402 protein-coding genes, 2 tRNA genes, 10 pseudogenes and 1 riboswitch (1 of these 415 only partly in view) are annotated in these 459,739 nt (G+C 64.1%); of the genes and pseudogenes, 208 read left to right on the forward strand and 206 right to left on the reverse strand.

Translation table 11 applies throughout. The features are described 5' to 3' along the window. Positions 1-104 precede the first annotated feature (104 nt). Positions 105-1,697 carry a peptide ABC transporter substrate-binding protein gene (locus tag EJ073_RS11380; RefSeq protein ID WP_126055814.1) on the reverse strand — a complete coding sequence of 531 codons (1,593 nt, stop codon included), beginning with the start codon at positions 1,695-1,697 and terminating at the stop codon, positions 105-107. A gap of 381 nt (positions 1,698-2,078) precedes the next feature. Between EJ073_RS11380 and EJ073_RS11385 the strand changes: the two genes are divergently transcribed. Together EJ073_RS11385 and EJ073_RS11390 are read left to right on the forward strand one after the other, a co-directional pair. Continuing rightward, a complete protein-coding gene (locus tag EJ073_RS11385) occupies positions 2,079-2,444 on the forward strand; it encodes a TadE/TadG family type IV pilus assembly protein (protein ID WP_245455541.1) in 366 nt (121 codons plus the stop codon). Beyond that, positions 2,444-4,264, forward strand: a complete 1,821-nt coding sequence (locus tag EJ073_RS11390) for a TadG family pilus assembly protein (RefSeq protein ID WP_245455542.1) — start codon at positions 2,444-2,446, stop codon at positions 4,262-4,264. The genes EJ073_RS11385 and EJ073_RS11390 overlap by 1 nt, the downstream gene beginning before the upstream one ends. 3 nt (positions 4,265-4,267) lie before the next feature. On the opposite strand, the gene EJ073_RS11395 is transcribed toward EJ073_RS11390, so the two are convergent. The 10 genes from EJ073_RS11395 to EJ073_RS11440 form a co-directional block, all read right to left on the reverse strand. Beyond that, positions 4,268-5,905, reverse strand: a complete 1,638-nt coding sequence (locus tag EJ073_RS11395) for an alpha-glucosidase family protein (RefSeq protein WP_126055816.1) — start codon at positions 5,903-5,905, stop codon at positions 4,268-4,270. Continuing rightward, positions 5,905-7,920 carry a glycogen debranching protein GlgX gene (glgX, locus tag EJ073_RS11400; RefSeq protein ID WP_126055817.1) on the reverse strand — a complete coding sequence of 672 codons (2,016 nt, stop codon included), beginning with the start codon at positions 7,918-7,920 and terminating at the stop codon, positions 5,905-5,907. The genes EJ073_RS11395 and glgX overlap by 1 nt, the downstream gene beginning before the upstream one ends. Positions 7,921-8,116: 196 nt before the next feature. After that, positions 8,117-9,745 (reverse strand): alpha-D-glucose phosphate-specific phosphoglucomutase, encoded by a 1,629-nt coding sequence (locus tag EJ073_RS11405; RefSeq protein ID WP_126055818.1) that lies wholly within the window; start codon positions 9,743-9,745, stop codon positions 8,117-8,119. Positions 9,746-9,748: 3 nt separating this feature from the next. After that, a complete protein-coding gene (glgA, locus tag EJ073_RS11410) occupies positions 9,749-11,194 on the reverse strand; it encodes a glycogen synthase GlgA (RefSeq protein ID WP_126055819.1) in 1,446 nt (481 codons plus the stop codon). An 18-nt stretch (positions 11,195-11,212) separates the two neighbouring features. After that, the gene (gene glgC, locus EJ073_RS11415) at positions 11,213-12,478 is read right to left on the reverse strand and encodes a glucose-1-phosphate adenylyltransferase (protein WP_126055820.1); all 1,266 of its coding nucleotides are present in this window, start codon (positions 12,476-12,478) and stop codon (positions 11,213-11,215) included. A 35-nt stretch (positions 12,479-12,513) separates the two neighbouring features. Then, a complete protein-coding gene (glgB, locus tag EJ073_RS11420; RefSeq protein WP_126055821.1) occupies positions 12,514-14,727 on the reverse strand; it encodes a 1,4-alpha-glucan branching protein GlgB in 2,214 nt (737 codons plus the stop codon). Between the two features lie 148 nt (positions 14,728-14,875). Continuing rightward, positions 14,876-17,338 carry a glycogen/starch/alpha-glucan phosphorylase gene (locus EJ073_RS11425; RefSeq protein ID WP_126055822.1) on the reverse strand — a complete coding sequence of 821 codons (2,463 nt, stop codon included), beginning with the start codon at positions 17,336-17,338 and terminating at the stop codon, positions 14,876-14,878. Between the two features lie 141 nt (positions 17,339-17,479). Further along, a complete protein-coding gene (locus tag EJ073_RS11430) occupies positions 17,480-18,262 on the reverse strand; it encodes an ATP-binding cassette domain-containing protein (RefSeq protein ID WP_126055823.1) in 783 nt (260 codons plus the stop codon). A gap of 2 nt (positions 18,263-18,264) precedes the next feature. Further along, on the reverse strand, positions 18,265-19,329 hold the full coding sequence (locus EJ073_RS11435) for an ABC transporter permease (RefSeq protein WP_126055824.1): 1,065 nt from the start codon (positions 19,327-19,329) through the stop codon (positions 18,265-18,267). A gap of 160 nt (positions 19,330-19,489) precedes the next feature. After that, the gene (locus tag EJ073_RS11440) at positions 19,490-20,506 is read right to left on the reverse strand and encodes a sugar ABC transporter substrate-binding protein (RefSeq protein WP_189347617.1); all 1,017 of its coding nucleotides are present in this window, start codon (positions 20,504-20,506) and stop codon (positions 19,490-19,492) included. A 229-nt stretch (positions 20,507-20,735) separates the two neighbouring features. Between EJ073_RS11440 and EJ073_RS11445 the strand changes: the two genes are divergently transcribed. From EJ073_RS11445 to EJ073_RS11460, 4 genes are all read left to right on the forward strand, one after another. Further along, complete coding sequence (locus tag EJ073_RS11445; RefSeq protein ID WP_126055826.1) at positions 20,736-21,962, forward strand: ROK family transcriptional regulator; 1,227 nt, start codon at positions 20,736-20,738, stop codon at positions 21,960-21,962. After that, on the forward strand, positions 21,963-22,409 hold the full coding sequence (locus tag EJ073_RS11450) for an RbsD/FucU domain-containing protein (protein WP_126055827.1): 447 nt from the start codon (positions 21,963-21,965) through the stop codon (positions 22,407-22,409). Next, entirely contained in the window at positions 22,406-23,329 is a 924-nt protein-coding gene (locus EJ073_RS11455) for a carbohydrate kinase (protein WP_126055828.1), read from the forward strand. Before EJ073_RS11450 ends, EJ073_RS11455 begins: the two co-directional genes overlap by 4 nt. A 303-nt stretch (positions 23,330-23,632) precedes the next feature. Further along, positions 23,633-24,775 (forward strand): DegT/DnrJ/EryC1/StrS aminotransferase family protein, encoded by a 1,143-nt coding sequence (locus EJ073_RS11460; RefSeq protein ID WP_126055829.1) that lies wholly within the window; start codon positions 23,633-23,635, stop codon positions 24,773-24,775. A gap of 143 nt (positions 24,776-24,918) precedes the next feature. Here EJ073_RS11460 and cysQ read toward each other — a convergent pair whose 3' ends face one another. The 3 genes from cysQ to cysD are packed head-to-tail and all read right to left on the reverse strand — an operon-like array spanning position 24,919 to position 28,563. Continuing rightward, positions 24,919-25,707, reverse strand: coding sequence for a 3'(2'),5'-bisphosphate nucleotidase CysQ (gene cysQ, locus EJ073_RS11465; RefSeq protein ID WP_189347708.1), 789 nt, complete (start codon positions 25,705-25,707; stop codon positions 24,919-24,921). 10 nt (positions 25,708-25,717) lie between these two features. After that, entirely contained in the window at positions 25,718-27,655 is a 1,938-nt protein-coding gene (gene cysN / locus EJ073_RS11470) for a sulfate adenylyltransferase subunit CysN (protein ID WP_189347706.1), read from the reverse strand. Between the two features lie 2 nt (positions 27,656-27,657). Further along, the gene (gene cysD / locus EJ073_RS11475) at positions 27,658-28,563 is read right to left on the reverse strand and encodes a sulfate adenylyltransferase subunit CysD (RefSeq protein ID WP_126055831.1); all 906 of its coding nucleotides are present in this window, start codon (positions 28,561-28,563) and stop codon (positions 27,658-27,660) included. Positions 28,564-29,056: 493 nt separating this feature from the next. On the opposite strand from cysD, the gene EJ073_RS11480 reads away from it, so the two are divergent. Continuing rightward, positions 29,057-30,334 carry an O-antigen ligase gene (locus EJ073_RS11480; protein ID WP_126055832.1) on the forward strand — a complete coding sequence of 426 codons (1,278 nt, stop codon included), beginning with the start codon at positions 29,057-29,059 and terminating at the stop codon, positions 30,332-30,334. 23 nt (positions 30,335-30,357) lie between these two features. After that, entirely contained in the window at positions 30,358-31,308 is a 951-nt protein-coding gene (locus EJ073_RS11485; protein WP_126055833.1) for an NAD-dependent epimerase/dehydratase family protein, read from the forward strand. On the opposite strand, the gene EJ073_RS11490 is transcribed toward EJ073_RS11485, so the two are convergent. The 6 genes from EJ073_RS11490 to rfbA form a co-directional block, all read right to left on the reverse strand. Continuing rightward, on the reverse strand, positions 31,296-31,841 hold the full coding sequence (locus EJ073_RS11490; protein ID WP_189375381.1) for a sugar transferase: 546 nt from the start codon (positions 31,839-31,841) through the stop codon (positions 31,296-31,298). The genes EJ073_RS11485 and EJ073_RS11490 overlap by 13 nt on opposite strands. Before the next feature lie 115 nt (positions 31,842-31,956). After that, a complete protein-coding gene (locus tag EJ073_RS11495; RefSeq protein ID WP_190233851.1) occupies positions 31,957-33,951 on the reverse strand; it encodes a nucleoside-diphosphate sugar epimerase/dehydratase in 1,995 nt (664 codons plus the stop codon). Positions 33,952-34,206: 255 nt separating this feature from the next. Then, positions 34,207-35,136 carry a dTDP-4-dehydrorhamnose reductase gene (gene rfbD / locus EJ073_RS11500; protein ID WP_126055834.1) on the reverse strand — a complete coding sequence of 310 codons (930 nt, stop codon included), beginning with the start codon at positions 35,134-35,136 and terminating at the stop codon, positions 34,207-34,209. After that, entirely contained in the window at positions 35,133-36,209 is a 1,077-nt protein-coding gene (gene rfbB, locus EJ073_RS11505; RefSeq protein ID WP_126055835.1) for a dTDP-glucose 4,6-dehydratase, read from the reverse strand. The genes rfbD and rfbB overlap by 4 nt, the downstream gene beginning before the upstream one ends. A gap of 13 nt (positions 36,210-36,222) precedes the next feature. Continuing rightward, positions 36,223-36,777, reverse strand: a complete 555-nt coding sequence (gene rfbC / locus EJ073_RS11510; RefSeq protein ID WP_126055836.1) for a dTDP-4-dehydrorhamnose 3,5-epimerase — start codon at positions 36,775-36,777, stop codon at positions 36,223-36,225. A gap of 1 nt (position 36,778) precedes the next feature. After that, the gene (gene rfbA, locus EJ073_RS11515; protein WP_126055837.1) at positions 36,779-37,660 is read right to left on the reverse strand and encodes a glucose-1-phosphate thymidylyltransferase RfbA; all 882 of its coding nucleotides are present in this window, start codon (positions 37,658-37,660) and stop codon (positions 36,779-36,781) included. 222 nt (positions 37,661-37,882) lie between these two features. Between rfbA and EJ073_RS11520 the strand changes: the two genes are divergently transcribed. Continuing rightward, positions 37,883-38,824, forward strand: a complete 942-nt coding sequence (locus tag EJ073_RS11520) for a UDP-glucuronic acid decarboxylase family protein (RefSeq protein ID WP_126055838.1) — start codon at positions 37,883-37,885, stop codon at positions 38,822-38,824. 51 nt (positions 38,825-38,875) lie between these two features. Here the strand turns inward: EJ073_RS11520 and EJ073_RS11525 are convergent, their stop codons facing one another. Beyond that, positions 38,876-39,466, reverse strand: coding sequence for a biotin transporter BioY (locus EJ073_RS11525; RefSeq protein WP_126055839.1), 591 nt, complete (start codon positions 39,464-39,466; stop codon positions 38,876-38,878). A gap of 111 nt (positions 39,467-39,577) precedes the next feature. On the opposite strand from EJ073_RS11525, the gene EJ073_RS11530 reads away from it, so the two are divergent. Then, positions 39,578-40,486: an MBL fold metallo-hydrolase gene (locus EJ073_RS11530; RefSeq protein WP_126055840.1), complete on the forward strand. Its 909-nt coding sequence runs from the start codon at positions 39,578-39,580 to the stop codon at positions 40,484-40,486. Here the strand turns inward: EJ073_RS11530 and EJ073_RS11535 are convergent. Continuing rightward, on the reverse strand, positions 40,483-41,274 hold the full coding sequence (locus EJ073_RS11535; protein ID WP_126055841.1) for a DUF1499 domain-containing protein: 792 nt from the start codon (positions 41,272-41,274) through the stop codon (positions 40,483-40,485). The two genes, EJ073_RS11530 and EJ073_RS11535, sit on opposite strands and share 4 nt — an antisense overlap. Positions 41,275-41,450: 176 nt before the next feature. Beyond that, positions 41,451-43,079, reverse strand: coding sequence for a fatty-acid--CoA ligase (locus EJ073_RS11540; protein ID WP_126055842.1), 1,629 nt, complete (start codon positions 43,077-43,079; stop codon positions 41,451-41,453). Between the two features lie 190 nt (positions 43,080-43,269). On the opposite strand from EJ073_RS11540, the gene EJ073_RS11545 reads away from it, so the two are divergent. Together EJ073_RS11545 and EJ073_RS11550 are read left to right on the forward strand one after the other, a co-directional pair. Continuing rightward, positions 43,270-43,641: a hypothetical protein gene (locus EJ073_RS11545; RefSeq protein ID WP_126055843.1), complete on the forward strand. Its 372-nt coding sequence runs from the start codon at positions 43,270-43,272 to the stop codon at positions 43,639-43,641. 121 nt (positions 43,642-43,762) lie between these two features. After that, positions 43,763-44,152, forward strand: a complete 390-nt coding sequence (locus EJ073_RS11550) for a DUF427 domain-containing protein (RefSeq protein ID WP_126055844.1) — start codon at positions 43,763-43,765, stop codon at positions 44,150-44,152. 95 nt (positions 44,153-44,247) lie between these two features. On the opposite strand, the gene EJ073_RS11555 is transcribed toward EJ073_RS11550, so the two are convergent. From EJ073_RS11555 to ppdK, 4 genes are all read right to left on the reverse strand, one after another. Next, positions 44,248-45,327, reverse strand: coding sequence for a hypothetical protein (locus EJ073_RS11555; protein ID WP_126055845.1), 1,080 nt, complete (start codon positions 45,325-45,327; stop codon positions 44,248-44,250). Positions 45,328-45,444: 117 nt separating this feature from the next. After that, positions 45,445-46,185, reverse strand: coding sequence for a polysaccharide deacetylase family protein (locus tag EJ073_RS11560; RefSeq protein WP_126055846.1), 741 nt, complete (start codon positions 46,183-46,185; stop codon positions 45,445-45,447). Positions 46,186-46,303: 118 nt separating this feature from the next. Continuing rightward, positions 46,304-47,377: a glycosyltransferase family 9 protein gene (locus EJ073_RS11565; protein ID WP_348627255.1), complete on the reverse strand. Its 1,074-nt coding sequence runs from the start codon at positions 47,375-47,377 to the stop codon at positions 46,304-46,306. Positions 47,378-47,567: 190 nt separating this feature from the next. Continuing rightward, positions 47,568-50,249, reverse strand: coding sequence for a pyruvate, phosphate dikinase (ppdK, locus tag EJ073_RS11570; protein ID WP_126055848.1), 2,682 nt, complete (start codon positions 50,247-50,249; stop codon positions 47,568-47,570). Between the two features lie 447 nt (positions 50,250-50,696). On the opposite strand from ppdK, the gene EJ073_RS11575 reads away from it, so the two are divergent. The 7 genes from EJ073_RS11575 (at position 50,697) to EJ073_RS11605 (ending at position 58,229) form a co-directional block, all read left to right on the forward strand. Beyond that, positions 50,697-52,124 (forward strand): phosphomannomutase, encoded by a 1,428-nt coding sequence (locus EJ073_RS11575; protein ID WP_126055849.1) that lies wholly within the window; start codon positions 50,697-50,699, stop codon positions 52,122-52,124. Next, entirely contained in the window at positions 52,124-53,539 is a 1,416-nt protein-coding gene (locus EJ073_RS11580; protein WP_126055850.1) for a mannose-1-phosphate guanylyltransferase/mannose-6-phosphate isomerase, read from the forward strand. Before EJ073_RS11575 ends, EJ073_RS11580 begins: the two co-directional genes overlap by 1 nt. A gap of 87 nt (positions 53,540-53,626) precedes the next feature. Then, positions 53,627-54,613, forward strand: coding sequence for a GDP-mannose 4,6-dehydratase (gene gmd, locus EJ073_RS11585; protein WP_126055851.1), 987 nt, complete (start codon positions 53,627-53,629; stop codon positions 54,611-54,613). A gap of 36 nt (positions 54,614-54,649) precedes the next feature. Then, entirely contained in the window at positions 54,650-55,597 is a 948-nt protein-coding gene (locus EJ073_RS11590; protein ID WP_245455543.1) for a GDP-mannose 4,6-dehydratase, read from the forward strand. A 71-nt stretch (positions 55,598-55,668) separates the two neighbouring features. Next, positions 55,669-56,532 (forward strand): ABC transporter permease, encoded by an 864-nt coding sequence (locus tag EJ073_RS11595; protein ID WP_245455544.1) that lies wholly within the window; start codon positions 55,669-55,671, stop codon positions 56,530-56,532. 9 nt (positions 56,533-56,541) lie between these two features. Then, positions 56,542-57,282, forward strand: a complete 741-nt coding sequence (locus EJ073_RS11600; RefSeq protein ID WP_126055853.1) for an ABC transporter ATP-binding protein — start codon at positions 56,542-56,544, stop codon at positions 57,280-57,282. A 161-nt stretch (positions 57,283-57,443) separates the two neighbouring features. After that, positions 57,444-58,229 carry a hypothetical protein gene (locus EJ073_RS11605; RefSeq protein WP_126055854.1) on the forward strand — a complete coding sequence of 262 codons (786 nt, stop codon included), beginning with the start codon at positions 57,444-57,446 and terminating at the stop codon, positions 58,227-58,229. Between the two features lie 39 nt (positions 58,230-58,268). Here EJ073_RS11605 and EJ073_RS11610 read toward each other — a convergent pair whose 3' ends face one another. Beyond that, the gene (locus EJ073_RS11610; protein ID WP_126055855.1) at positions 58,269-59,783 is read right to left on the reverse strand and encodes a glycosyltransferase; all 1,515 of its coding nucleotides are present in this window, start codon (positions 59,781-59,783) and stop codon (positions 58,269-58,271) included. A gap of 393 nt (positions 59,784-60,176) precedes the next feature. Between EJ073_RS11610 and EJ073_RS11615 the strand changes: the two genes are divergently transcribed. From EJ073_RS11615 to EJ073_RS11630, 4 genes are all read left to right on the forward strand, one after another. Beyond that, positions 60,177-61,454, forward strand: a complete 1,278-nt coding sequence (locus EJ073_RS11615; RefSeq protein WP_126055856.1) for a methyltransferase domain-containing protein — start codon at positions 60,177-60,179, stop codon at positions 61,452-61,454. Beyond that, positions 61,454-61,669: a hypothetical protein gene (locus tag EJ073_RS11620; RefSeq protein ID WP_126055857.1), complete on the forward strand. Its 216-nt coding sequence runs from the start codon at positions 61,454-61,456 to the stop codon at positions 61,667-61,669. The genes EJ073_RS11615 and EJ073_RS11620 overlap by 1 nt, the downstream gene beginning before the upstream one ends. Beyond that, positions 61,666-64,539 (forward strand): glycosyltransferase family 1 protein, encoded by a 2,874-nt coding sequence (locus EJ073_RS11625; RefSeq protein ID WP_126055858.1) that lies wholly within the window; start codon positions 61,666-61,668, stop codon positions 64,537-64,539. Before EJ073_RS11620 ends, EJ073_RS11625 begins: the two co-directional genes overlap by 4 nt. Positions 64,540-64,691: 152 nt before the next feature. Continuing rightward, positions 64,692-66,923: a hypothetical protein gene (locus tag EJ073_RS11630; protein WP_126055859.1), complete on the forward strand. Its 2,232-nt coding sequence runs from the start codon at positions 64,692-64,694 to the stop codon at positions 66,921-66,923. A gap of 132 nt (positions 66,924-67,055) precedes the next feature. On the opposite strand, the gene EJ073_RS11635 is transcribed toward EJ073_RS11630, so the two are convergent. The 4 genes from EJ073_RS11635 to EJ073_RS11650 are packed head-to-tail and all read right to left on the reverse strand — an operon-like array spanning position 67,056 to position 70,663. Continuing rightward, the gene (locus EJ073_RS11635; RefSeq protein ID WP_126055860.1) at positions 67,056-68,063 is read right to left on the reverse strand and encodes an FkbM family methyltransferase; all 1,008 of its coding nucleotides are present in this window, start codon (positions 68,061-68,063) and stop codon (positions 67,056-67,058) included. Between the two features lie 26 nt (positions 68,064-68,089). Further along, on the reverse strand, positions 68,090-68,995 hold the full coding sequence (locus tag EJ073_RS11640) for a hypothetical protein (RefSeq protein WP_245455545.1): 906 nt from the start codon (positions 68,993-68,995) through the stop codon (positions 68,090-68,092). Continuing rightward, complete coding sequence (locus EJ073_RS11645) at positions 68,971-69,612, reverse strand: class I SAM-dependent methyltransferase (RefSeq protein ID WP_126055861.1); 642 nt, start codon at positions 69,610-69,612, stop codon at positions 68,971-68,973. The genes EJ073_RS11640 and EJ073_RS11645 overlap by 25 nt, the downstream gene beginning before the upstream one ends. Positions 69,613-69,616: 4 nt before the next feature. After that, a complete protein-coding gene (locus EJ073_RS11650) occupies positions 69,617-70,663 on the reverse strand; it encodes a glycosyltransferase family 2 protein (protein WP_245455546.1) in 1,047 nt (348 codons plus the stop codon). 172 nt (positions 70,664-70,835) lie between these two features. Here EJ073_RS11650 and EJ073_RS11655 point away from each other — a divergent pair, with 172 nt between their 5' ends. The 4 genes from EJ073_RS11655 (at position 70,836) to EJ073_RS11670 (ending at position 73,755) form a co-directional block, all read left to right on the forward strand. After that, positions 70,836-71,960 (forward strand): glycosyltransferase family 1 protein, encoded by a 1,125-nt coding sequence (locus EJ073_RS11655; RefSeq protein ID WP_126055862.1) that lies wholly within the window; start codon positions 70,836-70,838, stop codon positions 71,958-71,960. Further along, positions 71,957-73,075, forward strand: coding sequence for a glycosyltransferase (locus EJ073_RS11660; protein WP_126055863.1), 1,119 nt, complete (start codon positions 71,957-71,959; stop codon positions 73,073-73,075). The genes EJ073_RS11655 and EJ073_RS11660 overlap by 4 nt, the downstream gene beginning before the upstream one ends. A gap of 84 nt (positions 73,076-73,159) precedes the next feature. Further along, positions 73,160-73,504: a VOC family protein gene (locus EJ073_RS11665; RefSeq protein WP_126055864.1), complete on the forward strand. Its 345-nt coding sequence runs from the start codon at positions 73,160-73,162 to the stop codon at positions 73,502-73,504. 176 nt (positions 73,505-73,680) lie between these two features. Then, positions 73,681-73,755: transfer RNA gene (locus tag EJ073_RS11670), tRNA-Gln, on the forward strand. 113 nt (positions 73,756-73,868) lie between these two features. On the opposite strand, the gene EJ073_RS11675 is transcribed toward EJ073_RS11670, so the two are convergent. Then, positions 73,869-74,135 (reverse strand): hypothetical protein, encoded by a 267-nt coding sequence (locus tag EJ073_RS11675; RefSeq protein ID WP_126055865.1) that lies wholly within the window; start codon positions 74,133-74,135, stop codon positions 73,869-73,871. Positions 74,136-74,441: 306 nt separating this feature from the next. Here EJ073_RS11675 and EJ073_RS11680 point away from each other — a divergent pair, with 306 nt between their 5' ends. After that, entirely contained in the window at positions 74,442-75,146 is a 705-nt protein-coding gene (locus tag EJ073_RS11680; protein WP_126055866.1) for a Crp/Fnr family transcriptional regulator, read from the forward strand. Positions 75,147-75,370: 224 nt separating this feature from the next. Beyond that, positions 75,371-76,114: a response regulator transcription factor gene (locus EJ073_RS11685; protein WP_126055867.1), complete on the forward strand. Its 744-nt coding sequence runs from the start codon at positions 75,371-75,373 to the stop codon at positions 76,112-76,114. A gap of 162 nt (positions 76,115-76,276) precedes the next feature. Here the strand turns inward: EJ073_RS11685 and EJ073_RS11690 are convergent, their stop codons facing one another. Beyond that, positions 76,277-76,552, reverse strand: coding sequence for a hypothetical protein (locus EJ073_RS11690; RefSeq protein WP_189347470.1), 276 nt, complete (start codon positions 76,550-76,552; stop codon positions 76,277-76,279). A 564-nt stretch (positions 76,553-77,116) separates the two neighbouring features. Beyond that, the gene (locus EJ073_RS11695) at positions 77,117-77,929 is read right to left on the reverse strand and encodes a response regulator transcription factor (RefSeq protein ID WP_126055868.1); all 813 of its coding nucleotides are present in this window, start codon (positions 77,927-77,929) and stop codon (positions 77,117-77,119) included. A gap of 553 nt (positions 77,930-78,482) precedes the next feature. Here EJ073_RS11695 and EJ073_RS11700 point away from each other — a divergent pair. The 6 genes from EJ073_RS11700 to EJ073_RS11725 all read left to right on the forward strand — a co-directional run bounded on the left by EJ073_RS11700 (position 78,483) and on the right by EJ073_RS11725 (position 86,740). Continuing rightward, complete coding sequence (locus EJ073_RS11700; RefSeq protein ID WP_189347563.1) at positions 78,483-80,141, forward strand: polysaccharide biosynthesis/export family protein; 1,659 nt, start codon at positions 78,483-78,485, stop codon at positions 80,139-80,141. Positions 80,142-80,781: 640 nt separating this feature from the next. Beyond that, positions 80,782-81,585 (forward strand): GNAT family N-acetyltransferase, encoded by an 804-nt coding sequence (locus tag EJ073_RS11705; RefSeq protein WP_245455547.1) that lies wholly within the window; start codon positions 80,782-80,784, stop codon positions 81,583-81,585. 352 nt (positions 81,586-81,937) lie between these two features. Then, positions 81,938-82,022 (forward strand) — tRNA-Asn (locus tag EJ073_RS11710). Positions 82,023-82,442: 420 nt separating this feature from the next. Further along, positions 82,443-83,471, forward strand: coding sequence for an alpha/beta fold hydrolase (locus EJ073_RS11715; protein ID WP_245455548.1), 1,029 nt, complete (start codon positions 82,443-82,445; stop codon positions 83,469-83,471). A 36-nt stretch (positions 83,472-83,507) separates the two neighbouring features. Further along, entirely contained in the window at positions 83,508-85,526 is a 2,019-nt protein-coding gene (locus EJ073_RS11720; protein WP_126055870.1) for a non-ribosomal peptide synthetase, read from the forward strand. Positions 85,527-85,567: 41 nt separating this feature from the next. Beyond that, positions 85,568-86,740 carry an acyl-CoA dehydrogenase family protein gene (locus EJ073_RS11725; protein ID WP_245455549.1) on the forward strand — a complete coding sequence of 391 codons (1,173 nt, stop codon included), beginning with the start codon at positions 85,568-85,570 and terminating at the stop codon, positions 86,738-86,740. Positions 86,741-86,819: 79 nt separating this feature from the next. Here EJ073_RS11725 and EJ073_RS11730 read toward each other — a convergent pair whose 3' ends face one another. The 7 genes from EJ073_RS11730 to EJ073_RS11760 form a co-directional block, all read right to left on the reverse strand. Next, the gene (locus EJ073_RS11730; RefSeq protein WP_126055871.1) at positions 86,820-88,154 is read right to left on the reverse strand and encodes a hypothetical protein; all 1,335 of its coding nucleotides are present in this window, start codon (positions 88,152-88,154) and stop codon (positions 86,820-86,822) included. Next, positions 88,145-89,422, reverse strand: coding sequence for a glycosyltransferase family 4 protein (locus tag EJ073_RS11735; protein WP_126055872.1), 1,278 nt, complete (start codon positions 89,420-89,422; stop codon positions 88,145-88,147). The genes EJ073_RS11730 and EJ073_RS11735 overlap by 10 nt, the downstream gene beginning before the upstream one ends. 14 nt (positions 89,423-89,436) lie before the next feature. Continuing rightward, positions 89,437-90,081, reverse strand: a complete 645-nt coding sequence (locus EJ073_RS11740; protein ID WP_126055873.1) for a hypothetical protein — start codon at positions 90,079-90,081, stop codon at positions 89,437-89,439. Between the two features lie 100 nt (positions 90,082-90,181). Further along, a complete protein-coding gene (locus EJ073_RS11745) occupies positions 90,182-92,152 on the reverse strand; it encodes a hypothetical protein (RefSeq protein WP_126055874.1) in 1,971 nt (656 codons plus the stop codon). Further along, positions 92,152-93,303 carry a glycosyltransferase family 4 protein gene (locus tag EJ073_RS11750; protein WP_126055875.1) on the reverse strand — a complete coding sequence of 384 codons (1,152 nt, stop codon included), beginning with the start codon at positions 93,301-93,303 and terminating at the stop codon, positions 92,152-92,154. The genes EJ073_RS11745 and EJ073_RS11750 overlap by 1 nt, the downstream gene beginning before the upstream one ends. Before the next feature lie 5 nt (positions 93,304-93,308). After that, positions 93,309-94,109, reverse strand: coding sequence for a glycosyltransferase family 2 protein (locus EJ073_RS11755; protein ID WP_126055876.1), 801 nt, complete (start codon positions 94,107-94,109; stop codon positions 93,309-93,311). A gap of 386 nt (positions 94,110-94,495) precedes the next feature. Next, positions 94,496-96,136, reverse strand: coding sequence for a hypothetical protein (locus tag EJ073_RS11760; RefSeq protein WP_126055877.1), 1,641 nt, complete (start codon positions 96,134-96,136; stop codon positions 94,496-94,498). Between the two features lie 105 nt (positions 96,137-96,241). Here EJ073_RS11760 and EJ073_RS11765 point away from each other — a divergent pair, with 105 nt between their 5' ends. The 14 genes from EJ073_RS11765 (at position 96,242) to EJ073_RS11830 (ending at position 116,671) form a co-directional block, all read left to right on the forward strand. Then, on the forward strand, positions 96,242-97,489 hold the full coding sequence (locus EJ073_RS11765) for a cellulase family glycosylhydrolase (RefSeq protein ID WP_126055878.1): 1,248 nt from the start codon (positions 96,242-96,244) through the stop codon (positions 97,487-97,489). Then, positions 97,486-98,547, forward strand: a complete 1,062-nt coding sequence (locus EJ073_RS11770; protein WP_126055879.1) for a glycosyltransferase — start codon at positions 97,486-97,488, stop codon at positions 98,545-98,547. The genes EJ073_RS11765 and EJ073_RS11770 overlap by 4 nt, the downstream gene beginning before the upstream one ends. A gap of 368 nt (positions 98,548-98,915) precedes the next feature. Beyond that, positions 98,916-100,163, forward strand: a complete 1,248-nt coding sequence (locus EJ073_RS11775; protein WP_210211287.1) for a GMC oxidoreductase — start codon at positions 98,916-98,918, stop codon at positions 100,161-100,163. 8 nt (positions 100,164-100,171) lie between these two features. Beyond that, the gene (locus tag EJ073_RS11780; RefSeq protein ID WP_126055880.1) at positions 100,172-101,080 is read left to right on the forward strand and encodes an NAD(P)-dependent oxidoreductase; all 909 of its coding nucleotides are present in this window, start codon (positions 100,172-100,174) and stop codon (positions 101,078-101,080) included. Between the two features lie 378 nt (positions 101,081-101,458). Continuing rightward, positions 101,459-102,436, forward strand: coding sequence for an NAD-dependent epimerase/dehydratase family protein (locus EJ073_RS11785; protein WP_189347313.1), 978 nt, complete (start codon positions 101,459-101,461; stop codon positions 102,434-102,436). Continuing rightward, positions 102,436-103,935: an HAD-IIIA family hydrolase gene (locus EJ073_RS11790; protein ID WP_126055882.1), complete on the forward strand. Its 1,500-nt coding sequence runs from the start codon at positions 102,436-102,438 to the stop codon at positions 103,933-103,935. The genes EJ073_RS11785 and EJ073_RS11790 overlap by 1 nt, the downstream gene beginning before the upstream one ends. Positions 103,936-103,949: 14 nt before the next feature. Continuing rightward, positions 103,950-104,354, forward strand: coding sequence for a hypothetical protein (locus EJ073_RS11795; RefSeq protein ID WP_126055883.1), 405 nt, complete (start codon positions 103,950-103,952; stop codon positions 104,352-104,354). Beyond that, a complete protein-coding gene (locus EJ073_RS11800; protein WP_126055884.1) occupies positions 104,351-105,352 on the forward strand; it encodes a GHMP kinase in 1,002 nt (333 codons plus the stop codon). The genes EJ073_RS11795 and EJ073_RS11800 overlap by 4 nt, the downstream gene beginning before the upstream one ends. Next, positions 105,349-106,056, forward strand: coding sequence for an SIS domain-containing protein (locus EJ073_RS11805; protein WP_126055885.1), 708 nt, complete (start codon positions 105,349-105,351; stop codon positions 106,054-106,056). Before EJ073_RS11800 ends, EJ073_RS11805 begins: the two co-directional genes overlap by 4 nt. A 13-nt stretch (positions 106,057-106,069) precedes the next feature. Then, positions 106,070-106,378 carry a hypothetical protein gene (locus EJ073_RS11810; RefSeq protein WP_126055886.1) on the forward strand — a complete coding sequence of 103 codons (309 nt, stop codon included), beginning with the start codon at positions 106,070-106,072 and terminating at the stop codon, positions 106,376-106,378. Positions 106,379-107,369: 991 nt separating this feature from the next. Beyond that, entirely contained in the window at positions 107,370-109,694 is a 2,325-nt protein-coding gene (locus EJ073_RS11815) for a glycoside hydrolase family 16 protein (RefSeq protein ID WP_126055887.1), read from the forward strand. A gap of 105 nt (positions 109,695-109,799) precedes the next feature. Then, a complete protein-coding gene (locus EJ073_RS11820) occupies positions 109,800-112,451 on the forward strand; it encodes a type I secretion system permease/ATPase (RefSeq protein WP_126055888.1) in 2,652 nt (883 codons plus the stop codon). Continuing rightward, complete coding sequence (locus tag EJ073_RS11825; RefSeq protein WP_126055889.1) at positions 112,438-113,865, forward strand: HlyD family type I secretion periplasmic adaptor subunit; 1,428 nt, start codon at positions 112,438-112,440, stop codon at positions 113,863-113,865. Before EJ073_RS11820 ends, EJ073_RS11825 begins: the two co-directional genes overlap by 14 nt. Positions 113,866-114,364: 499 nt before the next feature. Beyond that, positions 114,365-116,671, forward strand: coding sequence for an AGE family epimerase/isomerase (locus tag EJ073_RS11830; protein ID WP_126055890.1), 2,307 nt, complete (start codon positions 114,365-114,367; stop codon positions 116,669-116,671). Positions 116,672-117,455: 784 nt separating this feature from the next. On the opposite strand, the gene EJ073_RS11835 is transcribed toward EJ073_RS11830, so the two are convergent. After that, positions 117,456-118,832: an aspartate aminotransferase family protein gene (locus EJ073_RS11835; protein WP_126055891.1), complete on the reverse strand. Its 1,377-nt coding sequence runs from the start codon at positions 118,830-118,832 to the stop codon at positions 117,456-117,458. A 273-nt stretch (positions 118,833-119,105) separates the two neighbouring features. On the opposite strand from EJ073_RS11835, the gene EJ073_RS11840 reads away from it, so the two are divergent. Together EJ073_RS11840 and EJ073_RS11845 are read left to right on the forward strand one after the other, a co-directional pair. Further along, positions 119,106-120,221 (forward strand): NAD(P)/FAD-dependent oxidoreductase, encoded by a 1,116-nt coding sequence (locus tag EJ073_RS11840; protein WP_126055892.1) that lies wholly within the window; start codon positions 119,106-119,108, stop codon positions 120,219-120,221. 156 nt (positions 120,222-120,377) lie between these two features. After that, complete coding sequence (locus EJ073_RS11845; RefSeq protein WP_126055893.1) at positions 120,378-122,090, forward strand: HAD family hydrolase; 1,713 nt, start codon at positions 120,378-120,380, stop codon at positions 122,088-122,090. 27 nt (positions 122,091-122,117) lie between these two features. On the opposite strand, the gene smc is transcribed toward EJ073_RS11845, so the two are convergent. The 3 genes from smc to EJ073_RS11860 form a co-directional block, all read right to left on the reverse strand. Further along, positions 122,118-125,576 carry a chromosome segregation protein SMC gene (gene smc, locus EJ073_RS11850; protein ID WP_126055894.1) on the reverse strand — a complete coding sequence of 1,153 codons (3,459 nt, stop codon included), beginning with the start codon at positions 125,574-125,576 and terminating at the stop codon, positions 122,118-122,120. 63 nt (positions 125,577-125,639) lie between these two features. Further along, positions 125,640-126,368 (reverse strand): DsbA family protein, encoded by a 729-nt coding sequence (locus EJ073_RS11855; protein ID WP_126055895.1) that lies wholly within the window; start codon positions 126,366-126,368, stop codon positions 125,640-125,642. A 141-nt stretch (positions 126,369-126,509) separates the two neighbouring features. Next, positions 126,510-127,010 carry a DUF721 domain-containing protein gene (locus EJ073_RS11860; RefSeq protein ID WP_126055896.1) on the reverse strand — a complete coding sequence of 167 codons (501 nt, stop codon included), beginning with the start codon at positions 127,008-127,010 and terminating at the stop codon, positions 126,510-126,512. A 33-nt stretch (positions 127,011-127,043) separates the two neighbouring features. Between EJ073_RS11860 and mutY the strand changes: the two genes are divergently transcribed. Together mutY and EJ073_RS11870 are read left to right on the forward strand one after the other, a co-directional pair. Next, on the forward strand, positions 127,044-128,171 hold the full coding sequence (mutY, locus tag EJ073_RS11865; RefSeq protein WP_126055897.1) for an A/G-specific adenine glycosylase: 1,128 nt from the start codon (positions 127,044-127,046) through the stop codon (positions 128,169-128,171). A gap of 25 nt (positions 128,172-128,196) precedes the next feature. Continuing rightward, positions 128,197-128,808, forward strand: a complete 612-nt coding sequence (locus EJ073_RS11870; protein ID WP_126055898.1) for an HAD family phosphatase — start codon at positions 128,197-128,199, stop codon at positions 128,806-128,808. 58 nt (positions 128,809-128,866) lie between these two features. Here EJ073_RS11870 and EJ073_RS11875 read toward each other — a convergent pair whose 3' ends face one another. Further along, a complete protein-coding gene (locus tag EJ073_RS11875; RefSeq protein ID WP_126055899.1) occupies positions 128,867-130,000 on the reverse strand; it encodes a site-specific DNA-methyltransferase in 1,134 nt (377 codons plus the stop codon). 186 nt (positions 130,001-130,186) lie between these two features. Here EJ073_RS11875 and EJ073_RS11880 point away from each other — a divergent pair, with 186 nt between their 5' ends. Then, positions 130,187-130,876, forward strand: a complete 690-nt coding sequence (locus tag EJ073_RS11880) for an HAD family phosphatase (RefSeq protein WP_126055900.1) — start codon at positions 130,187-130,189, stop codon at positions 130,874-130,876. 148 nt (positions 130,877-131,024) lie between these two features. Here EJ073_RS11880 and EJ073_RS11885 read toward each other — a convergent pair whose 3' ends face one another. After that, the gene (locus tag EJ073_RS11885) at positions 131,025-131,486 is read right to left on the reverse strand and encodes a cupin domain-containing protein (protein ID WP_126055901.1); all 462 of its coding nucleotides are present in this window, start codon (positions 131,484-131,486) and stop codon (positions 131,025-131,027) included. Between the two features lie 104 nt (positions 131,487-131,590). On the opposite strand from EJ073_RS11885, the gene EJ073_RS11890 reads away from it, so the two are divergent. Next, on the forward strand, positions 131,591-133,153 hold the full coding sequence (locus EJ073_RS11890; RefSeq protein ID WP_126055902.1) for a winged helix-turn-helix domain-containing protein: 1,563 nt from the start codon (positions 131,591-131,593) through the stop codon (positions 133,151-133,153). A 132-nt stretch (positions 133,154-133,285) separates the two neighbouring features. Here EJ073_RS11890 and EJ073_RS11895 read toward each other — a convergent pair whose 3' ends face one another. Then, the gene (locus EJ073_RS11895) at positions 133,286-134,008 is read right to left on the reverse strand and encodes a hypothetical protein (protein WP_126055903.1); all 723 of its coding nucleotides are present in this window, start codon (positions 134,006-134,008) and stop codon (positions 133,286-133,288) included. Between the two features lie 128 nt (positions 134,009-134,136). Here EJ073_RS11895 and thrC point away from each other — a divergent pair, with 128 nt between their 5' ends. Genes thrC through EJ073_RS11915 form a run of 4 tightly spaced genes read left to right on the forward strand, consistent with a single transcriptional unit; the run spans position 134,137 to position 140,345 of the window. Beyond that, positions 134,137-135,534, forward strand: a complete 1,398-nt coding sequence (gene thrC, locus EJ073_RS11900; protein WP_126055904.1) for a threonine synthase — start codon at positions 134,137-134,139, stop codon at positions 135,532-135,534. 14 nt (positions 135,535-135,548) lie between these two features. Further along, positions 135,549-136,841, forward strand: coding sequence for a pitrilysin family protein (locus tag EJ073_RS11905; protein ID WP_126055905.1), 1,293 nt, complete (start codon positions 135,549-135,551; stop codon positions 136,839-136,841). A 15-nt stretch (positions 136,842-136,856) separates the two neighbouring features. Then, a complete protein-coding gene (locus tag EJ073_RS11910) occupies positions 136,857-137,453 on the forward strand; it encodes a GNAT family protein (RefSeq protein WP_126055906.1) in 597 nt (198 codons plus the stop codon). Between the two features lie 51 nt (positions 137,454-137,504). Continuing rightward, positions 137,505-140,345, forward strand: a complete 2,841-nt coding sequence (locus EJ073_RS11915) for an EAL domain-containing protein (protein WP_126059180.1) — start codon at positions 137,505-137,507, stop codon at positions 140,343-140,345. Here EJ073_RS11915 and EJ073_RS11920 read toward each other — a convergent pair whose 3' ends face one another. Beyond that, positions 140,346-140,954, reverse strand: a complete 609-nt coding sequence (locus tag EJ073_RS11920; protein ID WP_126055907.1) for a YqgE/AlgH family protein — start codon at positions 140,952-140,954, stop codon at positions 140,346-140,348. It lies immediately after the preceding gene. A gap of 182 nt (positions 140,955-141,136) precedes the next feature. Between EJ073_RS11920 and EJ073_RS11925 the strand changes: the two genes are divergently transcribed. The 3 genes from EJ073_RS11925 to EJ073_RS11935 all read left to right on the forward strand — a co-directional run bounded on the left by EJ073_RS11925 (position 141,137) and on the right by EJ073_RS11935 (position 143,119). Further along, positions 141,137-141,943, forward strand: a complete 807-nt coding sequence (locus tag EJ073_RS11925) for a protein-disulfide reductase DsbD domain-containing protein (protein ID WP_126055908.1) — start codon at positions 141,137-141,139, stop codon at positions 141,941-141,943. 132 nt (positions 141,944-142,075) lie between these two features. Continuing rightward, on the forward strand, positions 142,076-142,555 hold the full coding sequence (locus EJ073_RS11930) for a peroxiredoxin (protein ID WP_126055909.1): 480 nt from the start codon (positions 142,076-142,078) through the stop codon (positions 142,553-142,555). Positions 142,556-142,642: 87 nt separating this feature from the next. Further along, a complete protein-coding gene (locus tag EJ073_RS11935; RefSeq protein ID WP_126055910.1) occupies positions 142,643-143,119 on the forward strand; it encodes a DUF2938 domain-containing protein in 477 nt (158 codons plus the stop codon). A gap of 27 nt (positions 143,120-143,146) precedes the next feature. Here the strand turns inward: EJ073_RS11935 and EJ073_RS11940 are convergent, their stop codons facing one another. From EJ073_RS11940 to coxB, 14 genes are all read right to left on the reverse strand, one after another. Beyond that, a complete protein-coding gene (locus EJ073_RS11940) occupies positions 143,147-143,818 on the reverse strand; it encodes a hypothetical protein (protein ID WP_126055911.1) in 672 nt (223 codons plus the stop codon). Positions 143,819-143,908: 90 nt separating this feature from the next. Beyond that, positions 143,909-144,502, reverse strand: coding sequence for a histidine phosphatase family protein (locus EJ073_RS11945; protein WP_126055912.1), 594 nt, complete (start codon positions 144,500-144,502; stop codon positions 143,909-143,911). A 42-nt stretch (positions 144,503-144,544) separates the two neighbouring features. Then, positions 144,545-145,075, reverse strand: a complete 531-nt coding sequence (rnhA, locus tag EJ073_RS11950; protein ID WP_126055913.1) for a ribonuclease HI — start codon at positions 145,073-145,075, stop codon at positions 144,545-144,547. Continuing rightward, positions 145,072-146,034 carry a homoserine kinase gene (locus EJ073_RS11955; protein ID WP_126055914.1) on the reverse strand — a complete coding sequence of 321 codons (963 nt, stop codon included), beginning with the start codon at positions 146,032-146,034 and terminating at the stop codon, positions 145,072-145,074. Before EJ073_RS11955 ends, rnhA begins: the two co-directional genes overlap by 4 nt. A 7-nt stretch (positions 146,035-146,041) precedes the next feature. Continuing rightward, positions 146,042-147,046, reverse strand: coding sequence for a 4-hydroxy-3-methylbut-2-enyl diphosphate reductase (gene ispH / locus EJ073_RS11960; protein ID WP_126055915.1), 1,005 nt, complete (start codon positions 147,044-147,046; stop codon positions 146,042-146,044). A gap of 85 nt (positions 147,047-147,131) precedes the next feature. Further along, entirely contained in the window at positions 147,132-147,887 is a 756-nt protein-coding gene (locus EJ073_RS11965) for an SURF1 family protein (RefSeq protein ID WP_189347301.1), read from the reverse strand. Beyond that, positions 147,884-148,270, reverse strand: coding sequence for a DUF983 domain-containing protein (locus tag EJ073_RS11970; RefSeq protein WP_126055916.1), 387 nt, complete (start codon positions 148,268-148,270; stop codon positions 147,884-147,886). The genes EJ073_RS11965 and EJ073_RS11970 overlap by 4 nt, the downstream gene beginning before the upstream one ends. Beyond that, positions 148,267-148,725, reverse strand: coding sequence for a L,D-transpeptidase family protein (locus tag EJ073_RS11975; protein ID WP_348627258.1), 459 nt, complete (start codon positions 148,723-148,725; stop codon positions 148,267-148,269). Before EJ073_RS11975 ends, EJ073_RS11970 begins: the two co-directional genes overlap by 4 nt. A gap of 122 nt (positions 148,726-148,847) precedes the next feature. Next, positions 148,848-149,729, reverse strand: coding sequence for a cytochrome c oxidase subunit 3 (locus EJ073_RS11980; protein ID WP_126055918.1), 882 nt, complete (start codon positions 149,727-149,729; stop codon positions 148,848-148,850). A gap of 1 nt (position 149,730) precedes the next feature. Then, positions 149,731-150,360 (reverse strand): cytochrome c oxidase assembly protein, encoded by a 630-nt coding sequence (locus tag EJ073_RS11985; RefSeq protein ID WP_126055919.1) that lies wholly within the window; start codon positions 150,358-150,360, stop codon positions 149,731-149,733. A 2-nt stretch (positions 150,361-150,362) separates the two neighbouring features. After that, positions 150,363-150,524 (reverse strand): hypothetical protein, encoded by a 162-nt coding sequence (locus EJ073_RS11990; RefSeq protein WP_126055920.1) that lies wholly within the window; start codon positions 150,522-150,524, stop codon positions 150,363-150,365. Between the two features lie 2 nt (positions 150,525-150,526). Further along, entirely contained in the window at positions 150,527-151,471 is a 945-nt protein-coding gene (locus EJ073_RS11995) for a heme o synthase (RefSeq protein WP_126055921.1), read from the reverse strand. A 78-nt stretch (positions 151,472-151,549) separates the two neighbouring features. Further along, the gene (gene ctaD, locus EJ073_RS12000) at positions 151,550-153,202 is read right to left on the reverse strand and encodes a cytochrome c oxidase subunit I (protein ID WP_126055922.1); all 1,653 of its coding nucleotides are present in this window, start codon (positions 153,200-153,202) and stop codon (positions 151,550-151,552) included. 37 nt (positions 153,203-153,239) lie between these two features. Further along, positions 153,240-154,106, reverse strand: coding sequence for a cytochrome c oxidase subunit II (coxB, locus tag EJ073_RS12005; RefSeq protein WP_245455551.1), 867 nt, complete (start codon positions 154,104-154,106; stop codon positions 153,240-153,242). A 378-nt stretch (positions 154,107-154,484) separates the two neighbouring features. Between coxB and EJ073_RS12010 the strand changes: the two genes are divergently transcribed. Further along, the gene (locus EJ073_RS12010) at positions 154,485-155,033 is read left to right on the forward strand and encodes an invasion associated locus B family protein (protein WP_126055924.1); all 549 of its coding nucleotides are present in this window, start codon (positions 154,485-154,487) and stop codon (positions 155,031-155,033) included. Between the two features lie 129 nt (positions 155,034-155,162). Next, on the forward strand, positions 155,163-156,575 hold the full coding sequence (tldD, locus tag EJ073_RS12015; RefSeq protein WP_126055925.1) for a metalloprotease TldD: 1,413 nt from the start codon (positions 155,163-155,165) through the stop codon (positions 156,573-156,575). Between the two features lie 4 nt (positions 156,576-156,579). On the opposite strand, the gene EJ073_RS12020 is transcribed toward tldD, so the two are convergent. From EJ073_RS12020 to EJ073_RS12065, 10 genes are all read right to left on the reverse strand, one after another. After that, positions 156,580-157,821: a class I SAM-dependent RNA methyltransferase gene (locus EJ073_RS12020; protein ID WP_126055926.1), complete on the reverse strand. Its 1,242-nt coding sequence runs from the start codon at positions 157,819-157,821 to the stop codon at positions 156,580-156,582. After that, the gene (locus tag EJ073_RS12025) at positions 157,818-158,585 is read right to left on the reverse strand and encodes a TlyA family RNA methyltransferase (protein WP_126055927.1); all 768 of its coding nucleotides are present in this window, start codon (positions 158,583-158,585) and stop codon (positions 157,818-157,820) included. The genes EJ073_RS12020 and EJ073_RS12025 overlap by 4 nt, the downstream gene beginning before the upstream one ends. Before the next feature lie 53 nt (positions 158,586-158,638). Continuing rightward, on the reverse strand, positions 158,639-158,926 hold the full coding sequence (locus tag EJ073_RS12030) for a hypothetical protein (RefSeq protein WP_126055928.1): 288 nt from the start codon (positions 158,924-158,926) through the stop codon (positions 158,639-158,641). 149 nt (positions 158,927-159,075) lie between these two features. Further along, positions 159,076-160,989: a 1-deoxy-D-xylulose-5-phosphate synthase gene (gene dxs, locus EJ073_RS12035; protein ID WP_126059182.1), complete on the reverse strand. Its 1,914-nt coding sequence runs from the start codon at positions 160,987-160,989 to the stop codon at positions 159,076-159,078. Between the two features lie 108 nt (positions 160,990-161,097). Continuing rightward, positions 161,098-162,018, reverse strand: coding sequence for a pirin family protein (locus EJ073_RS12040; protein ID WP_126055929.1), 921 nt, complete (start codon positions 162,016-162,018; stop codon positions 161,098-161,100). Positions 162,019-162,026: 8 nt separating this feature from the next. Further along, complete coding sequence (locus EJ073_RS12045) at positions 162,027-162,293, reverse strand: DUF2277 domain-containing protein (RefSeq protein ID WP_126055930.1); 267 nt, start codon at positions 162,291-162,293, stop codon at positions 162,027-162,029. Between the two features lie 44 nt (positions 162,294-162,337). Beyond that, positions 162,338-162,589, reverse strand: coding sequence for an exodeoxyribonuclease VII small subunit (locus EJ073_RS12050; protein ID WP_126055931.1), 252 nt, complete (start codon positions 162,587-162,589; stop codon positions 162,338-162,340). A gap of 3 nt (positions 162,590-162,592) precedes the next feature. Beyond that, the gene (locus tag EJ073_RS12055; RefSeq protein WP_126055932.1) at positions 162,593-163,519 is read right to left on the reverse strand and encodes a histone deacetylase family protein; all 927 of its coding nucleotides are present in this window, start codon (positions 163,517-163,519) and stop codon (positions 162,593-162,595) included. Between the two features lie 87 nt (positions 163,520-163,606). Continuing rightward, complete coding sequence (locus tag EJ073_RS12060) at positions 163,607-164,587, reverse strand: hypothetical protein (protein ID WP_126055933.1); 981 nt, start codon at positions 164,585-164,587, stop codon at positions 163,607-163,609. A 129-nt stretch (positions 164,588-164,716) separates the two neighbouring features. After that, positions 164,717-165,310: a TetR/AcrR family transcriptional regulator gene (locus EJ073_RS12065; RefSeq protein ID WP_126055934.1), complete on the reverse strand. Its 594-nt coding sequence runs from the start codon at positions 165,308-165,310 to the stop codon at positions 164,717-164,719. A 120-nt stretch (positions 165,311-165,430) separates the two neighbouring features. Here EJ073_RS12065 and EJ073_RS12070 point away from each other — a divergent pair, with 120 nt between their 5' ends. Next, entirely contained in the window at positions 165,431-166,654 is a 1,224-nt protein-coding gene (locus tag EJ073_RS12070; protein WP_126055935.1) for an MFS transporter, read from the forward strand. 115 nt (positions 166,655-166,769) lie between these two features. Here the strand turns inward: EJ073_RS12070 and EJ073_RS12075 are convergent. The 3 genes and pseudogenes from EJ073_RS12075 to aroC form a co-directional block, all read right to left on the reverse strand. Next, positions 166,770-167,234: pseudogene (locus EJ073_RS12075) on the reverse strand (GNAT family protein). A gap of 27 nt (positions 167,235-167,261) precedes the next feature. Next, complete coding sequence (gene ribB, locus EJ073_RS12080) at positions 167,262-168,362, reverse strand: 3,4-dihydroxy-2-butanone-4-phosphate synthase (RefSeq protein WP_126055936.1); 1,101 nt, start codon at positions 168,360-168,362, stop codon at positions 167,262-167,264. A 93-nt stretch (positions 168,363-168,455) separates the two neighbouring features. After that, positions 168,456-169,565 (reverse strand): chorismate synthase, encoded by a 1,110-nt coding sequence (aroC, locus tag EJ073_RS12085; protein ID WP_126055937.1) that lies wholly within the window; start codon positions 169,563-169,565, stop codon positions 168,456-168,458. A gap of 549 nt (positions 169,566-170,114) precedes the next feature. Between aroC and EJ073_RS12090 the strand changes: the two genes are divergently transcribed. From EJ073_RS12090 to EJ073_RS12110, 5 genes are all read left to right on the forward strand, one after another. Further along, entirely contained in the window at positions 170,115-171,032 is a 918-nt protein-coding gene (locus EJ073_RS12090) for a glycosyltransferase family 2 protein (RefSeq protein WP_126059183.1), read from the forward strand. Next, positions 171,029-171,433: a GtrA family protein gene (locus EJ073_RS12095; protein ID WP_189347737.1), complete on the forward strand. Its 405-nt coding sequence runs from the start codon at positions 171,029-171,031 to the stop codon at positions 171,431-171,433. Before EJ073_RS12090 ends, EJ073_RS12095 begins: the two co-directional genes overlap by 4 nt. A gap of 5 nt (positions 171,434-171,438) precedes the next feature. Beyond that, positions 171,439-172,155, forward strand: coding sequence for a methyltransferase domain-containing protein (locus EJ073_RS12100; protein ID WP_126055939.1), 717 nt, complete (start codon positions 171,439-171,441; stop codon positions 172,153-172,155). 60 nt (positions 172,156-172,215) lie between these two features. After that, positions 172,216-173,784 carry a hypothetical protein gene (locus EJ073_RS12105; protein ID WP_126055940.1) on the forward strand — a complete coding sequence of 523 codons (1,569 nt, stop codon included), beginning with the start codon at positions 172,216-172,218 and terminating at the stop codon, positions 173,782-173,784. Between the two features lie 168 nt (positions 173,785-173,952). Further along, positions 173,953-174,216, forward strand: coding sequence for a DUF1344 domain-containing protein (locus EJ073_RS12110; protein WP_126055941.1), 264 nt, complete (start codon positions 173,953-173,955; stop codon positions 174,214-174,216). Between the two features lie 50 nt (positions 174,217-174,266). Here the strand turns inward: EJ073_RS12110 and EJ073_RS12115 are convergent, their stop codons facing one another. The 4 genes from EJ073_RS12115 to EJ073_RS12130 all read right to left on the reverse strand — a co-directional run bounded on the left by EJ073_RS12115 (position 174,267) and on the right by EJ073_RS12130 (position 177,351). Then, positions 174,267-174,854 carry a histidine phosphatase family protein gene (locus EJ073_RS12115; protein ID WP_126055942.1) on the reverse strand — a complete coding sequence of 196 codons (588 nt, stop codon included), beginning with the start codon at positions 174,852-174,854 and terminating at the stop codon, positions 174,267-174,269. 60 nt (positions 174,855-174,914) lie between these two features. Beyond that, positions 174,915-175,733, reverse strand: coding sequence for an enoyl-ACP reductase FabI (gene fabI, locus EJ073_RS12120; protein ID WP_126055943.1), 819 nt, complete (start codon positions 175,731-175,733; stop codon positions 174,915-174,917). 108 nt (positions 175,734-175,841) lie between these two features. Then, entirely contained in the window at positions 175,842-176,786 is a 945-nt protein-coding gene (locus tag EJ073_RS12125; protein ID WP_126055944.1) for a J domain-containing protein, read from the reverse strand. A gap of 100 nt (positions 176,787-176,886) precedes the next feature. Continuing rightward, positions 176,887-177,351, reverse strand: coding sequence for an RT0821/Lpp0805 family surface protein (locus EJ073_RS12130; protein ID WP_126055945.1), 465 nt, complete (start codon positions 177,349-177,351; stop codon positions 176,887-176,889). A gap of 40 nt (positions 177,352-177,391) precedes the next feature. Between EJ073_RS12130 and pdxH the strand changes: the two genes are divergently transcribed. Beyond that, on the forward strand, positions 177,392-178,009 hold the full coding sequence (gene pdxH, locus EJ073_RS12135) for a pyridoxamine 5'-phosphate oxidase (protein WP_126055946.1): 618 nt from the start codon (positions 177,392-177,394) through the stop codon (positions 178,007-178,009). Positions 178,010-178,031: 22 nt separating this feature from the next. On the opposite strand, the gene EJ073_RS12140 is transcribed toward pdxH, so the two are convergent. The 6 genes from EJ073_RS12140 to EJ073_RS12165 form a co-directional block, all read right to left on the reverse strand. Then, a complete protein-coding gene (locus EJ073_RS12140; protein ID WP_126055947.1) occupies positions 178,032-178,601 on the reverse strand; it encodes a hypothetical protein in 570 nt (189 codons plus the stop codon). A gap of 10 nt (positions 178,602-178,611) precedes the next feature. Then, positions 178,612-179,190, reverse strand: a complete 579-nt coding sequence (locus EJ073_RS12145; protein WP_126055948.1) for a hypothetical protein — start codon at positions 179,188-179,190, stop codon at positions 178,612-178,614. Next, positions 179,187-179,780 (reverse strand): hypothetical protein, encoded by a 594-nt coding sequence (locus EJ073_RS12150; RefSeq protein WP_126055949.1) that lies wholly within the window; start codon positions 179,778-179,780, stop codon positions 179,187-179,189. Before EJ073_RS12150 ends, EJ073_RS12145 begins: the two co-directional genes overlap by 4 nt. Beyond that, a complete protein-coding gene (locus EJ073_RS12155) occupies positions 179,773-181,098 on the reverse strand; it encodes a hypothetical protein (RefSeq protein ID WP_126055950.1) in 1,326 nt (441 codons plus the stop codon). Before EJ073_RS12155 ends, EJ073_RS12150 begins: the two co-directional genes overlap by 8 nt. Positions 181,099-181,335: 237 nt before the next feature. Further along, on the reverse strand, positions 181,336-182,088 hold the full coding sequence (locus EJ073_RS12160) for a crotonase/enoyl-CoA hydratase family protein (protein WP_126055951.1): 753 nt from the start codon (positions 182,086-182,088) through the stop codon (positions 181,336-181,338). Between the two features lie 29 nt (positions 182,089-182,117). Continuing rightward, positions 182,118-183,887 (reverse strand): acyl-CoA dehydrogenase family protein, encoded by a 1,770-nt coding sequence (locus EJ073_RS12165; protein WP_126055952.1) that lies wholly within the window; start codon positions 183,885-183,887, stop codon positions 182,118-182,120. A 195-nt stretch (positions 183,888-184,082) separates the two neighbouring features. On the opposite strand from EJ073_RS12165, the gene EJ073_RS32740 reads away from it, so the two are divergent. Both EJ073_RS32740 and EJ073_RS12170 read left to right on the forward strand, forming a co-directional pair. Next, positions 184,083-184,211, forward strand: coding sequence for a hypothetical protein (locus tag EJ073_RS32740; protein ID WP_281033082.1), 129 nt, complete (start codon positions 184,083-184,085; stop codon positions 184,209-184,211). A gap of 128 nt (positions 184,212-184,339) precedes the next feature. Beyond that, on the forward strand, positions 184,340-185,449 hold the full coding sequence (locus tag EJ073_RS12170) for a glycoside hydrolase family 25 protein (protein ID WP_126059184.1): 1,110 nt from the start codon (positions 184,340-184,342) through the stop codon (positions 185,447-185,449). 34 nt (positions 185,450-185,483) lie between these two features. On the opposite strand, the gene EJ073_RS12175 is transcribed toward EJ073_RS12170, so the two are convergent. Next, positions 185,484-186,326 (reverse strand): AraC family transcriptional regulator, encoded by an 843-nt coding sequence (locus EJ073_RS12175; RefSeq protein ID WP_126059185.1) that lies wholly within the window; start codon positions 186,324-186,326, stop codon positions 185,484-185,486. Positions 186,327-186,572: 246 nt separating this feature from the next. On the opposite strand from EJ073_RS12175, the gene EJ073_RS12180 reads away from it, so the two are divergent. From EJ073_RS12180 to EJ073_RS12205, 6 genes and pseudogenes are all read left to right on the forward strand, one after another. Further along, the gene (locus EJ073_RS12180) at positions 186,573-188,039 is read left to right on the forward strand and encodes an alpha-glucosidase/alpha-galactosidase (RefSeq protein WP_126055953.1); all 1,467 of its coding nucleotides are present in this window, start codon (positions 186,573-186,575) and stop codon (positions 188,037-188,039) included. A 103-nt stretch (positions 188,040-188,142) separates the two neighbouring features. Beyond that, positions 188,143-190,226: pseudogene (locus EJ073_RS12185) on the forward strand (ABC transporter substrate-binding protein). 104 nt (positions 190,227-190,330) lie between these two features. Then, entirely contained in the window at positions 190,331-191,338 is a 1,008-nt protein-coding gene (locus EJ073_RS12190) for an ABC transporter permease (RefSeq protein ID WP_126055954.1), read from the forward strand. Beyond that, positions 191,339-192,475, forward strand: coding sequence for an ABC transporter permease (locus tag EJ073_RS12195; RefSeq protein ID WP_126055955.1), 1,137 nt, complete (start codon positions 191,339-191,341; stop codon positions 192,473-192,475). It begins immediately after the preceding gene. A 10-nt stretch (positions 192,476-192,485) separates the two neighbouring features. Continuing rightward, complete coding sequence (locus tag EJ073_RS12200; RefSeq protein ID WP_126055956.1) at positions 192,486-194,153, forward strand: ABC transporter ATP-binding protein; 1,668 nt, start codon at positions 192,486-192,488, stop codon at positions 194,151-194,153. Positions 194,154-194,172: 19 nt separating this feature from the next. Beyond that, the gene (locus EJ073_RS12205) at positions 194,173-195,543 is read left to right on the forward strand and encodes an alpha-glucosidase/alpha-galactosidase (RefSeq protein ID WP_126055957.1); all 1,371 of its coding nucleotides are present in this window, start codon (positions 194,173-194,175) and stop codon (positions 195,541-195,543) included. On the opposite strand, the gene purD is transcribed toward EJ073_RS12205, so the two are convergent. Beyond that, a complete protein-coding gene (gene purD / locus EJ073_RS12210) occupies positions 195,540-196,820 on the reverse strand; it encodes a phosphoribosylamine--glycine ligase (RefSeq protein ID WP_126055958.1) in 1,281 nt (426 codons plus the stop codon). The genes EJ073_RS12205 and purD overlap by 4 nt on opposite strands. A 153-nt stretch (positions 196,821-196,973) precedes the next feature. Further along, a pseudogene (locus EJ073_RS32085) lies at positions 196,974-197,084 on the reverse strand (phytanoyl-CoA dioxygenase); the annotation flags it as partial. 43 nt (positions 197,085-197,127) lie between these two features. Between EJ073_RS32085 and ubiA the strand changes: the two are divergent. Further along, a complete protein-coding gene (gene ubiA / locus EJ073_RS12220) occupies positions 197,128-198,111 on the forward strand; it encodes a 4-hydroxybenzoate octaprenyltransferase (protein WP_126055959.1) in 984 nt (327 codons plus the stop codon). Positions 198,112-198,327: 216 nt separating this feature from the next. On the opposite strand, the gene EJ073_RS12225 is transcribed toward ubiA, so the two are convergent. From EJ073_RS12225 to EJ073_RS12235, 3 genes are all read right to left on the reverse strand, one after another. After that, positions 198,328-198,894 carry a DUF6101 family protein gene (locus tag EJ073_RS12225; protein ID WP_126055960.1) on the reverse strand — a complete coding sequence of 189 codons (567 nt, stop codon included), beginning with the start codon at positions 198,892-198,894 and terminating at the stop codon, positions 198,328-198,330. A gap of 184 nt (positions 198,895-199,078) precedes the next feature. Further along, positions 199,079-200,521: an FAD-binding oxidoreductase gene (locus EJ073_RS12230; RefSeq protein WP_126055961.1), complete on the reverse strand. Its 1,443-nt coding sequence runs from the start codon at positions 200,519-200,521 to the stop codon at positions 199,079-199,081. A 20-nt stretch (positions 200,522-200,541) separates the two neighbouring features. Further along, entirely contained in the window at positions 200,542-201,507 is a 966-nt protein-coding gene (locus tag EJ073_RS12235) for an L-threonylcarbamoyladenylate synthase (RefSeq protein ID WP_190233852.1), read from the reverse strand. 164 nt (positions 201,508-201,671) lie between these two features. Between EJ073_RS12235 and EJ073_RS12240 the strand changes: the two genes are divergently transcribed. Together EJ073_RS12240 and EJ073_RS12245 are read left to right on the forward strand one after the other, a co-directional pair. Further along, entirely contained in the window at positions 201,672-202,166 is a 495-nt protein-coding gene (locus tag EJ073_RS12240) for a hypothetical protein (protein ID WP_245455552.1), read from the forward strand. Positions 202,167-202,300: 134 nt separating this feature from the next. Then, positions 202,301-202,690, forward strand: a complete 390-nt coding sequence (locus tag EJ073_RS12245; protein WP_126055962.1) for a hypothetical protein — start codon at positions 202,301-202,303, stop codon at positions 202,688-202,690. 91 nt (positions 202,691-202,781) lie between these two features. On the opposite strand, the gene EJ073_RS12250 is transcribed toward EJ073_RS12245, so the two are convergent. Both EJ073_RS12250 and glyS read right to left on the reverse strand, forming a co-directional pair. Further along, positions 202,782-203,078, reverse strand: a complete 297-nt coding sequence (locus EJ073_RS12250; protein WP_126055963.1) for an ATPase — start codon at positions 203,076-203,078, stop codon at positions 202,782-202,784. A gap of 166 nt (positions 203,079-203,244) precedes the next feature. After that, positions 203,245-205,398 carry a glycine--tRNA ligase subunit beta gene (gene glyS, locus EJ073_RS12255; protein ID WP_126055964.1) on the reverse strand — a complete coding sequence of 718 codons (2,154 nt, stop codon included), beginning with the start codon at positions 205,396-205,398 and terminating at the stop codon, positions 203,245-203,247. A 222-nt stretch (positions 205,399-205,620) separates the two neighbouring features. Here glyS and EJ073_RS12260 point away from each other — a divergent pair, with 222 nt between their 5' ends. After that, positions 205,621-205,803: a hypothetical protein gene (locus tag EJ073_RS12260; protein WP_126055965.1), complete on the forward strand. Its 183-nt coding sequence runs from the start codon at positions 205,621-205,623 to the stop codon at positions 205,801-205,803. Positions 205,804-205,942: 139 nt separating this feature from the next. Here EJ073_RS12260 and EJ073_RS12270 read toward each other — a convergent pair whose 3' ends face one another. Next, entirely contained in the window at positions 205,943-206,887 is a 945-nt protein-coding gene (locus EJ073_RS12270; RefSeq protein ID WP_126055966.1) for a glycine--tRNA ligase subunit alpha, read from the reverse strand. A gap of 149 nt (positions 206,888-207,036) precedes the next feature. Between EJ073_RS12270 and EJ073_RS12275 the strand changes: the two genes are divergently transcribed. Then, positions 207,037-207,498, forward strand: a complete 462-nt coding sequence (locus EJ073_RS12275; RefSeq protein WP_126055967.1) for a GNAT family N-acetyltransferase — start codon at positions 207,037-207,039, stop codon at positions 207,496-207,498. Between the two features lie 51 nt (positions 207,499-207,549). On the opposite strand, the pseudogene EJ073_RS12280 reads toward EJ073_RS12275, so the two are convergent. Further along, positions 207,550-209,321: pseudogene (locus tag EJ073_RS12280) on the reverse strand (tetratricopeptide repeat protein). Between the two features lie 302 nt (positions 209,322-209,623). Next, positions 209,624-210,640, reverse strand: a complete 1,017-nt coding sequence (locus EJ073_RS12285; RefSeq protein WP_126055968.1) for a polyprenyl synthetase family protein — start codon at positions 210,638-210,640, stop codon at positions 209,624-209,626. A gap of 161 nt (positions 210,641-210,801) precedes the next feature. Between EJ073_RS12285 and EJ073_RS12290 the strand changes: the two genes are divergently transcribed. The 6 genes from EJ073_RS12290 (at position 210,802) to moaB (ending at position 214,515) form a co-directional block, all read left to right on the forward strand. Continuing rightward, positions 210,802-211,026 (forward strand): DUF2007 domain-containing protein, encoded by a 225-nt coding sequence (locus EJ073_RS12290; protein ID WP_126055969.1) that lies wholly within the window; start codon positions 210,802-210,804, stop codon positions 211,024-211,026. Next, positions 211,026-211,820, forward strand: a complete 795-nt coding sequence (locus tag EJ073_RS12295; RefSeq protein WP_126055970.1) for a methyltransferase — start codon at positions 211,026-211,028, stop codon at positions 211,818-211,820. Before EJ073_RS12290 ends, EJ073_RS12295 begins: the two co-directional genes overlap by 1 nt. Positions 211,821-211,928: 108 nt before the next feature. Then, complete coding sequence (locus tag EJ073_RS12300) at positions 211,929-212,786, forward strand: S49 family peptidase (RefSeq protein ID WP_126055971.1); 858 nt, start codon at positions 211,929-211,931, stop codon at positions 212,784-212,786. Between the two features lie 83 nt (positions 212,787-212,869). Continuing rightward, positions 212,870-213,055, forward strand: coding sequence for a hypothetical protein (locus EJ073_RS12305; protein ID WP_126055972.1), 186 nt, complete (start codon positions 212,870-212,872; stop codon positions 213,053-213,055). A 5-nt stretch (positions 213,056-213,060) separates the two neighbouring features. Continuing rightward, positions 213,061-213,960, forward strand: coding sequence for a 4-(cytidine 5'-diphospho)-2-C-methyl-D-erythritol kinase (locus EJ073_RS12310; protein ID WP_126055973.1), 900 nt, complete (start codon positions 213,061-213,063; stop codon positions 213,958-213,960). After that, positions 213,961-214,515, forward strand: coding sequence for a molybdenum cofactor biosynthesis protein B (moaB, locus tag EJ073_RS12315; protein WP_126055974.1), 555 nt, complete (start codon positions 213,961-213,963; stop codon positions 214,513-214,515). Between the two features lie 21 nt (positions 214,516-214,536). Here the strand turns inward: moaB and EJ073_RS12320 are convergent, their stop codons facing one another. Then, positions 214,537-215,511 (reverse strand): hypothetical protein, encoded by a 975-nt coding sequence (locus EJ073_RS12320; protein ID WP_126055975.1) that lies wholly within the window; start codon positions 215,509-215,511, stop codon positions 214,537-214,539. Between the two features lie 206 nt (positions 215,512-215,717). Then, positions 215,718-216,221, reverse strand: coding sequence for a glycosyltransferase (locus EJ073_RS12325; protein ID WP_126055976.1), 504 nt, complete (start codon positions 216,219-216,221; stop codon positions 215,718-215,720). A 149-nt stretch (positions 216,222-216,370) separates the two neighbouring features. Between EJ073_RS12325 and EJ073_RS12330 the strand changes: the two genes are divergently transcribed. Next, complete coding sequence (locus EJ073_RS12330; RefSeq protein WP_126055977.1) at positions 216,371-217,525, forward strand: PA0069 family radical SAM protein; 1,155 nt, start codon at positions 216,371-216,373, stop codon at positions 217,523-217,525. A gap of 147 nt (positions 217,526-217,672) precedes the next feature. Further along, positions 217,673-218,368: a ribonuclease HII gene (locus tag EJ073_RS12335; protein ID WP_126055978.1), complete on the forward strand. Its 696-nt coding sequence runs from the start codon at positions 217,673-217,675 to the stop codon at positions 218,366-218,368. 238 nt (positions 218,369-218,606) lie between these two features. Here the strand turns inward: EJ073_RS12335 and EJ073_RS12340 are convergent, their stop codons facing one another. The 7 genes from EJ073_RS12340 to EJ073_RS12370 form a co-directional block, all read right to left on the reverse strand. Beyond that, positions 218,607-219,098, reverse strand: coding sequence for a F0F1 ATP synthase subunit B (locus tag EJ073_RS12340; RefSeq protein ID WP_126055979.1), 492 nt, complete (start codon positions 219,096-219,098; stop codon positions 218,607-218,609). A 10-nt stretch (positions 219,099-219,108) separates the two neighbouring features. Then, a complete protein-coding gene (locus EJ073_RS12345; protein ID WP_126055980.1) occupies positions 219,109-219,705 on the reverse strand; it encodes a F0F1 ATP synthase subunit B in 597 nt (198 codons plus the stop codon). A gap of 63 nt (positions 219,706-219,768) precedes the next feature. Continuing rightward, positions 219,769-219,993: a F0F1 ATP synthase subunit C gene (locus EJ073_RS12350; RefSeq protein ID WP_006206606.1), complete on the reverse strand. Its 225-nt coding sequence runs from the start codon at positions 219,991-219,993 to the stop codon at positions 219,769-219,771. Positions 219,994-220,060: 67 nt separating this feature from the next. Beyond that, positions 220,061-220,819 (reverse strand): F0F1 ATP synthase subunit A, encoded by a 759-nt coding sequence (locus tag EJ073_RS12355; protein WP_126055981.1) that lies wholly within the window; start codon positions 220,817-220,819, stop codon positions 220,061-220,063. Between the two features lie 63 nt (positions 220,820-220,882). Then, positions 220,883-221,275, reverse strand: coding sequence for an AtpZ/AtpI family protein (locus tag EJ073_RS12360; RefSeq protein ID WP_126055982.1), 393 nt, complete (start codon positions 221,273-221,275; stop codon positions 220,883-220,885). A 266-nt stretch (positions 221,276-221,541) separates the two neighbouring features. Then, entirely contained in the window at positions 221,542-222,726 is a 1,185-nt protein-coding gene (locus tag EJ073_RS12365) for a cell wall hydrolase (RefSeq protein ID WP_126055983.1), read from the reverse strand. Between the two features lie 130 nt (positions 222,727-222,856). Further along, a complete protein-coding gene (locus EJ073_RS12370) occupies positions 222,857-224,113 on the reverse strand; it encodes an MFS transporter (RefSeq protein WP_126055984.1) in 1,257 nt (418 codons plus the stop codon). Positions 224,114-224,229: 116 nt separating this feature from the next. Here EJ073_RS12370 and EJ073_RS12375 point away from each other — a divergent pair, with 116 nt between their 5' ends. After that, positions 224,230-225,150 carry a LysR substrate-binding domain-containing protein gene (locus tag EJ073_RS12375; protein ID WP_126055985.1) on the forward strand — a complete coding sequence of 307 codons (921 nt, stop codon included), beginning with the start codon at positions 224,230-224,232 and terminating at the stop codon, positions 225,148-225,150. A gap of 93 nt (positions 225,151-225,243) precedes the next feature. Here EJ073_RS12375 and der read toward each other — a convergent pair whose 3' ends face one another. Together der and EJ073_RS12385 are read right to left on the reverse strand one after the other, a co-directional pair. Then, the gene (gene der / locus EJ073_RS12380) at positions 225,244-226,671 is read right to left on the reverse strand and encodes a ribosome biogenesis GTPase Der (RefSeq protein WP_126055986.1); all 1,428 of its coding nucleotides are present in this window, start codon (positions 226,669-226,671) and stop codon (positions 225,244-225,246) included. Positions 226,672-226,674: 3 nt separating this feature from the next. Beyond that, the gene (locus EJ073_RS12385; protein ID WP_126055987.1) at positions 226,675-227,340 is read right to left on the reverse strand and encodes a tetratricopeptide repeat protein; all 666 of its coding nucleotides are present in this window, start codon (positions 227,338-227,340) and stop codon (positions 226,675-226,677) included. A gap of 203 nt (positions 227,341-227,543) precedes the next feature. Here EJ073_RS12385 and EJ073_RS12390 point away from each other — a divergent pair, with 203 nt between their 5' ends. Beyond that, a complete protein-coding gene (locus EJ073_RS12390; protein ID WP_126055988.1) occupies positions 227,544-228,551 on the forward strand; it encodes a polysaccharide deacetylase in 1,008 nt (335 codons plus the stop codon). A gap of 22 nt (positions 228,552-228,573) precedes the next feature. Here the strand turns inward: EJ073_RS12390 and sbmA are convergent, their stop codons facing one another. The 3 genes from sbmA to EJ073_RS12405 form a co-directional block, all read right to left on the reverse strand. Further along, positions 228,574-229,833, reverse strand: coding sequence for a peptide antibiotic transporter SbmA (sbmA, locus tag EJ073_RS12395; protein WP_126055989.1), 1,260 nt, complete (start codon positions 229,831-229,833; stop codon positions 228,574-228,576). A 121-nt stretch (positions 229,834-229,954) separates the two neighbouring features. After that, positions 229,955-231,115: a YbfB/YjiJ family MFS transporter gene (locus EJ073_RS12400; protein WP_245455554.1), complete on the reverse strand. Its 1,161-nt coding sequence runs from the start codon at positions 231,113-231,115 to the stop codon at positions 229,955-229,957. A gap of 90 nt (positions 231,116-231,205) precedes the next feature. After that, positions 231,206-231,412: a hypothetical protein gene (locus tag EJ073_RS12405; protein WP_126055990.1), complete on the reverse strand. Its 207-nt coding sequence runs from the start codon at positions 231,410-231,412 to the stop codon at positions 231,206-231,208. A gap of 95 nt (positions 231,413-231,507) precedes the next feature. On the opposite strand from EJ073_RS12405, the pseudogene EJ073_RS32745 reads away from it, so the two are divergent. From EJ073_RS32745 to EJ073_RS12420, 4 genes and pseudogenes are all read left to right on the forward strand, one after another. Next, positions 231,508-231,978, forward strand: a pseudogene (locus EJ073_RS32745) (LysR family transcriptional regulator); the annotation flags it as partial. Beyond that, complete coding sequence (locus tag EJ073_RS32750) at positions 231,960-232,421, forward strand: LysR substrate-binding domain-containing protein (RefSeq protein ID WP_281033062.1); 462 nt, start codon at positions 231,960-231,962, stop codon at positions 232,419-232,421. The pseudogene EJ073_RS32745 and the gene EJ073_RS32750, both read left to right, overlap by 19 nt. A 222-nt stretch (positions 232,422-232,643) precedes the next feature. Then, positions 232,644-233,900 carry an aminopeptidase gene (locus EJ073_RS12415; protein ID WP_126055991.1) on the forward strand — a complete coding sequence of 419 codons (1,257 nt, stop codon included), beginning with the start codon at positions 232,644-232,646 and terminating at the stop codon, positions 233,898-233,900. A 22-nt stretch (positions 233,901-233,922) separates the two neighbouring features. Beyond that, entirely contained in the window at positions 233,923-234,279 is a 357-nt protein-coding gene (locus tag EJ073_RS12420) for a DUF488 domain-containing protein (RefSeq protein WP_126055992.1), read from the forward strand. Positions 234,280-234,485: 206 nt separating this feature from the next. On the opposite strand, the gene EJ073_RS12425 is transcribed toward EJ073_RS12420, so the two are convergent. After that, the gene (locus EJ073_RS12425; RefSeq protein WP_126055993.1) at positions 234,486-234,839 is read right to left on the reverse strand and encodes an ArsC family reductase; all 354 of its coding nucleotides are present in this window, start codon (positions 234,837-234,839) and stop codon (positions 234,486-234,488) included. A gap of 157 nt (positions 234,840-234,996) precedes the next feature. Here EJ073_RS12425 and EJ073_RS12430 point away from each other — a divergent pair, with 157 nt between their 5' ends. Together EJ073_RS12430 and EJ073_RS12435 are read left to right on the forward strand one after the other, a co-directional pair. Continuing rightward, complete coding sequence (locus EJ073_RS12430) at positions 234,997-235,350, forward strand: metalloregulator ArsR/SmtB family transcription factor (RefSeq protein ID WP_126055994.1); 354 nt, start codon at positions 234,997-234,999, stop codon at positions 235,348-235,350. Then, complete coding sequence (locus tag EJ073_RS12435; RefSeq protein WP_126055995.1) at positions 235,347-235,826, forward strand: SRPBCC family protein; 480 nt, start codon at positions 235,347-235,349, stop codon at positions 235,824-235,826. Before EJ073_RS12430 ends, EJ073_RS12435 begins: the two co-directional genes overlap by 4 nt. Before the next feature lie 85 nt (positions 235,827-235,911). Here EJ073_RS12435 and EJ073_RS12440 read toward each other — a convergent pair whose 3' ends face one another. The 8 genes from EJ073_RS12440 to EJ073_RS12475 all read right to left on the reverse strand — a co-directional run bounded on the left by EJ073_RS12440 (position 235,912) and on the right by EJ073_RS12475 (position 244,549). Continuing rightward, entirely contained in the window at positions 235,912-236,265 is a 354-nt protein-coding gene (locus EJ073_RS12440) for a nuclear transport factor 2 family protein (RefSeq protein ID WP_126055996.1), read from the reverse strand. A gap of 166 nt (positions 236,266-236,431) precedes the next feature. After that, a complete protein-coding gene (locus tag EJ073_RS12445) occupies positions 236,432-237,418 on the reverse strand; it encodes a 2-dehydropantoate 2-reductase (RefSeq protein WP_126055997.1) in 987 nt (328 codons plus the stop codon). Then, positions 237,418-238,947: an acyl--CoA ligase gene (locus EJ073_RS12450; protein ID WP_126055998.1), complete on the reverse strand. Its 1,530-nt coding sequence runs from the start codon at positions 238,945-238,947 to the stop codon at positions 237,418-237,420. The genes EJ073_RS12445 and EJ073_RS12450 overlap by 1 nt, the downstream gene beginning before the upstream one ends. 71 nt (positions 238,948-239,018) lie before the next feature. Further along, positions 239,019-240,605: a gamma-glutamyltransferase gene (gene ggt, locus EJ073_RS12455; RefSeq protein ID WP_126055999.1), complete on the reverse strand. Its 1,587-nt coding sequence runs from the start codon at positions 240,603-240,605 to the stop codon at positions 239,019-239,021. Between the two features lie 22 nt (positions 240,606-240,627). Then, on the reverse strand, positions 240,628-241,428 hold the full coding sequence (locus tag EJ073_RS12460) for an ABC transporter permease (RefSeq protein WP_126056000.1): 801 nt from the start codon (positions 241,426-241,428) through the stop codon (positions 240,628-240,630). Then, the gene (locus tag EJ073_RS12465) at positions 241,425-242,342 is read right to left on the reverse strand and encodes an ABC transporter permease (protein ID WP_126056001.1); all 918 of its coding nucleotides are present in this window, start codon (positions 242,340-242,342) and stop codon (positions 241,425-241,427) included. The genes EJ073_RS12460 and EJ073_RS12465 overlap by 4 nt, the downstream gene beginning before the upstream one ends. Then, the gene (locus tag EJ073_RS12470; protein ID WP_126059189.1) at positions 242,342-243,424 is read right to left on the reverse strand and encodes an ABC transporter ATP-binding protein; all 1,083 of its coding nucleotides are present in this window, start codon (positions 243,422-243,424) and stop codon (positions 242,342-242,344) included. The genes EJ073_RS12465 and EJ073_RS12470 overlap by 1 nt, the downstream gene beginning before the upstream one ends. 84 nt (positions 243,425-243,508) lie before the next feature. Beyond that, positions 243,509-244,549, reverse strand: coding sequence for an ABC transporter substrate-binding protein (locus EJ073_RS12475; RefSeq protein WP_126056002.1), 1,041 nt, complete (start codon positions 244,547-244,549; stop codon positions 243,509-243,511). A 233-nt stretch (positions 244,550-244,782) separates the two neighbouring features. Here EJ073_RS12475 and EJ073_RS12480 point away from each other — a divergent pair, with 233 nt between their 5' ends. Further along, a complete protein-coding gene (locus EJ073_RS12480) occupies positions 244,783-245,484 on the forward strand; it encodes a GntR family transcriptional regulator (protein WP_189347370.1) in 702 nt (233 codons plus the stop codon). Positions 245,485-245,493: 9 nt separating this feature from the next. Here the strand turns inward: EJ073_RS12480 and EJ073_RS12485 are convergent, their stop codons facing one another. From EJ073_RS12485 to EJ073_RS12510, 6 genes are all read right to left on the reverse strand, one after another. Beyond that, on the reverse strand, positions 245,494-246,579 hold the full coding sequence (locus tag EJ073_RS12485; protein ID WP_126056004.1) for an ABC transporter ATP-binding protein: 1,086 nt from the start codon (positions 246,577-246,579) through the stop codon (positions 245,494-245,496). Next, entirely contained in the window at positions 246,569-247,177 is a 609-nt protein-coding gene (locus EJ073_RS12490; protein WP_126056005.1) for a cupin domain-containing protein, read from the reverse strand. The genes EJ073_RS12485 and EJ073_RS12490 overlap by 11 nt, the downstream gene beginning before the upstream one ends. Positions 247,178-247,385: 208 nt before the next feature. Next, positions 247,386-248,456, reverse strand: coding sequence for an ABC transporter substrate-binding protein (locus EJ073_RS12495; RefSeq protein WP_126056006.1), 1,071 nt, complete (start codon positions 248,454-248,456; stop codon positions 247,386-247,388). A 30-nt stretch (positions 248,457-248,486) separates the two neighbouring features. After that, complete coding sequence (locus EJ073_RS12500; RefSeq protein ID WP_126056007.1) at positions 248,487-249,320, reverse strand: ABC transporter permease; 834 nt, start codon at positions 249,318-249,320, stop codon at positions 248,487-248,489. Then, positions 249,317-250,204, reverse strand: coding sequence for an ABC transporter permease (locus tag EJ073_RS12505; protein ID WP_126056008.1), 888 nt, complete (start codon positions 250,202-250,204; stop codon positions 249,317-249,319). The genes EJ073_RS12500 and EJ073_RS12505 overlap by 4 nt, the downstream gene beginning before the upstream one ends. Before the next feature lie 98 nt (positions 250,205-250,302). Next, the gene (locus tag EJ073_RS12510; RefSeq protein ID WP_126056009.1) at positions 250,303-251,583 is read right to left on the reverse strand and encodes an FAD-dependent oxidoreductase; all 1,281 of its coding nucleotides are present in this window, start codon (positions 251,581-251,583) and stop codon (positions 250,303-250,305) included. A gap of 196 nt (positions 251,584-251,779) precedes the next feature. Here EJ073_RS12510 and EJ073_RS12515 point away from each other — a divergent pair, with 196 nt between their 5' ends. The 6 genes from EJ073_RS12515 (at position 251,780) to EJ073_RS12540 (ending at position 257,672) form a co-directional block, all read left to right on the forward strand. Continuing rightward, positions 251,780-252,937, forward strand: coding sequence for a fumarylacetoacetate hydrolase family protein (locus EJ073_RS12515; RefSeq protein WP_126056010.1), 1,158 nt, complete (start codon positions 251,780-251,782; stop codon positions 252,935-252,937). Positions 252,938-252,987: 50 nt separating this feature from the next. Beyond that, entirely contained in the window at positions 252,988-253,464 is a 477-nt protein-coding gene (locus EJ073_RS12520) for a hypothetical protein (RefSeq protein ID WP_126056011.1), read from the forward strand. 173 nt (positions 253,465-253,637) lie between these two features. After that, positions 253,638-254,570 carry a substrate-binding domain-containing protein gene (locus EJ073_RS12525; RefSeq protein ID WP_126056012.1) on the forward strand — a complete coding sequence of 311 codons (933 nt, stop codon included), beginning with the start codon at positions 253,638-253,640 and terminating at the stop codon, positions 254,568-254,570. Positions 254,571-254,775: 205 nt separating this feature from the next. Beyond that, positions 254,776-255,762, forward strand: coding sequence for an ABC transporter permease (locus EJ073_RS12530; protein WP_126056013.1), 987 nt, complete (start codon positions 254,776-254,778; stop codon positions 255,760-255,762). 3 nt (positions 255,763-255,765) lie between these two features. Beyond that, on the forward strand, positions 255,766-256,560 hold the full coding sequence (locus EJ073_RS12535) for an ATP-binding cassette domain-containing protein (protein WP_126056014.1): 795 nt from the start codon (positions 255,766-255,768) through the stop codon (positions 256,558-256,560). Between the two features lie 89 nt (positions 256,561-256,649). Continuing rightward, on the forward strand, positions 256,650-257,672 hold the full coding sequence (locus tag EJ073_RS12540; RefSeq protein WP_126056015.1) for a LacI family DNA-binding transcriptional regulator: 1,023 nt from the start codon (positions 256,650-256,652) through the stop codon (positions 257,670-257,672). A gap of 339 nt (positions 257,673-258,011) precedes the next feature. Here EJ073_RS12540 and EJ073_RS12545 read toward each other — a convergent pair whose 3' ends face one another. Beyond that, the gene (locus EJ073_RS12545; protein WP_189375158.1) at positions 258,012-258,800 is read right to left on the reverse strand and encodes a methyltransferase domain-containing protein; all 789 of its coding nucleotides are present in this window, start codon (positions 258,798-258,800) and stop codon (positions 258,012-258,014) included. A gap of 59 nt (positions 258,801-258,859) precedes the next feature. Then, positions 258,860-259,441, reverse strand: a complete 582-nt coding sequence (locus tag EJ073_RS12550; RefSeq protein ID WP_126056017.1) for a TetR/AcrR family transcriptional regulator — start codon at positions 259,439-259,441, stop codon at positions 258,860-258,862. 182 nt (positions 259,442-259,623) lie between these two features. On the opposite strand from EJ073_RS12550, the gene EJ073_RS12555 reads away from it, so the two are divergent. The 9 genes and pseudogenes from EJ073_RS12555 (at position 259,624) to EJ073_RS12605 (ending at position 271,181) form a co-directional block, all read left to right on the forward strand. After that, positions 259,624-259,944: a hypothetical protein gene (locus EJ073_RS12555; protein WP_245455555.1), complete on the forward strand. Its 321-nt coding sequence runs from the start codon at positions 259,624-259,626 to the stop codon at positions 259,942-259,944. Next, positions 259,938-263,120: a multidrug efflux RND transporter permease subunit gene (locus tag EJ073_RS12560; protein ID WP_126056018.1), complete on the forward strand. Its 3,183-nt coding sequence runs from the start codon at positions 259,938-259,940 to the stop codon at positions 263,118-263,120. The genes EJ073_RS12555 and EJ073_RS12560 overlap by 7 nt, the downstream gene beginning before the upstream one ends. Before the next feature lie 35 nt (positions 263,121-263,155). Continuing rightward, positions 263,156-264,310: an efflux RND transporter periplasmic adaptor subunit gene (locus EJ073_RS12565; RefSeq protein WP_126056019.1), complete on the forward strand. Its 1,155-nt coding sequence runs from the start codon at positions 263,156-263,158 to the stop codon at positions 264,308-264,310. 565 nt (positions 264,311-264,875) lie between these two features. Then, on the forward strand, positions 264,876-265,568 hold the full coding sequence (locus EJ073_RS12580; protein ID WP_126056020.1) for a GntR family transcriptional regulator: 693 nt from the start codon (positions 264,876-264,878) through the stop codon (positions 265,566-265,568). A gap of 27 nt (positions 265,569-265,595) precedes the next feature. Beyond that, positions 265,596-266,702 (forward strand): mandelate racemase/muconate lactonizing enzyme family protein, encoded by a 1,107-nt coding sequence (locus tag EJ073_RS12585; RefSeq protein ID WP_126056021.1) that lies wholly within the window; start codon positions 265,596-265,598, stop codon positions 266,700-266,702. 285 nt (positions 266,703-266,987) lie between these two features. After that, positions 266,988-267,338 (forward strand): annotated as a pseudogene (locus tag EJ073_RS12590) (DUF427 domain-containing protein); the annotation flags it as partial. Between the two features lie 355 nt (positions 267,339-267,693). Further along, complete coding sequence (locus EJ073_RS12595) at positions 267,694-269,016, forward strand: homoserine dehydrogenase (RefSeq protein ID WP_126056022.1); 1,323 nt, start codon at positions 267,694-267,696, stop codon at positions 269,014-269,016. Between the two features lie 20 nt (positions 269,017-269,036). After that, positions 269,037-270,521, forward strand: a complete 1,485-nt coding sequence (locus EJ073_RS12600; RefSeq protein ID WP_126056023.1) for an FGGY family carbohydrate kinase — start codon at positions 269,037-269,039, stop codon at positions 270,519-270,521. A 66-nt stretch (positions 270,522-270,587) separates the two neighbouring features. Then, on the forward strand, positions 270,588-271,181 hold the full coding sequence (locus EJ073_RS12605; RefSeq protein WP_126056024.1) for a hypothetical protein: 594 nt from the start codon (positions 270,588-270,590) through the stop codon (positions 271,179-271,181). On the opposite strand, the gene EJ073_RS12610 is transcribed toward EJ073_RS12605, so the two are convergent. Beyond that, positions 271,171-272,133 carry a sugar-binding transcriptional regulator gene (locus EJ073_RS12610; protein ID WP_126056025.1) on the reverse strand — a complete coding sequence of 321 codons (963 nt, stop codon included), beginning with the start codon at positions 272,131-272,133 and terminating at the stop codon, positions 271,171-271,173. The two genes, EJ073_RS12605 and EJ073_RS12610, sit on opposite strands and share 11 nt — an antisense overlap. A 312-nt stretch (positions 272,134-272,445) precedes the next feature. Between EJ073_RS12610 and EJ073_RS12615 the strand changes: the two genes are divergently transcribed. The 9 genes from EJ073_RS12615 (at position 272,446) to EJ073_RS12655 (ending at position 282,666) form a co-directional block, all read left to right on the forward strand. Then, positions 272,446-273,456 (forward strand): ABC transporter permease, encoded by a 1,011-nt coding sequence (locus EJ073_RS12615; protein WP_189347647.1) that lies wholly within the window; start codon positions 272,446-272,448, stop codon positions 273,454-273,456. A gap of 134 nt (positions 273,457-273,590) precedes the next feature. Further along, a complete protein-coding gene (locus EJ073_RS12620; protein ID WP_126056026.1) occupies positions 273,591-274,529 on the forward strand; it encodes a sugar ABC transporter substrate-binding protein in 939 nt (312 codons plus the stop codon). 29 nt (positions 274,530-274,558) lie between these two features. After that, positions 274,559-276,067, forward strand: a complete 1,509-nt coding sequence (locus EJ073_RS12625; protein ID WP_126059192.1) for a sugar ABC transporter ATP-binding protein — start codon at positions 274,559-274,561, stop codon at positions 276,065-276,067. Between the two features lie 131 nt (positions 276,068-276,198). After that, on the forward strand, positions 276,199-276,966 hold the full coding sequence (locus tag EJ073_RS12630) for an SDR family oxidoreductase (RefSeq protein WP_126056027.1): 768 nt from the start codon (positions 276,199-276,201) through the stop codon (positions 276,964-276,966). 8 nt (positions 276,967-276,974) lie between these two features. Continuing rightward, the gene (locus tag EJ073_RS12635; protein ID WP_126056028.1) at positions 276,975-277,760 is read left to right on the forward strand and encodes an SDR family oxidoreductase; all 786 of its coding nucleotides are present in this window, start codon (positions 276,975-276,977) and stop codon (positions 277,758-277,760) included. Positions 277,761-278,145: 385 nt separating this feature from the next. Further along, on the forward strand, positions 278,146-279,120 hold the full coding sequence (locus EJ073_RS12640; RefSeq protein ID WP_126056029.1) for an ABC transporter substrate-binding protein: 975 nt from the start codon (positions 278,146-278,148) through the stop codon (positions 279,118-279,120). A 75-nt stretch (positions 279,121-279,195) separates the two neighbouring features. After that, entirely contained in the window at positions 279,196-280,275 is a 1,080-nt protein-coding gene (locus EJ073_RS12645; RefSeq protein WP_126056030.1) for a glycine betaine/L-proline ABC transporter ATP-binding protein, read from the forward strand. Beyond that, positions 280,272-282,251, forward strand: a complete 1,980-nt coding sequence (locus EJ073_RS12650) for an ABC transporter permease subunit (RefSeq protein ID WP_126056031.1) — start codon at positions 280,272-280,274, stop codon at positions 282,249-282,251. Before EJ073_RS12645 ends, EJ073_RS12650 begins: the two co-directional genes overlap by 4 nt. A 37-nt stretch (positions 282,252-282,288) precedes the next feature. Continuing rightward, entirely contained in the window at positions 282,289-282,666 is a 378-nt protein-coding gene (locus EJ073_RS12655) for a GFA family protein (RefSeq protein ID WP_126056032.1), read from the forward strand. Positions 282,667-282,693: 27 nt separating this feature from the next. On the opposite strand, the gene EJ073_RS12660 is transcribed toward EJ073_RS12655, so the two are convergent. Further along, positions 282,694-284,052, reverse strand: coding sequence for an NAD(P)/FAD-dependent oxidoreductase (locus EJ073_RS12660; protein ID WP_126056033.1), 1,359 nt, complete (start codon positions 284,050-284,052; stop codon positions 282,694-282,696). A gap of 257 nt (positions 284,053-284,309) precedes the next feature. Here EJ073_RS12660 and EJ073_RS12665 point away from each other — a divergent pair, with 257 nt between their 5' ends. Further along, positions 284,310-285,032 (forward strand): XRE family transcriptional regulator, encoded by a 723-nt coding sequence (locus EJ073_RS12665; RefSeq protein ID WP_126056034.1) that lies wholly within the window; start codon positions 284,310-284,312, stop codon positions 285,030-285,032. A gap of 66 nt (positions 285,033-285,098) precedes the next feature. On the opposite strand, the gene EJ073_RS12670 is transcribed toward EJ073_RS12665, so the two are convergent. From EJ073_RS12670 to EJ073_RS12685, 4 genes are all read right to left on the reverse strand, one after another. Then, positions 285,099-286,139 carry a DUF3445 domain-containing protein gene (locus EJ073_RS12670; protein ID WP_126056035.1) on the reverse strand — a complete coding sequence of 347 codons (1,041 nt, stop codon included), beginning with the start codon at positions 286,137-286,139 and terminating at the stop codon, positions 285,099-285,101. A 9-nt stretch (positions 286,140-286,148) separates the two neighbouring features. Then, positions 286,149-287,114, reverse strand: coding sequence for a PDR/VanB family oxidoreductase (locus EJ073_RS12675; protein ID WP_126056036.1), 966 nt, complete (start codon positions 287,112-287,114; stop codon positions 286,149-286,151). After that, positions 287,111-287,707, reverse strand: a complete 597-nt coding sequence (locus tag EJ073_RS12680) for a dimethylamine monooxygenase subunit DmmA family protein (protein ID WP_126056037.1) — start codon at positions 287,705-287,707, stop codon at positions 287,111-287,113. The genes EJ073_RS12675 and EJ073_RS12680 overlap by 4 nt, the downstream gene beginning before the upstream one ends. Positions 287,708-287,808: 101 nt before the next feature. After that, positions 287,809-288,942 carry an aminomethyltransferase family protein gene (locus EJ073_RS12685; protein ID WP_126056038.1) on the reverse strand — a complete coding sequence of 378 codons (1,134 nt, stop codon included), beginning with the start codon at positions 288,940-288,942 and terminating at the stop codon, positions 287,809-287,811. A gap of 286 nt (positions 288,943-289,228) precedes the next feature. On the opposite strand from EJ073_RS12685, the gene EJ073_RS12690 reads away from it, so the two are divergent. The 16 genes from EJ073_RS12690 (at position 289,229) to EJ073_RS12765 (ending at position 306,811) form a co-directional block, all read left to right on the forward strand. Further along, positions 289,229-289,516: a hypothetical protein gene (locus EJ073_RS12690; RefSeq protein ID WP_126056039.1), complete on the forward strand. Its 288-nt coding sequence runs from the start codon at positions 289,229-289,231 to the stop codon at positions 289,514-289,516. A gap of 5 nt (positions 289,517-289,521) precedes the next feature. Further along, on the forward strand, positions 289,522-289,899 hold the full coding sequence (locus tag EJ073_RS12695; RefSeq protein ID WP_126056040.1) for a hypothetical protein: 378 nt from the start codon (positions 289,522-289,524) through the stop codon (positions 289,897-289,899). 15 nt (positions 289,900-289,914) lie between these two features. Then, positions 289,915-290,076: a hypothetical protein gene (locus EJ073_RS12700; protein WP_126056041.1), complete on the forward strand. Its 162-nt coding sequence runs from the start codon at positions 289,915-289,917 to the stop codon at positions 290,074-290,076. A 14-nt stretch (positions 290,077-290,090) separates the two neighbouring features. Next, a complete protein-coding gene (locus EJ073_RS12705; RefSeq protein ID WP_126056042.1) occupies positions 290,091-291,503 on the forward strand; it encodes an amino acid permease in 1,413 nt (470 codons plus the stop codon). Between the two features lie 35 nt (positions 291,504-291,538). Beyond that, entirely contained in the window at positions 291,539-292,228 is a 690-nt protein-coding gene (locus EJ073_RS12710; RefSeq protein ID WP_189347387.1) for a hypothetical protein, read from the forward strand. Next, a complete protein-coding gene (locus tag EJ073_RS12715) occupies positions 292,225-292,554 on the forward strand; it encodes a hypothetical protein (RefSeq protein WP_126056043.1) in 330 nt (109 codons plus the stop codon). The genes EJ073_RS12710 and EJ073_RS12715 overlap by 4 nt, the downstream gene beginning before the upstream one ends. A gap of 85 nt (positions 292,555-292,639) precedes the next feature. After that, positions 292,640-293,536, forward strand: coding sequence for a glutamine amidotransferase family protein (locus tag EJ073_RS12720; protein WP_126056044.1), 897 nt, complete (start codon positions 292,640-292,642; stop codon positions 293,534-293,536). Between the two features lie 4 nt (positions 293,537-293,540). Next, positions 293,541-294,272, forward strand: a complete 732-nt coding sequence (locus EJ073_RS12725; RefSeq protein WP_126056045.1) for a GXGXG domain-containing protein — start codon at positions 293,541-293,543, stop codon at positions 294,270-294,272. A gap of 6 nt (positions 294,273-294,278) precedes the next feature. Further along, positions 294,279-295,607, forward strand: coding sequence for an FMN-binding glutamate synthase family protein (locus EJ073_RS12730; RefSeq protein WP_126056046.1), 1,329 nt, complete (start codon positions 294,279-294,281; stop codon positions 295,605-295,607). Between the two features lie 61 nt (positions 295,608-295,668). Next, positions 295,669-296,976, forward strand: coding sequence for a type III glutamate--ammonia ligase (glnT, locus tag EJ073_RS12735; RefSeq protein WP_126056047.1), 1,308 nt, complete (start codon positions 295,669-295,671; stop codon positions 296,974-296,976). 94 nt (positions 296,977-297,070) lie between these two features. Next, entirely contained in the window at positions 297,071-298,324 is a 1,254-nt protein-coding gene (locus EJ073_RS12740) for a sarcosine oxidase subunit beta family protein (RefSeq protein ID WP_126056048.1), read from the forward strand. 10 nt (positions 298,325-298,334) lie between these two features. Further along, on the forward strand, positions 298,335-298,610 hold the full coding sequence (locus EJ073_RS12745; RefSeq protein WP_126056049.1) for a sarcosine oxidase subunit delta: 276 nt from the start codon (positions 298,335-298,337) through the stop codon (positions 298,608-298,610). Further along, positions 298,610-301,594, forward strand: a complete 2,985-nt coding sequence (locus tag EJ073_RS12750) for a sarcosine oxidase subunit alpha (RefSeq protein ID WP_126059194.1) — start codon at positions 298,610-298,612, stop codon at positions 301,592-301,594. The genes EJ073_RS12745 and EJ073_RS12750 overlap by 1 nt, the downstream gene beginning before the upstream one ends. Then, positions 301,587-302,210 (forward strand): sarcosine oxidase subunit gamma family protein, encoded by a 624-nt coding sequence (locus EJ073_RS12755; RefSeq protein ID WP_126056050.1) that lies wholly within the window; start codon positions 301,587-301,589, stop codon positions 302,208-302,210. The genes EJ073_RS12750 and EJ073_RS12755 overlap by 8 nt, the downstream gene beginning before the upstream one ends. Positions 302,211-302,479: 269 nt before the next feature. Then, positions 302,480-304,849 carry an aminomethyltransferase family protein gene (locus EJ073_RS12760; protein ID WP_126056051.1) on the forward strand — a complete coding sequence of 790 codons (2,370 nt, stop codon included), beginning with the start codon at positions 302,480-302,482 and terminating at the stop codon, positions 304,847-304,849. A gap of 252 nt (positions 304,850-305,101) precedes the next feature. Continuing rightward, positions 305,102-306,811 (forward strand): APC family permease, encoded by a 1,710-nt coding sequence (locus EJ073_RS12765; protein WP_126056052.1) that lies wholly within the window; start codon positions 305,102-305,104, stop codon positions 306,809-306,811. A 288-nt stretch (positions 306,812-307,099) separates the two neighbouring features. Here EJ073_RS12765 and EJ073_RS12775 read toward each other — a convergent pair whose 3' ends face one another. The 4 genes from EJ073_RS12775 to EJ073_RS12790 all read right to left on the reverse strand — a co-directional run bounded on the left by EJ073_RS12775 (position 307,100) and on the right by EJ073_RS12790 (position 314,301). Further along, a complete protein-coding gene (locus EJ073_RS12775; protein WP_126056053.1) occupies positions 307,100-310,246 on the reverse strand; it encodes an efflux RND transporter permease subunit in 3,147 nt (1,048 codons plus the stop codon). 234 nt (positions 310,247-310,480) lie between these two features. Then, positions 310,481-311,629 carry an efflux RND transporter periplasmic adaptor subunit gene (locus EJ073_RS12780; protein WP_126056054.1) on the reverse strand — a complete coding sequence of 383 codons (1,149 nt, stop codon included), beginning with the start codon at positions 311,627-311,629 and terminating at the stop codon, positions 310,481-310,483. Positions 311,630-311,682: 53 nt separating this feature from the next. Next, on the reverse strand, positions 311,683-312,288 hold the full coding sequence (locus EJ073_RS12785; RefSeq protein ID WP_126056055.1) for a TetR family transcriptional regulator: 606 nt from the start codon (positions 312,286-312,288) through the stop codon (positions 311,683-311,685). 372 nt (positions 312,289-312,660) lie between these two features. Next, complete coding sequence (locus EJ073_RS12790; RefSeq protein ID WP_126056056.1) at positions 312,661-314,301, reverse strand: acyl-CoA synthetase; 1,641 nt, start codon at positions 314,299-314,301, stop codon at positions 312,661-312,663. A gap of 202 nt (positions 314,302-314,503) precedes the next feature. Between EJ073_RS12790 and EJ073_RS12795 the strand changes: the two genes are divergently transcribed. From EJ073_RS12795 to EJ073_RS12810, 4 genes are all read left to right on the forward strand, one after another. Beyond that, positions 314,504-315,469 carry a sugar-binding transcriptional regulator gene (locus EJ073_RS12795; protein ID WP_126056057.1) on the forward strand — a complete coding sequence of 322 codons (966 nt, stop codon included), beginning with the start codon at positions 314,504-314,506 and terminating at the stop codon, positions 315,467-315,469. A gap of 91 nt (positions 315,470-315,560) precedes the next feature. Further along, positions 315,561-317,615, forward strand: coding sequence for a bifunctional aldolase/short-chain dehydrogenase (locus EJ073_RS12800; protein WP_126056058.1), 2,055 nt, complete (start codon positions 315,561-315,563; stop codon positions 317,613-317,615). 264 nt (positions 317,616-317,879) lie between these two features. Continuing rightward, positions 317,880-318,950 carry a D-alanine--D-alanine ligase family protein gene (locus tag EJ073_RS12805; protein ID WP_126056059.1) on the forward strand — a complete coding sequence of 357 codons (1,071 nt, stop codon included), beginning with the start codon at positions 317,880-317,882 and terminating at the stop codon, positions 318,948-318,950. Between the two features lie 207 nt (positions 318,951-319,157). After that, positions 319,158-320,348, forward strand: coding sequence for an integrase core domain-containing protein (locus EJ073_RS12810; RefSeq protein ID WP_126056060.1), 1,191 nt, complete (start codon positions 319,158-319,160; stop codon positions 320,346-320,348). A 268-nt stretch (positions 320,349-320,616) separates the two neighbouring features. On the opposite strand, the gene EJ073_RS12815 is transcribed toward EJ073_RS12810, so the two are convergent. The 3 genes from EJ073_RS12815 to EJ073_RS12825 all read right to left on the reverse strand — a co-directional run bounded on the left by EJ073_RS12815 (position 320,617) and on the right by EJ073_RS12825 (position 324,276). Continuing rightward, positions 320,617-321,669, reverse strand: a complete 1,053-nt coding sequence (locus EJ073_RS12815; protein WP_126056061.1) for a substrate-binding domain-containing protein — start codon at positions 321,667-321,669, stop codon at positions 320,617-320,619. Between the two features lie 33 nt (positions 321,670-321,702). Further along, positions 321,703-322,698 (reverse strand): ABC transporter permease, encoded by a 996-nt coding sequence (locus EJ073_RS12820; RefSeq protein WP_126056062.1) that lies wholly within the window; start codon positions 322,696-322,698, stop codon positions 321,703-321,705. A gap of 66 nt (positions 322,699-322,764) precedes the next feature. Beyond that, positions 322,765-324,276, reverse strand: a complete 1,512-nt coding sequence (locus EJ073_RS12825) for a sugar ABC transporter ATP-binding protein (RefSeq protein ID WP_126056063.1) — start codon at positions 324,274-324,276, stop codon at positions 322,765-322,767. Positions 324,277-324,412: 136 nt separating this feature from the next. Between EJ073_RS12825 and mtnK the strand changes: the two genes are divergently transcribed. From mtnK to dhaL, 5 genes are all read left to right on the forward strand, one after another. Then, a complete protein-coding gene (gene mtnK, locus EJ073_RS12830; RefSeq protein ID WP_126059195.1) occupies positions 324,413-325,687 on the forward strand; it encodes an S-methyl-5-thioribose kinase in 1,275 nt (424 codons plus the stop codon). Then, on the forward strand, positions 325,684-326,778 hold the full coding sequence (mtnA, locus tag EJ073_RS12835) for an S-methyl-5-thioribose-1-phosphate isomerase (protein ID WP_126056064.1): 1,095 nt from the start codon (positions 325,684-325,686) through the stop codon (positions 326,776-326,778). Before mtnK ends, mtnA begins: the two co-directional genes overlap by 4 nt. 77 nt (positions 326,779-326,855) lie before the next feature. Then, a riboswitch (FMN riboswitch) is annotated at positions 326,856-326,998 on the forward strand. Between the two features lie 78 nt (positions 326,999-327,076). Next, on the forward strand, positions 327,077-327,550 hold the full coding sequence (locus EJ073_RS12840; protein WP_126056065.1) for a 6,7-dimethyl-8-ribityllumazine synthase: 474 nt from the start codon (positions 327,077-327,079) through the stop codon (positions 327,548-327,550). Between the two features lie 68 nt (positions 327,551-327,618). Next, complete coding sequence (locus EJ073_RS12845) at positions 327,619-328,632, forward strand: dihydroxyacetone kinase subunit DhaK (RefSeq protein ID WP_190233853.1); 1,014 nt, start codon at positions 327,619-327,621, stop codon at positions 328,630-328,632. A gap of 10 nt (positions 328,633-328,642) precedes the next feature. Continuing rightward, entirely contained in the window at positions 328,643-329,281 is a 639-nt protein-coding gene (gene dhaL / locus EJ073_RS12850; protein ID WP_126056067.1) for a dihydroxyacetone kinase subunit DhaL, read from the forward strand. Here dhaL and EJ073_RS12855 read toward each other — a convergent pair. From EJ073_RS12855 to EJ073_RS12865, 3 genes are read right to left on the reverse strand one after another with little or no spacing between them, the layout of a single operon-like run. Then, a complete protein-coding gene (locus tag EJ073_RS12855; RefSeq protein WP_126056068.1) occupies positions 329,278-329,718 on the reverse strand; it encodes an RpiB/LacA/LacB family sugar-phosphate isomerase in 441 nt (146 codons plus the stop codon). The genes dhaL and EJ073_RS12855 overlap by 4 nt on opposite strands. A gap of 28 nt (positions 329,719-329,746) precedes the next feature. Then, complete coding sequence (locus EJ073_RS12860) at positions 329,747-330,475, reverse strand: triose-phosphate isomerase (protein WP_245455716.1); 729 nt, start codon at positions 330,473-330,475, stop codon at positions 329,747-329,749. Positions 330,476-330,518: 43 nt separating this feature from the next. Further along, positions 330,519-331,289 (reverse strand): DeoR/GlpR family DNA-binding transcription regulator, encoded by a 771-nt coding sequence (locus EJ073_RS12865; RefSeq protein ID WP_126056069.1) that lies wholly within the window; start codon positions 331,287-331,289, stop codon positions 330,519-330,521. 267 nt (positions 331,290-331,556) lie between these two features. Here EJ073_RS12865 and fba point away from each other — a divergent pair, with 267 nt between their 5' ends. Continuing rightward, complete coding sequence (gene fba / locus EJ073_RS12870; protein WP_126056070.1) at positions 331,557-332,621, forward strand: class II fructose-bisphosphate aldolase; 1,065 nt, start codon at positions 331,557-331,559, stop codon at positions 332,619-332,621. A gap of 52 nt (positions 332,622-332,673) precedes the next feature. On the opposite strand, the gene EJ073_RS12875 is transcribed toward fba, so the two are convergent. The 11 genes from EJ073_RS12875 to EJ073_RS12925 form a co-directional block, all read right to left on the reverse strand. Beyond that, positions 332,674-333,615, reverse strand: a complete 942-nt coding sequence (locus EJ073_RS12875; RefSeq protein WP_126056071.1) for a TIM barrel protein — start codon at positions 333,613-333,615, stop codon at positions 332,674-332,676. Between the two features lie 80 nt (positions 333,616-333,695). Further along, entirely contained in the window at positions 333,696-334,769 is a 1,074-nt protein-coding gene (locus EJ073_RS12880) for a class II aldolase/adducin family protein (protein ID WP_126056072.1), read from the reverse strand. Continuing rightward, positions 334,769-336,286 carry a glycerol-3-phosphate dehydrogenase gene (locus tag EJ073_RS12885; protein WP_126056073.1) on the reverse strand — a complete coding sequence of 506 codons (1,518 nt, stop codon included), beginning with the start codon at positions 336,284-336,286 and terminating at the stop codon, positions 334,769-334,771. The genes EJ073_RS12880 and EJ073_RS12885 overlap by 1 nt, the downstream gene beginning before the upstream one ends. Positions 336,287-336,320: 34 nt before the next feature. Then, positions 336,321-337,361: a 2-hydroxyacid dehydrogenase gene (locus EJ073_RS12890; RefSeq protein ID WP_126056074.1), complete on the reverse strand. Its 1,041-nt coding sequence runs from the start codon at positions 337,359-337,361 to the stop codon at positions 336,321-336,323. A gap of 11 nt (positions 337,362-337,372) precedes the next feature. Further along, positions 337,373-338,926 carry an FGGY-family carbohydrate kinase gene (locus EJ073_RS12895; RefSeq protein ID WP_126056075.1) on the reverse strand — a complete coding sequence of 518 codons (1,554 nt, stop codon included), beginning with the start codon at positions 338,924-338,926 and terminating at the stop codon, positions 337,373-337,375. Continuing rightward, positions 338,926-340,050, reverse strand: coding sequence for an ABC transporter ATP-binding protein (locus tag EJ073_RS12900; protein WP_126056076.1), 1,125 nt, complete (start codon positions 340,048-340,050; stop codon positions 338,926-338,928). The genes EJ073_RS12895 and EJ073_RS12900 overlap by 1 nt, the downstream gene beginning before the upstream one ends. Then, a complete protein-coding gene (locus tag EJ073_RS12905; RefSeq protein ID WP_126056077.1) occupies positions 340,047-341,165 on the reverse strand; it encodes an ABC transporter ATP-binding protein in 1,119 nt (372 codons plus the stop codon). Before EJ073_RS12905 ends, EJ073_RS12900 begins: the two co-directional genes overlap by 4 nt. A 5-nt stretch (positions 341,166-341,170) precedes the next feature. Continuing rightward, the gene (locus tag EJ073_RS12910) at positions 341,171-342,028 is read right to left on the reverse strand and encodes a carbohydrate ABC transporter permease (RefSeq protein ID WP_126056078.1); all 858 of its coding nucleotides are present in this window, start codon (positions 342,026-342,028) and stop codon (positions 341,171-341,173) included. A gap of 9 nt (positions 342,029-342,037) precedes the next feature. Then, positions 342,038-342,958 carry a sugar ABC transporter permease gene (locus EJ073_RS12915; protein ID WP_126056079.1) on the reverse strand — a complete coding sequence of 307 codons (921 nt, stop codon included), beginning with the start codon at positions 342,956-342,958 and terminating at the stop codon, positions 342,038-342,040. A gap of 152 nt (positions 342,959-343,110) precedes the next feature. Then, on the reverse strand, positions 343,111-344,556 hold the full coding sequence (locus tag EJ073_RS12920) for an extracellular solute-binding protein (protein ID WP_126056080.1): 1,446 nt from the start codon (positions 344,554-344,556) through the stop codon (positions 343,111-343,113). 45 nt (positions 344,557-344,601) lie between these two features. Further along, on the reverse strand, positions 344,602-345,576 hold the full coding sequence (locus EJ073_RS12925) for a sugar-binding transcriptional regulator (RefSeq protein ID WP_126056081.1): 975 nt from the start codon (positions 345,574-345,576) through the stop codon (positions 344,602-344,604). Positions 345,577-345,779: 203 nt separating this feature from the next. Here EJ073_RS12925 and EJ073_RS12930 point away from each other — a divergent pair, with 203 nt between their 5' ends. Next, positions 345,780-346,505, forward strand: a complete 726-nt coding sequence (locus tag EJ073_RS12930; protein WP_126056082.1) for an MgtC/SapB family protein — start codon at positions 345,780-345,782, stop codon at positions 346,503-346,505. Positions 346,506-346,533: 28 nt separating this feature from the next. Here the strand turns inward: EJ073_RS12930 and EJ073_RS12935 are convergent, their stop codons facing one another. The 6 genes from EJ073_RS12935 to EJ073_RS12960 form a co-directional block, all read right to left on the reverse strand. Beyond that, positions 346,534-347,769, reverse strand: a complete 1,236-nt coding sequence (locus tag EJ073_RS12935; RefSeq protein ID WP_126056083.1) for a VWA domain-containing protein — start codon at positions 347,767-347,769, stop codon at positions 346,534-346,536. Then, the gene (locus EJ073_RS12940) at positions 347,762-350,020 is read right to left on the reverse strand and encodes a DUF5682 family protein (protein ID WP_126056084.1); all 2,259 of its coding nucleotides are present in this window, start codon (positions 350,018-350,020) and stop codon (positions 347,762-347,764) included. Before EJ073_RS12940 ends, EJ073_RS12935 begins: the two co-directional genes overlap by 8 nt. 3 nt (positions 350,021-350,023) lie before the next feature. Then, on the reverse strand, positions 350,024-351,103 hold the full coding sequence (locus EJ073_RS12945) for an AAA family ATPase (RefSeq protein WP_126056085.1): 1,080 nt from the start codon (positions 351,101-351,103) through the stop codon (positions 350,024-350,026). A 19-nt stretch (positions 351,104-351,122) separates the two neighbouring features. Then, entirely contained in the window at positions 351,123-352,568 is a 1,446-nt protein-coding gene (locus tag EJ073_RS12950) for a DUF5691 domain-containing protein (protein ID WP_126056086.1), read from the reverse strand. Next, positions 352,565-353,965, reverse strand: a complete 1,401-nt coding sequence (locus EJ073_RS12955) for an SWIM zinc finger family protein (protein WP_126056087.1) — start codon at positions 353,963-353,965, stop codon at positions 352,565-352,567. The genes EJ073_RS12950 and EJ073_RS12955 overlap by 4 nt, the downstream gene beginning before the upstream one ends. 143 nt (positions 353,966-354,108) lie before the next feature. Further along, positions 354,109-355,500 (reverse strand): transaminase, encoded by a 1,392-nt coding sequence (locus EJ073_RS12960; RefSeq protein ID WP_245455557.1) that lies wholly within the window; start codon positions 355,498-355,500, stop codon positions 354,109-354,111. Between the two features lie 150 nt (positions 355,501-355,650). On the opposite strand from EJ073_RS12960, the gene EJ073_RS12965 reads away from it, so the two are divergent. The 3 genes and pseudogenes from EJ073_RS12965 to EJ073_RS12970 all read left to right on the forward strand — a co-directional run bounded on the left by EJ073_RS12965 (position 355,651) and on the right by EJ073_RS12970 (position 360,350). Continuing rightward, positions 355,651-356,403 carry an IclR family transcriptional regulator gene (locus EJ073_RS12965; protein ID WP_126056088.1) on the forward strand — a complete coding sequence of 251 codons (753 nt, stop codon included), beginning with the start codon at positions 355,651-355,653 and terminating at the stop codon, positions 356,401-356,403. A gap of 280 nt (positions 356,404-356,683) precedes the next feature. Continuing rightward, positions 356,684-356,851: a hypothetical protein gene (locus tag EJ073_RS31545; protein WP_189347915.1), complete on the forward strand. Its 168-nt coding sequence runs from the start codon at positions 356,684-356,686 to the stop codon at positions 356,849-356,851. A 95-nt stretch (positions 356,852-356,946) separates the two neighbouring features. After that, a pseudogene (locus EJ073_RS12970) lies at positions 356,947-360,350 on the forward strand (acyl-[ACP]--phospholipid O-acyltransferase). A 108-nt stretch (positions 360,351-360,458) separates the two neighbouring features. Here EJ073_RS12970 and EJ073_RS12975 read toward each other — a convergent pair. After that, entirely contained in the window at positions 360,459-361,346 is an 888-nt protein-coding gene (locus EJ073_RS12975) for a hypothetical protein (RefSeq protein ID WP_126056089.1), read from the reverse strand. A gap of 218 nt (positions 361,347-361,564) precedes the next feature. On the opposite strand from EJ073_RS12975, the gene EJ073_RS12980 reads away from it, so the two are divergent. Both EJ073_RS12980 and EJ073_RS12985 read left to right on the forward strand, forming a co-directional pair. Then, positions 361,565-362,233: an N-acetyltransferase gene (locus EJ073_RS12980; protein ID WP_126056090.1), complete on the forward strand. Its 669-nt coding sequence runs from the start codon at positions 361,565-361,567 to the stop codon at positions 362,231-362,233. A 19-nt stretch (positions 362,234-362,252) separates the two neighbouring features. After that, positions 362,253-363,455, forward strand: coding sequence for a cytochrome P450 (locus EJ073_RS12985; protein WP_189347781.1), 1,203 nt, complete (start codon positions 362,253-362,255; stop codon positions 363,453-363,455). A 27-nt stretch (positions 363,456-363,482) separates the two neighbouring features. On the opposite strand, the gene EJ073_RS12990 is transcribed toward EJ073_RS12985, so the two are convergent. From EJ073_RS12990 to EJ073_RS13000, 3 genes are all read right to left on the reverse strand, one after another. Beyond that, complete coding sequence (locus EJ073_RS12990; protein WP_126056092.1) at positions 363,483-364,391, reverse strand: hypothetical protein; 909 nt, start codon at positions 364,389-364,391, stop codon at positions 363,483-363,485. A gap of 10 nt (positions 364,392-364,401) precedes the next feature. Further along, positions 364,402-365,256: an alpha-1,2-fucosyltransferase gene (locus EJ073_RS12995; protein WP_189375331.1), complete on the reverse strand. Its 855-nt coding sequence runs from the start codon at positions 365,254-365,256 to the stop codon at positions 364,402-364,404. Between the two features lie 132 nt (positions 365,257-365,388). Then, positions 365,389-365,748: a hypothetical protein gene (locus tag EJ073_RS13000; RefSeq protein ID WP_126056094.1), complete on the reverse strand. Its 360-nt coding sequence runs from the start codon at positions 365,746-365,748 to the stop codon at positions 365,389-365,391. Positions 365,749-366,058: 310 nt separating this feature from the next. Here EJ073_RS13000 and EJ073_RS13005 point away from each other — a divergent pair, with 310 nt between their 5' ends. From EJ073_RS13005 to EJ073_RS13020, 4 genes are all read left to right on the forward strand, one after another. Then, complete coding sequence (locus tag EJ073_RS13005) at positions 366,059-367,039, forward strand: EamA family transporter (RefSeq protein WP_189375328.1); 981 nt, start codon at positions 366,059-366,061, stop codon at positions 367,037-367,039. A 146-nt stretch (positions 367,040-367,185) separates the two neighbouring features. Then, positions 367,186-367,644, forward strand: a complete 459-nt coding sequence (locus EJ073_RS13010; protein ID WP_126059199.1) for a DOPA 4,5-dioxygenase family protein — start codon at positions 367,186-367,188, stop codon at positions 367,642-367,644. A 469-nt stretch (positions 367,645-368,113) separates the two neighbouring features. Continuing rightward, the gene (locus EJ073_RS13015; protein WP_245455558.1) at positions 368,114-368,368 is read left to right on the forward strand and encodes a helix-turn-helix domain-containing protein; all 255 of its coding nucleotides are present in this window, start codon (positions 368,114-368,116) and stop codon (positions 368,366-368,368) included. 216 nt (positions 368,369-368,584) lie between these two features. Next, on the forward strand, positions 368,585-369,088 hold the full coding sequence (locus EJ073_RS13020; RefSeq protein ID WP_126056095.1) for a hypothetical protein: 504 nt from the start codon (positions 368,585-368,587) through the stop codon (positions 369,086-369,088). Positions 369,089-369,219: 131 nt separating this feature from the next. Here the strand turns inward: EJ073_RS13020 and EJ073_RS32925 are convergent. The 4 genes and pseudogenes from EJ073_RS32925 to EJ073_RS13040 form a co-directional block, all read right to left on the reverse strand. After that, positions 369,220-369,459: pseudogene (locus EJ073_RS32925) on the reverse strand (MoaD/ThiS family protein); the annotation flags it as partial. Positions 369,460-369,524: 65 nt separating this feature from the next. Next, on the reverse strand, positions 369,525-371,789 hold the full coding sequence (locus tag EJ073_RS13030) for a xanthine dehydrogenase family protein molybdopterin-binding subunit (RefSeq protein ID WP_126056096.1): 2,265 nt from the start codon (positions 371,787-371,789) through the stop codon (positions 369,525-369,527). Position 371,790: 1 nt separating this feature from the next. After that, positions 371,791-372,267, reverse strand: coding sequence for a (2Fe-2S)-binding protein (locus EJ073_RS13035; protein ID WP_126056097.1), 477 nt, complete (start codon positions 372,265-372,267; stop codon positions 371,791-371,793). Continuing rightward, a complete protein-coding gene (locus EJ073_RS13040) occupies positions 372,267-373,127 on the reverse strand; it encodes a xanthine dehydrogenase family protein subunit M (protein ID WP_126056098.1) in 861 nt (286 codons plus the stop codon). The genes EJ073_RS13035 and EJ073_RS13040 overlap by 1 nt, the downstream gene beginning before the upstream one ends. 265 nt (positions 373,128-373,392) lie before the next feature. On the opposite strand from EJ073_RS13040, the gene EJ073_RS13045 reads away from it, so the two are divergent. Together EJ073_RS13045 and EJ073_RS13050 are read left to right on the forward strand one after the other, a co-directional pair. Then, entirely contained in the window at positions 373,393-373,848 is a 456-nt protein-coding gene (locus tag EJ073_RS13045; RefSeq protein ID WP_126056099.1) for a hypothetical protein, read from the forward strand. Positions 373,849-373,940: 92 nt separating this feature from the next. Continuing rightward, positions 373,941-375,089 carry an amidohydrolase gene (locus EJ073_RS13050; RefSeq protein ID WP_126056100.1) on the forward strand — a complete coding sequence of 383 codons (1,149 nt, stop codon included), beginning with the start codon at positions 373,941-373,943 and terminating at the stop codon, positions 375,087-375,089. Positions 375,090-375,173: 84 nt separating this feature from the next. Here the strand turns inward: EJ073_RS13050 and EJ073_RS13055 are convergent, their stop codons facing one another. Both EJ073_RS13055 and EJ073_RS13060 read right to left on the reverse strand, forming a co-directional pair. Continuing rightward, complete coding sequence (locus EJ073_RS13055) at positions 375,174-376,175, reverse strand: NADP-dependent oxidoreductase (RefSeq protein ID WP_126056101.1); 1,002 nt, start codon at positions 376,173-376,175, stop codon at positions 375,174-375,176. A gap of 66 nt (positions 376,176-376,241) precedes the next feature. Then, on the reverse strand, positions 376,242-377,057 hold the full coding sequence (locus EJ073_RS13060) for an oxidoreductase (RefSeq protein WP_126056102.1): 816 nt from the start codon (positions 377,055-377,057) through the stop codon (positions 376,242-376,244). A 102-nt stretch (positions 377,058-377,159) separates the two neighbouring features. Between EJ073_RS13060 and EJ073_RS13065 the strand changes: the two genes are divergently transcribed. Then, positions 377,160-377,726 (forward strand): TetR/AcrR family transcriptional regulator, encoded by a 567-nt coding sequence (locus tag EJ073_RS13065; protein ID WP_126056103.1) that lies wholly within the window; start codon positions 377,160-377,162, stop codon positions 377,724-377,726. A 7-nt stretch (positions 377,727-377,733) separates the two neighbouring features. Here the strand turns inward: EJ073_RS13065 and EJ073_RS13070 are convergent, their stop codons facing one another. Genes EJ073_RS13070 through EJ073_RS13080 form a run of 3 tightly spaced genes read right to left on the reverse strand, consistent with a single transcriptional unit; the run spans position 377,734 to position 381,917 of the window. Further along, complete coding sequence (locus EJ073_RS13070; protein ID WP_126056104.1) at positions 377,734-379,224, reverse strand: aldehyde dehydrogenase; 1,491 nt, start codon at positions 379,222-379,224, stop codon at positions 377,734-377,736. Then, on the reverse strand, positions 379,221-380,414 hold the full coding sequence (locus tag EJ073_RS13075; RefSeq protein WP_126056105.1) for a cytochrome P450: 1,194 nt from the start codon (positions 380,412-380,414) through the stop codon (positions 379,221-379,223). The genes EJ073_RS13070 and EJ073_RS13075 overlap by 4 nt, the downstream gene beginning before the upstream one ends. A 57-nt stretch (positions 380,415-380,471) precedes the next feature. Beyond that, the gene (locus EJ073_RS13080) at positions 380,472-381,917 is read right to left on the reverse strand and encodes an APC family permease (RefSeq protein WP_126056106.1); all 1,446 of its coding nucleotides are present in this window, start codon (positions 381,915-381,917) and stop codon (positions 380,472-380,474) included. A gap of 175 nt (positions 381,918-382,092) precedes the next feature. On the opposite strand from EJ073_RS13080, the gene EJ073_RS13085 reads away from it, so the two are divergent. The 4 genes from EJ073_RS13085 to EJ073_RS13100 are packed head-to-tail and all read left to right on the forward strand — an operon-like array spanning position 382,093 to position 386,177. Next, the gene (locus tag EJ073_RS13085) at positions 382,093-382,857 is read left to right on the forward strand and encodes an IclR family transcriptional regulator (RefSeq protein ID WP_126059201.1); all 765 of its coding nucleotides are present in this window, start codon (positions 382,093-382,095) and stop codon (positions 382,855-382,857) included. Further along, entirely contained in the window at positions 382,854-384,140 is a 1,287-nt protein-coding gene (locus EJ073_RS13090; protein ID WP_126056107.1) for a Tm-1-like ATP-binding domain-containing protein, read from the forward strand. Before EJ073_RS13085 ends, EJ073_RS13090 begins: the two co-directional genes overlap by 4 nt. An 8-nt stretch (positions 384,141-384,148) precedes the next feature. Beyond that, the gene (locus EJ073_RS13095; protein ID WP_189347381.1) at positions 384,149-384,832 is read left to right on the forward strand and encodes an HAD-IA family hydrolase; all 684 of its coding nucleotides are present in this window, start codon (positions 384,149-384,151) and stop codon (positions 384,830-384,832) included. Next, a complete protein-coding gene (locus EJ073_RS13100) occupies positions 384,825-386,177 on the forward strand; it encodes an aminotransferase class III-fold pyridoxal phosphate-dependent enzyme (RefSeq protein ID WP_126056109.1) in 1,353 nt (450 codons plus the stop codon). Before EJ073_RS13095 ends, EJ073_RS13100 begins: the two co-directional genes overlap by 8 nt. 86 nt (positions 386,178-386,263) lie before the next feature. On the opposite strand, the gene EJ073_RS13105 is transcribed toward EJ073_RS13100, so the two are convergent. After that, positions 386,264-387,133 (reverse strand): helix-turn-helix domain-containing protein, encoded by an 870-nt coding sequence (locus EJ073_RS13105; protein ID WP_126056110.1) that lies wholly within the window; start codon positions 387,131-387,133, stop codon positions 386,264-386,266. A gap of 94 nt (positions 387,134-387,227) precedes the next feature. On the opposite strand from EJ073_RS13105, the gene EJ073_RS13110 reads away from it, so the two are divergent. Beyond that, positions 387,228-388,772 carry a 4-hydroxyphenylacetate 3-hydroxylase N-terminal domain-containing protein gene (locus EJ073_RS13110; protein ID WP_126059202.1) on the forward strand — a complete coding sequence of 515 codons (1,545 nt, stop codon included), beginning with the start codon at positions 387,228-387,230 and terminating at the stop codon, positions 388,770-388,772. An 11-nt stretch (positions 388,773-388,783) separates the two neighbouring features. After that, the gene (locus EJ073_RS13115) at positions 388,784-389,293 is read left to right on the forward strand and encodes a flavin reductase (protein ID WP_126056111.1); all 510 of its coding nucleotides are present in this window, start codon (positions 388,784-388,786) and stop codon (positions 389,291-389,293) included. Between the two features lie 172 nt (positions 389,294-389,465). Here EJ073_RS13115 and hpaR read toward each other — a convergent pair whose 3' ends face one another. Then, positions 389,466-389,873: a homoprotocatechuate degradation operon regulator HpaR gene (hpaR, locus tag EJ073_RS13120; RefSeq protein ID WP_245455560.1), complete on the reverse strand. Its 408-nt coding sequence runs from the start codon at positions 389,871-389,873 to the stop codon at positions 389,466-389,468. A gap of 213 nt (positions 389,874-390,086) precedes the next feature. On the opposite strand from hpaR, the gene EJ073_RS13125 reads away from it, so the two are divergent. From EJ073_RS13125 to hpaH, 5 genes are all read left to right on the forward strand, one after another. Next, the gene (locus EJ073_RS13125) at positions 390,087-390,473 is read left to right on the forward strand and encodes a 5-carboxymethyl-2-hydroxymuconate Delta-isomerase (RefSeq protein WP_126056113.1); all 387 of its coding nucleotides are present in this window, start codon (positions 390,087-390,089) and stop codon (positions 390,471-390,473) included. Between the two features lie 27 nt (positions 390,474-390,500). Further along, positions 390,501-392,018: a 5-carboxymethyl-2-hydroxymuconate semialdehyde dehydrogenase gene (hpaE, locus tag EJ073_RS13130; RefSeq protein ID WP_126056114.1), complete on the forward strand. Its 1,518-nt coding sequence runs from the start codon at positions 390,501-390,503 to the stop codon at positions 392,016-392,018. A 14-nt stretch (positions 392,019-392,032) separates the two neighbouring features. Continuing rightward, entirely contained in the window at positions 392,033-393,013 is a 981-nt protein-coding gene (gene hpaD, locus EJ073_RS13135) for a 3,4-dihydroxyphenylacetate 2,3-dioxygenase (protein WP_126056115.1), read from the forward strand. 239 nt (positions 393,014-393,252) lie between these two features. Continuing rightward, positions 393,253-394,128 carry a fumarylacetoacetate hydrolase family protein gene (locus tag EJ073_RS13140; protein ID WP_126056116.1) on the forward strand — a complete coding sequence of 292 codons (876 nt, stop codon included), beginning with the start codon at positions 393,253-393,255 and terminating at the stop codon, positions 394,126-394,128. Further along, complete coding sequence (gene hpaH / locus EJ073_RS13145) at positions 394,125-394,928, forward strand: 2-oxo-hept-4-ene-1,7-dioate hydratase (RefSeq protein ID WP_189347379.1); 804 nt, start codon at positions 394,125-394,127, stop codon at positions 394,926-394,928. The genes EJ073_RS13140 and hpaH overlap by 4 nt, the downstream gene beginning before the upstream one ends. Before the next feature lie 212 nt (positions 394,929-395,140). On the opposite strand, the gene EJ073_RS13150 is transcribed toward hpaH, so the two are convergent. From EJ073_RS13150 to EJ073_RS13170, 5 genes are all read right to left on the reverse strand, one after another. Next, on the reverse strand, positions 395,141-396,157 hold the full coding sequence (locus EJ073_RS13150; RefSeq protein ID WP_126056117.1) for an isopenicillin N synthase family oxygenase: 1,017 nt from the start codon (positions 396,155-396,157) through the stop codon (positions 395,141-395,143). A gap of 158 nt (positions 396,158-396,315) precedes the next feature. Then, positions 396,316-396,969, reverse strand: a complete 654-nt coding sequence (locus EJ073_RS13155) for a methionine ABC transporter permease (RefSeq protein ID WP_126056118.1) — start codon at positions 396,967-396,969, stop codon at positions 396,316-396,318. Beyond that, positions 396,950-398,041, reverse strand: coding sequence for a methionine ABC transporter ATP-binding protein (locus tag EJ073_RS13160; RefSeq protein WP_126056119.1), 1,092 nt, complete (start codon positions 398,039-398,041; stop codon positions 396,950-396,952). The genes EJ073_RS13155 and EJ073_RS13160 overlap by 20 nt, the downstream gene beginning before the upstream one ends. Before the next feature lie 83 nt (positions 398,042-398,124). Next, entirely contained in the window at positions 398,125-398,976 is an 852-nt protein-coding gene (locus EJ073_RS13165; protein WP_126056120.1) for a MetQ/NlpA family lipoprotein, read from the reverse strand. A gap of 241 nt (positions 398,977-399,217) precedes the next feature. After that, the gene (locus tag EJ073_RS13170; protein ID WP_126056121.1) at positions 399,218-399,907 is read right to left on the reverse strand and encodes an SDR family NAD(P)-dependent oxidoreductase; all 690 of its coding nucleotides are present in this window, start codon (positions 399,905-399,907) and stop codon (positions 399,218-399,220) included. A gap of 224 nt (positions 399,908-400,131) precedes the next feature. Here EJ073_RS13170 and EJ073_RS13175 point away from each other — a divergent pair, with 224 nt between their 5' ends. Then, the gene (locus tag EJ073_RS13175) at positions 400,132-401,247 is read left to right on the forward strand and encodes an anhydro-N-acetylmuramic acid kinase (protein ID WP_126056122.1); all 1,116 of its coding nucleotides are present in this window, start codon (positions 400,132-400,134) and stop codon (positions 401,245-401,247) included. A gap of 60 nt (positions 401,248-401,307) precedes the next feature. Here the strand turns inward: EJ073_RS13175 and EJ073_RS13180 are convergent, their stop codons facing one another. After that, complete coding sequence (locus EJ073_RS13180) at positions 401,308-401,736, reverse strand: GNAT family N-acetyltransferase (RefSeq protein WP_126056123.1); 429 nt, start codon at positions 401,734-401,736, stop codon at positions 401,308-401,310. A gap of 61 nt (positions 401,737-401,797) precedes the next feature. Further along, positions 401,798-402,988: an MFS transporter gene (locus EJ073_RS13185; protein ID WP_126056124.1), complete on the reverse strand. Its 1,191-nt coding sequence runs from the start codon at positions 402,986-402,988 to the stop codon at positions 401,798-401,800. Between the two features lie 48 nt (positions 402,989-403,036). On the opposite strand from EJ073_RS13185, the gene EJ073_RS13190 reads away from it, so the two are divergent. Both EJ073_RS13190 and EJ073_RS13195 read left to right on the forward strand, forming a co-directional pair. Next, positions 403,037-403,576 (forward strand): Lrp/AsnC family transcriptional regulator, encoded by a 540-nt coding sequence (locus tag EJ073_RS13190; protein ID WP_126056125.1) that lies wholly within the window; start codon positions 403,037-403,039, stop codon positions 403,574-403,576. A gap of 253 nt (positions 403,577-403,829) precedes the next feature. After that, entirely contained in the window at positions 403,830-404,852 is a 1,023-nt protein-coding gene (locus tag EJ073_RS13195) for a LacI family DNA-binding transcriptional regulator (RefSeq protein ID WP_126056126.1), read from the forward strand. Between the two features lie 27 nt (positions 404,853-404,879). Here the strand turns inward: EJ073_RS13195 and EJ073_RS13200 are convergent, their stop codons facing one another. Together EJ073_RS13200 and EJ073_RS13205 are read right to left on the reverse strand one after the other, a co-directional pair. After that, the gene (locus EJ073_RS13200) at positions 404,880-405,848 is read right to left on the reverse strand and encodes an alpha/beta hydrolase (RefSeq protein WP_126059204.1); all 969 of its coding nucleotides are present in this window, start codon (positions 405,846-405,848) and stop codon (positions 404,880-404,882) included. 18 nt (positions 405,849-405,866) lie between these two features. Then, positions 405,867-407,009: pseudogene (locus EJ073_RS13205) on the reverse strand (Gfo/Idh/MocA family oxidoreductase); the annotation flags it as partial. 180 nt (positions 407,010-407,189) lie between these two features. Here EJ073_RS13205 and EJ073_RS13210 point away from each other — a divergent pair. The 13 genes and pseudogenes from EJ073_RS13210 to EJ073_RS13270 all read left to right on the forward strand — a co-directional run bounded on the left by EJ073_RS13210 (position 407,190) and on the right by EJ073_RS13270 (position 419,683). Beyond that, positions 407,190-407,989 (forward strand): annotated as a pseudogene (locus tag EJ073_RS13210) (class I fructose-bisphosphate aldolase). 3 nt (positions 407,990-407,992) lie between these two features. After that, positions 407,993-408,952, forward strand: coding sequence for a PfkB family carbohydrate kinase (locus tag EJ073_RS13215; protein ID WP_126056127.1), 960 nt, complete (start codon positions 407,993-407,995; stop codon positions 408,950-408,952). Further along, the gene (locus EJ073_RS13220; protein ID WP_126056128.1) at positions 408,933-410,078 is read left to right on the forward strand and encodes an ABC transporter ATP-binding protein; all 1,146 of its coding nucleotides are present in this window, start codon (positions 408,933-408,935) and stop codon (positions 410,076-410,078) included. The genes EJ073_RS13215 and EJ073_RS13220 overlap by 20 nt, the downstream gene beginning before the upstream one ends. A 111-nt stretch (positions 410,079-410,189) precedes the next feature. Continuing rightward, a complete protein-coding gene (locus tag EJ073_RS13225) occupies positions 410,190-411,437 on the forward strand; it encodes a sugar ABC transporter substrate-binding protein (protein ID WP_126056129.1) in 1,248 nt (415 codons plus the stop codon). 132 nt (positions 411,438-411,569) lie between these two features. Continuing rightward, positions 411,570-412,466, forward strand: coding sequence for a sugar ABC transporter permease (locus EJ073_RS13230; RefSeq protein WP_126056130.1), 897 nt, complete (start codon positions 411,570-411,572; stop codon positions 412,464-412,466). Positions 412,467-412,471: 5 nt separating this feature from the next. After that, positions 412,472-413,314, forward strand: a complete 843-nt coding sequence (locus EJ073_RS13235) for a carbohydrate ABC transporter permease (protein ID WP_126056131.1) — start codon at positions 412,472-412,474, stop codon at positions 413,312-413,314. Positions 413,315-413,376: 62 nt separating this feature from the next. After that, positions 413,377-414,198: a sugar phosphate isomerase/epimerase gene (locus tag EJ073_RS13240; protein WP_126056132.1), complete on the forward strand. Its 822-nt coding sequence runs from the start codon at positions 413,377-413,379 to the stop codon at positions 414,196-414,198. A 4-nt stretch (positions 414,199-414,202) separates the two neighbouring features. Beyond that, entirely contained in the window at positions 414,203-415,279 is a 1,077-nt protein-coding gene (locus tag EJ073_RS13245) for a Gfo/Idh/MocA family oxidoreductase (RefSeq protein ID WP_126056133.1), read from the forward strand. Then, the gene (locus EJ073_RS13250; RefSeq protein WP_126056134.1) at positions 415,279-416,097 is read left to right on the forward strand and encodes a sugar phosphate isomerase/epimerase; all 819 of its coding nucleotides are present in this window, start codon (positions 415,279-415,281) and stop codon (positions 416,095-416,097) included. Before EJ073_RS13245 ends, EJ073_RS13250 begins: the two co-directional genes overlap by 1 nt. Further along, entirely contained in the window at positions 416,097-416,915 is an 819-nt protein-coding gene (locus tag EJ073_RS13255; RefSeq protein ID WP_126056135.1) for an alpha/beta hydrolase, read from the forward strand. The genes EJ073_RS13250 and EJ073_RS13255 overlap by 1 nt, the downstream gene beginning before the upstream one ends. Beyond that, positions 416,912-417,634 (forward strand): ribulose-phosphate 3-epimerase, encoded by a 723-nt coding sequence (locus tag EJ073_RS13260; RefSeq protein ID WP_126056136.1) that lies wholly within the window; start codon positions 416,912-416,914, stop codon positions 417,632-417,634. The genes EJ073_RS13255 and EJ073_RS13260 overlap by 4 nt, the downstream gene beginning before the upstream one ends. Continuing rightward, a complete protein-coding gene (locus tag EJ073_RS13265) occupies positions 417,634-418,671 on the forward strand; it encodes an ROK family protein (RefSeq protein ID WP_126059205.1) in 1,038 nt (345 codons plus the stop codon). Before EJ073_RS13260 ends, EJ073_RS13265 begins: the two co-directional genes overlap by 1 nt. 211 nt (positions 418,672-418,882) lie before the next feature. Further along, positions 418,883-419,683: a gfo/Idh/MocA family oxidoreductase gene (locus tag EJ073_RS13270; protein WP_245455561.1), complete on the forward strand. Its 801-nt coding sequence runs from the start codon at positions 418,883-418,885 to the stop codon at positions 419,681-419,683. A 9-nt stretch (positions 419,684-419,692) separates the two neighbouring features. Here the strand turns inward: EJ073_RS13270 and EJ073_RS13275 are convergent, their stop codons facing one another. From EJ073_RS13275 to EJ073_RS13285, 3 genes are all read right to left on the reverse strand, one after another. Next, the gene (locus EJ073_RS13275) at positions 419,693-419,962 is read right to left on the reverse strand and encodes a hypothetical protein (RefSeq protein WP_126056137.1); all 270 of its coding nucleotides are present in this window, start codon (positions 419,960-419,962) and stop codon (positions 419,693-419,695) included. 105 nt (positions 419,963-420,067) lie between these two features. Further along, complete coding sequence (locus EJ073_RS13280; protein ID WP_126056138.1) at positions 420,068-420,886, reverse strand: SGNH/GDSL hydrolase family protein; 819 nt, start codon at positions 420,884-420,886, stop codon at positions 420,068-420,070. 317 nt (positions 420,887-421,203) lie between these two features. Beyond that, entirely contained in the window at positions 421,204-422,118 is a 915-nt protein-coding gene (locus tag EJ073_RS13285) for a LysR family transcriptional regulator (protein WP_126056139.1), read from the reverse strand. A 112-nt stretch (positions 422,119-422,230) separates the two neighbouring features. On the opposite strand from EJ073_RS13285, the gene EJ073_RS13290 reads away from it, so the two are divergent. From EJ073_RS13290 to EJ073_RS13350, 12 genes are all read left to right on the forward strand, one after another. Further along, on the forward strand, positions 422,231-422,869 hold the full coding sequence (locus EJ073_RS13290) for a DsbA family protein (RefSeq protein ID WP_126056140.1): 639 nt from the start codon (positions 422,231-422,233) through the stop codon (positions 422,867-422,869). Between the two features lie 37 nt (positions 422,870-422,906). Beyond that, positions 422,907-423,515, forward strand: coding sequence for an NAD(P)-dependent oxidoreductase (locus tag EJ073_RS13295; protein WP_126056141.1), 609 nt, complete (start codon positions 422,907-422,909; stop codon positions 423,513-423,515). A gap of 329 nt (positions 423,516-423,844) precedes the next feature. Then, positions 423,845-424,381: a response regulator transcription factor gene (locus EJ073_RS13300; protein WP_245455562.1), complete on the forward strand. Its 537-nt coding sequence runs from the start codon at positions 423,845-423,847 to the stop codon at positions 424,379-424,381. 361 nt (positions 424,382-424,742) lie between these two features. After that, positions 424,743-427,724 carry a DUF5801 repeats-in-toxin domain-containing protein gene (locus EJ073_RS13305; protein WP_126056142.1) on the forward strand — a complete coding sequence of 994 codons (2,982 nt, stop codon included), beginning with the start codon at positions 424,743-424,745 and terminating at the stop codon, positions 427,722-427,724. A gap of 124 nt (positions 427,725-427,848) precedes the next feature. Continuing rightward, positions 427,849-429,615, forward strand: a complete 1,767-nt coding sequence (locus tag EJ073_RS13310; protein WP_126059206.1) for a type I secretion system permease/ATPase — start codon at positions 427,849-427,851, stop codon at positions 429,613-429,615. 103 nt (positions 429,616-429,718) lie between these two features. Beyond that, on the forward strand, positions 429,719-431,050 hold the full coding sequence (locus tag EJ073_RS13315) for an HlyD family type I secretion periplasmic adaptor subunit (RefSeq protein ID WP_126056143.1): 1,332 nt from the start codon (positions 429,719-429,721) through the stop codon (positions 431,048-431,050). 222 nt (positions 431,051-431,272) lie between these two features. After that, on the forward strand, positions 431,273-431,536 hold the full coding sequence (locus EJ073_RS13320) for a hypothetical protein (protein WP_126056144.1): 264 nt from the start codon (positions 431,273-431,275) through the stop codon (positions 431,534-431,536). Beyond that, positions 431,521-434,958: a hypothetical protein gene (locus EJ073_RS13325; protein ID WP_126056145.1), complete on the forward strand. Its 3,438-nt coding sequence runs from the start codon at positions 431,521-431,523 to the stop codon at positions 434,956-434,958. Before EJ073_RS13320 ends, EJ073_RS13325 begins: the two co-directional genes overlap by 16 nt. Positions 434,959-435,034: 76 nt before the next feature. Then, positions 435,035-436,780, forward strand: coding sequence for a type I secretion system permease/ATPase (locus tag EJ073_RS13330; protein ID WP_245455563.1), 1,746 nt, complete (start codon positions 435,035-435,037; stop codon positions 436,778-436,780). Between the two features lie 3 nt (positions 436,781-436,783). Further along, positions 436,784-438,310: an HlyD family type I secretion periplasmic adaptor subunit gene (locus tag EJ073_RS13335; protein WP_126056146.1), complete on the forward strand. Its 1,527-nt coding sequence runs from the start codon at positions 436,784-436,786 to the stop codon at positions 438,308-438,310. Positions 438,311-438,667: 357 nt separating this feature from the next. After that, positions 438,668-439,465 carry a SapC family protein gene (locus EJ073_RS13345; protein WP_126056147.1) on the forward strand — a complete coding sequence of 266 codons (798 nt, stop codon included), beginning with the start codon at positions 438,668-438,670 and terminating at the stop codon, positions 439,463-439,465. Between the two features lie 222 nt (positions 439,466-439,687). After that, positions 439,688-440,395, forward strand: a complete 708-nt coding sequence (locus tag EJ073_RS13350; RefSeq protein WP_189347501.1) for a 4'-phosphopantetheinyl transferase superfamily protein — start codon at positions 439,688-439,690, stop codon at positions 440,393-440,395. 491 nt (positions 440,396-440,886) lie between these two features. On the opposite strand, the gene speD is transcribed toward EJ073_RS13350, so the two are convergent. The 14 genes from speD to EJ073_RS13410 form a co-directional block, all read right to left on the reverse strand. Continuing rightward, positions 440,887-441,255, reverse strand: coding sequence for an adenosylmethionine decarboxylase (gene speD, locus EJ073_RS13355; RefSeq protein WP_245455564.1), 369 nt, complete (start codon positions 441,253-441,255; stop codon positions 440,887-440,889). A gap of 11 nt (positions 441,256-441,266) precedes the next feature. Continuing rightward, positions 441,267-442,391 (reverse strand): hypothetical protein, encoded by a 1,125-nt coding sequence (locus EJ073_RS13360; protein ID WP_189347499.1) that lies wholly within the window; start codon positions 442,389-442,391, stop codon positions 441,267-441,269. Continuing rightward, complete coding sequence (locus EJ073_RS31840) at positions 442,391-442,774, reverse strand: hypothetical protein (protein ID WP_210211288.1); 384 nt, start codon at positions 442,772-442,774, stop codon at positions 442,391-442,393. The genes EJ073_RS13360 and EJ073_RS31840 overlap by 1 nt, the downstream gene beginning before the upstream one ends. Further along, entirely contained in the window at positions 442,750-444,021 is a 1,272-nt protein-coding gene (locus EJ073_RS13365) for an FAD-dependent oxidoreductase (protein WP_210211289.1), read from the reverse strand. Before EJ073_RS13365 ends, EJ073_RS31840 begins: the two co-directional genes overlap by 25 nt. A 105-nt stretch (positions 444,022-444,126) precedes the next feature. Further along, on the reverse strand, positions 444,127-445,638 hold the full coding sequence (locus EJ073_RS13370) for a polyamine aminopropyltransferase (RefSeq protein WP_126056150.1): 1,512 nt from the start codon (positions 445,636-445,638) through the stop codon (positions 444,127-444,129). Between the two features lie 37 nt (positions 445,639-445,675). Further along, positions 445,676-445,903, reverse strand: a complete 228-nt coding sequence (locus tag EJ073_RS13375) for a DUF350 domain-containing protein (protein ID WP_126056151.1) — start codon at positions 445,901-445,903, stop codon at positions 445,676-445,678. 9 nt (positions 445,904-445,912) lie between these two features. Beyond that, positions 445,913-446,050: a hypothetical protein gene (locus tag EJ073_RS31550; protein WP_189347497.1), complete on the reverse strand. Its 138-nt coding sequence runs from the start codon at positions 446,048-446,050 to the stop codon at positions 445,913-445,915. A 16-nt stretch (positions 446,051-446,066) separates the two neighbouring features. Then, a complete protein-coding gene (locus tag EJ073_RS13380) occupies positions 446,067-447,389 on the reverse strand; it encodes a DUF4178 domain-containing protein (RefSeq protein ID WP_189347496.1) in 1,323 nt (440 codons plus the stop codon). Beyond that, on the reverse strand, positions 447,386-448,063 hold the full coding sequence (locus EJ073_RS13385) for a DUF4178 domain-containing protein (RefSeq protein WP_126056153.1): 678 nt from the start codon (positions 448,061-448,063) through the stop codon (positions 447,386-447,388). The genes EJ073_RS13380 and EJ073_RS13385 overlap by 4 nt, the downstream gene beginning before the upstream one ends. 72 nt (positions 448,064-448,135) lie before the next feature. After that, a complete protein-coding gene (locus EJ073_RS13390; RefSeq protein WP_126056154.1) occupies positions 448,136-449,149 on the reverse strand; it encodes an SPFH domain-containing protein in 1,014 nt (337 codons plus the stop codon). A 200-nt stretch (positions 449,150-449,349) separates the two neighbouring features. Beyond that, the gene (locus tag EJ073_RS13395; RefSeq protein ID WP_126056155.1) at positions 449,350-450,363 is read right to left on the reverse strand and encodes a zinc-binding alcohol dehydrogenase family protein; all 1,014 of its coding nucleotides are present in this window, start codon (positions 450,361-450,363) and stop codon (positions 449,350-449,352) included. A gap of 72 nt (positions 450,364-450,435) precedes the next feature. Then, positions 450,436-451,356, reverse strand: a complete 921-nt coding sequence (locus tag EJ073_RS13400) for a sugar ABC transporter substrate-binding protein (protein WP_126056156.1) — start codon at positions 451,354-451,356, stop codon at positions 450,436-450,438. Positions 451,357-451,444: 88 nt separating this feature from the next. Next, positions 451,445-452,230: an ATP-binding cassette domain-containing protein gene (locus EJ073_RS13405; protein WP_126056157.1), complete on the reverse strand. Its 786-nt coding sequence runs from the start codon at positions 452,228-452,230 to the stop codon at positions 451,445-451,447. Continuing rightward, a complete protein-coding gene (locus EJ073_RS13410; RefSeq protein WP_245455565.1) occupies positions 452,227-453,279 on the reverse strand; it encodes an ABC transporter permease in 1,053 nt (350 codons plus the stop codon). The genes EJ073_RS13405 and EJ073_RS13410 overlap by 4 nt, the downstream gene beginning before the upstream one ends. A gap of 168 nt (positions 453,280-453,447) precedes the next feature. Here EJ073_RS13410 and EJ073_RS13415 point away from each other — a divergent pair, with 168 nt between their 5' ends. After that, a complete protein-coding gene (locus EJ073_RS13415) occupies positions 453,448-454,344 on the forward strand; it encodes a GntR family transcriptional regulator (RefSeq protein WP_126056158.1) in 897 nt (298 codons plus the stop codon). 64 nt (positions 454,345-454,408) lie between these two features. On the opposite strand, the gene EJ073_RS13420 is transcribed toward EJ073_RS13415, so the two are convergent. Together EJ073_RS13420 and EJ073_RS13425 are read right to left on the reverse strand one after the other, a co-directional pair. Beyond that, entirely contained in the window at positions 454,409-455,002 is a 594-nt protein-coding gene (locus tag EJ073_RS13420) for a DJ-1/PfpI family protein (RefSeq protein WP_126056159.1), read from the reverse strand. A gap of 168 nt (positions 455,003-455,170) precedes the next feature. Next, positions 455,171-455,860 (reverse strand): GntR family transcriptional regulator, encoded by a 690-nt coding sequence (locus tag EJ073_RS13425; protein WP_126056160.1) that lies wholly within the window; start codon positions 455,858-455,860, stop codon positions 455,171-455,173. A 141-nt stretch (positions 455,861-456,001) separates the two neighbouring features. On the opposite strand from EJ073_RS13425, the gene EJ073_RS13430 reads away from it, so the two are divergent. From EJ073_RS13430 to EJ073_RS13440, 3 genes are read left to right on the forward strand one after another with little or no spacing between them, the layout of a single operon-like run. After that, the gene (locus tag EJ073_RS13430) at positions 456,002-457,231 is read left to right on the forward strand and encodes an iron-containing alcohol dehydrogenase (protein ID WP_126056161.1); all 1,230 of its coding nucleotides are present in this window, start codon (positions 456,002-456,004) and stop codon (positions 457,229-457,231) included. Between the two features lie 58 nt (positions 457,232-457,289). Then, complete coding sequence (locus EJ073_RS13435; protein ID WP_245455718.1) at positions 457,290-458,738, forward strand: NAD-dependent succinate-semialdehyde dehydrogenase; 1,449 nt, start codon at positions 457,290-457,292, stop codon at positions 458,736-458,738. After that, positions 458,735-459,568, forward strand: a complete 834-nt coding sequence (locus tag EJ073_RS13440) for an alpha/beta hydrolase (RefSeq protein WP_126056163.1) — start codon at positions 458,735-458,737, stop codon at positions 459,566-459,568. Before EJ073_RS13435 ends, EJ073_RS13440 begins: the two co-directional genes overlap by 4 nt. Here the strand turns inward: EJ073_RS13440 and EJ073_RS13445 are convergent. Beyond that, on the reverse strand, positions 459,565-459,739 hold the 3' portion of the coding sequence (locus EJ073_RS13445; protein ID WP_127282711.1) for a GntR family transcriptional regulator. It continues 527 nt past the right edge of the window; only the last 175 of its 702 coding nucleotides appear in the window; its start codon lies off the right edge, out of view; the stop codon is at positions 459,565-459,567. The two genes, EJ073_RS13440 and EJ073_RS13445, sit on opposite strands and share 4 nt — an antisense overlap.

Here is a 459,739-nt window from a genome sequence, read left to right on the forward strand (position 1 = left end):
CACCGGCATTCCCGAAAATCCAACCCGACTTTCGGCCCGGTACGACGACAGACCGCGGCCGCCGCTGCCCAAAATGGGAGCGGCGGCACGGCCAAGGTTTCTTGTCAGTCCTTGGAGATGAAGCGGGACGGATGGATGTCCATCACATTGTCGTCGAAGCCATGCAGCTTCGAGGAAACGATGTCGTGGAAGCTGTAGTAGAGAAGCGGGATCTGGCCAACGTCGTCGACGAGGACGCGCTCCGCCTCGGCCAGCTCCTTCATGCGTTCCTCGGGCTTGCCGCCGGCGGCGGCTGCCTTGTCCATCGCAGCCTCATAGGCCGGGCTGTTGTAGTTGGAGTAGTTGTTGCCGCTCGCCTTGCGCGAGATGCCGAGGAAGGTCTCCGGATCCTTATAGTCGGCGATCCAGGCGGCGCGGGCGACGTCGTAGTTACCCTTCTGCTCGAGGAAGCCGTAATGGGTCTTGGTGTCGGTGTTGAGCAGCGTCACCTCGACGCCGAGCGGCTTCAGCTGCTCCTGGATGGCGACCGCCGTGTTCTTGTGGTTCTCCGAGGTGTTGTAGCGGATCTCCATCTTCAACGGATGCTCGGGCGTGTAGCCGAGTTTCTCGAGGATCTTCTTGGCAGCGTCCTCGCGGTCGATCTGCGGCATGTCGGCGTATTTGGCCACTGCCGGCGTGTATCCCTCGATGCCCGGAGGCACCATCGAATAGCCGGGCAGCATCGAGTTCTGCCAGACTTTCTCGGCGAGGAAGTCGCGATCGATTGCCATCGAGATGGCGTTGCGCAGCTCGACATTGTCCCACGGCGCCTTGTCGGTCTTGATCGCGTAATAATAGGTGCCGAGATATGGACCAACGCGGACCTGGTCGCCGAATTTGGTCTTGAGATCGGCAAGCTGTTCGGTCGGCAGGTCACCATAACTGTCGAGTTCGCCGGCCTCGAAGCGCTTCATCGCAGACGAGCGATCCTCAGTCGGGATGTAGTTGACGACGTCCATTTTGACGGTCCCGGCGTCCCAGAATTTCGGATTCTTGACCAGCTTGAGATGGTCGTTGGGCACCCATTCGGCCAGCGTATAGGCGCCGTTGGAAACCAGCTTGCCCGGCTTGATCCAGTCGGCGCCGAGCTTGTCTATGGAGGCCTTGTTGACCGGATAGGTCGCCTGGTGGGTCAGCATCTCCAGGAAATAGGGCGTCGGCGCCTTCAGCGTCACTTCCAGCGTGTTGGCGTCCACCGCCTTCACGCCCATGTCCTCTGCCTTGCCTTTCTTGGTGTTGAAGTCCTCAGCGCCCTTCACCGGATAGAGCATCGAGGCGTATTCGGCAGCGGTGGCCGGATCTTCCAGCCGATGGAACGAATAGACGAAATCGTCCGCCGTCACCGGGCTGCCATCCGACCAGAGGCCGTCCTTGCGCAGCTTGAAGGTGTAGACAGTGCCGTCGTCGGACACGGTCCAGCTTTCCGCGGCGCCCGGGATGAGGTTCGTCTTCTGGTCATGCATGACCAGGCCCTGGAACAGGTCGCGTATGATATCGGCTTCGTAGACCGTCGACGTTTTGTGCGGATCGACGGTCTCCGCCTCGGCGGCGGATCCGCGGTTGTAAACGGTCTCGGCGAAAGCCGGCGTGTAGAAGGTGCCCGCGGCCAAGGCCATGGTCGTGGCGAACACCGTCGCCTTCAGCACATTTTTCAGCATGAAGTTCTCCCTGTCGGCGCGGCCCCTCAGCCACACCTTTTACGTGTTGACGCCCCTGAACCAATTTTGGTCGCTTTTGGGCGTGCCACCGATCGCTTCCGGCGGCTGGTGGCAGGACACTAGACAGACAGATATCCGATTTCAACCGAGTCGTGCTGTGTGCACGCTTGACGCTAAGTTAGCGCGCAATCGCTAAAACAGCGGCAACTTAAGCAAAAACATGACGTTCAACTTGCTGCACCTAGCGGTTGCTCCATCCGTTTTCTGTTTTTGCAGTGCGGATTTGGCATGCTCCGCACTATGCTGCAGGACCCAAAAAGCCGTGTTTCGTGGTCTCGTTTCCGGGCTGATGCCGTCGGGACAACGGCGGTCGAATTCGCCATGCTGGCGCCGCTTTTCATCCTGCTTCTGCTCGGAATGGTTGCATATGGCATCTATTTCGGAGCCAGCCATTCGGTCCAGCAGATCGCCGCCGACGCGGCGCGAACGGCGATAGCCGGGCTGAACCAGACCGAGCGGCAGGCCCTGGTCACCGATTTCATCAATCACGACGTCGCCGGCTACCCCTTCGTCGACGCGCACAAGCTGACGGTCGACGCCAAGGACAGCGTCATCGACGGCAGCCAGTTCGTGGTTTCGGTGAGCTACGACGCGCGCGACCTGCCAATCTGGAACCTGCTGGACAGCCTGCCGATGCCCTCGATGACGATCAAGCGCCAATCGACGATCCGGGTCGGTGGCATATGATGCGCGCCACTGCTGTCGCGATGCTGCGATCGAGCCGCAGGCTGATCGCCGATAGTCGCGCCAACTTCGCCGTCATGGCGGCGCTGAGCGCGCCGGTCGCGCTGGCGCTGACAGCCTTCGCGGTCGACGAAGGCGCGCTGTTCAACGAGCGCCGCGCGGCACAGTCGATCGTCGATCTCGCGGCGATCACCGCCGCGGCCAACATCAACAATGCCGAGAAGGCGGTGCTGACCACGCTGAAGGACAACGGCTTCAACTCGGTCGCCGTCCAGAAGCAGGGGACGACCATCGAGCCGACGGCCAGCAAGGCGGTCGTCCAGGTGGTGCCCGGCCGCTACTCCGGCGTCAGCGCGATCGCCGCCGGAAGCCGTTTCGAGGCGGGCAAGCTGCCTTACAACGCCGTCCAGGTGTCGCTGAAGAAGAAGGGCACTCTCTATTTCGGCGCGATGATGATGAAGCCGCCGGTGATCGGCACGACGGCCACCGCCAGCGCCCAGGCGGAGGCCGCGTTTTCGGTCGGGTCGAGGCTCGCCAGCCTCAATGGCGGCGTCGTCAACGCGCTGCTCGGCGGGCTGCTCGGCACCAACATCTCGCTCAGCGTGATGGATTACAACGCGCTGGCATCGGCCGATATCGACGTGCTTTCCTTCACCGACGCGTTGGCGACGGAACTGCGGCTGACGGGCGTGAGCTATTCGGACGTGCTGGCTTCGAAGGCCACAGTCGGCCAGATCGCCACTGCCATGGCCGATGTCCCCGGGCTCGACCGCACCTCCAAGCTGGCGCTGCAGACGATGGCGGCCGGCGCCACCAACATGGTCAAGATCCCGCTCAGCCACCTGATCGATCTCGGCTCCGTCGGCAGTCTCGGCGTCGGGCAGAAGCCGGCCGGGCTGTCCGTCGCCGCGAGCGCCATGAGCATGGTGACGGCGGCGGCGGCACTTGCCAACGGCACCAACCAGGTCCAGCTCAATCTCGGCGCGACGATACCGGGCTTGACGTCCACCACGCTCAGCATCGCCATCGGCGAGCCGCCACAATCCTCGCCGTGGCTGAAGGTCGGCGAGGCCGGCACCGTGGTGCGCACCGCGCAGACCCGCATCAAGCTGAATGCCAGCGTCGGCCTCGGGAACGGGAACAACGGCGGCGGCTACGGCAATGGCAACGGGAGCGGCAACGCCGGCACGAATTTGGGTGGCGGCATCAAGCTGCTCGCCGTCAACCTGCCGCTCAATGTCGAGGTGGCCTATGCCGAAGCAAAGCTCACCGACGTAAGTTGCCCGACCGGGCGTCCCGACAGCCTGAAGGTCACGATCGCGGCACAGCCCGGCGTCGTCGCCGCGCACCTTGCCGACACCAACGCCAGCGGCTTTGCCGACTTCACCAAGCCGCAATCGTTCAGCGACGCCGAAATCGCCGACGTCAGCGTCAAGCTTTTGCTGGTCAACCTCAGCCGGCTGCAGATCAACGGATCTTCGGCGTTCTCGGTCACCAACATGGCGCCGACGAACCTGACGTTCAATGCCACCGAGATCGCTGCCAAGACGATGAAAACAGTGTCGACGAAGAACCTGACGCAGTCGCTCTCCACCTCGCTGGTCAACAACCTGTCGCTGTCGGTCAAGGCGCTGGGCGCCGGGCTCGACGTCACCGCCCTGCTCAGCACCGTGAAGCCGGCGGTGGTGACGGTGCTCAACGGCGTGACCGCGCCGGTCGACAACCTGGTCTACAACGTGCTTGGCGCGCTCGGCGTGCATGTCGGCGAAGCCGATATCCGGGTGACCGGCGGGACCTGCGGACGCTCCGTGCTGGTGCAGTAGCCGTTAGCCTGCCTGTCCGATAAAACAAGCCAGCGGCGGTAAGGACAGCGCATCCTCCTGGATCGTCGCGCTCGCGCCGAGATCAATCGCTTCAATAGGCCCTAGCTCCGGCGGCAGTGTCCAATTTGCCGGCTCGCTGGCGAAGTTGAAAACGCAGACTAGCCTTTCACCGCCTCCCTCGCGGACGAAGGCAAGGACATCGCCTTCGGCATCCAGAAAGCGGATCGACCCGCCGACAAGCGCCGAGTGCCGCTTGCGCAAGGCGAGCATCGCCCGATAGGCGGCAAGCACCGATCCCTCCTCGCCGTTCTGGACGTCCACGGCGCGGGCGCGGTGGCTGGCCGGCACCGGCAGCCAGGGCCTGCCGGTCGTGAAGCCGCCATTGTCGGCGCCGTGCTCCCAGGCCATCGGCGTGCGGCAGCCGTCCCTGCCCTTCACGCCTGGCCAGAAGCGGATGCCGAGAGGGTCGCGCAGATCCTCGAAGGTGAGTTCCGCTTCCTCCAGGCCGAGTTCCTCACCCTGATAGAGGCAGATCGAGCCGCGCAGGCAGGCGAGTAGCGCGATCGAGAATTTCGCCACCCTGTCCGGCTCGCCGCCCGGCCGCGTCCAGCGGCTGACATGGCGCACGACATCATGGTTGGAGAACGCCCAGCAGACCCAGCCGTCGGCGACCGTGCTTTCGAAGGCCTCAACGCAGCCGCGTATGTGCGCCGCCGAGAATTGCGGCCCGAGCAGGTCGAATGTGTAGCACATCTGCAGCCTGTCGCCGCCGGAGGTGTAGGCGGCGAGCGTCCGCAGCGAACGGTCCTCGTCGCCGACCTCGCCGACCGCGGCGCGGTCCTGGTACTCGTCGAGCAGCGCGCGGAAGCGGCGCAGGAAATCGAGGTTCTCCGGCCGCGTCTTGTCGAACAGATGCTCCTGGAAGGCATAGGTGGTGGTGGCGCCGTTGATGCCGGCGACGCTTTCCGCCAGAGGCGGGTTGTCGCGCAGCCAGCGGTCATGGAAATAGTAGTTGACCGTATCCAGCCGAAAGCCGTCGACGCCGCGCTCCAGCCAAAAGCGCACCGTGTCGAGCACCGCGTCCTGAACCTCCGGATTGTGGAAGTTGAGGTCGGGCTGGGCGGCGAGGAAATTGTGCATATAGTACTGCCGGCGAGTGGCATCCCACTCCCAGGCCGGCCCGCCAAACAGCGACAGCCAGTTGTTGGGCGCATTGCCGTCGGCCTTGGCATCGGCCCAGACGTACCAGTCGGCCTTCGGGTTGTCGCGGCTGGCGCGGCTCTCGACGAACCATTCATGCTTGTCGGACGAGTGCGAGATCACCTGGTCGATGACGACCTTCAGGCCGAGCCGGTGCGTCTCGGCGATCAGTGCATCGAAATCCTCCAGCGTGCCGAACATCGGATCGACGTCACGATAGTCCGACACGTCGTAGCCCATGTCGGCCATGGGCGACTTGAAGAAGGGCGACAGCCAGATGGCGTCGACGCCGAGCGAGGCGACATGCACGAGCCTGGCGGTGATGCCCTTGAGATCGCCGCTGCCGTCGCCCGTCGTGTCCTGGAAGGAGCGCGGATAGATCTGGTAGATGACGCAGCCGCGCCACCAGTCGGACCCGCGCCGCCCATTGCCATCAGTCATCACTTGCCCTTCCCGCTGCGCGCCCGGCCGCCGGCCTTACGCTCGATCATGAATACCACCGTCCGCCCCGGCACCGGCCGCGACGGGTCGACGCCGCCATCCGCCGTCTCGATGGCGGCATGCCAGCCGAACCCCGCCCGTTCCGGCAGCGTGAAGACACATTGACGGCGGTCGCCGTTGAGGATGACGGCGAGACGGCCATCGCCGGCGCTGGCGCCGCCAAGCACCATGGCGAGACGATGCCGCCGCGCATCGTTCCAGTCGGCCTCGCCGAGCGGCGAGCCCGTTTCGGTCAGCCATGCGACGTCGGGATCGTCGGAGCCGGCTTGCGGCTGGCCGCTCAGGAAGCGCGTATCCGCAAGCGCCGGCGCGGCGCGGCGCAGCGCGGCGAGCGCAGCCGCGTACCGCTCCAGCGCCTGATTGCGGCCTGCCCAGTCGAGCCAGGTGATGGCATTGTCCTGCGCATAGGCGTTGTTGTTGCCTCGCTGCGTGCGGCCGAACTCGTCGCCCGCCGTCAGCATGATCGTGCCGCGCGAGGCGAACAGGATGGCAAGCAGCGCGCGCTGATCGCCGAGCCGCGCCTCGGCAATCGAGGCGTCGTCCGTGTCGCCCTCGGCGCCATTGTTCCAGGACAGGTTGTCGCCGTGACCGTCGTGGTTCTGCTCGCCATTGGCCTCGTTGTGCTTTTCCTCATAGGCGACGAGGTCGGCCAGCGTCATGCCGTCATGCGCGGCGATGAAATTGACCGTGCGGCTCGTCGCCAGCGCGGCCCTAGCGAAGACATCGGATGAGCCGGCAAGCCGGGTGGCCAGCGCGCCGATCGTGCCGGCATCGCCGCGCCAGAAGCGCCTGACATCGTCGCGGTAGCGGTCGTTCCATTCGAGGAAGGGTCGGGAAAAATTGCCGAGCTGATAGCCGCCCGGGCCGATGTCCCAGGGTTCTGCGATCAGCACCCGGTCGGCCAGCAACGGGTCGCCGGCGATGGCTTGAAGCAGCGGCGCTTGCGGGTCGAACGTGCCGTCGACGCGGCCGAGCACTGGCGCCAGGTCGAAGCGGAAACCGTCGACGCCGGCAGCGCGGACGAAATGGCGCAGCGTGTCGAGCACCATTTCACGGACGACCGGATGGTCGCAGGCGATGGTGTTGCCGGTGCCGGTGTCGTTGACCAGCCTGCCGTCCGGCTCGTGCCGGTAGTAGGCCTGGGCATCGAGGCCGCGCAGCGACAGCGTCGGACCGAAGCGGTCGCTCTCGCCGGTGTGGTTGAAGACGAGGTCGAGGATCGTGCCGATCCCGGCCTTGCGCAAGGCGGCGACCGTGTCGCGCAATTCGGCCAGGCCGCCCGGCGCCAGGCGCGGATCGAGCGCCATGAAGGTGACGGGATTATAGCCCCAGGCGTTGTGGAGCCCGAGCGGCGGCAGATGCCGCTCGTCGATCGAGGCGGTGATCGGCATCAGTTCGACAGCGGAGACGCCGAGCTTTTGCAGATGCTCGATCACAGCCGGATGGGCGAGCGCGGCGATGGTGCCGCGCTGCGCTTCCGGCACATCGGGATGGAGCTTGGTGAAAGAGCGGACATTGAGTTCGTAGATCAGGCCGCCGGGCTGGAACAGGGGTGGTAGGGCTGGCAGCAGCGGCGGCAAGGCGCATGCCACCGACTTCGGCATCAGCGGCGCGGTGTCGGCGCCTTCGTTGCGCTTGGCGGCAAGCCGCCAGTGGTACTGGTAGGGCCGGTCGATCTCGATCGCATAGGGATCGGCGAGAAGCTTTTCAGGATCGAACCACAGGCCGCGTTCAGGCGCGTAGTCGCCGTCCGCCCGGAAGCCGTAGCGCGCGCCGTCGGAAAGGCCGGAGACGAGGAGCGCGTGCCCGCCCTCGCCTTGCGGCTGGAGTTCGAGCCGGTCGATCTCGTGCGCACCGCTGTCGTCAAAGATCGAGACCCACAGGCGTCTCGCCGACGACGACCAGGCGGCGAAACGGATGCCATCGGGGGAGAAGGTTGCGCCGAGCGAGGTCACGCGCGCGCCTCCCCTTCTCCCCTTGTGGGAGAAGGTGGATCGGCGCGCAGCGCCGAGCCGGATGAGGGGTCTTGGACGGAATGAGGCGTCGGTGATCTGGATGATGGTTTGCGCCAAGCTGTGGCACCCCTCATCCGTCGCCTTCGGCGACACCTTCTCCCACAAGGGGAGAAGGGGGAGCCGCGGAGAACCACCCTCAAGTAATCACGCTCGGCTTGTCGCGGCGGGTGTGGCTCTTGATACCCGCAATATCGTCTGCGGCGGCTATGAGGTCGGCGAGCGCTTCCTGCGTGTCGAGATCGTGCCTTGCCTGATCCGGCTCGTAGCGCTCGATATAGACGCGCAGGGTGGCACCGGAGGTGCCGGTGCCGGAGAGGCGGAAGACGACGCGTGAGCCGCCTTCGAACAGGATCCTGATGCCCTGGTTCTTGCTCACCGAGCCGTCGACCGGATCGTGATAGGCGAAGTCGTCGGCGTTGGCGATTTTCAGGCCGCGCACGCTGGTGCCGGGCAGCGAAGCGAGCTTGGCGCGCAACTCGTCGACCAGTTTGTTGGCGCGCTCGGTCTCGACCTCCTCATAGTCGTGGCGGGAATAGTAGTTGCGGCCGTAAGTCGCCCAGTGCTCGGTGACGATCTGCCTGGCGCTCTCGCCGCGCACCGCGAGGATGTTGAGCCACAGGAGCACCGCCCACAGCCCGTCCTTCTCGCGCACATGGTTGGAGCCGGTGCCGGCGCTTTCCTCACCGCAGATCGTCGCCATGCCGGCGTCGAGCAGATTGCCGAAGAACTTCCAGCCGGTCGGCGTCTCATAGATGCCGATGCCGAGCTTCTCGGCGACGCGGTCGGCGGCGCCGCTGGTCGGCATCGAGCGGGCGATGCCCTTCAGGCCTTCCTTATAGCCCGGCGCCAGATGCGCGTTGGCGGCAAGCATCGCCACCGAATCCGACGGCGTGACGAAGATGCCCTTGCCGATAATCAGGTTGCGGTCGCCGTCGCCATCGGAGGCAGCGCCGAAATCCGGCGCGTCCGGGCCCATCATCTCGTCATAGAGATGCTTGGCGTGCACCAGGTTCGGATCCGGATGATGGCCGCCGAAGTCCGGCAGCGGCTTGAAGTTGCGGCAGGTGCCGCTGGGCGCGCCGAGCCGGCGCTCGAGGATCTCCTTGGCGTAGGGGCCGGTCACCGCATGCATGGCGTCGAAGCGCATGCGGAAGCCATATTTGAAATTGGCGCGGATGGCGTCGAAGTCGAACAGGCTTTCCATCAGTTCGGCGTAATCGGCGACCGGATCGATCACTTCGACCGCCATGCCGCCGGCCTTGACGGTTCCGATCGTATCGATGTCGATCGCGCCGATGTCGGCGATCTTGAAGCTCGAAATCGTCTTGGTCTTCTCGAAGATCGCGTCGGTGATCTTCTCCGGCGCCGGGCCGCCATTGCCGGCATTGTACTTGATGCCGAAATCCTCGTGCGGACCGCCCGGATTGTGGCTGGCCGACAGGATGATGCCGCCGAAGGTCTTGTATTTGCGGATGACGTTGGAGGCGGCCGGCGTCGAGAGGATGCCGCCCTGCCCGACCATGACCTTGCCGAAGCCGTTGGCGGCGGCCATGGCAATCGCCGTCTGGATGACCTCGCGGTTGTAGAAGCGGCCGTCGCCGCCGATCACCAGCGTCTTTCCCTCAAAACCTTCAAGCGCGTCGAAGATCGACTGGATGAAGTTCTCGGCATAGTGCTCCTGCTGGAACACCGGCACCTTCTTGCGCAGGCCTGAGGTGCCGGGCTTCTGGTCAAGATAGGGTTTGGTGGGGACGGTCCGTATCATGCTTCAGGCAACCCTTTTCGAAAGCAGCAGGCGATAGAGTTCAACATATTTCTCGGCGCTCCTGTCCCAGGAGACATCGGCCTTCATGCCCTGGCGCTGGATCGACGCCCACGCGGTGGGGTTGGCATGCGCGCCGACCAGCCGGTGGACGGCATGGACGAGCGCACCGCCATTGTTCGGCGCGAACTGGAAGCCGGTCGCCACGCCAGCCGACATCGCCGCCTCGTTGGCGTCGATGATGGTGTCGGCGAGCCCGCCGGTGCGGGCGACGACCGGCACGCAGCCATAGCGCAGGCCGTAAAGCTGGGTCAGTCCGCAGGGCTCGAAGCGCGACGGGATGACGATGGCGTCGCAGCCGCCCTGCATGATGTGGGAGAGCGCCTCATCATAGCCGACGACGACGCCGATGCGGCCGCGATGGCGGGCGGCGGCGGCAAGCAGCGCGCCTTCGAGGCCGGCATCACCGGAGCCCAGGATTGCCAGGCGCGCGCCGGCCGCGACGATGCCGTCGACGGCCGCCGCCAGTATGTCCATGCCTTTCTGCCAGGTCAGCCGGCTGACGACGCAGACGATCGGACTGTCGTCACTCTCGAGATTGAAACGGTCCTCCACCGCCTTGCGGTTCTTGGCCCGCGCAGCAAGCGTCTCGGCCGAATAGTTGGCCACAAGATGCTTGTCGGTCTCGGGATTCCAGATGTCGACATCAATGCCGTTGACGATGCCGTGGAGATCGATGGCGCGCATGTTGATCAGGCCGTCGAGACCCATGCCGAATTCCGGCGAGCGGATCTCCTGCGCGTAGGTCGGGCTCACCGTGGTGATTGCCCAGGCGGCCTGCAGGCCAGCCTTGAGATAGCCGACGCCGCCATAATATTCGACGCCGTCGAGCGCCATCGCCACGCCCGGCAGGCCGAGCTCGCCGAAGATGCCGGCGCCGAACTGGCCCTGGAAGGCGAGGTTGTGCACGGTGATCAGCGACGGCACGCCGACGGCCTTGCCGTAGCGCATATAGGCAAGCGCCATCGCCGACTGCCAGTCATGGGCATGCACGATGTCGGGCTGATAGCCTGAGATGGCGCCACCGGCGATGTCGCCGCCGACTTGGCTGAGCGCCGCGAAGCGCCGCCAATTGTCAGGCCAGTCGGCGCCGGTGGCGTTACCATAAGGGCCGCCCGGGCGGTCGAACAGATGCGGAGCGTCGAGTACGAAGAGGTCGAGCCCGGCGATCTGAACCGCATGGATGGAGGCTTTGCCGCCCTGCAGCAGCGGGTACTGGTAGACGGCCTTCTTTTTCTTGAAGGCGGCCATCACCTGGGGGTAGCCGGGGATGAGGGTGCGCATCGCCACGCCCTTGCCGGCCAGCGCGATCGGCAAGGCGCCGGTCACGTCGGCAAGCCCGCCGGTCTTGATCAGCGGGAAGATTTCGGGCGTGACCGACAGAACCTGCATGCGCCTGACGATTCCTGTCTACAGTTTGAGCTTGTCGATCATGTCCTGGGTGACAAGGCAAATGCCCTTCTCCGAGACGCGGAAGCGCTTGGCGTCAAGGGCGGCATCCTCGCCGACCACCAGCCCTTCCGGGATGCGCACGCCGTGGTCGATGACGACGCGCTTCAGCCTGGCGTTGCGGCCCACATGCACGTCCGGCAGCATGACGACTTCTTCCAGCGTCGAATAGGAGTTGATGCGCGCGCCGGTGAAGATCAGGCTTCGCTTCAGCGTCGCGCCGGAGACGATGCAGTCGCCCGAGACCAGCGAGGAAACCGCGGAGCCGCGCCTGCCATCCTCGTCATGCACGAACTTTGCCGGCGGCTTCAATTCGGCATAGGTCCAGATCGGCCAGTCGCGGTCGTAGAGGTCGAGCTCGGGAGTGACGTCGGTCAGGTCGATGTTGGCTTCCCAATAGGCGTCGACGGTGCCGACGTCGCGCCAATAGGCCTCGTTCTCGGCGGTCGAGCGCACGCAGGACTTGGCGAAGCGGTGCGCGATCGCCTTACCGTGCTGGACGATATAGGGGATGATGTCCTTGCCGAAGTCGCGGCTGGAGCCGGGCTCGGCGGCGTCACGGCGCAGCTGCTCCATCAGGAACTTGGTCTTGAACACATAGATGCCCATCGAGGCCAGGGCGAAATCCGGCTTGTCGGGGATGCCGGGCGGGTCGGCGGGCTTTTCGATGAATGAGATGATAGTGTCCTTGGCATCGACATGCATGACGCCGAAACCGGTCGCTTCCATGCGCGGCACTTCGAGGCAGCCGACGGTGACGTCGGCATTGGCGTCGACATGCTGGCGCAGCATCAGCTCGTAGTCCATCTTGTAGATGTGGTCGCCGGCCAGGATCACCATGTATTCGGGGCCATAGGCCTCGATGATGTCGATGTTCTGGTAGACCGCGTCCGCCGTGCCCTCATACCACTGCGTCTCCGAGACGCGCTGGCTGGCCGGCAGGATGTCGAAGCTCTCGTTTCGCTCTGGGCGCAGGAAGTTCCAGCCGCGCTGCAGGTGGCGAATCAGCGAATGTGCCTTGTACTGGGTGGCGACGCCAAGGCGGCGAATGCCGGAGTTCAGCGCATTGGACAGCGCGAAATCGATGATGCGCGTCTTGCCGCCGAAATAGACCGCGGGCTTGGCGCGCCGGTCGGTCAATTCCTTGAGACGGCTGCCGCGCCCGCCGGCCAGCACATAGGCCATAGCGTCGCGTGCCAGCGGCTGGGTTCTTTTCAAGTCTGCCATTTTTACCCTCCCAAATTACCAGTGTGCGGCATCGTTCAGTCCGGGACAAATTCGAGCATGATCGTCGACAGCGGCGGCAAAAGCATCGTCGCCGATACGCCTCCTCCTTCCGCCCTGGCCTCGACCACGCCGCCATTGCCCTTGCCCGAACCGCCATAATCCGAGGCGTCGGTGTTGATGATCTCGCGCCAGCTGCCGGCCTTCGGCAGCGGCACGCGGTAATTGTCGCGCGGCACCGGCGTGAAATTGGAGATGACGGCGATCGGATTGCCGTCCGGCGCGCTGCGCAGCCAGGCGAACACCGAATTCTCGCTGTCGTCGACGATCAGCCAGGAAAAGCCGTCCGGCTCACAGTCGCGCGCATGCAGCGCCGGACGCGAGCGGTAGAGGTAATTGAGGTCGCGCACTACCTGCCAGATACCGCGATGCGGAGCGTGGTCAAGCAAGTCCCAGTCTAGCGCTCGCGCCTCGCTCCATTCGCGGCGCTGCGCGAATTCCTGGCCCATGAACAAAAGCTTCTTGCCGGGATAGCCCCACATGAAGGCGTAGTAGGCGCGCAAGGTGGCGAATTTCTGCCAGTCGTCGCCGGCCATCTTGCCCAGCAGCGTGCCCTTGCCATGCACGACCTCGTCATGGGAGAGCGGCAGCACGAAATTCTCGGAGAAGGCGTAGACAAGGCCGAAGGTGATGTCGTTGTGGTGGTGCTTGCGATAGATCGGTTCCTTGGAGAAATACTCCAGCGTGTCGTGCATGAAGCCCATGTTCCACTTGAAGCCGAAGCCCAGCCCGCCCTCATGCACCGGCCGCGACACTTTCGGCCATGAGGTCGATTCCTCGGCGATGGTCACCACGCCGGGATGGTGGCCGTAGAGCTCCTTGTTCATCTTCTGCAGGAAGGCGACCGCCTCAAGGTTCTCGCGTCCACCCTTCTCGTTGGGGATCCACTCGCCGGCCTTGCGGGAATAGTCGAGGTAGAGCATCGAGGCAACCGCGTCGACGCGCAGGCCGTCGACATGGTATTTCTCGGCCCAGAACAGCGCGTTGTTGACCAGGAACGATACCACCTCGCGGCGGCCGAAATTGTAGATCGCGGTGTTCCAGTCCGGGTGGAAACCCTGGCGCGGATCGGCGTGCTCGTAAAGCGCGGTGCCGTCGAACTTCACGAGGCCATGCTCGTCCACCGGAAAATGCGCCGGCACCCAGTCGAGGATGACGCCGACGCCGGCGCGATGCGCACCGTCGACGAACCGGGCAAAGCCATCGGGATCGCCGAAGCGGGCGGTCGGCGCGTAGAGGCCGGTGGTCTGGTAGCCCCAGGACGGATCGTAGGGATGCTCGGAGATCGGCAGGAACTCGATATGGGTGAAGCCCGTATCGACGGCATAGGGGATCAGGCGAGCGGCGAGCTCGTCCCAGCTCAGGAACGTGCCGTCGTCGCGAAGCTGCCATGATCCGGCATGGACCTCGTAGATCGAGATCGCCTCGCGCCTGGGATCGGCATTGCGCCAGAACGTGCGGTGCGCCTCGTCGCCCCACTCATGCGCTTTCGGCGGCGCCGTCACCGACGCGGTAGCCGGGCGCAGTTCCGACTCGAAGGCGAACGGATCGGCCTTAAGCGGCAGCCGCACGCCGTCGGGGGCGATGATCTCGAACTTGTAGGGTTGGCCGGCGCCGATATCGGGGATGAACAGCTCCCAGATGCCGGTGTCGCGGCGGTCGCGCATCGTGTGCCTGCGCCCGTCCCATTCGTTGAATGCGCCGACCACCGAGACGCGCCGCGCATTGGGCGCCCAGACGGCGAAATGCACGCCGGTGGCGCCCTCATGGTCGATGACATGGGCGCCGAGCTTGTCGAAGAGCCTGAGATGCGAGCCCTCGGCGATATAGTAGTCGTCCAACGGGCCGAGCACCGGACCGAAGGAATAGGGATCGGTCAGCCACCAGTCGCCGCCGGCGTTCCTGGCATGATAGCGCAGCGGCTGACGCTTCCTGAGCGTGAGCTTGCCCTCGAAGAAGCCCGCATCGTCGCGTCGCGACAGCTCGCCTGCCGTCTTGCCGCTCAGCGTGTAGGCGGTGACGAACTCGGCGTTCGGCACAAAGCAGCGGGCAACAAAACCCTTGCCGGCCTCATGCACGCCGAGAACCGCGAAGGGATCGCCATGCGTACCGGCGACAATCGCCGCGACATCGCCGGCTGGCGCCAGTCCGTCCGGCCCGCTCGTCGCAGCGGTCGCGCGCGGCTTCCTCATCAGGCGGTCGCCCTCCCTGGGCACTCGTACTCAAATACTAGCGGAGGTTTGACTTCGACATCTGCATCGCCGACTGGTCCTGGATCGGTCGCAAGTGTCAAACTCACTCCACTAGGGGCCACGTTGTTCGTGACCTCATGCAATCATATCAGACGGGCACGTTCCAGATTTCTTTCGCATATTGGCGGATCGTGCGATCGGAAGAGAACCAGCCGACGCGGGCGACGTTGCGGATGGCGCGCGCGTACCAGTCGGGGCTGTTGCGCCAGACGGTATCGACGTCGCGCTGGGTGGCCGCGTAAGTGTCGAAGTCGGCCGCCACCATGAACCAGTCGCTGTTGTAGAGGCCGTCGATCAATGCGCGGTAGCGCTGCGGATCGTCAGGCGAGAAGACGCCCGAGGAGATGGCGGCGAGTGCCTGTGAAAGTTCCGGCGAGGCTTCGATCACCGCGCGCGGATTGTAGCCGTTGTTGCGCCGGTCGGCGACCTCGGCGGTGGTCAGGCCGAAGATGAAGATGTTGTCGTCGCCGACGCATTCCTTGATCTCGACATTGGCGCCGTCGAGCGTGCCGATGGTCAGCGCGCCGTTCAACGCGAACTTCATGTTGCCGGTGCCGGAGGCTTCCATGCCGGCGGTCGAGATCTGCTCGGAAAGGTCCGCGGCCGGCATCAGCACTTCGGCCAGGCTGACATTGTAGTTCGGCACGAACACGACCTTGAGCAGGCCGCGCACCGCCGGATCGCGGTTGATGACCCTGGCGACGTCGTTGGCGAGTTTGATGATCAGCTTGGCGTTGTGGTAGCTGGGCGCCGCCTTGCCGCCGAAGAATTTTACGCGCGGCATCCAGTCGCGCTCGGGATGCGAGCGGATCTGGTCGTAGAGCGCGACGGCTTCCAGGATGTTGAGCAGCTGACGCTTGTACTCGTGGATGCGCTTGACCTGAATGTCGAACAGCGCCGAGGGGTCGAGCTTGATGCCGAGCCGGTCGGCGACCAGGTTGGCGAGCCTCGACTTGTTCGCCCGCTTCACCGCCGCGAACTTCTCGCGGAACGAGGCATCGCCGGCAAAGGCGTCGAGCCCCTTGATGGCGTCGATATCGTCCAGGAAGCGGTCGCCGATCGCCTCGCGGGCAAGCGCGGTGAGGCCGGGATTGCACTGGATCAGCCAGCGCCGCGGCGTGATGCCGTTGGTCTTGTTGTTGATGCGGTCGGGATAGAGCTTGTGGAGGTCGGCGAACACCGTCTCCTTCATCAGCTCGGTGTGCAGCGCCGAGACGCCGTTGATCGAATGCGAGCCGACGAAGGCCAGATTGCCCATGCGCACGCGGCGGTCGCCATTCTCCTGGATCAGCGAAATGCGACTGATCTGCTCGCCCGAGAACTTGTTGGTGGCGCGCGCCTCGAGCAGCACCTCGGCATTGATGGCGTAGACGATCTGCATGTGGCGCGGCAAAAGCCGCTCGAACAGCGGCACCGGCCAGCTTTCCAGCGCCTCGGGCAGCAGCGTGTGGTTGGTGTAGCCGAAGGTGCGCTTGGTGATGTCCCAGGCCTGGTCGAAATCCATGCCGTGGACATCCATCAGAAGCCGCATCAGTTCGGGCACGGCGATCGCCGGATGGGTGTCGTTGAGATGGATCGCCGCCTTGTCCGGCAGCGACTGCAGGTCGCCATATTGGCTGAGATGGCGCTGGACGATGTCCTGCAGCGAGGCGGTGGAGAAGAAATACTCCTGGCGCAGCCTGAGCTCCTGCCCGGCCATGTGGGAATCAGCAGGATAGAGTACGCGCGACAGAGCGTCGGCCTTGTTGCTTTCGGCCAGCGCGCCGATGTGGTCGCCGGCATTGAACTTGTCGAGCAGGATTGGATCGATCGGCATGCCGGACCACAGCCGCAGCGTGTTGACGCGATTGGCTCGCCAGCCGGCGACCGGCGTGTCGTAGGCGACGGCCAGCACATGCTCGGTTGGCTTCCAGACGTGGCGCTCGAGCCTTCCGTCCTTGGAGGTGATCGATTCCACCGAGCCGCCGAAGCCGACCTCGAAGGAGCGCTCGCGCCGCTCGAACTCCCAGGGATTGCCATGATCGAGCCAGGTTTCCGGCAGCTCGACCTGCCAGCCGTCATGGATCTCCTGGCGGAACATGCCGTTGGCATAGCGGATGCCATAGCCGTGCGCCGGAATGCCGACGGTTGCCATGCTCTCCATGAAGCAGGCGGCAAGCCGGCCGAGGCCGCCATTGCCGAGCGCGGCATCGGGTTCGAGCCCGGCGATGAGGTCGAGGTCGACGCCGAGCGAGCGCAGCGCCTCGCGCATGTTGTCCATCAGGCCGAGATTGGAGAAGGCGTCGCGCATCAGGCGGCCGATGAGGAATTCCAGCGACAGATAGTAGACGCGCTTCTCCTGCTGGGCGTAGGCCTCCTGGGTGGCCTGCATCCACTGATCGACGACGCGGTCGCGCACGACCTTGATCGATGCGGTGAGCCAGTCGTACTGGGTGGCGACGTTGGTGCCCTTACCGACCCTGTATTTGAGGGCCAGCAAGACTTCGTCGGCGAGCGTCTTGGGGTCGGGGATTTCCAGGATGGGAGCTTCGGTCGTCATCGCGTTTGTCATGTCGCCTCTCGTGCGGTTGCCATGATCATACCGGCTTTCACGGTTCCTCCCACCCTACCCTAGTGCATTGCAGCATATATTCAATCGATTTAGGTCGATAGGCAACCGATTCATCTGCGGCAATTTACCCGACGAGGCGGATCAGGCGGCCAGCGCGTCCTCCGGCGGCTTCTTCGCGCCGGTCATCAACGCGACCGCATCCGACATGGAAATCTGCTTCGGATCGACGACGCAGAGGCGTCGTCCAAGCCGGTGGATGTGGATGCGGTCGGCCACCTCGAAGACATGCGGCATGTTGTGCGAGATGAGCACGATCGGCAGGCCGCGCTTCTTGACGTCGAGGATCAGCTCCAGCACTCGGCGGCTTTCCTTGACGCCGAGCGCCGCGGTCGGTTCATCCATGATCACCACTTTCGAGCCGAAGGCGGCGGCACGCGCCACCGCCACGCCCTGGCGCTGGCCGCCGGACAGCGTTTCCACCGCCTGGCTGATGTTCTGGATGGTCATCAGGCCGAGTTCGGTGAGCTTGTCGCGGGCGCGCTTTTCCATCGCCGGACGGTCGAGCATGCGAAGCCAGCTGCCGAGCGGGCCGGGCTTGCGGATCTCGCGGCCGAGGAACATGTTGTCGGCGATCGACAGCGCCGGCGACAAGGCCAGGTTCTGGTAGACGGTCTCGATGCCGGCTTCGCGGGCCTCGATAGGTGACTTGAACAGAACCTGTTTGCCGTCCAGCTCGATGGTCCCTTCGTCGGGGTGCACCGCGCCGGAGATCGCCTTGATCAGCGTCGACTTGCCGGCGCCGTTGTCGCCGATCACCGCCAGGATTTCTCCCGGGTAGAGATCGAAGTCGCAGTTGTTGAGCGCTGTGACGCGGCCATAGCGCTTGGTGAGACCGCGCGCGGTGAGGACAGGCTGCTGGGTCATGACTACACCGAAACCTTTCTGATCCACTGGTCGATCGCGACGGCGCCGATGATCAGCACGCCGGTGAGCAGCACCTTCCATTGCGGATCGGCGCCCAGCATGTTGAGGCCCATCGAGACGACGCCGACGATCATGGCGCCGAACAGCGTGCCGAGGATCGAGCCGCGGCCGCCAAAGAGCGAGATGCCGCCGATCACGGTCGCGGTAATGGCCTGCAGATTGTAGTCGGTGACGGCGGCCGACGGTGAGATCGAACCGTTGCGGCCGATCGAGACCCAAGCCGCGAAAGCGGCGATCAGGCCGGCGAGCGTATAGACGGCGATCAACACCTTCTTGGTCTGGATGCCCGACAGCTTCGCCGCCTCGGGGTCGTCGCCAACGGCGTAGACGTGGCGTCCCCAGGCGGTGTGGTTGAGCACATACCACAGCACCGCCACCAGCACGACCGTGGCAATGACGCCGGCTGTCAGCACGGCGGAGCCGACCCTGAAGCTCATCGCGAACAGGTGCAGAAGCGGCGCCTGCGCATCGACATCGGCGTCGCGGATCGTCTCGTTGGCCGAATAGATGAAATTCGTGGCCATGACGATGTTCCAGGTGCCGAGCGTGACGATGAACGGCGGCAGCTTCATGTAGGCGACCAGCAGGCCGTTGAGCAGCCCGCAGGCGCCACCTGCAGCAAGGCCTACCACCACCGCGAGAATGGTCGGCATACCGTAGGTGATGGCGCAATTGCCCATGATGACGGCCGAAATCACCATGATCACGCCGATCGACAGATCGATGCCGGCGGTCAGGATGACCAGCGTCTGGGCGGCGCCGAGAATGCCGACGATGGCGATCTGCTGCAGGATCAGCGTCAGTGTGTAGGACGAGAAGAACCGTCCGCCGATGGCGATACCGAAGATGATGATCGACAAGACCAGCACGATCAGCGGCACGGCGGCCGGCGTGGAGTGCAGGAAATGCTGGGCGCGCTTGACTAATGACTTGCCGTGCTCATCGAAGGCGGCGACGCTGGTGTCGCTGCTCGAGAGAACCTTCTCGAATTCCTGAATCTGAGACATATCTCCTCCCGTCTGCGCGGAGCTTCTCACGGCTCCCCGTCCCGTTCACGCATTCCGGTCTGTCGCCTGGATTGTCAGCGCCAACGAAAGCGCATCGTCCACCCGATGCGGCCGGGGATCAAGCCCCAGCCGCAAGGTTTGTGTGCCGGTCAGCCCAGCATCAGCCCCAGCACTTGTCGAGGCCTTCCTTGGTGTCGATCGACTTGACGCCGTTGGCCGGCTTGTCGGTGACGAGGTTGACGCCGGTGTCGAAGAAGTTCTTGCCTTCGGTCGGCTTCGGCTTGGTGCCGTCCTTGGCGAAAGCGGCGATCGCCTCGATACCGAGCGCGGCCATCTGCAGCGGATATTGCTGCGAAGTGGCGCCGATGACGCCTTCGGTGACCGACTTGACGCCGGGGCAGCCGCCGTCGACCGAGACGATCAGCACCTGCTTCTCGAGGCCTACTGCCTTGAGCGCCTGGTAGGCGCCGACGGCGGCCGGCTCGTTGATGGTGTGGATGACGTTGATGGTGTTGTCCTTCTGCAGAAGGTTCTCCATCGCCTTGCGGCCACCCTCTTCATTGCCGTTGGTCACGTCATGGCCGACGATGCGCGGATCGTCCTCATCGCCGATCTTGTTGGGGTCTTTCACGTCGATGCCGTAGCCCATCATGAAGCCCTGGTCGCGCAGCACGTCCACGGTCGGCTGCGACGGGGTCAGGTCGAGGAAGCCGATCTTGGCGTCCTTGGCCTTGTCGCCGAGCGTCGCGGCGGCCCAGGCGCCGATCAGCTTGCCGGCTTCGAGGTTGTCCGTGGCGAAGGTCGCGTCGGCCGCGTCGATCGGATCGAGCGGTGTGTCAAGCGCGATCACCAGCAGGCCGGCGTCACGCGCCTTCTTCACCGTCGGGACGATGCCCTTGGTGTCGGACGCGGTGATCAGGATACCCTTGGCGCCGTCGGCGATGCAGCTTTCGATCGCCGCCACCTGGCTCTCGCTGTCACCGTCGATCTTGCCGGCATAGGTCTTGAGATCGACGCCGAGTTCCTTGGCCTTGGCGGTCGCACCCTCCTTCATCTTGACGAAGAAGGGATTGGTGTCAGTCTTGGTGATCAGGCAGGCGCCGACGCCGGCGGCCGATGCCGTCGAGGCGAACGCCATCAGGCCCAACCCGGCGGCCGCAAACACGGTGGACTTCAGCAGTGCTTTCTTGGTCACGATTTTCCTCCCAGTGGAACCATTGCGGACGCCGGGCCACCCGGCGTCTCAAGCGCATCCAACCATTTCTCCCAGCGTGGACGCCCCTTCAAAAGACACCAGTCCGAGACGGCTGTCAATAATTAAATCACTCTTATTTATTATTGACAGCCTTGCGTCGTTCACTCATTCTGCACGAAAAGCATTGAGGGGAAACGACGGAGGAAACAGGGTGGAGACCGGCATTGCGAGGCACGGTTCGCCCGAGGCGGCAGAGAGCCGCCTGCACCGCGGCACCAACCAGAGCGGCATGCGCGACCACAATGAGCGGCTTGTGCTGTCGTTGGTGCGCCAGCATGGCAGCCTCGCCAAATCCGACATAGCGCGCATGACCGGGCTTTCGGCGCAGACCGTTTCGGTCATCATGCGCGAGCTGGAGGACGACAGGCTGCTGGTGCGCCAGGCACCGCTGCGCGGCAGGATCGGCCAGCCCTCCATTCCCATGGCGCTCAACCCGGAAGGCGCCTTCTTCATCGGCCTCAAGATCGGCCGCCGCAGCGCCGAGCTGGTGCTGATCGACTTCCTCGGCAATGTGCGCTCGATGCTGCAGCACTCCTACCGCTATCCTGCGCCGCGCGAGACGGTGGAATTCGCGCTCACCGGCATGACCAGGATGCGCGGCGAGCTCACCCAGGCGCAGGACAAGCGCATTGCCGGGCTCGGCATCGCCATGCCGTTCGAATTGTGGAACTGGGCCGACACCGCCGGCGCGCCGCGCGAGATCATGGACGAATGGCGCCACCGCGACATCCGTTCCGACATCCAGGCGCAGTGCGACTTTCCGGTCTACCTGCAGAACGACGCCACCTCGGCCTGTGGCGCCGAGCTTGTCTTCGGCCAGGCCGGTGCTGCGCGCGACTTCGTCTATTTCTACATCGGCGCCTTCGCCGGCGGCGGCATCGTGCTCAACGGCCGGCTGTTCGGCGGGCCGACCGGCAATGCCGGCGCGCTGGGCTCGATGCCGGTGCCGGGACCGGACGGCAAGCCGACCCAGCTCATCGACGTGGCGTCGATCGCCATGCTGGAGAAGGCGCTCAACGCGCGCGGCGTCGAGGCCTCGCATCTGTGGACGTCGCCCGAGGACTGGGGCGACATCGGTCCCGAGCTCGACATATGGATCGCCGGCGCCGCGCAGGCGCTGGCCTACGCCATCGTCGCGGCCTCCTCGGTCATCGATTTCGAGGCGGCGGTGATCGACGGCTGGATGCCGCTGTCGGTGCGCGGCCGTCTCGTCGATGCGGTGAGAGTGGCCGTCGGCACGATCGACGGCGAAGGCCTGAAGTTGCCGGCGGTGCGCGAAGGAACCGTCGGCATCCACGCGCGGGCACTTGGCGGCGCCAGCCTGCCCCTGTCCGAGCGCTTCCTGATCGGCTCGACCACCATTTCCAGGAGCCCCTGAATGCTGATCGGCATCCCGTCGCTGCTTGGCCCGGAGCTTCTGGCGACGCTGCGCGCCATGGGCCATGGCGACGAAATCGCGCTTGTCGACGGCAACTACCCGGCCGAGCAGCAGGCGCATCGGTTGATCCGCGCCGACGGCCATCATCTGGTCCCCGTGCTCGACGCCATTCTGAGCGTGCTGCCGGTGGACGACGCCGTGCCAGAGGCGCTGTTTCGCGCCTCGGTCAAGGGCGACCCGGCGCTTGCCGATCCGGTCCACCATGAGATGGAAGCGGTCTGCGCCAGGCGCGCGCCCGGCCACAAGGTGGTTGCGCTGGCCGGCGCCGACTTCTATGCCCGGGTCAAGGCCGCGCACGCCATCGTCGCCACCAGCGAGCCCCGTCTCTATGCCAACATCATCATCCGCAAAGGCGTGATCTATCCGCCGGAAAGCCAGACATCATGATCCTCTGCTGCGGCGAAGCCTTGATCGACATGCTGCCGCGCACGACGACCGAGGGCGAGCCGGCCTTCGCGCCCTATGTCGGCGGCGCGGTTTTCAACACGGCGATCGCGCTCGGGCGGCTCGGCGCGCCGGCCGGCTTCTTTTCCGGCCTGTCGTCGGACCTGTTCGGCGGCCAGTTCCGCGAAGCGCTCGGGGCAAGCAAGGTCAGCTCCACCTATGCCCACACCTCGCCAAGGCCGACGACGCTCGCCTTCGTGCGGCTCACCAACGGCCAGGCGACCTACACCTTCTACGACGAGAACACCGCCGGACGCATGCTCACCATCGAGGATCTGCCGAGCCTCGGCGCCGAGATCGAGGCGATGCTGTTCGGCGCCATCAGCCTGATCTCCGAGCCCGCGGGATCGGCCTATGAGGAGTTCATGCGGCGCGAGCACAACAGTCGCGTCATGATGCTCGACCCCAACATCCGGCCGAACTTCATCCCCGACAAGGCAAAGCACCTGCGGCGCATCCGCGAGATGATGGCGATGGCCGACATCGTGAAACTGTCGGACGAGGACCTCAACTGGTTCGACGAAGCCGGCTCGCATGAGGACGTCATCCGCAACTGGCTGGATCGCGGACCGAAGCTGATCGTCGTCACCCATGGCAGCGAGGGCGCGGTCGGCTACAGCAAGAGCCACAAGGTCACGGTGACGCCGCAGAAGGTGGCGGTGGTCGACACGGTCGGCGCCGGCGACACGTTCAATGCCGGCATCCTCGCCTCGCTGCACGAACAGGGCCTGCTCACCAAGGCGGCGATCGGCGACCTGTCGGAAGACGCGATCCGCCAGGCGCTGACGCTCGGCGCCAAGGCGGCGGCGGTGACGGTGTCGCGCGCCGGCGCCAATCCGCCCTGGCGCCATGAAATCGCCTGATCGGCCGTCCATCCGGCGGCAAAGCCGCCCAGCCGGCTGATCACTTTATGTTTCCACCGGCCGAAAAGGCGCGAGAAAAGGCGCTGATTGCACCCTGCAAAGGCCGGATTTCCGGCACCTTGCGGAGAAGCAGGAGAGATCGGGGGTAACAGGCTGCGACATCCCGACAGGTCGCCATGCCCCCGGGCTGGCTTTCTCGGATTGTCCAAGTCTGGTACCAGCGGCGGTTAAGTTGTTGTTTCTGTGCGCGTCATGCCCCCGCCGCTTGCCCTTGTCGACACGCACCAACCCCTTGAGGCAGACATGCAGTTCATCGATCTCGGCGCGCAGCGCGAACGTATCCGCGACCGGTTGAAGGCCGCGATCGACCGCGTCGTCGACGAAGGCCGTTATATCCTCGGGCCTCAGGTCACCGAATTCGAGAACAAACTCGCGGCCTATGTCGGCACCAAGCATGTCGTGGCCTGCGCCAACGGCACCGACGCGCTGCTGCTGCCGCTGTTTGCGGCCGGCATCGGCCCGGGCGATGCGGTGTTCGTGCCGAGCTTTACCTTCGCGGCGACGGCCGAAGTTGTGGCGCTCGCCAAGGCCGAGCCGGTATTCGTCGATGTCGATCCCGACACCTACAACATCGACATCGCCAGCCTCGAGGCGGCGATCGCGATGATCAGGAAGGAAGGCAGGCTGAAGCCGAAGGCGATCATACCGGTCGACCTGTTCGGGCTCGCCGCAGACTACGAAGCGATCATGGCGATCGCCAAGCGCGAGGACCTGCTGGTGATCGAGGATGCCGCCCAGTCGATCGGCGGCTCAGCCGACGGCAAGTTCTGCGGTTCCTTCGGCCATGTCGGCTCGACCAGCTTCTATCCGGCGAAGCCGCTCGGCTGCTACGGCGACGGCGGCGCGATGTTCACCAATGACGATGCGATGGCCGACAAGCTCAGATCCTTCGCCTTCCACGGCAAGGGCGAAACGCAGTACGACAACATCCGCGTCGGCATCAATTCGCGTCTCGACACGCTGCAGGCGGCGATCCTGATCGAGAAGCTCGCCCTCCTCGAGGACGAGATGGTTGCCCGGCAGGTGGTGGCGCAGCGCTACGCCGAGGGTCTCGGCGATATCCTCAAGGCCTCGCGCAATCTGGACCACGGCCGCTCGGCCTGGGCGCAATACGCCATCGAGACGCCGAAGCGCGACGGGCTGAAGGCGCATCTGACGGAGAAGGGCATCCCTTCCGTCATCTATTATGTGAAGCCGCTGCACGTGCAGCTTGCCTATCGCGACTATCCGCGCACGCCGACCGGCCTCGCCGTTTCGGAAGAGCTGCCGAAGCATATCCTGTGCCTGCCGATGCACCCCTATCTCAGCGAAGCCGACCAGGACCGTATCATCGAGACGATTCGTAACTATATCGGCTCGAACTCGGCGCACGTCGCGGCGGCGTAGCCGTGCCCTCGGACGGGGAACACAGCAGAGCAGAATTCTTAACCGTTGCAATGCCTTAACGTCACGGCATGGATCCCAGGGTCTGCGCCACGTGGCTTCGCTCCAGGATGACGAAGCGATAGCTGGCCGTCAGTTGCAAGCGTTTAAGCTGCGCCCGCGCTTTTCCCGCTGGCAATGAAATGCGGGTTGGCGAAATCCGCGTCCGTGGCCTGGTCGCGCTTGCCGTAAGCGAGCGGCTTGCCGTCCAGCGTGCGCGTCATGCCGCCGGCGGCCCGCAGCACCGCGTCACCGGCGGCGGTGTCCCATTCCATGGTGCGGCCGAAGCGTGGATAGACGTCCGCCTCGGCGGCGGCGACGAGGCAGAATTTCAGCGACGAGCCGACCGAAACGATCTCGGCGGCGCCAAGGTCGCGGATGAAGGCATCGGTTTCCGGCGTGTTGTGTGAGCGGCTGGCGACCACGGCGAGCGGCATCCCCCCTGTCCGCACGGCGATCGGACGGCGGCCGGTGATGCGAAAATTGGCATCGACCTCGATCGCTTCCGCCCTGCCCGGCCGGCCCGAGAAGAAACGCCCCGTGCAGGGCGCGAAGACGACACCGATCTCCGGCACGCCGTGGCGGACCAGCGCGATGTTGACGGTGAAATCGGTGCGGCGGTTGACGAATTCCTTGGTGCCGTCGAGCGGATCGATCAGCAAGAAGGCGTCGTCGAGATCGGGCGTCGCAACGCCCGCCGCGACTTCTTCCTCGGCCACGCAAGGGATGTCGGGATAGGCGGCGCGCAGACCGGCGAGGATGATCTTCTCGCTCTCGCGGTCGGCTTCCGTCACCGGCGTGCTGTCCGATTTCGTGTCGACGGCGCAGCCTGCGTGGAAGACGCGCATCACCTCGCGCCCGGCATCCAGCGCCAGGCGCTCGAACACGCCGAGCATGGCCTCGTCGTCAGATGCCGCCGCCGCTGTCATATTGGTCTTCGGCAATGTCGCGCTCGTTCAGCCAGAGTTCCAGGGCCTCTACCATCTCCTCGGCCGTTTTGCCGAGCGTCTTCAGATGGATTTCGGGATTCTCCGGAGCTTCATAGGGTGAATCGACGCCGGTGAAATTCTTGATCTCGCCGCTCAGCGCGCGCGCATAGAGGCCCTTCGGATCGCGCCTGGCGCATTCCTCGAACGGCGTGTCGACGAACACCTCGACGAACTCGCCATCCGCCATCAGCTCGCGCGCCACGCGCCGCTCGGCGGCGAAGGGCGAGATGAAGGAGACGATGACGATCAGGCCGGCATCGGCCATAAGCCGGGCGACCTCGGCAACGCGGCGGATGTTCTCGACGCGATCGGCGTCGGTGAAGCCGAGGTCGCGGTTGAGGCCGTGGCGGACATTGTCGCCGTCGAGGATGTAGGTGTGGCGCCCCGAGGCGAACAGCTTCTTCTCGAACAGATTGGCGATGGTCGACTTGCCGGAGCCGGAGAGCCCGGTGAACCAGAACACGGCCGGCCGCTGGTTCTTCAGGTCGGACCGGCCGCGCTTGCCGACATCGAGCGACTGCCAATGGATGTTTTCGGCGCGGCGCAGCGAATGCAGGATCATGCCGGCGCCGACCGTGGCATTGCTGATGCGGTCGATCAGGATGAAGGCGCCGGTGGTGCGGTTCTCGGCGAAATTGTCGAAGGCGATCGGCGAGCGCGTCGAGAGATTGCAGATGCCGACCTCGTTCATCTCCAGCGACTTCGCCGCCTCGTGGGCGAAGTCGTTGACGTTGACGCGGTACTTCAGCTCGGTGACGGTGGCGCTCACCTGGTCGGTTTCGGTGCGCAGGATGTAGGAGCGGCCGGGCAGCAGCGCATGCTCGTCGAACCAGACGATGTTGGCGGCGAACTGGTCGGCGACCTGCGGCCGCGACGCCGGCGCGACCAGAATGTTGCCGCGCGACACCTCGACCTCGTCGTCGAGGACGAGCGTGATCGCCTGGCCGGCAACCGCTTGGGCAAGGTCGCCGCCATGGGCGACGATGCGCTTGACGCGGGACGACTTGCCGGACTTGGCGACGACGACCTCGTCGCCCTGCGAAACCGACCCGGACGCGATGGTGCCGGCAAAGCCGCGGAAATCGAGATTGGGGCGATTCACATACTGCACCGGGAAGCGGAACGGCAGTTCGACCACTGCCTCGTCGACCGATACGGTTTCCAGATGCTCGATCAGCGTTGGCCCCGAATACCACGGCATGTTGCCGGAGCGGCTGGAGACATTGTCGCCGTAGCGGGCCGACATCGGGATCGGCACGATCGTCTGGAAGCCGAGGCTTTGCGAAAACTGGCTGTAATCCTCGACGATCCTGTCGAACACCGCCTGGTCGAAATCGACGAGGTCGATCTTGTTGACGGCCAGCACAATGTGGCGAATGCCGAGCAGCGAGGCGATGATCGAATGGCGCCTGGTCTGGCGCAGCACGCCCTGGCGCGCGTCGATCAGCACGATGGCGAGATCGGCGGTCGAGGCGCCGGTCGCCATGTTGCGCGTGTACTGCTCGTGGCCGGGCGTGTCGGCGACGATGAACTTGCGCTTCGGCGTGGCGAAGAAGCGGTAGGCGACGTCGATGGTGATGCCCTGCTCGCGCTCGGCTTCGAGCCCGTCGACCAGGAGCGCGAAGTCGATGTCGTCGCCGGTTGTGCCGTGCTTGCGCGAATCGCGCTCCAGCGCGGCAAGCTGGTCTTCGAAGATCTGCTTGGTGTCCGACAGCAGACGCCCAATCAGCGTCGACTTGCCGTCGTCGACCGAGCCGCAAGTGAGGAAGCGCAGCAGCGACTTCTTCTCCTGCGCGGCCATGTATTCGCGGATCGAGTCGGTGGGGGCGAGGCTTTTGGCCATGATGTGGCGCATGCTCAGAAATACCCCTCGCGCTTCTTCTTTTCCATCGAGCCGGCTTCGTCGCGGTCGATGAGGCGGCCCTGGCGCTCCGAGGTGCGCGCCGTCAGCATCTCGCCGACGATGGCCTCCAGCGTGTCGGCATCGGACTCGATAGCGCCGGTCAGCGGATAGCAGCCAAGCGTGCGGAAGCGCACCATCCGGTTCTCGACCGCTTCGTCCGGACGCAACTGCATGCGGTCGTCGTCCTTGAGGATCAGCATGCCGTCGCGTTCGACGACCGGCCGTTCCTTGGCGAAATAGAGCGGCACAATCGGGATGTCTTCCTGCAGGATGTACTGCCAGATATCGAGCTCGGTCCAGTTGGACAACGGAAAGACGCGGATCGACTCGCCGGCGGCGATGCGGGTGTTGAAGATCTTCCACATTTCCGGCCGCTGGTTCTTCGGGTCCCAGGCGTGCTGGGCGTTGCGGAAGGAAAAGATCCGTTCCTTGGCGCGCGACTTCTCCTCGTCGCGGCGGGCGCCGCCGAAGGCGGCGTCGAAGCCGTATTTGTCGAGCGCCTGGCGCAACGCCACCGTCTTCATCACATGGGTATGGGTGTTCGAGCCATGGTCGAACGGGTTGATGTTGTCGCGCACGCCGTCCTCGTTGACATGCACCAGGAGGTCGAAGCCCAGCTTCTGCGCCATCTGGTCGCGAAAGGCGATCATCTCGCGGAACTTCCAGGTGGTGTCGACGTGCAGGAAGGGAAAAGGCGGCTTGGCCGGGAAAAAGGCCTTCATCGCCAGGTGCATCAGCACGGAAGAATCCTTGCCGACCGAATAGAGCATGACGGGCTTGGAGAAGGAGGCCGCCACCTCGCGGAAGATGTGGATGGATTCGGCCTCGAGCCGCTGCAGGTGCGTAAGTGCGATATTCATGGACTGTGAGCGTTCTCTCGTGCCATCCAGACCTTGCATCAACGGATCAGGCACCGTTTCTTAAAAACAGCCCGGTTCAAGCTTTGCTTCTGGACATTCGTGCGGGCGTTCTAGCAGATCGTGATTGCGGGGAACAATGCCAGACGCGCCCGCCAGATGGCCAATCTGGAATGAATTTTCCACGATCAGTGCGTATGTGGGAAAATCCTGCCCTACCGCCTGATGCATGGCAAAGAACGGAGAAACTATTGCCTTTCGGGTGACCGTGGACGGCCCGCCGCGCGAAGCTCCCGCTCACGCGGATGCGCGCCGGGCTGCCGATTTGTGATAGGCCCTCCAGCGGCCGCACTATCGGGAATCGGACCCAGCGGCTATACCGGCCACACATGCTGCCCGCGCGCCGTGGCACCAAATAGGCTTCGAAGGTGATCGCGTCCGCCGTCGCGGACCAACACGGCGTCCCAACGACCCCCAGACATTGCGAAACAGAGCATTGAACCCGCTTTTATCCATCAAACGGCACCTCACGCCCGCGCAGATCAACGTCTACTTCTCGATCTTTTGCTTCTTTTGTCCGCCGGTGCTGGGTTCGGCCGTGAGCTTTGTGTTCATCGGCGGCGGTCTTTGGTCAGGGGTACTGCTCGCCCTGAAGCGGCGACGCTTCAATTTCGATCCGCCGATGCTCGCCATAACGGTGGCGATCTATGTCTATTGCGCGGCATACCTGCTGGCGTCGGCCGTCAACAACGCGCTCGGGGCCGATGCGCCGCATCTCGTGGCGCTGGTCACGTTCCTGCTGTTCCCGATCTCCTACTCGACCTGGAGCATAACCGCAAAGGCGACCCTTGCCCGCATCGTCGTGGTCGCCAGCATGGCGGCATGTTTTGGCGCCCTGGTGCTGGCCGTGGTGCAATACTACTGGCTCGGCATGCGGGCCGAAGGCGGGGCCGGAAACGCCATTCCGTTCGCCACGGTCACCTGTCTCGGCGTCATGATGTGCATGGCCGGGGCGCTGTCGGGCATTGAAAGAGCCAAAGGCCTTCTGATCCCGGCGGTACTGGCCGGCATCATTGCCATCCTCTATTCGGGCACCCGCATCATCTGGGTGGCCATACCGGTGTCGGGCATCGCCGTACTCTTGATCAACCGGCGCAGGCTGGAGCAGGCAAGTCTTGCTCGTCTGCTGCTGATTGCCGCCGTGATGTCGCTGGTGATCGCCATTCTCGGTTTCCATATCGTGTCGGAACGCGCGGATTTCCTGTTCAGCGACTGGGACGCGCTTGCCAAGGGCGACCACGCGACGCCGACGGGGTTGCGCGTGGCGCTGTGGCAGATCGGGCTCGGTGCATTCCGGGACGCTCCGATATTCGGACACGGCATCGCCGCCAGCCAGGCGCTGATGAAGCAAGGCTTCCATGACCAGTTCGGCATGGCCATGGGCTTCAGCCATTTCCACAACGGCTTTCTGACCGCGCTGGTGCAGGCCGGGTTGGCCGGAGCAATCACGCTCGCGGCGATCTTCGCGGTCGCCGCATGGAACGCCGCAAAGGTTCTGCGCGTCAGCGCCGATCCGATCGAGCGCTTCGGCGCGACGATGGTCGCCGTCACGGTGATCGTCTACCTGATCGGCGGAATGACCGGCATCCTGCTCGGCCACGATATCCTCGATTCGACTTTCATGGTCTTCGTGGTGTCCGGAACCTACCTTGCGTCGGGGCGCCAACAGAGGCTGCCGCAGGAGCCGGCGGCCGCGATAGCGCCGGCAACCTGACCAAGGGGATGCGAAAACCCGCCATGAAAGTTCTGGTCACAGGCGCGACGGGATTCATCGGACGCCGGGTCGTGAGCCACCTTGCCGATGCGGGGTTCGAGGTGCGCACCGCCTCGCGCCGGCCGGAACGGCTTGAGCGGGCAAGCGGGGCGGTTCTGCTGCCCGGCTTCGATGCTCCCGCCGACGCCTTCCTCGCAATGATGGAGGGAGTGACACATGTCGTTCACTGCGCGGCGTTGAACAACGACCGCGGCGCCAGCGAGCCGGATTATCTGGCCGCGAACGGAGCGCTGACCGGCCGGCTCGCGCGTGCCGCGGCGGCGCTAGCAAGCGGGCGCTTCCTCTATCTGTCGTCGATCCGGGCGGTCGTCGGCCCGGACTTCAGCGGCACGATCGACGAGGCAACGGTCCCTGCTCCGCAAGACGCCTATGGCCGCTCGAAGCGCGACGGCGAGATCAGGACGCTCGACGCCTACCGATCGGCGGGCCGTTCCGACGCCGCCGTGCTGCGCCTGCCGCCTGTTCATGGCGAGGGCATGAAGGGAAACCTGGCAACGCTGATGCGGCTTGCCGATAGCGCCTTGCCGCTGCCGACAGCGGCCCTGACCGGGACTCGCTCGCTGATTTCGACCGGCGCCGTGGCCGGCGCGGTGCTGCGGCTGTTGACCAAACCGACGCCGCTGCGGCCCATTTATATAGCCGGCGACCGCCCGCCCGCCGCGATCTCCGAGATCGTCACCGCCTTCCGGCGCGGTTTCGGACGGCCGCCGCGCCTGGTTGCCGTGCCCGCCGCTCCGATGCGGCTGGCGGCAAGGTTGTTCGGCAAGGCCAAGGCATGGGAGGCCCTGGCGGCAACGCAGATTTGCGATCCGTCGCTGCTTTTTGCGGAGGGCTGGGCGCCGGAAACCGATACGCTGGAGCAGCTCACCGAACTGGCGCGGCGAAGCCGCTCGGGCGACGCTCAAGCGCGATAGATGGTTCCCAGCAATATCCTGAGATCGAGGCCGAGCGAGGCAGTCCGCAGGTAGGCGGCATCGGTCTCGGCGCAAAGCACGGGGGTCGACATGTCGATACCCCGGATCTGCGCGAGGCCGGTCATGCCGGGAAGCGCCGAGAGCACGCCCAGGTCCCGGCGGCGCTCGACCAGTTCCGTCTGCGTGGGCAGGCATGGGCGCGGGCCGACAAGGCTCATTTCGCCTTTCAGCACGTTCCAAAGCTGAGGCAACTCGTCGATCTTGGCCCGGCGCAACGCCTTGCCGACGGCGGTAACGGATTGCGGCGGCGCCTCATGCGTGGGCAAGGACGGCGTTCCTCGGTACATGGTCCGCAGCTTGTGGCAGCGAAATGGCACACCGCCCTGCCCGACCCGGGTCTGGGAAAAGAGCGCCGGCCCAGGCGACGATGCCTTGATGGCCAGCATTGCAACAAGCAGCACGGGCGACGACGCCACCAGCATCGAGGCAGCCACCACAAGATCGAAGGTTCGCTTCGGCCCTTTCAGGGTCATCCAATGCTGCTCCGCGGTCGATGGTCCCAAATCCGGCGCAGCCGAATGCCATGGCCAATGCGCGAGGATCGCCGGGCTTGGCTTCAATAGCCAATCATCGACGCGCCGGACAGGTCTAACCTGCCCGTCCAACTGATTTCGGGCCGGTTTCCCGCGGTGCCTCAACCGGCGGCTTTTCAGCCTCATGCAGTCCCGCCAACACGGCAAGAGCGGCCGCCTTGTCCTGGTCACGTATTGCCGCCTGCAATGCCGTCAGGGCGACTTGAATTCTCGGCCATGACACCACTTCGGCGCGCAGGCCAAAAATCTTGGCGATATCGAGCGCGACGACCTCTTCATTCTCGCCCTGCAGCGTCTCGTGCAGCTTTTCGCCCGGCCTGATGCCGGTGAAGCGGATCGGGATGTCGGTGTAGGGGTTTTTGCCGGCCATGCGGATCATGGTTTCGGCGACTTCGAGGATCGGCACCGGCTTGCCCATGTCCAACATATAGATGGCGTAGTCGTCCTTGCCCTCCCGCTGCTCGGCATCCGCGGCCGACATGATGACGAGATCGACGGCCTCTGCCACTGTCATGAAATAGCGGGTCATGCGCCGGTCGGTGATGGTGACGGGGCCGCCGGCTTCGATCTGCGCCTGGAAGATGGTCGCCACCGAACCGTTGGAGCCGAACACATTGCCGAAGCGCACGGCGATGAATTTGGTACCGGCGCGGCGTCCGCCCTGCCCGACAGCCTGCGTTTCGTGGAGTGAGCTCACGATCTGCTCGGCCGCTCTCTTGGTGATGCCGAGCACCGAGGTCGGGTCCACCGCCTTGTCGCTCGAGATCAAAAGGAACTGCGGGACCCCGCATTTGGCGGCAACCTCGGCGCAGGCGAGCGTGCCGAAGATATTGGTCTGGATCGCGGATTCCCAGTTCTCCTCAAGCAGCGGCACGTGCTTCAGCGCCGCTGCATGGAAGATGATGGACGGCATGAATTCGCTGACGACGCGCGTCATCTGGCGCCGGTCGGTGACGTCGACGATGCGGCTCTTCAGTCGATCGTGGTCCTTTTCGCCGATGGACTGGTCGAGTTGGAAGATGCCGAATTCCGAAATGTCGGCGACCAGAACGGCCTCCGCGCCGAGTTCCAGCGAGCGCTTGACCAGGATGCGGCCGATGGAGCCGGCGCCCCCGGTGACGAGCACGCGTTTGCCGCTGACGAAGGCGCCGATGCGTTCGATGTCGGGCGGCACGGTCGAGCGACGCAGGATGGTTTCCATCTCGACGGCGTCGAGCACAAGCTTGCCGCCTTGCCCAAGTTCCGAGAAGCCCGAGAATTGGACGACGGCGATGCCGCTGTGGCGGGCGACGCGAACAAGCTCCGAATACTCCTCGATCTCGCGTTCGGCGCCATTGCCAAAGATAAGCAGGTCGATATTTTCCGTGCCCCTGGCGTATTCCTCGAGCACTTCGACCAGCCGCGGGCGGGCGGCCACTACCGGAACGCCCTGGATCTGCGTGCCCAGTGGCGCTCCACCCTCGATCGCCATGATGCCGGCGATGGCATATTCGGTAGGTTGCGCGGTGCGCGTGAAACGGATGATCACGTCGACCTCGCTCAACCTGCCGATGAACAGCGCCTGCTTGATCCGCGCGTCGCCTCCGCCATTCCTGCGACCGAGGATGCGCCAACTCGCGCCGTCGCGCAGGAACCGGTAGTAGAGCCTGGGCGCGGAAATGATGGTGAAGGAGACGAGGAAAAAGACGATGAACTGACGCTCGTTGAGGCCGGTGACGGGCTGGAAGGAGCGGAAGGCGAGCGAGGACAAATAGAGGACTACCGTCAGGATTCCGCAGCCCTTGAGGATGTTGAAGAAATCGGGTGTCGAGGCGAATCGCCAAACGGTGTTGTAAAGGCCGCAGTATCTGAACAGCAGATGGGCAATCAGCACGATGACCGCCCAGCAGGCCAGCCCGCCATAAGAGAACGCGTCGAACGACAGCTTCGACTGTGACAAAACCAGGCTGAGCGCCACCGCGATCAGGACCATGATGATGTCCTGAAGCATGATGATAGCACGCCGCATCTTCGGCCGAAGTCCGGACACGGCTTCTACATAGGATGTCATTGGGTAGTACTGAACTCCAGGCACGAAGACATGGCCACTAGACTGGCGCCGGACAGATCATCATCCTGCGCCGATCCAGAGCGCCATTCCCCAGCCCCTTCACCCCGTTATCGCATAGCGTGGAGTTGAGATCATCGCCATATATTTTTTTGGAAGCACGCAGGATTGAATGCCTGCATACTTCCCGTCGGCGACTTGATCTGCTTGCGCGGACTCCGCCGGACTGGACAGTTGGGGGCGCAACATTAGAGTTCGCTACCGCTGGCCCGGGCCGGCGACGGATCCACCGGCATCGCCTTTTGCCTGTCCCAGCAAACGAGACACCACCCTTTGTGCGGACAGCCGCCAGTCCGGCGCCTGCCAGGCGAAGGTGCTCCCGAACCTCGCCGTTGACAGGCGCGAATTTTGGGGGCGTCGAGCCTTGGTCGGATAGTCGCCGGTGGCGATGTCGCGCACCCGCGCGTGCGGCCCGCCGTGCGCGCGGCTCATCTCCAGGATCTGGCGGGCAAAACCGCTCCAGTTGGCCTCGCCGGCTCCCGTCAGATGGTAAATGCCAAAGTCATCAAAATCCCTGTCGCGATCGAGCCTTGCCGCCGCGTGCAGGATAGCGGCGGCGATATCGAACGCCGAGGTGGGGTTTCCCCACTGATCGGCCACCACCGCGATCTCGTCTCGATCGCGGGCCAACCTCAGCATGGTCTCGACGAAGTTCCTGCCGAAAGGGCTATAGAGCCACGCCGTGCGCAGGATCAGATGACGCGGATTGGCCGCCGCCACCGCCTGTTCGCCGGCAAGCTTCGAAGCGCCATAGGCATTGAGCGGCGCGGTGGCGTCGGTTTCGACATAGGCGCCGTCCTTGGTGCCGTCGAAGACGTAGTCGGTCGAAAGATGGATGATGGGAACGCCAAGCCGCGCCGCCGCCCCGGCGACGGCACCGGCCCCGGTGGCGTTCACCGCAAAGGCCATTTCCTTCTCGTCCTCGGCCTGGTCGACAGCGGTGTAGGCGGCGGCAGAGACGACGACATCGGGCCTCGATGCCGCCAGCGCATCAAACACCGTGTCGGGCTGCGCCAGGTCGAGTCGCGGCCGGCCTACGGCAACGACCTCCACGCCCTCCAGCCCGCGCCCGGCTTCAAGCAGGCTGGCAACGACCTGGCCTTCGCGCCCGGTCACGACAAGCCTCACGCCGCGCCCTTCCTGTTCTCGGCCTGGCCCAGCCGCTCGCCGGCATAGCGTTGGTCGCGGATCGGCCCCCACCACCATCTGTTGTCGAGGAACCAGTCGACAGTCCTTGCCAGGCCGCTGTCGAAGTCCTCCGTCGGCGACCAGCCGAGGTCGCGGCCGATCTTGGAGGCATCGATCGCGTAGCGGCGGTCATGACCCGGACGATCGGTGACGAAAGTGATCAGGTCGCGATAGCTGCCGCCGGCGGCGCGTGGCCGTCGACGGTCAAGAAGATCGCAGATCGTCTCGACGACGCCGAGATTGCTGCGTTCCGAATTGCCGCCGACATTGTAGCTTTCGCCCGTCCGCCCCTTCGTGGCGACAAGCTCCAGCGCCTTGGCATGGTCCTCGACATAGAGCCAGTCGCGCACATTGGCGCCGGCGCCATAGACCGGCAGCGGCTTCTCGTCGAGCGCGTTGAGGATGACCAGCGGGATGAGCTTTTCAGGGAAATGATAGGGCCCGTAATTGTTCGAGCAGTTGGAAAGGACCACCGGCAGGCCATAGGTCTCGTGCCAGGCCCGCACCAAATGATCGGAGGCGGCCTTCGAGGCGGAATATGGCGACGATGGCGCATAGGGCGTCTCCTCGACAAACATGCCACCGTCGAAGGGGAGATCGCCGAACACCTCGTCGGTCGAGACCTGATGGAAGCGGAAGCGGCGCTTGCGCCCTTGCGGCAGGTCACGCCAGTATTCCAGGGCCGCATTCAGCATGCGGTACGTGCCGACGATGTTGGTCTCGATGAAAGCGCCGGGCCCCTCGATCGAGCGATCGACATGGCTCTCGGCAGCGAGGTTCATGACGATGTCGATGGCGTCGCGGTGCAAAATCTCCAGCACCGCCCTCTCGTCGCAAATATCGGCGTGGGCGAATTTGTAATTGCGCGCGTTCTCGATCGCGCGCAGCGACGCCAGATTTCCGGCATAGGTGAGCTTGTCGAGATTGGTCACGCGGTAGGCCGGATTGGCGCATAGGTGCCTGCACACGGCCGAGCCGATGAAGCCGGCACCGCCGGTCACCAGGAAATTCATTCCGCTCCCCTCCTCACGCAAACACCTCCGCGGCGGCAAGCACCGGCGCATCAAGGTCCTTGTCCGAAAGCTGGAACCCACCCGCCATTGCCGGCCATTCGATGCCGACGGCAGGGTCGTCGAAACGGATCGACCGTTGATGGGCAGGCGAATAGATATCGGTCACCTTATACAGAACCTCGGTATCCGGCACGAGCGTGACGAATCCATGCGCGAAGCCTTTCGGCACCAGGACCTGATTGCCTTTCTCGGCCGACAGGTCGACGGCGACCCATCTGCCAAAGCTCTTCGAGCCGCGGCGAATGTCGACGGTGACGTCGAGGATCCTGCCTCTGACGACGCGCACCAGCTTCTCCTGAGCATGCGGCGGCAACTGATAGTGAAGCCCCCGCACCACACCGGCGGCGGCGGAATAGGAGCGGTTGTCCTGCACGAAACGGAGATCGATGCCGGCCTCGGCGAAGCGCTGGGCGTTCCAGTCCTCGACGAAATAGCCGCGAGCGTCGTGAAAACGCTTCGGGACGATCTCCAGCACGCCGTCGAGGCCGAGTTGGATGATCTCCAGCACCCTAGTTCTCCGACAACTCGCTGACGCGCCTGCGCAAATACGCGGCGTATTCGTTCTGGCCAAGGCGAGCGGCGCGTTCAAGTACCTTGTCGGCCGTCAGCCAGCCCTGCTCGAAGGCAATCTCCTCCGGGCAAGCCACCTTGATGCCCTGGCGGTGCTCGATGGTGCGCACGAAGGATGCTGCCTCGTGCAGGCTGTCGTGCGTGCCGGTATCGAGCCAGGCATAGCCGCGACCAAGCTGATGCACCTGCAACTGCCCGCGTTCGAGATAGATATTGTTGACTGCCGTGATCTCGAGTTCGCCGCGCTTCGACGGACGGATGCTCGACGCGATGTCGACGACATCGTTGTCGTAGAAATAGAGGCCGGTAATGGCCCAGTTGGACTTGGGTCTATGTGGCTTTTCCTCGATCGTCAAAGCCCTGCCGCCGGCCTTGTCGAATGAGACCACGCCATAGCGCTCCGGATCCTCGACACGGTAGGCGAACACCGAGGCGCCACGTTCGCGCTTCGCCGCCATGCGGCAGAGCTGCGAAAGGCCTTCCCCGAAGTACAGGTTGTCGCCAAGGATCATCGACACATTGTCCTTGCCGATGAAGTCGCGACCGATGATGAAGGCTTCGGCAAGGCCGTTGGGGTGAGGCTGCGGAGCAAAGGAAACGTCGAGCCCGAACTCCGAGCCATCGCCCAGCAACTGCTGGAATGCCGGCAAGTCGCGTGGGGTTGAGATGATAAGGACCTGGCGGATTCCCGCAAGCATCAGCACGCTCAGCGGGTAGTAGATCATCGGCTTGTTGTATATCGGGAGTATCTGCTTGGACACGGCCAGCGTCAGCGGATAGAGACGGACCCCGTTGCCTCCCGCAAGGATAATTCCCTTCAACAGATCCTCCTGGCCACGCCGAACCCCCTTCAGCACCACCCTGCTAAGGTTTCGCACGATGGCTTGTCAATCTCGATGCCCGTCGGCGCCCCGACCGGCCAGGCCTGCGGCCACCCGGCCGCACGCCCGACGACAATCAGACCAGCGGCGCGAGGTTTGTCGGTTGGCAAATCGCGATCCGGTGCTAAACAGCAACGGACCGGCCGCGAAAACGGAAATCCCATGGCCAGACTTCTTGTCACCGGCGGCGCCGGCTTTCTCGGATCGCATCTGTGCGGCAGGCTTGTCGAGCTTGGACATCAAGTGGTCTGCGCCGACAACTTCAGCACCGGATCGAGGGACAATATCCGTCAGCTTCTGACAGTTCCGGCATTCGAGCTGATCGAACATGACGTGACGCTGCCGCTCGACCTGGACGTCGACGGCATCTACCATCTTGCTTCACCGGCAGCGCCCATCCACTACCAGAACGACCCGATCCGGACGACGAGGACCAACGTACTCGGCGCCATCAATATGCTCGATCTCGCCAGATCTCGAGGCGCAAGGATCCTGCAGGCCTCCACTTCGGAGATCTATGGCGACCCGGAAGTGCATCCACAGCCGGAAACCTATTGGGGGCGGGTGAACCCGATCGGCACGCGCAGTTGCTACAATGAAGGCAAGCGTTGCGCCGAAACGCTGTTCTTCGACTACTGGCGCGAGGCCCGCACCGAGATCAAGGTGGCGCGCATCTTCAACACCTATGGCCCGAACATGCACCCGGACGATGGGCGCGTCGTCAGCAATTTCATCGTCCAGGCGATCCGCGGCGAGGCGTTGACAATCTACGGCACCGGCCGCCAGACGCGCAGTTTCTGCTATGTCGACGATCTCGTCGACGGCCTGCTGAGGCTCATGGCATCGCCCGCCGATTTCACGGGCCCGGCCAATATCGGCAACCCGCATGAGGTGACGATGATCGAACTGGCCGAACATGTGCTTCGGCTTGTCGGTGGCGGCTCCAAACTGGAGTTCCGACCCTTGCCCACGGACGACCCAAGGCAAAGATGCCCGGACATTTCGCTCATGCGGGCGGCGCTCGGTTGGCGGCCGCGGGTCAGTCTGGAAGACGGCTTGAGGCAAACGGTTGCCTATTTCCAGCGTCGTTTGGCGACGGCATGAAAAAGCCGGCGGGCAGAGACTGCCAGCCGGCTCCTTTCACTTTGATTGGCGTCAGGCGCGCTTGAGCAGCGACCAGACGGCCGGCACCAGGCTCGCGGCGAGCGCCACCTTGATCAGGTCGCCGACGATGAAGGGCAAGACGCCGAACTGCCGGGACTTTTCCGGACCGATCAGCATCGCCAGCCAGGCGAAGCCCATCGCCATCATGATCACTTCGGCCACCAGCATGGCATTGAAGAGCTTGACCGGATGACGGTCCCAGCCACGGTCGGCGGCCCAGCCGACGATCGCCGCCATGACGACGAAGCCGGCCAGATAGCCGCCGGTGGAGCCGAGCATATAGGCGACGCCGATGCCCTTCTCCGGCGTGCCCTGGAAGACCGGGAAACCCATGGCGCCCTCGGCCATGTAGAGAAGCAGCGTGGCCACGCCGAGGCGCAGGCCGAACGCCGATGCAATCAGCAGCACGGCGAGCGTCTGCAGCGAGACGTCGACCGGGCCGAGCACGACTTTGGTCTTGGCCGACAGGGTCAGGAGCAGCGTGCCGGCAATCGCCAGCAGGAGCTGCGTCGCCAGCCGCGCCGCGCCCTTTTCAGGCAGTGCCAGAGAAACAAGCGGACGCATCGTTGCTGCAAGTGCCATGGTCATCCCATTCAAGCTGTCGCCGACATGCGGCCTCGCGTTTTCCTATATTGGCTTCCGTGTTATGCGGCAATCGCTTTTGCCGTCTCACGGAACGGAGCTTCGCGCCCCATGCCCCTCAAGTTCGACACGCGCTTCGATCCCGCTTACGGCAAGGCGGTGACCGTCGCGCCGGACGTGCAACGCCTCACCGCCAGAAACCCCAGTCCGTTCACCTTTCACGGAACCAATAGCTACTTGATAGGCAGCGAGACGCTCGCGGTGATCGATCCGGGACCTGACGACGACGCGCATCTACAGGCGCTGATCGAGGCGATCGGCGGCAGGCCGGTCAGCCATATCTTTGTCAGCCATACTCATCGCGACCATTCCCCGCTGGCGGCGCGGCTGAAGGAGCGCACCGGAGCGGCCGTGCTCGGCGAAGGCCCACACCGTCCGGCGCGGCCCTTGCGCATCGGCGAGGTCAACCCGCTCGATGCCAGCGCCGACACGGATTTCGTTCCAGATACCGCGCTCGCCAACGGTGCGCTGGTCCAGGGCGACGGCTGGGCGATCAGGACGGTGTTGACGCCGGGGCATGCCGCCAACCACGCGGCGTTCGCGCTCGAGGGAACAGGCATCCTGTTTTCCGCCGACCATGTCATGGCGTGGGCAACTTCCATCGTGGCGCCGCCCGACGGCGCCATGGCCGACTATATGGGCTCGCTCGACAAGTTGATCGAGCGCGACGACCGCGTGCTGCTGCCCGGCCATGGCGGGCCGGTAACCAAGCCGCGCAGCTTCATGCGCGGGCTGAAGGCGCATCGCAAGATGCGCGAGCGGGCGATCCTGGAACGCATCCGTGGCGGCGACCGCACGATCAAGGAGATGGTGGCGGCGATCTACCGCGACACCGACCCGCGCCTGCATGGCGCCGCCGGCCTGTCGGTGCTGGCGCATCTGGAGGACCTGGTCGCGCGCGGCCTGGTCAGCACCGGCGGCGACGCGGCCATTGACGGCATTTTCACGCCGGCCGGCTAGATCTCATTCGGCCGGCGCCGCCCCACTTGCCCAGCCACTTCCTGATCGAGCTCGCCAAGGAAATCGACGATGCGGGCGGCGTTGTCGCCTAGGTCGTGGCGGCCGTAGCGGGAGGCTGAACGCATATCGACAATGACCGTGTTGCCGTCATCGGCGATGCGGATCGCGACATCGGCCGGCAGGCCCAGCACGAAACTCCTGGCCAGCGCGTTGATCGTCACCTCGCTTTGGCCGTCTGTTTCGGGATACGGCCCCTGCAGTTGCCAGTCGCGCCGGTCGAGCACGGTTTCCACCGCGTCGACCACGGTTTCGAACGGCAGATTGTAGCTGCGGCCGGTGACCAACGGATAGGCATCGCCTTGCAGCCGCTGCTCGCCGGGCGTGGGCGGCGAAAGCACATTCATGTCCGCCGTCCGGTCCGACGTGTCGAGCACCGGCGGATCGTCGAGATCGGTCGAAATGTCCCTGAGCGGCGGCGAGGTCGTCGCCCAGTAGGCGGCGACGCCGAAGGGAGCAAGCACCAGAAGCGCCAGCAGTGCGCCGACCGACAGATCGCGGCCGCCGCGATCGCCGAAGTTCCACAGCCTCGACAAGGCGAATCCGGCAAACAGCAGGGCGAAGGCGGCAAGCAGCGCCACGATCGCCAGAACCCACAGGAATACAGGCGTTTCGACGAGGTCGAGGCGATGGCCGACAAGCACGGTCAGGAGCAGGACGACCGAAAAAGCCGCTGTCCGCCGCGACCAGCCGGCGGCGCTCGACGTCTGCCGTTCAGCAACAACAACCATTATCCGCCGCACCAACCCGAACGGTACCTAGAGCGTTTCATCGTTTCAGGAAAGCGAAGGACGCTCTATCTCTTTGTTTTGACGCAATTCCGGACGGAAAACCGCTACGCACTTTTCCTGGAATTTGCTCAGGAGTTTCTTGACGGCTGCCAGAAGCCTCAAAAACATCCATCCCGTCAATCCGTCGGCAAGCGATAGTCCCTGAATTGCTCGCGCAAGGTGATCTTCTGGATCTTGCCGGTGGCGGTATGGGGAATTTCGCCGACGAAGGCGACGTCGTCGGGCATCCACCACTTCGCCACCTTGCCGCTCATGAAGGTCAGGATGTCGGTCTTGCTCGGCTCCTTGCCCGGCTTGCGCACGATGACCAGCAGGGGCCGCTCGCCCCATTTCGAGTGCGGAACGCCTATTGCCGCCGCCTCGGCGACATCGGGGTGGCCGACGGCGAGGTTTTCGAGATCGATGGTCGAGATCCATTCGCCGCCCGACTTGATGACGTCCTTGGCGCGGTCGGTGATCTGCATGTAGCCGCCGGCATCGATATGGGCGACGTCGCCTGTGTCGAACCAGCCCTCGGCGTCGAACTGCTCGGAGCCGACACCGCCATAGTAGGCGCGCGCGATGGCCGGGCCGCGCACCTTCAGCCGCCCGAAGGTCCTGCCGTCCCATGGCAGCGCATTGTCGTCGTCGTCGGTCACCTTCATTTCGACGCCGAAGGGCGGATAGCCCTGCTTGCCCTGGACATCGAGCCTGGCATCGCCCTGCAGCCCGGCATATTCCGGCTTCATCGTGCACAGCGTACCGAGCGGCGACATTTCGGTCATGCCCCAGGCATGGATGACCTGGACGTCGTAATTGTCCTGGAATTTCTGGGTTATGGCGCGCGGACAGGACGAGCCGCCGATGACGACCTTCCGCAGGTGGGGAAGCTTCCTGCCGGTCTCCTCCAGATATTGCAGCAGCATCATCCATACCGTCGGCACCGCGGCACTGAAGGTCACCTTCTCGGTGTCGAGCAATTCATAGATCGAGGCACCATCCATCTTGCAGCCGGGCATGACCAGCTTGGCGCCGATCATCGGCGCGCTCTGGCCGAGGCCCCAGGCATTGGCATGGAACATCGGCACGACCGGCAGGATGACGTCACGGGCCGAAATGCCCATGGCGTCGGGCATGGCGGCGATCATGGCGTGCAGCACATTGGAGCGGTGGCTGTAGAGCACGCCCTTGGGATCGCCCGTCGTGCCCGAGGTGTAGCACATGCCGGCGGCGGTGTTCTCGTCGAAGGTCTTCCAGGCGAAAGCGCCATCGGCTTCGGCCAGCCAGTCCTCATAGGCAACCGCGTTCGGCAGCGCCGTATCCGGCATATGCGCGCTATCGGTCAGTACGATGACCTTGTTCAGCGATTTGACTGCGCCGGCGATCTTTTCCAGGAGCGGCACGAAGGTCAGGTCGACGAAGATCGCCCTGTCCTCGGCGTTGTTCATGATCCAGGCGATCTGTTCGGGAAAGAGACGCGGATTGAGCGTGTGATAGATCGCGCCGATGCCCATGATGCCATACCAGGCCTCGATGTGGCGCGCCGTGTTCCAGGCGAGCGTGGCGATGCGATCGCCGAGCCTGAAGCCGTCCTCCTCCAGCCGCTGCGCCACCTTCAACGCCCGCTGGTGGATGTCGGCATAGGTGGTGCGCACGATCGGGCCCTCGATCGAGCGCGACACGATCTCGCGTCCGCCGTGCTGCCGCTCGGCGTTGTCGATCAGCTTGTGGCAAAGCAGCGGCCATTCCTGCATCAGTCCAAGCATTTGTTCCTCCCCTGCGCTTTTGGCGATCTTTTTGCGCCATTGTGGGACGAACCTGCGGATTGTCCAGCCGTTAGCGTTGAAAGCGGTGCATTCCTTGATGCCGCCGCGGAAACCGCCACAATCCGGCCATCGTCGGCGTTAAATTTCGTTAACGGGCTGTGGGTGCGATTGGCGAATGAAAGAGGTTCGCATGGACACGCAGCTCGACGACAAGGCTCCCGAAGACTTGGCATTCGAAAATGCGCTTGCCGAAAGTCTGACCGATTTGGCGCCGGACGCCAGAACTGTTTCCGAAGATGAATTCGTCGAGGTTGTCGGAGGCGCCTTAGAGGCGGTCGGCGGCACGCTGCTGTTCAAGATGTGCGTCCAGGACGGCGATGAGGCCCAGCATGTCGCGGCGGCTTGCGTCGGCGACGGCGGCAATCGCCAGTTCCTGCTGCTCACCTTGCCGACCGTCGGCGGTGCGTTGAAGGTCGAGACCGCGTCGAGGAGCACCAATCCGGTGGCCGGCATCGCCGCCGCCTATGCCGGGCTGATGGACGTATTCCAAACGGCCGCCTGACAGTTCCAGCGAAAGGGTCGGTTTGAGCGCCCGCCCAGGCGTGGGCTCGGCCTTGCGCCGGCCGCCTGTCCGACACATCTATTGCGGGCGACCTCTCATCTGGACAAGGAGATCCCCGCCAATGGACCAGATCGCCAACCCCGCTCCCGGCTTCCAGCGCAATCCCGCCAAGGTCATTACCATCGAGCCTTATCGCGGCACCGTCACCGTGCGCGCCGGCGAAACGGTCATCGCCTCGTCGAAAAGAGCGAAGCTCCTGTCGGAGCCGCCCTATCCCGCGGTCTTTTATATTCCGTTCGAGGACATCGATTTCAGTCTGTTGGCCAAGACCGGTCACTCGACGCACTGCCCCTTTAAGGGCGACGCGAGCTACTGGAGCGTTCTGCCGGCCGAAGAGACAGGCAAGGACGCGATGTGGGCCTATGAGCGGCCCTTCGACGAGATGACGGAAATCCGCGATCACGGCGCCTTCTATCCCAGCAAGGTGACGATCGAAGCGGCCCCGGACTGAGCGACAAAAGATGAAGCAAAGGCCGGGATGATGCGAACGCGAGATCGCCATCGGACGCGACCTCGACGCATCAATGAAATGGCCTGCGAGTCCGGTCAATGCTGGCCTTTGCGAACGGCCACGATGAGCGCCGACAGGCCGTAGGCCAGCACCAGCAACGGGAACAGGGCGAAGAGATACGCCGCACCCGGGCCGCGCTCGAGCAATACTGTTTTCACATCGTCAGGATCGAACCAGCAGGGATGGACCGATCCATCCGGATAGTCTCCCAGCTTTTGCAGGGAGAACCCGATCCAGCCCAGGCTGACGGCGGAAATCGGCGGAAAAGCCGCCGAGTAGGTCTCGGTGCCGAGCGCCTCGTAGCGGACGGCGAACACGGACTGGTATGTACTCGACCGCGCACTCTTGCCGGTGCCCGGAAAGGCGCGGATGGCCGAGTCGAAGACGGTGCAGGATGTTTCCCGATAGGCCGTAAAGGACCGGAAGTCGCCAACCGCGAGCCCCGCGAAAAAGAGCAGGAAGCCCACCGCGGTGGCGACCGCGAACCACGCGCCGAGCGCCGTCCGCCCGCGTCCTCGCCCCGCCATTCGCGCGACGACTGCCGCACCGGCGACAGCGAAGGCCAGGAACGCGAGCACGACAAGTTGCGCCCGGGTGACCTTCACCGGTCCGACGCGGATTGCGTTCGGATCGGGCGCCGCCGCCAGTTCCGGCGCCGTTTCGAAACGCAGGTACCCTGCAGGCAACGTCGTGATCTCGGTGGCGAGCGGGGCAAGCGTTCCCGCCGCTTCGCGCCGCGTCAGAAGGTCTATCCGGCACTGCGTGGTCGATCCGGCCGAAAATGCCCCCTCGTGCCAGACGAGACCCCGGCTGTCCGGGTCGCGTACCGCGCCGGCACAATCGCCGTCGGCACGGATGAAATAGGCTTGCGGCAGGACGGTCTTGATGCGCGCATAGGCGCTGTCGCCACCGGTGTTCGTCACCGTAACCGCATAGTGGAGAACGTCGCCCGCAACCGCCGGCACGGGCTCGTGGATGGCGTTCGAGGTCGAAAAGTCCGGCGGTGCCGCGCGGATTGGGCCGCACATCACCGCCGTAACCAGAAGCGCGGCCCACCACGCGAGACCAACTAGTTTTCGCAGATGAAGTTCATCCCCACAGAATGTGATCGACAAGAGACACCGCCGACATGGCTCTGTAAAGCCGATTTTGCGGTCCCGTATTTTCCGCCGCGATCACGAGGATTGGCACAGCCTTGTCTGCTGGATCCGGCCAAAGCGCACCCTGAGCGATCAGTCGGTGGTGCCGTCGTTGCCTATGCCGTCGGCATGGTCGAGCCGCACGAAGGTCAGGCCCTTTTGCTTGAGCGCCAGCAGCCCCTGCACCACGCCCTCGCCGGCGGCATGGGTCGGCTGGTTGATATGGGCGATGATGACGTCGCCGTCCTTGGCGGCGGCGATGCGCCGGGCGGTTTCCCTGGCGCCCAGCAGCGAACCGCCGTCGCCGTTGATCGAGAAGCCGGCGACCTTGAAGCCGAGCTTGCGAATCATCGCTATGGCCGAGGGGCTGTATTCGGCGGTGGCGCCGCGAAACCATTTCGGTGCCGGTTCACCGGTCCCTGCGAGCGCCGTGGCGCCCGATTCGACCTCCGCCAGCACGGCATCCGGGCTGCCGGCGCTGCGGATGCCGTAGATCTTTTGCGGCGTGTCGACAGCCGGAACATGGCGGCCGCCGTGATTCTCCAGTTCGAACAGGTCCGGATGCGCGCGCATGATCTCGACGGCGGCGGCGTTGCGCTTCAGCCAGATGCCGGTGACGAAAATCGTGGCGGGGATCCTGTTGTCGACAAGCGCCGAGAGGATGCGCGGATCGGTCTGGCCGCCGCAGGCGTCGAGCGTCAGCGCGACGCGGCCGCTGCCGCCAGCCTGCGGCTTCAGATGCAGCGTCGGCTCGACGAGCGGCGCGGCGCTGGCCGTGGACACGGCGCAAACCGACAGCGCGACCGCGCAAAGATGTTTTCGCAAGAGACGCATGGTCGATTTCCGGGCCGGCGGTCGAAGCGGGATGGTTGCAATATCCAGCCAGAAGACCCGCATCAAGGCGAAAATCGGGACGGCGCACGCGCGAAGGATAACGTCACGAGAATTTGCTTCAGGCGTAACGCGAGAGCGCGTTTGCCGTTTGCTTTTCGGTGCGCGCGAGGATCTCGCGCACGGCCTCGGCAACAGGCGCGACCTCCAGGCGCCAGACGCAGCACGCCTTGCTCGGATCCGTCCGCTTGCAAAAGTCGCTCGCCACGCATTCGCAAGGCATGGAGGGCTGCAGCGAGATGCTCGGCACGCCGACCGGCCCCCAGCGGATCGGATTGGTCAGCCCGTAGAGGCCGACGACCGGGGTTCCCGCTGCGGCGGCCATGTGCATGGGGCCACTTTCATTGCCGAGGAAAAGCCGCGCCTCCTTCAGCAGCGCCAACAGCGTTTCGAGCGAAAGCGCGCCGACAAAGTTGACGACCGGCGAGGCTGTCTTCGCGGCAATCTCGTCGGCCGGCTTGTGCTCGTCCGGGCCGCCGACGAGCACGAAGTCCAGGCTGGTCTCGCGCGCGATGTCGTCGATAACGGCAGCGAAGCGTTCCGGCTGCCACCGCCGGCCAAGAAAGCTCGCTCCGGCATGCACCGCGACAAAGGCCTTTCGCCTCAGATGGTACTTGTCCAGCAACGCAAGCGCGCGCGCTGTCTCCAAAGACAGTGGGCGGATGGACGGCGCTTTTATGCGCAGATCGACGCCAAGCGCCTCGAGTGGTGAAAGATAGCGGTAGAGATAGTGTCGCTCCCCGAAGCCGAACGGCCTGGCCCGTACGTTGGCCGGCTGACGCTCATGCCAGCGCAAGGGCCTTTCGGACGGATGATAGCCGACCCTGATCGGAGCGTTGACGAGGCCGCTGACGATCCGCGAGGTTTTCGAATCGGTCAGGTCGACCGTCATGTCGAAGCGGAACCGGCGCAGCCTGCGCACCATCGAATACAGCTCGCGCCCCCGCTGCAGCGGCGATCCGCGCATCATGGCGCGCCGGAACGTGACGACATCGGTCGCGATGCCGTGGGCGGTGAGGAAGCTGGCGAAACGCGCCTCGCAAAGGAACACGATCCCGACGCCGGGATATCCGAGCTGGAGGTTCCTGGCCAGCGCCGAGGCGAGAACGAGATCGCCGATGAACTTGGTCTGCAAAATGAGAATCGAGCGGACGGGGGCGGTGGATATCTGCAACATCTGTCTCGGGCACCGGAGGATCGGAGACCCTGGAAACTGGGCGGAAACGATGTCGAGATTGGGAGCCGTCACGCGCACGATCGCGTGACTTTGCTTACAAAACCGTGAGGTACGGGCCCCGTCAGCGGTGCCGACGGGCGACCGAAAATCAGCCCCGCGACGCTGCCTTGGCGACCTGAACAGCGGCCTGCGCCGCCGCCAGCCTCGCGATCGGCACGCGGTAGGGCGAGCACGAGACATAGTCGAGGCCGACCTCTTCACAGAAGCGGATCGACGAGGGGTCGCCGCCGTGCTCGCCGCAGATGCCGAGCTTGATCTCGGGTCGCGTCACCCTGCCCTTTTCGGCCGCGATGCGCACCAGTTCGCCGACGCCCTCTATGTCGAGCGACACGAACGGATCCTGCTCGATGATGCCCTTCTGCCGATAGGTCTCCAGGAAGGAGGCCGCATCGTCGCGTGAGATGCCGAAGGTGGTCTGGGTGAGATCGTTGGTGCCGAAGGAGAAGAATTCGGCCGCCTCGGCGATGACGTGGGCGCGGATCGCGGCACGCGGCAGCTCGATCATCGTGCCTGTGAGATAATCGATTTTGATGCCGCTCTCCTGCATGACGCTGGCCGCGACGGCGTCGATGCGCGCCTTGACGTAGTCGAGCTCCTTCACCAGGCCGACCAGCGGCACCATGATCTCAGGCACCACCAGAGCGCCGGCCTTCTGGCCCGCCTGGACGGCCGCCTCGAAAATGGCGCGCGCCTGCATCTCGGCGATCTCGGGATAGGAGACCGCCAGACGGCAGCCGCGATGGCCGAGCATCGGGTTGAACTCGTGCAGGGCCTCGGTGCGCTGCCTGAGCTTATCGGGCGAAACCTTCATCGCGGCCGCGACCTCGGCCAGCTCGGCTTCCGTCTTCGGCAGGAACTCGTGCAGCGGCGGATCGAGCAGGCGGATCGTCACCGGCAGGCCGGCCATGATCTCGAACAGCTCGAGGAAATCCGAGCGCTGCATGGGCAGCAGCTTGTCGAGCGCGGCGCGCCGGTCCTTCTCGGTGTCGGCCAGGATCATCTCGCGCATGGCGACGATACGGTCGCCGTCGAAGAACATGTGCTCGGTGCGGCAGAGTCCGATGCCTTCGGCGCCGAACGAGCGCGCCATGCGCGCATCAAGCGGCGTTTCGGCATTGGTGCGCACCTTCATGCGGCGTGCCGCGTCGGCCCATTCCATGATGGCGGCGAAATCGCCCGACAGTTCCGGCTGCAGCATGGCCACCGCGCCCTTCAGCACCTGACCGTTGGCGCCATCGATGGTGATGATGTCGCCCTTGCGGAAGGTCTGGCCCATCGAGATCAGAGTCCCGGCCTTGTAGTCGACGCGTAGCGACCCTGCGCCCGACACGCAGGGCTTGCCCATGCCGCGCGCCACCACAGCGGCATGGCTGGTCATGCCGCCGCGCGTGGTGAGGATGCCTTCGGCCGCATGCATGCCGTGGATGTCCTCGGGGCTTGTCTCGATGCGTACCAGGATAACCTTGCGGCCTTGCGCCTTGGCGTCCTCGGCATCGCCCGAGGAAAAGACGATCTCGCCGGTTGCCGCACCCGGCGAAGCTGGCAGGCCGACGCCAATGACGTCGCGCGCGGCCTTCGGATCGATGGTCGGGTGCAGGAGTTGGTCGAGCGAGGCAGGATCGATGCGGGCGACCGCTTCCTCCCTGGTAATCAGCTTGTCCTTCGCCATCTCGACGGCAATCCTGAGCGCTGCCTTGGCCGTGCGCTTGCCGGACCTGGTCTGCAGCATCCAAAGCTTGCCGCGCTCGATCGTGAATTCGAGATCCTGCATGTCGCGGTAGTGCTTCTCGAGGCGGTCGGAGATGTCGACGAAAGCTTGGAAGGCATCCGGCATCAGCTTCTGCAGCGACGGCTTGTCGGATCCGGCAGCGATGCGCGCCGCCTCGGTGATGTTCTGCGGGGTACGGATGCCGGCGACGACATCCTCGCCCTGGGCGTTGACCAGAAACTCGCCGTAGAGCTGCTTTTCGCCGGTCGACGGGTTGCGGGTGAAGGCGACGCCGGTGGCGGACGTATCGCCCATATTGCCGAACACCATGGCCTGGACATTGACCGCCGTGCCCCAGCTCTCGGGAATGTCGTGCAGGCGGCGATAGGTGATTGCGCGGTTGTTCATCCAGCTGGAGAACACAGCGCCGATGGCGCCCCAGAGCTGTTCGTGCGGCTCCTGCGGAAACGGCTTGCCGAGTTCCTCCTCGACCTTGGCCTTGTAGAGCGCGATCACGCCCTGCCATTCGAGCGCCGTCAGCTCGGTGTCCAGCTCATGGCCGAGGTTCGCCTTCTCATCCTCCAGGATCTCCTCGAAAACCTCATGGTCGAGCCCCATGACGACGTCGGAATACATCTGGATGAAGCGGCGGTAGCTATCATAAGCGAAGCGGGCGTCACCGGAATCGGCGGAGAGCGCCTCGACCGTCTCGTCATTGAGGCCGAGATTGAGGACGGTGTCCATCATGCCCGGCATGGAGGCGCGGGCGCCGGAGCGCACCGACACCAGGAGCAATTTCGACGGATCGCCGAAGCGGCGGCCGGTCAGCCGGCCGATATGGTCGAGCGCAACCGTAACGTCCGCTTCGAGTTCGGACGGATAAGTGCGGCCGTTGGCGTAATAGGCGTTGCAGACCTCGGTGGTGATGGTGAAACCCGGCGGGACTGGCAGGCCGAGGCTGCACATCTCGGCCAGGTTGGCGCCCTTGCCGCCGAGAAGATTACGGTCGCCGGCACGGCCCTCAGCGGCGCCATCGCCGAAGGTGTAAACCCACTTGGTCATGCTCGCCCTCCAACGGTCGCAGATCGCAGGCCGGCGAAGCCCATGGCCTCGGCTTCGTCCGGTCCGATCCGAGCGATATGATGCTGCACTGCGAAAGGCAAGGCGTCGCCAAAGCCGGCCGGCCGCTACAATCGATTAAGGAAAACCCCTAAAATCGATTAAGCAAAAGCTGCGTCAAAAAGACCGGACGCTTTGACGACGATTGAGATTGACGCAATGCGAGTATCCGGAGCGCGCCATGCAGCCGGTGATAGGTCTCATCATCCGGAATACATTGCAAAATGCGGAGCCGCTAAAATTCCGGCGATACATCCCGGCAGCTCGCGAAATCTTGCGGGTTCGATTTCGTTCAACCGCGCGCGCAAGGGCGCCGGTATGATTTTTTGTTGACAGCGAACCCCACTCCAATATTACCGGCCTGATCTTCCAAACAGCAAAAGAAGAACGATGAAATTCGGGTCGAGCGGCGTCCGAGGTTTGGCTTCGGAATTGGTTGGGAAGCCAAGCGGACTCTATACTGAGGCGTTCGCCTGGCGTCTGGCTTCAAGCGGCTTGCAATCGAGTGGCGCGGTCTTCGTCGGCCGTGACCTGCGCGACAGCAGCCCGGCGATTGCCGACCGTTGCATGGCGGCGCTGGCCGCGAGCGGATTCCAGCCGATCGATTGCGGCGTCATCCCTACCCCGGCCCTCGCTTTTTATGCCCAAAAGCAGGGCGCGGCCGCTCTGATGGTAACCGGCTCCCACATTCCCGCCGACCGCAACGGCATCAAATTCTATCGCCCGAATGGCGAGATCGATAAGGCGGACGAGGCTGCGATAACGCAATATGTCGCCGACAAGTCAAATGTGTACGATCCGCCAACTCTTCCTGAGACGACCTGGCCAAGGCGCCATGACGAAGCGATTGCCGGTTACCAGGAACGCGCCAACGATATCCTGGGGCCGGATTCGCTGTCCGGCATGAGGGTCGGCGTGTATCAGCACAGTTCGGTCGCGGCGGAATTGCTGGTGCGGGTACTTCGATTGTTCGGCGCCGAGGTGGTCCCGGTCGGCAAAAGCGAAACCTTCGTGCCGGTCGATACCGAAGCGGTGGGCGCGGCCACGCTTGCGAAATTCAAGGCCTGGAGCCGTGAGTTCAAGCTCGACGCCATCGTGTCCACGGACGCCGATGCCGACCGCCCGCTTGTCGCCGACGAGAAAGGCGATCTGTTCCGGGGCGACCTGATTGGGCTCGTCACCGCGCTTTTCGTGGCAGCGGATACGGTAGTAACGCCCGTGACCTCCAATTCGGGTATTTCGGATGCCCTGGGTTTCGAGGTGAGGAGAACCAAGGTCGGGTCGCCGTTCGTCATCGATGGCATGGAAGCGTCGTACCGTGGCGGCAACATCGTCATCGGCTTCGAGGCCAATGGCGGCGTCCTCCTGGGATCGGATTGCCTGCTGAATGGAAAGACGCTGGCGGCCCTGCCGACACGCGACTCGCTGCTACCGATCCTTGCCGTGCTCGGCACCATGGCATCGACGAAAAGACCGCTGTCGCGTTTGCGCGAGCTTTGGGACCTTCCGTTCTGCGCGAGTGAGCGACTCGAGAACTTCCCGGTGGAGAGTTCACGCCGGTTGATGACCCAACTCGCCAACCCCGATGCGCTGCAGCAATTCCTGGCTCCGTTTGGCACTGTTGCCGAAATCGATGAAACCGATGGCCTCAGGGCGCGGATGGATAGTGGCGAGATCATACATTTGCGGCCGTCCGGAAATGCGCCGGAATTGCGCTGCTATTCGGAGGCCGCGAGCTATGCCAGGGCGACGGCGATCGTGGCATTGACACTGGAGAAGGCTCGGGCATTCGCATCTCCGGGCACAGAGGGCATTTGATGAAAGTCGTTCCGGTGATCATCAGCGGTGGAGCCGGCTCGCGCCTGTGGCCTGCCTCGCGGCAGTCGCATCCCAAGCCGTTCCTGAAGGTGGCGGACGGACATTCACTGATCCAGCATACCGCGTTGCGCGCCGCCTCGATCAGGGACGTCGTCGAGCTGGTCACGGTGACGTCCAGGGAACACCTCTTCCTCACGACAGACGACTTCGACGCTCTGGAGCCCGTTGTTCCTCAGCGGACCTTCCTGCTCGAGCCTGAGGGCCGCGATACGGCTGCAGCCGTGGCCGCGGCTGCGATCCACGCCAAGGCAATGCAAGGCCCCGACGTCATTCTGTGCATTTTCCCAGCCGACCACATGATCGGAAACGTGCCAGCATTCCTGAGCGCCGTGGCCAGGGCGATCGAGCATGCCGGGCAAGGACGCATCGCGACGCTGGGCATAAATCCGACCAGGCCGGACACGGCCTTCGGCTATATCGAGGCAGACGGCGAAAACGTTGTCCGCTTCGTCGAGAAGCCGGATCTGGAGACGGCCAAGGCCTATGTCGCGTCCAAGCGGTTCTTCTGGAACGCCGGCATTTTCTGCTTCCGCGCGCAGGTCATGCTCGAGGCAATGGCCAAGCATTGCCCCGCGGTGATCGACGCCGTTGTCGCCAGCTACGAGGACAGCCACGTCAGCCGGGGCGAAGGTTTCGCCAACATCGAACTCTCGTCTGAGCATTTCGCCATGGCTCCGCGCATTTCGCTCGACCATGCGGTGATGGAAAAGGCGCAAAACCTGGCCGTCGTTCCCTGCGACATGGAATGGAACGACATTGGATCATGGAACGCGATGGCCGAACTGGTCGCCCCCGACCAGAGCGGCAACCGGATTCGCGGTGACGTTCGCATGGTCGACACCGCGGACAGCTTCATCAGTTCCGACAAACGCGTCATCGGCACTGTCGGCGTCAGTGACCTAGTGATCGTCGATTCCCCGGACGCATTGCTGGTGGCGTCCCGCGACCGCGTCCAGGACGTCAAGAAGCTGTTCGAATCCCTTAAGGCTTCCGGGCATGAGGCGCACTTGCTCCACAGCACCGTGCACCGGCCATGGGGTACTTATACGGTCCTCGAGGAAGGCGAGCGCTTCAAGATCAAGCGCATCGAGGTCAAGCCTGGCCGGCGCCTGAGCCTGCAGATGCATCACCATCGTTCGGAACACTGGGTCGTGGTCAGCGGCACGGCCAAGATAATCAATGGCGACGAGGAACTGCTCCTGGCGACCAATCAGTCGACCTACATTCCTTGTGGCCATAAGCATCGGCTTGAAAACCCGGGCAAGATCGACCTGGTGATTATCGAAGTCCAGAGTGGCGACTATCTGGGCGAGGATGACATCGTGCGCTTTGACGACGTATACGGTCGCGCCTGACAATTTCATTGGCTCGCCGGGCTGGGGCGGGCAACATCGGCAACACGGGCTTGGGTGGAGCAATCATCGGACACATCGAGAGCATTGATGACAAAAACAGCATTGATAACGGGCGTCACCGGACAGGACGGCGCCTATCTGGCGGAACTGCTGCTCGCCAAAGGCTATGAGGTCCACGGACTTGCGCGGCGATCGAGCACGGCCGACGTCAACACGACACGCCTGAAATGGCTCGGTATCGAGAAGGACGTCAGGATCGTCGACGGAAACCTGACGGATCTTTCCGGCCTGGCCCGAACGATGCGCGACATCAGGCCGGACGAGGTCTACAATCTTGCCGCCCAGTCCTTCGTCAAGTCATCGTGGCAGCAGCCGATCCTGACGGGCAACGTCACCGGCATCGGCGTGACCAACGTGCTTGAGGCGCTTCGCCTCGAAATCCCCGAGGCGCGCTTCTATCAGGCCTCGTCGTCGGAGATGTACGGCCTTATCCAGGAGCCAATGCAGTCGGAAACGACCCCCTTCCATCCCCGCTCGCCCTATGCGGTGGCGAAGCTCTATGGCCACTGGATCACCATCAACTACCGCGAAAGCTTCGGCCTGCATGCCTCGAGCGGCATTCTGTTCAACCACGAATCGCCGCTGCGCGGCATCGAGTTCGTGACACGCAAGGTCACGGATGCGGTCGCGCGCATCAAGAAGGGCCTGTCCAGGGAATTGCGGCTCGGCAATATCGACGCCAAGCGCGACTGGGGCCACTCCAAAGACTATGTCCGCGCCATGTGGCTGATGGTGCAGCAGGATGTGGCGGACGACTATGTCGTGGCCACCGGCAGGACGACGACCGTGCGCGACATGTGCCGCATCGCCTTCGAGCATGTGGGACTCAACATCGAGGACCATCTGGTCATCGACCCCGACCTGTTCAGGCCCGCCGAAGTCGAAATCCTGCTCGGAAATCCGGCAAAGGCAAAGGCCAAGCTGGGGTGGGAAGCGACGATTTCGCTGGAAGACATGATCCGGGAAATGGTGGATGCCGACCTTGAACGTCACACCAACCAGCCCGCACGCTAGGTCGAGCAGAGAGCCCTTTGCGTAATGGTCGATAGCTTGACGCATCGCATTCTGATCACCGGGGCAAGCGGCTTTGTCGGCTCGGCGCTGTTACAGCTGCTCGCGCGAGACCATGGCAAGTGCGAGGTGTTCGCCTTCGGCCACGGCAAGGGGCAGATGAACCCGATCGACCTCATGGACAGGAGCGCGGTCGAGGCAGCGATCCGAAAGACCCGTCCAACAGCGCTTGTGCACCTGGCGGCGGTGGCGGCGCCGGCGGATGCGCGCAACGCGCCGCGACATGCATGGGACGTCAACGTGACGGGGACGATGAACCTCGCCGAATCGGCGATGCGCCATGCTCCGGAGGCCAGGTTCGTCTATGTCGGCAGTTCGGAAGCCTATGGAGCATCGTTCCAAAGTGCTGCCGGCCGGCCGGTGACGGAAAGCGAACCGCTTCGGCCGACGACGGTGTACGGCGCCACCAAGGCCGCCGCGGACCTGATGATCGGGCAGATGGCCTATGACGGGCTGCGGGCAGTCCGCTGCCGGCCGTTCAACCATACCGGCCCCGGCCAGTCCGACGCCTATGTGGTTCCCGCTTTCGCGCGCCAGGTGGCGGAGATCGTGGCGGGTAAAAGCGAGCCGGTCATCCATGTGGGGAATCTGGAGGTCGAGCGGGATTTCCTCGACGTCCGCGACGTCGTGCGCGCCTATGCGCGTCTGGCCATGGTCGACGTCGATGCCGAACCGGACTGTGTCTTCAACATAGCGTCCGGACGCCCCCGCAAGATCCGGGATATCCTCGACATGCTTATCGCGCGGTCGGGCATCGATATCGAGGTGCGCACGGATCCGGAAAGACTGCGGCTCAACGATACGCCCTTCGCATGCGGTGATGCATCGAAGGCGCGCGACAGGCTGAACTGGAGGCCCATGGTGCCATTCGAGCAGACAATCGCCGACGTTTTCGGCTATTGGCGGCGGATGTGCGGCGCCCGTTGAATGCACGCAATCCGGGGCGGCCGGCATAGTTTCCCGCGGAGGCTCATCAACTTGATGTCCACAGGGCAATAATGTATCGAACCTCGCACACAGCCGGGCCTGGGCAGGACAAACGATCGGGACATATGCTGCCGACTAAAACGGGCTTCCTTGCAGATGCGTTCGCCGACATAGGCGCGGCGCTGACGAAACATCACCTCGCGACGACTTTCAGCTGGCAGGACGTGGCCCAGCGCTATCGCCGTTCGCGTGTCGGGGTGTTCTGGCTGACCATCAACATGGGCGTCCTGATCGGCGCGCTCGGGTTCCTCTTCGGCACGCTGTTCCGCACACCCCTGGAGGAGTTTCTCCCCTACATTTGCGTCAGCCTGATCTTCTGGGGATTCATCGCGACGTCGATCAACGAGGGGTGCATCGCCTTTGTCGGCGCCGAGGGCATCATCCTTCAGGTGCGCATGCCACTGTTCACGCATGTGTTGCGGACGCTCTACCGCAACGCAATCATCCTCGGCCACAACATCCTGATATACCCCCTCGTCCTGCTGGCCGTCGGGCGCTGGCCGACATGGCACGTCTTCCTGGCGCTGCCTGGCTTTGTCATTTTGTCGCTCAATCTGCTTTGGATCATGCTCATCCTGGCGGTGTTGTGCGCGCGCTACCGCGACATGACGCAGGTGATGCAGAACCTCCTGCAGGTCGTCATGTACCTGACCCCGGTGATGTGGATGCCGCAAACGCTTCCGGACGGCTTCTCGCAGCGGCTGGTGGAGCTTAATCCCTTCTACCATCTGATCAGCGTCGTGCGGGACCCGCTTCTGGGCGAATTGCCGTCCGCGATCAGCTGGATGGCGTGCGTCGTGTTCGCGGTCGTCGGCTGGATGGCCGCCCTCGCCCTGTTTGGCAGCTATCGTCATCGCATCCCCTATTGGCTCTGAACAACCGCTATGGCTTCCATCACATTGACCGGCGTCTCGGTCGAATTTCCGGTGTTCAACGCGGCAAGCCGCTCCCTCAAGAACAGGGTGCTCAGTGTCGCGACCGGCGGCGCGATCGACCGCCGTGGGGATGGCCATGTCATCGTGCGCGGCCTCGAGGATGTCAGTTTTTCCCTGCGGGAGGGCGACCGGATCGGCCTTGTCGGCCACAACGGCGCCGGCAAGACGACGCTGCTTCGCGTCCTGTCGGGCATCTACAAGCCAACGAGCGGATCCGCCTTGATCCAAGGCGAATGCGTGTCGCTCATCAATATCTCGCTGGGCATTGATCCGGAAGCAACGGGCCGCGAAAACATCAGGTTGCGCGCAGCGATGATGGGCATGCGTCCGGAAGAATTGCGGGAGCAGTATGACGAGATCGCCGAGTTCACCGGATTGGGCGACTTCCTCGACATGCCATTCCGGACCTATTCGTCCGGCATGCAGCTTCGCCTGGCATTCTCAACGTCCACCGCGATCCGGCCGGAGATACTCGTGATGGACGAATGGCTTTCGACCGGCGACGAGGATTTCAAGCACAAGGCCGACAAGCGGCTGCGCGAGATCGTCGACACGACCAAGATTCTCGTCCTTGCAAGCCACTCGCGCGAACTGCTGCAGAACAATTGCAACCGAATCCTGTGGATGGAACACGGCCGCGTGCTGATGGACGGCCCTGCCAATGAGGTGCTCCCGGCCTATTTTGGTTGAAGCCCATGGCGCGTGCGCTAGATGTGAGGTCTTGCATTTTTAGGCAATTCCGGACGGAAAACCGCTTCGCACTTTTCCCGGGATTACGCTAAGGCCAATCGACTTTCGGGACCCTAATCTTACGTCGATTGATTTCAGTATCAGATTTAGGGGGCGCACCCATGGACAGCAACGAGCACGGTTGGTGGCGCGGCAAGAAGGCGGCGCTGGTCGTTGCCCATCCGGGGCATGAGCTGCGGGTCCACCATTGGATGGAGACGGCCAAGCCCCTGGTCCTCGTGCTGACCGACGGCTCGGGCCATCTCGGTGTTGGCAGGCTCGACCGCACGGCCGAAGTCCTGGCCGGCGCCGGCGCGCGCCCGGCGGCGGCGTTCTTCGGCAAGATGGCGGACCGGGATCTCTACCGGGCTATCCTGGCCGGCGAAGCGGAGACATTCCAGCAGCTCGTTGACGAAATGATCACGGTTCTCGCCGGCGAAGCGATCGACTATGTCGCCGCCGACGCGGTCGAAGGGTTCAATCCGGGGCACGACGTCTGCCGGCTGCTCGTCAATGCGGCGCTGGCGAAATTGCGCGACCAAGACGGCCGTGAGCTGCCCAATCTCGAATTCCCGCTGGAGGCGGGCGCCCTCAGGCGCGAGACAACCTCGCGGGGCGGGATCGAGCTTCACCTCGACGCCGGGGCGTTCGATCGAAAGCTTGGGGCCATAGCCAATTATCCGGAATTGACCGAAGAGGCCGACCGCCTGCGCGCGGCGCACGGCCTTGCGAGCCTCGGCGTGGAGCGCCTCAGCCCGGTCGACTATCATCTGGACATTTCGGAATGCTCCGAGCAGCCGCCGGCCTATGAGCGTTGGGGCGAGCAGCGGGTCCAAAGCGGCTACTACAAGACAGTGCTGCGCTTCAAGGAGCACGTCGAGCCGCTGGCCAGGCAACTGGCGCCATGAATCCCGGGCGCGAGCGCCGGCAGAAAGTAAGCCAGCAGCTCATCCGCCAAGTTCGATCAGGCGCAGTCCCAGCCCAAGCCGTCGTTCATCGCTCGACAGGCCGAGTTGGCGTGGACTTGCCGGATTTTCGATCCGAAGGCCGATGGTTAGATGCCGGGCGAGCAAGGAACCGGGCGGCAGCGCCACCTTCCAGTCTTGCCGCGCCGCGAACAGCCGTCGTTCAATGGACGTTCCGTTGATGAAAAGCTCGGCGGCGACTTCCGAGCGGTGCGCATGAAGGAAAGGCTCCAGAACCAGCCTGAGCGAGGTTGGCGCAGGGCCGTAGGCTATCTCGAATTCGACCATCGCCAGTTCGCCGTCGGTCCACACGCCCCAGGATTCAACCGCGCCGAACCCCGTCAGGCGCACAAATTTTTCGGGCTCGTCCGCCAGCGCCAATGAAACCGGCTCGTTCGCCTTGACCGGTTCCAGCCCGGCCGGCAAGCGCGCCAGCCGCGTCAGAAGCTCCTCGCGCTCCGCCATCCACGGCCATGCCGGCCGCCCCGGCTTCGGCAGCCAGGTCTGCATATGACGCGCCAAAGAGAGGTTCGACGCGTAGCTGGCCGCAGGCGCGGCGCGATGTTGACCGATCGCCTCGCCATAGAGCGACAGGCAGGCGTCCAACCATTTTGACAGGCTTGCCTCCTGGCGCGTTCGCCTCGAGATTTCGGCTGCGTCGGCTGCATCGTAGCGATCGATCTCGGCCGCGATCGCCTTGGGCGAGAGGCGCTGCTGCAGCGCCCGCAGTCCGAAGTTGCGCCGCCGCCATGTATCCCAGTTCTCGGAGCGAGCCATTCCAGCGAGGCCGCGACCGTCGCAAACGATGACCGCGCGGCCGCAGGCCATGGCTTCGAGGGCGCTGAGCGCGGACGCGAAGGCGAGATCGTATTGCGGCAGCAGGGTTTCGGGCTCGTCGACGATGTTGCCTACGGCTTCTCCTATCACATCCAGCTCGATGCCCCGCTTCTCGCAGGCTGCCCGCACCGCGCTCAGATGCTGCGCGTTCTTGGCGAAAGCCAGGGCGCGGCGCGGACGTCCCGGCAGCGGCGGCCCAGGCGCGAAACGGTCAGTGTCGACGGCGTTGAGCAGCGTGACGATGCGGTCGGCCGGAATGCCCGCTTCGGACTGCAGCCGCTCGGCAACCGTATCGTCGACGGCGACATATTTGCGGACATTGGCGAGAAGCGGCGGCGCGCTGTGCCAGGCGACGAAATCGTGGGTGAAGTAAACGATGGGAGCATTCGGGAAGCGCGCCGCGGCGATTGCGGTGACCTGGGTGTGGTTGCCGTGGATGATGTCGACCTCCGCGGCGATGGTCGAGATGTCGTCAGTGACGGGAATGCCGCGCGCCCGGATCTCCTGGGCGATCGGTCCCAACTCGGGCGCATAGACGATCGGCCTGTGCCCTGCGCGCATGAGGGCGAATGCGAGCTCCCGGGTGACGATCTCGGTTCCCGAACGGCCCGTCAGATATATGTTGGCGATCAGGATCGACAGCGGGTGTCTGAGTATCATGGGTAGGCAGACTTCCTTACACGTTTGCGCGGCCTGTCCGGGGGTGCGCGGCGCCCCGCCCGGCTCTATAGCCCATCAATGCTTTTGGATCGCCGAATTCTTTGGCGAGGCCCTTGCACAGGTTGCGGCCCAATCCTCGGAATCCGCCATTGTCGTGGCGTGCACCGCATGCCATACCCCCCAGGGCGGCGGCAGGCGCTTGGCGGAGCTGACGCCAAGCAGCGGCGAGAGTGAGATGTTTGGTTCTGCAGCAGAAGTGCGAACCAAGGCGGCAGCTTTGGAATCCGTGACGTTTATAGATGGCGACAGTGCTCAAGGCTTTGTCGTCATCCCTCCGGACCGTCCCGTTACTGCCGGGACGGGCTGCGTAGAACACGCGCTCGAAATTGCCCGATGAAAAAGAATTTTGAGGAACTATACAAGGCTTTCGAGGATCGCTTTCGCGGTTCGAGGGAACTCGTCAAGGAACGGCTGAAGGTCTACCAACCCCTTTTGGCGCAAGTGCCGCGACAGGCGGAAGGGCCGTGCCTCGCGATCGATCTCGGCTGCGGGCGCGGCGAGTGGCTGGAGGTGCTTGGCGAGGCCGGGCTGGAAGCGGTTGGCGTGGATACGAACGCGCGCATGGCGCAGGAAGCCACCGACCGTGGCCACAAGATCGAACTGCAGGACGCGCTCGAATATCTCGGCGGCAGGCCGGATAGCAGCGTTGCGGTCGTTTCGGCATTCCACATGGTCGAGCATGTGCCGACCGACTATCTGATAGAGCTGCTGGATGAATGCCGCAGAGTGCTGATCGACGACGGCCTGCTGATCCTGGAAACGCCCAACCCGGAAAACATCTCGGTCGGCACGCATACTTTCCATCTCGACCCAACGCACAAAAGCCCGCTGCCACCGGCTCTGCTCGAATTCCTGGTGGGACAGGCCGGCTTCGCCGAAACAGCGATCCTCAGGCTGAACGGCGCGCCGATGATCGAGGCAGGGCCGATCGAGCGCAGCCTTCATCTCATGTTCGAGGTGGCGCGCGACTATGCCTGCCTGGCAAGAAAGCGTGCGGCGGAGGGATCCGAGGCCCTCGCGGCATTTGTAGGAACCGCAACGCAGCAGCCGCCCGCCGACATGGCACAGATCAAGCAGTGGCTCCGTTCGGCCGATGACGAGATCGTCAGCTTGTCGGACGGCTTCAAGGCGACGATGGCCTCGACTGCGCAGCAAATTCAGCAACTGACCGACAATCTCGCCGCCCAGTCGGAGATGATGCGTGCGGGAAATACGGCGCTCACGAACACGGTTGCCGCTCTCGGCAAGCAACTGAAGGACATCATCAAGGACAGGGCCGTGACCGCGCGCGACGCGGAGATCGAGCGTCTTCGCCAACAAATTGCCGAGCAGGAAATCGCGAGCAGGGAGCAGGTCGGCTCCAAGGAAGCCTCCATCCAGGAACGGGACGCCGAAATCGCCCGCTTGCGTGACAGGGAGACGGGGCTTGCCGAACAGGTCGAGCAACTGTCGAGCCTGACGGATGCCTTCAGGAATTCGACGTCGTGGAGACTTGCGGCTCCCTTGCGGGGGATGAAGCAGCTGTACCGTACAGTTCTCGGGCAGCCGAGGGACCATGCCTTTCCCGGCGCCCCCTTCGCCGACCCGCCAGGGCAAACGCCAGGCTCGTGATGCAACATGGCCTGCTGTGGTTGCGCCGAAGGCCGCGCGCCGCCGCGTTCGTGCAGCGCATGGTCAGAATTGCCCCGCCGCTCGAGCGCCGCCTGCTGACCTTCGCCCGCACCAATGGAGGCTTGGTGACCATAGACACAGGCTGGACGCTCGAACCCGATCCCGCTGTCCTGCAGGCCTGGAGCAAGCGTCTCAGCTCCGGAATGTCGACATGACCAGCGAGCCATTGAAGCTGTGGATCGACGGCCAGTGCCTGCAGACGCATAGCCGGATGCGCGGCATTGGACGCTACGTCCTGGATCTGCTGCGCAGTCTTTCCACCCATGAGAACGACATCGAACTGCAGGTCTCGCTCAATGCCGCGATGGCCGATAGCGCAATGGCCGCGCGGTCGCTGCTTGCGGACATCGTTCCGGCGGAGCGTATTCACGTCTGGCACGGGAAAGCCGAGGGGGGCGAAGCCGACTTCGGATTCACGCCATGGCGCAAGCGCAGCGAAATAGCCCTTGTCCACCACGTCAATCAACTCAATCCGGACGTCGCCCTCTCCGCCAGTCCTTTCGAGGGTGCCCTGGACCCCGCGGTTCCCTACCTCGGCGGCCCCCTGGCGACAGTCAGAACGGCGGCCATATTCTATGACGCGATCCCGTTCCGGTTTCCCGACAAATATATGCGGGACCCCCGCCGGCAGGAATATTTCAATCGCCGCCTCTCCAGCTACAGGGACTTCGATCTCGCTTTCACGATTTCCGATTTTTCTTCCGGCGAATTGCGTCATTTCGTCAATACGACAAACGACCTGTACATCGGGACCGGAATATCGAACAGGTTCGTCGAGCTGATCGACGACAGCACGGAGCGCAACGATATCGCGGGCGAATACCTCCTTTACGTGGGCGGATTCGACTGGCGCAAGAACATCGCCATCGTTCCGGCCGCCTTGTGCATGATCTCCAAACCGTTGCGGGAAAAGCTGAAGTTCGTCATCGCCGGCGACGTCGGGCCTGTCGAGGAAGGCGAGTTGCGCAACGTATGGGCATCCTGTGGTTTGCCGGCCGACGGGATCGTGTTTGCCGGCGCGGTCGATGACCGCACGCTGGTTGGCCTCTACAAGGAGGCTCTTGCCCTGGTGCAACCCTCCTTCATGGAGGGTTTCGGACTGACGGCGCTGGAAGCGATCGCCTGCGGAACACCCGCGATAGCGGCCAGGGCCGGCGCGCTTCCGGAAATCGTCGGGGATGACGCGCTGCTCTTCGATCCCGCATCGCCCTCGGACCTCGCCGAAAAGATCGAAGCCGTCGCTGTAGGCAAGCCCAACACGCGCAAACTGAAGGAGCTGGCGCGGGACAGGATAGACGCTTTCAGCTGGAGCCGGGTTTCGGAGCGTGTCGTTGAGGGTCTGCGAGGCCTGGAACGTCGACCGGCACCGCCGCCGCGGTTCGGATTGGTCGAGGCACTCGCGGTCAGGAAAGATGAAGAGCGGGACGTCGCGACCTTGATGGCGCTCGCCGAGCCCGAACTCATCAGGCCGAGGCTGCTGGTGGATGCGAGCTCGACACTGATCGACGACGGCAAGAGCGGCATTCAACGGGTCGTTCGGCGGATCTGCGAAAACATGTTTCCGCGCCGAGCGAAGAACGAGGGCAAGTACATCTCGTTCTGTGACGACGAATCCGGTTGGTATTTCGCCCGGGAGTGGACCGGACGGGCGCCGCCCAAGCAGCCGTCAACCAGACTCCTGCCCCAGGCCGGCGATACGATCCTGATGCTGGACAGTTCGTGGATCTACCACACGCTGCATCCGGCATTCCTTCGCCCGGCCCTGATCAAGGGCGGCGAAGTCATTTCCTGTCTTTATGACACGGTTCCCCTGCGCTCGGCCGCCTTTTGCCATGAGGGCATGCCGCCCGCCTTCAGCGCATGGTTTCAGACGGCGCTGGCCTATTCGACGGGCTTTGTCTGCATCTCGCGCGCGGTCGCCGACGAATTGCTGGATCTGCTCGCGGGCATCCGGTTCCCGCGCCCGATGAAAGTCGGCTACTGGCAGCTTGGCGCGGACTTCGCCAAGGGGCCGACCGCATCCAAGCCGGCGCGCGCGAGCACAGGCGCGATGCGCCCCCGTTTCCTGATGGTCGGAACGCTGGAGCCGCGCAAAGGCCATCGCGTTGCGCTGGATGCCTTCGAGGCGTTGTGGGCCGACGGTTTTGACATCGAACTGATCATCGTCGGGAAAACCGGGTGGGGAACGGCGTATCTCGACGACCGCATCAGGCGCCATGCGGAGTTCGGCAAGCGCCTGCATCTGCACTCACAGGTCGACGATGGCGACCTGGCCACGCTTTACACTGGTTGCGACGCGCTGATCGCGGCCTCCTTCGCCGAAGGTTTCGGCCTGCCCATCGTCGAGGCGGGCCATTTCGGCAAGCCGGTGATAGCCAGCGACATTCCGGTGTTCCGGGAGGTGGGCAAGGGCGCGGCCGCCGCGTCCTTCTTCGAAGCCGGCTCTGCCGCCGCACTTGGCGTGGCGGTCAAGGACTTCCTGAACAGCACAGCCACGGCCAAGACCGGCGATGCCTCGTGGCCAACCTGGTCCGAGAGCGCCACACAGCTCGAAGATGTGGTCGTCGGGCAGAAATGGTACAAGCTCTACGAGCCGAAGGATCCAAGACCCCTCGCCCTGCGGACCGATCTCGGCACCACGCGGGTTATGGCGCCCCTCGAGGAAGAACAGCGCGCTCACCGTCTGGAGTTCGTGGAGGGCCCCTGCGCGACCGATGACGGCGCCGCGTTGAAGATCGTCGTCAATGTGACCAACCTCTCCGACACGGTCTGGTCGAGTCTCTGCGCAGCCGACGGACAGCTAGGCGTCACGCTGAGCTACCACGCGCTCGACGCTGCCGGCCAGTCAATCCAGTACAACAACGCGCGCACCAATATCCCGTTCGTTCTGGTGCCGGGCGACACGATCTACCTGGCTGTGAATGTACCGATGTCGCTGAAAAACAGCGGCACCGAATTCGTCGAAATTGAACTCGTCCAGGAGGGAAACTGTTGGTTCGGCAACCCTCTTCGCGTGGCGTTGTAGTCGGCTCACAACCACCAACCTCGGTCAGCACGATCATTCTGCAGGTCACTTGTTTGTCGGCCCCAGCCAACGGCAGCCAACAGCGTCGAGACGGATAACTTTGCGGCCCCTGAGGGTTGGCTGGCGCCTGTCATTGTGTTGGCTGGTCGTTCATGCCATTCGAAAATGGTGACCCGGAAAGCGGAGTGGCTACAGAGCACATGTCGAACAGTCTGAAAACCCTGCTGGCGGGAGTTACCCTTTTTCCGCTGGTCCTTGTCGCCAATGGCGCAATTCCTGGCTACATGAGCCCGACTGCGGGACAGGCGTTCTGGCTTCTCGGGTTCTCGAAGTCGTTCGTAAATTTCGGATCTTTGCATGCTCACAATTTCGGGCTTCCGCAGCCGGCAGCGATATCCTTCGGGATGTCAGCCGCACTTCCTGCGGCAGTGTTGTTAAAAGCAGGCGCGTCGCCAGCCAACGCCTATGCGGCGGTGTTCGCCATGTGGCTTGCGATAGCCTTTGCGGGTGCATTCTGGTTCGCTAGGTACATCGAGGCGGGACGACCGGCCTCGCTGCTCAGTGCCTTGATATGGTGCACATTCCCAATCGTCTGGCAGCATAATGGCTACTCGGCGGTGGCGCTCGGAATTGCCTTGCTGCCCCTCTATTATCTTGCCGCGATAGCGGTTTTGATCGGTCGGCTCTCTGCTTGGTCGTGCCTGGCCTTTGTTGGTGCTGCTTTCGTGGCGGTGTTCATGGACGGCTATACGTTCATGATGTTCGCTTCTGGCACCGCTTTGATGCTTGGGTGCACACTTGCCAGCCGTCGTCACAATCTGAAGATGGACCTGCTGTACCGCGCCCTCATCATCGCGTTCGCGTTTGGAGCATCCTACGTGGCCTACTCCTTTTACGAGGGAACTCCGACATTCGCCACGGAACAGATTGATGGTTTTCGAGGATGGGGCGCGAACCTGGAATTCTTCTTTGTGCCGACATATGGCGTATTGGCGATCCCTGACGTGCTCGGTCTTAGCGCAGCGCGGGCGCAGGATAACTATTTCGGAGATGCATCGACGTTCGTTTCGACGTTCTGCGCTGGGATCATGATGGTAGCGCTCTACGGTGCGCTCACGCTCAAGGGGAGAAAACTCTTCCTGCTGGCCTTTGGGCTGATGGCCATAGCTGGGTTCTATATGGCGCTTGGCCCAACTGTTAAATTTTTGACTTATCGGCCTGCGGACGCCAGTCAACTGATGCCCGCTTTGTATGGTTGGTTTGAAACCGGAAATGCGTGGATTTCAGAATATCTACCCGGATTCAAGATCATGCGAGCCAGCTATCGCTGGACGGCTCTCGGAATGTTCGGGTGCTGGGCTATCTTTGTGCTGATGCTGGCAAGCGAGAAGTTGTCAATGAACGCTCGCGCCGCTCTGCTGCTGATTTTGCTGGTCTTCAACATCCCCAGCAATACGCAACTGGATGAATACAGGCACTTCCGAAACGTCGTCAACGACTTGACGGATGAAATCGCGTCATGGAAACCGCACTTTCACAAGGGCGAGAGGGTGGCGTTTCTGCCGTACGGCAATGACTTCCTAATCAACTACATCGCAAGCGAACTGGACATTCGAGCCTACAATGTGGGGGGAGATAAGAACCTTGCATACGCCATTGGCAACTGGCCTCGAGAGATGACCGACTTTGAGCAAGGCAAGGTAGCGCCTGAGTTCGCGATGAGAGTGAGGGCCTTTCTTGAGAGCGGCAAAGTCGATGCCGTCGTCCTCCCATACATCAATCTGCTTTGGGCGGCTCATGATTGGCCTGCACCTGATGAGCGAGAAAAGGAGCTTTCCCCCATCGCCATGGCACTAGACGCCGAGGACAGATACGATGTGGATTTAATGCCGCATTACGCTGTCGTCCGCCTTGCGCACGGACTCGACCCGGCTGGCACTTTGTCGGTGTGGAATGCGATGCCTCCAATCGATCTTGGCAAGCCGGCAAATTTCGTGAGTGGAGAGATTGGCGAAAGCTTTCTCGTCGGACGCGGTTGGTACCGGCCCGAACCTCTTGGGACCTGGTCTCGCGAGAAGCAGGCATCAATTTTGGTCGACGTGACAGACATTCCGGACGGTGGGAAATTGAGCGTTAGGTTTTCGGTCTTCGCGCCGGGAGATGCCTGCACAAAGGTGGAAATTCGCAGCGGGACGACTGTAATGTTGGATCACAAATATTGTGGTGTTTCCGGCATGATCTCCGTCGACCTTCCGGCAACTGGTTTCGCGAACAATGGTCAATTGGATTTCCTTGTTGACCAGTTGCGCTCACCTTCTGCATATGGGAGTGGCGATACTCGAACGCTCGGCGTTCTTCTTCAATCTTTGGCTGTGGTCAAGTAGGCATGTCTCTGCGATCGCAGTGGATATCTAAGAAGGTTGGATATTTCCGAGTCGCTTGCCCAGACTGTTGAACCTGTTGTCTGGCCGAATCTGTCGCACCTATGCGCGCATTTCGAATCGGGAAAGCGCGATCTAGCCTCTAGCAGGGCTTAGCCAGCCTTGTACGCCATCGACTGAAATCTGCGGGCACCCCTCGACCAGCCGAATAATTGCCGGGCGCTCCATCTCAAGTTTCCAACCATGGCTCAGGAGGATGCTCATGATCCGTCCCTCGATCTGGCGGGAATGTGTGCCGATGACGATGTAGCGGACAAATCTGTTGAGGTCGGCAATGGCGGCATCGATAAAGTCGGCTTCGCCGCCCTGGATATCGATGTGCAGGAGATCAACCGGCTCGTCGCTGACGATCTCGGCCAATGAGAAGGCGGAAAGTTGCTGATATTGCCCGGACGCTGAGGCCTCCTTGATCTGTGCTGCGGTCGCACTCAGGATCGGCTCCGAGCCCCAGGACGCCCCGGCATTTTCGACGACCGGAAAGAGTGCCACGCCCTTTTCAGGGGCTGCGACACCGTGGATGATACGGAACTCATTGCCGGAGAAGCCATTGGCCGCCATCGCTTCGTGGGCATAGGCGACGTGCTCGCTGTCGCCTTCGATGCCGATCAGTTCGACGGCGAGTGCCCTGTTGCGGGCTGCAACCCCGGTATTGTTCAGCCAACACCCCCAGCCACACCCCAACTCCACCACACGGAAGCGTCCTGAAGCCAAATCAACGGCCCTGAGCGCTGCCGCCCATTCCGCAATGTCGGCATGCCAATTGGCAGGGATCGGTATCGGCTCGATGGTGCCGGCTTTGCCATCGAGAATGCCAGGGAAAAACCTAGGGGCAACTCTGACGCCGAGAAAGTTCGTGACGTAAGACGGATCCGCGGTCAGAGCGTTCCGAGCGTGATTGTTGATAGTGCCGATGGCATCGAAGCTACAGTTGTAGTGAAAGAATACGCTACCTGGTCCCGGCTGCTCGGACGTTTGCAACCGCTCGTTTTCCCGGCGCAGGATGTCGCGCTCCGCCAAAAGATTGTCCCGATCCTGCCACAACCTCTTGATCTGCGGTATCTTGAGTGCCGCGGCTTTGAGCATGTCGTCTCCCCTATTCAGTTGCGCCTTCAGCGTTGGTCATCAGCTATCCGACAAAATCTGCCGGCGATCAGTCCGCCGGAAAAGAAGAGAAGATCGCCGAGGATGGTGACCACCCGCCCGATCACCACCGCTAGCAGGATGACCGCACCGGAACCGAAGCCTCCAAGCAAAAACAGCAGAACCGCTTCCCTGACGCCGATACCGGCCGGCGCGCCCGGCGTCACCATGCCCAACAGCCACGCCAGCACATAGGCGCCGGCAATCGCCGGATGCAACCCGAATTCGCCGGAGCCGCCAGCAAGATCAAAGACCAGGGCAAAAACCAAGCCCGAAAGCGCGAGAAAGGCGACATAGAAGATAGCCGCCATGCCAAAGTCCGGACCGGCAAAGGTGACCAGCCAAAGCGCGCTGGCCATCGCCACGATGAAAGAGGTCCAGCCGAGCCATGCCGGTGCGCTGGGTGCGATCAGCGGTAGCACAAGCGGAAAAAAGAGGGCTCCGCCGATAGTGAGAAAGGCCAGTTCGTAGACAGTTGATTTGGCGAGCGGACCGTTGCCGATACCGGCAGCCACACCGATAGCCTGCCGACCCGCAAATTGGAAAATGTTACCGGGAACATATTTAGCGAATTGCGAGATCGCGTAGGCGTGAATCGCCCAAGATCGCGAAACCGGTGTCTGGAGATGGTGCAACAGCTTCTGCCAGCCGAGAGCCAGCAACAGGTTCGACGCGCCATATAAACCAGCCAGGGCTGCAATTGCGAGATAGCCGCCGGCTCCCAGTCTTCGGAAATCGATCTCACCGGCGTAGCCTTGAAGCCTGATCCCGACGAAGAGGACACCGGCCAATCCCAAGAGAGCTCCCGTGCGATTGAGCCAGGTCTTGGCGCCCGGGCCGAGCGCCATCGTCAGCGCCTGTTCTTCGATTTGCAATGAAGCATGGTCCACGGCAGTGGCGACAGTGTCTCGGTGACATCGAAAAACTGCGACACCAGCGAGACGATGCCGCGCTGCGACCAGTGCTGTAGATGGCCGGGCGTGTTTCCCAAGGCCGAGACGTATTTGCCACGCGCGAGATTAAGCACGCGCCAAAGCGGCTCGCGGGGTACGCTGAGGATCAGGTCCGACCTGACGATACGCTGCAGCGCTAGCAACGCCTTCTGCGGCTCCTCGAGGTGCTCCATTACTTCGCAACAGACGATGAGATCGGCGCTGTCGTGTTCTGGGGTCACATCATAAATGCTGCGAACCGTGAAACGCCCATGGTCCATACCCTGTCCGCGCGCGTTTTCCTTTGCCATACCGATAACTTGGGCAGAGAAATCGGTGCCTCGCGCATCGATGCCCTGCCCGAGCCAACGCATGATCCAGTAGCCTTCTCCACATCCGACCTCGTGGATGGTGGCGGGCCTTACCTTGGCCACCAGGCCGGACAACGCCCCTTCGAAGCCTTGCACCATCCGGCGGGCGATCGGGTTGCGCGTGCCGTATTTGTCATAGGTGTTGCCTATGACAATGCCATCCTCCGCCTGCCCGCCAGCTACCTTCATCTGCCTATCCTGCTTTCCTGCTGGACCGAGCCGCGGCGTAATTGCCATTCTCTCCCTGGGTCGCCCGCTGCGTATAGCGGATGTCCTCCAGCAGCTTGCGGTTGGCCGCTATCACATCGGCCAGGAAAGCGACGAGAAGGCACTGGAAGCCCATCGACATCAGCGCGCCCGCAAGGATCACCGACTGTATATGGCCGGTGCCCGTTCCGGTCAGGTAGAAATAGAGGAAGCGCAGGCCAATCAGGAAGCCAAGTCCGAAAAGCAGCGCTGCGGCAATGCCGAAGAAGCGGGCAGGCTGGTAGATGACGAAGATGCGCACGATGGTGAACATCGAACGCTTCAGATAGGAAGGTATGCTCTTGACCAGCTTCGATGGCCTAAGATCGCCATTGACGCGGATCGGCACCGAGACCACGCGCATGTTCTTGCGGCCGGCCTGGATGATGGTTTCCAGCGTGTAGGTGTAGTTGTTGAACACGATCAGGCGCTGGGCCGCGGTTCGCGAGATGGCGCGGAATCCGCTCGGCGCATCCTGAACGTCGGTGCCGCTGCTCACCCGAACCACCCAACTGCCAAGCTTTTGCAGCAACTTCTTGGCCGGAGAGAAATGTTCTATCTCCGAAATCGGCCGAGCGCCGATGACCATGTCGGCGCGCTCCTGCAGGACCGGCAAGGTCAGGGCCGGAAGATCGGCGGCGTGATATTGATTGTCGGCATCCGTGTTGACGATGACATCGGCGCCTTGTGCCAGACAGGCCTCGATGCCGGTCATGAAGGCGGCGGCAAGGCCACGATTGCTGGTGTGACGGACGACATGGTCGACGCCGTTTTCCTCGGCAATCCTGACCGTTTCGTCGGTGCTACCATCATCGATGATCAACCATTCGACACTGTCGAAGCCTGTGACGGTCCGCGGCAGATCGCTCAGCGCTATCGCCAGTGTTTCTGCTTCGTTGTAACAAGGAATCTGGATGATCAGCTTTGGCAGCAGCTCGCCCTCGAAATCGGGAGGTTGACAGAGTGCATCTATCATCCTGAGGCTGAGGCGCAAGCAGTTTTCCCCCACCCGAGACTTGTCCTCCCGCTTCGTGTTGCCGAATTGGCGGGATGTCTGTTAGGGGCTAGTGTCGCGACCGTTCCGAGCAGGTCGCGCTTCCAATCGCCCGTCTGCTGCCCACGGCAATATCCGGATGCTTCGCTCAGTTCATTTCCGGGAGAAAAGATTGAGAATCGGGGTCGATGGCAGGAACCTGGGATCGGCCACCGATGGCATCGGCAGGTTCGTCCACAGTTCGATCAAGGCCCTGTCGGCGCTCGGTGCCGAGGTCTTTGTCTACGCTCCCGGCCAGGTCAACCCCAGCTACGATATCCCGAGCGGCGTGGCCTTGCGGACCGCAGGGTTCAGGTCCCTCCCCGCCCGCGCGCTGTGGGGGCAAGCCATCCTGCCGTCCTTGGCCTCGCGCGACAGGGTGGATGTGTTCTGGGGGCCGGCTCACCGCTTGCCCCTCATCCTTGCCGAGCGGATCGCCCGTGTCGTCACCATCCACGATCTTGTCTGGGTGCACGCGCCGGAGACCATGCGCGCCCGGACCCGTATCGGCGAGCGCCTGCTGATGAAACCGGCATTGCGAAGAGCCGATAGGGTGGTGGCAGATTCGAACGCCACGGCTACCGCCTTGACGACGGAGTTCTCCTGGCTGCGGTCGCCGATCAGTACAGTCGCCCCCGGCACTACGTCGCTCCCCGCCCCGGGCGGCTTTTCAAGCCTGGAGCAGGTCGGCATCACCAGGCCTTACGCGCTTTTCGTCGGCACGCTCGAGCCGAGAAAGAACCTGGGCAGGCTGATAGAGGCTTACAGCCTGCTGCCCGCCAGCGCCCGGTCTGCCTGCGACCTGGTCATCGTCGGCGGCAGTGGCTGGAAACAGACGAGCCTGGCCGACGACGTGCGCCGCGGCGGGCTCGAGATGAACGTCGTCTTCACCGGGTTCGTGGACGACGGGATGCTTGCAACGCTCTATGCGAATTGCCTTTTCCTGGCGATGCCGTCCCTCTATGAGGGTTTCGGCTTTCCGATTGTCGAGGCACAGTCATTCGGCAAAGCGGTCCTGACGTCCAACACATCCTCGATGCCGGAAGTCGCCGGCCACTGCGCCATTCTTGTCGATCCGAACGATCCCAGGGCGATCGCCGACGCGTTCGGCCGGCTTTGCAGTGATGCGCAATTGCGCCAGGCGATTGCGGCCGGGGCGCGCCGGAATGCCGAACGTTTCAGCTGGGAAAATCACGCCAGAGGCATGCTCGACATCTTTGAACAGGCCATCGGACAAAGACGAAGGACCGTGGCTTGAGAGTCCTGCATTTTTTCAAAACCTACTGGCCGGACACTTTTGGCGGCGTCGAGCGGACGATCCATGCCGTCGCCCAAAGCACGTCCCGTCATGGCATCGAAACGGAAGTGCTGTCGCTCAGCCGCACGCCCGACGAGGCGACGCGCCCCCTGGACGAACATATGACCACAAAGGCGAAGCTGGATTTCGAGCTGGCGTCGACGGGGTTCTCGCGCGAGGTTTTCCGCAAGTTCCGGGCTCTGTCGGCCAAGGCCGACCTGATCCACTATCACTTTCCATGGCCGCTCATGGACGTGGTGCATTTTCAGTCCCGCCACGGCAAGCCGGCGCTCGTCACCTACCATTCCGATATCGTCAAGCAGCGACTCATCCTGCCTTTCTACCGGCCTTTGATGATGCGCTTCCTGGGCGATGTCGACGCCATCGTGGCGACATCCCCGGACTACCTGCGATCGAGCCCCATTCTTGCGGCATTCAGAGCCAAGACGAAGGTCATTCCCATCGGCATCGACGAAGGCGCCTACCCCTCCCCTACAGATGCCGACAATGATTGGTGCCGGTCGACAATTCCGGGGCCGTTCGTGCTGTTCGTCGGCGTCCTGCGTTACTACAAGGGACTGGATGTCCTGATTGAGGCCGCCGGCCAAGTCCGTTGCAAGATCGTCATAGCCGGCTCGGGGCCCATTGAAGCGGAGCTCAGGCTGCAGGCCGAAACGCTGCGCTGCGACAACGTGATCTTCCTTGGCGAAGTGAGCGAGCCGCGCAAGATGGCGCTGCTCAACAATTGCCTTGGCTTCGTCTTTCCTTCGAACCAGAGGTCGGAGGCCTACGGGCTTTCGCTGGTCGAGGCGGCGATGCGCGGCAAGCCGATGGTCTCGTGCGAAATCGGAACGGGCACGAGCTACGTCAATGAGGCCGGCACAACCGGGCTCGTCGTGCCGCCTTCAGATCCGGCCGGGCTTGCCGAGGCGATAAACCGGCTGATTGCCTCGCCGACGGAGGCGGCGAGTTGGGGACGAGCCGCGCGCGACCGGTACGTGCGCCTCTTCACCGCCGACAGGATGGGGAAATCCTACGCCGAGCTCTACCGTCAGCTCGGCGGCCGCAAAGGCTGAGCTGAAGGCGGTTTCTCTAGAGGGGCTTGCGGGTCGATGTCCGTCGATATAGAACATAACGAGAACATTTTGGGGAGTTGCGTCATGAAACTGACCGGGAAGCTCGACTATCTTGAACTGCCGGCAACCGGCGGCACGCTGGACAGCGTGAAAGCCTTCTACAGCGCCGCCCTCGGCTGGTCGTTCACCGACTATGGGCCGACCTATTCGGCCTTTGCCGAAGGAATTGACGGCGGTTTCCAGGCCGATGCCGGCGAAGCCGCCGCCAAACCGCTACCGGTGCTCTATTCGCACGCGCTGGAGGAAACGCTTGCCGCGGTCGAGAATGCCGGCGGCACCATCGTCAAGCCGATCCTCCCGTTTCCTGGAGGGCGGCGCTTCCATTTCGCGGATCCGGCGGGCAACGAGCTGGCGGTCTGGGGCGAGTAGACCGCAACCCGCGGCTTTTCAAGCCAAGCGTCGCGCACGACACTCATGCCCCAAACGCGCGACGGTCCGTGGCGGGAAACATGCGGCAAGATTACTTTGGACGCAGCCCGTCCAAGCATTGAGCTTTGCGGCGGCTCGTCCTATAAGGCCGCGCTCAGCGGGCACGTTGCGGCTGTTGGGGCGTCGCCAAGTGGTAAGGCATCGGTTTTTGGTACCGACATTCCCAGGTTCGAATCCTGGCGCCCCAGCCAAACAGGATGCTCTGTTGACAATTTGGCTCCTTTGGCTTTCCCGGTCGAAGCGTTGCAGTTGTTTCCGTAAGCAAATCAGATGGTTGTCGGAACACCGCGCGAACTTCCCTTCGTCACACGCGCAGTTCGACAGGTACCAAGCTTAGAAGCCGCTTCTTCTCGCGAGGAGCCTGCCGGGCGAACAGTTGCCGGGTATTGCGCGCCAGCGCCAGCAGGCGCACTCCATCCTCCGTGTATGATCCCTCGGCCTCGCCATGCCGTTCGATCTCGCGGAGCAAGCGCGTCTGTTCGAACCGCCACCAAGCTGAAATACGGTCGTAGAACGCGCCATCGATAACTTCCTGATCAGCACCTGGACCATCACGGGAGGTCTTCTGCAATGGCCGGCAAGCTGCGGTCGGGCCGATCGACGTCGAGCAAGCTTCGGCCAAAAATGAGCCAAGAAAGCAGCGTTGGTTGAATCGCTATTGCGTCAGTATCAGCGGCCGGGTCAGAATGTTGTGTGCCGAAGAGGGCTCCGCACTTTTCAACATTGGCTAACAGGCTGCGGCACTTCTGGCAGTGCGTAAGCATCTGGTCCGTCATTCAAAGAGGAGGCCGATCAAGGAATAAGCAGCGTACAACTGGCTTTCCGCGAGCGGCTATTGTAGGTTGCGCGGTAATTTGGGGCAAACACGCGAAGCTTCATGCAAACGCTGTTGCAGTTCATGCGCTCGCATCCCGTAGGGGGGACGTTGTCGAAGAACGGCTGGGGAAACAACGATTCCTTCGGTGTTTCCGCGAAAATCTACAAACCCCATTCGGTGATATGCCGCCAGGATGACACCGACGACACGGTATTCATCCTAAAATCAGGTTGGGCCATCCTTTACCGCGAACTGCTGGATGGAGAGCGGCAGATCATCGACACTCCTCTCTGGGGGGACATTGTCGGTTTCCACTTCGTGGACGGACCCCGTTTCGCGTCATTGGCGTCCATAACCGAACTAGCTGTCTATGAAATTTCCAGGAAAGCATTGGTCGATGCCGCCCTGTCTGAAGGTCGCTTCGGGAACAAGATCGCCTGCGCCCTGGCCCGGCTGAACGCCATCCTTGCCGAACATCTCGTGAATGTCGGACGACGGAACGCGATGAGCCGCACCGCCCATTTCCTGCTCGAGTTGGAGGAGAGGCTCTCGAAAGTTGGCCTGTCGGACCATGGAAGATATGAGTGTCCCCTTGCCCAGCACGAACTGGCGGACATCCTCGGAATGACCACCGTCCACGTCAACCGGACGTTGAGGGAACTTCGCAAGGCCGATCTCGTCTCTTTCAAGGCAGGCCACGTAGAGGTGATCAATCGCAAGAAGCTGGTCGAGACGGCCGGATTCGACAAGGAGTACCTCAGGTAGAAGTTGCCCTCCGGTGTCCGGTGCCGGGCGACGGCTTTCCGGACGCGAAATTTACCGAAAATTAACTTATGTTAGAGACCGCTCATAAATAGGCTATAAACTGCCCGAGCCGTTCTCGCTGTGGGGAAGCGAGGAAGGCGCCTAGCTGCTGCAATCAAGTCTCCAACTTTCACAAGGAGTTATGTAGGCCGCAAGGCTGCCAGTGTTGGGAAAGGGTGGGTAGTATGGGTGGCGTAACAGGACTGCACAATTACACCTCGGCCAATCAATCAGGAGTTCGATCAAGCGGAACCGAAAATGTCCATCGTAAGGAATGCCTCCTTATCCTAGATGGTAGAGCTTTGGACCGCGAATGTCTCGCATCGGCGCTCGTTGACCACGAACTCGGCATGGTGGTCGCCGCAATGGGTTCGATCGATCAATGGCGCGTGAAGAAGAGTTCGTTCCCTCCCCTTGTCGCCATACTCTTCAATCTTGGCGGCCGGAAGGCGACCGATCATGGCGTGGCAGACGAGATCAGGCATATATCATCCGAGTTCAAATCAATCCCCGTCGTTATCCTGGCCGACAACGAAGACCTTGCACAGATACTGACGGCTCTCGAATGCGGCGCACGCGGCTACATTCCGACTTCGGTAGGGATCGACGTCTGCGTCGAGGCAATCAACCTCGCGGCAGTTGGAGGTATCTTCGTCCCGGCGAGCAGCGTCCTATCAATGCGGCATCTGATAGATCCAGGCAGTTGCGACAGGCAACCCTTGGCGGGATTGTTCACGCTCAGGCAGGCCGAGGTCGCGCAAGCGCTCCTGCACGGCAAGGCGAACAAGATCATCGCCTACGAGCTGAACCTGCGCGAAAGCACCGTGAAGGTCCACATCCGAAATATCATGAAGAAGCTGAAGGCGGCCAACCGCACCGAGGTCGCCTGCAAGGTCAAGGATCTCATTTGCGGAACGAACACTCGCTGAAAGTGATCCCAAGTAAGTTTCGCGGGACCTCCGTTGCGGTGAATGGCATCGGAGGTGCCAGCCTCGCTTCGGCGCGGGTTCGACCGCAAGAAAGGAAGCGACCGGCTTCCTTTCCGAAAGCCAACCGGGATTTGGATTAACAGCCGCCCGTGGATCCGCCGATCAATCAGAGTGGGCAGAGTCGGGGAAGGTATATCTGCCTACCCAACTCACGGCGTCCTCAATCGTATCGAAATTCTTGTGCTGCCCGCTCAGCAACCCGAACCCTGTCTCGAGGAACCATTTGCCCTTCGTGGAGTAGGCTTCCTCGTCGATCCGAGTCAGGACTGCAACCAGTTGGTCGAATTTCCAGACCAGGAGCCCCAGCTCTCCACCCTCGACCGTTCCGATTCGAGCTTCGTTGAGCGAAAATCCAGGAGCAATCGATGCTTTGCTCACCTTGATAAATCCCCTCAACTTCAAATGGATAGCAAAAAGCTCTTTGTCTGTTTCCTGTAAACGTCCCGCATAACGACACGCACGAATCTGTTAGCAGATCGCCGGCGAGTCAAGCTCTTTCACCGCATGATCCACCGTCCTTTTTTTGCACTGGAATGTGCAATTGCCATGGAATTTTGACCTTCCCAAGCGCGGGAGCCTCGGCCAAATGGTTGGGGTGCCATGCATTCCATTCCGGGCACCTCGCAAGTCTCGCGAGTGCCTCCCGGTCGAACAAGATCTTACGGCGTTGCGTGCCGAAGCGGTCGTGGAAAGAAGTCGATTTTGCCATCCGATACATCGGCCACAAGCGGGCAGGTAAGCGAAGACCCTCCAGTGGTCCTCCCGGGCATCGAACCTAGAGTGGGTTACATCTCGTCTGGGTTCTTTACATCGTCACGCGCCCATGGCGATACGTCTCCACGGCAGCTCTTTGCTACCGTCGCCGGGGTGATTTGAACCTACGCGTTTTCATCGCGGAGCTTCGCATCGAGGCGAGCGAATGCATCAGCCCCGAATAAGCGGTCAAATCGGATGAGCGTTCTCGAGAAAGTGGTACCCCTTCCGTGCTTCAAACAGATCTTGCGGAAAATGAGAGGGCTGAGTTGCCATCTTTTCGTTCCCTGACGGGCCAGTCGCGGGGGTGAGCACACCATGATTCATCGCCCAAACAGCAGCCTGCGTACGATTACGAACCCGAATCTTTCGAAGGATCGCCTTGACGTGGACCTTCACCGTAGCTTCGGCGATTCTAATCTCGCGCGCGATGGTTTTGTTAGAATCCCCTTTGATCAAGCAACGTAGAATACATTTTTCCCTGTCCGACAAAATTGACAGGTCTCTGTCGACATTCTCCATTTTAGCAGCTGCGACTGTCACATCATCCGTCACCGCGTCATATTTAAGATCATGCCTTATGTCCTGAATAAATGTCGAAGGCTCCACAGGTAACACCGTCTGCCCGAGCATAACCAACTCGAGAGCTTTGATGAACGTATCGGAAGGAGCGACTTTTGATAAATATGCGTCAGCTCCTGCACGAAAGGCCGAAACTATATCGCTCGATCGACAGTGATCGGCCAGCACAACGACGTGGCTGTTCGAACAAATCGCTTTAAAGTCGGCAATTTGTGCGAATTCAGCATCTGCATCAGTACCGCCGACATCCAGGATCAGCAAGATCGGTCGGTGCTGGGGTAGCGGCTTCTGCAGAAGATCGTGAACACAAGCCGCAGAGAAAAGAATACGAAACTTTGCTGTATCCAAGATTCGACTAAGGCCTTCTCGGAGTAACTCGCTCGGCCCGACAAGCACCGTCATGAAAGATTGTTTAGTCATCGTAGCCTCCCCAACGCGCCCGGTAAGGCGCTCGGGGCGCCAACCGCATATCTTTTAAGGTTACGCTAGGAAAACCCTACACCCAAATACCCTCTTTAGGCGTAGGGGCAGCGTCTCGGGACCATCGGGATTTCTCAAACCTGTTGGCCTTGGGGAAGGTATGATGCAGGCGGCGGGCCTGCATTCTTCCGCAGCGCAGCGCATTGGACGAGTTCGTCCAAGTCGGTGCCTTATCCGGAAGGAGTGCCCACAAAGGGATAGTTGTGCCGCAGGCGGTGAAGGGTCACGATGAGGAAGAGTCTTGCCCGTCGACCCGTGCTCGACCAGTTCGGGGCGGCATCGTCACCATTGAAGGTGAAAGCCACACGCCATGGCCACAGAACACAATTCCGAGCCCGTCACTCCCTCGTCACGGGCCGGCGGCCGACGGATCAGGGGAATAAGGGCCATCCTGCTGGTCTTTGGACTCTCCGGTGTCGCCGTCCTGGGAGGGGCCGCGGTCAGAAACTTGGAGCCCCTCAACCGAGAGACCATCGGGGTTGTTTCCAGGGCCGTGGCGCAGAAGCTCGAGGATATCTCCGGAGCCGCGGTGCAGAAGGTCGAGGATATCTCCGGAGCCGCGGTGCAGAAGGTCGAGGATATCTCCGAAGCCGTGGTGCAGAAGGTGTCTGCTGCTATCGATAGTTGGCAGGATCAACCGGTTCAAGCCAGGGCCGAACCCTCCCGCGCGATCGTGTCGGGACCGGATGCGTCGGCCGCGACCTTGGTCGAGGCGAGCGTCGTCCCTGCCGTCCCCGCCATTGCCGAGCGCCCCAAAACCCTCGGCAAGGGACCGGATGCGCCGGCCGTGACGTTGGTCGAAGGGAGCGTCATCCCTGCCGTCCCCACCAGTGCCGGGCGCCCCAAAACCCTCGGCACGGCGCCAGAAACCGGAAGCCTGTTCGGCGTCGGCGACCGTATCAGGGTCGTGTTCTACGAGCGCGTCGAGGTCGAGGAAGACAAATGGGGGGGCGCGTCCTCAGCCTCAGCCCTGCGCGGCATCCTGCAGCGTCCGGAACTGAGCGGCGAGTACATGGTCCAAGAAGACGGCACGATTTCCGTGCCCTTGCTTGGCTTCATTCCGGTCGCCAACCGGTCGACGCAACAGGTACAGGCCGACCTGGCGGAAACCTTCGAACAATTGCTGGGCCGCAAGGGGCTTGTCAACATCCTGTCGCTGGAGCGACCGCCCATTTATGTGCTGGGGCCAGTCAAGAATCCAGGCTCGTTCAAGTACGCGCCCGGCATGACGATCCTGCATGCCATCGCGCTGGCCGGCGGACTCGACCAGGGCCAGGGCGAGCCGTGGCAGAAGATCGAAGCCGTGCGCGAAAGCCAGAAGCGTAGCGGGGCGATCGATGCAATGTTGAAGTTGCTCGCTCGCGTGGCGGTGCTGAGAGCCGAGCGCGACGGTACGGCGCCCAAGATTCCACGCCAGCTGCTGGAGTTGGCCGGCGCGACGGAAGCCGCCAACCTCATCAGCGAGCAGAGCGACCGGCGCAAGGCCGTCGCAACGGCCCGCAAAGATCGCGAGCGCACGATTGTGCGTGCACTGGAGGCGGCCAGGCAGGATGTTGCCGCGTATGGGCGCATGGACTCGCTCGACGAGCTCATCAAGCTGCGCCAGGAGCGCGTCAACAGCATGCGCACGCTCGTGGACCGCAACGTTCTCAGCATGACGGTGATGGATCAGGTCCGGAGCGAGTTGTCCGACGCGGAACAGCGTCGGAAGGATGCCCTCAACCAGTACGCCATGGCCAAGCAGCGCCTCGCTTCGCTAGAGGCAGAGTCGTTGCAGATCCGGGCCGACCTCATGAACGATCTGGAGGTCGAGATCGAGTCCACCGAGACCCAGATCGCGGCCAATATGCGCGAGTTGAACGCCAGCGAAGGCGTCCTGGACACGCTGCCGATGACCCGCGCCCAGTCTGTGAAGGACGCGAACAGCGTAACCTATCAAATCGTGCGGCAATCGGCAGCCGGACCGGTCAGCATCGAGTCCCTCGGAATGACCCTGCTGCAGCCGGGCGACCTCGTCAACATTATCGTGGGCGACGGCGAGCCAAGAGAGCTGGGCGGCTCGCCGGTCCCGACCTCGTCGCCGACGGCGTCCACAGCCAACGATGCAGGGCTTGGCAGCGAAGTGGCGGAGGAGAGGATCGGTCCGAATTGATGCCCTGCAAGGAAACGAGTGGGAAGCGCCAAACGACCACTCGCCGACAGCTTGAACCGTTTCATGAACGAGCAGGTCCGCCTCAGCTGAGTTTCAAATATCGGCATGGACTGCCCGCCATGGGTAGTCAGGAATAGGGTCTTCACTTCCCGCGCCGGCGATACGAGACTTCTCCAAATAGGCCAAACAGGGCAAACCCCGAGCGCTCCCTGGCTGAACAGCAGCGCGCGTCGAGGACAGGAGTTCTTGATGTCTCAGTCATCGGTGCAGAACCCTATCGTGTGCCTTCAGTAGGACAAGCCATGCGCCAGGATACGGTTATCGACGTTACCGTGGAGGCCTTGCCCGACATCGCGAGACTTGAGACCATTTGGAAGGAGCTCGAAGCCCGAGCAACTTACTCATTCTATCTGTCCTGGCTCTGGATCGGAACCTGGCTGCGGCATCTGCCGGGGGCGCGCAACCACATGTTCTGGTCGCCCGGACGTCAAGCAGAATCGTTGGGTTGGCGATTGTTTGCCGGCGAAGGGCCTGGAGTTTCGGGCTGCATGCGCGGGCGCGCTGGCTACTCAATGAAACCGGAGATGCTCGTTTCGATCGACTGTTCATCGAGTACAACAACATACTTGCGGAGCGATCCTTGGCCGATGCCACCAGAGTGGCATGCCTCGAGGCCTTAGCGCATCACTTGCGCTACTCTGACCAGTTGGTGCTCTCCGGTATTGATCCGGACTTTGAGTTGGCCGCTTGTCGCACCGCAGGCCGGGCTGGACTCCTTACCGATGTGAGAGCGGACGATACGGCGCGGTGGATTGATTTCGCTAAAGTCCGCCAGAAAGGCGGAAATTTCCGCGCCACCTTGGGCCGCAACACTCGGCAGACGGTAAGCCGTGCCATGCGGCTATATGCTGAACGCGGCCCCATTGCGTTCCGGACTATGGAAGTGACATCGGAGGCGCTCGCCGCATTTAATTTGCTCGCCGAGCTTCATCAGGCGCGGTGGGGACGCAAGGGAGCCTTTGCCAATCCGAGCTTCCGTCGATTTCACGAGGAGCTCATCTCACTCGGAGTTCCCGCCGGGACGGTCCGCATCTCACGGACGTTGGCTGGAGAGCAGACAATCGGAATCCTCTACAATTTCGTGCATGACGGCCGTGTCTACAACTATCAAAGCGGCTTTCTCTATGAGCGCGACGGCCGGCTCAAGCCCGGGCTTGTCAGCCATGTTCTGGCAATTGAGGACAGCATCGGGCGTGGCGAGTGCGGCTACGATTTTCTGGCTGGGTTCTCCGGGCACAAGTCCCATCTGGCCAATGCCGAGCATCCCATGAAGTGGATCGCAATAGGCAGAGACGGTCCGGAGCGCCGCATCGAGGCAAAGCTGCGCGGTGCCAAGCGGGTGCTAGGGACCATTGCTACGAATATGAGAGAGGCCGTGGCTTGACGGGTCGACCCAAGCAGGGCGGCCAGTCTGATTGGAGGCAGGTTTCTTGGACAATCGGTTCGCGGATCCAGCTCTTGGGCAGGCGAGGACCAACAGGGGGTGCTGTTTGTCGGGATCGTGCGACTCGACCATTGTCGGTGCCGAACCCCACGGGCGGTCACTAGCAGCGACCCTGCGCGGACCGGGCGCAGCCCGCTCTGAAAGGGAAGGATTTGTAGGTTCCGGGCCTGCCTTGGCATCCATGTTTGCTCTGTATAGCTCGCCCTCAGAGCGGCTGTCTGAAGCAGAGTGCGTCTCCCGTTCAACTCGGGATCAAAGCACCAGTTCGCGCGGCGGGCTCTCAGATAAATGTTTCAGCGTGGCGGAATTGGTAGACGCACCGCACTGTTGATGCGGCGCCGAGAGGCTTGTAGGTTCGACTCCTACCGCTGGAGCCACCATTTCAGGTCGTTGAGCAAGGACCCTTTCGGCCCAGGTAGCTGCTCGCGATTTGCGCTTCAGTGCCTCACGATCCGGAGAGGTCGCCGTCGTCGCCCTCTACCAGGCAGGAGGTCGGGGGTGAGCGTTCTCCCTGTGCCCGAAGCGGACGAGATCGCAGCGCTCTGCTTTTCCGCCTCCGAGTATGGGTCCTACACCGCCCGTGGTCCGGAAGATTGGCTGGCAGGGCTTCCTCCGGCGCTTGACCCGGCTGGAGGCTATCTCCAAGGCCTTGGGGTGGGGCTTAGGCGGTGGTAGTCCGGAATTGGTAGTCCGGAATTGAAGTGCCCGCGATGCCATCATTCGCTTACGATGCACTGCGGATAAACGAGGGCACGCAAGGCACGGGACAGCGCTTCACTCGCATGTCGGGAGGCCCAATGTCGGCGGACGTGATGCAGATCCCGGAGCTTCTCGCGGACCTCGCGGTCAAAGACATCAAGGTCTGGGTGGAGGGCGACCGGCTGCGGTGCAATGCCCCCGCAGGCACTCTGACGGCGGAGTCTACCGAACAGTTGCGGGACCGGAAGGGCGAAATCATCGCGTTTCTGACTATGGCCGCGGTGGCGGCCCGGCAACAGTCTGCAATCATTCCCCTGCAAGCTCGCGGAACACGCACGCCCATTTACGCCGTACCCGGGCATATCGGGGCGCCCTTCTCATTCTCGGACCTGTCTAAGCACCTGGGCGGCGATCAACCGTTTTACACACTCCAGCCGCCTGGCTTCGATGGGCAAAGCGAGCCGATGGACTGCGTCGAAGACATCGCCGAATATTTCGCCCGCCAGATCTTAGAATATCAGCCCACCGGTCCGTACATCATCGCCGGTTACTGCTCCGGCGCTGCAACCGCTCTCGAGCTGGCGAAAATCCTGCGCCAACGCGGAGCGGAGATCCCATGCACGGCGCTCTTTGGCCCGCTTCACCCCACCACCTATGGGGAATCGCCGCGTCTGCTCTTTTTCCTTGCCAAGCGTAGCGCCGATTCGTTCCTGCGAGAGGCAGCCAAGCTGCCGACATTCGGCGCCCGTCTCCGATTTTTCGGCAGTCGCCTCCGCAATCTCGGCGAGCGCGTCCGCACCCTCGTGACCCCCATTCGCAAGAGCAATGAGCCGGTCCCGACGGATCCGGTGCTGGCGAGCAGAGCTCGACTCAAATCCACGGCGATCACGGCTTTGCGGCGGTACGTTCCCACGCCGTATTCGGGCCGAGTTTGTATATTCCTTCCGAACAAGGCCTGGATGCGATCGGGTGCAGCACCGCGCCGATGGCTTCGAGTGGTGCCCCATGCCGAGTTCTATTTCGGGCCCGAGGACTGCAACGATACCCTTATGCTGGAGGAACCGGACGCACCTGCCATCGCAGAGCTTTATCGCCAAGCAACCGGGCAAGCTGAACGATTGAGGTGATTGATTTTTTGATTTCTGCAATGGGGAGCGTATCTCATGAATGAAGTCCTACCTGTCGCGGCGGAGGGCGTAGCGCTTCCCCTGCTGGAAGATGGCGATCAGCGGGCGCTGGTTATCGAATACAACGCCACGGCAGCGCCCTACCCGTCGGACAGGACGATCATCGATCTCTTCCGCGACCAGGTGGTGCGTAGTCCTGACGCCGAAGTGATCCGCTTCGGCGACTCAGCGCTGACGTATCAGCAGCTCGACGAACGCTCCAACCAGATGGCCGCGCATCTGAGCTCGACCGGCGTGGGGCCGGGTCGGATTGCCGTTGTGTTCATGGAGCACTCTCTTGAAGTCGTCGTCGCGATCTTAGGCGTCCTGAAGTCGGGCGCAGCCTATGTGCCGGTGGATGCGGCAACACCGAAGGGGCGTCTTGCGACAATCCTGAAGGACATTGCCGACGGGACCGACGGGCGGGCGCCGGTGGCGGTCACCCAGGCGCGTCTGCAGTCCGTCATTTCCCCGAACCTTGCCGACATTTTCGTGCTCGACGCCGATTTCGGGTCGATCTTGAATCAGCCGGACTCGGCCCGACCGTCGGCTGCCACTCCGGATGGCGCCGCCTATATCATCTTCACCTCCGGCTCGACCGGCACGCCCAAAGGCGTCGTGATCGAGCATCGGAGCCTGGTGAACTACATCTGGTGGGCCGCGCGGGTGTACAGTTCCGGCGAACGTCTCGCATGGCCGCTTTTCTCATCCCTCGCCTTCGACCTGACCGTCACGACGCTCTTCACGCCACTCATCACCGGTGGCCGCATCGTGGTCTATCTTGGTGATCCCGAGGTCCAGAGCATGGTCGTGCTCAAGGTCATCGACGACAATGCCGTCGATATCATGAAGCTGACGCCGGCGCATCTCGCGATGATCCGCGACCGCAATCTTGAGACCACAAGGCTGCGCAAGTTCATCGTGGGTGGCGAGGACTTCAAGGCCGGATTGGCTCGCGATATCACGAAAGCCATTCCCCATCCTATCGAGATCTACAACGAATACGGACCAACCGAAGCCACTGTGGGCTGCATGATACACCGTTTCGACATCGACCGGGATCAATCCGCATCGGTGCCGATCGGCGTTCCGGCCGCCAATGCGGGCATCTACGTCCTCAACAAGGCACATCAGCCCACCATCCCCGGCATTATCGGTGAGATGTTCATTGCCGGCGACGGCCTGGCGAGAGGTTATTTCAATCGCCCTGACCTCACTGACGAACGTTTCCTCACGGCCACCGATCCCCGAGACCGGTTTTCGAAGCTGCGGCTGTACAAGACGGGCGATCTCGCCCGCTGGAACGCGGAAGGGCGCATGGACTTTCTCGGCCGCGCCGATCATCAGGTTAAGGTTGGTGGCGCTCGTATCGAACTGGGCGAGATCGAAGCCCGGCTTCTGAAGCACCCGCATGTTCAGGAATGCGCCGTCGCTGCCATCGCCACCTCGGTGGTGAAACCAGCGATACAAACAATGGCCCAAAACGGCCATGTCGAACCGCCAGCGGTCGAAGACGGCATCGCACGACTTGTGGCCTATTATGTCTCGTCGAAACCTGTGACCGTGGCGGCCCTGCGCGCCCACCTTGCCGAAGAACTCCTGGAGTCCATGATTCCGACACACTATGTTCGCCTCGAACGGATGCCGCTCACGTCCAACGGGAAGATCGACCGCGCCTCGCTTCCCGAACCGACGGCGGAAAACATCCAGCCTGCACAAGACTTCGCCGCCCCCTCGACGGAGACCGAGAAGACGCTGGCCGCGCTGTGGTGCGATCTCCTCAAGGTCGAGTCGATCGGCCGTGACGACAACTTCTTTGGCCTGGGCGGGCAGTCGCTCTTGGTGATGCGGGCGGTGTCGCGCATGCAAAAGACCTTCGGGGTCGACGTGCAGCTTCGCAATCTCTTCGAGCGACCGACAGTGGCCGGACTGGCGGAATTGATCGACGCAATGCGCTGGGTGGCCGATTCCCAAGTCCCCTCACGCGAGGGACCGAGAGAGGAAATCGAACTCTAGCCTATCGGACGGCCCTCCGAATGGCCCTGGGGCGGATGAAGATGATGGACAAAGCTTGGGTACCTTCACGTGGATCGGGGCTGCCTTGGGTAGCGGGGGAGTATGAGCTCTTACGGGACCAGGTCCGCCGGTTCGTCGAGGAGGAGATCAAGCCCTGCGCGGATCGCTGGGAAGAGGACGGGTTCATTCCCCGTAAGGTCCTGCGCCGCATGGGCGAACTCGGCTTCTTCGGCATCCGCTACCCGGCCGAGTATGGTGGTGCCGAGATGGACGCGGTTGCATCGACGGTCTTCGCCGAGGAGCTCGGGCGCTCGACCTATGGCGGCGCCGCCGATGCGATGCTGGTCCACAGCGACATGGCTTCCATGTACGTCTTTCACGACGGAACCAAAGCCCAGCGGGCCCGCTGGATGCCGGGCATTATCAGCGGCGAGGTGATCACCGCGGTCGCCATCACGGAGCCGGACGCGGGCTCGGACGTGAAGGCCATCCGCACGCGCGCGCTCCGAGAGGGCGACACTTACGTCCTCGATGGCACGAAGCTCTACATCACAAATGGCGTCCACGCAGATCTCTACTGCGTCGCCGCCAAGACTGATCCCTCGGCAGGAAGCAACGGAATCACGATGTTCCTCGTCGAGAAGGGCACGCCCGGGTTCAGCGTTGCCCGGGAGTTGGACAAGCACGGCTGGCGCTCCTCCGATACGGCGGAGCTCGTCTTCGACGGTTGCCGTATCCCCGCGGAGAACGTCCTCGGCGCGGAGGGACAGGGCTTCTACTCCATCATGCGCAACTTCCAGAACGAGCGCCTTGTCCTCGCGGCCATGGCGATAGGGACGGCCGAGGCGGCGATCGATATGACCCTCGCCTGGGTGAAAGCCCGCCGCGCATTCGGGGGCGTCCTATGGGACATGCAGGCGATCCGTCAACGTCTCGCGATGCTCTCTGCGAAGGTGGAGGCAGGCCGCCAGTTTCTCTATGCCACCGCTTGGCGCATGGCGGCCGACGAAGATTGCCTGCGCGAGATCTCGATGTTGAAGGCCATCTGCGGCGAACTCGTCAACGAGGTCGCCTATGCATGCGTGCAATTCCACGGCGCCATGGGCGTCATGCGCGAGAGTCCGATCGAGCGGATAACGCGTGACGCCCGCGTCCTAACCATCGCCGGCGGCGCGACGGAGGTGATGCTGGAGGTGGTCGCGTCGATGTCGTGAGCAAAACGCCGCCGCCACATCATGCGTCGCATGCAAACCCCAGCTCAAGGATCGCATCCTGGCCGCCATGCACGACATCTCAGGTCTTGAGCGACGAGGGGGGCGGTTCATCGTGCACAGGGCCGGCGGCAGAATCCAGATTCGTCGCGAAGGCCAAGATGAGGGCCGCACACGCACCCTCGATGCTGACGGCGAGCGTCCAGCCCAGGACCAGGCCTTGAAGTCCACCGAGCTTCGCTCCCGCGATCACGAAGCACAGCTCCAGCAATCCGCCAAGCGCGAACCAGCGAGATGCCTTGCGCATCCTGTCGCCCAACCGCGCCAGCGTGCAGGCATGAAATTTAAGCGTTGATCCCAGCAGGCTGAAGCCGAGGAAGCGCAGGCTCGATCCGGCGATCTCAGGATAGGCCGGATTGAAGACCGCCAGGATCGTCTGCGAATAGGTGAAGACGAAGACGGCGCAGACTAGCGAGAAGAGCAATGACGCCATCACCGACAAAAGGATGTCATGTCTGGATTGTTTCGGGCTCGCTCGCACTACGGGGAACAGGACCGTGGCCATGGCTGCGGGAATCAACGAGGCGATGGAGACCAACATCCACAAGCACACGAAGGCAGCATTGATGGCCGGCGACAGTAGAACCAGCACGAGGTAAGGCATGATGAGGCCCGGCGCCTGCAGGGCCACGTCGAGCGCGTAGTGGTCGAAGACCTTCTTGCGGAGCGTTTGGAGCAGTTGGAAGTCGGGAGGCCCAACGAGTTGACGCGCACCGCCGCGCGTCAACAGGTCCACGCCGACGAGGGACGCCAGCAGGCCGGCCGCCCAGCTCAGAAGAAGCGCGACATGGGAGGTGTAGCCGGCAGCCGCGGCGGCGGCGATCAGCATCAGCTTCAACATGCCGAACAGCACCAGCCGGATCATCCTGCCGGCGCTGCGCAGGTTGCCCAGGAATGCCTGGTCGGCCACGATGGCGAGAACGGTCAGGCCGCAGCCGAGGACGAACGCAATACCCTCGAACCAGCCGCCGATCAGCGCACTCGAGCTGTAGAAGTAGGCATGCCCGAGGACGAACAACAAGGCGAGGCCGACCGCCAGCGCCACCCCGACGCACGCTGCTGCGGCCACCAGGCCGCGCTCCCTGCCAGGATTCCGGACGATCTCGCCCACCAGCATGGTTCCGAGCCCCGCCTCGCCCAGCGTGCCGATAAGCCCCATCACGGACAGCAGCGCTGCGGTGTTGCCGATCACGTCCGGCGAAAACAGCCGCGCCGCGAGCCACCAATAGACAAACCCGAGGCCGGCCGCGGCAGTCGTTCCGATTGCCAGAGCGCCGGAATTCATTACGAGCGCGGCACTCTTTCGAAGCTCTCGACGCACGCGAACAATGGCCGTTCCGGCGCGGTCTACCGACATGGTTGCTGTCCCGAACCTTGCTGCGCCGGCACCGCGGACCTGGCGGCGGCTGGGCGCAGGACGTCCCGGTAGACCTGCTCGATCCGGGTCACCACCGCTCCGGCCTTGAGGCGCTCGACCTTGGCGAGGCTTGTCGCCTCCAGCCGGGCGAGCAAGGCGCGGTCCTCAAGAAGTGTCTGCATTGCGTTGGCGAGGGCCTGCGCGTCGCCGCTCGGCACGAGAAGGCCTGTTTCGCCATGGTCGACAATATCCGGCATGCCGCCGATGTCGGTTGCAACGACTGCCTTTCCGGACGCCATCGCTTCCATGATCACTGTCGCGCAGGCTTCTGGCCCCACCGACGGCAGCACGCCGAACAGTGAGCGCCGCCATGCATGCATGATGGCGGAATGCGGCCACATGTTGAAGACTAGAACGTTCGGCGGAAACTCGGTTGGCGTATCGGCGACCCGGCGCCCGACCAGGACAAGTTGCGGCGCACGCTCCAGGCTGGCATAGGCTTGCAGGAGAACGTCAATGCCTTTGAGGCGCGTCAAGTCGCCGACGAACAGGATGAATTCACTCCCGGGGAGTCCCCGCAGGCAGGCATCTTCCGGGCCAAGCACTTCGACATCGTCAGGCACGAAGTTGGGGATGACGTCGTAAGGAGCACGGCCTTGGGTGAGTCCGGTGTGACGGGCCACCGCGTGGCTCACTGCGATAAAGCGGTCCACCACGCGCCGAGCGGCGAAGCTCGATGCCCAGTTGCCCAAGCTGGTCGCGGCCGCCTTCACCGCGCCGTAATGCCCTGTTGCGCAGGGCAGGCACTTTGCCGGCGCTGGCCCACTGCAGAGATTGGCGCCCAAGTGCATGAAGTTCTTCTTCGCGCAGACAAGGCCGTAATCGTGGAGTGTAACCACGAGGCGTGCACCACTCAGACCTTTGAGCGGCAGGAAGGACGCGTAAATCCAGTTATGGGCGTGAACGATGTCCGGCTCCTCCCGGGCGACCAGCCGCTTCAGGGCAAGCACCAGTTCGGGATCCGGGAAGGGCGGTGCATGGCGGCGCTCGGGATCGGTGTGGAGGCCCGACAGCCGCTGGAGCGTGCCGCGCAGGCGATGCACGCGGACCGCGCCGTCCAGCTCGGTTTCGGGAGATCCGGGATGCATCAAGGTCCCGACGCTGACATGATGGCCCCGCTGCGCCAGAGCTGCGCCGAGATTGCGGACGTGCCGCTCCTCTCCCCCGATCACCGGGGGATAGAACTGCGACAGCAGCAGGATGCGCATGATCGAACCTCATTTCAGTTGCGCGGCACCAGCGTCGAAGCCCTGCGATAGAGCCGGTTATCCTCCGGTCGATAGAGCCGCGCCTCGGCCGTCTGGCGAGTTGCCAAGGCGGGCACCGGGATTTCCTGCGTCCAGGTGTCGCCCGGCGCGACCGCGATCGATCGGAAAACGGCGTACGGTTGCCCATCAAGAGTGATTTCCAGGTCGAATCGCTGAGGTTGGGTCTCGGCGCTCCTGATGCCGACGGTGATCCGGCCGGACCCGGCGCTGGCCCATGGCAACAGCCAGAACTCCGTGTACTTGAATTCCCGGTGGGCCGCTTCGTCCCGGACGGCCAGCGCGTAGGCTCCGCTCGCCACAAGCACCGCTAGCATCACCGCGGCCCCCTGCCAAAGTCGCAGCGGCGCAAGCGCCGGCCGGGCTGGCAGATCGGGAGTGTCGCGTCGGATGGCGGCCACCAGCGCCGCGGCGGCTGTCACCGCGCAGAACCAGACCGCCCAGCCGAGCGGCGTAAGGAAGCCTGTGGCGTTCAGGGCAAAGCCCCCGGCAATGCCGGCGGCCAAGCTTGCTCCGACCGCGTAGGTGAGGTGTTGCAGCACCGAGGTGGTCCGGACGCCAATGGCCCGCAGAATCGAGTGGCCCGAGACGACGAACATCATGGGCGCACCCAAGAGGGTACGGAGGAACACGCTGTCGCTGAGCGCAACGGCCGCCACCGTGACCGCCGCCCACAGACAGGCGACCAGGAGGTCCCGCTTGTTAGGAATTCCCATGCAATCCCCTCACGTCGTAGATCACGATCGAGCCGTTGTCGTAAATGCGGGCGACGCCCTGGACATCATTGAACTTGAGCAGCGCTGCGCCCGAAAGCGGCAGTCCCTTCTGCCGTTGCCACGGCTGAAAGTAGAAGCCCAGCACCGGCGGAGCCGTGGTCAGGCGCAGGTCCACCAGCAGGAAATCAATGTCGCTTCCTGCCAAGGCCCAAAACTCTTCAGGCCCCAATGTCTCACCCTCGAATATGCGCGCGGCATCGACGCCTTCTTTGATCTTGACCCTGACGTCCTGCCGGCCGTAGCTCGCAAGCAGAAGGCGGTTGATGCGGTCGGAGGTGAAGTGGTTTCCGGCACCGAGCCACTCCTTGGCCCAGCGCGCCGTTTCGATTCCCATGGGCTCGACTGAGTCCTGATCTGCCGCCACCCTGTAGCGCCCATGGATGGGATTGATCGTGGCACTCGCGACCCCGCCCACGACGATGACCGCCAGAGCAACGGCCGGTACGATGCGGCGCCACCCGCGCGGCGTGCGGCCCTGCCAGAAGTGGACGATGCTCACCGCGACGACCATCCCGACGCCGATGAACACGAACGTTCCCATGCGGTTGCCGATTTCCCATCCGGCGTTGGTCAGTCGGAAGGCCACCGAGACCGGGAGCCCGAAGGCCAGTAAGGTGAGGAGCACGAGGCGGCTGTCGCGCCAGCGGCGTTTGAGAATGGCCTGGATCGGACGCCAACCCGACCGCTCACCACTCGGCGCAGCCATGGCCAGCGACCGAAAGAATCCCGTTGCCAGGCCGAGTGCCAGCAGGATGAGCGCCAGCAAGGTGGTCAGCCGCATGTAGAGGGCCTTGTCCGGCGCTCCGAGGTGTTCCGATATTGGGGTGGCCGCGCCCAGGATCTTCCCGAGCAATGCGGAGAAGCCGGCCTCGATCACCGGGCCGAAATAGGCTGCGAGAGGGATGCCACTGGCCTGCATCCACAGGAACGGCAGACCTATGGCCAGGATCGCCGTGAGGCCCACGACGACCGCGGCCCCAATCCGCAGGGGGTCGTGCCGGCGCAAAGCCTCGAGGCCCGCCAGCGCCGCGAAATAGATGGCGGCAAAGGCGGCCGAAAGATGATGCGTGACCGCGAGGCTTGCCAACAGCACGGCAATCAGCGCGAACGACTTCAGCCTCGGTCGCCCGACGAGCTCCCTGGACGCTGCTTCGACCGTGAAGGTGAGCACGCACAACACGATGCCGACGCTCTCGTAGGAGAAACTCGAGTCGAACAGGAAGAAGGTCGAGCAGCCCATATAGGCCAGACAGGCGATGGCCGACATGCGCGGCGATCCGGCGATGCTTTCGAGGAACAGAAACAGGGCACCGATGAACGTGGCCTTGAGGACGGCCAACAAGAGCGTCCCCGCCACAACCAAGGGCAGTCCCGTCAGATCGACGATCGCCGTCGTCAGGATTTCCAGGGCGGGATACGTTGGCCCGATCGGGAAAAGCGGGTTGGACAGGAACAGCCGGCGCGCCGTGAGAAGATCCTCGGCTGCGATCCAGTGCAAGAACTCGTCGTAGCCGCTGAAGCTTGTCGGGGAATAGACCCTTTTGCAGTAGAATAGGGCTTCGGCAAGCAGGAACAGAAGGCACAGGCGCTCGCCGCGGGCTGTCGTCGGCCAGGCGATGCGGAGGCTGGTTGGAACCACGAGGAGGACAACACCGGACCAGAAGAGCACCGGCGCCACGTCATAGCCCCGGCGCCCGGCCGCGTGCCCGGCCACGATCAGGAGCAGAGCCGCGGCGGCCGTCAGGCACAGGATCGCGATCCATCCGGAGTTGGCCCGTTGCGGCGAGGGATCTGCGCTGCCGCCGCGAAGGTCGGGGCCGATAACGGCAGAGACGAAGCGTATCCCGGCCCTGAGCGGGTTTATCCTGGTTCGCGCGGTGAAATGAGCCGATGTCATCAGCCTGATGCTCCCGTCGCAGGAGGCCACGACATCACGCCGCCGGGAGTCAATCGGGCCGCGGATCGGCTGCTCAGGACATCGCAATAGACGTCCCCCAGCTTTTGCGCGCAGGCATCCCAGTCGGGCAGCGCCAAATCCGGCACCTCGCGATGAGCCTCCAGTTCCTCGGCCATGGCGGCGGCCAGCTCTCCCGGACCGGCGTTGCACGAAATCGCCCGGCACAGGCCATTGGCGGCAAGCTCCCGCAGACCGGACGTGTCGCTGACCAGGACCGGGCGGCGCAGCGACAGGGCTTCCATCACGGCGACCGGATGGGCTTCGTACTCGCTGAACAGCACGAACAGCGCGGCACTCGCCAGCAGGTCTGCCATTTTCTGCCGCTCGGATCCGGGGATGCCCGCAATTGTGACCCGCTTCTCGAGGCCGAGCGCCGCGACGAGGCGCCGCAATTCTCTCTCGTACGGCCCTGTACCGACGATGTGCAGCCGTACGTCCGGTACCCGGCGGATCAGGTCGGGCAAGGCCGCGATCGCCCGGTGATGGCCCTTGTAGCGCTCCAGCCTGCCGCCCGAGACGATCAGGTGCGGATCGACCTTTACGCCGGGGTTCGGAGCCGGCATCGCGGCGCCGTTGGGGATGACGACAAACCGCTCCCGCGGCACGCCCATCCTCGCGCTGAAGAAATCGGCTTCGAATTCGGAGACGCCGATCAGCCGCGCTGCCCGGGCTACCAGCGGCCGGAGCAGCGCATGCTGGGTGCGGCGTACTGCATTGCGCAGCCGGGAGGAATGCCCGCCGCTGTGGAAGGTCAGGACGAACGGCATACGGGTGCGGATGACTGCAAGCAGTCCGATCGGCACCACGAAACTGCTGTAACCCTGGAAGTGGACCAAATCCCAAGCCCCGCGCCGGATCGCGGTATAGATGCCGGGCGCCACATAGAGGTCCAGTTCCCTTGGCCAGGCCGGCACGCGCCGCACACGCATGCCGCGCACCTCCTCCTCAACCGGCAATTCGCCCGAGGGATCGGTGGTGAGCACGTCGACTGTGTGGCCACGCGCGACCAAGCGGGGACCGACCTCCTGGATGTGAGTTTCAGTGCCGCCCATGAAGGGATAGCAGCGAGCGGCAACCATCAGGATTCGCATCAGGCCTACCCGCCGTCATCACAGGCTGTCACGCCTCGCCTGTGCTGTTGGTGAACCCTCTCACGCAGGATGGTCTTGAGGACGCGCCAGCCGTCCGGGATTGCGCGCAAATGGCTCTCGCCGCTGATGCGGGGAGCCTCGAAACTCGCCACCTCGACGATATTGAGGTGGTTCTTCAATGCCCGTACGTTGATCAGGGTCTCTATCTCGAAGCCATCGCAGTCGCAATTCAGCGTGCCGACGTGCTTGGTCCAGAAGGCTATGTATCCGTAGCATAGGTCGGAGAACCAACCGCCATAGAGCAGTCGCACGAACAGGGTCAGCCCCCTGTTGCCAAACATCCGGAACAGCGACATGTCATCGGTACCGGCGCCCTGGATAAAGCGTGAACCCTTGACGAGATCCGCGCCGGCCATTAGCGCACTGACAAAGACGATCGCCTGCTCCGGCACCATGGAGCCATCAGCGTCCAGCATGACGATGATGTCGCCTGTGGCGGCCCGGAATCCCGCTTGCAGTGCAGCGCCCTTGCCCCGGCGGGGCTCCATCACAACCTTCACGTCCGCGCGCAGGCCGCGCGCGACCGCGACAGTGTCGTCTGTCGATCGACCATCCACGATAATGATCTCATGCGCCCAGCTGGGGATGCGCGGCAGAAGCCAGGGGAGGTTCTCGGCTTCATTGAGCGTCGGGACGATGAAGCTCACTCGGGGCAGCGTCAGTGCTCGCTGCAGGGCAAATTCAATCGGGTCGGGCGGCGATACGGCACCGACGTGGGCGAGTTTGCTGGAGAGGCGCTCATTCATGGCAGCGCGCGGCCAACGACAAGCCGCAGGGGCCAGCTCCAATGACCGCCACATCCGCAGATGCTTGATCCAACCATATGAGGGCTCCCGGCCATAGAGAAATGAAGATGAGATGAAAGAAGATCGGTGCGCTTACGGCCCCCTTAGAGCTTTGGCTATTATACGAGCATTACCGGTGAAGATCTGAAATGGAAGGACAATGGATGATTAGCGAAGGGACAATAGATGATTAGCTCTTTTGGGGTATCCCTTAAGGTTGTTTTCAGCTCATACCACCAGCACGGATAGTACGGCGGCGGCGGCGATCACCTTCACGGCTGTGTTGGCAGGCTCGAGCGCGCCCGATTCTTTACAGGCTGCGCTCGAGCCGCCTTGGCTGCGGCCAGCTAACCCGGTGAGACCGGCCAGGAGACGGGCTGCCCGCACGGTTCCGAGACCCCGCTCGGTCCCGAGACCGGCGCGTCGGGCACCAGCAACCGATACGAGGTCGTCACCTCTCGCAAACCCCGGATATGCCCGAACAGGTCGATCACCTCCAGGCCGGACCGGCGGTTGTAGGTGTGACATCCCAACGCTCCGGACCAAATGCGACCGATCGGAGTCTGAGCAAACTCCGACGCGCCCAGCGCATCGATCTGGCAGAACGTCACCGCGCCGCCATAGCCGCGCGCGCAGTCCTGGACCGGGCGTAGCGCGCGTCCGCCGTATCGGATGACGGCGCCTGCGGGGCGACTAAGCCTGGCATCGAGCAGAACGGGGTTGGCGGCATGAGGCGTCCAAGACCCGGTCAGGCTCTCGGCATGGTAGAGGCTCAAGGCGTCCCAGGACGTGGACCTCCACAGCCTTGGGCTGACGAAAAACCAAAAGCCGCCGTCATGCCAGAGCGGCGTGGTATCGTAGCCCTCAATGCCTTCCATGAGGCAGGCCTCCCGTGTCCACCGGTAGGGGAACTCCACTGCCCTGTAGAGGCTGACATTCCTGGCCGCCCCCGATTCAGGGATCATCCAGATCTGACCATTCTGCTCGAACACGAACGGGTACGAGAGGTGATGCGGTTCCTCCACAACGATCCGGGATGCGCCGACTGTCCCGTCCCGGTTCACTGCAACAACCGCAATGCACCCGCGGTTCTTCGAGTAGAGGTACTGTTCGACAAAGATGAAATCCTGCCCCTGGTGCCGGAACGGGAACGGGTCGGCAAGGTAGCCGTCGGCATTTCCGGTGAGCACCCGGAAGGCGGCTTCGCCTTTGTCGAGCAGGCTCGCCGATTCATCGAAGCGCCAGCCAATCCCCCACATCCTGCCGCCTCTCGCCAGGGCGTCCAAAAGGCCGATCGCCTTCGATGCAACCGTGCCGGTCGCCCTGGCAAGCGCCGATAGCGCGCCAAACGAAGGTGGTGCCGTCCGTGGACCGGGGCTTGCGGACGCAGCCGAACCGGTCTCCTCGGCCAGGGCTTTGAGGATCAGCGGCACAGCGCAGGAAAGGGCGCTGTCGAGCCTCAAGGCCAACACTTGACGGTCTGCGCTGGTCGGGCGCGCCGTCCACGGTCGCAATGGGCGCGCCGTGTCATGCAGGTCGACGAGAAGATCTTGATGATTCACCCAGGCCGCCACGACTCCGATCTCGCCGGGTGCGCCGTTGAAGACCGGGGTGATCACGCGCCGCGCGGCCGGGAGCGATTCCGACCCGCTCAAATCGATCACCACATCCATTTGGCCGGCTGGAGGCGGCGGCAGGCACCGCAGCTCCGCTTCGACGGGGTCAATGGCGCCCTTCCCGCGAAAGCCATAGACCAGTCGTTCGAGTTCGAGCAGCAGACGGAAGATCAACGGCAGCGGGCGGCAGTCGGCCGCGAAAGCGCAGGAGACATCGTTGCCGGGCACTTCAGCGAGCGCCTCTGCCAACCATAGATGCCAGCGCAGCAGCCGCGACGGATCGAGACTCAAGCAAATGCGCATTGTTGTTCTCACGTCGGGTTTCAAGAACACGTCGGATTTCAAGAAGACGACAGCTTTGACGAGAACCACCAGCCAGCACCACTATGCCCGATCGACGCCGGTCTGTGCGAGGCCAGAGGAGGTAATCCTTAGGGGCGATTGCACTCAGCGCCCGGCCAGAGCCACATGCAGGGAATGGTGATCGACTGGCAGCGGGCGAAATATGGACTGCGCAATGCGTGGTGGTGTGCACTTGCGCTCGCGTTCGTCTCCGTTCTGGCAATCGCGAGCACCGTGGACAAACCATCGGCAACGTCCTTCATCAAGACTTCCGGAACGAGCTTCACGCTGGACGGCAAGCCGTTCTTCGTGACCGGCGTAAACAACCACTATCTGACCTACGGTTCGCAGGATGAGGTCACCCGCGTTCTCGATGACGCCGTGGCGATGGGCGCCAACGTGGTCCGCATCTTCCTCCAGCCGGTGATCGGGTCGCTCGACGGAAGCGTCCCCACGATCTGGAATTGGCGGCTTGAAGGCGAAGCCAGCAATCTCGCGGTCAAGGGCACGTACCTGCTCTACTGGGATCCAAGTCAAAACAGGATGGCGATCAATGACGGCGCCAACGGCATGCAGAAGGTTGATTTCCTCATTGCCGAGGCCGGCAAGCGGCGCCTGAGGCTGATCATCGCCATCGTGGATTTCTGGGCCTTCACGGGTGGCGCCCAGCAGATGCGGGCCTGGTATGGCAGCAGCGACGAATCCACGTTTTTCTTCACTGACCCGCGCACGAAGCAGGACTACCGGACTTGGGTCCGCCACGTTGTGCAGCGCGTCAACCCGCTCACCGGGCTTGCCTACCGGGACGACCCGACCATCATGGCTTGGGAGTTGATCAACGAAGGCAATGCGCAGCCATTGACCTTGCGGTTGACCTGGACTGCCGAAATGTCGGCCTACGTGAAGTCCCTCGATTCCAATCACCTTGTCAGCTCAGGGAATGCCAACATTTTCGACCCGAAGTTAGCCGATTTGACCATCCCGACCCTCGATTTCGGGACCTGGCACGGCTATCCGATCTTCTACAATCTCACGATCCAGCAATTCAACGACATGATCCCCGAGTTCTGCCAGCTGGCAGCCCGCGCCAAAAAGCCGGTTCTTATGGAGGAATTCGGCCATGCCCGCTCCAATCAGAACGCGGCTGAAGCTTACGCCATGTGGCTCGACACGGTGACGCATGATCGCAACTGCGCCGGCTGGATGGTGTGGCGGCTGGTGTCGCTGCAGGACAGCGGACGCTATCCCGCCGACGAACACGACCAGTTCGATATCCACAATGACGGCGGTGCGCTCTGGACCATCCTCAAAGCCGCCACGGCTCGGGCGAGGCAGACACGCGAAACCAGCCTGGCCTCAGAAACCAGCCGGCGGGTGCCATGACCAAAGGCTCTGTCGTTGCGACAACCGGGCAGCCTGAGGATAGCGTCAGCAGCGAAAGCCGGCAGATTCCGCGCTGCCCCACGATCTCAGTGCTTATCTGTGCCTACACTGAAGACAGGTGGGAGCTGTTGGTTCAGTCCGTGGCCTCGGCGCAGGAGCAGACCTTGCAACCCTGCGAGATCATCGTCTGCGTCGACCAGCCCCTGTTCCGCCGTTGTGCCGCCTACTGGGCTGACTCCGCCGCATCCATCCCTCCTATACGGGTGATCCAGAACAAGTTTGACGGGCACCTGGGGTCGGCCCGAAACACGGCGGCCGAGGCGGCCGCCGGAGAGATCCTGGCGTTCCTGGATGACGATGCAGCTGCCGACAAGGACTGGCTCGAGATACTCACCGAACCGTACCAGGATGAAGGCATCGGCGCCGTCGGCGGGCGTCCCCTACCTGTTTTCGAGACTGGCCGTCCAGCCTGGTTCCCCGTGCAGTTCGACTGGGTGTTCGGATGTGCTTACGATGGCCTTCCGACCAGCCGAGGCCCTTTGGCTCACCTCATAGGCGCCAACATGTCGGTGCGGCGAACCCTCCTCGAGCAGGTCGGAGGGTTCCATTCCGACCATCACGACGACATGGACATGTGCCACCGCGTGGCGCATATCAAGGGCAGTGAGGCGGTCATCTATGAACCGGCGGCGACCGTCCGCCATTTTGTGCACGCCTCACGGCCGACCTGGAAATACTTCTGGCGCCGCTGCTTCTTCGTCAACAAGGGGAAGGTCGAGGCCTTCGCCCAGATGGGCGACGCCGCCACTCTTGGTGCAGAGTCGCGCTTCGTCTGGTACGCGCTGACGAAGGGCGTACCGCGGGAGATTTTGCAAGCGGCCAAGGGTGACGTCCACGGGCTGGCCCGGTCCGCAGCAATAATCGCTGGCTTGGGCCTGGCCGCGGCAGGCCACGTCGCCGGCAGGATCGAACTGGTGCGGCGCTTGCGCCGGCGGCGCCAACAGGCGACTAAGCAGATACTGGACACGGCCGCGCAAGGCGGTGGGCCTGGGGAGTAGATGCCGTCTTCGATAATCATTGGTTCGGGTCCGGCTGCAGCAGCCGCCGTGTTGGCGCTATCCGAGAAACCGGACGAGAAGATAACCGTGTTCGATCCGGGCACCGTGCTGGACGCGGAGACGCAGGAGGTGATCTCCAGGCTGTCCAAGCAGCCTGTCGACAACTGGGATGAGGAGGACGTCCGCCGGGTAAGCCTGCAACCCAAGCGGATCCAGTCCGATTCGCTGCCTGAAAAGAGAAGTTACGGATCCGATTTCCCGTTTGCCAACAAGGGTCAGCTCGACGGCGTCCACGCCGAGGGCAGAGTCAATTCAGCTGTCATATCAAGCGCCTACGGGGGCTTCAGCAATGTCTGGGGGCCCAGATCATGCCCTTCAGCGCTGCCACGTTCAAGGGATGGCCGTTCGACTTCTCGGATTTGGAAGAGCACTATCGGACAATCCTGCGTCACATTCCTTTCGCTGGACAGTCCGACGATCTCGAGGAGTGGTTCCCACTCATCGGATCGCCGGAGCCGCTTCCGCCACTGGCGCCGCGGACGCAGATGGTTCTGGCCAACTACGACCGGCACCGCGATCGGGTGCGCTCCACTGGCATAACGATAGGCCGCGCTCGCCTCGCCTTCTCAGCGCCCGAATGCCAGCCTTGCGGCCTATGCATGACCGGGTGCCCGCGGTCGCTAATCTTTTCGGCCTCGCACAGCTTCGATCGCTTCAGGCGCAGCGGGAGGATCGATTACCACAGCGGGCTGCTTGCGGTGCGAGTCGGCCAGGAGGGCGACACGGCCGTCGTGCAGGCCCGGGAATTGTCCACCGGCCGGATGCAGCGATTCACAGCCGACCGGATCTTCGTGGGCTGCGGAGCAATCGGGACCACTCGGCTGATCCTAGGTTCGCTCGGATCGGACCTGCCGGTGCATCTTTCGGAATCGGCTCAGTTCGTCCTTCCAATGATGTCCATGAAGCCGACCCCCGACCCGCGTGCAAGGCGCGACTTCACGCTCAACCAGTTCACCATGGCCATCGTCCTGGACGACGAAGGCTTCGATGTCTCCCAAATTCACTTCTATCCGTTCAACCAGGCATACTACGATGCGCTTCCCCGCTTCCTCCAACACCGCGCCGCCGCCTTCGCGACGGATCGGCTCCTGAGCCGATTGACAATAGGCCTGGGCTACCTGCCGTCCTGGGCGTCACCCAAGGTCCGGGTGAGCGCCCAGATGTCCGCGGCTCCAGATGAGCTACCCCAGATCACCCTCACTTCGGAGGGCTTCAGCCAGGCCAGGGTCAGGGGCAAATACGCGCCTCCGATGCTGCCTGACGTAATAAAGCGGATCCGCAGGGCGGCACCCTACCTTGACTTGTGGCCCATCACACCGCGGATGCTGTGGTCGGGCGGGGCCAAGAGCTACCACTTTGGCGGCAGCTTTCCTCACGCCGGTGAGCCGGATTCCGGGACTGCGACGACAGACCGCCTCGGGCGACTGGTGCGCTGGGACCGGGTCCATCTCATCGACGGGTCGGTTTTCCCAAATGTTCCAGCGACCACCTTTACCCTGACTGTGATGGCCAATTCTCATCGCATCGCCCGCGAAGCGATGCAGCTGGCGAGTTGAGCGTTCAAATGCGGGTCGGCATCACCGGAGCCAACGGATATGTCGGGACCATCCTGCGTGCCACCTTCGCCGAAGAAGGGCATGAGGTCATCGCGTTCGTCCGTCCGAACCGGGTGACCTCCGAATCTGCCGCCGCAATGGCCGGCGTCGCCGAGTGGCGCCCCTATGAGATCAGGCGCCCACCGTCGGGGAGCGCAATCAGCGACCTGGATGTCCTCATCCATGGTGCATGGGACCTGACTCTTGTCAGCGCCGGCGATGTGTGGGGTGTCAATGTGTCTGGCTCGCAGCAGCTCCTCCGCAATGCCGCCGATGCAGGGGTTCGCCGGGTCATTTTCATCTCCTCGATGTCCGCTTATGAGGGAACCCGGCAGCTTTATGGCCAAGCGAAGCTGGCCTGCGAGCGCACCGCAAACAGTCTGGGAGGTGTCTCCACCCGCCTCGGACTGGTGTACGGCCCCGGTTGGGGCGGGATGGCAGGCGCGCTCCGCAAGCTCACTAACCTGCCGATCACGCCTCTCATCGGAGCGCGCTCCCATCAGTTCACCGTGCATGAGGCGGACATGGCCGCCGCCATGGTGCGTATTGCCGTGTCGGACATGCATCTGCCGGAACCGGTAGGGCTGGCCAACCCCGAACCGGTACCGTTCCGACGGCTCATGAAAGAGATCGCCGCATCACAAGGCAGAACACTGCACGCCGTCGCCGTGCCCTGGCAGCTTGTGAGTGGCCTCCTCAAGGCAGCCGAGGCCTTGCATGTCCCCCTGCCCTTCCGATCCGACTCCATCCTCGGGCTCGTGCACCCGGCGCAAGAGGTCCCCGGTGTAGCGCTGCTCAAGCAGCTCGGAATCGAGTTTCGGAACTTCTCGCTGGGCGGCGATCGACCCTCTTCCGGGACATTGCGTCGATATTCTTAGTCGAAGACCGGCTCGATGCGCCAGCGACACAAATGGCGAGACTCCGCGATCGGCACGCGTGAACAGACTGCAGAGCGCCGTGACCGTTCCTGGGATGTTGTTGGCGTCGCCGCGCAGGCGAGCGCGGCGCGATCCGGTCCGATCAGCAAAATGGGGCTACCCCTGAGGAACGATCGCGGATCGGAGAAAACCATGCGATGATTCAGAAAGACGCATGAGACGCATGAGACGCATGACCTTAACGACGGGCGCAGCTTAACGCCCAGCCCGGTCGAACTCCCGGCTCTCCAGCGGTGAAGGCTTGCAGACGGAAGTCATTGCAGAATCCGGAAGACTTGTGGCGCGAAAGCCTGCGCACATGAGGAAGGGGCAATCCGATTGGGTGAACCGCACGCCATCTTCGTATCGGGAGTTGCGGGCTTTGTAGGAAGCAGGCTTGCAAGGGTCTTTATCGATCGTGGGTATCCGGTCTTCGGTTTTGACAACCTGTCGCGAGGTTCTCGGGAAAACCTGAACGGGCTTCTCGCGCATGAGCGGTTCATTTTTGAGAAAGTGGATCTCTCAGACGCGGGTGCGGTGAGAAGCCGCTTCATGAATTGTCACCGCCGCATTCCGATTTCCGAAGTTTGGCACATGGCTGCCAATTCGGACATCCCTGCAGGAATCGCCGATGCTTCCGTTGATCTGCGCGATACCTTTCTATCGACGTTCAACGTGTTGCAGGCAATGAAGGAGGCCGGGGTTCCGTTCCTTGCTTTCGCGTCCAGCTCAGCCGTGTACGGCGATTTGGGGGAGGCTCCGATCAGAGAGGATGTCGGGCCGCTGCTGCCCATCTCCAACTACGGTGCCATGAAGCTCGCATCGGAGGCGCTCATCAGCGCTGCCGTCGAGAACTGGTTGGACCGGGCCTTGATCTTTCGCTTTCCGAACGTGATCGGTGTTCCAGCAACACACGGTGTCATCCTGGATTTCGTGAGAAAGCTAAAGGTCTCGCCAAGCAAACTGAATGTTTTGGGGTCGGGGCGGCAACGCAAGGCATATCTTCACGTCAATGATCTGATCGACGCGATTGTCTACTTGCGTGCAAACGCATCCGAGCGGCTTGGCTGCTACAATATCGGTCCAGAGGACAAAGGGGTAACCGTTAGCTTCATAGCGGAAACGACTGTAGAGGCTGTCGCACCGGGCGCCGGGATCGAATACGGTGTTGAGGATCGCGGTTGGGCGGGAGATGTTCCCCGATTTTCCTATGACATAGCAAAACTTCGTGCGCTCGGCTGGCGGCCCCAGCTTGGTTCGGCCGACGCTGTTCGAAAAGCCGTCGTAGAAATCGTGCGGCAGGAAGGACACCTGTGATGCAAGCCGTTGTACTTGCAGGTGGTCGAGGGACGCGGCTCAGGGGCCGGATAGGTGATTTGCCTAAGTCGCTAGCCAACATTGGCGGCAAGCCACTTCTCGAGCATCAAATCGTCCTCGCCAAGCAACACGGGATTGAGAAGATCTTGATCCTGGTGAACCACGCAGCCGAGCAAATTGTGGAATTTTGCAATCAGCGCGAGAATTGGGGGATCGACGTTCTTTGCGTGGATGACGGTGCGCCTCGCGGGACCGCTGGAGCAGTACTGTCGGTTTTGGACCTGCTCGACGACGACTTCCTTACGATCTATGGCGACACGATGCTCGACGTCGATCTCACCCGCTTTAAGTGCTTCCACGAAAAACACAAGGCAGCGGCAACAATTTTCACCCATCCGAACGATCACCCGCATGATTCCGATCTGATAGAAACGTCAGAAGATGGCATCGTTACCGCATTCCATCCATATCCACATGATCCAGAATTCTTTTATCCTAATAAAGTCAGCGCCGCTCTTTATTATATACGAAGACAAGCTCTATTCCCATGGCGCTCCACGGTAACTCCTCTCGATTTTTGCAAGGACCTCTTTCCTGAAATGCTTCTGGCTGGCGCGGAAATTAGAAGCTATAGCAGCCCTGAGTACATAAAAGACGCGGGAACCCCGGCAAGACTTGACAAGGTCTGCGCCGACTTTGCATCGGGCCGCATAGCTCGAGCTTCACTCGCATCGCCGCAGAAAGCAGTATTCCTGGACAGGGATGGGTGCATCAATGTTGACCATGGACATATCGATCGTCCCGAACGCTTCGAACTGATTGAGGGGGCGGCCGCCGCGATCGCCTGTTTCAACCGGGCCGAGTACCGGACAATCGTCGTTACTAACCAACCCGTTGTGGCGAGAGGCGACTGCTCCATACGAGACCTGCGGATGATCCATAACAAGATGGAGTCTGAGCTTGGTCGCTGCGGTGCTTTTGTTGATGCCATCTACTTCTGCCCGCACCATCCAGATCGCGGCTTTGTCGGTGAGGTGGAAGCACTGAAGGTCCGCTGCAAATGCCGCAAGCCTGCTACCGGGCTGATCGATGAAGCGGTCGAGGCATTCAATATCGATCGCAGTCAATCCTGGATCATCGGCGATTCCTCTACGGACATTGCTCTCGCAAAACGGTCTGGCATCAGATCGATCTTGGTTGAGACGGGCGCGGGCGGTTTGGATAGCAAATATCATGTCATGCCCGACTACACCGTCTCGGACTTGTCCGAGGCTGCCAAGCTCATTCTCACTGTTCATCCGACCTTGATAGACACAGCATCTGATCTGATCGCGCATGTGAAGCCGGGTGATGTTTGTTTCGTGGGGGGCTTTCCCGCAGCGGAAAGAGTGTTCTTTCCAGCGCTATCGCTGAGGTTCTTCGCGGCCGCGGCTTTGATGCGCAAGTTGTTGCTCTTGATCGCTGGATACGTCCCGTCGCCGATCGCGAACCAACGGTGATTGGTCGTTACGATATGAACGAGATCAGGAAGGTTCTAAGGCGCCTGGTGGGCGTTCGTTCTCGCGAGACGCACGATCTGCCCTATTACGACAAGCTGAGCCGCGCATCGCATCCAAGATCGGAAAAGATAACCATTTCTCCGGAAACCGTCCTGGTCGTGGAAGGAGCCGTCGCTCTTTCGCTGTGCGATGTGGTTTTGCACGGTCGTGCACACACATTCTTCGTCGATATCGATGAGGAGTTGAGGAGGTGCCGAGTAACGCGCGAATACTCGCGCCGAGGAGTGGATCGGGAGGCTGCGGCGAGTATCTACAGTTCGCGCCAGAAGGATGAGGCACCGATCGTGCTGGCATCGCGGGCGCGTGCTGAACATTGCATCCAATTGCGAGCGATCGAACTGATTGAGGCAGTCGGATGATTATCAGCCAAACGCCGCTTCGTGTGAGCTTTGTGGGAGGTGGCAGCGACCTTCCCGCCTTCTATCGGCAGGAGGGCGGTGCCGTCCTGAGCGTTGCTATCGACAAATACGTCTACGTGAATGTGAACCGCAAATTCGATAACGGCACCCGCATCGCTTACTCCAAAACGGAAGAGGTGGATAGCGTTGAGGATATCCAGCATCCGATTGTCAGGGCGACGATGGGATATCTCGGGATCTGTGGAGGCGTCGAGATAACAACCATTGCCGATATTCCATCGAAGGGAACAGGACTTGGATCCTCGAGCGCTTTTACTGTTGGCCTTCTGCACGCGTTGAACGCGTTTCGGGGGCAGTATGTCTCCAAGGCAAAGCTCGGCGCTGACAGTTGTCGCATTGAGATCGAACTTTGTGGCGCACCCATTGGAAGGCAAGATCAATACGCCGCTGCCTTCGGAGGGTTGAACCTTATCGAGTTTCACTCTGATGACAGCGTTTCGGTATCACCGCTCATATGCCCGCGCGATTTCATCGCTTCAATCGAGAAGCAAGTTCTCATGTTTTACACCGGCATTACGCGCAGTGCCTCAGACATCCTCGTCCGACAGTCGGAAGGCATCGCAAGAGCGCCGGACAAGCGGAAAGCGCTCAGGCGGATGGTCGAGCTCACGTATCAGCTTCGTGATGAGCTGCATCGATGTAACCTCAACGCCTTTGGCGAAATCCTCCACGAGAACTGGCTCTTAAAAAAGGGCCTCTCCGAAGACATCACGAACGATGCAATCGATCACTGGTACCAAACTGCGATGCAGGCGGGTGCGAGGGGCGGCAAGTTACTCGGAGCAGGTGCGGGAGGTTTTCTCATGTTCTTCGCGCCTCTCGATCGCCACGAGGCAATCAAAGCGGCCCTCGGGAACCTAAAGCATTTCCCCGTGAGGTTCGACTTCGCCGGGAGCCGCATCGTTCACTATCAACCGACATCGGAGTCCACCCAATGAAACATTTTGGCGGCAGTACCCAATCAACCGACATCGGAGCCCGCCCAATAAATCATCTTGGCGGGAGCGCTCAAGCCTATTTCAAGAAACTTGAGACCGTCCTGGCTTCATTGGACCACCAAAGCTTCGACAATGCAGTGGCCTTGGTCGCGCAGGCACAGGAGGATGGCAAGCAGATAATCACGCTTGGAAATGGCGGCAGTTCACTCACTGCTCTACATTTCATCACCGACTGGAACAAGAGCATCTATCTCTCCACGAAGCGCCCGTTTCGTGGTCGGACACTTGTCGACAATGTGGGACTTACATTCGCTTATGCCAACGATGTTTCATTCCAGGATGTGTTCGTCGAGCAACTGAAGAACATCCTGAACGAGGGCGACTTGGTCATCGCAATTTCAGGAAGCGGAAACTCGGAAAACGTTTTGCGCGCCGTTCGATACGCAAACGATCACGGCGCAGTTACGTTAGGTCTTTGTGGATATGGCGGAGGAACGCTCCGGCAGATCGCCCAACACGTGGTTTGGGTCAATGTGAACGACATGCAACTGTCGGAAGATATACATTCTATGTTCGGGCACGTCGTTATGCAGACTCTTTGTTTTGCAAGTACACAAAAGTGGAGCGATCGGCGACAAAAGCGCAGCGCGGCTGGAGGCCTCAATCCGAATCTAGCTGGCGCCGAAACGGGCTGGCGATCCTGATCGAGAACAAACGATGCCGCATTATCTGTTCTACGTTCTGGACGAACACGGCCAGTTCATGGGCGGGGTCAACCTTGCCTGCGCCGACGACATTACGGCGAAAGAGTACGCCAGGCGGTTTGCCGACGGCCACGAGGTGGAGCTTTGGCGATTGGTTGCGCGGTTCAAAATTGACAAACCGCGTGGCCGTCCCGCAGCGACGAAGCACCCTCGTGCCGTAGCGCCACGTTCCAGCCATTTAAACAAGCCGCTCAGGCGATCACACTTCCCCCATGGATTCGGTTGCACGTCTTGGCCCTATTCAAATCTTGAGAGATTTTGACCCCGATACAGGCACGTTGGCGTTGCGATTGGACGACCTGTCCAGTGCTGTACAGCGCTCGATGACGGCGAGCCTTGTAACCTTCGATCGTTGAAAGCGACTGACGCGGACATCGCCGCCATGCCGCCGGCGACGTCGCTCGGGCGTGGAGCGTCGTCAACGCCGCAAGGCGACATCGGCCAAGCGCATCGACGCGCAAACGGCACGGTTCGAACGGCCGCGCCGGCAGCCCCCAACAGACCCGACGGCCCGTCCGCCACGCAGCATCGGAAGTCATCCCTGCCGCACTTCTCGATGACCTGATTTGCGAACGACCCGCTCGAACCGACGGGCGCCCAAGCCAGAGCAACATTACAACCGACGGACACGGCTTGGGAGGACATCCGGAAGGCCGCCTCGGCGCGGCTGTTCGATCACTTTCCGTATTAGAATGTGTTAATAAGTTATATTAGTAATGTGTGAATAATCGTTAACCAAGCCTCATTCTCGCCGCAAACCGTGCTAAGGTCCGCCTGGGTCACGTACATCGCCTTTGAATGATCAATACATGCAGGTACAAGGCGGCGTGGGTGAATAAGTAAAAAAGCGGAAATGCCTGTGTTTACTTAGGGGCGCGGGTGGAATGAAAAACAAAAAGACGCAATGAACTAAGGAACTACTGTGACTATACTACACAGCAACCTCGGCGGCGTGCCCGCTGGGAGAGGTGCGCTCAACCTCAATTCGGCCGCGGCTCGAACCGTCGAACACCTTGAGCGCGTTGGCAGCGACACCGTCTATGGGCTCAAGGGCGAAGGCCTGACGAGCATTCCCGTCGACAACACCCGCCTCCGATGGCGAGCTCATCGTTAGGCTCGCTCGACAATAATAATCTCCGCCACTTTGAAATCCGTTCGCAGTGCCCAAGCTGCGAGCATGCGACATGTCGCGCGCCTTGGCGATGCGCGGCAGTGGAAGTTCCCTGTTTTCAACGCCTAAAGAGGATCACTGAATGACTCTTTCCGCACCCGCAGGCTTTACCTCTAGCGACCTCGTCTACGAGGAAAGCTTCTCCGGTACGACTCTCGACAGCGATTGGCATACCTATATCACCAGCAATGCTGCCGACGGCTGGCCATGGAATACCAATGGGTCGGGCGGAAGTACGCCGGGCGGCCCATACAATGCCGACTACGATATGCCGAGCCAGGTGTCCGTGAGCGACGGGACCTTGAATCTCACGGCGATCAAGCAGCCCATCAGCGGCGTCAATCAGGGAGGGGTGACACAAACATTCCCGATCACGTCCGGCGCCGTCAGCAGCTATGGCAACTTCGAATTCAATGGCGGCTATCTTCAGATCAGCATGAAGGCGCCGAGCGGCGACGGCGCATGGCCAGGCCTCTGGCTGATGCCCGGCGACGGCGCGGGCAGCAGCGGCGACAATTTCGAGCTCGATATTCAGGAGGGTGGATTTACCGGCTCGGGGCCGGCAGACCAGAATTTCTCCTGGCACTTGCACGGGCCGTCGGGGTGGGTCGGCGACACCATCGACAGCGGCATCAACCTCACGGCCGGCTTCCATACGTACGGCATCAACTGGGTGCCCGGTGAATCGATCACCTGGTATCTGGATGGGAAGCAGATGGCGCAGGTGACCAGCGCACAGGTCGCGATCCCGGATGAACCGATGCAATTGATGATGAACTTGGGGGTCGCGAATTCGAACGCGAGCGGATGGCATACGGCTCTGGATGGCTCGACGCCATCCTCGATGCAGATGCTGGTCGATGAGGTTCAGCTCTATCAGAAGGCGGGCAGCGGCGACACCGTCACGGGTGCCAACGTCACTCCCTCGACAACATCGTCGACCCAGTCCCCGACGACGCCAACGATCCAGCCGGCGGTGACGCAGGTCGCCGCGTCACCGGCAACGGGAGTCGAGCATGCCGGCGATGCCATCACAATGACGGTCGCCTTCAACAAGGTCGTGACCGTCACGGGCACACCGACACTGTCGCTCAATGATGGCGGAACGGCCAGCTATGTCAGTGGCTCGGGCACCAGCGCGCTCACCTTCCGCACCACGGTCGCTTCGACCGACAAGGATACCTCGGCACTCGCCATCACCGGGGTCAACCTTCCGAGCGGCGCGAGCATCAAGGATGCATCCGGTGTTGCGGCGAACCTCTCAGGCGCGGTGAAGACGTTCTCCGGGCTCCAGATCGATCCGGTCCTGCCGGCGGTGACGCAGGCCACAGCCTCGCCGGGAACCGGCACCGAGCACGTCGGCGACACGGTCACGCTGACACTCGGCTTCAACGAGGCCGTGAAGGTGTCGGGCACGCCGACCCTGTCACTCAACAATGGCGCGACCGCGACCTATGTCGGCGGCTCCGGAACGAGCGCGCTCAACTTCCGCACAACGGTCGCATCGACGGACACCAATACCTCGGCGCTCGCCATCACTGGGGTCAACCTGACGAACGGTGCGAGCATCAAGGACGCAAGCGGCGTCGCTGCGAATCTTGCAGGCGCAGTGAAGACCTTCTCCGGCCTCCAGATCGCGACGTCATCGACAGCCCCGACGACCCCAACCACCCCAACGACCACCACCACCCCAACCGCCCCAACGACCACCACTGCCCCAACCACCCCAACGACCACCACCACCCCGTCATCGATCGCGCCGGTCCTCACCATCGCGGATCCGACACTCAAGGTGAACGGGCTGGGTGGTACGGTTGACCTCGGAGTCAAGGTGACAACGACCGACCCCAACGATGTCGTGACCGTGAATGTGACGGGCTTGCCGAGATACGAGACGATCACCGACAAGCTCGATGGTAAGACGTTTAGTGGCAAGAACATCACCTTGACGGCGGCGCAGGTCGACAGCGGATTGACGCTGCAATCGAACTACAAGGGCGCGGCTCATCCGGTGGCGACGCTCACGCTGACGGCAACGGCCAAGGACCCGGTCACCGGCGCCGTCACGACAGCCTCGCCGCAGAGCATCACCGTAGTGGATCCTCGGCCCGCGACCGCCACAACGTCGCTAGAGTCCTTGGCAACCCGGGGCCCTGCGCTGCTGCACGAGCAAAGGGACCTGGTCGCCGGCGGCGCTAGGACCTGGGCGCCGCATAGCCTTGCCGCGGCGGATCATCCGACTGCGACCGGCACGGCCAGGGCGTCCCTGGCAAGCCAGAGTTTTGCGCTGCTGAACCAGTATCTGGCCGGCAAATCCGGCCGGGTCGATTCCGGTCAGATCGTGGCTGTCTTGTCGAATGGAGCCAGCTGGGATCACGACACGTACATGACCAGACCGCACCATTGATCGCCTCCGCACCCAGGGGCTTCCGCCCCTGGGTGCAGCACCGTCAAGGTTGTGAATGCCAGGGGGAGATCGAACGCGGACGTATTTCCGCAAGGGTTAGCCAAAATGGCGATACAAAACGAGAATGCCTACGCAGCAGACCATGGACTTCGAGCCCTGGCCCTGTTCCTGCGCTTTCATGGCGTGGACGCCAAGCCCGACCAGATCCGCGATCGCTATGGCGACGGCGGTGCAATCGGCATCCGCGCGATGCTTCGCTGCGCCCGCGAGCTCGGGCTTAAGGTCGGCGCGCGCAAGGCACATTGGAACCGTCTTTCGAGCGTTCGGCTGCCCGGCATCGCTTCGTTGCACGATGGCGGATTTCTGCTTCTCGCAAAGGCCGACGACAACGGCGCGGTTGTGCTGCATCCACACTCGTCGGGGCCGAAGCGGATTACGCGCGCGGAATTGGAAGCAATCTGGGATGGCCGTTTGATCCTGGCCGGATCACAGAACGTCGCGCAGCGGGCGCTTCATACCCTTGCTGGCATGGGTATGCGCGGTCGTGATCTGCTGCGGCGCGCCCGCGATACCGTGATGCGCCCGCGTTTCGCCGATCGACGCGATACGGCCGCCGAGGCGACGAGCACCGCATCTGAGAGCGACGATGACTCAGGGCTCATTGCCTTGGCGATATTGCTGCGTTGCCATGGCATCGCGGCCGACCCGGACCAGATCCGGCATCGGATGGGCGCGGCGCGCGTGGGTGTTACCGAAGTCCTTCGCTGTGCAAAGGATTTCGGACTCAAAGCCCAGGCACAGAGGACGAAGTGGAATCGGCTTGCGGTTACTCCGTTGCCGGGAATCGCCGTGCTTCGGGACGGTGGATTCCTGATCCTCGGCAAAGTCGTCGACGACAAGCTCCTCGTTCAGCGCCCGTCGTCGCCGCAACCCATTACAATGACCCAGGCCGACCTTGAGGCCATCTGGGACGGCGACATCATCCTGATGACCCGGCGCGCGCCCCTGACGGATCTCTCTCGACGGTTCGATATCAGCTGGTTTCTCGGCGCGGTCCACAAGTATCGCCATCTTCTCAGCGAAGTGCTGGTCGCGTCATTCTTCCTTCAGGTTTTTGCCCTTCTCTCACCGCTATTCTTCCAGGTGATCATCGACAAGGTGCTCGTGCATCGAAGCATGAGCACGCTTGATGTTCTGGTCACCGGTCTCGTCGCGCTGACGGTTTTCGAAACCGTCCTTGGCACGCTGCGCGTCTATCTGTTCGCGCATACGACGAACCGCATCGACGTCGAGCTCGGCGCCCGGCTGTTTCGTCACCTGCTGGCGTTGCCAATCGCATATTTCCAGACGCGCCGCGTGGGGGATTCGGTCGCACGCGTCCGCGAGCTCGAGAATATCCGCCAGTTCCTGACGAGCTCGGCGCTCACGCTTGTCATCGATCTCGTCTTCACCGTCGTTTTCCTCGCGGTGATGTTCTACTACACGACTTCGTTGACGCTGATCGTTCTGGCGTCGTTCCCATTCTACATCGGTATTTCTGCGGGAGCTGCGCCGCTGTTTCGCCGGCGCCTTGATGAGAAGTTCGATCGCGGCTCGGAGAATCAAGCTTTCCTGGTCGAGACCGTCACGGGCGTCGAAACGCTGAAGGCCATGGCGGTCGAGCCGCAGATGCAGCGACGTTGGGAGGAGCAGCTCGCCGCCTATGTGACCGCAAGCTTCCGCGTGCTCAGCCTGAACAATACGGCGAGCCAGGCGGTGCAGCTGATAAACAAGCTGGTCGTCGCCGCAACCCTGTACTTCGGTGCCAAGCTCGTGATCGGTGGCGACCTGACCGTCGGCGAACTCGTCGCATTCAATATGCTGGCATCCCGCGTAAGCATGCCGGTGCTGCGGCTCGCGCAGATTTGGCAGGATTTCCATCAGGCCCGCCTGTCGATCGATCGTCTCGGCGATATCCTCAACACCATTCCCGAGCCAAGCCTCAATCCTGGCCGCGCCACTCTGCCGGCGATCCGCGGACAGGTGACATTCGAGCATGCGACTTTCCGCTACCGAGTCGACGGCCCCGAGGTGCTGCACGACGTGTCGTTCAGCGTCGAGCCCGGTCAGGTCATCGGCATCGTGGGCTCCTCGGGCTCCGGCAAGAGCACCATCGCCAAGCTGATACAGCGGCTCTATGTGCCGGAGAGCGGACGCGTGCTGGTCGATGGCGTCGATCTGGCGATGGTCGACCTGACCTGGCTTCGCCGCCAGATCGGAGTCGTCCTGCAAGAGAACGTACTCTTCAACCGATCCATTCGCGAAAACATCGCGCTCGCCGATCCGGCTATGCCTATGGAGCGCGTCGTTGCAGCGGCGTCGCTCGCTGGCGCTCACGATTTCATCCTGGAACTGCCCGAGGGCTATGACACTATCGTGGGCGAACGCGGCAGCAGTCTTTCTGGCGGACAGCGCCAGCGCGTCGCAATCGCGCGGGCACTCATCACCGATCCGCGCATCCTCATCCTCGACGAGGCGACCAGCGCGCTGGACTACGAAAGCGAACGCGCCATTCAGCAGAACATGACACGAATCTCTGCCGGCCGGACCGTCTTCGTCATCGCGCATCGGCTCTCGACTGTGCGTCACGCGAACCGGATCATCACGATCGAGCATGGCCGCATCGTCGAGGACGGTACCCATGATGACCTGATCCGCTCGAACGGGCGTTACGCTAACCTCCACTATCTGCAGGCCGGCATTCATGAAGTCCGCTAGCCAAAACATCGTCGAGTTTCCGAGAGTCAATCCTCGTCGCCACGAGCACGAAGTTGCGTTCCTGCCGGCGGCGCTCGAAATCACCGAATCGCCGCCGTCGCCGATCGGGCGCGCAATCGGGGCGAGTATCATCGCGGTCTTCTGCTTCGCGCTGGTGTGGGCGTCGCTGGGCAGCGTCGATATCGTCGCAACGGCGACGGGCAAGATCGTGCCAGACGGGCGCACCAAGCTGATCCAGCCATTCGACACCGGCGTCGTGCGCGCCATCAACGTGCGCGATGGTCAGAGCGTGAAGGCTGGCGACGTCCTGATCGAGCTCGACCCGACCATGACGGACGCCGACCAGGAGCGCCAGAAAAGCGATCTCCTTTCGGCCGAACTCGACGTCGCACGGCTGCGCGCGGCGCTCGCGGAGGATCCGCTTGCGGCCTTCCGACCGCCGCAGGGGGCAAGCGCGGCGGAGATCGAGATGCACCGTCAGTTTCTTGTCAGTCAGCTCGCCGAACAGAACACCAAGCTCGCCGAGATCGATCGCGAGCAAACCCAGAAAGAGGCGGAACGATCGACCACTTTGGCGAGCGGCGCGAAGCTCGAGGCGACGATACCGCTGCTGCAGGAGCGGGTCGACATTCAAAAGAACCTCGTCGACAAGGCACTTGCTTCGAAGGTCGTCTATCTCTCCGAGTATCAGGAACTGGTAGGCCTTCAGCAGGATCTCAACCTGCAGCAGAGCCGGCTGCGCGAAGCCGACGCAGCCATCGCGTTGCTGAAGGAAACGAGGGAAAAGACCGCCGCGGAGTACCGGCGCGCGACCTATGAGGCACTCGCAAAAGCCGAGCAGAGAGCTGCGAGCACCGGGCAGGAAGTGATCAAGGCAGAGCGGCGCACGAAGCTCCAACAATTGACCGCGCCGGTCGATGGCGTTGTGCAGCAACTCGCCGTTCATACGGTGGGAGGTGTGGTGACGCCTGCTCAGCCACTCGCCGTGGTGGTTCCGAGTGAGAGCCATCTCGAGATCGAGGCCATGCTCTCCAACCGAGACATCGGTTTCGTCCATCCGGGACAGAAGGCGGAAATCAAAGTCGACACATTCAACTTCACCCGCTACGGGCTTCTTCATGGTGAAGTGCTCAGCGTGTCATCCGACGCCATAGTTCGCGACAGGCAGCAGAGCGCGTCGAACGACCGCGCGTTGGGCGCAGCGCAGAGCGACAGTGAGCCGAGAGATCAGGAACTGCAGTATGCCACGCGCGTTTCACTTGACCGTACGGACATGCAGGTGGATGACAAGCTCGTCAAGCTCGGTCCGGGTATGGCGGTGACGGTCGAGATCAAGACTGGCACGCGCAGTATCATTGGCTATTTCCTCTCGCCGCTGGCGAAAACCAAGCAGGAATCATTGCACGAGCGGTAAAAGGGCAGGCTTCCAGCCGACGAACCTTTGTCCCTGCCATTGTCAACTCGAGCCACGTGGCGTCGGGTAACAATGAAGAAACAGCAGTCGCCAGGAAGAGCGCGCCAAGGCGATCCGAGCCGGAATTGACGCTTGTTTGCCGGAGCTAGCCAGGCGCCCGAAACGCCCTTCGTCCGGCAGGAACGCACGAGACACCCCTCTGCGCTGGCGGCGGACATGCTCCTGTTGGATAGGTGGGTGAGAAATCAGGGCTTTAGGGCTACCCCCAATTCATCAAGGGCTCTTGGGCACGGCTGCGTGCTAGGATCAGCCCCCGCATGTGCGGAGGGGAAACCGTGGCCCTGAACGTAGTCGGCCAAGCCAGACCGAACACATTCGCCTTCGAGACCAGTGCTGTCGCCGGAGCGACGTCGCGAGATGTTCGAGGCTCTCGATCCCGTGCTGCGCCGCAATCCAGAAGTCGGAGCCTACAACCAGACTTTCTGAGAGGAACTGGAGCATGCCGGACCGGATCGTAAGTTTTGTCATGAGCGGGGGCGTCGGATCACGGCTGTGGCCGCTCTCGCGCGAAGACAATCCCAAGCAATTCCATGACTTTTCGGGCGACGGCTCGATGCTTGCAAAAACTGTTCGACGCCTCAAGATGCGGCCGGACGGTGAGGCGCCGATCTACCTGATAGCTTCGGAACGGCATGCCGACCGCGTCATTTCGGATATCGGTGCGCTCGGCCTGAACGGCGGCAGACCGATTTTCGAGCCCATCGGACGCAATACGGCCGCGGCGGTCGCAATAGCCACCCTGCAGACAATCTCCGAACATGGCGTCGACGCGCTTGTACTGGTGGTGCCCTCCGACCACGAGATATCGACCGAAAAGCAATTCTGGGAAACCGTCGAAGCGGGCATGCCTGCCGCGGATTCAGGAAGCATTGTGGTATTCGGCATCAAACCGACGCATCCCGAAACAGGGTACGGCTACATAAAGGTTAAGGTTGCGGCAAATGGTGACGGAGTGGCCGCCGTTTCGCACTTTGTCGAAAAGCCCAATATCGAGACGGCCCGCAAATATGTGTCTTCGGGAAGGTTCTACTGGAACGCCGGCATCTTTCTGTTTCGTGCCGACACGATGCGGAAGGCATTTCTCGACCTCCGGCCGGACATCTGGGACACTGCGGAACGGGCCCATAAGACCGCACGGGCCGACCTCTCAGGCATTTATTTGCCTCAGGGCTTCTACTCGACCGTCCCGTCGACATCGATCGACTACGCGGTCATGGAGCATGCACGCGGTATCGCGATGGTTACGGCTTCCTTCCGCTGGAACGACCTTGGTTCGTGGCAATCGCTGCTCGAAGCCAGCCCGACGGACCGCGACGGAAATGTCGTAGCGGGCGACGTCGTCGCCATGGATTGCGGCAGCTCCTACCTCAGAAGCCAGGGCAGGCTGCTGACCGTCATCGGAATGAAGGATGTGGCGGTGGTGGCGACCCCGGACGCAGTGTTCGTCGCTCCGGTCACCCACAGCCAGAACGTGAAGAAGGTTGTCGAACAGTTAGAGAAGAGCGGACGCCTCGAGACGAAGTTCACGGCGTCGGAAGACCGCGTCATAATCAGCGGATCATGGCGAAAGCGCGTCGAGCACTGGCTCTTCAACGAGACGCTGCCGCTGTGGTCCACTGCAGGTGTCGACGATGTGCATGGCGGCTTCCACGAGGCTCTCGGTTTCGATGCAAGGCCGTTAGGCAAGCCCAAGCGCATGCGGACGATGGCTCGCCAGATCTACGCTTTCGCGGTCGCCAAGGAACGCGGCTGGGCCGGACCGGCCGACAGGCTCATCAGCCACGGCATCGACTTCATCGCGAAATACGGTCGCACCGACCGCGGCGGCTGGGTTCGCAGCCTCAATTCCAACGGCAGCGTGGTCGACCCGGTGGAGGACGCCTACGACCATTCCTGTGTGCTCCTGGCGCTTGCCCATGCTCATCGATGCGGCGATCGGGATGCCTTGCGGCTTGCTCAAGAGACATTTCATTTCATCGACACCCATCTCGAGGACGGCTGCTTGAACGGCTTCCTGGAGAGCCCTGGCTGGAGTGGGGTGCGGTTCTCGAACCCGCATATGCACATGCTGGAATCCTTCCTTGCCTGGTATGGCGTCACCGGCGACCGCAGCTACCTGCGTCGGGCGGCACGCATCATCGATCTTTTCCGGAGTCACTTCTTCGACCAGGAGAGCTGGACGCTTGGCGAACGCTTCGATGTCGACTGGCTGCCGCTGCCTGGAGACGACGGTCAGTGGACCGAACCGGGGCACCATTTCGAATGGGCCTCGCTCCTTGTCGATTTCACGCGGGCAAGTGGGCAGAAAGACTTGGCAGTCTACGCAAGGAAGCTCTATTCGTCGGCGATCGCCAGCGGATTGAACCGGGCCACCGGTCTGGCTTATGCGGCCGTGTCGCGGCAGGGAATGCCCTTCGACCGGCTCTCTCGCAGTTGGCCGCAATGCGAGGCCGTCAAGGCGGCCATCGCCCTGGACGGCATTGGCGGGCCTGATCTGAAACCCGAGATCGAAGCTCGTGTCGCCCGCCTCTTCCGATGGCATATCGATCCAGCACCGCTTGGCTTGTGGGTTGACAGGATTGACGAGCGCGGAAGGTCAGTGGCGACGGAGGTCCCCGCGAGCATCTTCTACCATCTGGTAACGGCGTTGATGCAGTACCTGGACAAGACCGAAGGGCAGGTAGAGCCCTTCCCGCTCCCGGGGTCCGATGCAGGCGGCCCCACTCGGACGCAGGTCTACGGTTGATCAAGGATCGGCCGTTCGTCGGATGGCGGAGGAGACGTCCAAATCCGACGAACTTTCCCTACTCGCGCGCAAGGGTGAGACGATGACACGCGTGCAACGCGCTGCCGATGGAATGGCGGGTCCGTCGCACGGCGCGGCGTTGAACACCTGCAGGGCCGGCGATGCGGGGCGAGTCGCCGATTGTCGAAATGGCAGCCAGCTGAAACCAAAGTCTTCCAAGGAGCCTGGAAGCGCGGCTGCCAAGAGATGCCGACGCCGAATGGCGAGGCAGAGGTCAAATGCGCGGTATGCAATCCCACCCATCGCTACGATCCGGACTTCGCTTTCAAGCGGGTCAAGGCCGAGGCCCACATCAGGGATGATCCGGTTGCTACCCCTGCTTCGTCCATATGGATGTGTTTCGCCTGTTTCAGCCGAAGTTTATATTTCTTCGCCAGCCGGTTGCCGTTTCCTCAGGCAACGCCGGTAAGGCTCGGCTCTCTGTCATGTGAACGACAAGAGCGCGCCGGGCCGCAAAACGTCCGCGATCACGCCACAGGCACCGACGGATTGGCTGGTAGCTTGTTAGGGCGGTGGATTTTTTGTTCGCCTGGCCGGCGCCATATACCCCACCCAAACACGCCCAATGTGGCGCCGGCCACCTTCCACTGTGTCAGAAGTCCCGGACGGCGGCACCAATTTGACTCGCCAACGCCTGACTAAAAGCCCAGGGTGCATCGTCACTGGCCATTGAACGGGCGCTGAGAATGAGCGCTCGCTTATGACGGGTATGCTGACGGGTTTTTCAGCCCTGCGGCCGAACCTGCGGCAGGGCGGCGTCGAGCGACCGCTCGAACGCATCGACCAGCGTATCCAGCTGGGGCTCGGTGATGATCAGGGGCGGGCAGAAGGCGATGGCGTCGCCCATGTTGCGCGAAATGACGCCATTCTGCTGCAGGAACCCGTTGACCAGCACACCGAGGGCGGCAGGCTTGCCCCATGGCGCCTTGCTCGCCTTGTCGGTGACCAGCTCGACGGCGGCGATCAGGCCAACGCCGCGCACCTCGCCGACCAGCGGATGCGAGGCCAGCCTGCGCAGCCTTGCCTGCAGATGCGCGCCGATGGTGCGCGCGTTGCCGACGAGGTCGCGTTCCTCGATCAGCTTGATATTCTCCAGCGCGACGGCCGCGGCGACGGGATGGCCGCCGCCGGTGAAGCCGTGGCCGAAGGTGCCGATGCGATCGCTTTCATCGGCAATCGGCTCGAACACCTTGTCGTTGATGAGCAATGCCGAGATCGGCAGATAGGAGGAAGAAATCTGCTTCGACAGAACCATGATGTCAGGCTTGATGCCGAAGGTCTGCGAGCCGAACATCTCGCCGGTCCGGCCAAAGCCGCAGATGACCTCGTCGGCAACGAGCAGGACGTCGTATCTCGACAGCACGGACTGGATCTTCTCCCAATAGCCGGCGGGCGGAACGACGACGCCGCCGGCGCCCATGATCGGCTCGCCGAAGAAGGCGGCGATGGTCTCCGGTCCCTCGGCAAGGATCAGCGTCTCCAACTCGTCGGCGAGACGGCTGGAGAACTGCTCTTCGCTCTCGCCCGGCCTGGCATCGCGCCAATGGTGCGGCGTCGACGTGTGCAGCACATTGGCGATCGGCAGGTCGAAAGAGAGATGGTTGTTCGGCAGCCCGGTCAGGCTTGCCGCGGCAACGGTCACGCCGTGGTAGCCGCGCTTGCGGCTGATGATCTTCTTGCGCGCCGGCTGGCCGAGCGCGTTTGACCGGTACCAGATCATCTTGATGGCCGTATCGTTGGCCTCGGAGCCGGAATTGGTGAAGTAGGCCTTGCTCATGGGCACTGGCGCCATCTGCACCAGTTTCTCGGCCAGGTCGATCAGCGGCGAATGCGCCTTCGATCCGAAGTCGTGATAATAGGGCAGCTTCGACATCTGCCGCGTGGCCGCCTCGACCAGGCGCTTTTCCGAGAAGCCGACGGCGACGCTCCACAGGCCTGCCATCGCCTCGATATAGCGGTTGCCGGCAATGTCCTCGACATAGATGCCGTCGCCCTTTTCGATGACGAGCGGGCCTGTTTCCTGATGCTTGCGGGCATTGGTGTAGGCATGCAGGTGGTAGCGGATATCGCGGGCTTCAGGGGAATTGGGTCGGGCGTCCATGATGGCTCCTGTCTGCAGGCGTGCAGCCGAAACAGAACCGTCTCGTCTGATGAGCGGTCCAGGGATTACTCGCGTTTGGGATGCTTGATGCATCATGGCGGCAGGTGGCCGCAAGAGCCGCTGTGTCATGATCGATAGCGCCATGTGGTTCCCCAACTCAGTTCCAAATGATCCCGATGCCGCGGCCACGCACGTGATCGCCGGCACTGGACAACAAGGCTATGATCCTTGAAGGCTGCGACGCGCCGCTTGCGCAACCAGATGGACAGGGGCATGGAACAGGTCGATTGCATCGTCGCCGGCGCCGGCGTCATCGGTCTGGCGGCTGCGCGCGCCATGGCCGCACAAGGCCTGGACACGCTGATATTCGAAGCCGCCGACGCCATCGGCACCGAGACAAGTTCGCGAAATTCGGAGGTCGTCCACGCCGGTATCTACTACCCAAAGGGGTCGCTGAAGGCGCGCCTCTGCGTTGACGGGCGGGAGTTGCTCTATCGCTACTGCGCGGAGCGATCAATCCCGCACCGGCGTTGTGGCAAGCTCATCGTCGCGACAGACGGGGCTCAGGAACCGGTGCTTTCCTCCATTCGCGGCAATGCCGCCGCTTGCGGAGTTGACGACCTGCGTTTTCTGTCCGCAGCCGAGGCGCAGGCGCTGGAGCCGGCGCTGCACTGCACCAAGGCATTGCTGTCGCCCTCCACCGGCATCGTCGACAGCCACGCGCTGATGCTCACCTTGCTCGGCGAGGCCGAAGCGAACGGCGCCATGCTGTCGCTCAACACGCGTGTGGTTTCCGGTCGTATCGGAACCGGCGGCATCGTCCTCGAGACGATGGACACCGCAAGCGGCGAGCGTTTCGAGATCGCCACCTCACACCTCGTCAACGCGGCAGGTCTCGGCGCAGTGGCGCTTGCCGCTTCGCTCGAAGGATTCGATCGGCAGTTCCTGCCGACGCTTCGCTACGCCAAGGGCAGTTATTTTTCGGTGGCCGGGCGCGTACCCTTCTCGCGGCTTGTCTATCCGGTGCCCGAACCCGGCGGGCTCGGCGTTCACCTGACGCTCGACCTCGCCGGCACGGCGCGCTTCGGGCCGGATGTCGAATGGACGGACGGGCTGGACTACCGCGTCGACCCCACGCGCGGCGAGCGCTTCTACGATGCGATCCGCAAATACTGGCCGGAGCTCGCGGACGGCAGCCTGCAACCGGCCTATAGCGGCATCCGCCCAAAGCTTTCCGGACCCGGCGAGGCCAACAGCGACTTCATCATCCAGGATGCGGCAACCCACGGCATCGAGGGCGTGGTCAATCTGTTCGGCATCGAAAGCCCCGGGCTGACGTCCAGCCTGGCGATCGCCGCGCATGTCGCGCGCATTCTGACGCTCGCCTAGCTGAGCACGAGAAGGTCATCGAAGGCTGCGCGAGAAAGACCGCGATCGCTGCGAGGCAGACCGAGGGTCTAAACCTTTTCCGCCGACAAGCGTTGATGTTTGCCAGCCCGGTTCTTCCGGCAGATCAGACATCGCCCAGCGGAGAGGTCGAACCCGATGTATTTCATGGCATTGGCCACTGACTATGATGGCACGGTCGCGCATGACGGCCTGGTCTCGAAAAGCACGTTCGCGGCGCTGGAGAAGCTGAAGAAATCCGGCCGCAAGCTCATCCTGGTCACCGGGCGCGAATTGCCGGACCTGAAGCAGGTCTTTCCGGAGGTTGGCATTTTCGACAAGGTCGTCGCGGAAAACGGTGCGCTGATCTACACGCCGGCAAGCGAGGAAGAGCGCACGATTTCGCCAGCGCCCTCGCCCGACCTCGTCGCCCGGCTGAAGAAGCGCGGCGTCAAGCCGCTCTCGGTCGGGCGCTCGATCGTCGCCACCTGGGAGCCGCATCAGGCAACGGTGCTCGACGTCATCAAGAAGCTAGGGCTGGAGCTGGAGATCATCTTCAACAAGGGCGCGGTGATGATCCTGCCCAGCGGCATCAACAAGGCGACCGGCCTTGCAGCCGCGCTCGAAGATCTCAAGTTGTCACCGCACAATGTGGTCGCCGTCGGCGACGCTGAAAACGACCACGCCTTCCTGCGCGCCTCAGGCTGCAGTGTCGCCGTCGACAACGCCTTGCCGGCAGTGAAGGACACGGCCGATCTGGTGACCAGCGGGGAGCGCGGCAAAGGCGTCGAGGAATTGATCGGCAAGATGATCAAGCTCGATCATCTGATTGCGCGCAAACGTGCCAGGGGCGTCCTGCTTGGCAGCGCTAACGGCAAGGAAGTCTATCTCTCGCCGGTGGAGACAGTGTTGATTGCCGGGAGCTCCGGCATCGGCAAATCGACACTGGCCACGGCGCTTACCGAACGGCTCGCGGAAAAAGGTCTGCAGTTCTGCATCTTCGATCCGGAGGGCGATTATGACGGGCTGCAGGGCGCTGTGCCGCTTGGCGATTCCTCGGCTGCGCCAAGCAAGGACCAGTTGCTGCAGCTGATCGGCAAGCCTGACACCAATGTCGTCGTCAACGGCCTGGCGTTGAGGGTCGATGAGCGGCCGGACTTCTTCGCGGAACTCCTGCCCGGCCTTGGCAATGTCCGCTACCGCACGGCAAGACCGCATTGGCTGATCATCGACGAAGCGCATCACCTTCTGCCCAAGCGGCGCGAGGACACGCGAGCGGTGCTTTCGCTTGAATTGCCCGGGACAGTGCTGATCACGGTGCATCCGGAAGCGATCTCGACGGATGCCTTGCGCCTGGTGACGGTAGTGATTGCGCTCGGACCTCAAGCGAAAGGCGTGATCAAGACGTTCTGCAAGGAAACCGGACTGGAGGCGCCGGGAAACATCCCCACCCCGAAAGGAGATCGCGTACTGCTCTGGCGGCCGCATACCGGCAAGAAGCCTTTTACCGTCAAGGCGATCGAGCCCAGCCAATCGCTGAAGCGGCACAGCCGCAAATATGCCGAGGGCCAGCTCGACGAAGCAGGCAGCTTCTATTTCAAGGGTCCCAAGAATGCGATGAACCTGAGGGCGCACAATCTGATCATCTTTGCCCAGATGGCGGAAGGCATAGACGACAAGACCTGGATGCATCATCTGCGCGCCGGCGACTATTCGGAATGGTTCCGCCGTCAGATCAGGGACAAGGAGCTGGCGCGCGAAACGGCCATGGCGGAAAAGGACAAGGCGCTTTCGGCCGAGAAGAGCCGCAAGCTGGTGCTCGATGCCGTACGCCGCCGCTATACGGCGCCAGCGACCGCTCCGGAGAAGTAGCCGGTTGGCGGCATGTTGGCCGCCGCCTCAGCTCGCCTCGCGCATCGCCTCGGCGGCCTGCAGGTCGACCGAGACCAGCTGGCTGACGCCCTGCTCGGCCATGGTGACGCCGAACAGCCGGTCCATGCGCGCCATAGTGATCGGGTTGTGGGTGATGATGACGAAGCGCGTCTCTGTAGTACGGGACATCTCGTCCATGAGATTGCAGAAGCGCTCGACATTGTGGTCGTCGAGCGGCGCGTCGACCTCGTCGAGCACGCAGATCGGCGCCGGATTGGTGAGGAACACAGCGAAGATCAGCGACATCGCCGTCAGCGCCTGCTCGCCGCCGGAGAGCAGCGTCATGGTCTGCGGCTTCTTGCCCGGTGGGCGGGCGAGGATTTCGAGCCCGGCTTCCAGCGGATCCTCGGATTCGATCAGCTGCAGTTCGGCGGTGCCGCCGCCGAACAAATGCGAGAACAGGCGCTGGAAATGGCCGTTTACCACCTCGAACGCCGACAGCAGCCGCTCGCGCCCTTCGCGGTTCAGGCTCTGGATCGCCTGCCGCAATTTGCGGATCGCCTCGATGATGTCCTCGCGCTCGGAAACGATGGTCTCCAGCCGGTCGGACAGCTCCTTCTGCTCTTCCTCGGCGCGCAGGTTGACGGCGCCGAGCCGCTCACGCTCGACCTTCAGCCGGTCGAGCTGACGCTCGACATCGGCCATTTCGGGCATCGGTTCATCGGCTTCCAGACCGGTGTGGCGGATGACCAGGTGCGGTGGCGTGTTCAGCGTTTCCTGGATGCGCGCCTCGACCTCCAGCCGCCGCTCGTCGGCGGCGGTCAGCCGCTCCTCGGCGCGGACGCGGGTTTCGCGCGCTTCGGCGAGCGATTGGATGGCAGCGGTCGCGGCCTTGTCGAATTCGGCCTGTTTGTTCTCTGCTTCCTGCAAGCGGTCGGCCGCTGCCTGGCGCAGCGTCTCCGCCTCGGCCAGTTGCGAGAGCAGCGCGCGGCGCCTGGCATCGATCTCATCGGGAGCATCGGCCAGCCGCTCGCGCTCGGCCTCGGCTTCCGCCTTGCGCTCGCCAAGGGCGGCGATCTGCGTCGAGGCGTTCTCGGCCCGCTCCAGCCAGCTGCGGCGCTCGGCGCCGATGGCTTCGAGCCGGCGCACACGCGCTTCGGCTTCGCGCCGCAAGCCCTCATGGACGGCGCGCGCGTCGGCAAGAGTGGCTCGATCGCGCGAGACATTGGCCGAGGACTGTTCGAGCTGCAGTTGCAGGTCACCGAGATCGGGCGCGTCCTGCAGCAGCGTTTCGGCTTCCAGGAAGGCCGCCTGGGTTTCCTCATGGCTGTCGACGACGCGGGCGCGCGCCTCGTCGAGCGCGGCGCGCCGGCTCACCAGTTCGCCGCCGGCCTTCTCGGCCTCGGCCAGCGCGTTGCGGGCGGCATCCAGCCCATGCTGGGCATCGCGGCCGGCCTGGCGGGCATTGCGCTCGGCCTCGCTTGCCTGGCGCAGCGCCTGTTCGGCCTGGGCAAGGGCTGCTTCGGCCTCGCGCAGGACGCGGGTGGCCTGCACCGCCTCGGCGTCGAGCTCGGCCAGCCGGTTCTTCTGCGCCAGCCGTTGTGCCGCGGCGGTCGGCGCGTCGGCGCTGGCGGTCAAGCCGTCCCAGCGCCACAGCGCGCCGTCGCGGCTGACCAGCCGCTGGCCGGGCGCAAGCAGGGCCTGGAGACGGCGGCCATCGGCAGCCTCCACGATACCGATCTGCGCCAGCCGGCGGGCAAGCTGGGAGGGCGCGCGCACGACGCTGGCAAGGCTCTTCACGCCGTCGGGCAGCGCTGCATCGCCCGGCTGGATCGCGCTCTCGCCCCAATGCACCGGCGCGCTGCGGTCGAGCGGCACGTCGAGATCCTCGCCGAGGGCGGCGCCCAGCGCGGTCTCGTAGCCGCGCTCGACGCTGAGCTGCTCCAGCACGGACGGGAAAAGATCGCCGCTGGCGGCATTCAAAATCTTGGAAAGCGTGCGGGCTTCGGTCTCGATGCGCTGCAACTCCGCCTTGGCGTCCTGTAGCGGCGGGCGGGCGGCGCTTTCGGAGCCGCGCGCCTCGGCGACGGCCTGCTCGGCGGCGATGGCGCCGGCCTCGCTCTCTTCCAGGCGGGCGAGCGCGTCCTCGACCAGCAGCCGCTTCTCGGCCGGATCGGGCAGGCCGGAAATGCGGGCGACGATGTCGGAAAGCTCGCGGTCGACCTCGGCGAGCTGGCGGGCAAAGCGGTCGCGACGCTCGGCGGTCTCGCGCAGTGTTCGTTCGATCTGATGCCGCGAGGCGGCGGCCTCGGCCCGTTCGGCGGTCAGCGCGGCAAGCTTTGCTTCGCTCTGCGAGAGCGTCGCCCCGGCCTGTTCGAAGGCGGCGCGCGTCGTGGCCTCGCGCTCGGCGGCACCGGCATTCTCGGAGTTGAGCGAAGCTTCCTCGGCGCGAAGGCGCTCCAGGATATCCGCATTGTCGCGCACCATGCGCTCCTCGCGGGCCATGTCGCCGTCGAGCTGCTGCAGCCGGCGCTCAAGCTCGACCTGGCGGGAGCGGATGCGGCCGGCCTCTTCCTCGATCTGTGTCTTGGCGATCGACAGGCGCTGGAAGGCGGCGGCGGCGGCAGCTTCGGCGTCGCGCAGGTCCGGCAGCCTGTGGGCGCCGATGCCTTGTTCCCTGGCGGCGGCCATCTGCGCGGCGGCGCGGTCTCCGACCAGCGTCGTCGCGGCGGCAAGTGCCGAACGCGCGTCGCCCTCCTGGGTCTTGGCCAGCGTCCAGCGCAGATGTAGCAGCGTCGCCTCGGCCTTGCGGATATCGGCCGACAGGTTCTTGAAGCGCGAGGCCTGGCGCGCCTGGCGCTTGAGGCTGTCGATCTGGCTCTCCAGTTCGCCAACGACGTCGTCCAGCCGTTCGAGGTTCTGCTCGGCGGCCTTCAGCCTGAGTTCCGCCTCGTGGCGGCGCGTGTGCAGGCCGGAAATGCCAGCCGCCTCTTCGAGAAGGGCGCGGCGCGCCTGGGGCTTGGCCTGGATCAGTTCGCCGATGCGGCCCTGCCCGACCATCGAGGGCGAGCGCGCGCCGGTCGACTGGTCGGCGAACAGCAGCTGCACGTCCTTGGCGCGTGCTTCCTTGCCATTGATGCGGTAGAGCGAGCCCGCCTCGCGCTCGATGCGGCGCGACACCTGTAACTCATCGGCGTCATTGAAGGCGGCGGGCGCGGTGCGGTCGGTGTTGTCGAGGAAAAGCGTGACTTCGGCGGTGTTGCGGGCCGGCCGCGTGCCCGAGCCGGAGAAGATCACGTCGTCCATGCCGGACGCGCGCATGTTCTTGTAGGAGCTTTCGCCCATCACCCAGCGCAGCGCCTCGACAAGGTTCGACTTGCCGCAGCCGTTCGGTCCGACGATGCCGGTAAGGCCGCGTTCGATGACGAACTCGCCGGGCTCGACGAAGGACTTGAAACCGAGGAGGCGAAGGCGCGAAAATTTCATTCGCGCCGCCCCACATTACAGGCGAGCGCGCCGAAGCTCGGTCGCTTCGACGCGGCCTGGACGTCAGAGCAGAGGGTCGATGATGGCCGACATTTCCTCAATCGACATCGCCCCTTTGTAGGTCTTCCCATTGATGAAGAAGGTCGGCGTCGAGTCGACCTTGAACTCGTCCGCGCCGCGTTTCTGGACTGCTCTGACATCGTCCAGAAGTTTCTGGTCCGTCAAGCAGGCCTCAAAGGACTCCTGTGTAAAACCGGCGAGCTTGGATATCTGCAGCAGTGCTTCCTTGGTGTTGTTGACGCCAACCCAGCTCGGCTGCTGCTTGAACAGCACGTCGACCATCGGGAAATAGTTATCCTTGGCGCAGCGCGCCAGCATGAAGCCGGCCTCGGCGCTCGGGTCGAAGGGGAATTCGCGCAGGATATAGCGCGCCTTGCCGGTGTCGATGTACTTGGTCTTCAACTCAGGGAAGGTTGTATCGTTGAAATGCGCGCAATGCGGGCATGTCATCGAGGCATATTCGACGATGGTGACCTTGGCGTCGTCCTTGCCGAGCTGCTTTTCGGGCAGCGCGCCCGGCTTCAGCAGTTGCGCCATGTCGACTGTGCCCTGCGCTTCCGGCACCTTGGCGGCGGCCGGCGTCGCCGGCTTGGCGGGTGTCGACGGGTTGGCGGGCTTCGCATCGGCCGCCTTTGCCTCCTCCTCCGAGTCGCTGCATGCGGCGATGAAAGCCACCGCCGGAATGGCGGCCAGCGAGCTCAAAAGGTTTCTGCGAGACAAAGGACGGTTCATGCGAATCACCTGATATCAGTTGGATTTTGCAATGCAAAAGCTAGAGAAGGCGAGAGTTGGCGCGAATTAAGGCATCGCCGTCCCCATTCCAATCGCCAAATTTTGTCGTGCGTTCACGAATACGCGAGATAAACGACAATCCTATGGCCTTTTCTGCCCTAGAATCGTTGCGCCCAGCCGCTCCAATGAGGCGCGCAAGCCATCGTCCTCGATCTTGCCGACGGTTCGCGAAAGCTTCGCCTTCTCCGCGTCGTTGAGCGGTCTCGGCGCCGGTTTCGGGCGGGCCTTTCCGGACAGCACCGGCTTTTGCACGATCTTGATGCGGCCAATAGCGCTAAAGCCGAGGAAGGAATTGACGCGATTGATGATTTCCCCGGCTTCATGCTGCAGGTGGAGCGCCGCCATGCCTTCGCAGGCGATCACCAGCACCGCAGGTTCGAACGGGTCGTCCTCATGCAAGCGACGCGGCCACTGGATCTTTTCCGGGCGCGAGCGCCCGGCTAGCCGGGGTCCGGCGATCTCCTCCCAGGACTGCACCAGCCCGATCGAGATGCCTGCGCGCTTCTTCAACACCGGATCGAGGATCTCGGTTGCGAGATCGCTCACCGGGACGGGATTGCCGTAGGGCTTTTTCCCTGCCATGTGCGTTCTCCAATCCCCGAGCTCATCCGATCAATGGCACCGCACGACCAGACCCGCAAGGCCGCATCCGGCGAAAGCAGCGAAGCCCTTTCAGGCGGTGTCGCCTCCCGCCTGCTCGCCTGGTACGACGCGCATCACCGCGACCTGCCGTGGCGCGTCGCGCCCGGGGCGCTGGCCGGCGGCGCAAGGCCAGACCCATACCGCGTATGGCTCTCGGAAGTCATGTTGCAGCAGACGACTGTCGAAGCGGTCAAAGCCTATTTTCGCGCATTCCTCGAAAAATGGCCTGACGTCGGGACGCTGGCGGCGGCGCCCGTCGAGGATGTCATGAAGGCCTGGGCCGGGCTCGGCTATTATTCCCGGGCGCGCAACCTCAAGGCCTGCGCCGATCTGGTCGCCGGGCGCGGCGGCCGCTTTCCGGACACGGAGGCCGGGCTGCGTGAGCTGCCGGGGATCGGCGCCTATACGGCGGCGGCGATCGCAGCCATCGCCTTCGACCGGCCGGCGGCCGTCGTCGACGGCAATGTCGAGCGCGTCGTGTCCAGGCTCAATTCAATCGCGACGCCGCTCAGCGAGGCCAAGCCCGAGATCCGCGCGCTGGTCGAGCAGATGGTTCCGGCAAGGCGGCCCGGCGATTTCGCCCAGGCGATGATGGATCTCGGCGCCACGCTCTGCACGCCACGGCGGCCGCGCTGCATGCTGTGCCCGCTGCGCGAGGATTGCAGCGCCATCCTCTCAGGCGATCCCGAGCGTTTCCCGGTCCGCCTGCCCAAGGACGACAAGCCGCTCAGGCGCGGCGCGGCGTTCGTGGCCGAGCGCAATGATGGCGCCATCCTCCTGCGCAAGCGCCCGGAAAAGGGCCTGCTCGGCGGCATGACAGAGGTACCGACGACGTCGTGGAGCGCAAGGGTGGACGGCGCGACCACGGAAGCCGCGGCGCCCTTGCCTGCCGACTGGCGGCACGCCGGACGGATCGCCCATGTCTTCACCCATTTCGCGCTCGAACTCGAAGTCTTTCATGCCCACATCAAAGGCGATGCGCCGGATGGGCATTTCTGGTCGCTGGCCCATGAAATTTCCGGGGAAGCGCTGCCCACCGTCATGAAAAGGGTAATCGAAGCGGCGATACCGGGCGCGACCAGAAGACAGCGCCCGCAGTGATGGGCGGAACTAGCGAAGGACCCGCATGACCGAAATCCGCCACATCGTGTTCGACATCGGCAAGGTGCTGATCCACTACGATCCGGATATCCCGTTCAGCCGCCTTATTCCGGATGCCGGGGAGCGGAAATGGTTCTTCGACAATGTCTGCACGCATGACTGGAACCTCGAGCAGGACCGCGGGCGGAGTTGGGATGAGGCCGAGGCGCTGCTGATCGCCGAGTACCCGAGCCATGCGGAGAATATACGCAATTTCCGCCGGCATTGGCACGAGATGGTGCCGCATGCCTATGACGACAGCGTCGCCATCATGATCGGCCTGATCGAGACCGGCCACGATGTGACGATGCTGACCAACTTTGCCTCGGACACGCTTGCCGAAGCCCGCCAGCGTTTCGACTTCCTCAACCGTCCGCGCGGCGTGACCGTTTCGGCCGACATCCGCCAGATCAAGCCGGATCGCGCCATCTACGATCATCATGTCGCCGCGTTCGGCCTCGAACCGTCCGCGACGTTGTTCATCGACGACAGCCAGAAGAATGTCGACGGCGCCAAGGCGGCCGGCTGGCAGTCTGTGCTGTTCACCGACGCCGAAACGCTCAAGACAGACCTCGAGCGTTACGGGATCAAGGCCTGATTTGAATTGTTTCGGACGATGACGTTCCGATTAAACTTTAATGGCGAGCGTGCGGGGGTCAGGCCCCTGCCCGCTCCATGCCGAGACGCGCGATGCGGCGCAGCTCGTCGATCGGGGTGAGGCCACCGCTGCGCTCATAGTGCCAGAAGGTCCAGCCGTTGCAGGCGTCGAGCCCCTGCACCTCGGCGCCGATCTTGTGGATCGAGCCGGCGCTGTCGCCGATCGCCACCGTGCCGTCGGCGCGCACCTTGGCTGCCCAGCGCTTCTTGGCGTCGTAGAGCGTGGCGCCCGGCGCCATCAGGCCGGTGTCGATCAGGCTGATGAAAGCGACGCGCGGCTCGGCGCGCTTGCCGGACAATACGGTCAGGTCGGCGCCTTCCAGCGGCCGCACCGCGTCGATGCGCTCATTGGCGGCGTCGATATAGGCCTGCTCGCGCTCGATGCCGACGAATCGCCGGCCGAGGCGCTTTGCCACCGCGCCGGTGGTGCCGGATCCAAAGAAGGGATCGAGCACGATGTCGCCCGGCTTGGTCGAGGCCATCATGATGCGGGCGAGCAGCGCTTCCGGCTTCTGCGTCGGATGCAACTTGTCGCCATTGTCGTTCTTCAGCCGCTCCTGGCCGGTGCAGATCGGGAACAGCCAGTCGGAGCGCATCTGGACATCGTCGTTCGAGGCCTTCAGCGCCTCGTAGTTGAAGGTGTAGCCCTTGGCCTTTTGGTCGCGCGAGGCCCAGATCATCGTCTCATGCGCGTTCTGGAAGCGGCGGCCGCGGAAGTTCGGCATCGGATTGGTCTTGCGCCAGACGACGTCGTTGAGAATCCAGAAGCCGAGATCCTGCATCTTGGCGCCGACCCTGAAGATGTTGTGGTAGGAGCCTATGACCCAGATGGTGCCGTTGGGCTTCAACACGCGCCGCGCCGCCAGCAGCCAGGCGCGAGTGAAGGCGTCATAGGCTTCAAAGCTCTCGAACTGGTCCCAGTCGTCGTCGACGGCGTCGACCTTGGACTGGTCGGGCCGGTGCAGGTCGCCGTCGAGCTGCAGGTTGTAGGGCGGATCGGCGAAGATGACGTCGATGGACTTTTCCGGCAGCCGGTCGAGGGCCGCGACGCAGTCGCCCTTGAGGATGGTGTCCAGCCATTCGGATTGCTGGGGAGCGTGGGAAAGCTGGTCGATAAGACGCACGGCTGACATTTTTACACCCAAGGCACGCGTTACTGTTTACTGTCCGTTATGGTTACCGATCAGCGTAAATATTCGGTGAAGGGCGCGACCGCCCGGCGGTCAAAAGCTTCGTGAATTTGCGAAGCCCGGCCGCTTGGTGTATGCCGCGCCGCCTGAGCCGCATCAGGCCACCTTTTTCCCACGTTCCGGATCGCCATGCCCCAGCCAGACCTTGTCATCTTCGATTGCGACGGCGTGCTCGTCGATTCTGAAATCATCGCCGCGCGCATCGAGGCCGAGCTGCTGACCTCGGCCGGTTACGAGATATCGCCGGAGGAACTGGCCGAGACCTATGCCGGGCTGACCTTCAAGGACATCATGATGCGGGTGGAGGAGAAGTCCGCCATCCCCTTCCAGGCTTCGCTGATCGACCGCGCCGAGACGCTGGTCGACCGCAAGCTGCGCAGCGACGTGCGCATCATCGACGGCGCGCGCGAGGCGGTGGCGTCCGTCACCGTGCCGCGCGCGGTCTGCTCCAACTCTCGCACGGAGCGGGTCGAGTTCATGCTGGAGAAGGTAGGGCTGCTGCCGTTCTTCACCGGCCGCATCTTCTCGGGGCTCGACATACCCAGCAAGAAGACCAAGCCCGCCCCGGACGTGTTTCTCTATGCTGCCGAAAAGCTCAACGCGAAGCCGGAAAACACATTCGTGATCGAGGATTCCGTGCATGGCGTCACCGCCGCCAGGACGGCCGGCATGCGCGTCATCGGCTTCACCGGCGCCGGCCACAGCTATCCGGGCCATGCCGACGCGCTGACCGAAGCCGGCGCGGAAACGGTCATACGCCGCTGGGCCGAGCTGAAAAGCGTGATCGCCGCCCTGTCGGAATGGTCGGCGGACGCCTGAAGCGGCTCAGCTTGTCACAGAAATCGCTAATCCTCTCCAAGTATTTGTTTTTACACAATTCCACACAGCAAACCGCTACGTCCGCGTCCGAAGGTCTTACTGTAGGCCTGGCCTTTCGCTTACCAAGTTTTGGGCCGGAGACGAGGTCCTACGCGCGTGTTGTCAACGTCGACAGCTGATCGGTGTCGTAACGGTTCCGCAGATCGGCGAGCGCTTTTGGATCCGGCGCACCCTGCGCCGCGAGTTTGGCGAGCTCTTCGAAGTAATGCTCGTGGCCAGGCGGAGAAACTGTCATCAACACGCGTGCCGGTTTCTCGCTGACATTCGTGATGTTGTGCGGCACTCCCGGCGGGATGAACACATAGGTACCGGGCGTTGCGCGGATCATCTTGTCGCCGACATGCCACTCACACTCGCCTTCGAGCAGGTAGAAGGTCTCCTCCTGCATCCGGTGAACATGCCGCCCGGTGGCGAACTCCGGTGGAATCGTCCAGTCGAACATGCTCATGTGCTTGCTATTCTCGCCGGTGACGAGGAACGACATAGGATGGCCACGCAGCATGACGCCTTTCCTCTCATCGGGCATGCGGATGACGGCATTGGCGCTCATATGATCCTCCTGTGGTTGGGCGCTACCTCTGGCATTTGCGCAACATCGGCCGCCCATGCCCGAAAGTCGTGAATCCCTTCCCAAAAATTTGCTAAAAGACTCGAATGACAGTCAGGGGCGACCTCTACCAGTTCGGCCCGTTCCGCCTCGATCCGGAGGTGGGCATTCTCTTTTACGGCGCTGAGCCGACCATGCTTGGGCAACGCGCAACTGCGCTGCTGTGCCTGCTGATCCAAAACGCCGGCGTACCCGTGTCCAAGGACGCGCTGATTGAGACCGGTTGGGGCGGATTGGCGGTTGCCGACAACAATCTGACGGTTCAGATCGCAGCCCTACGCCGAGTGCTGGCCGACGCAGCGAATGCCGAGAGCTGGATCGAAACACTGCCGCGGCGCGGCTATCGCTATGTCGGACCGCCGGTCGCCACGAATGTTCGCGATACCTCGGTCGCGACCCGCGCCGAGTCAGCCCCGATCTTGCCCGAGAAGCCCTCCGTCGCGGTCCTGCCGTTCTCGAATTTGAGCGGCGATCCGCAGCAGGAGTACTTTGCCGATGGGATGGTCGACGACATCATCACAGGCTTATCGCGCATCAAGTGGTTGTTCGTCATCGCACGAAACTCGACCTTCACCTACAAAGGTCGCGCCGTGGACGTGAAGCAGGTCGGCCGCGAGCTTGGCGTTCGCTATGTCCTCGAAGGCAGTGTGCGCAAGGCCGGCAGTAGCGTGCGTGTTACCGGGCAGATGATCGATGCATCGACCGGCGCGCATGTATGGGCCGAACGCTACGACCGCAGCTCCGAAGACATCTTTGCGCTTCAAGACGAGATCGCGCTGTCAGCAGTGGGCGCGATTGCGCCGAGCGTGCGGAAAGCCGAAATCGAACGTGTCAGACGGAAGCGCCCTGACAGTCTCGACGCCTACGATCTCGTGCTGCAAGCGCAGCCTGACGTCGATTCAGGTATGCCGGAGCAAGTGACCAGAGCGCTGGTGCTTCTCGAGCGCGCCATCGCGCTCGAACCAGCGTATGCGCTGGCGCATGGCAATGCCGCGATGTGCCACCATTGCTTGTTCCTTCGCGCCGGTCTGCAGGAGATCAACCGTACCTCTTCCATCCGCCACGCCCGGTCGGCCATCGTCCATGGACAAGACGATGCACTCGCCTTGACGTGGGCCGGCTTTTCCATCGGAATGGATGCACACGATCGCGCCGCTGCATTCACGGCGTTGGAAGCAGCCCTCGTCATCAGCCCGTCATCGGCGCTGACCTATATTCTTGGCAGTGTCATTCTGGGATGGAGCGGCGAAGCGGAGCGCGCGATAGAATGGAGCGCGCAGGGCATGCGGCTAAGCCCGTTCGATTCGTGGGCCTGGGCCGCATTTGACGCCCAGGCAATGAGCCATTTGCTGCAAGGCCGTTACGAAGAAGCCTGCCGCGCGGCTTACAAGTCCGTTCAAGCCAATCCAGCGCATAGTATCACATATGTGCAATTGGCCGCCGCGCTGGCCAAGCTTGGCCGATTGGACGAAGCGAGGGCGGCCGCCGCGCGCGTGCTCGAGCTTCAGCCGGCCTTTCGCTACAGCCGCCAGTTTGCAGGCGTGAATTGCGCGCCCGCGCTCGCAAAGGCTCTTGGCAGCGCGCTACGGGACGCAGGATTGCCGGAGTAGCTCGACTAGCGACACGCCGTTGTCCTTTGAATTGGTTGTAACCGGAGCGCGACGACGACTTGCCGCCAACTCTCCAGCCTTCGTCCAGCTTGCGTCAATCAGGCTGCAGCTGCGCGCCAATGCATCCGCGCATCAGTTTGTCGCCGGGGCGGACTTTTTCTTCCGCTTGCCCTTGTCGGTGGCGGCTTTCGGCGCGTTTTCGTCATAGCCGGCGAAGGCCTGGTAGTCCTTTGCGGTCGGCTCGGGCACGATGACGTTCGGGTCGGTGAAGACGAACTGCGTCGCGGCCGAGGGATCAGTGATCTGGACCTGATACTGGTGGATCTGCGAATAGAGCACATCCGTGCCGTGCATCACCGCAACGCGGATCGGCATCGTGATCGTGCCCGGTGCGAACATCGGCCCCGGCACGACCCTGCCGGCCACCGCGATCTTCATCGACAGCTGGCCGTTGCCACGGCTGCAATCGCGGGTCACGTCGGTAATCGAGGCCTGGTAAATGATCTTGGCGGGATCGCGATCCGGATCGACGAGGGTGCCGTCGGGCGCGGCCTGGGCGGCAGTGGCTGCCTCGGCCGCCTGCGCGGCATCCTTCTTCTTGGGCTTGGCGCCGCCCTTGGCATAGATGTTGAAGTAGGCGGTGCCATCGCGCAGCGTCACTTTCGGGCAATAGGCCTGCAACTGGCTGGAAAGCACCTTGGGGTCCTGCGGTGGCGGTGGCGCCTGGGTGTCCTTCTTGCCAAGACCAAAGCTCAATATGCCATTGTCGCTCGATTGGCAGCCGGCGGCGGCAAGCATAAAGCCGGCAAGCGCCAGACCCGCGACAAAACGACGGTTGACCGAATGAAACGCCATGAACTGCACTTCCCTCTCGCAAAGCTGGTGACGTATATCAACGGCGCGGCAAAAATGCGACTGAGCCGGCTCGGAAAATTAACCAATTTGCGGTGGATGAACCCGCCGGCTGCAATGGACTGGTGACGATGCAATATGTGAGTACCCGCGGGGAGGCGCCCGCGCTTGGATTTTCCGACGCGGTGCTTGCCGGGCTGGCGCGAGACGGCGGGCTCTACGTGCCGCGCGAATGGCCGCACTTCTCGGCTGCGGATATCCGCGCCATGCGCGGCCTCGCCTACCCCGACCTTGCCATCCGAGTGCTGACGCCGTTTCTCGACGGCGAGATCGCGGCGCCGGTCTTCGAGAGGCTGGTGCGCGAAGCCTACTCGACCTTCCGCCACGAAGCCGTCTGCCCGCTGGTGCAGACCGGGGCCAGCACTTTCGTGCTCGAGCTCTTCCACGGCCCGACGCTCGCCTTCAAGGACGTGGCCATGCAGCTGCTGGCCCGGCTGATGGACCATGTGCTGGCCGAGCGGGGACAGCGCGCCACCATCGTCGGCGCCACCTCAGGCGATACCGGGGGCGCGGCAATAGATGCCTTCGCCGGACGCGACCGCACCGACATCTTCATCCTGTTCCCGCACGGCAAGGTCTCGCCGGTGCAGCAGCGGCAGATGACGACCTCGAGCGCGGCCAATGTCCATGCACTGTCGATCGAAGGCAATTTCGACGATTGCCAGGGCCTGGTGAAGGACATGTTCAACGACCACGGTTTTCGCGACCGGGTCTCGCTGTCGGGCGTCAATTCGATCAACTGGGCCCGCATAATGGCCCAGATCGTCTATTATTTCTCCTCCGCGCTGTCGCTCGGCGCGCCGGACCGTCCGGTCTCCTTCACCGTGCCGACCGGCAATTTCGGCGACATCTTCGCCGGCTATGCCGCCAAGCGCATGGGGCTGCCGATCGAGCGGCTGGTCATCGCCACCAATGACAACGACATATTGGCGCGCACGCTGGCGAGCGGCGAATACCGCACCAAGGGCGTGTTCGCCACGACTTCGCCGTCAATGGACATCCAGGTGTCGTCGAATTTCGAGCGCCTGCTGTTCGAGGCGGCCGCCCGCAATGCGGAGACGGTGCGGCGCTACATGAACGGGCTGAAGCAGTCAGGCGCCTTCACGATCGAGGCGGGCGAAATCGCGAAGATACGTTCCGAATTCGATGCCGGCCGCGCCGGCGTCGACGAGGTCGCCGCCACCATCCGCTCGACGCTCGCGGCAAGCAACTATCTGCTCGATCCGCACACGGCGGCGGCCTTCCATGTTGCCTCAGGCAAGGTCGAGAGCGATGTGCCCATGGTGGTGCTGGGCACCGCGCATCCGGCCAAGTTCCCGGCCGCCGTCGAGGCTGCCAGCGGCATCACGCCTGCCCTGCCCGCATGGCTGGGCGGCTTGATGACAGCCGACGAAAAATACACGGTACTTCCATCCGACCTGAAAATGGTGGAAGATTACGTCGGACGCCACACGCGGGCGGCGCGTTAAGGAGTACTAGCCATATGGGTGTTGAGGTAAGCCGTCTGTCGAACGGCCTGACAGTCGCAACCGAAACCCTTCCAAGCCTCGAATCCGTTGCCCTTGGTGCCTGGGTCAAGTCAGGCGCCCGCAATGAGCGTGACGAAGAGCACGGAATGGCCCATCTGCTTGAGCATATGGCCTTCAAGGGCACGAAACGGCGCACCGCCTTCGAGATCGCCTCGGAAATCGAGAATGTCGGCGGCGAGATCAACGCCGCCACCAGCGTCGAGACCACATCCTATTACGCCAGGGTGCTCTCCGACGACGTGCCGCTGGCGGTCGATATCCTGGCGGACATCCTGCAGGAGTCCGAATTCGACCCTGAAGAGCTCGAGCGCGAGCAGCATGTGATCCTGCAAGAGATCGGCGCCGCGCACGACACGCCCGACGATATCGTCTTCGACCGCTTCACCGAGACCGCCTTCCGCCACCAGACGATCGGCCGCTCCATCCTCGGCACGCCGGAGACCGTCAAATCCTTCACCTCCAAGCAGTTGCACAATTTCATCCAACGCCAATACGCCGCCGAGCGAATGGTGATTGTGGCGGCGGGCGACATCAAGCACGACAATTTCGTGCGCGAGGTGGAAAGGCAGCTGGGCGGCTTCCGCGCCAAGGCGGAAAGCAACATTCCGCAATATGCGCAATATGTCGGCGGCGACTTCCGCGAGGACCGCGACCTGATGGACGCGCAGATCGTGCTCGGCTTCGAGGGCCGCGCCTATCATGTGCGTGACTTCTACGCCTCGCAGGTGCTGTCGATGATCCTCGGCGGCGGCATGTCGTCCAGGTTGTTCCAGGAGGTTCGCGAAAAACGCGGCCTGTGCTATTCGGTCTACGCGTTCCACTGGGGCTTTTCGGATACCGGCATATTCGGCGTCCATGCCGCGACCGGGCAGAGCGACATCGCCAAGCTGGTGCCGGTCATCATCGACGAATTGCAGAAGGCCGGCGAGAACATCATGCAGGAAGAGCTCGACCGCGCCCGTGCGCAATACCGCGCCGGCTTGATCATGTCGGCCGAAAGCCCGGCCAGCCGCGCCTCGCAGATCGCCAGGCAGCTGCTGCTGTTCGGCCGGCCGATCGCCAAGGAAGAGCTGATGGAACGGCTGGCGGCGCTCACCGTCGAGCGTCTGACCGATCTCTCGTCGCGGCTGTTTTCGACCAAGCCGACGCTCACTGCCGTCGGACCCGTGGGGACGCTGGCGCCCTATGAGGCGATCCTCGATTCGCTTGCGGGTCCGCAGACGACGGCCCGCAAGCTCGCCGTCTAGACCTGCTCAAGCGCCATGTTCGCGCTCCCTTTCTTTCGCCGCGACCTGCCGGCACTGAAGGGTGACAAGGTCACGCTGCGCGTGCCGCTGACCAATGACTACCGCGAATGGTCGGCGCTGCGCGGTGAAAGCCGCGCCTTCCTGGAGCCTTGGGAACCGCGCTGGACGCCGGACGAGCTGGACCGCACAGCATGGCGGCTGCGCATAAGCCGCTACCGCGAGGACTACGCACAAGGCACGGCGATCGCCTTCTTCATCTTCGAGAAGTCGAGCGGCAAGCTCGCCGGCGGCATCACGCTCGGCAACATCCGCCACGGCGTCGCGCAGAGCGGCCATATCGGCTACTGGATCGGCGAGCGCTATGGCGGCCGCGGCCTGATGACCGAAGCGGTCAAGCTGGTGTCGCGCTTCGCCTTCGATACCTTGAGGTTGCACCGGATCGAAGCGGCCTGTATTCCCGATAATGCCCGTTCGATCCGCGTGCTTGAAAAAGCCGGATTCCGGCGCGAAGGACTTCTGCGATCCTACCTCAGGATCAACGGTATCTGGCAGGATCATTACCTCTACGCCCGGATCGCGGACGATCCGCCGGGCGCTGGAACGAAGGGCTGATTGTTGACGATTTTTTCGCGATTCGCGTCGCTGCTCGCCCTTGTCCTGGCGATGGTCGTTGCGCTCTGCGCAGCCTCGCCGGCGTTCGCCGTTGAACCGATCAAGATCGCCCGCGACGACGTGGCGCTCGACCTCTCGCGTGCCTTCGATCTGTACCCGAATCAAGGCGAGAATTTCCAGGTCTCGACAGCCCCCGGCCCCGACGGTATCGTAAGGCGCATCGAGGTGGAAGCGAAGGATTCGCGCTCGAGTGGCGACTGGGCCGTGTTCGCGCTCGCCAACACCACCGACCAACAGCTCGACCGGCTGATCGTGGCGCCGCATTTCCGCCTGGTGAATTCCGGCATCTTCTGGCCCGATCTCGGCGCGACACGTATCGCCGCGATCACGCCCAGCGAAGGCTTCGCGCTCGACCGCCAGACCAGCCCCGATGCCGACGTGTTCCGGGTGACGCTGAACCCCGGCACTGTGGTCACCTTTGTCGCCGAGCTTGCCTCTCCGAAACTGCCGCAGGTCTATCTGTGGGATCCGGAATCCTACAAGGACTCGGTCAATTCCTATACGCTGTTCCGCGGCATCGTCATCGGCATTGCCGGCCTTTTGGCGTTGTTCCTGACCATCCTGTTCGTCGTCAAGGGGACCTCGATGTTCCCGGCCACGGCAGCGCTTGCCTGGGCGGTGCTTGCCTATATCTGCGTCGATTTCGGCTTCCTCAACAAGATCATCGAGATATCGCCCGGCAATGAACAGATGTGGCGCGCCGGAACCGAGGTGGCGCTGGCGGCGACCTTCGTTGTGTTCCTGTTCGCCTATCTCAACCTCAACCGCTGGCATGGCCATTTCAGCTACGGCGCGCTGGTCTGGATCCTCGGTCTGCTCTTGATCGCCGGCGTCGCCATCATCGATCCTGCGGTGGCGGCCGGCATTGCCCGCATCTCGTTTGCAGCCACGGCGCTGACCGGCCTCGGACTGATCATCTTCCTTGGCATTCGTGGTTACGATCGCGCGATCATGCTGGTGCCGAGTTGGGTCATGGTCTTGCTGTGGCTATGCGGGTCGTGGATGGCGATCACCGGAATGCTCGACAACGATATCGCCCAGCCGGCGCTGGGCGGCGGCCTGATCCTGATCATCCTTCTGATCGGCTTCACCGTCATGCAGCACGCCTTTGCCGGCGGTGGCGCCCATCAGGGCCTGTTCTCCGATCTCGAACGGCAGGCGCTCGCCGTCGCCGGATCGGGCGACATCGTGTGGGACTGGGACGTGCTGCGCGACCGGGTCGTCACCAAGCCGGATGTCAGCCTACAGCTTGGCCTTGCCCCCAACAGTCTTGGCGGCGCGGCCCGCAACTGGCTGCCGGTGCTGCATGCCGACGACCGCGACACCTTCCGCACCACGCTCGACGTGGTGCTGGAGCACCGTCGCGGCCGCGTGGCACAGAATTTCCGCCTGCGCGGCGCCGACGGGCACTATCACTGGTTCTCGCTGCGCGCCCGCCCGGTGATTGGCTCGGACGGCGAGGTGATCCGCTGCGTCGGCACCATGGTCGACGTCACTGAGCAAAAGAAATCCGAGGAAAGGCTGCTGCACGACGCCGTGCACGACAATTTGACCGGCCTGCCCAACCGCGAATTGTTCATGAACCGGCTGGAGGCGATCATCTCGATCGCCCGCACCGAGGACAAGGTGCGCCCGACCGTCTTCGTCATCGACATCGACCGCTTCAAACAGGTCAATGACGGCCTCGGCATCTCCGCCGGGGACACCATCCTGCTCACCATCGCACGCCGCCTGCATCGGCTCTTGAAGCCCAAGGATTCGCTGTCGCGCTTTGCCGGCGACCAGTTCGCGCTGATGCTCCTGTCGGAACAGGATCCGGCCCGTATCGCCGCTGTGGCGGACGCCATCAAGCACGCCATCAACAACCCGATCACATTCGCCAAGCGCGAGATCGTGCTTACCGCCTCGATCGGGCTGATCACCTGGACGACGGCGCAGACCTCGTCCGAGGACATGGTCAAGGACGCCGAGCTTGCCATGCACCAGGCCAAGCGCTTTGGCGGCGACAGGATCGAGCCGTTCCGGCCGGCCTTCCGCACCGTCGGCACCGACCGGCTGCAGTTCGAATCCGACCTGCGCCGCGCCATCGAGCGCCGTGAATTCACCCTTGCCTACCAGCCGATCGTGCGGCTGGAGGATGGCAGCGTCGCCGGCTTCGAGGCGCTGCTCAGGTGGGACCATCCGCGTCGCGGCATGATCCCGCCGGGCGATTTCATTCCGGTGGCCGAAAGCTGCGGGCTGATCGTGCAGCTCGGCCTGTTCGCCATGCAGCAGGCGGCAGAGGACCTGGCGACCTGGCAGAAGCAGATCGGCGACGCGCCGCTGTCGGTTTCGGTCAACCTCTCCAGCCGCCAGTTGATCCGCCGCGACCTGGTCAGCGACGTGCGCTCGGTCATCGCGCGCGCCAATCTGAAGCCGCGCTGCTTCCGCCTCGAACTCACCGAGTCGCTTGTGATGGACAATCCGGAGCAGACCGCGCATGTGCTGACAAAGCTGAAGCAGCTCGGGATCGGGCTGTCGCTCGACGATTTCGGCACCGGCTATTCGTCGCTGTCCTATCTGACGCGTTTCCCTTTCGACACGATCAAGATAGACAAGAGCTTCGTCGACGACGCGACGCCGAAGCGCGCGGTGCTGCTCAAATCCATGGTCAACATGGCGCATGAGCTTGGCCTGTCGGTCGTGGCGGAAGGCATCTCGGACGAGAGCGATGCGCTGGAGCTGCGCCAGATGGGCTGCGAATATGTGCAGAGTTTCATGTTCGGCGCGCCGATGCCCGGCGACCAGGTGCTGAAGACGCTGAAGGAACAGTACCCGCTTACGCAGGCGTGATCACGCGTGGCCGGCCGCCAGGCTGAGATGCGCGAGATCGATGCCGATCGAAGCGAGGATGCGGTCGTATTTGCGCTCGATATCGGTGTCGAACAAGAGCTCCGGCGTCGCCGGACAGGTCAGCCAGCCATTCTCGGCGATCTCGCTTTCCAGCTGCCCGGCGCCCCAGCCGGAATAGCCGAGCGCCATCAGCGCATGCCGGGGCCCTCTGCCGGACGAGATGGCGCGCAAGATGTCGACGGTGGCGGTCAGGCAGATGTCGTCGGAGACGCTGAGCGAGGATTCCACCCGGTAATCGCCGGAGTGCAGGACGAAGCCGCGGCTGCGGTCCACCGGCCCGCCGTTGCGCACGACGAAGTCGCGCGCATGCGCCGGCAAGCGGATCGCCTCCTGCTCGTTCATGATGCCGAGCTGCACCAGAAGGTCCGGAAACAGCATCTGCTGCGTCTGGTTGATGATCAGGCCCATCGCGCCCTCGTCGCTGTGGGCGCAGATGTAGATGACTGAGCGCGTGAAGCGGTCGTCCTTCATGCCGGGCATGGCAATCAGGAACTGATCGTCGAGAAAACCGCGTCCGGCGGTCGTCTTCTTGTGGCGCAACAAGTCCATGGAAGGGAGGGTAACCCGTTTCCGGGGCGCCGAAAAGATGCGCGACGCGCGATTTGAGGGTTGGCTGCCGCCGTAGAATTCGCCGCTCACTTGCGGGCGGCGTGCACGATCTCACGCAAATATGATACCGAAAGGCTCATGACATCATTGCGCAGCCACGAACTGACGATCAAATCACTGCCATGCGAAGCCTGAAGATCCTGCTGCTCTGCTCCGCCGTTGGACTGGGAATGAGCGTTCCCGCATCGGCCTCCTCGTCGATCTGGTACAACAGCGAAGGCGGCAAGGTGCGGCTTGTGACCAGCGGCAAGCCCGACGAGGCCGGGCGTGTCCAGGGCGTGCTCGAAATCGCACTGAAGCCTGGCTGGAAGACCTATTGGCGCGATCCAGGCGACGCCGGCGTGCCGCCGCAGATCGACATTTCGCCCAGCACCAACATTACGAGCGCCGCAATCTCGTTTCCGCCGCCGCAACGCCACGACGACGGCTACGGCAAATGGGCTGGCTACGATCATCCGGTTTCACTGCCGGTGACCTTCATGCTGTCGGCCGCCGACCAGCCGGCCGTCATTGTGGCCGATGTCTTCCTCGGCATCTGCGAGACGATCTGCATTCCCGTGCAGACGCGGCTGAGCCTCGACCCGGCTTCCGATGCGGACAATGTGAAGGACACTGCGCAGGTGCAAGGGGCATTCGCGGCGCTGCCGGCGCCATCAAGGCCCGATTTTGGCGTCAACGTGCTGCCCGGCGACCACGAGACGCTGGTCGTCGAGGCGAGCTTCCCCGGCGACCCGCAAGCGGCCGACTTCTTCGTCGCCGGCGAGCGGGACTATATGTTCGGCGCCCCGATGCGCAGCGAAAAGGACGGCAAACTGGTGTTCACGGTGCCGATCCTCGACCGGCCATCGACCACGCCGACCGACGGCGGGCTCCATTACACGCTGACCAGCGCCGAGGGCGCTGTCGAGGGTCTGCTGCCGTTTCCGTGACACTCCAATTGGTGCGCAGTTGGAGAGATCCTTTGCTCCAGGCGCGCCAGCGGTTGCGGACGGCATCCGAGTTCGCTATCGCAAGGGAAACATCCTGCCACACTTCCCACCCCATATCGAACGAGGTATTCAATGATCTCCGTTGGCGACAGACTGCCCGATGCGACCTTCAAGACGATGACCGCCGACGGTGCCAAGCCGATCACGACAGCTGACCTCTTCGCGGGCAAGAAGGTCGTGCTGTTCGGCGTTCCCGGCGCCTTCACGCCGACCTGCAGCAACAACCACCTGCCCGGCTATCTGGAAAACCATGACGCCATCCTGGCGCGCGGCGTCGACACGATCGCCGTGGTCTCCGTCAACGACGTGCATGTCATGGGTGCCTGGGCGCGCTTCAGCGGCGGTGAGGACAAGATCCTCTATCTGGCCGACGGCAGCGGCGATTTCGCCAAGTCGGTCGGTCTCGACAATGACCTTTCCGCAAACGGCATGGGGCTGCGCTCGAAGCGTTTTTCGATGATCGTCGAGGACGGCAAGGTCACCGCTCTCAACGTCGAGACCAAGCCCGGCGTCGACACGTCGGGTGCCGCGCACATCTTGGAACAGCTCTAGCACTGGACCGGGCCGACCCGGACCAGACATTGCCAAGGATCGCGCCCGGCCGCGCTTGATGTTTCTTGCCTTCGGGGGACCTGACCGATGTTCGATGTAATCTGGCGCAGTGTGGCGATCGGCATCGGCGCGACGTTGCTGATGGATATCTGGGCTGTTTTCCTCAACAAGGCCTTTGCCCAGCCGCGGCCGAACTGGGGGCCGGTCGGCCGATGGGTCTGGCACCTCAGGAGCAAGGTCTTCCACGACGATATCGGCGAAGCCGCGCCTTACGCGCATGAAGTGGCGCTGGGCTGGGCCTTCCACTATTTTGTCGGCATCGTCTACGGCATCATCCTGGTCGTGCTCGCGGGAACGGCGTGGCTCGCCCAGCCGACCTTCCTGCCGGCCTTCATCCTCGGCATCGTCACTGTCGGCGCCGGCTGGTTCCTGCTGGCGCCCGGTATGGGCGCCGGCTGGGCCGCCTCGAAGCGGCCAAATCCGATGCAGATCCGCGCCCTCAACCTCGTCTCTCACACGATGTTCGCGCTGGGGCTCTACGGCACCGCCCTCATGATCCGTTGAGGAGCACAGCTCTTATCCCCCGACTGATTACAATTCACCGACGGTGCGCCGCTTCATCGAGGCAACGGTGTCGATGATTTCCTGGCGCAGCGCTTCCTTCTGCGCCTCGAATTGCTCCCGCGTGATGCCTTGACCGCCGGTGGCGGTGACACCGAATTCCTCCAGCGCGAATTCGTAACGCGTTTTCCATCTGATCACATGCTCGGTCATCACCTGGGTGAGCGCCGGCACCGCGCCCGGATGCGCCGGCAGGCCGCACAATTGCGTGGTCCGCGCATCCACCGCCAGCATGATGACATTCCAGTCGTCGAAACCGATGAGATCCATCTGGGCATAGAGGAACGCGCCATGCTCGCCGTCCCAGATCGATTGATCGATGACCAGGAAGGGGGCGGCACGGCAATAGCCATGGCGTGCCGCCATATCGCGGTTGAAGGTCTCGGAGCGCTTCTGAAGCCGGTATTTGGCCGTGGCGAAGAGGGCGATGTAGTCGTCGGCCGTGCGCATTATGTTGCGCTGATCGTCCGGCGCGAAGCCGAGCTCGCGCAGCATGGAGCCGATTTTCGGATCGTCCCAGAGTTCCTTGGAGAATACGCGCGTCACGCCGTCGGCATCGGGCGTCGGACGCATCCTTTTCTTGAGCTCGGCAAAGCTGTGCTGCTGCTTGCCGAAAATCCTGCGCCCGAACATCGCCACCATGCCTTGTGCCAGGTCGATCGCGGCAGCATATGGCGCCGGGCGTAAAAGTGATTTTAACCAGAAGCCTAGACTTGCTCGCTTCCAGCCAAATCAACCATCCAGTCGCGGTGCCGGCCTGTCGATCGGCCGCCATGCGTGGACGACGCGTCGCATGCTGATTTCGTAGGCGAAATAGTTGCCACCACCCGCTGGCTGGTCCGCCTCGCGGCTGATTTCCCGCCCGGTCAGGGAAAGCAGCAGGAGCGTTCCCACGCCCCCGTGGCCCACGAAAGCAATATCGCCGGGGCCGTCGACGCCGAGCACCGCGTCGACTTCGCTCACGATACGGCGCTGGGCATCGATGGCCCTTTCCCATCCGCGAATGCTGCTGTGTGGATTGGCGAAGAATTGGTCGGCGACCGCCTCGAATTCCGGCGGCGGCAGGAAACCCGTTGCCGACCGATCGTTCTCGTGCATCCGTTCCCTCACCTCGACCGCGAGGTTCAGATGCCTTGCGAGGATCTCGGCGGTTTCGATCGCCTTGCGTTCAGCCGACGACACGACACGCCGGATCGACCCGATCCAGGGCTGGTCGAGCATTGTGGACGCTCTGGCTCGCCCGATGTCGGATAGCCCCCACTCCGGCACCGGAACGTTGGCATCGACCTGAACCTGGGGATGCGTGATGTAGTATGCGGTCGCCACGATAGAGGGTCTTCCTGCCGGGGAGCGGAGCCGCTTGCGGAATCAATAGCTCTGCGTCGAGCGCCGCGGCTTTGCCGCTGTCGGCTGCGTAGCTTGTGCCGCCGGCTGCGGTGCCACGGCAGGCCTGACGGGGCCTTTCTTGAACGGCGCCATGCCTTCGCGAGCGAGCTCGTCGGCGCGCTCGTTCTCGGCATGGCCGGCATGGCCCCTGACCCAGTTCCAGGTGACCTGGTGACGCCGGTTGGCTTCGTCCAGCGCCTGCCAGAGCTCGCCGTTTTTGACCGGCTTCTTGTCGGCGGTCCTCCAGCCGTTCTTCTTCCAGCCATGGATCCACTTGGAAATGCCGTCCATGACGTATTTGCTGTCGGTGTGAAGCTCGACCGCGCAAGGCTCCTTCAGCGCGTTCAGCGCCGAGATGGCAGCGAGCAATTCCATACGGTTGTTGGTGGTCTCGGCCTCGCCGCCCGACAGTTCCTTGGTCTTGCCATTGAATCGCAGGATGGCGCCCCAGCCGCCGGGGCCCGGATTGCCCGAGCAGGCGCCATCCGTGAAGATTTCAACATGCTTGGTCATAGCAATCCGTATTCGGAGGGAGATTTGATCGCCCGATGGAACCGCATCCGGCGGATATATTCGGTCGGGTCGCGCTTCATGACCAATCCGCCGTTGGGAATGGTCAGCCAGTCATAAAGCCGGGTCAGCATGAAGCGCAACGCCGAGCCGCGCGCCAGCATCGGCAGCGCCGCCTTCTCGTCGCCGCTCAAAGGCCGCACACTCTGGTAGCCGGCGAGCAGCGCCGTACCCTTGGTCAGGTTGAAGGAAAAGTCCTTCTCGAAGCACCAGGCGTTGAGGCAGGTGGCGACGTCATAGGCGTAGAGATCGTCGCAGGCGAAATAGAAATCGATCAGGCCGGACAGTTTCTCGCCGAGGAAGAAGACATTGTCGGGGAAAAGGTCGGCATGGATGATGCCTTCCGGCAGGTCCTTCGGCCAGTTGCGCTCGAAATCGGCGAAATCGGCATCGACCTCGGCTGCCAAGCCGGGCTCGACCTCGTCGGCCCGGTCGCGCGAGGCGTCCCACAATTTGCGCCAGCCGTCGATGGCGAGGGCATTCGGCCGCCGCAAGGCAAAATCCCGGCCGGCGAGATGAAGTTCGGCCAGCGCCTTGCCGACTTCGCCGCAATGCGCCGCCGTCGGCCGCCGCAGCGACAGGCCTTCGAGGAAGGTGATGATGACGGCGGGCCGGCCGGAGAGCTGGCCGATGACGGTGCCGTCGTGCGCGGTGACCGGCAGCGGGCAGGAAATGCCCTTTCGCGCCAGATGACCCATCAGGCCGAGGAAGAACGGCAGGTCAGCCTTGTCAACGCGCTTCTCATAGAGCGTCAGGATGTAGGAGCCGCTGGTGGCGTGCAGCAGGAAGTTGGAATTCTCGGTACCTTCGGCGATGCCCTTGTAGGACAAGAGTTCGCCGACCGGATAGGCCTTCAGGAACGCGCCAAGCTCGCCCTCGCTGACATCGGTATAGACGGCCATGGGCGCTTCACGCGGCTCCGTTGACGAAGGCCATGTCGGCCGCCGTCAGTTCGACATCGCGCAAAACCCGCATCACCGGAAAGTCCTCCGTTTCGGTCGCCGTCACCGCCAGCTCGATCGTCACGTCGAAGCGCTGCCGGAAGGCATCGATGATCTCATCGACAATGATCTCCGGCGCCGAGGCGCCCGCCGACAGGCCGAGCGTCGAGATATTGGCGATGTCGTTCCACGGAATCTCGGCGGCGCGCTGCACGAGAAGCGACATCGTGGCGCCGGCGCGTTCGGCGACTTCGACGAGACGCCGCGAATTGGAGGAGTTTGGGGCGCCGACGATCAGATAGAGATCGGCGCCGGCGGCGGTCTCCTTCACCGCTTCCTGGCGGTTGGTAGTGGCATAGCAGATCGATTCGGCGGCCGGCGCGTGCAACTCAGGAAAGCGCTCCGTGAGCGCGCGGATGATGCCAGCGGTGTCCTCGACCGACAGCGTGGTCTGGGTGACGAAGCCGAGTGCCGCCGGGTCGGCGGGCTCGAAAACGGCGGCGTCGGCCTCGGTCTCGATCAGAGTGACGGCGCCGTCCGCCAGCTGGCCCATGGTACCGATCACCTCGGGGTGGCCGGCATGGCCAATCAGGAGCACATGGCGGCCGAGGCGCTGGTGGCGCATCGCCTGCTTATGCACCTTGGACACCAGCGGACAGGTGGCATCGAGGTAGAACAGGTTGCGCGCCTGGGCATCCGCCGGCACCGATTTCGGCACGCCATGCGCCGAAAAGACGACCGGCGACTTCCGATGCTCGGGAGGGATCTCGGACAACTCCTCGATGAACACGGCGCCCAGGCTCTGCAGCCCCTCGACGACATAGCGGTTGTGCACGATCTCGTGGCGGACGTAGACAGGCGCGCCGTATTTTTTCAGTGCCAGCACGACGATCTGGATGGCACGGTCGACGCCGGCGCAGAAGCCGCGCGGCTGGCAGAGCCTGATCGTCAGCGGTGGCTTTGTCTGAAGCATGATTGCGGACCGGTTGATCGGAGCTCGGAACTTAAGGCGCGAAATGAGGTGCGCGCCCCTGCCCTGTCAAGGGCGACGACAGCAATCACCCTGCTTTCGCCGGGCGGCGGAGCCTGAAAAGCAGGACGCCGGCAAGGGCGGCGGCAAGGCCGTACCAGGTGACGGCATATTGCAGATGGCTGTTCGGCAGATCGATAACGGTGACGCCGCCGACCGGCAGGCCGCCGGGGTTCGGCGTCTTGTCGGCGTCGATGAAGAACGGCACCAGGCCGGCGCCGGCGGGCAGGCCGGCGCTCGACGCCATGGCGCCGCGGTCCTTCCAGTAGAAGATGTTCTTGGCGAGATCATTGTCGGGCAGCATCATCGAGGGCTTCGCCGCCAGCGGGTTGCGGGCGAGCCCGGTTACAGTCACCTTGCCGGCGACCTCGCCTTGCGGCCGCTTGGCCGCATCCTTCAGGTCGTAGGGAACGAAGCCGCGGTTGATGAGCACGAAACGACCATCGTCGAGCTGCAACGGCGTGAAGACGTCGAAGCCGGAAGCGCCCTCCCAGGTGGCGAAGAAATGCCGTTCGCCGTGGTGCAGGAAGGTGCCGGTCACCGTCACGGGCGTGTAGTCGACGTCAGCCGTCGCGGCGAACTGCTTTTCGAGCTCGGCCAGCGGGCGCGGCGCCGAATGCGTGCGCTGGTCGATGGTCTGGAGCAGGCCCTCCTTCCAGTGCAGGCGCTGGACCTGCCAGGTGCCGAGCCCGACCAGGATGACGAACAGAGCCAGCGCAAGGATCAGCAGCAATGCCCGCCTGGGCCGGGACCTGCCTGCCGTCAGAGCGGATGCCTCGCTCATTCGCCGTGGTCCAGCCTGCCTTCGGCGGCCTTGTTGCGGTATTGCAGCGTCAAGAGCACGCCCTTGATCAGCCTGAGCGCCGTCAAGCACAGCACCAGCGCCAGCGGTATCCATAGCAGCAGGTGGACCCAGAGCGGCGGCCCGAGCGTCACCTCCATCCACAACGCCAGGCCAACGATGATGAAGCCGATGATCAGGATGACGAACACGGCGGGGCCGTCGCCGGCATCGGCAAAGGAGTAGTCGAGGCCGCAATTGACGCAGCGCTTGCCGACGCTGAGGAAGCCGGAAAACAGCTTGCCCTCGCCGCAGCGCGGGCAGCGGCCGTGCAGGCCAGCCGAGATCGGTTCGATGGGTGGCCAGATCGCCTTGTCGTCACTCATTGCTTGATCTCGATAGGTGTGCCAGCAGCCACCATCGTCCAGATTTCATCCATGTCAGAGTCCGTAACCGCAATGCAGCCATCGGTCCAGTCGACCAATTGAAGCAGCCACCCCAGCCAGCCAAAACCATTTGGCTGGCCGTGGATCATGATCATCCCGCCGGCGTCCACGCCGCGAGCCTGTGCCGCCGCGAGATCGTCGGCGTTCGGATACGAGATGTGGATCGATTTGTAGGCCGCGCTGTTTGCGTTACGCCAGTCGAGAACGTAGCGCCCCTCCGGTGTTCGCTCGTCGCCCTCCTGGTGTTTGTGGCCAAACGGCTCACTGCCTAGCGCGATGCTGAAACTGCGAAGGATCTTGCCGCCTTCGCCGATCAGCTCAAGTCGCCGCTCCGCCTTTTCAACCCGGACCAGATAGACCTGCTGGCCTGCAAGCGCAGGGAAAGACCAGACCATGCATGCGCAGACTGCACAAGGAATTCTCGCCAACATCGGCTACCGATGGCCGGCCATTGCGCCGAAAAGAAGAAGGCGGCCACGTCGCCGCAGCCGCCTCGTCACATTTCCTCGGACTGCAATCAGTGGGCTTCGATCATCGCGCCGTTCGAGGCCCAGACATAGACCGCGCTGAACAGGAACAGCCAGACCACGTCGACGAAGTGCCAGTACCAAGCTGCCGCCTCGAAGCCGAAATGTTGTTTCGGGGTGAAATCGCCCTTGATGGCGCGTATCAGGCAGACCAGCAGGAAGATGGTGCCGATGATGACATGGAAGCCATGGAAGCCGGTGGCCATGAAGAACGTGGCGCCGTAGATGGAATCCTTGAAGCCGAACGGCGCGTGCATGTACTCGTAGGCCTGCACCATGGTGAACAGCATGCCGAGCCCGACGGTCAGCACCAGGCCGTTGATCAGCCCCTTGCGGTCGCCATGGATGAGCGAATGGTGCGCCCAGGTCACCGTTGTGCCGGACAGCAGCAGAATGATGGTGTTGTAGAGCGGCAGGTGGAACGGGTCGAGGACCTCCATGCCCTTCGGCGGCCAGACGCCGCCGGTGAAGGCGGTGCGGGCATATTGCTGCGTCTCGCCCGGAAACAGGCTGGCATCGAAGAAAGCCCAGAACCAGGCGACGAAGAACATCACCTCGGAGGCGATGAACATGATCATGCCGTAGCGCAGATGCAGCGACACGACGCGGGTGTGATGGCCCTCATGCGCTTCCTTGATGGTGTCCGACCACCAGGCGAACATGGTGTAGATCACGATCAGGAGGCCGATGAAGAATAGCCAGGGATTGGCGATGTTATGGCCGAAGATCGGGAAGCTGCCGGCCTTCAGGTACTGCATCAGGCAGACGCCGCCGATGGCGGTCACCAGCGCGCCGACGGAGCCAAGGAACGGCCACGGGCTGGGGTCGACGAGATGGTAGTCGTGCTGTGGTTTTGCGTGTGCGTCTGCCATATCAACCCCCGAGGCTTGCTTCGGTATTCGGAACTTTGTTGGTGCTTTGGGCCGGCGCCGACGATGCGACGGGCTTGTTCTTGTCGACCGGGAACATGGTGTAGGACAGGGTGATGGTCTTCAAGTCCTTCAGTTCCGGCACGTCGACGATATCGGGATCTACATAGAACACGACCGGCATGTCCAGCGATTCACCGGGCTTCAGCGTCGTGTCGGTGAAGCAGAAGCACTCCACCTTGTTGAAGTAGGGACCGGCCAGTTCCGGCTGCACGTTGAAAGTGGCGCGGCCGGTAAAGGGACGGTCGAACTTGTTGGTGGCGCTGTAATGTGCCTCCACCGTCTCGCCGATCTTGATGGTGACCGAGCGGGCGACCGGCTGGAACTCCCACGGAACGCCAGCGGTGTTGGCATCGAAGCGGACGGTGATGTCGCGGTCGAGCACGCGGTCGGCATATTGCTGAGTGGCGCGCTTGACAGTGCCGCCATAGCCGGTGGCCTGGCAGAACATGGTGTAGAGCGGCACTGCGGCATAGGCCATGCCGATCATGCCGGCAAAGAAGGCGATGCAGACGCCGGCGACGACGCGGTTGGTGTTCTTCTTGGTGGGGTCGGTGATTGTTTCGCGCGCCATCGTCACATCGTCCCCGAGAGGTTGTGGCCGAACTTCACAATGGTGGCGATATAGAAGATGACGACGAGCACCGCCAGCGCAACGCCGATGGCGACCGAGCGGCTGCGCCGTGCCTTCTGCTGGCGTTCGGTCAGCGTGACGAGCTCAAGGTTCTTGTCGGCCACGATCAAATCCCCCCCATGGCGAGCGCGCGCCCGACCACGCAGTCGGCGAGGTAGGCGGCGAAGATGGCGAAGAGGTAGAGCAACGAATAGGCGAACAAAGCCTTGGCCGGCTTCATGGCGCGATCGTCGGCGGCCATGCCAAGCACCTTCCAGGCATGCCAGACGAAGCCGGCGCCAAGCACGGCGGCGACGGCCCCATAGGCGACCGTGGTGAAACCGAGCGCCCAGGGCAGCACTCCGACGGGCGCCAGGATGAGCGAATAGGCGAAGATCTGGCGCCTGGTGGATGCCTGTCCGGCGACATTCGGCATCATCGGGATGCCGGCGCGCTGATAGTCCTCGGACTTGAAGAGCGCGAGCGCCCAGAAATGCGGCGGTGTCCACAGGAAGATGATCAGGAACAGGATCAGGCTTTCCAGGCTGATATTGCCGGTCACTGCCGCCCAGCCGATGACGGGCGGGATGGCCCCGGCGGCGCCGCCGATGACGATGTTCTGAGGCGTCCAGCGCTTCAGCCACATGGTGTAGATGACGGCGTAGAAGACAATCGTGAAGGCCAGAAGCGCGGCCGACAGCCAGTTGACCAGCACGCCCAGCGTCATCACCGACAGCACCGACAGCACCAGGCCGAAACTCAGCGCTTCGCCAGGCGTGACGCGGCCGGCCGGAACCGGACGGTCTTTGGTCCTGGTCATCACCCGATCGATGTCGGCGTCGTACCACATGTTGAGCGCGCCGGAAGCGCCAGCGCCGATAGCGATCGACAGGATGGCGATCACCGCCAGCAGCGGATTGATGGTGACGGGCGCCGCGACCAGGCCGACAAAGGCGGTGAACACCACCAACGACATGACGCGCGGCTTCAGGAGAGCGAAGAAATCGCCCGCCGTCGCTTCCGACATGCGAAAGCCCGCTTCGTCAATCAATCTCTCGTCGACAAGGGCCATGCGTACTTAAAGTCCATCATTCCGTTGGCCAAAACCGCCGGACGAGCCGGCGGTCTCGTATTCGCGCGGAACCGCCGCCTACTTGATCTTCGGCAACTGTTCCCACTGGTGGAACGGCGGCGGCGACGGCAGCTGCCATTCGAGCGTGGTCGCACCCTCGCCCCACGGATTGGCGCCGGCCACCCGCTTCTTCTGGAACGCCTCGAACACGCCATAAAGGAAGATCACGACGCCGACGGCCGAAATGTAGGAACCGTAGGACGACACCATGTTCCAGCCGGCGAAGGCATCCGGATAGTCGATGTAGCGGCGCGGCATGCCCGACAGGCCGAGGAAATGCTGCGGGAAGAAGATCAGGTTGACGCCGACGAAGGTGACCCAGAAGTGGGTGTTGGCGATGACGGGCGAGTACATGTAGCCGGTCATCTTCGGGAACCAGTAATACCAGCCGGCGAAGATGGCGAAGACGGCGCCGAGCGACAGCACGTAGTGGAAGTGCGCGACGACATAGTAGGTGTCGTGCAGCGGGCGATCGAGACCGGCATTGGCGAGCTGGACGCCGGTGACGCCGCCCAGCGTGAACAGAAAGATGAAGCCGATCGCCCACAGCATCGGGGTCTTCAGCGAGATCGACCCGCCCCACATTGTGGCGACCCAGGAGAAGATCTTCACGCCCGTCGGCACCGCGATGACCATGGTGGCGAAGACGAAGTAGCGCTGCGTGTCGAGCGACAGGCCGGTCGTGTACATGTGGTGCGCCCAGACGATGAAGCCGACGGCGCCGATCGCGACCATGGCATAGGCCATGCCGAGGTAGCCGAACACCGGCTTCTTCGAGAAGGTCGAGACGATGTGGCTGACGATGCCGAAGCCCGGCAGGATCAGGATGTAGACTTCCGGGTGACCGAAGAACCAGAACAGGTGCTGGAACAGGATGGGGTCACCGCCGCCATCCGGCGTGAAGAAGGTGGTGCCGAAATTGCGGTCGGTGAGCAGCATGGTGATGCCGCCGGCCAGGACCGGCAGCGACAAAAGCAGCAGGAAGGCGGTGATCAGCACCGACCAGGCAAACAGCGGCATCTTGTGCAGGGTCATGCCCGGCGCGCGCATGTTGAAGATGGTGGTGATGAAGTTGATGGCGCCGAGGATCGAGGAGGCGCCGGCGATGTGCAGCGACAGGATCGCCAGATCCATGGCGGGCCCGGGCTGGCCGGATGTCGACAGCGGCGGATAGATCGTCCAGCCGCCGCCGACGCCAAAGGCGCCCGGCGCGCTCGGCACGAACATCGAGGTGAGCAGTAGGATCAGGGCCGGCGGCAGCAGCCAGAAGGAGATGTTGTTCATGCGCGGGAAGGCCATGTCCGGCGCGCCGATCATGATCGGCACCATCCAGTTGGCGAAGCCGCCGATCAGCGCCGGCATGACCATGAAGAAGATCATAATCAGCGCGTGTGCGGTGGTGAAGGCATTGTACATGCTCTTGCCGCCGTCGAGCGCCGCGTCGCCGTTCATGCCGTAGACCATCTGCGCCAGACCGGTGAAGATCTGGATGCCCGGCTCCTGCAGCTCCATGCGCATGACGACCGACAGCGCGCCGCCGATGATGCCGGCGCAGATCGCGAAGATCAGATAGAGCGTGCCGATGTCCTTGTGATTGGTCGAATAGACCCAGCGGACCCAGCCATGATAGGGCTTGTGGTCGTGATCGTCGTGAGCTGCAGCCTCTGCCATGTTCCGCTCCATTCCCTGATCTTTCCTGGCCGCGGCATCAGTTGCCGGCAGCCGCTACCTTGTCTTGAGCATCAACCTCGGCCATCAGCGCCTTGTTGGCGCCGGGCAGGTCGGTCTTGGCTGCGGCCAGCCAGGTGTTGTACTGCGCGTCGGAGACGACGCGGATGGCGATCGGCATGAAGGCGTGGTCCTTGCCGCACAGCTCCGAGCACTGGCCGTAGTAGAGGCCTTCCTTCTCGGCCTTGAACCAGATCTCGTTGATGCGGCCGGGCACGGCGTCGGTCTTGACGCCGAAGGACGGCATGGCGAAGGCATGGATCACGTCGGTCGCCGTCACCAGGACGCGGGTCATGGTGTTGACCGGCACGACCAGTTCGTTATCGACGGCGAGCAAGCGCGGATAGAGCTTGCGGTCTTCCTTGCCGGCGGCGGCGCGGTCGGCGTCCTGGAGGATAGCGGAGTTGAAGGAGAGCGTCTTGTCGAGCTGGTATTCGTAGTCCCAGTTCCACTGGTTGGCGGTCGCCTTGAGCGTCAGCTTGGCTTCCTCCGGCGGCGTGTACTGCGCGGTGAGCAGCTGGAACGAGGGGATGGCCAGGCAGAGCAGGATGACAACCGGCCCGACCGTCCAGATCACCTCGATCAGCGTGTTGTGGCTGGTGCGCGACGGCACCGGATTGACGCTGGCGCGGAACTTCAGGATGCAATAGGCGAGCAGGAACAGCACGAACAGCGTGATCGGCACGATGAACCACAGCGTGTAGTGCTCGAACCAGGTCACCTGCCGCATGATGTCTGTGACGGCGGGCTGGAAGGTCATCTCCCAGGGCTGCGGCTGGGCCGCATGGGCGGATGCGCCGGCAAAGACAGCGACGGCGGCAGCGGCGCTTGCTAGGAATTTTCTCATCGCCCTCATCATCTCCCATTTTCTCGCGGCCGTATGCGCAAGAATATCGAATAGCGCCGGGACGGGAATCCCGGACAGTCCCAAGGCTGGTTCAAACCATACTCTAATTGCCTCCGCAAGAAAGGAGCGGAGGAAACCGTGCGGCATTTTTGCGCGCAAGTGCGACCACGCCTTCGGGACGGCAAAGCGGCCTCTGCCGATCACCGGCGCGTGATCGGCAGTGAACGCTCCGGACCCGCATGCCGCGTGGTCGCAATTCGGGCGAATTTGGCTTGGAAAAGCGCTGAATTGCCCATGTCCGGGCGGGCTGGCGGCGGTCTCGTCCTTTACTTGGCTGTCGCTCGGCTTCAAAGTGCCGTGATTCGCAATGGAGCCGTCATGAGACTCTGGCTTTCGAGAACCTTGGCGAAGGTCATCTTTCTCGCCGCCTTGCTTGGCGCCTGCCTGTCCGGCACGGGCGCATCGTACGCCGCACAAGCCAATGCCGCGCAGCAGCCGAGCGGCACTGTGCGCTCGACGCATGGCGCTTGGTCGATCATCTGCGACACGCCGGCCGGCGCGACGTCGGAGCAATGCGTGATGATGCAGAACGTCGTCGCCGAGGACCGGCCGGAGATGGGGCTGTCGGTGGTCGTTTTGCGCACCGCCGACAACAAGGCGGAGATCCTGCGTGTGCTGGCCCCGCTCGGCGTTCTCCTGCCCAACGGGCTTGGCCTCAATGTCGATGGCAAGGACATCGGGCGGGCCTATTTCGTACGCTGCTTCCAGGACGGCTGCTATGCCGAGGTGATCCTCGAAAAGCCGCTCCTCGACACGCTGAAGACCGGCACCTCGGCCACCTTCATCGTCTTCCAGACGCCGGAAGAAGGCATCGGCATTCCTGTCGACCTCAAGGGTTTCGCCGACGGTTTTGCCGCGCTCCCCTGATCCTAGCCGGGCAGGCTGCGACGACGGCGGTGGCCTGACACCGGTGTGATCGGGGCTGTTGCCGATTGTCTCGGCGCGCCTTCGCCCCTACATGGGGGAACGACCAATCCTCCCGCGGACGGACCTGCCATGAACAGCCTGATCGGCCAATTCGACATTTCCGGCGATCGCCTGAAGAAGATCGTCGCCGAGACCATCAACGGCGCCGACGATGGCGAACTGTTCCTCGAATACAGCGAAAGCGAGGCGCTGATGTTCGACAATGGCCGGCTGAAGACCGCGAACTTCAACACCGACCAGGGTTTCGGATTGCGCGCTGTCGCCGGCGAGGCCAGCGGCTATGCGCATTCGAGCGATCTTTCGGAAGCCTCGCTGCTGCGCGCCGCGGACGCCGTCTCGGCGGTCAAGGGCGGCTATTCCGGGACGCTCGCCGCGGCACCCGCCCGCACCAACCGCCATCTCTATGGCGAGGAAAACCCGATCCCCTCGCCTTCCTTCGAAGCCAAGGCGAAGCTTCTGCAGGAGATCGATGCCTGGCTGCGCGCCGAGGATCCGCGCGTGCGACAGGTGACGGCTTCGCTGGCGGCGTCCTGGCAGCATGTCGAGATCGTGCGCGCCGACGGCCAGATGGTGCGCGACATCCGCCCGCTGGTCAGGATCAACGTCGCGGTCGTGGTCGGCAGCGGCGACCGCCAGGAGAGCGGCTCCTACGGCATGGGCGGCCGCAAGAGTTTTGGCGAATTCCTGGTCGAGGAGAGCTGGAAGCACGCCGCCAAGGAGGCGTTGCGCCAGGCGCTGGTCAATCTAGAGGCCGTGCCGGCGCCGGCCGGCACATTCGACATCGTGCTGTCCAGCGGCTGGCCTGGCGTCATGCTGCACGAAGCCGTCGGCCACGGACTGGAGGGCGACTTCAACCGCAAGAAGACTTCTGCCTTCGCCGGGCTGATGGGCCAGCAGGTGGCGGCGAAAGGCGTCACCGTCGTCGACGACGGCACGCTACCCGAACGGCGCGGCTCGCTGACCGTCGACGACGAGGGCACGCCCTCGGCGCGCAACGTGCTGATCGAGGACGGCAAGCTGGTCGGCTACATGCAGGATCGCCAGAACGCGCGGCTGATGGGCATGAAGGCGACCGGCAATGGAAGGCGCGAAGGCTATGCGCACCAGCCGATGCCGCGCATGACCAACACCTACATGACCGCCGGCGAAATGCAGCCGGAAGAGATCATCGCCTCGGTCAAGAACGGCATCTATGCCGTCTCCTTCGGCGGCGGCCAGGTCGACATCACGTCGGGCAAATTCGTGTTCGGCTGCACCGAGGCGTACATGATCGAGGACGGCAAGGTAACGCAGCCGATCAAGGGCGCGATGCTGATCGGCAACGGGCCGGACGCCATGCACCGCGTCACCATGGTCGGCAACGACATGAAGCTCGACAACGGCATCGGCATGTGCGGCAAGGCCGGACAAGGCGTGCCGGTGGGTGTCGGCCAGCCGCATCTGAGGATGAACCAGATGACGGTGGGCGGCACCAGGGTTTGAGCGATTACCGCCTTCGCTTCGGCTTCTCCAGCAGCGCGACGGCCTCGACATGCGGCGACCACAGGAACTGGTCGATCGGCGTCACGCTCTTCAGCGTGTAGCCGCCGTCGATCAGGATGCGCAGATCCCGCGCCAGCGTCACCGGGTTACAGGATACGGCGGCCACCAGCGGCACGTCCGAGCGGGCGATCTGCTTCGACTGATCCTCGGCTCCCGCGCGCGGCGGATCGAAGACCAGGCCGTCGAAGGCATTCAGCTCCTTGAAAGTCAGCGGCCGCCGGAACAGGTCGCGGCGCTCGCTGGTCACCCGCTTCAGGCCGCTGGCGAAGCGGAAGGCGCGGTCGAGCGCGGCAAGCGCCGGCGCATCGCCTTCGACGGCATGGACCTCCGACTTGGCGGCCAGGCGCAGCGCGAAGCTGCCGCAGCCGGCGAACAGGTCGGCGACCTTCTTGGCGCGCGACAGGTGCTGGCCGACCAGCTCGGCCATGGTCCGCTCGGCGGCTTCGGTCGCCTGCATGAAAGCGCCGGGCGGCACGGCTACGGCGACCGATCCAAACTGCACCACAGGCTTCTTCGGCTCGACGACGATCTCACCATCGACCGATAGTCTGGCCAACCCCTCGGCGGTGACGAAATTCGACGCGATGCGGCGCTGATGATCGCCGAGCTTGCCTCCGTCCTGGACCGCGACATCCAGACCGGATGCGGTCACGGTGACGGTCATGTGGAAGGCTTTCGAAGTGGCGCAGACCAGGTCGGCCAACGCCCGCAGGCGGCCCAGCGCGGCAACGATCGCCGGCAGCGAGATCGGGCACTCCTCGATCGGAATGATCTCCGAGGAGAGCGCGCGCACGAAACCAAGCAGCATGCCGGCCTCGGTGCGCCGGGCGCTGAAGACGACCCGGCGACGCGTCTCGGGCGCGCATGGCACCACCGCGGCGACTTCGCAAGCGATGCCCTTGGCCTTCAATGCCTGCACAACCTTGTCGCGCTTCCACTGGCGGTAGGCTTCAGCCTCGAAATGCTGCAGCGCGCAGCCGCCGCATTCGGTGAAATGCCGGCAGGCCGGATCGATCCTGAGCGGCGATGCCTCCAGCACCGACATCAGCGTGGCGCGGTGTTTTTCGCGCGCGGCGGTGACCGTCTCGCCCGGCAGCGTGAAGGGGACAAAAACCTCGCCGCCGTCGGCCTCGGCAATGCCGTCGCCCTGCGAGCCAAGCCTGGCGATGGTGAAACGCGCGCTCATTTTTCATCCTTGATGGCGGCGAGCAGGAACTCGCGGTTGCCGTCGCCGCCCTCGATCGGCGATGGGTGCCGCCCCAGCACGCGCCAGCCGGGAACGCCGCCAAGCCAGTCGCCGAGCAGGCCGGCGATGCGTTCGGCGTCAGCCTGATCCCTGAGCAGGCCGCCCTTGCCGATCGCCTCGCGGCCGGCCTCGAATTGCGGCTTGACCAGAAGCAGCGCCCTGGCGCCATCCCCGGCGAGGGCAAGCGCCGGCGGCAGCGCCAGCTTCAGCGAGATGAAGCTGACATCGCAGACGATGAAATCGGGGACAACGCCGCCCAGGTCGGCGGACGAGAGATCTCGGGCATTGAGGCCCTCGATGGCCGTGACGCGCGGATCGCCTGAAATCTCCGGATGCATCTGGCCGTGGCCGACATCGATCGCGGTGACGTGCGCGGCGCCGCGCTCGAGCAGCACCTGGGTGAAGCCGCCGGTCGAGGCGCCGATGTCGAGCGCTTCGCTGCCGGTGGGGTCGAGGCCGAACCGGTCAAGGCCGGCGATCAGCTTCAACGCCGCGCGCGACACGTAACGTTGCGCCGGATCATCGATGGCGATGTGGCAATCGTTCAGGACGCCCTGGCCGGGCTTGCGGGCAACAGCACCGTCGACCGTCACGGTGCCGCGCTCGACGGCGTCGCGGGCGCGCGAGCGGCTGGCGAACAGGCCGCGCTGGACGAGCAATTCGTCGAGCCGCTGGCGAGGACTGGCTGGCAATGCGGAGTTCATCGGCCTTCCTTGGCGAAAGCCGGTCGCGAAGGCAAGGACATTGGCACAGGGCACTAGAAGATGGTTCGCGAGACCGGCCGCTCGACAGCCGGCGCCAGGCCGTCATTGGCATTGCCAGAGGCCTGCCGGCGTAGCGGATCGACCGGCACCGCCGGGAGAGTGTCGGGCAGGACGACCAGTTGTGGAACCTGCTTGTAGGAAAAGCCGCCGCGGATATCGCCGATCTTGCCGGCGACAATGTCCATCACCGCCTTTTCGAGGGTGCGGTCGTAGCGCGTCTCGGCCCTCGCCGGCGCAGCGGCCAGCGCCAAAAAGGCGATGCCGCACACAAACCTGTTCATGGTCGTTGCCCCGTGTCCCTGGGAGGCTTCTAGCAGGCCGCCGTTGAAAAACGGCCAAGAGAAAGGGTAATCAAAGCGGCAAACGGCAGCGTAAACAGTTGGTTACAACCGCAAGCCGGCAAAGTGATTCAGAGGCCTCAGACTTTGTTTCAGGCGCGCTGGGCCTGTGCAGCCTGGCCCAGGGCGACGAAGACGGTCCGCACGATGCCCGCCGTGTCCAGTCCCGCGTCGGCATACATTTTCTCGGGCTTGGCGTGGTCGGTGAAAGCGTCCGGCAGCACCAGCGGCCGCACCTTGAGGCCGCTTTCAAGCAGTCCTTCGTGGGCGAGGAAATGCAGCACCTGGCTGGCAAAACCGCCGACCGAGCCCTCCTCGACCGTCACCAGCACCTCATGCGAACGGGCGAGCCGGCGGATCAGATCCTCATCCAGGGGCTTGGCGAAGCGGGCGTCGACGACGCTGGTCGAAAGGCCCGCCGCGCCGAGTTCCTCGGCCGCCGTCAGGCAATCCTGCAGGCGGGTGCCGAAGGAGAGCAGCGCCACCTTGGTACCTTCCTTGAGGACGCGGCCCTTGCCGATGTCGAGCACCGAGCCGCGTTCCGGCATGTCGACGCCGACGCCGTTGCCGCGCGGATAGCGGAAGGCGATGGGGCCTTCATCGTAATGAGCGGCGGTGCGCACCATATGGCGCAGCTCCGCCTCGTCGGCGGCTGCCATGACGACGAAGCCGGGCAGCGACGCGAGGAAGGTGGTGTCGAAGGCGCCGCAATGGGTGGCGCCGTCGGCGCCGACGAAGCCGGCGCGGTCGATTGGAAAGCGCACCGGCAGCTTCTGGATCGCCACGTCATGGACAACCTGGTCGTAGGCGCGCTGCAGGAAGGTCGAATAGATGGCGGCGAAGGGCTTGTAGCCCTCGGTGGCGAGCCCGGCGGCGAACGTCACCGCATGCTGCTCGGCGATGCCGACATCGAACGTCCGGGTCGGGAAAACCTCGCCGAAGAGGTCGAGCCCGGTGCCGCTCGGCATGGCGGCGGTGATCGCCACGATGCGGTCGTCCGCGTGCGCTTCCTGGATCAGGCTCTCGGCGAAGACCTTGGTGTAGCTTGGAGCGTTGGCGGGCGCCTTGGCCTGCGCGCCAGTAATGACGTCGAATTTGTTGACGCCGTGATATTTGTCGGCGGCGGCTTCCGCCGGGCCATAGCCCTTGCCCTTCTGGGTCACGACATGGATCAGCACCGGGCCGTCGGCATTGTCGCGGACGTTCTTCAGCACCGGGATCAAATGCTCGAGATTGTGCCCGTCGATCGGGCCGATGTGATAAAAGCCGAGTTCCTCGAACAGCGTGCCGCCGGTAACGTAGCCGCGCGCATGCTCGACTGCCCGCGTGATGGCGCGGTCGGCGCGCTTGCCGAGATAGGAGGTCAGCTTCTTGCCGAAATCGCGCAGGCCGAGATAGGCCTTGCCGGAGGCGAGCCTCGCCAGATAGGCGCTCATAGCGCCGGTCGGTGGAGCGATCGACATGTCGTTGTCGTTGAGGATGACGATCAGCCGGGCATCGAGGGCACCGGCATTGTTCATCGCCTCATAGGCCATGCCGGCCGACATGGCGCCGTCGCCGATGACGGCAATGACGTTGTTGCGTCCGCCGGACAACTCGCGTCCGACAGCCATGCCAAGGCCGGCGGAAATCGAGGTCGAGGAGTGGGCCGCGCCGAAGGGGTCGTATTCGCTCTCGGCCCGCCGGGTAAAGCCGGAAAGGCCGCCCTCCTGCCGCAAGGTGCGGATGCGGTCGCGGCGGCCGGTCAGGATCTTGTGCGGATAGGCCTGGTGGCCGACATCCCAGATCAGCCGGTCGTCCGGCGTGTTGAAGACGTAGTGTAGCGCAACGGTGAGCTCGACCACGCCGAGCCCGGCGCCAAGGTGACCGCCGGTGTGGGAAACGGCATCGATCAGCTCGGCGCGCAGTTCCGAGGCGAGCTGCGGCAGCTCGCTTTCGTCAAGCGTCCTCAGATCCGCGGGGATGCGGACCTTGTCGAGGAGTGGCGTTTGCAGCGTCGCGTTCACTTGTTGAGAGGCCTGGTGAAACCTGATGTCATGCACGTTGATCATGGGCGAAATATGCCGCCGCCCGGCGAATGTAAATGCGTGTCAATGACGCGGATGGTTCTGACGTTAATTGTCCGGTAACGGAATGAACTCTTCCTCGTCTCCGGGAACGATATCGAAGCGGCCCGTCTTCCATTCTTCTTTCGCCTGCTCGATGCGCTCTTTCGACGACGAAACGAAATTCCACCAGATGTAGCGCCGGGAGCCGAGCGAGGCGCCGCCGAACAGCATGAAATGGGCACCGTTCTCCGACGAAACCACGATTTCGTCGCCCGGTTTGAACACCAGAAGCCGCTCGGCCGGGAAACGGTCCCCGGCAATCGAGACCTCGCCTTCCAGCGTGTAGATGGCGCGTTCCTCGGCATCGGCCGGAATCTTGATGCTGGCGCCAGCCGCCAGCCTCAGATCGGCATAAAGGGTGTCCGAGGCGGTCGAAACCGGTGAGCGCAGTCCAGAAAAGTCGCCGATGACGACGCGACCGCTGACGCCTTCAGCATCGATCGCGGGCAGGCGCATCACCGCGGTGTTCTGGAAGACCGGGGCGACTTCCTCCTTGCCGTCGGGCAGCGCCAGCCAGGTCTGCAGGCCGGAGATCGACATCGGCGCGCCACGCAATTCCTCAGGCGTGCGCTCGGAATGGACGATGCCGCGCCCGGCGGTCATCAGGTTCACGTCGCCCGGTGCGATGACCATTTCGGTACCGAGCGAGTCGCGATGTCTGATCTTGCCGTCGAACAAATAGGTGACGGTGGAAAGCCCGATATGTGGATGCGGGCGGACATCGATGGCGTGGCCGGCGCGCAGGATGGCCGGCCCCATGCGGTCGAAGAAGATGAACGGCCCGACCAGACGGCGTTTCGCGGTGGGCAGGGCGCGGCGAACCTCGAAGCCGCCAATGTCCTTGGCGTTGGGAATGACCATCAGTTCGATCTGGTCGCAGGCGAACGAATCGCCGGGCTCAGGATCGTTTCCCGGAAAGAAGCTCATCCGATCCCTCAGGCGAAACGGAGGGCGGATCTGGCCTTTGCCTTGGCCGCCTCTTCCTCGCGATTGCGCGGAGTCTGTGTCGTTTCAAGCGAATCAAGCAACTCTCGCGCCGCGGCCGCAATCGCCTCGACCGCATGGTTGAAGGCATGCTCATTGCGCTTGGAGGGCTTGGTCGAGCCACTCAGCTTGCGCACGAATTGCAAGGCTGCGTCATGGACCTCATCATTGGTCGCCGGCGGTTCGAAGTTGAACAAGGTCTTGATGTTTCGGCACATCGCTTGGATTCCTGCCTGCTTTCCTCTGCCCCGCCCCGTGCGGACTAATCCGCGTCCAATGGCTCCGTGCCGACCGGCTTGCCGTCACGCGACAGCCTGATCTTCTCGACCTTGTCTTCGGCCGCCTTGAGCAGCCGGTCGCAATGCGCCTTCAGCGCCTCGCCGCGCTCATAGATGCGGATCGACTGGTCGAGCGGCACGTCACCACGTTCCAGATCATCGACGATCTTTTCCAGCGCGTCGAGCGCCTGCTCGAAGCTCATCGCCTTGACGTCCTCGTTGCTTTCGCCTGCCATACTCTATCCCTTCATCAGCCGCCCGACATGGGCGGCGACCGAAAATGCCAATCCCTGCAGATCGTAGCCGCCCTCGAGCAGGCTGACGAGCCGGTTGCCGCTATGGCGCCCGGCGCGCTCCATCAGCTGGCCGGTCGCCCAGTCGAAATCCTCCTCGGTCAGGTTGATCTCGGCCAGCGGATCGCGATGGTGGGCGTCGAATCCGGCGGAAATGATGATCAGGTCGGGCGCGAAATTGTCGATCGACGGCAGCACGCGCGACAGGAAGGCATCGCGAAACGTGTCGCTGCCGGTGCGAGGCGCCAGCGGCGCGTTGACGATGTTGCCGGCGCCGGTTTCGCTCCTGGCACCGGTGCCCGGGTAAAGCGGCATCTGGTGCGTCGAGCAGTACAGCACCGACGGATCGTCCCAGAAGATGTCCTGCGTGCCGTTGCCGTGATGCACGTCCCAGTCGACGATGGCGACACGCTCGGCCTGGTGCTGCTTTTGCGCGTAACGAGCAGCGATCGCCGCGGTGTTGAACAGGCAAAAGCCCATGGCGGTGGTCTTTTCGGCGTGGTGGCCAGGCGGGCGAGCAGCGACGAAGACATTGGCGGCGCGGCCTTCGAAGACATCATCCACGGCGGCGTTGGCGGCGCCGATCGCCGTCACCGCCGCCTGCCAGCTCTTCGGGCTGGCGCTGGTGTCGGCATCGATCGAGACAATGCCGGTCTCAGGGATCGCGGCGCGCACGCGCGCGACGAAATCCTCCGGATGCGCATAAAGAATGGTGGCCTCGTCGCCTTCCGGCGCCTTGACACGGTCAAGCGCCGAAAATGCCTCGTCGTCAAGCACGCGCTCGATAGCGCGCAGGCGGTCGGGCCGCTCCGGGTGGCCGGGCGGGGTGAGGTGTTCGAGGAAGACCGGGTGAGTGTAGAGACGGGTAGCCATGCCCCGATATAGGCGCGCAAGACCGGTTTGGCCATGTTTTCGCGCCACCAAAGGGGCACGTTCAACAGGGATTAGGCAAGGGTTCGGCTATTGGGGTGCCGGCTGCGTCCAGCGCGAGCCGCCGAAGGACGCCAGCGCCTTGTCCTTTAGTTCGCGGAATTTCGAGGAGGCTTCCGCCAGCCGGCGGTCCCAGTCGGGATTGGGCACCTGGCCTTCGATGGTGGCGAAATAGACCTGCATCAGAGAGGCGATGGCGAAGGGCTCGATGAAGGCTGCCTTGAAGGCCCAGGCAAAGACGATGGCCAGAACGAAGGCCCAGCCGCCCAGCTGGCCCGGCATGGCCCAGAGGATGGCGCCGGCTGGCGCCAGCATGAGCAGGAAGATCACGAAGGACACGCACCACATGATCACCGCCAGCCAGACCGCGTTCTTGACCATGGTCTTGCCGTTCTGCGCATAGAGCACGACGCCTTGCCTCGCCGTCTCGAAGGGCGAGGTGGAGTTGATGCGGATGTTGTAGCCGAGGATGATCTCGTCGACATAGGTCAGCGACATGCGGATCACCGTGTTGATGAAACTGACAAGGCCGTTGAGACCGGGAATGGGCAGGAAGGCGGCGATGCCGCCGATGAGGCCGGTGATGGCGCGGATGGCGCCCTTGACCAGTTGGTCGATCACGAACAGCACATTGGCCTCGGCGAAGCGCTCGGTCACCACGGCCCTGGCATAGGAGATCTGGTTCTGGCCGTCGGGAACGTCCTGGCCGTCGATCAGATGGACCATGACGGCGATATGCCCGGCCTTGAGGACGTAGAGGATGTATTCGCGGATCCAATAGACCGCTACGGACACGACGCCGAAGCCGACCACCCCGCCCCACAGCGCGAAGGAGAGCGGCCCCTCGGGGTCGGTGGAGATGTGGCCGACGCCATAGCCGACGCTGGCGCCGGTGCCGGTCGCCATAATGTAGGCCAGCGTGATGCCGAAATAGACGATCATGCGAAAGACGATGAAAGGCCATGTCCTGATCATGATGGACACCGACCGGCCGATGCTAAAGTCCCACATGGCCCGACTCTCCCGCCTCAGAGATGGTAGAGGAGGATGCGCTCGCCCCGGCCATTGTCAATCTTGGCGGCGCCGCGCCGGCCCAAAACCGGTGTACAAACCGCGCGTCATGGTTGCTGACCCGTTCGCTCAGGGCTGCTTGCGCAGCCCCTCGAGCAGTTGCTTGAACGCAGCCACCGCCTTTTTCGACGTCGCTTCCGGATCCTGCGAATTGGCGATCCGCTGCGCAGCCTGGCTGCTCGCGCCGTTGATCAGCCGCGCCGTGGTCTCGGGATCGAGGTCGGCCACGACCACCCCCTCCTCCTGCAGCCTGGTCAGGTGATCGGTCATCGACGCCGTGCATGCGCTGGCGTTCGGCCACTGCGCGGGATCACCCAGCACCGCCGGAGCATCGCGGAACATGATGCGCTGGATCTCCGGCTCCAGCGCCAGTTCGATGTAAGTGGTGCATTCGTCGACGAAATGCTGCCAGCGGGTCGGCGCCCTCGCCGCCACCTCGTTCACCCGGGCAGCCATCTCGCCGTCGATCTCGGCGATGACCGCCTGCAGCAATCCCCGCTTGTCGCCGAAGTGGTGATAGAGCGCGCCGCGCGTCAGCCCGGCCGAGGCGGTGAAATCATCCATCGAGGCGTCCGCATAGCCGATGGTGCCGAAAGCGTGGCGGGCGGCCGCGATCAGCTTGGCGCGCGTCTCGGCGATCATCTCCTTGCGAGGTCGGTGCATGCGGTCTGGCCCTATTCACATACGCTTCGTATGCCAATTGACATACGCGGCGTATGATCTATCTGAATTCATACGCAGCGTATGTAATTGTCGATCCTTCCCTTGTCGAGGACCCAGACCATGCAGAATCCCTATTCGGAAATCTTTCGAGCTCCCGGAAGCAAGGGCTTCGCCGCGGCCGGTTTCGTGGCCCGCCTGCCAATCGCCATGGCGCCGATCGGCATCGTCGCCATGCTGTCGCAGACCCATGGCGAATACTGGCTGGCCGGCGCCGTTTCGGCGAGCTTCGCGCTGGTCAACGCATTCCTTGCGCCGCAGATCTCCCGGCTGGTGGACCGCCTCGGCCAGACGCGCATCGTCGTGCCGACGACGGTGATCTCCGTGCTCGCTTTCGCAGCGCTGATCGCGGCAGCCAACCAGGACTGGCCGATATGGACGCTATTTGCTTCGGCGCTGCTTGCCGCGGCCATGCCCAGCATCCCGGCGATGGTGCGCGCCCGCTGGACGGAGATCTTCCGGGATCGCCCGGAGCTGAACACCGCTTTCGCCTTCGAGTCGGCGGCGGACGAGTTGGTCTATATCGCCGGGGCATCGTTGTCGGTGGGATTGAGCACTGCGCTCTTCCCGGAAGCAGGCATGCTTGCAAGCACCCTGTTCCTCGGCTTCGGCTCGGCAGCCTTCATCCTGCAGCGTGCGACCGAACCCGGCGTGCGGCCGGCGGAGCATGGTGCGCGCGGCTCGGCGATCCGCCTGCGGCCGGTTCAGATCATAACCTTCGCGCTGATCTTCATTGGCGCGACCTTCGCCACCACGGAAGTGAGCACGGTGGCGATCACCGAGGAGCTCGGCCAGCCGGAAGCGGCAAGCCTGGTCATCGGCGTCTATGCGCTCGGCTCGTTCATCCTCGGCATCATCATCGGCGCGCTCAACCTGAAAATGCCGCTGCAACGCCAGCTGGCCATTGCGGTCGCCGTGATCGCGCTCACCACCCTGCCGCTCCTCGTTGCCAGCACGGTGCCGCTACTCGCGCTCGCCGTCTTCGTCAGCGGCGTCGCGATCTCGCCGACCTTCATCACCGCCTTCGGACTGATCGAGCGGCGCGTGCCGGAAGCGATGCTGACCGAGGGAGTCACCTGGGTGATGACCGGAATCGGCATCGGCATGGCGCTCGGCTCCTTCGCCGCCGGCGCCGTGGTGGATGCGTTCGGCGCCCAGAGCGGCTTCCTTGTGTCGGTGGCAGCGGGGGTGATCGCGCTGACGACGGTGCTCATCGGCCAGCGCAGCCTGGCCGGGCCGCATTGCGATCTCACCGGATGCGAAGCGAGCGCCGTTCCCGCGCAATGAAGCCTGTCAAGCCAAGGCCCTTCCCGTCCCCAGGCGACCGGCCCTGGGTCCTCGTCGCGCCGCCCGAACATCCGCGATGTGACACCGAAGAGCATCGTCGGCGCGCCGTGCAACATTACATCGCGCTCGAAGACGAAGCCGCATTTCTGCAGCACGCGCCGCGACGCCGGATTGGCGCGGCGCGCCAGGCCGATCACACGGTCGGCGCGCAATGGACCGAAGGCGGCGTGCAGCGCCTCTTGCACCAGCTCCGTCGCGAAGCCGTGGCCCAGCTTTCGGGCTGTAGGTGGTAGGACAGGTTCAGACCATCGAAATCGCTGGAGACGGTGACGCCGCCGAAGCCGACCATCTTCCCGCCCGCCTCGACCGCCCAGCGGCCAAAGCCGTGCCTATCCCAGTGGCCGATGTCGCGCGCGAGCCTTGCGGCGCTGTGCTGCGGCGTATCCGGCGTCGGATCGGGACGATGCGCGACAAGCTCATTGCGTGAGAAGAGGTCGATCAGGAAAGCCAGGCCGGATGTTGCCGGCCGGCGCAGCAGCAGCCTTCCGCTACGCTGGCTGGAAGGCAGTGACACGTTCATCCGCTCCCAGCCCGGAGCCGACCGGCCTTAAAGGATCTCAGTCTTGGCGATGTGGATGCCGAAGCCTTCAAGGCCGACATAGTGGCGCTCGCGCGAGGCGATAAGGTTGATCGAGGAAATGCCGAGATCCTTGAGGATCTGCGCGCCGAGGCCGATCTCGCGCCATTCGTTCTCGCGGCGGCGAGCTTCTTCGTGGTCTTCACGATCGCCGCTTGCCGGCCGCTTGCGCTCCTGGTGGGCAACGCCAACCGAGCCCTCGCGCAGGTAGACGATAACGCCGCGCCCGCGCTCGCCCATCGCCTTCATGATGGCGTCGAGCCGATGGCTGGTGCCGAACACGTCGGTCACGACATCCTCGGAGTGCAGGCGCACCGGAACCTCCTCACCGTCGCGGATATCGCCGAAGACAACCGCGACGTGGTGCATGGAATCCCAGGGCAATGTGTAGGTGAAGACCTGAGCCTTGCCGCCGAGTGTGTCGATGTCGGAGCAGGCGACGCGCTCGACCAGCGTTTCCTTGCGCTGCCGGTAGGCGATGAGATCGGCCACCGAAACCTGCTTCAGGCCGTGCGCCACGGCGAAGGCCTGCACTTCGGGACCGCGCTTGACCGTGCCGTCATCGTTGACCAACTCGGAGATGACGCCGATCGGCGGCAGGCCGGCGAGCTTGCAAAGGTCGACGGCGGCCTCGGTATGGCCGGAGCGCATCAGGACGCCGCCTTCGCGCGCAATCAGCGGAAAGATATGGCCGGGGCGGACGAAATCGGAGGCGCCGACATTGCCGTTGGCGAGGTTGCGGACGGTGAGCGTGCGGTCGTCGGCGGAAATGCCGGTCGTGGTGCCGTGCTTGAAGTCGACGCTGACGGTGAAGGCGGTGGTGTGGGCGGAGTCATTGTCGGCCACCATTGGCGCCAGGTTGAGGCGCTTGGCTTCCTCGCGCGGCATCGGCGTGCAGACGATGCCGGAGGTATTGCGCACGATGAAGGCCATCTTCTCCGGCGTGCAGTGGACTGCGGCGACGATCAGGTCGCCTTCGTTCTCGCGCCCGTCATCGTCCATGACCACGACGATCTCGCCGCGCTCGAAGGCGCGGATGGCTTCGACGATCTTCTTTTGGTCGTATGGCATTGTGCGCTCGCTTTGCTCGCAAGGGAGTAGGGGAATAGGGCAGTAAGGGAGCAGGGGAAAGCGAAAAGTTCGGCGTCGGAGCGCGAGCTAGCCCTACTGCCCCACTCCCTTCCCCGTCTGTCCTCTGTGCCGCAGATAGTGATCGGCAATCGCGCAGGCAACCATCGCCTCGCCGATCGGCACAGCGCGGATGCCGACGCAAGGGTCGTGGCGGCCCTTGGTCATCACCTCCACGTCGTTGCCGTCCTTGTCGATCGATTTGCGCGGGGTCAGAATCGAGGAGGTCGGCTTGACGGCGAAACGGGCGACGATCGCCTGCCCGGTCGAGATGCCGCCCAGGATGCCGCCGGCATTGTTCGACAAGAAAACCGGCTTGCCGTCATTGCCGATGCGCATCTCGTCGGCATTCTGTTCGCCGGTGATGCGGGCGGCCTCGAAGCCATTGCCGATCTCGACACCCTTGACGGCGTTGATCGACATCAGGCCGGACGCGATGTCCTGATCGAGCTTGGCATAGATCGGCGCGCCGAGACCGGCTGGAACCCCCTCTGCGACGATTTCGATGACGGCGCCGACGGAGGAACCCGCCTTGCGGATGCCGTCGAGATATTGGGTGAAGACGGGAACCGACGCCGGATCCGGCGTGAAGAACGGATTTTCCGCATCGCCGATGAAGTTCCAGTTCCAGTTGGCCCGATCGATGGATTTTTCACCCATCGAGACCAGTGCGCCGCGTACCATCATACCGGGCACGACCTTGCGGGCGAGCGCGCCGGCTGCCACCCGCGCCGCCGTCTCGCGCGCCGAGGAGCGGCCGCCGCCACGGTAATCGCGCAGGCCGTATTTGACCTCGTAAGTGTAGTCGGCATGGCCCGGCCGGTACTGGCGGGCGATCTCGCCATAGTCCTTCGAGCGCTGGTCGACATTCTCGATCAGCATCGAGACAGGCGTGCCGGTGGTGATCATCGTCTCGCCGTCCTCGTCGAGGATGAAGCCGGAAAGGATCTTGACCTCGTCCGGCTCGCGGCGCTGCGTCACGAAACGCGACTGGCCGGGCCGCCGCTTGTCGAGTTCGGCCTGGATTTCCGCTCGGGTGAAGCGGATGCCGGGCGGACAGCCGTCGACAACGCAGCCGAGTGCCGGCCCATGGCTTTCGCCCCAGGTGGTGACGCGGAAAAGATGGCCGAACGTGTTGTGAGACATGGAAAAGCGCCCTGCCCGGCGGCGGAGCCGGTAATCTTCTCGGTGGCGCAGCGTCCTCTGCGCGCCCAAAAGGACGCGCGGCGCTGCACGCTGCCTTCTATTGGCGTTTTCCACAGTGGTCAAACCGGCGGATCCAGCATGATGGATGATTTCGGCGCTACGGCGGCATCGTCCGATGTCGAACCACTGCGCCGCAACCCTCGCTGAGCCACCATCTCGGCATCGGGCTGAACAACAAACGCCGTGCCGGTCGATCTATAGCCGCTGTTGTTTCCCGGCTATCCTATGAAGCCAGCGAGGTCGGGCAGGCGGTCTCTCCAGTATCTTATGGATCGTGCAAGTAAGGCAGCCGCGTGATTGGGGGCGGTGGAGCTAGGATTTCCTTTTGGGATTGGCAAGGCCGCCAGTATCGGCTAGCTAGCATGCCGGACAATCTTCGGAGCGAACTTGGCTGTCAGTCGGGAATATGGCGTCGGCACGCGAGGCGCGCATCGCGTCGACCTGCCGCTGACGGAACAGGCCAGGCATCCGGGCAGCGCGCATGACGACATAGAAGTCGCGGTGCTCATACCCTGCTACAATGAGGCCGCGACGATCGCGACCGTGGTGTCCGAGTTTCGCCAGTCTCTGCCAAACGCCCGCATCTATGTCTACGACAACAACTCGATCGACGACACGGCAGCGGTAGCCGCGTCCGCCGGCGCGATCGTTCGCAGCGAGCGCCGGCAAGGCAAGGGCAACGTGGTGCGGCGAATGTTTTCCGATATTGACGCCGACGCCTATCTTATCGTCGATGGCGATGCGACATACGATGCTTCCGAGGCGCCCGCCATGATCCGCGAGCTCCTGTCCGGGCCATACGACAAGGTGAACGGGGTGCGCATTCATGCCAGCAAGCAGGCATATAGACCGGGCCACCTGATCGGAAACCGTCTGCTTACATCGCTTGTTTCGCTGTTCTTCGGCGACCAAAGTCGAGACATGCTGTCCGGCTACAAGGCTCTGTCACGCCGGTTTGTAAAGACATTTCCGGCGGTAAGCGCAGGCTTTGAGATCGAGACCGAACTCCTCATACATGCGCTGGAACTCGGAGTTCCCATGAGCGAGGTCGAAACGCACTACAAGGAGCGGCCTGCGGGCTCGCTGAGCAAACTGGCGACCTACAAAGACGGCTTTCGCATCCTGTGGGTGATTTTCCACCTGATCCGCGACCTGCTGCCGCTTCCGTTTTTCCTGTCGATCGCCGCGGTTCTGGCGCTGATAGCAATCGGATTCGGCACACCCGTTTTCCTCAACTATCTCTCCACTGGATTGGTGCCTCGTTTCCCGACCTTGATAGCCGTATCGGCGGCAATGATCCTCGCATTCCTTTCGGTGTTCGCCGGCCTCATTCTCGATAGCGTCGCGCGCGGCCGCAAGGAGGCGAAGCTGCTTGCCTATCTATCCTACCGATCGGTGCAGCGGTGAGCGTGACGAGCGCGAAAATAGCGCGCTTCCTCTTTGCCGGAGGCATTGGGTTCGTCACTGACGCGGCCGTGTTCTTCGGCTTCGTGTACGGTTTTGGCGGCTCGATTATCGCCGCCCGCGTGCTAGCAAGCCTGGTCGCGATGACGGTAACCTGGGCCCTCAACCGGAGCATGACTTTCATTGACGGCCGCATGCAAAACAGAACTGCCGAGTACGGCAAATATCTGATTGCATCCTTCGTCGGGATGGGTGCGAACCTCATCGTGTTGAACGAGGCCAGTAAGATTGACGCCAATTTCTACCATGTGCCCGCGTATCTCCTCGGCGCGATTGCAGGCCTCGTCGTCAACTACGCTCTGTACGACCGAATGGTTTTCAACGGCCATCGAAGCCTGGGGTGATGGAAATGGCCGCTGATCAGGATCGGGCGCCCCGAGACGAGAATATCGACTCCGTCTTTTATCGCGACGGGGCATCGAATTCGTTTGCGATGCGCCTGCTCAAGACCGCCAGGCGGAACATGTTCAATCTGTTCATTGAACAGATGCGCCCCTCCCCGCAAACGACCGTTCTCGATATCGGCGTTTCCGACGACGAGAATGAAGGCGCCAATTTCCTCGAAAAGTCCTACCCGTGGCCAGAAAAAGTGACTTGCGCCGGGATCGGAACCGGCGAGCAGGTCAAGGCACGTTACCCCTCCGCCACCTTCCGGCAAATCATTCCCAACGAGCCGCTGCCTTTTGCCGACAAGTCATTCGACATAGCGACGTCCAACGCGGTGCTGGAGCATGTTGGAGGAGTGCAAGAGCGCAGGCAATTCATCCTGGAGCACCTGCGGGTTGCCCGCTCCGTCTTCATCACCGTCCCCAACCGCTGGTTCCCGGTCGAACATCACACCGGATTGCCGCTTCTGCATTATTCGCCATCCGCATTCCGCGCGCTGCTCGGCAAATCATCGATGGGTTATTGGACCAAGCCGGAGAACATGGATTTTCTCAGCCGCGACCTGATCGGGCGAGAATGGCCGGGAGCCAAGGCGCCGCGCATCTGGATGACGGGGATCAAGCTCGGTCCCTTCAGTTCGAACATCGCCATCGTTGCCGGCGATCATGCTCAGACCTAGCCGGTACATTCCATGCGCGGATCTTCAGTCCTGAGACTGGTCAACGCATGGGCGTTGCCATTGGCGCTCGTCGTCCTGTTTTGCCTCTATCAGTACAGATATTTGACCTATCCCTCCGTTCCCGGCAACAATGCGCAATATCCGCTGGGCTGGTGGGGATGGATTGACCAGGGTCTCTACTGGAAGTCCGCGAAGGCCTTCGCCGTCCTCGATCTCAGGCCCGCATCGCATTTCTATCCGCCGCTTTATCCCCTCTTCGGCGCGCTCTTTCTACCAATTTCGGAAATGCACCCCTTCTATCTGGTCAACCTCGCGCTGATGGCCGGTTTCTTTCTGCTCGTGTTCCGCCTGTTTCGACCGCACCTCGGGCCCGCCGCCGCAGCTCTTTTCACATTGGCGGGCATGGTCGGTTACCCGATCATCGGGCTTCAGTGGGTTGTTCCGTGGACCAGCACGCTTGGCGCGTTCCTCCTCGCCGCGGCCCTTGTACTTCTCGACCGCTTCGATCGGCTGAGGCATTCATCGCTCCCCGCATCGACCTTCGCGACCAACGCGATCCTGTTCGGCATTGTTGTCGGCGCCCAGATCCCCGTTCGTACCGCGGACTTCGCCACGACTGCTCCGGCTGCAATCGCCTATGCGTCGCTTGTCGTGGCGATGGCAGTGGGCAATGAACCCGACGCGCGCAGAAACGGGATCGTTTCCATAGGCGCCGGGGCGGCTGGGTTTGCCTTGCCAGTGCTGTTCTTCGCAACATTCAATTACCTGAGCGCCGGAACTCTGGCCGGCACATATTTCCAGGCCGTCGCAGGAGGAATTGGCTTCGACATTTTCCAGGTTCCGGAGCGGCTCTTTTCGCTTCTTGTTGCCTCACAGGTCTATTTCCTGGAGTTCAATGCCGATTGGATCAGCGTGATCCCCATCCTGTTCATCGCCGTCGTTCTTGCGATCGTTCTGATCGTTTTCCCGGAGCCCCTGTTCATGCGGGTGGCCGGCTTGATGATGGCCGTGCATCTGATCGTTTATGCGAGCTATCGGGACAGCGTCCCGACCGGCATGTTCCGCTATTTCAACGTCCACTACTACAAGTGGATGTTTCCCATCGCGTTGGGGATTGTCGCCTACAGGCTGAAGCCGTCCGCTTTCGGCCGAAGGGAGGCAATCACTGTTGCGACGGGCGCGCTCATAGTCCTGCTCGTCGCATCCGTGACCGCGCAGCGTCGGGATGTGCCGATACTCGCCTCGACCTCCGAAGACAGAACCGTGAGGCTGGATGTTCAACAGCCCAATGCCATCCAGATAATCGATCTGGTGGGCGTGAAGGCTCCGCCTGAGAGCAATGCAATAACAGTCGAAACGTCCGCGACGATCGATGGCAGGCGGCTTTTCCCCGTCCGCGACTACAGATTTGTCGCCAACGAAAAACTTGTCCGTCTGATACTGGGCAGCCCGCAGAATGCCGGCTCGGTGGAGATTCACCTGTCGAAATATGTCGAGCCGCCCAAACCCGGCTGGACGGCTCGCGCCTCATCAATGAGTTTTAGGCTCGGACTGCCGTTCGCGCAGCAACGGCTCGACACGTCCGTTCCCGGCTCCCCGTTCTCCTTGCCGCCCGGCGGCGCCCACTGAGGGCTACCTCTCATTGGCGTTTTCCACAGTGATCGAACCGTGATCCGGTGCATCAAACTGTGATCCGGCGGATTTAGTTTTGACACATTCGGTTGGTTTCTGCTCTCTTCCATCCGCCGTTGAGGATCCGCCGCCATAGTGCCGGCGCAATGACCAAAGAGGACGACGATGCGTACCCTGATTGGCGCTGTTGCCGCCATGTTGCTGATTTCCACCGCCGCTGCATTCGCCGGCCAGACCGAAGGCCTGATCAAGAAGGTCGACAAGGACACGCTGACGCTGACACTGGATGACGGCAAGTCCTACAAGCTCAATGCCGAAACCGATCTCGACGCGCTGCAGCCGGGCATGGACATTGTGATTGCCTATGACGTGACCAATGGCGAGAACGTGGTCACCGATATGCAGTTGCCGGACAGTGACGCGAATTGATTCAGATGATGCTGGCCTGACCTGAATCGCCACACCTTCCACAGTCCGCCCTACAACCACTCCAGGGTCCGACCCTGCAGCCGGAGCAAGCGGTCCTGCGGGATTTCGAGGCTTGCCGCCTCCTGCTTGGACAGGCCTTCGACGAAGCGGAACAGGCAGCGCATGACGCCGCCATGAGTGACGCAGACCGTCTGCCGGTCCAGGGCGTCGAAGAATGGCTTTATCCGCTCGAGCAGCATCTGGTAGCTCTCGGCGCCCTCGCCGGGCGGCTGGAAGTCCCATTTGGCGAAGCGGCGCCCCTGCGTCGAGCCGGGAAGCCTGGCCTCGAGCTCGCGGAAGGTAAAGCCCTGCCAGTCGCCGAAACTTATTTCGACCAGCAGCGGATCGGTGCGGTAGGCAAGCGGATCGAGACCCATCGCCGCGCGCAACCGCTCCATCGTCTCGCGCGTGCGCCGCATCGGGCTGGCGACAAAGTCGAAATCGTCCGAATTGTCGACGAACTCGGCCAGTCGGATCCCATTCCGGGTCGCCTGCTCGCGCCCCAGCGCGTTTATGTCGGTGTCTGCCTGGCCCTGCAGTCGACGCTCGGCATTCCACTCCGTCTGGCCGTGGCGCACGATGTAGACGAGCGGATACATCAGGTCTTCCGGCGAAAGATCACGACAGACTGCAGGCGGGGGGATGCCAGCTCGAGGAGACTATTCCTTGACGGTCGAGATATCGGGCGCGTCGACCGCCTTCATGCCGACGACATGGTAGCCTGAATCGACGTGATGGACCTCGCCGGTGACACCGCGCGACAGATCCGACAGGAAATAGACGCCTGAATCGCCGACCTCTTCCTGGGTGACCGTCTGCTTCAGCGGCGCATTGTATTCGTTCCACTTCAGGATGTAGCGGAAGTCGCCGATGCCAGAGGCGGCAAGGGTCTTGATCGGGCCGGCCGAGATGGCGTTGACGCGGATCTTCTTGGCGCCGAGGTCGACGGCGAGGTAGCGGACGCTCGCTTCAAGCGCAGCCTTGGCGACACCCATGACGTTGTAGTGCGGCATCACTTTTTCGGCGCCGTAATAGGTCAGCGTCAACAGCGAGCCGCCATCGACCATCAGCGGCTCGGCCCGCTTGGCGATGGTGGTGAAGGAAAACACCGAAATGTCCATGGTGCGCAAGAAATTGTCGCGCGTCGTCTCGACATAGCGGCCGGTCAGCTCGTCCTTGTCGGAAAAGGCGATGGCGTGGACGAGGAAGTCGAGCTTGCCCCAATGCTTGGCGATGTCGTCGAAAACGGCATCGAGGCTTGCCGGATCGGTGACGTCGCAATGACCGGCGACATGCGCGTTGAGTTCCGCCGCCAGCGGCTCGACGCGCTTCTTGAAGGCTTCGCCCTGATAGGTCAGCGCAATCTCGGCGCCGTGATCGACGCAGGCCTTGGCGATGCCGAAGGCGATCGACCGATTGTTCGCGACGCCGAGGATCAGCCCGCGCTTGCCGGCCATAAGGCCCTGTCCACCCGCCATGTGAGCGTTCTCCGCAAGAATGTCTGCTTTGTGGAGAGCCCTATCGCACAGGCACAAGGCCCCTTCAAGCGCCCATAGCGGACTGTCCGGGGGAGAAAACTTCGAAGGTCAGCCGTTTTGGCGGCGCATCAGCGCTTCCAACTCGCTGTCACCGCCCTCGGGCAGCATCAGCCTGACATGGACGTAGAGGTCACCATGGCCGCCGGTTTTCTCCGGCAAGCCCCGGCCCTTGAGCCGCAGCACCTTGTCGGAGCTCGACCATGCCGGGACATTGACCGCGAGGCGGCCGGTCGGCGTCTCGACCGCAACCTTGGCGCCCAGCACGGCATCGGCCAGCGCCACCGGCAGGTCGGCGTGCAGGTCGCGGCCCTCGACACGGTAGCGCGGGTGGCGACGGAAATGGATCTTGACCAGCGCATCGCCCGGCTGACCCGGCCCCTGCTCGCCCTGGCCCTTCAGACGGATGGTCTGACCGTCCTCGACATAGGCCGGCAACTTGACGGCGACCTTGCGACCGTCGGGGAACATCGCCGTCACCTTCTCGGCGGTGGCCGCCTCCTCGATGGTGACATCGAGCGTGACATTGAGGTCAGCGGCCTGGGCCGGCTGGCGACGGTCGCCTGTTCGCGCGCCGCTGGGGCCGGCGCCACGGGCGCCGGAGAAGGCATCGCCGAAGATCTGGCTGAAGATGTCGCTGTTGCCATCGAACGGATCGCCGCCCGGCCTGCCTGAGCGGAATTCGAAATGCGCGCCGCCCGGGCCCTGCTGGCGGCGGAATCCGGCGAACGGATCGCCACCTCCGGCGGCACCCTCGAAACCCTGGAATTTCGGCTTGCCGTCGGCGTCGATCTCGCCGCGATCATAGGCGGCGCGAGTCTTCTCGTCACCGACGATCTCGTAGGCCTGGTTGGCGGCGGCAAAACGGTCCTTCGCCTTGGGATCATTCGGATTCTGGTCCGGATGATGCTTCTTGGCGAGCTTGCGGTATGCCGATCTTATGTCCTTGGCCGATGCGTTCCTGGCAACGCCCAGCACCTCATAGGGGTCGCGCATGCTTCCTGCCTGCAAGAGAAAATGAGTCCACGGTTGCTCCCTATATGCGCTTGCATAGGAAGAAATTCCAGTGGCGCAAGGCAAGATCGGCAGGCGAAAATCAGAGCGCCTTGAAGTCCTGCATGTGCCATCCGCCAGCGCCCGCCATGCAGAGCTCGCCCTTGAACAGCGAGACCCCGTCGAAGCTTTCGCGCGAAGCGGTGAAGCTGCGGCAAGTCTGGTCGTTGTCCTTCAACTCGACCAGCTCGGTGATGGAGCCGCGCGAGCCGGTGCCGGCATTCGCCCACGGCACCGCCTGGCCGCCGAGTTCCTCGATATCGGCGGAAGAGACGGCATTGCCGATGGTGGTTTGATCCGAGTCCTTGTCGCTGTTCGCCGGCACGGCGGGCGAGGCAGGTGCGCTCGACGTGACGATCGAACGGTCGACTTCCGCCTTCTGAAGGCTGAAGCCGCCCGCGCCGCAAGCGGCAAGCGGAAGGACCATGGCCGCGACCATGAGCTTGCCGCTGGCCGAAGCGAAACCGCTCCTTTGCCTGCTGTCAAAAGCTTGCATGATGCGCGACAACAGGCAAAGTCCTCCGCCAACGGTAAGAATTTGGAAAACTATGAGCGAAACTGAGTTAACAAGCGGTGACTTTACCGAGGCCGCCGAGCCATTCCGCCTCTTTGCCACATGGCTGGAGGACGCGACCAAAAGCGAGCCCAACGACCCCAACGGCGTGGCGCTGGCGACCGTCGATGCCGACGGCATGCCTGATGTGCGGATGGTGCTGCTCAAGGGGTTCGACGAAAGCGGGTTTGTCTTCTACACGAATTTCGAGAGCGCCAAGGGCCGCGAGATTCTTGGCAGCATGAAGGCGGCGATGTGCTTCCATTGGAAATCGCTGCGCCGTCAGGTGCGCGTGCGCGGGCCGGTGGAGATCGTCAGCGATGCCGAGGCCGATGCCTACTACGCGACGCGGCCGCGCGGCAGCCGCATCGGCGCTTGGGCCTCGAAACAGTCGCGGCCTCTGGAAAGCCGCTTCGCGCTGGAGAAGGCGGTGGCCGAATACACCGCGCGCTATCCAATCGGCGAGATCCCGCGGCCAAAACACTGGTCCGGCTTCCGCATCGTGCCGCAGACGATCGAGTTCTGGCACGACCGGCCGTTCCGCCTTCACGACCGCCTGGTCTTCACGCGCAACGCGGAAGGTGGCTGGGACAAGACGCGCCTCTATCCGTGACAGTGACGGACGGGTGGCCGGATCAATCCTTTTCCAACTGGAACAGCAGGAAATGCGGCCGCTCGCTGGCGACGCCGACGGCCGGCCGTATCGTCCTTGTCGCCTGTTTCGGCACCAGGAAGGTCTCGCGCAGGTTGAGGGTGTCGCCGCTCTTGGCGCCGGAGAAGATCGCCGACGTGCAGGTCTGCACGTGGTCCTGCGTTTTCAGCGATACCGCCGATGTCGGCGACCAACGCCGACCGTCCTTGTCCATCAGCACTATCCTGCAGCCGATCCAGAGTTTTTGCAGATCGGGATCGCCCACTTTCACCGAGAAGTCGGCCAGCACAGGGACCGAATCCGGCGGCAGGTTCGCCATGCCAAAGGCGCCGCGCAAATCGGTTAGCTTCCAGTCGCTGCCGCCGAAATGGGCGCTCTCTCCCCAGACAACGCTTCGGGCGAAGAGATCGTTGTTGCCAAGCAGCGTCCTAACACTGTCGTAAGCCTCAATTGCCAAGGCCAAGGGGATAAGCAGCAGCAGCGACCACAGGCTGCGGCGGCGCCATTTCCGCTCGCTCGTCCCGCTCTCCCGATCCAGAATTTCTGCCGCCATTCGATATCCCTCAGATCGGCTGCGTCATGTCCAGTGTGTCTACCGTGCCGGGCGGCAAGCCGTCGGGTCCAATCGCGACGGGCCCGAGCGATATCTCGGCCCGCGAGTCGAGTGCGGACATCAGCTTTTCCGAAACCAGCAGAGTGGCATCGCTGACTTCGTCAGGCCGCAGCTCGAAGATCAGCCTCGCCTTCCTCGGCAGGCCGGGGTCGATGGCCACGGGAAGGAGTCCATCGGCGAAGGACAGCCGCTCGGTCTGGTCATAGGTCAGGCCTGTCGACCCGCGCCAGGACGCGACCGCTACCGTCGTCGATTGCGCCGGCGCCGCAAACTCCACCGTGACCACGGCCCAGATGCCGCCTGTGGTCAAAACCTTGCTGTCACCGAACTTGTCAACTTTCAGTTTTCGGGCGAATTCGACCTTTTCGGCCCGGACCTCGAAGCTTCGCCCGACGGCCATGTCGCCGAGCGAGCCGCGGGCGGGGATCGGCCCGACAAGGTCGCCATAGTGCGGCTTCGACACCTGCAGGCCGTAGCAGAGCGACACTGCGACGAGCAGCAGGACGATGTTCGCCAGTTTGCGCATCATGGCCGGATATCCGCGGCACTAGGCCCGCTGCCAACCGGCAGCTTCAGCGTGCCGACCGGTGCCGGATTGAACCAGCCGGGCAGGCCGTAGAGATTGTCGCGCTGCTTGTAGGTCTTGCGGATGACCGTCAGGTCGAGGCTTGCCGGCGGTGCCGCTCCGTCCGGCAATTGCCAGACATAGGCCATGCGCTCCGGCATGCCGGGGTGCAGTTCCGGTGACAGCGTGGAATCACGCGTCAGCACGATGAACGGTCTCGTCGTCGGATCGACGGTTGCCTGGGCGGCCTGCAGCAGGTCGAAATAATCCTTTGTCGACTTGGCGGTGTGGTTGGTCATTTCGAGCTCGAGGACCAGCGCCTTGGCGCCAGGCTTCAGCGGTACGCCGTAGGGGTTCTCGCCTTCGGTCGAATAGGCCTTGAGCGACCTGAGCAGCCACTGGCCCGTCTCGATTCCGCTGGCGGGCACCAGAACCGGCAGCGGCTCTTGCCTTGCGCCGAAGGCGCCCATGACGCCGGCTACCCCAATCGCCGCCACTGTGCCGATGCCGGCCACCAACCATGCCTTCAGGCGGGAGCGGGCGTCTTCAAACATTCTGGGCCTCGGCCTCTCCACCGGCCGGGGAGCCGGCCGGCTGCATGCTGTCAATTGTCTGGCGCTTGGGCAGCGCGAATGCCGTTTCCAGGATCGCGGCGAGGAAACAGATTCTTATCGGCTCGACGAGAATGCCGGTCGAAGAATCCTGGAACGGGCTGCCGAAGAGCAGCGAAACGCCCTCCGACAGCACCTGCCAGGTGTCTAGCTCATGCGGGCCGATGACGCGTGTCATTCCGAGCCACGCCCAGGCGGCCAGCCAGTCGATCAGGCGATATCCGACGATCAGCGTGACAATGAGCACCACGCCCGAGCTCAGCGTGATGCGCACGCCATTGGCGATCGGCAGATAGCGCGAGCGATAGCCGGAGATAAAGTGCTCGACGAAATCGCGCAGGAATTTCGGAATGGCGCGGTAGCGCTCGCCGAAATGTTCGACGCGCCTGTGCACACGCATCAGTTCCTTGTCGTCGCGCACGTCGTAGCCGTAGATCAATGCCGCGAGCACCAGCCAGATCACTGGCAGGAGCATATAGAAGAACAGGTTGACCAGCCTGGTGGTCGTGTCGATGGAGGTGACCTCGACCGGAACCATGGGATCGGCAAAGGCGCTTGCGACCGGATTGGCCATACTCTCCGCGGCGGCCTGCAGGACGGACAGGATGTTGCGGCTCATGATCCAGCCGACGATCTCGTCCTTCCAGCGCGAAATCACATACAGACCAATGAAGATCCAGTTGGTCTCGCAGATGACCACGACAATCTGCCAGAAGGAGCGAGATCCGCCGCGCGTCTGCATGCTGGCGGCCAAGCGCCGGATCAGCCACGAGATCGCGACCGAAAAAATCAGCCAGCGCGAATCGAGCACATCGAGGACGTTGCCGGCCCCTTCGCCGAAGGGCGCCATGTCGAGCGTGACGCGGGAATACTGCCGAACCGTGTCGCCGAGAAACCCCCAGGCAGCGTAGTAGGCGAAGAAGGGCAGCAGCGCGACGGTGACCATGCGTGCCAGTCGCGCGCCACCTGTACCAGGCTGCGCTTCGCTTTCGCCACGCGCCGCCTGCTGTGCCACACGCGTTGCCGTCAAGGCGGGCAGCAGCGTCTGGAACATGGCGACGGTGACAATGAGCTGCGTCAGCGCAACCAGTGTCAGCAAGGCAAGCCCCGCCATATGATTGACAAGGGCAGTGCGCGCGGCGATCTGCATGAACAGGTCGCCGAACACGGTACCCAGAAGCACCAGGGCGACCAATTGCGGCCAGAAGCGCCACCAGAGCTTTAAGGTCAGCGCCAGCGGCTTTGCAGCATCGGCAAGCATGTCGAGGCGTTCAATCAGTCAGTGAACGCCCTCGCACTGTTTTGATTGGTCGTGCATCGATGGCAACGTCTCGGCTCATGTCCTGTCCGCCTCGTAGGACACCCCTGCCGCCTGCTCGTGAGATAGGGCGCGAGTAGTTGCATGTACAGGTCAAAATCACGCCATGCGTGAGTTTTTCAGACAATGCACAACTTGCGGGCGCCCCTGGCTTGTCGGAGCGCTGCGGCGATCTTTCGGTCAGCCCTTCTTCCTGGTCATGAATGCGGTGAGCGCGGCGCGGGCCTCGTCGGATTTCAGACGTTCGCGGAAATGCTCGCTCTCGACCCTGATGCGGGCGACGAGATCGTCGCGCGAGCCGCGCATCAGGTCGCGCGCGATCTTGAGCGCCTGCGGCGGCTTGGCGGCGATCTCGTTGGCAGCGGCCAGAACCGCGGCTTCCAGCGCGCCTTCCTCGACTACGTCGTAAATCAAGCCGGCGGCCTTTGCCCGCTCGGCGGAGAAGCCTTCGCCCAGGCCGAGCAGGGCGAAGGCGCCTTGCTGTCCGAGTATCCGCGGCGCGAGCAGGCTCGAGCCGGCCTCGGGCACCAGACCGAGATCGACGAATGGCGTGCGAAAGACGGTGCGCAATGTGGCGAATGTCAGGTCGCAATGAAGGTTGAGCGTAGTGCCGATGCCGACCGCGATGCCGTCGACGCCCGACACCATCGGCTTCTGCGTCTTGGCCAGCGCCATCAGGAAATCCCAGACTTCCGTGCCGCCCTCGCCGCCGGTGGCGATGACCATGAAGTCGGCAAGGTCGTTGCCGGAGGAAAAGGCGCCGGGTACGCCGAGGAAGACGTGCACGCGAACGGCAGGATCGGCATCGCCCTCGGCAAGGGCTGTCGACATCTTCGCGTACATGGCGCGCGTCAGCGCGTTCTTCTTGTCCGGGCGGTTCATGCGGATGATCTGCACGGCGCCCTGGCGCTCGATGAGGATATGGTCGGTCACGGTCCAGTTCCTTCGAATGTCCGGATGTTTCAGGCTGAGATCAACGCCTTGCCGGCCGCGGCAAGGCTTTCAGCGCCATCGATGATGCGCTCCTTCAGGGCGCGGGTCTCGCCAAGCAGGTTTTCGGCAAAGAAGCGGCAAAGCGGAACTCGGCCATGGTCTGCGAGTCCGCCCTGCGCCAGATATGCGCCGCCGGCGGTAAGTGAGATCAGCCGAAGATAGGGCGTGGCACCGGCCATCGCGGCATCGGCCTTGCCGTCTGCCATCAGCTTCTGCAGGAAGCGCGTCGCCTCGTCGAGATCGGCGAGCGCCCGGTCGAGATTGTCGGCGGTGTGGCCAAAACCCGCGACATTGGAAGTGCGCACGCCATCGGCGACCGCTTTCAATTCACCGATGTAGCGATGCACGTGTTCGCCGCCGCCGAGCGGCAGCTTGCGCGCCACCAGATCGATCGCCTGGATGCCGTTGGTGCCTTCATAAATCGGCGCGATGCGGGCGTCGCGATAAAGGGCGGCCGCGCCCGTCTCCTCAATGAAGCCCATGCCGCCATGCACCTGGACGCCGAGCGAGGCGACCTCGACGCCGACATCGGTGGAAAATGCCTTGGCAAGCGGCGTCAGCAGATTGGCGCGGTCGCGCCAGTTGGCGGCCGCCTCGCCTTCGCCGACCCGAGCGCGGTCAATGGCATGGGCACAGGAATAGCTGATAGCCCGGGCGATCTGGGTCAACGCCCGCATTGTGAGGAGATTGCGCTGCACGTCCGGGTGATGGACGATCGGCGCCATGCCCGACCCCTCATAGTCCGAGGCCTTGCCCTGCCGACGCTCGTTGGCGTAGGTAATCGCCTTCTGCGTCGCGGTCTCGGCCACCGCCACGCCTTGCATGCCGACGGCAAGGCGGGCGTTGTTCATCATCGTGAACATGCAGGCCAGCCCCTTGTTCTCCTCGCCGACCAGCCAGCCGATCGCGCCGGGGGTCGCGTTCTGGAAACCGTCGCCATAGATCATGGTGCAGGTCGGCGAGGCATGGATGCCGAGCTTGTGTTCCAGGCCGGAGCAGAAGACATCGTTGCGGGCGGCGAGGGAGCCGTCGTCAGCGACCAGGAATTTCGGCACCAGGAACAGCGAGATGCCGCGCGTGCCGGCGGGAGCGTCGGGCAGCCGTGCCAGTACCAGGTGGACGATGTTGTCGGTGAAATCGTGCTCGCCATAGGTGATGAAAATCTTCTGGCCGAAGATGCGATAGGTGCCATCGCCGGCCGGCTCGGCGCGGGCGCGCAGAGCAGCGAGATCGGAACCGGCCTGCGGCTCTGTCAGGTTCATCGTGCCCATCCACTCGCCGGAGACGAGCTTCGCCAGATATTTTTGCCTCAGCGCCTCGGAGGCGTGCTTGTCCAGCGCCTCGACCGCGCCCATGGTCAGCGTCGGGCCGATGCCGAAGGCCATGGCGGCGGAATTCCACATTTCGAGCGCGGCAACGCCGAGCATGGTAGGCAGGCCCTGGCCGCCGAATTCCTCCGGACCGGACAGCGCATTCCAGCCGCCTTCGATCCAGCGCCGGTAAAGCTCCTTCCAGCCGGGCGGGGTGGTGACGGCCGCGTCCTTGAGCACCGCGCCATGCTCGTCACCGATCTTATAGAGCGGCGCCACCTCCTCGCTGGCGAAGCGGCCGGCCTCGGCCAGGATGGCGTCGACCAAATCCTCGCCGAGATCGCCGAAAGTGCCGGAATCCAATGCCGGCTTCAGCCCGGCCACATGCTTCAGCGTGAAGGCGATATCCTCGACCGGTGCCTTATACATGCCGATTGCTCCTCCGCTGCCCCGGCCGCTCGATCGTAGGGCCTGGGCGTATGCAAAACCATCCGCCTTTGGGCGGCCTCCAGTCTTCTTTTTACGTAAACGTCAAACTTTGTCACGCGGATTTTGCAATCGCGGCGGCGCGCATTAAATTCTCAGTCCACCCGGCATTCGACCGGCGACAAACCGGAGCCCTCCATGCTCGCCAGACCCGACGCCTCGCCGCGGTGCTCGCTGGCGCATCACCGCAAACGCGCGGCCGAAGGCACGCTGCCGCAGGAGCCGGCGCCCGATCCGTTCGAGGTGCCGTCGCTGTTTCCGCGTTGAGCGTCTCATCCGCTTTGAAAGCACTTCCTTAACCATAGCGGTTCAGGATCGATCCCTGGTCAGTGGGGACACCCTGATTGAAAACGCCGGCGCGCCCTCTTCGCCGCCTGGCACTTCTCGCGGCTGCGATGGTGCTGGGCACGGCAGCAAAGGCCTCGGATTTCTCCGAGCCGTGGAAGAACGCTGAGCGCGCGCTGGTCATCGACGCCTACGAATACAATTCCATCGACTGGGCCAAGCTTGCCACCGACAAGCGCATCGTCGGCTTCATCAACAAGGCGTCCGACGGGCTGCCGCCGGCCTATTTCTGCTCGGGCGACGACACCGAATTCCGGCTCTGCAAGGCGCTGTGGAAGCGCTATGCGGTGACACGCGAACTGTTCCAGACGCGCAAGGTGGTGGCCAAGGCACTCGGCCTGAAATGGGGCGCCTATCATCTTGCCCGGCCCGGCAACCCGGTCGAGCAGGCAAACAATTTCGTCGATTTCGCCGAGCCCGCGTCGGACGATCTGATAGCCCTCGACCTCGAAGGCAATGATCCCACGCGATGGATGTCATTGGAGGATGCGGAAGAATTCGTGCGCCAGGTGCATCGGCGGCTGGGCCGCTTCCCGGTGCTCTACACCAACGGCAGGACCGCGCAATACATTGCCGACAACCGCTATCAATACCGGCTCTTGTCGCGGCTGCCGCTCTGGTATGCGCGCTACAAGCCGGACATCGATGTGCATTTTCCGATGGGCAACTGGCAGGGCTACGCACTGTGGCAGTTTTCGGCGCACACCAATTGCGGCCGCTTCAAATGCCCCTATCGCGTGCCAGGCACGCCGAACGACATCGACGTCTCGGTTGCGCCGATGAATGCCGACAGGTTGCGCCAGCAATGGGCCTTTGGCGGCCTGATCGACGTGCCGTCCGACTATCTCGCCTCGATCCCGGTACCGGTCTCGCGCGAAGCCGGGCTCGCCGGCAAATTCACCATAACCTATGCCGACGTGGCGACGCCGCCCACCGTCGAGGAGATGGTTTCGGTGCTCGGCCAGCGCTGGCGGAAGTTCCGCGACGGCTTCCGTATGCCTGTGGTGAAGACGGTGCCGCGGCGTCCACGCTTCGGCATCGTCGAATATGTCGCGTGGAAGCGGACCGAGCAGCGCTCAGCGACGCAGATCGAGGCTGCCTTCGCGGCGGCTGATCCGGTTAGTACCGCCTCGACCGCGATCGACCGTAACCGGCGCTGACCAGCCGGATCCAGCATCAGCGGCGGCAATTGCCTCAACGATGATTTCCCAGGCTGGCATACATGCCGGTGGTGCGAAACTGCGTCGGGGTAATGCCATAAGAGCGACGAAAAACCTTGGAAAAGTAGTTCGCGTCCTCGAAACCGCACATGACGGCGACTTCCTTGACCGGCAGGAAATCGGCTTTGGTCAGCAACTTCGCCGCGCGCTGCAGGCGCTGCTGCAAGACAAATTCAGCAGGTGGGATGCCTTCGCTCTCGGCGAAGCAGCGCGAGAAGTGCGCGCGGCTGAGGCCACTGATCCGAACGAGATCGGCCACCTGCAGTGGCTTGTCGAGATTGGCGTTGATGTGGTCGATCACCGGCTGCATGGCGCTCTGTTTTTCGGCGAAGGCGTGCGATCCGAAAACATCGTCGTAGAGCGCCATGGCGGCTTCGTAGGCGACGGCGGAAGCGGCGCCCGGGGAAGCTGCCCCCTTGATGAGGCGCAGGCTGCAATCGGCAAGATGATCAATCGTCATCGGCTGCAATCGAAATACGGGGCCTGAGACACTCAGAATCGATTTGTGGATGCGCAGCGCCTCCTCGCCATTCATCGAGATCCAGAAATATTCCCAGCGGTCGCCCGTAGCCAGCCAGTAGCGATGGTTGTGCGGCACCAGCACCAGCAGCGTGTCGTTCTTCTGGAGGCGGTAGTTGCGGTTCTCGTAGCGCAACTGGCCGGCCCCGCTGATGGTGTGCTGGAGCACGGTGAACGGGGTCTGGCCGCGCTTTCGACCGTCCCAGTCGTAGGTTTCGTCCTCGCGAACTTCGTAACCCGTGCTTGTCGGCATGGCATGCAGGCGCTGGCGGCCGCGCGGCAGCGAGATCGTCCGCATCGATGGTCCGTTGGCGATCAGATCCTGCAGCACAAAATTACCCTCGAAAGCATAATCCTTCTCTGTTCGCGCCTGCGAATAAGCGCATAATCCAGCTCCAGAGAACGGGAACGACCCGCGGTCGAGGAGCGGGCGGGAGGAGAAAAGGCCGGATTTCCGGCCTGAGTGGTATGCACGCGATGACGTGCGGCCATATCCTCCCTTGCTGCTCCTTGCCTAGCATTCGATTGGATCGAGGTGAAGGTGATGAGCTTCAAAATCGCTATTATTGGCGCCGGCAGCGTCGGATTCACCAAGAAGCTGTTCACCGACATTCTGTGCGTGCCAGAATTCAAGGATATCGAATTCGCGCTGACTGACGTCAGCGAGCACAATCTCGGGATGATCAAGGCGATCCTCGACAGGATCGTGGAAGCAAACAGACTGCCGACGAAGGTGACGGCGACGACCGACCGCCGCAAGGCGCTGGAGGGAGCGCGCTATATCATCAGCTGCGTGCGCGTCGGCGGCCTCGAGGCCTATGCCGACGATATCCGCATTCCGCTCAAATATGGCATCGACCAGTGCGTCGGCGACACGATCTGCGCCGGCGGCATCCTCTATGGCCAGCGCAACATTCCGGTGATCCTCGATTTCTGCAGGGATATCCGCGAGGTCGCGGCGAGCGGTGCCAAGTTTCTCAACTACGCCAACCCGATGGCTATGAACACCTGGGCGGCGATCGAATACGGCAAGGTCGACACGGTCGGGCTCTGCCACGGTGTGCAGCACGGCGCCGAGCAGATCGCCGAGGTGCTCGGCGCGAAATCGCCGAAGGAGCTCGACTATGTCTGCTCCGGCATCAACCATCAGACGTGGTTCATCGAGCTGCGCCTCAACGGCCGCAAAATCGGCAAGGACGAACTGGTCGCCGCCTTTGAGGCGCACCCGGTCTTTTCGAAGCAGGAGAAGCTGCGCATCGATGTGCTGAAGCGCTTCGGCGTCTACTCGACCGAGAGCAACGGGCATCTCTCCGAATATCTGCCCTGGTACCGCAAGCGGCCGGACGAGATCACGCGCTGGATCGACATGTCGGACTGGATCCACGGCGAAACGGGCGGGTATCTGCGCTACTCGACCGAAACCCGCAACTGGTTCGAGACGGAATATCCGCAATTCCTCGAGGCGGCGTCGAAGCCCATCGACCCCGCAAAGCGCTCCAACGAGCATGCCAGCCATATTCTCGAAGCGCTGGAGACGAACCGCGTTTATCGCGGCCATTTCAACGTCAGGAACAGCGGCGTGATCACCAACCTGCCGCAGGACGCCATCATCGAGTCGCCCGGCTTCGTCGACCGCTTCGGCATCAACATGGCCGCCGGCATCACGCTGCCGGAAGCCTGCGCCGCCACCTGCATGGCCTCGATCAACGTGCAGCGCATGTCGGTGCATGCCGCGATATCGGGCGACATCGATCTCTTGAAGCTCGCCGTGCTGCACGATCCACTGGTCGGCGCGGTTTCGACGCCGGAGGAAGTCTGGCAGATGGTGGACGAGATGGTCGTTGCCCAGGCGGCCTGGCTGCCGCAATACGCGAACGCGGTGCCGGCCGCAAAAGAGCGGCTCTCGAAATCCAGGGTCAAGACCCGTGAATGGGCGGGTGCGGCGCGCAGAAGCGTGCGCTCGATCGAGGAATTGCGCGCCGAAAAGGCGGCGCTGAAACAGGCCGGCTGATACCTCGCGCCTGGAGGCGGACCGCGGGAGGCCGGTCGGTCAAATCAGTCGTCCCGAATAGAACGCGGGCAGCAGCAGACGTCGAAACATTTGGGAGGAAACAATGAGGAACTTACATCGAATTGGCATTCTGGCCGGACTGGCGCTGAGCGTCTCGGCATCGGCATTGAGCGCATACGCATCCGAACCGACGGTGCCGCCGGCGCCGGCGCAGTTTCCCGCCGAAGGGAAGATCAAATATGTGGCGCGCGACTCCATCCTGGAGTTCAAGGCGCTGCCCGAATACCACGAACCCGATTGGCTCACCGAAAAATACGTCAAGACCGGCAAGCTTCCGCCAGTCAAGGACCGCCTGCCGAAGGAGCCGCTGGTGTTCAAGACCGGGAACATGCCGGACGGCATCGGCGTCTATGGCGACACAATGCGCCATGTCATCGGTGGCCGGCCCGAAGGCTGGAACTATGGCGCCGGCCAGACCCAGGGCTGGGGCGGCATCGACATCGGCCTTTCCGAATGCCTGACCCGCACCGCACCGCTGTTCCAGATCGAGGCCAAGGACACCGAGCCGCTGCCGAACCTTGCCAGAAGCTGGGAATGGTCGAAGGATGGCCACAAGCTGACCATGCATCTGGTCGAAGGCGCCAAATGGTCGGATGGCGTGCCGTTCAATGCCGACGATGTCATGTTCTACTGGAACGATGAGGTCGTGGACCCCAACGTCTCGCCGCTGAACGGCGCCACCCAGGAAACCTTCGGCGTCGGCACCGCGCTGAAGAAGATCGACGACTACACCGTCGAGTGGACCTTCAAGGACGCCTTCCCGCGGCAGTACCTCTATGCCATGGCTTACGGCACCTTCTGCCCCGGCCCTCGCATATTCTGAAGCCGCAGCATCCGAAATATTCCAAGAACACCTACGACCAGTTCAAGAACGCCTTCCCGCCGGAATACATGAACATGCCGGTGATGGGCGCCTGGGTCCCGGTCGAATATCGGCCGGACGACATCATCGTCATGCGCCGTAACCCGTACTACTGGAAGGTCGACGAGAAGGGCAACCAGCTGCCCTACCTGAACGAGTTGCACTACAAGCTGTCTACCTGGGCCGACCGCGATGTTCAGGCGGTGGCGGGTTCGGGCGACTTCTCCAACCTGGAGCAGCCGGAAAACTTCGTCGCTTCGCTTAAGCGTGCTGCGGAAAAGGATGCGCCGGCCCGTCTCGCCTTCGGCCCGCGCCTCATCGGCTATAATCTTCGCATGAATTTCTCGGCCAATGGCTGGGGCAATCCGGACGAACGCAGTCAGGCCGTCCGTGAGCTGAATCGCAACGAGGACTTCCGCAAGGCCGTCACCATGGCGCTCGACCGCAAGGCGCTCGGCGACTCCCTGGTGAAGGGCCCGTTCACCGCCATTTATCCGGGCGGCTTCTCTTCGGGCACCTCCTTCTATGACCGCAACTCGACTGTCTACTACCCGTTCGATCTCGCGGGCGCCAAGGCGGAACTCGCCAAGGCCGGTCTCAAGGACACCGACGGCGACGGCTTCGTGAACTTCCCCACAGGAACCGCCGGCGGCAAGAACGTCGAGATCGTCATGCTGGTCAACAATGACTACACCACCGACAAGAGCCTTGCCGAGGGCGTCGTCGGCCAGATGGAGAAGCTCGGGCTTCGCGTCGTGCTCAACGGCCTCAATGGAACCCAGCGCGATGCCTCGCAATATTCCGGCCGCTTCGACTGGCTGGTGCGGCGCAACGACCAGGAGCTGACTTCTGTGGTGCAGAACACCGAGCAGCTCGCTCCGGTCGGCCCGAAGACCAGCTGGAACCACCGCGCGCCGGAAAGCGGCGAGGTCGACCTGATGCCGTTCGAGAAGGATCTCGTCGACATCGTCCGAAAGTTCGTCTCGTCACAGGACAATGACGAGCGCGCCAGCCTGATGAAGCAGTTCCAGAAGATCTCGACGGAACATGTCTACAATGTCGGCCTGACCGAATATCCCGGCGCGTTGATCGTCAACAAGCGTTTCTCCAACATCCCGCAGGGAACGCCGATCTTCATGTTCAACTGGGCCGAGGATTCGATCATCCGCGAGCGGGTCTTCGTCGCCGCCGACAAGCAGCACAAATACGAACTGTTCCCCGAGCAGCTTCCAGGCAAGCCCGGGGACAAGGGCCCGACGAACTGAGTTTCCTCCCCTGACCAAACTCCCGGCCGCGCCGCGCGCGCGGCCGGGACGAGATGAAGTCAGCGGCCAACCACTGAAGCGTGAATGCGAGGAGAAACGGACCGATGCTGCGATTCTTGGCTACGCGCATAGCGTCGGCGATCCCGGTCCTCGCCATACTGAGCCTGGTCACCTTTGCCATCATCCAGGCGCCGCCGGGCGACTATGCCGACTACATCCGCTCGCAACTCATCAACCAGGGCGGCGCCTCGTTCGCCGAAGCCGACGCGCAGGCGCAGGCCTACCGCGTCGAGCATGGCCTCGATAAGCCGCTGCCCATCCAGTATCTGAACTGGATCGGTGGTATCATCACCCGCGGCGATTTCGGCTACAGCCTCTATTACAACAAGCCAGTGGCCGATGTGGTCGGCGAGCGCCTGCCGCGCACGCTGCTGCTGGCGCTGGTCTGCCATCTGCTCGCCTCGGTGCTGGGCATCACATTCGGCATATGGGCGGCGACCCGGCAATATTCCTGGATCGACTCGACGCTGTCGGCCATTTCCTTTCTCGGCATGACGGTGCCGCGCTTCCTGATGGCGCTGATCATCGTCTATCTCCTGGTCTTCCAGTTAAACGTGTCGGAGATCGGCAGCTTCTTTTCGCCGGAGTATGGCGGCGCGCCGTGGTCGTGGGCAAAGTTCGTCGACCTGGTCAAGCATGTCTGGCCGGTGGTGGCGATCGCGACTTTCGGCGGGCTCGCCTACAACATGCGAGTCATGCGCGGCAATCTGCTCGACACGCTGAACGCGCAATATGTCGAGACGGCCAAGGCCAAGGGGCTGACTGGCGGCGCCGTCGTCATGCGCCATGCCGTGCCCAATGCACTGCATCCGCTGGTCATGTATCAGGGCGTGGTGCTGCCCTACATGCTGACCGGCGAGATCGAGACGGCGATTATCTTCGCGCTGCCGACCGTCGGACCGGCGATCGTGGGCTCGATGGCGGTCGGCGACGTCTATGTCACCGCCACCTTCATGATGGTGCTGTCGGCGACACTGATCGTCGGCAACATCATCGCCGACATGCTGCTCGTCCTGCTCGATCCGCGCATCCGCCAATACGGGGAGGGCTAGATGCTGGCGCGCGACACATCACTGCCACCGCCGCCCGCCGAGGGAGCCATCGAGAAACCCGCGCGCGGCAATGAGAGCTACATCGCGCTGGTCTGGCGGCGGCTGAAGCGTTCGTGGACCGGGATGGCCGGGCTTTGGCTCGTCGCGCTTCTGCTTCTCATGGCGGTGTTCGCGGAGTTTCTGGCTCCAATGGACCCGAAGGCCACGGATATAGGCTTCGCCCCGCCGCAGCTGCCGAGCTTCCATGACAAGGACGGCAATTTCGTCGCGCGACCGAGGGTGTATGCGCTGGCCGATTCCGCCGATCTCGATCCGGTCACCTTCCAGCCGATCGTCGGCCCCGACTATGAGCATCCGAGACTGCTTGGGTTCTTCGTCGAGGGCGCGCCCTACAAGCTCCTCGGACTGGTCCCGGCGGACCGGCATTTCTTCGCCTCCATGGACGGACAGCCGGTGCATTTCCTCGGCACCGACAAGTTCGGCCGCGACGTGCTGTCACGCGCCATCCACGGCTCGCGCGTCTCGCTGATGATCGCGCTGACGGTCGTCTTCATCATCACCATCATCGGCACCACCGTCGGCATGGTCTCCGGCTATTTCGGCGGCAGGTTCGACGTCTGGGTGCAGCGCTTCGTCGAACTGGTGCTCGCCTTCCCGCAGCTGCCGCTCTACCTGGCGCTGACCACGCTGATCCCGGTCACCGCGCCGACCAACGTTTTCCTCGCCTTTGTCATCATCGTCATGTCGGCGCTGGGCTGGGCGCAGATGTCGCGCGAGGTGCGCGGCAAGACACTGGCGCTGGCGCGAATAGACTATGTACGCGCCGCCATGGCGGTCGGCGCCACCGACCGGCGCATCATCATGCAGCACATCTTCCCCAATGTGATGAGCCACGTGATCGTCGCCGTGACACTGGCGATCCCGACGGTGGTGCTGCTCGAATCCTTCCTCGGTTTCCTCGGCTTTGCGGTCAAGCCGCCGCTGATCTCGTGGGGGTTGATGCTGCAGGACACCGCGACCTATTCGGTCATCGGCACCTATCCCTGGATTCTGTCGCCGGTCGGTTTCGTGCTGGTCACCGTCTTTGCCTTCAACGCGCTGGGCGACGGCCTGCGCGATGCCGTCGACCCTTATTGAGGTGGCTGGGATGTCCGTTGTACTCGCCGAACCCTTCGCACCAGCCTTCCGCCGCGACCATGGCGGGCGCCAGGACAAGCCCATCATCGACGCCCGCAACATCGAGGTCGCCTTCAAGGTCGAGCATGGCGTCGTCGATGCGGTCAAGGACGTCTCGTTCCAGCTCTATCGCGGCGAGACGATCGCGATCGTCGGCGAATCGGGTTCCGGCAAGTCTGTGACGGCGCGCACGGTCATGGGGTTGCTGTCGCGGCGTGCGACCGTGTCGCCCAGATCGAGCGTCGAATATGACGGCCAGGACATCCTGAAATTCCCGGAGAGCGCTCGGCGCAAGCTGCGTGGCAACCGCATCTCGATGATCTTCCAGGAGCCGATGAGCTCGCTCAACCCGATCTATACGGTCGGCAGCCAGATCGTCGAAGCGATCAGGGTGCACCGCAAGGTCAGCCGCAAGGAGGCCTGGGCGCGGGCGCTGGAGCTTTTGCGGCATGTCCAGATCCCTGAACCGGAAGCGCGGCTGAAGCAGTATCCGCATCAGCTCTCCGGCGGGCAGCGCCAGCGGGTGATGATCGCCATGGCTCTGGCCAACGATCCCGATGTGCTGATCGCCGACGAGCCGACGACAGCGCTCGACGTGACGGTGCAGGCGCAGATCCTGAACCTGATCCGCAACCTGCAGAAGGAATTGCGGATGGCGGTGATCCTGATCACCCACGACCTCACTGTGGTGCGCAAGTTCTCCGACTACGTCTATGTCATGCAGCATGGCGAGATGTGCGAACACAATATCACGGAACGGCTCTTCGCCGATCCGCAGCATCCCTATACGCGACGGCTGCTGGCCTCCGAGCCGCGTGGGCGGCCGCAACCATTGCCCGAGGGCTGCGGCACCATCCTCGAAGCGAACCGCGTGCGCGTCTGCTTCATGTTGCGCCACGGCAGCTTCCTGAAGCCCGACTGGCGCGAGCTGGTCGCCGTCGACGACCTCGACCTCAAGCTTTGCCGCCACGAGACGCTTGGGTTGGTCGGCGAATCCGGGTCCGGCAAGACGACGTTCGGCCAGGCGCTGCTTCGGCTGCTGGACGCCAAGCGCGGCGAGATCCGTTTCGACGGCCGGCCGATCCAGGGCCTGACCAGGGCCGAGATGCGGCCGCTGCGCTCGCGCATGCAAATCGTCTTCCAGGATCCGTTCTCGTCGCTCAACCCGCGCATGACGATCGGCCAGATCATCGAGGAAGGGCTTGTCGTCAACAGGATCGGTGCGACACGGCGCGAGCGAATCGAGCGGGTGCGCGAGGCGCTGGTCAGCGCCGGCATGCCGGGCGACATCCTCTCGCGGTTTCCGCATGAGTTCTCCGGCGGCCAGCGGCAGCGTATCGCGATCGCCCGGGCGATCGCGCTGGAGCCCGAATTCATCCTGCTCGACGAGCCGACATCTGCGCTCGACCTTTCCGTCCAGGCGCAGATTATCGACCTGCTGCGCAAGCTGCAGGACGAACGCGGCTTGAGCTATCTCTTCATCTCGCACGACCTCAAGGTGGTGCGCGCGCTGTGCCACCGCGTCATCGTCATGCAGCACGGCAAGGTCGTCGAGCAGGGACCTGTCGACGAGGTCCTCACCAATCCCAAGACCGCCTACACCGAACGGCTCGTCCGAGCCGCTTTCGATGTGGCCTGAGCATATGCCGGAGGTTAGCGTGGCAAGAAATCCCAAGATCACATTCATCGGCGCCGGTTCGACGGTGTTCATGAAGAATATTGTCGGCGACGTGCTGCAGCGCCCGTCGCTTTCGGGCGCGACAATCGCGCTGATGGATATCAATCCGCAGCGGCTGGAAGAAAGCGCTCTCGTCGTCAACAAGCTGATCGCGACGCTCGGCGTGAAGGCGAAAGCCGAAACCTATTCGGACCAGCGCAAGGCGCTCGCCGGCGCCGACTTCGTCGTCGTCGCCTTCCAGATCGGCGGCTACGAGCCCTGCACCGTCACCGACTTCGAGGTGCCGAAGAAGTACGGCCTGCGCCAGACCATCGCCGACACGCTGGGCGTTGGCGGCATCATGCGGGGTCTCAGGACCGTGCCGCACCTGTGGAAGATCTGCGAGGACATGCTCGCGGTCTGCCCCGAGGCGATCATGCTGCAGTACGTCAACCCGATGGCAATCAACACCTGGGCGATATCGGAGAAATACCCTGCCATCAGGCAGGTCGGCCTCTGCCATTCGGTGCAGGGCACGGCGATGGAGCTGGCGCACGACCTCGACCTTCCCTACGAGGAAATCCGCTACCGCTCGGCCGGCATCAACCACATGGCCTTCTATCTGAAGTTCGAGCATCGCCAGGCGGACGGTTCCTACCGCGACCTCTATCCCGATCTCGTGCGCGCCTATCGCGAAGGCCGCGCGCCCAAGCCCGGCTGGAACCCGCGCTGCCCGAACAAGGTGCGCTACGAAATGTTGACGCGGCTCGGCTATTTCGTCACCGAAAGCTCGGAACATTTCGCCGAATACACGCCCTATTTCATCAAGGACGGCCGCCCCGACCTGATCGAGAAGTTCGGCATCCCGCTCGACGAGTATCCGAAGCGCTGCATCGAACAGATCGAGCGCTGGAAAGGCCAGGCCGAAGCCTACCGCTCGGCCGACCGGATCGAGGTCGAGCAGTCGAAGGAGTACGCCTCGTCGATCATGAACTCGGTCTGGACCGGCGAGCCGTCGGTGATCTACGGCAATGTTCGCAACAATGGCTGCATCACCTCGCTGCCCTTCGATTGCGCCGCCGAGGTGCCGTGCCTGGTCGACGCTTCGGGCATCCAGCCTACGTATATCGGCGACCTGCCGCCACAGCTGACGGCGCTGATCCGCACCAACATCAACGTCCAGGAACTGACGGTGCGGGCGCTGATGAGCGAGAACCGCGAGCACATCTACCATGCGGCGATGATGGATCCGCACACCGCGGCCGAGCTCGATCTCGACCAGATCTGGTCGCTGGTCGACGACCTGCTCGCCGCGCACGGCGACTGGCTGCCGGCCTGGGCGCGTAAGGGTGGCCGGAGCAAGGCCGCCTAGGCGCCGGCCTTTTCGCGCGCCACAGCCTGCCAGCCGATGTCGCGGCGGCAAAAGCCCTGCGGCCAGTCGATGCGGTCGAGCGCGGCGTAGGCGCGTTGCTGCGCTTCGCCGACGGTCGCACCCGTCGCCGTGACATTGAGCACGCGGCCGCCATTGGCGACGAGCGCGCCGCCGTTGATGGCGGTGCCGGCATGGAAGATCTCGGCGCCGTCGCTGGCGGCCTCTTCAAGACCGCGGATGACCGAACCCTTTTCCGGCGTGCCGGGATAGCCCCTCGCCGCCATCACCACGGTCAGCGCCGCATCGTCGCGCCAGCGTATCGAGGTATGCGCGAGCTGGCCGTCGACGGCAGCGTTGAGCAGCACCAGGAGATCGTCCTTCAGCCGCATCATCAGCACCTGGCATTCGGGATCGCCGAAGCGGGTGTTGTATTCGATAAGCTTCGGCCCCTTGTCGGTGATCATCAGCCCGGCGAAGAGGATGCCGGCGAACGGCGCGCCGAGCTCGGCCATGCCGTGCATCGTCGGCTCGATGATCTCGCGCATGGTTCGCTCGACCATCTCGGGCGTCATCACCGGCGCCGGCGAATAGGCGCCCATGCCGCCGGTGTTGGGGCCGACGTCGCCATCACCGACGCGCTTGTGGTCCTGAGCGGTGCCGAAGGGCAGCGCCGTGGTGCCATCGCACAGGCAGAAGAAGCTCGCCTCCTCGCCGGTCAGAAATTCCTCGACCACCACCTCGGCGCCGGCGGCGCCAAAGGCGCCATCGAAACAGGCGTCGAGCGCGGCGAGCGCTTCGTCCAAGGTCATGGCGATGGTGACGCCCTTGCCCGCGGCGAGCCCGTCGGCCTTGATGACGATCGGCGCGCCCACCTTCTCGACATAGGCCCTCGCCGAGTCGAGGTCGGCGAAGCGGCCATAGGTGGCGGTCGGGATGTCGTATCTAGCGCAAAGGTCCTTGGTGAAGCCTTTCGAGCCTTCGAGCCGCGCCGCCCGCTTCGACGGACCGAAGACGCGGATGCCCTCGCCGCGCAAGTCATCGGCAATGCCGGCGACCAGCGGCCCCTCCGGCCCGACGACGACGAGATCGATCTTGTTGTCCTTGCAAAAGCCAGCTACCGCGGCGTGGTCGGCAATGTCGAGCTTGACCAGCTCGGCGTCACGGCCAATCCCCGGATTGCCGGGCGCGGCATAGAGTTTGGTCAACAGCGGCGAGGCCGCGATCTTCCAGGCCAGGGCATGTTCGCGGCCGCCGGAGCCGATCACCAAAACGCGCATGCCGATATCCCCAGTCATCCACGACAGGACCTCCCGCTATTGCCCCGGGGCCGGCGGGTCAAGGCTTTTGGCTCGCTCGATGCCGGTTGCGCACGGGAACGTCGCGCCAGGGGCGCCACGTTCCACGCCGATGGGCGGGTCACGTCGGCGCGGTCAGCGCTGGAAAACGACCGGAAACCAGTCTTCACGCAATTTCGGGCCGGGCTGCATGCCGTGCCCCGGATAGGGCGGCGAGGTGCGACCCGGACGCTTGACATAATGCGCGCGGCCGCTTGACGGCGCTCACCGCTGCTGCCACTCCAGCACGATGGAAACCATCCAGTCGAAAGCGGCGCAGGGCCGCGTCGCAGACGCGCCGAGCGGTCACTGGGTCTACCGCGCGCTGCCGCGCGGGCTCTGGCCCTATGCGCAGCTCGCGCGCTGGGATCGCCCGATCGGCTGGCAATTGCTCTTGTGGCCGTGTTGGTGGTCGGCCGCTCTTGCGGCAAGCGCCTATCCGCGTCCGACGGATCCGCTGCTGACCCTGCTGCCGGCGCCCTGGTATCTCTTGCTGTTCCTGGTCGGCGCGATTGCCATGCGCGGCGCCGGCTGCACCTATAACGACCTGGCCGACGAGGACATCGACAGCCAGGTCGAGCGCACGCGCTCGCGGCCGCTGCCGGCAGGCAAGGTAACGCGCCGGCAGGCCTGGATGTTCCTGGTCATCCAGGCGCTGGCGGGCCTGGCGGTGCTGTTGCAGTTCAACAGCTTCGCCATTCCGCTCGGCGTCGCCTCGCTCGTCATCGTCGCGGTCTACCCGTTCATGAAGCGTATCACCGACTGGCCGCAATTCGTGCTCGGGCTAGCCTTCTCCTGGGGCGCGCTGATGGGATGGGCGGTCGAGTTCGGCGATCTCGATGGCCCGGCCATCATGCTCTATATCGGGTCAATCCTGTGGGTGATCGGCTACGACACGATCTACGCACATCAGGACAAGGAAGACGACGCCATCGTCGGCGTGCGCTCGACGGCGCGCCTGTTCGGCGACAACACCAGGACCTGGCTGGTCGGCCTCTATGGCGGCGCGCTCGCCTGCTTCGCCATCGCCTTCGCCTCGGCGCAGGCGCCGATGCCGGCGCTGGCCGGGCTGATCGCCGCCGGCGCGCATATGGCGCGACAGATCGCGAAGCTGAACATCGACGATGCGGACCAGTGCCTCAGGCTGTTCAAGTCGAACAACCAGGTCGGCTGGCTGATCTTCCTCGGCCTGATCGGCGGCGCGCTATGGGTGGCGCTGAAGCCGCTGCTGTAGTTCTCCCTTCTCCCCGTTCAACGGGGAGAAGGTGGCGGCAGCCGGATGAGGGGCAGCGAGCCTTGCAGGCAAGGAGAAAATGTACAGCGGTTATACGGCCTCTGATCGGCTTTCGATGTGGCCAAACCCTGAGGTCGGCGCCGCCCCTCATCGCCCTGCCGGGCAGTGACGGGGAGAAGAAGGCTGTCATCGGCGGTTTCGCCAATCGCCAGCGGACTATTCCCGCGCGATGATCTCCTCGCCGTCGACGACGAGTCTGAGGCCAAGATTGCCCGCCCTACGGCGGGCGAGGAAGCGCGGGCGGCGCGTGGTCGAGATACGACCCTTGCGGCGCTCCTGGGGCGGCAGCGCCTTGATGGCGGCGCCGAGCGATTCCTCCAGCGTGCGAGCAACGCCGTCGGCCTCGATCAGAAGCATCGGCAGGCGATAGGCATCGGCCCAGGCGCGCCAGTCGGCGGCGACGTCGTCGAGGTCGTCGGCGACGAGCAGTGGCACCGACAGCATCGGATCATTGTGCAGCAGCTCGAGCGTCACGGTGACGTTGCCGTCGGGGTCTTCCATGGCGCGGGCGGCAACGCCGCGAAACGCCTTGGCAGGCAGTGCGATGATCGCCGGCACGCCGCTCATCTCCAGCATGCGGCGAATGACGGCACCACGCTGGTCGATGGTGAAGGTAACGTCGCCATAGTCGTCGCGTGTCGCATAGCTCACCATCTGCGGCAGGCGGAATGGGTCGAGACGCATGTTGCGCCCTGCCCAGACTGGCTTCAGTCCAGTGTTCATCGAGTGCCTTCCTGTGTCTCCTGAGGGCCGTTTACCGGTTCTCTCCGGGCCAGTTTTTTCCGGCCTCGCTTATGCGGAAACATTAGCGCTGGCTCCTTACCGCCGCGCTTAAGAAAGTCGGTTAAATTTTGCTGATCTCGGGGATGGTTATCGGAATGCAACCACCCACAACATGTTGGAAGGATCAGATAACCTTACCGGGATTCATGATGCCGGCGGGGTCGAAGGCCGCCTTCACCCGGCGCATCAGTTCGATCGCCATCGGCGGCGCCGTGGCGATCAGTTCGTCGCGCTTCAGCTGGCCGATGCCGTGCTCAGCCGAGATCGAGCCATGGAAGGAGCGCACGACCTCGTGCACGGCCTGGTTCATGGGATGGTAGAGGTCGAGAAACGCCGCGTCCTGCCAATCCACGGGGCGGGAGATGTTGTAGTGGAGGTTGCCGTCGCCCATATGGCCGAAGCAGACCACGCGGGCGCCGGGACAAACGCTCTCCACCACGCCGGCAGCCTTGTCGATGAAGTCGGGGATCGCGGCGATCGGCACCGAGATATCGTGCTTGATCGAGGCGCCCTCCGGCTTCTGGCACTCTGGCAGCACCTCGCGGAAATTCCAGAAGGCGTCGCCCTGGCCAAGGCTCGCCGCGATCGCCGCGTCGCCGACAAAGCCCTGTTCGAGCCCGGCCGACAGTATTTCCTCGATCAGCGCCCTGCCGTCCTCCTCGGAGCGGCCGGAGGAGACCTGCATAAGCGCATACCAAGGCCAGTCGTCGGCCAGCGGCCGGGTGACGCCTTGCGCATGCTTCAGCGTGTAGTCATACGGCCGCTTGCCGATCAGCTCAAAGGCGGTGAGCGAAGCGCCCGCCCGGCCCATCGCCAGGCTGAACAGGGAAAGTGCATCGCGAGGCGACGACAGGCCGGCAAAGGCGACCTCCCTGCCCTTCGGCTTCGGAAACAGCTTGAGCACGGCGGCGGTAATGACGCCGAGCGTGCCTTCGGCGCCGACGAAGAGGTTCTTCAGGTCGTAGCCGGTATTGTCCTTCTTCAGCTTGCGCAGATCGTCGAACACCTCGCCGGTCGGCAGCACGACTTCGACGCCGAGGCAGAGCTCGCGCGCATTGCCATAGGCAAGCACGCCGGTGCCGCCGGCATTGGAGGAGAGGTTGCCGCCGATCTGGCAGGAGCCTTGCGCGGCAAGCGACAGCGGAAACAGCCGGCCGGCAGCGTCGGCCGCTTCCTGCAAGGTCTGCAGGATGACGCCGGCCTCGACGGTGACGGTGTTGGAGAGCACGTCGATCTCGCGGATGCGGTTCAGCCTGGACAGCGACAGTATGATGTCATGGCCGGACTTGTCGGGCACCTGGGCGCCAACCAGTCCGGTGTTGCCGCTCTGCGGCACGACGGGCGTTTTGGTCTCGGTCGCAAGCCGCATGATGCGGCTCACCTCCTCGACGCTGCCCGGCCTCAGCACCAGCGACGTCCGGCCGTGCCAGAGGCCGCGCCGTTCGGTGATGTAGGGTGCGATCTCGGCCTGGTCGCGCAAGGCGTATTTCTCGCCAACGATGGCCGCGAAACGGTCGACAAGGCTGGGGTCGAGCTCGAAGGGCTGGTCGTCGGACTGATCGTTCATGGGGCCAGAACCTATGGCGCTCAGGCGATCTTGTCACGGGGTGCTGCGGCGCGCGACAGCCGGTCGTTGATCGCCTCGCCCAGACCGTCGAAAGGGATCGGCTCGACGGCGATGGTCGCGGCGCCGCTGCGGTCGAGCTCCTGCATGTAAGCGAACAGGTTCGCCGCAGCCTCGCGCAGATCGCCCGCCTCGGAGAGGTTGCGCAGCGCGGCCGCACCTTGCCATCCTTCGGCGCGGCGGTCGCCAAAGGCCAGCAGCGCCTCGCCCTTGGCGATCTGACGGGCGTTGAGGCGCATCGCGGCGCCCGGCGCGTAGTGCGAGGCGAGCATGCCGGGCGCCTCGATGCCGGCAGCCACGCCGCGCAGCAGCGGTTTGCCGGCGACGGCCTCGATCTCGGCCGCAGCGATGCCACCCGGCCGCAGCAGCCGCACGGTCTCGCCCTCGGCCTTGACGATGGTCGATTCCAGGCCGACCGGCGTCGCCCCGCCATCGACCACCAGCCTGATCCTGTCGCCTAAATCGGCAGCCACGGCGCCGGCGGTGGTGGCGCTGATCCTGCCGGAAGAATTGGCGCTGGGCGCGGCGAGCGGATGACCGAGCCTGGCGATCAGCTCGCCGCCGAACCCCTTGGGCATGCGCAACGCAATGGTGTCCAGCCCTGCCGTGACCAGCGGATGAATGCCATTTCCGGGGCGCTGCGGCAGCACCAGCGTCAGCGGACCCGGCCAGAAGGCCGCGGCCAGCTTTCTCGACAGCGGGTCGAAGAGCGCGATGCGCTCGGCCATGGCGAGATCGGCGACGTGGGTGATCAGCGGGTTGAAGCGCGGCCGGCCCTTGGCCTCGAAGATGCGGGCAACGCCGATGCCGCTGGTGGCGTCGCCGGCCAGCCCGTAGACAGTCTCGGTCGGAATGGCGACGACGTCGCCGCCCTCGAGCAGCGCCAGCGCCCGCTCCATCGCCTCGCCGGCGGCAACTATCTCAGCCAATTGTCGTCACCTCTTTGGATGCGGGGCTGCGTAATACGGCGGCGTTCGGCGGGCAAGTGCGGGCGTTGGCGAATTATCAATCCCTAAAATGCTATGTTTCCGCGCAAGCAGGCATCAATCCCGTGGGAATATGGTGCCGGTTTGTTGGGCCAGGGGAAACTATCATGGTGTCGATGCGTGTCCTTGCAGCGCTTGGCGTCGGCCTGTCGGCAATTACCGGCGGCGCCCAGGCTTCGTCCATTGTCGTGTTGGGCGCGTCGACCACGACGCCCTCCATCATCCGGCTCGCGCCCGAACCGATGAAGCTCGGCTCGACGCCGTCGGTCGTGGCGCTTGGCGAGCCCGCACTCGATGTCACCGACGAGAAGGTCGCGGCGATCCCCGATAAGTCCACGCACCATGGTTCCATGCAGAGCCCGATGATCATTCGCGGCGGCGTCGTCGGCGGCGCTTTTGCAACGCCTGCCGCAGCACCGGCCAAGGCCACCACCGCCACGGCGCCGGCGACCGAGACAACGCCCACCGCCGACGGCAAGCCGGCCGGCGAGGCGACCGCGTCAAACGGCGCCGCCGAACCGAAGCCTCAGCCAGAGGCGCAGCAGCCACAACCGGCAGCCGCGCAGCCGGCACCGATATCCCCCGTCGGAAAAGCCATGTAGGCTTTTCAGTGGAGGCTGATCCGTCATCCGGCGCATATGCCCGGATGGCAGTATTCCTTCTGATTCCATCCTGCTGCCCGAAATGTCAGACGGCATCGGTGGAAGAAGACTGGGTTTTCAAAAGGGGGTTCATCATGAACGAGACGAGACGATTTGCCGTCGCCGCATTGCTGCTGGCGTCGGTGCTGGGCACGAGCACGGCGCGGGCCGACGATATGCTCGGCTCCTATGTCGCGCGCATTTCCGAGCGGGATCATCACGCCAGCGACGGCTATCCGCTGGACAGCGCCGCGCAGATGGTGCGGCAGGACCGCGCCAACTGGCACAAATTCCACCGGCGCGACCGCGACGACGAGGGTGACGCCTGGTTCCGCAGCAATGATGACCGCGCCGACCTGGAGCGGATGTTGAGGCGCGGCGGCGCCATGAGCGGCGCGACACGGCGCGCCATCGTCAATGGCGAGGCGCTGATCCAGGTCGATGTCTATTCGAACAGCGTCTACGTCAGCATCCTCGAGGACTGACGGCAAAAAGGGCGGCGCGTTGGCGCCGCCCTTCCTCTAGCTCAGCGGGCTATGCGGTCGTGGAGGACGGAGAGGCCGCCTCCAAAATGGCTCAGGCGGCTTCTTCCTTGTCCTCGTCGGACTCGTCTTCGTCGTCGGCCTTCACGCCGTCTTCCTCGTCCTCATCCTCGTCCTCGCCGTCTTCGTCCTCGTCACCACCCAACAGGGTCGCTTCGTCGTCGGCATCCTCGCCGTCCTCGTCGTCACCTTCCTCGTCATCGTCAGACTGATCGGCGGCTTCGACCGCGGCAGCTGCGGCATGGTCGAGCATGTCGTCGGAAGCGGATTCGATCGCCTCGGCAGCAGCCGCGGTTTCTTCAGTGACTTCGATGTCGTGATCGGAATTCATGGCAAGCCTCCGTGGTTGGGGGAACGTCATCGTTGTCCCACGCGGAGGTCATCGTCATATGACTGTAAGCCGGCTCCCGCGGACTAAATTTTGGCGCGCCTGAAAGCGGGGCGGACGGCCCGCGCCCCGATGGGCGCAGGCAATTCCAGGCCCGCGTTTTCGGCCGTCAGCCGGCGATCTTGGAGAAATCCGCGACCTGATCGGTGGCGGCGCGGATGCGGGCAAGCAGCGCCAGACGATTGGCGCGCACGGCCTGGTCCTCATCATTGACGAGAACCTGTTCAAAGAATGAATCAACCGGTTCACGCAACACGCTAAGCGCCAGCATGGCGGCGGAAAAATCTTCGTTCTGAATCGCTTGGCCGGCTTCCTTCTCGGCCTGATTCACCGCGGCATAGAGCTTCTTTTCCGCTTCTTCGCGCAGAAGAGCCGGCTCAACAGTCTCGGCGATGAGGGTTTTCTTCTTCTCTTCCGCCGCCAGGATGTTGGCGGCGCGCTTGGTGCCGGCGAGCAGGTTCTTGCCACCGTCGGTGTCGAGCAATGAGCCCAGCGCCTCGACGCGGCGCACGATCTGCAGCAGGTCGTCGGACTGTGGCGTGATGACGGCATCGATGAGGTCGTGCCGTGCGCCCTGGTCGCGCAGATAGACCTTCAGGCGATCGTGGAAGAAGGCGAGGAGGTCGGACTGCGGGCTCGCGCCGCCTGCAAAGTTTGCAAAGGCTTTGGCGAAGATCGATGTCAGCGCCAAACGAACGCGGTTCTCGATCAGGATCCTGACCACGCCGAGCGCAGCGCGGCGCAGGGCAAACGGATCCTTGCTGCCAGTTGGTTTCTCATCGATGGCCCAGAAACCGGTGAGCGTGTCGAGCTTGTCGGCGAGCGCGATGGCAACCGAGATCGGATCGGTCGGCACGCGATCGGACGGGCCTTGCGGCTTGTAGTGCTCTTCAGCGGCCGCGGCCACGGATGCATGCTCACCCTCCAGCAGCGCATATTTGCGGCCCATGGCGCCCTGCAATTCCGGGAACTCGCCGACTACTTCGGTCTGCAGATCTGCCTTGGCAAGCACCGCGGCGCGGCGCGCCAGCGCCGGGTCGGCGCCGACGATCGGCGCCAGTTCCTCGGCCAACCGCTTGATCCGCTCGACGCGTGCTCCTTGCGTGCCAAGCTTCGCGTGGAAGGTCACGTCGAGATGGTCGAGGCGGGCCATGCGCTGGTCGAGCGGCTTTTTCAGATCCAGCCCGAACTTCTCCGCCGACGCCTGGAGTTCGCCGAGATCGGGCAGGTCGCCCTGGTCGGTCTTCCAGAAATAGAGCGCGTCGGACAGGCGGGCTCGCACCACCTTGCCGTTGCCGTGCGCGATCTCCTTGCCGCCATCGCTGGCCTCGATGTTGGCGACGAGGATGAAGCGGTTGGACAGGTCCTCGCCCGCCCCTTGCGGCCGGGTGACGAAGCACTTCTGGTTGGCGCGGATGGTCAGCCGGATGACCTCGGGCGGAATGGCGAGGAAGTCCTGTTCGAATTCGCCCATCAGCACGACAGGCCATTCGACGAGGCCGGAGACTTCTTCCAGCAATCCGTCGTCCTCGACCAGGTCGAGACCATTTGCAAAGGCAAGGTTGCGGGCGTCGGCCAGGATGATCTCCTTGCGCCGCTCGGCGTCGAGCACGACCTTGGCGGCTTCCAGCTTCGAAACATAGTCGTCGAAGCGACGCACGGTGAATTCGCCCGGAGCGTGGAAGCGATGGCCATAGGTGACGTTGCCGGAACGGATGCCGTCAATCTCGAAATCGACCACGACGGGCTCCTCGGTCTCGGGGCCGAAGGTGCAGACGATCGATTGCAGCGGCCGCACCCAGCGCAGCGAACCGGGCCTGGCCGAGGCCGGCCCCCAGCGCATCGATTTCGGCCACGGGAAGCTGCGGATCATGCCTGGCACCAGCTCTGCGATGATCTCTTCCGCCGCCCTGCCCGGCTTGGAGATGTGGGCGACATAGAAGTCGCCCTTCTTCGGGTCGGAATGGACATGCGCTTCGGCGATCGAGGCGAGGCCCGCCTTGCGCAGGAAGCCCTGCACCGCCTGTTCGGGCGCCGAGGTGGCGGGGCCCTTGATCTCCTCGCGAATGTCCTTGGAGCGCGCCGTCAGGCCGCGAATGTCGAGCGCCAGGCGCCGCGGCGTCCAGTACTCGCGCGCTGCCTCATAGGTGAGGCCGGCCTCGACCAGGCCGTCGGACAGCATCTTCCTGAGGTCGCCCGCGGCCTTGCGCTGCATGCGCGCGGGAATTTCTTCGGAGCGAAGTTCCAGAAGCAGGTCGGGCATAGGGATCAACTCATGCGGGGCGAACGGTCCGGGCGGGGCATAGCAACTCGGCTCGCCGCTGTCACCCCTGCCCGCCGGCCGCCGGGGTGGCCGATTTCAGGAAATTATCAGGTCTTTGTCGGGACCAAGCGGGCGCACCCGTCCTAAGAACAGAAATCCCATGAACCGAACGCGGCGCTGAAGCGACCAACGCTCAGGCAGAGACCTATTGGCTGAACGACCATGAAGACCGTATCGAGAACCCTGCAAATCCTCGCACTGAGCGCCTGTTTCGCCGCCCAGATGCATGGCACGTTCACGATGCCGGGCGTGCGGCAGGCGTTGCGGACGATCGACAGCGCAAGCAGCCAGAGCTCGTTGCCGATCACAGCTTCACTCAAAATTGGCCAAAGCGCCTTGAACTAAGGTGCGTTGAGATTAAGGTCAGGCCGAGCCGAAAACGGTGGTTTTCGAGACCCGGAGCGGAGCGTACTTGACGTACGTGAGTAGCGGAAGCGCAGAAAACCGGCGTTTGCAGGCCGGCATCACCTGAATATCGACACACTTAGGCCGCCAGGCCGCCCGCCTCGGTCTGCAGGAAGGCCTCGCCGCAGGCCTTGGCCAGGTTGCGCACCTTGAGGATGTAGCTCTGCCGCTCGGTGACCGAGATGACGCCGCGCGCGTCGAGCAGGTTGAAGACGTGGCTGGCCTTGATGCACTGGTCGTAGGCGGGCAGGACCATGCGGTGCCTTGCGCCCACGTCATTCGATCCGGGCGTGCCGGCCGCGAGCAGCGCCTTGCATTCGGCCTCGGCGTCCTCGAAATGCCTGAGCAGCATCGCGGTGTTGGCGAACTCGAAATTGTGGCGCGAATATTCCTGCTCGGCCTGCAGGAAGACGTCGCCATAGGTGACCTTGTCGGCGCCCTCGCGGCCGTTGAAGTTGAGGTCATAGACATTGTCGACGCCCTGCACATACATGGCGAGCCGCTCCAGACCGTAGGTGAGCTCGCCCGCGACCGGTGCGCATTCGATGCCGCAGACTTGCTGAAAATAGGTGAACTGCGACACTTCCATACCGTCGCACCAGCACTCCCAGCCGAGCCCCCAGGCGCCCAGCGTCGGGCTTTCCCAATCGTCCTCGACGAAACGGATGTCGTGCAGCAGCGGATCGACGCCGATGGCTTCAAGCGAGCCAAGATAGAGCTCCTGCAGGTTGGGCGGGTTCGGCTTCAGGATCACCTGATACTGGTAATAATGCTGCAGCCGGTTGGGGTTCTCGCCATAGCGCCCGTCCTTCGGGCGGCGCGATGGCTGCACATAGGCGGCGTTCCAGCGCCTCGGACCCAGCGCGCGCAAGGTGGTTGCCGGGTGGAAGGTGCCGGCGCCAACCTCCATATCGTAGGGCTGCAGGATGACGCAGCCATAGTTCGCCCAGTAATTGTGCAAGGTCAGGATCAGCCCCTGGAAGGAGCGGCTGGGATGCATGTGGGCGGGAATGTCGACGGTCACGGCGGCCTCGATGGAGCGGCTGGATGGGGACCACGCTCTAGAGGCACGGCTGGCAAGCGTCAAGGCAAGCCGACGGCTGGCCCATTGCCGGCACGACGAGCCTGCGGTCTGTTCCATGTCTCCGCCATCAGCAACAGCAGGCCCCAGCCATGCCAGATTCCATCAGCATCCGACCCATCACGCGAGAGGATTTCGAGCAATGGCTGCCGCTATGGGACGGCTACAACGCCTTTTACGGCCGATCGGGCGAGACGGCGCTTGCCGGCGACATCACGGCCATGACCTGGTCGCGCTTCTTCGACGCCTACGAGCCGGTGCATGCGCTGGTGGCCGAAAGCGAGGGACGCCTCCTCGGTCTCGTCCACTATCTCTATCACCGCAGCACGACGGCGATCGCGGCGAACTGCTATCTGCAGGATCTGTTCACCACCGAGGCCGCGCGCGACAAGGGCGTCGGCCGGGCACTCATCAACGCCGTCTACGAACGCGCCAAGGCGGCCGGATCGGGCCGGGTGTACTGGCAGACGCATGAGACCAACCACACGGCCATGCAACTCTACGACAAGGTGGCGGAGCGGTCGGGGTTCGTCGTGTATCGCAAGCTTCTCTAAAAGCGAAGCGGGGCTACGAAGAGCCCCGCTCAAAGCATTCTTCGGTGCCGCTCACCCCTTCGGCGCCGGCGTGGCCGGCTTGACCTTCGGGGTTTCCTGCGCCGTGTTGGATTCGATCGCCGGCAGGCCCTTGAGCAGCTTCTGCTGCAAGGTGGCAAGCACGTCGGGATCCGGCTTCAGGTCGCGGGCCTGGTTCCACTGGTAGGTGGCTTCCAGCTTGCGGCCGACGCGCCAGTAGGCGTCGCCGAGATGGTCGTTCAGCACCGGGTCCTCCGGCTTCAGCGACACGGCGCGCTCCATTTCGCGGACCGCGTCCTCGAACCTGCCCATGCGGAAATAGGCCCAGCCCAGCGAATCGACGATGTAGCCGTCGCTCGGCCTTAGATCGACGGCCTTCTGGATCATCGCCAGGCCTTCCTTGAGGTTCATGTTCATGTCGACCCAGGAATAGCCGAGATAGTTCAGAACCTGCGGCTGGTCGGGGAACAGTTCCAGCGCCCTGCGGAAGTTCGGCTCCGCCTTCGGCCATTCCTTCAGCCGCTCATAGGCGATGCCGCGCTGATAGAAGATGTTCCAGTTGGCATTGGTCGGCGTCTTCAGCACCTCGACGGCCTTGTCGTAGAGATTGGCCGCCGAGCGGAAGTCCTCCTTGGAGGAGTAGACCCCGCCCAGCGCCAGATAGGCGCGCATGTCCTGCGGATGCTTGTCGACGAACGCCTTCAGATGAGCGATCGCCTCGTCATGGCGATCGAGATCGGCAAGGTTGAGGCCGAGCTGCAGGTCGGAAAGCTCCTTCAGCGGCGAGGAACCGGGAATGCGGCGATAGAGAGCGATTGCGCCCTCGCCGTCCTTCAGTTGCTCGGCGACGGCGGCGAGTTGCACCAGAGCGGCATCGCTGTTGGGCTTCAGCGCCAGCGCATATTGCAGATAGAGGCGTACGAACGGCTCGCCGCCGCCGCGATTGAGCGCGGTGGCGAGATCGAGCAGGATCTCGGACGCGCCGTCGGACGGGCCGGCGATGAAGGGCTCGACCTTGTCGCCCTTGTTGATCTCTTCGCGGAGCGTGGTGATTTCCAGCTTGCCTGGCGCGAACGCCTCGGCCTGGTCGAGCACCGAAAGCGCCTTGGCCTTGTCGCCCTTGCGAGCGAGGAACGAGGCATAGGCCTGCGCATTGCGCATCCATGTCTCCGGCGCGGCACCGCCGGCGGCGGTGTCCTGGAGCGTCGCGGCGTAGATTTGATCGGCCTTCTCCGACATGCCCGCGGCATCGGCGATCAGCGCGCGGTGGAAAGACTTGAACAGGCCGAACCAGTCGGGGCCCTGCAGCTTGTCGATGGCGGCCATGGCATCAGCGGGCTCGCCGGCGCCTTCCTTGGCCCAGCCACTCATGACGCCGGACAGTAGCCGGTCGAGATCGGATTCGAGCGACAGTTTCAACCAGTACTCAGCCTTGGAGAAGTCCTTCTTGTGGAAGGAATCGACCGCCAGCGCCAGGCGCGAGAAACGCTCGACGTCGGGCACTTCCTTGAGCTTGTCGGCGTAGACGAGCGATTCCTCGAAGCGGCCCTGCGCGATCAGCGACAGCATCAGGCTCTGCTGCAGCGCGGTGTCGCCGGGTGCAAAGGCGAGCGCCTGCTTGTAATAGGCGATGGCGCTGTCGAGGTCGTTGTCGCCTTCGGCGATCCGGGCGGCGAGGTAGGCCCCGAGAAGGACGTGATCTTGACCGGCTCGGCGGTTTCCTTGGCGTAGGCCGGCAGAGCCGAGATCGCCATGCCCGTCACAATTGCCAGCCCTGCGAGCCAGCGCGCACGTCCTTGCCGCATTGTATCCCTTTCAGCCAGACGCAATCCCCAAGTCGATGGGACCGCCACAGACTCGGTCTTTTCCCGACAAAGCATGGCCTTTTTGGGGTCAGGCTTCAATCCGGGCCGAATTCACAATCGGGTCACCCGATTAACGAACCATGACGACGAAGCATCATAGCAGATCGCGCGACCAACCAACACTCTGACGTCACATAGCTGCTTGCGGCAATGTTGGTGTACAGGTCAGCCCATGCGCAGCCTTGCCAAGCCTGCCTGTGCCGATCGTCCGGGCCAGCAAGTCGGCGGCCGCAGACCCCACCTCAGTTCACTCTGGCGATACAGAAATCGATGACATCGATCAGCGCCGATTTCTGCGGCGTCGCCTCCAGCGGCGCCAGCGCATCGCGGGCGATCTCGCCGAAATGGCGGGCGCGGCCGATCGTGTCGGCAATCGCTCCATGGCGGGTCATCAGGCCGATCGCCTTTTCGAGGCCCGCATCGTCGGTAACATTGTCCTCGATGGCGCGCTTCCAGAAGGTGCGTTCGGCCTTGGTGCCGCGCCGGTAGGCGAGGATCACCGGCAGCGTCACCTTGCCCTCGCGGAAATCGTCGCCGACATTCTTGCCCAGATCCTTGCTGGAGCCGCCATAGTCGAGCGCATCGTCGATGAGCTGGAAGGCAAGGCCGAGATTCATGCCGTAGGAGCGCAGCGCCGCGCGGTCGTTGCGGGTTGCCAGGGCGATGACCGGGCCGACCTCGGCGGCGGCCGAGAACAGCGCCGCGGTCTTGGCCTTGATGACGGCGAAATGCTCGTCCTCGGTGGTCTCCAGGTTCTTGGCGGCGGCAAGCTGCATCACTTCGCCCTCGGCGATGATGGAAGCAGCGCTGGAGAGGATGTCGAGGGCCTCCAGCGAGCCGACATCGACCATCATGCGGAAGGCCTGGCCGAGCAGGAAATCGCCGACCAGCACGCTCGCCTGGTTGCCCCAGATCATGCGCGCCGTCTTCTTGCCGCGGCGCATTCCGCTCTCGTCGACGACGTCGTCGTGGAGCAGCGTCGCGGTGTGCATGAACTCGACAGAGGTGGCGAGCTTGACGTGGCCTTCGCCGGAATAGCCGAACATCTGGGCCGCGGCGAGCGTCAGCATCGGCCGCAATCTCTTGCCACCGGACGAAATCAGGTGGTTGGCGACCTCGGGGATCATCTCGACGTCGGAACCGGCCTTGGACAGGATCAATTCGTTGACGCGCCCCATGTCGGCGGCCGTGAGATCGATCAGATCCTTGATGGAGGCGGGTTCCCGCTTCCCGTTTTCGATGTTGAGAACGACACCCACCACAGACACTCCCGTCTATTCCAAGCGCACGCGGCACCCTACTCCCGAACCGACTCTAGGGCGGCATCACGGGGCACGGCAAGAGGCGAATTGGCGCGGTTGCGGCCGGCGGCGGCAACGCCCACGTTTACAGGAACGGCGCAACCTGCGATTTTTGTTCCATGATAGAGCTCATCCGCACCAACGATGCCGTGATCATCTCCTTCGTCGAATCGCTGATGCGCGACGCCGGCATCGCCTGTTTCGTCGCCGACCAGAACATGAGCGTGCTCGACGGCTCGATCGGCATCCTGCCCCGGCGTGTCATGGTCGACGCCGACCAGGCGGATGCGGCGCGCCGCATCCTGACCGATGCCGGCATCGCCAACGAGATCCGCCGCAAATAATGGTAGCGTCAACCGCCCTTGCCCCGGACACCCCGGCCCACACGGTCGATGCGTTCCATCGCGGGCGCTTCTGGCTGGTTCAGCCGCGAAGCGGTCATCGTGCCGGCATGGACGCCATGATGCTGGCGGCAGCCGTGCCCTCCTCCTTCGCCGGGCGGCTGGCCGATTTCGGCGCGGGCGCGGGCGCGGCGGGGCTCGCGGTGCTGTCGCGCTGTCCCGCAGCGCGGGCCATGCTGGTCGAATGCTCGCCGGACATGGCCGAATTCGCGGCCGCGACGCTTGCCCACCCCGGCAATGCGCATCTCGGCGACCGCGCCTCGGTGCTGAGGGCCGATGTCGCGCTGTCCGGCAAAGCGCGCGGCGCGGCCGGCCTTGCCGACAACAGCTTCGACTTCGTCATCATGAACCCGCCCTTCAACGCCGCCGAGGATCAGGCCACGCCGGATGCGCTGCGCAAGCAGGCGCATGTGATGGAGGACGGGCTGTTCGAAAGCTGGATCAGAAGCGCTGCCGCGGTGGTGAAGCCGCGGGGCGGGCTCGCCGTCATCGCCAGGCCCGAGCAGCTCGGCGCCCTGCTCGATGCGATCGAGGGCCGCTTCGGCGATACCGAGATGCTCGCCGTCCACCCCCGTCCCGAGGCGGCGGCAATCCGGATCGTCGTCAGGGCGACGCTCGGCGCGCGCGGAAAACTGTCGATCCGCCCGCCGCTGATGCTGCACGCAGAGACAGGCAACGGGCCAGCCGAGCGGACCGAGATGATCAACAACGGACTGGCGTCGCTGTTCGGCGATTGATCATCGGCCGGACATGCGGCATTGCCGTTGGCCGGCGAATTCCTACATGCCCACAGCAAGATGAGGCCTCATCTTGCTTCTTTTTCAGTGACCGGAGACCCCGACCTCGTGAAACGCCTCTTGAACCGCCTGCTGCCGAAGTCCTGGCGCTCCACCGTCGTCGTGGTTCCGGTCATCCGGCTGCACGGCACGATCATGGCCGGCGGCGGCCAGTTCCGGCCGAGCCTGTCGCTGGCGTCCACCGCCGGCCTCATTGAGAAGGCGTTCTCCTTTGATGCGCCCGTCGTCGCCATCTCCATCAATTCGCCGGGCGGCTCGCCGGTGCAGTCACGGCTGATCTTCAAGCGCATCCGCGACCTCGCGGTGGAGAAGAACAAGAAGGTGCTGGTGTTCGTCGAGGACGTGGCGGCCTCCGGCGGCTACATGATCGCGGTCGCCGGCGACGAGATCTTCGCCGATCCGTCCTCGATCGTCGGCTCGATCGGCGTCGTCTCCGCCTCGTTCGGTTTTCCCGAGCTGATGAAGAAGATCGGCGTCGAGCGCCGCGTCCATACCGCCGGCCAGAACAAGGCGGTGCTCGACCCGTTCAAGCCGGAGAAGAAGGAAGATGTCGAGCGGCTGAAGGCGCTGCAGCTCGAGGTGCACGAGACCTTCATCGAGCTCGTCAAGGAGCGGCGCGGCACCAGGCTGAAGGACGATCCCGACCTGTTCACCGGCCTGTTCTGGACCGCCAAGAAAGGTCTCGAACTCGGCCTGGTCGATGCGCTGGGCGACATGCGAGGCGTTTTGAAGACGCGCTTCGGACCGAAGACCGAGCTGAAACTGATCACCGCGCCGCGCGGGCTGTTCGGGCGCTTCGGGCTGTTCGGGTCGCGCCTTTCGGCGCCCGACATCGCTGCGGCGGCGGCCAGCGGCATCGTCGATGCGGCGGAAGAGCGCGCGCTGTGGGCGCGCTTCGGGCTTTGAAAAAGGGTTGAAAGCGACTAGCATATCCGCTTGACCGACCCGACCGGCCGCTTTTGCCGCGTTTTCGAGGGAGGAGTTTTGGGATGCCGCAGATCATTTTCCTCGTCGTTATCGGCGCCGCCGCCTATTTCGGCTATCGCGCCTTCATCCGCGAAGCCGAGCGCGTGACGGCCAAGATCCGGCGTACCGAGAAACAGGCGGCAAACGGCACGATGGGAACGCTGGTCAAGGACCCGAAGACCGGCGAATACCGGCTGGCCAAGGACTGAACGCCATCTCGCCAACAACAGACACGTCGGATGCCGGGACGCAAGCCCGGACGGGGCTTGCCCCTGCCAAGATCAACCTTGCGCTGCATGTCACCGGTAGGCGCGCCGACGGCTATCATCTGCTCGAAAGCCTTGCCGTATTCACCCGCTTCGGCGACCGGCTGGAGATCGAGCCGGCCGAGAGCGACCGGTTTTCTATCTCAGGCAAATTCGCATCGGGGGTACCGTCCGACGAGACCAATCTGGTGGTGAGGGCGCGCGAGGCGCTGCGCCGGGAAGCGGGATCGCTTGCGACGCCACCTGTCGCGATAACATTGGAAAAGAACCTGCCGGTCGCCTCGGGCGTCGGCGGCGGCTCCAGCGATGCGGCTGCCGTGCTGCGCGGGCTTGCCCGGACATGGCGGCTCGACATCGGCAACGCCGACCTGGCGCGGATCGGCCTGTCGCTCGGCGCCGACCTACCGATGTGCCTGGCGGCCAGGCCGCTGATCGCGCGCGGCGTCGGCGACGAGTTGTCGGCCGTTCCGAGCTTTCCCGCGCTCGCCCTGGTGCTGGTCAATCCCGGCGTCGCGGTGTCCACGCCAGAGGTTTTCAAGGCGTTGGCGAGGCGCGACAACGAAGCGTTGCCGCCGTTGCCCAGCAAGCTTGATTTTCACTCGATCCGCAGCTGGCTGGACGCGACGCGCAACGACCTCGAGCCTGCCGCTCGGACCATCCAGCCCGTGATCGGTGAAGCGCTCAGGGCGCTGAGGAAAGCCGACGCCGGCTTTGCCCGCCTGTCGGGCTCGGGCGCGACTTGCTTCGGCCTGTTCGAGACGGGCAATGTCGCCAAGCGCGCGGCACTCGACATAAGGCACCGGCATCCTGACTGGTTCGTCGCCGCAACGCGAAGCATGGAGGCTTGAATGGCCCGGATCGACGAAAGCCGCCCGTTCATCCCCGTGCGCATCGCGGTACTCACCGTTTCCGACACGCGCAGCCTTGCCGAGGACAAGTCGGGCCAGACGCTGGCTGACCGTATCGCGGAGGCCGGCCATATCCTCGCCGCCCGCGACATCGTCACCGACGACCGGGAAAAGATCCGCGACAAGGTGCTCGGCTGGTCGAAGGACGAAGGCGTCGATGTCGTCATCACCACCGGAGGCACCGGCTTCACCGGCCGCGACGTGACGCCGGAAGCGCTGGAGCCGATCTTCGAAAAGCGCATGGACGGCTTTTCCGAAGTGTTCCACCGCATCTCCTACGACAAGATCGGCACCTCGACGATCCAGAGCCGGGCGACCGGCGGCGTCCTCAACGCCACCTTCGTCTTCGTGCTGCCGGGCTCGCCCGGCGCCTGCAAGGATGCCTGGGACGGCATCATCAGGGCGCAGCTCGACTATCGCCACATGCCCTGCAACTTCGTCGAGATCATGCCGCGCCTGGACGAGCATCTGAAGCGCGGCGGCAAGGCCGGATAGCCGGCTGTCCCCGTCGAGCGTTCAGCGTATCACCGGCTCGCCGTGGAAGCGCCGGCGCGAAGGGCGCGAGACGCCGAAGCCCACTTCCATCATCAGCCGCCGCGTGCGCGTCGGAACCGTGCCCATATGGAAGCCGAACGGATCCTCGACGAAGCCGAGACCTGCTTCTCCCGTGAGCGTGACCGGGCTGTCGTCGCCGTAAACCTTCAGCACCTCATTCGCCGGATGGCCGACAAGCAGCGTCAGCTGGTGCTTGAGGCTGCGGCGTTTGTGGCTGCCGCGCACATAGACATGCGGGCCGGTGCCAGCGTCGCAGGGCTTCAGATAGAAGAAGAATTTCAGCATCCGCCAGTCGTCGAGGTCGAAATGGTACTTGCCGAGCGAGGCGAGGTTCTTGTCGGCGTCGGAAGCCTGGCCGGTCGGAAAGCTCCACCAGACGCGCGTCGTGATCAGTTTCGCCTGGCCGCCGAGATAGCGCTGGGCGATGCCGGACAAGAGCGGGTCGTTCTGGATGGCCAATGCTGCCTTGCAGGAGAGGATGCGCTCGAAATAGTGGCCGCTGAGCAAGGAGCGGCCGAAACGCTTCTCGGCTTCGGCATGGTCAGAAGGCATGAATTCGAGGCGGCGGTCGAAATTGCCGAAGCAAGGCGTGTTGTCGGCAAAGCTGGCGATCTCCTCATGGATCGCCTGCGGCAGGACCAGGCCGGAAAACAGTCCGTCGGAGCGAAGCGCCTCGATCGCCGCGTCGAGGTCGATACCGCTGAACATCGTATCCCCGCCATTTGGCGCCCGGCCGGCGGGCTTGGCGCCCAGCCAGTGCATCCTGCGCCCCGGCATGGTGCGCGCCAGCATGAACATCGGCAGCCAGGCCGGGTTCTCGCGCAGATCCGTCAGGTAGGTCGGGATGCGTACCGCGATGCGACGAAACAAGCTGCCGTTGCGGGCGATTGCCTCGAGGCTGACAGCGCCGGATTTGTCCGATGTCGAAAGGTTCATCGAGGTCCTCAGGTATGAGCATTATCCGACGAAACATCGGCTGCTCACCAGTTCCGGCATTGCCCAAACCCGCTTGTCCCGCATCGAAAGGAGGTTAGCCCCGCCTCATATTTTGTGCAATGCACAATAAAGGGGTTGCGGTGAATTTCCTACACAACCCCTTCTCCGCTGCCGGCGCCTTCTCCTCCCAAAAACGGCGAGAAGGATCACTTCGGCGGCGCGACCCAGATCTCGGCGTCGAGCCTCTTCGTCGCCAGGCCGCGCGCGATGGCCTCGGCGCTGCGGGCGCTTTTCGAAAGCGCCGTGGCCTGGCGCTTGCTGATGACCAGCCCCTCGGCCAGCGCCCTGTTGCCGGAGAAGACCCTGGCCAGGAATGGCGCGCGGCTGCCGCGCGCGCGGGAAAAGCGCGCCGGCATTGTGTGCCTCGCCATGTGGGCCACGACCTCGTCGATCCAGCCGTCCGACAGCCGCGCCCCGGGCTCCAGCAACAGCAGCCAGTCGCCCTTGGCCTGCCGGATACCGACGGAAATGCCGCCTGCGACATAGTGGCAGCCGGCATGGTCGGCAACGCGGTGCGTCTGGTCGGTCGAGCCGGTATCGCAGACGACGACGTCGCGCACCACGCCTTCGACCGCGCCGCCGATCAGCGAGGCAAGCGTGCGGGCAAGGCCCTCTTCGTCATTCAGGGTTTCAATGAGCACGCTGAGCATTGCCAGCCGAATAGCGGAAAGCCGCGCGCAGCGCCAGTTCTTGCATGCGGCATAAAAAGTTCTTGCTTTGTTCCCATCAAGAAAATAGGAATAGTTTCATGAACAGAGCGATTCGACAGCCTGCTGACAGTCCTTGGGAGAGGGCGAAAATGGAACAGATCGTGCGTGCCGACATTGCAGCCTTCGGGGCTGGGAGAGCCGAGATGGCGAATGCGATGATCGAGCAGAGCGGCATGCGCGTGCGGTCCGACCGCAATCGCGGTCGTTCCGCCGGCATCAATCCGTCCGGCCGCTTCGAGCCGGTCAGCCGGCATCTGTTCGACGATGGCTGGAATTCGCTGGAGGACCTGCCGCCGTTCAAGACCGAGGTGCAAGTCGAGAGGCCGCGCACTATTATCACGCGCAACGAGTCGCCCGACATCTCCTTCGACCGCTCGATCAACCCCTATCGCGGCTGCGAGCACGGCTGCGTCTACTGCTTCGCCAGGCCGACGCATGCGTTCATGGGCCTGTCGCCGGGGCTCGATTTCGAATCCAAGCTGTTTGCCAAGCCGGATGCGGCGCGCATGCTTGACAAGGAGCTGTCTAGGCCCGGCTACCAGCCGCGCACCATCGCCATCGGCACCAACACCGATCCGTACCAGCCGATCGAGAAACAATACCGGATCATGCGCGAGATCCTCGAAGTGCTGGAAGCGCGCGGCCACCCGGTCGGCATCGTCACCAAATCGGCGCTGGTGACGCGCGACATCGACATCCTGTCGCGCATGGCGGAGCGCGGGCTCGCCAAGGTGGCGCTGTCGGTGACGACGCTCGACCGCATGCTGGCGCGAACGATGGAGCCGCGCGCGTCGACGCCGACCAAGCGGCTGGAAGCGATCAGGCAGCTGTCCGACGTCGGCATTCCCGCCTCCGTCATGGTCGCGCCGATCATCCCCGGTCTCACCGATCCGGAGATGGAGCGCATCCTCGATTCGGCACGCGCCGCCGGCGCGCGCGAGGCCGGCTATGTCATTTTGCGGCTGCCGCTGGAGGTGGCGCCGATCTTCAAGGACTGGTTGTTGCGTCATTACCCGGACCGCTACCGGCATGTGATGTCGCTGATCCGCTCGATGCGCGACGGCAAGGACTACGATTCGGAGTGGGGCAAGCGCATGAAAGGCGCCGGACCCTATGCCTGGCAGATCGGCCGCCGTTTCGAGATCACCGCCAAGCGGCTCGGGCTCAACGCCGAGCGGCGGCAACTCAGGACCGACCAATTTCTTGCCGCAGCCAACGCCGCCGAGCAGTTGATGCTGCTTTGAAGGTCCCGCGCCGGCCCTCGCCGGGCGGCGCGAGAAGAATCCCGTCCGGCCTGTCCCCGGCCTTGAGACGGTGCCCTCCCGGTCCGCGCCCCACCCGACCCGGAGGGACTTGCGGAGAATCGGAGCCGATGCGAACCTCGCCGCACCATGGCTCGCGCGCGTTCCGATTCTCCGCTTCTCTTCGAAATCGTCGAGAAACCCGATTTCTCCATCGAGACGAAGGCGATGGCTGACGGCCTTTGGCCGGTGGCGGGAATGGACGAGGCTGGCCGCGGCCCGCTGGCCGGTCCGGTGGTCGCGGCGGCGGTGGTGCTCAATCCCACCAACATCCCCGACGGGCTGGACGATTCCAAGCGGCTCACCCATCTGCAACGCGAAGCGCTATTTGCCAGGATCCTGGGTTCGGCGCTCGGCGTGGCGATGGCCTCGATCAGCGCCGAGGGCATAGACGGCAGCAACATCCTGAAGGCCAGCCTCGAAGCCATGCGCCGCGCGGTCGCCGGCCTTTCGCTGCAGCCCAAGCTGGCGCTGGCGGACGGCCGCGACGTGCCGCCCGGTCTCGCTTGCGAGGGGCGCGCGCTGATCAAGGGCGACCAGCGTTCGCAGTCGATTGCCGCCGCCTCGATCGTCGCCAAGGTGATGCGCGACCGCATGATGTGCGGCTGCGGCGGCCATCACGACCGCTATGGCTTCGAGGTGCATATGGGCTACGCGACGGCGCGCCACCGCACGGCGATTGAAGCGCATGGACCGGTGGCAAGGTTGCACCGGGCGTCATTCGCGCCGTTTCGCTTGGGTGGCGTCGAGGTGGTGGAAGAAGAGAGCTTTGTAGGACTGGAGTGAGGCGGCGGCGAAGGTGCGCGTAATCTCCCCCCTTGGGGGGAGATGCCGGCAGGCAGAGGGGGTCGCTTCTCGTGAAGCTCCAACGCCATCTGTCGTCCGCAAGAAAGTCGCGCCCAGTCGAACCGACCCCTCTGTCGCCTTTGGCGACATCTCCCCCTCAAGGGGGGAGAATATCTCGCTCAAACAAAAAAGCCGCCGGGTTACCCAGGCGGCTTTTTGATTTCTAACGGCGAAGCGCTCAGTTCAGCTTGGCCTTCACGTCCTGAAGCGCCGACTTGAAGAAGTCCGCGCCGGCCTTGGCGTCGACCTTGCCGGCAAGCAGTGCGCGGGCGGCCTCGACGGCGATGTCGACGGCGCTGGCGCGAACCTCGCTGATCGCCTCGCGCTCGGCCTGGCCGATCTTCTGCTCGGCGAGCGCTGTCCGGCGCGCGACATAGTCCTCGGTCTTCTTGTGCGCCTCGGTGGCGAGCAACTCGGCCTCGCGCTTGGCGGCGGCGACAATGTCGGCGGCCTCCTGCTCGGCTTCCTTGCGCTTCTTCTGGTACTGGCCGAGCAACTGCTGTGCCTCCTCGCGCAGCCGGCGGGCTTCTTCAAGCTCGTTGCTGATCTTGGCGGCGCGGGCGTCGAGCCCCTTGGCGATCAGGCCGGGCACCTTGATGTAGATGGCGATGCCGAGGAAGATGACCAGGGCAACCGTGGCCCAAAGCGTTGCGAGAGATGTGGCGTCCATGATGCGCTCCTCACCGGGCCACGGATTTGACCGCGGCCGCGATCTCGGCCTTGCTGGCCTTGCCGCCGACAAGCGCCTCGACGATGGCCGAAGCGGTGTCCTCGGCGATGGTGCCGACTTCCTTCATGGCGTTAGCCTTGATGGAAGCGATGCTGGCCTCGGCCTCGCCGAGTTTCTTGTCGAGCTCCGCTTCGACCTGTTTGCGCGCGGCCTCGGCCTCTGCCTTGGCCCCGTCGCTGGCCTGCTGTCCGATCGCATTGGCTCTCGTCTTGGCTTCGGCCAGTTCCTGCTCGTAAGCAGCAACGGCGGCGTCGGCCTCGCCCTTGAGCCGGGCGGCATGGTCGAGATCCTGCGTGATGCGGTCGTTGCGGACGTCGATGATGCCGCCAACGCGCGGCATCACCACCCGCTTCAGGAACAGGTAGAACAGCCCGAAGGTGATCGCCAGCCACAGCAACTGCGACGGGAACGTCGCCGGATCGAATGGCGGGAACGTGCCGTGTGCCTCGGCCGGCACCTCGGTGCCGGCATGCGTTTCGGCTCCCGCACCGGTGGCGCCTTCGGCGGCCGGCGCTGACTCTTCTGCGAAGGCAGATGTCACGAACATGGACTATCCCCTGATATCAGGCCCGCCGCGGGTCGCGGCCGGCCTGTCCAATCTTCCCGAAGCTCAGCCGAACAGGGCCAGAAGCGCGATGAGAAGGGAGAAGATGCCCAGAGCTTCGGTCACGGCGAAGCCGAAGATCAGGCGGCCGAACTGGCCATCGGCGGCCGACGGGTTGCGCAGCGCGCCCGCCAGGTAGCTGCCGAAGATGTTGCCGAGGCCGATGCCCGCGCCACCCATGCCCAAGCAAGCGATGCCGGCGCCGATGTACTTTGCTGCTTCTGCGTCCATTTCAAACTCCTTTGGATCCGTAATTCCGTTGCAATTCCATCCGGCGGCAAATGCCGGAAACTCGTGATCAGTGCCCGGGATGCAGGGCGTCGTTGAGGTACATGCAGGTCAGCACGGCAAACACATAGGCCTGCAGGAAGGCGACCAGCAGCTCCAGCGCCGTCAGCGCCACAGCCATGGCCAGCGGCAGTACCGAGCCGGCAACACCGACCGCGCCCAGCGCGCTGAGGCTGACGACGAAGCCCGAGAAGACTTTCAGCGTGATGTGGCCGGCCAGCATGTTGGCGAAAAGACGAACCGAGAGGCTGACCGGGCGCGACACGAAGGAGATCACCTCGATCAGCACCACCAGCGGCAGGAGGAAGACCGGCACGCCATGCGGCACGAACAACTTCAGGAAACCGAGGCCGTGCTTGGTGAAGCCGTAGACAATGACGGTTCCGATGACCAGCGCGGCTAGGCCGAAGGTGACGATGATGTGGCTGGTGACGGTGAAGAAATACGGGAACAGGCCGAGCAGATTGGCGACCAGCACGAACATGAACAGCGAAAAGACGAAGGGGAAGAACTTCAACCCCTGCTTCCCAGCCGCATCCCGCAGCATGTTGGAGACGAATTCGTACGCCATTTCCGAGACCGACTGCAGGCGGCCGGGAACCAGGCTGCGGCTGGCGGTGGTGAGATAAAGGAAGGCCGATGCGACAGCGACGGTCGCAACCATGAACAAGGCGGAGTTGGTGAAGGACAGGTCGTAGCCACCGATATTGATCGGAATCAGCTTGACGATATGGAACTGGTGGATCGGATCGACCTTGTCAGCAGCCATTTACATCCCCGTCAAAGCCGCACGCGGCCTTAGTGTCTTACCCAGCGCCATGACGGCGCCACTTCATTCCTCCGGATCACGCGGCTTGCCGCCCTGTCCGAATTGCGCCACCAGCCCCGCCGAGCGCAGGACATTGAGCACGCCGGCGCCAAACCCCAGCAACAGGCCGACGATCAGACCCCACGGCGAGATTCCCGCCAGCCGGTCGATGATCCAGCCAATGCCGACACCGACCACTATCCCGGCGATGAACTCGCTGGACAGCTTGAGTGCCTGACCGTATCCGGTCACTGCTTTCGCGTCGTCTTTCCCCTCGAGCCGGTCCGGCCTTCTTGATGCAAGCGATGCTTCAAGATCACGCCGGCGGCGCTCAAGATCGTCGTCGCGGATGTCGGCTTCGCGCTGCTTGCCGCGGCCGGTTTCTCCGGTTCCGTCTGGCCCGTTCTTGTCGGCCATCGCAACCCCCCTGCCCGGTCAGACCGCTACCGTCCGTCCGCTTCTAAAGTCGCCGGCAACATAGTTAGAGGGTCCGCGCCCGTCAAGCCACGGGCCGAACTTCAAACCCATGTATTTTTTATATTGAAATCAATATCTTAAGGAGGTGCGACATCGTGCCCGTCGCGGTTCGAGGCAAGCGCCCGGCGAATCCTTGCAACCAAGGCTCCCCAATTGCAAGCGCGCTGAGCCATTCGGACCACTCAGACGGTCTCGGCGAAACTGCCTCAACTCCAGCCGCCGCCATAGGTGCGGTAGAAGATATGCAGGCCGATCTTGGTCATCTTCTGCATGGTGCGCGCCCAGCCCGGATGCACGTAATTGGCATAGTAATGGGTCGAAGAGCCGACCTCCGGAATGAAGATCTTGCCGGCGGTCACCGCCATGGCGACGTCCTGAGCGGTCTTGTAGGCGACGGGATCGTTGACGCGCTTCTTGCGGCCGTCGCAGGCGAAGGAGAACTGGCAGCGGTTCAGCCAGTTGTCGTTCTGGTAGACGACGCCGCAGATCGACTTCGGATAGGCCGGGTTGCGGACGCGGTTGAGGATCACCTGGGCGACGGCGGCCTGGCCGCGCACGGATTCGCTGCGCGCCTCGAAATAGATGCCGTTGGCAAGGCAAGCCTGCTCCGGCTTGGAGAAGACGCCGGCCGGCAGCGGGTTCTGGATCCACCAATGGTCGCCCTTGGCCATCGGCGGGATGAAGCGGCCGCTGTTCGGCTCCTCGTCCTGCAGCAGCGCCTCGAACGGCGAGGCCTTGGCATAGTCGGGCTCGGCCTGAGCATAGGCGGTGGCGAGCACGTCCGGCTTGTCGTTGTTGACGAGCGCCGCCAACATGGCCGGCACGCCTGGATCCGGCTTCTTGTCCTCGCGGATGTGGAAGGCCTGGGCGATCTGGATCTCCTTGCCCTTGATGCCTGGCTTGGCGAAGGCGAGTTTCAGGCCGCTGTCCATGCTCGGGCGCAGCAGGAAGGACGTGCGTTCGAAGATCGAGCCGGCGTTGAAGGCCTTCGGCGGCGCCACCGGCGAGACCTGGACGATGCGGCCCTTCTTGTCGGTACGTACGATGCGGTCCTCGTCGGGCGTTGTGCCGGCCACATTGCCCTTGCCGCGAAAGGCGACCGTGCCGACGCCCGGCAGTTGCACGCCGGAGCCGGAGATCGAGCCGGTGGAGGTGGAATCGACGAAGGGCATCTCGGCGTTATGGACCGAGCCGGCGACGGACTTTTCGACATAGGCGTTCCAACGGGCGTTCGGCGCTTCCAGGCCGGAAACCAGGCTGGTCATGTCCTGGTAGGCGACGACCGAAGGAAAGCCGACCCAGATGCCGAGGCCAATGACGAACGGAGACAGGAAGGAACGTTTTCTCTCACCGGCGGCGGCGACCAGCCGCGTCAAGACACGTCGATGCACGGAACTCTCCAGAAACGCAACTGACCCTCTGGAGAGCCAAAATGATGCATTAACCTTGATGGGGCGTTAACGCCATCGATCGTGTTTTTTCGATGTTGGCCCGAATCGGGACTGCTTTCGCTGCCCGGAATCAGGCTGGCCGCAGGAAGATCGGCCAGGCGACCAGTGCGCAGATGGCCGCCGCCAGCCACACGCCGGGCCATGACCAGACATGCAGAAGTCCGGGAATGGCGATCGGCACAAGGCAGAAACCGACGAAGACGAAACTGTTGGCAAGGCTGAGCGCGGTTCCGACATGACCGGGACCGGCAAGCGTGGCAAGCTCGGTGTAGGCGACGCCATGCCAGGCGGAGACCGCGATGCCCGCGACGACCAGCACCACGGGAAGCGCCGCCATCAGGGCCGGTTGCCGTGCAGCCGTGACGACGAACAGCCAGAGGACCGCGAAGGCAAGCGCGCTCAGCGCACTGCACAGCCTGAGGAACGGGCGGCGGTTGCCATGACGGTCGGTGAATAGGCCGCTCCAGACGCGCATGGCCATGGCGCCGGTCTGCACGGCGGCGAGGCTTGCGCTGGTCGCCATAGTCCCCATACCGGCGAAATCGTGCAGGAACAACGACGCGAAGGTCAGCACCGCCACCTGCGGGAAGCAGAGCAGGCCGATGGCGATCGAGATGCGCCAGACCTCGATGTTGCGCAGCGGCGCCGGACCGGCCGCCGTGGCGTCGGCATGACCGCCCCCTTGCGCCGGCGGTTCGTGCAGCCAGCGCCAGGCAAAGAAAGCCAAAAGGGCGGAAACGGCCGCAAGCAGGCCGAAGACGGCGGTAAAACCGAAGCCCAAGGCAAGCGAGGGCAGGACGAGCGCGCCGAGGCCGCCGCCAAGCGGCACCGCCGTCTGCCTGATGCTCATGGCGAAACCGCGCTCGCCCTCCCGGAACCATCCCATGATGGCGCGGCCGCTGGAGCCGTTGACGCTGCCGCCGAGCAGGCTTGCCGAGAGCAATGTGACGCACGGAATGGCATCCTTAGTCGGCACGACCAGCATCGCCATGATGAACAGCCACGCCGCCGTCGCGCCGAGCCCCGTCAAAAGCACGCGGCGGTCGCCCCAGCGATCCGTGAGCACGCCCCAGGGCAGTTCGCTGAGCGCCACGCCGAGGCCGAGAAGGCCGAGGGCCAATCCAAGCGATGCATTGTCGAGCTGAAAACCCTGGCGCATCACCACCGCGGTGGCCGGCACGCCGGAGAAGGTCGCGGAGAACCCGGCATTGGCCGCGACGCCGATGCCCAACACCTTCCAGCGATGGTTCGGCCCGAACCGCCGGCCGGGCGGGGCGATCGCTGCGTTTCTTGTTTGGCATTCGCCGCGTGTGACGATGGCGGACATGGTTCCATTCCCGTGGCGGCCGGTTGACCGGCTTGACGAGCGCGATGTAGCGCCATAGCTTCATCCATAAAATCAGGAAGTTTTTGACAAACGATCCTGAAAAACGGGACAACCGCATGCGACGCGTCACATTCGACCTCGACGTCCTCAGGACCTTCGTCACCGGCATCGAGCTGGGCAGCTTCGCCAGGGCGGCCGAAAGGCTCGGCCGTTCGACCTCGGCAGTCAGTGCGCAGTTGAAGAAGCTGGAGGAGCAGGCGGCGACCCCGATCTTCCGCAAATCGGGGCGCGGCCTGGCGCTGACCGAAGCCGGCGAGACCATGCTCGGCTATGCGCGCCGGTTGCTCGAGCTCAACGACGAGGCGGCCGCCGCCATCCACGACGTCGAGCTGGAAGGCTGGGTGCGGCTCGGCCTGCAGGAGGATTTCGGCGAGGCGGTGCTGCCGGAGGTGCTGGGCCGCTTCGCCCGCGCCAATCCCAAGGTCAAGATCGAGGCGCGGATCGCGCGCAGCCACGAACTAGCCGAGCGGATTACCCAGGGCAGCCTCGACATTGCGCTCGCCTGGCACAATGGCGCGAGCCTGCCCTACAGCCGGCACGTCGCCGATGTTCAAATGCGCTGGATCGGGCCGGCAAAGCCGATCGAGGCCGGGCCGGGCAAGGACGACATCCTGCCGCTGGTGGCGCTGGAAGCGCCCTGCCTGCTGCGCACAGTGGCCACCGAAACGCTCGACCGCGCCGGCCGGCCCTGGCGAATGGCGTTCTCCAGCCCCAGCCTCGGCGGCATCTGGGCGGCGGTCGCCGCCGGGCTCGGGCTGACGATCCGCACCGATATCGGCCTGCCCGCCAATGTCAGGGCAATGGTGGCCGGAGGGCTTGGCCTCCCTGCCCTGCCGAAAATGGCACTTCACCTTCACCAGAAGGACGCCGAGCTCGATCCGGTGGCGGCGCGGCTGGCGGACATATTGCTGCAGGCGGCGCTGGAGACCTTGCCGGAGAGTACGGTCCCTAAACAGAAGCTGCTAAGCGCCACGTGACATCTTGGCCGCAGCCTATCGACTTCGTCAATCTTGGGTCTGCGCCGCGTCGCTGCGCTCCTTGCTCCGCCAGTGGACGACGAAGAGACCGTGTCAGCGCTTCTTCGCCCGACCCGCAAACGGATTGTCCGAGGTGCGCAGCGCCATGCGGATCGGCACGCCGGGCATGTCGAAGGCCTCGCGCAGGCTGTTGGACAGGTAGCGGACATAGGATTGCGGCATCGCGTCCGGCCGCGAGCAGGAGACGACGAAGCCCGGCGGGCGGGTCTTGGCCTGGGTGACATATTTGATCTTCAGCCGGCGGCCGGCGACGGCAGGCGGCGGGTGATGCGCCAGTATACCTTCCAGCCAGCGGTTGAGCTTGCCGGTCGAGACGCGGCTGTTCCAGACCTTGTGCGTCTTGATGACGCTATCCATCAGCTTGTCCAGGCCGCGGCCGGTCTCGGCCGACACCGTCACCGCCTGGATGCCCCGCACCTGGGGAAGCAGTCGCTCGGTCTTTTCGCGCAGTTCAGCCAGCAGTTCCTGCGGGTTGTCGATCAGGTCCCATTTGTTGAAGGCGATCACCGGCGCGCGACCCTCGCGGATGATCAGATCGGCGATCTGCAGGTCCTGCTTCTCGAAAGGGATGGTGGCGTCGAGCACGATGATGACGATCTCGGCGAAGCGGATGGCGCGCAGGCCGTCCTGCACCGACATCACTTCCAGCTTTTCGTGGATCTTGGCCTTGCGCCGCATGCCGGCGGTGTCGAACAGCTTTACCCGGCGGCCGCGCCAGTCCCAATCGACGGAGATGGAATCGCGGGTGATGCCAGCCTCCGGCCCGGTCAGCAGCCGCTCCTCGCCGATCAGCGCGTTGATCAGCGTCGACTTGCCTGCGTTCGGGCGGCCGACGACGGCTATGCGCATCGGCTTGGTGTCGTCATAAGCGGGCTCGGCGTCGGGGTCGGTGACGTCCTCGCCGATCAGCACCTCGCTGGCGGCGATCTCCCCGTCGTCCTGCTCGTCCTCGCCGAAGGCGCGCTCCTCGCCAAGCGCCGATATCACGGCGTCGCGCAGATCGGGCATGCCCTGGCCGTGCTCGGCCGAGATAGGGATCGGTTCGCCGAGGCCCAGCTCCCAGGCCTCCAGCATGCCGCCTTGCGCTCCCTTCGCCTCAGCCTTGTTGGCGACCAGCACCACCGGCTTGCCGGACTTGCGCACGACCTCGGCAAAGGTGCGGTCGTCGGGCAGCAGGCCGGACTTGGCGTCGATGGTGAAGAAGATCAGGTCGGCCTCGCGGATGGCGATCTCGGTCTGCTGGCGCATGCGGCCGGGCAGCGTCGAGGCGGCCGCATCCTCGAAGCCGGCGGTATCGATGACATCGAAGAAAAGATCGTAGAGCTTGGCGGTGTGGACGCGGCGGTCGCGGGTTACGCCCGGCGTGTCGTCGACAAGCGCCAGCTTCTTTCCCACCAGCCGATTGAAAAGAGTCGATTTGCCGACGTTAGGCCGGCCGATGATGGCGACTTTGAAGCTCATGCATCACGACGCGTTGCCCGACCCGCGGATCAACTCGGACATCAAGGTCGCCCGCTGGCGCGCATTGCGCGGGGCGCCGTCATCCGAAGCGATCTGGTCGAACAGTTTCAGCGCGTCCGCCGTCTTGCCTTCCTTCCAGGCGGCAAGCCCAAGCGCCTCGCGCGCGGTGTGACGTAGTGTGTTGGTGTCGGCGGTCAGCGCCTCGACGCGACTGGAGACTTCGGCGAAGGAGCCGGTGTCGACGAGCAGCAGCGCCGCCCTCAGGCGCGCCATGTCGCGGATGGCCTGCGGGATGGCGGTGTCGGCGGCAACGTCGTCGAAATCCTTGACGGCGGCGGCGACGTCGCCCTTGTCCGCCTTGACGGTCGCGGCGCGCATGCGGGCAAGCAGCGGATAGGCGCCGTAGCCGTCCTTCTGGAGTTGATCGAGGGCGGCCAGCGCCTCGTCGCCCTTGCCGTCATTGGCAAGCTTCAGCGCCTGCGAGAAAGCATCGCCCGAGCGGTTGGCGCGGCTCTCGTCCCAATAGCGGTAGCCGACGACGGCGGCGGTGCCGAGCACGATCAGTATGGCAAGGCCAAGCAGCGCCGGACCAAAACGATCCCACAGCGCCTGCGCCTGTTCGCGACGAATCTCTTCGTTGACTTCGCGGATAAAACTGTCGTCGGACATCAATCAAAACCATTGCTGCCCACGCGGGGCGCTTCTTGAGCCCGCGTTTTAGCGAAATTTCGTCGGCATGGAAGGGGGCCGCCCGGAAAATCGGCGGATAGAGGATCAGGCCCGGGAAAGAGTGCTCCCGACAGCTGATCGCACCCACGCCACATTTCGCCGTTAGCCGGTCGCCGACCGTCCCGATGTCCAGGCCGCTGCCGATGCCCCGTTTGTTCCCTGCTGTTGCGTTCTCCCTAGCCTCGCTCGCCGTGGCCGGCCCGGCTCTCGCCGATCCGCCCGCGCCGCCGCAATCGGCCAAACCGAAGCAGATCGTCATCATCTCCTTCGACAGCGCCCGCGAAATCTCGCAATGGCGACGCAGCCGCGTCCTGGCACAACGCAGCGGCGCGCATTTCACCTATTTTCTCTCCTGCGTCTTCCTGCTCTCGCCGGAATCGCGCAAGGACTACACGGGGCCCGGCAAGAGCGCCGGCAAATCGAATATCGGCTTTGCCGCCTCGAAGCAGGAGGTGGCCGACCGGCTAGAGCAGATCGGGCTGGCCAAATCGGAAGGCCATGACATCGCCAGCCATGGCTGCGGCCATTTCGACGGCAAGGGCTGGGGCAAGGCCGATTGGCTCGCCGAGTTCGCCTCGTTCGAACGCATCCTCGAAAACGCCTATTCGATCAACGGCATCGCGGCTGAGCCGGCAGGCTGGCGCGATTTCGCGCGGCATGCCGTGACCGGTTTTCGCGCGCCCTATCTGTCGGCCAACAAGGCGCTCTATGCGGCGCTGCCCGAGGCGGGCTTTGAGTATGACGCCAGCGGCGTCTCGCAAGGCCCTGCCCTGCCGCCTGAGAAGGGCGGCATCATGCGCTTTTCGCTGCCGCAGATACCGGAGGGGCCGAAGGCGAGGCCGGTAATCGCCATGGACTACAATCTCTATGTGCGCCATTCCGGCGGCTTCGAGCGGCCGGGCATGAAGGCTGAGTTCACGGAGCGGACCTATCGCGCCTTCCGCGCCGCCTTCGACAGGCAGTACCGGGGCAAGCGCATGCCGCTGGAGCTCGGCTTCCATTTCACGCAGATGAACGACGGCGCCTACTGGGATGCGCTGGAGCGCTTTGCCGGCGAAGTCTGCGTCATGCGGCAGGTCGAGTGCATCAGCTTTCGCGACTATGTCGCGCGCCAGCGCGCCGGCGAGCGACAGGCAACGGTGGGCGGCTGAGCCGCCGACGGCCTGGTCTGGTTCAGGTCGGATCCTGCACGCCATGCTTGGCGAGGTAACGCTGATCGATGTCCGGCAGCGGCTCGCCATACAGCGTCGCCTCGAAGGCACGCAGGCGCTTGTAGATCGAGATCAGCTCAACAATCTGCGGCCAGGCGCTGACCAGATACTGGAACGAACTGGAAACCTGGCCGAAGGCCGTGCTGATCTGCTGCCAGATGCCCAATGTGATCTTGCCGGCTGCGATGGTCGGAATCAGGATAACACTGGAGAAGATGGCGTCTGCTTGGCCGAAGCCAGCCCGGAAGACATTGAAATAGGCATAGTGGAAGTAATAGCGGAAGTAGGTGCGCCGCACGTTTTGAAACAACTCGGTCAAGGCAGGCGGCGAGGCCCGGTTCGGATCGTCCTCGCCATAGACGAGTTCCTTCCGGTAAGCAGCTTCGACACGCTGGTTGCGGAATTCCATGCCTGGCAGCTTGATACCGGCTACGGCCAGCAAAATGGTGCCGAACAACGACCAGACCAACGCGACGATCACCAGAGAGTGAGGAATGGGCCCGATCAGCGGCAGTTCGGTTATGTGTGCCGACAGGGCGTCGAGCACCGGCAGGAAGGCGATAAGTGTCAGCAGCGAATCGGCGAAAGCGACACCCAATTGCTCCATGGAGGTGGAGAACCGCATCGTGTCTTCCTGAACGCGCTGCGAAGCGCCTTCAATGTGCCGCAGTCTCGACCAGTTCTGTGCATAGAAATCGTTCATCGCCGTGCGCCAGCGGAAAATGTAGTGGCTGACGACGAATTTCGTCACGACGTAGAGCGAGATGAACATCAGGCCAATCAGGGCGTAGATCCCGAACAGGCTGTAGAGTTCCGCCGCGCTCACCGTGCCTGGTGCGCTAATCGCTTTTTGGAAAAGATCGAAAAACGGCCCGCGCCAGTTGTTCAGCGCCACATAGATCTGCACGTTTATGTAGGTCGAGAAGAGAATGAACGCGGAAACCAGGATGGACCAATTCTGCCAGGGGTGGGGCGAGTAGAAGCGCCAAAACAGATAGAAGGCGGCCAGCATCACGGCGAAATAGATGTAGAACCACAGGAAAGGCGCTGACCAGAACATCGGCACGCCGAGGATCGGTGGGGCGTCAGGAGCGGCAGGCGGCAGACCGATGGCGGCGCCCAACTGCTGACCACCGAAAAACCAGAACAGAATCCCCACGAGACTCCAAAGGGCGGCCGAGGTGAAAAACAGCTTCGGCTGCGGGAAGAAGGATACGAACACTGTGGCGGGTTCCTCGGTCTGTGCGCAAATCAGCGGGTTTCTGCTCGGCGGGCATAAGGTCACACATTAGGGCGAAAGAAAATGCCCGTGCCCGATGCCCGCTACGGAGCAAGACCACAAATCATGGCGATTTTGGCGCAGCCGACCAGGCGATGACGGCGGAGACGAGCAGGACGACCGCCGCCGTGATCGAGGCCGAGACATAGTTGCCGGAGGCCTGCGCCAGCATGCCGGCAGCGATCGGGCCGATGATCTGGCCAACGCCGAAGGCGGCGGTCATCAGCGCGAAGATGCGGCGCGGCGACCGGGGCGCGAGCTGCCTTGCCGCCTGCAGACCGAGCGCGGTGATGGCGACGAAGGTGCCGCCAAGCAGAACGCCAGCCAGCAGCGGACCGGCATAGCCGCCGACAACGACGCTGGCGGCGACGCCGACCACCTCGAGGAGACAAGCGAGCACGTAGGCTGGATAAAGACCGCACCTTCCGGCGACCTTCTGCCACAGCCAGACGGACGGAAAACCGGCGAGCCCGGTGACCATCCAGACCATGGCCTCGAACAGGCGCCCGCCGCCGCTCTGGCGCACAATGGCGACGAGGAAGGTCGCTGTCACCACATAGCCGAAACCGAACAGGCCATAGGCAACGATCATCTTCAGCAGAGAGCGGTCCTTCGGCAGCGCCGGCTCGCGGTCTTCGGCGCCATTGATGATCGTGGCGGAGCCAGCAAGCAGGGCAACGACGGCGAGACCCAAAGCGGAGATCGCCGCCGCCCACAGCCAGCCCGCCGCCCAACCGGCATGAACCGTGACGAGAACAGCCATCAATGCCGAGGAAGCGGCGATGCCCAAACCGACACCGCCGAAATGCAGCGCCTGCAGATCACTTCGACCCGCCGCGGCAAGATGGCTGAAGACGATCGAGGCCATGAAGACCATCACAAAGGCGCTGGCGAGGCCGGCAAGAAAGCGGATGACGAGAAAAGCCGCGATCGTCTCGCCGAAGCCCATCAGGGCGGCAAGGACGGCGCTGGCGGCGAGGCCGGCAAACATCAGCATGCGTTCGCGGCCATGCGCCCAGCCGCCGGCGGCGGCAAAGGCGCCGGCGAGATAGCCTAGATAGTTGGCCGAGGCGATCCAGCCGGCGTCAGCCGGCGACAGATGCAGTTCCTCCATCATGCCCGGCAGGATCGGCGTGTAGACGAAACGGCCGATGCCCATGGCGACAGCCATGGCCAGCATGCCGGCCACAGCGAGACGCGAGGGCGATGGCGAGGCGGTTTTCATCGCAGCGCACAATAGGTGCGCAGGACAGCAAGACAATGCGGTTGCGTTGGGCCAGCGACCGTCGGCCGTGCCCGGCTATCGGCCGCCGAGTTAGCGGCAGCCCGCCTGCCCCGTCTCATAGGACGTACGCCGCGCCGTTAGCCGAAACGGCATGTCTCCCAGTTCGCGCTCCGACATCGTGTCCAGCACCGGATGCGCCAATGGATCGGCCACCCATCTCGCGATCTCGCTTTCGTATCGGGCGCCCTGCCCTCCGCCAGCGACGACCAGACCATTGAGCAATGACAAAATCTTCATGGTTTCGCCTCGAATTCGCGTTGACCCCTATAGAATCTGTATCCACGCCATGCGTTTCAATTGAGATTTCCGCCATGTCAGTTTAGAAAAACTGTATGAGCCTGTTGAACCGCGTCCATCTGAACGGCCTGCGTGCCGTGGAAACCGTCGCCCGGCTCGGCTCGCTCGCGGCGGCGGCCGGCGAGCTCAACGTCTCGGCCAGCGCCGTCAGCCAACAGATCAAGCGCACGGAAAAGCAGCTCGGCCAGGCGCTGTTCGAACGCACGCCGGGCGGCCTTGTTCCAACGGAGTTCGGCGCGCTGTTCACGGCAAGGCTTGGGGCGGGCTTTCGCGAGCTGGCGCAGGCCGTGGCGATGGCCGACGAGGCCAGCCAATGCACGCTGGTTGTTTCGGTAGCGCCGGCCTTCGCCTCGAAGTGGCTGCTGCCGAGGTTGTCCCGGCATTTCGCCCGGCATCCGAACGTACTGTTGCGCATCGACGCCTCGGGTCGGGTCGCCGATCTCGACCATTCCGACATCGATGTCGGCATCCGGATGGGCGACGGCAAATGGCCGGGCGTGCGCGCGGAACTGCTTCTGGCGCAAGAGGTGTTCCCGGTCTGCACGCCGTCGATCGCGGCCAGACTGCACTCGATCGAGGATCTGGCGCAGACCTGCGCGATCACCGACGAGCGCTCGATGATCAGTTGGGACAGCTGGTTCGCGGCGGCCGGCGTCTCGCCGGTCACCTTTCTGAAGGGGCACATTTCACCGATCCCATGCTCTGCCTGGAATCGGCGATCGCCGGCCATGGCGTCATGCTCGCCTGGCAGTTGCTGACCGCCGACGCGCTGGCCGACGGCCGGCTGGTCGCGCCATTCGGCGTGCGCGCCGAGAGCGGGCTGGGCTACTGGATGGTGACCTCTGCCACAAAAGGCGAGAGCCGCAAGGTGCGCGACTTCAAGGCCTGGATCCGCGAGGAGATCGAGGCGACCATGGCAAAGTTCCGGACGCTCGACAGCGCCGCCTGACCCAGTCGATCCCTGTGGAAAGGCCAGCCCTGCCGGTCTATGTAAGAGACTGTTTCGAAATTCGCTCCGGCGAGTCATATGGTGGTGGATTCGAGAACGGTAGCGCAGCGGACATTCGTCCGTGAGCAACGGAAGCGCAGAAAACGCCATCAGATGGCCGCCAGAGTGGAAATTTCCAAACAGTCTCTAGGACCAGACCTCACAATCACGGCAGGCAGGATCATGACCACACATTCGCGCGGCGTTGCAGCAACCATCGACCCGGTGAAGCTCGACAGGCTGGCCGAGGTCGCCATCAAGGTCGGGCTGCAGCTGCAGCCGGGACAGGACCTTGTGGTGACGTCGTCGATCGCGGCCCTGCCCTTGACGCGGCGCATCGTCGAGCATGCCTACAAGGCCGGCGCCGGGTTGGTGACGCCGATCTTCAATGATGACGAGATCACGCTGGCGCGCTTCCGCTATGGCGCTGACGCCGGCTTCGATCGTGCCGCCGGCTGGCTCTATGAAGGCATGGCGAAAGCCTTTGCCAACAACGCGGCGCGGCTTGCTGTGCGCGGCGAGGATCCGTCGCTCCTGTCGGCGCAGGATCCGGCCAAGGTGGCGCGCGCCAACAAGGCGAACTCGATGGCCTACCAGCCGGCGCTGGAGAAGATCACCGGCTTCGACATCAACTGGAACATTATCGCCTATCCGGACCTTGCCTGGGCCAAGCAGGTGTTTCCGGGCGATGCCGACGACGTTGCGGTGGCCAAGCTCGCCGACGCGATCTTCTCGGCCTCGCGGGTCGACGTCGAAGACCCGATCGCCAACTGGAAGGCGCACAACGCCGCGTTGGCCGAGCGCACGAAATGGCTGAACGGCCATAAATTCCATGCGCTGCATTTCACCGGGCCGGGCACCGACCTGACGGTCGGGCTGGCCGAAGGCCATGAATGGATGGGCGGCGCCTCGACGGCCAAGAACGGCGTCACCTGCAACCCGAACATCCCGACCGAGGAGGTGTTCACGACGCCGCATGCAAGGCGGGTCTCGGGCCACGTCTCGTCGACCAAGCCGCTTTCCTACCAGGGCACGCTGATCGACGAGATCTCAGTGCGCTTCGAGGAAGGCCGGATCGTCGAGGCCAAGGCTTCCAAGGGCGAGGACGTGCTGAAGAAGGTGCTCGACACCGACGAAGGCGCGCGCCGCCTCGGCGAAGTGGCGCTGGTGCCGCATTCCTCGCCGATCTCGAAGAGCGGATTGCTGTTCTTCAACACGCTGTTCGACGAGAACGCCGCCTGCCATATCGCGCTCGGCCAGTGCTATTCGAAGTGCTTCGTCGACGGCGCCTCGCTCAGCCAGGACGAGATCGCCGCGCGCGGCGGCAACAAAAGCTTTATTCACATCGACTGGATGATCGGCTCGGACAAGATCGACATCGACGGTCTCGGCAAGGACGGCAGCCGCGTGCCGGTGATGCGTAAGGGCGAATGGGCCTGAGGGGGTTCGCTTTGAGGGTGTGATGGCCTTCGACATAGCGGTGAAGCGCATCTATGAAGCGCCGGCGAAAGCGGACGGCCAACGGGTGCTGGTCGACCGCATCTGGCCGCGCGGCATCGCCAAGACGGATGCCGCGCTGACGCTATGGCTGAAGGAGATCGCCCCGAGCGACGAACTGCGCAAATGGTTCGGGCACGAGACGGAGCGCTGGGCGGAGTTTCGGAAGCGGTATTCGGCGGAACTGGATGGGAATGGCGAGGCGATGGCCCAGCTGCGCGCATTGCTCGGCAAAGGCAAGGTGACGCTGCTCTATGGCGCACATGATGAGGCACACAACAATGCGGTGGCGCTGGCGGAGTATTTGCAAGCCCAAGCATAAATGACGTCGAGTTCCTTCGCCCCCCTCTCTGGCCAGCCGGCCATCTCCCCCTCAAGGGGGGAGATCAGCTTTCGCGCCGGCTTTCGCCAAATCGCCAACGTCGCAGGAATGAGCGACGCGCCAAAGCTGCCAATCTCCCCCTCGAGGGGGAGATGTCCGGCAGGACAGAGGGGGGCGCGAAGGATTGCTGCGTACGAGATGGCCCCTTATTTCCCGCCAACCACCTCCTCATAAGCCTCCGGCTTGAATCCAACCAGGATGCGCTCTCCAACCTCCAGCACCGGTCGCTTGATCATCGTCGGCTTGGCGAGCATCAGCTTCTTCGCCTTCTTCTCGTCGAGCGCACCCTTCTCCTCGCCCGGCAGTTCGCGAAAAGTCGTGCTCCCCTTGTTGAGCAGTTTTTCCCAGCCGACCTTTCCGACCCAGCCGTTCAGCCTCTCCGCCTCGATGCCCTCGGCCCGGTAGTCGTGGAAGCGGTAGGGAACGTCGCGGCTTTCCAGCCAGACGCGCGCCTTCTTGATCGTGTCGCAGTTGGTGATGCCATACATGGTGATCGTCAAAACAGGCCTCTTGAACTGACGGATTTACGAATCCGACGGAACCGTAGGCCCGCCCTGCCCGCTTTGCCAACCGTCCACACCTCGATTTTTGGCCTTGCCAATACTTAGGTTTTTTCCTAAGTAATTGCCGACGAGCAGCGACCGAGGAGAACCAACCATGAGCCCGCAGACCGTCAGCGAAAGCGTGCCGCCGATCGACGGCATTTTTCGCGCGCTCGCCGATCCGACGCGCCGCCTCGTGGTGGAGCGGCTGGGCAGGAGCCCTGCCTCGGTCAGTGAGCTGGCGGAGCCGTTCGACATGGCGCTGCCGTCCTTCGTCGAGCACCTCAAGGTGCTGGAAGGCTGTGGACTTGTCCGTTCGGAGAAAGCCGGGCGCGTCAGGACCTACCGGCTTTCACCCGAGCCGCTGGCGCTCGCGGAGAACTGGCTGGCCGAACAGCGCGCGCTCTGGGAGAGCCGACTCGACCAGTTCGATGCCTATGTCATGTCGCTTAAGGAGAAAGAAAAATGAGCTATCCATTCAAGTTCGATCCGAGGCTGGACCTGACACTGGAACGCGTCCTCGACGCGCCGCGCGAACTGCTTTGGCGCGCCTGGACGATGCCAGAGCACGTCAAGCAATGGTTCACGCCGAAGCCGTGGATCATCACCGATTGCGAGATCGACCTTCGGCCCGGCGGCTTGTTTCGCACCCGCATGCAGTCGCCCGACGGCAAGGAGGTCAACGACCGCCATTGCTGCTATCTCGAGATCGTGCCGAACGAGCGCCTGGTGTGGACGGACGCGCTGCTACCCGGCTACCGGCCGTCCGGTGAGCCGTTCATCACCGCGGTCATTGCGCTGACACAAGAAGGCAAAGGCACACGCTATACCGCCACCGCCATCCACCGCGACGAGGCGACGCGCGACAGCCATGAAGAGATGGGCTTCTTCGATGGCTGGGGCACGGTGGCCGACCAGCTTGCGGACTATGCAAAGACGATTTGAGGTCTCGCCCTCAAACGGCGGCCGGAGCGCTTCGCCCCCGGCCGCGTGAGATAACGACAAAACGCAGCGAGCGGGACTGGCCAGGCTAGTAATAAAAACGCTCTTCGCTGATCTTGCCGTTCTTGACCGTGTAGAGGCCGACCTCATTCATGGTGACGCGCTCGCCGGTGGATTTGGGCGTTATGTCGAACTTGAAGCGCAGCGCGAACTGGTCGCCATTGACATAGGGGCCGTCGACCGAGCCGCCGTGAACCTCATGGTTCGCTTCCCACCACTCGCCCTTCTGCTTGACGGCTTCCTTGCCGTTGCAAACGGCCATCGGCCCTTCCATGGCCTCATAGCTGACGATGTCGTCGGCATTGTACCTCGCGGCAGCGCTGTGGCTGTCGCCCTGCTTGAGGAGCTCCGTGAAATCCTTGGCAATTTCGGCAGTGGTCATGACTTCCTCCTGTTCAGACCAGTCGCAGGTAGGGGGTCGATTGCTCGGCTGCCACCATTGACCCGGTCGACAGGTGACAATTCATGTCAGGATGAGCGAGACGGGCTCGCCGCGGCAACATGCTCACATCGTGGCCAAGGCATCGTTGTCGCCGTCCACCTGCCAGCTACAACGGCGAATAACACCCGCGCTCGATGGCAAGGCGCCGCACCAGCGCCAGCACACTGTCGATGTTCGGCGTCGGCTGGCCGGTCAGGCGGCCGAGTTCCTGCACCGCGCTCACCAGCGCGTCGATCTCCATGGGGCGGCCGCGCTCCAGATCCTGCAGCATCGAAGTCTTGTGCTCGCCGACGTCGCCGGCGCCCTTGATGCGCTTGTCGACGGGGATCGGAAAGCGGACGCCGAGGCTTTCGCCGATCGCTTGCGCCTCCAGCATCATGGCGCGGGCAAGCGTTCGCGTTCCCTCGTCGGCGACGATGGCCGCGAGCGTGCTGCCGGTCAGCGCCGAGATCGGATTGAAGGACAGATTGCCCCAGAGTTTTATCCAGATCTCCGAGCGGATGTCCTCGCGCACCGGCGCCTGCAGTCCGGCTTTGACCATCTCGCGCGCCAGCGCGTTTACGCGCTCGCTCTTTTCGCCGGACGGCTCGCCAAGCGAGAACCGCGTACCCTCGACATGGCGGATCAGGCCGGGGGCATCGACCTCCGCGGCGGGATAGACGACGGAGCCGATGACGCGCTGCGGGCCGATGCGCTGCCAGATCGTGCCGCCGGGATCGACCGCCTGGATGCGCGTGCCTTCGAGCGCGCCGCCGGCCTTGTAGAAGTACCACCAGGGCACGCCGTTCTGCATGGTGACCACCGCTGTCTCCGGCCCAAGCAGCGGTGCGAGCTGGTCGAGCGCCGGCGCCAGCGAATGGGCCTTCAGCGCCAGCACGACATAGTCCTGCACGCCGAGCTCTTCCGCGCGGGCGGCCGCCCTCACTGGCGCGGCAATCTCGCTCTCGCCCTCGATCAGCCTGAGGCCATCGGCCTTGATGGCCTCGAGATGCGCCCCGCGCGCCACGACCGACAGGTCGACCGAGCCCGCGATCGCCAGCTTGGCGGCGAGATAGCCGCCGATGGCGCCGGCGCCGAAAACGGTGACGCGCATCAGCCGAGCCCGAGTTTTGCGGCGAGGCCGATGCGCTGCAGCTTGCCGGTCGCGCCCTTGGGGATCTCGTCGAGGATCACCACCTTGCGCGGCACCTTGAAATCGGCGAGGCGCGCCGCGGCAAAGCCGCGAATGTCGGACTCGCTGGCGCTCTGCCCCTCGCGCAGCACGATCGCCACGGCCACCTCCTCGCCCAGCTTGTCGTGCGGCATGGCGAAGGTGACGACCTGCGCAACCGCCGGGTGATCCATCAGCACGCCGTCGACTTCCAGCGGCGAGATCTTCTCGCCGCCGCGGTTGATGATCTCCTTCAGCCGGCCGGTAACGCGCAGATAGCCATCCTCGTCGAGCACACCCTGATCGCCGGTGTGGAACCAGCCATGGGCGAAAGCACTCGCATTGGCGTCGGGGTTCTTCTCGTAGCCGGCCGTCACATTGGGTCCGCGAATGACGATCTCGCCGGTTTGGCCCGGTTTCAGCAACTGCCCGTCCGGCGCCATGACCGCCACGTCTGGCCCGGCTGCGGCGCCGACGCTGCCCGGCTTGCGCTGGCCGGGCGGCAGCCGGTTGGAGGCCATCTGGTGCGCGGCTTCGGTCATGCCGTAGGATTCGATCACCGGGCAGCCGAAGGTCGCCTCCAGTTCGGCCATCACCTGCGCCGGCAAGGACGCCGAGGACGAACGGATGAAACGCAATGGTGTCGCCGCGAGAGTATCCGCGTTGCGCGCCGCGCGCGGCAGGATCGCCTGGTGCATGGTCGGCACCGCCGTGTACCAGCTCGGCTTTGCCTCGCCCAGCCAGTGGAAGAAGCGCAGCGCATTGAAGCCCGGCGTGCAGAAGACGCTGCCGCCAGCGGCGAGCGAGGACAGCACCGCCGCGATCAGCCCGTGAATGTGGAAGAGCGGCATGATGTTGAGGCAGCGATCGGCCGATGTCAGGCCGAGCGTCGCGCCGATATGCTCGGCCGAGGCGGCAAGATTGGCATGGCTTAATGGCACCAGCTTCGGACGCGAGGTGGTGCCGGAAGTGTGGAGAAGCAGCGCGATGTCGGCGTCCGCAGCCAATCCGGGCGTGGCGGGCGGACCGACTGGATCGCCCGCGATGGTGAAGCTGCCGGCCGGCGCGTCATCCGGCAGCAGCAACCGCAGCACCCGGATGCCGAGACGCTCGGCAACTTCGACCGCCAGCCCCTGCTCATCCCTGGCAACCAGGATCGCCTTGGCGCCGATGTCGGAGAGATAGAAATCGAGCTCGTCGGCCCGGTAGGCCGGATTGAGCGGAGCAGTCGAGGCCGCCGCCGCCACGGCGAGGAAGGCGGTCGCCATCTCCGGCCCGTTAGGCAGCACGATCGCCACACGGTCGCCACGGCCGAGGCCTAGCTCATTCATCTTCGCGACCGTCTCGCGGATCAGCCGGCGCAAACCGCCATGCGTGAGCGTCGGCCTATCAGGGGCCGAAACAGCCGGCGCGTCAGTGGCGCCGGGGGCGAGGCGGTGCGCAAGGTCCACAGTGTCAGCGGTATTGGTCATGGTCACCGACTATCTTTCCAGCCTGCAAAAATCCAGCCGAGCGGCAGCACGCAATCGTGAAGCCGCCGGCATCAGTATCCGAGCGCAAGTCCGTCCTTGCGTGGGTCAGACGCGCCGGTCAGCGTTCCCTTTTCCCAGTCGATCAGCACCGCCTGCCCGCCCCCCAGCGGATGATCTGGCTCCATCACCTGGTGGCCGCGCCGGCGCAGGCCTGCAACCGCGTCGACCGGCACGCTGCGCTCCGCCTCCGCCACGCCGCTGTTGTAGAAGACTCGCGGCGCATCCAGCGCCTGCTGCGGGTCCATGCCGAAGTCGATCATGTTGGTCAGCAGGTGAACGTGGCCGAAAGGCTGGTAGCCGCCGCCCATGACGCCGAACGGCATCATCGCGCGGCCGTCCTTGGTCATCATGCCCGGCATGATGGTGTGCATCGGCCGCTTGCCGGGCGCTATGGCATTCGGGTGCTTCGGATCGAGGCGGAAGCTGGTGCCCCTGTTCTGCAGCACGACGCCGCTCTTCGGGCTGACGACACCGCTGCCGAAGGAATAGTAGGTGGAGTTGATGAAGCTCACCGCATTCAAGTCGCGGTCGACGACGGAAATGTAGACGGTGTCGCTGCCCGGCAGGTCGAGGCGCGGCAATTCGGTCATGGCACGCTCGCGGTCGATCGCGGCGCGCAGCCGGTCGGCGTAAGCGCCGGACAAAAGCTCCTTCACCGGGACGGCGACATGATCCTGGTCGCCGAGAAACGTGTCGCGGTCGCGGTAGGCCAGCCGCCCGGCCTCGATCTCCAGATGCAGGCGTTCGGCGCCATTGGGGTCGAGTTCACCGAGTTTGAAGCCGGACAGCACGTTCAGCATCAGAAGCGCGGTCAGGCCCTGATTGTTCGGCGGCATCTGGTGGATGCCGTAACCGCGGTAGTCGATGCCGACCGGGTTCTTGTAGTCGCCCTTGGTCGAAGCAAAATCGTCGAGCGTGTGCAGTCCGCCGAGCTGGCGGAGCCGGCCGACGATGTCGTCGGCCACCGCGCCTTCGTAGAAGCCAGCGCGGCCTTTCTTCGCGATGATGCGCAGCGTTTCGGCAAGCTCCGGCTGGCGATGGACGTCGCCGGCCTTGGGCGGCTGGCCGCCGGGCAGGAAGATGCGCGCCGCCACCTCGTCGGCCGACAGGTCGGTTTCGGGATCCTCCCAGTCGAAGGCGACGCGGTCGTGCACGACGTAGCCATTTTCCGCGTAGTGGATGGCGGGCGCCAATGCGTCGGCAATGCCCTTGCGGCCATGGTCTTCCAGCAGCCGGCACCAGGCATCGACCGCGCCCGGTACAGTGACCGCGTGGGGACCCTGCTTCGGAAGCTCGCTGAAGCCGTTCTCCAGATACCAGTCGACGGTTGCGGCGGCAGGCGCACGCCCCGAACCGTTGAAGGCCAGCACCTTGCCTTGCCCTTTCGGGCAGAAGAGGACAAAGCAGTCGCCGCCGATGCCGGTCGACTGCGGCTCGACCACCGCCTGCACGGCGGCGGCGCAGACGGCGGCGTCCATCGCATTGCCGCCGGAGCGCAGCATCTCGATGGCGGCAAGCGTGGCCAGCGGATGCGAGGTCGCGGCCATCGCTTCGGTGGAGCGGGCGGGCGAGCGGCCGGGGAATTGGAAATCACGCATGCTGTTTACGGTATCCCTGCATTCAACGTCCGCGGCCGAAAAGCTGAGCGGCGGACAACAAGACGATCGATAGCACGATCAGGCAAGTCGAAATGGCGGCAATGGTCGGATCGATCTGGTCGCGCAGAGCATTGAACATGCGGCGCGTCAGCGTCGTGGTTTCGCCGCCGGAGATGAACAGCGAAACCACCACCTCGTCGAAGGAGGTGATGAAGGCAAACAGCGCGCCCGAGACGATCGAGAAACGGATTTGCGGCATCGTCACCTGGCGGAAGGCGGAAAAGCGGTTGGCACCTAGGCTGCGCGCCACCTTCTCCTGGTTCATGTCGTAAGACCGCAGGCCGGAAAGCACGGTCAGCACCACCAGCGGCAAGGCCTGCACGGTGTGCGCGACGACAAGGCCGGTCAGCGTGTTGTTGAGGCCGATGCGGGCATAGAGGAAGAAGGTGCCGATGCCGATCAGGATGACCGGGATGATCAGCGAAGCGGTGAGCAGTGCATTGATGGCGCCGGTCATTCGCAGCGTGCCGATGTTGATGGCGTAGGCTGCGGCTGTGCCGAGTGGCGTAGCCACGAGCATCGTCATCACCGCGACCTTGACCGACACGATGGTGGCATCGCGCCATTCCACCGATCCGAAATAGCTCTCGTACCAGCGCAGCGACCATTCCTGGGGCGGGAACTGCAGCAGCGTCGAGCCGGAAAAGGACATAATGACGATGATGACCGACGGCGCGATCAGGAACAGCAGGACGAGGGCGCCAAGACCATAGAGCCAGAGCCGTTGCCGGTGCGAGATGGGCAGGGCATTTTCCATGCTCATCGCGAGCTCCAGACGCCGGTGGCGCGTGCGCCGAGCAGCCATTGGAACAGGCCGAGCAGGGCGAGCGTGACGGCAAGCAGCACGACGCCGAGCGCGGCGCCCGCGCCCCAGTTGGAATAGAGGCTGGTGGTCTGCTCCATGCGCATCGCCCACATGATGACCTTGCCGCCGCCCATCAATGCCGGCGTGACGAAAAAGCCGAGGCAGAGCACGAAGACGATGACCACGCCGGAGGCGAGGCCGGGCAGCGACAGCGGGAAGAATATCTGCCGGAAGGTGGCGGCCGGGCTGGCGCCGAGATTCATGCCTGCGCGCAGGCAATCGGTGTCGATCGTCTTCATCGAGGCGTAGAGCGGCAGCACTAGGAACGGCAGCATGATGTGGGTCATGCCGATAATGACGCCGGCGAAATTGTTGGCGAGCGGCAGCGGCTGGCTGATGACGCCGAGATCGATCAGCCAGCTGTTGATCAGGCCCTTGCGCTGCAGGATGACCAGCCAGGCATAGGTGCGCACCAGGACCGAGGTCCAGAACGGCAGGATGACCAAGACCAGGCATATCGAGGCCGCGCGACGCGGCAGTTGCGACAGCATGTAGGCCAGCGGATAGCCGAGCACGACGCAGGCGCCGGTGACGGCGAAGGCAACCTTGAAGGTGGTGAGGAAGGTCTTGATGTAGGAGGGCTGCTGGAAGAAGCGCGCGTAGTTCGAAGCGCTCAGCGCCCCGGTCTCGTCGAACAGCGACAGCCAGAACAGCCAGCCGATCGGCACGATGATGACGGCGAAGACGAGCAGCAGGCCGGGCGACAGCAGCGCCAGCAGCCCGAAGGATTCGCGGCGCGCATCGGCATGCAACGCATCGGCGTTGAGCGTCGGGGCGCTGGCATGGGGGAGTATGGCGGATTGCATGCTCATCAGTCCGCCGCCACCAGCACCACATCATCGGCATCGATACCGAGATTGACCGGTTCGCCGGGCCTTGGCAGCTTTGCCAGCACGTCACTGCGGCAATAGTCGCGCAGCGTCACCTGACGCCCATCTCGCAGCGTGGCATAGCAGGCGAAACTGTCGCCCTGGTAGATGACGTCGCCGACCGTCGCCGGGATCACGTTGACGCTGCCCGCCGGCGGAGCGTCGGCGACGAGGCGCAGCTTTTCCGGCCGCACCACCATCAAATGGCAGCCGGCGGCTGGCGCCGCAGACGTCATGCGGATCTTCCTGTCCTCATACCAGACGCTGCCGTTGCGGCTTTCGACCGGGATGAAGTTGGAATCGCCGATGAAGCCGGCGACGAAGCGCGTTTTGGGCGCGGCGTAGAGCACTTCCGGCCGGTCGATCTGCTCGATGCAGCCGGCATTCATGACGGCGATGCGATCCGACATGGTGATCGCCTCGCGCTGGTCGTGGGTGACGTAGACGGTCGTCATGCCCAGCCGGCGATGCAGATTGCGCAATTCGATCTGCATGTGTTCGCGCAGGCTCTTGTCCAGGGCCGAAAGCGGCTCGTCCATCAGCACGATGCGCGGTTCGAAGACGATGGCGCGGGCCAGCGCCACGCGCTGCCGCTGGCCGCCGGAAAGCTGGTCGACGCGGCGCTCGCCGAGCCCTTTCAACTGCACGAGGTCCAGCGCCTTTTCGACGCGCTCGGCCGTCTCCGACGCCGAGACGCGGCGCTGCTTCAACGGAAACGCGATGTTGTGGAAGACATTCATATGCGGGAACAGCGCATAGTTCTGAAACACCATTCCGATGTTGCGCCGGTGCGGCGGCATGGCGATGATCTCCTCGCCCCCGACCTTGATGCTGCCGGCATTCGCCCTGACGAAGCCCGCCAGGATCATCAGCAGCGTCGTCTTTCCCGAGCCCGACGGGCCAAGCAGCGTCAGGAATTCGCCGGCGGCGACATCGAGCGAAAGATCGCGCAGCACCGAGACGCCGCCGAACCTCTTCTCGATGCCGCTGATGCCGATTGGAAGCGCGGTCGGCGCGATGGACAAAAGCATCTCCCTGGACTCCGGATCATTCATGGCGGGACGGAGCTGGGCAGCGCCTGGACGCTGCCCCGACCGGTGCCACCCTGTCTATTGCTGGATCAGGTTGTCGAACTTCTCGGTCGCCTCCACGAGGGTGTCGCGCCAGAACTCGGGATCCTGCAGCACCTGCTTCTTGACGTTGTCCGGCGCCGAGTTGATGTCCTTGATCCGCTCCGGCGGGATCTTGCCGGTCTCGAAGGCCTTCTCGTTCGCCGGGCCGTTGTCGACATAGAGCGGCAGGTTGGCCTGAAGGTCGGGGCTGACAAACTTGGCCAGCGCCTTCATGGCGAGGTCCTTGTTCTTCGAGCCCTTGGGGATGACCATGCAGTCGGCGGTCAGAACGCCTTGGTCGAAGGAGAAGCTGACCGGCGCGCCTTCCTTCCGCAAGGTGCCGGCGCGGCCGTTCCAGATGCTTGCCATGTCGACCTCGCCGTCCTTGACGAGCTGCATGGCCTGCGCGCCGGAGGTCCACCAGGCGTCGACATGACCGCGGATCTTGTCGACGGACTGCAGCGCACCGTCGATGTCGACCGGATAGACCTTGTCGATCGGGATGCCCTTGGCAAGGGCGGCGACGCTCAGCGTTTCCGTCGCCTGGCTGCCTGAGAGCGCGCGGCGGCCCGGGAATTTCTCGACATCCCAGAAATCGGCCCAGGTCTTCGGCCCCTTGTCGCCGAAAACGTCGGTCCGGTAGATCAGCACGACCGAGGTGTAGGAGATGCCGACCCAGTCGTCATGGACGAGCTTGGGATTGATGCCGCTTCTGTCGATGACGCTGTAGTCGAGTTTCTCGAACAGGCCTTCCTTGGAGCCGCGCGCGCATTCGTCGGCGCCGAGCTCGGTGATGTCCCATTTGACGGCATTGCCGGTGACCTGCAGACGCACGTCGTCGAGACCGTTGGTGGTGTCTTCCTTGATGGTGATGCCGAGCGCATCGGCGGTCGGCTTGAAGAAGGCCTTGGTCTGCGCCTCCTGATAGGTGCCGCCCCATGAGGCGACGGTGATGGTGTCGGCGGCCGACGCCGGGACGGCAACCGAGGCCAGCAGCCCCGCCACCGCTAGACTTCCAATGCAACGCAGCTTCGTCATTTTCGCTTCTCCAGCCGGTGTTCCCATTATCGTTGATTTGGTATGCGAATTTGTATACAATTTTGAGTGTAATTCGCTGGAAGCCGATGTCAACACGCGCCATGACGTATTTTGGCGACGAAAGATTGAGGCCAAGGCCGGAGCCCTTGCTCTGCTCGAAACGGTCCTGTTTCAAGCAAGCGCCAAAAGGCCTTAAACTGCGAAACCACGACAGACCGTTGGAGGCGGGACGCTTGAGCAAGGAAAGAAAGAACACGCTGCGCGATTCGGTGTTCGAGAAGCTGAAGGCGCTGATCATCACCGGCCAGATCCCGCCCGGCTCCCGCGTCACGGAGACCGACATGGCCGAGCGCCTGAAGGTCAGCCGCACGCCGGTGCGCGAGGCCTTCAACCGGCTGGAGCGTGACGGCCTGGTGATCGGCCGCCCGCGCCAGGGCTATGTCGTGGCGGAGTTCAACCTGACCATGTTCCGCGAGGCCTTCGACATCCGCGAATTGCTCGACGGGCGCGCGACCGAACTGGCCGCGGCCACCGCCACCGCCGCCGACAAGACGAGGCTGCGCGCGATTCTTGCCGAATGCGAGCGGCTGGCCGCGATCCCCGACCGCAGCACCAGGGAGCAGTTCGAGGAATTGCAGGTCGGCATCGATTTGCACCGCGTGATTGCCGAAATCGGCGGCAACGAAATGCTGCACGGCATGCTCTGCGTCATACTCGACAAATGCCAGCAATATGTGTGGACAGAGCTCCTGTGGCTGGACGAGTGGAAGGTCACCCGCGAGGAACATACCGGCATCGTCGAAGCGATCTGCGCCGGCGACGTGGCCCTGGCGGGCGATCGCGCCCGCGCCCATGTGCGTGGGTCGCGTGAGAACATCCTGCGCCTGCTACAGGCCAAGTCCGACTATCAGGGTTTTTTCGCCAAGGCGTCGTGAGCCAAGCGGTCAATTGGTAAGCAAAGGGCAACTGGCGCCACGCCGCAGCCTGATGTGCGCCACGTCGCCGACGCTGAATTGAAAACCGTCAGCGCGGCGCGGAGCATCGATGATGATGGATGTCCCCTGCCCCAGTTCGGCGTGGAGGCGCAGCGTGCGGCCATGAAAGACAACGCCGCTTACCCGCGCCGGCGCGGTGCCGTCGGCGGCCTCGGTGGTCGCCAAAAGGTCCTCAGGACGCACGCCGATGGTGCGTGTGTCTCCGGCGGCCGGCGCCTCGCCGGTGTCGGATACAGCTTCCAACGCCAGCTCGCCAGCCGCAAAGCGCAGGCGCTCGCCATCGCAGCCGACGAAGCGCGACTGCAGGAGGTTCATGGTGCCGATGAAGGAGGCGACGAACTTCGTCGCAGGGCGGTCGTAGAGAATCGCCGGCGGCGCGATCTGCTCGATGAGGCCCTTGTTCATGACGACGATGCGGTCGGAGATCGACAGCGCCTCGGTCTGGTCATGGGTGACCATGACGAAGGTGGTGCCGAGGCGGGATTGCAGCCGCTTCAGCTCGACCTGCATCTGCTCGCGCAGATGCGCGTCAAGCGCCGACAGCGGCTCGTCGAGCAACAGAACGCGCGGCTGGCAGACGATGGCGCGGGCAAGCGCGACGCGCTGGCGCTGGCCGCCGGAGAGTTCGAAAACGCGGGCGCCGAGCTTGTCGGCAAGGCCGACCATGTCGAGCGCCTCGCCGACGCGTTTCGCCTGCTCGGCGCCGGACAGCCCGCGTAGCGACAGGCCGAAGCCGACATTCTCTGCGACGTCCATGTGCGGGAAGAGCGCATAGTCCTGGAAGACGGTATTGACCGGGCGATCGAAGGGCCTCAGGCCCGTTATGTCGCGGCCCTCAAGCAGAACATTGCCGCTGGTCGGGCTCTCGAAACCGGCAATGACGCGCAGGCTGGTGGTCTTGCCGCAACCGGACGGGCCGAGCAGGGTCAGGAACTCACCCGGAGCGATATCTAGCTCGACGGCGTCGAGACCAACCACACCACCCGGAAAGACCTTTGAGACCTTCTGCAATCGAACGAGCGCATCAGGCGCCATCGCGCACCTCGGAGGGTTTTGTCGTGTTGACCCAAAGGATCTCGCAGCGCTCGGCGCCGGGGTTGCGGAAGGCATGCAGCAGCGTGCTCTTGAAGGCAAAGCTGTCGCCGGCCTTGAGCACGTAGGAGGTTGCGTCCACCACCAGTTCGACCTCGCCGGCCATCACGAAGCCGAACTCATGGCCTGCATGGGCGTAGGCCTCGGCCGTTCCGCCGCCGGCCTCGACGCTCACCAGCATGCCGGTGAGCGTCGCGGCAGGCGGCGACAGCAGCGCCTTGGCGATGCCTTCCGACTTGACGGGGATCTGCCGCCGCTTGTCGGCGCGCACGCAGTAGAGATCATTGACCGCCTCATTGCCGTCGGCGATCAGTGCCGACGGTTCGATGTCTAGCGCGGCTGCAAGCGGCCAGATCACCTTGACGCGCAGCGATGACATGCCGCGCTCGATCTGGCTGAGCGCGCCTATCGAAATGCCGGCTTTTACCGCAAGCTCGGCCAGCGACAGCTTGCGCTCCAGCCTGAGCGCCCGCACGCGCCGGCCGACGCGCACATCGGCATCGTCCTTCGGCTTCTCGGCCGATTCGTCAAAAACATCCATGCGTTAGTCCTTGTTTGGTCTCTTTACCGGTGCGGCGCAGCGCCGCCAGCCTCCCCTTCTCCCCTTGTGGGAGGAGGTGTCGCCGAAGGCGACGGATGAGGGGTGTTCCAGCTTGGCAACGACGGCGATCCGTCCAACACCCCTCATCCGTCTCGGCGCTGCGCGCCGATCCACCTTCTCCCACAAGGGGAGAAGGTGGAGCCGCAGCTTACCCCCCGGCCTTCACCTTCTCGAACATCTTGGCGACGTCGTCATTCTGCTTCATCGGCCCGGTGAAGATCGTGGTCTTCAGCATCACTTCCGGATCCGACGGCAGTTGCAGCTTGTCCAGTTCGTCCTTCGCCACGCCGGCGAAAGCTGTGCTCAGCGAACTGCCGTAGCCATAGGACTGGATCAGATACTTGCCCGAGTCGGCGTCCAGCCGGCTGTTGATGAAGTCATAGGCGAGATCGACGTTCTTGGCGTCCTTCAGCATGACGAAGCCGCAGGACCAGGTCAGCATGCCCTCCTTCGGCTTCATGAACTCGACCGGCACGCCCTGTTTCTTCAGCGATGTGGCCGACGCGTTCCAGGTCATGGCGGCGACGAGCTGGCCGCTTGCCAGCGCCTGTTCGACCGAGGTCATGTCGGTGGTGTAGCTGGACAGCAGCGGCCGCTGCTCGCGCAGCTTCTCCGCCACCTTGTCCATCTGCTCCGGAGTCATGTCGAAGGGGTTCACGCCGGCGAGCAGTGCCGCGACGATCGGCGTGTCATGCACGGCGTCGATGGTCGCCATGCGACCGGCATACTGCTTGTCCCACAGAAGCTTCCAGCTCGCCTCGGGGTTCTTCACCAGATCGGTGCGGTAGAGGATCGAGGTGTTGCCCCAGTCCCACGGCACCATCCAGACCTTGCCGTCGCCGGCCTGGATGTCGGGCAGGTTCTTGAACACCGGGAAGATTGAATCCCAGTTCTTGATGCGCTTGGTGTCGATCGGCTGCAGCAGGCCTTCCTTGTTCCAGCGCGCCACCTTGTCGTAGCAGGGGTGCGCGATGTCCGGCCGGAAGCCGGCCTTGACCTTGGTGAAGGCGTCGTCGTCGTCGCCGAAGATCGAGGCCTCGACGCCGTCCGGATGGGCCGCGAGGAAGCTCTTGTTGAAGTCGGGCAGTTCGTAGCCGGACCATGTGAAATACTGCAGCTTGTCGGCGGCAAAGGCGACAGTCGACGACAGCGCGAGCGCCAGGGCCGTAAGGCCGGCGCGGGTCTTGTGTCCGGTGATCGATTTCAGCTGGAATGTCATTTTCGTTCTCCTCTCTTTCGTTGTTGTGGTTCAGGCTGGATTGGCGGCGGCTGGCCGGCGCGCAGCGCCAAGGCCGCGGTGGCGCAGGATTTCGGCAGTGCCGGCAATGATGAAGGACACGGCCAGGATCACCGTTCCGAGCGCCATGACGATCGGCAGCGAGCGCGGGAAGCGCAGCTGGCTCCAGATGTAGAGCGGCAGCGTCGGCTCGGTGCCGGCGAGGAAGAAGACGACGATGAACTCGTCGAAGGAGATCAGGAAGGCAAGCATGAAGGCCGACAGCACGGCCGGCACACTCAGCGGCAGCATGACGCGTCGGAACGTCGTCCAGTCGGACGCGCCGAGGTCGAGCGCCGCCTCGCGGATGGTCTTCGGGATGGCGGCGAAGCGGCTGCGCATGACGACCACTGTCGTCGGCAGCGCGACCAGGATGTGGCCGAGCACGATGGCGACGCGCGACGGGCCGAGGCCGATCAGATTGACCAGGATCAGCAGCGAGATGCCGACGATGACGCCGGGAATCAGGATCGGCAGCCGCGCGATGGCGCTGATCGTGGCGGCGAGCGGCGAGCGGCCGAAGAGGTCCATATAGGACACGGTGATGCCGCAGAGCGTAGCGCCTGAAGCGGCGATGACGCCGATCACCAGGCTGTTGGCGAGTGCCCCCGACAAGACCGGATTGCCGTAGAGCGTCTCGTACCATTCAAGCGTGAAGCCCTGCAGCGGAAACGCAGCCTGGATGGAATTGTTGAAGGAAAACAGCGGGATCAAAAGCACCGGCAGATAGAGGAAGGCCAGATAGCCAAGCACGTAGAGGCCGAGCCAGCGGCCGCCTGTGTCGGTCCCGGTGCGCGTCGCGCTCATGTGCGGCTGCCAAATCTGCGGTCGGCGCCGCGCGCGACCAGCACCACGCACAGGATGACCAGCATGACGCAGACGGAAAGTGCGGCGCCGAACGGCCAGTCATTGGCCTTGCCGAACTGCGACTGGATCAGCGTGCCGATCATGGTGCTGGCCGGGCCGCCGACCATGGCCGGCGTGACGTAGTCGCCGACCGTCGGCACGAAGACGACGAGGGCCGCCGCCAGCACGCCCGGCATTGAATTCGGCAGCACGACGCGGCGGAACGCGGTGAACGGACGGGCGCCGAGATCGGAGGCGGCTTCGAGCAGCGATTTCGGGATCGTGTCCAGCGCGACGTAGATCGGCAGGATGGCGAACGGCGCGTAGGCGTGCGCAAGCGTGACCACCACCGCCGCCGGCGTGTTGAGGAAGGCCAGCGTCGGCTCCGACCAGAGGCCGCTTTCGATAAAGGCCGAGTTGAGCACGCCATTGTAGGCAAGCACGATCTTCCAGGCGAAGACGCGCAGCAGGTAGCTTGTCCAGAACGGCAGCGTCACCAGGAAGAGCAGCAGGCCGCGGCGGCGTCCGGCATGGAAGGCGAGGTAGTAGGCGACGGGATAGGCGGTCACCACGGTCACCAGCGTCACAAGGCCGGCGATCACCAGCGAGCGCAGCGTCACCGTCCAGTAGAGCGGATCGGTCGCCACGGTGACGAAGTTCGCGGCGGTCAGGCCGACGCCGAGCAGCGAGCCGTCATTGCCTCGGAAGGCAAGGAAAATCACCAGGCCGAGAGCGAAGAGGATCAGGAAGAAGGTGACCAGTCCGCCCGGCAGCAGCATGGCGAGGCGGAACACCGGCGAAGCGCGAGTTTCCGGCAATGGCTGACTTGCTGCGATGGCCGACATCGATCTGCCCGTCGGAATTATGAAATCGACTTAGATTTTTTCATATTCGTGAAACTGTCAAGCTGAATCGCGCGGTGGCCGGAATGTGTTCAGCGAAGTCAGCGCTCCAACGCGTCGAGCATCCGGTACCAGGCGATCGTCGCGGCAACGCCGACCTGCCGGAAGGCGTGGAACGGGATCGGCCTGATCGGCGACAGCGGGAACGGCAGTTGCCGCGCATCGCCGCTCGCCAGGTAGCTTGCCATGCGCTTGCCGAGCGCGCTCATCAGGCCAACGCCCCTGCCCTGGCAGCCGACGACGGCAAGCAGGCCTTTTTCGGGCTCGTGGACGTGTGGCAGGTGATCCGGCGTCATCGCCACGCGGCCGAACCAGCGTTTCTCGATCGCGACGCCGGCAAGCGCCGGATAGAGACGGATCAGGGCACGTTCCAGATGCGCCCAGTCCGCAGCGCTGGAGGGCAGCGCCATGCGCCCGCGCCCGCCGAGCACTAGGCGACCGTCGGCGCTTCTGCGATAGTAGACGAGGATGCGGCGCGAGTCCGACACCGCCTGCCCGCCCGGCAGGATGCCAGCGCCAACATCGGCCGGCAGCGGCGCAGTGGCGATCTGGAAGGAGTGCAGCGGCACGATGGTCCGCGCGAGGCCAGGCAGAACGCCATCGGTGTAGGCGTTGGTGGCAAGCACGACCGCCCTCGCCCGCACCTCAGCGCCGCTTTCGGTCGAGATCCGCCAGAGACCGGCGTCCTTGGCGAGCTTCACCACCTTCTGCCGTTCGGCGATCCCGACGCCAGCGGCAGCAGTGACCCGCGCCACTTCCACCGTATAGGCTAGTGGATCGACGACGCCGGCGCGGCGGTCGAGCCAGCCGCCGAGATAGCCCTGGGCGCCAGTCATGGCCGCGATCTCGGCCTGGCTGAGCAGTTCGACGTCGGCGCCACGTGCCCGCCACTGGCGATCCCGGTTTGCTGCCGCAGTCAAAGCGGTCTCGGTGTGCGCGGCTTGGATCCAGCCGTTGCGGGTGAACGGCACCGCCAGCTTCTCGTCGCCGATCAGGTCGAACACCGCATCGGCTGTCGAGGCGGCAAAATTGACCAGCGCCTCGCCGCGCTCCTTGCCGAAATGCTCGACCAGCCATTCCGGATCGTATTTCAGGCCGGGGATGACCTGACCGCCATTGAGACCCGAGGCGCCCTCCCCGATCGCTCCGGCCTCCAGCACCTGGACGGCGAGACCCTGCCGCGCGGCATGGAGCGCGGTAGAAAGGCCCATGATGCCGCCGCCGACGATGACCGCATCGATCGGCCCGGCTGGCGTTTGCGGCTGCAACGCGAACACCGTCTTGGGCTTTTGCCAGATCGGGTCCGAAAACAGCTTGGGCAAGGATCACCTGGGAGATGCAATGGGCTTGTGAAAATCCTATTGTTGATTTCACGGATTTGAAAGTGCGTTCGATTGTGCCAGCCGGCCCGTGGCTGCGGACCGCGCTCGCCCTGGCACACAAATGATCCCGTTGGCGGGATGGACGTCTCGACCAAATCCGGGGAAAGTGCCGCGCGCCAAAGAGAGGACCGAAGCCATGACCGACCCGACCCGCCTGCCCGCCGACGGCCTCTTCATCGGCCGCGCCAGGACCAGCGAAACGGCCTATCCGCTGGTGGTCACGGTGCGCGACGGCATGGTCTTCGACATCACCTCGAGCGCGGCGCCGACCGTGCGCGACCTCTGCGAGTTGCCAGACCCGGCTGGCTATGTTCGCTCCGCCAATGGCAAGCCGATCGGCGCGCTTGAAGACATCACCGCCAACAGTTTCGAGGCAGAGCGCGACGCGAAGAAGCCCTTCCTGCTCTCGCCCGCCGACCTGCAGGCGGTGAAGGCTTCCGGCGTCACCTTTGTGGTCAGCCTGCTCGAGCGCGTCATCGAGGAACAGGCGCGCGGCTCGGCGGAGAAGGCCGATGCCATCCGTGCCGACATCGCCGGGCTGATCGGCCACGACCTCTCCAAGCTGAAGCCCGGCTCGCCGGAAGCGATGGAAATCAAGGCCAAGCTGATCCAGCGCGGCGCCTGGTCGCAATATCTGGAAGTGGGCATCGGTCCGGACGCCGAGATCTTCACCAAATGCCAGCCGATGGCGTCGGTCGGCTTCGGCGCCGATGTCGGCCTGCATCCCGTGTCCACCTGGAACAATCCGGAGCCGGAGATCGCCATGATCGCCGACAGCACCGGCCGGATCGTCGGCGCCACGCTCGGCAACGACGTCAATTTGCGCGACGTCGAGGGCCGCTCGGCGCTGCTGCTCGGCAAGGCCAAGGACAACAATGCCTCGGCAGCGCTCGGTCCGTTCATCCGGCTGTTCGACGAGACGTTTTCCATTGCCGATGTGAAGCGCGCCACGGTGCGGCTCAGCGTCGAGGGCGAGGACGGGTTCTCGCTGGAGGGCGCAAGCTCGATGGCCGAGATCAGCCGCTCGCCGGAGGAGTTGGTCAAGGCAGCGATGGGGCCGCATCACCAGTATCCCGACGGGTTGGCGCTCTATCTCGGCACCATGTTCGTGCCGTCGAAGGATCGCGGCGAGAAGGGCAAGGGCTTTACCCACAAGGTCGGCGATATCGTCACCATCTCGTCGGAAAAACTCGGCGCGCTGGTCAACCGTGTGCGCCTGTCACCGGATTGTCCGAATTGGACCTATGGCGCCAGCCATCTGATGCGCGACCTCGCCAGGGCCGGTCTGATCTGACAACCCTGCAAGAACCGGCCTTCATCAACACAATTTTCTGTTGAGGCCCGGTGACTGCGGCCCGCTTCGGCTACCGGGTGCAGGCCACGGGCAGCAATCCGGAAGCCGCCGCCCATGCCGGCATCGCGACCGGCAAGGTCCGGCTCATGGCGCTGGCACCGATGGGCGCAATTGCGGGACTCGCCGGCGTCGTCCATCTCGCGCGCAGGGCACCATCCTCCCCAATGACGGCAACGGTTTTGCGCTGCTGGCAATCGCCGCGGCGCTGCTTGGCGGCACGAGGCATGTCGGGCGGGCATGGCAGCGCCATCGGCGCCGCCATCGGCATACTGGTCATCCAGGCGGTGCCGAGCGCGATCCCTCTGCTCGGCATCGATGCCACATGGACAAACCTCGCTGTCGCTGGCGGTCGACTGGCTGGGCAGGATCTGGCGCGGCCGGCGCGCGGAGCGCAGGTAGAACGGTCCGCGCGGCTGAGTCCCGCTCGACAACCTCACGCAAATATCACCCAAACTGATGCAATCTGATGGGATTGCTGATGGCGTCCTGCCTTGCGCCAGCATCCATTGGCGCTTGGAGGCTTGCCATAGGGCCGGAAAGGGGATGCCCTCTAAGCACCCGCTCGGCGCTGGCAGGAAATGCGATTTTTGGGCCGCATCGCGTCCGACGTGGAAGTCGTTTCAACATGGGAGGAAACCATATGCTGACGAGGCTAAGACTGCTCGTGCTTGGCTTGATCGTGGCGCTCGCCATTCCGGCGGCGGCGCAGGCCAAGACCTTCTACTGGATTTCGCATGGTGGTCCGGCCGACCCGGTCTGGACCTACTTCCTGGCCGGCGCCAAGCAATGGGCGACCGATACCGGCAACTCCGTCAACACCTCATTCCATAATGGCGACGTGGCGTCACAGCAGGAGGCGGTTCGCGCCGCCATCTCGGCCAAGGCCGACGGCATCGTCACCACCAGCCCCGATCCGGGCAGCCTGGTCGAGATCGTCAAGGAAGCGCGCGCGGCCAACATCCCGATCATCAACTTCAACACGCCCGATCCCAAGGCCAACTTCAACGCCTATGTCGGCGGCGACAACGTCACTTTCGGCAAGCACTGGGCGCAGTATCTGGTCGACAAGGGCCTGGTGAAGAAGGGCGACTTCGTCTGGATGCCGGTCGAGGTTCCCGGCGCCACCTATGGCGTGCAGGAAGAGGAAGGCATCAAGAGCGTCTTCGAACCGCTCGGCATCACCTATGAAATCACCGAGGCGACGCTCGACCAGGCAGAAGTGATCAGCCGCATGGTCGACTACCTGACCGCGCACAAAGGCAAGGTGAAGGCAATCATCGGCCTCGGCGACCTCGTCACCGGCTCGATCAAACGGGTGTTCGACCAGGTCGGCATCAAGCCCGGCGAAATCCCGGTCGTCGGCTGGGGCAACTCGCTCGACACCACCCAGGAAGTGCTGAACGGCTATGTCAACGCCGCGCAGTGGCAGGACCCGCAGGCGACCAGCTACGTCGCGCTCTCGCTCGCCAACATGGCGGCCGCCGGCATCCCTCCGGGCTTCAACGTTATCACCGGCGCGCTCTACGAAAAGGACACCGCCGGGGTCTACGACAAGATCCTGTCCGGGAAGTGATCCGTCCCCTGCAGCGCCGCGCGTCATTTCCAGACGCGCGGCGGGCAGCTCGATTTTGCGCACGGCCTTTGCGAGAATCCGGTCCGATTTTCGGAATCGCCTGCGCACAGTCGCGGCCGCTCCCGTAGCCGCGACTGTCCTTTTTCACTTCGCCGAGCCCCCTGACACGGCCGGCGATCTCGACCTTTCCACCCAAGGATTCAACGTGGAAAACCATTCGCTTACCCAACGCCTGATCGCGAGGCCGGAATTCGGGCCCTTCGTGCTGCTCGTCATCGAGCTCGTCGTCTTCTGGGTCATCAATCCCGATTTCCTGTCGCCGCAGAACATCTCCAACATCCTCGCCTTCACGGTCGAGCTTGGCCTGATCGCGCTGGCGATGACGCTTTTGATGACATCGGGCGAGTTCGACCTCTCGGTCGGCTCGCTGTTCGGCTTTTCGCCGGTGCTGATGTGGACGCTGTTCAATGGCGGCGTCACCTCGCTGGAGGTAGGCCTGCTTGTCGCGCTGGTGGTCGCGGCTTTCATCGGGCTGGTCAATGGCTGGTTCGTGACGCAGCTCAAGATCCCGTCCTTCCTGGTCACGCTCGGCATGCTCCTCGTCGTGCGCGGCACGGCGCTGTTCGTCACCGACGGGTTCCCGCAGCGCACCTGGAGCGCCGAAGGCAGCTGGCTGGCGGAAGCGCTGGTCGGCGATTTCTTCATTGGACCGTTCCGCATCTACATGTCGTTGTTCTGGTTCATCGGCGCGGCGATCGCGCTTGGCTACGTGCTAACGCAGAGCCGCACCGGCAACTGGATCCAGGCCGCAGGCGGCAACCCCAACGCCGCCCGCGCGCGCGGCGTGAATGTCAATGGCGTCAAGGTCGGCCTGTTCGTCCTGTCGGCGCTGATGGCCTCGCTCGCCGGCGTCATCTCGTCGCTGCGCACCTCCGCCGCCAATCCCAACAGCGGCACCGGCTACGAGCTCGAGGTCATCGCCATGGTGGTGATCGGCGGCACGGCATTGACCGGCGGTCGCGGCACCATCATCGGCACGGTGCTCGGCATCCTGATCCTGCGCGTGATGCGCAACGGCATCGTGTTGATCGGCGTGCCGGGGCTTGCCTACAACATCTTCATCGGCGCCATCATCCTCGGCATGATGGCGCTGCACTCATGGCTCGAACGCCGGCATCAGGCAGGAACGTGACCCATGGCTGAACCGCTGATCCGCATGCAGAACATCCGCAAGTCCTACGGGCGCGTGCAGGCGCTGGTGGACGCCAATTTCCACGTCAACGAAAAGGAGATCGTCGGCCTGCTCGGCGACAACGGCGCCGGCAAGTCGACGCTGATCAAGGTGCTGTCGGGCGCAGTGCCGCTGACCAGCGGCGACATCTTCATCCGCGGCAAAAAGGTCAACCTGCGCAGCACCAGCGACGCCATCGCCCACGGCATCGAGACCATCTACCAGGATTCCGCGCTGGTCACGCAACTGTCGATCGCGCGCAACCTGTTCCTCGGCCGCGAGCCGATCAAGCCGCCGCGTTTTTTGAACCGCATGGACCAGGAGGCGATGAACACGGTGGCGCGCGACCTGCTGAAACAGGTCGGCATCTCCAAGAACATCCCGCCGACGACGCCGATCGGCTCGCTGTCGGGCGGCGAGCGGCAGGCTGTGGCGATCGCCCGGGCCATGCATTTCGACAGCGACCTCATCATCCTCGACGAGCCCACCAACAATCTCGGCGTCGCCGAGACGCAAGGCGTGCTGAGCTTCGTGCGCAACGCCCGCGATTCCGGCCATTCCTGTATCTTCATCGCCCACAACATCCACCACGTCTTCCAGGTGGTCGACCGCATCGTCGTCATGCGCCGTGGCAAGGTGGTGGCCGACGACATCGATCCGAAACAGACGACCGTCGCCGACGTCGAGCGGATCATCACCGGCATGTCCGACAAGGACATCCGTGACGCCCTTGCGGCGGGCACGCAACCGCAAGGCTGAAGCCTCCGCCGCTGGCGGACGTCAATCATCCGCCCGGTCAGTCATCACGCGTCTGGCACAGGATCGCATACGCTCCTATGACTGGAACCATGAAAGCCACCGTCGCCGACATCGCCAGGAACTGCGGGCTGTCGACCGCGACGGTCGACAGGGTGCTGAACAACCGGCCCGGCGCCAGCGCCGCCAACCGGCAGCGCGTCATGGAAGCGGCGAAACAGCTCGGTTACCTGCCTGTCGTCGACCAGGTGGCGCTGCCGTCGAAGCCGGCGCATCTGGAATTCTTCCTGCCGATCGGCAGCAATGCCTTCATGGTCGATCTCGCCCGCCATATCGAGGACTATGCGGCGCGCCTGCCGCTGGTCGCCTCCTGCCGCATCCACAGCCTTGCCGGCATCTCGCCCAGCACGCTGCAGGGCGCCGTCGAGAACCTGTCGCTCAAGGCGAACGGCGTCGGCGTCATCGCCGTCGATCATCCGAGAACCCGCAACATCCTGCGCGAGCTTGTCGAAGCCGGCATCCGCCTCGTCACCCTGGTGTCGGACGTTCCGGCGGCGCCGCGCTCGGCCTATGTCGGCATCGACAACCGGGTGGCGGGACGCACGGCGGCGCTGTTGATGGGCCGCTTCCTCGGCGGTCGCAGCGGTCATCTCGCCATGGTGGTCGGCTCGCGTTCCTACCGCGGCCATGAGGAGCGCGAAATGGGCTTCCGTTCGGTGTTGAGCGAGGAATTCCCCAACCTCACCATCTCAAGCGCCGTCGAGATCAATGACGAGCCGGAGGTGAGCTACACCGCGACGATGAAGGCGCTGCACAACGAACCGGAGCTGCTCGGCATTTACTGCGTCGGCGCCGGGCGCTCGGGTGTGGCAAAGGCGCTGCTGGAATCCAGGCCGCGCACGAAGCCGGTGTTCATCTGCCATGACCTGACCAGGGAGACGCGCGGCTATCTGGTCGACGATCTCTGCGATGTCGTCATCGACCAGAATGCACGACTGATCGCCGAGCAGTCGGTGATCCGCCTGCTCGGCTCGATCGCCTCCTCGGCGCCGTACCTGACGAAAAAATTCATCGAGCCGCGATTGATCTTCAAGGAAAACGTGCCGGTTCAATAGGTTAGCTTGCCTTGGCAAGGCTGCTTTGCCCGGATTTGTCGGAGGATTGCCGAGGGGTGCGGCAATTCTGCACATCAGCTATGCACGTTTCATGGTTGCCGAATCGTTAAGCAACCAGTACGTATCTGGGTGTCGGCCGTCTCCTCCTCCCAGATGTGATGCCGACGGTGAATGCGGTACACCTCCTCCCGTGCCGCATTCGAAATCGAGCCCGCTGCCTCCTCCTCCCGGCAGCGGGCTTTTTCTTTGCCCGCATGGAAAATGCGGAGGCGACGCCAGCCCCCTCACCCGGATTGCCAAATCATACTGGAAAATCAGGAGTGCTGGGCAATTGCGCGCCTAGCCTCTAGCTGTCGCCAGATTGGTGCTGAGTTCGAAAGCGACGCCCGATCCATCGGAGTGGGACTGCAGCACGGGCGCGCTCCCGCTCACGATGTCCTCCACGACCCGCTTGCGTTCCTGATCGGCCATTGCCTTGCCGGCAGCACTCATGCCGACCAGCGCCATCGTATTCAATCGCAGGAGGGGCGCGCCGTCCTCAAAGTGTATGGTGCGCGATATTGTCCTTGATCGAACGTCGTGGAAGCCGGCGTCTCGGAGCAGCGCCTCGAGCGGCGGCGCATTCCCAAAGCTGTGGCGCAGGTCCGCGATTGGGCCGAGGAGTCGCTCGGCGACGCGGCGGAGTTCTCGAAAGAAGGGGATTTCCTCATCGGTGCGCCAAGTGGCAACTGCCAGCCGGCCGCCCTGCGCCAGTGCTCGCCGCATTTCTGCCGCCGCGGCGGGCTTGTCGGGAAAGAACTGCAGCCCCTGCTGACAGACCACAACGTCGAACTGCTCTCCGTCACGGAGCGGCAGTGCGCCGGCATTGCCCACGCGCCAGTCGATGTCTGGCGCCACGGTGCGCGCGACGGCAAGCATATCTGGGCTGATGTCGACGCCGACAACACATCCGGCGGCACCGAGCCGTTCCCTGGCAACGCGCGCAACTATTCCTGTGCCGCAGGCGATGTCCAATACACGATGGCCTGGAGTCAGCTTTACTTCTTCGAAGGTCACTTCGGCCCAAGGGCGGAAGAGGCTACCCACGAGCCAGCGCTCGTACATCTCCGGAAAACTTGCCTGACCCATTGCGTAGCTGGGCGCCTGATTCTGAGGCAGGATCACAGAGCCAGGATGAGGCGACGACATCAGCGCGCCCTGAACGACGCAATCAGGCCCTCCGCCATGCGCACGAACTGCGCGCTCGGGCCTTCCGACCCGACGCTCTGCATGGAGACCCGCGCGCCCTCGAGCAGCAGCGACAGCGTGTCGGCGAGAAGCTCGGCCTGGCCGATGCCGGCTTCGCGGCAGAGCGAAACTAGCTTTTCGCGCTGGGCTTCCTTCAATTCCTTGATGACGCGTCTGGCCGGATGATCGGTCTCGCTGAGTTCGACGGCTGCGTTGGCCATGTCGCAGCCGCGGCTATCGGCACTGAGCATTTCCGAAGCCTTTTGAACCCAGTCATGCAGCTGGGCTAGCTTGTCTCCGGGGTGCCTGGCTTCGAACTCGTCCCAAATCCGTGAAGCCTTTGCCGCCGTGGCGCGCAGGCATTCGATGATCAGGTCATCCTTGGATTCGAAGTGACGGTAGAGCGTCATCTTGTTGGTGCCGGCAGCCTCGGTGATGGCGTCGACGCCAACACCCTTGATGCCGTGCTTGTGGAACATGTCCTGCGCCGTCTCCAGGATCCGATCCCGGGGGCGAGAGCGCTCCACGACGCCGTCTGCCATCATGATCTCCTTTCGTTTCCAAAAATCCCTCGGCCACCTCTTGACTAAGGTGTTACCGGTCTGTAACTTCCAGAATGTTACTTACTGGTAACACCTATGTCTCTCCGCGTCAACGACAAGACCCGATCGGTCCTGCAGGGTGAGATAGGGCCAGAAACCTGCCTGTCATGCGGCTTCGGCCGGTGAAGAAGAGAAAAACGGTTCGCGATCATTCCGATGCGGGCCGCAAGCAAGGAACCGCTCCTATGCAGAAGCGCAAAGACCTGACGATCGACGAGGCCATCCGGGATCCGATGATCCGGCTGGTGATGATGGCGGATCGGGTCGACCCGCGCAGCTTCGAGGCGATGCTGCGTTCAAAGGCGGCCATGCAGGCGCCGGACCGCAAGGCGCTGCCGCGTTTTCTGGAAGACTCAAGCTCAGTGCGTAGCCGGCAGCTGTCCAGGATCGCCAACGCGTTTGGCGAAGCAAAAGCATTCAACGAGGCCTGCGTCTCATGGTGAACTATTTCGTCCAACGTCCGATCTTCGCATCGGCGATCGCCATCATCATGGTGCTCGCCGGCGCGATCGCCTATTTCCTGCTGCCGGTGTCGCAGTTCCCCGACATCACGCCGCCGCAGGTCGTGGTCAGCGCCCACTATCCGGGCGCCAGCGCGCAGGTCGTGGCCGATACGGTAACCACGCCGCTCGAACAGCAGATCAACGGCGTGCAGGGCATGACCTACATGTCGTCGACGAGCTCCAATGACGGCTCCTCGACCATCACCATCACCTTCGATGTCGGCTATCCGCTGAGCACGGCCGCCGTCGACGTCCAGAACCGCGTCTCGCAGGCCGCGTCTTCGCTGCCGGCGATCGTCAACCAGGGCGGCGTGACGATCAAGAAGCAGAATCCCAATTTCGTGCTCATCGTCGACCTCACCTCGCCGGACGGCTCGGTCGATCCGGTGGCGCTGAGCAACCTCGCCTATCTGCAGGTGGTCGACCCGCTGAAGCGGCTGCCCGGCGTCGGCGACGTGCAGATCTTCGGCGAGCGGCGCTATTCGATGCGCGTCTGGCTCGACCCGGACAAACTGGCAAATCTCGGCATAACCGCCGTCGACGTGCAGAACGCCATTGCCGAGCAGAACGTGCAGGTCGCGGCCGGCAAGATCGGCCAGTCGCCGGCGCCGGCCGGCACCGCCTTCGAGATGCAGGTCAACGCGGTCGGCCGCCTCAGCGACCCGAAGGAATTCGGCGAGATCGTCGTGCGCGCCAATTCTGAAAACGGCTCGCTGGTGCGCCTGCGCGACGTCGCGCGCATCGAACTCGGCGCGCTGCAATATTCCTCGTCCGCTTTCTTCGGCAAGGACCCGACGGTGGTGCTCGCCGTCTACCAGATGCCGGGTTCCAACGCGCTCGACCTGCAGCAGCGGGTCAAGGACAAGATGCAGGAGTTGTCGGCGCGTTTCCCGAAGGGCGTCAACTACGCCATGCACTACGACACGACGCGCTTCGTGTCGGCCTCGATGCATGACGTTCTGATTACGCTTGGCGAGGCGCTGGTGCTGGTCGTGGCGGTGGTGTTCATCTTCCTGCAGAGCTGGCGCACCACCATCATCCCGACCATCGCCATCCCAGTGTCGCTGATCGCAACGCTGGCGGTGATGTACATGCTGGGCTTCTCGCTCAACATGCTGTCGCTGCTCGGCATGGTGCTGGCGATCGGTCTCGTCGTCGACGACGCGATCGTCGTCGTCGAGAATGTCGAGCGACAGCTCGAGGCCGGCCTCAAACCACTTGCCGCGACACGCGCGGCGATGGCCGAGGTGACAGGACCGATCATCGCCACAACCGCGGTGCTGATGGCGGTGTTCATCCCGGTCGCCTTCATCCCGGGCGTCTCGGGGCGGCTCTACAACCAGTTCGCGCTCACCGTCGCGATCTCGGTCGGCATCTCGGCCTTCAACTCGCTGACGCTGAGCCCGGCGCTGAGCGCCGCGTTCCTGCGCCATCGCGGCGAGACGCAGTTCGTCTTGTTCCGCTGGTTCAATGCCGGCTTCGAATGGCTGTCGCATGCCTACGCCCATGGCGTGCGCATCCTGATCCGGCTGCGCTGGGCCATGCTCGGTCTGTTCGCCGCCGGCCTGGTGGCTACCTATTTCGTCTGGCAGAAACTGCCCTCGACCTTCCTCCCCGTCGAGGACCAGGGTTATTTCTTCGTCGTCATCCAGCTGCCTGACGGCGCTTCGTTGGAGCGCACCGACGCGGTGGCCGAGAAGGCGCGCGACATCCTGCAGAGCACACCCGGCGTCGACATTGTCGGCTCGATCAGCGGCCTGAACTTCCTGACCAGCGCCGCGCAGTCGAACTCGGCGGTGGAGTTCGCGATCCTGAAGCCTTGGGACGAGCGTGGACCCGACCAGAATGCCTCGAAGCTGGTCGCTGAGGTGCGCAACAAGCTGCTGCAGATACCGGAGGCCTTCGCGCTCTCCTTTGATCCGCCTTCGATCCCGGGCCTCGGCACCACCGGCGGCTTCGAGTTCCAGGTCGAGGATCTCTCCGGTCGTGGCAGTGCTGCGCTCAACGATGTCACGCAGGCGCTGATCGCCGAGGCGCGCAAGCAGCCGGAACTCAATCCGCAGCAGCTGTTCTCGTCCTTCTCGACGTCGACACCGCAGTTCAACTACGACCTCGACCGCAGCAAGGCGAAACTTCTGGGGCTCAGCCTGCCCGATGTGTTCAACACACTGCAGATCTATCTCGGCTCGCTCTACGTCAACGACTTCAACCTGTTCGGCCGCACCTTCCGGGTGACGATCCAGGCCGACAAGGATGCGCGCGCCGATGCCACCGACATCTCGCGGCTCTATGTGCGCAACGCTGCGGGCGGCATGGTGCCGCTGAGCACGCTGGGCAGGCTGGTGCCGATTGTCGGCCCCGAGACGGTGCCGCACTACAACAACAATGCATCGGCCCTGATCAATGGCGGTGCCGCTCCCGGCTTCTCGTCCGGACAGGCGGTGGCGGCGATGGAGCGGGCGGCGGCGACGGTGCTGCCCAGGGACTTCGGCTATGAGTGGACCGGCATCACCTTCCAGGAGCTCAAGGCCGGCTCGATCGCCTCGATCGTGTTCGGGCTTGCCATGGTGTTCGTCTTCCTGATCCTGGCGGCGCAATACGAAAGCTGGGCGATGCCCTTCATGGTGTTGCTCGCCGTGCCGCTCGCCCTGTTCGGCGCCTTCCTGGTGCTCCTGCTGCGCGGCATGCAGATCGACGTCTACTCGCAGATCGGCTTCGTCATGCTGATCGGCCTGGCGGCGAAGAACGCCATCCTGATCGTCGAATTCGCAAGACGACGGCGCGAGGAAGGTTTGAGCATTGTCGAAGCGGCGATGGAGGCCGCGCGGCTGAGGCTGAGGCCGATCCTGATGACGGCGTTCGCCTTCATCCTCGGCGTCCTGCCGCTGATGTTCGCGACGGGTGCAGGTGCTGCCAGCCGGCAGTCGATCGGCACCACCGTCTTCGGCGGCATGGTGGCGGCGACGGTGCTGTCGCTGGTGTTCGTGCCGGTGTTCTACGCGGTGATTGAAAAGCTGCGCGAGCGAGGCGAGGACAGAGAGCCCGCTCCGCACCATCAGGATATTGAACCGACCGCCGAGCCGGCGCTTCAGCCGCTCGCCCAGGCGGCTGAATAGCTCGCGCAGGCGGCGGAAAACGATTGGAGACCAAAATGCGTAAATGGAAAATCGCTTTGGGAACGGCCGTGGCGCTCGGTGCCATCTCGATGGCCAGCGTCCATCTGCTCGACATGGGCAGTCTCAGCCTCAATGCCGGCACGGCAGGGGCAGCGCCGGCTCCGGCGGCGTTCGTGATGCCGGTGCCGGTGGTGAACGTGGTGAAGAGGACGCTGCCGATCTATCTCGACTATGCCGCGCGGGTCGAACCGATCCGCAGCATCACCCTGCAGGCCCGCGTGCCGGGCTACCTGCAGGAGCAGGCTGCCGCCGACGGCAGCGACGTCAAGCAGGGCGACCTGCTCTACCGGATCGCGCCCGAGGACTATCAGGCGGCACTCGACCAGGCGAAGGCCGAGATCGAGCGCGACACGGCGACGCTCGACTATGCGCGGTCCAATCTCGGCCGCGGCACGGAACTCGCCAAGAGCGGCTATCTCGCCAAGGACAGTTTCGACCAGCGCACGAGCACCCTGCGCGCGGCCGAGGCAGCGCTTGCAGTCGACAGGGCCGCGCTGCGCACCGCCCAGCTCAACCTCGGCTATTCGGAGATCAAGGCGCCGTTCCCGGGCCGTATCGGCCGCAACCAGGCCTCGGTCGGCACGCTGGTCAGCGTCGCCGGCACGGTGCTCAACACGCTGGTGCAGCTCGACCCGATCTACGTCACCTTCAATCCGAGCGAGACCGATCTCGTCGAAATCGAAGCCGCGAAGGCAGCCGGCCCGATCGCCGTCGATGTTCTGCTGCCCGGTGAGACTGAGCCCAGCCAGAAGGGCGAGCTCACCTTCATCGACAACACGATCGACCATTCGACCGGCACGATCACGGCGCGGGCGACGATCGGCAATGCGAAATTCTCGCTGCTGCCCGGCCAGTATGTGCGGGTCCGGCTGCACGTGAAGGAGCAGCCGAACACGCTGATGGTGCCGCAGGTGGCGCTGGGGTCCAGCCAGCTCGGCAAGTACCTCTATGTCGTCGGCAAGGGCAACACGGTCGACCAGAAGCTGGTCTCGCTCGGGCCGACCGACGGCGACCTGATATCCGTGACATCAGGCATTTCCGAGGGCGACCAGGTGATCACCGGCAATCTGCAGAAGATCGGACCCGGCATGCCGGTCTCGCCGCTGCCGCAACAGAAACCGGCCAGCTGATAACCCCCATCAGTCCCGGTCCCGCGGCGCCCTCGACTCCCACGTCGAGGGTGCCGTTTTGTTGAGAAGTTCCACCAGCCCGGCAATGTCGGCGCGCTCGGCCTTTTGCCGGCAGCATGAAGGCGCAATAGGGCTGGCCGAGGCGCACCGAGACGGGCGATAGCGCGATCAGGCGACCCGCTTCGAGATCGGCGCTGGCCATGATCTTCTGGCCAAGCGCAATTCCCAGCCCCAGCCTCGCGGAGGATACCGCCAGGCTGGACAGGCCGACGCGGCGGCCATGCGAGGGATCCGGCGCGCGATTGCCGCCGGAGGCGCCGAACCATTCCGCCCAGCTCGGGTTACACCGCGCACCGCGTCACCACGGTCGAGGGCGAGCGCCAGCGCATGATCGCGGTGTTCTCTACTACGAGCGGCCCGGCGCAATGTTCAGCGAGGAAGAGCGGATCAGCTTCTACGGCCGGGCGGCTTGAGCCATCGACAAAATTCCGGAATTCGTAAATTGCCCTCTTGTTGGATTGTCGACAATCTGCTTGTCTTGCAATCCCTCATCCGGAGTAGGCGCATGGCGAAGCTGGATTTCAGTCCGATCGCGGATACGACGCGGAGGGCAGAGATCGTCGCGCTGCTCAGACGCGCCATCCTGACCGGCCAGTTGGAACCAGGACAGAAGCTCAACGAGCTCAGGATCTCCGAACAGATGCGGGTGAGCCGCGCGCCGTTGCGCGAAGCGATGCGCGAATTGGTCCAGGAAGGCATCCTGAACAGCATTCCTTACGCCGGCACCTTCGTCATCGATGTCACCGCCAAGGACATCATCGACGCCTATTCGCTCAACAAGGTGCTCGACGAATTCGCCATCGAATGCACCTGGCCGCTGCGCGACCAGCGCTTCTTCCACGAACTCGACCGCCGCCACGAAGCAGTGAAGCAGGCGACGCGGGCGCTCGACACCACGCGCCAGATCGAGACTGCGCTGCAATTGCATGGCCTCATCTACGAATGGGCCGACAATTCCGTACTGCTCGAGACCTGGCAGCGCCTGACCAGCCGGCTGCAGATGTATTTCGCCCTCCACCAGCAGGCCCGCGCCGAGCCGGTACCCGCCGAGGATGTGCATGACACCTATGTGCGCCTGCTCAAAGGCAACGACATGCGCGCCGCCCAACGCCATGCGCGCGAACATATCGACCTCGATTTCGAGGAGCTTCTCGCCTATGCGCGCGGCCTCGAAAAGCGCGCATCGAAGGGCGCCTGACCAATCCCGCAGACAACGGACGACAACGTGAAGATCAAGAGTATCAAAGCCTACCATGTCGTGCAGCCCTTCGTGGACGGGCCCTACCGCATGTCGAAGGGGCGCGTCGCCGATTGCTTCGACGCGGTGATCGTCGCCATCACGTCCGACAACGGCGTGACCGGCTGGGGCGAGATGGCGCCGCTCGGCAATTTCTACTCGGCCGCGTTCCCGGCCGGCACCCGCGCCGGCGTGCCGGAAATCGCACCTCATCTCATCGGCCAGGATCCGCGCGGCCTTGCCGGCATCGGCCGGCTGATGGACACGGTGTTCAAGGGCCACCCCTACATCAAGTCGGCGCTCGACATGGCCTGCTGGGACCTCGCGGCGCGCGCCGCCGATGTGCCGCTGGTGACCATGCTCGGCGGCCGCGAGAGCGAGACGGCGGAACTCTACAGGGTCGTCACGCACGGTACGCTCGATCAAATGGCCGCGCTTGCCAGGCGCATCGTCGCCGAGGGCTACCACCGGCTGCAGGTCAAGGTGGGCGGCAATGTCCGCGACGATATCGAGCGCGTGACGGTGGTCGCTGCCGCCGTGCCGAAGGGCACGGTCATTTTCTGCGACGCCAACGCCGGCTGGACGCCTTATCAGGCGCGCCAGTTCGCCGACGCCACGCGTGGCATCGACTACACGTTCGAGCAGCCCTGCACGACGCTCGACGAGAACATGTCGGTGCGCCGCATGCTCGACAAGCCGATGGTGCTGGACGAATCCGTCACCTCGCTGGAGGAGATGCTGGAAATTCACCGCAGGGGTGCCGCCGACGGGCTGACGCTGAAGATCTCGCGACTGGGCGGCGTCACCAGGACGCGTCAGATCCGCGACGTTGCCGTCGACCTTGGCTTCATGATCACGGTCGAGGACACCGGCGGCGCCGAGATCGATACGGCTGCGATGGCGCATCTGTCGCTGTCGACGCCGGAAGAGCGCCGCCTGCACGCAATCGCCTTCCACGAATGGGTGACGGTGCGCACCGCCTCGAACAAGCCGCCGGTCACGGGAAGCCGCATGGGCATTCCCGACGGGCCCGGCCTCGGCATCGACGTGGTGCCGGATCTGCTCGGCAAACCGTTCTTCGAGATCGGCGGCTGAAGATGAATATCCGCCGCATATCGGCAACGCCGATCAACCTGCGGCTGGAAGCGCCCTATCAGTGGGTATTCGGCGAGCTCGACGGCTTCTCGCCGACCATCGTCGAGGTCGAGACCGAGGATGGTCTCGTCGGCCTCGGCGAGGCGCCGACGCCTGGCGGCGGCCGCCGTCGTCAACGATGTGCTTGCGCCACGCCTCGTTGGCCGCGACGCCTTCGACATCGCAGGCGCCGAGCAAGCCTGCCTGCCCTTCTGGACCGGGGTGCAGTCGATCAACGACCGCACCCGCATCATCCTCGACGGTGAGCAGGTGGCCGATTCACGGCGCGGCGTGTTCCTGTTCGAGACCGGCCATCCGGTGCGCCACTATCTGCCGATCTCGGACAGCAGGCTCGATATGTTTGCGCCCAGCCGCTACATCTCGCGCTGCCCCTACAAGGGCATCTCCAACTATTACCATGTGACGACCAGCACCAGGCGGCACGAGAACCTCGTCTGGTACTATCCCGAGCCGGTGCACGAGGCCGAACGCATCAAGGGGCTGGTCTGCTTCCACCACGAACTGGTCGACAAGATCCTGGTCGACGGCGTCGAAATCCCGAAAGAGGCTACAGCGGCGTCCGACGGGTATTTCTGAGCGGCGAATCTTGCGTCATCCGTCGCGGGCGAAGCAACGTAGCGGGATGAAACAATCACCGCCTCGATCCTTCGCGCCCCCTCTGTCCTGCCGGACATCTCCCCCTTGGGGGAGATTGGCAGCTTGGGCGCCCCGCTCAGTCCTGCAAGGTTGAGCATTAGCGAAGGCGCAGCGACGGCTGATCTCCCCCCTTGTGGGGAGATGTCCGGCAGGACAGAGGGCGAGGACCCGTCGACAGCGAATTGATTCCCCCCGGCAACGCCGAAATGTCGGTTGAAATATTTTTCAAATAGAAATAGGAATGTTCAAAAGATCATTTCGGCGCAGCGGCGCGCCAAGGACCGGAGGAAGCGACATGTCCCATCCGCAATTCGCAGCGGAGCTCCTGCAGCGCGCTGAAAAGCACGGGCCGATCACCATCGGCCTGGCCGGCGCCGGGCAGATGGGGACGGACATCGTCGTCCAGGTCGCGCTGATGCCGGGCATGCGCATCGGCGCCATTTCCGAGGTCCGGCCGCAGGCGGCGATCGACGCCGCTCTGCTTGCCGGCCATGACCGCGCTGACATCGTCCAGGCGCCCAACGCCGCGGCCATCGACCGCGCCATCGAGGCCGGCAAGATCGCCGTCACCGAGGATTTGCATGCGCTTGCCGCCGCCGGCCGCATCGACGTCATCATCGACGCCACCGGCAACCCCAACATCGGCACGCTGTTCGCCCTCGAAGTGATGAAGAACGGCAAGCACATCGTCATGCTCAATGTCGAGGCCGACATCACCATCGGCCGCTTCCTCAAGGATGAGGCGCGCAAGGCAGGCGTGGTCTACACCGGCGCCGCCGGCGACGAGCCCGCCTGCACGCTGGAGATCATCGGCTTCGCCAAGAGCCTCGGCTTCACAATAGTCGCCGCCGGCAAGGGCAAGAACAATCCGCTGAAGATCGACGCCATGCCGGCCGACTACGAGAAGGAGGCCAGCGAGCGCAACATGAACGCGCGCATGCTGGTCGAGTTCGTCGACGGCTCGAAGACGGCGATCGAGATGGTGGCGATCGCCAACGCCACCGGCCTGGTGCCGGACGTGCCGGGCATGCACGGCCCGACGGCGACACTCGAGGAACTGGCAGGGGTGCTCTGCCCGCGCGAGGACGGCGGCGTGCTGCACCGCAAGGGCGTGGTCGACTATTCGATCGGCAAGGGCGTGGCGCCCGGCGTCTTCTGCATCATCGAGACGAAGCATCCGCGCGTGCTGGAGCGCATGATCGACCTCAAGGTCGGCAAGGGCCCCTATTTCACGATCTTCCGCCCCTATCATCTGACCAGCCTGGAAGTGCCGCTCTCGGCGGCGCGCGCCGTGGTCTACAAGCGCGCCGACATGGAGCCGCTCGACCATCCGGTGGCGGAAGCCGTGGCGGTCGCCAAGAGCAACCTCGGCGCCGGCCAGTCGCTCGGCATGATCGGCGAGAACGACTATCGCGGCTTCGCCATGACATGGGAGGACGCGCGTGCCAGGGGCGCACTGCCGCTCGGGCTGGCCGAACGCGCCAAGGTGGTGAAGCCGGTGAAGGCCGGCGACTTCCTCACCTATGAAAACTGTGTACCCGACGATTCGATGGTGATAACCCAGATCCGCCGTCGTCTCGACCAGTCGGACGGACGGTTCGTCACCAACGCCGCCTGATATTTTCGGATCCCCGCCTGATGGACGATGTCGTAATCGGGATCGACGCCTCGACGACGGCCGTGAAGGCGATCGCTTTCGCGCGGAACGGGGCGGAACTGTTCCAGGCGCGCGAAACCTACCCGCTGTCAAACCCGGCGCCCGGCCATTTCGAACAGGACGCCGAGCACTGGTGGACGGCGCTGCTTGCCGCGGTGAAGCAGGTCGCCGGCAAGGTCGGCGGCTCGCGCGTGGCGGCGATTTCCATCGCCCACCAGCGCGAGACGTTCACCCTGATCGACGCTGCCGGCAAGCCGCTCATCCCGGCGATCCTGTGGCTGGACGAGCGCGCCCGCCCGCAAGTGGCACGGCTTTCGGCCGAGCTCGGCCGCGAGGCGATCCGCGACTGGAGCGGCAAGCCGCCGGACCCGACGCCGGCGCTCTATGCGCTTGCCTGGCTTGCCGAACACCGGCCGCAGGCGCTCGGCCAGGCGGCGGCACTCGTCGACGTGCACGGGTTCTTCGTCCACCGGCTGACCGGACGGCTGGTGACCAGCACCGCGAGCGCCGATCCGCTCGGCCTGCTCGACATCAAGACCGGTACCTGGCATCCCCGCCTGGTCGAGGCCGCCGGGCTGCGGCCGGAGCATTTGCCGGAGCTGGTCGGGCCGGGAGAAATCTGCGGCGGCCTGAGCGAAAGCGCCGCCGCTCTGACCGGCCTGCAGGCCGGCACGCCCATCATCGCCGGCGCCGGCGACGGCCAGGCGATGGGCCTCGGCATGGGCGTCTACGGTCCCGGCAAGAGCTACCTCTCGCTGGGCTCCGGCGTCGTCAGCGGCAACTATGCCGGCGCGGTCGCGACATCGGATGCGTTCCGCACGCTGGTCTCACCGACCGGCTCCGGCTTCATGCTGGAGACGGTGCTGCGCTCGGGCATGCAGCTGGTCGACTGGATCGTGCGCACCACCGGTGCACCCTCCGCCGCCATCCTGGAGAAGGCCGCGATGGAGGTGCCCGCAGGCAGCGACGGCCTGCTGGTCATGCCGTACTGGGCCGGCGTCATGAGCCCGTACTGGGATGGTGCTGCGCGCGGCGCCATTGTCGGCCTGTCGCTCGACCATGAGCCAAGACATCTCTTCCGCGCGGTGCTGGAAGGCATCGCCTTCGAGCAGGCGATCGCCACCGCTGCGATGGAGGAGCGGACCGGCAAGGCAGAGGCGATGATCGCGGCTGGCGGCGGCGCCAATTCGACGCTGCTGATGCGGATCATGGCGAACGTGCTGGAACGGCCGCTCTCGGTTTCGCCGGTCAACGAGGCGGCCGCACTCGGCGCCGCCATGCTGGCGGCATCCGCCGTCGGATGGTTCGCTTCGCCGGAAGACGCGGCAATGGCAATGGCCGCGCCACCGGCAAGGCGCGTCGACCCGGTCGATGCGCTGGTGCCCGCTTATCGCGCGCGCAAGGCAATCTACCGCGACCTCTATCATGCGACGCGTGACATCCATGCACGGCTCGGCGCGGCCTGAGCCGGGCCGCAATCTTGTGTCTGGCGCAGCCGGTGTTAGGCTGCCGCGCGCGGCGGACGATTGCTCATGATTAGAGAATTCCATCTTGCGGCCTTGCCCTGGCTTGTCGCCCTGGGGACCCTGCCGATGCCGGCACTCGCCGGCAACGCGCCGGCATTCGAGCTCAAACTCGACATCGACCGTGACGGCAAGATGGACAGGGTTGTGGTGATGCAGGAGCCCGGCGCGCCGGCCGATCTCATCATCTATCTGGCAGCCGGCGAGGACCACCTTGATCCTCCCCCGCGGCCTGATTTCGTCAGGAAGGGACTGACCGAAGACCGTATCATCGATCTCGAAAGCAAGGGCAAGGGATCGGTGGCGATCACGTCCTGCTTCGGCTGCGGCGCCAGCAAATCGACGGAAGAAACGCTGACGATCGTCTACCGCCGAGGCAGGTTCCTGGTCGGCGGCTACAGCCGCAACTGGGACTGGAACAAGCAGACGGTGGATGGCGTCGAGACGACGCTCGGCAGTTGCGACATCAATTTCCTCACCGGCAAGGGTGTCGCCTCGCAGGATCTGGACGACGGCAAGCCGATCGAGGGGAAGTTCACGCCGGTCAATCTCTCTGACTGGTCGTACGAGCGCCGTCCGAAGCCTTGCGAATTCAGCGACTGAGCAGGCCCTTGGCCGCGTCCTCGTCGGTGATCAGCACCGAGACCCTGGTGTTGGCAAGCGCGGCGCGCATGACGGCCACCTTGTCCTGCCCACCCGAAACCAGGATGATCGACGGAATATCGGAGAGATCCTGCAGCGGAAAGGCGCAGACGCGACGGTTGACCTCATGGTCGATGGGGCGGCCCTCGACGTCGATGAAGTAGCAGAGGATGTCGCCGACAGCGCCGGCCGCCTGCAATTCCTCGAGCTCGCTAGGCTTGATGAAGCCGTAATTGGCGATCGGGCTGTTGCCGGAGAAGGCGCCGACGCTGAGCACGGCGATGTTGGCGCGCCGGGCACGGAAGACGACGTCCTGGACGCTGCGCTGGCTCATGAAGGCATCGCGCTGTTCCGGCCTGTCAGCATAGACCGGCACGGGCAGCAGATAGCATTCGGCGCCGATCTTCTCGGCGAACTCCCAGGCGCTCTCGGTCGGGTTGAGCGGCTGCGCGTGAGTGAGGCCGCCAAGCATCGAGACCACCGTGGTCCTGGCAATCGGCCGCCGGGGCAGTTCGTTGATGGCGAATTTCAGCGTGCGGCCCCAGCCGAGCGCGATGACATCACCGGGATTGACGTTGTCGGCCAGATAGGTTGCCGCGGCATGGCCGATCATCAGCGGCGCGTTGCTTCTGTCCGCGGCCGACGGCACGACAACGGCCTGGCTCAGGCCAAAGCGCTGCTTCAGGCTCTCCTCGAGCTGCACGCATTCGACGACGCTGTCGCGGATGCGGAACTGGACCACGCCCTCCTCGCGGGCGGCGGAGAGGATACGATGCACCTTGATGCGGCCGATGCCGAGGATCTCCGAGATGCGCTCCTGCGTCAGACCCTCGACATAATAGTGCCAGGCAGCGCGCGCCTTGAGCTCGGCGTCCGGGAAGCGCGAGGCCTTCTCGTTCTCGATCACCGCCATCCTCATGCCCTCCTGCCGCTGTCGCCAGCCAGCGTCGTTCGTCCGGTCGTCTTGGTCCACTCCACGACCTGACGGCACCGGCTTCGGACCAGAAAACTGATTCCGGTCGCGCATGATGCCCTTGCCCTCCTAGGGCAATCCGTTGGGTGGCGCAAACCGCCGCTGAGCGGCGCGACGGCCCTTGACAATTTTCTGATGAACAGATTAGCTGAACAAAATTGCATATCAAAGATAAATTGTTCACAAGGGAGGATGCCTGGTGAACAAGAACGGACGGCGACGCATCGCCTGTCCGCCGACGGAGGAGACGAAGTGGCTGTGAGCAACGATGCAAGCGAGCTGAAGGGCGTGACGAGCGCGCAAGGCTCGACCGGCGCAAAGCTTTCGGCGCTGTTTGCCGGAACCATGGGACCGCTGATCGGGCTGGCGCTGCTGTGCCTGGCGCTGACGATGACAACCGACACCTTCCTGACGGTGCGAAACATCCTCAACGTGCTCGACCAGATCACCGTGCTCGGCATCATGGCGATCGGCATGACGCTGGTCATCCTGATCGGCGGCATCGATCTTTCGGTCGGCTCGGTGCTGGCGCTGGCCTCGATGGTGATGGGCTTCGTCGCCCACCCCGACTATCTCAATCTCGGGATGCCGGCCGGCGTTGCCGCGGCGCTCGTCGTCGCCGGCCTTTGCGGCCTCGTTTCGGGTCTGCTTGTGACGGTGACCAGGCTGCCGCCTTTCATCGCGACGCTGGCCATGATGTCGGTGGCGCGCGGCCTCGCCAACATGATCACCGACGGCTCGCAGATCGTCGGCTTTCCCGACTGGTTCACCAACCTGTCGATCATCCGTCATTTCGGCTTCCTGTCGGTCACTGTCGGGCTGATGGTCGTGCTGGCGATCGTCTTCGCCATCTTCCTCAACTACCGCGCCACCGGTCGCAGCCTCTACGCGGTCGGCGGCAGCGCCGAAGTCGCGCGCCTGTCCGGCATTCCGGTGAGGTCACTGACCAACTGGGTCTATGCGATCTGCGGCGTGCTCGCCGGACTTGCCGGCATCGTGCTCGCCGCAAGGCTCGATTCCGTACAGCCAAGCTCTGGCCTCGGCTACGAGCTCGACACGATCGCTGCCGTGGTCATCGGCGGCGCCAGCCTTTCGGGCGGCGTCGGCTCGATCGGCGGCACGGCGGTCGGCGTGCTCATCATCGGCGTGCTGCGCAACGGGCTCAACTTGCTTGGCGTTTCGCCCTTCATCCAGCAGGTGGTGATCGGCGTGGTGATCGCGCTTGCCGTCGCCACCGACACCTGGCGGCGCAGAGCACAGTGAGGAGCCGGGCGCAATGAGAATTCGCCCGGGTCTCCGGGCGATAGACGGATCGGTCGATCCGAGACTGGGAATGTTCGGCCATGGGGCGCCGTGATGCGCGGGCGGAACAGATTGAATATCAACGGAGGAAAACCATGCTGACCAAACGATCACTCTTGCTTGCCGCCGCGGCCATCATCCCGCTGCTTGGCCTGTCCGACGCCGCTTCGGCCAAGGACGCCAAGAAGCTCGGACTGGCTGTCGCCAACCTGCAGGCCGACTTCTTCAACCAGATCAAGCAGTCGGTTGAGGCCTATGCCAAGGAGAAGGGCATCGAGGTTGTCACCGTCGACGCCAAGGGCGATTCGGCCACCCAGGTCAGCCAGGTGCAGGACCTGATCACGCAGAACATCGACGCGCTGATCTACATCCCGGCCGGCGCCACCGCCGCAACCGTGCCGACCAAGACGGCGAAGGCCGCCGGCCTCCCGGTCGTCAATGTCGACCGCAACGCCGACGGCGCGCCGGGCGACACTTTCATCGCCACCAACAGCGTCGCCTCGGCCCAGGGCGTGTGCGACTACATCGCCAAGCAGGCCGGCGGCAAGGGCGAGATGATCATCATCCATGGCCAGAAGGGCACGACGCCGGAAGTCGACCGCTCGAAGGGCTGCGGCGAGGCGCTCAAGGCCTATCCCGACATCAAGGTGGTTGGCGAGCTGTGGAGCGAAGGCTGGCACCAGGATGAGGGCTTCAAGCTGACGCAGGACCTGCTGCAGTCGCATCCCGAGGTGTCGATCGTGTTCGGCCAGGCCGACGCGCTGGCGCTGGGCGCCGCGCAGGCGGTCAAGGTCGCCAATCCCGGCCACAAGGTGTGGGTTGCCGGCTTTGACGGCGACGTGGCGGCGCTGAAGGCCTTGAAGGACGGCGTGTTCGACGTCACCGCCACCCAGCAGACGCAGGGCATGGGCCGCCTCGCCGTCGACGCGGCGATCAAGCTGGTGGCCGGCGACAAGATTCCCGCCGAACAGCTGCAGGAAGCGACGCTGACCACCAAGGACAATGTCGAGCAGTTCATCGCCAAGCATCCGTAAGGACTGACACCCTTCTAGAGAGCGCCATGATGTCCCCTGACCCTCGCCAAAGCGGAAGCCCGCACAATGGGCTCTTCGTCAGCGGTCTGTGCAAGAGCTACGGGCCGGTGCAGGTCCTGGCTGATGCGAGCTTCGAGGTGCGGCCGGGCGAGGTCGTGGCGCTGCTCGGCGAGAACGGCGCCGGCAAGTCGACCGTCTCCAACATCATCGCCGGTTCGACCAAGCCCGATGCCGGCACCATCATCTGGCGGGGGAAGCCCTACTCCCCCGCCAATCCGGCCGCGGCCATCGAGGCCGGCGTCGGCATGATCCATCAGGAATTGAAGCTGCTGCCGGACCTGTCGGTGGCGGAGAATGTCTATGTCGGGCGCCTGCCGATGCGTGGTGGCCGCATCGACCGCGCGACCATGAATGCAAAGGCCTCGGCGCAGTTGAAGCGCCTCGGCCTCGATGTCTCGCCGGAGCGCAAGGTGCGCACGCTGCGCGTCGCCGCCCAGCAGCAGGTCGAGATCGCCAAGGCGCTGACGCTGAACGCCGAGCTTCTGATCCTCGACGAGCCGACCGCCGCGCTCGGCGGCGAGGAGACGGAGCTGCTGTTCCAGCAGATCCGCAAGCTCAAGGCCGAAGGCATGTCCTTCATCTACATCAGCCATCGCCTCGACGAGATCGCGCAGATCGCCGACCGCGTGGTGGTGATGCGCGACGGCCGCATCGTCGCCCGGCACGAGCGCGCCGACATCCCGGTGCGCACCGTGGTCGAGCAGATGGTCGGGCGCAGCGTCGAGCGCATGTTCCCCAAGCTGTCGCCGCCGCGCGATGAGACGCTGCTCGAAGTCGAGAATCTGTCGTCGCCGGACAAGAGCTTCAACACCGTCAGCTTTTCGGTGAAATCAGGCGAGATCCTTGGCATTGCCGGGCTGATCGGCGCCGGACGCACCGAGCTGGTGCGGGCGATCGCCGGCGCCGACCCGATCTCTTCCGGTGCGGTGCGCGTCGCCGGCAAGCCGGTGCATCTCAACGGCCCGGCCGCCGCGATCAGGGCCGGCGTCGTGCTGGTGCCGGAAGACCGCAAGGCGCAAGGCGTGGTGCTGGAGCAGACGATCGGCGAGAACCTGGCATTCGGCAATTTCGACCATGTCGCGCCGAAGGGCTGGGTGTTTCCCAAGGCAGTGCAGAAATTCGCCGAGGCCGGCATCTCCCGGCTCGGCGTCAAGGGCAAGCCCAACCAGGCGGTCTCGAAACTTTCCGGAGGCAACCAGCAGAAGGTGATCATCGCCAAATGGGTGTCACGGCCCCCCAAGGTGTTCATTCTGGACGAGCCGACGCGCGGCATCGACGTTGGAGCCCGCGCCGCGATCTACGACGTCATCGCCGACCTCGCCCGCTCCGGCATGGCGGTGGTGGTGGTGAGCTCGGATCTCGAGGAGGTGCTGGGGCTCTCGCACCGCGTGCTGGTGTTGAGCCGCGGCCGCCAGCGCGGCATCCTCGAGCGCAGCGAAGCCAGCAATGTCGCGGTGATGGAGCTTGCGACAAGCTGATATCGACGTGAGGAACCCAGGGAATCGAAACTTTGCGCAGCAGGTGATAGCCTCCCAGGCACCGGACCGCGCGGGGCGCCAACAAAGTGTTGGCGCCCTTTGATTTCGGGAGAGCCGGCAGGAGGGAACCAATGACCAAACTATTCGATCTCAGCGGCGACGTTGCGCTGGTCACGGGCGCCGGCAGCGGCATCGGCCAGGCGATCGCCATCGGACTCGCGGAAGCCGGCGCCGACATCGCCTGCTTCGGCCACAGTTCGAAGGGCGGGCTGGAAGAGACCGCGCAAAAGATATCGGAGCTCGGCCGCAAGGCGCTGGTGCTGAACGGCTCGGTGACCTCCGAAAGCGACCTGTCGGCGGCGATCGAGCGCCTGGAGAAAGAACTCGGCGCGCTGACTATCGCCGTCAACAATGCCGGCATCGCCGGCGCCGAACCCGCCGAGACGCTGTCGCTGGTGAAATGGCAGAAGATCTACGACGTCAATGTCAGCGGCGTGTTCCTGTCGTGCCAGGCCGAGGCGCGCGTCATGCTGCCGCGCCGCAGGGGGTCGATCATCAACATCGCCTCGATGTCGGGCTCGATCGTCAATCGCGGGCTGACGCAGGCGCACTACAATTCCTCGAAGGCGGCCGTGATCCACATGTCGAAAAGCCTCGCCATGGAGTGGGCCGACCGCGGCCTGCGCGTCAACGTCGTCAGCCCCGGCTACACGCTGACGCCGATGAACAAGCGGCCGGAGGTGGCCGAGCAGATAAAGATCTTCAAGCGCGACACGCCGATGGGTCGCATGGCGACGCCGGAAGAAATGGTCGGGCCGACCGTGTTCCTGGCAGCCCGCGCCTCGAGTTTTGTCACCGGCATCGACCTCATCGTCGATGGCGGCTTCGTCTGCTGGTAGGAGAGAAAATGCAGAAGCGTTTCGAGGGAAAGACGGCAGTCGTCACGGGCGCCAGCGGCGGTATCGGCGCGGCGATGGCGAAACGCTTCGCGGCGGAGGGTGCCGCTGTCGTGGTCAGCGCCATCGATCCGCGCGTCGACGAGGTCGCGGCGGGCCTCAAGGCGGCGGGCGCGAAGGTCGCGTCAATGCGCATGGATGTAACCAGGAAGGACGAGGTCGCGGCGCTCTACGACCTCGCCGAAAAGGAATTCGGCCGCGTCGACATCTCGGTGCAGAACGCCGGCGTCATCACCATCGCCAGGATCGAAGCGATGACCGAGGCCGAGTGGGACAAGGTGCTGGCGGTGAACACCAAGGGCGTGTTCCTGTGCTGCCAGGAAACGATCGGGCGCATGCGCAAGCATGGCGAGGGCGGCCGGCTGATCAACACCGCTTCGGGCCAGGCGCGGCAGGGTTTTATCTACACGCCGCACTATGCGGCCTCGAAATTCGGCGTCGTCGGCATCACCCAGAGCCTCGCCAAGGAAGTGGCCAAGGAGAAGATCACCGTCAACGCCATCTGCCCCGGCATCATCGACACCGACATGTGGGCCTATAACGACACCGCCTGGGGCAAGCTGCTCGGCGACTACAAGCCGGGCGAGCTGATGGCGGAGTGGGTGAAGAACATCCCGATGGGCCGTGCCGGCAGCGGCGAGGACGTCTCCGGGCTGGTCAGCTTCCTCGCCAGCGACGATGCGGCCTACATCACCGGTCAGACCATCAATGTCGATGGCGGCCTGATCATGTCCTGAGGCTGTCGGATTGCGCATCGCTCAGTGCGTTTGTGCGTTGCGCGACATGAACCTTGGTATATATAATTTCATCCTATGAAACGGCTTCGGCTCGCCGCATGACGCGCCAGGCCTGGATCATGGGACCCTGATGGCTCGCATGCTCAAGAGCGCCGCGCTGGCGGCGATCGAACCGCGGATGACTGCCCCGGCAGCCATCGACGGGCGGCCATGACCCGGCCTCGCTTCGCACGGCACCTTCATCCTGGCATCATTTCACCTTTGGCGCCGGCTTCAGTGCCGGATGGGCGCTTGCGCAGCGACCGGCTTTTCCAACACAATCATAAAAAGACCAGAAGAAGGGAACGACCGATAATCCTCACCAGAGCTTGACAGGAGAACAAGCATGTCACTTCGGAGCATGATTTCGACAGCATCAATGGGAGCCCTAACGCTTGCCCTGGCAAGCGCACTGACGCCGGCAGCGCAAGCGGCCGCGCCTGAATCCAGCGATCCGATCAAGATCGCCCTGTTCGACTGGACCAGCGTAAACCTCAACGCCAAGATTCTTGGCGGCATCCTCGAAAAGCTCGGTTACACGGTCGAATATCCGACCGCAGATTACCTCTCCAGCCTGACCACCGGCCTCACCAATGGCGACCTCGATGTCGGCCTCGAATTCTGGGACACGACCGCCGGCGAAGCCATGAAGGCTTCCGACGCCACCGGCCAGACCGAACGGCTGGGCAAGCTCGGCCCGAAGGCCAAGGAAGAATGGTGGTTTCCGGAATACATGAAGGAAAAGTGCCCGGGCCTGCCCAACTGGGAAGCGCTGAAGGACCCGAAATGCGCCGAGGCCTTCTCGACGGCCGAGACTGCGCCGAAGGGCCGCTACCTGGGCGGCCCGGTGACCTGGGAAGGGTTTGACGACGAGCGCGTCGAGGCGCTGAAACTGCCCTTCACCGTCATCCATGCCGGCACCGACGCGGCAATGTTCGCCGAGCTCGAGTCCGCCTATCAGCGCAACGCGCCGATCATGCTGTGGATCTATTCGCCGCACTGGGCGCCGGCCAAGTACAAGGGCGAGTGGGTGCAATTCCCCGAATACACGCCGGAGTGCTACACCGACCCGAAATGGGGCACCAACCCCGACGCCAAATATGACTGCGGCAAGCCGCATGGCGAAATCTGGAAATTTGCCTGGGGCGGCATGAAGGAGAAATGGCCGGTCGCCTACAAGGTGGCCAAGGCCTATACGATCGACACCGACGAGCTCAACAAGATGAGCGGCGACATCGACCTCAACGGCAAGACGCCGGAAGAGGTCGCCGCCGCGTGGATCACCGCCCACGAGGCCGACTGGAAAGCCTGGGCGCAGTGACCGTTCCGACTGGAAACTGCGAGACCCGGCCGGGCATGGCCGGGTCTCTACTGCCCGTTCCAGAAGGACGAATGCATGAGCGACGCGACTGAACCGCAGGCCGCCGGCGCGCCCAGGGATGCGCGCCCGATAAAACTTGCCTGCCGCAATGTCTGGAAGCTGTTCGGCGCCAACGCCGCGAGCTTCATCCGCGAGCGCGCCGGCAAGGCGAGCCCCACCGACATAGCGGCGGCGGGACTGGTCGGCGCGGTACGCGCCGTCGACCTGGAAATCCGCCAGGGCGAGATCTTCATCATCATGGGGCTCTCGGGCTCAGGCAAGTCGACGCTGGTGCGCTGCATGTCGCGGCTGGTCGAGCCGAGCCACGGCAAGGTCGAGTTCGAAGGCAAGGACCTGCTGAAAATCTCCGATGCGGCGCTGATCGAGCTCAGGCGTCACCGCATGGGCATGGTGTTCCAGAATTTCGCGCTGCTGCCGCATCTCAACGTGCTCGACAACATCGCCTTTCCCTTGAGCATCCAGGGGCAGGACCGGGCGACGCGAGAGGGCCGCGCCCGCGAGGTGATCGAGCTCGTCGGCCTGCGCGGGCGCGAGCATTTCTATCCGCGCGAACTTTCCGGCGGCCAGCAGCAGCGCGTCGGCATCGCGCGCAGCCTTGCCACCAAGCCGGAGATCTGGTTCCTCGACGAGCCGTTCTCGGCGCTCGATCCGCTGATCCGTCGCGAGATGCAGGACGAATTGATGCGGCTGCAGACGATGCTGCACAAGACCATCGTCTTCATCACCCATGATTTCGACGAGGCGATCCGGCTCGCCGACCGCATCGCCATCATGAAGGACGGCGAGGTCATCCAGACCGGCACGCCGGAGGAGCTGGTGGTCAATCCGGCGACCGACTATGTCGCCGAGTTCACCCGCGACGTCGACCGCGCCAAGGTGATCTCGGCGAGGAGCCTGATGCGCGCTTGCGGCGGCACCGAGCATGGCGGCACGGTCTCGCCGGAGGCGAAGATCGCCAGCTTCTCGGCCGGTATCGTCGCCGCCGGCAAGCCCTTCGCCGTGATCAACGGCAGCGGCAAGCCGATCGGCGAAGTGACGCCGCAAGCGGTGATCGACCTGCTGGCCGGCATCGAGCGCAGCGGAGCCGGCGCATGACGGTGACGGCGAGCGTCAGCGAAGCCAGGCCGCCGGTCCAGCGCTGGCTGGCGATCTGGGCGCTGGCGCTTCTCGCGGTGCTGGTCGTGTTCCTGCTCGAGGACAAAGTGCCCTGGGCGGTCAACTATCCGGCCGACGCCGTCATTCCGGTCGCCGACTGGATCAGCGACCTGATGAAGTGGATAAAGGCGAGCTTCTCCTGGCTGACGCGCTCGATCACGGCGGTGCTTGGCGTGCCGCTCGATTTCGCGCTCGATCTTCTGGCCAAGAACTTCAAGATCGGCCATGGCGCTGACGCCTTCACCCTGCCGCGCCTGTCCTGGCTCGGCGTATGCGTTGCGGCGTTCCTCGCCGGCCGCGCCGCCGGCGGCTGGAAGTTGGGTGTGCTGGTCGGCGGCTGCTTTGCCTATGTCGCGCTGTTCGGCCAGTGGACCAGCGCCATGCTGACGCTGGCGTTGATCTCGATCGCGGTGCCGTTCTGCATCGTCACCGGCCTGTTCGTCGGCATCTGGGCCTGGCGCAAGCCCTGGGCGGAGAGGTTCGTCGTCTCCCCTGCCCTCGACCTGATGCAGACCATTCCAACCTTCGCCTATCTGATCCCGATGCTGCTCCTGTTCGGCAACAGCCCGGTGTCGGCGATGATCGCCACCGCCATCTTTGCCACGCCGCCGATGGTGCGGGCGACGATGCTCGGCCTGCAGCGCGTGCCATCGGAGATCGACGAGTTCAGTGAGATGGCCGGCTGCACGGCCAGGCAGAAATTGTGGCGCGTGCTTTTGCCCTCGGCGCGGCCAACGCTGATGGTCGGCGTCAACCAGGTCATTATGCTGGCCCTGAACATGGTGATCATCGCCTCGATGATCGGCGCCGGCGGCCTCGGCTATGACGTGCTGCTGGCGCTGCGGGCGCTGAAGGTGGGCGAAGCGATGGAGGCCGGCCTTGCCATCGTCGCTTTGGCCATCGCGCTCGATCGGCTGAGCCAGGCGATCGCCCACAACCAGGCGATGGGCCAGACGCATCGGGCGGCGGGCCTCAATTTCTGGCGGCGCTATCCCAACCTGACGTGGGCTGTCGCCATCCTTGTCGTCACCACGCTGCTCAGCCTGTTGGTGCCCAGCTTCGCGGCGGTGCCGAAAGCGATCACCTTCACGACGGCGCCGTTGTGGAAGGCGGCGGTGAACTGGGTGACGATCAATTTCTTCGACACGATCGAAGCCTTCCGGGTGGCGCTGATCCTTAACGTGCTCAATCCTGTGCGCGCCTTTTGCGAAGGTTTTCCGTGGCTTGGCGCTGTGTTCCTGCTCGGCCTTGCCGGCTACCAGCTCGGCGGCTCGCGGCTTGCCGCGCTGGTCGCGGGTCTCACCGCCTTCTGCGCGGTCACCGGGCTCTGGGAAAAGACCATGGCGACGGTCTATCTCTGCGGCATCTCCGCCTTCATCTCATGCCTGATCGGCATTCCGATCGGCTTTGCCGCCGCGCGCAGCGAGCGCTTCGAGAAGATCGTCACGCCGATCATCGACACGCTGCAGGTGCTGCCGTCCTTTTGCTTCATCATCCCGGTGGTGATGCTGTTCCGCGTCGGCGACGTCACCGCGATGATCGCGACGATAGCCTTCGCCGTCGTGCCGGCAATCCGCTACACCAACCACGGCATCCGCCAGGTGCCGCCGGCGCTGATCGAGGCGGCGAAGGTTTCGGGCTGCACGCCGCGCCAGACCTTCTTCCGGGTACAACTGCCGCTTGCGCTGCCCGAGATCATGCTCGGCGTCAACCAGACGATCCTGATGGCATTGGCGATGATCATCATCTGCGCCATGATCGGCACGCGTGACCTTGGCCAGGAAGTGTTCATCGCGCTGTCCAAGGCCGATTCCGGCCGCGGCATCGTGGCAGGCCTGGCGATCGCCTTCATCGGCATCGTCGCCGACCGGCTGTTCAACGCCTGGACAGCGAAAGCCAGGGCGAGGCTGGGGTAACACCCAAAGCGCCAAAACCACCCAAAGGAGAGAGAGTATGACCAGCCGGATAGCCAGCTGCGCCTGCGGCCAATTGCAGATCCGCTGCCAGCGGGAGCCCGACATAGTGTCGCTTTGCCATTGCCTGGACTGTCAGCGGCGGACCGGCAGCCCGTTCGGCGTAGCGGCCTTCTTCGATGCCGCAACGACCGAGATCACCGGGTCGTCGCGGACATTCCAGCGCGATTCCGACAGCGGCTGTCCCATCGCCTTCCACTTCTGCGGAACGTGCGGCTCGACGGTGTTCTGGTATCCGTCGCGACGGCCGGCGGCGGTCGCCGTTGCCGTCGGCTGTTTCGCCGATCCGTCGTTTCCGCCACCGACGCGGTCCGTCTACGACAAGCGCCGGCACGACTGGGTCGCCGTGCCGGCCTGACGGCAAGTGCACCGCTTCGCGAAGGCCTTACTCCGCCGCGACGCCCTTCACCTCGAGATAGCTCTCCATCGAGTCGTCCAGCGCCTGCAGCCAGGGCGTATGGTGCAGCGGCGCCATCGTGCCGGTCATCAGCGAGCGGTAGGCATGGTCGCGGAAGCCCATGATGTCCTCCACCTTGTGATGCTCCCACTCCATGAAAGTGTGGTTGACCGCCTCGACATCGAAGCCCGGATAGTCGGTCTGGTCCATCAGCTCTTTGGTGTAGTCGCCCTGGAACCAGATCATCTGCTCGGCGTCCTCCAGCGTCTCCTCGCGCGCGCGCCACTTGGCGCTATGCTCGGCCATCGCCTCGGCCGACGGCAGCTTGATGCGGGCCATGATGACGTCGCGCGCGTACCAGGCCTGCGCGTCGAACATGTTGAAGGTGTAGAACTGGTCCTGCATGCCGATATAGAACAGCTTCGGATTCTTCTCCCAGACGACGCCCTCGTAGAGGTCCAGCGGCCACATGCGGTTTGCGGTCTTGAGCTTGAGGTCGTCGGTGAGGAAGGGGAAGGAATGCAAATAGCCGGTGCACAGGATGATGGCGTCGACCTCCTTGGTGGTGCCGTCCTTGAAATGCGCGGTCTTGCCGACGACTTTCTGCAGCAGCGGCACCTCCTTCCAGTTCTCCGGCCATTTGAAGCCCATCGGCTTCGAGCGGTAGCTGGAGGTGATCGACTTGGCGCCGTATTTGTAGCACTGCGAACCGATGTCCTCGGCCGAATAGGAGCGACCGATGATCAAGATGTCCTTGCCCTTGAACTCCATGGCGTCGCGGAAGTCGTGGCTGTGCAGGATGCGGCCGTTGAAAGTGGCGAACCCCTCGAAGAACGGCACGTTGGGCACCGAGAAATGCCCGGAGGCGACGACGACATTGTCGAACTCTTCCGAGTAGGTGACGTCATTGCTGCGGTCATGCGCGGTGACGGTGAATCTCTTCGTCGCATCGGAATAGGTGACCATGCGCACCGGCGTGTTGAAGCGCACCCATTTGCGCACGCCTGATTTTTCGACGCGGCCCTTGATGTAATCCCAGAGCACAGCGCGCGGCGGATAGGAGGCGATCGGCCGGCCGAAATGCTCCTCGAAGGTGTAGTCGGCGAATTCGAGGCATTCCTTCGGCCCGTTCGACCAGAGATAGCGGTACATCGAGCCATGCACGGGGTCGCCATGCTCGTCGAGCCCGGTACGCCAGGTGTAGTTCCACAGGCCGCCCCAGTCGGACTGCTTCTCGAAGCAGACGACTTCCGGAATCTCGGCGCCCTTATCGGCGGCCGACTTGAAGGCTCGAAGCTGAGCCAAACCCGAGGGTCCTGCTCCGATGACGGCAACGCGACTGTTCATGGCGGGTCTCCCGTTCTCATTTTCCCTAGCGAAACAAATTTCACTGTCAGTGACAGTAATTGGCCCTCTTGTGCTGTCAATAACCAACTGCGTGAACGGCGTTGGCGTGCAGCGGATTTCACGCGGAAAACCGGCGACGGACAATTTGGCGAGGAATGGCCCTGCGACATAGGATGGCTTGCCGTCGCGTTTGCCCTCTTGTATCGCCGCCGAATATGTTCACCATGAGTGAAATTCTCGCAGAATCTGAGGGCGACATGGCGAAGAAGACTTCCGATCTCAAGCACGCTGCCGGCGCCACAAAGGGCAAGCCCTCGCCGAAGAGCATTGGCCCGAACGGGCGAACGATCCGCACGCCGCTCACCCAGGACCCGCATGCCATTCGCGACACGCGCGAAAAGGTGCTGGAAGTGGCGATCGGCCGCGAGGTGCGGGCATTCCGCAAGAAGCTCGGCATTACCGTCGCCGATCTCGCGACCGCCACCGACATTTCGCTCGGCATGCTGTCGAAGATCGAGAACGGCATCACTTCGCCGTCGCTGACGACGCTACAGGCGCTGTCGCGCGCGCTCGGCGTTCCGGTCACCGCCTTCTTCCGCCGCTTCGAGGAGGAGCACAGCGCCGTCTTCGTCAAGGCCGGCGAAGGCCTCGATGTCGAGCGCCGCGGCACGCGCGCCGGCCACCAGTACAATCTGCTCGGCCATATCGGCTCCAACACCAGCGGCGTCGTCGTCGAGCCTTATCTGATCACGCTGACTGAGGATTCGGACGTCTTCCCGACCTTCCAGCATGCCGGCATGGAGTTCCTTTACATGCTGGAGGGCGAGGTGGTGTACCGGCACGGCAGCAATCTCTATCCTATGAAACCTGGCGACAGCCTGTTCTTCGACGCCGACGCACCGCACGGACCGGAACAGCTGACGCGGCTGCCGATGCGGTACCTTTCCATCATCTGCTATCCGCAAAGCAGCGCTGGGTGATCGGCTGATCTCCCCCTTCGTGGGGAGATTGGCAGGACAGAGGTGGGCGCTGTCCCGCCGACAGTTTCAATCCGGCCCAAACCCCGGGCTGGTCGGGCTCCCGTCGTCCAGCTTCGACAGCCACTCGACCAGCGTCGGCCTATAGCGGGTCAGGCCCTTGTAGGTGGCGAGCTCTTCCGGCAGGTCGCGGATGACGCGGTGCAGGCGACACGCCCATTTCGGCTGCGTCACCAGCTCGTCCATCTTGATCAGATAGCAGCGGATCGGGAAGACGATGCCGTTCGAGCGCGGCAGCCGCCAGAAGCTCTGCAGCTCGACGCGCAGATGCACCTTGTCGCCAACATTCTCCGGCGTGACCGTCGCCCGGTCCGGACCCCATTTGTGGTAGTTCTCCGGGCTGGTGTCGAGGCGCGGATTGATGGTCATCGTCCAGTTGAGCCGCCGCGCCGGCTTGCCCTGTTGGATGTTGGTGAGGAATTTCAGCGCACGGATGAAGATGCCCTTCTCGTGCGCCAGCGGCACCGGCGCGTGCCACTCGAAGAAGTTCATGCCGATGTCGAAATCGAGCGACCAATCGGCCTGGGTGGTGACCATGCCGGCATCCATCCACAGATTACCGTCGCGCTGATCGAGGATGCAGAAATCGCCCTGGCTCTGCCGGGTGATGTATTCCATCGGGCCATAGGGCAGCGTCGAGGTGTCGCCGAAGGTGAAGGTGTCGTCGATGCCGAGCGGCCGGTTGATCCAGCGCCAGCGGTCGCCGTCGCGCGTCAGCGTGAAATGCTCGGGATAGCCGAGCGCCTGCTGCTCCATCAAAAGCTCGAGCAGGTCCCAGCCGGCCAGCGTCATATGCGGCAGCGACTGGCAGCGCAGCGGATCCTCGGCCAGCACCAGCGCGCGATCCTGCATCTCGGCGACATAGTGCTCGTCGACGTCGATCAGGTTTTCCAGCACGCTGCCTTTCGGGCCGACGACATGCGGCTCGATGTTGACGGCATACATGTAGCTGTCTTCGTTGAACGGGAACGGAAAGCGCCTGATGTGCTCAGGGCTGTTGCGGAAGGTGTAGTCGTCCCGAAATGTTTCCTTGCGAAAGGTGATGCCCAAGCTCGCCTCCTATCTTTCCAGGACCAGCGACTTGCCCTCGAAGCGCGAGACGCAAGGCATGATCTTGCAGCCGGAGCGATGGTCTTCCTCGCTCAGCCAGTGGTCGTTGTGGATGAACTTGCCGTCTGCCGAGATGACATTGGTCTCGCACTGGCCGCAGACGCCGCCGCGGCAGAGATAGGGCGGATCGACGCCGGCGGCCTCGATCGCCTCGAGCAGACTCTGCTGCGAGCCGACACGGATCGTCTTGCCGCTGACGGCCAGCGCCACATCGAAGGGCGCGCCGGGCTGGGGCGCCGCGAAATGCTCGAAATGCACGGTTTCCGACGGCCAGCCGAGAGCGGCGGCGCGGTCGCGCACCCAGTTGATCATGCCGGCCGGGCCGCAGACGTAGAGATGCGTGCCGAGCGGCTGCGTCGAAAGCAGACGGTCGAGATCGATGCGCTCGTCGCGATCGTCGTGGTAAAGCTTCACCCGGCGGTCGTAGCGCTGCTGCAGGATATCGGCATATGTGCCGAGCGAAGCGGTGCGGCAGGTGTAATGCAGCTCGAAATTGCCACCCGACCCCGCCAGTTGCGCGGTTTGCGCCATGAACGGCGTGATGCCGATGCCGCCGGCCAGCATCAGGTGCTTCCTGGCTCTCAGGTCGAGCGAGAACAGGTTGACCGGATAGCTGATCACCATCTCGAGGCCGGGCTTGACCGACCTGTGCATGAACAGCGAGCCGCCGCGGCCGACATCGTCGCGGCGCACCGAGATCGTGTATTCGCTGGTATTGAGCGGTGAGCCCATCAGCGAATAGGGGTTGAGCCTGGTGCGGTCGCCGTCGCGCATCTCGACCACGACATGGGCGCCGCCTGAAAAGGTCGGCAGGAGTTCGCCGTCGCGGCGGCGGAAATGGAAGCGGGTGACCAGATCGTTGACGGGGGCGACATCGCTGACGACGACGTCGAGCTTGGTGGTGCCGGTGCTCATCGGAAGACCTCCTCCATCGGAGGAACCTCTGAGCGATCCTCGGCATTGATGCAGACGCCCTGGAAGGCGGCCAGGCGCCTTGAATAGTGGTCGCGCACCAGAAGCAGCAGGCCGCAATGCGCGCAGGTCGCCGGCTGCGTCGTCACGTTCTCGGTGATGCCCTTGCAGTGCACGCACTGCATGCGGCGCGCCAGCGAGCCGCGATGCTCGGTCTGCATGGAGGTGTGGTCGATGCCGGCCTCGAGCGCCACCTGCATGGCCTGGCCGATCAGCCCTTCGGTGCCGCTAAGATAGAGACGCAGGCCCATATGGGCGTTGGTCAGGGTCTGCCTCAATCGCGGCAGCAGGCTGGCGAAGGACGGCGCAATATGGAGCTGCGCCGGCTTCAGCGCTTCGAGAGCGCCAATGTGCTTGCCGTCGGGACCCGGAATGAAGACGATCTCGGCACCGTCGAAGAAACCGGCCGGCGCCTTGCCGGCCATGTCGATGATCGCGAGCGCGCCTTCGGCATCCGCCACGAATAGATGGTGCTTGCCGGGCTGCGGAGACAGGGTTCCGTAAACGGGCCGGCTGATGATCGTCTTGGCTGCCATTCTACCTTAGATCAGTTGGAGCATGATCTTTTCCGAAAACCGGTTCCCACTTTTCGGGATCATGCTCTAGTGCCTCGATACCCCTCCCCGTTGATAATGCCTCAGCCCTTGGCGGTGCGCTTGGTCTTTTTGGGATCGTCGAACGGCAATGGTTGCGCCGTCGCGTTGATCGCGCCGCTCCTGTTGCGGATCTCGAGCCTGGCGTCCTTGACGGCGCAGTCGACGTCGAGGCGGGCGATGCCCATCGACTTCTCGACCAGCGGCGAATACATGGCGCAGGTCACCACGCCAACCTTCTTGCCGTCGCGATAGACCGGCGCGCCTTCGTCGGCCGCCTCCTTGCCGTCGAGCAGGACGCCGTAAATCTTGAAGCGCTCCTTGCCCTTCAGGCGGTAGTGCTCCTCGGCGCCGCGGAAGCCGGTCTTGCCGGGGCTGACGGTGAAGTCGAGGCCGAGCTCCCACAGCGTGTCGCCGGGGCCTTCATTGTCGAAGGGATATTTCTGCGAATTGTCGTAGGGGTAGAAGAGCAGGTAGCTTTCGACGCGCAGCATATCCAGCGTGGTGAAGCGGCACGGGATGATGCCCGCGCTCTTGCCCTCGTCGAGGATCCTGTCCCAGATCGTGCCGGCGTCCTGGCCGCGGCAGAATATCTCGTAGCCGCGCTCGCCGGTGTAGCCGGTGCGCGAGATCATCACCGGAAGGCCGAACAACTGCGTCTGCATATGGTGGAAGTAGTTGAGGTCGCGGATGCCCGGCACGTGCTTGGCCAGGTAGTCGACGGCGGTCGGTCCTTGCAGCGACAGGTCGTGCAGATTGTCGTCGAAGCGCAGCGAGACGTCGCGGCCCACAGCTGCCCGCTGCAACTCTTCATGGCCGGTGCCCGACCCGTGCACCACCATCCAGCTGTTGGGGCTGATGCGGTAGATGATGCAGTCATCGGTGAACTTGCCGGCCTCGTTCAGCATGCAGGCATAGGCCGACTTGCCGGGATAGATCTTCTCGACGTCGCGGGTGGTGGCGAGGTCGATCAGATGTGCGGCATGCGGCCCGGTGATGTGGACCTTCTTCAGGCCCGACACGTCCATCAGGCCGGCCTTGGTGCGGATGGCGACATATTCCTCATCGGCATCCTTGTCGTAGGTCCAGGCGGTGCCCATGCCGCTCCAGTCCTCGAGCTTCGAGCCGAGCGCGCGATGGCGGTCCGCCAAGGTCGAAAATCTCCAGGATGCCGTCATCCGATCGTCCTCCGTCAGAAAGTCATTGCTGTTCCCTGCTCCTTGGCTCGATGGCCGGAGCTTTGATCGAATATTGACCGCAAACGGCGAAGCGCTGCAATCCCCTTGAAGCAAATAATTTCATTGTCAGGCAAAATTCTTGACCTGGAACGAACGGTTCACAAACCGTAAATCCGGCTTGACAATTCCGGAATTCGGTCGGAACTTATGAAAAAAATTTCACTCTGTTGAAAGAGCGGGACGCCCGGCCGATTCGGGTTCGGACGTCGAGAGAAGGGGAAAACCGATGTCCGACCTGCAGCAGCGCATCAATGCGCTGTACCGTTCCGACGTGCGCGGATCCGCGCTCCTGATCATCTGCCTGTGGGCGACGATCCTCTTCGTCCTCATCATGGCATGGCCGTACATTCCGGACGCCGGCATCAAGCTGGTCGTCGCGGTCGCCGCCGCCGCAGTGCTGATCTTCAACACGGCCGCCATCCTGGCGATGGTCAACCACTACAAAGAAGACAAGGACTTCATCTACGGGCTCGACATCAAGAACGCCGATGCGTTCCGCAACCGCAAGGGGTAGACAGCATGTCCCGCTACACGCCGCCGGAACAGAGCAAGGCCGGCCAGATTTTCGACATCGCTGTCGTCGTGGTGGCCATTTTCGTGGCGCTGTGGCTGCCGCTGAAGCTCGGCCTCGCCGGAGCGGCGAAGTCCATCGATCCGCTCGACGCCAAGACCTGGGACGCGCTTGGCCAGAACGCCACCATGGCCTCGATCTGGGAGAAGCTCGGCTATACGCCCGAGACCGCGCACGACATCATCCAGAATCGGTTCCACTACATTATCGACTGGCCGACGCTGATCATCATGGCGATCGTGCTGATCGCCTATTTCGTCTTCCTGTTCCGCGCATCGGACCGGGAATATCGCGACGTCATCAACGAAAAATTCGACGACAAGTAATCCGGGGGCACGCTCATGTGGATACCGCTGTCTTACGCCTGCTGGGGCATCTCGATCGTGCTCGCGCTGTGGATGCTCTACGACTGGTTCAAGGTCGACTCGGCCTATTCCGAAGAGGTCTTGACCTCGTCGCGCGAAGGCGAGCTTGAAGCCGTCTCCGAGAAGCACCGGATCTGAGTGGGGATTGATCGATGACGGTCGCGCTTGACAACACCACCACCATCCACGGCGAGAGGGTCTCGCTGCTCCGGGTGCTCGGCCCCGCTCATGTCTGGGCGCTTGGCGTCGGCATCGTGCTGGTCGGCGAATTCACCGGCTGGAACTTCTCGGCCGACAAGGGCGGCGCGCTGGCGGCGCTGATCGTCTGCTGGATCGTCGGCCTGCTCTATACCTCGGTCGCCATGATCGATTCCGAGGTGACCTCGACCGTCGCCGCTGCCGGCGGCCAGTACGCGCAGGCCAAGCACATCGTCGGGCCGTTGATGGCCTTTAACGTCGCACTCTTCCTGGTCTTCGCCTACACGATGCTCGAAGTGTCGGACGCAATCCTGCTCGGCGACACGATAGTCGCCAAGGCCGGCGTCGAGGGGCTTACCCACAATTCCTTCATCGCCGCCACCATCGTGGTGCTGGCATGGCTCAACTATCGCGGCGTGCTGATGACGCTCAACGTCAACTTCATCATCACCGCGATCGCCTACATTTCGATCGTCATCCTGTTCTTCTCGGTGAGCCCGTGGACGCAAGGGGCGGTGCTGAAGCTCAACGAGCTGGTGACGCCCGGCAATGCGCTGCCCTATGGCTGGATCGGCGTCATCGCCGCCTTCCAGTTCGGCATCTGGTACTATCTCGGCATCGAGGGCACGACGCAGGCCGCCGAGGAAGTGCGCTCGCCGGCGCGTTCGCTACCCTACGGCACCATGGCCGGCATGATCACGCTTCTGATCGCCGCCGCCATGACATGGTATGTCTGCGCCTCGATGATGCCGTGGGAATATCTCGGCATCACCTATTATCCGTTGTGGGACGCCGGCAAGCTGACCGGCAGCCCGCTGCTCGAGAACCTGCTGTTCATCGCGACGCTGCTGGCCGCGCTTGCCTCCGCCAATGGCTGCATCAACGATGCGGCGCGCGCCTGGTTCTCGCTCGGCCGCGACCGCTATCTGCCGAGCTGGTTCTCGGCGGTGCATCCGAGATACCGCACGCCCTACCGCTCGATCCTGTTCCTGCTGCCGATCGCGCTCGCCTTCGCCTTCATCGCCGATCTCAACCAGGCGATCACCTTCTCGATCCTGTCGGGCGTGCTGCAGTACACTTTCATGAGCATCAACATCATGATGTTCCGCAAGAAGTGGCCGCTGGGCTCGATCCGTCGCGGCTACACGCATCCCTTCCATCCGCTGCCGGCGATCGTGCTGTTCTGCCTGTGCGTGGTCACCTTCTTCGCCATCTTCCTCGGCTTCGGCTCGCAGCTGATCGCGATGACCATCTTCTATTTCCTGATCTCGCTGTGGTTCCACTTCTATCGCTACAAATTCGTGCGCCGCGGCGACCAGTTCACCATGCCGTGGCCGAAGCCGCAGGGCTATGGGAGTGGAAAGTAAGCCCGCCGGCTGACGGTGGGCTCTGGCGCGTCGAGATGTCTGAGTTGACGTCAACTTTACTTGTCGGGGCGATTGCGCTTGCCGTCGTCGTCCACCTCGCCTGGCTCGCGCGCAAAAGCCGCAAACGGGCCAGGGCGGGGCTTGCCGCCGACACCGCCGACATTCGCTCCGTCATCGCCGACGCCATCGATGTCTCAGACGGCACCGCCGGTGTCCTCACCTGGGCGGGCACCTGGAACGGGCGTCGTGTGCAGGTCCGCACCATCATCGACACGCTGGCGACGCGAAAACTGCCGACGCGATGGCTGAGCGTCACGGTCACCGAGCCTGTCGATGTGCCGGGAACCTTCGACATGATGATGCGGCCGGGTTCGGCGACCACCTTCTCCAATTTCGATCACCTTGGCCATACGCTGCCGGCGGCCGCCAGCTTTCCCGCCGAAGCGGTGCTGCGCACGGACCGCAAAGGTGTCGCCTTTCCGCAGGACATCATCGCCGGCCATCTCGACATCTTTGCTGAAGGACGCGCCAAGGAACTGCTGGTCACACCGAAGGGCGTGCGCATCGTCTGGTTGCTCGCCGAAGCCGAACGAGCGCGCTACGGCGTGTTCCGGCAGGTCGCATTCGGCGACGTCAGGCTCGATCCGGCGCTGATCGAGAGGCTGCTGCAGTCGGCCTCGGCGCTTCGCGATGCGATCAACGAGCGCAAACGGCAGGCCGCATGACCGATAGAACCGCCTCCCCTGCTCCGACGAATCCGTATCTCGTGCTCGGCGCGGCGATCGCGCTGCCGGGGAGCGGGCATGTCATGCTCGGCGTGCCGACGCGCGGGCTGCAGTTCCTGTTCTTCATGGTGATCCTGGCCTGGGTCACCACCAAGGTGGCGCCGCCGGACGCCAGCTTCGTCGGCCGCCATGCCGGTGGTTTCCTGATCTACGCGCTATCGATTCTCGATGCCTACCGGATGGCGCGCATCCGCTACGCGCAGTGGGCTCACAAGGGCAGCCGGAGCGATGGCGGCACGGGCAGCGGCGTAGAGCCGCATGCGTAACTAGAGGAAAAATTTTTTCATACGATTGAATTTTGCGGACTCATTGGGTACATCATTTTTTAGCTGCAAACGCCGGGAGGCTGACATGTGTGGAATCGTCGGACTTTTCCTCAAGGACAAGTCGCTGGAACCCAAGCTCGGCGCGATGCTGTCGGAGATGCTGATCTGCCTCACCGACCGGGGTCCGGACAGTGCCGGCATCGCCATCTATGGCGCACCGGCCGGCAACGAGGCCAAGATCACCATCCAATCGGCGAAACCGGAACACGACTTCCGCGGCCTCGACGCTGAGCTCGCCAAGGCGATCGGCGCGCCGGTGAGCGTTGCGGTCAAGTCGACGCATGCGGTGATCAGGACGGCTCTGGACAAGGTCTACACCGCGCGTGAGGCACTGCAATCGCTTCGGCCCGATATCAGCATCATGGGCGCCGGCGAAGCGGTCGAGATCTACAAGGAGGTCGGTCTGCCGGAAGCCGTCGTCGAGCGCTTCGACGTCCGCTCGATGACCGGCACGCATGGCATCGGCCACACCCGCATGGCGACGGAATCGGCGGTCACCACGATGGGCGCGCACCCCTTCTCGACCGGCGCAGACCAATGCCTGGTGCACAATGGCTCGCTGTCCAACCACAACAATGTGCGGCGCGAGCTGGTCCGCGAGGGCATGATATTCGAGACCGAAAACGACACCGAGGTGGCAGCCGCCTATCTCTCCTCCAAGATCGCGCATGGCAAGAACCTCGGCGAGGCGCTGGAGGGCACACTCTCCGACCTCGACGGCTTCTTCACCTTCGTCGTCGGCACCAAGAACGGCTTTGGCGTGGTGCGCGACCCGATCGCCTGCAAGCCCGCCGTCATGGCCGAGACCGACCAGTATGTCGCCTTCGGTTCGGAATATCGCGCGCTCACCAAACTGCCCGGCATAGACAATGCGAGGGTCTGGGAACCGGAGCCCGCAACCGTCTATTTCTGGGAGCATTGAGTTCATGCCGGCAACCAACGTATCCACCGCTCAGCGCGACCAGAGCCACGCCAGGGTGTTCGACCTTGCCGCACTGTCGCTGCGCGAGCTGAACCAGGCGCTGCATCAGCTCACACCGGGCTCAAACGAGACGGCCTGGGAGGTGCTCAACCCCAAGGGCAGCCATTCGGTCGCCGTCGGCGTCGACCAGCCGGTCGCCATAGATGTGCGCGGCAGCGTCGGCTACTATTGCGGCGGCATGAATGCCGGCGGCGCCATCACCGTGCATGGTTCGGCCGGCCCCGGCGTCGGCGAGAACATGATGTCGGGCTCGATCGTGATCAAAGGCGACGCCAGCCAGTATGCCGGCGCCACCGGCCGCGGGGGCCTGCTGGTCATCGAAGGCAACGCGTCGTCGCGCTGCGGCATCTCGATGAAGGGCATCGACATCGTCGTGCACGGCAATATCGGCCACATGTCGGCCTTCATGGCGCAGTCCGGCAACCTCGTGGTGCTGGGCGATGCCGGCGATGCGCTGGGCGATTCCATCTACGAGGCACGGCTGTTCGTGCGCGGCAAGGTCGAGAGCCTGGGCGCCGACTGCATCGCCAAGGAGATGCGGCCCGAGCATCTGGAATTCCTGCAAGGCCTGCTCGACCGCGCCGGCGTGACCGGCGTCAAAGCTTCGGAGTTCAAGCGCTACGGCTCGGCGCGCAAGCTCTACAATTTCAATATCGACAACGCCGACGCGTATTGAGGCAAGATGACCTATCGCAACCCGCCGACGACGCCGCGCAAATCCGCAACCTTCGACGACTACACGCTTTCCGAGATCCGCCGCGCAGCAGCGACCGGCATCTATGACATCCGCGGCGCCGGCGCGAAGCGCAAGCTGCCGCATTTCGACGATCTCTTGTTCCTCGGCGCCTCGATCTCGCGCTATCCGCTGGAAGGCTATCGCGAGCGCTGCGACACCAGTGTGGTGCTGGGCACGCGCCACGCCAAGAAGCCGATCGAGCTGAAGATCCCGATCACCATCGCCGGCATGAGTTTCGGGTCGCTGTCCGGCCCCGCCAAGGAAGCGCTCGGCCGCGGCGCGACGCTGTCCGGCACCTCGACCACCACCGGCGACGGCGGCATGACCGAGGAGGAGCGCGGCCATTCCAAGCAGCTCGTCTATCAGTACCTCCCGTCGCGCTACGGCATGAACCCGCGCGACCTGCGCCGCGCCGATGCGATCGAAGTGGTCGTCGGCCAGGGCGCCAAGCCCGGCGGCGGCGGCATGCTGCTTGGCCAGAAGATCTCCGACCGCGTCGCCGAGATGCGCACGCTGCCCAAGGGCATCGACCAGCGCTCGGCGTCGCGCCATCCCGACTGGACCGGGCCCGACGACCTCGAGATCAAGATCCTCGAACTGCGCGAGATCACCGACTGGGAAAAGCCGATCTACGTCAAGGTCGGCGGCGCCCGCCCCTACTACGACACCGCGCTCGCGGTGAAGGCCGGCGCCGACGTCGTCGTGGTCGACGGCATGCAGGGCGGCACGGCCGCGACGCAGGAAGTGTTCATCGAGAATGTCGGCCAGCCGACGCTTGCCTGCATCAGGCCGGCGGTGCAGGCGCTGCAGGACCTCGGCATGCATCGCAAGGTGCAGCTCATCGTCTCCGGCGGTATCCGCAACGGCGCCGACGTCGCCAAGGCGCTCGCGCTCGGCGTCGACGCGGTATCGATCGGCACGGCGGCGCTGGTTGCGCTTGGCGACAACGATCCCCGCTGGGAGGCGGAGTACAATGCGCTCGGCTCCACCGCCGGCGCCTATGACGACTGGCACGAAGGCCGCGACCCGGCCGGCATCACCACGCAAGATCCGGAGCTGATGAAACGAGTCGACCCGATCGCGGCCGGACGGCGGCTGGCGAATTACCTGAAAGTGATGACGCTGGAGGCGCAGACGATCGCGCGCGCCTGCGGCAAGAACAGCCTGCACAATCTCGAGCCCGAGGACCTCGTCGCGCTGACCATCGAAGCGGCCGCCATGGCGGGCGTGCCGCTTGCCGGCACCAACTGGATACCGGGCAAGAACGGCTTCTAATCAATGAAGGGCCAAGACCCAAATGCCTTGGGCCATGGCCGACAAAAAATGGGGAACTGGTGTGACTACTGATCTTGCAGAATTCGCAAGGGCGAAAAACGTCAAATATTTCATGATCTCCTACACCGACCTGTTTAGCGGGCAGCGTGCGAAGCTGGTGCCGGCACAGGCGATCGCCGACATGCAGAAGGACGGCGCGGGATTTGCCGGCTTCGCCACATGGCTCGATCTCACCCCGGCGCATCCGGACATGCTGGCGGTGCCGGATCCAGCCTCGGTCATACAGTTGCCGTGGAAGCCGGAGGTCGCCTGGGTCGCCGCCAATTGCATCATGGACGACAAGGAGGTCGGCCAGGCACCGCGCAACACGCTGAAGCGGGTGATCGAAGAGGCCGCACGCGACGGCATGCATGTCAAGACCGGCGTCGAGGCGGAGTTCTTCCTGATCTCGCCGGACGGCAAGGCGATCTCCGACGAATACGATACAGCCTCAAAGCCCTGCTACGACCAGCAGGCGGTGATGCGCCGCTACGACGTCATCGCCGAGATCTGCGACCACATGCTGGCGCTGGGCTGGGGCCCCTACCAGAACGACCATGAGGATGCCAACGGCCAGTTCGAGATGAACTGGACATTCGACCATGCGCTTGCGACCGCCGACAAGCACTCCTTCTTCAAATTCATGGTGAAGTCGATTGCCGAAAAGCACGGCCTGCGCGCGACGTTCATGCCCAAGCCCTTCCAGGGCCTGACCGGCAATGGCTGCCATGCGCATATCTCGGTGTGGGACGAGACCGGCAAGACCAATGTCTTCGCCGACAATGCGATGGAGCTCGGCCTTTCCGCCAAGGGCAGGAACTTCCTTGGCGGCATCATGAAGCATGCCTCGGCACTTGCGGCGATCACCAACCCGACGGTCAATTCCTACAAGCGCATCAATGCGCCGCGCACGATTTCTGGCGCGACCTGGGCACCGAACACGGTGACATGGACCGGCAACAACCGCACCCACATGGTGCGCGTGCCAGGCCCGGGCCGTTTCGAGCTGCGCCTGCCCGACGGTGCAGCCAACCCGTATCTGCTGCAGGCCGTCATCATCGCTGCCGGTCTCGATGGCATCCGCTCGAAGGCCGACCCGGGCAAACGCTACGACATCGACATGTACCAGTTCGGCCATACCGTGACGGATGCGCCGAAACTGCCGCTCAACCTGCTCGACGCGCTGCGCGAGTTCGACAATGACAAATCGCTGAAGGCGGCGCTGGGTGAGGAATTCTCGTCGGCTTACCTAAAGCTGAAGCAGCAGGAATGGAATTCCTATGCTTCGCACTTCACGCAGTGGGAGCGCGACCACACGCTGGATATCTGAAGCATCGGACCGAAAAGTGCGAAGCGGTTTTCGGACGAATCCGATGCGTTAAGGAAGACCATCAGCGCGATGCGAGCGAGCTCGGAATGACTTTATGAAATACTCGATCTTCTCGCTCGCCCGCGCCGCCCTCTCCGGCCACAAGAACTGGCAGCGCACCTGGCGCGACGCCAGCCCGAAGGGCCGCTACGATGTGGTGATCATCGGCGGCGGCGGCCACGGGCTGGCGACGGCATGGTTCCTCGCCAGCGAGTTCGGCATCCGCAACGTCGCGGTGCTGGAAAAAGGCTGGATCGGCTCCGGCAACGCCGGCCGTAACACCACCATCATCCGCTCCAACTACGGCCTGCCCGGCAATACCGGCTTCTACGAATTGTCGATGAGGCTGTGGGAACGGATGGAGCAGGACCTCAACTACAACGCAATGGTCAGCCAGCGCGGCGTCATCAACCTCTACCACTCCGACGCCCAGCGCGATGCCTATGCGCGGCGCGGCAACACCATGCGCATCAACGGCATCGACGCCGAACTGCTCGACCTCGCGGCGGTCAAGAAGATGATGCCGTTCCTGAACTTCGACAATGCGCGCTTTCCCGTGCAGGGCGGGCTGCTGCAGCGGCGCGGCGGCACGGCCCGGCACGACGCCGTCGTGTGGGGCTACGCGCATGCGGCCAGCGAACTCGGCGTCGACATCATCCAGAACTGCGAGGTCACCGGCTTCACGCGCGATGCCAACGGCAAGGTGACCGGCGTCGAGACCTCGCGCGGACGCATCGGCGCCGGCAAGGTCGGCATGGCGGTCGCCGGCTCCACATCGCGCGTCGCGGCGATGGCGGGCCTGCGCCTGCCGATCGAAAGCCATGTGCTGCAGGCCTTCGTCTCGGAAGCGATCAAGCCGCTGCTGCCCAATGTCATGACCTTCGGCGCCGGCCACTTCTATGTCAGCCAGTCGGACAAGGGCGGCCTGGTCTTCGGCGGCGACATCGACGGCTACAATTCCTACGCCCAGCGCGGCAACCTTCCAGTCATGGAGGATGTCTGCGAGGGCGGCATGGCGCTGATCCCGATGATCGGCCGCGTCCGTCTTCTGCGCCAGTGGGGCGGCATCATGGACATGTCGATGGACGGCACGCCGATCATCGACAAGAGCCCTGTGGAAGGGCTCTATCTCAATGCCGGCTGGTGCTATGGCGGCTTCAAGGCGACGCCCGGCTCCGGCCTGGTCTTTGCCCATCTTCTCGCTCGCGATGAGTCGCACCAGGAAGCCGCGCGCTTCCGCCTGGACCGCTTCCAGCGTGGCGCAATGATCGACGAAAAGGGCCAGGGCGCCCAACCGAACCTGCACTGAAGGCCCTGCCATGCGCATAGTCTGTCCCTTCTGCGGCGAACGCGAACTCGGCGAGTTCACCTATCTCGGCGACGCCAAGCCGCAACGCCCAGCGCCGGTAGCCGGCGAGGACGCCGTCTACGAATACGTCTACCTGCGCGACAACATCGCCGGCTCAATGAGCGAGCACTGGTATCATGGCGGCGGCTGCCGGGCCTGGCTGAAGGTCACCCGCAACACGCTGACGCATGAGATTTCAGCCGTCGCACCCGCGGCTGGCGCCGGTGCCGCAAAGGTTGGCGCGTGATGGTCGGCGGCGCGCAGACTCACCGGCTGGCGAATGGCGGTCTCATCGACCGTTCGACGCCGCTGAGCTTCCGCTTCGACGGCAAGACCCTGCTTGGTTTCCAGGGCGATACGCTGGCCTCGGCGTTGGTCGCCAACGGCGTCAAGCTGGTCGGCCGTTCGTTCAAGTACCATCGTCCGCGCGGCATCCTGACGGCGGGATCGGAAGAGCCGAATGCGCTGGTCGAATTGCGCAGCGGTGCCAGGCGCGAACCGAACACCAAGGCGACGACGGCGGTGCTCTATGACGGTCTAGAGGCCGCCAGCCAGAACCGCTGGCCGTCGCTGCGCCACGATTTTCTGTCGGTCAACCAGCTGTTTGCGCCGATCTTCGTCGCCGGCTTCTACTACAAGACCTTCATGTGGCCGGCAAAGTTCTGGGAAGCGGTCTACGAGCCGGCGATCCGCCGCGCCGCCGGTCTCGGCCGCACCGCCGGCATCGCCGATCCCGACCATTACGACAAGGCGTGGGCGCACTGCGACGTGCTGATCGCAGGCTCCGGCCCGGCGGGACTGGCGGCAGCTTTGGCTGCCGGCCGCTGCGGCGCGCGCGTCATCCTCTGCGAAGAGGATTTTGCCCTCGGCGGCCGCCTGCTCGCCGATGGCGGCACGATCGACGGTCTGCCCGCTGCCGAATGGATCGCGCGCACGCTGGACGAGCTTGGCTCGATGCCCGATGTCCGCATCATGACGCGCACGACGCTGTTCGGCGTCTATGACGGCGGCACCTATGGCGCGATCGAGCGCGTCAACGACCATCGGTCGGTGCCGCCGGAGCACCAGGTGCGGCAACGGCTGTGGCGCATCGTGGCGAAGCGCAGCATTGTCGCGGCGGGCGCGATCGAGCGGCCGATCGTCTTTGCCGGCAACGACACGCCCGGCGTGATGATGGCGGCCGCCATGCGCAGCTATGTCGGCCGTTATGCAGCAACGCCAGCAAAACGCGTCGCGCTGTTCACCAACAACGAGGATGGCTGGCGCACGGTCGAGACGGCGCTCAGAACAGGGCTGCAGGTCGCGGCAGTGATCGACGCGCGGCCGGATGTCTCGCCGGCTCATCGCGCGCTTGCTTCCAAGAACGGCTTCGCGGTGCTCAACGGTTCGGTTACCGGCGTCGACGGCGGCAAGGACGGTGTCCGCAAGATTTCGGTCTCGCTGACCGGCGGCGCGCGCGCCGAGGTCGAGGCCGACGGGCTTGCCGTCTCCGGCGGCTGGAATCCTTCGGTCGGGCTGACCTCCTATCATCGCGGCCGGCCGAAATGGCGCGACGACATCGCCGCGTTCGTGCCGGACGGCGCGCCGCCCGGCATGGTCGCCGTAGGCGCCGCCAACGGCGCCTTCGGCCTCAGCGCTTGCCTGCGCGAAGGGTTTGAGGCCGGCGCCGCTGCCGCAAGCGATAGCGGGCGCGGCGGCACCGCAGGTTCAGCGCCGATCGCCGACGACGAGACCTTCTCGCTCACCCCGCTCTGGCATGTCGCCGGCAAGGGCAAGGCCTTCGTCGACCAGCAGCACGACGTCACCGCCTCCGATGTCGAACTGGCGCAGCGCGAAGGTTTCGAATCGGTCGAGCACCTCAAGCGCTACACCACACTCGGCATGGCGACCGACCAGGGCAAGACCTCCAACATTGCCGGCCTCGCCATCATGGCGGCGGTGAGCGGTAAATCGATCCCGGAAACCGGCACGACGATCTACCGTCCGCCTTACGTGCCAGTCGCCATCGGCGCTTTTGCCGGTCACCACCGCGACGAAAACTTCCACGCGACGCGGCTGACGCCGTCGCATCACTGGGCGGCGGAACAGGGTGCGGTCTTCGTCGACACCGGTTTATGGAAACGGGCGCAGTGGTATCCCCGCGCGGGCGAGAAGGACTGGCTGGAATCGGTCACCCGCGAGGTCAAAACGGTGCGCGGCGGCGTCGGCTTCTGCGATGTCTCGACGCTCGGCAAGATCGATGTGCACGGTCCCGACGCCGGCGCCTTCCTCGACCGCGTCTACATCAACAGTTTTTCGAACCTCGCCGTCGGCAAGGCGCGCTACGGGCTGATGCTGCGCGAAGACGGCATCGTCTACGACGACGGCACGACCTCGCGGCTGGCCGAGGATCACTATTTCCTCACCACCACCACCGCCAAGGCCGGGCTGGTGATGCAGCATCTCGAATTCTGCCGCCAGGTGCTGTTCCCCGAGCTCGACCTGCAGTTGACCTCGGTCTCCGACCAGTGGGCGCAATTCTCAATCGCGGGGCCGAAGACCCGTGACCTGCTTCGCGAAATTGTCGATCCCTTGGACGACCTGTCGAACGAAGGTTTTCCGTTCATGGGCGCGCGCGAAGTTGCCTTGCGCGGCGGCATCAAGGCCAGGCTGTTCCGCATTTCGTTCTCCGGCGAGATGGCGTTCGAGATCTCGGTGCCGGCGCGCTACGGCGAGGCGCTGGTGCGCAATCTGATGATCGCGGGAAAACCGTTCGGCGTGACACCCTATGGCACCGAGGCGCTCGGCGTGATGCGCGTCGAGAAGGGCCATGTCGCCGGGCCGGAGCTCAACGGCACCACGACCGCCGCCGATCTCGGCCTCGGCAAGATGATGTCGACCAAGAAGGATTTTATCGGCCGCGTCATGGCCGGGCGCGAGGCGCTGGTGGCGCCGGACCGGCAGGTGGTCGTCGGCATCAAGCCGACCGACAAGGCGCGGCGGCTGCGCTCCGGCGCGCATGTCATTCCGAAGGGCGAGATCCCCGGCCCCGGCAACGACCAGGGCTATGTCACCTCGGTCTGCTTCTCGCCGACACTCGACCAATGGATCGGGCTCGGGCTGGTCGAACGCGGCCGCGAGCGCATCGGCGAGATCGTGCGCGCGCACGACCCGCTGCGCGGCGAGGAGTACGATGTCGAACTCTGCAATCCCGTCTTCTACGATCCGGAAGGAGGGCGCCAGCGTGGCTGAGTTTTCCTGGGACGTCCGCAGCCCGCTGGACCGCGCGCTGGTCGCCGGCCCTTATGGCGCGCAAGGCGAAGCCGGCGTGGCGCTGACCGAGATCCGAAATTTCGACCTCGTGCAGATCATGGCGCGGCGCGGCAAGGCCGCCGACATGGCCAGGGCCTCGAAGGCTCGCTTCGGCGCGGCGACGCCGGAAACGCCGAAGGCGGTCGGCACCGCCGACGCGACGCTGATCTGGTCCGGACCGGATCAGTTTTTCGTGCTGTCGAAGGGCGGCAGGCACGGGATTGAGGCGCTTGCCTCGGTCTTTGCCGGTTCGGCTGCGCTTTCCGACCAGTCGCATGCGCGCGTGCTGATCAGCGTATCCGGGCAGAGAGCGCGCGCAATGCTCGCCAAGCTATCGTCGATTGATCTGCATCCCTATGTGTTTGCGATTGGCTCCGCTGCTGCAACCTCGATGGATCACACCAGCGTCACGCTGTGGCGGGGTGGTGATCGCGGCGGACAGGCGGTGTTCAACCTGCTGGTGTTTTCGACCTTCGCCGAAAGTCTCTGGCACACCATTCTCGATTCGGCTGCGGAGTATGGCGTTACGATCGCGCATTCCGAGGAACTGGTGTAGCGCATGTGCGCGCACTCTCCTTCTCCCCCTGTGGGAGAAGGTGGATCGGCGCGTTAGCGCCGAGACGGATCAGAGGTGCGCGACGGAGTGAGACGCCGGCGTTCCTTCGCGCACCCCTCATCCGTCGTCTTCGGCGACACCTTCTCCCACAGGGGGAGAAGGAGGAGCCGGCGCCATCTCCACCTTGCCAAATCCAACCCCGCTGCTATTCTTGCTGCTAAACTAATTTCACACACAGGCAAACTTGTTGCTCGAAACATAGGGTCGAGATGAGCCAGTCGCCCTACCCCGCCGTCGCCTCCGGGCCGCCCCGACCGAGCCTCATCCTGAGGCCTGGCCAGATCGCGCTGCCGTCCGGCATCGAGCGCTACACCGTGCAGGGCAATGGCGCCGTGCTGCTCGACGTCGAGGCCGGCGATACGGTCAGCGTGCGCAATATCGAAGGCGGACAGGCCTGCGAGTTGTTGGCCTGGGGCAAGGACGGCGTCACCGATCCCGGCATTTTCGGCGAGGCCGCAAACAGCAACGCCGCCGGCATCAAGGCGCTGCTGGCGGATGGCGACGACAGCTTGTCGGCGCTGCGTCTCGGCCTGCAACGCCGCCAAGTTCAGCTTGAGCAACCGAAGGCCGTGCGCGTCTTCGGCGCTACGACGCCGGCCGGCACCGAGCAAGGCTTCGCCGTGCAGCGCGATGGCGCGATGCTGATCGCCGCACCCGGCGGACCGATGCTGGTCGACGGCCACGACACAGCGACGCCGCTTACCGTCACCGTGCGGCGCAACACCATTCGGCTGAAGACCAGGTCGCAACTCCCCGATCCGCTCGCCGATCCTGTGCTCGATCTGCGTGTCCATTCGGCGACCGCCGAAGCCTATTTCGTCAAGGCCGGCGACTATCTGCAGATCATCGATGTCGATGGCCGGCAGTGCACCGACTTCCAGTGTTTTTCAGCGCGCAAGCTGGACAAGGGCCGCGATCATCCGCTCGACGTGACGACGACGCGCACGCTGATGGGCGCCGCCTATCCGATGCCCGGCCTGCATTCGAAATATTACGACCAGGACATGGAGCCGCTGGTCGAGGTGGTGCAGGACACTTGCGGGCGGCACGACGCCTTCGCGCTCGCCTGTGCTGCCAAATATTACGACGACATCGGCTATCCCGGACACACCAACTGCTCGGAGAATTTCAACAAGGCGCTCTCGGACAAGGGCGTCACGCCCCGCGCCGGCTGGATGGCGATCAACTTCTTCTTCAACACGGCGATCGACGCGCATGGCGTGATGGTCTCGGACGAGCCGTGGTCGCGGCCGGGCGACTATGTGCTCTTGCGCGCGCTGACCGACATCGTCTGCGTCTCCTCCGCCTGTCCCGACGACACCACGCCCGCCAATGGCTGGGACCTCACCGACATCCATGTTCGCACCTATTCCGGCCAGCACAAATTCTCGCGCGCGATCGCCAGACGCATGACGCCCGATTCGGAACCGAAAATGACCCGTGAGACAGCCTTTCATTCGAGCTTTGCCAAGCACACGCGCGACTTCGCCGAGTACAGGGGCTACTGGCTGGCCAACTCCTTCGCCAAGGAGGGCGCCATCGCCGAGTACTGGGCCTGCCGGCGGGCGGCGGTGATCATGGACCTGTCGCCGCTGCGCAAGTTCGAGGTCACCGGACCGGATTCGGAAGCGCTGCTGCAGTACACGCTGACCCGCGACGTCAAGAAGCTCGGCGTCGGCCAGATCGTCTATTCGGCGATGTGCTACGAGCATGGCGGCATGATCGACGATGGCACGCTGCTGAGGCTCGGCAAGGACAATTTCCGCTGGGTCGGCGGCGACGACCTGTCCGGCGAATGGCTGCGCGAGACCGCCAGGAAACTCGGCCTCAACGTGCTGGTGCGCTCGTCCACCGACCAGATGCACAACATCGCCGTGCAGGGGCCGAAGAGCCGCGACATCCTCAAGGAGGTCGTATGGACCTCGCCGCTGCAGCCATCGATCAGCGAGCTCGAATGGTTCCGCTTCGCGGTCGCCCGCATCGGCGGCGGCAACGGCGTTCCGGTGGTCGTCTCGCGCACCGGCTATACGGGCGAGCTCGGCTACGAGATCTGGTGCCATCCGCGCGACGCCGAAAAAGTGTTCGACGCGATCTGGGAGGCCGGCCAGCCGCATGGGCTGAAGCCGATGGGCCTGCAGGCGCTGGACATGGTGCGCATCGAGGCCGGGCTGATCTTCGCCGGCTACGAGTTCTCCGACCAGACCGATCCGTTCGAGGCTGGCATCGGCTTCACCGTGCCGCTGAAGACCAAGACCGACGACTTCATCGGCCGCGACGCGCTGATAAGGCGCAAGGAACATCCGCAGACGAAACTGGTCGGCCTTGACATCGATGCGAACATCCCTGTCGGCCACGGCGACTGCGTCCATGTCGGCCGCGCCCAGATCGGCGTCGTCACCTCCGGCATGCGCTCTCCGCTGCTCGGCAAGACCATCGCCCTGGCGCGGCTCGACGTCACCCATGCCGACATCGGCACGGAGGTCGAGGTCGGCAAGCTCGACGGCCAGGCCAAGCGGCTGCCGGCGCGAGTCGTGGCCTTCGCGCATTACGACCCGCAAAAGACGAAACCGCGGTCCTGACGGCCGCCTCCAAGGCCTCATCCGACCGTCTTGATGGCGGCCGCAGTGGCGTCCGTGCCATGTTTCGCAAGCGTGATGTGCACGGCGCCACAAAACGCTTGACGTGAAAGCGCGTCGGATCAATCTTCACTGTTAAGAAAAAAATGCGACTGAGTGGAAACACTACAGCCGTTCGAAATGAGGCCGGGGGGGAAGCTTCGCGCAGCCGAGGCACACCGGCGGGGAACAGCAAAAAAAGGGGAATTCATACATATGAGCACAATGAGCACGGTCCTGGAGCAGCCTGCGGAAGGCAAGCTGCTCAGGCATATCGACTGGCGTGGCGCCTTCTGGGTGGCAAGCGGCGTTCCCGCCCTCGTCCTGTTCTCCATCGGCGGCATTGCCGGCACGACCGGAACGCTGGCTTTCGTGATCTGGACGGTGTCCATGATCATGGGCTTCCTGCAGTCGTTCACCTATGCCGAAATCGCCGGCCTGTTCCCGAACAAGTCCGGCGGCGCCTCGATCTACGGCGCCACCGCCTGGCTGCGTTACTCGAAATTCATCGCGCCGCTGTCGGTGTGGTGCAACTGGTTCGCCTGGTCGCCGGTGCTGTCGCTCGGCTGCTCGATCGCCGCCGCCTATATCCTCAACGCGCTGGCGCCGATCCCGGTCTTCAGCGAGACCTCGCCGGAAGTGGTCGCCTATATCGCCGCGCATGCCGGCACGGCGCCCGCCGATGCCATCGCGGCGGTGGCCGCCGCCGCGACGCCGGCGATCCGCACCTGGTCGCTGTGGGGCCATACGCTGGGTCCGGTGTCCTTCACCTTCAACGCGACCTTCTTCATCGGCGCGGTGCTGATGCTGATGATCTTCTCGATCCAGCATCGCGGCATCCTCGGCACGGCCAATGTGCAGAAATATATCGGCCTTTTGGTCATCATCCCGATGCTGATCGTCGGCGTGGTGCCGATCTTCACCGGCCAGATCAACTGGGCGAACTTCTCGCCGCTGGTGCCGCTGGCGGCCGCCTACGCGCCCGACCCGGGAGCCTGGAACATCGCCGGCTGGACGCTGGTGCTGGGCGGCATGTTCATCGCCGCCTGGTCGACCTACGGCTTCGAGACCGCCGTCTGCTACACGTCCGAGTTCAAGAACCCCGGCACCGACACGTTCAAGGCGATCTTCTATTCCGGCCTGCTCTGCATGCTGCTGTTCATCCTGGTGCCGTTCACCTTCCAGGGCGTGCTCGGCCTCAACGGCATGCTGGCGACGCCGATCGTCGACGGGTCCGGTGTCGCCGATGCGCTGGCCGGCATGGTCGGCGGCGGCAGGATCATCCACAGCCTGCTGGTCATGCTGATGATCCTGGCGCTGGTGCTCTGCATCATGACGGCGATGGCCGGCTCCTCGCGCACGCTCTACCAGGGCTCGGTCGACGGCTGGCTGCCGCGCTACCTCAGCCACGTCAACGAGCACGGCGCGCCGACGCGGGCGATGTGGACCGACCTCGTCTTCAACCTGATCGTGCTGGCAATCGCCTCGGCCGACGCGACGAGCTTCTTCTTCATCCTCGCCGTGTCGAACTGCGGCTACATCATCTTCAACTTCCTCAACCTCAACGCCGGCTGGATCCACCGCATCGACAACGGCCATATCGCGCGGCCGTGGCGGGCGCCGACCTGGCTGCTCGGCATCGGCGCGATCTTCGCCTATGTCAACGCGGTCTTCATGGGCGCCGGCGCCAAGGTGTGGAACCCGATGGCGCTGTGGGCGGGCCTGATCACCGCGGCTTTGATCATCCCGGTGTTCTGCTTCCGCCACTACATCCAGGACGGCGGCAAGTTCCCCGACCATATGCTGGCCGACCTCGGCATGGCGGGAGCCGACCTCTCGGTCAAGAAGGCGGGCGCCCTGCCCTATCTGACGCTGATCGCCGGCGTGGCGGTGATGCTGATCGCCAACTGGCTGTTCGTCATCTGACGCAGCGACCTGAGAACAAGATCGGGCGCGCCTCGGCGCGCCCGATCTCTTTTGTCCAACGGCCTCTCGTCAGCCAGCCTTGCGGACCGTCGTCTCCTCGAAGAACCGGTTCGACGGCCGCTTCAGGCCGAGATTCTCGCGCAGCGTCGATCCCTCATACTCGCGCCTGAAGATGCCGCGCCCCTGCAATTCGCTTCACACTTTCCTGGAATTGCACTAGCGCGCCGACCCGCGATGCAGATCGTCCGCCACCCGTGACCATGGCGGACGATCCGAGGTTGCCACCACCTATTCCGCGGCCAGCGCCAGTTGCGGCTCTTCGTTGTTCTGCACCAGTTCGGACTCGGGCCTCTTGCCCTCGACCCCGGCCTTCTTGCGCTCGCGGCCGAAGAACAGCGCGTAGCCTGCCGGCAGCACCAGGATGGTGAGCACGGTGGCGACGAGGATGCCGCCCATCATGGCGTAGGCCAGCGGCCCCCAGAACACGGCGCGCGAGATCGGGATCAGCGCCAGCACCGCGGTCAGCGCCGTCAGCATGATCGGCCGGAAGCGGCGCACGGCAGCGCCGATGATGGCCTCGGATCGCTCCATGCCGACAGCGATGTCCTGGTCGATCTGATCGACGAGGATAATCGAGTTGCGCATGATAATGCCGAGCAGCGCGATCACGCCGAGGATGGCGACGAAGCCGAACGGCGCCCCGCTGATCAGCAGGGCCGCGGCAGCACCGATGATGCCGAGCGGACCGGTCGCCAGTACCAGCATCGCCTTGCCGAAATGCTGCAGCTGGATCATCAGCAGCACGACGATGACGGCCAGCATGATCGGCGCCTTGGCGGCGATCGAGGCCTGGCTTTCGGCCGAATCCTCGGCGCCGCCCTGGATCTCGACCTTGTAGCCGGGCGCCAGTCCTGCGCGCAGGTCCTTCATGTCGTTGTACATCTTGGTGACGACGTCGTTCGACTGCACGCCGTCCGGCAGGGTGCCGCGAACAGTGATGGTCGGCAGGCGGTCGCGCCGCCACTCGATGCCCTGCTCAAGCACCGGAACGACCTTGGCCACCTGCGACAGCGGCACGAAGCCGCCGAAATCGGTCGGGATATAGACGGAATCGACCGAGGACAGCAGCTTGCGGCTCGCTTCCGGCTCGCGGGCGACGATCGACACCGTCTCCTCGCCGTCGCGGAAATCGTCGAGCGGCGCGCCGGACATGGTGGCCTGCAGCATCTGGCGGATACGCTGCGAGGTGACGCCGAGCGCGCGGGCGCGATCCTGGTCGATGACCAGCTTCATCGCCGGCACCGGCTCCAGCCAGTCGTCATGGACGGCGCCGAGCAGTGGGTTGGCCTGGAACTTCGCCTTCACCTCGTCGGCGATGCGGCGCACCTCCTGGCGGTCCGGACCCATGACCCGCATCTGCACTGGCCAGCCGGTGGGCGGGCCGAGGAACAGGCGATCGACCTTGGAACGGATCGAGGGGAAATCCTCGGCCAGGACGGTCCGCAGCTTGACGATCAGTCGCTCGCGCGCCGGCTCGTCCTTGGCCATCACCAGGAGCTGGGCGAAGTTGGGATTCCTGAGCTGCTGGTCGAGCGGCAGGAAGAAGCGCGGCGCGCCCTCGCCGATATAGGTGGCGATGAAGCGCTTGTCCGGATCGTCCATCATCTTGCCTTCGAGCGCCTTGGCCTGCGTCTCGACCTCCTTGATCGAGGTGCCTTCCGGCAGCCAGAGGTCGACGAGGATCTCCGGCCGCGAGGACTGCGGGAAGAAGTTCTGCGGAATGAACTGGAACGCCCACAGGCTGGTGGCGAAGGTGACCAGCGTCATCACCAGCACGATGATGCGATGGCGCACGGCCCAGCCGACAGTGGCGCGCAGCCGGCGGTAGAAGCGCGTGTCGAAGACGTCGTGATGGCTGCCGGCATGCTTGCGCTGCTTCAGGATCATGTGGCCGAGCCATGGCGTGAAATAGACTGCCACGAACCAGGACACGACCAGCGCGATGCCGACGACATAGAACAGGGTGCGCACATATTCGCCGGCGGTCGAGGCGGCGAAGCCGACCGGGATGAAGCCGGCGGTGGTGATCAGCGTGCCGGTCAGCATCGGGAAGGCGGTCGAAGAATAGGCGAAGCTCGCCGCCTCGATCTTGACCAGCCCCTCCTCCAGCTTTCGCTCCATCATCTCGACGACGATCATGGCGTCGTCGACGAGCAGGCCGAGCGCGATGATCAGCGCGCCCAGCGAAATGCGCTGCAGGTCGATGCCGAGCTCGTACATGATGGCAAAAGTGGCGGCGAGCACCAGCGGGATGGCGATGGCTATGACCAGGCCGGAACGCCAGCCGATCGACAGCAGCGAGACGGCAAGCACGATAAGCAGCGCCTCACCCAGCGCCTCCATGAACTCCTTCACGGCATCGCGGACGACTTCCGGCTGGTCGGAGATCTGGTCAACCGCGACGCCGTAGGGCAGGCCTTCCTCGAAGCGCTGGTAGGTCGCCTCGACATCCTTGCCGACGTCGGTGACGTTGAAGCCCTTGGCCATGACGACGCCGAGCTGGACGCTCTCATGGCCGTTGAAGCGGTACTTGCGCTGGAACGGATCCTCCAGCCCCGAAGAGACGGTGGCGATGTCGCCGAGCCGCGTCACCTGACCGCCGGCGCGCAGGCGCAGTTCCCTGATGTCGGCGGCCCTGGTGAGGTCGCCCTCGACCGAGATGCGCACCGAGCGCTGTCCGGTGTCGACCGAGCCCGCCGGATCGACATTGTTCTGGCCCTTGATCGCGTTCTGCAGGTCGGTCAGCGTCAGGCCGCGCTCGGCCAGCGCCTTCGACGAGACGTCGATATAGATCTTCTCGGGCTGGTCGCCGATGATGACGGCCTTCTCGACGCCCGGCGTTGTCAACAGCATATCGCGCGCCTGGATGGCGAACTTCTTCAGCTCCGGATAGCTGTAGCCGTTGCCGCTGATCGAATGCAGCGTGATGAAGGTGTCGCCGAACTCGTCGTTGAAATACGGACCGAGCAGCCCCTGCGGCAGGTCGCTGGCGATGTCGCCGACCTTCTTGCGCACCTGGTAGAACGCGTCCTTCACCTGCTCGGCATTGGTGTCGCCTTTCACCTGCAGGGTGATGATGGCGCTGCCGGCGCGCGTATAGGAGCGCACGAAATCGAGATGCGGCGTTTCCTGCAGCTTGCGCTCGATCTTGTTGACGACCTGGTCCTCCATCTCCTGGATCGAGGCGCCCGGCCAGACGGCCTGGACGACCATGACGCGGAAGGTGAAGTCGGGATCTTCCTTCTGGCCCATGCGCATCAGGCCGAGCGCGCCGGCAAGGATGATCAGGCCGAACAGGAAGCGCGCGATGCTGGGGTGGCCGATCGCCCAGCGCGAAAGATTGAAGGGCCGCTTCTCAGTGCTGTCGGTGGTCATCGGCGTCAGTCCATTCCGATTGATCGGCAAGGCACGCATCTGCGCGTGCTCACGATATTTCCGATGCTGGCTTCCGGGCGGCGAGGCTTTCCGAGGCGGAGAGACACTCGTCGCGGTGGGACGCGAGGATCGATGTGGGGGTTACATCAACCTGACGTCTCGACAGCCGGGCGCTCGCCGCCCGGAAACCATGGTCCACTCGCCCGAGCGAGCGGCGTTTTCATTCGCCTGGCTTCAGCGCAGGCTGCTGGTGATGTCGGCTTTGCCTTCGGCCGACGCCGACTGCTGCGCCGCGTCGCCGGAGAGCTTGACCTTGAGGTTCTCGGTCATGAACTGCGTGCCGGCGGCGACCACGACGTCGCCCTGCTTCAACCCGTCCGCGACATTGACGCCGTCCACCGTGAAGTCGCCGACCTTGACCGGGCGCGGATGAACCGTCTCGCTGGTGCGGTCGACGGTCCAGACGATCTTCTGGCCGTCCTTCTCGGCGAGCGCGCTGAGCGGAATCGACACCATTTGCTTTCGGCTCGCCACCGAGGCTTCGATGTTGGCGGTCATGCCGAGCAGCACGCGTGGATCGTTGGGCAGCGAGACGCGAACGGCGAAGGTGCGCGACTGCGGATCGGCGCTGCCGGCGACCTCGCGGACCTTGCCGGCCAGCGTCAGCGCGTCGTCGGACCAGAAGCCCGCCTTGACCTCCTTGCCCGGCCGGAACTCGGCGATATCCATTTCAGGAACGGCGATCAGCACCTCCTTCTCGCCATCGACGGCAACGGTCATCACCGGCGTTCCAGCGCCGACCACCTGGCCGATATCGGCGCTGATGGCGGTGACAATGCCATCCTCGTTCGCCTTGAGATCGGTGTAGCCGACCTGGTTCTTCGCCTGGGCAAGCGTCGAGCGGGCGGCGTCACGCGTCGCCACGGCCTGAGCATAGGTTAGCGTCGCCTGATCGAGCTGCGACTTCGAGGCGAAGCTCTTGGCGTAGAGCTGCTCGGCGCGCTTCTTTGCCAGATCCACCGTTTCGACCTGCCGCTCGGCGGCATCGAGGTTCGCCGCCGCGCTCCTGACCGACAAATCGTAATCGGAGGGATCGATGCGGGCGAGCACGTCGCCCGAATTCACATGCTGGCCGATATCGACGAGGCGCTCGGTGACCTTGCCGGCGACGCGGAAGCCGAGGTTCATCTCGGTGCGGGCGCGCACCGAGCCGGAATAGTCGAGCTCGCGGGTGGTCTGGGCCTCACCGATCTCGACCACCTTGACTGGCCGGATGATCTCCTTGACCTCGGCCTTCTCTTGGCTGCAGCCGGCGAGCTCGAGAGCGGCGACGATCAGGCCGGCGATCGGCAGCCCGCGGATAATGGAATTGGACAAAGACACCTTAGCACTCCTGACTGGAGATAACTTGTCGACCGGCGCCCGGCGGGCGGCGGCTATTTCAAGGCTCGGATCGCGTAATCGATGAGATCGTCGGGCATCGCCCGGTTGGTCTTGGCAAGGCACTGCGCCACCATCTGCGGATGGCAAAGGATGACGGTGGCGGCCCCGAAGCAGCGCGACGCGATCACCGGATCCTGGTCCCTGAACTCGCCGGCTTCGATGCCCTGGCGGATCACCTCGGCGAACAGATCGTGGATGCTGTCGACATGCTTGTCGATGACACCCCAGTCGCGCTCGAGCGCGACGATGACCATCTCATGCACCTTCTGGTCATCGAGCATGACTTCCATGGTCATCTTGTACTGCGCATGCACGTAGCGGCGCAGCCGCTCCTCGGCGCTGAGCGGCAAGCGCGAAATCTCGTAGGCCATCTTGTAGCTGGCGCCGAGCATGCGGCCGCAGACGGCCTGGTGGATTTCGACCTTGGAGGCAAAGAAACGATAGATGTTGGCCGGCGACATGCCGAGCTCGCGGGCGATGTCGGCGACATTGGTCTTGCCGTAGCCGTAGTGCCGGAACAGGCGTTCGGCGCAATCGAGGATGCGCGTCACATTTTCCTGGCGGGCGGGGTCGGCCACGATGTTGGCGGCTTCGGACATTAGCTCTCTGTCAAATAACGAGTGACGAATTTCAATTTTCATCACTCGTAAATCGAAACGAGCGCGATGTCAACGCGGATTCGACGTACGCGTATAATTGGTGACAGATGGTGACAGTGAGGAAAGGTTGAACCCGACGAATGAGTTCGTCTTCCTAGGGCGAAGCAAGGAGCGAAGCGACGCGGCGCAGACCCTGGGATCAATGCCGTGACGTCGGCCAAAGAATAAAGTCGGATCAAGCAGATAGCTTGCCAGCGGCGCCATTCGTGCAGGGCTATTCTCGACCGCCGCAGCACGGCCGCAAGATCACGGCATGGACCCCAGGGTTTCCGCAACGTCGCTCCGCGACTGCTTCACCCTAGGATGACGAACTCAGAGGCCCTTCGCCATTTCCCGCAGCCGGAACTTCTGGATCTTCCCGGTCGATGTCTTCGGGATTTCCGCAAACACCACTGCCTTCGGCACCTTGAAGCGGGCGATCAAAGTGCGGCAATGGTCGATGATCTCGGCCTCGGTCGCGCTCTTGCCGGGCTTCAGCTCGACATAGGCGACCGGCACCTCGCCCCATTTGTCATCGGACTTCGCAACGACGCCGCAGGAGGCGACGGCGGCATGTTTGTAGAGCGCGTCCTCGACCTCGATCGAGGAGATGTTCTCGCCGCCGGAAATGATGATGTCCTTGGAGCGATCCTTGAGCTGGATGTAGCCGTCCGGATGCATGACGCCGAGATCGCCTGAGTGGAACCAGCCGCCGGCGAAGGCCTCGTCAGTCGCCTTCCTGTTCTTCAGATAGCCCTTCATGACGATGTTGCCGCGGAACATGACCTCGCCGATGGTCTCGCCGTCGGCCGGGGTTTCCGTCATCGTCTGGGGATCCATCACAGTCAGGCCTTCGAGCGAAGCATAGCGCACGCCCTGGCGCGCCTTCTTCGCCGTGCGCGGTCCCTTCTCCAGTTCGTCCCACTCATTGTGCCATTCGTTGACGACAGCCGGCCCGTAGGTCTCGGTCAGGCCGTAGAGATGGGTGACGGCGAAGCCGGCATCGGCCATGCCTGACAGCACGGCCTCCGGCGGCGGCGCGGCCGCCGTGTTGAAGGTGACGGTTTGCGGAAACTGCCGCTTGTCCTCGTCCCTGGCGTTGATCAGCACCGACATCACGATCGGCGCGCCGCACAGATGGGTGACGCCGTGATCGGCAATGGCGTCGTAGATCGGCTTCGGCCGCACCCAGCGCAGGCAGACATGGGTGCCGGCCTGAACGGCCAGCGTCCACGGGAAACACCAGCCGTTGCAGTGGAACATCGGCAGCGTCCACAGATAGACCGCGTGCTTGGCCATGCCGGCATGGATGGTGTTGGTGTAGGCCATCAGCGCTGCGCCGCGATGGTGGTAGACGACGCCTTTGGGATTGCCCGTGGTGCCCGATGTGTAGTTGAGCGAGATGGCGTCCCACTCGTCATCCGGCATCGACCAGGCGAAAGCCTCATCGCCGCCCGCGACGAACTCCTCATAGTCGAGCGTGCCGATCCGCTCGCCCTTCGGATAGGGCGCGTCGGCGGCGTAATCGGGATCGTCATAATCGATGACCAATGGCTTGGCCTTGGCCAATGCCAACGCCTGGCTGACCACGCCGGAGAATTCGCGATCGACGATCAGGACCTTGGTCTCGGCGTGGTCGAGTTGGAATGCAATGACGGCGGCGTCGAGCCTCGTGTTCAGCGAATGCAGCACCGCCCTGGTCATCGGCACGCCGAAATGCGCCTCCAGCATCGGTGGCGTGTTCGACAGCATCACCGTCACCGTATCGCCCTTGCCGATGCCGCGCTTGGCCAGCGCCGAAGCGAGTCTCAGCGAGCGCCGCCAGAAATCGCGATAGGTGATGCGCTGATTGCCATGGATGATGGCGACATGATCGGGATAGGTTTTTGCCGCCCGCTCAAGATAGGTGAGCGGCGTCAGCGGCTGATGGTTGGCGGCGTTCCTGTCGAGATCCTGTTCATAGGGATTGCTCATCCCGTCCTCCCGCTGCGCAAGCTGTAATGTTGCATGATCGACTTCTAATCACAGGCTCCGCGCTTCGTCACCACCAACGATGCCACGACAGGGGGCATTTGGCACAATGGTGATCTAGATTCAGCCGGCGAAAGGGAAACGCATACCTCCACTCGGTTTGACTTTTGTCGAGAGCCGTGAATAATGTCAGCGAGGAGATGGCATGGCAATCCGACCGGCAGAACAGCTTATCCACAAGGCCGCCTGGCTTTACTATGCGCATGGCCTGCGCCAGGACGAAGTGGCGAACCAGCTGAAGATTTCACGCGCGTCGGTCGCCATGTATCTGCGCAAGGCGCGCGAGACCGGCATCGTCAACATCTCGACCTCGACCCAGCTGTTCACCGATGACGTCATGGCGCGGAAGCTGGAAGACGCGCTGGAGCTCGACGCCGTCTGGATCGCGCCGGAAAACGCCTATGTCGTCGATCCGTCGACCGACATCGCGGTGCTGGCGGCCAGCGTCTTTCTCGAGCTGGTGAAAAAGGGCGACCGCATCGGCGTCGCCTGGGGCCGCACCGTCTACACCATCGCCGACATCATGTCCTTCGCCGACCTGCAGGACGTGACCGTGGTGCAGCTCTGCGGCAACCTCGGCGCGCCCTACTCCTACCGGCCCGACCAGTGCACGATGGAGATCGCGCGGCGGCTCAATGCCAAGGGGCTGAACTTCTACGCGCCGCTGGTGCTGTCGACGGAAGATCTGGCGCGCGCCCTGCGCGCCGAGCCTGTGATCCGCGAACAACTGGCCGGCATCAGCGATTGCAGCCTCGCGCTGTTTTCCGTCGGCACCGTCGACGCCGACAGCCATGTCGTCAAATGCGGCGCGCTGACGGTGAGCGAAATGGAAATGCTGCGCAACGCCGGCGCCGCCGGCGTGATCGCCGGACAGATCATCGACGCCGGCGGCAAGGCGCTCGACTGCAGCTACAACCGCCGGGTCATCTCCGCCGAGCTCGGCTCGCTCGGCGCCATCGAAAAGCGGCTGATGGTGGTGCAGGAGGACAGCAAATTCGAGCCGCTGCTTGCCGCGCTCGCCGGCGGACTCTGCACGCATCTGGTGGTCGGCGCGCGCATGGCGCAGCGGCTGCTGGACCATGCCCGAGCGGTGACCAAGAAGGCTTCCTAGACAAACAATCCTCGCCGCCGGCGCATTGTCATCAAAGCGTCGCGGCATTCCTGTTCACAGCAATCAAAGACATGAAAGCGGACGAAGCGAAATGAAGAACCTGTGGAATGACGGCGACGCGGAAAAGATGGTTGCCGACTATGCCAAGAAGGGCGTCGGCCGCGACCTCGCGCTGCGCGTCTATACGACCCGGCTGCTCGGCGGCGAGCCGCGGCTGGTGCTGCATGGCGGCGGCAACACGTCGTGCAAGATCAAAGCCACGGATCTCGTCGGCGACGAGTGGGACGTGCTCTGCGTCAAGGGCAGCGGCTGGGACATGGCCGTCATCGAGCCGCAAGGCCTGCCGGCGGTTAAGATGGGCGCGCTGCTCAAGGCGCGCGCGCTGGAGAGGCTCTCCGACGAAGACATGGTGGCGCTGCAGCGCGCCAACCTCATCGACCCCGGCTCGCCCAATCCCTCGGTCGAAACGCTGCTGCACGCCTTCCTGCCGCACAAATTCGTAGACCACACGCATTCGACCGCCGTCCTCGCCATTGTCGACCAGGAAGACAGCAAGGCGCTGGTTGGAAAAGTGTTCGGCGAAAAGATGGGCTACGTGCCCTACATCATGCCGGGCTTCGACCTGGCGAAGGCGGCGGGCGACGTTTTCGATGCCGACCCCAGCGTCGAGGGCCTGATCCTCGACAAGCACGGCATCTTCACCTTCGGCGACGATGCCAGACAGGCCTACGACCGGATGATCCATCATGTGACCGTCGCCGAGGAGTATGTCGCGAAGAACGGCAAGCCGAAGACGGCAAAGGCGGCCCTGCCGGCTCGACTTGCCAAGCCGGCCGACATCGCGCCCGCGCTGCGCGGCGCGGTGGCGGTGGCGCGCGGCGAAGGCCGCTTCGATCGCATGATCAGCGACTTCCGCACCTCCGATGCGATCGTCGATTTCATCAATTCGGCTGACATCGCCGACTATGCCGGGCGCGGTGTCTCGACGCCGGATCTCTCGATCCGCATCAAGACCGGTCCGATGGCGGTGCCGGCGCCGGACGCCGACAAGATCGGCGACTACAAGGCGGTCGTCCGCGGCCATGTCGAGACCTTCGCCAAGGACTATCGCGCCTATTTCGAGACCAATGACGCACTGGACGACGTCAAGCGGACCATGCTCGATCCGATGCCGCGCCTGACCTTGGTGCCAGGCCTCGGCATGTTCGGCCACGGCCGCACGCTGAAGGAGGCCAGGATCGCCTCCGACGTCGGCGAGATGTGGATCGAGGCGGTGCGCGGCGCCGAGGCCGTCGGCCATTTCCACCCGCTGTCCAAGGCCGATCTCTTCCCGCTCGAATACTGGTCGCTGGAACAGGCCAAGCTCGCCTCCAACAAGCCGAAGCCGCTGACCGGCCAGGTGGTGCTGGTGACCGGCGGCGCCGGCGCGATCGGCGCGGCGACGGCGAAGCTGTTCGCCGACAATGGCGCACATGCCGTCATCGTCGACCTCGATGCGGCCAAGGCCGCGGAAGCGGCGAAGAGGGCCGGCAACGGCTCGATCGGCGTCGGCGCCGACATCACCAATCCGGCCGAACTGCGTGCCGCCTTCGACCGGGCAGTCGCCGTCTATGGCGGCCTCGACATCCTCGTCTCCAATGCGGGCGCGGCCTGGGAAGGCCGCATCGGCGAGCTCGACGACGCTACGCTGCGCAAGAGCTTCGAGCTCAATTTCTTCGCCCACCAGTCGGCGGCGCAGAACGCCGTGCGCATCATGCTGGAACAGGGCACCGGCGGCGTGCTTTTGTTCAACACGTCCAAGCAGGCGATCAACCCGGGGCCGAAGTTCGGCGCCTATGGCATACCGAAGGCGGCGACGCTGTTTTTGTCGAGGCAATATGCGCTGGACTACGGCGCGCAGGGCATCCGCTCGAACGCAGTCAATGCCGACCGCATCCGCTCGGGTCTGTTGACCGACGCCATGATCGCCAGCCGCTCGGGCGCGCGCGGCGTGTCGGAGAAGGAATACATGTCCGGCAATCTGCTCGGCCAGGAAGTGACGGCCGAGGACGTGGCGCAGGCCTTCCTGCACCAGGCGCTGGCCGATCGAACCACCGCCGATGTGACGACGGTCGACGGCGGCAACATCGCCGCGGCGCTGCGGTAGGCAACCTGCCATGGACCCCTACTGTCATGCAGGGGTTCATAGGGGAACGCTGGCGCCGCCCCTCATCCGCCTGCCGGTGTCCTCTCCACGTATAGTGACGGGGAGAGGGACGCTGTCGCCGACGGTTTCGCCAATCACCAGTTGAGGGGCGGCAGCGACTTTAGCGACCTCGCCACCACGACTTGAAAACTGTCGTCGTCGGAAGCGATTGCCGAAATTCCGCTTCAATCTATTCCTTGAACCGCTTGCAAGGTGGAGACGTTCATGGCCGCGAACAGACTGCGTATTGCCGTGCTCTTTGGCGGGCGTTCGGCCGAGCATGACGTTTCGATGCTTTCGGCGACCAATGTCATGCGCGCGCTGGCGCCGGCGAAATATGATGCGGTTCCGATCTTCGTCAGCCGCGAAGGAAAATGGCTGCTCAGCCGTTTCGAGGACGGCACGCTGTCGGCACCTTCGGGCGACACGGAGATTTGCCTGGTGCCGGGCGGACACGGGCGGATGCTGGCGATCCCGGCCGAGGGCGCGCCCTACGCGCTGCCAGATATCGATATCCTGTTTCCCGTCCTGCACGGCCTGCACGGCGAGGACGGCGCGGTGCAGGGGCTGGCGGAAGTGGCGCAGGTGCCGCTCGCCGGCTGCGGCATCCTGGGCTCCGCGACTGCGCTCGACAAGGACATCGCCAAGCGGCTGCTGAAAGCTGCCGGCCTACCAGTCGCGCGGTCGGTTACCATCGTTCCCGACGCGACGCCCGCCTTTGCGGAAGTCGCGAGTGCGCTCGGGCTGCCGGTCTTCATCAAGCCGGCGCGCCAGGGCTCGTCGGTCGGCGTCAGCAAGGTCTCCAGCGAAAGCGATTACCAGACCGCACTCGCCGAAGGGTTCAAGCACGATGGCAAGCTGCTGGCGGAAGAGTTCATCCGCGGCCGCGAAATCGAATGCAGCGTGCTGGAGGACGCAAAGGGCGGATTGTTCGTCTCCCGCCCCGGCGAGATCGTGCCGGCCGAGAGCCATGGCTTCTACAGCTATGACGCCAAGTACATCGATAAGGATGGGGCGGCGCTGAAGGTGCCGGCCGAACTGCCGCTGGAGATCGAGCAAGCCATGCGCGACATGGCCGCAAAGGCCTTCCGCGCGCTCGGCTGCGACGCCATGGCCCGCGTCGATTTCTTCGTGACGCCGGGCATGGGCTTCGTCGTCAACGAGCTCAACACCATTCCCGGCTTCACCGACATCAGCATGTACGCCAAGGCGATGGCGGCGAGCGGCGTCAGCTATCCGGAAGTCATCGACCGGCTGGTGGCGCATGGGTTGGCGCGCGCCGGAAGAGTGGGCTGAGAGCGGGCTGCAAGCAGGAGAGCGGCCCTGGATGCCACTCTCTTCCGAGCACGAAAGAGGTCGCGTTGGCTAGAACGGTCTCAAGCAAGACGGTTTCTCCCCGTATAGTGACGGGGAGAAAGACAGCTTGTCCGAACCGGATAGATAGGTAACAGAATGGACCGATTGCATAGGTGACAGTTTTCTCCCTCGCCGGAGGACCCGGCGATGGTTTGGCGAGAGACTGGCATCATGGACGAGCGGCTTCGTTTTGTAGTGGATTGCCTTTCTGGCGAAGAGACGATGAGCGAGCTTTGTGCGGCCTACGGAATTTCGCGCAAGATCGGCTATAAATGGCTGGGTCGCTACCGGGAGTTTGGCCCGGAAGGTTTGCACGATCGGCCGCGAGCGCCGCTCAATCATGGCCGTGCGACAGCCCTTGATCTTGTCGAGCGGATCGTGGCGGCGAAGGAGACGCATCCGCTGTGGGGGCCCAAGAAGATCGTGGCGCGGCTCAAGCGCGCGGCTCCCGACTTGATCTGGCCGTCGGCCTCGACGGCAGGCGCTATCCTTGCACGGCATGGGCTTGTCAGCGCCCGCAAGCGGACCCGGCTGCGGGCCTGCGGCAATGGACCTTGGCCGGAGCCGCAAGGGCCGAACGCGGTGTGGACCGGCGATCACAAGGGCTGGTTCCGGACCCGTGACGGGTGGCGTTGCGAACCGTTGACGGTGATGGATGCGTCGAGCCGCTACTTGCTGGCGCTCGAAGCGACCGGCTCGACGGCGGATGCCGAGGCCTGGCCGGTATTCGAGCGGCTGTTTGAGGAGCATGGCCTGCCGGACCGGTTCCGAAGCGACAATGGCCCGCCCTTCGCGTCGGCCGGTGTCACCGGGCTGACACCGCTTGCGGTGCGCTTCATCAAACTCGGCATCGCCCTGGAGCGGATCGCGCCCGGCAAACCCCAGCAGAACGGGCGCCACGAGCGCTTTCATCTGACCCTGTTGCCGCTGGCCGAGGCACCGGAGGCCGACAGGGCGGCCCAGGGCCACGCCTTCGAGGCCTTCCGGCGCAGCTACAATGAAGAACGTCCCCATGAGGCGCTAGGCATGGACACTCCAGCCCAGCATTACAGATCCTCCCGGCGCGCCATGCCGACGATGCCGCCCGAGCCTGATTATCCGGCCGAGGCCGCGGTCCGTCATGTACGCCACAATGGCGAGATCAGGTGGAACGGCGGCTTCGTCTATGTCTCGCAGGCACTGGTTGGTGAAGCTGTCGCGGCCGCCCAAACCGAGGATGGTCAATGGGCTCTTTCCTTCCATGCACACCAGCTCGGCATCATCGACACAAGGCGTATGACGCCTGTCCGCTGCAGCGCCGCGCTAACCAATCCGCTTGGCGCTGCAGCGGACAAATAGGGGGAGAACTGTTACCTATGTATCCGGTTCAAACTGTTACCCATCTATCGGCTGGACACCTTCGCCGGCGATTTCGCCAACCATAAACGTTGCAGAAAATTGCGCTGCGGGCGCGGCCAGCTCTCTTCTCCCCGTTTACGGGGAGAAGGTGCCGGCAGGCGGATGAGGGGCGGCGCCAACGTTGCTAATGTCGCCAAAAGCGTGCAGCAGTTGGGAGTCGGAAGCGCGTCGCATCAATGCCATCAGAGGCGACGCGCCTAGACCAGAACTACTTGGCGTTCGGGTTCGGCATCCAGGCCGGCATGGCGACATCGGCATGGGCGAACTGCGGCAGCTTGGCCGACAGGTCCTCCATGTTCTTGATGTCCTTGTCGACGAGCTCCTTCTGGGTGATCAGCGTCGGCGGCACGATGACGTTGTGGCCGGGATCCTCGCCGGCGAGCAGTTGCGCCAGCGCGCGCACCGAGACCTGGCCGACGACGGCCGGGTTGGTGGCTGCGGTGGCGGCCCAGGCGCTGTCCGGCTCGCGCATCGCGGAGATGTCAGAGGTCGAGATGTCGGCCGAGTAGATCTTGACGGCCTTGTTCAGACCCGCCTCGTCGACGGCGATCTTCACCCCCTTGGCGAATTCGTCATAGGGGGCGAACATTACCTTTATGTCGGGATGCGCCGACAGCACCGAGCGTGCCTGGTTGGCGACGGAGTTGGCAATCGGGTTGTCGAGCGTGCCGAACATGGCGACCTCGTTGATGCCCGTATGCTTCTTCTTCACGTCGACCCAGGTCTCGTTGCGGCGGTCGAGCGGCGCGATGCCGGCGACGTAGACATAGCCGGCCGTCCAGCTGTCGCCATTGTCCGTGACCGCCTGCTCTAGCGCGAGACGGGCAAGGTCGCGGTCGGACTGCTCGATCTGCGGGATCTTCGGGTTCTCGACATTGACGTCGAAAGCGACGACCTTGATGCCGGCGTCGACCGCGCGCTGCGCGGCATCCTTCATCGATTCCGTCAGGCCGTGCTGGATGATGATGCCCTGCACGCCGAGCGCGATGGCCTGGTCGACCATGTCGGCCTGAAGGGCGGCGTCCTGGCGGCTGTCGAGCACGCGCAGGTCGACGCCAAGCGCCTTGGCCTGCGCCTCGACGCCCGAGAGATAGGCCTGGAAGAAGTCGCCGGTCGACAGATAGCGCACCAGCGCGATCTTGACGCCGGGCTTGTCGAACGGCGCCGGTCTGTCGGCGGCAAGAGCCGGGACCTGCATCAGCATCGTGGCGCCCGCAAGCCCGAGCGCCACCTTCCCCAGAAGTCTTCTTGTGATGTTCATGTCGTTTTCCTCCACTGTTTTGACCGGTCGAACCTATCTCCCGCCCCTGCCGGAAAGGGCGAAGGTGAAGACAAGGGCGACGACGAGAACGCCGCCCTTGACGAAATCCTGCGTGTAGTAGGGCGCGTTCATCATCGTCAGGCCCTGTAGCAGTACCCCTACGAAGACCGCGCCGACGGCCGTGCCGAAGGCGTTTGGCTTGGCCGCGCCAAGCACCGCGTAGCCGATGAGCGCGGCCGCCACCGCGTCGAGCAGCAGATTGTTGCCTGAGGCAATGTCGCCACGGCCAAGCCGGGCGGCGAGCAGGATGCCGCCGATCGCGGCAAAGACGCCCGAAATGACATAGGCCCAGATCTTGTAAGCCTTGACCGGCGCGCCGGCGAGTTCGGCCGCGCGCTCATTGCTGCCGACGGCATACATCATGCGGCCGAAGCGCGTGTATTCGAGGAAGAACCAGATCAGCAGCGCCAGCACAATCAGCACCACGACCGACACCGGAACGAGGTTGGGCACGAAGAAATCGAAGCGATGGCGTCCGAGCGCCAGGAAGGCTTCGCCGAACTTGCCGTTGGCGACCGAGCCGTCGGGCATGGTCATGCCGGTGGCGATCGAGCGGCCTTCGGTTGGGATGCGCTGCAGGCCGACGAGCAGGAACATCATGCCGAGCGTGGCGAGCAGGTCGGGCACCCGCATGTAGACGATCAGCCAGCCGTTGATCAGGCCGACGGCGGCGCCGATCAGCAGGCAGACGACGACCGCGACGACGGCGTTCTGTTCCAGCACCACCATGACATAGGCGGCCGCCATCATGGCGCTGGTGGCCACCGAGCCGATCGACAGGTCGAAGCCGCCGACCACCAAGGTAGCCGTGACGCCGAGCGCCAGCACGCCAGTGATGGCGACGGACTGGAAGATGAAGACCGCGCTCTGCGGCGACACGAAACCGTCGGCGGCGACCGCGAAATAGGCGATGAGACCGAACAGAAGGACGATGAAGCCGTAGCGGATGGCATGGTCACGCAACATCATGCAGCGCTCTCCGGCGCCGTTGCCATGTCAGTCCAACGCATCCCTGCTCCATTCCTGTCCATGATCTCACGCCGCGCTGTGCAGCGGGCCGCCCGCCACTTCGGCAAGCAGCCGCTCGAGATCGATGTCTTCGTTCCTGTGTTCGCCGACGATCGTCTGCTCCGACATGACCAGGATGCGGTCGGCCGTCTCCAGCGCCTCGTCGAGCTCAGTGACGAAGAGCAGCGTGGCGCGGCCGTCGGCGCTCGCTCGGAGCTTGGCGGCGATGTCGCGCCGGGCCGAGATGTCGACGCCCTGAAACGGTTCGTCGAGGATGAACAGTTTTGCATCCTGCGACATCCAGCGGCCGACCATCACCTTCTGCTGATTGCCGCCCGAAAGTGCGGAAAGCTCATCCTTCTCCGAACGGCAGACGATGGCGAGCTCGTCGATCTGCCGGCGTGCGACGATGCGTTCGGCGCGCCGCTTCATGATGCCGAAGCCTGACATGCGCTTGAGGAACGGCAGGCTGATGTTGCGCTCGATGTTGAAGCCGCCGACGATGCCGCTGGTGACGCGGTCCTTGGCAACAAGGAAAACGCCGGCCGCGATCGCCTCGCCTGCCGATGCCGGCGCATAGGGCTTGCCGTCCATGGTCATGGTTCCGGACAGCGGCCGGCGCACACCGAACAGGGTTTCGGCCAGCGCCGTCTTGCCGACGCCGACCAAGCCGGTGATCGCGACCACCTCGCCGGCGCCGAGCGTCATCGAGATCGGCTTCGACCCTTGCGCGATCCGCAGGCCTTCCGTGTTGAAGACAGCGCGCGCCGAGCTTCTCGCGACCACCAGGTCGAGATGGATCTTGCGGCCGAGCATGGCGTTGACGGCGCCCTCATAGTCGAGCGGCTTGGTGTCGAACAGGCCGCTCACCACGCCGTCGCGCATCGAGACGATGCGGTCGGCGAGCCGGCGGATGTCGGACATGCGATGCGAGATGTAGAGGATCGCCACCGCTTGCTCGCGCAGCCGGTCGATGAGCTGGAACAGCCGGTCGGCCTCGGCGCTGGACAGCGACGAGGTCGGCTCGTCGAGGATCAGCACTTTCGGCCGGTGCGCCATGGCCCGCGCGATCGCCACCATCTGCCGGTCTGCCAGCGAGAGATCGCTGACCCGGGCCTTGAGGTCGATGGCGAGCCCCATGCGATCGGCGACGGCCCTGGCCTCGCGGCGCACCCGGCCGGCATTGAAGAAGGTCGGCACGCCGCTGCCGCTCAGGCGGTCCAGCGTCAGATTGGTGGCGACGTCGAGGTCGGCGACGACGCCGTCATTGATGTTCTGATGCACGGTGACGACGCCGGCGCGGATCGCCTCGGCCGGCGTGTTCGGCGCGAAGTCCTCGCCGGCGAGATGCATCGTGCCGCCGCCGAGCTCGTAGACGCCGCTGACGATCTTGACCAGGGTGGATTTGCCGGCGCCGTTGGCGCCCATCAGCACGGTGACTTCGCCCGCATGCAAGTCGAGCGAGATGCCGCCAAGCACCTCGATATGGCCAAAGGACTTCCTTAGGCCGTCCACGCGGAACACGGCACCAGTGCCCATTCATTCCTCCCTGACCCCGACGCTATGGGCTATATCGGCAATTGTCAACACGATTGACAATTGCCAGCATGCTTCCTAGCTTGGCCCCGCCGCCATGCCTCCTTTATGTTCGGAGCGCATAAGCGAGAGGATGATGATGACGCAGAAACTGCCGTTCGAAGCACTATCGGTCGAAACGCTGCCGGCGCGCCTCGGCGCCAATGAGGCCGTCACCGCGCAGATCGGCAAGGATGCCCGGCGCTGGAAGGTGCGTGAGGTCGGCGACGGCAATCTCAACCTGGTGTTTATCGTCGAGGGCGACGAAGGCGCGGTCGTCGTCAAGCAGGCCCTGCCCTATGTGCGGCTGGTCGGCGACAGCTGGCCGCTGCCGCTGAAGCGCTCCTTCTTCGAGTATCACGCGCTGACCAGGCAGGAGCGCCGAGCGCCCGGCTCGGTGCCGTCGATCCACCATTTCGACGAGGCCCAGGCGCTGATCGTCATGGAATATCTGGCGCCGCCGCACATCATCCTGCGGCGGGCGCTGATCGAAGGCCGGCAACTGCCGAACATCGCCCGCGACATCGGCCTGTTCATGGCCCGCACCCTGTTCCGCGGCTCCGACCTGCATATGCCGACCAAGGACCGCAAAGCCGATTTGGCGCTGTTCGCCGACAATGTCGAGCTATGCGGCATCACCGAGGACCTGGTGTTCACCGATCCCTATTTCGACGCCAAGCTGAACCGGCATACGTCGCCGCAGCTCGACGGCCTGGTCGCCGAGCTGCGCGCCGACCGCGACCTCAAGGTCGAGGCGCAGCGGCTGAAACATCTGTTCGCCGCCAACGCCGAGACGCTCTTGCATGGCGACCTGCATTCCGGCTCGATCATGGTCACCGATACCGAAACCCGGATGATCGATCCGGAGTTCGCCTTCTATGGCCCGATCGCCTTCGACGTTGGCATGCTGCTCGCCAATTTCTGGATGTCATTCTTCTCGCAGCGCGGCCATGAAGACAAAGGCAGGCGCGACGCCATGCGCGCCTACCTGCTCGGGGTCACCGACGAAACCTGGGCCGTGTTCCGCGCCGAGTTCTCGCATCTGTGGCGGACCGAGCGCACCGGCATGCTCTACCACAGAAGCCTGTTCGAGGATCAAGGCGATCTGCTCGGCGCCGAGCAGGCGCTCGACCACATGCTGCACTCGATCTGGACCGACCTGCTCGGCTTTGCCGGCATCGAGGTGCACCGGCGCATCCTCGGCCTCGCCCACAATGCCGATTTCGATGCCATTGCCGATCAGGATCTGCGCGCCACATGCGAAGCAAAGGCACTGAAGTTCGGCCGCCATCTCGCCGTCAACCGGCGCCAGATTTACAGCATCGACGAGGTCAACAGCCTGGCCGCGCTGATCGAACAGGAGAGCAGCCTTTGAACGTCGGCGACCGCCACTACCGCACCATCTGGCTGAGCGATGACGGCCGCTCGGTCGAGATCATCGACCAGCGCTGGCTGCCGCATGAGTTCCGCATCGAGACGATCGGCACCGTTGCCGGTATCGCCACCGCGATCCGCGACATGTGGGTGCGCGGCGCGCCGCTGATCGGCGTCACCGCCGCCTATGGCGTCGCCATCCAGATGGAAAACGACCCGTCGGATGCGGCGCTCGACGCCGTCTGGGAGACACTGCACGCGACACGCCCGACGGCGATCAACCTGCGCTGGGCGCTTGACGAGATGCGGCGGGTTCTGAAGCCGCTGCCGCCGGCCGAGCGGGCCGGGGCCGCCTATCGGCGCGCCGCCGAGATCGCGGACGAGGATGTCGGGCTGAACCGCGCCATCGGCGAGAACGGGCTTGCCATCATCAAGCAAATCGCGGCGCGAAAAGCACCGGGAGAGACGGTCAACATCCTGACCCATTGCAACGCCGGCTGGCTGGCGACGGTCGATTACGGCACCGCAACCGCGCCAATATATCTGGCAACCGAGGCCGGCATTCCGGTCCATGTCTATGTCGACGAGACCAGGCCGCGCAATCAGGGCGCCCAGCTGACCGCCTGGGAGATGGCCGGCCACGGCGTGCCGCACACGCTGATCGTCGACAATGCCGGCGGCCATCTGATGCAGCGTCGCCAGATCGACATGGTGATCGTCGGCACCGACCGCACCACCGCGGACGGCGACGTCTGCAACAAGATCGGCACCTATCTCAAGGCGCTCGCCGCTTCCGACAACGACGTGCCGTTCTATGTCGCGCTGCCCTCTCCGACCATCGACTGGACGGTGGGCGACGGGCTTGCGGAAATCCCGATCGAGGAGCGCTCCGGCGACGAGGTGTCGCTGGTCTGGGGCAAGAACGCCAAGGGCGAGATCGCGCAGGTGCGCGTCTCGCCGGAAGCGACGCCCGCGGCAAACCCGGCCTTCGACGTCACGCCGGCGCGGCTTGTCACCGGCCTGATCACCGAGCGCGGGGTCGCCAAGGCCTCGCGCGAGGGGCTGAAGGCGATGTTCCCGGAGCGTGGTTAGCCACAAGGAGGAAGATTGGCAGCTGCGGCGACGGCGCTAATTGACAGCGCCGCCCTCCCCCTCCATAGCTTCACCGTTAAAGTTCTCAGGGCGGGGTGAAAGTCCCCACCGGCGGTAAGAGCCTCGGCTCAAGCCCGCGAGCGCTTCCCGGAAGGGAAGGTCAGCAGATCCGGTGTGATTCCGGAGCCGACGGTCACAGTCCGGATGAAAGAGAACGAACGGAAGGACGGGCCGCTCGCGCGGGCCGGGTTTTCGTATCGTGCGTCCTGATTCTGGTTCGAAACGGAAGGATGGACCCATGAATCAGCATTCCCCAAAAGACTATGAAATCGTTCGCGTCGCCGTCATTCGGGCGCGCTGGCATGCCGACATCGTCGACCAGTGCGTCACTGCGTTCGAGGCGGAGCTTGCCGTTCTCGGCGGCGGCCGCTTCGCCGTCGATGTCTTCGACGTGCCCGGCGCCTACGAGATCCCATTGCATGCCAAGACCCTCGCCGAGACCGGCCGCTATGCCGCGATCCTCGGCACCGCCTTCGTCGTCAATGGCGGCATCTACCGGCACGATTTCGTCGCCGGCGCCGTCCTCGACGGCATGATGACCGTGCAGCTCGCGACCGGCGTGCCGGTGCTTTCGGCGGTGCTGACGCCGCACAATTATCACGACAGCGCCGAGCACCACCGCTTCTTCTTCGAGCACTTCCAGGTCAAGGGCAAGGAAGCGGCCAAGGCCTGCGTTGAGATAAGTGCGGCGCGGGAAAAGATCGCGGCTTGAGGCGCGGTTGCCGGGGTGGCAATCCCGGTAACAGCCTCTAATATCGCGAAAAAACCGAGATCGGGAGCATGCCGGTGCAGACCAAGAAGATCATCAACGACGGCAACCGTTCCGTCGACGAGATGCTGGAAGGAATACTGGCCGCGCATCCTCGCCACCTCAGGAGCGTGGACGGCAGCCCGCGCTCGATCATCGCCCGCGACGGGCCACGGCCAGGCAAGGTCGGGCTGGTCATCGGCGGCGGCTCGGGCCACGAGCCGACCTTTCTCGGCTTCGTCGGCAAGGGGCTGGCGGATGCCGCGGCGGTCGGCAATGTCTTTGCCTCGCCGCCGCCGGACCCGATCCTCGAATGCGCCAAGGCGGTGAGCCGCGGCGCTGGCGTCCTGTTCATGTACGGCAACTATGCCGGCGACGTGATGAATTTCGACATGGCGGCCGAGATGGCGGCGATGGACGACATCGAGGTGCGCACGGTGCTGACCACCGACGACGTGGCCTCTGCGCCGCGCGACCAGCGGGGCAAGCGGCGCGGCGTCGCCGGCAATTTCTTCATCTTCAAGGCGGCGGGCGCGGCCTGCGACCGCATGCTCTCCTTCGACGAAGTCGAGCGCATCGCCAGGAAGGCCAACGACCACACCTTCACTATGGGCGTGGCGCTGTCGCCCTGCTCGCTGCCGCAGACGCGGCGGCCGAACTTCGAGATCGGCGCCGACGAGATGGAGATCGGCATGGGCATCCATGGCGAGCCCGGCATCGCGCGCGGCAAGCTCAGGACCGCTGACGAGATCACCGACGAGATGCTGGACAGGATCATTGCCGAGATGGCGCCGTCGCGTGGCGACAAGGTCGCGGTGCTGGTCAACTCGCTCGGCTCGACGCCGTTGATGGAGCTCTACATCATGAACCGGCGCGTCAAGCAGCGGCTCGACGACATCGGCGTCTCGGTGCATGCGACCTGGGTCGGCAATTACTGCACCTCGCTGGAAATGGCCGGCGCCTCGCTGACGCTGGAGCATCTCGACGGCGAGCTGCAGACCCTGCTCGACCATCCGTGCGATTGCGCCATGTTCCGCGCCGGCTGAGGGAATTTCCATGACCGCCATCGGAACGGCAGAGCTGAAGAGAATGTTCGACGCCATCGCCGCGGCGATCGAGGCCGATAAGGACAGGCTCTGCCAACTCGACGGCGTCATCGGCGACGCCGACCACGGCATCGCTATGGCGCTCGGCTTCAATGCCGCGCGCGATGCGCTCGCCGCGCTCGATCTTGTGGCGATCGAGCCGACGGCGCTGCTCAACACTGCGGCGAAATCCTTCCTCAACGCCGTCGGCGCCTCGTCGGGCCCGCTTTATGCGACCGCCTTGATGCGCGCCGCCGCCGCCGTCAAAGGCAAGGCGACGCTGGCGGCAGACGATGTCATCGCCATGGTCCAGGCGATGGCGCAAGGCATCAAGGATCGCGGCAAGGCCGAAATCGGCGAAAAGACGATGATCGACGCCTGGCAGCCGGCGGCCGAGGCGGCCGCCGCCGCGCACGCCGCGGGCAAAAGCCTGGCCGAGAGCCTGCAGGCCGCGCTGACCGCCGCCGAAAGCGGCGCCGAAGCGACCAAGGACATGATCGCGGCCAAGGGCCGATCCTCGCGGCTCGGCGAGCGTTCGCTCGGCCATATCGACCCGGGTGCTGCCTCGGCCGTCACCGTCATCGGCGCGATGCGAAGCAGTCTCAATTAGGCCTTGGCTGCATCCAAACGGTTGATCGCCTGAACATTGCCGGCCGACGGCCCCTTCTCGTCGAATTCCGAGGCGAGCCAGGTATCGACGATCGCCTTGGCGAGCTCCGGACCGATGACGCGGGCGCCCATGGTGATGATCTGGGCGTTGTTGGATTTCGCCGCGCGCTCGGCCGAATAGGTGTCGTGGGTGAGTGCGGCGCGGATGCCCGGCACCTTGTTGGCCGAGATCGAGACGCCGATGCCGGTGCCGCAGAACAGGATGCCGCGATCGTTCTCGCCGTCGACGATGGTCTGGGCGAGCTTTTGCGACAGATCGGCATAGTAGCCGGCCTGGCTGAGGTCGCTGACGCTGAGGCCGGATTTGGTGGCGAGGTGGGCGGCGATGACGTCGAGCAAGGGCTTGCCGGCGCTGTCCGCTCCAATGGCTATTCGCATGATCTTGTCCTTTCCTGTTCGAATGATGTCAGATCGCGGCTGAGGCGCGCTGGAGGATGTCGATGTAGCCTTGCGCCCGCCAGGCGGAGCGGCCGATGAAGAGGCCGTCAATGTTTGGTTGGCCGATCAGCTCGGCCGCGTTGCCGGGGTTGACGCTGCCGCCGTAGAGCACCGGCGGCACCGAAGGCAGCAGGCCGCCGGCAACCGTTTTGATCAGCGCCTGTTGCCTGTCGGCATAGTCGGAGCTGGCCGGAATGCCCTTGTCACCGATCGCCCAGACGGGCTCATAGGCGAACAGGATTTTTGCTCCCCTCGCCTCGCCTTCGAGGAATTGCAGCGCGCCCTCGACCTGCGCGGTCAACACGGCATCGGCCTTGCCGCTCTCCCGCTCGGCGAGCGTCTCGCCGACGCAGATCAGCGGGATCAGCCCGTGCCTGACCGCCGCCGCCGTCTTCAGGCCGACCGTGTGGTCGGTCTCGCCGAAATGCTGGCGCCGCTCGCTGTGGCCGAGCTCGACCAGGTCGAGGCCGCAATCGCCGAGCATCAGCGGCGATATCTCGCCGGTCCAGGCGCCGGCATCGGCCCAATGCATGTTCTGGGCACCGACCTTGATGCGCGTCGATGCCAGCGCCTGCTTGACCTCGCGCACCGCCGTGAAGGGCGGAATGACGAAGGGCTGGATGCGCTGGTCGAACCCCGGCGCGAAGCCGGCCAGCGCCTTGGCGAAAGCGAGCGCCTCGGCGAGCGTCTTGTTCATCTTCCAGCTTGTACCGACCCAGTAGACCACGCGTACCACTCCCCTATTCCTTGCCGTCGACAACCGTCAGTGAAACCCCTGTGGCTTCCAGCTCGTCACGCACGGGCTGGCCGAGTTCGCTGCCGGTGAAGACCGCGTCGAACGCCTTGAGGTCGGTGAGAAAATGCAGCGCCGTGCGGCCGAACTTGCCGTGATCGACCAGCAGATATTTGCGCCCCGCCGCCGCCATCATCAGGCGCTTGGTCTGCACCACCTCTTGGTCCTGGTGGAAGGCCGAGCTGCCGTGGATGGCCGACGACGACAGGAAGGCGACGTCGGCACGCAGCGATTTCAGCGTCTCCTCGGCGAGCAGGCCGAAGAAGCCGTGGAACTTCTTGCTGTACTGGCCGCCGAGCGCGATCAGCGTGATGCCGCCGACACCGGCGAGATCCTGGATGACGGCGAGATTGTTGGAGATCACCGTCAGCGGGCGAAGATCGGCGAGGTGCCCGGCGATGCCGCCCGCCGTCGAGCCGTCATCGATAATCACCGTCTGCCCCGGCTCGATCATGGCGACGGCGGCGGCGGCAAGGCGCAGCTTCTCACCGACCGCCTGCTTTTGCCGGTAGCGGAAATCGCTCTCGAACAGGCCGCTCGGTTGGATCGAGGCGCCGCCTCGCACCTTGCGGAGGAAGCCGTTCTCCTCCAGCTCGTCGAGGTCGCGATGAACGGTCATCTTCGAGACGCCGAAGCGCGCGGCGAGATCCTCGACGGAGGCGGTGCCGGCCTCCATCAGGAAATCCATGACGCCTTGCCGGCGGCTGTCGCTCTTCACTCCGCGGTTCCTCCGAGCGTCCGGGCGCCTTGGTCGCTCTTCCATATATAACAACAGATATCGCATTCATATCACAATATCTGTGATAATGTGACAATGGCGTGGGATTTTCCTTTGCCGGAGATTGCCGACCTGTAACAAGAATTGCTCCCTGCGACGCGCCGGACGGTTGCGGTCCGCCGGGATTCCGGCCAGAAGCATCGGCGGGCTGGACGACGGTCGAACAGCCAGCAACCGAATTCGAAACCAGTTACGGGAGACTATTGGGTGGCTCGCATCACACTGAGACAATTGCTCGACCATGCCGCCGAACACGGCTATGGCGTGCCGGCCTTCAACATGAACAACATGGAACAGGGCCTCGCCATCATGGAGGCGGCCGAGGAGACCAAGTCGCCGGTCATCCTGCAGGCCAGCCGCGGCGCGCGCGCCTATGCCAATGACGTGGTGCTGGCCAAGCTGATCGACGCGCTGGTCGAAATCCACCCCGACATCCCGGTCTGCATGCATCTCGACCACGGCAACAACGAAGCGACCTGCGTCACCGCGATCCAGTACGGCTTCACCTCGGTGATGATGGACGGCTCGCTCAAGGAAGACGGAAAGTCGCCGGCCGACTACGCCTACAATTCCGGCATCACGCGCCGCGTCGTCGACATGGCGCATTGGGGCGGCGTCTCGGTCGAAGGCGAGATCGGCGTGCTCGGCTCGCTGGAAAGCGGCGGCGGCGAGCAGGAAGACGGCCACGGCGTCGAAGGCGCAATCAGCCACGACCAGCTCCTGACCGACCCGGAACAGGCGGTGGAGTTCGTCAAGGACACGCATGTCGACGCGCTGGCGGTGGCCATGGGCACCAGCCACGGCGCCTACAAATTCTCGCGCAAGCCGGACGGCGCGGTGCTGGCGATGAACGTGATCGAGGAGATCCATCGCCGCCTGCCCAACATGCATCTGGTCATGCATGGCTCGTCGTCGGTGCCCGAAGAACTGCAGGAGATCATCAACAAATATGGCGGCCAGATGAAGCCGACCTGGGGCGTTCCGGTCGAGGAGATCCAGCGCGGCATCAAGCACGGCGTGCGCAAGATCAACATCGACACCGACAACCGCATGGCGCTGACCGGCGCGATCCGCAAGGTGCTGACCGAGAACCCGTCGGAATTCGACCCGCGCAAGTACCTGACGCCGGCGATGGCCGCGATGAAGAAGCTCTGCAAGGAGCGCTTCGAGCAGTTCGGCACTGCCGGCAACGCGCCGAAGATCAAGCCGATCCCGCTGTCGGACATGGCCAAGCGCTACAAGGCGGGCAGCCTCGATCCGAAGTTCGGCTGAGGTCTGTTCCGACCCGGTTCAAAGGGCGTGAGCCACAGCGGCTCGCGCCCATTTACTTTGCCTGCCGCGACAGATCCGATCGTCCGGCGTCGATGAACGGCGCCCAGTAGTCGACGGATTCGCGGATCATTGCGACGACCTGGTGGTCGACCGGCTCGCGCTCGCGGAAGGACAGTTCCAGGCAGATCTCGTTGTCGGTGCCGCCGCCGCGCCGCACCGTCTCCAGGAATTTCTCCGGCGTGATACGGCCATCCCTGTTGTAGGCGGCGGTGAAGGGCCAGTGGCCGCCCTTGTTCATCGACGACTGCTTGATGTGGATGATCGGCGATTCTTTCGGGAAAGCCTCGGCCCAGGCATAGGGGTCGATGTCGGCGGGATTGCTGGAGGTGACGTCGCCATGGTCGATGTCGACCATCATCTTCAACGGGATGGCGAGGCCCGCAGCTTCGATCTCGCCGTGCAGCGCGCGGCAGCTTTCGATGGTATGGCCGAACTCGCGGCCGACCGACATCGGCTCCCAGAACAGGTAGGTCAGGCCGGCCGCCTTGGCATGATCGGCGACCTCACGCCAGCATTCCATCGCGATGTCGAGCAGCCGGGCGCGGCGCTCAGGGTCGTCGTAATCCTTGTGGGTGAAGATCGCGAACTGCGTGCCGATGCCGCTGGCGCCAAGCTCGGCCGAAATGGCGGCGAAGGTCTTGAACCAGTCTACATAGTAGCGGCGCACCTCGGCATCGGGATGGCCGAAATGGTTGAGCCGGCCATAGGGGCCGGTCATGCCAGAGGTGATGCGCACGCCGGTGCGGGCAAGTGCTGCCTGGAACAGCCGGACGAACTTGGCGATCGTCGCCGCCGGCCAGCCGGGATTGACGAATTCATGTGTGAGCTGGACGTCCCTTATGCCGATGTCATAGGCGATGGCGTCGATCAGGTCGTCCGGATCGGCAAAGCGGTTGACCAGCGGGTTGGTGTTGAGGGAGAGCGTGAAGGCCAAATTCCAGACTCCTGTTCAGGCCTGCCCGACAGCGTGACGACCGATGGCGCACGCACCCGAACCGCCGGCATGAAGCGCAATCATTGCAGCACGCTGCCGGCGCGCCGGTTGAGCTCCTGGCGGTATTTCTCGGCGTCCCAGTTCAGGAGCTCGGCATTCTCCTCGATGCTGAGATAGTTGACGCGCGCCGTCGGATCGACGCGGATGACGACATCGGCGAGGCAGCGCGCCATCGCCTCGGCGCCGGCATTGGCATCCCGGCGCATCAGTATGCCCTTGCCGGGGAAGAGGATGGAGGCTGGAGCCGGCTGCCCGGCAGCCGTTGTCCGCGCCACCACGGCGGCGGCATTCTCGTTCGGACCGGCGATCGCCGAGCCGATGCCGAGAAAGATCACGTGGTCCGGGTAGAGACTGCCCGAGGCGGCGATCCGGCAACTGGCGAGATCGGTGGCGGCGGCGTGCGCCTCGATCGCGACCGGAAGGCGGTAGGCACTACCCATGGCGAGCCTGATCAGCGCGTCGATGTCGGGCGCAGGCACCTTGCGCGGCGCGCGGGCAAGCAGGCCAGTGACGCGCCGCAGCAATAGGTTTGCCTCGGTGACCGTCTCGGCCGCGACCACCAGCCCATGGTTGCCGAGCACGAGCACGTCGGTGCCCGGCTTCAGCCGTTCGGCGATGCCTTGCGCCAGCGGCAGGCCCGGCCGGCGATAGGGCACGAAGGCCCAGTCGAGGCCGCGCAGTCGTTCCTCCAGCAGCGCCTCGGCATTGGCCTGGACGGCGATCGCGATGGTCTCGACGCAGTGGACATGGACGACGACCTTTTGCGGCAGCAATGCATGCACCGTCGTCTCAATGGACGGGCGCAACTGGTGCGGGTTGAGCTCGGCAAGCGTGAACACGGCGGCCTTCTCGGCCGCCGGGTCGTTGCGCGCGACGGCATCGAGCAAGGGCGCCAGCGCCACCGGGACCATGATGTCGTTGCTGGCCGCGTTCATCAGCCAGGTGCCGGAGGCCTTGATCCACAGCACACCGGCTTGCTTGAGCGAGGTGTTGCCACCGGCGCCCTGGACCAGCAGAGGATCGGCGCCGACACTGGCCGACAGGACGCGCAACGCCTGCAATTCGGCGGCATCGTGATCATTGCGTTCTGCCATCAGCCGGCCTTTGCCAATCGGTTCGCGCACCAGTCCTCGAAGGTGCCTCTCTCAGCGGCCGAGAGATGCAGACCGTGCTTGGTGCGGCGGTCGAGGATGTCGGCGGCGGTCGACGCCCACTCATGCTCGAACAGGTAGCTCGCCTCGCGCTCGAAGAAATCCCTGCCAAAGTGCCGCCCGAGCTGGTCGAGCGATCCGGCATTGCCGACCAGAGCGCGTGTCCGCGTGCCATAGAGCCGGCCATAATGCTTGAGCAGCGAGGCCGGCATCCAGGGGTAGTCGCGGCCGAGGTCGCCGAGGAACTGCTCGAAGTCGGCATTGGCGATGTCGCCGCCCGGCAGATGCGCAGCGGAAGTCCACGCCTTGCCCATTCTCGGAAAGAACGGCTGGATGCGGTCGAGCGCGTGCTCGGCGAGCTTGCGGAAGGTGGTGATCTTGCCGCCGAAGACGGAGAGCAGCGGCGCCTGCCCGGTCGGCGCGTCCAGCTCGAAAATATAGTCGCGCGTCACCGCGCTCGGATTGTCGGCATTGTCGTCATAAAGCGGCCTGACGCCGGAGAACGAGTAGACGACGTCGCCGCGCGTCAGGCCGCGCTTGAAGTAGCGGTTGATGGCCTTGATCAGGTAGTCGATCTCGCTCTCCTCCGCCGCCACGTCTTCCGGGCGCCCTTCATAGGGAATGTCGGTGGTGCCGATCAGCGCCAGGTCGTTCTGATAGGGATTGATGAAGATGACGCGCTTGTCGTTGTTCTGGACGAGATAGGCCTGCCGCCCCTCCCAGAATTTCGGCACGACGATGTGGCTGCCCTTGACCAGGCGGACATTGCGCTTGGAGTTCTGCCCGGCGACGCGGTTGACGACATCGTTGACCCAGGGGCCGGCGGCATTGATCAGCGCCTTTGCCCGGACCGTGGTCTTCACGCCGGTCCTGCCGTCGCGCATCTCGACCGACCACAGGCCCTTGTCGCGACGGGCGGCGGTGCAAGCGGTGCGGGTGAAGACCTTCGCCCCGCGCTCGGCCGCGTCCAGCGCATTGATGACGACGAGGCGGGCATCGTCGACCCAGCAGTCGGAATATTCGAAACCACGCATGAAAGCGTCCTTGATCGGCGCGCCCTCCGGCGCCGTGCGCAGGTTCAGCGTGCGGGTGGGTGGCAGCCGCTTGCGGCCGCCGAGATGGTCGTAGAGGAAGAGGCCGATGCGGACCAGCCAGGCAGGGCGGTCGTCGGGGCTGTGCGGCAGCACGAAGCGCATCGGCCAGATGATGTGGGGCGCGGATTCCAGGAGCACCTCGCGCTCGATCAGCGCCTCGCGCACCAAGCGGAACTCGTAATATTCGAGATAGCGCAGGCCGCCATGAACCAGCTTGCCCGAACGCGAGCTGGTGCCTTCGGCGAGATCGTCCTTCTCGCACAGGATGACGGACAGGCCACGGCCGGCGGCGTCGCGCGCGATGCCGGCGCCGTTGACGCCGCCGCCGATGACGAAAAGGTCGACAATGTCGCCGTCACCGCTCATCTCGCCGAACCCTCTACGCAACGCTTCATGGCACTCAGCACGGATTGACCGGCGGCAGGCCGGCAAGATAGCGGCGCACTTCCTCGGCCGCCTGCTCGGCCGCGTAGGTGACGGTGCGCACCGAGGCGCCAGCGATATGCGGGGTGAGCGTCACATTCGGCAGCTGCAGCAGCGGCCAATCCGAAGGCACCGGTTCGATCGCGAAGGTTTCCAGCATGGCGCTGGCGATATGGCCGGAGACCAGCGCCTCGTAAAGGGCGTCATAGTCGACCAGCGGCCCGCGCGCGGTGTTGATGAAGATCACGCCGGGCTTCATGCTGGCGATGGTCTCCGTGTTGATCAGGCCGCGGGTTTCCACGGTCACCCGGGAATGCAGGGTGACCACGTCGGAGCGCGACAGAAGATCGTCGAGAGCGACCAGTTCAATGCCGGCATTGCGGTCGTCCGCGCTCAGCTGCACATAGGGGTCCGAGACCAGGACGCGGCAGCCGAAGGCGCGCAGGAGGCGCACCACTTTGGTGCCGATATTGCCGTAGCCGACGACACCGACGGTCATCTCGCTGAGCTCGCGGCCGGTGCGGTCGGCGCGATAGAGATCGCCGCGCCATTCGCCCTTGCGCAAGGCCTCGTGGCCGACGCGGATCAGCCGCGTCTCGGCGAGGATGGCGCCGATGGTGAATTCGGCCACCGCGCTCGCATTGCGGCCGGGAACGTTGACGACGCGGATGTCGTGAGCCTTGGCGGCCGCCATGTCGATGTTGATCGGTCCGCCGCGCGACACAGCGACCAGTTTCAACGCCGGAAGGCGCCGCATCATTCCATCCGAGAGCGGAGCGAGCTGGGTCACCAGGATCTCGGCATCGCCGACAAAATCGACCACCTCGTCCGGATGGCCGAAATACTCCTTTACCTTGTCGAGGCCGAGCGCGGTGTTGCCGAACTCCATCGGCTCGTCGGGCCACGCGGTTTCCAGCGTGCGGATGTCGAGGCTGTTGCCGCAGGCCTTCTCGATCTCAATCCGAAAGACCTCCGGGAGCATGAAACGGTCGCCGATGATCGCAATTTTTCTATGCATGCTCGACTTTCTCAATTTGCCTTCGCCGCGGCCATCGACCGCCAGACCGGACGCAACGCCTCGCGCGCCAATGTGTAGGATGGCGCCATCCTGTCGTAGATGGCGGCGAGTTGCGGGTCGCTCGGCTCGGCCTTGCCGAGCAGAGGCGTGACCCATTCGGCGACGCAATCGTCCATCGACCGGTAGAGGCCGACGCAGACCGCCGCGATCATGGCGGCACCCGCGGCGCCCGCCTCCTCGCGCTCGCTGGTGCGCGTCGCGGCGCCGACGGCGGCGCCGAGGATCTTGCGCAGGGCCGGGCTGCGCGCCGCGCCGCCGGTGAGGCGGATCTCTCGCGGCAGCGAGCCCATGGCGGCGTAACAATCGCGCGAAGCGAAGGCCAGCCCCTCGAAAACGGCGCGCACCATGTCGGCATAGCCGTGGCGCGAGGAAATGCCGACGAAGCCCGCCCTTGCATTGGCATCGACGAACGGACCCCGCTCGCCGGCCTCCGACACATAGGGCTGGTAGATCAGCGAAGCCGGCTTCGACGACGATATCCAGCCGTCGACCAGCGCGATCATCTCGCCATTCGAGCGCGAGATGCCTTGCGCGGCAAGGATGCCGGAGGCGAGCCCTAGCACCCAGTCGATGTTGAGCGTCGCCGCCATGTTCGACTGCATCTGCGCGAAGACGCCGGGCGCCGGCATGGTCATGGTGTAGCCGGTCTTGGCCTCGTTCAGGAGCACCTCGTCCGGGGTCTCGGCAAGGCGCATGTGCATGCCGGTGGAGCCAATGATGGAACAGCCGGGCTTGCGCTGGCGGTCGAACAGGCCGGCGCCGAGCGCGGTGCAGGCGACGTCGACATAGGCGAGTACGACCGGCGTGCCGGCGATCAGCCCGCTGGCATCGGCCGCCGCCTTGGACAGGGCGGCGCTTTGCCTGGTGCCGTCGACGATCGGCGGCAGCAAATGCCGGAGGTCGGCGACGCCGAGCACGTCGAGCACATCGTCGGAGTAATCGCGCGTGCGGAAATCGCCGAAGGTGAAGGTCCCTTCCGAAGGGTCGGTGGCGCGCTCGCCGGTCAGCTTGAAATAGAGCCAGTCCTTGCAATGGAATGCCGTCGCGGCGCTGGCAAGCATTGCCGGCATGTTTCGTTTCATGAAGACGAACTGCGATCCCTGCTGGCAGGCGGCAAGCCCGCTGCCGGTCTTTTCGAAGCGCAGTCGGTCCTCCGGCCGGGCGCGGATCTCCTCGACCTCCCTGGCGGCGCGCGCGTCGAGCCACAGCCAGCCTTTGGCGACTGGCTCGCCGGCCTTGTCGATCAGCCACGTGCCGTCGCCCTGCCCAGTCACCGCGATGGTGATTACCCGGTTAGCGAGGTCCGGCACCTTGTCGGCCAGCTGGCGAAGCGTGACCGCCGTATCGGCCCAGGTGCGCGCCAGGTCCTGTTCGGCGCCACCGCCCGGCAGCGTCTCGTAGCGGTTCGGCAGCGCGGTGGCCGCGATCTGCCGGCCCGCCTTGTCGAAAGCGACGGACTTGATGACAGACGTGCCGGCGTCGATGCCGATCAGCACATCCCGCATCAGGCAAGCTCCATCCCGTGCGAAATCGCCCTGCCGTCCGCCTGGTCGAAGACGTGCAGGTTCTTCGGGTCGATGCTGACATTGATCGGCGCCCCTAGCTCGAGGCGGGTGCGGTCATGCTCGACCAGCACCAGCGAGCCGCCGGCGAAATCGGCGGCGATATGGGTCTGGTCACCAAGCCATTGGTTGGCCGAGACGGTGGCCGGCACGCCGTCCTTCGAGCGGCGTACCGCATAGGGCCTGACGCCGATGACGACGCGCTCGCGGGCAAGCAGTTGGTCGCGCACCGGGCCGCTGAAGGCGTCCTTGTCGTAGTCGAGCGACAAGCCGTCGGGCAGCCTCAGGCTGATCTTGCCGGCGGCCGTGCCGACGAAGGCCTCGAAGACATTCATCGGCGGCTCGCCGACGAAGGTGCCGGTGAACAGGTTCGCCGGCCGCCGCTTGATCATGTCGGGCGTGTCGAACTGCTGCAGCACGCCGCCTTCCATCACCGCGATGCGGTCGGCGAGGGCGTTCGCCTCGGTCTGGTCGTGGGTGACGAGGATCGCGGTCAGGCCGCGCTCCTTGATGAAGTGCTTGATACGGCCGCGCAGCACGGCGCGCAGCTGCGGCTCGAGCTGGCCCATCGGCTCGTCGAGCAGGTGCAGGTCGGCGTTGCGGATCAGCGCCCGGCCGAGGCTGGCGCGCTGCTGCTGGCCGCCGGAGATCGAGCTCGGATAGCGCTCGAGGATGTCCTCAATCTCGAGCAGCTTGGCGATGCTGGCGACCTTGGCGTCGACATCGCTCTTCGAAAGCCGCGCCGCCTTCAGCGCGAAGGCCATGTTCTCGCGCACGGTGAGCGGCGGATAGAGGGAGTAGCCCTCGAAGGCCATCGCCACGTTGCGCTTGACCGGCGCCAGTGTGTGCACCTTGCGGCCGGCGACGGCGATCTCGCCACGCGAAACCTCCTCGAAGCCAGCGATCATGCGCAGCGTCGAGGTCTTGCCGCAGCCCGACGAGCCGAGCAGCGCCACGATCTCGCCCTTGGCGATCCCGATCGTCAGGTTCTTCACCGCATGCACGCCGCGGTCGATCGGGCCGTAGAATTTGTCGACGCCGGAAATGGTGAGGGCGCTGGCGCTCATGCCGCTTCTCCGCTGCGCAAATTGACGACCCTATTGGCGCCGATGCGCTCGCCGCTCGCATGATCGAACAGCAGCGCGCTCTTGCTGTCGACGGCGATATGCGCCTTGCCCTCGGTCTGGCCCGGCGTTCCAGCCGGGCGCGAGACCAGGATCTCGCGGCCGCGCACGGTACGCACCAAGGTGACGATCTTTTCGTTGAGCGGCGTCTCGGCCTCGACGGTCACCGGAACGGCGCCGGGCGTGGCCTCGCCGACGAAGCTCAGCGCCTCGGGCCGCAGGCCGATGACGCAGTCGCGCCCGACCGCCGCCTCATAGGCGCCGGCGAGATGGACCTGGACGTTCGACAGGCCGACATAGATGCCCTTGGCGTCGCGGGCCGGCTTGACGTCGAGCAAATTGATGGTCGGATCGCCGAACAGCCTGGCGATCTCGACATTGGCCGGCTCGCGATAGATCTGCTCGGGCGTGCCGAGCTGGCGGATGACGCCTTGCGACATCACCGCGATGCGGTTGCCGAGCGCCATCGCCTCCTTGTAGTCCTGGGTGACGTAGACGACGGTCGCGCCGCGGTCATGCAGGAGCCGCGGCAGTTCAAGCCGCATCTCGAAGCGCAGTTTGGCATCGACGTTGCGCAAGGGATCGTCGAGCAGGAGAATTGGCGGCGAGCCGACCAGGGCGCGGGCTAGCGCAGTGCGCTGCTTCTGGCCGTTGGAGAGCGCGCGTGGCTTGTGGCTCAGCACATGGTCGATCTTGAGCAACTTGGCGACGCTCTCGACGCCGGCCTTGATAGTGCCTTGCGAGGAGTGCCTGGCCTCGAGCGGCGTGGCGATGTTGTCGAAGGCGCTCATATGCGGGAACAGCGCGAAATTCTGGAACGCCATGCCGACGCCGCGGAACTCGGCATCGACATCGGTCATGACCTCGCCGCCGATGAGGATCTTGCCCTCGTCGGGGTCGATGACGCCGGCAACCATGCGCAGTAGCACCGTCTTGCCGGCGCCGGACGGACCGAACAGCACCAGCGTTTCGCCGTCGGCGACGGTCAGCGACAGATTGTCGAGGACCGTCTGGCTCTTGTAGCGCTTTACGACATTTTTCAGTTCGAGGCTGGCCATCGGAGCTACCCTTTCACGGCGCCGAGCGACAGGCCTTCGACGAGATAGCGCTGCGCGTAGAGCGCAAGCGCCAGCGTCGGCGTGATCGACAGCACGATCGCGGCCGAGATCTGGCCGTATTGAATGCCGGACGAGGTGATGAAGGCCAGTGCGCCGACCGTCACCGGCTGCTTGTCGGCGGAGGCGAGCACCAGCGCAAAGACGAAATTGTTCCAGGCGAAGATGAAGGCGAGCAGGCCGGCGGCGGCGATGCCCGGCCCGGCCAGCGGCAGCGCGATCTTGCGGAAGGTGGCGAACCAGGAATGGCCTCCGATCCGATAGGCGTATTCGATGTCGGCCGGGATGTCCTCGAAATAGCCGCGCACGATCCACAGGATGAGCGGCAGGCAGATCAGCTGGTAGACCCAGATCAGCCCGATATAGGTGTTAGCCAGTCCAAGCTTCTGGAAATAGAGGGTGAGCGGCAACAGCACCAGCAGCGCCGGCGCGAAGCGGAACGACAGCAGCGTGAAGGCGATGTCCTCCGAGCCGCGGAATTTGTGGCGGGCGAAAGCATAGGCCGCGGGCACGCCAAGCAGCAGCGAGACGGCAACCGAGGTGACCGACAGGAACACCGAATTCCAAAGGTTGCGCATGAAGGCGATGTCGAGCGTGCCGGCCGCCGTCACCAGCTTGCCGGTGATCAGCGCCGTGTAGTTGGCGAGCGTCGGCTCGAAGATCAGCTGCGGCGGGATGCGCAGGATCGTCTCGTTGGTCTGGAACGACATCATGAAGATCCAGGCGATCGGGAACATGAAGAAGATGACCACCAGCGTGAGCGCCACGCCGCGCAGGATGCGTTCGAGAAGCGAGGTGTGTTCCATCCCTGCCTCCTATGCCTGGCCGCGGGCGCGTTCGCGCAGCCGGAGCCAGTTCTTGATGAAGATGTTGGAGAGGAAATAGGTGATCGCCCACAGGATGATCATCAGCGCCGCCGAGCGTCCGACATTGGTCGACTGGAAGAAGTTGAGATAGGCCTCGACCTGGAAAACGGTCAGCGTGTCGCCGGGCCCTCCCTGGGTCATCGCGTAGATGATGTCGAACTGCTGGATTGAATCGAGCAGGCGGAACAGCGTCGCGGTCAGGATATAGGGCGTCAGCATCGGCAGGGTGATGCGGAAGAACACGAAGCTCCTCGGCACGCCGTCGAGCGCGGCCGCCTCGAAGGGTTGCGTCGGCAGGCTGCGCAGGCCGGCAAGCAGCAGGATCATGATGAAGGGCGTGTAGACCCAAATGTCGACCAGCACGACGGTGAGCAGCGCTGTCGACGGCGAGGAGGCCCAGCGGAAGTCCTGCAGGCCGATGAGGCTGGCAAGGTAGCTAAGCACGCCGAAGCCGGGATTGGTCATCAGCTTCCACATCAGGGCAGCCAGCGCCGGCGCCGTCATCAGCGGCATCAACAGCATGATCGAGATGAAGTTGTTCAGCGTCGAGCGCTTCTGCAACAGCATGGCGATGCCGAGGCCGAGCAGCAGTTCGAGCACCACGGTGATGCCGGCATAGAGCAGCGACACCTCGAGCGTGTTCCAGAACTTCGGGTCGGTGAAGAACGAAATGTAGTTGTCGCCCCAGTTGAATTGCCTGGCCCATGGCTGACTCAGCCGGTAGCGCTGGAAGGAATAGACCACCGAGGTCAGGAACGGGATCAGGATGCCGATGCAGACCAGGAGCGCCGGCAGGCTGAGGAGATAGGGCAGAACCCGCTTGCTGATCCTGAAGCCGGAGGGTCTGTGGACTGTCGTCGCCGCGGTCATCGCGCTCTTCCGTTATCCCGGTTGCTCCGCCCTGCCGGCCGCCCAAGGGAGCAAGGCGGCCGGTCGGGCGTTGGCGAAGCATACCGCTTCGCCTCGCGAGTGTCGTTGAGGGTCGCGGCTGGCCCGCGTTGCGCGCCAGCCGCTGCCCGATATCAGCCGAGGCCGGCCTCCTTGAGCTGGCCGTTGATGCTCTCGGCCAGCTTGTCGAGGCCCTCGTCGATCGGCACTTCCTTGGCCACCATCTTCTGCAGCGTCGCGGCCCATTCGGTGGTGAGGTCGAAGAACAGCGGCTGCGCCGTGAACTTGATGCTGGCGCCGGGCGCCGAGGCGTCGAACATCTCGACATAGCCCGGATAGCTCTTGTTCAGCTTCTCACGGAACACCTCGTCCTTCCAGACCGACTGCCGGACCGGATTGACGAAGTCCATCTTGGTGGCGCCGAACAGGCAATGGTCGAGCCCGGAAGCCCACTGCAGGAAGTACCAGGTGGCGTCCTTGTCCTTGGAGAAGTTGGACATCGACAGCGACCAGATCCAGATGTTGGGCGTCGGCGCCTTGGCGGCCGGATTGGCCTTGAAGCCGGCGAAGGCGAGCTGGCCGGCCATCTTGTTGGTGCCGCCATTCATGAAGTAGCCGAGGATGTCGGCGTCGAAGATCATCGCCGAGGCGCCGGCGCCGAGATCGGTACCGACCTGGTACCAGGTGTAGGTCGACCAGTCCTTCGGGCCGCTCTCCTGGATCATCTGCACCCATTGCTTGTGGAAGGCCTTGGATTCGGCGGTGTTCATGGCAGCAGACAACTTGCCGTCGGCCGACACGTTGAGGTCCTTCTGGTCGAAATTGGCATAGGCCGACAGGAAGCCCGGATGGATCGTCGCCCAGGAGCGCGAACCGCGCACGCCGATGCCATAGACGCCGCCACCGACATCCTTGGTGAGCTTGGCGGCCGCTGCCACCATCTCGTCCATGCTGCCGGGAACCTTGACGCCGGCCTTGTCGAACATCGCCTTGTTGTAGGTGATGTTGTTCTGCTCGAAGCCCCACGGAATGCACCATTGCTTGGCGTCTTCCGAACCCAGCGCGCCGCCGGGCTTGCCGTTCCAGGCGCAGGAGTTCTTGACGCCGGGCAGGAAGTCGTCCCAGGCATATTTCGGATTGGTCTTGGCCGGGTCCTTGATCCACTCGTTGAGGTCGGTGATCCAGCCGGCCGGGCCATAGGTCCAGGTCATGTAGGCGCCGGTCATGAAGGCGTCGTATTCGGAGGAGCTCGCCGAGAGCGCCGCGGTGACCTTGTCGAAATAGACGTCTTCCGGGAACACGTCATAGACGACGTTCATGCCGGTCAGCTGCTTGAAATTGTCGAGGTCGGCGATCATCGCATCGGCATAGGGATGCTTGTTGAGCAAGAGCTTGATGGTCTTGCCCTTGTGCGCCTGCCAGTCGAAATCGGCGGCGAGCGCGCGGGTCTGGCCCAGATTGAGCAAGACACCGGCGGTGCTTGCGGCAAGGCCCATGGCGCCCAGTCCCCTGATCAGTCCACGGCGGTCGACTTGTCCACGCAGGAACGCGTCGATCAGGTCTTTTTCTTTCTCATGCATGTCCTCTTCTCCTCCACAGGGTAGTTTCAACCAAAGCGGTGCCGGCTACCCGACCGGCGTCTGTTCCACGAGCGATCGCGCCGTCCGCTCGTCGGTTATCAGGCCCTTGAGGTAGCGGCCCTCCAGCACTGACTTGATGGCTCGAACCTTCACCTTGCCGCCGGCGACGGCGACGATCCTGCGGTTGGCGATGTCCTCGCGGGCGAGCGCCAGGGCGCGGCTGGAAACCGTGGTCGCCACTGGCTTGCCGGCCTCGTCGAAGAAATGGCCAAGCAGTTCGCCGACGGCGCCGTTGCGGCGGGTCTCCTCCATCTCGCCCTTGTCGATCATGCCGGTGGCGACCAGCGAGGCCTCCTGCTCTGCGGTGCCGATGCCGGCCAGCAGCAGGTCGGCGGACCTGGCGAGATCGAAGACCTCGCTGACGCCCTTCTGGCCGAGCAGCACGGCGCGGTCCTCGACCGTGTTGGCGAACATCGGCACCGGCATGACATAGGCCTCGGCGCCGGTGCGCTCGGCGAGGCGATGGATCACGTCATGCGGGTTGGCCGAGAATTTGCGCGTCAGGCCGCCGAGCAGCGAGACGAAGCGGATCCCGTCGGCCGAGATGCGCGGCAGGTATTCGACGCAGGCCGCGAGCGTGCGGCCATGGCCGACGCCAATCAGGGTGCCCTCGCCGCGCTCGATCTCGCGCTTGAGGAACTGAGCGCCGGCAATGCCCAGCGCCTTGAGCGGCAGGTCTTCCGGATCGAAGTCCGGCACCACCTCGCAATAGTCGAGACCGTAGCGGCCGGACAGTTCGTCCTCCAGCGCCACGCATTCGGAGATCTCGCCGTCGATATAGACCTTAACCAGCCCTTCCTGGTTGGCCTTGGTGATGAGGCGATGCGCCTTGAGGCTGGTCAGGCCGAGCCGCTTGGCGACCTCGGCCTGGGTCAGGCCGCCGGCATAGTGAAGCCAAGCGGCGCGAGCGGCCATGCTGGTCTCATCGTCGCGCAGGAGGCCGTTGCCGAACCCAACCATTTCCGCCCTTTTGATATTTTTATCAGTTGCTGCAAAATTTTTCACAAGGCTACACCGGAGTCAAGCGGCGCCTGTCTCAAAATCGTGCAAGGGGCGCGATAGACGGCGCCAGTGCTCCGGGCCGCCAAGGAACCTTCAGCCCTTCAACGGGGTTGAAGTCGTTGGGAACAAGGAGTGGCGCGGCGCGCGCGCCTCTTTGAACGATGTTCGAGCCGCTTTGCTGCGATATGCCGCTTCACCCGACCTGGCCCGACCTCGCCGCGCGGCTCGTCTTCACACTCTTGGCGGGCTTCCTGATCGGTCTGAACAGGGAGGCACGCGGCCATACCGCCGGGCTGCGAACGACAATACTGGTCGGCCTTGCCGCGGCCATCGCCATGATCCAGGCCAATATGTTGCTCGACGTGGCCGGCAAGGGCACGGACTCTTTCGTCCGCATGGACGTGCTGCGTTTTCCGTTGGGTGTGCTGACCGGCGTCGGGTTCATCGGCGGCGGCGCCATCCTGCGGCGCGGCGATCTCGTGACCGGCGTCACCACCGCCGCCACGATGTGGATCATGACCATGATCGGCCTCGCCTTCGGCGGCGGCCAGTTCGGCCTTGGCGCGATCGCGACGGTGATGACGCTGGTGACGCTGCAGGCGCTGAAATGGGTCGACCTCAGGATCCCGCGCGACCACCATGCGATCCTGGCGGTCTCATGGCCGAATGGCTCTCCGCCGGTTCTCAGGGACATGGTCGGTCCGCTCGGCTATGACGCGCGCTTTATCGGCATGGAGCATGACGCCGACCGCGACCGGTTCGTCCATTCCTTCAATCTCGCATGGAAGCAACCGGATGCCGTCGAGCCTTCGGTGGAAATCCTGGCCGTGGTCGGCCGGCACTGCGAGGTCGAGCGCTTCGAGCTGATCAGCGAGAAGGCGGCCTGATCCTCGCTGAACGGCCGCAGCGGCAGGCTTACTCGCCTGCCTTGAGTGGTTCGGTGTCGGCTCGGATCAGCTTGATGTCCGCCCCTGCCGCCCAGGCGCCGATGTCTTCCCGACGCAGCGCTGCCGCCATCATATCTGGGAAATGATCGGGCGTGCAGGCGAAAACCGGAACCCCGAGCGCGGCGACCGATCCAGCCATCGCGGGATCATAGCCGGGACGACCCTGATCGGTGAGCGCCAGCAGCACGACGACATTGACGCCCGACCGGACCAGCGCTGCCAGCCGCTTGAGAAGCTCCTGGCCGTTGCCGCCCTCGTAGAGGTCGGTGATCAAAATGAAATGCGCCTTGGTCGGCCGCTCGATCCGCTCGGCGCAATAGGCGACCGCCTGGTTGATGTCGGTGCCGCCGCCAAGCTGGACGCCGAACAGCACCTCGACCGGATCGCTGAGCTCCTCCGTCAGGTCGACGATCGCCGTGTCGAAGCAGACCAGCTTGGTGCGCACCACCGGCAGCGAGGCCATCACCGCAGCGAAGATAGAGGCGTAGATGACCGAGCTTGCCATCGAGCCGGACTGGTCAACGCACAGCGTCACCTCGTCGAGGTCGACCAGCCGGCGCTGACGCCGCATGAAGCCGACCAGCCTTTCCGGCACGACCGTCTTGTGGTCGGGCTGATAGTGGCGAAGGTTCGCCGCGATGGTGCGCGGCCAGTCGATGTCGCGCTGCCGTGGCCGGTTGGTGCGCCGCGACCGGTCGAGCGCGCCGCGGATCGCCTCGGCGGTCTTTTGCTCGAGGCGCTGCATCAGCTTGGCGACGATGTCGGAGATGATCGAACGGGCGATATCCTTGGTCTTGTCCGGCATCGCCGAACGCAGCGAGACCAAATCCGCGACGAGATTGACGTCCGCCTCGATCGCCTTGAGGAACTCCGGCTCCATCAGCATCTGCTTCAGGTTCAGTCGCTCGAAGGCGTCCTTCTGCACGACCTGGACGACCTGCTCGGGAAAGAACGAGCGGATATCACCCATCCATTGCGCGACGCGCGGCGCCGAGCGGCCGAGCCCGCCGCGCCGTTTGCGCGGATCGCCGGCCGTGTCGCCGCTGTTGTCGCCATAAAGCGCGTCGAGCGCCGCCGAAAGCCGCCGATCCTCGGCGGAGAGTGCCGACGAGGACGCATCGTCGGCGCCGATCGCCAGCCGCCAGCGGCGTTCCCGCGTTCCTCCCGTCGGCTCGAGGTCCGGCCCGATCGCATCGTCATCCATGGCTGGGCTCCCCTGAAAGCAGCTTGCCGAGGAGACCAAAGTGCCGGCGCCAGGCTTCGCCGCCGTCGGGCGTCGGCGTCAGCCCGGCGGGCAGGCTCGCTCCTTTGCCGAGCACCGCTTCGATCAAACGCCGGCGCTCCATGCTGTCGAGGTTGGAGAAGACGCGGCGCAGCAAGGGCAGATGCGCAACGAAGGCCTCTTCGTCGAGTGAGGCAAGCCATGCATCGACGGCGCCGCGCAGACCCTCGTCATAGATCAGTCGCTGACCGGCGCCGCTGAAGAAGCCCTCGAAGAAAGCGGCAGCGTCGATGACCGGCGTCCCGGGTGACAGGCGCTTTGCCAAAAGGTCGGCCGCGCCCTCTGCGGAGAGCCGTCCGGCCTCGTAGAGCAGATGGGCCGCGCAACCGGCAACGAGCGCTGTCGATCGCGACGAATCGAGCACGGCCGCGAGGCCGCCGCGCCAGGCATCCACGACATCCTCGCCCGGCTCCACCAGCCTGATCGCCTCGTCGGCCTTGCGCATCGCGCCGATCAACGCCGCGGCGGCCTGAACGTCGAGATCGCGCGCGGCGTAGGGCAGCGCGATCGAGCCCTCGACGATTAGCCGCTCCAGTAGGCCCGCAAGGCGCTCCGTCTCGGTCTTGCGCGCTTCGCCGTAGCGGATGATGTCGGCCAGCGGCGGCACCGAAGCCAGAAGTTCCAGGCATTCGCTGCTGTGTGCCGCTTTTTCCTCCAGCGCGACGAGGCCAGCAGCGGAAGCTTCACTGAGAGCCGCCGTGATGGCGCCCTGGACCAGCGCGGCCAGGGTGTCGAGTGTCGCGGCGGCGGCGATCATCTGAACCAGGCGGCCGTTGGCGGCCTTCTCGATGGTCGGGCCGTAGACCAGGTTCTCGACCAGTTGAACGGCATACTCCGGCTGCCAGGCCAGCATCCAGCGCTCGCGAAAGGTGCCGCGGCTGCGCCCGGTGTCGGTCAGCTTGCCCCAGTTCACGCCAAGCACGTTCAGCCGGTGCAGCAGCGTCGACCGAAACAGCCCGCTCTCGCTGCGCAGGTCGATGGAGAGCTCCCGTTCCAAGGCCTCGGGCTTCAGCCGCGCCGTCTTCTGGTTGCGCTGCAGGTCATCGATCAGCGGCGCCAGCGGCGTGTCCGGCGGTATCTCGCCGACATCGGCGCCTAGCAGCAATTCGGCCTCGACCATCTTCCACAGCAGGGCCTCGCCGTTGAACAGCCCTGCGATCGAAGCGTCGCGCAGTTCCTCGAAACCCGGCTTCGGCCGTTCGCGGATGGCCGCAAGCGCGCGCGCCAGACGTTCCGCCTCGATCAGCGACGCGGTCGAGATCATGTGGCCTTTCGCCCTGAGGACCGAAGCGATCCGCGCCAGCCACAGGATGGAAGAGTCGCCCTGCGCACGCGTCTGCCACAGATGCTTGCACCAGCCGGGCGCAACGACGCCGGCGCCGTAGCCATAGCCGAGCGCCAGGCGCGGCCCCGTCCACGGCGCGAAGGTCATCATGGTCTTGCGGCGGGCCATTCCCTTGAGCAGGGCCTGGTCGCTCTTTTGCGTATGCGCCGCCTGCAAGGCCGGCACGTGCCAGGCGCCGCAGACGACCGCTAGCGGCCCATCGAACTCCTTGCGCGCGGCTGCGATTTCCAGCCGCATGTGCGCCTCGCGCATCGCCTCGAATTTGCCGATCACACCCTCGCCGTCGCGCAGCGTCGTCATCGCGTCGGCAATGGCCGCGAAGATCGGCCCCGGCGCGGGATTCTGCTCGATGATATCGGACCACCAGCTTTCGCCATCCTCGTAGCCGGCGGCGCGCGCCAGGGTGCCGATCGGATCCTGGATGCGCGTCGCTTCCTCGCCTTGCTCTTCGACAGGTTCCGCTTCGGCGGTATCGGTGTCGGTCGGACTTTCGGGCGCCTTCTCGGCCAGCCGCGCCGCGGACGGCAGATCGATGAAGCGCAGCGCCGCCTTGTTGGCGACCGCCCACAACGCCGCCTGATATTCCGGCGAGAATTCGGCGAACGGCCAGAAGCTGGTCGCGGCCGGATCGTCCTCGGGATAGCAGAGCAGCGCCACCGGCGGCTTCATGTCGGGGCTGGCGAGCAGCGGCAACAGCGGCGACGCATCGACCGGCCCTTCGATCAACACGGCGACAGGCTGCAATTCCTGCAATGCCTTGACCAGGCTCTCGGCGGAGCCCGGTCCGTGGTGGCGGATGCCGAAATAACTGATGCCGCCCTCAGTCATGGCTCAGATGGCCGCGTTGAGCGCCGCGTAGTAGCCGGCATAGTCCGACCGCTTCTTCAGCACCGTCTCCAGATACTCCTCCAGCACGACCTTGTCCTGAACCGGATCCTTGACGATCGCGCCGACAAGGCTCGGCGCCAAACCTTCGGCGTGAAACTTGCCGTCGTCGAACCATGCCGCCTGGCTGAGGCCACTGATCACGGTTGCGATCGCCTCGGCGGTGGAGAGCGAGCCAGATGGCGTCTTCAGCGTCACCTTGCCGTCGGCCGTCGCGCCGGAGCGCAACTCGCGGAAAATGGTGAGCACGCGGGCGATCTCCTCGCCGACATTCTTCGGCACTGGCAGGTCCAATCCGCCGGCCATCTCGCCGACGCGCCTGGAAACGATCGAAACCTCTTCCGCCATGTCCCCGGGCAGAGGCAGCACCACGACGTTGAAGCGGCGCTTCAGAGCCGAGGAGAGTTCGTTGACGCCCTTGTCGCGGTTGTTGGCGGTGGCGATGATGTTGAAGCCGCGCTGGGCGTAGATCGAGGTGTTGAGCTCCGGCACCGGCATCATCTTTTCCGACAGCACGGTGATCAGCGTGTCCTGCACGTCGGAGCCCATGCGCGTCAGCTCTTCCAGGCGGCAGAGCTTGCCTTCCTGCATGGCGCGGTACAGCGGCGTCGGCACAAGCGCCTCCTGGCTCGGGCCCTTCGCCAGCAACTGGGCATAGTTCCAGCCGTAGCGGATCTGGTTCTCGTCGGTTCCGGCGGTGCACTGCACGATCAGCGTGGAATTGCCCATGATGGCGCCGGCGAGATGTTCCGAAACCCAGGATTTCGCCGTTCCCGGCACGCCGAGCAAAAGCAGAGCGCGATCGGTCGCGAGCGTGGCCACCGCCGTTTCCATCAATTGCCGGCGGCCGACATATTTCGGCGAAATCACCGTGCCGTCGTCCGCCTTGCCGCCCATCAGATAGGTAAGCACGGCCTTCGGCGACAGGCTCCAGCCGGCGGGCTTCTGGCGGTCGTCGCCGCGCGCGAGCGCCTGCAGTTCGGCGGCATAGACCTGCTCGGCCGGAAGGCGGATGGCTGCGTTCATGCGATCATCTCCGGGTTGATCATCTGTTGGATTGGGAAGGCTTTTCGGCCAGCGCCGCGTTGATCCGCAGCAGGCCGAGCGATGGGGATGCGGGCGGCAGGCCGGCGGCGACGACCTCGCCGATCAATTTCTCCGCCGTCGCCGCCGTGGCGAGAAAGCCTATGGCCTCGAGATACTGCTCAGCGCTTCGTTTCATGACGTCGTTGTCGCCCGAGACGGCGGAGCGCAGCGCCGAAAGCGTCTTGCCTTTTGCGAGGTCGCCCCATTCCAGCCAGCCTGCTTCGGCGCCTTCGACCTGATTTAGCGCGTGCAGATTCTGCGCGTCATTCAGGATCTGACTGATCAGGAGACGCTTCCTGCCGCCGTCCAAACGCAACATGAGTTGGAGGACGAGAAGCGCCAGCTTGCCGCCTTCGGCGACAAGCATATCCGCCAAACAGGCCACCGCCGCATCGCTGCCGGACACCGAGACCATTAGAACGAGAAAACGATCGGCATTGTCATCGACGCCGAATTGCCATGCGCCGATGAATTCAGGCTCTGTCTTGCCGAAGCGAGCGACAAGATCGCCGAGGTAGCAGGATGCGAACAAGTCGGCGCGACGGGCTTGTTGCGCAGGCGACTTGAGTTTTGTCGGTGCGTAGGTGGTGCGGCGGCGAATGAAGCCGGATTTACCTTCCTCGATGAAAGCGGCAAGCTCGGCTGTCGGATCTTCCGACCCGCCATCAGCCGGATTGCCATGCTCTCCCAACCTTGCCAGGAGCCGGCCGGCCATTTCGCGCACCTTGCCCGAGCGATCGGCGGACAGGCTCTTCAGGAACGGCACGTCGTCGGCACCCAGGCCGAAGCGCATGAGTTCGACGAGCGCTAGCCTGACCTCCGCCGGCTCGCTGGCCCCTTTGGTCTCGATAAGCGTTCGCGCCAAGGCAGGTGTGGTGCGCCGCAAATCGATCAGTGCGGTACGGCGCGCCGCGGGATAGAAATCATCCCAGGTCTCCGCAGTCAGTTGCTCGCGCCGGGACTGTTTCTCACCGTCCGCGCCTGCCTGCCAGTCGACCCAAGGGGCATAGACCTCGGGACTTTCCTGATCCGACGCAGCGGCCATCCAATCCATCGGATGCAGCACGAAGCCGCGGCTGGCGACGAGCGCGGCCACGCGGGTCTTGAGCCTCACTTCGGCTGCATATTTCAATGCAGCACGCAGCAACGGCCGCAGCCGTTCCGGGAGCGTCGGCATGGCCAGCACCGGCAGCGGCGGACGGCGTTTCAAGGTTTTCGCCGCCGCCGGCCGAAGCGCGACATCGAGCGCCTGCGCGGCAATGGCCAGCAGCCGCCTCTGCTGCTCGTCCGGGCTGGCCGCAGCCGCCACTTCCTTCCATTCGGCAGGGGCAAGTTCGAAAGCGGCGCCGCCGGAAATCCAGCCGTCGCGCAACCTTGCCAGCCCTGCCTGCTCGAGTTCGTTCACGACAGATCGAGCCTCCCCATATTGCTCTGCGACGCAAGAAGCTCGAGCCTGGCGCCGTTCCAGAGCGCCGCCGTGGCTGCAAGCTCGAGGCCGAGCAACGTCTGGTTGACCGATCCCGCGACAGGCAGGGCAATGCCGTGCGGATCGCCCGCAGCCTGCCACCAGGCGCCTTCCTTCTCGTCCAGCGCGATCGCGCCGGCAGGCAGGATGACCGGGCAATCCGACAGCCATGGCGCGCCGTCCTGGAAGGCGGCATAGGCGGCAAGCGGATCGCCGGCTGCGTCCGAGCCGAAGGCTGGCCAAGCGCCTGGTGCCGAATCACCGAGCCGTTCCACGACCAGCGCCCGTAGCGGATTGCGCGATGGATAGAATACGAGCTTGGCCTTGAAGCGATCTCCCGGCGCGAAGGCGCCGGACCGGCGCCCGGCCGAAGCCGGGAAGAAATCGAGCAGAACGGCAAATCGCGGCGCCGGGCTCTTCAGATCGAGCAGCCATGTCGCATGGCTGACAAGCCCGTCGCGGCGGGTTTCTATCTTCTCGCCGAGCACCTCCCAATCGCTCTCGACCTGAACGGCGTCGGGGTTGGCGAGGACCTGCTCGCGCGTCTCAGATGTCGACACAAGTCGTTTCAGCTCGGGATCATCGGGCGTGGCGCGCCAAGCCTTGGCGAGCATCACCAGCTTGCCGAGCTCGCGGATCGCGGCATCCGGCTTCTCCTCGCCGCGCAGCGCCATCAACCGCGCCGGCAACTCGTCGACGCGGCCGGCAAGCGCTGTGGCCTTGAGGTCGACCAGCCGGGCTGCAATGCGGCGGCAGCGCTCGCTGCAGGCATCGACGAACCCGGCAAGGCCGAGCCGGAGCTGGTCGGCTATCCATTGATCGAGCTCGTCCAGCGCTGCCGCCACGGCGCTTCGCGTGTCCTCGGCCCGCTTGCGCTGTGCCGCCTCGCGGCGTTCAGCGGCCACGGCATCTTCGACCGGAGCGCTCTGCTCGGGCCGCGATGCCTCGTCGATGCTTTTGCCTTCCGAGTTTGCCGCCGCCTGCGTCGCTGGCTGCCCGGGCCGGCGGCGCCGGCCGAGCCAGTCGTTGACCCAATCCGGCGTCTGCTCGACGCGATCGAAGCTGGCCGGCGCGGTGGCGCCGATCCACATCAGCCCCAGTATGTGCTTGCACGGGAATTTCCGCGACGGACAGGTGCATTTGTAGCCATGGTCGCCGGTATCGAATGCTACACGGTAGGGATTCGATCCCGAGCCCTGGCATTCGCCCCAGATGAGCCCCAGTTGCTCATTTGTCTCGAGCCGAGGCCAGTTCGACCGCTTGGTCAGCTTCGAGGCGGCGCTGAGCGAGGCCTGGTCAGGGGCAAGCGCTTCAATGGTTTTCAGGTCCAGTTGCAAGCCGCGCCTCTCATGACCCCGAAGTATGATTCCGCGACGATAGATAGCCGTTTGCGGCGCGCTGGTGTAGCTCCAGCCGCCGCAAAGTTAATTCCTTGTCTAACGTTCGGTTTCCTGATCAGGCCGGGCCGGTAATGTCGGCTTCAGACGACCCCCGCGCCGCGGACGAGATCGACGAAGCGGGCAAAGACTTCCGTGTGGCGGTCGACGTCGGCCGGCGACGTCGCCGGACACATCAGGAACATGGTGTGGAACGGCGTCACCAATATGCCCTCGTTCATGTAGAAGGCATGCAGCAGCGTCTCGAGGTCGCCGCGCCGGGCGGCAATGACATCGGCGCCGTTGCGCGGCGGCGCGGGCATGAACATGATCTCGGCGCGGGCGCCGACCTGCGTCACATGCCAGGGCAATCTGCTGGCGCTGATGATGCCGCGCGCGGCTTCGGCCAGGCGCGAGGCATTGGCGATCATGACCTCGAAATTGGCGGGGGTCAGCACCTCCTCCAGCACCGCGCGCATGGTGGCGACGGTCAGCGCATTGCCGGCGAGCGTGCCGCCGATGCCGAGATGCGCCGACTGGCGCACGCGCGGATTGACCATCGGCACGATCGCCCACAATCGCTCGGCGATCTCCCGCGAGACGCCGAAGACGCCGGCCGGGATGCCGCCGGCAATCGCCTTGCCGGTAACCAGCATGTCCGGCTCCAGACCATGCTGCGCGGTGCAGCCGCCCGGCCCGCTGGAGATGGTGTGGGTCTCGTCGATGATCAGCACCGTGCCGGTGCGGCGGGTGATCTCGCGAAGCGTGGCGTGAAAACCGTCGGCGACCGGGATCATGCCGAAATTGGTCATCAGCGGCTCGGTCAGCACGCAGGCGACGTCGCCGGCCGAGAGCGCCTCCTCGAGCGCCGCGATGTCGTTGAACTCAACCACCCTGGAGACGGCGGAATGGTCGACGCCATTGGGATGGATCATGTTGCGCATGCCGACGCGGCCGTCGCGGATCTCGACATGCGCCTCCTCGACGCCGCCGTGATAGCAGCCGGAGAAGACCAGCACCTTGTCGCGGCCGGTGATTATGCGGGCAATGCGGATGGCGCCGCGATTGGCGTCGGTGGCCGAGGTGGTGAGCGTCCAGTAAGGCAGGCCGAAGCGGCGCGTAAGCTCTGCGCCGACCCAGAGGCTGTCCTCGGTCGGCAGCATCATCGTGGTGCCGTTCCGCAACTGGCGAAGGGCGGCGCGGGTGACCGCCTCCGGCGCATGGCCGCACATGCCGCCGGTGTCGCCAAGGGCGAAGTCGACATAGTCGTGGCCGTCGATGTCGCTTATGTGGGCGCCGCTGGCCGACGCCGCATAGACCGGGAAACCGCCGGCCCAGCGGCGCATCCAGTGCGAGGGACCGCCATAGAGGAAATGCCTCTTGCCCTCTTCCCACGCCGCCGCCGAGCGCGGGTGGGTTTCGAGGAAGCGCTGTTGCTCGCGGTCGAGCAGGTCGCCGGTTGTCTTTGAATGCAAAGCGTTTTTGGCAGCCGTCACGGGGCGAAGCCTCCCTTGTGTGCCGTCAGTTGGGCACAAGATGATTTTCTTGTCGGTTCACTATTTGAACCATCGTTTTGCATGTTATAGACAAACTGCAGGCTACCTCGGCTGCTGTCAAGTTAATTCACATGCGAACTATCTTGGAGAATGCATCATGAGCACGGTGGCAAGGCGGTCTCGCTGCTGGAACTGTTCACGCTCGACGAGCCGGAGATCGGGCTGTCCGACCTCGCCCGCAAGGCCGGCCTCGACAAGGCGACAGCCCGGCGTTTGCTGATGGCGCTCGCCAACCATCGGCTGATCGAGCAGGAGCCGCAAAGCCGCCGCTACCGGCTGGGCGCCGGCCTGTCGCGGCTGGCCCGCATCCGCGACGCGCATTTCCCTTTCGTGCGCGTGGCGGCGCCGGTGGCGCGGGAGCTGTCGCTCGAAACCGGCGAGACCGTGCATCTGTCGGAGTTCAGCGCTGGCGCGCTGCTCACCGTGCATGTCGAACTGTCGGCGAAGGCCAACCGCGTCAATGTCGATGTCGGCCAGATCCTGCCACTGCACGGCACGGCCTCCGGCATCGCCTTCCTCGCCGCCTCGCGGCTGCAAGTGGTCAGCGCCTATCTGGAGAAGCCCTTGCAGGCCTTCACCGCGCATACGGTGACAGGACCGGACACGCTGGCCAAAGCCATCGCTTTTGCCGCCGCGAGCGGCTATTCGCGCAGCTCGCAGGGCTATGAGGAAGGCGTGCACAGCATCGGCGCCGCGATCCTCGGCGCCGACGGCCAACCGATCGGCGCGCTTGCGGTGGCTTCCCCCGTATCCCGCGTCGACGATGCGGTCGCGGCCAACCAGGGTGCTGCGACGGTCAAGGCGGCGCGCCTGATTGCGGCACGGCTGACCGGCGAGGCGTGACATCCCGCATCGGCGAGGCTGAACTCACCATACTCGCGGCTGCCGCTCATTGGTCGCGGTCGCCGAACCTGGCCGAAGCCCCTCTTGTCGCCTTCATTTGAAAATTTGAACGGTGTTCACTTTTGTCTTGAACGCCGTTCACAATGTGCTAAATTGCGTTTATGAACATCGTTCATGGAAAATGAGCGGCGAAGCGGATGACGAAGCCTGCTGATTGTATCCGGCCCTGAAACCAGCCAGCGCCGACCCGGCTTAACCCTGAAACGAAAGGATCATATCGATGGCCACCAACAGCTATGTTTCCAACCATGCGAGTGCCTGGAAGACGTCCATCGCCATCACCAAGACGCTGCGTGACGCGGAGGAAACGGGCCGGTTCATCAACAGGCTGCAAGGCGCCAAGACCGAAAAGCTGATGATGGATATCAACCGCAGTAACGAAGTTTAACCGGCTTCCCGCTTAAAACGAGGCTCAAACCGCGCAAGCAACCGCTGACCGATCCATCTCGGATTGCTCGATGGCCTTGCCCAATGGAACTTGCCATGAACACCCATCTGATGATGTCGCGGCGCTTTGCGCCTCTCTTCTGGACGCAGTTCCTGTCCGCCTTCAACGACAACTTCCTGAAGAACACGCTGGTGTTCCTCATCCTCTTCACCCTTGCCGCGGACCAGGCGGCGTCATTGGTGACCTTGGCCGGCGCCATTTTCATGGCCCCTTCCTGCTCTTGTCCGCGCTTGGCGGCGAGATCGCCGACCGCTTCGACAAGGCTTTCGTGGCGCGCAGGCTGAAGTTCGTCGAGATCGGCGCCGCCTTGCTGGCCGTAATCGGCATCGCGCTGTCGTCCATTCCGGTGCTGCTCACGGCGCTGTTCCTGTTCGGCGTGATTTCGGCGCTGTTCGGCCCGATCAAATACGGCATCCTGCCCGATCACCTCGAGCGCAAGGAACTGCCGCGCGCCAACGCCTGGATCGAGTCGGCCACCTTCGCCGCCATCCTCGGCGGCACCATCGCCGGCGGCGTCGTCTCCGCCGACGGCATCGGCGTTGCGGTGTTCGGACCGATCATGATGGCGCTTGCCGTCGGCTGCTGGCTCGTCAGCCGCTACATCCCGGCGACCGGTGCGGCCGCGCCGAACCTGGTGATCGACAAGAATGTCCTGCGCTCTACCTGGCGTCTGGTCAGCGAATTGCGCACCAACCAACGCATCTGGCGGGCGGCGCTGATGGCGTCCTGGTTCTGGCTGGTCGGCGCCATCGTCCTTTCCATCCTGCCAACCCTGGTCAAGAATTCGCTCGGCGGCACCGAGATCGCCGTGACCGCCTATCTGGCGGTCTTCGCGGTCGCCGTCGCCATCGGCTCGGCCATCGCCGCCTGGATGTCGCAGGGACGCATGGTGCTGTTGCCCGCCCCGGTCGGCACCGCGCTGATGGCCGTGTTCGGGCTGGACCTCGCCTGGAGCGTGTGGGGCCTTCAGGCCTCCGCCCAGGCGCAGACGCTCAGCGCCTTCTTCGCCGGCCCGAACACCATCCGAGTCGCCATTGATCTCGCCGGCCTGGCGATCGCCGGTGCCTTCCTTGTCGTTCCCACCTTCGCGGCCGTGCAGGCCTGGGCGCCGGAGGACCGGCGCGCCCGTGTCGTCGCCGCGGTGAATGTCGTCAGCGCCGGCTTCATGACCCTCGGCGGCGGCATCGTCGCCGCCATCCAAGGCGCTGGCGTCTCGATCGCCGGCGTGCTGGCCGGCCTTGCCGTGGTCAATGCCGTCGCCGCCTGGCTGATGCTGAAATACCTGCCCACGAATCCTTTCCGCGATTTCGTCTCCATCCTGTTCCGCGCCTTCCATCATCTGGAGGTCGAGGGGCTGGACAACCTCAAGGCCGCCGGCCCGGCGCCGATCCTGGCGCTCAACCATGTCAGCTTCCTCGATGGTCCGCTGGCCCTGACGCTGACCGACGAGGAGCCGGTCTTCGCCATCGACCACACCATCGCGCAGGCCTGGTGGATGAAGCCGTTCCTGAAGCTCGCCCGCGCCCTGCCGCTCAATCCGGCCAAGCCGATGTCGACCCGCACGCTGATCAAGATCGTGCAGGGCGGCGATCCGCTGGTCATCTTCCCCGAAGGCCGCATCACCGTCACCGGAGGCCTGATGAAGGTCTATGACGGCGCCGCCATGGTCGCCGACAAGACCGGCTCGATGGTCGTGCCGGTGCGCATCGACGGGCTGGAGAAGAGCTACTTCTCGCGGCTGACGTCGCAGCACGTGCGCCGCCGCCTGTTCCCGAAGGTCAAGGTGACCATCCTGGAACCGGTGAAGCTCGAAGTTCCGCAGGAGTTCAAGGGCCGCCAGCGTCGCACCGCGGCGGGCGCCGCCCTCTATCAGGTGATGTCGGATCTCGTCTTCCGCACCGAGGACATCGACAAGACGGTGCTTGAGAAAATCATCCTGACGGCGAACGAGCGCGGCATGAAACAGCTCGCCGTGCAGGACCCGGTCACCGGCTCGCTGAGCTACGGCAAGCTGCTGACGGCTGCCGCCGTGCTCGGCGAGAAGTTCGAGCACCTCTATGCCAGCCAGCAGACAATCGGCATTATGCTGCCCAATGCCAACGGCGCATGCGCGACGCTGCTCGGCGTCATGTCGGCCGGCAAGGTGCCGGCGATGATCAACTTCACCGCGGGTGCGGCGAACATCCTCTCCGCCTGCAAGGCCGCCGAGGTGCGGACCGTGCTCACCTCCCGCGCGTTTGTCGAACAGGCCAAGCTCGGCGCGGTCGTCGAGGAAATCGGCCGCTCGGTGGAGATCGTCTGGCTCGACGACCTGCGAGCCGGCATCGGCCTCAAGGACAAGCTGCTCGGGCTGCTGCGCAAGACCACACCGCGCGTCGCCCGCAAGCCCGACGACGCGGCGGTGATCCTGTTCACCTCCGGTTCCGAAGGCACGCCGAAGGGCGTGGTGCTTACCCACCGCAACATCCTCGCCAACGCCGCCCAGGCCGCCTCGCGCATCGACTTCCACTCGGGCGACAAGGTGTTCAACGTGCTGCCGATCTTCCATTCCTTCGGCATGACGGCGGGCACGGTGCTACCGCTGATCTCGGGCGTGCCGGTCTATTTCTACCCCTCGCCGCTGCACTACCGCATCGTGCCTGAACTGGTCTACGCGTCGAATGCGACGATCATCTTCGGCACCGACACGTTCCTCTCAGGCTATGCGCGCACGGCGCATCCTTACGACTTCCGCTCGGTGCGCTACTGCTTTGCTGGCGCCGAGCCGGTCAAGGCGGCGACGCGCATGACCTATATGGAGAAGTTCGGCCTGCGCATCCTCGAGGGCTACGGCGTGACCGAGGCGGCGCCGGTGATCTCCATCAACACGCCGATGTACAACCGGTCCGGCAGCGTCGGCAAAATCATGCCCGGCATGGAGTATCGGCTGGATCCGGTGCCCGGCGTCGAAAATGGCGGGCGGCTCTACGTGCGCGGCCCGAATGTCATGTCAGGCTATCTGCGGGCCGAGAAGCCGGGCGCGCTCGAGCCGCTGGAAGACGGCTGGCATGACACCGGCGACGTTGTCTCCATCGATGAGGCGGGCTTCATCACCATCCGCGGCCGCGCCAAGCGTTTCGCCAAGATCGGCGGCGAGATGATCTCGCTGGCTGCCGTCGAGGCGCTGGCCGGCGAATTGTGGAAAGGCTCGCTGTCGGCCGTCGCAACCGTGCCGGATGCCCGCAAGGGCGAAAAGCTGATCCTGATCACGGAGGCTGCGAACGCTACCCGCGCGGATTTCCTGGCCTTCGCCAAGGCCAACGGGGCCATGGACCTGATGGTGCCTGCCGAGGTGCGCGTCGTTGCGAAAGTGCCGGTGCTCGGTTCCGGCAAGCTCGACTTCGCCGGCGTGACGAAGTTGGTGCGCGGCGAGGAAGACCTGAAGGTCAAGGCCGCCTGACGCGGATACGCGAACGGGCCGGCGCAAAACGCCGGCCCGCCAGGGCTACTGTCGGCCCGACTTTGCCATTGTTTCGCGCGCGCGGATCGATGGGCAAGGCATCGCGCTTCAGACTATTTTGCCACCTCGTCCAAAGACCTTCTGCAACACGAGCTTCAGCCGCTTGAACTCGTAGCGGCGCCGCAATTTGGCCAGCGTCGCTCGGTGGGCGGCGTCGATTTCGGGCAGCGAATCCGGCGCTGTCGCCTGGGGCAGCGCGAGCAGCGCGTTGGCATGGAGGTCGGCGAAAGGCTGCGGGTCATAAGTAGCGAACGGCGTCGGCGGGTCGCTCAGCACGGTCGGATTGCTGTTGATCTCGAACACTGTGGGCTGGCCGTTGGTCAGCGTGTAGTCGATGCGCCCGTATTGCATACGGGCCTTTTCGAAGACCTGCATCACCCATTCGGCATGTGGGTTCGCGGCAATGTAGGCCCTGATCTCGTCGATATGCGCCGGCAGGAGCTCCTCGTTCGAATTCTTGACGAACCAGGATTTCGACATGGCAATATGCTGGGCGTAGATCGTATCGCCGACCCGATAGGCGGCGAATTTCCGGTAGTATCCGTCCGGCCATGGCGCGCCGGTCATCTCCACCACGATCGGCCGCACCAGCCTGCGACCGTCCGGCCGGGCGAGTGCCGCGTCGAGCGCCGTCCGGTCGTGCAAAAGCGGCGGCTCTTCGTAGAGTGCGCCCACCTCGTCGCGGATGAAGACCGGATAGCGCATCGTGTCATCGAGCTGGTCCAGCCTGAACGCGCGAAAAAGGTTGCCGCCATCGTCACCAAGCACACGCAGCAGATCGAAGCGCTGCAGGCTGGCGGTCGGGTGGTTGAGCTGCTTCAGGCCCGCTTGCCGCGCCAGCGCGGCGCTCAGGTCTGATGCCCGCTTCATCTCCTCGGCGGTCAGCCGGTCCATGTCCGACCAGATCACCACGCCGGCGCGAACGCCGCGCAGCAATCCGGCATCCTCATAGCGAACCAGCCGGAACGATGCTTGCAGATCTGTGCGGTGATAGAGAAGCACAACCGCATGCGTATAAGCGTGCTTTCTATGTGTGACGTAGAATATCAAGCGATTGCGCCCCCCGATCCGCAGAATTGCAAACTGCAGTCTTGCTGACTAGCAAAAAGCTGCTACGCGCCCTATAGCGCATGGGCAAGCCGGGTGGCCGAGAGATGAACGTCGAGAATAATGCGCTTCCAATCCGGAAGCTGGACGCGGACGACATGCCGCTGCTGATGGAGCTTGAAGCTGCCGCCTGGGCCGGCCCGCTGCAGGCCAGCGAGGCGACCATCCGACGCCGGCTGGCGCTTGGCCACACCATGCTGGGGGCGATCGACGGTGACGTGCTTGCCGGCACGCTCTGCTTCACCGAAACCAGCCAGGACCCGCTGGTGCGTGCAGACTTTCCCGCGAATTTCGATGCCTTTGCGTCGCTGCCGCGCAGCGAGCCGGTGCACTCTCTTTATGCCTACAATCTCTGCGTCCGCCCCAGCCACCGCGGCGGCAACACGGCGATCCGGCTGCTGAAGGAGATGGAGCGCCACGGCCACCGCCTCGGCGCGCGCTGGCTGATCGGCGACGGCCGCTGCTCGGCCTATGCCGGCTCATCCGGCGGCGACGACGACCAGGTCAGGGCCGACCCGCGGTTTCGCGCTACCATAGACCGCTGGAACGAGACCGGCATAAGGCCGCCGCTGGAAGAGATTATCCGCGATCCGCTTCTGCGTCTGCACTACCGCGTCTACGACTGCGAATTCCTCTACGTCATGCCGGATTTCTTCCCGCAGGATGCCGCGTCCGGCGGTTTCCGGGTCATCTCGGCCAAGGACCTCAAGAAATGACGTGCGAGCCGGCCGCAGCATGACGGCTCCGTTCTTCGATCCGTTTGCGCTCGGCGACGATCCGTTCGCGCATTTTGCCGAGATGCGCGCACTGGGCGGCATAGCGCGCGGCGCGGCGCCCTATCCCGAACTCGCCGACGCGCATTACGTCTTCAGCCATGAGCTGGTGTCCCGCGTTCTGAAACATCCCGCCCTGCTGCAGGCGCCGCCCGGCAGGTATGAGGAGGTCCGCCGCAAGCTTGTCGACCAGGCGCCAATGGCGCTGCTCAGCCGGTCGGTGATGCTCGCCGATCCGCCGCAGCATGGCGGGCTGCGCCGGCCGGTTGCAGGCTTCCTCTCCAGACCCACCGTCGAGGCGCTGACACAGGGCCTGCGGGCGCTAAGCCGCGAGCTGGTCGACCGGGCGATGGCGGACGGCCGCATCGATGCCGTCGCCGGGCTCGCCGTGCCGGTCTCCTTCTGGCTGCTGCAGGAAATCATGGGCATCGAGATCGAGGATCCATGGGCGCTGAAATCGGTGACCAGCCGCATGGCTGGTGCGTTCGACCTGCGAACAGACCAGCCGCCGGCTGCCAGCGCCGCGGCCTATGGCGAATGCCGGGCCTTTGTCGAGGAGCGGCTGGCGCAACAGGCCTTCCGGCCGGACGGAATGGTCGCCCGCATGGCGCGGGAAGTCGCCGAAGGGCGCTGGTCGCGCGAAGACATGGTGGCCAACGTCGTGTTCATGCTGTTTGCCGGACAGGAGACCGTCGTCGACGCTTTCGGCAACGCCGTGGTCGCGCTGCACCGTTTTCCAGAGCAGCGCGCCCTGCTCGAGCGCCGGCTTGTCGACTGGAGCAGCGCGGCCGCCGAATTGCTGCGCTTTGGCGCCTCCGTGCAATACGCGATCGCGCGCATTGCGGCCGAAGACATCGACCTCGGCAACGTTGGGATCGCGAACGGCGAGGCGGTGGTGGCGGTGCTGGGCAGCGGCAACCGCGACGATGCGGTGTTCGCGGACGGTGACCGGCTGGACCTCACCCGCTCGCCGGCCTTGTCGTTGACCTTCGGCACCGGCCTGCATGTCTGCCTCGGCCAGCATGTCGCCCGGATCGAGATCGCGGCGATGCTCGAGGCGTTGTTCACCCGCGCTCCCGGCTGGCGGCTTGATGCCGCCGGCGCCAGGCGCCGCCCGTCGCTGTCGTTTCACGGGATGAGTACCGCGCCGCTTGTCCTCGCTTGAGAGGATCGCGCGCCGGGCCACCAATCCTCAGTCAAGGAAAAGCGGCCGCGTCTGCGCAAGGATCGCCGGATCGAGCGAGCGGACTATCTCCGCCACCTTGGCCCGCAGGACCTCGATCGCCGCGTCGTCGAGCGGATCAAGAATGTCATTCTGATCCCTCGTCGCGATATACTCTTCCAGCGAGGGCGCCTCGCTCGCCGGCGTGAAGCCTCCGCCGCGGGCGTGCTTGCTCAGCAATTCCTGCCGCGACTTCACCGCATAGTGGCGGATCCAGCCGAGCTTCCATTCCATCGGCATGGCGGCTTGATGCCTGTCGAGCGTCATGCCGTCGACCAGCGTCCTGCGCTGCCCGATCGGGAAGCCGTGCGGATGCGCCATGAACAGCATCGGGCTCCGCACGGCCTTCGGCAGGCATGACCCGACGCGCCCAAACGCCTTCTTCCAGCGCGCCGTCGGGGCGTCATGCCTGCCGCGCCGCGGAAACCGGACGGTGACCAGCTCGTCGTCATAGCCTTCTCTGCCGTCGCTGCCGAAATTCGCCCAGCGGAAGGCGACGCTGCGCACGCCGCGCCGGCTGAGCAGCGAGCGGACAAGCTCGGCGCCGCTCCAGGGCGGTCCGCCGAGCGGCTCGAGAAATTCGTCGGCGTCCAGGAAGCCGAGATAGCGATAGCCCTGGAACAGTGCCCGCCAGTAGAGGTGCGAATAGGCCCGCCGCTGCGGCTGCAGCCGATCGTGCCGCCAGTCGACCAGCTCGATCCAGCCGGCGTCGCGCAACGCCGAAAGCACCGCCGTCTGCGGCCCGGCGACGCAATTGTCGGCGATCATCAGATCGAAACCGTGCAGCTTGTGCCACGCGGTCCATTCGATCACATAGGGTTGCTCCAGCTTCATGATCGCGCAGATCACGGGCCTGTCGACCGAAAGCGGAAATCTCATCGCAACTCTTTCATCGTGCCAATTGCCGAAGTTCGATCTGCCGAAACTTGATCGCATCGCCATAGAAGGCCGCGAGCTGCTCGGCGGACGCTGTCCAGTCGCCGATGTCCAACTTATGAAAGCGGTAGCGTGCGTCGCCAGGCGGAAGCAGGTCGATGTCCGGCCTGATCGCCGGATCCAGGATGCCGGCCACCGGCAGGTGGATCGTGCGCGCCGACGACAGCCAGCAGGCCAGCCAGGCAAAGCTGCCTACCGACGCGACGACATGGCTTGCCCGGCGCAGCGTCTCGAAATCAGTCAACGGCGATGCCTTCGGCGCGAAGGCGGCATCGGGAAAGCGCTGGCGCAGGCGCCGGCAATAATCATTGTCGTCATGGACCTGGCCGACGAAGACCGGCTTGCGGCCACTGTCCCGGCTAAGGGTCTCGAAGAAGGCGAACGGCATCGGGCAGTAGTTGCGGTGGGAGCCGTCGAGTATATCGCCGGCCCGCACATGGATGACGAGGAATTCGTCGCCATAGGTCGGCGCATCGACTGCACGCCCGTCGAAAAACCCGGAAACCTCCATTCGATCGTAATAGCCCAACCTCTGTGCGAAGCCCTTGAACAGGATGCTCCGCGCGCGTTTCTCACGGAACGCGGCAGCGATCGTGTCGAGATCGTAGCGATGATAGCCTTCTACCCGAAGCGCCCGGTATCTCCACACAAGAGGCGGCCGCAGCTTGGCGATGGACCATTCCGGCAGATCGGCGTTGCAGACATAGCCGCCGGGAATGCGCCCGGCCAGCACATGGCTGAACATGTACTGGAACATCCTGTTTCCCATGCCGCCAAGCGGCCGCATGACGATCGGTACACGCCGCATCGAACCCCCTTGAAGCCGGCACCGGATCGAGCCTGTCGATCGCGATCCCGGCATTGTGCGCTGGAATAATCGCGTGAGGATCGTCTGATACGCAAGCCGTGCTTGTCGTCGCGTATCGGGGCCCAGTGCAGTCTAGGGATATTTTGTCTGAACTGCGATCGCGTCCCGGGAATCGCTCTCCAGGTCCTTCGGCAGCGGCAGGCTCGAGCAGTTCAAGTGCACCTCGCGGGCGAACAGCTTTCGCTGCTTCTGCTCGTGCTCCTTGATGGCCGCCACCAGCCCCATGCTGTACGGGCCAAGCAGGACGCCGAAGCCCCAGCCGGGGTGCTCCTTTTCGCGAGCGGCGTAGTTCGAGGCATCCATGCGGGCTTTCTGGCATTCCGGCGACGCCCATTTCGGGTCCTGCTGCGAAAGCGACGTTTCATAGTCGACCGGAGAGGTCACACACCCGGCCAAAGTCGCCGCCAGCACGACAAGCACTGCAATTCTCATCCACAAGCCTTTCCTAAAGCATCGCGGAGAAACCACAGATCGCTTGCTTCCACAAGGCGCGGGCTTGGACGAGGCAGCGAGAAACAGGGTTATCGTCGTTGGTCGCCCGGCTCAGAACTTGCGGCTGAGATAAGCGAGCATCGTGATCGGGCTGGGCGCGCATTGCCGGCAGGCTGGGCGCGACATTACCGGCGGCTCGGGCCTGGAAAGATTGCGCCTCCTACGCATGACTATTCTTGTGAGATGTAACATTCAAAGGCAGTGATATATTGCCGGCTTTGGCTGACGTTTCTTCAACGGGAGACATGGCATGCTGGCAATACCGATATCCCATCCAGGAGATCAGCCCGCCGTCGGGACGATATCCTCCTCGACCGGATCCTCCCCGACTCTATCGTCCTTGACCGGCTATCCGGCCGCCGTGCTGTGCTGGCTGCTTTCGGCCGGCGTCTACATCGCGGCCAAATGGGTGGCGCCGGAAATGCCGCCCTGGGGCCTCTGCTTCTGGCGGCTTGCGCTCGCCTCAGCCATCCTGCTGCCGATCGTGCACCGCCATCACGGCGCGATGATCACGCTGCTCAAAACCCGCGCGGTGGAGATCGTCGTCGTCGGCGCGATCGGCCTGACGCTTTGCCAGGGCATGATCTACCACGGCCTCAACGACACCGACGCCACAACGGCCGGCATCATCATGGCGCTGTCGCCGGTCATGACGATGGTGCTCGCCCGTTTTGTGCTTGGCGAGCCGCTCGGGCTCTGGAAGTCGCTCGGCGCGCTGGCGGCGCTTGCCGGGATGATGGTCATCGTCGCGCACGGCAACCTGACGGCGCTGCTTCAGCTCCGGTTCAATCCCGGCGAATTGTGGATCGTCGGCAGCGCGTTCTGCTGGGGTCTCTACACCGTGCTGCTGCGCCGTTCCAAATTCGGCCTCGAGCTGCTACCGCTGGTGGTTCTGCTGCTTGGCGCCGGCGCGCTGGTCGCCCTGCCCTTCCATCTGTGGGAACTGTTCAACGACGAACGCTCGGCAATGACCATCAACGGCCTGCTCGCGCTCGCCTATCTGGCGGGTCCGGGCGGCGCGCTGATGTACTATCTCTACAACCGAAGCGTGGAGACGCTCGGCGCCAGCCGCGCGAGCATGCTGCTCTACCTGCAGACGGTGTTCGTCGCGATACTGGCCTATCTGCTGCTCGGCGAGAACCTGCATGACTACGACCTGGTTGGTGCTGCCTTCATCGTGGCCGGCATCGTGCTCGCCACGGTGGTCAAGCCCATCCCGGGAAAAGCATGAAGCCGTCCGCAATTGCGCTTCGATAAGCTTAGGCTCCTGGCCCCTTCGGGAGCGGGCTGGCTCGGCGAAGCCGAGACGGAGCGGGCGCCGCCATTTGCGACCCTTCGAGCGGCCGGAGATTCCACAATCCCTGCGTCATCGATATGATGCGGCGATGGGGCGCGACATCAATCGAAGGGGAGCATCCGGTGAACGAAAAAGCCAGTCCAAGAACACTCGCGGAGATCGCCAGCTATCACGCCCATATCTACTACGCCGGGCAGCCTGAGCGGCAGCATGCCGAATGGCTGCGGCTTCGCATCGCAGAACGTTTCCGCGTGCGCCTCGGCAACTGGCGCGACGAGCCGGTCGGCCCGCATCAGCAGGCGATGTACCAGGTCTCGTTCGCCAACGCGCTCTTCGCTACGCTGGTGCCATGGCTGATGTTGAACCACGGCGGCCTGAGCATTCTCATCCACCCCAACACCACCAACCCCAAGCGCGACCATCTGATCGACCCGATCTGGATCGGCCGGCCGCTGGGTGTGAACGGCGAGGTGCTTGGGGACGAAGATGAGGCGGAGGAGGCACTGGAGGTGAATACGGAGCCGACGCTGGGGGCCTAGGGCGGCGTCAGTCCGACAGAGGGCAGGTCCTGGTTGAACAGGATCGCCGGGCTGGTTGGCTTGGCGCTTAAGCTGGCGACGTCGCATCATCAAGACGCAGCAGGCGCAATCGTAGCACGCTTGGCTACAGCCTTGCAGCTCTTGGCGGAATCGCCGACCCGTTTTGCGCATTTGTCTTGACGCAATTCCGGACGAAAAGCCGCTGCGCTTTCTGGAATTTCTTTAGACTGCTTCGCCGGTCTCAATATACCCCTTTCGGCTTAGTCCATTTGAGATAGATGTTGGCCCTCGACTCACACGTGAGTCAGGCCAATACTTCAACTCGTAAATTAAGCGAAGCGGGGGCTCGCGAACATGGATTCCGATATCATCTCGGGGATAGCTGTTACTTCGATCGTCGTCGGCTTCGCCGGTCAAGCCGTCTTGCTTTGGATCGCATGGCGCGGCCTTGAGTGGACGCCGGCGAAAGTTGTCGCGAGCTACCGAAGAGGGCGCTTCGCCGCAGCTGCCGGATTCGACCGAACTGCGGATCCTGGAGATCGCCGTTGCCTGCGGCTTTGAGTCTCCTTCGCATTTTTCAAAAACCTTCCGCGAGCATTTTGGAGAGGCTCCAAATTCTGTTCGCGCGCTCGCTCACGGCAGACGGGGCGGCCTGCGCTGCGCCGCAGGCGACTTGTCAGTGACACCACAAGCGTCGGGCCCAAAGCACCAAAATTATCGCTGAGGTTCGCAGTTCCGATCGGTCCGGATCGCAGTCCGCGCTAAACGACCAATTTGTCGCAACGTGTGCGGTACTCCCCGAATTGCCGGTTCCGTAGTATGGCGAATCGACTTTGAAAATTTGGAGATTCCAGTGCTTCGCCGCAGTCTTGTTGTCTTTGCAGCGGTTGCTCTTACCGCTTGCGTCTCGTCCTCCATTGACCCGCAGAGCAAGGCCTCCATGGGCTCCGTCTACGTGGAGCCTGTGCAGCTGTCGAAAGCCTCTGTCTTTGCGCCAAATTCAAGTGAGGCAAATGCAAGTTCCGGGAAAGTGCCCGCCACGGTATCAGAGGCTACTTCTCGTCTTCAAGAGATCGTGGACACGCGCACAAATCTCCGCGAGCTCATCGAGAGTCAGGCGAAGGAAGACCTTATTAGCAAGGGATATCGCGTAACAGACGCGGCATCGGGCGCCTCCGCCAAGCTGAAGATCAATGTCTACAACGCATTAAGCGTACCAGTCGGCGATGGGCGAGGCATTGCGATGACCGTCAGCGCTGAGATGGTTCGTTCATCGGACGGCAAACGGCTCATGTTCGCCGGCGCCAGCCAAATCAAGGATGCTGAAGCGCAGGGCGTTCGCATGGCGCCCTATGCCGAGTGGTTCACCAATGAGGATTTCCTCGTAGAGCAGTACCGTTTGGTCGCTCGGCTGCTTACCGCTCAGGCCCTTGCGGGCCTATAGAGACGTGAAAGCTGGGTCGAGGCGACGACCAGCACCGGATCTAACTCGCGCGAAATCTGTGAAAGCAGGAGCAAGGCCTCGTGGCAGCCGGATCGACTGGCCATGCGGGGGCGGTCGGCTGCCGGCCTATCCCCCGCCAGTCTTGGCAGCAGAAAAATCTCCGCCCCCTCAGGCAATTCCTTCGACCACGTATCCCGATAGATCGTGCCGTCGATCGCGACAGCGATGCCGCGATCGATCAGCGGCTCGAAGGCGGGATACTGTTCCGAAAGTTTCCGGAACAGCTCCCTGATGTCCTTGGCCTCGACCTCGACCTTACTCTGGCCTCCGGCGAGCGCGCCAAGCGATCCCCAGAGCGTCACTTCGACCATCAGCGCCAGAACCTCATTGGACCGTGGCGTAAGCCGAAAACCGCTTAGCGCTTTTCAGCATTGCTCTAGCCTTCCCGTTCCGCCTCGATCGCCGCCAGGATCCGCGGCGGCGACATCGGGATGTGCGTCATGCGCACGCCAGCGGCGTTCGACACCGCATTGGCGATCGCCGCCAGCGGCGGCACGATCGAGGTCTCGCCGACGCCGCGCACCCCATAGGGGTGGTTGGGGTTGGGGATCTCAAGGATCTGCGTGTCGATCATCGGCAGGTCCGAGCAAACCGGGATGCGGTAGTCGAGGAAGCCGGGGTTCTGCAGGCGCCCGTCCTTGCCGTAGATATACTCCTCGTTGAGCGCCCAGCCGATGCCTTGCGCGGCACCGCCCTGGTACTGGCCCTCGACATAGGTCGGGTGCACCGCCTTGCCGGCATCCTGCACCACGGTGTAGCGGATCACCCTGGTGGCGCCGGTGTCGGGATCGACCTCGATGTCGCAGATATGGGTGGCGAAGGACACGCCGGCGCCGTCGGCGACCAGCTCGCTGTGGCCGGCGATCGGTCCGCCGGTCTTGCCGGAATCGGCGGCGATCTCCTTCAGCGACAGTTTGCCGAGATTGCCGTGCTTCTCGCCCTTGGCGACCGCGTGGCCCTGTTCCCAGGCGACGTCATCGACCGAGATGTCCCACATCTGCGCGGCGCGCTCACGCAGGATCTTGATCGCGTTGCGGGCGGCCGAGATCGTCGCCATGGAGGAGGAGAAGGTGCCGCGGCTGCCGTCGGTCATGTCGTTGTAACCGAGGGAGGACGTGTCGGCGACGATCGCCTTGACTTGCGAATAGTCGATGCCGAGCTCCTCCGCCGCCACCAGTGACAACGAGGCCCGTGAACCACCGACGTCGACCGTGCCGACGGCCAGCGAGACCGAGCCGTCCATGCCGATGTTCAGGTCGGTGCAGGTCTGGCCGCCGAAGTTGAACCAGAAGCCGCAGGCCATGCCCCTGCCCTGGTTCTTCGCCAACGGCGCCTTCATGTGCGGATGGTTCTTCGCCGCCTCCAGTGTCGGGCCGATGCCGATCGGGCCGTAGACCGGGCCGTAGGAGGAGCGTGTGCCTTCGTGAGCCGCATTCTTGATGCGGAAGTCGACCGGGTCGATGCCGATCTCCTTGGCCAGCTCATCGACGGCGCTTTCCACCGCGAAGGCCGCCATGGGTGCCGAGGGCGCGCGATAGGCGGCGGTCTTCGGCCGGTTGACCAGTACTTCGTAGCCGACGGTCTTGACGTTCTCAAGCTTGTAGCAGGCGAAGGCGGTCATGGCGCCGATCTCGGCCCACGTCCCGGCATAGGGGCCGCTCGTGTAGCGCAGCGTCGCTTCGGCGGCGGTGATGGTGCCGTCCTTGCGGGCGCCGATCTTGACGTCGATCGAGGTGGCGCTGGTCGGGCCCGAGGCGCGGAACACCTCGTCGCGGGTCATCACCAGCTTCACCGGCCGTCCGGCCTTGCGCGACAGCGCCAGCGCCACCGGTTCGGCCCAGACATGGGTCTTGCCGCCGAAGCCGCCGCCGATCTCGGAGGAGGTGACGCGCAGCTTCGAGGCTTCGATGCCAAGCAGTTGCGCGCAGTGCTGGCGGTAGACGAAGTGGCCCTGCGTGCAGACCCACAGCTCGGCTGTGCCGTCGGTGCTGACGCTCGCCACGCAGGCATGCGGCTCGATATAGCCCTGGTGCGTCTGCTCGGTCTTGAACGAGCGCTCGACGATGAAGTCGGCCTGGCCGAAACCCTGATGGACGTCGCCATGGCCAAACTGGCTGCGCTTGGTGACGTTGGACGGCTTTGCCGGCTTTTCCTCGAGGCCCTCGGTGAAGGTGGCGTCGTTGACGAGCGGTGCGGTGTGCTTCATCGCCTCGTCGACATCGGTCACATGCGGCAACACCTCGTAGTCGACCTCGATCAGCTTCAGCGCCTGCCTGGCGGTGCGGGCATCGACGGCGGCGACCGCGGCCACCGCATGGCCGTCATAGAGCGACTTGGTGCGCGCCATGCAATTGTCGAGGATGTCGTACATAGCGGTATCGCCATCGGTAAGGTCTGGCAGGTCGGCCGCGGTGACCACCGCCTTCACGCCGGCGAGTTTTTCGGCCTTCGAGGTGTCGATCTTCCTGATGATCGCATGGGCGTGTGGGCTGCGCAGCACGCGCCCGACGAGCTGGCCGGCCATGTTGAAGTCGGCGCCATAGCGGGCGCGGCCGGTCACCTTGTCGACGCCGTCGGGGCGAATAGGGCGCGTGCCGACGGAAGAGAAATTGCGTCCCGAGTAGCGCGGATCGAAATTCATCTCAGGCTCCCTTCATCACGTTCGCCGCGTCCTGGACGGCGCGCACGATCTTGTCATAGCCGGTGCAGCGGCAGAGGTTTCCGGCGAGGCCGAAGCGGATTTCCTCCTCGGTCGGGTCGGGGTTCTTTGCCAAAAGGTCCTTCGCCGCGATCAAAAAACCCGGCGTGCAGATTCCGCACTGAAGCGCGGCGTGCTCGAGGAATTTCTGCTGCAGCGGATGCAGTTTCTCGCCATGCGCCATGCCCTCGACGGTCTCGACGCGCCGGCCTTCAGCCTCGGCGCCAAGCACCAGGCAGGAGCAGACCAGCCGGTCGTCGAGGATGATGCTGCAGGCGCCGCAGTCGCCGGTGCCGCAGCCTTCCTTGGCGCCGGTCAGCCCGAGCCGGTCGCGCAGCACGTCGAGCAGGGTCTCGTCCGGCTGGCAAAGATATTCGACGTGATCGCCGTTGATTGTCGTTGAGACTGCTACACCGGCCATCACTTGCCTCCTGCGCGCTGATAGGCGGTCGTGGCGGCTCTCCTGGCCAGCACACCCGCAACTTTCCGTCTGAACTCGATGGTGCCCCGCTTGTCGTCGATGGGACGGCAGGCGCCGGAGCAGACCTTGGCCAGCCGCTCGAGCGCTGCTTCGTCGAGCGTCCTGCCGATGAGGGCCTCGGCGGCCTCGTCCACCAGCAGCACCGTCGGCGCCGCGGCACCCAGCGCCACGCGGGCCGCCTTGACCACGCCCTGCTCGTCGAGCGTCAGGTTCACGCCGGCGCTGACCACGGCGATGTCCATCTCGGTGCGCGGAATGAAGCGCAGATAGGCATCGCCCGAATGCGGCGCACGTTTGTCGAGCAGGATCGCCTCGATGATCTCGCCCTTGGCGAGCGAGGTCCGGCCCGGACCGGTCGGCACCGCCTCCACGGCAATCGTGCGCTTGCCCGAAGATCCGGCAACGACTGCCCTGGCGCCGGCGGCTACCAGCGCCGGCACGCTGTCGGCGGCCGGCGAGGCATTGCAGAGATTGCCGACGATGGTGCAGCGTCCCTGCACCTGCTTGGAGCCGATCAGCTTCGCCGCCTCGACGACGCCCGGCCACGCCTTCTTCAAGGAAGCGCTCTCGCCCAGCACGGCGCAGGGGACGGCGGCTCCGATGCTGAAGCCTTCTGCGGTTTCGCGGATCTCGCTCAGGCCCTCAATGGCCTTGATGTCGACGATCAGGTCGGGTTCGATGAAGCCGCCCTTCATCCTCACCAGCAGGTCGCTGCCTCCGGCGAGGATGGCGGCCGTGCCGGCCGACCCGGCCAATTGGCCAACGGCATCTTCGATTGAATGCGGACGTATGTAGCGCATCGTCTCCTCATGGTTATCGCAATCTTGTCGACCGTTATAAAGGGTCTCCTCATAATGGCCATCCTCTTCCGCATCGGTGGCGATTGGGCCAAGGCGAGGCAAAATGCAGTCCCACCGGCGCACGCCGGTTCGGCTGACCGTCGGCCGCCCGGAATTGCGTCAAACAAAGGGTAAGCGGCTCGGTGCCGCGAAACGATGAACCGCCGCAGGGGCTTGACCCGACGATCGCTCGCGTGAAACCTCTCCGGTCAAGGGAGAAGTTTCCATGCGACATCTTTTGGTTGTCCTCACCGCCTTGATCCTCGCGACAGCAGCGCAGGCGAGTACGATTTACTACGGCGCCAGGGTGGGAATGGAACTTACCATCGTGAAAAAGACGGGCATCGGCTCCACGCACGCCAGCATCCTGGCTAAACACGACAGGCAGAAGGCGGGCGTCTACTGCCGCGAATATGGCCACGATTTCTCCAAGGATTGCATCGACGCGGAAATGAAGTCGCCTCTGCACTTCGAGATCACCGCCAACTGCAAGACCGGCAAGTTCACCACCTTCTATGGCGCCAGCATGCTGTTCCAGGGCCGCAACAAGGGCACCGATGTGACGACGGACTATCTGATCACATCGATTGATGACAATGTGGTGCTCGATGGCTCCGGCGCTTCCGGCTACGACTATACGCTGGAGCAGTTCAAGGCGCTGTGCCCCAACCGCGTGAAGTAGGGCCGGTGGCCTGGCCCGCCCGAGCCCGGAACCTGGACCGTGGCGGGCACGGCCATTTGTGGCTAGCAAGTCGTCATCGGAGGCCAAGAAGCATGACCCTGACCAATCAGGATATTGTCGAGCTGACCGCGTGGCGGCGCAAGCTGCACCGGCAGCCGGAGATTTCGAATGAGGAGGAGAAAACGGCAACGGAAGTCGTCTCCTTCCTCGCCGACACGGGGCCGGACAAGGTGCTGACCGGACTGGGCGGACACGGCGTTGCGGCGGTCTACGACAGCGGCCGAGCCGGCCCGACCGTACTGTTCCGCTCGGAACTCGACGCGTTGCCGATCGAGGAACTCTCCGGCGTGCCGCATGCCTCGCAGGTGCCGGGCAAGTCGCATATGTGCGGCCATGACGGGCACACCGCGATCCTGGCCGCGCTCGGCCGTCAACTCGGGCGTGAGCGGCCGGCTAGCGGCCGCGTCGTGCTGATGTTCCAGCCGGCGGAAGAAACCGGCAATGGCGCGGCCGGCGTCGTCGCCGATCCGCGCTTCAGCGAGATCACCCCGGATTTCGCCTTCTCGCTGCACAATCTGCCCGGCGTGCCGTTCGGCGAGGTACGGCTGAAGAGCGGTGTGGTCAACTGCGCCTCGCGCGGCATGCGCATCGTGCTGGAGGGCAAGACCGCGCATTCGTCGATGCCCGAGACCGGCATCTCGCCGATGCTGGCGATCAGTGAGCTGATGCCGGCGCTGCCGGCGCTCGGGCGCGGCAGCTTCGCCGACGACGACTTCTCAATGGTGACCGTCACCCATGCCGAGATGGGCGAAGCCGTGTTCGGCATCGCGCCCGCCCATGCTGAGGTCTGGGCGACGCTGCGCACCCGGCGCGACGAGCGCATGGCGGATCTCTGCGCCGCCGCTCAAGCGCTGGCCGCGGAAATCGCCGGCCGGCATCGCCTGGCCTTAAGCTCCGACTACCACGAGATCTTCGTCGCCAGCATCAACGCACCCGACGCGGTGGCGCATCTGCGCCGCGCGCTCGACGAAGAAAGCGTCGTCCACGGCGAGGAAGCCCTGCCGATGCGCGCCTCGGAGGATTTCGGCCTGTTCGGCCACAGCGCCAAGTCGGCGATGTTCTTCCTCGGCGCCTGCGAGCGCTATCCGGCGCTCCACAATCCGGACTACGATTTTCCGGACGACCTGATCCCGATCGGGTCGAGGATATTCATGCGCACGGCGCGCAACTTGCTGGGGTGAGGGTTGGCTGGCGGGCGCGAGTCAACGCCAAGCGAAAGTCATTGGCCAAGCGAAGGTCATTGCGAACCCCAAAGATGGCTGTCGCTATCTGACCTTGATGACCACCTTGCCCTTGGCGCGTCCCGTTTCGACGTAGGCCAGGGCCTCGTTGGTCGCTTCGAAGGGAAAGACCCGATCGACAACCGGGCGGATCGCGCCGGACTCGATGAGGGCGGTGATCTTGCCCAACTGGTCGCCCTGCGCCCACATGAACAGGAACGAAAAGCTGACGCCACGGCGCCTGGCTTTGGACCGAATGGCGCGGCTAAGAAGGCGCAGGAGCGTCCTCAGCACCAGGTTCAACCCCTTTTCCCTGGCGAATTCGGGATCCGGCGGGCCGGAGATCGAGATGAGCTTGCCGCCGGGTTTGAGCACAGTGAGCGACTTTTCGAGTGTTTGGGCGTCCTGGCTGTTCACGACGATATCGTAGCCCGACAGGATTTTTTCGAAGTCGTCTTTCCGGTAGTCGACGACGACATCGGCGCCGAGGCCCTTGACCAGAGCAGCGCTTGTTGCGCTCGCCGTCGTCGCAACGGTCGCGCCGAGATGCTTTGCCAGCTGGATCGCGAATATGCCGACGCCGCCGGAGCCGGCCTGGATGAAGACCTTCTGTCCTTTGCTCAGCTTTGCCCTTTCAACGAGCACCTGCCAGGCGGTCAGACCGACCAGGGGGATCGAGGCCGCCTCCTCCATGCTGAGATTGCTGGGCTTCAGGGCGACGTCGGCTTCATCGATGGCGATGAACTCGGCGAATGCCCCGATCCGGCCATCGCGCGGCCGCGCATAGACCTCGTCGCCGGGTTTGAACCTGCGAACTTTCGATCCCACGCGGATGACCTTGCCGGCCACGTCGTGGCCGAGGATGAAGGGCCGGCTATAGGGCAGGATGAGCTTGAACTCTCCGGTCCTGACCTTGGAATCGAGAAGGTTCATCGCCGCCGCATGGATCTCGACCAGGACATCGCTGACCCCGAGCTTCGGCTCCGGCATCTCGGCCAGCCGCAGGATGGCCTTCTTGTTATACTTGTCGACAACGAATGCCTTCATGGCAGTAACTTCCTGAAAGTGGTTTTGGTGTGCCGCACGGTGAGAATCCCCCTGCCCTGCGCCTGTTCAGACCGGCAAGCGGAACTGCTTGCGCAAGCTCTTGTCGAACATCTCGGCGGGGACAAAGCGGCGCAGCATGTTGACCTGCCGCGCGGCCTTGCCGGCGGTGTAGCGCCGCCGCGGACGGGCATCGGTCGCGGCCTTGACGACCACATCCGCCACCACTTCCGGCCGGTCGGCCTTCGGCATCACATCGCGAAGCAGGGCGTCGACTCCGGCGCGCGCCCGATCATATTCCTGCAACAGGGAATCCGGCTCGATCCCGTTCTGGTCGAAGACGGTGCGCACGAATGCCGGCTCGATGACGGAGACGCGAATGTTGAAGGCACGAACCTCGTGATCGAGCGATTCCGAATAGCCCTCGATCGCGTGCTTGGCCGCCGAATAGTGGGCCGAATACGGCGCCGGCACGAGACCCAATATCGAGCCGATGTTGATGATGCGCCCTTCGCCATGCCGCCGCATCGACGGCAATACCGCGTTGGTCATGCGCACGGCGCCAAACAGATTGACGTCGAACAGTGCCTGTACCTGCGCGATCGAGAATTCCTCGGCGCCGCCAATCATGCCGACGCCGGCATTGTTGACCAGCACATCGATCCGGCCGGTACGCGAGAGCACCGTCGAGACGAGTGCGGTGATGGCCTCGCCATCGGTTACGTCGCAGGCCAGCATGGTTACCCCGTCCGGGCCGTTGCCGGCCGCGCGGCGGCTTGTCCCGAAGACGGTAAATCCCGCCCGCGCCAAGGCCTGGGCGCTGGCGCGGCCGATGCCCGAGGAGGCTCCGGTCACAACAGCGGTCTTTCCGGAATTCGCATTCATGTCATGCTCCAAAATCGCCAAGGCCGGTCTTTCCGGCCAATTAAATTACGCCTATAATATAATATTATGACCATAATGCAATAGCGGAAAGGACGTACAGCCATGCGCTATGAAAAGGGCCGCAAGGACGCCTCACGCGGCCGGATCATGGAAGTCGCCGCCGAACGCTTTAGAAGCGACGGCATCGCTGCGTCCGGACTGGCGACCATCATGAGCGACGCCGGGCTTACGAACGGGGCCTTCTACCCGCACTTTCAATCGAAGGCGGAGCTTGTCCGCGAAAGCGTGGCCGCGGCGCTGGATGCCCAGTCGCGGCAAATTCAGGAATTGTTGGCTTCGGGCGGCCCGGAAAAGGCCATAGAAGCGTATCTGTCGGCCGAGCATCGGGACAATCCGGAAAAGGGCTGCGCCTCCGCGGCGCTGTTGCCCGAGATCGCGCGCCAGCCGCCGGAAACGCGCGAGGTCTATACCGAGCGCTTCCTGTCACAGGTGCTGAAAGTTGCCGCAGCGCTGCCGCAGGGCAAGGATCCGGAAGGCGTGGCGCTGGGTGTGTTCGCGACGCTCATCGGCGCGCTGCAACTGGCCCGCGCCGTACAGGGGACGGACCTGTCGGATCGCATCCTTGCCGCGGGCGCGGATGCGGCGCGGACGCTGATCCAGCAGCGTTAGACCGCCGTCAGCCGAGCGCGATCCATGCCGTCTTAAGGTCGGTGTATTTGTCGATGGCGTGCAGCGACTTGTCGCGACCGAAGCCGGACTGCTTGACGCCGCCGAGCGGCACGGTGATGTCGGCGCCGCCATAGGTGTTGACGTGGACGACGCCGGCATTGATGGCGCGCACCATGCGGTGCGCCGTCGACAGGTTCGAGGTCCACACGGCGGAGGCCAGGCCGTAGACGGTCGCATTGGCGAGGCTCACAGCTTCCTCCTCGGTATCGAAGCGCATGACGCCGAGCACGGGGCCGAACACCTCCTCGCGAGCGAGCTGCATCTTTTCGGTCACGTTCTCGAAGATGGTCGGCGCCATATAGCTGCCGCCGGTCTCGGTCAGGATGCGCTCACCGCCGGTGACGAGGCGGGCGCCCTCCTCCGCCGCCTTGGCGACGAAGTTGAGATTCTTGGTCAACTGCTCGGCGCTCGACACCGCGCCGATATCGCTGCCGAGATCGAGCGGATCGCCGACTTTCAGCTTCGTGGTCGCCTTGAGGAGCTCGTCCATGAAGCGGTCGTAGATCGACGCCTGGACGAGCAGGCGGGAACCGGCGACGCAGACCTGCCCGGAATTGCGGAAGATGCCATTGGCCGACACGACGGCCGCTTGGCTGAGGTCCGGCGCGTCGGCAAAGACGATGTTGGGCGACTTGCCGCCGAGCTCGAGGAAGACGCGCTTCAAATTGGAGCGCGCCGAATAGTCGAGCAGGCGGCGGCCGACCGGACCGGAACCGGTGAAGGCAATGGCGTCAACATCCATGTGCAGGCCGAGCGCCTCGCCGGCCACCGCGCCGCGGCCGGTGACGACGTTGAAAACGCCTTCCGGCAACCCGGCCTCGGCAGCAAGCTCGGCCAGCCGCAGCAGGGTCAGCGAGGCGATTTCCGGCGGCTTGACGACGATCGAGTTGCCGGCGGCGAGCGCCGGCGCGATCTTCCAGGCGCCAATCATCAGCGGGAAATTCCACGGCACGATGACGCCTACGACGCCGAGCGGTTCCTTGTGGATCAGGCCCAGCACATTGTCGGCAGTCGGCGCGATCTCGCCATAGATCTTGTCGATCGCCTCGGCGTAGTAGCGGATGGTGCCGGCCGCCGACACCGGCTCGGCCTTGTAGGCCATGCCGATCTCGGTGCCGTTGTCGCGCACGCCGAGCACGGCGAGTTCGTCGGCGTGCCTCTCGACCAGTTCGGCGAGCTTCGTCAGCACCTTCTTGCGAAAGGCGGGAGCCGCGCGCGACCAGGAACCTTTCTCGAAGGCCTTGCGGGCAGCGAGCACCGCGCGATCCACATCGGCGGCATTGCCGTCGGCGATGCTGGCGAATGGGCGTCCGTCGATCGGCGAGATCACCGGCAAGGTGGCGCCAGTCGCGCCCGCCGTCTGGACGCCATCGATGAACAGGTTGCGCGCGCCGACCTCGGTCTTGCGCAGCGTGTCGATGGTGCTCTGGCTGATCATTGGGCAGCGCCTCCGAAGGCAACATTGAGGGTGGTAGGCGCGCGGAACTCCCAGCCGCGGAACACCGGTTGCTTCCCGGGCACCAGTTTCAGGTCGGGGAAGCGCTCGAGCAACAACCGTACCGCCAGGCACATCTGCTCGCGCGCGAAAAAGCGGCCGGAACAGAAATGATGGCCGAAGCCGAAGGCGGCGTGGTTGCCTTCGTCGCGATGGATGTCGAAACGATCGGGATCGGTGAAGCGGCTTTCGTCGCGGCTGGCCGAGGAGACGAGTGCAGCGACCGGCGCGCCGGCGGGGATCACGGTTCCGCCGATCTCCACCGCGCGCATCGTCTGGCGTGTCTGGGTGCCGATCGGCGCCACCCAGCGCAGGCCCTCGTCGACCGCCCTCGGCACGAACGTCTCGGGGTCGTCGAGCACCTGCCGCAGCTGTTCGGGATGGGCGAGCAGGCCGGCAAGGATCGAGCCGGCGCCATGGCCGGGCTCCTGCATGCCGCCGAGCAGGATGATCTTGATGCTCGGCATCAGGAAATCGATCGCACGGGTTTTCCCCTCCGTCATGCCGTCATGCAGCATGTGCGAAAGCGCCGAGTCGTCGGGCTCGCGGGCGAGCCGCTCAAGCGTCGGCAGGATGGCGGCGCCGACCTCGGCGCTGATCGCATCGGCGACCTCCTGCCGCTTCGGGTCGTTCTCGAAATTGATGGCGCCCTGGGCGAGGCCATAGAACCAGCGCCGCAGGGTCGGCATGTCGATGTCGTCGAGGCCGAGCGAGCGCGCCAGGCTGAGTGTCGACACCGGCTCGAAATAGTCTGCCATCAGTTCCGCCGTGCCCTGTTCGGCGATCTGGTCGAGAAAGGGCCCGGCGATCGAGCGCACGAGGTCGCCGGCATAGGAGGCGACGGTGCGCGGCCGATATTTTGGATCGACGCCCTGGCGAAGGTCTTTGTGCGTCTCGCCGTCGGTGGTCAGGATGGTCGGCTTGCCGAAGGAGCGTTCGACCGGCGACGTGCCGACCACCGCCGAGAAGATGTCGGGCGACTTGGCGACGGTCTCGACATCCTTCCAGCGGGTGACGAACCAGAGGTTGACCGCCGGCACATAGGCGACCGGGGCGCTGCGCCTGAGCTCGGCATAGATCGGGTAAGGATCGGCTTCCAGCGCCTCGACGGTGATCTCGTCGGCAAAGCTCAATGCCGTCACTCCCTCTGCGATGGAAGGGGCGGCGTCAGCCGCCGCCCCTGACTTCTTTCAGTCCTTCAAAGGCACTCCGAGATTTTCGAAGGCGACTGGATCGCGGCCCTTCAATGCACTCGCCAGCAACAGGCCGACCACGGCGGCGATCAGCACCAGGGACGGCAGGAACACGCCGAGGAAGCCGCCAGCGCCCGACAGGCTGCCGAAATTGATGACGATCAGGTAGATGATGATGACGAAGGCGATGAAGGTCAGCCCCGGCAGCACGGTGGTCTTCAGCGCGTTTTCCTGGGCGGACGGATTGGCGCGGAAGTACATCACCACGGCCAGCGAGGCCACGGCCATCATCACGATGACGCCGAGCGTCGCGACATTGGTCAGCCACGAAAACAGCGCCAGCACCGGGTCGAGCCCGAGCACGGCGAAGAGCCCGACGACAACAGCGGCAAGCACGGTCTGGATGACCGAGGCGACATGCGGGCTCTGGTGCGCCGAATGGGTCACGCCGATGGTCTGTGGCAGCAGCTTCTCACGGCCCGCAACATAGATGTAGCGGGCGACCGCGTTGTGGAAGGCCAGCACGCCAGCGAACAGGCTCGACACGAACAAGATGCTCATGGCGTGGGTGAGCGGCGTGCCGGCATAGCGATCGGACAGGCCGAACAGGAAGGTGGTCGGATCCTGCAGGCCCTGCAAGGCTGGCAGCAGCTTGTCGACACCGGCGCCGACCGCCATCAGCCAGGCGGTGACCATGTAGAACAGGCCGATCAGGATGACGGAGAAATAGGTGGCGCGCGGAATGGTGACCTTGGGGTCGCGCGCCTCCTCGGCATAGATGGTGGTCGCCTCGAAGCCGATGAAGGCGGCGAAGCAGAACAGGATGGCGATCGCCGGCGCGCCGCTCGTGATCTGGCTCCAGCTGAACGGTGCCGCCGACAGGCCGCTGTCGCCGCCGGTCCTGAGGATCGTCAGGTCGAGGATCAGCACCACGACATATTCGGCAAGCACGAGCACGGTCAGGATCTTGGCCGACAGGTCGACCTGGCGGTAACCGAGCACGGCGACTATGGCGATGGCGATGAAGCTCCACACCCACCAGGGCAAAGCGATGCCCCAACCGGCGAACAGGCCGGCGGTCGCGGCGCCAAGCAAGCCCATGACACCGATCTGCATGGCGTTGTAGGACAGGATGGCAATCAGCGCCGTCGCGCCGCCGGCGAGGCCGCCGAGCCCGCGCGCCGCGTAGGCATAGAAAGCTCCCGCATTGCCGACGTGACGCGACATGGCGACGTAGCCCACCGCGAACAACAGCAGCAGAACCGTCACGATGAGATAGGTGCCGGCAAAACCGGCGCCGTTGCCCATCAGCATGCCAAGCGGCGTGCCACCCGCCACAGCCGTGAGCGGCGCCGCGGCCGAGATCACCATGAAGGTGATGGCGCCAACGCCAAGGCTGTTCTTCCTCAGCCGGTTCAGTTCGCCGGCTTCAATTGTCGTCATCTTTCCCTCCAGATCCGCGCTTGCGGAAACCAAGTGTCCCTGAAATGCCGGGCCTTCTGCTGGGCCATCAACGTTTCACTATTTGCAACAGCATTTCGAATATAGACTTGCAAAGGAATCGACTTGCTGTCAAGTTAATTCGCACGTTAAGTATCTGATGGAGGATCAGACCGGGATGGGCACGGTGAGCAAAGCCATTTCGCTGCTGGAAATGCTCGGCCGCAGCGCGCCCGAGACGGCGCTTGCCGACCTTGCCAGGCGCGCCGGTTTCGACAAGGCGACGACGCGGCGGCTACTGGTCTCGCTCATCGAGCACGGGCTGGTGGAGCAGGACGAAGCCACGCGGCTCTACCGGCTGGGCGCCGGCATCGCGCGGCTGGCGCTGATGCGCGAGGCGCAGTTTCCGTTCCTGCGCATGGCGGTGCCGGTGGTCGAGCAGCTGGCGGCCGAGACCGGCGAGACCGTGCATTTGTCGGAATATTCAAAGCGCGGCCTGATTTCGGTCCATGTCATCGAGTCGGCCAAGGCCAACCGCGTCAGCGTGCAACTTGGCGAGGTGCTGCCGATGCATGCGACGGCGTCCGGAATTGCCTTCCTGGCGTTCACCGAGGAGCATGTCCGCGCCGGCGTCCTCGCGGGACCGCTGCCGGCCTTCACGCCCTACACGATCGGCGACGCCGAAACGCTCGCCGAACATATCGCCGCCGCCCGCGCGCGCGGCCATTCGACCGGCTCGCAAGGCTATGAGGAAGGCGTGCTCAGCGTCGCGGCACCGATCCTCGGCGCCGACGGTTTCGCCATCGGCACCGTCGCGGTCGCGGCACCAAGGGTGCGGATCCAGAAGGGCGACATCGAGCGTCACGGCGCCAGCGTCGCCGCGGCGGCGCGCGGCATCAGCGAGCGGCTTTTCGGCAGGCTGCCGGGCCGCAAGCGGGCATGACAACAACGACATTGCAGGGAGAACCGACTGTGGAGGAGACACGCCGTATCCTGGTTATCGGCACCGGCGACACCAAAGCCGACGAGCTTCTGTTCATGCGCGAGCGCATCGAGGCGGTCGGCGGCGTCGCCGTGATGATGGACGTCAGCGTGCTCGGCGACCCGCCCTACCGGCCGGCCTATGACAGGCACGCGGTGGCAAAGGCCGCCGACACGACGATCGAGGCGATCATCGCCAGCGGCGACGAGAATTCGGCGATGACGCTGATGGCGCTCGGCGCCTCGCGGCTGGCGCGCGCGCTCCACGACAAAAGCGAGATCGACGGCGTCATCGCGCTCGGCGGCTCGATGGGCACCGACCTTGCGCTCGACGTGGCGCTGGCGCTGCCGCTCGGCGTGCCGAAATTCGTCGTCTCGACGATCGCCTATTCGCATCTTCTGCCGCCCGAGCGGATCGCCACAGACCTGATGATGATCCTTTGGGCCGGCGGGCTCTATGGCCTCAACAGCGCCTGCAAGGCGGTGCTGTCGCAGGCCTGCGGCGCGGTGGTGGGTGCCGCGCAGGCCGTCGTCAAGCCGGACGCGGCAAAGCCGCGGATCGGCATGAGCTCGCTCGGCAAAAGCTGCCTGCACTATATGGTGAGGCTGAAGCCGGAGCTGGAAAAGCGCGGCTACGAGGTGATCGTCTTCCACACCACCGGCATGGGCGGACGGGCGCTGGAGGCGATCGCGGCGCAAAAGGGTTTTGTCGCGGTGATGGATTTCAGCCTGCAGGAACTCGCCAACCAGCTCACCGGCTCGGTGGTGAATTCCGGCACCGACCGGCTGGAGAATGCGGGCCGGCAGGGCATCCCGCAGATCGTCGCGCCCGGCGCCGTCGACATGGTGGATTTCCCGACCTGGCAAACGGTGCCCTCGCGTTTCATCGAGCGGCCCTACCATGCGCACAACCGGCTGCTCGCCTCGGTGACCTCGGACGCCTCGACCCGCAAGGAGATCGCGCGCGCCATCGGGGAGAAGCTCGCCGCGGCGACCGGCCCGACCGCCTTCATCCTGCCCGCCGGCGGCATCCAGCAATGGGACCAGGAAGGCGAGCCGCTGCATGACCCAGAGGCGCTGTCGGCCTTCGTCGAGGAGATGCGTGCCAGCGTGCCTGCCAATGCCGAGCTGCACGAGATCGCCGGACACATCAATGACGCCGCCTTCTGCGCCAAGGCGCTGGAGATCTTCGACCGCTGGGTCGCCGACGGCATAGTACCGCCGGGCCGCAGGCAAGCCGCATGAGCGGGTCGCTGCCAAAGGCGATGGTGCTCGATTTCGGCGGCGTAGTCACCCGCACGCTGTTCGAGACGCATGCGCTGACTGAGCGCGCGCTGGGTCTGGCGCCGGGCACGCTTGCCTGGCGCGGCCCGTTCGACCCGGCCTCCGATCCTTTGTGGCGGGCCATGCAGGCGGACGAGATCAGCGAGCGCGACTACTGGAGGACGCGCACGCGGGAGGTCGGCCAGCTGGTCGGCGAGGACTGGCGCGACATGTCGACCTTCGTGCAGCGGGCGCGCGGCGCCGACCCGCAGGCCGTAATCCGGCCCGAGGCAGAACGGGCGATCCGGACGGCGCACGCGGCCGGCATCAGGCTGGCCATCCTCTCCAACGAGCTCGACCTGTTCTACGGCACGCAGTTCCGCCAGCGGCTGCCGCTGCTCTCGCTGTTCGAGGCCATAGTCGACGCGACTTATACCAACGTCCTCAAGCCCGATCGCCTGGCCTATGCGATGGTCGGCGAGGCGCTGGAGCTGCCGCTTGGCGAATGCGTCTTCGTCGACGACCAGCAGCGCAACATCGACGGCGCCACCGCCGCCGGCATGCTGACCGTGCATTTCGACGTCGCCCAGCCGGCGCGAAGCTATGCCGAGGCGCTCGGCCATTTCGGCCTCGCCCTCCCCCAATTGGAAACCGGAGTTCCCACCGATGCGTGACATCAACTTCCTCACCGAGAACAACGCCAAGCCGATCTGGCATCCGATGGCGCATCCGGCCGAGATGCGGGCGACGCCGCCGAAGATCATCATGAAGGGCGACGGCGTCTCGGTGACCGATGCCGACGGCCGCACCGTACTCGATGCGGTCGGCGGCTTGTGGAACGTCAACCTCGGTTACAGCTGCGACCCGATCAAGAAGGCGATGGCCGCGCAGCTCGATGCGCTCCCCTATTATTCCGGCTTTCGCGGCACCTCGACAGGACCGTCGATCGAGCTTGCCTACGAGCTCACCGACTGGTTCGCCCCGGAGGGCATGGTGCGTGCCTTCTTCACCTCGGGCGGATCGGATTCGGTCGAGACGGCGCTGCGGCTCGCGCGCCAATATTGGAAGATCCGCGGCCAGGGCGACCGGACGAAGTTCCTGGCGCTGAAGAAGGGCTATCACGGCACGCATTTCGGCGGCGCCTCGGTCAACGGCAACGCCAATTTCCGCCGCAACTACGAGCCGCTCTTGCCCGGCGTCTTCCACACCCCGGCGCCATGGACCTACCGCAACCCGTTCGACGAGACCGACCCGGCGAAGCTGGCCAAGCTCTGCGCCCGGGCGATCGAGGACGAGATCGCCTTCCAGGGCGCCGACACCATCGCCGCCTTCATCTTGGAGCCGGTGCTCGGCGCCGGCGGCGTAATCGTTCCGCATGAAAGTTTCATGCCGCTGGTGCGGGCGATCTGCGACCGTCACGACATCCTTCTGATCGCAGACGAGGTGGTGACCGGCTTCGGCCGCACCGGTGCGTGGTCCGGCTCACGGCTCTCCGGCGTGAAGCCCGATTTCATGACCATCGCCAAGGCGATCACGTCCGGCTACTTCCCGCTCGGCGCGACTCTGATCGGCGCCAAGGTCGCCGACGCGTTCGAGGCCGACAAGACGAGCTTCGGTGCCATCGGCCACGGCTACACCTATTCCGGCCATCCGGTCGGCTGCGCGGCCGGGCTGGCGGCGCTCGCCGAGACAAAACGGCTTGCCGTCAACGAGAACGCGGCGGCGCGCGGCGTCGAGCTCGGCAAGGTTCTGGAAGCGCTGAAGGCGAAGCACGCTTTGGTCGGCGATGTCCGCTACCAGGGCCTGATGGCGGCGCTAGAGCTCGTCTCGGACCGCGCCGCCAAGAAGCCGGCCGACAAGAAGACATTGGCCGTGGTGGCCGATGCCGCCTACCAGGCCGGCGTCATGCTGCGCGTCTCCGGCAACACCGTCATCCTGTCGCCGCCGCTGGTCATCTCGGCGGCCGATGTGGCGAAGATCGGCGAGGCGCTGGATGCCGGGTTGTCTGCTGCGGCGTGAGTAAGTGAGTAGTGAGTAGTGAGTAGTGAGTATGAGTAGAATTTCGGCTCGAACATTTGTTCAATCCTCGCTCCGTTTACTACCTACTACTCACTACTCACTCTTTGTCTCCGCCACGTCGCCGGCGGCAAGCCAACCCCCTGCCGAAAGAAGCGCGAGAAATAGGCGGGGTCGTTGAAGCCGGTCTCGTAGGCGATGTCCTCGACCGTGCGTATGGTGAAGAGCAGTAGGCGCTTGGCTTCGATCAAGCGCCGGTCGCCGATAGCCTGCCGCACGCCTGCGCCCAGCACCTGGCGCGCGGCCTTGTCGAGCAGGTGGCGGGTGGTGCCGAGTTCCTCGACATAGCGCTCGACCGGCCAGTCGTCGCGAAAATGGCGGTCGATCAGGCGCCGCAGCCGGCCGCCGAGCGCCACCGCCGCCGGCACCGTCACCGCTTGCGATTGCGCATCGAGGCGGGCGATGCCGGACAGCGCCACCGCGATCAGCGGCGGCAGGATTCTTTCCACGCCGGGCAGCCTGTCGGCATATTCCGCCTGGATCATCCTGACCGTATTACCCAACCTCTCCCACAGCGCGCCCTCGCCGCGCCCCGTGACGAAAACCGGCTGGTCGAGCGGCAGCGCGGACTGCTCGGCGATGGATGCGAGCGCCGCATCGGCGACCGAGACGACGATGGCATCGGTGCCTGGTTCGATGTCGAAGCCATGGACCACGCCGCTCGGCATGAAGCTCACGGTGGGAGCGGAAAAACTCCAGGTCTTGTCCTCGATCCGATAGGTGCCGCTGCCACCCGTCCAGAAGGTGATCTGCGCCATTTGCGGATGTTTGTGCGCCAGAACCTGGCCGCGATGCACGGAAGCGCGCGCCTGCACCGTCTCGACATGCAGGAAACCGACGTCGAGCGCCCGTGCCGGCTCGCCGTAGACGAAGAATTCGGGAATGGCGGTCTGGCTCATGGCGGCCCGAAAAAGTCCAAGTGATTTATCGCTTTCGTCCATAAACCATCGCGCGGCTTGCGGCTACTCTCCACCAATCAAAGGGAGGATCATGATGCGATCGGAAGATTTCCAGGCCGACACGAAACGGCCGTTCACAGGCGCCGAATATCTCGCGAGCCTGCGCGACGGGCGCGAGGTGTATATCAATGGCGAGCGGGTCGCCGATGTCACCAGCCATCCGGCGATGCGCAATTCGGCGCGTTCGCTGGCCCGCCTCTATGACGCCTTGCACGACCCCAACCGGCAGGCGGCGCTGACCGCGCCGACCGATACCGGCTCGGGCGGCTATACGCATAAATATTTCCGCGTCGCCCATTCCGCCGCCGAGCTTGCCCAGCAGCAGACCGCGATCGCCGACTGGTCGCGCATGTCCTATGGCTGGATGGGGCGCACGCCCGATTACAAGGCGGCGCTGATGAACACGCTCGGCGCCAATGCCGAATGGTACGGCCCGTTCAAGGACAATGCGCTCGCCTGGCACAAACGCGCCCAGGAAGCGGTCCTGTTTATGAACCACGCCATCGTCAATCCGCCGATCGACCGCCACAAGCCGGCCGAGGCCGTGAAGGACGTGTTCGTGCACATCACCAAGGAGAACGATGCCGGCATCTGGGTGTCGGGCGCCAAGGTGGTGGCGACGTCGTCGGCGCTGACCCACTACAATTTCCTGGCGCAAAGCTCGGCGACGGTCACCGAGGACCCATCGCTGTCAGTGATGTTCATCGTGCCGATGAACGCGCCGGGGATAAAGATGTTCTGCCGCGTCTCCTATGAGCAGACGGCGAACACGACCGGCCAGCCTTTCGACTATCCCTTGTCGTCGCGCTTCGACGAGAACGACGCGATCCTGGTGCTGGACAACGTCTTCATCCCTTGGGAGGACGTGCTGGTGCTGCGCGACGCGCAGAAGATCCTGTCCTTCCATCCGGCGTCGGGCTTCATGCACGGCTACTGCTTCCAGGGCTGCACGCGCTTCGCCGTCAAGCTCGACTTCCTCTGCGGCCTGCTCGCCAAGGCGCTGCGCGCTACAGGCGGCGATGCCTTCCGCGGCAACCAGGCAGCACTCGGCGAGGTGATCGCGCTGCGCCACATGTTCTGGAGCTTTTCCAACGCCATGGCACACAACCCGATCCCGTGGGCCAGCGGCGCGGTGCTGCCCAATCTCGAGGCGGCCCTCTCCTACCGCACCTTCATGTCGGAGGCCTATCCGCGCGTCATCGACACGGTGCGCCGGGTGATCGCCTCGGGGCTGATCTACCTGCCGTCCTCGGCCAGGGATTTCGACAATCCGGAGATCGACCGCTACCTCGCGCAATATGTGCGCGGCTCCAACGACATGGGCCATGTCGAGCGCATCAAGATCATGAAGCTGTTGTGGGACGCGACCGGCACCGAATTCGGTGGCCGCCACGCGCTCTACGAGCTCAACTATGCCGGTGCGCCGGAAGAGGTGCGGCTGCAGGTGCTGAAGGGCGCCGAGCGCGGCGGCCGGCTGAAGCAGATGGAGGAGCTGGTCGACCAATGCATGGCCGACTATGACGAGAAGGGCTGGACCGGCGACACCTGGCTGCCGCCGCTTTCAGCTGCGGCGAGCTGAGGAGGCCGGCCATGGAGGCGCAGGTCTCGAGGCTGGAATTCCGTGACGCCATGGCGCGGGTCTGTGCGCCGGTCAACATCGTCACCACGGACGGCCCGGCCGGGCGCGGCGGCTTCACCGCCACCGCCATGTGCAGCGTTTCGGACGATCCGCCGACGCTGCTGGTTTGCATGAACGAGCGCTCGGCGCAGACCGGCCTGTTCCTCGCCAACCAGCGCTTCTGCGTCAACGTGCTGACCCAGTCGCACATGCATTTGGCGGGAAAGTTCGGCGGCGCGATCCGCGACATGGCCGAGCGCTACAATGCGGCGCGCTGGCAGACTATGCCGTCCGGCATGCCGGCGCTGCTCGACGCCATCGTCAGCTTCGACTGCGAGATCGGCGCGGTGAACAAGGTCGGCACGCACAATGTGATGTTCGGCCGCGTCGTCGACATCCGCCACGGCAGCGACAAGGCGGCGCTGCTCTATGTCGGCCGCAACTACATGCAGCCGAGCGCGGTCGGCAGTTTCGGGGGGTGAGGAGCGGCGCCCCCTCACCCGGATTGCCAACCGGAATTGCGAAGGGCAATTCGGGGCAATCCGACCTCTCCCCAAGGGGAGAGGAGATCGCCAGCGCCAGCGCTTGTCTCTTCTCCCCAGCGGGGAGAAGGTGGCCGCGAAGCGGCCGGATGAGGGGGCGCTCGCGCGAAACTCAGCCCTGTTCCGTCGACTCCGACTGGATGAGGCTTTCCAGCATATCCAGCAGCCGCTCATGCTCGGCGGCGCCGTAGCGCTTCTCGATCGCGTCGTAGATGGCGATGCGCTCGGGCGTCAGGTCCTCGATCAGCGCCAGACCAGCCGGGCTGATGGCGAGCAGCGCGCGGCGGCCGTCATCCTTGACCTTGTTGCGGGTGATGAACTCACGTTCCTCCATCGCCTTGATGATGCGGGTCAGGCTTGGCGGCAGGATGGAGGCGCGGTTGGCGAGTTCGGTGGCCTCCAGCGGCCCAGTCTCGGCAAGAACCCGCAGCACGCGCCATTGCTGCTCGGTGATGTCGTGGCGGGCAAGCATCGGCCGGAAATGCGCCATGATCACCTCGCGAGCGCGAAGCAGAGCCATCGGCAGGGAGCGACGAGTGCTCGGTGGTAGCAAAATCAGGTCTCCGAAAAATCCAATCCAGTACGAGTCGCGGTAAATATTAGCACCCCGATCGCAGCTATATCCGCGATTTTACCGGGAGCGGCAATCCCGCCGCCGGGACACAGAGAACGACGCTTGACATTCGATCGTCAAGATGTAATTCACATGTTAATTAAAAGGTGGAGGAAACCTTTGCCCCATATGGCGATCGAATATTCGGCGAATCTCGACGCGAAGGTCGACATGGGCGCGCTTTGCGAGCTGGTCTCGCGGACCATCCTCGAAACCGGCCTGTTCGAACAAGGTGCAGTCCGGGTGCGCGCCTTCCGCGCCGAGGTCTATGCGATTGCCGACCGCCTGCCCGAGAACGGGTTCATCGACATGAACTTCCGTATCGGCAAGGGCCGCAGCGCGGCGGAAAAGAAGAGCGCCGGCGAAGCGATCTTTGCCGCAGTGTCCGAGCATCTGGCGACGCTGTTCGCGACGCCGCATTTCGCGCTGTCGCTGGAGATCCGCGAGATCGACGCCGAACTCAGCTGGAAGAAAAACGCCATCCACCCGCGGCTGCGTGGCAAGTGACTGAGCGCTAGAGAACAGGAAAGACCCATGGCGGCACTGGACGACAATCTGCGCAAGGCCGAGGCTTATCTGGAACGCTTCAGGAAGCATGGCGTGCTCAACCAGATCGGCGGCGAGGCGGTGCCCTCCGCCGACGGCTCGACCTATGAGACGATCTCGCCGATCGACCTGAAGCCGATCGCCACGGTGGCGCGCGGCAAGCCCGCCGACATCGACCGAGCCGCCAGGGCGGCGAAGGCCGCCTTCAAGGAATGGGCGGCGATATCGGGCGATGCCCGCAAGAAGCTGCTGCACAAAATCGCCGACGCCATCGTCGCGCGCGCCGAGGAGATCGCCTTCGTCGAGTGCATGGACACCGGCCAGTCGCTGAAGTTCATGGCCAAGGCGGCATTGCGTGGCGCCGAGAACTTCCGCTTCTATGGCGACCGCGCGCCGGAAGCCCGCGACGGCCAGACGATCCGCGCGCCGAACCAGGTCAACATGACGACGCGGGCGCCGATCGGTCCCGTCGGCGTGATCACGCCGTGGAACACGCCGTTCATGCTGTCGACCTGGAAGATCGCGCCGGCGCTTGCCGCCGGCTGCACCATCGTCCACAAGCCGGCGGAACTGTCGCCGCTGACCGCGCGCCTGCTTGTCGAGATCGCCGAGGAGGCCGGCCTGCCCAAGGGCGTGTGGAACCTCGTCAACGGCTTCGGCGAAGACGCCGGCCGCGCACTGACCGAACACCCCGACATCAAGGCGATCGGCTTCGTCGGCGAGAGCCGCACCGGCTCGATGATCATGCGCCAAGGCGCTGAAACGCTGAAGCGCGTGCATTTCGAGCTTGGCGGCAAGAACCCGGTGATCGTCTTCGCCGACGCCGATCTCGAACGCGCCGCCGACGCCGCGATCTTTATGATCTATTCGCTCAACGGCGAGCGCTGCACCTCATCGTCGCGCCTGCTGGTCGAGGAAGGCATCTACGATAAGTTCACGGCGCTGGTCGCGGAGAAGGCCAAGCGCATCAGGGTCGGCCATCCGCTCGATCCCGAAACCGTGGTCGGTCCGCTGATCCATCCGGTGCATGAGGAAAAGGTCCTGTCCTATATCGATATCGGCAAGTCGGAAGGCGCGGTCGTCGCCGCCGGCGGCGGCAAGTTCGACGGCCCGGGCGGCGGCTGCTATGTCAGCCCGACGCTGTTTGTCGGCGCCACCAACAAGATGCGCATCGCCCAGGAAGAGATCTTCGGGCCGGTGCTGACCGCGATCTCGTTCAAGGACGAGGCCGAGGCGCTGGCTCTGGCCAACGACACCCAATACGGCCTGACCGGGTACCTCTGGACCTCCGACGTCACGCGCGCCTTCCGCTTCACCGACGCGCTCGAGGCCGGCATGATCTGGGTGAACTCCGAGAATGTGCGGCATTTGCCGACGCCGTTCGGCGGCGTGAAAAGTTCGGGGATCGGCCGCGACGGCGGCGACTGGTCATTCGATTTCTACATGGAAACCAAGAACATCGCGTTCGCCACGGCGCCGCATTCCATCCAGAAGCTCGGCGGCTGACCGGAGATCCAAAGATGCCCCTGCCCCAACCCAACCTCTACCCGGCTTTCAATATCATTCGGCTTTCGCATGTCGAGCTCGCCGTCACCGATCTGGCGAAGTCCCGCGCGTTCTATGTCGACACGCTCGGCCTGCAGGTGACCGACGAGACCAAGGACGCGATCTACCTGCGCGCGCTGGAAGAACGCGGCCATCACTGCATCGTGCTGCGCAAAGGCGCGGTCGCGGAAGCACGCGACCTCGGCTTCAAGGTCTTTTCCGATGAGGACCTCGACAAGGCCGGGCATTTCTTCGACGGCAAGGGCCTACCGGTGGAGTGGGTGGAGCGCCCTTACCAGTCGCGCACCTTCCGCACCCGCGATCCGCACGGCATCCCGCTCGAGTTCTATTCGAAGATGGAGCGGCTGCCGCCGATCCATCAGAAATACGCGCTCTACAAGGGCGTGAAGCCGCTGCGCATCGACCACTTCAACTGCTTCTCGCCGAATGTCGATCAATCGGTGGCCTTCTACAACGAGCTCGGCTTCCGCGTCACCGAATACACCGAGGATGAGGAAACCGGGAAACTGTGGGCCGCCTGGACGCACCGCAAGGGCGGCGTGCACGACATCGCCTTCACCAACGGCCTCGGCCCGCGCCTGCACCACGTCGCCTTCTGGGTGCCGACGCCGCTCAACATCATCGACCTGCTCGATTTGATGGCGACCACCGGCTATGTCGGGAACATCGAGCGCGGCCCCGGCCGGCACGGCATCTCCAACGCCTTCTTCCTCTACATCCGCGATCCCGACAACCACCGCATCGAGATCTATTGCTCGGACTACCAGACGGTCGATCCGGATCTGGAGCCGATCAAATGGGACCTCAAGGATCCGCAGCGCCAGACGCTATGGGGCGCGCCGGCGCCGAGGAGCTGGTTCGAGGAAGGCAGCGTGTTTGCCGGCGTGAAGCCGCGTCCGTCTGATCTGGCGGCGTCGCCGATCGTGGCGCCGTAGGGCCTAGTTCAATGGTCGCGTTCCTTCACGCCCCCCTCTGTCCTGCCGGACATCTCCCCCACTTGGGGGAGATTGGATGTCATCTCTGCCTTCGCCAATTTTCAACGTTGCAAGAAGAGTGCCGACCGCGCGGCCAGCCAATCTCCCCCTCGTGGGGGAGATGTCCGGCAGGACAGAGGGGGGCGCCGTAGAGCTCGACGCTTCCGGTTGGCCAGCAGCGATGACCGTGGAGTTTCAGCATGAGCGCGGCGCGCCTCGCCACTTTCACCGTCGGCGGCAGGACGCGCTATGGCGCGATCACCGGCAAGGGCGTCGTCGACCTTTCGGCGCGGCACGGCCAATGGCCGACGCTGCGCGAAGTGATCGAGGCCGGCGCCTTGCTGCGGCTGGCCGAGGAGGCAGACACCTTCGCGCCCGACTTCAACGTCGAGGACATCGCCTATGAAATCCCGATCCCCTCCCCGGAAAAGATCATCTGCGTCGGCGTCAACTATCCGGACCGCAACGAGGAGTACAAGGACGGGCAGGCGGCGCCCTCGAATCCGTCATTGTTCATCCGCTTCCCGCGTTCCTTCGTCGGCCACGGCGCGTCGCTGGTGCGGCCGCCGGAATCGCCGCAACTCGACTATGAGGGCGAGATCGTCATCGTCATCGGCAAAGGCGGCCGCCGCATCGCCGAGGCCGACGCGCTCGGCCACATCGCGGCGCTGTCGCTGTGCAACGAAGGCACGCTCCGCGACTGGGTGCGCCACGCCAAGTTCAACGTCACGCAAGGCAAGAATTTCGACCGTTCCGGTTCGATCGGCCCGTGGCTGGTGCCGTTCACCGACGAGGCACAGATCGCCGACATCTCGCTCACCACCCGCGTCAATGGCGAGGTCCGCCAGCAGGACCGCACCGGCCGCATGATCTTTTCCTTCCGCAAGATCATCGCCTACATCTCCACCTTCACCACGCTGGTGCCCGGCGACATCATCGTCACCGGCACGCCGACCGGCGCCGGCGCCCGCTTCGAGCCGCCGATCTGGCTGAAGCCGGGCGACGTGATCGAGGTCGAGGCGGAAGGTATCGGCCTGCTCAGCAACGGCGTGGTCGACGAGGGAGCTGGCCGATGATGACCGAAGCGCAGGTCGAGGATGCCGCGGCGAGGCTGTACGAGGCCGAGCGCGAGCGCCGGCAGATCCGGCTGCTCAGCCTCGACTTTCCGCAGGCGACGATGGACGACGCCTACCGGGTGCAGGCGGCGCTGGTGAAGCGGAAGGTCGCGTCGGGGCTGGCGATCAAGGGCTGGAAGATCGGCCTGACCTCCAAGGCGATGCAATCGGCGCTCAGCATCGACATCCCGGATTCCGGCATTCTGTTCGACGACATGTTTTTCGAGGAAGGCGGCACGGTTCCGGCCGGCCGCTTCATCCAGCCGCGCATCGAGGCGGAGATCGCTTTCGTCATGAAGGCGCCACTCGCCGGCGCCGACATTTCGATCGACAACGTCTTCGACGCCACCGACTACATCACGCCCGCGCTCGAGATCCTCGACACCCGCATCGAGCGGATGAACAAGGAAAGCGGCAAGATACGCACCTTCTTCGACACGATCTCCGACAATGCCGCCAATGCCGGCATCGTCGTCGGCGACCGCTCGGCCGGGCCGCGCGAGGCGGACCTGCGCTGGATCGGCGCCATCGTGTCGCGCAATGGCGAGGTCGAGGAGACCGGGCTTGGCGCCGGCGTGCTCGACCATCCGGCGAAAGGAATCGCCTGGCTGGCCAACCGTCTGCATCAGTACGGCATGCGCATCTCCGCCGGAGAAGTGGTGCTGTCTGGCTCCTTCATCCGGCCGGTGGAATGCCGGCACGGCGACCAGATAGCCGCCGATTTCGGCCCGTACGGAACCATCCGCCTCGCCTTCGCCTGACAGAACCCATCAGCAAAGAAAAAGGCCGGGCGCGAATGCGGCCCGGCCAAAAATGAAGGTCAAACCTTCAGAGGGGAACACCGTCCGGCGCAATGGGAGGAGAACGCCGAACGATGTGCCGTATGTGGGCTTTGTTGGGCATGTTTGCGACGAACAGAATTCCAAATATGAGCCGAAGCGCGAAAAAATATCGCGCAAGCAGGACCGCGGCCTCAGCCAGCCGCTGCCGTCTCCAGGAGATCGGCATAGTGCCGGCGCGCCACATCCGGGTGGGAACGCAGGCGGCTCTTCAGCACATTGGTTCCGACGTCGCGGAACAGCGGATTGTCGGGATCGCTTGCGGGACCGCGCGCCTCCGCCGCCAGGTCCTCGGGCAGGTCGAGCAGCGGGATCGTCGCGTCAAGCCGGGCGCTGAAGAAGAACGGCACGGAAATGCGCTCGACACCGGACGGCGGCGTAACCACGCGATGGACCGTTGCACGCAGATAGCCGTTCGAGGCCAGTTCGAGCAATTCGCCGATGTTGACCACCAGCGTCTGCGGGATCGGGTCGACATTCACCCAATTGCCACTGTACTCGACTTGCAGCCCCTTGTTCACGTCCTGCAGCAGCAGGGTCAGGAAGCCGCCATCCTTGTGGGCGCCGACGCCCTGGTCGTCGCCGGTGGCGTCGCGGCCGGGGTAGCGCACGATCTTCATGCGATGGTTGGGTTCGTCGCGATAGATCGCATCGAAGGCGTCTTCCGGCTGGTCGAGCGAGAGCGCGAACGCCTTGAGAAGGCGGATCGCCACCTCGGTCGCCTTGCTCTGCCAGGCAAGCAGCGCCGGTTTCAGCTCCGGCAGGGCGTGCGGCCACTGGTTCGGCCCCTGCAGCCGCGTCCAGGCCGGAACGCCTGGCCCCTGCGCGATCGTCGGCCGCTCGACTCCGATGTCGAGCTGCTCGCGCCAGTCGGCCTTGCCCTTGGTCAGCTCGCCGCCGGCGCGCGTATAGCCGCGGAACTGCGAGGATTTGACCATTTCGATCGCCAGCTTGTCGGCCTCCGGCAAGGCGAAGAACCGCCGCGAGGCATCGAGCACGTCGGAGATTTCAGAAGCCGATATGCCGTGGCCGGAGAGATAGAAGAAGCCGACGTCGCGGGCGGCAGTGCGCAGGTCGAACAGAAACGTCCGCAGTTCCGATGCGCCCTGGTCGAGGCGGTCGAGATCGAGCACGGGGATAATTCGGGCCATGGTCAGGCTCCTTTCGCGGCACTATGCGACCCCGCCCCCACGATGCCATGCGCGCGGCCCTGGCCCAAGCAACGCACGATCCAATCTCGGCGTGAATGACGCAAAGCCGGCGCTGCATTCCGCTGTCGGCGGGCAAAGAACTTCCGGCCCTCCCATCATCAGCGTCGATCCAGCCTGGCGACCAGCCGGTCGCCCACCCACTGGATGCCGCAGACAAGGACGATCAGGACGATGACCACGGCGACCATGACGCTGGTCTCGAAGCGCTGGTAGCCGTAGCGGATGGCGAGATCGCCAAGCCCGCCGGCGCCGATGGCGCCGGCCATGGCCGAGGCGCCGACCAGCGTCACCAGGGTCACCGTGAAGCCGGCGACGATGCTCGGCAGCGCCTCCGGCACCAGCACCTCGCGGATGATCGTCCAGCGGTTGCCGCCCATGGCGCGCGCAGCCTCGATCAGTCCGTGGTCCACCTCGCGCAGCGACACTTCGGCGATGCGCGCGTAGTAGGGCGTGGCGGCGATAGACAGCGGCACGATAGCCGCCCAGGTGCCGATCGAGGTGCCGACGATCAGCCGCGTGACCGGGATCAAGGCGACGAGCAGGATGATGAAGGGAACGGAGCGGAAGCCGTTGATGACCGCAGCGAGGGCGCGGTTTACCCACAGGCTTTCGGCGATGCCGCCGCGATCGGTGGCGACCAGCGCCAGGCCGAGCGGCAGGCCGAAGACCAGCGAGATGAGGCCGGAGGCTCCGGTCATCAGCACCGTTTCCCAGGTCGAACGGAGGAGAAGCTCAAACAGAACCGGCGACATGGCCAAGCACCTCCACCCGCGCCTGGCGGGCCTCCAGGAACGCGATCAGTTTCGGTAGTCGATCGGCATCGTTGCCGGGCACCGCGAGGAACAAAGTGCCGACAGGCTGCTGCTGGACATGATCGATACCGCCATGGACGAGGCGAAACGGTCCCGGCACAGCGGTTGCAAGGTCCGACAGGAGCGGACCGCGCGCGGCCTCGCCGGCGACATCGATCCTCAGGATCGTCTCCACGCCAATGCCCGCAGCCATCCGGCTGGCGATCTCATCAGGCAGTTGCGGCCGGATGCCGCCGAGCAGGCTCCTGGTGATCTCGGACCTCGGACCGGCGAAGACCGACCAGACAGGGCCTTCCTCGACGATCCGCCCGGCATCGATCACCGCGACGCGGTCGGCGATCGAGCGGATCACCTCCATCTCGTGGGTGATGAGCAGGATGGTGAGGCCGAGCCGCCGGTTGATGTCCTTGAGCAAAGCGAGGATCGATCGCGTCGTCTCCGGATCGAGCGCCGAGGTCGCCTCGTCGGACAACAACAGCGCGGGGCGCGCGGCAAGCGCCCTGGCAAGGCCGACACGCTGCTTCTGGCCGCCCGACAGCGCGGCCGGATAGGCTTTTGCTTTCTCCGACAGGCCGACGAGTTCCAGCAGTTCAGTCGCGCGCGCCAGACGCTCGGCCCGGGGCCGGCCCTCGATCTTGAGCGGCAGCGCGACATTGTCCTCGACGGTCTTGGCCGAAAGCAGGTTGAAATGCTGGAAGATCATGCCGATGCGGCGGCGCAGCGGCTGCAGTGCGCGCTCGCCGAGCCGGCCGATCTCGCGGCCCTCGATGAACACCGCGCCGGTATCCGGGCGCTCCAGCCCGTTCAGGCAGCGGATCAGCGTCGACTTGCCGGCGCCGCTGCGGCCGATGATGCCCAATATCTCGCCCTTGCGCACCGTCAGCGAGACGCCGTCGAGCGCCGGCGTCACACCGAAGCGGCGTTTCAGGTCGACGAGGCGGACGACATCTTCCCGATCCGCCGGAGGGCCGTGCGCCGGATCGGCCAGTTCGGCCGTGACATGCTGGTTCATCTTTCTTTCCGTTTCAGCGATCCGCAAACGCGATAGCGGCCCGCCGAACAGCGGGCCGCCTGCTGCTGCAAGCCAGGCGCCGATCAATAGGCGCTGATGCCGGTGCCCCTGTAGACCTTGTCGAATTCGGCCTTCACTGTTTCGTTCTGGTAGGAGGCGACCAGCGTCTTCACCCAGGGTTCGTTCTCGCTGCCGGCCTTGACGGCGATGAAGTTGCGGTAGGGATTGTCGGCCACCGGCTCCTGGGCAATGCGGTTGTCGGGACCCAGGCCGCTCTTCAGCGCCCAGTCGGTGTTGACGACGGCCGCGTCGAGATCCTCGACCGAGCGGCCGACGATGCCGGCATCGAGTTCCTTGATGGCGACCTTCTTCGGGTTCTCGGCAATGTCGGCGGTCGTCGCCAGGATGCCGGTGCCGTCCTTCAGCTTGATCACGCCCTCGTTCTGCAGCACATGCAGGGCGCGGCCCTCGTTGGACGGATCGTTGGGCAGGCCGATGACGGCGCCTTCCGGCAGGTCGGCGACCTTGGTGTATTTCTTCGAATAGAGGCCGATCGGCCAGACGCCGGTATAGCCGACGGGGACGATGTGATAGCCTTGCGTCTTGATCTGGTTGTCGAGATAGGGCTTGTGCTGGAAAGCGTTGGCGTCGATCTCGCCGCGTTCCAGCGCCTCGTTGGGCTGCGTGTAGTCGTTGAAGACGACCGTTTCGATGGTCAGGCCTTTCTCGGCCGCCTGGGCGACGACGACGCGCCAGACATCTTCATCCTCGCCGCTGATGATGCCGACCTTGATCGCCTTCTTGTCCTCGGCGAAAGAAGGCGTCGGCGCGGCCAGGCCGACAACGGCAAGCGCCGAGGCAAGAAGCGCCGCAAGTCCAGCGCGCCTGGTGATTGACGTAGCGAGAGTTTTTGAAGCGTTGCCGCGTTCGGACATGGTTCTTTCCTTGCGATCCCGAAATCGTATCGGCTTGGCGGAATGCGAAGCCTTGATGACAGCATCGGCAATGCTGGGCGTCCGATCAAAGAACTGCTTTTCTTCTCAGGAACCGAGCAGGAAATATTCTCTCAAAGATATTGCGACAGTGAGCACGCCTGATGGTGGGCACCGCGATACGGGTTATGCGACTGGCGACTCCCAGAATCGACGGTGCCGCCTTGGCCAACGTGTCGAGTGGTCAGAACGTCTCGACCCAGGGCCGCAAGTCGACCTCGAAGCTCCAGGCGCTGCGGTGCTGGCGGTGGACCGCGAGATAGGTCTCGGCGATCGCGTCCGGCGACAGGCGGCGATCCGGTCGGTCCGGCTCGGCCGCCTGTCCCGGCGGCTCGATCTGGCCGTCGATGATGAAATGCGCAACGTGGATGTTCTTTGGGCTGAGCTCGCGCGCCATCGACTGCGCCAGTCCGCGCAGGCCGAATTTCGGCATGGCGAAGCCGGCCGATCCCGAAAAACCTTTCAGGCTTGCCGTGGCGCCGGTGAACAGGATCGAGCCGGAACCGCGCGCCAGCAGCCGCAGCGCCGCCTGCTGGCCAACAAGGAAGCCGCCATAGGCGCCAACCAGCAGCGCCTGTTTCACGGCGTCCGGGTCGAGCTCGGCGATCGGTCCGCGCGTGCGCCCGCTGGCGTTGAAAACCGCGACATCGAGCGAGCCGACCTTGTCGGCGGCCTCGAACAGTCGGGCAACGGAGGCGGCATCCGATACATCCGTTTCCACCGCCTGTGCGCCGGTCTCGCCGGCAAGTGCCGCAAGCTTGTCGACATTGCGAGCGGCAAGGACGACGCGGAAACCTTCCTTGCTGAGAAGCCGCGCCAACGATGCGCTGAGGCCAGCACCAGCGCCTGCGATCACTGCGACATTGGCTGCCATGATTTCCTCCTGCGAATGCGGCACGGCTGGCGTGGCCGACGCCTCTTCATCGGACAGCGTCGCGCCTTCGGCGGCAAGAGGCAAGAACGGTGTTGCTCGATTTTGGCCGCCCGGCGCAAAAGGGGGCCGGTCCCGACGGCAGGTTCCATCGCGACACCGCGAAACGCTTGCCTGCAGGACCGATCCGTCCGACAGGTGGTTCAACGGCGATTCGAGGAGCGACCATGCAACCAATCTGGGCCGTCGGCCTGATGACAGGCACCGTACTCGACGGCAATATCGACGTGGCGCTGATCAAGACCGACGGCGAGCGCATCGCCGATTTCGGCACCTACACGCTGGCGCCCTACGCGCAATCGATCCGCAGCCTTTTGGAGGAGACGCTGCGGCGGGCGCGCCTCTGGAACTTCGAGGGACCGGAGCCGGAGATCTTCCGCGAGGCCGAGGAGGCGCTGACGCGCGCGCAGTCGGCGGCGGTCAAGGATCTCGTGGAAGGCCAGGGCATGACGATGGCCGATATCGGCGTCGTCGGCTTCCACGGCCAGACCGTTCTGCACCGCGCCCCGCAGCCGGGGCGGATCGGCCGCACCCGTCAGCTCGGCGACGGCGAATTGATGGCCGCCATTCTCGGCACCAAGGTCGCCTATGATTTCCGCTCGGCCGACGTCGCCGCCGGGGGACAGGGCGCGCCGCTCGCCGCCACCTATCACGCGGCGCTGCTCAAGGAGGCGGACGCCAGCGGCGACACCGCCGTGCTCAATCTCGGCGGCGTCGGCAACGTCACCTGGTGGGACGGCAAGGACAACATCGTTGCCTTCGACACCGGTCCGGCCAATGCGCCCGTCAACGATTTCATCAAGGCGAAGGGCCTCGGCGAGATGGACCGCGACGGCAGGCTGGCGGCGGCCGGCACGGTCGACGAGGAACGGCTCGCGCTGCTGCTTCAACATCCGTATCTCACCAAACCCTATCCGAAATCGCTCGACCGTTTCGACTTCACCGCGGCGATGGCGGACGGGCTCGGCACCGAGGACGGCGCGGCCACGCTGACCGCTTTCACCACCGCCGCCGTCGGCAAGGCGCTCGATCTCCTGCCGCGCCGACCGAAGCGGCTCGCGGTCAGCGGCGGCGGCCGCCGCAATCCGACCATGATGGCGATGCTTGACAGCCGCGCCGGCGTCGAAGTCGTGCAGGCGGAGACCCTCGGCTGGAAGGGCGACGCGGTCGAGGCCGAGTGCTTCGCCTTCCTGGCGGTGCGCGTGCTGCGCGGCCTGCCGATCAGCTTTCCGAGCACGACAGGCGTGCCGCAGCCGATGCGCGGCGGGAGGCTGGCCGGGTAGGTTCCCGTTCGACGCAATTGCGGACGGAAACCGCTTCACACTTTCCTGGAATTGCTCTGATCAGAGGGCGAGCAGGCTCTTCTGCAGGAAGATGCGGCTGCGGCCGATGGGGAAATCGGGCAGCGTGCCGAACGGCTGGTAACCCTGGCGCTCATAGGCCTTGACCGCTTTAGGATTGAAAGTGTCGATCCAGGCGCCGTGGCAGCCGCGCGCCACCGCCTCCTGTTCGGCCGCCTGCAGCATCTGGCCCGCCATGTGCTGGCCGCGTAGGCTCTGGTCGACCCACAGCCATTGCACGAACAGCCAGCCCCAGGCGGTGTAGCCGGAGATGCCGGCGACCACCTTGCCAGTCTCGTCGCGAACGAAGACTGCGAGCGACTTTCGGCCTGAGGCGCCTACATCGGCGTCGTTGAAGGCCGTGAGCTGCTCGCCGAGGAAGGCGAGTTCCTGCGCCGAAGGATCGGCGGTTGTCTCAAGCGTCGTCTTCATCGCTTCGTCCAGTTCGGTTCCATTTGCCAGCCTTAGCGAAGGACCGAACAGGGACGCAAGCTTACTGCTGGGCAGTGCCTGCCGAGCGCCATGCCGCCGCCGAAGCGGCGACCAGCATCAGCAGGGCCGCGATCACGGCGCAATTGGCGAAGCCGAGGCTCGTATAGAGCGGCCCGAAGCCGGCGGTGCCGATGGAGACGGCGAGATAGGTGACGGAGCTGTTCAGGCCCATGATGGTGCCGCGCTGCGTGGGGTCGAGCGCGGTCAGGCGCATCACCAGGACGTTCAGCCCGAAATGGTTGGCAAGGCCCCAGAGGGCGATCGTCGCCATGAGCAGGCCGAAGCTGCCGCTGGCGGTGGCCATGGCGACATAGACGGCCGCCACCAGCAGATAGGCGAACGGCATGACGCGCCGGGCGCCGAGGCGATCGATGACGCCGTCGAGCAGTGCCGCCGCGCCAAACCCGAAACCATAGGCGAGTGCGGCCAGGCCATTGGCGCTGACCGGCTCGCCGAGGCCCTGGTGAAGGTGATCGCCGAGATAGCCGTAGACGCCGTAGAAGGCGGTCATGAAGGCGCCGCAGGCGATCAGCAGCGGCAGGATGCCGGGAACGGCGAGCGCCCCGAGCGGTGAAGGCGCCGGACCGCTTTTCTTGCTGTCGCGCAGCGAACTCATTGTCAGGCCGACGACGGCGATCGCGGCCAGGAGCGCGACGGCGGCGAAGACGGCGCGCCAGTGCACGAGATCGGCAAGCACGGCCGACAGCGAGACGCCGGCCACCATGGAGAGCGTCCAGCCGGTCAGCACGACGCCGATGGTGCCGCTTTCGCGGCCGGGCGGCGCGATCGCCGCCGAACTCGCGTAGATCGCCGGCATGGCGACGCCGGCGGCGATGCCGGCGACAAGCTGGGCCGCGACCAGCGCCGTCACCGTCGGTGCCAGCGCGCTGGCGACCAGGGCCAGCGCCAGCAGCAGCAATGCGCCCTGCAGCATGCGGCGCGCGCCCACCCGGTCGATATAGCGGGCAAGGAAGAGCGCGCTGGCCGAGGTGCCGAGGCCAAACGCGGCGGCCGCGCTCATCACCGCCGGCACGCTCGTCCCGAACGAGGTCGCCACGGCGGGCGCGATCGGGCCGAGAACCAGCGAGTTGGAACCGATGACGGCGATGCAGCCGGTCAGGAGATAGGCGAGCGCCGGGATTGGCGGCCGGGGCGCCGCCACCAGAATTGCTGATTGATCACTGTTCGACATATGCTCATAATGGCCGTATTTAATTCGGCATCAATGAGGAATTCCGATATGGATGAAGAAACAGATGGCATTCAGCGGAACAGGCAGCCTGCCCGCGATATCGACCCGATCGACCGAAAGATATTAGGCATCCTGGTCGACGACGCGACCATCAGCTACGCCGAGCTCGGCGATCGCGTCGGCCTGTCGCCGCCGGCGGCGCATGAGCGGGTGAAGCGCCTCAAGCGCAGCGGCGCCATCCGCGCCACGGCGGCCATCATCGACCCCAGAGCGGTGAAGAAGCCGCTGCTCGCCTTCGTGCATATCGACACCAGGGGCTGGGGCAAGACGCCTGAGCTGATGGCGGTGTCCGAATTCCCCGAAGTCGAGGAGATCCATACGGTGGCCGGCGACACCTGCATGCTGCTCAAGGTCCGCACCGAGGACACGCGCGCGCTCGAGGGATTGCTGTCACGGCTTTACGAAACGCCGGGCGTCACCTCGACGCGCAGCTATGTGGTGCTGTCGACCTATCTCGAGCGGCCGGTGCAGCCCGGCATCACCCAAGAATGGCCGGCGCCCCGGCATATGGCGACGCCGGTCTACTAGAGCATGATGCCGAAAAGTGTGAAGCGGTTTTCGGACGACATCATACTCTATTTCTTCTAGGCGTTACCCTCACTGCAAGCTGCACACGTTTCTGCACAAAATTTACGCATGCAATAATTTCTCATAACGCGTTGAAACTTGAAAACTTGTCTGTAAAGTTTCACCTTGCAGGTGCGCGCCGGCGCGCTCTAACTAGGTGCCGGGGCAGTCGCATGGGGCCAAAGGTTTGGATATCCATGCCGCGAGGGTTGGAATGGCGATGACACACAAGACCATGGAGGATTTCGCACGTTCCTGCGGCGTCTCCAGACCGACGCTGTCGAAATATTTCGACGATCCGACCAGCGTCAAGCCGGCGACCAGAAAGCGCATCGAGGAGGCGCTGCGCTCCTCCGACTATCAGCCCAATCTGTTCGCCCGCAACCTCAACCGCAAGCGCACCCGCAGCATCGGCATCGTCGTGCCGACGGTGACCGACCCGTTCTATTCGGAGATGGTCAGCCGCATCGAGCTTCGGCTGCGCGACGAAGGCTACTGGCCGATCGTCATTTCCTCGCACGGCTCGACCGAGCTCGAGGTCGAGGCGACGCGGACCATCCTGTCCTTGAAGGTCTCCGGCGCGCTCGTCGCGCCGCTCGGGCGGCGCTCCGATCACCGCACGCTGGAGAAGCTGACGCAGGCCATCCCGATCGTTTATTTCGACACTTATCTCGAAGGCGGCACGCCCTTCGTCGGCAACAACAACACGCAGAGCGTCGCGACGATCGTCGAGTATCTCTGCCGCTCCGGCGATGCGCCGGTCTATTTCGACATCCCGCATGTCAACCACAACTCGCCCGAACGGCTGGCCAGCTATGTCGCCTCGATGAAGCGGCTCGGCCATGAGCCACTCGTCATCGGCAACACCAAGGACTACACGTGGGATTTCGAGCGGATCGGCTACGAACAGACCGAAAGGATGCTCGGCAATGGCGGCCTGCCGGGCAAGACCATCCTGTGCAACAACGACCGTCTTGCCTTCGGTGTGATGGCGGCCGCCTTCTCCCGGGGGATCAAGGTCGGTCGCAAGGCGGACTGCGACCTGCGTGTCGCGGCGCATGACGACCATCCGCTCAGCCGCTACGCCTGCCCCGGCCTCACCACCATGGCGCAGGACTTCGCTTCGATGGCCGGGCGCAGTGTCGAAACGCTGCTGGGACTGCTCAACGAGGACGGGACGGCGGTGGCGCCCAAGGTCAATCTCGACGCGACGCTGGTGATGCGCCAGTCAGCCTGACCTGAACCTCGACAGACCCGACCCAACTCAACCGGGATCGAAGCTCCGCCAGGCGGCGACCGCCGCCTCGACAGCCTGCCGCGATGCCGGGCCGTGGCGGCCCATCGAGACGAAGCCGTGGATCTGGCCCGGCCAGCGCTTGAGCACCACCGGCACGCCGCCGTCCTGGAGGCGCCTGGCATAGGCCTCGCCCTCATCGGCGAGGATGTCGTGGCCGGCGATGGCGACGAAGGCCGGGGCGGCACCGGCAAGGCCTTTGGTCTTCAGCGGCGAGACGCGCCAGTCGTCGATGTCGCCGGCGTCGCGAACATATTGGTCGCGGAACCATGCCATGGTCGAGGCGGTCAGGCCGAAACCCTCGGCGAAGCGTCGGTAACTGTCCGCCGTCTGCGCGGCATCGGTGTTTGGGTAGAGCAGAAGCTGTGCGGTCACCGGGATCCGGTCGTCCCGCGCGAGCAGGCTGAGCACGGCGGCGAGATTGCCGCCGGCGCTGTCGCCGGCAACGGCGATGCGCCGCGCATCGATGCCGAGAGCGCCGGCCTCATCCCGCATGAAGGAGAGCACGGCGCGGCAGTCCTCGACCGCCGCCGGAAACTTGTGCTCCGGCGCCAGCCTGTAGGCGGGCGAAACGACGACGCATGCCGCGATGTTGGCGAACCAGCGGCAGATCTCGTCATGCGAGTCGAGATTGCCGATCATCCAGCCGCCGCCGTGCAGATAGAGCAGCGCGGGAGCAGCCCGGGACGGAGCCCCCTGCCCGCGATAGATCCGCAGCGTCAGCGATCCGCCGGGCCCGGCGATGATGCGCTCGCCGACCAGGCCGACCGGCTCGCGCTCGCCCTGCAGGTCCGGAGAGCCCTGGTCATAGGCGCGGCGCGCCTCCTCGGGCGTGCCGGTCTCGAAAGGCGGGGCAGCGGCCTGCCGGCCGAGATCGAGCACGTGGCGGGCTTGCGGATCGAGCCCGGACAATTCTGCCGCGAGAGGCGACGTCGTCATGGGTGAGCCCCCGTCATGCAGCAGGCTCGCCGCTTCGTCCTCGCCGAGAAGCGGCGGCTGGTCGACGGTGCCATTGACGGCAACCGACCCGCGGCTCTCGCCCGAGACGAGGATCGCTTCCATGATCTCCAGCACATGCAGCGCCAAATCGCCGGAGGCTCGGGGCTTGCTGCCTTCCGACAGCGACCGTGCCAGATCGGCGACGCCGAGCATGCGATAGTTGGCGCGGTCGGGCGCCGCATAGGGCCAGTTGCGCGCGCCGTAGAGCTCGCCCTCGCTCGCGAAATCCGTCCAGTCGGCGCCGCGCGCGGAAAGCGAGACGGTGCCGCCGAACGTGTCGGGATCGGGGAGTCTGAGCGAGCCCTCGGTGCCATGCAATTCGATCGGATGGTTGGAGTGTTTGAAGACATCCCAGGAGGCGCCGAAGGTGACGGTGGCGCCGGAGCGGAATTCGAGCAACGACAGGACGTTGGTCGGCGTGCCGACCTTGAAGCTGGTGTTCTTGAAGGGACCGTCGGCGGTGATCAGCCGCTGCTCCTGGCCGCGCGTCGCCATGGCCATGACGCGGACGACCGGGCCGAGCAGGTTGACCAGCATCGTCAGGTAGTAAGGGCCCATATCGAAGACCGGGCCGCCGCCGGGCTGGTAGTAGAATTGCGGATTGGGATGCCAGTGCTCCATGCCGCGCCCCATCATGAAGGCCGTGCCGGTCACCGGCCGGCCGATGGCGCCCTCGTCCATCAGGCGGCGCGCACGGCGCCCAGCGGCGCCGAGGAAGGTGTCGGGGGCCGCGCCGAGCAGCAACCCGCGCGCCCTCGCCTCGGCGACCAGCCGGCGGCCGTCGCTGGCCGAGGTCGCCAGCGGCTTTTCAGTGAAGACGTGCTTGCCCGCCGACAGCGCCGAAAACGAGATGTCGAAATGCGCCGCGGGGATGGTGAGGTTGAGGACGAGGTCGATCTCCGGGTCGCCTAGCAGTTCGTCGACGGAGAGCGCGCGGAGGCCGTATTCCTTGGCACGGAGCGCCGCCATGTCGGCGGAAATGTCGGCACAGGCGCCCAACTCCATCCTGCCGAACAGAGCCGCATTGCGCAGATAGGTCACCGAGATGTTGCCGCATCCGATGACGCCGATGGCGAGCTTTGTCTTTGATTTTCCGTGCATTTCAGATCGTATCTCCCAACGCGGTCATGGCCTAGCTGCACCCTGGCGCCAGCAATGGATCACAGTCGAAAGCCGCTATACAACATTTTAATTCTTGACGCGCGTAAAAATTTTATAGAGCATGTGAAAATGCCGACGCAGCAGGATTTTGAAACCAGACGATTGGGGAATTTTGAACTCATGAGCCTAGGAACCAGGGTGCGTCTTGCGCGCCTCTTCTCGCACCCATCCGGGAACCTTTTTGGCGGCGCGGTCGACCACTTCGTCGGCTATGGCGACGTGCGCAAAGGCGGCCTTGCCGACCTGCCGGGTGCGCTCGCACGCGTCATGGCGGGCAAACCCGACTATGTCAGCATCCAGCCCGGCACCGCGCGCCATCTGTGGCCGCAATATGCGGGCAAGGCTTCGCTGGTGATCCAGGCGGGCTGCTTCACCCTGGACGATCGCATCAGCGAGTTGATCGCAACGCCCGAGGATGCGGTGCGCGCGGGGCCGATGCATTGGCCGTGGCCATTCCGGTGCGCGGCGCGACCGAGGGCAAATACATACGCTGGCTGACCGATTCGGTGAACGCAGCGGCCCGCTACGGCATGCCGGTGGTGGCGCATATCTACCCTCGCGATTTCACCGACGGGGCGAAAATCGTCTTCACCCCCGACGAGATCGCCTATGCGGCGCGCATCGGCTACGAGTCCGGTGTCGACGTGATCAAGATCGGCTACACGGGCGATTTCGAGTCGTTCCGAGAGACCGTTCGGACCTGCCCGGTGCCCGTTGTGATCGCGGGTGGTCCGAAGACCGATACGCTGCTCGGCGCGCTTCAGCAGACGGCGGACGCCATCCGTGCCGGGGCGCGCGGCGCCGTGGTCGGCCGCAATCTCTGGGGGCATGGCGATCCGCAGAAGGCAGCGCTTGCCTTTCGCGGCGTCATCCATGACGGCCTGTCGGCAAAAGACGCCCTGGCGAAGGCGGGTGCCTGAACGATGCCCGCCGTCCCCTCGATCCTCGGCTTCGGCGCTATTGCGATCGACGACATCGTCTATGTCGATCAGCCGTTGTCGGCGGGCAAGGGGAAGGTTCTGCAAAGTGCCCGGGCTTTCGGGGGAAATGTCGCGACGGCGCTGGCCGCCGTCGCGCGGCTCGGCGGAACCGCCGGGTTCATCGGATGGCTGGGCACTGGCGCGGACGACGCCGCGCTGCGCGATCTCGTGGCGAGCGGTGTTGAAACCGCATTCGCGCCGCGCCACCCCGACGCGCGCCCGGTGCGCTCGCGCATCACCGTCGGTTCTGACGGGGAACGGTTCATCGCGTATGACGACGATGCGATGCTGGGCACCGCGCCGGAATTTCCGGACGATATTCTTGGCCGCGCGACCGCGCTGATCGTCGATAGCTACGCGATCCGGTCGCTGGATGTCGTGGCCCGGGCTCGCGATCTCGGCCTTGCGATTCTCGGCGATATCGAATGGAGCGCCGGCCCAGCCACGGAGCGGCTGATCGCGCAATGCGACCATCTCATTCTTCCCCTCGGCTTTGCGCGGACTGCCACAGGCCGCCGATCGCCGGCCGAGATGCTCGATGCATTGTGGTTGCCGTCGCGGTCCGCCGTGGTTCTGACCGATGGCGGCAGGGGCGTCTACTATCGCGGGCGCGACGAGACAGGGCTCTGGCACCTGCCCCCGCACCGGGTTGACGTCGTCGACTCGACCGGCGCCGGTGACTGCTTTCATGGCGCCTATGCCCATGCATTGACGCGCGGGGCCGACACCGCAGGCCGGGTGGCGTTCGCGGCCGCGGCGGCAGCCCTGTCCGTAACGGGGCGTGGTGGGCGCGAAGCGCTGCCCACCAACGACCAGGTCACGAAACTTCTGACATCTACGAACGCTCCGTCAGCGGTCGAACTGAGACTTGTGGAGGAGGAAGATGGCAGAAGTCATTCTTGAGAATATCTGCAAGACCTACGGGAACAATTTTCACGCCATCGACCAATTGAACCTGTCGGTCGAGGACGGCGAGTTCCTGATCCTCGTCGGCCCGTCCGGCTGCGGCAAATCCACTGCGTTGCGGATGATCGCGGGACTGGAGGACATCACGAGCGGCAGTCTTCGCATCGGCGGCGTCGACGTCGTCGACATGCCGCCCAAGGACCGCGACATCGCGATGGTCTTCCAGAGCTACGCGCTCTACCCGCACATGACGGTGTTCGAAAACATCGCCTTTTCGATGCGGCTGGCTGGCAAGCCGAAGGCCGAGCGCAAGAAGCGCGTGGACGAGATCGCCAAAACCCTTCAGCTGACGTCGCTGCTCGACAGCAAACCCGCGAACCTTTCAGGCGGGCAGCGTCAAAGGGTTGCCATGGGCCGCGCCATGGTGCGCGAGCCCGCCGCCTTTCTGATGGACGAGCCCCTTTCCAATCTGGACGCGAAACTGCGCGTTCAGATGCGCGCCGAAATCACCAGCCTGCAAAAGCAGCTCGGCGTCACGACCATATATGTGACTCACGACCAAATCGAAGCGATGACGATGGGGGACCGGGTCGCGGTGTTGAAGGGCGGCGTGCTGCAGCAGGTCGATACACCCAAGAGGCTCTATGAATCGCCGGTGAACGCCTTCGTCGCCGGCTTCATCGGTTCCCCGTCGATGAACCTTTTCGAAGCGACCCTGAAGGGCGGCGAGCTCATTTTTCGTGACTTCGCGATCCGGCTGCAGGATGCAGCTTTCGTTGGCAGGCCCGCCCTGAGGTCCTATGAGGGGCGCAAGATCGTGTTCGGCATACGGCCGGAGGATCTCTATGACAGCAGCCTCGAATCCGGCCGCAAGTATCAGACGATACCGGCAAAGGTGACTTCGATCGAGGAGCTCGGCTCCGAACATATCGTCCACCTGAACATCGACGCGGTCCGGGTGGACTCCGGCGATCCGGACGCGGTGGAGGATTATGGCCTGGCATCGAACGCGGTGGCGAGATTCGAGCCGACCAGCGCCATCCACTCCGGCTCGGAAATCCGGTTGGCCGTGGATGATACCAAGCTCCATTTCTTCGATCCCGAGACGCATCTGGCGATCTGAAGGACTGCGGCAGAGCCGGCAGGCGAGAGCGAGGCGCCTGCGAATGAAGACTTCTGAATGAACCAGACGATCGTCCGCATTGTGCGGCCGATCTTAAAGAAGGAGGAGAGAATGACGTTTCGGATAAAACCCGCGATGCTGAAAATGGCCGCGGCCGCCTGGTTGCTTGGCGCAACCGGCGCCATGGCGGACACCACGCTGGAGTTCACCCAGTGGTGGGAGCCTGAGCTGCCCGCAGGCTCCTTGCGGAAAATCATGGACGAATTCGAGGCCGCGAATCCCGGGATCAAGGTGACGCTGGTCAGCGGCCCCTATGCGACCACGCGAGACCAGATCTCGGTTGGTGCCGCGACGGGAACGCTTAGCGACGTCGTTGGTCTCGACGGCGCCTGGGTCAACAATTTGAACGCGCAGAACGCGCTGGCCGACATGAACCCGATGATGGATGCGAGCGGCTTCGACAAAGCCCAGGTCGCGGACATCATCAAGGTGGACGGCAAAGCGGTGATGTTTCCCGTGGCTTCGTTCGTCTATCCGGTGTTCGTGAATTTGGACCTCGCCGCCAAGGCGGGCGTCACCAAGCTGCCGTCGACCCGCGCGGAGTTCCTCGAAGCCGCCAAGAAGATGACCCAGGCCGACAAGAACCAGTATGGCTGGGTGCTGCCGCTGTCGCTGCAAACGCCGTCCGGTGTCCAGAACGACATGATGTCGTGGGTCTGGGCATCGGGTCAATCGATGATGGCTGACGGCAAGCCGGCTCTCGAGGCAAAGCCGGTGGTGGATATGCTGACCTTCGTCAAATCGCTCAATGACGCGGGCACCATCTCGCCCGGCATCGCCACCAAGACCGAACAGGAAAAGGTCGAGGAATTCGTCAACGACCGGGTCGGGATGATGATCGACTCGCTCGCGCATGTGAACCTCATCCGCCAACGCAATCCCAAGCTGAACTTCGACCTCATCCCGGTCCCGGTCGTGGAGGACTATAGCGGCAAGCGCGGCCTGCCATACGCCTCCTGGGGCATCGGCATCTCCGCGGGCTCGAAACATCAGGAGGAGGCGTGGAAGCTCGTCCAATACCTGATGAGTGAAAAGGTGAACGCCAAGCTCGTGTCGCTGGCCAACGCCTTCCCCGGCAACGTCAACGCCAAGCCCGATTTCGTGACTTCCGACAAGGCTTTCGGCAAGGCTTTCGAAATCTTCAAGACCGGCTATCTTGCCAATGAGTTCACGGGCCTGCCGGTGGCGGAAGACCTGATGACCCAGTTCGACGTGCAAGCCCAGAAGATGCTCGCCGGCGAACAATCTCCGGAAGAAGCCGCGGCCAATGCTCAAAAGGGCTGGATAGCGAAATTCTGATCGGCCTGTTTTGCGATCTCTACCGGGCGGCCTGACTTCGGGCAGGCCTCCCGGCAACAACGCATCGGCAATGCGAGACGGACCCGTTTCCGAAGCTCCCCTTCTCTTGAAGGCGTGTCCCAAGGTTGGCATATGACCCCGCAGAAGCGCTCCCACCATAGGCTGAAACGAGCGGTCGCACCCTATCTCTACCTGTCGCCCTCGCTCATCATCATCGGCCTGCTGATGCTGCTGCCGATGGTGACGGTGATTGGCTATTCGTTCCAGAACAGCGCGGTACTGCGGCGCGACCCGTCCTTTGCCGGACTGAAACATTACCAGGCGATCTTTGCCGATCCCGTGTTCTGGGCTTCGCTGTGGCACACGCTCTACTTCACCTGCATGAGCGTCATCTTCCACATGACCATCGGCATGATCTTCGCGCTCATGCTGAACAGCGACCGCATCAATCCGACGCTGCGCAATGTCCTGCGCGTGCTCTACATCCTGCCCTGGCTATTCACCGCCGTGATCATCGCGGTGATCTGGCGCCTGCTGCTCGAGCCCAACGGCGTGGTGAACAGCATCCTCATGCAATTGGGCATCATCGGTTCCAAGGTCGAGTGGTTTTCCTCGCCCGAGACCGCGCTGCACGCCGTCACCTTCGCCAATATCTGGGCGGGCTACCCGCTTTTCATGGTCAGCCTGCTCGCAGGCCTGCAGGGCATTCCCAAGGATTTCTACGAGGCCGCCGATATCGATGGCGCGAAGGCCTACCAGAAGCTGATCTTCATCACCATTCCGCAGTTGATGCCGATCATCATCAGCATCTCGCTGCTCGATTTCATCTGGACCATGCAGGTCTTCCCGTTGATCTGGATAACGACGGGCGGCGGTCCGATTTACTCGACCGAGGTGCTGAGCACCTACACCTACAAGCTGGCGTTCTCGAGCTACAACCTGTCCCAGGCGGCGGCGAGCGCCGTGATCATCCTGCTGATCTCTCTTGGCCTGACACTGTTCTACATCCGCTATCAGAAGGCTCGGTAGTCACCATGAGGAAAAGGCACACGCCGAAAGACCGGCTGATCACCGTCGCGCTGCATGTCGCGCTTGCCGCCGGGCTGTTTTTCGCGGCATTCCCGATCTACTGGATGCTGAGCAGCTCGTTCAAATCGAATACCGAAATCTTTGCCCTGCCGCCAACCATCCTGCCGAAGGCGTTCACGCTGGAAGCGTATGCGGCCATCCTTGGCGACCCAGTAAAACTGCGCTTCTTCTTCAACAGCTACTTCGTGGCCGGAGCGGTGACCGTGCTGACGGTGCTGATCGCGTTGCTGGCAGCCTATGGGTTCAGCCGCTTCAACTTCCGCGGCAAGGGCAGCCTGAACACGCTCATCATCAGCACGCAGACGATTCCGCCGATCACGCTTCTGATCCCCTTCTTCGGGCTCGTCGTCTCGTATGGCATCTTCGACACCTATATCGCGCTGATCGTGACCTACCTGGTGTTCACGCTGCCCTACGCGATCCTGCTGATGACCGGGTATCTCAACACCTTGCCGCGCGATCTCGACGAGGCCGTCGCCGTCGACGGCGGCAGCAGCTGGACCGCACTCTGGCGGGTGATCGTCCCGATCTCGCTTCCCGGCATTGTGGCGACCTCGGTCTATACCTTCCTGTTGTGCTGGAACGAGTTCCTCTTCGCGCTGACGCTGACGAAGTCGACCTCCATGCGCACTGTCCCGATCGGCATCCAGCTGCTGATGGGGCAGCACGCTTTCGAATGGAACCAGATGATGGCGATGAGCGTGCTCGGCTCGCTGCCGCTCCTGCTCATCTACCTTCTTGCCCAGAGGTACTTCCTCGCCGGGATGACCGCGGGCTCGGTCAAGTAGATGTCCATCCCATGAAGACCCAGAACGACATCACGGAATGGGCGGTATCAAGGATTGAAAGGATGAACGTGAAAGACCTCAAAGTCGGCTGCCAGACCTTCACCTGGGAAATGCTCGGAGACCGTTTTGCCGGAGGCCCGGACGATCTCCTGAAGGCCATTTCCAATGGCGGCTATGCCGGCATCGAGATCACCGACACGATGATCGGCCGCTATGCCGGCCAGCCGGCGGAATTCGCCGCCGCGCTGAAGGCCTCCGGCCTGACGCTGGTCTCCTTCGCCTTCGGTTCGAAGAGCGGCTTCACGCTGAAGGACCAGATCGGCGCCGACCTCGAAACCGCCAGGCGATGGATCGACTTTGCCGCGGCCTTTCCGGGCGCGCTTGTCTCGATGGGCTCTGCGACCGTCGTCTCCGACGGGCCTCGCGACGACAAGTTCGCCATTGCGGCGGAAGTCTATAACAAGGCCGGCGAGATCGGCCGCAAAGCCGGCGTCCAGGTCGCGGTGCATCCAAGCTCGCACCACAACACGCTGCTCTTCGGCCGCGCAGACTACGACCGGATCTTTTCCCTGCTCGACGCCTCGCTGGTCGGCTGGGTGCCGGACACCGGGCACATATTGCGCGGCCACAAGGACATGGCCGACACGCTCACCACCTATAGCGACCGCATCCGCTACGTGCACCTGAAGGATGTCGATGCCGGCGGCACCTGGGCGATGCTCGGCAAGGGCGTCTGCGACACGGCGAAGGTGATCGAGATCGCGAGCGCGGCGCCCAACTTCAACGGCTGGCTGGTGCTGGAGGAGGAATCCGAGACCGCCGCCGCCGATCCAGCCGGCGCGGTCAAGACCAACCGCCAGACCATGCGCGGATACGGAGCCTGAGACGATGATCCGCAAGAAAGACCGTCGCCTTCGTGTCGGTGTGCTCGGCTGCGGGCCGATCGCGCAGTTCGCGCATCTGGAATCCTGCGCGAAGGCAAGCAGTGCTGACCTCTATGCGATCTGCGACGCCGCGCCCGATCTGCTCGCGCGCATGGGCGCGACCTACGAGCCCGAAAGAATGTATGGCGACTATGACGAGATGCTCGCAGACCCGCAGTTGGAAGCAGTGATCGTCGCCACGTCGGATGCCTATCACGTACCGATGTCTATCAAGGCGCTGGAGGCCGGCAAGCATGTGCTGTGCGAAAAGCCGATCGGCGTCTCGGTCGAGGAAGGCGAAAAGCTGGCCGAAGCGGTCAAGCGCTCGGGCAAGGTGCTGCAGGTCGGGCACATGAAGCGCTTCGATCCGGCGCTGGAAGCGGCGCGCGATTTCGTCCGCGACGAGATGGGCGAGATCCTGGCGCTGAAGGCCTGGTATTGCGATTCCACGCATCGCTACACCAACACCGACGCGGTGCAGCCGCTGCCGGTGACCAGCAAGCTGGCGCGGAAGCCGGCCGGCAACCCGAAAGCCGATCTCAGGCAATATTTCATGCTGGCGCACGGCTCGCATCTCGTCGACACGGCGCGCTTCCTCGCCGGCGAGATCACCGCCGTGCGGGCGCGCCTCAACAAGCGTTTCGGCGCATATTGCTGGTTCGTCGAAACCGAGTTCGCCAATGGCGCGCTCGGCCATCTCGATCTCACCGTCGCCGTGCGCATGGACTGGCACGAAGGTTTCCAGCTCTATGGCGAGAACGGCTCCGTAATCGCGAAGACCTTCAATCCCTGGTATTTCCGGGCGAGTGAGGTCGACATCTTCCACGAGAAGGACGCGACCTCGCGCAAGCCGCTCGGCGCCGACGGCCACTTCTTCCGGCGCCAGATCGAAGGCCTCGCCGATACCGTGCTCGACGGCAAGCCGATGCGCGGCGCCAATGTCGAGGACGGGCTCGCCTCGATCCGCGCCATGGTGGCGATCGTCCGCTCGGTCGAGAGCGGCGAGCGCGTCGAGATCGCCAGCGTGACGGGAGCGGTCTGATGCAGGTCGGGGTGTTCGCCAAGACCTTCCCTGGCAGCGAGCCGGCCGGCGTGCTTGCCGCCGTGCGCGATGCGGGCTTCGCGGTCACCCAGTTCAACCTCGCCTGCGCCGGCCTGCCATCGATGCCGGATGCGGTTCCCGACGAGGCGATCCGGACCATCAAGGCTGCCGCCGAGGCTTCGGGCGTGGCCCTTGTCGCGTTGTCGGGCACCTACAACATGGCGCATCCGGACAGGGCGGTGCGCGACGACGGCTTGCGCCGGCTGGCGCTGGTGATCGAGGCGGCCGCCAGGCTTTCCACGCCGCTGGTGACGCTCTGCACCGGAACGCGCAACCCCGACGACCAGTGGGCGCATCATCCCGACAATGCCGACCCCTCGGCCTGGGCCGATATGGCGCGCGAGATGGAGAAGGCGCTTGCGATTGCCGAGCGCCATGGCATCGACCTCGGCATCGAGCCCGAGCAGGCCAACATCGTCACCTCCGCAGCCGACGCGACGCGCCTGATCGCCGAAATGGGTTCGAAGCGGCTGCGCGTCGTGCTCGATCCGGCGAACCTCTTCGAGCAGGCGGATGCCGCACAGGCGCGCGCCATCGTCGCCGATGCGGTCGAACGCACGGCCGGCCATGTCGCCATGGCGCATGCCAAGGACCGCTTCGCCGATGGCCGCTTCGCCACGGCCGGGCAAGGCGTGGTCGACTTTCCTGACTTCATCACCCGGCTGAAGCACGCCGGCTTCGATGGGCCGCTGGTGACGCATGGGCTTTCCGCCGAGGAAGCGCCCGGTGTCGCTCGTTTCCTGAAGGGGCTGGTGTGATGGCGACGCTCTCTCGCGACGGCGCCACGCTGCGGTTCACCGACGCCGGCGAAGGTCTGGCGGTCGTCTTCCAGCACGGGCTGGGCGGCGGCGAGGCGCAGGTCGCCCAGACCTTCCCCGCCGGCTTCCGGCGCATCACGCTGGAATGCCGTGGGCACGGCGGCTCCGGCCTTGGCGAGCGGCGGCCGTTTTCCTTCGAGATGTTCGCCGACGACGTTCTCGCGGCCGCCGACCGGGCCGGCCTCGACCGCTTCATTGCCGGCGGCGTCTCGATGGGTGCCGGGATCGCGCTGCGGCTGGCCTGCCGCCATCCGAAACGCGTCTCCGCCCTGGTCATGGTGCGGCCTGCCTGGACATTCGCGGCGGCACCGCCGAACATGCAGCCCATAGCCGAGGTCGCCGAACTGATCCTCGAGCATGGGCCCGACAAGGCGAGGACGATCTTCGCGCAATCGGCGACGGCCACGCGCCTCTATCACGAGGCGCCCGACAATCTGTCCTCGCTGCTCGGCTATTTCGACCGGCCCGACGCCAAGGCCTTCGCACAGGTGCTGGCCAATATTGCCGCAGACGGACCGGGTGTTTCCCAGCGCGAGGCGGCCGCGCTCGCCGTTCCGGCACTGGTCGTCGGCAACGCCATGGATGCCGTGCATCCGATGTCGAGCGCCTACGCGCTCGCCGCCACGATGCCCAACGCCGTCTTCGCCGAGGTCACGCCCAAGGCGCGCGACAGCAAGCAGCATTTCAGTGAGTTGCACACTGAGATCACCACGTTCCTCCAATCCCACTCGAAAGTCCGGAGCCTCATTCCGTCATGACCAGCAAATCCCTGTCCGGCCCCGCCGCAATCGCCGCCCTGCCACGCAACAGGCTGCTCGGCGAATTCTCGCTGTGGTCGGCCGACCTCGCCAATATGGAACGCGACCTGAAGCGCATCGAAGCCTATGCCGACCTGCATCACATCGACGTCGCCGATGCCCGCTTCACCCCGGGCTTCCTGTTCTTCCCCGATCTCGTGGCCCGCATCGCCAGGCTGACGGCGAAGCCGATCCATGTGCATCTGATGGTCGAGGCCGAGATCGTCGAAGCGCAGACGCGCCAGTTCATCGAGGCCGGCGCCGACCTCGTCACCATCCACGCCGAGAATGGCGAGGCGGGCCTGCGCGCCGTGCGGCTGGCGCGTGAACTCGGTGCCGAGGCCGGCGTCGTGCTGCGGCTGGAAACGCCTGTCGCGGCAATCGTCCCGTTCCTGGCGGAGGTGGCGTTCGTGACACTTCTCGGCACGTCGATCGGCGTCAAGGGCCAAAGCCTGTCGGAGCAGGCCTGTCCGCGCCTGATCGAGGCGCGCGCGCTGATCAGGAAAGCCGGCCGCGAGGCCGATATCATCCTTGCCGCCGACGGCGGCATCCGCCACGAGACGGTGCCCAGCTTGCGCGCCGCCGGCGCCGATACGGTGGTGCTTGGCTCGCTTGCCTTCGGCGACCCCGACCTCGCGCAGCGCATGGCCTGGCTGCACGGGCTGAAGGCCGCCGCGTGATGAACACGGTCGCGCTCGCTTTCGATCTCGGCGGCACGGAGCTGCGCGGCGCGCTGATCGAGCGCGGCGGCGACGTCGTCGCCCGCGTCTCGGCGCCGACGCTCGCCGGCGCAGGATCGGAGGCGGTGATCGGCCAGATCATCACGCTGGCGGACAAATTGCTCAAGGAGCACCCGCAGGCCAAAGTCAAAGGCATCGGCATGTGCGCGCCCGGTCCGCTCGACCCCAAGGCCGGCATCGTCATCGGGCCGCCGACGCTGGCCGGCTGGCACAATGTGCCGCTGATCGACATCCTCAGCCGGCAGTTCGGCCTGCCGGTGCGGCTCGAGAACGACGCCAATGCGGCAGCGCTCGGCGAATGGCGCTTCGGCGCCGGCCGCGGCGCCGGATCGCTGGTGTTCGTCACCGTCTCGACAGGCATCGGCGGCGGCGTCGTCGCCGACGGCCACATCTATCACGGCAGGCGCGGGCTGGCAGCCGAGATCGGCCACATGACAATCACCGGCGAAAGCGACCGCTGCTTCTGCGGCGCCATCGGCTGCTTCGAGGCGGTCGCCTCGGGAACCGCGCTCGGGCGCCGGGCGACACGGCTGACAGCGCCCGGCGACGGATCGCTGCTCCGGCGCCTTGCCAAGGACGGCGACATCTCAGCTCGCCATGTCGTCGAGGCCGCGCGGACGGGCGACGCGACCGCCCGCCAGCTGGTTGAGGCGGAAGCCAGATGGCTCGGCATCGGCTTCACCAATCTCCTGCATCTCTATTCGCCGGACCTGATCGTGATGGGCGGCGGCCTTTCCAATGGCTTCGACCTTTTGGCGCCGGGGATCAGGGCGACGGTCGAGGAGCGCGCCATGCAGGCCTACCGCGACGTGCCGATCGTGCCGGCCGAACTCGGCGACCGGGCGGGCCTGGTCGGCGCGGCCAGCCTGATCCTATGGGAGGGCGAGCCCGGCACGGCGCTGGCCATGGTGCAGGACGAGGAGACGAAGAACGGCGCCGGAGGACAGACCGGCGCCAGGGAGGCAAGACAAGGCTGAGCCCAAGCAGCGCGGCGCTCGCAAATATGGAGCCGCCGAGCAGACACGTCCCTTCGTCATTCCAGGGCGAAGCAGGAGCGAAGCGACGTCGCGAAGACCCTGGAATCCATGCCGTAACTTCGAAGTGTTGCTACTGAGCAGAATTCTGCTCCGCCGCTCTTCGCCCGGAGTCGCGGCATGTGCCGCGATAAAGGCCGACAAGCACATTCTTTTGGAAAAGCCCGCCTGCCTGACGGTGCGCGAGATCGACGAACTGCTGGCGCTGAGCAAGGATTACGCCAGGACCATCTTCGTCGGCTACATGCGGCGCTACGCGCCGGCCTATCTGGCGGCGCGCGAGGAATTGCCCACCCACGCCGACATCACCCATGTGCGCATCTTCGACCTCATCTCGGAAGGCCGGCATTTCCTGAAGAAGAGCCAGAACACACTCTACCCCACCGACATCGATCCGGCGATCCTGGCGCGCGGCGCCAGGGAGCGCGAGGCGCTGATCCGCGAGGTGGTGGGGGCCGATGCGTCCGCCGACCTCGTGCGCGCCTATCGCGGGCTGACGGCGCTCTCCTCGCACCACATCTCGGCGATGCGCGGACTGCTCGGCGAGCCGGTCCGGGTGGTGGCGGCGCACCGCGCCAATGGCGGCGCCAACACCAGCGTGACCTTCGACTACGGCCACTTCGCCTGCCTCTATGACGCCGTCGTCGACGAGCTCGGCCTGTTCGACGCCATGATCGAGGTGCGCTCGAACACCAAGCGGGTCCGCATCATCTATGACACGCCCTATATCCGCAGCCTGCCGACGCGGCTGGAAGTGACGGAAGCCGGCCCGCTCGGCCCGGTGACGAAGGCGTTCGGCCCGCTCTATGGCGACGCCTTCTGCAACGAGCTCGAAACCTTCCACCGCCACATCACCAACGGCACCAGGCCGCTGACCGACCTCGCGGACTCGCGCCGCGACCTGGCGCTGATGGCGGAGATCATCGAGACGATGAAGGAGGGCGGTGGGCGCTGAGCGTTCCGCCTACTTGCCACAATGGTGGTCGTTGATCTTGTTCAGCGCATTCGCGTCAGGGCCGACCTGGTGGTACGAGCAGGCTCCGGCCGCCGTCGTGAACAATTGCTGGTCATAGTAGTGCGGGCCCGCGAACAGAATGTCGATGATATCGCGATGCGCGGGAACGTAGCGCTCGGATTCGGCCCGATGGTCGCGGCTTCCCGCGAAGGCCGAGGCGGAGATGCCACAGACTCCAGCGAAAACGAGGGCGCAGATCGCAAGGCGTTTCGTCGTCATCGGCAAACCCTTCTGGCCGTTGGAATTCCCAGCATACATCCAAAATCGCCAGCCGGACAAAAGTTCCCTGAGCGGCATTGCCAGATCGGGAGCCGGCGCTCCTGACTAGATTCTGCCAGGGAAGTCAGCGGCGAGGCGCCTTCGAAAGACATCGGCGAATTTTTCGAAGGTAGCCTCGGTCGGGTGAAGTTCGTTGGCCCACTCGCTTGGGCGCGTGATTGTTCCCTGCGTATCGATCAAATGAAATCTGTTCGAGGCCTTGCTCGCCAATTTGGTCAACAGTGTCTTGAGAAGTTTCAATGCGTCGGCCACAGCCTGCTTGTTTGCAGCCATACTGGTTTGCCCGCTGAAGTCAAAACTCGGTTTGAGCCAGGGCCCGACACCGGGAAATGGGGGAGAGCTGCCGTCCGGAACGGCAAAGTCGTAACAATGCCCGTAGATCGGGACACCATGGGCGTATTTGTTGCGAAAGTCGAAAAGCTCCTGGTAGGAAGCTTCGATCATGCCCAGCGCTTCTTGAAGACGTGCCCTGTTCAGCGGCCTTCCCGCCTGCACATCATTGATGAATATGCAGAATTGATCGCCGGCTATGTCGTTGCCTCCGGCGGAGATCAGGATCGCATCCGGCTTTCCTCGGGCTCCCCAGTTCGCTTTGTTTTGCAATTGTTCCTTCATGCGTTTCTGTTTCGGGAGCGCCAGCTCATCGACCGACGTATCCCCCCAATGTGCGACCGACAGGATGAACGGCTTCGGCCTCCCTATCTTGCCAAGTTTGACGATGATGTCCGTGTCTCGGCAAAGAGGGCCATTGTCGACCAATGGATAATTGAACCAGGAATCACCGTTTGCCAAAAGCATCAAAGGGACGACCAGCGCTGCCTTTCCGCTGGAAATTGCCGTTGACGCCCTCGCTTCGAAGGCCATTACTCTTTCCTGGTGGCGTCTGGCTCGCGCCTCTTGTTCGCTTTCGATCGCGTCCAAGAGCTTTGCCCTTGTCGCGAATAACCTTAGTGCAAGGGCATTACTGCGTTTCATAGTATCCCTCCCTACATCAGAATGCTGGAAATGACCTGTGAAATTGCGACTGAAGTTGCGTGATAAAGGCAATCATCGTCAACTCTGATTCTCTAGTAGAAGAACACGAATTGGCGAGAACAGGCGGCGGTTTCTTTTGATGGCCGCCAAGGCGACCTATTCGCTCGATGCGGCTTGCCATCAAACGAAATGACGACGTCTGCTTCTCAAGAGCCGGAGCCGCGTGACCGCCTTTTTTCCGCCGCCGCCAGAATATCGACGAAGGCACGCACCTTTGCCGGCCTGAAGCGCGCCGGCGGAAAGACGGCATGGATGCCGCCGGCGGGCAAGGTCCAGTTGGCGAACACCTGCACCAGCCGCCCCTTGGCAATGTCGTCGGCGACGCTGTAGTCCGGAAAGATGCCAAGCCCGATGCCGGCATGCACGCAGGCATGGACGGCGGGGCTCTTGTCGCAGCTGACGACCGGGTTGAGTTCGGCCAGCACAGTTTCGTCGTCTTTAGAGAACAGCCATTGGCCGACGCCGCGCAACTGGGCATTGCCGACCCAGGGCAGCGATCTTGACTGCAGGGGGCCCACATTCGGCGGCAGCCTGGCCGCGAGCTCCGGGCTTGCGACGACAACCTGCCGGAAGGTTCCGAGACGCCGCGCCAGATTGCTGGAATCGGCCAGCCAGCCGACCCGGATGCCGAGGTCGATCTGCTCGTCGACGAGGTTGCTCACCGCGTCGTCGAAGATCGTCTCGACCCGCATCCTCGGATATTTCCTCAGATAGGCGGCGATGGTCGGCGCCACGATCTTCTCGCCATAGTCGAGCGGCGCCGTCAACCGCAGCATCCCGGTCGGCTTGTCGGCGCTTCGCGCGATGTCGCCATAGGCGGCTTCCGCTTCACGCAGGATGATGGCGGCGCGGTCGTAGAACAGACGCCCCTCCTCCGTCGGCGTGACGCGCCGCGTCGTGCGCCGCAGCAGCGTAGCGCCGAGTTCCTGCTCGAGCCTGCTGACCTGATGGCTGACCACCGCCTTGGCGACATCGAGCCGGTCGGCGGCCGCCGTGAACGACCCGGTCTCGATCACCGTGGTGAAATAGACAAGCCGGTTGAGGTTCAGAAGTTCGGCCATCGGCGAGCCATTGTCTGATTTGATCAGACAGTCTGTATGATTGATCACTATTTTTTGCAACCGGCCCAGCTGCCATCTAGGTCCGAGAGACAGACATCCGGACAAGACGGCCATGAGCAATGCAACGCTGACCTATCTTTTCGACCCGCTCTGCGGCTGGTGCTACGGCGCGACGCCGATGCTGGACAGGCTGGAAAAGAGTGGCGTGGTGCTCGAGTTGCTGCCGACCGGTCTCTTCTCAGGCGCCGGCGCGCGACCGCTGGATGCAGGCTTTGCCGCCCATGCCTGGGCGAACGACCAGCGCATCGAGCGGCTGAGCGGGCAGGTCTTCAGCCAGGCTTATGTCGACAACGTGCTGAACGTCCGCGGCACCTTGCTCGATTCCGGCACTGCCACCCTCGGCATCGTTGCCGCCGGCCTCGACGACCCGCGCCTGCGACTTGCGGCGCTGAAGGCGATTCAGCATGCCCGCTATGTCGGTGGCCGCGATATCGTCACGGTGGACGGCGTCGCTGCTGTCCTGACGGACGCCGGCATGGCGGACGCGGCGGGCATGCTGAAGGCGCCCACGCCGAAGCTGCTGGCGGCGCATCACGATCTGGTCAGCCGCGGCCGCGCGCTATTCCAGCGCCTGCGCGCCGATGGCGTTCCCGCGCTCGCCGTGATCCGTAAAGAGGCGCCGCGCCTCATCGGCGCCAGCGCGCTCTTCGGCAGCTACGACAATCTCGTCGCCCATATCCAGGCGGCTTGACCCAGCACAGCAGTCCCCCAAGCAGAAAGGAAATGCCATGAAGATCGCCCTTATCGGCGCCTCCGGCCAGGCCGGCTCGCGCATCCTGAAAGAACTCTCCGACCGTGGCCACGCCATCACGGCAATCGCCCGCAACCCGGACAAGATCGCGAAGCTTCCGGGCGTCACCGCCAGGAAGGGCGACGTCTTCGACAAGGAAGGCCTCGCCGAGTTGATCGAGGGGCATGACGCGGTGGTGAGCTCGGTGCATTTCACCGCCAGCGATCCCGACACGCTGATTGCCGCCGTGCGCGCTTCGGGCGTCAAGCGCTACCTCGTCGTCGGCGGCGCCGGCAGCCTCGAGGTCGCTCCCGGCAAGCGCCTTGTCGACGCGCCGGAATTCCCGGCTATCTACAAGACCGAGGCGCAGAAGGGCGCCGATTTCCTCGACACGCTGCGGACGATCAGCGATCTCGACTGGACCTTCCTGTCGCCGTCGGCCCTGTTCATCGCCGGCGAGCGCACCGGCACGTTCCGCCTCGGCAAGGATGCGCTGCTTTCCTCCGACAACGGCAGCAGCATCTCCTTCGAGGACTACGCCATCGTGATGGCCGGCGAGATCGAGACGCCCAGGCATATCCGGCAGCGCTTCACGGTCGGCTACTGATCACCGGGCTTCGATTCCAGCGCTGAAAAGGCACGCGGGCGCCGTTGCGACAGTTCGGCGATGCCCGCGGGCCCCCCTTGGCAAGCCGGCGCTGCTTTGCATAGGCCGCAGGTCGCGGTTATAGCCGGAACTATATTAGAGGTTTCTTGACAATACGCTTAACCTCTGGTTTCATTCTTTTCAGGGATTTAGGCAAAGTTCGTTGCGTATTTTACGGACGGTGTTCGCATGTCGACGGTGGTTGTGGCGGACCCGCGGGGGTGTATCTCGCAGGTCTGGAGTGGGTGTTGCGGAAGGCCGGGCACGATGTTGTCGCCGAGTGCCACCGCGTGGTTGACGTTCTTCCGCATGTGGAACGCCAGCGGCCTGATATTGCCATCATCGGCCTGGATTTAGCGGACCCGCAGACGGCCGGTCTTTCCTCCCGACTGAGAGCCGCCCACCGCGCCCTCGGCGTCATCTTCATCCTGCAGCCAAACGGCGGTCTCGGCGTCAAGGAGATCCAGGCGCTCGACGTTGACGGGCTGGTGCTCGACGGCATCAGCAACCGCTTCCTCGTCGAATGCGTGAACGCGGTGGCGAGCGGCAAGAAATGGATCGACAACAAGATCGTCCAGCACCTGCTGATGCCGCGGCCGCAATCCCAGCCCACGTCCAGGCTCACGGGGCGCGAGAGCGAAATCGCCGATCTCGTCTCGCGCGGCTTGCGCAACAAGACCATCGCCCAGCGGCTGCATGTGTCCGAAGGCACGGTGAAGATGCACCTTCACCACGTCTACACCAAGCTCAACCTCGGCAGCCGGTCGGAACTGGCCTGGGCGGCGCATGGCAAGGACACCGCCCATCCCGGGTCGGACCTGATCTGATCGGCCGGGACCTGATCCCGGCAGCGGTCTCGGTGTTGCGAATACCCTCCGTTCCCTGATTGCGACAGCAGGCGCAAGGCCTGCGGCAGCCCACGCTATCGAAGGATATATATCGTTCGATCAGGACGGGTATTCACCGAAATACTATCTAAGCGCGAATGGACGCACCCTCTGCAACGGCGACACAATCAAGCTAAGAAGGCCGCAATTCAATGCGCGATCTTCCTTAAATAGGGGCATAGGGGCGTCTTTCCAAAACCAGTAAACGTGGACTCCGCGTGTGTCCGAGCCGTGCGCATAACTGCTGCCGCGGTGAATACGACTTGTGGAATCAGTCAACCATCCGGAAAGGATGAATATCATGGCTACCATCAATATAAACGGCACGCTGGTCAACGACCAAACAGCCGGCGTACAATTCAATGATCCGGACGGCGACGATGTCGCTATCTCTGTCGACGCCGGGGGCGACATTTCCGGCAGTCTCGATGCTGCTTTTCTCGCCTTTCTCAACGGTCTCACGCTGTCGGACGCGCAGAAGGCATTCGCCGACTCCGCTGAGGCAGCAAGCCAGTCTGACCTCATCCAGGTGACGGCGGGAGCCAACGAAGTCGTTGACAGTCTGATATTCGCTCCGCTTACCAACGCGAATTCCGGTCTCGACACCGTCGGCGGCCAGGATATCCTCCTCACCACGTCGGCAGACGGGAAATCAGTGCTGGCGACCGCAGGGGTAGGTGGTCCCATCGTCGCGGCTTTCTACATCATCCCCGCCGACGCCGACAACTTGTCGGCCACTGTGCAGATGGTTACCTTCGAGGCAATCGCCCACCCGAGCGGTCTCGACCCTGACGACCGGGTGGACTTCAGCGACATCCTGAAGGTCCGCGCGTTGTCCCACACTGACACGCCCATCGGCGACGACATCAACGTCGACGATGACGGCCCGGACGTCAACACCAACGGGGCCGGCCCGGACCTCACCGTGGACGAGTCGTTCCTTGGCGGTGCCGGTGCTACCACAACCGGCAACTTCCTCGCCAACTTCCCGAACAGCTTCGGGACTGACGGCGCGGGCGCACTCACCTTCGCGCTCGGCATCCCCGCGGACGCCACAGACAGCGGGTTTGTCGACACGGCATCGCAGGAACACATTTTCCTGTACAAAGAGCTTGACGGTAGCATTACCGGTCGTGTCGGAGACGGTGGTCTTGCTGACGCGAACGGTGCTATCGCGTTCACGGTCAGCGTCAACACCACGACTGCCGTCGTGACGCTCACCCAGAGCTTGGCGATGGTTCACAACGTTCCGGGTAACGGGACCGTCCCGCCCGGCAGCTACGACGAAGCTATCTCGCTGGCGGCGACCCTCGTCACGCTCACCGCGCACAGCGAGGACGCTGACGGGGATGATGATTTCGCCACCCTGGACATCGGCGATAATCTCTTCTTCAAGGACGACGGCCCGAGCATCTCGGCAAACGGCACTCCGCCGACGCTCACGGTGGACGAAACCAACTTCGGTACCGACGACGGTCCGACGAGCTTTGCCGGCATCTTCACGCCGCATAGTAGTGGTGCTGACGGTGCGGCAAGCCCTGTCGAGATCACATACGCTCTGGCCGCATCCGGCGCATCCGGTTTGACTGACACTCTCACCGGTCTGTCAGTCGGCCTTTCGGTCGATGCTAACGGTGTCGTCCTCGGCACAATCACCGGCGGAATCGAAGTGTTCCGGATCAGCATCGACGCTGACGGTCTCGTGACATTCAACCAGTCCCGTGCGGTGATTCACGCGAACGCTGCCGATCCTAACGACACCAGGACATTGGCCAGCGCCAGCCTTATCCAGCTGACGGCGACCATCACCGACGGCGACGGCGACACGGCTGTGGCCACCAAGGATATCGGCACGAGCTTCGTCTTCACGGACGATGGGCCGACGATCACGAAGGCGTTCGACGGTGTTCCCGGCGGGGCTCTTGGTGACCACGAGACCCTGAGCAACGTGCTGACGAACCCGAACCAGTCGGCATCTGGCGACTTCGGTTTCGACATCGGGAACGACAAGTTCGCGACCTACGACGCCACGCACTCGGATTTCGCGAGCATATCGCTGTCCGGCAACGTCACCGGCCTGGTACCGAACACTCCGACCGCATTCGCAACCTCGAGCGTTACGCTCGTGGCCGGGTCGGAAACTGCCACCTCAGCGACGTTCAACTGGGCTGCCACTTACGACGCTAACCCGGACCTGGCTGGCGTTCAGCCGGGGACGATCGCCGGTACGCTTAGCTTCAACAAGACTGCCGACACCTACACCATCACGTTGAGCGATACGGCGGATGGCTTCACGAAGGACCTACTCCACACCTCGGAGTTGCTTTCCAAGGAGCCCATCGGCAACACGGGCCATCCGAACGTCGTGGTCGAGAAACTTTTCGATGCGTCGGCGACACCCGAACAGACCGACAAGGATTTCTTCGTGCAGTTCACCGGCAACTCAAACCCCAGCGGGAGCCCCTTTGGGTTCAACGGGACGGGTGACGGTAGCCCGATCGCCGGCGATACTTTTTTCAACGCCGGCCAGCAAGTCACCAGCAACTTCGAGGACTGGGTTTCCGCAACCCAGAGCACGAACGGTGTTGCCGGCGACACGATCCAGAAGGGCGAAGCGCTTACCCTCCGATTCTTCGAACTCTCGCCGGGCATCGCGACCGACGACGGCCACACCGCCCCGACCCAGACGGCCAACGATATGGCCATCGAGTTCGACGGTATCGGCAACTCCGAGGACCTGATGCTGGTCCTTAACCTCGTCAACCTCGGTTCAGACGGAGCCTTTGGGGGTTCCGGCACTGCGGCAGACACTTTCACCACGAAGGCGATGTACGTGCAGAACCAGGACATCTACAAGGCTAGCACTCCGGGTGGCGTACCCTCTCCGTATACCAACGAGTTCTCGCTCGACAACAACGACGGTCTCGTGATCGTCGAGCGGAACGACTATAACGCGGCCGGCGAGAACTGGGTGCTCCAGGGTGTCCAGATCATGCAGTCCGGCAACGGTCTGACGGGCCCCGACACTGTACCGGGTGGTGCGTTCGTAGAGACACCGACGGCGATCGACCTGCAAAAGGGAGTCGGTGCAAACGGGGGCAGCACGACCATCGCACTGCAGAACTGGGATGCGACGGACAACGATGTCCTCAAGATCACGGACATCGCTTTCACAGCGACCCAGACCGTGACCCCGGACGCGCACCTTGCGTTCGACGTGGTTATTCATGATGCCGACGGTGACGTGACCGGCACCAACCAAATCTTGGTCGACGTCATCTGACCGACGCCGCGACACGGGGAGGCGGTTCACGCCGCCTCCCATCCCCATGTGGAAACGATCTCGCGCCCTGCGCAAAACCGGCACAAACCAAGGGGTCAACCCTGCACACAGGGCAGATATGATGATGATGAAAGCCCCACGCCCCTCTGCCCTGCAAGCGGTGATGAAAGAAGCCAGGCGCGCCATAAGACCGCTTGTCTGGTTCAGCGGCGGCATCAACATTCTGATGCTGACCGGCGCGTTCTACATGCTCCAGGTCTATCACCGCGTGTTGGGCAGCCACAGCCTGGAGACGTTGGTGATGCTGTCGCTGATGGCAGCCGCGGCGATCGCCACAATGGCGGGGCTGGAGGTGGTGCGCGCGCGTCTTCTGGCCAAAGTCGGCACGTGGCTGAACGCGCGCCTGGCACCGGTTCTCCTAAGCGCATCGGTTGAATACGCCGCCTCGGCACCCGGTCAGATCAATGCCCGTGCGCTGCGTGACCTCGACCAGGTGCGGAATTTCTTCACCAGCCCGAGCATCTACCCGATCCTCGACGCACCCTGGGCACCGCTCTTCCTGGGCGCCATCTTCCTCATGCATCCTTGGTTGGGCTGGCTGGCAACCTGCGGCGGTATCGTGCTGTTCGCGCTGGCGTTGCTCACCGAGTACCTGACCCGCAAGCCAATGGCGGAAGCCGCAGTCGCCCAGACGCGGGCTTACATACAGGCTGAGCAGACGATCCGCAACGCCGAGGTCGTCCAGGCCATGGGCATGCTCAATCCCCTGCTCGAGAGCTGGAAGGCCCAGCAGGACGAGGCAAACAGAGGACAATCCCTCGCCAGCAACCGATCCAGCACCATCTCGGCCCTGGCGCGCGCATTCCGGCTGGCCCTGCAGATGGCCGTGCTCGGCCTCGGCGCCTACCTGGTGCTGAAAAACGAGGCGTCGCCCGGCATCATGATCGCCGCCTCGATCCTGATGGGTCGCGCTTTGGCCCCGGTTGAACAGGCGATCGGGACATGGAAGGCGACGATCGGGGCACGGGCTGCTTACAAGCGTCTCGCTGCAATGGCCGGTCAGCGGCCGGAGGCCACACCGGCGCTGCCGTTGCCGCGCCCAAAGGGTAAGTTTGAGGCCGAGAACATCATGCTCGCCAGGCAGGGCGGCGAACCGATCCTGCGAGGCATCAGCTTCCAACTCAAGGCAGGTGAAGCGATGGCGTTGGTCGGCCCGAGCGCGGCGGGCAAGACCAGCCTGGCGCGAGTGCTGGCCGGCACTTGGCGTCCAACCAGCGGTCGCGCGCTGCTCGACGGCATGAGCGTTGCCGAATGGGCGGCCGAGGACCGGGGTCGACATGTCGGCTACCTGCCACAGGATATCGAACTCTTCGCCGGCACCGTCTCCGAAAACATCTGCCGCTTCGCGACGCTCAATCCGGCAGTCTTCAACAACGTGGTCAAGGCCGCGGAATTGGCTGGCGTCCACGAACTGATCAAGGGGTTGCCAAAGGGCTACGCCACCGAGATCGGTGAAGGAGGTGCGGCACTGTCCGGGGGGCAACGCCAGCGCATTGGACTGGCGCGGGCGCTCTATGGCGACCCGGCGTTCCTTATCCTTGATGAGCCTAACTCCAACCTCGACCACGAGGGCGAGCAAGCGCTGGCTACAGTCATCGGCAGGCTCAAGGCGGCAGGTGCGACCCTGATCTTGATCTCGCATCGGCCGAGCATCTTGGAAACGGTTGACAAGGTGTTGGTGCTCAACCACGGCGCACAAGACCTATTCGGGCCGCGTGACGCCGTTTTCGGTGAACTCGCCAACCGCGCTCGCAGGGTGACCCAGATGCCAAGAGCAACCCCGAAGGTGGTCAAAGACGTGCAAGACACCCAAGAGGCAAAGGAAGCATGAACACAATGAGGTCGTGCCGGTCTTGCAGTCTTTGCTGTGAGTTACCTGCGCTCGTTGAGTTCGACAAACCGATGACCATGTTCGGCCCAGTGAGGAATTATCGATGAACGTCGTTCCGCTGCCCGTCCCGCCGCCATCCCTGCTGACACCGGTACCCCTGCGTCTCGCGGGCGTGAAATGGACCGGGTTCGCGATCATGTTCCTGTTCTTCGGCGTGGCCGGGGGCTGGGCGGCGCTGGCACCATTGGACAGCGCCGCGGTGGCACCGGGCGTTATCAAGGTCGCCGGCGACCGCAAGCTCATCCAGCATCTCGAGGGCGGCATCATCGCGGAGTTGAACGCCGCCAACGGCGATATCGTCAAGGCCGGCAAGGTGCTCATCCGGCTCGATAACACACAGGCAACCGCGCAGCTTGACCTGATCCAGAACCGGATAGCGACGCGTGAGGCGCTGGCCGCGCGTCTCAGGGCCGAGCGCGACGGCAAGGCCGAGATCGAGTTCGATGCCGCGTTGCTCGCCAACCCCGCCAGCGCAGCAAGGGACGCCGTGGCCGCACAGCGCGACGTGTTCGCCGCCAAGCATCACAATTTGAAGGACGAGCGGGAAATTCTCAGCCAGCGCCGTCACCAGATCGAGGAAGAGATCACGGGACTGCAGCAGCTTATCGTCACCGAGGACAAGCAGATCGAGGCGATCGAGGGTGAGACCAAGGACCTGGAGAGCCTGCTGGCGAAGGGGCTGACCACCCGCGAGCGGAACCTGTCGCTCAAACGACAACAGCGGGAGATCGAGGGCGAGCGCGCTACCAACGTCGCAGCAATCGCTCGTGCCAGAAGCGCCATGGCCGAGATCGACATGCAAATCCTGAACCTCAACACAGTGCGGCTGAACGCGGCCGTCGATGAGCTGAGCAAGGTCGAGGCGGAGCTGTTCGACCTCAGACAGCAGGAGCGCTCCGCCAGGGACGTGCTGGCCCGCACCAATATCGCGGCGCCGGTCGACGGCATCGTCATGGACCTGAAGGTCCACACGGCGGGCGGTGTCGTGAAGCCCGGCGAGACATTGATGACAGTCGTGCCGCTCGGACAACAACTCGTGGTCGAGGCCATGGTCAGACCCGAGGATGTCGAGACGATCGCCCCCGGGCAGCCCGCGCGCGTCAGCTTCCCGGCCTTCGCCCGCTACAACCTGCCGCCTCTCGAGGGCGTCGTGGAGATCGTGTCGGCTGACCGCATGACGGAGGAGCGCAGCGGGGCACCGTATTTCGCCGCGACCGTTTTGATCGACAGAAATGAGCTCGCCAAGCTGGAGGGCCGTAAGCTCTTGCCAGGCATGTCGAGCGAGGCGATGATCCGGACGGGTGCTCGCACCGTGCTTTCCTACCTGGCCGAGCCGATCACGCAGAACTTCCGCCGGGCGATGCGGGAAAAATAGCCGTAGGCCGCCCTTCTCGCGCCTCGACTTACCGAACGATAGATATCGTTCGATAGGTAGGGACATTGACCATAATACTATCGAAGCGGGAATAGACCGGCGCTCGCCATCGGCGGGACAATCAGGGATTCGAAGGCCGCGATTCAGAGGGCGGTCTTTCCTTTGGATGGGGCCCCTCAGGAATCGATCTTTCGCCTGGGGGTACATTTCGGCAGAACAGCAATGTCGATCACCTCGATTCTCGACGACGAGGCCGTCAACGACCGGAAGACCGCGCTACAAACCGGCGACAACGTCGACGACGCTTTGACAGACACCGATGTTGCAGACTCCTCGCAGCCGGCTTCGTTCCGAACCTGTGTCGAGACGAACCTCGGACTGAACTCCGCGCTCCCCTACCGGCGCCGGCGTTGCGACCGCCGAACGGCAGGTTCCCCAGCAATCTTCACGATAATCTCTAGGAGGCTCTCATGGCGCTTTCCGTAACGCTCACCGGCACGACCGTTACCCTTGACGAAACGGCCGGCTTGCAGAATGACGATACCAACACCGCCTTGCCGACTGCGTTCTCCAGTCGGCTGACGGCACTCGGCGCTGACCCGGCCACCGCGATTAATGCAGCGGTGAGCAACGGCAACGTCATTTCCATCAGCGGCGTCACGGGCTCGGTCGGCAACATCGCCTTCACCGATTCTAGCGGCGGCGCGCTCGACGGTGACTCGAGCGGTCTCTTTACCAACGACGGCGAAGAGATCTTTCTTTTCACGGACACGCAGAACGACAACATCGTGCTCGGCAAGACGTCAGCAGGCGCCATCGCCTTCGCGGTTTACCTCGAGGAGACCGGGAGCCCGACCAGCGGCGGCAAGTTCTGGAGCATTCAATACGAGGCGCTGGAGCATCCGGACGCCACCAACCCCGATGACTCCATCGACCTGGACGGCAATCTCAAGGTCTCGGTCAGTGAGGAGATCAACTTCGCCTTCGCCGGGGCACCCTCGGGCAGCAACCTGTTCATGATGTTCGGCAATCCGGCCTCCACCCAGATCGTGGTGATCGGGAAGGACCCGCTCGATCAATCCGCCGGCGGCAACATCACAACCAAGGATGTGCTTAATATCAGCCAGGCCGGCAGCACCACCTCATTCGGCGTCAACGGCAACCAGATCAACCCCGGTGAGGGGGCGTTCATCACCTATGTCACGGGCGCGAACACGAACTTCCTGGTGCCAAATCTGGACCAGAACGAGGCCGACGTCGAAGCCAACATCGCGTTCACGAACGTCGTCAATGCGAGTTCGGCATCCTTCACCGTCAACCAGACCAATCCGGGCGTCGGACCCGTCAGCGTCAAGATCTCGGCCCTCAACACCGCCGCTGAACCGGGGGTGAATTTCGTCAACGGGCTCACCGGCGACACGGCCGTCACCATCACCTCGGTCTCGGTCGTCGACAACATCGTCAAGACAGGCAATACGCAATTTCTTCCGACCGTCACGGACAACGGCGACGGCACCTGGACGATCAAGGGCCTGAGCACCGGCGACAAGGTGCAGTGGACGACGAGCGGAACCCATGACCGCGTGCTGATCGAAAACGTCAGCAACGCCGATGGCGTTTCCGGCAACGACAACAACACCTTCGATATCGGCGGGTTCAGCTTGAGCAGCCCCAACGCCGCGAGCGCCGTGGTCGGCACGGCTGTCCACTTCGAGGACGACGGACCGCTTAATAACGCGGCCACGGTGAACGTAAACGTTGATGAGGACGAGTTGACGGGTCTGTCGACGGGCATTACGGACAACGACGCGACGACCACGGTAGCGGCGTTTACCGGTGCGCAGATTGCGGGCCTGGTGAATGCAGGCGCCGACCAACCGGTGACGGTGTCGCTCAATCCGTTGATCGACAACGTGGACACGGGGCTGGACTCGAAAGGATCCAGCATCCTGTTCGACTTCGTTGATGCAACGCACGTGAACGGCGTGGCGGACGGGCGGACGGTGTTCACGCTGGTGCAGACGGCGGGTGCTGACACGAAGCTGGGCACGGCCGACGACGCATTCACCTTCACGCTGCTCGATCAGATCGACCACACGCCGCTGGCGACCGGCGGGGGCGACGCGGAGACGATCGCGCTGAGCTTGGCCTCGGTGTTCGTAGCGACCGACGGCGACGGCGACAGCGTTGTGATCGATGCCGGGGCGTCGGTCACGATCGAGAACGACGTGCCGCAGAACAACGCGGCCACGGTGAACGTGAACGTTGATGAGGACGAACTGACGGGTCTGTCGACGGGCATTACGGACAATGACGCGACGACCACGGTGGCGGCGTTTACCGGTGCGCAGATTGCGGGCCTGGTGAATGCAGGCGCCGACGAGCCCGTGACGGTGTCGCTCAATCCGTTGATCGACAACGTGGATACGGGGCTGGACTCGAAAGGATCCAGCATCCTGTTCGACTTCGTTGATGCAACGCACGTGAACGGCGTGGCGGACGGGCGGACGGTGTTCACGCTGGTGCAGACGGCGGGTGCTGACACGAAGCTGGGCACGGCCGACGACGCATTCACCTTCACGCTGCTCGATCAGATCGACCACACGCCGCTGGCGACCGGCGGGGGCGACGCGGAGACGATCGCGCTGAGCTTGGCGTCGGTGTTCGCAGCGACCGACTTTGACGGCGACAGCGTGGTGATCGACGCCGGAGCGTCGGTCACGATCGAGAACGACGTGCCGACCATCGGGCTTATCAGCGACGGGCTGGTGGACTTCGCTTCCGGCAGCAGCAAGACCAACACGCTCAGCGGGGTGGTCGGGGCGGATGAACCGGCAACCTATAGCATCACGAGCTCCCCAGCGACCGTGACGATATTGGACGGCACATCCTCGCAGGTAACACTGCTCAGGGACCTTACGAACAGCAACACCGTCGCTACCTACTTCAAGGATGTTGATAGTAGCGGCACACACAACGCCGGAGACATCGATTTCTTCAAGCTGACCCTGTCGGGCGGCAACTACACCTTCGATGTTCTCGAGAATCCTCCGCCCGCGGAGGTGAATTTCAGCTTCGCCGGGGCACCCTCCGGCAGCAACCTGTTCATGATGTTCGGCAATCCGGCCTCCACCCAGATCGTGGTGATCGGGAAGGACCCGCTCGATCAATCCGCCGGCGGCAACATCACAACCAAGGATGTGCTTAATATCAGCCAGGCCGGCAGCACCACCTCATTCGGCGTCAACGGCAACCAGATCAACCCCGGTGAGGGGGCGTTCATCACCTATGTCACGGGCGCGAACACGAACTTCCTGGTGCCAAATCTGGACCAGAACGAGGCCGACGTCGAAGCCAACATCGCGTTCACGAACGTGTTCAATACGAGTTCGGCATCCTTCACCGTCAACCAGACCAATCCGGGCGTCGGACCCGTCAGCGTCAAGATCTCGGCCCTCAACACCGCCGCTGAACCGGGGGTGAATTTCGTCAACGGGCTCACCGGCGACACGGCCGTCACCATCACCTCGGTCTCGGTCGTCGACAACATCGTCAAGACAGGCAATACGCAATTTCTTCCGACCGTCACGGACAACGGCGACGGCACCTGGACGATCAAGGGCCTGAGCACCGGCGACAAGGTGCAGTGGACGACGAGCGGAACCCATGACCGCGTGCTGATCGAAAACGTCAGCAACGCCGATGGCGTTTCCGGCAACGACAACAACACCTTCGATATCGGCGGGTTCGGCCTCAGCCAGGCGCAGCCGGCACCCGACGAGAAGCTCGACTTCACCGTGCAGATCGCCGATTTCGACGGCGACACGGCAAGCGACAGCTTCTCCATTGGCATCGACGGGACCGGCATCTTCGACGACAACCACGTCGACGGCGTCGTCATAGCTTGACTCGATCCGGCCGGGCGCCATCCCCTGACGCCCGGCCGGGCACTGGCCCAAAGGCATCGAAACGGGGGTATCCGTGATGCAGCCAAGACCGCAGTTCCAGGAGGTGATGCATCTGGCGCGGCGCCAGGTGCCCGCCCTCCTCCTTTTCAGCCTGCTCGCCAACCTCCTCCTGCTCGCCAGCACAGTCTACATGCTGCAGATCTACGACAGGGTCCTGTCGAGCGGCTCGATCGATACGCTGATGTGGCTCACCCTGGCGGTGATCGCCGCGATCGCCGTCTATGGTATGCTGGAACAGGCCCGACGCATGATCCTCGGGCATATCAGCCAATGGCTCGATGACCAACTCAGCGTTCCGGTGATCGAACGAGCCATGGAAGCTCGCCTTGCGGGCAGCAGCCTCGAGGCCGGCCTGAAGGATGTGGCCGACTTGCGGGGCTTCGTTGCCGCTGACGGCATGCTGACCTTTCTCGACGCGCCCTGGACGCCCGTCTTCCTGGCGTTCATGTGGCTCCTGCACCCGGCATTGGGCCTGGTCGGAATAGCCGGGGCGGTGCTTTTGTTCTGTGGCGCGCTGGCCAACGACTTTCTCACGCGCCGCAAGGGCCAGGAAGCGTCGCTGGGTCTGCGCCGCAATCAGGCCGCGGCCAGTCAATACGTCGATGGCGCCGAGACGCTCCGCTCGCTCGGCATGTCAGAGCCGGCGCTGCAGCGCTGGGAAGAAAAACAGCAGTCGTTGATGACCATCCAAGCGCAGCTTCTCAGTCGCACAACCAGCATCGCCAGCCTGTCGCGCTCGCTGCGTCTGGCCCTTCAAGTGGCCGTGCTGGGGCTCGGCGCGTATTTTGTCCTGCGTGGCGAACTGACGGCCGGATCGATGATCGCGGCATCGATCCTGCTCAGCCGCGCGCTCGCGCCGATAGAACGCTCGATCGGAGCCTGGCGCAGCCTGGTCACTGCCCGCACCGCGCGTCGCAACCTCATGCGCCTCTTCGCCGACACCGGGTCCCGGCAGAGCGGCGGCGTAACCTTGCCGCGCCCGCAAGGGCGCCTGAAGCTCGAGGACGCATACTACTATGCGCCGGGAACACAGCAGACACTGATCAACAAAGTGTCCTTCGATGTGGTGGTCGGCGAGACCTGCGGCGTGATCGGACCGTCGGGCTCCGGCAAGACCACGCTCTGCCGCCTGATAGTGGGGACGCTGCGCCCGTCGCTCGGCCATGTGAGGCTGGATAGTGCGGAGGTCGCAAGCTGGCCGCCGGATCAATTGGGGATGCACATCGGCTACGTGCCACAGCAGGTTGAGCTGTTTCCGGGAACGATCGCCGAGAACATCGGGCGCTTGCGCGATGTCGACAGCGCGGCAGTTGTCGCCGCGGCGCAACTTGCGGGTATCCACGAGATGATATTGCGGTTGCCGAACGGTTATCAAACCGAGGTAGGGCCGCATGGGGCACGGATCTCGCGCGGGCAGCGTCAGCGCATCGCCCTCGCCCGCGCCCTGTTCGGCAATCCCGCGCTCATCGTGCTCGACGAACCGAACACCGGCCTCGACGCGGACGGCGAAATGGCGCTGTTCAATGTCCTTCGCCTTTTGAAGGAACGAGGCTGCACCGTCATTCTCGTCAGCCACCAGATGAACCTTTTGCGCTCGGCGAACCATGTCGTTTTCATGCTCGATGGCGCCGTCAAGATGTTCGGCACGCGGGACGAGGTGCTCGGCGCGCTGGGCGGCCAGGCCAGACGGATTACCGTGCCGATGCCCAGACGAGACAAGAGCCACGCCAATGCACCGGCAACGCTGAAGGCGGCGGAGTGAGCCATGGACAATCGATTTGGCGACCTGTCGAAAATGCTGGACCTGCTGCTGGCCAGCCTGCGCGACGAAATGAACAGGCTGGTCGGTGCTGCCACAGATCTGGCAGCCGCGACACCGAGTTGGTTCGAAGAGCTGGACCAGCCGATGAAGATCGCCGCGGCGGCGGCCGCGAGCGCGCTGCCTCTGCTGCTGCTCGCCTGGCTCGTCCGGCGGCGGTCGCCTGCGTTCCGCGCCGGCAGGCGCGACCTTAACCGCCGCACGCGGCCAGCGCGCATGCTGGGCTACGTCTCGGCGATCGTCTTTGTCGGCGGTACCGCGGCGTGGTCGAGTATGGCGCTGCTAGCGAGCGCCGTGGTCGCCAATGGCGTCGTCAGCCCCGAAGGCTACCGCAAGACCGTCCAGCACCTGGAGGGCGGCATCATCGGGACAATCCATGTGCGCGAGGGCGACAAGGTCAGCGCCGGCCAGATCCTGATCAGCATGAAGACGACCGATGCTCAAGGGCGCTATGACGAGTTGCAGGGGCGCTACATCCGCTTGCTGGCGACCGAGGCGCGCCTGGTCGCCGAGCTTGCCGGACAAGACCGGATCAGCTTTCCCAGGGAGCTGACGTCGATCGACAGCGAGACGGCGCGGAAGGTGGTGGTCGAGGAGCAGGCGTTGCTCGACAGCCGCCTTGCGACCCGGGAGGGGCGCGAGCAGATCCTCAGCAAGCGCATAGCACAGATTGAAGAACAGAGCACGGGATGGAGGGACGTGATCGCCGCCCAGGCCGAGCAGCTCGGCTTGATCGACCAGGAGATCGTTTCGGCGCAGGCAATGTACAAACAGGGGCTGGAGCGCCTGCCGCGGATACTGGCGCTGCAGCGCGCCCAGGCCGATATCCGGGCGAACCAGGCATCGAACCGGTCGCAGGTCGCGGGCAACGACCAGCAGATCGGCGAGACCAAGCTGCAGTTGCTCAATCTGCGCCAGCAGGACAGCGAGAGAGCCAATGTAGATCTTGCCAAGGTGCGCGGCGACCTCGCCGAACTGCGCAGCCTTTTGCCCTCACGCCAGGATGTGCTGGCCAGGACCGATATCGTCGCGCCGATTTCCGGAACCGTCATGAACCTGCGTGTCAGGACTGAATCCGGCGTGATTTCCGGCGGCCAGCCGCTTCTCGATATCGTACCCAACGAGCCCAATCTGGTCATCGATTCACGTATCAAACCGGCCGATATCGACATGGTGCATCCGGACATGCCGGCACGCGTGGTGCTGTCGGCCTATCCGACCAGGCATCTGCCGCAGATCCACGGCCTGCTCACCTCTGTCTCGGCCGACCGGCTGACGGATGAGAGGACCGGCGAGCCCTATTTCCTCGCCAAGGTCAAGGTCGACGTCGCCGACCTCGGACAGCTGCATGACATCCATCTGTCGCCTGGCATGCCGGCGGAAGTCATGATCCTGACCGGCGAGCATACCCTGCTCGACTATATGCTGGCGCCGGTCCGCGACTCGCTCAATCGCGGGTTCAGGGAGCACTGAACAGGCGATCGAGGGTGCCGATGTTCGGGCGGCTCGTCAAGGCGCCGTTCTGCCTGTCGGCTTTCAGTCGGCATGCTGCGCTCAGCCAGGGACATCCGAGGCAAGGGTAGGCGCGCGGCGACCGATCGCGACCGCATCACTTGACGGCTGCGAGCTTGTCGATCGCGACGGTGAAGCCGGCGAGCGAGACCGGAATGGTCACGGGCTTGCGGGTAACCGGAGCGGTTCATCGTTTCGCGGAAACGTTGAGCCGTTCTATTTCTTGGCTTGCCGCAATCCCGGACGGAAAACCGTTTCACACTTTTCCTGGAGTTGCTCTAAACCGAATTGGCGCGAGACGCCTGGAGGATACCGATAATGACTGACGCCAAGACGCAGACGGCACCGGCCGCGGCCGACATTGGGCTACCGCTGTTCTATTCGAAGCCCGAGGCGCTCAATCCGATACGGCACGGCTCGCTCGGCCTGGCGGCGCGCGCCGACTTCTCCTTCGCCCGCTCCGCGCACGCAATTCCCGTGGCGGCGTCGGAAATGCCGGCGGCGATGCGATCCTACCCGATCGTCTTCATCGGCGCCGCCAAGGCGCCGGTGATCATCACCGGTGTGCGCCAGGACGAGAACCTGTTCGTCGATGCCGACGGCCGCTGGAGCGAGCCGCACTACATTCCGGCCTATGTGCGGCGCTATCCCTTCATCCTCGCCGACGACAGCAAGACGGCCGGCCGGCTGACGCTATGCATCGACCGCGCCAGCGAGCGCATCGTCGACCAGTTGCTGGCGCCGTTCCGCGAGGATGGCGGCAAGATCGCGCCCTTCTTCAACGGCACCGAGCCGACCGAGGCGACCAGGCAGGCTTTGGCCTTCTGCAACCAGTTCCAGACCGACTTCAACGCGACTCGGGCGATGATCGAGAAAATCGAAGCGCACGGCCTGTTCGCGCCGCGCCAGAGCAAGGTGACGCTGGAGGGCGGCGAGGTGCTCAACCTCACCGATTTCCAGGTGATCGACGAGGCCGCCCTCAACAAATTGAGCGACGAGGCCTTCCTCGACCTCAGGAAATCGGGCGCGCTGGGAATGCTCTACTGCCACCTCGCCTCGAGCAACAGCTGGACCTCGCTGGTCTATCAGGCGTCGATACGCAAGGCGCGCAAGTGAAACTCGGTCGCGCCTGAAACCTAGGGCGGTCCAACGCTTCACGGCATCGCTGCATGTGGGCTGGATGCGATAAGGGGCCGGCGACCGCGCCGGGCACGAAGGACTCCGCTCAGGACCGCCATTTCTCTTGGCGATGGCGAGCGTTGCCCGGTCCATCGACGTTCTGTTACAACGCAGGACAGCGTCGATGGAGCAGCAGTTTGGGCCGGCAAAGGAGTGGTCTTGCCCGGTGAGCCGGAAGTCCTGGACGACCGTTCGCCAATCCGCCTGGTGGCAGCCATTCGCCAGTCGGTCGCTGATGGCATCGTCGTCGAGGGCGGCGATCTCGAACCAGCCGACCGAGACCTGCTGCTCGCGGAAGAACTTTCCCTGGGCAATGTCGTACCGGCGCGCCGCCGCGAGTTTCGCGCCGGGCGCATTTATGCCCGGCAGGCTTTGCAGGGCCTTGGCGTATCCAACAGCGTCATCCCGGTCGGGCGCAATCGTGCGCCAGTCTGGCCGGCAGGTGTTGTCGGTTCCATCTCTCATACTCGAAGCCTGTGCGCTGTCGCCGTCGGATGGTCGGCCGATTTCCTGAGCATCGGTATCGACATCGAGGACGATTCTCCGCTTCCATGCGACTTGGCAAAACTGGTGTCGCAGGCCCCCGAACTGGAGGAGCAGGAAGAGATCGAAAGTCGCCTGGGCTACGACCTGCCCAAGCTTCTATTCGTGATCAAGGAAGCCTTTTACAAAATGCATTTCCCGCTCAACGGGAGCTTTTTGACGTTTCATGACGTTCGTGTCGAACTGAATGTGGAGAAACGCGCCGCCAAGGTCACGATCGCTCCATCAAGCCGCTTGGCGGCGGCCGACAATGGCTGTTTTGAGGGCCGTTTCGGCAGCAGCGATGGAATCTTATTCTCATATTTCGACATCGCCGCGCATTGACATGCCACGCTGCCCGCAAGCATTCAGTGAACCCGGCATGGGCTCTATTTCTGATCAGCGTCGATCCCGGGGCGGAGATCTGATGGACACTATACGTGGCCAAGTGGATCGGCATGCCAGATACAATTCGCTAGCGGCGGCTGTTCAGGCCGCGGGGCGCCCGCCCCTCACCGATCAGGGGTTGGGGCGCAAGATCCGACATGTCCGCGAAAGCTGGCGCTGGCGGGCGTCGGGCTAACCGATCGCGTCGCGCTTGAATGCCCGAGGGAGCGGAGGCTGTGGTTGCGATCGTGGCGGTCGCAGCCAATGCGGCGTGCGCCCCCCCTGAACCCGGCATTGCCTCCATATGAAGTTGAACAACAGCTGACCGCACCGCGGGCCCAGATCCCAACGCGCGAACCCGCGTCGCCACAGCATCGCGGGTGATCGGCCCCCCTCTCAAGCAGGAGAGCCCGCCTGTGCCGGTAAGGTCGAACAGTCCGCCTGCGACCTCATCCCCGCCGGTGCTCTGTAATTCTCGTACGGCCAGGCGAGAACCACGCCTCCAGCACAGGCAAGGCTCCTCGAGGGTCGCAGCGGCCGCACATGAAGAGGTCGAGGGCTGCATAGCCGGTCTCGGGCCAGGTGTGGATGCTGATATGGGACTCGGCGAGCAAGGCGACGCCGGTGATGCCTGCGCCCTCGCCGAAATTGTGCAATATGACGCCCAGCACCGTGGCGCCGCAGGCCGCCGCCGCCTCGCGCAACGTGCGCTCTATCCCCTCGGCATCCCGCAGGCCGCGGCACTCCCAGAAATCGACGAGCAGGTGCAGACCCGGGGCGAACGGCTGGGCCTGCACGGCCTGGGGCTGATCAGTCACCCGGGCATCCATCAGGAGCGCCCCGGTTCTTGCGCGAACAGAACCTGCTTCCAGCTGGTGTCCCTGGTCTGCATGCGCCAGATGAAGGCATCGAGGATGTAGTGGGTGGCTTGGGGCATTGCGAGCAGCGGCGCCAGCCAAATCAGCGCGTCGGAGGAGCCGAGCGACGGCAGGGTACCGAAGAGGCCGAACAGGCTGCCATGCTCGCGCCAGACGAAGCCATCCCACAACCCCTCCTCCAGATAGGCGAGGCCGAAGAGGGCGGCCATGTAGACAGGCACGGCGCGCCAGGTAAACAGATGGGCGATCCATGGCGCCAGGAAGGAACTGCGCCCTCCCTGCAGCCGCGCCTGGTTGCGGCCATAGCCCCAGATCAGCGCGATATAGGGGATGCCGTGGGCGATGATGTTGGTGCCGGTGAAAACGAGGTCGTTGTCAAACAGCACGATGCCGATGAACCAGGACATCGCGGTGCCGACCAGCAACAAATTGCGCGGCAGGTTGAAACCGATGCCGCGGCGGAGCAGCGCCGCCTCCTTGATGACGTAGGCGGCCAGGATGGCGGCATAGGCGAGGCCGGCGACGGTGGCAAGCAGCGGCAGGTCGAGGCGGATGAAATCGCCTTCGATGAACCAGGAGAATTCCCGCTGGTGGCAATGCCAGTAGATGAGCGGATAGAGCGTGGCGCCGTAGATCGCAGCCTTGTCGATGCGGCGGAAGAGCGGTGGCAGGCCGCGTTCCCGGCGGGCATAGATCATCATGAACCCGTATTGCTGGCGCACGAAGTGGAACACGGCGGCATAGGCGAGCACGCGCCAGAACACCAGGCTGCCGCACCAGTAAAGCAGGCAGCCTCCCAGCCAGGCCAGCAGCGGCGTCAAGCCATAGAGCCAGGGCCGCGCGCTGAGCTCGGCGCGGTCGAGATAGGTGCGGAACAGGGTCGAATAGACATGGGCCACGTCGACGCCGACCACCAGCACCAGCCAGACCCACGGCGACGTCTCGCTTGCCGCGCCGCCCGACAGCGACCAGACCAGGGCGGCCAGCGTCACCACCAGCGCCGGCGCCAGGATGAAGCCGAGGTCGAAGCGGGCGGAGAATATCCAGGGTTGGGCTTTGAGGAAGGAATGCGCCATCACAGCACCGTCTCGAAAGGATGGCCCAAATAGGCCATGGCGTTCTCGGCCGCACGAACCCCGTGCGTATAGGCCTCCTCGAAGATGGAGACGCCGCTCATGTCCGAATGGGCGGTGAAGACAGGCGGCTTCTGCACGAGACCCGCGCGCCGCTGCGCGCCCCAGATGAAGCCCGGCACCGGCCGGATCATCGCATGCCCCCAAACCCAGACATCGACCCGCCGGACGTGGCCTTCGAGCTCGGGATGGACCGCGAGGAGCTCCTTGAGGAAGATGCCCTGCCAGGCGTGCAGCGGCCGCGCCAGAGCTTCCCGGCGCGCCTCCTCCGGCGGCAGGTGACTAAGCGGCCAGTAGTAGGTCAACACCGTGTTCGTCGGGCGCATCTGGGTGATCTGGTGGCCACGACATAGCCGAGCAGGGGGCTGTCGAAGACGACATTGTCCCAACTCAGGCCGGCCCCCGTGCCGCCGGGGAGGCTGTCGAGCGTGATGTTGGCCACCGCCCAGGGCGCATAGGAAAAGCCGGCGGCAAGGGCCGCATGCTTCATCAGCCGTGCAGTCACGAAATGAGGTGTCGCCAGCACCACGGCCTTCGCCTCGACGCGGAAGGTCTTGTCCTCGGCCGCGTCCCAGACGTCGACAGCCGCGCCCGCATCATCTGTTTCGACGGCAAAGGCCAGCGTCCGCGACCGCACGCGCGGGCCAAGGACCTCGGCGAGGCGGTGCGTGAGATAGCCATTGCCTTCCGGCCAGGTGACCAGCCCCTGCTCGTCGGCATCGGCCGCCCTGCCGTTGCGGGAGGCAAAATAATGGATGCCGGCCCAGGCCGAGACGTCCTGCGACCGCGTGCCGTAGTCGTCGCGGCAGCAATAGTCGACATACCAGGCGAGCCCCGGCGAGCGATAGCCTTCGCGCTCCATCCAGGCCGTCATGGCAATGGCGTCGAGTGCCATCAGATCGGCGTCCTGCGAACTCAGGTCGAGCGGAATGGCGAAAGCCCGCCGGCCGTCGGTGCCGACGCGCCGGCGAAAGTCGCGCATCGTAGCGAAGAAGCGCTTGGTCTCCGCCTCCTCCTCGTCAGTGAGACCTATCGCCGGCACCAGCCCGTCCTGCCAGCGCCCGTAGCGGTAGAGGCGCTCGGAAGGGTCGGCGCAGAGGGCATACTCGTCGTAGAGCGGCGCGCCCGTGGGGCCGTACCCGGTGATGATGGCGAAGTCCTCGAACAGTGCCCGCACCGCCCTGGCTTCCTGGGTGAGCAACGGCACGTAGTGAGCGCCCCAGGGAAAGGCACTGACCTCGTTGCGCCCGCTGGCGGCATTGCCGCCGGGAGTTGCTTCGAGATCGAGCAGCAGGAAATCGTCATAGCCGGCCCTGGCAAGGCGATAACCGGCGCCCAGGCCCGCGACGCCGCCGCCGACGATGACGACATCGGTGCGGCGGATCTCGCCCGGCGCTGCGAAGGTGCCGCCTCGCAGCCTGTGGCCGATGGAGGAGGAGGCGCCGACGAGTTCACCGGGCACCGGGCCGCTCTCCCCGCCGCTGGACAACGCCCTTCCTACCAGCCCGGAACCGGCAAGGCCAAGCGAGGCGGCTCCAAGCGCCAGGAACTGCTTGCGGGTGATCCGGCTCATGGCTTGGCCATCGTTCGCGAAACCGACCGCCCGGTAGGCATCTTCGGATGCGTCACGTTCAAAGACGGTCGTTCCTTGCCGGTCTGAAGGCCGGCACTCCGGCTTTCAATAAATGAGGTAATCGCCCCACTCCTCGTCGAAATAGCGCACCAGCGGCTGGTCATCGAGCCGCTGGATGGCGGTGGCGACATGCGCCATGTCGGGCGGGAACTGGAACATCGCCTTCATGGTCGGCAGGTCGAGGAAGCGCAGCCCCTCGGGCAGGTGCTCTGGCACCCGATAGGGCGAGAAGGATCCGATGATGAAACCCCACTCGCCGAAGGACGGCACGAAGAGATGATAGGCGGCGGTCTGGTAACCAGCGGCCGCCAGCGTGTTGTCGACACACCAGAAGGATTTGCGCGCGATGAGTGGCGAAGTGCTCTGGATCACCACGATGCCGTCATCGTTCAGCGCCGATTTCAGCTGGCGGTAGAAGGTGAGCGAGTACAGCTTGCCGATCGAGAAGTTGGAAGGGTCCGGCAGGTCGATGATCACGGCGTCGAAGCGCGCATCGGCCGGCTTCTGTTCCCGCAGCCAGAGAAAGGCGTCGGCATTGATGAGTTTCAACTTGGGCGAGGACAGGGCGCCGCCATTGAGTGCCCTCATCAACTCGTTGCTGGAGAACAGGCGCGTCATGGCCGGGTCGAGATCGACCATGGTCACCGCCTCGACTGCCGGATATTTCAATACCTCTCGCAGCGCCAGGCCGTCGCCGCCGCCGATGATCAGCACCTTGCGTGGCGCCTTGAGCGCGCTCATCGCCGGATGCACCAGCGCCTCGTGGTAGCGGTATTCGTCCAGTGACGAGAATTGCAGGTTCGAATTGAGGAAGAGGCGGATGTCGCGCTGCTGGCGGGTGACCACGATGCGTTGGTAGGGCGTGGATTCGGCGAAGATCACCGTGCCCGGATAGATGCTCGCCTCCGAGATCGACTGGATGCGTTCCGACGAAATGAAGCCGGCTCCGAGCAGTGCCAGCACGGTGAAGGCCGCAGCCCTGTGCGCGCCCCGCCGGGGTATCATGCCGGCCTTGTTGGCATAGAGCATCCAGATCGCCACCATGGTGTTGAGGATGCCGAACAGGAAGGCGGAGCGGATCAGACCGAGATGCGGCACCAGCACCAGCGGGAAGAGCAGCGAGGCAAACAGCGCGCCGACATAGTCGAAGGTGAAGACTTTGGAGACCAGGTCCTTGAAGGCGAGCCGCCCCTCCAGGATGCGCAGCAGCAGGGGAATTTCGACGCCGACCAGGATGCCGATCACACCGACCAGAAAATAGAGCCAGAGGCGGAAGGAGGCGACCTGGTCGAACAAGATGAAAAGCACCGCGGCCGAGGAACCGCCAATCGCCCCGACCATAAGCTCGATACGGACGAAATAGGCGAGCAGGTTGCGTTCGATATAGCGCGAGAGCCACGACCCGACGCCCATGGCGAAAAGATAGGCGCCAATGATGGTGGAGAACTGCGTGACGGAGTCGCCGAGCAGGTAGCTCGCCAGCGTGCCGGCGATCAATTCGTAGACAAGCCCGCAGGTCGCGATGACGAATGCCGAAAAGAGGAGCAGGATTTCCACGAAAGCGCCTTACGCCAACTCGCCGCAGGATCGCCTGTCAGCCGTGAATGGCCGAGGCAATGATAAGTGCGATGCCGATCGCGACGGAGCCCAGGAAGATCGCCAGGGCCAGGTTCTGCTTCTCGCAGATTTCTTTCCAGACCTGCACCTTGGGGGTCAGCAGATCAAGCAGTAGGAAGGCGACGACGAAGACGACGAGGCCCAAGCCCGAATAGACCAAAGAGGCAACGACGAATTTCAATTCGATCAGGCCGGTCGCATCCATTGAAGCCTCCTATTTGTGATATGCGTTGACGTCGCGGTTGGCAGTCTGCTTGCCGTTGAACATCGCGGTCACGGCATAGCCGTTGAAGTTGGCCGCCGACATGCCGAGCACAACCAGCGTGGCATAGATCATGTGCAGCTTGCTCATGTCTTTCTCCTTCGCATCACTCGGCAACGCCACCCTTTTCCCAGCGCGATTTCTCAAACATCATTCGCCTGATCAAGCTGATCGCCGGCACGGCCAGCAACAGCGCCATGGCAATCAGGTAGTTCGACCAAACCGGCACGTCGTATTTAATGGTGATGGTGACGGGCTGCGCCGGCAAGGGCGCCGAGGACGAAAGCAATGATGACGGCTTGGAGAACAGGCCGGCATCGGGCTCGATCAGCAATTTGTAGGTGCCGGGCGGAACCGGAGGCAACAGCGAAGTCTCGCTATTGCCTCCCTCTTCCCAGCGACCATCGGAATCAGTTCCGCTGTAGTGCTCGAGTGACTGAAATACCGAGTAGCTCTGATTGGTGTCGATGTTGACCAGCGCCATGTCGAGCTCGAGCCAGTCATTGCTGAGGTAGGAGGTGGTCTCGATCTCGATATTGCCGCTCCTGTTCAGCCGGAACGTTCCGGACGACAGGGTCTTGTTCTTGTCGGCGGCGGTCAGATTGTAGGTTTGTGAATTGACGAGCGCGTTTGCCGAGATCGCCAGCAAAGTGCCCTGCAGCATCGTGGCGGCAACCACTGCCAGGGCGACGATCGTGAATGACGGCTTGTACGGATTGACCTGGCTGACGCCGGCTGAGGAGGACGAAGGCACGCGCAGCGGCAGCTTGAAGGCGGCGGCGACGAGGCGCGCATCGAGATACTCGCCCTCGGAGACGATGATCTCCTCGTCGTTCCTCTCCACCATCAGCCGGTAGGGCGGCGCGATATAGTCGGTTACCGCGGTGACGTCCGAGGTCGATGCCCGCCAGAAGAACTCGCCGGCAACGTAGGTGGTGCGGGCAAAGCCCCTGCCGAAGAATTGGTAGCTGCGTCCATTCGCATCGATCCAGCCCTCCCTGCCCGCGCCCGGCACGTCGCGGTTGAGCATCTTCACCAGGGTCCAGTGGTCGTATTCCTCGGCCAGGAAGCGATAGCCGTGGTAAGGGTTGAACAGCAGGTGCTCGGTCCACCGAAAATCGCCAGGCCCGTCGCTGCGCCGCATATAGCCGACGACTTCCCATTCGATATCCTTGAGCCGGGCACGCGCACCGATCGGGATATCGGACTGCTGCATGGCAGATTGTGCCGCCTCTATGATACGCAGATTCTCGTCAGCGACATCGATCACTGATGAACACTGGCTGCAGGTGGCGGTGATCGACTGGCCGGCCGCGCGCAGCGTAACCGCTCCACCGCAGTTCGGGCAGGCGAAGTTGCGCGGCCTGCCGGGCGCGCGCGGCGGCGGCGCCGGCTCGGCGGACGGCAGGATCGAAGGCTGGTCGCTCACCATCCCTCCAGCGGCCGCAAATTGGTAAAGCGGAAGGCGTCCCACTCCACATAGCGGCCGACATAGGCATGGGCCTCGCGCCCATCATGATCGAGCGTGGCGAACTCGCCTTGCCTGCCGATGCAGTCGATCGCGACCGTCCGGCGGCCCTTGGGCGCGGCGAAGGGCAGTTCGCCCTCCGACCCCAGGCAGGTCGCCAGCTTGATGTCGACCGCGCGCAGCGTGGTGCCGCCGAGTTGCACGGCAAAGCCGGGCCTTGCCTCGGCGGCGGGCTTGCCGCTTGTCAGCAACCCGTGACAGTGGTCAAGCGTCACCTCGACGTCGCGCGGCAGAGGCCCCTCCAGTTCGAAACTGATGGAGAAAGACCCTTGCGCCTCGCCGATCCAGCCGCGCCGGCCGTCTGCCGTCAGCAGGTGCCATTCGTTCCACAACCCGTCGCGCCAGCCAATCTTCAGCCGCCCGATGAGCGTGAAGGGCTGCTGCTCGAAATAGCCGCCGCTGCCCAGTTGCAACGGGCTCATGTCGTCCGGCAGGGCGGCCATCACCCCGATCAATTTGACGTCGACATCCGTGCGCACCACCATGGACTGGCAATAGGCGCAGACGGCATAGACCGATTGCGCCGACCGGAAGGTGACATCCGCGCCGCAGGACGGGCAGTCGAACTTGCGCATGAAAACCCTGAGTTGGATGCGCCGGACCTCTTGGCACCGGCAGGGCTGGGGAAACGGAGCCCGCCTGCGGGCTCACTTGATTCGGGACAGCAGCTCGGCCTTCTTGGCATCGAATTCCTGCTGCGTCAGAATTCCCTTGGCAAGCAGGCTGCCGAGCTTTTCGAGAAGCTGGATCGGGTCCTCGGCCGGTTGGGCCGGCGCCGCCTGGACCTGCGATGCCGAAGCCGCGGCGTTGCCGAAACCCTGTGTCATGGCCTGGCCGATCGCAAGTCCTGCCCCAAGGCCGGCCCCCGCCCCCGCCAGGCCGCCCGGATTCTCGGCGGCGATCGGGATCGATTCGGCAGTCTGGAACTGGGCATAGCGATTGAGGTCGCCCAGCATGTTCATCGAACTCACCTTGTCGAGGACGCGCTGGAGCTCCTCGGGCAACGACAGGCTCTGCACGTAGAAGCTCTTGACGTCGATGCCGTAGGCTTGGAGCGCCGGGCCGATCGCCTCCGCCAGTTGCTGCGAGAATGTTTCCTGATTGGCCGCCATGTCGATAAAGGCGATGTTGCTCTGGCCGAGCTTGCTGGCGATGGCTGTGAGGATTGCACCGCGCAGCTGCCCCTCGATCATCTCGGAGGTGGAGCGCTCGGCCGTGCCGACCAGGCGCGACCAGAACACCCCGACATCGCCGATGGCATAGGCATAGTTGCCGAAGGCGCGTAGGCGGATCGGCCCATATTCCTTGTCACGGACAGTCAGGGGCTGGGTGGTGCCCCATTTGCGATCGATCTGGTCCTTGGTGTCGAAGAAATACACGTCCGACTTGAAGGGAGACTCGAAGAACTTGTCCCAGTTCTTCAGATAGGTCAGCACCGGCAGCGTCTGGGTGTTGAGCGTGTAGGTGCCTGGCCCGAAGATGTCGGCGATCTTGCCTTCATTGAAGAAGGCCGCCTTCTGCGTCTCGCGCACCACGAGCTGGGCGCCGTTCTGGATTTCCATGCCGGACATTGGGAACCGAGAGGCCAGCACGCCCGGTTCGTCTGCAGTCCACTGGATGACGTCGATAAATTGCTTGGAAATGAAGTCCAGAATGCCCATGCCCGTTCACCCCATTTCAACGGATCTAAACCACGAGACAGCCATCCGATTTAGCACGGCTGGCAAACCAGGAAGACTAACCCACCTCGAAACGTGACGACAACTAGCCCTTTAGTAACCGGTCGCCAGTGTCGAACACAACCACTTTGTGAGATAGGTTCGGCCCGCGTTTGTTCAGTTGAGCTGCTGCTTTGGAGGCCCTAGAAGGCGATCACGGCCTTGATAAGCCCCGATTTCTGATTTGCCCAGTGAGAAATATCGCGCGGGCTGTTTTGAACGGTGGTGTGGTGCGTTGTGAGCTTGTCCACGGGTATGGCGCCGTCGTGCATTGCCGCCATGACGTGGTCGAAGTCGACGCGAAGCGCGTTGCGGCTGCCGATCAGCATCATCTCGCGTTTGTGGAATTCGGGGTCGGAGAAGCTGATCTGGTCCTTGATCACGCTTACCATTACCAGGGCACCGCCGTGGGCCACGTAACCGAAAGCTGCCTGTATCGAAGCCTTGCTGCCGGTCGCATCGAAGACGAGGTCGAAGCAATCGCCATCGGTTCGTTCTCTCACCAGATCGACAGGTAAAACCGAAGCACCATCAATGACGGGAAACCCGAGTTGGCTTTCGGCGAAGTCGAGCCGTTCCGTGCTGGTGTCCATGAGCGTCACCGCTTGGCCGGCAATACGCGCAAACAATGCCGTACCCAGTCCGATGGGCCCGGCGCCGACGACCAGCGTATGTGCGCCGGCAGCAAGCTCGGAGCGTCTCACCGCGTGAGCGCCGATCGCCAGGAACTCGACAGCCGCCGCGTGAACGAGCGGCAGTCCTGCGACCGGGTAGAGGTTGCCGGCAGGCACCAGCAATTCCTCACACATGCCGCCGTCGCGATGAACGCCCAACACCTCGATCGATACGCAGCAATTCGGCTTGCCGTGACGGCAGGCAATGCATTTGTCGCAGGCAAAATAGGGATTTACGACGACCCGCTCACCGACCTCGATGGTGACGCCTTCGCCAACCGCAGTCACGGTGCCAGAGAGTTCATGCCCCATGACACGTGGATAGGCCAGGTAGGGATGCTTGCCCTCAAAGATGTGGTAATCGGTGCCACAGATGCCGACATGGCTGATGCTGACCAGCGCCCATCCGGCGCCAGGCGGGCCGGGCGCCGGGCGATCCTCGAAGATCAGTTCGCCGGGCTTTCGGCATACGAGCGCTTTCATGCGAATTGTCTTCCTGAAATGTTTCAAAAAGAACCCGGCGGCGGAGATCACCGCCGGGCCAAGGTGTGGAGCCTATTCGAAGTCTTTGACGTTCTGCAGCGTCACCAGTCCTGCCCCGGTATCCACATTGGCTTCGACGGTCTCCCCGCGGATCGCCTTGACGACAGTATCGATGCCAAGTTCGCCCATTTTTGCCGGAAATTGCGCAACGCTGGCATCTTCCGCGCCGGACTTGATCGCTTCGATCTCACCGCAGCAGGCGTCGAAGCCGACAAGGATGATCTTGTCGTTGGCGATCCCCGCATTGCTGATCGACTTGACGGCTCCTGGGATAGGCGGTCCGCAGGCTGCGTAGATTGCCTTGAGATCGGGATTGGCGGTCAGGATGTCCTCGGTCACCGACGTGCCAAGTTCGAGCGTGCAATTGGTTGCACCCTTGCCGACGACGTCCACCTTGACGTCGCCGAGCCCCTCCATCATGCCGGTGACCCTGTCGTCCAGCGCAGGCACTCCCGGAACGCCTTGCAGGATACCTATCTTGTCGCCGCTCTTGAGCACTGTCTTCAGATACTCTCCGGCGATCTTGCCGCCGTTGAGGTTGTTGGTCGAAACCAACGCGGTCTGGCCTTTCCAGTCCGGGATACCGTTGTCGACGAGAACCACCTTGATGCCGGCAGCGACCGCCTTGTCGAGCGTCGGCGCGACGGTCGGATCGACGGGAGTGATCGCCAGACCCTTGACCCCTTGCGTGATCATCGATTCGATCAGGGCAATCTGGCCCTCGATGTCGGTTGCCGCCTGGCCCTGGCCGGTGACCAACTCGACTTCAGGATGAGCGGCCGCGTATTTCTTGGCGGCATCCTCCATGGTCGAGTAGAACGGCACCGGGAATTTCGTAATCAGGCCGACCTTGATCTTGTCGGCCGCCGAAGCCGGCATCGCACACGCAACGCCGATCGCCAGCCCAGCGAACAGTTTTCGGTTTATTGGCATTCCATTCCTCCCTTGGAATTGAGGCGGCTTCCGACGGAAGTCGCTTCAGTCATTTGCGGACCGGAACGGTCCCCAAATCTCGAACGGATCAGGCTCCCACGATCATGGAGACCAGTTCCTGCTTGTTGTCCTTGGTCGGCATCAGCTCACCGACCTTGCGGCCCTGGCGAAGCACCACGGCGCGATCGGCAAGCTCGACGACATGCTCCATGTTGTGGGTTATCAGGATGACGGCGTTGCCCTGGTTGCGCAGGGCGGCGACCAAGTTGAGCACTTGCCGCGATTCACGCAGCCCAAGTGCGGCGGTCGGCTCGTCCAGGATCACGACCTTGCGGGCAAACACGGTCGACCGGGCCACCGCAATGGCTTGCCTTTGTCCACCCGACATCATGGCAACGACGGCGTCCAGCCTTGGCAACGTGACTTTCAAATTGGCGAGCAGAATGCGCGTTTCGGCATCCATCCGGCGCTGTTGAAGAAATCGCATGCCGCGAGGAAGCCATTGCGGCCCCGCCAGTTCGCGACCGGCAAAGAAGTTCTGTCCTGGCGTCAGATTGTCGAACAGCGCCAGATCCTGGTAGACAGTCTCGATGCCGGCGAAGCGCGCATCCGCAGGGGAGCGTATCTGCGTTGGCGCACCGTCCAGGAGGATCGCGCCGGCATCGAGTTGGTGCACTCCGCTGATGCATTTGGTCAACGTCGACTTGCCAGCGCCGTTGTCGCCAAGAAGCCCCAAGATCTCGCCGCGTCGGACCTCGATGCTGACGTCGTCCAGCGCCACAACCGAGCCGAAACGCTTGGTCGCGCCGCGTACCGCAAGCACAGGATATTCAGCGGTGGCTGCATGATCGACGCCTGCTGGAACGGCACTCACGACTGCCTCCCGGCCTGCATGACGCGCACGCGCCCTTCAAGATAGTTGCGCAACACATCGGACTCGACCGCTATGACGATGACCACCCCGATAACGATGAGTTGGAAGAAGACGTTGACGTTGAGCAGGTTGAGCGCGTTGCGGATGACGCCGATCATGATGGCGCCGATCAAGGCATGGCCAAGATGGCCGCGGCCGCCGAGAAAGCTGGCACCGCCGATGATCACCGCCGCGATCGTATCCAGTTCCAGCAGATTGCCGAACAAGGGCGAACCGGCGTCGGTGCGGCCGGCAAGGATGACCGCACCGACGCCGGCGCACAGTCCTGAGATCACATAGACCGAAACCAGGACCCAGGAGACGGGAATACCCATGCGGACTGCGGCGTCGGGCCGGCCGCCAACGGCATAGATCCAGCGCCCCCAGACCATCGTCTTGGCCATGACGAAAATCACCGCGGCAACGCCCGCGACCACAAATACCGATCCCGGCAGACCCCAGACCGCCTCGCGGCCAAGCGCATCGATGGCATCCGGCATGCCGGGAATGGCCCGCCCGTCGGCGAGTTGGAGCGCCAATCCCTTGGCGATGCTCAATGTCGCCAGCGTGATGATGAACGGATGCGGCAACCGACCGAAGACGTAGAAGAGCCCGTTGATGGCGCCGACCGCCGCACCGCAGCCAACCATGACCGCGATTACCAGGACGGCGGGAGCGCCGGCATGGAAGCTGAGCGCGCCGACGACCGAAGCCAGTGCCACGTTCGAGCCGACGGACAGATCGATCCCGCGTGTCAGGATGACAAGATGCTGGCCCATCGCCACAACAGAGATGACGGCGGTCTGGGCGAGGATGTTGCTGAGGTTGCGTCCGGTCAAGAAATAGGGCGACAAAAAACTGAGAACGACAATCAGCAGCGCCAGGATAACAACCGGGCCAGCACTCAGCAGGGCCAAGCCCAGCGCGAGTCCGGGAACAGCTTCTTGCTTCCTGGGTGCTCGCAATGCGGCCTCGCCGACAGTGGTGCCGGTGTCTCCCGTTTCAGGCAAGTTCCCCTCCCCGCCGGGGCTTTTGTAAGCCTCGTCGTCAAAAAACTTGTGCTGTATTTTAGCTTCCTCTTATCGATAAAAAACAACCAGAGTATCCCTTGGTCAAGTTGTTTTTTATGGATAAAGTTCACGCTGGAAAGAACAAGGTAATGCTCTGAGGTAGATCCTATGCGAACCGACACTGTCTACAAGAAGGCTTTCAACCGGGTCGCCAGTATGCTGCACGACGGACAATTGACCGGCGAGCTTCCTTCCGAAAATGAGCTTAGACGGCGAATGGGAGTCAGCCGCACGACTGTCCGAAAGGTCCTGAGAGAACTTGCCCGCCGCGACCTTATCGCCGAGCGCGGCGGCGTCAGGACGGCAGGCCGAGCGGTCGAGGATAACGATTACTATCCCGACGCCGAAACCACATCACGCGCCAAGCACGTCGAGCAGCAATTCATGGAGTGGATGCTGCGCGGTGACACCAGACCCGGCACCAGCATCAACGAGCTCGAGCTTGCGCGGCAGTTCGGTGTCGCAACCAACGGAATTCGCGAGTTCCTGATCCGCTTTAGCCGATTTGGGCTGCTCGAAAAAAGGCCGAACACGGGTTGGCTTTTCAAGGGCTTTACGGAAGATTTCGCACTTGAGCTGTTCGAGATCCGCGTAATGTTCGAGCTGCGCTCGGCGCATCTGTTTTCACAGCAGGCCGACACTTCTCCCCTGTGGGAGAAGCTGGCCGTGCTCAAGATTGCGCATACCGAACTGCTGAAGCGGATTGAAAGCCGCTTCCACGACTTTTCAGGCCTCGATAACCGGTTTCACCGGCTCATAAACGAGGCTTCGCCGAACCGCTTCATCGACGATTTCTACGATATCATCAGCTTCATTTTTCACTACCACTATCAGTGGAACAAACATGACGAGAAGCAGCGCAACCAGGCGGCGATCCTGGAGCATCTTGCCTATATCGATGCGCTCGAAAGCCGCGATCCCGAGCGCATTGAGCGAGCCTGCCGAGCACATCTGGGCTCGGCAAGAGAAACGCTGATGCGTTCGCTGATCGTATTTGACGAATGATGGAATCGAGCCACCTTTGAAGGGGGCCGACGCATCCATTGCGGGATGCGTCGGGACCAAACGCTTACGCGTGGCGGATTTCCGTTCCCAGCACCTTCAGGCATTCACGGATGAACGCCGCAAGCGCCGTCCAACCTTTCGCCGAAACCATCGTCCCATCCACATAGGCATCGGTGGGCGACAGGTCGATGTACGTGCCGCCTGCCAGCGTCACCTCCGGTTCGCAAGCCGCGAGCGCGCCGACCTTCTTGCCGCGGACGACGCCGTCCACCGCTATCAGGATCTGGACGCCGTGGCAGATCGTAAATATCGGTTTGTTCGCCTCGTGGAAGTGGCGCACCATCGCCTGCACGCGCTTGTCGGTGCGGATATATTCCGGTCCGCGCCCGCCGGCGCAGTAGACGGCGTCGTATTGGCTCAGTTGCTTCTCGGCGTCGGAAAAGGTCTTGTTGATCAGCGCATTGTGACCGGGCTTTTCGGTATAGGTCTGATCGCCTTCAAAATCGTGCAGCGATGTCTTGATCAGGTCGCCGGCTTTCTTGTCGGGGCAGACGACATGAACAGTATGGCCGACGGCCTCCATCGCCTGCTGGTAGACGAAGATTTCATATTCCTCGGTGAATTCGCCCGTCAGCATCAGTATCTTTTTTCCTGGCATGGTCTTCCTCTCGGTTTGTGGGAAGGCGAGGTGCATTTGGCGCCTCGCCAGACAGGGATCGAAATCGGAGCAGAGCGGTTAAGTCGGGGAATAGTTTTCCTTGGCGTTGGCTGGGCGATCGGCGGCCCGTCGAGCTTGACGGTCCCCGGGCAAGCGAGATCGCGATGGCTACTCGAACGCAGGCAGGAGCCGGTCCCGCGAATTCTCGATGTGCACGCGCATGGCTTTTTCGGCGGCGTCCGGATCGCCCGCGGAGAAGGCGGCGAGGATGGCCTCATGCTCGTCGAGTGCCTCTTCGGTCACGCGTGAGTGATACATCAAGCGGAAGATGTGGAAGTGGGTATGCTGGTGATTGAGCGTCTCGCGAATGAGCTCGTTCTGGGCGAACTCGACGATCTTGTCGTGGAAGATCGCATCCTGACGGGCGAAGTTCGAATAACGCAGGCGTTCGTCTTTCCCCTCTCGCCGGGCCATGACGCCAGCCGCTTCCTGCAGCACGGTCAGGCGCTCGTCGTCCAGTCTTGCAGTGGCTTTGGCCGCGGCAGCTGGCTCAAGCAGAAGGCGCAGCTCGTAAAGCTCGTCAAAGCGGCGGCGGGTGATTTGCGGGGCGGCCCGATAGCCGATCAGGTGGGTCTTCAACACCAGGCCCTCACCCTCCAACCTGCCAAGCGCTTCGCGAATGGGGGTATGCGAGACGTTGAATTCCTTCACGAGATTGTCGACGGTGATGCGCGATCCCGGAGCAATCCTGAGCGACATCAGCTGCGCGAAGATTGCCTCGTAAACGTCGCCGGCCAGGCTGTTGGCGCGCTGGATACGGGCTGTCGAAGGAGCTTCCGTCAGGTCCGCGTTCTGCATTGTTTACCCTCTTGACAGGAGCACTCACTAGCACGATGGTTCGGTCAATTCAATCCTATATCCTATACGATTTAAGAGAGGATATTTTGGGAAATGACCCGGACGTCGAGGCCCGGCCTCTGGAACTGAAGGATGCCGTCCATGACCTTGTTCGCAGCCGCGCGCCTGCCGCGCGAGATCCTGTTCGGCAAAGGCCAGCGTCATGTGCTGCCTGCCGTTGCCGCCAAATTTGGGCGGCGCGCGTTCGTCTGCACCGACGAGCGTTTCGCGGCGACTTCGCAGCTCGCCGAAATTCTTGCGGGCTTGCACAATGCGGCGATAGAGACGCTGGTCTACGACCGAACGCTGCCGGATGTGCCCCGCGACAGCGTCGCCGCCTGCATTGCGCAGGCGAAGGATTTCAAGCCGGACATGGTGATCGGGATCGGCGGGGGCAGCTGCCTCGACATGGCCAAATGCGCAGCACTTCTGCTCAGCCATGGTGGCAGGCCCCAGGATTACTATGGCGAGTTCAACGTACCAGGCCCTACCCTTCCCGTGATCGCAGTGCCGACGACGGCCGGGACAGGCTCCGAGGTGACCCCCGTCGCCGTGATTTCCGATCCCGATCGCACCCTGAAAGTGGGTATCTCGAGTCCTCACCTCATCGCCGCGGTGGCGCTTTGCGATCCGGATCTGACGGCGACGTGCCCCCCGTCCCTGACGGCGATCGCCGGTGCCGACGCGTTGACGCACGCAATCGAGGCCTTCACCGCAGCCAGACGCGGTGATGATCCCCGCTTGCCGCAGCAGCATGTCTTTGTCGGCAAGAGCGCCCTGACCGATCATTTCGCGCTTCTGGCTATCAGGCTGCTCGGTAGCAGTCTCGAAAAGGCATATCGCGACGGATCGGACGGGAATGCGCGCGCCGACGTTATGATGGGAGCGCTGGCCGCCGGTTGCGCCTTCGGCACCGCCGGAACGGCCGCCGCTCACGCGGTGCAGTATCCGGTCGGCGCAGTTACACATACCGCGCATGGTCTGGGCGTCGCCACCATGCTGCCATATGTGATGAGCTACAACCTTCCCGCCGCGGCCGCAGAGATTGCCGAAGTTGGCGCCGCTCTCGGCCTTTCCCGTCAGAGCGGCGACGGCGCCGATGCATCGGCGCACGCCACCATCCGCGAGGTGAGCCGGCTGTTTGCCGCCATCGGCATCCCACCGAACTTGGCCAATCTTGGCCTTCCCGAAGACAGGATCGACTGGACGGCCGAGCAGGCGCTCGGCATCGACCGGTTGATCAAGAACAATCCGCGTCCGTTCGACCTCGCCGCGATGCGACGGCTGGTCAGGGCTGCTTATGATGGCGACATGTCCGCCACCATGATGTGATCGACCAGGAGCTCACCCCATGAATATCGCCGCAGGCATATCCGACGAGGATCAAGATATGTTCGATTACGCCACGGTCTCGCACGGTCTCTACATTGGCGGACGCTGGCAGCCCTCGTCGGAGGGCCGCGTGATCGAAGTGGTCGATCCGTCAACCGAAGCCGTGATCGCGGCGGTTCCCGATGCCACGCTTGCCGACGCCGCCGCAGCCGTCGACGCGGCCTCGAAGGCAGCGGCCGGCTGGCGCGAGACCTCGCCACGCAGGCGTTCGGAAATCCTGCGGCGCTGCTTCGAACTGATGACCGAACGGGCGGAGATATTGGCTGCGCTGATCTCGCTGGAGAACGGCAAGGCGCTGCGTGACGCGCGCAGTGAGGTCGCCTACGCCGCCGAGTTCTTTCGCTGGAACGCCGAGGAGGCGGTCCGCATCAGCGGTGAGTTCGGCCTTGCGCCCTCGGGCGCCAACCGGATCATTGTCGACTACCAGCCCATCGGCATTTGCGTGCTCATCACGCCATGGAATTTTCCGGCAGCCATGGCGACGCGCAAGATCGCGCCGGCGCTCGCGGCCGGCTGTACTGTGATCCTGAAGCCAGCCAGCGAGACGCCACTGACGGCCTATGCGCTTGCAGCGCTCTACGAGGAAGCCGGCGTGCCGCCCGGCGTCGTAAACGTGCTCACGACCTCGACGCCGGGGCCGGTGACGGCTGCCATGCTGGCCGATCCACGCGTGCGAAAACTGTCATTCACCGGCTCGACCGGTATCGGCCGGGTGCTCCTGGCCGAAGCCGCCAAGCACGTCATCTCCTGTTCGATGGAACTTGGCGGCAATGCACCGTTCATTGTCTTCGACGACGCCGACCTGGAAGCAGCGCTCGACGGTGCGATGGTTGCCAAGATGCGCAATGCCGGCGAGGCCTGCACCGCCGCCAATCGGCTTTACGTGCAGGCCGGCATTCATGATGCCTTCGCCGATGGGCTGTGCAAACGCATGGCTGCCCTCAATGTAGGTCCTGGCACACACCCGGAAACCGAGTGCGGCCCGATGATCACCAGCAAGGCCGTGGACAAGATCGATCGTCTCGTCCAGGACGCGGTCGCCCGTGGCGCCAAGGTTCTGTGCGGCGGAGCGATTGCCGAAGGCAAGGGCTACTTCTACCCGCCAACGGTGCTTCGCGACGTTTCCACTGACGCCGCCATGATCCATGAGGAAATATTCGGCCCCGTGGCTCCGATCATGCGCTTCGACAGCGAGGCGGACGCCATCGCGAGGGCCAACGATACCGAATACGGTCTCGCTGCCTATATCTACACGCGCGACCTGGCCAGGGGGATGCGCGTGGCATCGAAGATCGAGGCGGGCATGATCGCCCTGAACCGCGGCCTGATGTCGGATCCGGCGGCGCCCTTTGGCGGCGTCAAGCAGAGCGGACTGGGCCGCGAAGGTGGTCAAAAGCACGGCGTTGCCGAGTTCATGGAGGCGAAGTACATCGCCGTAACCCTGTGAGCGGACACGCCAAAGATCCGTTTCGCATTCGCGATCATGTGGTCGAGTTCGACGACATCGTCGCCGAGATCGTGCGCAGAAGCGAAGATAGCAGGGCGAACGTGCCAATGGTCGGCGACGTCGCCTACGGAGATGACGCCACCGAGACCATCGATCTGTTCTTTCCCGAGGGCAAACGGGACCGCCTGCCGGTGCATATGTTCATTCACGGCGGCTATTGGCGCATGTTCTCCAAGCGTGATTATTCTTATGTCGCCGAGACCGTCACGAACGCCGGTGCGATCGCAGTCATCGTCGACTATGCGCTGATGCCAGCAGTCAGGATGGCAAAAATCGTTGACCAGACGCGCCGCGCCAAGCGATGGGTGCTTGACCATATCGCGGACCATGGCGGCGATCCCGATCTGCTGACCGTTAGCGGTCATTCCGCCGGCGCGCAGCTGGCAACGATGCTTTTCGACGGCGACGACCGGCCGTCCGGCATCAAAGCTGCGCTGCTGCTCGGCGGCCTTTACGACCTGAAGCCGTTGCAAATGTCATTCCTTGCCGCCGAGATCGCGATCACCGACGAAGAAGCCCGCCGGTTCTCGCCGATCAACCACAGCTTCGATCCATCCGTGGCCGTAGAGATCTCGGTCGGCGCCGATGAGACGCCGCCCTTCCACAGCCAGGCCGCGATGTTCATGAGCCACCTGGAAAACCAAGGGCTGGCTGTCTCGCGCACGACCCTTGCGGCGGCCAATCACATGAGCAGCGTCCGCGACCTTGGCGTGGCGGGCACCGAAGCCGCGTCACTGTTGGCCCGCTTCGTGGGATCTCAGTCAGCCTAGTAGCCGTAGTAGAGGCCCAGACCGCGCTGCAGGGCCGAGGCCAGATGCGCCTGCATGGCCGCCGCAGCCGCCTCCGGGTCGCGTGCCTTGCATGCCAGGATGACCTGCATGTGCTCGCGCAGGGATTGCAGCACGAGAGGCACGGTGACCTTTCTGTCCAGCCGGATCAGC

This window comes from Mesorhizobium sp. M4B.F.Ca.ET.058.02.1.1 (genome assembly GCF_003952505.1).
GTDB lineage: Bacteria > Pseudomonadota > Alphaproteobacteria > Rhizobiales > Rhizobiaceae > Mesorhizobium.

What these genes read in the sequence shown, in the direction of transcription:
- EJ073_RS11380 (WP_126055814.1), bottom strand. Translation starts at nt 1,697, where the DNA reads ATGCTGAAAAATGTGCTGAAGGCGACGGTGTTCGCCACGACCATGGCC.
- EJ073_RS11385 (WP_245455541.1), top strand. Translation starts at nt 2,079, where the DNA reads ATGCTGGCGCCGCTTTTCATCCTGCTTCTGCTCGGAATGGTTGCATAT.
- EJ073_RS11390 (WP_245455542.1), top strand. Translation starts at nt 2,444, where the DNA reads ATGCGCGCCACTGCTGTCGCGATGCTGCGATCGAGCCGCAGGCTGATC.
- EJ073_RS11395 (WP_126055816.1), bottom strand. Translation starts at nt 5,905, where the DNA reads ATGACTGATGGCAATGGGCGGCGCGGGTCCGACTGGTGGCGCGGCTGC.
- EJ073_RS11405 (WP_126055818.1), bottom strand. Translation starts at nt 9,745, where the DNA reads ATGATACGGACCGTCCCCACCAAACCCTATCTTGACCAGAAGCCCGGC.
- glgA (WP_126055819.1), bottom strand. Translation starts at nt 11,194, where the DNA reads ATGCAGGTTCTGTCGGTCACGCCCGAAATCTTCCCGCTGATCAAGACC.
- glgC (WP_126055820.1), bottom strand. Translation starts at nt 12,478, where the DNA reads ATGGCAGACTTGAAAAGAACCCAGCCGCTGGCACGCGACGCTATGGCC.
- glgB (WP_126055821.1), bottom strand. Translation starts at nt 14,727, where the DNA reads ATGAGGAAGCCGCGCGCGACCGCTGCGACGAGCGGGCCGGACGGACTG.
- EJ073_RS11425 (WP_126055822.1), bottom strand. Translation starts at nt 17,338, where the DNA reads ATGACAAACGCGATGACGACCGAAGCTCCCATCCTGGAAATCCCCGAC.
- EJ073_RS11430 (WP_126055823.1), bottom strand. Translation starts at nt 18,262, where the DNA reads ATGACCCAGCAGCCTGTCCTCACCGCGCGCGGTCTCACCAAGCGCTAT.
- EJ073_RS11435 (WP_126055824.1), bottom strand. Translation starts at nt 19,329, where the DNA reads ATGTCTCAGATTCAGGAATTCGAGAAGGTTCTCTCGAGCAGCGACACC.
- EJ073_RS11450 (WP_126055827.1), top strand. Translation starts at nt 21,963, where the DNA reads ATGCTGATCGGCATCCCGTCGCTGCTTGGCCCGGAGCTTCTGGCGACG.
- EJ073_RS11455 (WP_126055828.1), top strand. Translation starts at nt 22,406, where the DNA reads ATGATCCTCTGCTGCGGCGAAGCCTTGATCGACATGCTGCCGCGCACG.
- EJ073_RS11460 (WP_126055829.1), top strand. Translation starts at nt 23,633, where the DNA reads ATGCAGTTCATCGATCTCGGCGCGCAGCGCGAACGTATCCGCGACCGG.
- cysQ (WP_189347708.1), bottom strand. Translation starts at nt 25,707, where the DNA reads ATGCTCGGCGTGTTCGAGCGCCTGGCGCTGGATGCCGGGCGCGAGGTG.
- cysN (WP_189347706.1), bottom strand. Translation starts at nt 27,655, where the DNA reads ATGCGCCACATCATGGCCAAAAGCCTCGCCCCCACCGACTCGATCCGC.
- cysD (WP_126055831.1), bottom strand. Translation starts at nt 28,563, where the DNA reads ATGAATATCGCACTTACGCACCTGCAGCGGCTCGAGGCCGAATCCATC.
- EJ073_RS11485 (WP_126055833.1), top strand. Translation starts at nt 30,358, where the DNA reads ATGAAAGTTCTGGTCACAGGCGCGACGGGATTCATCGGACGCCGGGTC.
- EJ073_RS11490 (WP_189375381.1), bottom strand. Translation starts at nt 31,841, where the DNA reads ATGACCCTGAAAGGGCCGAAGCGAACCTTCGATCTTGTGGTGGCTGCC.
- EJ073_RS11495 (WP_190233851.1), bottom strand. Translation starts at nt 33,951, where the DNA reads ATGACATCCTATGTAGAAGCCGTGTCCGGACTTCGGCCGAAGATGCGG.
- rfbB (WP_126055835.1), bottom strand. Translation starts at nt 36,209, where the DNA reads ATGAATTTCCTGGTGACCGGCGGTGCCGGCTTCATCGGCTCGGCCGTG.
- EJ073_RS11520 (WP_126055838.1), top strand. Translation starts at nt 37,883, where the DNA reads ATGGCCAGACTTCTTGTCACCGGCGGCGCCGGCTTTCTCGGATCGCAT.
- EJ073_RS11525 (WP_126055839.1), bottom strand. Translation starts at nt 39,466, where the DNA reads ATGGCACTTGCAGCAACGATGCGTCCGCTTGTTTCTCTGGCACTGCCT.
- EJ073_RS11530 (WP_126055840.1), top strand. Translation starts at nt 39,578, where the DNA reads ATGCCCCTCAAGTTCGACACGCGCTTCGATCCCGCTTACGGCAAGGCG.
- EJ073_RS11535 (WP_126055841.1), bottom strand. Translation starts at nt 41,274, where the DNA reads ATGGTTGTTGTTGCTGAACGGCAGACGTCGAGCGCCGCCGGCTGGTCG.
- EJ073_RS11540 (WP_126055842.1), bottom strand. Translation starts at nt 43,079, where the DNA reads ATGCTTGGACTGATGCAGGAATGGCCGCTGCTTTGCCACAAGCTGATC.
- EJ073_RS11545 (WP_126055843.1), top strand. Translation starts at nt 43,270, where the DNA reads ATGGACACGCAGCTCGACGACAAGGCTCCCGAAGACTTGGCATTCGAA.
- EJ073_RS11550 (WP_126055844.1), top strand. Translation starts at nt 43,763, where the DNA reads ATGGACCAGATCGCCAACCCCGCTCCCGGCTTCCAGCGCAATCCCGCC.
- EJ073_RS11560 (WP_126055846.1), bottom strand. Translation starts at nt 46,185, where the DNA reads ATGCGTCTCTTGCGAAAACATCTTTGCGCGGTCGCGCTGTCGGTTTGC.
- ppdK (WP_126055848.1), bottom strand. Translation starts at nt 50,249, where the DNA reads ATGACCAAGTGGGTTTACACCTTCGGCGATGGCGCCGCTGAGGGCCGT.
- EJ073_RS11575 (WP_126055849.1), top strand. Translation starts at nt 50,697, where the DNA reads ATGAAATTCGGGTCGAGCGGCGTCCGAGGTTTGGCTTCGGAATTGGTT.
- EJ073_RS11580 (WP_126055850.1), top strand. Translation starts at nt 52,124, where the DNA reads ATGAAAGTCGTTCCGGTGATCATCAGCGGTGGAGCCGGCTCGCGCCTG.
- gmd (WP_126055851.1), top strand. Translation starts at nt 53,627, where the DNA reads ATGACAAAAACAGCATTGATAACGGGCGTCACCGGACAGGACGGCGCC.
- EJ073_RS11595 (WP_245455544.1), top strand. Translation starts at nt 55,669, where the DNA reads ATGTATCGAACCTCGCACACAGCCGGGCCTGGGCAGGACAAACGATCG.
- EJ073_RS11600 (WP_126055853.1), top strand. Translation starts at nt 56,542, where the DNA reads ATGGCTTCCATCACATTGACCGGCGTCTCGGTCGAATTTCCGGTGTTC.
- EJ073_RS11605 (WP_126055854.1), top strand. Translation starts at nt 57,444, where the DNA reads ATGGACAGCAACGAGCACGGTTGGTGGCGCGGCAAGAAGGCGGCGCTG.
- EJ073_RS11610 (WP_126055855.1), bottom strand. Translation starts at nt 59,783, where the DNA reads ATGATACTCAGACACCCGCTGTCGATCCTGATCGCCAACATATATCTG.
- EJ073_RS11615 (WP_126055856.1), top strand. Translation starts at nt 60,177, where the DNA reads ATGAAAAAGAATTTTGAGGAACTATACAAGGCTTTCGAGGATCGCTTT.
- EJ073_RS11620 (WP_126055857.1), top strand. Translation starts at nt 61,454, where the DNA reads ATGCAACATGGCCTGCTGTGGTTGCGCCGAAGGCCGCGCGCCGCCGCG.
- EJ073_RS11625 (WP_126055858.1), top strand. Translation starts at nt 61,666, where the DNA reads ATGACCAGCGAGCCATTGAAGCTGTGGATCGACGGCCAGTGCCTGCAG.
- EJ073_RS11630 (WP_126055859.1), top strand. Translation starts at nt 64,692, where the DNA reads ATGCCATTCGAAAATGGTGACCCGGAAAGCGGAGTGGCTACAGAGCAC.
- EJ073_RS11635 (WP_126055860.1), bottom strand. Translation starts at nt 68,063, where the DNA reads ATGCTCAAAGCCGCGGCACTCAAGATACCGCAGATCAAGAGGTTGTGG.
- EJ073_RS11645 (WP_126055861.1), bottom strand. Translation starts at nt 69,612, where the DNA reads ATGAAGGTAGCTGGCGGGCAGGCGGAGGATGGCATTGTCATAGGCAAC.
- EJ073_RS11665 (WP_126055864.1), top strand. Translation starts at nt 73,160, where the DNA reads ATGAAACTGACCGGGAAGCTCGACTATCTTGAACTGCCGGCAACCGGC.
- EJ073_RS11680 (WP_126055866.1), top strand. Translation starts at nt 74,442, where the DNA reads ATGCAAACGCTGTTGCAGTTCATGCGCTCGCATCCCGTAGGGGGGACG.
- EJ073_RS11685 (WP_126055867.1), top strand. Translation starts at nt 75,371, where the DNA reads ATGGGTGGCGTAACAGGACTGCACAATTACACCTCGGCCAATCAATCA.
- EJ073_RS11695 (WP_126055868.1), bottom strand. Translation starts at nt 77,929, where the DNA reads ATGACTAAACAATCTTTCATGACGGTGCTTGTCGGGCCGAGCGAGTTA.
- EJ073_RS11715 (WP_245455548.1), top strand. Translation starts at nt 82,443, where the DNA reads ATGTCGGCGGACGTGATGCAGATCCCGGAGCTTCTCGCGGACCTCGCG.
- EJ073_RS11720 (WP_126055870.1), top strand. Translation starts at nt 83,508, where the DNA reads ATGAATGAAGTCCTACCTGTCGCGGCGGAGGGCGTAGCGCTTCCCCTG.
- EJ073_RS11725 (WP_245455549.1), top strand. Translation starts at nt 85,568, where the DNA reads ATGATGGACAAAGCTTGGGTACCTTCACGTGGATCGGGGCTGCCTTGG.
- EJ073_RS11730 (WP_126055871.1), bottom strand. Translation starts at nt 88,154, where the DNA reads ATGTCGGTAGACCGCGCCGGAACGGCCATTGTTCGCGTGCGTCGAGAG.
- EJ073_RS11735 (WP_126055872.1), bottom strand. Translation starts at nt 89,422, where the DNA reads ATGCGCATCCTGCTGCTGTCGCAGTTCTATCCCCCGGTGATCGGGGGA.
- EJ073_RS11740 (WP_126055873.1), bottom strand. Translation starts at nt 90,081, where the DNA reads ATGATGTTCGTCGTCTCGGGCCACTCGATTCTGCGGGCCATTGGCGTC.
- EJ073_RS11745 (WP_126055874.1), bottom strand. Translation starts at nt 92,152, where the DNA reads ATGACATCGGCTCATTTCACCGCGCGAACCAGGATAAACCCGCTCAGG.
- EJ073_RS11750 (WP_126055875.1), bottom strand. Translation starts at nt 93,303, where the DNA reads ATGCGAATCCTGATGGTTGCCGCTCGCTGCTATCCCTTCATGGGCGGC.
- EJ073_RS11755 (WP_126055876.1), bottom strand. Translation starts at nt 94,109, where the DNA reads ATGAATGAGCGCCTCTCCAGCAAACTCGCCCACGTCGGTGCCGTATCG.
- EJ073_RS11765 (WP_126055878.1), top strand. Translation starts at nt 96,242, where the DNA reads ATGGTGATCGACTGGCAGCGGGCGAAATATGGACTGCGCAATGCGTGG.
- EJ073_RS11770 (WP_126055879.1), top strand. Translation starts at nt 97,486, where the DNA reads ATGACCAAAGGCTCTGTCGTTGCGACAACCGGGCAGCCTGAGGATAGC.
- EJ073_RS11775 (WP_210211287.1), top strand. Translation starts at nt 98,916, where the DNA reads ATGCCCTTCAGCGCTGCCACGTTCAAGGGATGGCCGTTCGACTTCTCG.
- EJ073_RS11780 (WP_126055880.1), top strand. Translation starts at nt 100,172, where the DNA reads ATGCGGGTCGGCATCACCGGAGCCAACGGATATGTCGGGACCATCCTG.
- EJ073_RS11790 (WP_126055882.1), top strand. Translation starts at nt 102,436, where the DNA reads ATGCAAGCCGTTGTACTTGCAGGTGGTCGAGGGACGCGGCTCAGGGGC.
- EJ073_RS11795 (WP_126055883.1), top strand. Translation starts at nt 103,950, where the DNA reads ATGAACGAGATCAGGAAGGTTCTAAGGCGCCTGGTGGGCGTTCGTTCT.
- EJ073_RS11800 (WP_126055884.1), top strand. Translation starts at nt 104,351, where the DNA reads ATGATTATCAGCCAAACGCCGCTTCGTGTGAGCTTTGTGGGAGGTGGC.
- EJ073_RS11805 (WP_126055885.1), top strand. Translation starts at nt 105,349, where the DNA reads ATGAAACATTTTGGCGGCAGTACCCAATCAACCGACATCGGAGCCCGC.
- EJ073_RS11810 (WP_126055886.1), top strand. Translation starts at nt 106,070, where the DNA reads ATGCCGCATTATCTGTTCTACGTTCTGGACGAACACGGCCAGTTCATG.
- EJ073_RS11815 (WP_126055887.1), top strand. Translation starts at nt 107,370, where the DNA reads ATGACTCTTTCCGCACCCGCAGGCTTTACCTCTAGCGACCTCGTCTAC.
- EJ073_RS11820 (WP_126055888.1), top strand. Translation starts at nt 109,800, where the DNA reads ATGGCGATACAAAACGAGAATGCCTACGCAGCAGACCATGGACTTCGA.
- EJ073_RS11825 (WP_126055889.1), top strand. Translation starts at nt 112,438, where the DNA reads ATGAAGTCCGCTAGCCAAAACATCGTCGAGTTTCCGAGAGTCAATCCT.
- EJ073_RS11830 (WP_126055890.1), top strand. Translation starts at nt 114,365, where the DNA reads ATGCCGGACCGGATCGTAAGTTTTGTCATGAGCGGGGGCGTCGGATCA.
- EJ073_RS11835 (WP_126055891.1), bottom strand. Translation starts at nt 118,832, where the DNA reads ATGGACGCCCGACCCAATTCCCCTGAAGCCCGCGATATCCGCTACCAC.
- EJ073_RS11840 (WP_126055892.1), top strand. Translation starts at nt 119,106, where the DNA reads ATGGAACAGGTCGATTGCATCGTCGCCGGCGCCGGCGTCATCGGTCTG.
- EJ073_RS11845 (WP_126055893.1), top strand. Translation starts at nt 120,378, where the DNA reads ATGTATTTCATGGCATTGGCCACTGACTATGATGGCACGGTCGCGCAT.
- smc (WP_126055894.1), bottom strand. Translation starts at nt 125,576, where the DNA reads ATGAAATTTTCGCGCCTTCGCCTCCTCGGTTTCAAGTCCTTCGTCGAG.
- EJ073_RS11855 (WP_126055895.1), bottom strand. Translation starts at nt 126,368, where the DNA reads ATGAACCGTCCTTTGTCTCGCAGAAACCTTTTGAGCTCGCTGGCCGCC.
- EJ073_RS11860 (WP_126055896.1), bottom strand. Translation starts at nt 127,010, where the DNA reads ATGGCAGGGAAAAAGCCCTACGGCAATCCCGTCCCGGTGAGCGATCTC.
- mutY (WP_126055897.1), top strand. Translation starts at nt 127,044, where the DNA reads ATGGCACCGCACGACCAGACCCGCAAGGCCGCATCCGGCGAAAGCAGC.
- EJ073_RS11870 (WP_126055898.1), top strand. Translation starts at nt 128,197, where the DNA reads ATGACCGAAATCCGCCACATCGTGTTCGACATCGGCAAGGTGCTGATC.
- EJ073_RS11875 (WP_126055899.1), bottom strand. Translation starts at nt 130,000, where the DNA reads ATGTCAGCCGTGCGTCTTATCGACCAGCTTTCCCACGCTCCCCAGCAA.
- EJ073_RS11880 (WP_126055900.1), top strand. Translation starts at nt 130,187, where the DNA reads ATGCCCCAGCCAGACCTTGTCATCTTCGATTGCGACGGCGTGCTCGTC.
- EJ073_RS11885 (WP_126055901.1), bottom strand. Translation starts at nt 131,486, where the DNA reads ATGAGCGCCAATGCCGTCATCCGCATGCCCGATGAGAGGAAAGGCGTC.
- EJ073_RS11890 (WP_126055902.1), top strand. Translation starts at nt 131,591, where the DNA reads ATGACAGTCAGGGGCGACCTCTACCAGTTCGGCCCGTTCCGCCTCGAT.
- EJ073_RS11895 (WP_126055903.1), bottom strand. Translation starts at nt 134,008, where the DNA reads ATGGCGTTTCATTCGGTCAACCGTCGTTTTGTCGCGGGTCTGGCGCTT.
- thrC (WP_126055904.1), top strand. Translation starts at nt 134,137, where the DNA reads ATGCAATATGTGAGTACCCGCGGGGAGGCGCCCGCGCTTGGATTTTCC.
- EJ073_RS11905 (WP_126055905.1), top strand. Translation starts at nt 135,549, where the DNA reads ATGGGTGTTGAGGTAAGCCGTCTGTCGAACGGCCTGACAGTCGCAACC.
- EJ073_RS11910 (WP_126055906.1), top strand. Translation starts at nt 136,857, where the DNA reads ATGTTCGCGCTCCCTTTCTTTCGCCGCGACCTGCCGGCACTGAAGGGT.
- EJ073_RS11915 (WP_126059180.1), top strand. Translation starts at nt 137,505, where the DNA reads ATGGTCGTTGCGCTCTGCGCAGCCTCGCCGGCGTTCGCCGTTGAACCG.
- EJ073_RS11920 (WP_126055907.1), bottom strand. Translation starts at nt 140,954, where the DNA reads ATGGACTTGTTGCGCCACAAGAAGACGACCGCCGGACGCGGTTTTCTC.
- EJ073_RS11925 (WP_126055908.1), top strand. Translation starts at nt 141,137, where the DNA reads ATGCGAAGCCTGAAGATCCTGCTGCTCTGCTCCGCCGTTGGACTGGGA.
- EJ073_RS11930 (WP_126055909.1), top strand. Translation starts at nt 142,076, where the DNA reads ATGATCTCCGTTGGCGACAGACTGCCCGATGCGACCTTCAAGACGATG.
- EJ073_RS11935 (WP_126055910.1), top strand. Translation starts at nt 142,643, where the DNA reads ATGTTCGATGTAATCTGGCGCAGTGTGGCGATCGGCATCGGCGCGACG.
- EJ073_RS11940 (WP_126055911.1), bottom strand. Translation starts at nt 143,818, where the DNA reads ATGGTGGCGATGTTCGGGCGCAGGATTTTCGGCAAGCAGCAGCACAGC.
- rnhA (WP_126055913.1), bottom strand. Translation starts at nt 145,075, where the DNA reads ATGACCAAGCATGTTGAAATCTTCACGGATGGCGCCTGCTCGGGCAAT.
- EJ073_RS11955 (WP_126055914.1), bottom strand. Translation starts at nt 146,034, where the DNA reads ATGGCCGTCTATACCGATGTCAGCGAGGGCGAGCTTGGCGCGTTCCTG.
- ispH (WP_126055915.1), bottom strand. Translation starts at nt 147,046, where the DNA reads ATGCTTCAGACAAAGCCACCGCTGACGATCAGGCTCTGCCAGCCGCGC.
- EJ073_RS11965 (WP_189347301.1), bottom strand. Translation starts at nt 147,887, where the DNA reads ATGAGCGAGGCATCCGCTCTGACGGCAGGCAGGTCCCGGCCCAGGCGG.
- EJ073_RS11970 (WP_126055916.1), bottom strand. Translation starts at nt 148,270, where the DNA reads ATGAGTGACGACAAGGCGATCTGGCCACCCATCGAACCGATCTCGGCT.
- EJ073_RS11975 (WP_348627258.1), bottom strand. Translation starts at nt 148,725, where the DNA reads ATGGTCTGGTCTTTCCCTGCGCTTGCAGGCCAGCAGGTCTATCTGGTC.
- EJ073_RS11980 (WP_126055918.1), bottom strand. Translation starts at nt 149,729, where the DNA reads ATGGCAGACGCACACGCAAAACCACAGCACGACTACCATCTCGTCGAC.
- EJ073_RS11985 (WP_126055919.1), bottom strand. Translation starts at nt 150,360, where the DNA reads ATGGCGCGCGAAACAATCACCGACCCCACCAAGAAGAACACCAACCGC.
- EJ073_RS11995 (WP_126055921.1), bottom strand. Translation starts at nt 151,471, where the DNA reads ATGGCCCTTGTCGACGAGAGATTGATTGACGAAGCGGGCTTTCGCATG.
- ctaD (WP_126055922.1), bottom strand. Translation starts at nt 153,202, where the DNA reads ATGGCAGAGGCTGCAGCTCACGACGATCACGACCACAAGCCCTATCAT.
- coxB (WP_245455551.1), bottom strand. Translation starts at nt 154,106, where the DNA reads ATGAGAAAATTCCTAGCAAGCGCCGCTGCCGCCGTCGCTGTCTTTGCC.
- EJ073_RS12010 (WP_126055924.1), top strand. Translation starts at nt 154,485, where the DNA reads ATGAGACTCTGGCTTTCGAGAACCTTGGCGAAGGTCATCTTTCTCGCC.
- tldD (WP_126055925.1), top strand. Translation starts at nt 155,163, where the DNA reads ATGAACAGCCTGATCGGCCAATTCGACATTTCCGGCGATCGCCTGAAG.
- EJ073_RS12020 (WP_126055926.1), bottom strand. Translation starts at nt 157,821, where the DNA reads ATGAGCGCGCGTTTCACCATCGCCAGGCTTGGCTCGCAGGGCGACGGC.
- EJ073_RS12025 (WP_126055927.1), bottom strand. Translation starts at nt 158,585, where the DNA reads ATGAACTCCGCATTGCCAGCCAGTCCTCGCCAGCGGCTCGACGAATTG.
- EJ073_RS12030 (WP_126055928.1), bottom strand. Translation starts at nt 158,926, where the DNA reads ATGAACAGGTTTGTGTGCGGCATCGCCTTTTTGGCGCTGGCCGCTGCG.
- EJ073_RS12040 (WP_126055929.1), bottom strand. Translation starts at nt 162,018, where the DNA reads ATGAGCTTCTTTCCGGGAAACGATCCTGAGCCCGGCGATTCGTTCGCC.
- EJ073_RS12045 (WP_126055930.1), bottom strand. Translation starts at nt 162,293, where the DNA reads ATGTGCCGAAACATCAAGACCTTGTTCAACTTCGAACCGCCGGCGACC.
- EJ073_RS12050 (WP_126055931.1), bottom strand. Translation starts at nt 162,589, where the DNA reads ATGGCAGGCGAAAGCAACGAGGACGTCAAGGCGATGAGCTTCGAGCAG.
- EJ073_RS12055 (WP_126055932.1), bottom strand. Translation starts at nt 163,519, where the DNA reads ATGGCTACCCGTCTCTACACTCACCCGGTCTTCCTCGAACACCTCACC.
- EJ073_RS12060 (WP_126055933.1), bottom strand. Translation starts at nt 164,587, where the DNA reads ATGTGGGACTTTAGCATCGGCCGGTCGGTGTCCATCATGATCAGGACA.
- EJ073_RS12065 (WP_126055934.1), bottom strand. Translation starts at nt 165,310, where the DNA reads ATGCACCGACCTCGCAAGGAGATGATCGCCGAGACGCGCGCCAAGCTG.
- EJ073_RS12070 (WP_126055935.1), top strand. Translation starts at nt 165,431, where the DNA reads ATGCAGAATCCCTATTCGGAAATCTTTCGAGCTCCCGGAAGCAAGGGC.
- ribB (WP_126055936.1), bottom strand. Translation starts at nt 168,362, where the DNA reads ATGCCATACGACCAAAAGAAGATCGTCGAAGCCATCCGCGCCTTCGAG.
- aroC (WP_126055937.1), bottom strand. Translation starts at nt 169,565, where the DNA reads ATGTCTCACAACACGTTCGGCCATCTTTTCCGCGTCACCACCTGGGGC.
- EJ073_RS12100 (WP_126055939.1), top strand. Translation starts at nt 171,439, where the DNA reads ATGGCCGCTGATCAGGATCGGGCGCCCCGAGACGAGAATATCGACTCC.
- EJ073_RS12110 (WP_126055941.1), top strand. Translation starts at nt 173,953, where the DNA reads ATGCGTACCCTGATTGGCGCTGTTGCCGCCATGTTGCTGATTTCCACC.
- EJ073_RS12115 (WP_126055942.1), bottom strand. Translation starts at nt 174,854, where the DNA reads ATGTATCCGCTCGTCTACATCGTGCGCCACGGCCAGACGGAGTGGAAT.
- fabI (WP_126055943.1), bottom strand. Translation starts at nt 175,733, where the DNA reads ATGGCGGGTGGACAGGGCCTTATGGCCGGCAAGCGCGGGCTGATCCTC.
- EJ073_RS12125 (WP_126055944.1), bottom strand. Translation starts at nt 176,786, where the DNA reads ATGCGCGACCCCTATGAGGTGCTGGGCGTTGCCAGGAACGCATCGGCC.
- pdxH (WP_126055946.1), top strand. Translation starts at nt 177,392, where the DNA reads ATGAGCGAAACTGAGTTAACAAGCGGTGACTTTACCGAGGCCGCCGAG.
- EJ073_RS12140 (WP_126055947.1), bottom strand. Translation starts at nt 178,601, where the DNA reads ATGGCGGCAGAAATTCTGGATCGGGAGAGCGGGACGAGCGAGCGGAAA.
- EJ073_RS12145 (WP_126055948.1), bottom strand. Translation starts at nt 179,190, where the DNA reads ATGATGCGCAAACTGGCGAACATCGTCCTGCTGCTCGTCGCAGTGTCG.
- EJ073_RS12150 (WP_126055949.1), bottom strand. Translation starts at nt 179,780, where the DNA reads ATGTTTGAAGACGCCCGCTCCCGCCTGAAGGCATGGTTGGTGGCCGGC.
- EJ073_RS12155 (WP_126055950.1), bottom strand. Translation starts at nt 181,098, where the DNA reads ATGCTTGCCGATGCTGCAAAGCCGCTGGCGCTGACCTTAAAGCTCTGG.
- EJ073_RS12165 (WP_126055952.1), bottom strand. Translation starts at nt 183,887, where the DNA reads ATGTATAAGGCACCGGTCGAGGATATCGCCTTCACGCTGAAGCATGTG.
- EJ073_RS32740 (WP_281033082.1), top strand. Translation starts at nt 184,083, where the DNA reads ATGCTCGCCAGACCCGACGCCTCGCCGCGGTGCTCGCTGGCGCATCAC.
- EJ073_RS12170 (WP_126059184.1), top strand. Translation starts at nt 184,340, where the DNA reads ATGGTGCTGGGCACGGCAGCAAAGGCCTCGGATTTCTCCGAGCCGTGG.
- EJ073_RS12175 (WP_126059185.1), bottom strand. Translation starts at nt 186,326, where the DNA reads ATGCGGACGATCTCGCTGCCGCGCGGCCGCCAGCGCCTGCATGCCATG.
- EJ073_RS12180 (WP_126055953.1), top strand. Translation starts at nt 186,573, where the DNA reads ATGAGCTTCAAAATCGCTATTATTGGCGCCGGCAGCGTCGGATTCACC.
- EJ073_RS12190 (WP_126055954.1), top strand. Translation starts at nt 190,331, where the DNA reads ATGCTGCGATTCTTGGCTACGCGCATAGCGTCGGCGATCCCGGTCCTC.
- EJ073_RS12195 (WP_126055955.1), top strand. Translation starts at nt 191,339, where the DNA reads ATGCTGGCGCGCGACACATCACTGCCACCGCCGCCCGCCGAGGGAGCC.
- EJ073_RS12200 (WP_126055956.1), top strand. Translation starts at nt 192,486, where the DNA reads ATGTCCGTTGTACTCGCCGAACCCTTCGCACCAGCCTTCCGCCGCGAC.
- purD (WP_126055958.1), bottom strand. Translation starts at nt 196,820, where the DNA reads ATGCGCGTTTTGGTGATCGGCTCCGGCGGCCGCGAACATGCCCTGGCC.
- ubiA (WP_126055959.1), top strand. Translation starts at nt 197,128, where the DNA reads ATGGAAACCATCCAGTCGAAAGCGGCGCAGGGCCGCGTCGCAGACGCG.
- EJ073_RS12225 (WP_126055960.1), bottom strand. Translation starts at nt 198,894, where the DNA reads ATGAACACTGGACTGAAGCCAGTCTGGGCAGGGCGCAACATGCGTCTC.
- EJ073_RS12230 (WP_126055961.1), bottom strand. Translation starts at nt 200,521, where the DNA reads ATGAACGATCAGTCCGACGACCAGCCCTTCGAGCTCGACCCCAGCCTT.
- EJ073_RS12240 (WP_245455552.1), top strand. Translation starts at nt 201,672, where the DNA reads ATGGTGTCGATGCGTGTCCTTGCAGCGCTTGGCGTCGGCCTGTCGGCA.
- EJ073_RS12245 (WP_126055962.1), top strand. Translation starts at nt 202,301, where the DNA reads ATGAACGAGACGAGACGATTTGCCGTCGCCGCATTGCTGCTGGCGTCG.
- EJ073_RS12250 (WP_126055963.1), bottom strand. Translation starts at nt 203,078, where the DNA reads ATGAATTCCGATCACGACATCGAAGTCACTGAAGAAACCGCGGCTGCT.
- glyS (WP_126055964.1), bottom strand. Translation starts at nt 205,398, where the DNA reads ATGCCCGACCTGCTTCTGGAACTTCGCTCCGAAGAAATTCCCGCGCGC.
- EJ073_RS12260 (WP_126055965.1), top strand. Translation starts at nt 205,621, where the DNA reads ATGAAGACCGTATCGAGAACCCTGCAAATCCTCGCACTGAGCGCCTGT.
- EJ073_RS12275 (WP_126055967.1), top strand. Translation starts at nt 207,037, where the DNA reads ATGCCAGATTCCATCAGCATCCGACCCATCACGCGAGAGGATTTCGAG.
- EJ073_RS12290 (WP_126055969.1), top strand. Translation starts at nt 210,802, where the DNA reads ATGATAGAGCTCATCCGCACCAACGATGCCGTGATCATCTCCTTCGTC.
- EJ073_RS12295 (WP_126055970.1), top strand. Translation starts at nt 211,026, where the DNA reads ATGGTAGCGTCAACCGCCCTTGCCCCGGACACCCCGGCCCACACGGTC.
- EJ073_RS12305 (WP_126055972.1), top strand. Translation starts at nt 212,870, where the DNA reads ATGCCGCAGATCATTTTCCTCGTCGTTATCGGCGCCGCCGCCTATTTC.
- moaB (WP_126055974.1), top strand. Translation starts at nt 213,961, where the DNA reads ATGGCCCGGATCGACGAAAGCCGCCCGTTCATCCCCGTGCGCATCGCG.
- EJ073_RS12320 (WP_126055975.1), bottom strand. Translation starts at nt 215,511, where the DNA reads ATGAACCTTTCGACATCGGACAAATCCGGCGCTGTCAGCCTCGAGGCA.
- EJ073_RS12325 (WP_126055976.1), bottom strand. Translation starts at nt 216,221, where the DNA reads ATGCTCAGCGTGCTCATTGAAACCCTGAATGACGAAGAGGGCCTTGCC.
- EJ073_RS12330 (WP_126055977.1), top strand. Translation starts at nt 216,371, where the DNA reads ATGGAACAGATCGTGCGTGCCGACATTGCAGCCTTCGGGGCTGGGAGA.
- EJ073_RS12335 (WP_126055978.1), top strand. Translation starts at nt 217,673, where the DNA reads ATGGCTCGCGCGCGTTCCGATTCTCCGCTTCTCTTCGAAATCGTCGAG.
- EJ073_RS12340 (WP_126055979.1), bottom strand. Translation starts at nt 219,098, where the DNA reads ATGGACGCCACATCTCTCGCAACGCTTTGGGCCACGGTTGCCCTGGTC.
- EJ073_RS12345 (WP_126055980.1), bottom strand. Translation starts at nt 219,705, where the DNA reads ATGTTCGTGACATCTGCCTTCGCAGAAGAGTCAGCGCCGGCCGCCGAA.
- EJ073_RS12350 (WP_006206606.1), bottom strand. Translation starts at nt 219,993, where the DNA reads ATGGACGCAGAAGCAGCAAAGTACATCGGCGCCGGCATCGCTTGCTTG.
- EJ073_RS12355 (WP_126055981.1), bottom strand. Translation starts at nt 220,819, where the DNA reads ATGGCTGCTGACAAGGTCGATCCGATCCACCAGTTCCATATCGTCAAG.
- EJ073_RS12360 (WP_126055982.1), bottom strand. Translation starts at nt 221,275, where the DNA reads ATGGCCGACAAGAACGGGCCAGACGGAACCGGAGAAACCGGCCGCGGC.
- EJ073_RS12370 (WP_126055984.1), bottom strand. Translation starts at nt 224,113, where the DNA reads ATGTCCGCCATCGTCACACGCGGCGAATGCCAAACAAGAAACGCAGCG.
- EJ073_RS12375 (WP_126055985.1), top strand. Translation starts at nt 224,230, where the DNA reads ATGCGACGCGTCACATTCGACCTCGACGTCCTCAGGACCTTCGTCACC.
- der (WP_126055986.1), bottom strand. Translation starts at nt 226,671, where the DNA reads ATGAGCTTCAAAGTCGCCATCATCGGCCGGCCTAACGTCGGCAAATCG.
- EJ073_RS12385 (WP_126055987.1), bottom strand. Translation starts at nt 227,340, where the DNA reads ATGTCCGACGACAGTTTTATCCGCGAAGTCAACGAAGAGATTCGTCGC.
- EJ073_RS12390 (WP_126055988.1), top strand. Translation starts at nt 227,544, where the DNA reads ATGCCCCGTTTGTTCCCTGCTGTTGCGTTCTCCCTAGCCTCGCTCGCC.
- EJ073_RS12400 (WP_245455554.1), bottom strand. Translation starts at nt 231,115, where the DNA reads ATGAAAACCGCCTCGCCATCGCCCTCGCGTCTCGCTGTGGCCGGCATG.
- EJ073_RS12405 (WP_126055990.1), bottom strand. Translation starts at nt 231,412, where the DNA reads ATGAAGATTTTGTCATTGCTCAATGGTCTGGTCGTCGCTGGCGGAGGG.
- EJ073_RS32750 (WP_281033062.1), top strand. Translation starts at nt 231,960, where the DNA reads ATGGCCGGGCGTGCGCGCGGAACTGCTTCTGGCGCAAGAGGTGTTCCC.
- EJ073_RS12415 (WP_126055991.1), top strand. Translation starts at nt 232,644, where the DNA reads ATGACCACACATTCGCGCGGCGTTGCAGCAACCATCGACCCGGTGAAG.
- EJ073_RS12420 (WP_126055992.1), top strand. Translation starts at nt 233,923, where the DNA reads ATGGCCTTCGACATAGCGGTGAAGCGCATCTATGAAGCGCCGGCGAAA.
- EJ073_RS12430 (WP_126055994.1), top strand. Translation starts at nt 234,997, where the DNA reads ATGAGCCCGCAGACCGTCAGCGAAAGCGTGCCGCCGATCGACGGCATT.
- EJ073_RS12435 (WP_126055995.1), top strand. Translation starts at nt 235,347, where the DNA reads ATGAGCTATCCATTCAAGTTCGATCCGAGGCTGGACCTGACACTGGAA.
- EJ073_RS12440 (WP_126055996.1), bottom strand. Translation starts at nt 236,265, where the DNA reads ATGACCACTGCCGAAATTGCCAAGGATTTCACGGAGCTCCTCAAGCAG.
- EJ073_RS12445 (WP_126055997.1), bottom strand. Translation starts at nt 237,418, where the DNA reads ATGCGCGTCACCGTTTTCGGCGCCGGCGCCATCGGCGGCTATCTCGCC.
- EJ073_RS12450 (WP_126055998.1), bottom strand. Translation starts at nt 238,947, where the DNA reads ATGACCAATACCGCTGACACTGTGGACCTTGCGCACCGCCTCGCCCCC.
- ggt (WP_126055999.1), bottom strand. Translation starts at nt 240,605, where the DNA reads ATGCGTGATTTCCAATTCCCCGGCCGCTCGCCCGCCCGCTCCACCGAA.
- EJ073_RS12460 (WP_126056000.1), bottom strand. Translation starts at nt 241,428, where the DNA reads ATGAGCATGGAAAATGCCCTGCCCATCTCGCACCGGCAACGGCTCTGG.
- EJ073_RS12465 (WP_126056001.1), bottom strand. Translation starts at nt 242,342, where the DNA reads ATGAGCATGCAATCCGCCATACTCCCCCATGCCAGCGCCCCGACGCTC.
- EJ073_RS12475 (WP_126056002.1), bottom strand. Translation starts at nt 244,549, where the DNA reads ATGACGAAGCTGCGTTGCATTGGAAGTCTAGCGGTGGCGGGGCTGCTG.
- EJ073_RS12485 (WP_126056004.1), bottom strand. Translation starts at nt 246,579, where the DNA reads ATGGCGCCTGATGCGCTCGTTCGATTGCAGAAGGTCTCAAAGGTCTTT.
- EJ073_RS12490 (WP_126056005.1), bottom strand. Translation starts at nt 247,177, where the DNA reads ATGGATGTTTTTGACGAATCGGCCGAGAAGCCGAAGGACGATGCCGAT.
- EJ073_RS12495 (WP_126056006.1), bottom strand. Translation starts at nt 248,456, where the DNA reads ATGACATTCCAGCTGAAATCGATCACCGGACACAAGACCCGCGCCGGC.
- EJ073_RS12500 (WP_126056007.1), bottom strand. Translation starts at nt 249,320, where the DNA reads ATGAGCGCGACGCGCACCGGGACCGACACAGGCGGCCGCTGGCTCGGC.
- EJ073_RS12505 (WP_126056008.1), bottom strand. Translation starts at nt 250,204, where the DNA reads ATGTCGGCCATCGCAGCAAGTCAGCCATTGCCGGAAACTCGCGCTTCG.
- EJ073_RS12515 (WP_126056010.1), top strand. Translation starts at nt 251,780, where the DNA reads ATGACCGACCCGACCCGCCTGCCCGCCGACGGCCTCTTCATCGGCCGC.
- EJ073_RS12525 (WP_126056012.1), top strand. Translation starts at nt 253,638, where the DNA reads ATGCTGACGAGGCTAAGACTGCTCGTGCTTGGCTTGATCGTGGCGCTC.
- EJ073_RS12535 (WP_126056014.1), top strand. Translation starts at nt 255,766, where the DNA reads ATGGCTGAACCGCTGATCCGCATGCAGAACATCCGCAAGTCCTACGGG.
- EJ073_RS12540 (WP_126056015.1), top strand. Translation starts at nt 256,650, where the DNA reads ATGAAAGCCACCGTCGCCGACATCGCCAGGAACTGCGGGCTGTCGACC.
- EJ073_RS12545 (WP_189375158.1), bottom strand. Translation starts at nt 258,800, where the DNA reads ATGGGTCAGGCAAGTTTTCCGGAGATGTACGAGCGCTGGCTCGTGGGT.
- EJ073_RS12550 (WP_126056017.1), bottom strand. Translation starts at nt 259,441, where the DNA reads ATGGCAGACGGCGTCGTGGAGCGCTCTCGCCCCCGGGATCGGATCCTG.
- EJ073_RS12560 (WP_126056018.1), top strand. Translation starts at nt 259,938, where the DNA reads ATGGTGAACTATTTCGTCCAACGTCCGATCTTCGCATCGGCGATCGCC.
- EJ073_RS12565 (WP_126056019.1), top strand. Translation starts at nt 263,156, where the DNA reads ATGCGTAAATGGAAAATCGCTTTGGGAACGGCCGTGGCGCTCGGTGCC.
- EJ073_RS12580 (WP_126056020.1), top strand. Translation starts at nt 264,876, where the DNA reads ATGGCGAAGCTGGATTTCAGTCCGATCGCGGATACGACGCGGAGGGCA.
- EJ073_RS12595 (WP_126056022.1), top strand. Translation starts at nt 267,694, where the DNA reads ATGTCCCATCCGCAATTCGCAGCGGAGCTCCTGCAGCGCGCTGAAAAG.
- EJ073_RS12600 (WP_126056023.1), top strand. Translation starts at nt 269,037, where the DNA reads ATGGACGATGTCGTAATCGGGATCGACGCCTCGACGACGGCCGTGAAG.
- EJ073_RS12605 (WP_126056024.1), top strand. Translation starts at nt 270,588, where the DNA reads ATGATTAGAGAATTCCATCTTGCGGCCTTGCCCTGGCTTGTCGCCCTG.
- EJ073_RS12610 (WP_126056025.1), bottom strand. Translation starts at nt 272,133, where the DNA reads ATGGCGGTGATCGAGAACGAGAAGGCCTCGCGCTTCCCGGACGCCGAG.
- EJ073_RS12620 (WP_126056026.1), top strand. Translation starts at nt 273,591, where the DNA reads ATGCTGACCAAACGATCACTCTTGCTTGCCGCCGCGGCCATCATCCCG.
- EJ073_RS12625 (WP_126059192.1), top strand. Translation starts at nt 274,559, where the DNA reads ATGTCCCCTGACCCTCGCCAAAGCGGAAGCCCGCACAATGGGCTCTTC.
- EJ073_RS12630 (WP_126056027.1), top strand. Translation starts at nt 276,199, where the DNA reads ATGACCAAACTATTCGATCTCAGCGGCGACGTTGCGCTGGTCACGGGC.
- EJ073_RS12635 (WP_126056028.1), top strand. Translation starts at nt 276,975, where the DNA reads ATGCAGAAGCGTTTCGAGGGAAAGACGGCAGTCGTCACGGGCGCCAGC.
- EJ073_RS12640 (WP_126056029.1), top strand. Translation starts at nt 278,146, where the DNA reads ATGTCACTTCGGAGCATGATTTCGACAGCATCAATGGGAGCCCTAACG.
- EJ073_RS12645 (WP_126056030.1), top strand. Translation starts at nt 279,196, where the DNA reads ATGAGCGACGCGACTGAACCGCAGGCCGCCGGCGCGCCCAGGGATGCG.
- EJ073_RS12650 (WP_126056031.1), top strand. Translation starts at nt 280,272, where the DNA reads ATGACGGTGACGGCGAGCGTCAGCGAAGCCAGGCCGCCGGTCCAGCGC.
- EJ073_RS12655 (WP_126056032.1), top strand. Translation starts at nt 282,289, where the DNA reads ATGACCAGCCGGATAGCCAGCTGCGCCTGCGGCCAATTGCAGATCCGC.
- EJ073_RS12660 (WP_126056033.1), bottom strand. Translation starts at nt 284,052, where the DNA reads ATGAACAGTCGCGTTGCCGTCATCGGAGCAGGACCCTCGGGTTTGGCT.
- EJ073_RS12665 (WP_126056034.1), top strand. Translation starts at nt 284,310, where the DNA reads ATGGCGAAGAAGACTTCCGATCTCAAGCACGCTGCCGGCGCCACAAAG.
- EJ073_RS12675 (WP_126056036.1), bottom strand. Translation starts at nt 287,114, where the DNA reads ATGAGCACCGGCACCACCAAGCTCGACGTCGTCGTCAGCGATGTCGCC.
- EJ073_RS12680 (WP_126056037.1), bottom strand. Translation starts at nt 287,707, where the DNA reads ATGGCAGCCAAGACGATCATCAGCCGGCCCGTTTACGGAACCCTGTCT.
- EJ073_RS12685 (WP_126056038.1), bottom strand. Translation starts at nt 288,942, where the DNA reads ATGACGGCATCCTGGAGATTTTCGACCTTGGCGGACCGCCATCGCGCG.
- EJ073_RS12690 (WP_126056039.1), top strand. Translation starts at nt 289,229, where the DNA reads ATGTCCGACCTGCAGCAGCGCATCAATGCGCTGTACCGTTCCGACGTG.
- EJ073_RS12695 (WP_126056040.1), top strand. Translation starts at nt 289,522, where the DNA reads ATGTCCCGCTACACGCCGCCGGAACAGAGCAAGGCCGGCCAGATTTTC.
- EJ073_RS12700 (WP_126056041.1), top strand. Translation starts at nt 289,915, where the DNA reads ATGTGGATACCGCTGTCTTACGCCTGCTGGGGCATCTCGATCGTGCTC.
- EJ073_RS12705 (WP_126056042.1), top strand. Translation starts at nt 290,091, where the DNA reads ATGACGGTCGCGCTTGACAACACCACCACCATCCACGGCGAGAGGGTC.
- EJ073_RS12710 (WP_189347387.1), top strand. Translation starts at nt 291,539, where the DNA reads ATGTCTGAGTTGACGTCAACTTTACTTGTCGGGGCGATTGCGCTTGCC.
- EJ073_RS12715 (WP_126056043.1), top strand. Translation starts at nt 292,225, where the DNA reads ATGACCGATAGAACCGCCTCCCCTGCTCCGACGAATCCGTATCTCGTG.
- EJ073_RS12720 (WP_126056044.1), top strand. Translation starts at nt 292,640, where the DNA reads ATGTGTGGAATCGTCGGACTTTTCCTCAAGGACAAGTCGCTGGAACCC.
- EJ073_RS12725 (WP_126056045.1), top strand. Translation starts at nt 293,541, where the DNA reads ATGCCGGCAACCAACGTATCCACCGCTCAGCGCGACCAGAGCCACGCC.
- EJ073_RS12730 (WP_126056046.1), top strand. Translation starts at nt 294,279, where the DNA reads ATGACCTATCGCAACCCGCCGACGACGCCGCGCAAATCCGCAACCTTC.
- EJ073_RS12740 (WP_126056048.1), top strand. Translation starts at nt 297,071, where the DNA reads ATGAAATACTCGATCTTCTCGCTCGCCCGCGCCGCCCTCTCCGGCCAC.
- EJ073_RS12745 (WP_126056049.1), top strand. Translation starts at nt 298,335, where the DNA reads ATGCGCATAGTCTGTCCCTTCTGCGGCGAACGCGAACTCGGCGAGTTC.
- EJ073_RS12750 (WP_126059194.1), top strand. Translation starts at nt 298,610, where the DNA reads ATGGTCGGCGGCGCGCAGACTCACCGGCTGGCGAATGGCGGTCTCATC.
- EJ073_RS12760 (WP_126056051.1), top strand. Translation starts at nt 302,480, where the DNA reads ATGAGCCAGTCGCCCTACCCCGCCGTCGCCTCCGGGCCGCCCCGACCG.
- EJ073_RS12765 (WP_126056052.1), top strand. Translation starts at nt 305,102, where the DNA reads ATGAGCACAATGAGCACGGTCCTGGAGCAGCCTGCGGAAGGCAAGCTG.
- EJ073_RS12775 (WP_126056053.1), bottom strand. Translation starts at nt 310,246, where the DNA reads ATGACCACCGACAGCACTGAGAAGCGGCCCTTCAATCTTTCGCGCTGG.
- EJ073_RS12785 (WP_126056055.1), bottom strand. Translation starts at nt 312,288, where the DNA reads ATGTCCGAAGCCGCCAACATCGTGGCCGACCCCGCCCGCCAGGAAAAT.
- EJ073_RS12790 (WP_126056056.1), bottom strand. Translation starts at nt 314,301, where the DNA reads ATGAGCAATCCCTATGAACAGGATCTCGACAGGAACGCCGCCAACCAT.
- EJ073_RS12795 (WP_126056057.1), top strand. Translation starts at nt 314,504, where the DNA reads ATGGCAATCCGACCGGCAGAACAGCTTATCCACAAGGCCGCCTGGCTT.
- EJ073_RS12800 (WP_126056058.1), top strand. Translation starts at nt 315,561, where the DNA reads ATGAAGAACCTGTGGAATGACGGCGACGCGGAAAAGATGGTTGCCGAC.
- EJ073_RS12805 (WP_126056059.1), top strand. Translation starts at nt 317,880, where the DNA reads ATGGCCGCGAACAGACTGCGTATTGCCGTGCTCTTTGGCGGGCGTTCG.
- EJ073_RS12810 (WP_126056060.1), top strand. Translation starts at nt 319,158, where the DNA reads ATGGTTTGGCGAGAGACTGGCATCATGGACGAGCGGCTTCGTTTTGTA.
- EJ073_RS12815 (WP_126056061.1), bottom strand. Translation starts at nt 321,669, where the DNA reads ATGAACATCACAAGAAGACTTCTGGGGAAGGTGGCGCTCGGGCTTGCG.
- EJ073_RS12820 (WP_126056062.1), bottom strand. Translation starts at nt 322,698, where the DNA reads ATGATGTTGCGTGACCATGCCATCCGCTACGGCTTCATCGTCCTTCTG.
- EJ073_RS12825 (WP_126056063.1), bottom strand. Translation starts at nt 324,276, where the DNA reads ATGGGCACTGGTGCCGTGTTCCGCGTGGACGGCCTAAGGAAGTCCTTT.
- mtnK (WP_126059195.1), top strand. Translation starts at nt 324,413, where the DNA reads ATGACGCAGAAACTGCCGTTCGAAGCACTATCGGTCGAAACGCTGCCG.
- EJ073_RS12840 (WP_126056065.1), top strand. Translation starts at nt 327,077, where the DNA reads ATGAATCAGCATTCCCCAAAAGACTATGAAATCGTTCGCGTCGCCGTC.
- EJ073_RS12845 (WP_190233853.1), top strand. Translation starts at nt 327,619, where the DNA reads ATGCCGGTGCAGACCAAGAAGATCATCAACGACGGCAACCGTTCCGTC.
- dhaL (WP_126056067.1), top strand. Translation starts at nt 328,643, where the DNA reads ATGACCGCCATCGGAACGGCAGAGCTGAAGAGAATGTTCGACGCCATC.
- EJ073_RS12855 (WP_126056068.1), bottom strand. Translation starts at nt 329,718, where the DNA reads ATGCGAATAGCCATTGGAGCGGACAGCGCCGGCAAGCCCTTGCTCGAC.
- EJ073_RS12860 (WP_245455716.1), bottom strand. Translation starts at nt 330,475, where the DNA reads ATGAACAAGACGCTCGCCGAGGCGCTCGCTTTCGCCAAGGCGCTGGCC.
- EJ073_RS12880 (WP_126056072.1), bottom strand. Translation starts at nt 334,769, where the DNA reads ATGGCAGAACGCAATGATCACGATGCCGCCGAATTGCAGGCGTTGCGC.
- EJ073_RS12885 (WP_126056073.1), bottom strand. Translation starts at nt 336,286, where the DNA reads ATGAGCGGTGACGGCGACATTGTCGACCTTTTCGTCATCGGCGGCGGC.
- EJ073_RS12890 (WP_126056074.1), bottom strand. Translation starts at nt 337,361, where the DNA reads ATGCATAGAAAAATTGCGATCATCGGCGACCGTTTCATGCTCCCGGAG.
- EJ073_RS12895 (WP_126056075.1), bottom strand. Translation starts at nt 338,926, where the DNA reads ATGCGGGATGTGCTGATCGGCATCGACGCCGGCACGTCTGTCATCAAG.
- EJ073_RS12900 (WP_126056076.1), bottom strand. Translation starts at nt 340,050, where the DNA reads ATGAGCGCCAGCGCCCTCACCATTTCCGGCGTCGACAAATTCTACGGC.
- EJ073_RS12905 (WP_126056077.1), bottom strand. Translation starts at nt 341,165, where the DNA reads ATGGCCAGCCTCGAACTGAAAAATGTCGTAAAGCGCTACAAGAGCCAG.
- EJ073_RS12910 (WP_126056078.1), bottom strand. Translation starts at nt 342,028, where the DNA reads ATGGAACACACCTCGCTTCTCGAACGCATCCTGCGCGGCGTGGCGCTC.
- EJ073_RS12915 (WP_126056079.1), bottom strand. Translation starts at nt 342,958, where the DNA reads ATGACCGCGGCGACGACAGTCCACAGACCCTCCGGCTTCAGGATCAGC.
- EJ073_RS12920 (WP_126056080.1), bottom strand. Translation starts at nt 344,556, where the DNA reads ATGCATGAGAAAGAAAAAGACCTGATCGACGCGTTCCTGCGTGGACAA.
- EJ073_RS12925 (WP_126056081.1), bottom strand. Translation starts at nt 345,576, where the DNA reads ATGGTTGGGTTCGGCAACGGCCTCCTGCGCGACGATGAGACCAGCATG.
- EJ073_RS12930 (WP_126056082.1), top strand. Translation starts at nt 345,780, where the DNA reads ATGTTCGAGCCGCTTTGCTGCGATATGCCGCTTCACCCGACCTGGCCC.
- EJ073_RS12935 (WP_126056083.1), bottom strand. Translation starts at nt 347,769, where the DNA reads ATGGATGACGATGCGATCGGGCCGGACCTCGAGCCGACGGGAGGAACG.
- EJ073_RS12940 (WP_126056084.1), bottom strand. Translation starts at nt 350,020, where the DNA reads ATGACTGAGGGCGGCATCAGTTATTTCGGCATCCGCCACCACGGACCG.
- EJ073_RS12945 (WP_126056085.1), bottom strand. Translation starts at nt 351,103, where the DNA reads ATGAACGCAGCCATCCGCCTTCCGGCCGAGCAGGTCTATGCCGCCGAA.
- EJ073_RS12965 (WP_126056088.1), top strand. Translation starts at nt 355,651, where the DNA reads ATGCATCATGAGCACGGTGGCAAGGCGGTCTCGCTGCTGGAACTGTTC.
- EJ073_RS31545 (WP_189347915.1), top strand. Translation starts at nt 356,684, where the DNA reads ATGGCCACCAACAGCTATGTTTCCAACCATGCGAGTGCCTGGAAGACG.
- EJ073_RS12980 (WP_126056090.1), top strand. Translation starts at nt 361,565, where the DNA reads ATGAACGTCGAGAATAATGCGCTTCCAATCCGGAAGCTGGACGCGGAC.
- EJ073_RS12985 (WP_189347781.1), top strand. Translation starts at nt 362,253, where the DNA reads ATGACGGCTCCGTTCTTCGATCCGTTTGCGCTCGGCGACGATCCGTTC.
- EJ073_RS12990 (WP_126056092.1), bottom strand. Translation starts at nt 364,391, where the DNA reads ATGAGATTTCCGCTTTCGGTCGACAGGCCCGTGATCTGCGCGATCATG.
- EJ073_RS12995 (WP_189375331.1), bottom strand. Translation starts at nt 365,256, where the DNA reads ATGCGGCGTGTACCGATCGTCATGCGGCCGCTTGGCGGCATGGGAAAC.
- EJ073_RS13000 (WP_126056094.1), bottom strand. Translation starts at nt 365,748, where the DNA reads ATGAGAATTGCAGTGCTTGTCGTGCTGGCGGCGACTTTGGCCGGGTGT.
- EJ073_RS13005 (WP_189375328.1), top strand. Translation starts at nt 366,059, where the DNA reads ATGCTGGCAATACCGATATCCCATCCAGGAGATCAGCCCGCCGTCGGG.
- EJ073_RS13010 (WP_126059199.1), top strand. Translation starts at nt 367,186, where the DNA reads ATGCGGCGATGGGGCGCGACATCAATCGAAGGGGAGCATCCGGTGAAC.
- EJ073_RS13020 (WP_126056095.1), top strand. Translation starts at nt 368,585, where the DNA reads ATGGGCTCCGTCTACGTGGAGCCTGTGCAGCTGTCGAAAGCCTCTGTC.
- EJ073_RS13030 (WP_126056096.1), bottom strand. Translation starts at nt 371,789, where the DNA reads ATGAATTTCGATCCGCGCTACTCGGGACGCAATTTCTCTTCCGTCGGC.
- EJ073_RS13035 (WP_126056097.1), bottom strand. Translation starts at nt 372,267, where the DNA reads ATGGCCGGTGTAGCAGTCTCAACGACAATCAACGGCGATCACGTCGAA.
- EJ073_RS13040 (WP_126056098.1), bottom strand. Translation starts at nt 373,127, where the DNA reads ATGCGCTACATACGTCCGCATTCAATCGAAGATGCCGTTGGCCAATTG.
- EJ073_RS13045 (WP_126056099.1), top strand. Translation starts at nt 373,393, where the DNA reads ATGCGACATCTTTTGGTTGTCCTCACCGCCTTGATCCTCGCGACAGCA.
- EJ073_RS13050 (WP_126056100.1), top strand. Translation starts at nt 373,941, where the DNA reads ATGACCCTGACCAATCAGGATATTGTCGAGCTGACCGCGTGGCGGCGC.
- EJ073_RS13055 (WP_126056101.1), bottom strand. Translation starts at nt 376,175, where the DNA reads ATGAAGGCATTCGTTGTCGACAAGTATAACAAGAAGGCCATCCTGCGG.
- EJ073_RS13060 (WP_126056102.1), bottom strand. Translation starts at nt 377,057, where the DNA reads ATGAATGCGAATTCCGGAAAGACCGCTGTTGTGACCGGAGCCTCCTCG.
- EJ073_RS13065 (WP_126056103.1), top strand. Translation starts at nt 377,160, where the DNA reads ATGCGCTATGAAAAGGGCCGCAAGGACGCCTCACGCGGCCGGATCATG.
- EJ073_RS13070 (WP_126056104.1), bottom strand. Translation starts at nt 379,224, where the DNA reads ATGATCAGCCAGAGCACCATCGACACGCTGCGCAAGACCGAGGTCGGC.
- EJ073_RS13080 (WP_126056106.1), bottom strand. Translation starts at nt 381,917, where the DNA reads ATGACGACAATTGAAGCCGGCGAACTGAACCGGCTGAGGAAGAACAGC.
- EJ073_RS13085 (WP_126059201.1), top strand. Translation starts at nt 382,093, where the DNA reads ATGGGCACGGTGAGCAAAGCCATTTCGCTGCTGGAAATGCTCGGCCGC.
- EJ073_RS13090 (WP_126056107.1), top strand. Translation starts at nt 382,854, where the DNA reads ATGACAACAACGACATTGCAGGGAGAACCGACTGTGGAGGAGACACGC.
- EJ073_RS13100 (WP_126056109.1), top strand. Translation starts at nt 384,825, where the DNA reads ATGCGTGACATCAACTTCCTCACCGAGAACAACGCCAAGCCGATCTGG.
- EJ073_RS13105 (WP_126056110.1), bottom strand. Translation starts at nt 387,133, where the DNA reads ATGAGCCAGACCGCCATTCCCGAATTCTTCGTCTACGGCGAGCCGGCA.
- EJ073_RS13110 (WP_126059202.1), top strand. Translation starts at nt 387,228, where the DNA reads ATGCGATCGGAAGATTTCCAGGCCGACACGAAACGGCCGTTCACAGGC.
- EJ073_RS13115 (WP_126056111.1), top strand. Translation starts at nt 388,784, where the DNA reads ATGGAGGCGCAGGTCTCGAGGCTGGAATTCCGTGACGCCATGGCGCGG.
- hpaR (WP_245455560.1), bottom strand. Translation starts at nt 389,873, where the DNA reads ATGGCTCTGCTTCGCGCTCGCGAGGTGATCATGGCGCATTTCCGGCCG.
- hpaE (WP_126056114.1), top strand. Translation starts at nt 390,501, where the DNA reads ATGGCGGCACTGGACGACAATCTGCGCAAGGCCGAGGCTTATCTGGAA.
- hpaD (WP_126056115.1), top strand. Translation starts at nt 392,033, where the DNA reads ATGCCCCTGCCCCAACCCAACCTCTACCCGGCTTTCAATATCATTCGG.
- EJ073_RS13140 (WP_126056116.1), top strand. Translation starts at nt 393,253, where the DNA reads ATGAGCGCGGCGCGCCTCGCCACTTTCACCGTCGGCGGCAGGACGCGC.
- hpaH (WP_189347379.1), top strand. Translation starts at nt 394,125, where the DNA reads ATGATGACCGAAGCGCAGGTCGAGGATGCCGCGGCGAGGCTGTACGAG.
- EJ073_RS13150 (WP_126056117.1), bottom strand. Translation starts at nt 396,157, where the DNA reads ATGGCCCGAATTATCCCCGTGCTCGATCTCGACCGCCTCGACCAGGGC.
- EJ073_RS13155 (WP_126056118.1), bottom strand. Translation starts at nt 396,969, where the DNA reads ATGTCGCCGGTTCTGTTTGAGCTTCTCCTCCGTTCGACCTGGGAAACG.
- EJ073_RS13160 (WP_126056119.1), bottom strand. Translation starts at nt 398,041, where the DNA reads ATGAACCAGCATGTCACGGCCGAACTGGCCGATCCGGCGCACGGCCCT.
- EJ073_RS13165 (WP_126056120.1), bottom strand. Translation starts at nt 398,976, where the DNA reads ATGTCCGAACGCGGCAACGCTTCAAAAACTCTCGCTACGTCAATCACC.
- EJ073_RS13170 (WP_126056121.1), bottom strand. Translation starts at nt 399,907, where the DNA reads ATGGCAGCCAATGTCGCAGTGATCGCAGGCGCTGGTGCTGGCCTCAGC.
- EJ073_RS13175 (WP_126056122.1), top strand. Translation starts at nt 400,132, where the DNA reads ATGCAACCAATCTGGGCCGTCGGCCTGATGACAGGCACCGTACTCGAC.
- EJ073_RS13180 (WP_126056123.1), bottom strand. Translation starts at nt 401,736, where the DNA reads ATGAAGACGACGCTTGAGACAACCGCCGATCCTTCGGCGCAGGAACTC.
- EJ073_RS13185 (WP_126056124.1), bottom strand. Translation starts at nt 402,988, where the DNA reads ATGTCGAACAGTGATCAATCAGCAATTCTGGTGGCGGCGCCCCGGCCG.
- EJ073_RS13190 (WP_126056125.1), top strand. Translation starts at nt 403,037, where the DNA reads ATGGATGAAGAAACAGATGGCATTCAGCGGAACAGGCAGCCTGCCCGC.
- EJ073_RS13195 (WP_126056126.1), top strand. Translation starts at nt 403,830, where the DNA reads ATGGCGATGACACACAAGACCATGGAGGATTTCGCACGTTCCTGCGGC.
- EJ073_RS13200 (WP_126059204.1), bottom strand. Translation starts at nt 405,848, where the DNA reads ATGACGACGTCGCCTCTCGCGGCAGAATTGTCCGGGCTCGATCCGCAA.
- EJ073_RS13215 (WP_126056127.1), top strand. Translation starts at nt 407,993, where the DNA reads ATGCCCGCCGTCCCCTCGATCCTCGGCTTCGGCGCTATTGCGATCGAC.
- EJ073_RS13220 (WP_126056128.1), top strand. Translation starts at nt 408,933, where the DNA reads ATGGCAGAAGTCATTCTTGAGAATATCTGCAAGACCTACGGGAACAAT.
- EJ073_RS13225 (WP_126056129.1), top strand. Translation starts at nt 410,190, where the DNA reads ATGACGTTTCGGATAAAACCCGCGATGCTGAAAATGGCCGCGGCCGCC.
- EJ073_RS13230 (WP_126056130.1), top strand. Translation starts at nt 411,570, where the DNA reads ATGACCCCGCAGAAGCGCTCCCACCATAGGCTGAAACGAGCGGTCGCA.
- EJ073_RS13235 (WP_126056131.1), top strand. Translation starts at nt 412,472, where the DNA reads ATGAGGAAAAGGCACACGCCGAAAGACCGGCTGATCACCGTCGCGCTG.
- EJ073_RS13240 (WP_126056132.1), top strand. Translation starts at nt 413,377, where the DNA reads ATGAACGTGAAAGACCTCAAAGTCGGCTGCCAGACCTTCACCTGGGAA.
- EJ073_RS13245 (WP_126056133.1), top strand. Translation starts at nt 414,203, where the DNA reads ATGATCCGCAAGAAAGACCGTCGCCTTCGTGTCGGTGTGCTCGGCTGC.
- EJ073_RS13250 (WP_126056134.1), top strand. Translation starts at nt 415,279, where the DNA reads ATGCAGGTCGGGGTGTTCGCCAAGACCTTCCCTGGCAGCGAGCCGGCC.
- EJ073_RS13255 (WP_126056135.1), top strand. Translation starts at nt 416,097, where the DNA reads ATGGCGACGCTCTCTCGCGACGGCGCCACGCTGCGGTTCACCGACGCC.
- EJ073_RS13260 (WP_126056136.1), top strand. Translation starts at nt 416,912, where the DNA reads ATGACCAGCAAATCCCTGTCCGGCCCCGCCGCAATCGCCGCCCTGCCA.
- EJ073_RS13265 (WP_126059205.1), top strand. Translation starts at nt 417,634, where the DNA reads ATGAACACGGTCGCGCTCGCTTTCGATCTCGGCGGCACGGAGCTGCGC.
- EJ073_RS13275 (WP_126056137.1), bottom strand. Translation starts at nt 419,962, where the DNA reads ATGACGACGAAACGCCTTGCGATCTGCGCCCTCGTTTTCGCTGGAGTC.
- EJ073_RS13280 (WP_126056138.1), bottom strand. Translation starts at nt 420,886, where the DNA reads ATGGCCTTCGAAGCGAGGGCGTCAACGGCAATTTCCAGCGGAAAGGCA.
- EJ073_RS13285 (WP_126056139.1), bottom strand. Translation starts at nt 422,118, where the DNA reads ATGGCCGAACTTCTGAACCTCAACCGGCTTGTCTATTTCACCACGGTG.
- EJ073_RS13290 (WP_126056140.1), top strand. Translation starts at nt 422,231, where the DNA reads ATGAGCAATGCAACGCTGACCTATCTTTTCGACCCGCTCTGCGGCTGG.
- EJ073_RS13295 (WP_126056141.1), top strand. Translation starts at nt 422,907, where the DNA reads ATGAAGATCGCCCTTATCGGCGCCTCCGGCCAGGCCGGCTCGCGCATC.
- EJ073_RS13305 (WP_126056142.1), top strand. Translation starts at nt 424,743, where the DNA reads ATGGCTACCATCAATATAAACGGCACGCTGGTCAACGACCAAACAGCC.
- EJ073_RS13310 (WP_126059206.1), top strand. Translation starts at nt 427,849, where the DNA reads ATGATGAAAGCCCCACGCCCCTCTGCCCTGCAAGCGGTGATGAAAGAA.
- EJ073_RS13315 (WP_126056143.1), top strand. Translation starts at nt 429,719, where the DNA reads ATGAACGTCGTTCCGCTGCCCGTCCCGCCGCCATCCCTGCTGACACCG.
- EJ073_RS13320 (WP_126056144.1), top strand. Translation starts at nt 431,273, where the DNA reads ATGTCGATCACCTCGATTCTCGACGACGAGGCCGTCAACGACCGGAAG.
- EJ073_RS13325 (WP_126056145.1), top strand. Translation starts at nt 431,521, where the DNA reads ATGGCGCTTTCCGTAACGCTCACCGGCACGACCGTTACCCTTGACGAA.
- EJ073_RS13330 (WP_245455563.1), top strand. Translation starts at nt 435,035, where the DNA reads ATGCAGCCAAGACCGCAGTTCCAGGAGGTGATGCATCTGGCGCGGCGC.
- EJ073_RS13335 (WP_126056146.1), top strand. Translation starts at nt 436,784, where the DNA reads ATGGACAATCGATTTGGCGACCTGTCGAAAATGCTGGACCTGCTGCTG.
- EJ073_RS13345 (WP_126056147.1), top strand. Translation starts at nt 438,668, where the DNA reads ATGACTGACGCCAAGACGCAGACGGCACCGGCCGCGGCCGACATTGGG.
- EJ073_RS13360 (WP_189347499.1), bottom strand. Translation starts at nt 442,391, where the DNA reads ATGGCGCATTCCTTCCTCAAAGCCCAACCCTGGATATTCTCCGCCCGC.
- EJ073_RS31840 (WP_210211288.1), bottom strand. Translation starts at nt 442,774, where the DNA reads ATGCGCCCGACGAACACGGTGTTGACCTACTACTGGCCGCTTAGTCAC.
- EJ073_RS13365 (WP_210211289.1), bottom strand. Translation starts at nt 444,021, where the DNA reads ATGAGCCGGATCACCCGCAAGCAGTTCCTGGCGCTTGGAGCCGCCTCG.
- EJ073_RS13375 (WP_126056151.1), bottom strand. Translation starts at nt 445,903, where the DNA reads ATGGATGCGACCGGCCTGATCGAATTGAAATTCGTCGTTGCCTCTTTG.
- EJ073_RS31550 (WP_189347497.1), bottom strand. Translation starts at nt 446,050, where the DNA reads ATGAGCAAGCTGCACATGATCTATGCCACGCTGGTTGTGCTCGGCATG.
- EJ073_RS13385 (WP_126056153.1), bottom strand. Translation starts at nt 448,063, where the DNA reads ATGCGCAAGTTCGACTGCCCGTCCTGCGGCGCGGATGTCACCTTCCGG.
- EJ073_RS13390 (WP_126056154.1), bottom strand. Translation starts at nt 449,149, where the DNA reads ATGGGCATTCTGGACTTCATTTCCAAGCAATTTATCGACGTCATCCAG.
- EJ073_RS13395 (WP_126056155.1), bottom strand. Translation starts at nt 450,363, where the DNA reads ATGAAAGCGCTCGTATGCCGAAAGCCCGGCGAACTGATCTTCGAGGAT.
- EJ073_RS13400 (WP_126056156.1), bottom strand. Translation starts at nt 451,356, where the DNA reads ATGCCAATAAACCGAAAACTGTTCGCTGGGCTGGCGATCGGCGTTGCG.
- EJ073_RS13415 (WP_126056158.1), top strand. Translation starts at nt 453,448, where the DNA reads ATGCGAACCGACACTGTCTACAAGAAGGCTTTCAACCGGGTCGCCAGT.
- EJ073_RS13420 (WP_126056159.1), bottom strand. Translation starts at nt 455,002, where the DNA reads ATGCCAGGAAAAAAGATACTGATGCTGACGGGCGAATTCACCGAGGAA.
- EJ073_RS13425 (WP_126056160.1), bottom strand. Translation starts at nt 455,860, where the DNA reads ATGCAGAACGCGGACCTGACGGAAGCTCCTTCGACAGCCCGTATCCAG.
- EJ073_RS13430 (WP_126056161.1), top strand. Translation starts at nt 456,002, where the DNA reads ATGACCTTGTTCGCAGCCGCGCGCCTGCCGCGCGAGATCCTGTTCGGC.
- EJ073_RS13435 (WP_245455718.1), top strand. Translation starts at nt 457,290, where the DNA reads ATGTTCGATTACGCCACGGTCTCGCACGGTCTCTACATTGGCGGACGC.